General features: G+C 55.7%; 380 protein-coding genes, 1 tRNA gene, 1 other RNA gene and 15 pseudogenes (1 of these 397 only partly in view). 210 read left to right on the top strand and 187 right to left on the bottom strand.

What is annotated here, in order from left to right; all coding sequences use genetic code 11:
* From HDF14_RS08150 to HDF14_RS08140, 3 genes are all read left to right on the top strand, one after another.
* A protein-coding gene (locus tag HDF14_RS08150) for a dienelactone hydrolase family protein (protein WP_183975318.1) crosses the window boundary here: on the top strand, window positions 1-632 show its 3' portion. It extends 313 nt beyond the left edge of the window; the window shows 632 of its 945 coding nt (coding positions 314-945); its start codon lies beyond the left edge, outside the window; the stop codon is at window positions 630-632.
* 2 nt (window positions 633-634) lie between these two features.
* A complete protein-coding gene (locus tag HDF14_RS08145; RefSeq protein ID WP_313899517.1) occupies window positions 635-1,324 on the top strand; it encodes a peroxiredoxin-like family protein in 690 nt (229 codons plus the stop codon).
* 203 nt (window positions 1,325-1,527) lie between these two features.
* On the top strand, window positions 1,528-2,391 hold the full coding sequence (locus tag HDF14_RS08140) for an IclR family transcriptional regulator domain-containing protein (RefSeq protein WP_183975316.1): 864 nt from the start codon (window positions 1,528-1,530) through the stop codon (window positions 2,389-2,391).
* A gap of 26 nt (window positions 2,392-2,417) precedes the next feature.
* Here HDF14_RS08140 and HDF14_RS08135 read toward each other — a convergent pair whose 3' ends face one another.
* A complete protein-coding gene (locus HDF14_RS08135) occupies window positions 2,418-2,978 on the bottom strand; it encodes a DUF1697 domain-containing protein (protein WP_183975314.1) in 561 nt (186 codons plus the stop codon).
* 12 nt (window positions 2,979-2,990) lie between these two features.
* Window positions 2,991-3,902, bottom strand: a complete 912-nt coding sequence (locus tag HDF14_RS08130; RefSeq protein WP_183975312.1) for a type I phosphomannose isomerase catalytic subunit — start codon at window positions 3,900-3,902, stop codon at window positions 2,991-2,993.
* A gap of 129 nt (window positions 3,903-4,031) precedes the next feature.
* On the opposite strand from HDF14_RS08130, the gene HDF14_RS08125 reads away from it, so the two are divergent.
* The 10 genes from HDF14_RS08125 to HDF14_RS08080 all read left to right on the top strand — a co-directional run bounded on the left by HDF14_RS08125 (window position 4,032) and on the right by HDF14_RS08080 (window position 11,011).
* Window positions 4,032-5,021, top strand: a complete 990-nt coding sequence (locus HDF14_RS08125; protein ID WP_183975310.1) for an acyl-CoA desaturase — start codon at window positions 4,032-4,034, stop codon at window positions 5,019-5,021.
* A gap of 158 nt (window positions 5,022-5,179) precedes the next feature.
* Window positions 5,180-5,680 (top strand): DUF3011 domain-containing protein, encoded by a 501-nt coding sequence (locus HDF14_RS08120; RefSeq protein ID WP_183975308.1) that lies wholly within the window; start codon window positions 5,180-5,182, stop codon window positions 5,678-5,680.
* 60 nt (window positions 5,681-5,740) lie between these two features.
* On the top strand, window positions 5,741-6,517 hold the full coding sequence (locus HDF14_RS26495) for a HipA family kinase (protein ID WP_183975306.1): 777 nt from the start codon (window positions 5,741-5,743) through the stop codon (window positions 6,515-6,517).
* On the top strand, window positions 6,495-6,881 hold the full coding sequence (locus tag HDF14_RS08110; RefSeq protein WP_183975304.1) for a DUF3037 domain-containing protein: 387 nt from the start codon (window positions 6,495-6,497) through the stop codon (window positions 6,879-6,881). The genes HDF14_RS26495 and HDF14_RS08110 overlap by 23 nt, the downstream gene beginning before the upstream one ends.
* Window positions 6,882-6,906: 25 nt before the next feature.
* On the top strand, window positions 6,907-7,410 hold the full coding sequence (locus HDF14_RS08105) for a M28 family metallopeptidase (RefSeq protein ID WP_183975302.1): 504 nt from the start codon (window positions 6,907-6,909) through the stop codon (window positions 7,408-7,410).
* A complete protein-coding gene (locus HDF14_RS08100) occupies window positions 7,407-7,835 on the top strand; it encodes a hypothetical protein (RefSeq protein ID WP_183975300.1) in 429 nt (142 codons plus the stop codon). Before HDF14_RS08105 ends, HDF14_RS08100 begins: the two co-directional genes overlap by 4 nt.
* 43 nt (window positions 7,836-7,878) lie before the next feature.
* The gene (locus tag HDF14_RS08095; protein WP_183975298.1) at window positions 7,879-8,805 is read left to right on the top strand and encodes a sensor histidine kinase; all 927 of its coding nucleotides are present in this window, start codon (window positions 7,879-7,881) and stop codon (window positions 8,803-8,805) included.
* Between the two features lie 84 nt (window positions 8,806-8,889).
* Window positions 8,890-9,576: a MarC family protein gene (locus HDF14_RS08090; RefSeq protein ID WP_183975296.1), complete on the top strand. Its 687-nt coding sequence runs from the start codon at window positions 8,890-8,892 to the stop codon at window positions 9,574-9,576.
* Between the two features lie 45 nt (window positions 9,577-9,621).
* On the top strand, window positions 9,622-10,365 hold the full coding sequence (locus HDF14_RS08085; protein WP_183975294.1) for a response regulator transcription factor: 744 nt from the start codon (window positions 9,622-9,624) through the stop codon (window positions 10,363-10,365).
* 100 nt (window positions 10,366-10,465) lie between these two features.
* Window positions 10,466-11,011 (top strand): GNAT family N-acetyltransferase, encoded by a 546-nt coding sequence (locus tag HDF14_RS08080; RefSeq protein WP_183975292.1) that lies wholly within the window; start codon window positions 10,466-10,468, stop codon window positions 11,009-11,011.
* Window positions 11,012-11,018: 7 nt separating this feature from the next.
* Here HDF14_RS08080 and HDF14_RS08075 read toward each other — a convergent pair whose 3' ends face one another.
* Window positions 11,019-11,459 carry a response regulator gene (locus HDF14_RS08075; protein ID WP_183975290.1) on the bottom strand — a complete coding sequence of 147 codons (441 nt, stop codon included), beginning with the start codon at window positions 11,457-11,459 and terminating at the stop codon, window positions 11,019-11,021.
* A 250-nt stretch (window positions 11,460-11,709) separates the two neighbouring features.
* On the opposite strand from HDF14_RS08075, the gene lptF reads away from it, so the two are divergent.
* Window positions 11,710-14,097 (top strand): LPS export ABC transporter permease LptF, encoded by a 2,388-nt coding sequence (gene lptF, locus HDF14_RS08070; protein WP_183975288.1) that lies wholly within the window; start codon window positions 11,710-11,712, stop codon window positions 14,095-14,097.
* 464 nt (window positions 14,098-14,561) lie between these two features.
* Here the strand turns inward: lptF and HDF14_RS08065 are convergent, their stop codons facing one another.
* Window positions 14,562-15,059, bottom strand: a complete 498-nt coding sequence (locus HDF14_RS08065; RefSeq protein WP_183975286.1) for an SRPBCC family protein — start codon at window positions 15,057-15,059, stop codon at window positions 14,562-14,564.
* Window positions 15,025-15,408 carry an ArsR/SmtB family transcription factor gene (locus tag HDF14_RS08060; RefSeq protein ID WP_183975284.1) on the bottom strand — a complete coding sequence of 128 codons (384 nt, stop codon included), beginning with the start codon at window positions 15,406-15,408 and terminating at the stop codon, window positions 15,025-15,027. The genes HDF14_RS08065 and HDF14_RS08060 overlap by 35 nt, the downstream gene beginning before the upstream one ends.
* Before the next feature lie 122 nt (window positions 15,409-15,530).
* On the opposite strand from HDF14_RS08060, the gene HDF14_RS08055 reads away from it, so the two are divergent.
* Together HDF14_RS08055 and HDF14_RS08050 are read left to right on the top strand one after the other, a co-directional pair.
* Window positions 15,531-16,259, top strand: coding sequence for an FKBP-type peptidyl-prolyl cis-trans isomerase (locus tag HDF14_RS08055; protein WP_221304596.1), 729 nt, complete (start codon window positions 15,531-15,533; stop codon window positions 16,257-16,259).
* Between the two features lie 34 nt (window positions 16,260-16,293).
* Complete coding sequence (locus HDF14_RS08050) at window positions 16,294-18,060, top strand: ABC transporter ATP-binding protein (protein WP_183975282.1); 1,767 nt, start codon at window positions 16,294-16,296, stop codon at window positions 18,058-18,060.
* Between the two features lie 143 nt (window positions 18,061-18,203).
* Here the strand turns inward: HDF14_RS08050 and fliS are convergent, their stop codons facing one another.
* The 3 genes from fliS to HDF14_RS08035 form a co-directional block, all read right to left on the bottom strand.
* Complete coding sequence (gene fliS, locus HDF14_RS08045; protein ID WP_183975280.1) at window positions 18,204-18,668, bottom strand: flagellar export chaperone FliS; 465 nt, start codon at window positions 18,666-18,668, stop codon at window positions 18,204-18,206.
* A gap of 13 nt (window positions 18,669-18,681) precedes the next feature.
* Window positions 18,682-20,046: a flagellar filament capping protein FliD gene (gene fliD, locus HDF14_RS08040; RefSeq protein ID WP_183975279.1), complete on the bottom strand. Its 1,365-nt coding sequence runs from the start codon at window positions 20,044-20,046 to the stop codon at window positions 18,682-18,684.
* Between the two features lie 144 nt (window positions 20,047-20,190).
* Window positions 20,191-21,045, bottom strand: a complete 855-nt coding sequence (locus tag HDF14_RS08035; protein ID WP_183975277.1) for a flagellin — start codon at window positions 21,043-21,045, stop codon at window positions 20,191-20,193.
* A 264-nt stretch (window positions 21,046-21,309) separates the two neighbouring features.
* Here HDF14_RS08035 and HDF14_RS08030 point away from each other — a divergent pair, with 264 nt between their 5' ends.
* The 4 genes from HDF14_RS08030 (at window position 21,310) to ogt (ending at window position 23,934) form a co-directional block, all read left to right on the top strand.
* Complete coding sequence (locus HDF14_RS08030) at window positions 21,310-21,588, top strand: flagellar FlbD family protein (protein ID WP_183975275.1); 279 nt, start codon at window positions 21,310-21,312, stop codon at window positions 21,586-21,588.
* Window positions 21,589-21,616: 28 nt separating this feature from the next.
* Complete coding sequence (locus HDF14_RS08025; protein ID WP_183975272.1) at window positions 21,617-22,411, top strand: flagellar motor protein; 795 nt, start codon at window positions 21,617-21,619, stop codon at window positions 22,409-22,411.
* Window positions 22,408-23,166: a flagellar motor protein MotB gene (locus HDF14_RS08020; protein ID WP_183975270.1), complete on the top strand. Its 759-nt coding sequence runs from the start codon at window positions 22,408-22,410 to the stop codon at window positions 23,164-23,166. The genes HDF14_RS08025 and HDF14_RS08020 overlap by 4 nt, the downstream gene beginning before the upstream one ends.
* Before the next feature lie 219 nt (window positions 23,167-23,385).
* Window positions 23,386-23,934: a methylated-DNA--[protein]-cysteine S-methyltransferase gene (ogt, locus tag HDF14_RS08015; protein ID WP_183975268.1), complete on the top strand. Its 549-nt coding sequence runs from the start codon at window positions 23,386-23,388 to the stop codon at window positions 23,932-23,934.
* A 212-nt stretch (window positions 23,935-24,146) separates the two neighbouring features.
* Here ogt and HDF14_RS26490 read toward each other — a convergent pair whose 3' ends face one another.
* Window positions 24,147-24,281 (bottom strand): hypothetical protein, encoded by a 135-nt coding sequence (locus tag HDF14_RS26490; RefSeq protein ID WP_260698114.1) that lies wholly within the window; start codon window positions 24,279-24,281, stop codon window positions 24,147-24,149.
* 217 nt (window positions 24,282-24,498) lie between these two features.
* Here HDF14_RS26490 and HDF14_RS08010 point away from each other — a divergent pair, with 217 nt between their 5' ends.
* From HDF14_RS08010 to HDF14_RS07945, 14 genes are all read left to right on the top strand, one after another.
* Entirely contained in the window at window positions 24,499-25,923 is a 1,425-nt protein-coding gene (locus tag HDF14_RS08010) for a hypothetical protein (protein WP_260698113.1), read from the top strand.
* Window positions 25,924-25,939: 16 nt separating this feature from the next.
* Complete coding sequence (locus HDF14_RS08005; protein ID WP_183975264.1) at window positions 25,940-26,485, top strand: AAA family ATPase; 546 nt, start codon at window positions 25,940-25,942, stop codon at window positions 26,483-26,485.
* A gap of 9 nt (window positions 26,486-26,494) precedes the next feature.
* Window positions 26,495-27,121 carry a non-canonical purine NTP pyrophosphatase gene (locus HDF14_RS08000; RefSeq protein WP_183975262.1) on the top strand — a complete coding sequence of 209 codons (627 nt, stop codon included), beginning with the start codon at window positions 26,495-26,497 and terminating at the stop codon, window positions 27,119-27,121.
* Window positions 27,122-27,130: 9 nt separating this feature from the next.
* Window positions 27,131-27,517 (top strand): VOC family protein, encoded by a 387-nt coding sequence (locus HDF14_RS07995; protein ID WP_183975260.1) that lies wholly within the window; start codon window positions 27,131-27,133, stop codon window positions 27,515-27,517.
* A 162-nt stretch (window positions 27,518-27,679) separates the two neighbouring features.
* The gene (locus tag HDF14_RS07990) at window positions 27,680-28,483 is read left to right on the top strand and encodes a succinate dehydrogenase (protein WP_183975258.1); all 804 of its coding nucleotides are present in this window, start codon (window positions 27,680-27,682) and stop codon (window positions 28,481-28,483) included.
* A 288-nt stretch (window positions 28,484-28,771) separates the two neighbouring features.
* A complete protein-coding gene (sdhA, locus tag HDF14_RS07985; RefSeq protein ID WP_183975256.1) occupies window positions 28,772-30,547 on the top strand; it encodes a succinate dehydrogenase flavoprotein subunit in 1,776 nt (591 codons plus the stop codon).
* A 6-nt stretch (window positions 30,548-30,553) separates the two neighbouring features.
* A complete protein-coding gene (locus tag HDF14_RS07980) occupies window positions 30,554-30,883 on the top strand; it encodes a hypothetical protein (protein ID WP_183975254.1) in 330 nt (109 codons plus the stop codon).
* A 59-nt stretch (window positions 30,884-30,942) separates the two neighbouring features.
* Window positions 30,943-31,143, top strand: coding sequence for a hypothetical protein (locus tag HDF14_RS07975; RefSeq protein WP_183975252.1), 201 nt, complete (start codon window positions 30,943-30,945; stop codon window positions 31,141-31,143).
* Window positions 31,144-31,241: 98 nt separating this feature from the next.
* The gene (sdhB, locus tag HDF14_RS07970; protein WP_183975250.1) at window positions 31,242-31,991 is read left to right on the top strand and encodes a succinate dehydrogenase iron-sulfur subunit; all 750 of its coding nucleotides are present in this window, start codon (window positions 31,242-31,244) and stop codon (window positions 31,989-31,991) included.
* Between the two features lie 227 nt (window positions 31,992-32,218).
* A complete protein-coding gene (locus tag HDF14_RS07965) occupies window positions 32,219-33,727 on the top strand; it encodes a hypothetical protein (protein WP_183975248.1) in 1,509 nt (502 codons plus the stop codon).
* A gap of 104 nt (window positions 33,728-33,831) precedes the next feature.
* Window positions 33,832-34,230: a GlcG/HbpS family heme-binding protein gene (locus tag HDF14_RS07960; RefSeq protein ID WP_183975246.1), complete on the top strand. Its 399-nt coding sequence runs from the start codon at window positions 33,832-33,834 to the stop codon at window positions 34,228-34,230.
* A 109-nt stretch (window positions 34,231-34,339) separates the two neighbouring features.
* Entirely contained in the window at window positions 34,340-35,536 is a 1,197-nt protein-coding gene (fdhA, locus tag HDF14_RS07955) for a formaldehyde dehydrogenase, glutathione-independent (protein WP_183975244.1), read from the top strand.
* Window positions 35,537-35,822: 286 nt separating this feature from the next.
* Window positions 35,823-36,149, top strand: coding sequence for a hypothetical protein (locus HDF14_RS07950; RefSeq protein WP_183975242.1), 327 nt, complete (start codon window positions 35,823-35,825; stop codon window positions 36,147-36,149).
* A gap of 21 nt (window positions 36,150-36,170) precedes the next feature.
* Window positions 36,171-37,403 carry a dipeptidase gene (locus tag HDF14_RS07945; protein WP_183975240.1) on the top strand — a complete coding sequence of 411 codons (1,233 nt, stop codon included), beginning with the start codon at window positions 36,171-36,173 and terminating at the stop codon, window positions 37,401-37,403.
* A gap of 12 nt (window positions 37,404-37,415) precedes the next feature.
* Here the strand turns inward: HDF14_RS07945 and HDF14_RS07940 are convergent, their stop codons facing one another.
* A complete protein-coding gene (locus HDF14_RS07940; RefSeq protein ID WP_183975238.1) occupies window positions 37,416-37,715 on the bottom strand; it encodes a putative quinol monooxygenase in 300 nt (99 codons plus the stop codon).
* Between the two features lie 246 nt (window positions 37,716-37,961).
* Here HDF14_RS07940 and HDF14_RS07935 point away from each other — a divergent pair, with 246 nt between their 5' ends.
* Window positions 37,962-38,711: a peptidylprolyl isomerase gene (locus tag HDF14_RS07935; protein WP_183975236.1), complete on the top strand. Its 750-nt coding sequence runs from the start codon at window positions 37,962-37,964 to the stop codon at window positions 38,709-38,711.
* Window positions 38,712-38,791: 80 nt separating this feature from the next.
* Window positions 38,792-39,313: a peptidylprolyl isomerase gene (locus tag HDF14_RS07930; RefSeq protein WP_183975233.1), complete on the top strand. Its 522-nt coding sequence runs from the start codon at window positions 38,792-38,794 to the stop codon at window positions 39,311-39,313.
* 76 nt (window positions 39,314-39,389) lie between these two features.
* Here HDF14_RS07930 and mdh read toward each other — a convergent pair whose 3' ends face one another.
* The 5 genes from mdh to HDF14_RS07905 all read right to left on the bottom strand — a co-directional run bounded on the left by mdh (window position 39,390) and on the right by HDF14_RS07905 (window position 45,246).
* Window positions 39,390-40,319: a malate dehydrogenase gene (gene mdh / locus HDF14_RS07925; protein WP_183975576.1), complete on the bottom strand. Its 930-nt coding sequence runs from the start codon at window positions 40,317-40,319 to the stop codon at window positions 39,390-39,392.
* 161 nt (window positions 40,320-40,480) lie between these two features.
* On the bottom strand, window positions 40,481-41,881 hold the full coding sequence (locus HDF14_RS07920; protein ID WP_183975230.1) for an NADP-dependent isocitrate dehydrogenase: 1,401 nt from the start codon (window positions 41,879-41,881) through the stop codon (window positions 40,481-40,483).
* Between the two features lie 86 nt (window positions 41,882-41,967).
* Window positions 41,968-42,810 (bottom strand): SIMPL domain-containing protein, encoded by an 843-nt coding sequence (locus tag HDF14_RS07915; RefSeq protein WP_260698111.1) that lies wholly within the window; start codon window positions 42,808-42,810, stop codon window positions 41,968-41,970.
* 12 nt (window positions 42,811-42,822) lie between these two features.
* The gene (locus tag HDF14_RS07910) at window positions 42,823-43,599 is read right to left on the bottom strand and encodes a hypothetical protein (RefSeq protein WP_183975228.1); all 777 of its coding nucleotides are present in this window, start codon (window positions 43,597-43,599) and stop codon (window positions 42,823-42,825) included.
* A 216-nt stretch (window positions 43,600-43,815) separates the two neighbouring features.
* On the bottom strand, window positions 43,816-45,246 hold the full coding sequence (locus HDF14_RS07905) for a glutamine synthetase family protein (RefSeq protein ID WP_183975572.1): 1,431 nt from the start codon (window positions 45,244-45,246) through the stop codon (window positions 43,816-43,818).
* Between the two features lie 252 nt (window positions 45,247-45,498).
* Between HDF14_RS07905 and HDF14_RS07900 the strand changes: the two genes are divergently transcribed.
* The 3 genes from HDF14_RS07900 to HDF14_RS07890 all read left to right on the top strand — a co-directional run bounded on the left by HDF14_RS07900 (window position 45,499) and on the right by HDF14_RS07890 (window position 48,544).
* The gene (locus tag HDF14_RS07900; RefSeq protein WP_183975226.1) at window positions 45,499-46,560 is read left to right on the top strand and encodes an aldo/keto reductase; all 1,062 of its coding nucleotides are present in this window, start codon (window positions 45,499-45,501) and stop codon (window positions 46,558-46,560) included.
* A gap of 125 nt (window positions 46,561-46,685) precedes the next feature.
* Window positions 46,686-47,633: a carbon-nitrogen hydrolase gene (locus HDF14_RS07895; protein WP_183975224.1), complete on the top strand. Its 948-nt coding sequence runs from the start codon at window positions 46,686-46,688 to the stop codon at window positions 47,631-47,633.
* Window positions 47,634-47,770: 137 nt separating this feature from the next.
* Window positions 47,771-48,544 carry a glucose 1-dehydrogenase gene (locus HDF14_RS07890; protein WP_183975222.1) on the top strand — a complete coding sequence of 258 codons (774 nt, stop codon included), beginning with the start codon at window positions 47,771-47,773 and terminating at the stop codon, window positions 48,542-48,544.
* Window positions 48,545-48,578: 34 nt separating this feature from the next.
* Here the strand turns inward: HDF14_RS07890 and HDF14_RS07885 are convergent, their stop codons facing one another.
* Window positions 48,579-48,971: a tautomerase family protein gene (locus HDF14_RS07885; protein ID WP_183975220.1), complete on the bottom strand. Its 393-nt coding sequence runs from the start codon at window positions 48,969-48,971 to the stop codon at window positions 48,579-48,581.
* Between the two features lie 416 nt (window positions 48,972-49,387).
* On the opposite strand from HDF14_RS07885, the gene HDF14_RS07880 reads away from it, so the two are divergent.
* The 4 genes from HDF14_RS07880 to HDF14_RS07865 are packed head-to-tail and all read left to right on the top strand — an operon-like array spanning window position 49,388 to window position 52,806.
* Window positions 49,388-50,437 (top strand): agmatine deiminase family protein, encoded by a 1,050-nt coding sequence (locus HDF14_RS07880; protein WP_260698141.1) that lies wholly within the window; start codon window positions 49,388-49,390, stop codon window positions 50,435-50,437.
* A complete protein-coding gene (locus HDF14_RS07875; protein WP_260698110.1) occupies window positions 50,434-51,096 on the top strand; it encodes an HD domain-containing protein in 663 nt (220 codons plus the stop codon). Before HDF14_RS07880 ends, HDF14_RS07875 begins: the two co-directional genes overlap by 4 nt.
* A gap of 36 nt (window positions 51,097-51,132) precedes the next feature.
* Window positions 51,133-52,023 carry a tRNA adenosine(34) deaminase TadA gene (gene tadA / locus HDF14_RS07870; RefSeq protein WP_183975216.1) on the top strand — a complete coding sequence of 297 codons (891 nt, stop codon included), beginning with the start codon at window positions 51,133-51,135 and terminating at the stop codon, window positions 52,021-52,023.
* Between the two features lie 9 nt (window positions 52,024-52,032).
* Window positions 52,033-52,806 (top strand): SDR family NAD(P)-dependent oxidoreductase, encoded by a 774-nt coding sequence (locus HDF14_RS07865; RefSeq protein ID WP_183975214.1) that lies wholly within the window; start codon window positions 52,033-52,035, stop codon window positions 52,804-52,806.
* Between the two features lie 100 nt (window positions 52,807-52,906).
* On the opposite strand, the gene HDF14_RS07860 is transcribed toward HDF14_RS07865, so the two are convergent.
* Window positions 52,907-53,407, bottom strand: a complete 501-nt coding sequence (locus HDF14_RS07860) for a DinB family protein (RefSeq protein WP_183975212.1) — start codon at window positions 53,405-53,407, stop codon at window positions 52,907-52,909.
* A gap of 62 nt (window positions 53,408-53,469) precedes the next feature.
* On the opposite strand from HDF14_RS07860, the gene HDF14_RS07855 reads away from it, so the two are divergent.
* The 6 genes from HDF14_RS07855 to HDF14_RS07830 all read left to right on the top strand — a co-directional run bounded on the left by HDF14_RS07855 (window position 53,470) and on the right by HDF14_RS07830 (window position 58,832).
* A complete protein-coding gene (locus HDF14_RS07855) occupies window positions 53,470-53,727 on the top strand; it encodes a glutaredoxin family protein (RefSeq protein WP_183975210.1) in 258 nt (85 codons plus the stop codon).
* 205 nt (window positions 53,728-53,932) lie between these two features.
* A complete protein-coding gene (purB, locus tag HDF14_RS07850; protein ID WP_183975208.1) occupies window positions 53,933-55,234 on the top strand; it encodes an adenylosuccinate lyase in 1,302 nt (433 codons plus the stop codon).
* Window positions 55,235-55,300: 66 nt separating this feature from the next.
* Entirely contained in the window at window positions 55,301-56,821 is a 1,521-nt protein-coding gene (locus HDF14_RS27170) for a glycoside hydrolase family 32 protein (protein ID WP_313899516.1), read from the top strand.
* 132 nt (window positions 56,822-56,953) lie between these two features.
* Entirely contained in the window at window positions 56,954-57,349 is a 396-nt protein-coding gene (locus HDF14_RS07840) for a nuclear transport factor 2 family protein (RefSeq protein WP_183975206.1), read from the top strand.
* A gap of 81 nt (window positions 57,350-57,430) precedes the next feature.
* A complete protein-coding gene (locus HDF14_RS07835) occupies window positions 57,431-57,637 on the top strand; it encodes a hypothetical protein (protein WP_183975204.1) in 207 nt (68 codons plus the stop codon).
* 130 nt (window positions 57,638-57,767) lie between these two features.
* Window positions 57,768-58,832, top strand: a complete 1,065-nt coding sequence (locus HDF14_RS07830) for an SDR family oxidoreductase (RefSeq protein ID WP_183975202.1) — start codon at window positions 57,768-57,770, stop codon at window positions 58,830-58,832.
* A 150-nt stretch (window positions 58,833-58,982) separates the two neighbouring features.
* Here HDF14_RS07830 and HDF14_RS27165 read toward each other — a convergent pair whose 3' ends face one another.
* Window positions 58,983-59,210, bottom strand: a complete 228-nt coding sequence (locus HDF14_RS27165) for a hypothetical protein (protein WP_313899515.1) — start codon at window positions 59,208-59,210, stop codon at window positions 58,983-58,985.
* Here HDF14_RS27165 and HDF14_RS07825 point away from each other — a divergent pair.
* From HDF14_RS07825 to HDF14_RS07815, 3 genes are all read left to right on the top strand, one after another.
* Window positions 59,112-59,342, top strand: a complete 231-nt coding sequence (locus tag HDF14_RS07825; RefSeq protein WP_313899528.1) for a GIY-YIG nuclease family protein — start codon at window positions 59,112-59,114, stop codon at window positions 59,340-59,342. The two genes, HDF14_RS27165 and HDF14_RS07825, sit on opposite strands and share 99 nt — an antisense overlap.
* A 247-nt stretch (window positions 59,343-59,589) precedes the next feature.
* Window positions 59,590-60,213 carry a YkgJ family cysteine cluster protein gene (locus tag HDF14_RS07820; RefSeq protein WP_183975200.1) on the top strand — a complete coding sequence of 208 codons (624 nt, stop codon included), beginning with the start codon at window positions 59,590-59,592 and terminating at the stop codon, window positions 60,211-60,213.
* A gap of 469 nt (window positions 60,214-60,682) precedes the next feature.
* Entirely contained in the window at window positions 60,683-61,291 is a 609-nt protein-coding gene (locus HDF14_RS07815) for a UbiX family flavin prenyltransferase (RefSeq protein ID WP_183975198.1), read from the top strand.
* A gap of 16 nt (window positions 61,292-61,307) precedes the next feature.
* Here HDF14_RS07815 and HDF14_RS07810 read toward each other — a convergent pair whose 3' ends face one another.
* From HDF14_RS07810 to HDF14_RS07795, 4 genes are all read right to left on the bottom strand, one after another.
* Complete coding sequence (locus HDF14_RS07810; RefSeq protein WP_183975196.1) at window positions 61,308-62,264, bottom strand: alpha/beta fold hydrolase; 957 nt, start codon at window positions 62,262-62,264, stop codon at window positions 61,308-61,310.
* Window positions 62,265-62,282: 18 nt separating this feature from the next.
* Window positions 62,283-62,933, bottom strand: a complete 651-nt coding sequence (locus tag HDF14_RS07805) for a nitroreductase family protein (protein WP_183975194.1) — start codon at window positions 62,931-62,933, stop codon at window positions 62,283-62,285.
* 145 nt (window positions 62,934-63,078) lie between these two features.
* A complete protein-coding gene (locus tag HDF14_RS07800; protein WP_260698109.1) occupies window positions 63,079-64,092 on the bottom strand; it encodes a hypothetical protein in 1,014 nt (337 codons plus the stop codon).
* A 104-nt stretch (window positions 64,093-64,196) separates the two neighbouring features.
* On the bottom strand, window positions 64,197-64,577 hold the full coding sequence (locus HDF14_RS07795; protein WP_183975192.1) for an MGMT family protein: 381 nt from the start codon (window positions 64,575-64,577) through the stop codon (window positions 64,197-64,199).
* Between the two features lie 139 nt (window positions 64,578-64,716).
* Between HDF14_RS07795 and HDF14_RS07790 the strand changes: the two genes are divergently transcribed.
* On the top strand, window positions 64,717-65,469 hold the full coding sequence (locus HDF14_RS07790; RefSeq protein WP_183975190.1) for a hypothetical protein: 753 nt from the start codon (window positions 64,717-64,719) through the stop codon (window positions 65,467-65,469).
* A gap of 164 nt (window positions 65,470-65,633) precedes the next feature.
* Here HDF14_RS07790 and HDF14_RS07785 read toward each other — a convergent pair whose 3' ends face one another.
* Window positions 65,634-65,804: a hypothetical protein gene (locus HDF14_RS07785; RefSeq protein ID WP_183975615.1), complete on the bottom strand. Its 171-nt coding sequence runs from the start codon at window positions 65,802-65,804 to the stop codon at window positions 65,634-65,636.
* A gap of 246 nt (window positions 65,805-66,050) precedes the next feature.
* Between HDF14_RS07785 and uvrA the strand changes: the two genes are divergently transcribed.
* The gene (gene uvrA / locus HDF14_RS07780; RefSeq protein WP_183975188.1) at window positions 66,051-69,173 is read left to right on the top strand and encodes an excinuclease ABC subunit UvrA; all 3,123 of its coding nucleotides are present in this window, start codon (window positions 66,051-66,053) and stop codon (window positions 69,171-69,173) included.
* Window positions 69,170-70,198, top strand: coding sequence for a CPBP family intramembrane glutamic endopeptidase (locus tag HDF14_RS07775; protein ID WP_183975186.1), 1,029 nt, complete (start codon window positions 69,170-69,172; stop codon window positions 70,196-70,198). Before uvrA ends, HDF14_RS07775 begins: the two co-directional genes overlap by 4 nt.
* 109 nt (window positions 70,199-70,307) lie before the next feature.
* On the opposite strand, the gene HDF14_RS07770 is transcribed toward HDF14_RS07775, so the two are convergent.
* Window positions 70,308-71,678 carry a HEAT repeat domain-containing protein gene (locus tag HDF14_RS07770; protein WP_183975184.1) on the bottom strand — a complete coding sequence of 457 codons (1,371 nt, stop codon included), beginning with the start codon at window positions 71,676-71,678 and terminating at the stop codon, window positions 70,308-70,310.
* A 259-nt stretch (window positions 71,679-71,937) separates the two neighbouring features.
* On the opposite strand from HDF14_RS07770, the gene HDF14_RS07765 reads away from it, so the two are divergent.
* From HDF14_RS07765 to HDF14_RS07705, 13 genes are all read left to right on the top strand, one after another.
* Window positions 71,938-72,612: an orotate phosphoribosyltransferase gene (locus HDF14_RS07765; protein ID WP_183975182.1), complete on the top strand. Its 675-nt coding sequence runs from the start codon at window positions 71,938-71,940 to the stop codon at window positions 72,610-72,612.
* Window positions 72,609-73,076, top strand: a complete 468-nt coding sequence (locus HDF14_RS07760; RefSeq protein ID WP_183975180.1) for a DoxX family protein — start codon at window positions 72,609-72,611, stop codon at window positions 73,074-73,076. Before HDF14_RS07765 ends, HDF14_RS07760 begins: the two co-directional genes overlap by 4 nt.
* 184 nt (window positions 73,077-73,260) lie before the next feature.
* Window positions 73,261-76,749 (top strand): TonB-dependent receptor, encoded by a 3,489-nt coding sequence (locus tag HDF14_RS07755; protein WP_313899514.1) that lies wholly within the window; start codon window positions 73,261-73,263, stop codon window positions 76,747-76,749.
* A gap of 100 nt (window positions 76,750-76,849) precedes the next feature.
* The gene (locus HDF14_RS07750; protein ID WP_183975178.1) at window positions 76,850-77,824 is read left to right on the top strand and encodes a sugar phosphate isomerase/epimerase family protein; all 975 of its coding nucleotides are present in this window, start codon (window positions 76,850-76,852) and stop codon (window positions 77,822-77,824) included.
* A 74-nt stretch (window positions 77,825-77,898) separates the two neighbouring features.
* Window positions 77,899-79,221 carry a Gfo/Idh/MocA family protein gene (locus tag HDF14_RS07745; protein WP_183975176.1) on the top strand — a complete coding sequence of 441 codons (1,323 nt, stop codon included), beginning with the start codon at window positions 77,899-77,901 and terminating at the stop codon, window positions 79,219-79,221.
* A gap of 127 nt (window positions 79,222-79,348) precedes the next feature.
* Window positions 79,349-80,227 (top strand): sugar phosphate isomerase/epimerase family protein, encoded by an 879-nt coding sequence (locus tag HDF14_RS07740; protein ID WP_183975562.1) that lies wholly within the window; start codon window positions 79,349-79,351, stop codon window positions 80,225-80,227.
* Between the two features lie 147 nt (window positions 80,228-80,374).
* Window positions 80,375-80,728: an STAS domain-containing protein gene (locus tag HDF14_RS07735; RefSeq protein ID WP_183975174.1), complete on the top strand. Its 354-nt coding sequence runs from the start codon at window positions 80,375-80,377 to the stop codon at window positions 80,726-80,728.
* A 212-nt stretch (window positions 80,729-80,940) separates the two neighbouring features.
* Window positions 80,941-84,441 (top strand): carboxypeptidase regulatory-like domain-containing protein, encoded by a 3,501-nt coding sequence (locus HDF14_RS07730; protein ID WP_260698108.1) that lies wholly within the window; start codon window positions 80,941-80,943, stop codon window positions 84,439-84,441.
* Between the two features lie 423 nt (window positions 84,442-84,864).
* Window positions 84,865-86,442: a GH39 family glycosyl hydrolase gene (locus HDF14_RS07725; protein ID WP_183975172.1), complete on the top strand. Its 1,578-nt coding sequence runs from the start codon at window positions 84,865-84,867 to the stop codon at window positions 86,440-86,442.
* Window positions 86,443-86,578: 136 nt separating this feature from the next.
* The gene (locus tag HDF14_RS07720) at window positions 86,579-88,102 is read left to right on the top strand and encodes a GH39 family glycosyl hydrolase (protein ID WP_183975170.1); all 1,524 of its coding nucleotides are present in this window, start codon (window positions 86,579-86,581) and stop codon (window positions 88,100-88,102) included.
* A 275-nt stretch (window positions 88,103-88,377) separates the two neighbouring features.
* Window positions 88,378-88,695: a hypothetical protein gene (locus HDF14_RS07715; RefSeq protein ID WP_183975168.1), complete on the top strand. Its 318-nt coding sequence runs from the start codon at window positions 88,378-88,380 to the stop codon at window positions 88,693-88,695.
* A 93-nt stretch (window positions 88,696-88,788) separates the two neighbouring features.
* Complete coding sequence (locus HDF14_RS07710) at window positions 88,789-89,814, top strand: radical SAM protein (protein WP_183975167.1); 1,026 nt, start codon at window positions 88,789-88,791, stop codon at window positions 89,812-89,814.
* A gap of 60 nt (window positions 89,815-89,874) precedes the next feature.
* Window positions 89,875-90,543: a class II aldolase/adducin family protein gene (locus HDF14_RS07705; protein WP_260698107.1), complete on the top strand. Its 669-nt coding sequence runs from the start codon at window positions 89,875-89,877 to the stop codon at window positions 90,541-90,543.
* Between the two features lie 44 nt (window positions 90,544-90,587).
* On the opposite strand, the gene HDF14_RS07700 is transcribed toward HDF14_RS07705, so the two are convergent.
* Together HDF14_RS07700 and HDF14_RS07695 are read right to left on the bottom strand one after the other, a co-directional pair.
* Window positions 90,588-92,048, bottom strand: coding sequence for an RNB domain-containing ribonuclease (locus HDF14_RS07700; RefSeq protein WP_183975165.1), 1,461 nt, complete (start codon window positions 92,046-92,048; stop codon window positions 90,588-90,590).
* A 33-nt stretch (window positions 92,049-92,081) separates the two neighbouring features.
* Window positions 92,082-92,426 (bottom strand): hypothetical protein, encoded by a 345-nt coding sequence (locus tag HDF14_RS07695; RefSeq protein ID WP_313899512.1) that lies wholly within the window; start codon window positions 92,424-92,426, stop codon window positions 92,082-92,084.
* A 362-nt stretch (window positions 92,427-92,788) separates the two neighbouring features.
* Here HDF14_RS07695 and mtnA point away from each other — a divergent pair, with 362 nt between their 5' ends.
* The 11 genes from mtnA to HDF14_RS07640 all read left to right on the top strand — a co-directional run bounded on the left by mtnA (window position 92,789) and on the right by HDF14_RS07640 (window position 105,993).
* Entirely contained in the window at window positions 92,789-93,856 is a 1,068-nt protein-coding gene (gene mtnA, locus HDF14_RS07690; protein ID WP_183975163.1) for an S-methyl-5-thioribose-1-phosphate isomerase, read from the top strand.
* Between the two features lie 90 nt (window positions 93,857-93,946).
* Window positions 93,947-95,842 (top strand): VWA domain-containing protein, encoded by a 1,896-nt coding sequence (locus HDF14_RS07685; RefSeq protein WP_183975161.1) that lies wholly within the window; start codon window positions 93,947-93,949, stop codon window positions 95,840-95,842.
* Between the two features lie 131 nt (window positions 95,843-95,973).
* Window positions 95,974-96,279, top strand: a complete 306-nt coding sequence (locus tag HDF14_RS07680; RefSeq protein ID WP_183975160.1) for a permease — start codon at window positions 95,974-95,976, stop codon at window positions 96,277-96,279.
* Window positions 96,280-96,408: 129 nt separating this feature from the next.
* Window positions 96,409-96,807, top strand: coding sequence for a large conductance mechanosensitive channel protein MscL (gene mscL, locus HDF14_RS07675; protein WP_183975159.1), 399 nt, complete (start codon window positions 96,409-96,411; stop codon window positions 96,805-96,807).
* 202 nt (window positions 96,808-97,009) lie between these two features.
* Window positions 97,010-98,053, top strand: coding sequence for an ATPase domain-containing protein (locus HDF14_RS07670; protein ID WP_183975158.1), 1,044 nt, complete (start codon window positions 97,010-97,012; stop codon window positions 98,051-98,053).
* On the top strand, window positions 98,050-99,564 hold the full coding sequence (locus HDF14_RS07665; RefSeq protein WP_183975157.1) for a DNA polymerase Y family protein: 1,515 nt from the start codon (window positions 98,050-98,052) through the stop codon (window positions 99,562-99,564). Before HDF14_RS07670 ends, HDF14_RS07665 begins: the two co-directional genes overlap by 4 nt.
* Entirely contained in the window at window positions 99,557-102,775 is a 3,219-nt protein-coding gene (locus HDF14_RS07660; protein WP_183975156.1) for a DNA polymerase III subunit alpha, read from the top strand. The genes HDF14_RS07665 and HDF14_RS07660 overlap by 8 nt, the downstream gene beginning before the upstream one ends.
* Before the next feature lie 158 nt (window positions 102,776-102,933).
* Entirely contained in the window at window positions 102,934-103,209 is a 276-nt protein-coding gene (locus tag HDF14_RS07655; protein ID WP_183975155.1) for an MFS transporter, read from the top strand.
* Complete coding sequence (locus HDF14_RS07650; RefSeq protein ID WP_313899511.1) at window positions 103,091-104,299, top strand: MFS transporter; 1,209 nt, start codon at window positions 103,091-103,093, stop codon at window positions 104,297-104,299. Before HDF14_RS07655 ends, HDF14_RS07650 begins: the two co-directional genes overlap by 119 nt.
* 72 nt (window positions 104,300-104,371) lie before the next feature.
* Window positions 104,372-104,914, top strand: coding sequence for a hypothetical protein (locus HDF14_RS07645; RefSeq protein WP_183975153.1), 543 nt, complete (start codon window positions 104,372-104,374; stop codon window positions 104,912-104,914).
* 212 nt (window positions 104,915-105,126) lie between these two features.
* The gene (locus HDF14_RS07640) at window positions 105,127-105,993 is read left to right on the top strand and encodes a proline dehydrogenase family protein (RefSeq protein ID WP_260698105.1); all 867 of its coding nucleotides are present in this window, start codon (window positions 105,127-105,129) and stop codon (window positions 105,991-105,993) included.
* Between the two features lie 335 nt (window positions 105,994-106,328).
* Here the strand turns inward: HDF14_RS07640 and HDF14_RS07635 are convergent, their stop codons facing one another.
* The 4 genes from HDF14_RS07635 to HDF14_RS07620 form a co-directional block, all read right to left on the bottom strand.
* Entirely contained in the window at window positions 106,329-107,573 is a 1,245-nt protein-coding gene (locus tag HDF14_RS07635; protein WP_183975149.1) for a TlpA disulfide reductase family protein, read from the bottom strand.
* A 489-nt stretch (window positions 107,574-108,062) separates the two neighbouring features.
* The gene (locus HDF14_RS07630; protein WP_260698104.1) at window positions 108,063-108,659 is read right to left on the bottom strand and encodes a DUF3106 domain-containing protein; all 597 of its coding nucleotides are present in this window, start codon (window positions 108,657-108,659) and stop codon (window positions 108,063-108,065) included.
* A gap of 165 nt (window positions 108,660-108,824) precedes the next feature.
* A complete protein-coding gene (locus HDF14_RS07625) occupies window positions 108,825-109,328 on the bottom strand; it encodes an anti-sigma factor family protein (protein ID WP_183975145.1) in 504 nt (167 codons plus the stop codon).
* A gap of 63 nt (window positions 109,329-109,391) precedes the next feature.
* Window positions 109,392-110,198 (bottom strand): RNA polymerase sigma factor, encoded by an 807-nt coding sequence (locus HDF14_RS07620; RefSeq protein ID WP_260698103.1) that lies wholly within the window; start codon window positions 110,196-110,198, stop codon window positions 109,392-109,394.
* A gap of 125 nt (window positions 110,199-110,323) precedes the next feature.
* Here HDF14_RS07620 and HDF14_RS07615 point away from each other — a divergent pair.
* Window positions 110,324-110,398, top strand: a tRNA-Val gene (locus HDF14_RS07615).
* Between the two features lie 101 nt (window positions 110,399-110,499).
* On the opposite strand, the gene HDF14_RS07610 is transcribed toward HDF14_RS07615, so the two are convergent.
* The 5 genes from HDF14_RS07610 to HDF14_RS07590 form a co-directional block, all read right to left on the bottom strand.
* Complete coding sequence (locus HDF14_RS07610; protein ID WP_183975143.1) at window positions 110,500-111,699, bottom strand: tyrosine-type recombinase/integrase; 1,200 nt, start codon at window positions 111,697-111,699, stop codon at window positions 110,500-110,502.
* A gap of 1,047 nt (window positions 111,700-112,746) precedes the next feature.
* Complete coding sequence (locus tag HDF14_RS26010; protein WP_221304593.1) at window positions 112,747-112,923, bottom strand: winged helix-turn-helix transcriptional regulator; 177 nt, start codon at window positions 112,921-112,923, stop codon at window positions 112,747-112,749.
* Window positions 112,924-113,109: 186 nt separating this feature from the next.
* Window positions 113,110-114,852 carry a PP2C family protein-serine/threonine phosphatase gene (locus HDF14_RS07600; protein ID WP_183975141.1) on the bottom strand — a complete coding sequence of 581 codons (1,743 nt, stop codon included), beginning with the start codon at window positions 114,850-114,852 and terminating at the stop codon, window positions 113,110-113,112.
* Window positions 114,849-115,037: a hypothetical protein gene (locus tag HDF14_RS07595; protein ID WP_183975139.1), complete on the bottom strand. Its 189-nt coding sequence runs from the start codon at window positions 115,035-115,037 to the stop codon at window positions 114,849-114,851. Before HDF14_RS07595 ends, HDF14_RS07600 begins: the two co-directional genes overlap by 4 nt.
* Window positions 115,038-115,518: 481 nt before the next feature.
* Window positions 115,519-116,433, bottom strand: coding sequence for a helix-turn-helix domain-containing protein (locus HDF14_RS07590; RefSeq protein WP_183975137.1), 915 nt, complete (start codon window positions 116,431-116,433; stop codon window positions 115,519-115,521).
* Between the two features lie 202 nt (window positions 116,434-116,635).
* Between HDF14_RS07590 and HDF14_RS07585 the strand changes: the two genes are divergently transcribed.
* The 3 genes from HDF14_RS07585 to HDF14_RS07575 all read left to right on the top strand — a co-directional run bounded on the left by HDF14_RS07585 (window position 116,636) and on the right by HDF14_RS07575 (window position 119,771).
* Window positions 116,636-117,931 carry a glycosyltransferase gene (locus HDF14_RS07585; RefSeq protein WP_183975135.1) on the top strand — a complete coding sequence of 432 codons (1,296 nt, stop codon included), beginning with the start codon at window positions 116,636-116,638 and terminating at the stop codon, window positions 117,929-117,931.
* 76 nt (window positions 117,932-118,007) lie between these two features.
* The gene (locus tag HDF14_RS07580) at window positions 118,008-118,736 is read left to right on the top strand and encodes an alpha/beta hydrolase (RefSeq protein ID WP_183975133.1); all 729 of its coding nucleotides are present in this window, start codon (window positions 118,008-118,010) and stop codon (window positions 118,734-118,736) included.
* 78 nt (window positions 118,737-118,814) lie between these two features.
* Window positions 118,815-119,771: a bifunctional helix-turn-helix transcriptional regulator/GNAT family N-acetyltransferase gene (locus tag HDF14_RS07575; protein ID WP_183975131.1), complete on the top strand. Its 957-nt coding sequence runs from the start codon at window positions 118,815-118,817 to the stop codon at window positions 119,769-119,771.
* Window positions 119,772-121,378: 1,607 nt separating this feature from the next.
* Here the strand turns inward: HDF14_RS07575 and HDF14_RS07570 are convergent.
* The 3 genes from HDF14_RS07570 to HDF14_RS07560 all read right to left on the bottom strand — a co-directional run bounded on the left by HDF14_RS07570 (window position 121,379) and on the right by HDF14_RS07560 (window position 125,520).
* Window positions 121,379-121,660 carry a hypothetical protein gene (locus HDF14_RS07570; protein ID WP_183975129.1) on the bottom strand — a complete coding sequence of 94 codons (282 nt, stop codon included), beginning with the start codon at window positions 121,658-121,660 and terminating at the stop codon, window positions 121,379-121,381.
* 98 nt (window positions 121,661-121,758) lie between these two features.
* Entirely contained in the window at window positions 121,759-122,067 is a 309-nt protein-coding gene (locus HDF14_RS07565) for a hypothetical protein (protein WP_183975127.1), read from the bottom strand.
* A gap of 351 nt (window positions 122,068-122,418) precedes the next feature.
* Window positions 122,419-125,520 carry a TonB-dependent receptor domain-containing protein gene (locus HDF14_RS07560; RefSeq protein ID WP_183975125.1) on the bottom strand — a complete coding sequence of 1,034 codons (3,102 nt, stop codon included), beginning with the start codon at window positions 125,518-125,520 and terminating at the stop codon, window positions 122,419-122,421.
* Between the two features lie 321 nt (window positions 125,521-125,841).
* Between HDF14_RS07560 and HDF14_RS07555 the strand changes: the two genes are divergently transcribed.
* Complete coding sequence (locus tag HDF14_RS07555; RefSeq protein ID WP_183975123.1) at window positions 125,842-126,426, top strand: carboxymuconolactone decarboxylase family protein; 585 nt, start codon at window positions 125,842-125,844, stop codon at window positions 126,424-126,426.
* Window positions 126,427-126,964: 538 nt separating this feature from the next.
* Here the strand turns inward: HDF14_RS07555 and HDF14_RS07545 are convergent.
* The 8 genes from HDF14_RS07545 to HDF14_RS07510 form a co-directional block, all read right to left on the bottom strand.
* Window positions 126,965-128,248 carry an MFS transporter gene (locus tag HDF14_RS07545; RefSeq protein WP_183975121.1) on the bottom strand — a complete coding sequence of 428 codons (1,284 nt, stop codon included), beginning with the start codon at window positions 128,246-128,248 and terminating at the stop codon, window positions 126,965-126,967.
* 52 nt (window positions 128,249-128,300) lie between these two features.
* Entirely contained in the window at window positions 128,301-129,290 is a 990-nt protein-coding gene (locus tag HDF14_RS27160; protein WP_183975119.1) for a 4Fe-4S dicluster domain-containing protein, read from the bottom strand.
* Window positions 129,291-129,789: 499 nt separating this feature from the next.
* Window positions 129,790-130,890 carry a LacI family DNA-binding transcriptional regulator gene (locus HDF14_RS07535; protein WP_183975117.1) on the bottom strand — a complete coding sequence of 367 codons (1,101 nt, stop codon included), beginning with the start codon at window positions 130,888-130,890 and terminating at the stop codon, window positions 129,790-129,792.
* A gap of 103 nt (window positions 130,891-130,993) precedes the next feature.
* Window positions 130,994-132,448 carry an L-arabinose isomerase gene (gene araA, locus HDF14_RS07530; RefSeq protein ID WP_183975115.1) on the bottom strand — a complete coding sequence of 485 codons (1,455 nt, stop codon included), beginning with the start codon at window positions 132,446-132,448 and terminating at the stop codon, window positions 130,994-130,996.
* 128 nt (window positions 132,449-132,576) lie between these two features.
* The gene (gene araD, locus HDF14_RS07525; RefSeq protein WP_183975113.1) at window positions 132,577-133,305 is read right to left on the bottom strand and encodes an L-ribulose-5-phosphate 4-epimerase AraD; all 729 of its coding nucleotides are present in this window, start codon (window positions 133,303-133,305) and stop codon (window positions 132,577-132,579) included.
* Between the two features lie 28 nt (window positions 133,306-133,333).
* Window positions 133,334-133,561: a hypothetical protein gene (locus HDF14_RS07520; RefSeq protein ID WP_183975105.1), complete on the bottom strand. Its 228-nt coding sequence runs from the start codon at window positions 133,559-133,561 to the stop codon at window positions 133,334-133,336.
* Window positions 133,562-133,593: 32 nt separating this feature from the next.
* Window positions 133,594-135,321 carry a sodium:solute symporter family protein gene (locus HDF14_RS07515; protein ID WP_183975103.1) on the bottom strand — a complete coding sequence of 576 codons (1,728 nt, stop codon included), beginning with the start codon at window positions 135,319-135,321 and terminating at the stop codon, window positions 133,594-133,596.
* Window positions 135,318-136,928: a ribulokinase gene (locus HDF14_RS07510; RefSeq protein ID WP_183975101.1), complete on the bottom strand. Its 1,611-nt coding sequence runs from the start codon at window positions 136,926-136,928 to the stop codon at window positions 135,318-135,320. Before HDF14_RS07510 ends, HDF14_RS07515 begins: the two co-directional genes overlap by 4 nt.
* A gap of 417 nt (window positions 136,929-137,345) precedes the next feature.
* On the opposite strand from HDF14_RS07510, the gene HDF14_RS07505 reads away from it, so the two are divergent.
* Together HDF14_RS07505 and HDF14_RS07500 are read left to right on the top strand one after the other, a co-directional pair.
* Window positions 137,346-138,608, top strand: a complete 1,263-nt coding sequence (locus tag HDF14_RS07505) for a tagaturonate epimerase family protein (protein ID WP_183975098.1) — start codon at window positions 137,346-137,348, stop codon at window positions 138,606-138,608.
* 201 nt (window positions 138,609-138,809) lie between these two features.
* On the top strand, window positions 138,810-140,624 hold the full coding sequence (locus HDF14_RS07500; RefSeq protein WP_260698102.1) for an alpha-L-arabinofuranosidase C-terminal domain-containing protein: 1,815 nt from the start codon (window positions 138,810-138,812) through the stop codon (window positions 140,622-140,624).
* Window positions 140,625-140,707: 83 nt separating this feature from the next.
* Here the strand turns inward: HDF14_RS07500 and HDF14_RS27155 are convergent.
* Window positions 140,708-141,074 (bottom strand): annotated as a pseudogene (locus tag HDF14_RS27155) (L-rhamnose mutarotase).
* 695 nt (window positions 141,075-141,769) lie between these two features.
* Window positions 141,770-142,246 (bottom strand): LacI family DNA-binding transcriptional regulator, encoded by a 477-nt coding sequence (locus tag HDF14_RS07490; protein WP_183975094.1) that lies wholly within the window; start codon window positions 142,244-142,246, stop codon window positions 141,770-141,772.
* A gap of 154 nt (window positions 142,247-142,400) precedes the next feature.
* On the opposite strand from HDF14_RS07490, the gene HDF14_RS07485 reads away from it, so the two are divergent.
* The 4 genes from HDF14_RS07485 (at window position 142,401) to HDF14_RS07470 (ending at window position 150,496) form a co-directional block, all read left to right on the top strand.
* The gene (locus tag HDF14_RS07485) at window positions 142,401-144,068 is read left to right on the top strand and encodes a cytochrome c3 family protein (protein ID WP_183975092.1); all 1,668 of its coding nucleotides are present in this window, start codon (window positions 142,401-142,403) and stop codon (window positions 144,066-144,068) included.
* Window positions 144,069-144,171: 103 nt separating this feature from the next.
* The gene (locus HDF14_RS07480; protein WP_313899510.1) at window positions 144,172-145,986 is read left to right on the top strand and encodes a CRTAC1 family protein; all 1,815 of its coding nucleotides are present in this window, start codon (window positions 144,172-144,174) and stop codon (window positions 145,984-145,986) included.
* A 176-nt stretch (window positions 145,987-146,162) separates the two neighbouring features.
* On the top strand, window positions 146,163-148,025 hold the full coding sequence (locus HDF14_RS07475; protein ID WP_260698099.1) for a CRTAC1 family protein: 1,863 nt from the start codon (window positions 146,163-146,165) through the stop codon (window positions 148,023-148,025).
* Between the two features lie 215 nt (window positions 148,026-148,240).
* Window positions 148,241-150,496 (top strand): tetratricopeptide repeat protein, encoded by a 2,256-nt coding sequence (locus HDF14_RS07470; protein ID WP_183975090.1) that lies wholly within the window; start codon window positions 148,241-148,243, stop codon window positions 150,494-150,496.
* A 121-nt stretch (window positions 150,497-150,617) separates the two neighbouring features.
* On the opposite strand, the gene HDF14_RS07465 is transcribed toward HDF14_RS07470, so the two are convergent.
* A complete protein-coding gene (locus tag HDF14_RS07465) occupies window positions 150,618-151,451 on the bottom strand; it encodes a tetratricopeptide repeat protein (RefSeq protein ID WP_183975088.1) in 834 nt (277 codons plus the stop codon).
* Between the two features lie 612 nt (window positions 151,452-152,063).
* Between HDF14_RS07465 and HDF14_RS07460 the strand changes: the two genes are divergently transcribed.
* From HDF14_RS07460 to HDF14_RS07450, 3 genes are all read left to right on the top strand, one after another.
* Window positions 152,064-155,738, top strand: coding sequence for a carboxypeptidase-like regulatory domain-containing protein (locus HDF14_RS07460; RefSeq protein ID WP_183975086.1), 3,675 nt, complete (start codon window positions 152,064-152,066; stop codon window positions 155,736-155,738).
* A gap of 282 nt (window positions 155,739-156,020) precedes the next feature.
* Complete coding sequence (gene xylA / locus HDF14_RS07455; RefSeq protein ID WP_183975084.1) at window positions 156,021-157,337, top strand: xylose isomerase; 1,317 nt, start codon at window positions 156,021-156,023, stop codon at window positions 157,335-157,337.
* A gap of 59 nt (window positions 157,338-157,396) precedes the next feature.
* Complete coding sequence (locus HDF14_RS07450) at window positions 157,397-159,463, top strand: beta-galactosidase (protein WP_183975081.1); 2,067 nt, start codon at window positions 157,397-157,399, stop codon at window positions 159,461-159,463.
* 394 nt (window positions 159,464-159,857) lie between these two features.
* Here the strand turns inward: HDF14_RS07450 and HDF14_RS07445 are convergent, their stop codons facing one another.
* The 4 genes from HDF14_RS07445 to HDF14_RS07430 form a co-directional block, all read right to left on the bottom strand.
* Window positions 159,858-161,474 carry a tetratricopeptide repeat protein gene (locus HDF14_RS07445; protein ID WP_183975079.1) on the bottom strand — a complete coding sequence of 539 codons (1,617 nt, stop codon included), beginning with the start codon at window positions 161,472-161,474 and terminating at the stop codon, window positions 159,858-159,860.
* A gap of 2 nt (window positions 161,475-161,476) precedes the next feature.
* Window positions 161,477-165,364, bottom strand: coding sequence for an FG-GAP-like repeat-containing protein (locus tag HDF14_RS07440; protein WP_183975077.1), 3,888 nt, complete (start codon window positions 165,362-165,364; stop codon window positions 161,477-161,479).
* Window positions 165,365-165,694: 330 nt separating this feature from the next.
* Window positions 165,695-169,186 carry a TonB-dependent receptor gene (locus HDF14_RS07435; RefSeq protein ID WP_183975075.1) on the bottom strand — a complete coding sequence of 1,164 codons (3,492 nt, stop codon included), beginning with the start codon at window positions 169,184-169,186 and terminating at the stop codon, window positions 165,695-165,697.
* A 308-nt stretch (window positions 169,187-169,494) separates the two neighbouring features.
* Entirely contained in the window at window positions 169,495-171,024 is a 1,530-nt protein-coding gene (locus HDF14_RS07430) for a tetratricopeptide repeat protein (RefSeq protein WP_183975073.1), read from the bottom strand.
* Window positions 171,025-172,074: 1,050 nt separating this feature from the next.
* On the opposite strand from HDF14_RS07430, the gene galA reads away from it, so the two are divergent.
* From galA to HDF14_RS07415, 3 genes are all read left to right on the top strand, one after another.
* On the top strand, window positions 172,075-174,621 hold the full coding sequence (gene galA, locus HDF14_RS07425; protein ID WP_183975071.1) for a beta-galactosidase GalA: 2,547 nt from the start codon (window positions 172,075-172,077) through the stop codon (window positions 174,619-174,621).
* Between the two features lie 408 nt (window positions 174,622-175,029).
* Complete coding sequence (locus tag HDF14_RS07420) at window positions 175,030-176,073, top strand: LacI family DNA-binding transcriptional regulator (RefSeq protein ID WP_260698097.1); 1,044 nt, start codon at window positions 175,030-175,032, stop codon at window positions 176,071-176,073.
* Between the two features lie 583 nt (window positions 176,074-176,656).
* Window positions 176,657-177,529: an inositol oxygenase family protein gene (locus HDF14_RS07415; RefSeq protein ID WP_183975067.1), complete on the top strand. Its 873-nt coding sequence runs from the start codon at window positions 176,657-176,659 to the stop codon at window positions 177,527-177,529.
* A gap of 422 nt (window positions 177,530-177,951) precedes the next feature.
* Here the strand turns inward: HDF14_RS07415 and HDF14_RS07410 are convergent, their stop codons facing one another.
* From HDF14_RS07410 to HDF14_RS07380, 7 genes are all read right to left on the bottom strand, one after another.
* On the bottom strand, window positions 177,952-179,550 hold the full coding sequence (locus HDF14_RS07410) for an alpha-L-fucosidase (protein WP_221304592.1): 1,599 nt from the start codon (window positions 179,548-179,550) through the stop codon (window positions 177,952-177,954).
* Window positions 179,551-179,738: 188 nt separating this feature from the next.
* Window positions 179,739-181,067, bottom strand: a complete 1,329-nt coding sequence (gene fucP / locus HDF14_RS07405) for an L-fucose:H+ symporter permease (RefSeq protein WP_183975063.1) — start codon at window positions 181,065-181,067, stop codon at window positions 179,739-179,741.
* Window positions 181,068-181,111: 44 nt separating this feature from the next.
* Window positions 181,112-182,125, bottom strand: coding sequence for a zinc-binding alcohol dehydrogenase family protein (locus HDF14_RS07400; protein WP_183975061.1), 1,014 nt, complete (start codon window positions 182,123-182,125; stop codon window positions 181,112-181,114).
* A 69-nt stretch (window positions 182,126-182,194) separates the two neighbouring features.
* Entirely contained in the window at window positions 182,195-183,031 is an 837-nt protein-coding gene (locus tag HDF14_RS07395; RefSeq protein ID WP_183975059.1) for an amidohydrolase family protein, read from the bottom strand.
* Window positions 183,015-183,983: an aldo/keto reductase gene (locus tag HDF14_RS07390; RefSeq protein WP_183975056.1), complete on the bottom strand. Its 969-nt coding sequence runs from the start codon at window positions 183,981-183,983 to the stop codon at window positions 183,015-183,017. The genes HDF14_RS07395 and HDF14_RS07390 overlap by 17 nt, the downstream gene beginning before the upstream one ends.
* A 198-nt stretch (window positions 183,984-184,181) precedes the next feature.
* The gene (locus tag HDF14_RS07385) at window positions 184,182-186,644 is read right to left on the bottom strand and encodes a glycosyl hydrolase family 95 catalytic domain-containing protein (protein ID WP_183975054.1); all 2,463 of its coding nucleotides are present in this window, start codon (window positions 186,642-186,644) and stop codon (window positions 184,182-184,184) included.
* Window positions 186,645-186,887: 243 nt separating this feature from the next.
* Entirely contained in the window at window positions 186,888-188,249 is a 1,362-nt protein-coding gene (locus HDF14_RS07380; RefSeq protein WP_260698096.1) for a glycoside hydrolase family 27 protein, read from the bottom strand.
* Window positions 188,250-188,419: 170 nt separating this feature from the next.
* Here HDF14_RS07380 and HDF14_RS07375 point away from each other — a divergent pair, with 170 nt between their 5' ends.
* From HDF14_RS07375 to HDF14_RS07360, 4 genes are all read left to right on the top strand, one after another.
* On the top strand, window positions 188,420-191,107 hold the full coding sequence (locus tag HDF14_RS07375; protein WP_183975052.1) for a glycoside hydrolase family 95 protein: 2,688 nt from the start codon (window positions 188,420-188,422) through the stop codon (window positions 191,105-191,107).
* A 440-nt stretch (window positions 191,108-191,547) separates the two neighbouring features.
* Window positions 191,548-191,892, top strand: coding sequence for a hypothetical protein (locus tag HDF14_RS07370; RefSeq protein WP_183975050.1), 345 nt, complete (start codon window positions 191,548-191,550; stop codon window positions 191,890-191,892).
* A gap of 406 nt (window positions 191,893-192,298) precedes the next feature.
* On the top strand, window positions 192,299-194,491 hold the full coding sequence (locus HDF14_RS07365; protein WP_183975048.1) for a CBM35 domain-containing protein: 2,193 nt from the start codon (window positions 192,299-192,301) through the stop codon (window positions 194,489-194,491).
* A 303-nt stretch (window positions 194,492-194,794) separates the two neighbouring features.
* A complete protein-coding gene (locus HDF14_RS07360; protein ID WP_183975046.1) occupies window positions 194,795-197,182 on the top strand; it encodes a TIM-barrel domain-containing protein in 2,388 nt (795 codons plus the stop codon).
* A 505-nt stretch (window positions 197,183-197,687) separates the two neighbouring features.
* Here HDF14_RS07360 and HDF14_RS07355 read toward each other — a convergent pair.
* The gene (locus HDF14_RS07355) at window positions 197,688-197,921 is read right to left on the bottom strand and encodes a hypothetical protein (protein WP_183975044.1); all 234 of its coding nucleotides are present in this window, start codon (window positions 197,919-197,921) and stop codon (window positions 197,688-197,690) included.
* 167 nt (window positions 197,922-198,088) lie between these two features.
* Here HDF14_RS07355 and HDF14_RS07350 point away from each other — a divergent pair.
* Window positions 198,089-198,295: pseudogene (locus HDF14_RS07350) on the top strand (SpoIIE family protein phosphatase); the annotation flags it as partial.
* 361 nt (window positions 198,296-198,656) lie between these two features.
* Here HDF14_RS07350 and HDF14_RS07345 read toward each other — a convergent pair.
* Both HDF14_RS07345 and HDF14_RS07340 read right to left on the bottom strand, forming a co-directional pair.
* The gene (locus HDF14_RS07345) at window positions 198,657-199,403 is read right to left on the bottom strand and encodes a class I SAM-dependent methyltransferase (RefSeq protein WP_183975042.1); all 747 of its coding nucleotides are present in this window, start codon (window positions 199,401-199,403) and stop codon (window positions 198,657-198,659) included.
* A gap of 386 nt (window positions 199,404-199,789) precedes the next feature.
* Entirely contained in the window at window positions 199,790-200,194 is a 405-nt protein-coding gene (locus HDF14_RS07340; protein WP_183975041.1) for a hypothetical protein, read from the bottom strand.
* Window positions 200,195-200,857: 663 nt separating this feature from the next.
* Between HDF14_RS07340 and HDF14_RS07335 the strand changes: the two genes are divergently transcribed.
* From HDF14_RS07335 to HDF14_RS07290, 11 genes are all read left to right on the top strand, one after another.
* A complete protein-coding gene (locus HDF14_RS07335) occupies window positions 200,858-202,888 on the top strand; it encodes a hypothetical protein (RefSeq protein ID WP_183975040.1) in 2,031 nt (676 codons plus the stop codon).
* Window positions 202,889-203,401, top strand: coding sequence for a hypothetical protein (locus HDF14_RS26460; RefSeq protein WP_260698095.1), 513 nt, complete (start codon window positions 202,889-202,891; stop codon window positions 203,399-203,401). It begins immediately after the preceding gene.
* A complete protein-coding gene (locus HDF14_RS07330) occupies window positions 203,326-204,372 on the top strand; it encodes a glycoside hydrolase family 27 protein (RefSeq protein WP_260698094.1) in 1,047 nt (348 codons plus the stop codon). Before HDF14_RS26460 ends, HDF14_RS07330 begins: the two co-directional genes overlap by 76 nt.
* A 46-nt stretch (window positions 204,373-204,418) precedes the next feature.
* Window positions 204,419-207,949, top strand: coding sequence for a glycoside hydrolase family 2 protein (locus tag HDF14_RS07325; protein ID WP_183975039.1), 3,531 nt, complete (start codon window positions 204,419-204,421; stop codon window positions 207,947-207,949).
* 250 nt (window positions 207,950-208,199) lie between these two features.
* On the top strand, window positions 208,200-209,603 hold the full coding sequence (locus HDF14_RS07320) for a hypothetical protein (RefSeq protein WP_183975038.1): 1,404 nt from the start codon (window positions 208,200-208,202) through the stop codon (window positions 209,601-209,603).
* Window positions 209,604-209,609: 6 nt separating this feature from the next.
* Window positions 209,610-210,074 carry a hypothetical protein gene (locus tag HDF14_RS07315; protein WP_183975037.1) on the top strand — a complete coding sequence of 155 codons (465 nt, stop codon included), beginning with the start codon at window positions 209,610-209,612 and terminating at the stop codon, window positions 210,072-210,074.
* A gap of 840 nt (window positions 210,075-210,914) precedes the next feature.
* Window positions 210,915-214,559 (top strand): carboxypeptidase-like regulatory domain-containing protein, encoded by a 3,645-nt coding sequence (locus HDF14_RS07310; RefSeq protein ID WP_183975035.1) that lies wholly within the window; start codon window positions 210,915-210,917, stop codon window positions 214,557-214,559.
* 18 nt (window positions 214,560-214,577) lie between these two features.
* A complete protein-coding gene (locus HDF14_RS07305; protein WP_183975033.1) occupies window positions 214,578-216,170 on the top strand; it encodes a tetratricopeptide repeat protein in 1,593 nt (530 codons plus the stop codon).
* Between the two features lie 20 nt (window positions 216,171-216,190).
* A complete protein-coding gene (locus tag HDF14_RS07300) occupies window positions 216,191-220,009 on the top strand; it encodes an FG-GAP-like repeat-containing protein (RefSeq protein ID WP_183975031.1) in 3,819 nt (1,272 codons plus the stop codon).
* A 127-nt stretch (window positions 220,010-220,136) separates the two neighbouring features.
* Window positions 220,137-221,168: an IS110 family transposase gene (locus HDF14_RS07295; protein WP_183975029.1), complete on the top strand. Its 1,032-nt coding sequence runs from the start codon at window positions 220,137-220,139 to the stop codon at window positions 221,166-221,168.
* A gap of 799 nt (window positions 221,169-221,967) precedes the next feature.
* The gene (locus tag HDF14_RS07290; protein ID WP_183975027.1) at window positions 221,968-222,219 is read left to right on the top strand and encodes a hypothetical protein; all 252 of its coding nucleotides are present in this window, start codon (window positions 221,968-221,970) and stop codon (window positions 222,217-222,219) included.
* A 460-nt stretch (window positions 222,220-222,679) separates the two neighbouring features.
* Here HDF14_RS07290 and HDF14_RS07285 read toward each other — a convergent pair whose 3' ends face one another.
* Window positions 222,680-223,162, bottom strand: a complete 483-nt coding sequence (locus HDF14_RS07285; protein ID WP_183975025.1) for an arsinothricin resistance N-acetyltransferase ArsN1 family B — start codon at window positions 223,160-223,162, stop codon at window positions 222,680-222,682.
* 48 nt (window positions 223,163-223,210) lie between these two features.
* Window positions 223,211-223,651, bottom strand: coding sequence for an ArsR/SmtB family transcription factor (locus HDF14_RS07280; protein WP_260698093.1), 441 nt, complete (start codon window positions 223,649-223,651; stop codon window positions 223,211-223,213).
* A gap of 307 nt (window positions 223,652-223,958) precedes the next feature.
* On the opposite strand from HDF14_RS07280, the gene HDF14_RS07275 reads away from it, so the two are divergent.
* Window positions 223,959-225,083 carry a glycoside hydrolase family protein gene (locus tag HDF14_RS07275; protein ID WP_183975023.1) on the top strand — a complete coding sequence of 375 codons (1,125 nt, stop codon included), beginning with the start codon at window positions 223,959-223,961 and terminating at the stop codon, window positions 225,081-225,083.
* A gap of 844 nt (window positions 225,084-225,927) precedes the next feature.
* On the opposite strand, the gene HDF14_RS07270 is transcribed toward HDF14_RS07275, so the two are convergent.
* Both HDF14_RS07270 and HDF14_RS07265 read right to left on the bottom strand, forming a co-directional pair.
* Window positions 225,928-226,359, bottom strand: coding sequence for a TMEM175 family protein (locus HDF14_RS07270; protein WP_183975021.1), 432 nt, complete (start codon window positions 226,357-226,359; stop codon window positions 225,928-225,930).
* Window positions 226,360-227,012: 653 nt separating this feature from the next.
* Window positions 227,013-227,237: a hypothetical protein gene (locus tag HDF14_RS07265; RefSeq protein WP_183975018.1), complete on the bottom strand. Its 225-nt coding sequence runs from the start codon at window positions 227,235-227,237 to the stop codon at window positions 227,013-227,015.
* A gap of 450 nt (window positions 227,238-227,687) precedes the next feature.
* On the opposite strand from HDF14_RS07265, the gene HDF14_RS07260 reads away from it, so the two are divergent.
* Together HDF14_RS07260 and HDF14_RS07255 are read left to right on the top strand one after the other, a co-directional pair.
* The gene (locus HDF14_RS07260) at window positions 227,688-227,873 is read left to right on the top strand and encodes a hypothetical protein (protein ID WP_183975017.1); all 186 of its coding nucleotides are present in this window, start codon (window positions 227,688-227,690) and stop codon (window positions 227,871-227,873) included.
* Between the two features lie 362 nt (window positions 227,874-228,235).
* Window positions 228,236-229,162 (top strand): hypothetical protein, encoded by a 927-nt coding sequence (locus tag HDF14_RS07255; RefSeq protein WP_183975016.1) that lies wholly within the window; start codon window positions 228,236-228,238, stop codon window positions 229,160-229,162.
* Here HDF14_RS07255 and HDF14_RS07250 read toward each other — a convergent pair.
* From HDF14_RS07250 to HDF14_RS07240, 3 genes are all read right to left on the bottom strand, one after another.
* A complete protein-coding gene (locus HDF14_RS07250) occupies window positions 229,152-230,468 on the bottom strand; it encodes a carbohydrate porin (RefSeq protein ID WP_313899509.1) in 1,317 nt (438 codons plus the stop codon). The genes HDF14_RS07255 and HDF14_RS07250 overlap by 11 nt on opposite strands.
* Before the next feature lie 394 nt (window positions 230,469-230,862).
* Window positions 230,863-234,249 (bottom strand): TonB-dependent receptor, encoded by a 3,387-nt coding sequence (locus HDF14_RS07245; RefSeq protein WP_183975015.1) that lies wholly within the window; start codon window positions 234,247-234,249, stop codon window positions 230,863-230,865.
* A gap of 120 nt (window positions 234,250-234,369) precedes the next feature.
* Window positions 234,370-235,050, bottom strand: a complete 681-nt coding sequence (locus tag HDF14_RS07240) for a cytochrome P460 family protein (RefSeq protein WP_183975014.1) — start codon at window positions 235,048-235,050, stop codon at window positions 234,370-234,372.
* An 895-nt stretch (window positions 235,051-235,945) separates the two neighbouring features.
* Here HDF14_RS07240 and HDF14_RS26005 point away from each other — a divergent pair.
* The gene (locus tag HDF14_RS26005) at window positions 235,946-236,257 is read left to right on the top strand and encodes a hypothetical protein (protein ID WP_221304591.1); all 312 of its coding nucleotides are present in this window, start codon (window positions 235,946-235,948) and stop codon (window positions 236,255-236,257) included.
* Window positions 236,164-236,388, top strand: a complete 225-nt coding sequence (locus HDF14_RS27500) for a DsbA family protein (RefSeq protein WP_221304607.1) — start codon at window positions 236,164-236,166, stop codon at window positions 236,386-236,388. Before HDF14_RS26005 ends, HDF14_RS27500 begins: the two co-directional genes overlap by 94 nt.
* A gap of 14 nt (window positions 236,389-236,402) precedes the next feature.
* Here the strand turns inward: HDF14_RS27500 and HDF14_RS07230 are convergent, their stop codons facing one another.
* From HDF14_RS07230 to HDF14_RS26455, 3 genes and pseudogenes are all read right to left on the bottom strand, one after another.
* The gene (locus HDF14_RS07230; RefSeq protein WP_313899508.1) at window positions 236,403-237,416 is read right to left on the bottom strand and encodes a HoxN/HupN/NixA family nickel/cobalt transporter; all 1,014 of its coding nucleotides are present in this window, start codon (window positions 237,414-237,416) and stop codon (window positions 236,403-236,405) included.
* A gap of 128 nt (window positions 237,417-237,544) precedes the next feature.
* Window positions 237,545-237,634 (bottom strand): annotated as a pseudogene (locus tag HDF14_RS27495) (M13-type metalloendopeptidase); the annotation flags it as partial.
* Between the two features lie 116 nt (window positions 237,635-237,750).
* Window positions 237,751-238,221, bottom strand: a complete 471-nt coding sequence (locus HDF14_RS26455) for a TlpA family protein disulfide reductase (protein ID WP_313899527.1) — start codon at window positions 238,219-238,221, stop codon at window positions 237,751-237,753.
* On the opposite strand from HDF14_RS26455, the gene HDF14_RS26450 reads away from it, so the two are divergent.
* Window positions 238,193-238,387, top strand: coding sequence for a hypothetical protein (locus tag HDF14_RS26450; protein ID WP_260698148.1), 195 nt, complete (start codon window positions 238,193-238,195; stop codon window positions 238,385-238,387). The two genes, HDF14_RS26455 and HDF14_RS26450, sit on opposite strands and share 29 nt — an antisense overlap.
* Window positions 238,388-238,824: 437 nt before the next feature.
* Here the strand turns inward: HDF14_RS26450 and HDF14_RS07215 are convergent, their stop codons facing one another.
* The 7 genes from HDF14_RS07215 to HDF14_RS07185 all read right to left on the bottom strand — a co-directional run bounded on the left by HDF14_RS07215 (window position 238,825) and on the right by HDF14_RS07185 (window position 249,661).
* Window positions 238,825-240,531, bottom strand: a complete 1,707-nt coding sequence (locus tag HDF14_RS07215) for an FAD-dependent oxidoreductase (protein WP_183975010.1) — start codon at window positions 240,529-240,531, stop codon at window positions 238,825-238,827.
* Window positions 240,532-240,653: 122 nt separating this feature from the next.
* The gene (locus tag HDF14_RS07210) at window positions 240,654-241,994 is read right to left on the bottom strand and encodes an NAD(P)/FAD-dependent oxidoreductase (RefSeq protein ID WP_183975008.1); all 1,341 of its coding nucleotides are present in this window, start codon (window positions 241,992-241,994) and stop codon (window positions 240,654-240,656) included.
* A gap of 346 nt (window positions 241,995-242,340) precedes the next feature.
* On the bottom strand, window positions 242,341-242,943 hold the full coding sequence (locus HDF14_RS07205) for a response regulator transcription factor (RefSeq protein ID WP_313899526.1): 603 nt from the start codon (window positions 242,941-242,943) through the stop codon (window positions 242,341-242,343).
* Window positions 242,944-243,097: 154 nt separating this feature from the next.
* Complete coding sequence (locus HDF14_RS07200) at window positions 243,098-245,956, bottom strand: sensor histidine kinase (RefSeq protein WP_183975004.1); 2,859 nt, start codon at window positions 245,954-245,956, stop codon at window positions 243,098-243,100.
* A gap of 575 nt (window positions 245,957-246,531) precedes the next feature.
* A complete protein-coding gene (locus tag HDF14_RS07195) occupies window positions 246,532-248,535 on the bottom strand; it encodes an amylo-alpha-1,6-glucosidase (RefSeq protein ID WP_183975003.1) in 2,004 nt (667 codons plus the stop codon).
* 143 nt (window positions 248,536-248,678) lie between these two features.
* Window positions 248,679-249,185, bottom strand: coding sequence for a DM13 domain-containing protein (locus tag HDF14_RS07190; protein WP_183975001.1), 507 nt, complete (start codon window positions 249,183-249,185; stop codon window positions 248,679-248,681).
* A 59-nt stretch (window positions 249,186-249,244) separates the two neighbouring features.
* Entirely contained in the window at window positions 249,245-249,661 is a 417-nt protein-coding gene (locus tag HDF14_RS07185; protein ID WP_183974999.1) for a DM13 domain-containing protein, read from the bottom strand.
* Between the two features lie 610 nt (window positions 249,662-250,271).
* On the opposite strand from HDF14_RS07185, the gene HDF14_RS07180 reads away from it, so the two are divergent.
* The 5 genes and pseudogenes from HDF14_RS07180 (at window position 250,272) to HDF14_RS27150 (ending at window position 257,800) form a co-directional block, all read left to right on the top strand.
* Window positions 250,272-250,694 carry a hypothetical protein gene (locus HDF14_RS07180; RefSeq protein WP_183975613.1) on the top strand — a complete coding sequence of 141 codons (423 nt, stop codon included), beginning with the start codon at window positions 250,272-250,274 and terminating at the stop codon, window positions 250,692-250,694.
* Window positions 250,684-251,286: a response regulator transcription factor gene (locus HDF14_RS07175; protein WP_260698092.1), complete on the top strand. Its 603-nt coding sequence runs from the start codon at window positions 250,684-250,686 to the stop codon at window positions 251,284-251,286. The genes HDF14_RS07180 and HDF14_RS07175 overlap by 11 nt, the downstream gene beginning before the upstream one ends.
* 35 nt (window positions 251,287-251,321) lie before the next feature.
* Window positions 251,322-254,411 carry a sensor histidine kinase gene (locus HDF14_RS07170; RefSeq protein ID WP_183974997.1) on the top strand — a complete coding sequence of 1,030 codons (3,090 nt, stop codon included), beginning with the start codon at window positions 251,322-251,324 and terminating at the stop codon, window positions 254,409-254,411.
* Between the two features lie 287 nt (window positions 254,412-254,698).
* Window positions 254,699-255,727: pseudogene (locus HDF14_RS27490) on the top strand (ligand-binding sensor domain-containing protein); the annotation flags it as partial.
* 69 nt (window positions 255,728-255,796) lie between these two features.
* Window positions 255,797-257,800, top strand: coding sequence for a triple tyrosine motif-containing protein (locus tag HDF14_RS27150; protein ID WP_313899507.1), 2,004 nt, complete (start codon window positions 255,797-255,799; stop codon window positions 257,798-257,800).
* Window positions 257,801-258,321: 521 nt separating this feature from the next.
* Here HDF14_RS27150 and HDF14_RS07160 read toward each other — a convergent pair.
* The 4 genes from HDF14_RS07160 to HDF14_RS07145 form a co-directional block, all read right to left on the bottom strand.
* Window positions 258,322-258,522, bottom strand: coding sequence for an L-histidine N(alpha)-methyltransferase (locus HDF14_RS07160; RefSeq protein ID WP_183975544.1), 201 nt, complete (start codon window positions 258,520-258,522; stop codon window positions 258,322-258,324).
* 95 nt (window positions 258,523-258,617) lie between these two features.
* On the bottom strand, window positions 258,618-259,766 hold the full coding sequence (locus HDF14_RS07155) for a sensor histidine kinase (RefSeq protein ID WP_183974992.1): 1,149 nt from the start codon (window positions 259,764-259,766) through the stop codon (window positions 258,618-258,620).
* Window positions 259,763-260,254, bottom strand: a complete 492-nt coding sequence (locus HDF14_RS07150; RefSeq protein ID WP_183974990.1) for a heavy-metal-associated domain-containing protein — start codon at window positions 260,252-260,254, stop codon at window positions 259,763-259,765. Before HDF14_RS07150 ends, HDF14_RS07155 begins: the two co-directional genes overlap by 4 nt.
* Window positions 260,255-261,520: 1,266 nt before the next feature.
* The gene (locus HDF14_RS07145) at window positions 261,521-262,207 is read right to left on the bottom strand and encodes a sigma-70 family RNA polymerase sigma factor (RefSeq protein ID WP_183974988.1); all 687 of its coding nucleotides are present in this window, start codon (window positions 262,205-262,207) and stop codon (window positions 261,521-261,523) included.
* Between the two features lie 451 nt (window positions 262,208-262,658).
* On the opposite strand from HDF14_RS07145, the gene HDF14_RS07140 reads away from it, so the two are divergent.
* Entirely contained in the window at window positions 262,659-265,682 is a 3,024-nt protein-coding gene (locus HDF14_RS07140) for a ligand-binding sensor domain-containing protein (protein WP_183974987.1), read from the top strand.
* A gap of 349 nt (window positions 265,683-266,031) precedes the next feature.
* On the opposite strand, the gene HDF14_RS07135 is transcribed toward HDF14_RS07140, so the two are convergent.
* A complete protein-coding gene (locus HDF14_RS07135) occupies window positions 266,032-267,894 on the bottom strand; it encodes a glycoside hydrolase family 15 protein (RefSeq protein ID WP_183974986.1) in 1,863 nt (620 codons plus the stop codon).
* A 417-nt stretch (window positions 267,895-268,311) separates the two neighbouring features.
* Between HDF14_RS07135 and HDF14_RS07130 the strand changes: the two genes are divergently transcribed.
* A complete protein-coding gene (locus HDF14_RS07130) occupies window positions 268,312-268,992 on the top strand; it encodes a MarC family protein (RefSeq protein ID WP_313899506.1) in 681 nt (226 codons plus the stop codon).
* Between the two features lie 272 nt (window positions 268,993-269,264).
* Here the strand turns inward: HDF14_RS07130 and HDF14_RS27485 are convergent, their stop codons facing one another.
* Window positions 269,265-269,996 (bottom strand): MIP/aquaporin family protein, encoded by a 732-nt coding sequence (locus tag HDF14_RS27485; protein WP_406707208.1) that lies wholly within the window; start codon window positions 269,994-269,996, stop codon window positions 269,265-269,267.
* Between the two features lie 416 nt (window positions 269,997-270,412).
* Between HDF14_RS27485 and HDF14_RS07120 the strand changes: the two genes are divergently transcribed.
* From HDF14_RS07120 to HDF14_RS07110, 3 genes are all read left to right on the top strand, one after another.
* Window positions 270,413-271,318 carry a hypothetical protein gene (locus HDF14_RS07120; protein ID WP_183974983.1) on the top strand — a complete coding sequence of 302 codons (906 nt, stop codon included), beginning with the start codon at window positions 270,413-270,415 and terminating at the stop codon, window positions 271,316-271,318.
* Between the two features lie 42 nt (window positions 271,319-271,360).
* Entirely contained in the window at window positions 271,361-272,431 is a 1,071-nt protein-coding gene (locus HDF14_RS07115; RefSeq protein WP_183974982.1) for a DUF4331 family protein, read from the top strand.
* A 346-nt stretch (window positions 272,432-272,777) separates the two neighbouring features.
* Window positions 272,778-273,941, top strand: coding sequence for an outer membrane beta-barrel protein (locus tag HDF14_RS07110; protein ID WP_183974981.1), 1,164 nt, complete (start codon window positions 272,778-272,780; stop codon window positions 273,939-273,941).
* A gap of 92 nt (window positions 273,942-274,033) precedes the next feature.
* Here the strand turns inward: HDF14_RS07110 and HDF14_RS07105 are convergent, their stop codons facing one another.
* From HDF14_RS07105 to HDF14_RS07040, 15 genes and pseudogenes are all read right to left on the bottom strand, one after another.
* On the bottom strand, window positions 274,034-275,038 hold the full coding sequence (locus HDF14_RS07105) for an MBL fold metallo-hydrolase (RefSeq protein WP_183974980.1): 1,005 nt from the start codon (window positions 275,036-275,038) through the stop codon (window positions 274,034-274,036).
* Between the two features lie 130 nt (window positions 275,039-275,168).
* Complete coding sequence (locus HDF14_RS07100) at window positions 275,169-277,859, bottom strand: MGH1-like glycoside hydrolase domain-containing protein (RefSeq protein ID WP_183974978.1); 2,691 nt, start codon at window positions 277,857-277,859, stop codon at window positions 275,169-275,171.
* Window positions 277,856-278,887, bottom strand: a complete 1,032-nt coding sequence (locus HDF14_RS07095; protein ID WP_183974976.1) for a VOC family protein — start codon at window positions 278,885-278,887, stop codon at window positions 277,856-277,858. The genes HDF14_RS07100 and HDF14_RS07095 overlap by 4 nt, the downstream gene beginning before the upstream one ends.
* Window positions 278,884-280,488, bottom strand: coding sequence for a GMC oxidoreductase (locus tag HDF14_RS07090; RefSeq protein WP_183974974.1), 1,605 nt, complete (start codon window positions 280,486-280,488; stop codon window positions 278,884-278,886). Before HDF14_RS07090 ends, HDF14_RS07095 begins: the two co-directional genes overlap by 4 nt.
* A gap of 40 nt (window positions 280,489-280,528) precedes the next feature.
* Window positions 280,529-281,398, bottom strand: coding sequence for an MIP/aquaporin family protein (locus HDF14_RS07085; RefSeq protein ID WP_183974972.1), 870 nt, complete (start codon window positions 281,396-281,398; stop codon window positions 280,529-280,531).
* Window positions 281,399-281,472: 74 nt separating this feature from the next.
* Window positions 281,473-282,276 carry a glucose 1-dehydrogenase gene (locus HDF14_RS07080; RefSeq protein WP_183974970.1) on the bottom strand — a complete coding sequence of 268 codons (804 nt, stop codon included), beginning with the start codon at window positions 282,274-282,276 and terminating at the stop codon, window positions 281,473-281,475.
* Window positions 282,277-282,732: 456 nt separating this feature from the next.
* Window positions 282,733-286,131, bottom strand: a complete 3,399-nt coding sequence (locus tag HDF14_RS07075) for a TonB-dependent receptor (protein ID WP_260698129.1) — start codon at window positions 286,129-286,131, stop codon at window positions 282,733-282,735.
* Window positions 286,132-286,599: 468 nt separating this feature from the next.
* A complete protein-coding gene (locus HDF14_RS27480; protein ID WP_406707207.1) occupies window positions 286,600-286,794 on the bottom strand; it encodes a DUF6908 domain-containing protein in 195 nt (64 codons plus the stop codon).
* A gap of 64 nt (window positions 286,795-286,858) precedes the next feature.
* On the bottom strand, window positions 286,859-287,839 hold the full coding sequence (locus HDF14_RS07070) for a tyrosine-type recombinase/integrase (protein ID WP_183974966.1): 981 nt from the start codon (window positions 287,837-287,839) through the stop codon (window positions 286,859-286,861).
* Window positions 287,836-288,819: a tyrosine-type recombinase/integrase gene (locus tag HDF14_RS07065; RefSeq protein ID WP_183974964.1), complete on the bottom strand. Its 984-nt coding sequence runs from the start codon at window positions 288,817-288,819 to the stop codon at window positions 287,836-287,838. The genes HDF14_RS07070 and HDF14_RS07065 overlap by 4 nt, the downstream gene beginning before the upstream one ends.
* A complete protein-coding gene (locus HDF14_RS07060; protein WP_183974962.1) occupies window positions 288,816-289,733 on the bottom strand; it encodes a tyrosine-type recombinase/integrase in 918 nt (305 codons plus the stop codon). The genes HDF14_RS07065 and HDF14_RS07060 overlap by 4 nt, the downstream gene beginning before the upstream one ends.
* Before the next feature lie 165 nt (window positions 289,734-289,898).
* A pseudogene (locus tag HDF14_RS07055) lies at window positions 289,899-290,141 on the bottom strand (DUF6908 domain-containing protein); the annotation flags it as partial.
* Window positions 290,141-291,052, bottom strand: coding sequence for an ArdC family protein (locus HDF14_RS07050; protein WP_183974960.1), 912 nt, complete (start codon window positions 291,050-291,052; stop codon window positions 290,141-290,143). The gene HDF14_RS07050 and the pseudogene HDF14_RS07055, both read right to left, overlap by 1 nt.
* A 466-nt stretch (window positions 291,053-291,518) precedes the next feature.
* Window positions 291,519-291,764: a hypothetical protein gene (locus HDF14_RS07045; protein ID WP_183974957.1), complete on the bottom strand. Its 246-nt coding sequence runs from the start codon at window positions 291,762-291,764 to the stop codon at window positions 291,519-291,521.
* A gap of 158 nt (window positions 291,765-291,922) precedes the next feature.
* Window positions 291,923-292,162 (bottom strand): hypothetical protein, encoded by a 240-nt coding sequence (locus HDF14_RS07040; RefSeq protein WP_183974955.1) that lies wholly within the window; start codon window positions 292,160-292,162, stop codon window positions 291,923-291,925.
* 311 nt (window positions 292,163-292,473) lie between these two features.
* Between HDF14_RS07040 and HDF14_RS07035 the strand changes: the two genes are divergently transcribed.
* Window positions 292,474-292,788, top strand: coding sequence for a hypothetical protein (locus HDF14_RS07035; RefSeq protein WP_183974953.1), 315 nt, complete (start codon window positions 292,474-292,476; stop codon window positions 292,786-292,788).
* An 87-nt stretch (window positions 292,789-292,875) separates the two neighbouring features.
* Here the strand turns inward: HDF14_RS07035 and HDF14_RS07030 are convergent, their stop codons facing one another.
* Window positions 292,876-293,805, bottom strand: coding sequence for a Ku protein (locus tag HDF14_RS07030; protein WP_183974951.1), 930 nt, complete (start codon window positions 293,803-293,805; stop codon window positions 292,876-292,878).
* A 58-nt stretch (window positions 293,806-293,863) separates the two neighbouring features.
* Between HDF14_RS07030 and HDF14_RS07025 the strand changes: the two genes are divergently transcribed.
* Together HDF14_RS07025 and HDF14_RS07020 are read left to right on the top strand one after the other, a co-directional pair.
* Entirely contained in the window at window positions 293,864-294,145 is a 282-nt protein-coding gene (locus HDF14_RS07025) for a hypothetical protein (protein ID WP_183974949.1), read from the top strand.
* Window positions 294,145-294,414 (top strand): hypothetical protein, encoded by a 270-nt coding sequence (locus tag HDF14_RS07020; RefSeq protein ID WP_183974947.1) that lies wholly within the window; start codon window positions 294,145-294,147, stop codon window positions 294,412-294,414. Before HDF14_RS07025 ends, HDF14_RS07020 begins: the two co-directional genes overlap by 1 nt.
* 17 nt (window positions 294,415-294,431) lie before the next feature.
* On the opposite strand, the gene HDF14_RS07015 is transcribed toward HDF14_RS07020, so the two are convergent.
* Window positions 294,432-294,641: a hypothetical protein gene (locus HDF14_RS07015; RefSeq protein WP_183974945.1), complete on the bottom strand. Its 210-nt coding sequence runs from the start codon at window positions 294,639-294,641 to the stop codon at window positions 294,432-294,434.
* Between the two features lie 227 nt (window positions 294,642-294,868).
* Here HDF14_RS07015 and HDF14_RS07010 point away from each other — a divergent pair, with 227 nt between their 5' ends.
* The 6 genes and pseudogenes from HDF14_RS07010 to HDF14_RS27470 form a co-directional block, all read left to right on the top strand.
* Complete coding sequence (locus HDF14_RS07010) at window positions 294,869-295,144, top strand: hypothetical protein (RefSeq protein WP_183974943.1); 276 nt, start codon at window positions 294,869-294,871, stop codon at window positions 295,142-295,144.
* Entirely contained in the window at window positions 295,145-295,858 is a 714-nt protein-coding gene (locus tag HDF14_RS07005; RefSeq protein WP_183974941.1) for an SOS response-associated peptidase, read from the top strand. It abuts the gene before it with no gap.
* Between the two features lie 188 nt (window positions 295,859-296,046).
* Window positions 296,047-297,211, top strand: a pseudogene (locus HDF14_RS27475) (IS481 family transposase).
* Window positions 297,212-297,564: 353 nt separating this feature from the next.
* The gene (locus HDF14_RS06995; RefSeq protein WP_183974939.1) at window positions 297,565-298,374 is read left to right on the top strand and encodes a cupin-like domain-containing protein; all 810 of its coding nucleotides are present in this window, start codon (window positions 297,565-297,567) and stop codon (window positions 298,372-298,374) included.
* Between the two features lie 208 nt (window positions 298,375-298,582).
* Window positions 298,583-299,467 carry a tyrosine-type recombinase/integrase gene (locus HDF14_RS06990; RefSeq protein ID WP_183974937.1) on the top strand — a complete coding sequence of 295 codons (885 nt, stop codon included), beginning with the start codon at window positions 298,583-298,585 and terminating at the stop codon, window positions 299,465-299,467.
* Window positions 299,464-299,847, top strand: a pseudogene (locus tag HDF14_RS27470) (IS91 family transposase); the annotation flags it as partial. The gene HDF14_RS06990 and the pseudogene HDF14_RS27470, both read left to right, overlap by 4 nt.
* Window positions 299,848-300,221: 374 nt before the next feature.
* Here the strand turns inward: HDF14_RS27470 and HDF14_RS06980 are convergent.
* Window positions 300,222-300,737, bottom strand: a complete 516-nt coding sequence (locus HDF14_RS06980; RefSeq protein ID WP_260698088.1) for a hypothetical protein — start codon at window positions 300,735-300,737, stop codon at window positions 300,222-300,224.
* A 279-nt stretch (window positions 300,738-301,016) separates the two neighbouring features.
* On the bottom strand, window positions 301,017-301,349 hold the full coding sequence (locus HDF14_RS06975) for a helix-turn-helix domain-containing protein (protein WP_183974933.1): 333 nt from the start codon (window positions 301,347-301,349) through the stop codon (window positions 301,017-301,019).
* Between the two features lie 925 nt (window positions 301,350-302,274).
* Here HDF14_RS06975 and HDF14_RS06970 point away from each other — a divergent pair.
* The gene (locus tag HDF14_RS06970; RefSeq protein WP_183974931.1) at window positions 302,275-302,556 is read left to right on the top strand and encodes a hypothetical protein; all 282 of its coding nucleotides are present in this window, start codon (window positions 302,275-302,277) and stop codon (window positions 302,554-302,556) included.
* A 6-nt stretch (window positions 302,557-302,562) separates the two neighbouring features.
* Here HDF14_RS06970 and HDF14_RS06965 read toward each other — a convergent pair whose 3' ends face one another.
* The 3 genes from HDF14_RS06965 to HDF14_RS06955 all read right to left on the bottom strand — a co-directional run bounded on the left by HDF14_RS06965 (window position 302,563) and on the right by HDF14_RS06955 (window position 306,368).
* Window positions 302,563-304,887, bottom strand: coding sequence for a sigma 54-interacting transcriptional regulator (locus tag HDF14_RS06965; protein WP_183974928.1), 2,325 nt, complete (start codon window positions 304,885-304,887; stop codon window positions 302,563-302,565).
* Between the two features lie 187 nt (window positions 304,888-305,074).
* Window positions 305,075-305,668, bottom strand: a complete 594-nt coding sequence (gene folE / locus HDF14_RS06960) for a GTP cyclohydrolase I FolE (RefSeq protein ID WP_183974926.1) — start codon at window positions 305,666-305,668, stop codon at window positions 305,075-305,077.
* 313 nt (window positions 305,669-305,981) lie between these two features.
* Entirely contained in the window at window positions 305,982-306,368 is a 387-nt protein-coding gene (locus HDF14_RS06955) for an ArsR/SmtB family transcription factor (RefSeq protein WP_183974924.1), read from the bottom strand.
* 155 nt (window positions 306,369-306,523) lie between these two features.
* Here HDF14_RS06955 and HDF14_RS06950 point away from each other — a divergent pair, with 155 nt between their 5' ends.
* Complete coding sequence (locus tag HDF14_RS06950; RefSeq protein WP_183974922.1) at window positions 306,524-307,267, top strand: glucose 1-dehydrogenase; 744 nt, start codon at window positions 306,524-306,526, stop codon at window positions 307,265-307,267.
* Between the two features lie 197 nt (window positions 307,268-307,464).
* Here HDF14_RS06950 and HDF14_RS06945 read toward each other — a convergent pair whose 3' ends face one another.
* Window positions 307,465-308,064, bottom strand: coding sequence for a TetR/AcrR family transcriptional regulator (locus HDF14_RS06945; protein ID WP_183974920.1), 600 nt, complete (start codon window positions 308,062-308,064; stop codon window positions 307,465-307,467).
* Between the two features lie 208 nt (window positions 308,065-308,272).
* Between HDF14_RS06945 and HDF14_RS06940 the strand changes: the two genes are divergently transcribed.
* From HDF14_RS06940 to HDF14_RS25995, 12 genes are all read left to right on the top strand, one after another.
* Complete coding sequence (locus tag HDF14_RS06940; RefSeq protein ID WP_183974918.1) at window positions 308,273-308,719, top strand: response regulator; 447 nt, start codon at window positions 308,273-308,275, stop codon at window positions 308,717-308,719.
* Window positions 308,720-308,851: 132 nt separating this feature from the next.
* The gene (locus tag HDF14_RS06935) at window positions 308,852-309,832 is read left to right on the top strand and encodes an L-histidine N(alpha)-methyltransferase (protein ID WP_183974916.1); all 981 of its coding nucleotides are present in this window, start codon (window positions 308,852-308,854) and stop codon (window positions 309,830-309,832) included.
* 129 nt (window positions 309,833-309,961) lie between these two features.
* Window positions 309,962-310,693, top strand: a complete 732-nt coding sequence (locus tag HDF14_RS06930) for an SDR family NAD(P)-dependent oxidoreductase (RefSeq protein ID WP_183975542.1) — start codon at window positions 309,962-309,964, stop codon at window positions 310,691-310,693.
* A 291-nt stretch (window positions 310,694-310,984) separates the two neighbouring features.
* Window positions 310,985-314,161 (top strand): efflux RND transporter permease subunit, encoded by a 3,177-nt coding sequence (locus HDF14_RS06925; protein ID WP_183974914.1) that lies wholly within the window; start codon window positions 310,985-310,987, stop codon window positions 314,159-314,161.
* Window positions 314,158-315,408, top strand: coding sequence for an efflux RND transporter periplasmic adaptor subunit (locus tag HDF14_RS06920; RefSeq protein ID WP_183974912.1), 1,251 nt, complete (start codon window positions 314,158-314,160; stop codon window positions 315,406-315,408). Before HDF14_RS06925 ends, HDF14_RS06920 begins: the two co-directional genes overlap by 4 nt.
* A 39-nt stretch (window positions 315,409-315,447) precedes the next feature.
* Window positions 315,448-316,869 (top strand): efflux transporter outer membrane subunit, encoded by a 1,422-nt coding sequence (locus HDF14_RS06915; protein WP_183974910.1) that lies wholly within the window; start codon window positions 315,448-315,450, stop codon window positions 316,867-316,869.
* A 57-nt stretch (window positions 316,870-316,926) separates the two neighbouring features.
* Window positions 316,927-317,373 (top strand): RrF2 family transcriptional regulator, encoded by a 447-nt coding sequence (locus tag HDF14_RS06910; RefSeq protein WP_158749892.1) that lies wholly within the window; start codon window positions 316,927-316,929, stop codon window positions 317,371-317,373.
* A 321-nt stretch (window positions 317,374-317,694) separates the two neighbouring features.
* On the top strand, window positions 317,695-318,831 hold the full coding sequence (locus HDF14_RS06905) for an alkene reductase (RefSeq protein WP_183974909.1): 1,137 nt from the start codon (window positions 317,695-317,697) through the stop codon (window positions 318,829-318,831).
* Window positions 318,832-318,954: 123 nt separating this feature from the next.
* Window positions 318,955-319,344, top strand: coding sequence for a tautomerase family protein (locus HDF14_RS06900; protein ID WP_183974907.1), 390 nt, complete (start codon window positions 318,955-318,957; stop codon window positions 319,342-319,344).
* A gap of 65 nt (window positions 319,345-319,409) precedes the next feature.
* The gene (locus HDF14_RS06895) at window positions 319,410-319,775 is read left to right on the top strand and encodes an ArsR/SmtB family transcription factor (RefSeq protein ID WP_183974905.1); all 366 of its coding nucleotides are present in this window, start codon (window positions 319,410-319,412) and stop codon (window positions 319,773-319,775) included.
* A 70-nt stretch (window positions 319,776-319,845) separates the two neighbouring features.
* Window positions 319,846-320,109, top strand: coding sequence for an NAD(P)-binding domain-containing protein (locus HDF14_RS26000; RefSeq protein ID WP_221304590.1), 264 nt, complete (start codon window positions 319,846-319,848; stop codon window positions 320,107-320,109).
* A 28-nt stretch (window positions 320,110-320,137) separates the two neighbouring features.
* On the top strand, window positions 320,138-320,437 hold the full coding sequence (locus HDF14_RS25995; protein WP_221304589.1) for a hypothetical protein: 300 nt from the start codon (window positions 320,138-320,140) through the stop codon (window positions 320,435-320,437).
* A gap of 27 nt (window positions 320,438-320,464) precedes the next feature.
* Here the strand turns inward: HDF14_RS25995 and HDF14_RS06885 are convergent, their stop codons facing one another.
* The 6 genes from HDF14_RS06885 to HDF14_RS06860 form a co-directional block, all read right to left on the bottom strand.
* Window positions 320,465-321,115 (bottom strand): RNA polymerase sigma factor, encoded by a 651-nt coding sequence (locus HDF14_RS06885; RefSeq protein ID WP_183974904.1) that lies wholly within the window; start codon window positions 321,113-321,115, stop codon window positions 320,465-320,467.
* 513 nt (window positions 321,116-321,628) lie between these two features.
* A complete protein-coding gene (locus HDF14_RS06880; RefSeq protein WP_183974902.1) occupies window positions 321,629-322,165 on the bottom strand; it encodes a hypothetical protein in 537 nt (178 codons plus the stop codon).
* A 152-nt stretch (window positions 322,166-322,317) separates the two neighbouring features.
* Window positions 322,318-323,184: an alpha/beta hydrolase gene (locus tag HDF14_RS06875; protein ID WP_183974900.1), complete on the bottom strand. Its 867-nt coding sequence runs from the start codon at window positions 323,182-323,184 to the stop codon at window positions 322,318-322,320.
* A 43-nt stretch (window positions 323,185-323,227) separates the two neighbouring features.
* Entirely contained in the window at window positions 323,228-323,971 is a 744-nt protein-coding gene (locus HDF14_RS06870; protein WP_183974898.1) for a hypothetical protein, read from the bottom strand.
* A 41-nt stretch (window positions 323,972-324,012) separates the two neighbouring features.
* A complete protein-coding gene (locus HDF14_RS06865; RefSeq protein ID WP_183974896.1) occupies window positions 324,013-324,309 on the bottom strand; it encodes a hypothetical protein in 297 nt (98 codons plus the stop codon).
* Window positions 324,310-324,339: 30 nt separating this feature from the next.
* A complete protein-coding gene (locus HDF14_RS06860) occupies window positions 324,340-325,236 on the bottom strand; it encodes an NmrA family NAD(P)-binding protein (RefSeq protein WP_183974894.1) in 897 nt (298 codons plus the stop codon).
* Between the two features lie 168 nt (window positions 325,237-325,404).
* Here HDF14_RS06860 and HDF14_RS06855 point away from each other — a divergent pair, with 168 nt between their 5' ends.
* Window positions 325,405-326,346, top strand: coding sequence for a GlxA family transcriptional regulator (locus HDF14_RS06855; protein WP_183974892.1), 942 nt, complete (start codon window positions 325,405-325,407; stop codon window positions 326,344-326,346).
* Between the two features lie 140 nt (window positions 326,347-326,486).
* Here the strand turns inward: HDF14_RS06855 and HDF14_RS06850 are convergent, their stop codons facing one another.
* Entirely contained in the window at window positions 326,487-327,056 is a 570-nt protein-coding gene (locus tag HDF14_RS06850; protein ID WP_260698087.1) for a hypothetical protein, read from the bottom strand.
* A gap of 373 nt (window positions 327,057-327,429) precedes the next feature.
* Here HDF14_RS06850 and HDF14_RS06845 point away from each other — a divergent pair, with 373 nt between their 5' ends.
* Window positions 327,430-328,002: a ferritin-like domain-containing protein gene (locus tag HDF14_RS06845; protein WP_183974890.1), complete on the top strand. Its 573-nt coding sequence runs from the start codon at window positions 327,430-327,432 to the stop codon at window positions 328,000-328,002.
* Window positions 328,003-328,090: 88 nt separating this feature from the next.
* Complete coding sequence (locus tag HDF14_RS06840; protein ID WP_183974888.1) at window positions 328,091-328,363, top strand: GlsB/YeaQ/YmgE family stress response membrane protein; 273 nt, start codon at window positions 328,091-328,093, stop codon at window positions 328,361-328,363.
* A gap of 201 nt (window positions 328,364-328,564) precedes the next feature.
* On the opposite strand, the gene HDF14_RS06835 is transcribed toward HDF14_RS06840, so the two are convergent.
* A complete protein-coding gene (locus HDF14_RS06835; RefSeq protein WP_183974886.1) occupies window positions 328,565-329,041 on the bottom strand; it encodes a DUF2127 domain-containing protein in 477 nt (158 codons plus the stop codon).
* 245 nt (window positions 329,042-329,286) lie between these two features.
* Between HDF14_RS06835 and HDF14_RS06830 the strand changes: the two genes are divergently transcribed.
* The 3 genes from HDF14_RS06830 (at window position 329,287) to HDF14_RS06820 (ending at window position 331,682) form a co-directional block, all read left to right on the top strand.
* Entirely contained in the window at window positions 329,287-329,850 is a 564-nt protein-coding gene (locus tag HDF14_RS06830) for a hypothetical protein (RefSeq protein ID WP_221304588.1), read from the top strand.
* A gap of 182 nt (window positions 329,851-330,032) precedes the next feature.
* Entirely contained in the window at window positions 330,033-330,803 is a 771-nt protein-coding gene (locus tag HDF14_RS06825) for a hypothetical protein (protein WP_260698086.1), read from the top strand.
* Between the two features lie 138 nt (window positions 330,804-330,941).
* Window positions 330,942-331,682 (top strand): sensor histidine kinase, encoded by a 741-nt coding sequence (locus HDF14_RS06820; protein WP_183974884.1) that lies wholly within the window; start codon window positions 330,942-330,944, stop codon window positions 331,680-331,682.
* A 165-nt stretch (window positions 331,683-331,847) separates the two neighbouring features.
* Here the strand turns inward: HDF14_RS06820 and HDF14_RS06815 are convergent, their stop codons facing one another.
* The 5 genes and pseudogenes from HDF14_RS06815 to HDF14_RS26420 all read right to left on the bottom strand — a co-directional run.
* Window positions 331,848-333,425, bottom strand: a complete 1,578-nt coding sequence (locus HDF14_RS06815; RefSeq protein ID WP_183974882.1) for a PAS domain S-box protein — start codon at window positions 333,423-333,425, stop codon at window positions 331,848-331,850.
* Complete coding sequence (locus tag HDF14_RS06810; RefSeq protein ID WP_260698125.1) at window positions 333,320-334,168, bottom strand: alpha/beta fold hydrolase; 849 nt, start codon at window positions 334,166-334,168, stop codon at window positions 333,320-333,322. The genes HDF14_RS06815 and HDF14_RS06810 overlap by 106 nt, the downstream gene beginning before the upstream one ends.
* 117 nt (window positions 334,169-334,285) lie before the next feature.
* Entirely contained in the window at window positions 334,286-334,933 is a 648-nt protein-coding gene (locus HDF14_RS06805) for an SOS response-associated peptidase (RefSeq protein ID WP_183974880.1), read from the bottom strand.
* Between the two features lie 4 nt (window positions 334,934-334,937).
* Complete coding sequence (locus HDF14_RS06800; protein WP_183974878.1) at window positions 334,938-335,891, bottom strand: hypothetical protein; 954 nt, start codon at window positions 335,889-335,891, stop codon at window positions 334,938-334,940.
* Between the two features lie 110 nt (window positions 335,892-336,001).
* Window positions 336,002-336,872 (bottom strand): annotated as a pseudogene (locus tag HDF14_RS26420) (IS3 family transposase); the annotation flags it as partial.
* 206 nt (window positions 336,873-337,078) lie between these two features.
* Between HDF14_RS26420 and HDF14_RS06785 the strand changes: the two are divergent.
* The 6 genes from HDF14_RS06785 to HDF14_RS06760 all read left to right on the top strand — a co-directional run bounded on the left by HDF14_RS06785 (window position 337,079) and on the right by HDF14_RS06760 (window position 342,420).
* A complete protein-coding gene (locus tag HDF14_RS06785; RefSeq protein WP_183974871.1) occupies window positions 337,079-337,690 on the top strand; it encodes an HAD family hydrolase in 612 nt (203 codons plus the stop codon).
* Window positions 337,691-338,018: 328 nt separating this feature from the next.
* Complete coding sequence (locus HDF14_RS06780) at window positions 338,019-338,528, top strand: hypothetical protein (RefSeq protein ID WP_183974869.1); 510 nt, start codon at window positions 338,019-338,021, stop codon at window positions 338,526-338,528.
* A gap of 134 nt (window positions 338,529-338,662) precedes the next feature.
* Window positions 338,663-339,802 (top strand): TDT family transporter, encoded by a 1,140-nt coding sequence (locus HDF14_RS06775; protein ID WP_260698085.1) that lies wholly within the window; start codon window positions 338,663-338,665, stop codon window positions 339,800-339,802.
* A 69-nt stretch (window positions 339,803-339,871) separates the two neighbouring features.
* Window positions 339,872-340,846 carry an MBL fold metallo-hydrolase gene (locus tag HDF14_RS06770; protein WP_183974865.1) on the top strand — a complete coding sequence of 325 codons (975 nt, stop codon included), beginning with the start codon at window positions 339,872-339,874 and terminating at the stop codon, window positions 340,844-340,846.
* Between the two features lie 207 nt (window positions 340,847-341,053).
* A complete protein-coding gene (locus HDF14_RS06765) occupies window positions 341,054-342,136 on the top strand; it encodes a hypothetical protein (RefSeq protein ID WP_183974863.1) in 1,083 nt (360 codons plus the stop codon).
* A 32-nt stretch (window positions 342,137-342,168) separates the two neighbouring features.
* A complete protein-coding gene (locus HDF14_RS06760) occupies window positions 342,169-342,420 on the top strand; it encodes a hypothetical protein (protein WP_183974861.1) in 252 nt (83 codons plus the stop codon).
* A 28-nt stretch (window positions 342,421-342,448) separates the two neighbouring features.
* On the opposite strand, the gene HDF14_RS06755 is transcribed toward HDF14_RS06760, so the two are convergent.
* Together HDF14_RS06755 and HDF14_RS25990 are read right to left on the bottom strand one after the other, a co-directional pair.
* On the bottom strand, window positions 342,449-343,192 hold the full coding sequence (locus HDF14_RS06755) for a DUF2490 domain-containing protein (RefSeq protein WP_183974860.1): 744 nt from the start codon (window positions 343,190-343,192) through the stop codon (window positions 342,449-342,451).
* A 26-nt stretch (window positions 343,193-343,218) separates the two neighbouring features.
* Window positions 343,219-344,733: an MBL fold metallo-hydrolase gene (locus tag HDF14_RS25990; RefSeq protein WP_221304587.1), complete on the bottom strand. Its 1,515-nt coding sequence runs from the start codon at window positions 344,731-344,733 to the stop codon at window positions 343,219-343,221.
* 237 nt (window positions 344,734-344,970) lie between these two features.
* Here HDF14_RS25990 and HDF14_RS06745 point away from each other — a divergent pair, with 237 nt between their 5' ends.
* Complete coding sequence (locus tag HDF14_RS06745) at window positions 344,971-345,879, top strand: LysR family transcriptional regulator (RefSeq protein ID WP_183974858.1); 909 nt, start codon at window positions 344,971-344,973, stop codon at window positions 345,877-345,879.
* A gap of 17 nt (window positions 345,880-345,896) precedes the next feature.
* On the opposite strand, the pseudogene fabF reads toward HDF14_RS06745, so the two are convergent.
* Together fabF and HDF14_RS06735 are read right to left on the bottom strand one after the other, a co-directional pair.
* Window positions 345,897-347,146: pseudogene (gene fabF, locus HDF14_RS06740) on the bottom strand (beta-ketoacyl-ACP synthase II).
* A gap of 11 nt (window positions 347,147-347,157) precedes the next feature.
* Window positions 347,158-347,562, bottom strand: coding sequence for a MarR family winged helix-turn-helix transcriptional regulator (locus HDF14_RS06735; RefSeq protein WP_260698084.1), 405 nt, complete (start codon window positions 347,560-347,562; stop codon window positions 347,158-347,160).
* A gap of 470 nt (window positions 347,563-348,032) precedes the next feature.
* On the opposite strand from HDF14_RS06735, the gene HDF14_RS06730 reads away from it, so the two are divergent.
* Window positions 348,033-348,656, top strand: coding sequence for a hypothetical protein (locus HDF14_RS06730; RefSeq protein WP_221304586.1), 624 nt, complete (start codon window positions 348,033-348,035; stop codon window positions 348,654-348,656).
* Window positions 348,657-348,940: 284 nt separating this feature from the next.
* On the opposite strand, the gene HDF14_RS06725 is transcribed toward HDF14_RS06730, so the two are convergent.
* From HDF14_RS06725 to HDF14_RS06625, 22 genes and pseudogenes are all read right to left on the bottom strand, one after another.
* Window positions 348,941-350,011: a topoisomerase gene (locus HDF14_RS06725; RefSeq protein WP_183974854.1), complete on the bottom strand. Its 1,071-nt coding sequence runs from the start codon at window positions 350,009-350,011 to the stop codon at window positions 348,941-348,943.
* Between the two features lie 181 nt (window positions 350,012-350,192).
* On the bottom strand, window positions 350,193-350,387 hold the full coding sequence (locus tag HDF14_RS06720; protein WP_183974852.1) for a hypothetical protein: 195 nt from the start codon (window positions 350,385-350,387) through the stop codon (window positions 350,193-350,195).
* A 30-nt stretch (window positions 350,388-350,417) separates the two neighbouring features.
* Entirely contained in the window at window positions 350,418-351,236 is an 819-nt protein-coding gene (locus tag HDF14_RS06715) for a hypothetical protein (RefSeq protein WP_183974850.1), read from the bottom strand.
* Window positions 351,237-351,250: 14 nt separating this feature from the next.
* Window positions 351,251-351,811, bottom strand: a complete 561-nt coding sequence (locus HDF14_RS06710; protein WP_183974848.1) for a hypothetical protein — start codon at window positions 351,809-351,811, stop codon at window positions 351,251-351,253.
* Entirely contained in the window at window positions 351,808-352,299 is a 492-nt protein-coding gene (locus tag HDF14_RS06705) for a hypothetical protein (RefSeq protein ID WP_183974846.1), read from the bottom strand. The genes HDF14_RS06710 and HDF14_RS06705 overlap by 4 nt, the downstream gene beginning before the upstream one ends.
* 467 nt (window positions 352,300-352,766) lie before the next feature.
* Window positions 352,767-353,963: a hypothetical protein gene (locus tag HDF14_RS06700; protein ID WP_183974845.1), complete on the bottom strand. Its 1,197-nt coding sequence runs from the start codon at window positions 353,961-353,963 to the stop codon at window positions 352,767-352,769.
* A 142-nt stretch (window positions 353,964-354,105) separates the two neighbouring features.
* Window positions 354,106-354,732: a uracil-DNA glycosylase family protein gene (locus HDF14_RS06695; RefSeq protein ID WP_183974842.1), complete on the bottom strand. Its 627-nt coding sequence runs from the start codon at window positions 354,730-354,732 to the stop codon at window positions 354,106-354,108.
* A gap of 10 nt (window positions 354,733-354,742) precedes the next feature.
* Window positions 354,743-356,671, bottom strand: a complete 1,929-nt coding sequence (locus HDF14_RS06690; protein ID WP_183974840.1) for a toll/interleukin-1 receptor domain-containing protein — start codon at window positions 356,669-356,671, stop codon at window positions 354,743-354,745.
* A 243-nt stretch (window positions 356,672-356,914) separates the two neighbouring features.
* Entirely contained in the window at window positions 356,915-359,638 is a 2,724-nt protein-coding gene (mobF, locus tag HDF14_RS06685) for a MobF family relaxase (protein WP_183974838.1), read from the bottom strand.
* Between the two features lie 2 nt (window positions 359,639-359,640).
* Window positions 359,641-361,578 carry a type IV secretion system DNA-binding domain-containing protein gene (locus HDF14_RS06680; RefSeq protein WP_183974836.1) on the bottom strand — a complete coding sequence of 646 codons (1,938 nt, stop codon included), beginning with the start codon at window positions 361,576-361,578 and terminating at the stop codon, window positions 359,641-359,643.
* Window positions 361,575-361,856, bottom strand: a complete 282-nt coding sequence (locus HDF14_RS06675; RefSeq protein WP_183974834.1) for a hypothetical protein — start codon at window positions 361,854-361,856, stop codon at window positions 361,575-361,577. Before HDF14_RS06675 ends, HDF14_RS06680 begins: the two co-directional genes overlap by 4 nt.
* A gap of 311 nt (window positions 361,857-362,167) precedes the next feature.
* On the bottom strand, window positions 362,168-362,494 hold the full coding sequence (locus HDF14_RS06670) for a hypothetical protein (protein WP_260698083.1): 327 nt from the start codon (window positions 362,492-362,494) through the stop codon (window positions 362,168-362,170).
* A 31-nt stretch (window positions 362,495-362,525) separates the two neighbouring features.
* Window positions 362,526-363,461 (bottom strand): DNA-primase RepB domain-containing protein, encoded by a 936-nt coding sequence (locus HDF14_RS06665; protein ID WP_183974832.1) that lies wholly within the window; start codon window positions 363,459-363,461, stop codon window positions 362,526-362,528.
* A gap of 104 nt (window positions 363,462-363,565) precedes the next feature.
* Window positions 363,566-363,940, bottom strand: a complete 375-nt coding sequence (locus tag HDF14_RS06660) for a single-stranded DNA-binding protein (protein WP_183974830.1) — start codon at window positions 363,938-363,940, stop codon at window positions 363,566-363,568.
* A 1,000-nt stretch (window positions 363,941-364,940) separates the two neighbouring features.
* Window positions 364,941-365,336: a c-type cytochrome gene (locus HDF14_RS06655; RefSeq protein ID WP_260698082.1), complete on the bottom strand. Its 396-nt coding sequence runs from the start codon at window positions 365,334-365,336 to the stop codon at window positions 364,941-364,943.
* A gap of 199 nt (window positions 365,337-365,535) precedes the next feature.
* A pseudogene (locus tag HDF14_RS27465) lies at window positions 365,536-365,719 on the bottom strand (peptide-methionine (S)-S-oxide reductase); the annotation flags it as partial.
* A 14-nt stretch (window positions 365,720-365,733) separates the two neighbouring features.
* A pseudogene (gene msrB, locus HDF14_RS27460) lies at window positions 365,734-366,163 on the bottom strand (peptide-methionine (R)-S-oxide reductase MsrB); the annotation flags it as partial.
* A gap of 48 nt (window positions 366,164-366,211) precedes the next feature.
* A complete protein-coding gene (locus tag HDF14_RS06640; protein ID WP_183974828.1) occupies window positions 366,212-367,132 on the bottom strand; it encodes a nucleotidyl transferase AbiEii/AbiGii toxin family protein in 921 nt (306 codons plus the stop codon).
* Window positions 367,095-368,153, bottom strand: coding sequence for a type IV toxin-antitoxin system AbiEi family antitoxin (locus HDF14_RS06635; RefSeq protein ID WP_183974826.1), 1,059 nt, complete (start codon window positions 368,151-368,153; stop codon window positions 367,095-367,097). Before HDF14_RS06635 ends, HDF14_RS06640 begins: the two co-directional genes overlap by 38 nt.
* Before the next feature lie 340 nt (window positions 368,154-368,493).
* Window positions 368,494-368,880, bottom strand: a pseudogene (locus HDF14_RS27455) (tyrosine-type recombinase/integrase); the annotation flags it as partial.
* 145 nt (window positions 368,881-369,025) lie between these two features.
* Window positions 369,026-369,076, bottom strand: a pseudogene (locus HDF14_RS27450) (hypothetical protein); the annotation flags it as partial.
* A gap of 38 nt (window positions 369,077-369,114) precedes the next feature.
* On the bottom strand, window positions 369,115-369,621 hold the full coding sequence (locus HDF14_RS06625; protein ID WP_183974824.1) for a hypothetical protein: 507 nt from the start codon (window positions 369,619-369,621) through the stop codon (window positions 369,115-369,117).
* A gap of 1,228 nt (window positions 369,622-370,849) precedes the next feature.
* On the opposite strand from HDF14_RS06625, the pseudogene HDF14_RS27445 reads away from it, so the two are divergent.
* The 6 genes and pseudogenes from HDF14_RS27445 to HDF14_RS06595 form a co-directional block, all read left to right on the top strand.
* Window positions 370,850-371,008: pseudogene (locus HDF14_RS27445) on the top strand (molybdopterin-dependent oxidoreductase); the annotation flags it as partial.
* Window positions 371,009-371,099: 91 nt separating this feature from the next.
* Window positions 371,100-372,002, top strand: a complete 903-nt coding sequence (locus tag HDF14_RS06615) for a LysR family transcriptional regulator (RefSeq protein WP_183974820.1) — start codon at window positions 371,100-371,102, stop codon at window positions 372,000-372,002.
* Between the two features lie 171 nt (window positions 372,003-372,173).
* Window positions 372,174-372,902, top strand: coding sequence for an SDR family NAD(P)-dependent oxidoreductase (locus HDF14_RS06610; protein WP_260698080.1), 729 nt, complete (start codon window positions 372,174-372,176; stop codon window positions 372,900-372,902).
* Window positions 372,896-373,384, top strand: a complete 489-nt coding sequence (locus tag HDF14_RS06605) for a RidA family protein (protein ID WP_183974816.1) — start codon at window positions 372,896-372,898, stop codon at window positions 373,382-373,384. The genes HDF14_RS06610 and HDF14_RS06605 overlap by 7 nt, the downstream gene beginning before the upstream one ends.
* A gap of 103 nt (window positions 373,385-373,487) precedes the next feature.
* Window positions 373,488-373,877 carry a hypothetical protein gene (locus HDF14_RS06600; protein ID WP_183974814.1) on the top strand — a complete coding sequence of 130 codons (390 nt, stop codon included), beginning with the start codon at window positions 373,488-373,490 and terminating at the stop codon, window positions 373,875-373,877.
* A gap of 74 nt (window positions 373,878-373,951) precedes the next feature.
* Window positions 373,952-374,185, top strand: coding sequence for a hypothetical protein (locus HDF14_RS06595; protein ID WP_183974812.1), 234 nt, complete (start codon window positions 373,952-373,954; stop codon window positions 374,183-374,185).
* A gap of 44 nt (window positions 374,186-374,229) precedes the next feature.
* Here the strand turns inward: HDF14_RS06595 and HDF14_RS25985 are convergent, their stop codons facing one another.
* The 6 genes from HDF14_RS25985 to HDF14_RS06570 all read right to left on the bottom strand — a co-directional run bounded on the left by HDF14_RS25985 (window position 374,230) and on the right by HDF14_RS06570 (window position 380,168).
* The gene (locus HDF14_RS25985; protein ID WP_221304585.1) at window positions 374,230-374,625 is read right to left on the bottom strand and encodes a PfkB family carbohydrate kinase; all 396 of its coding nucleotides are present in this window, start codon (window positions 374,623-374,625) and stop codon (window positions 374,230-374,232) included.
* Between the two features lie 10 nt (window positions 374,626-374,635).
* On the bottom strand, window positions 374,636-375,172 hold the full coding sequence (locus HDF14_RS25980; RefSeq protein ID WP_221304584.1) for a PfkB family carbohydrate kinase: 537 nt from the start codon (window positions 375,170-375,172) through the stop codon (window positions 374,636-374,638).
* Between the two features lie 254 nt (window positions 375,173-375,426).
* Window positions 375,427-376,185 carry an AcrB/AcrD/AcrF family protein gene (locus tag HDF14_RS06585; protein WP_260698079.1) on the bottom strand — a complete coding sequence of 253 codons (759 nt, stop codon included), beginning with the start codon at window positions 376,183-376,185 and terminating at the stop codon, window positions 375,427-375,429.
* A gap of 20 nt (window positions 376,186-376,205) precedes the next feature.
* Window positions 376,206-377,813, bottom strand: coding sequence for a glycerol-3-phosphate dehydrogenase/oxidase (locus HDF14_RS06580; protein ID WP_183974810.1), 1,608 nt, complete (start codon window positions 377,811-377,813; stop codon window positions 376,206-376,208).
* Window positions 377,810-379,306, bottom strand: a complete 1,497-nt coding sequence (glpK, locus tag HDF14_RS06575) for a glycerol kinase GlpK (RefSeq protein WP_183974808.1) — start codon at window positions 379,304-379,306, stop codon at window positions 377,810-377,812. The genes HDF14_RS06580 and glpK overlap by 4 nt, the downstream gene beginning before the upstream one ends.
* 52 nt (window positions 379,307-379,358) lie before the next feature.
* Window positions 379,359-380,168 (bottom strand): MIP/aquaporin family protein, encoded by an 810-nt coding sequence (locus tag HDF14_RS06570; protein ID WP_183974806.1) that lies wholly within the window; start codon window positions 380,166-380,168, stop codon window positions 379,359-379,361.
* 232 nt (window positions 380,169-380,400) lie between these two features.
* Between HDF14_RS06570 and HDF14_RS06565 the strand changes: the two genes are divergently transcribed.
* On the top strand, window positions 380,401-381,042 hold the full coding sequence (locus HDF14_RS06565) for an O-methyltransferase (protein WP_183974804.1): 642 nt from the start codon (window positions 380,401-380,403) through the stop codon (window positions 381,040-381,042).
* Window positions 381,043-381,057: 15 nt separating this feature from the next.
* The gene (locus HDF14_RS06560; protein WP_183974802.1) at window positions 381,058-382,368 is read left to right on the top strand and encodes an ArnT family glycosyltransferase; all 1,311 of its coding nucleotides are present in this window, start codon (window positions 381,058-381,060) and stop codon (window positions 382,366-382,368) included.
* A 35-nt stretch (window positions 382,369-382,403) separates the two neighbouring features.
* On the opposite strand, the gene HDF14_RS06555 is transcribed toward HDF14_RS06560, so the two are convergent.
* A complete protein-coding gene (locus tag HDF14_RS06555; protein ID WP_183974800.1) occupies window positions 382,404-383,207 on the bottom strand; it encodes a glycosyltransferase family 2 protein in 804 nt (267 codons plus the stop codon).
* Window positions 383,208-383,370: 163 nt separating this feature from the next.
* Between HDF14_RS06555 and HDF14_RS06550 the strand changes: the two genes are divergently transcribed.
* The 3 genes from HDF14_RS06550 (at window position 383,371) to HDF14_RS06540 (ending at window position 388,418) form a co-directional block, all read left to right on the top strand.
* Entirely contained in the window at window positions 383,371-385,086 is a 1,716-nt protein-coding gene (locus tag HDF14_RS06550; protein WP_183974798.1) for a multicopper oxidase family protein, read from the top strand.
* 216 nt (window positions 385,087-385,302) lie between these two features.
* A complete protein-coding gene (locus HDF14_RS06545) occupies window positions 385,303-387,246 on the top strand; it encodes an alkaline phosphatase family protein (RefSeq protein ID WP_260698078.1) in 1,944 nt (647 codons plus the stop codon).
* A gap of 89 nt (window positions 387,247-387,335) precedes the next feature.
* Window positions 387,336-388,418 (top strand): YncE family protein, encoded by a 1,083-nt coding sequence (locus tag HDF14_RS06540; RefSeq protein WP_183974797.1) that lies wholly within the window; start codon window positions 387,336-387,338, stop codon window positions 388,416-388,418.
* 57 nt (window positions 388,419-388,475) lie between these two features.
* Here the strand turns inward: HDF14_RS06540 and HDF14_RS06535 are convergent, their stop codons facing one another.
* The 8 genes from HDF14_RS06535 to glgX form a co-directional block, all read right to left on the bottom strand.
* Complete coding sequence (locus HDF14_RS06535; RefSeq protein WP_260698077.1) at window positions 388,476-389,636, bottom strand: radical SAM protein; 1,161 nt, start codon at window positions 389,634-389,636, stop codon at window positions 388,476-388,478.
* Window positions 389,637-389,706: 70 nt separating this feature from the next.
* Entirely contained in the window at window positions 389,707-390,831 is a 1,125-nt protein-coding gene (locus HDF14_RS06530) for an alkene reductase (RefSeq protein WP_183974795.1), read from the bottom strand.
* Window positions 390,832-391,047: 216 nt separating this feature from the next.
* The gene (locus tag HDF14_RS27440) at window positions 391,048-391,236 is read right to left on the bottom strand and encodes a lipase maturation factor family protein (RefSeq protein WP_406707190.1); all 189 of its coding nucleotides are present in this window, start codon (window positions 391,234-391,236) and stop codon (window positions 391,048-391,050) included.
* An 83-nt stretch (window positions 391,237-391,319) separates the two neighbouring features.
* The gene (locus HDF14_RS06520; protein ID WP_221304583.1) at window positions 391,320-393,959 is read right to left on the bottom strand and encodes an ABC transporter permease; all 2,640 of its coding nucleotides are present in this window, start codon (window positions 393,957-393,959) and stop codon (window positions 391,320-391,322) included.
* Window positions 393,960-393,981: 22 nt separating this feature from the next.
* A complete protein-coding gene (locus tag HDF14_RS06515; RefSeq protein WP_260698076.1) occupies window positions 393,982-394,311 on the bottom strand; it encodes a PadR family transcriptional regulator in 330 nt (109 codons plus the stop codon).
* 253 nt (window positions 394,312-394,564) lie between these two features.
* A complete protein-coding gene (locus HDF14_RS06510; protein ID WP_183974790.1) occupies window positions 394,565-395,512 on the bottom strand; it encodes an alpha/beta fold hydrolase in 948 nt (315 codons plus the stop codon).
* Window positions 395,513-395,644: 132 nt separating this feature from the next.
* Window positions 395,645-396,778 (bottom strand): NAD(P)H-dependent flavin oxidoreductase, encoded by a 1,134-nt coding sequence (locus tag HDF14_RS06505; protein ID WP_183974788.1) that lies wholly within the window; start codon window positions 396,776-396,778, stop codon window positions 395,645-395,647.
* 447 nt (window positions 396,779-397,225) lie between these two features.
* A complete protein-coding gene (gene glgX, locus HDF14_RS06500) occupies window positions 397,226-399,340 on the bottom strand; it encodes a glycogen debranching protein GlgX (RefSeq protein WP_183974786.1) in 2,115 nt (704 codons plus the stop codon).
* A 160-nt stretch (window positions 399,341-399,500) separates the two neighbouring features.
* On the opposite strand from glgX, the gene HDF14_RS06495 reads away from it, so the two are divergent.
* The 3 genes from HDF14_RS06495 to HDF14_RS06485 all read left to right on the top strand — a co-directional run bounded on the left by HDF14_RS06495 (window position 399,501) and on the right by HDF14_RS06485 (window position 401,224).
* On the top strand, window positions 399,501-399,869 hold the full coding sequence (locus HDF14_RS06495; RefSeq protein WP_183974784.1) for an ArsR/SmtB family transcription factor: 369 nt from the start codon (window positions 399,501-399,503) through the stop codon (window positions 399,867-399,869).
* Entirely contained in the window at window positions 399,869-400,324 is a 456-nt protein-coding gene (locus tag HDF14_RS06490; RefSeq protein ID WP_183974782.1) for an SRPBCC family protein, read from the top strand. Before HDF14_RS06495 ends, HDF14_RS06490 begins: the two co-directional genes overlap by 1 nt.
* A 141-nt stretch (window positions 400,325-400,465) precedes the next feature.
* The gene (locus HDF14_RS06485; protein WP_221304582.1) at window positions 400,466-401,224 is read left to right on the top strand and encodes a DUF899 domain-containing protein; all 759 of its coding nucleotides are present in this window, start codon (window positions 400,466-400,468) and stop codon (window positions 401,222-401,224) included.
* Window positions 401,225-401,509: 285 nt separating this feature from the next.
* Here the strand turns inward: HDF14_RS06485 and katG are convergent, their stop codons facing one another.
* Both katG and HDF14_RS06475 read right to left on the bottom strand, forming a co-directional pair.
* Window positions 401,510-403,753 (bottom strand): catalase/peroxidase HPI, encoded by a 2,244-nt coding sequence (katG, locus tag HDF14_RS06480; RefSeq protein ID WP_183974780.1) that lies wholly within the window; start codon window positions 403,751-403,753, stop codon window positions 401,510-401,512.
* A 63-nt stretch (window positions 403,754-403,816) separates the two neighbouring features.
* Window positions 403,817-404,263 (bottom strand): Fur family transcriptional regulator, encoded by a 447-nt coding sequence (locus tag HDF14_RS06475; RefSeq protein WP_183974778.1) that lies wholly within the window; start codon window positions 404,261-404,263, stop codon window positions 403,817-403,819.
* A gap of 443 nt (window positions 404,264-404,706) precedes the next feature.
* Between HDF14_RS06475 and HDF14_RS06470 the strand changes: the two genes are divergently transcribed.
* Window positions 404,707-408,222: a TonB-dependent receptor gene (locus HDF14_RS06470; protein WP_260698075.1), complete on the top strand. Its 3,516-nt coding sequence runs from the start codon at window positions 404,707-404,709 to the stop codon at window positions 408,220-408,222.
* A gap of 389 nt (window positions 408,223-408,611) precedes the next feature.
* Here the strand turns inward: HDF14_RS06470 and HDF14_RS06465 are convergent, their stop codons facing one another.
* Entirely contained in the window at window positions 408,612-410,753 is a 2,142-nt protein-coding gene (locus tag HDF14_RS06465; RefSeq protein WP_183974776.1) for a winged helix-turn-helix domain-containing protein, read from the bottom strand.
* A gap of 232 nt (window positions 410,754-410,985) precedes the next feature.
* On the opposite strand from HDF14_RS06465, the gene HDF14_RS06460 reads away from it, so the two are divergent.
* Window positions 410,986-411,546, top strand: a complete 561-nt coding sequence (locus HDF14_RS06460) for a hypothetical protein (RefSeq protein WP_183974774.1) — start codon at window positions 410,986-410,988, stop codon at window positions 411,544-411,546.
* Between the two features lie 575 nt (window positions 411,547-412,121).
* Here HDF14_RS06460 and HDF14_RS06455 read toward each other — a convergent pair.
* Together HDF14_RS06455 and HDF14_RS06450 are read right to left on the bottom strand one after the other, a co-directional pair.
* Window positions 412,122-412,601 (bottom strand): NUDIX domain-containing protein, encoded by a 480-nt coding sequence (locus HDF14_RS06455; RefSeq protein WP_183974772.1) that lies wholly within the window; start codon window positions 412,599-412,601, stop codon window positions 412,122-412,124.
* 104 nt (window positions 412,602-412,705) lie between these two features.
* The gene (locus HDF14_RS06450; RefSeq protein ID WP_183974770.1) at window positions 412,706-413,521 is read right to left on the bottom strand and encodes a dolichyl-phosphate beta-glucosyltransferase; all 816 of its coding nucleotides are present in this window, start codon (window positions 413,519-413,521) and stop codon (window positions 412,706-412,708) included.
* Between the two features lie 306 nt (window positions 413,522-413,827).
* Here HDF14_RS06450 and sppA point away from each other — a divergent pair, with 306 nt between their 5' ends.
* Together sppA and HDF14_RS06440 are read left to right on the top strand one after the other, a co-directional pair.
* Window positions 413,828-414,742, top strand: coding sequence for a signal peptide peptidase SppA (gene sppA, locus HDF14_RS06445; RefSeq protein WP_260698074.1), 915 nt, complete (start codon window positions 413,828-413,830; stop codon window positions 414,740-414,742).
* 250 nt (window positions 414,743-414,992) lie between these two features.
* Window positions 414,993-415,346, top strand: coding sequence for an HU family DNA-binding protein (locus HDF14_RS06440; protein WP_183974766.1), 354 nt, complete (start codon window positions 414,993-414,995; stop codon window positions 415,344-415,346).
* A gap of 70 nt (window positions 415,347-415,416) precedes the next feature.
* On the opposite strand, the gene HDF14_RS06435 is transcribed toward HDF14_RS06440, so the two are convergent.
* Window positions 415,417-416,808: a dicarboxylate/amino acid:cation symporter gene (locus HDF14_RS06435; protein ID WP_183974764.1), complete on the bottom strand. Its 1,392-nt coding sequence runs from the start codon at window positions 416,806-416,808 to the stop codon at window positions 415,417-415,419.
* A 78-nt stretch (window positions 416,809-416,886) separates the two neighbouring features.
* On the opposite strand from HDF14_RS06435, the gene HDF14_RS06430 reads away from it, so the two are divergent.
* Entirely contained in the window at window positions 416,887-417,465 is a 579-nt protein-coding gene (locus HDF14_RS06430; protein WP_183974762.1) for a YybH family protein, read from the top strand.
* A gap of 66 nt (window positions 417,466-417,531) precedes the next feature.
* Window positions 417,532-419,928: a PAS domain S-box protein gene (locus HDF14_RS06425; RefSeq protein WP_183974760.1), complete on the top strand. Its 2,397-nt coding sequence runs from the start codon at window positions 417,532-417,534 to the stop codon at window positions 419,926-419,928.
* Window positions 419,929-419,934: 6 nt separating this feature from the next.
* On the opposite strand, the gene acs is transcribed toward HDF14_RS06425, so the two are convergent.
* On the bottom strand, window positions 419,935-421,890 hold the full coding sequence (acs, locus tag HDF14_RS06420) for an acetate--CoA ligase (protein WP_183974758.1): 1,956 nt from the start codon (window positions 421,888-421,890) through the stop codon (window positions 419,935-419,937).
* A gap of 207 nt (window positions 421,891-422,097) precedes the next feature.
* On the opposite strand from acs, the gene HDF14_RS06415 reads away from it, so the two are divergent.
* The 3 genes from HDF14_RS06415 to HDF14_RS06410 all read left to right on the top strand — a co-directional run bounded on the left by HDF14_RS06415 (window position 422,098) and on the right by HDF14_RS06410 (window position 423,986).
* The gene (locus tag HDF14_RS06415; RefSeq protein WP_183974756.1) at window positions 422,098-423,474 is read left to right on the top strand and encodes an L-lactate MFS transporter; all 1,377 of its coding nucleotides are present in this window, start codon (window positions 422,098-422,100) and stop codon (window positions 423,472-423,474) included.
* A 54-nt stretch (window positions 423,475-423,528) separates the two neighbouring features.
* On the top strand, window positions 423,529-423,687 hold the full coding sequence (locus HDF14_RS27830; RefSeq protein WP_423247783.1) for an MFS transporter small subunit: 159 nt from the start codon (window positions 423,529-423,531) through the stop codon (window positions 423,685-423,687).
* A 113-nt stretch (window positions 423,688-423,800) separates the two neighbouring features.
* Window positions 423,801-423,986, top strand: a complete 186-nt coding sequence (locus HDF14_RS06410; RefSeq protein ID WP_183974754.1) for a hypothetical protein — start codon at window positions 423,801-423,803, stop codon at window positions 423,984-423,986.
* 35 nt (window positions 423,987-424,021) lie between these two features.
* On the opposite strand, the gene HDF14_RS06405 is transcribed toward HDF14_RS06410, so the two are convergent.
* Both HDF14_RS06405 and galE read right to left on the bottom strand, forming a co-directional pair.
* The gene (locus HDF14_RS06405) at window positions 424,022-424,609 is read right to left on the bottom strand and encodes a DUF421 domain-containing protein (RefSeq protein WP_183974753.1); all 588 of its coding nucleotides are present in this window, start codon (window positions 424,607-424,609) and stop codon (window positions 424,022-424,024) included.
* Window positions 424,610-424,681: 72 nt separating this feature from the next.
* Entirely contained in the window at window positions 424,682-425,653 is a 972-nt protein-coding gene (gene galE, locus HDF14_RS06400; protein ID WP_183974752.1) for a UDP-glucose 4-epimerase GalE, read from the bottom strand.
* Between the two features lie 370 nt (window positions 425,654-426,023).
* On the opposite strand from galE, the gene HDF14_RS06395 reads away from it, so the two are divergent.
* The 4 genes from HDF14_RS06395 to HDF14_RS06380 all read left to right on the top strand — a co-directional run bounded on the left by HDF14_RS06395 (window position 426,024) and on the right by HDF14_RS06380 (window position 430,372).
* The gene (locus HDF14_RS06395) at window positions 426,024-427,121 is read left to right on the top strand and encodes an energy transducer TonB (protein WP_183974751.1); all 1,098 of its coding nucleotides are present in this window, start codon (window positions 426,024-426,026) and stop codon (window positions 427,119-427,121) included.
* A gap of 90 nt (window positions 427,122-427,211) precedes the next feature.
* Window positions 427,212-429,083 carry a hypothetical protein gene (locus HDF14_RS06390; protein WP_183974750.1) on the top strand — a complete coding sequence of 624 codons (1,872 nt, stop codon included), beginning with the start codon at window positions 427,212-427,214 and terminating at the stop codon, window positions 429,081-429,083.
* A 117-nt stretch (window positions 429,084-429,200) separates the two neighbouring features.
* Window positions 429,201-429,743, top strand: coding sequence for an outer membrane beta-barrel protein (locus HDF14_RS06385; RefSeq protein WP_183974749.1), 543 nt, complete (start codon window positions 429,201-429,203; stop codon window positions 429,741-429,743).
* Window positions 429,744-429,844: 101 nt separating this feature from the next.
* Window positions 429,845-430,372, top strand: a complete 528-nt coding sequence (locus HDF14_RS06380) for an outer membrane beta-barrel protein (RefSeq protein ID WP_183974748.1) — start codon at window positions 429,845-429,847, stop codon at window positions 430,370-430,372.
* A gap of 81 nt (window positions 430,373-430,453) precedes the next feature.
* Here HDF14_RS06380 and HDF14_RS06375 read toward each other — a convergent pair whose 3' ends face one another.
* The 3 genes from HDF14_RS06375 to HDF14_RS06365 form a co-directional block, all read right to left on the bottom strand.
* Complete coding sequence (locus HDF14_RS06375; protein WP_183974747.1) at window positions 430,454-431,059, bottom strand: acyloxyacyl hydrolase; 606 nt, start codon at window positions 431,057-431,059, stop codon at window positions 430,454-430,456.
* A gap of 196 nt (window positions 431,060-431,255) precedes the next feature.
* A complete protein-coding gene (locus HDF14_RS06370) occupies window positions 431,256-431,720 on the bottom strand; it encodes a Spy/CpxP family protein refolding chaperone (protein WP_183974745.1) in 465 nt (154 codons plus the stop codon).
* A gap of 116 nt (window positions 431,721-431,836) precedes the next feature.
* Window positions 431,837-432,760: a LysR family transcriptional regulator gene (locus HDF14_RS06365; protein WP_183974742.1), complete on the bottom strand. Its 924-nt coding sequence runs from the start codon at window positions 432,758-432,760 to the stop codon at window positions 431,837-431,839.
* A 121-nt stretch (window positions 432,761-432,881) separates the two neighbouring features.
* Between HDF14_RS06365 and HDF14_RS06360 the strand changes: the two genes are divergently transcribed.
* The 13 genes from HDF14_RS06360 to HDF14_RS06300 all read left to right on the top strand — a co-directional run bounded on the left by HDF14_RS06360 (window position 432,882) and on the right by HDF14_RS06300 (window position 446,503).
* On the top strand, window positions 432,882-434,057 hold the full coding sequence (locus HDF14_RS06360; RefSeq protein ID WP_183974740.1) for a 2-isopropylmalate synthase: 1,176 nt from the start codon (window positions 432,882-432,884) through the stop codon (window positions 434,055-434,057).
* A gap of 25 nt (window positions 434,058-434,082) precedes the next feature.
* On the top strand, window positions 434,083-435,192 hold the full coding sequence (leuB, locus tag HDF14_RS06355) for a 3-isopropylmalate dehydrogenase (RefSeq protein ID WP_183974737.1): 1,110 nt from the start codon (window positions 434,083-434,085) through the stop codon (window positions 435,190-435,192).
* Window positions 435,189-435,377: a hypothetical protein gene (locus HDF14_RS06350; protein ID WP_183974735.1), complete on the top strand. Its 189-nt coding sequence runs from the start codon at window positions 435,189-435,191 to the stop codon at window positions 435,375-435,377. Before leuB ends, HDF14_RS06350 begins: the two co-directional genes overlap by 4 nt.
* Window positions 435,377-436,084: a hypothetical protein gene (locus HDF14_RS06345; RefSeq protein WP_183974733.1), complete on the top strand. Its 708-nt coding sequence runs from the start codon at window positions 435,377-435,379 to the stop codon at window positions 436,082-436,084. The genes HDF14_RS06350 and HDF14_RS06345 overlap by 1 nt, the downstream gene beginning before the upstream one ends.
* Window positions 436,081-437,538, top strand: coding sequence for a 3-isopropylmalate dehydratase large subunit (gene leuC / locus HDF14_RS06340; protein WP_183974731.1), 1,458 nt, complete (start codon window positions 436,081-436,083; stop codon window positions 437,536-437,538). Before HDF14_RS06345 ends, leuC begins: the two co-directional genes overlap by 4 nt.
* Complete coding sequence (gene leuD, locus HDF14_RS06335; RefSeq protein ID WP_183974729.1) at window positions 437,538-438,173, top strand: 3-isopropylmalate dehydratase small subunit; 636 nt, start codon at window positions 437,538-437,540, stop codon at window positions 438,171-438,173. Before leuC ends, leuD begins: the two co-directional genes overlap by 1 nt.
* Before the next feature lie 50 nt (window positions 438,174-438,223).
* Entirely contained in the window at window positions 438,224-439,921 is a 1,698-nt protein-coding gene (gene ilvD, locus HDF14_RS06330; protein WP_183974727.1) for a dihydroxy-acid dehydratase, read from the top strand.
* Between the two features lie 46 nt (window positions 439,922-439,967).
* Window positions 439,968-441,713, top strand: a complete 1,746-nt coding sequence (gene ilvB, locus HDF14_RS06325) for a biosynthetic-type acetolactate synthase large subunit (protein WP_183974725.1) — start codon at window positions 439,968-439,970, stop codon at window positions 441,711-441,713.
* 242 nt (window positions 441,714-441,955) lie between these two features.
* A complete protein-coding gene (locus HDF14_RS06320; protein ID WP_183974723.1) occupies window positions 441,956-442,462 on the top strand; it encodes a hypothetical protein in 507 nt (168 codons plus the stop codon).
* Between the two features lie 25 nt (window positions 442,463-442,487).
* Window positions 442,488-443,102 (top strand): acetolactate synthase small subunit, encoded by a 615-nt coding sequence (ilvN, locus tag HDF14_RS06315; RefSeq protein ID WP_183974721.1) that lies wholly within the window; start codon window positions 442,488-442,490, stop codon window positions 443,100-443,102.
* 156 nt (window positions 443,103-443,258) lie between these two features.
* Window positions 443,259-443,636, top strand: coding sequence for a GIY-YIG nuclease family protein (locus HDF14_RS06310; protein WP_183974712.1), 378 nt, complete (start codon window positions 443,259-443,261; stop codon window positions 443,634-443,636).
* A 96-nt stretch (window positions 443,637-443,732) separates the two neighbouring features.
* Entirely contained in the window at window positions 443,733-444,758 is a 1,026-nt protein-coding gene (ilvC, locus tag HDF14_RS06305; protein ID WP_183974710.1) for a ketol-acid reductoisomerase, read from the top strand.
* A 245-nt stretch (window positions 444,759-445,003) separates the two neighbouring features.
* Window positions 445,004-446,503, top strand: a complete 1,500-nt coding sequence (locus HDF14_RS06300; RefSeq protein ID WP_183974708.1) for an ATP-binding protein — start codon at window positions 445,004-445,006, stop codon at window positions 446,501-446,503.
* A gap of 49 nt (window positions 446,504-446,552) precedes the next feature.
* Here HDF14_RS06300 and HDF14_RS06295 read toward each other — a convergent pair whose 3' ends face one another.
* From HDF14_RS06295 to HDF14_RS06270, 6 genes are all read right to left on the bottom strand, one after another.
* On the bottom strand, window positions 446,553-446,837 hold the full coding sequence (locus HDF14_RS06295) for a DUF427 domain-containing protein (protein ID WP_183974706.1): 285 nt from the start codon (window positions 446,835-446,837) through the stop codon (window positions 446,553-446,555).
* Window positions 446,838-446,983: 146 nt separating this feature from the next.
* On the bottom strand, window positions 446,984-447,409 hold the full coding sequence (locus HDF14_RS06290) for a DUF4760 domain-containing protein (protein WP_183974704.1): 426 nt from the start codon (window positions 447,407-447,409) through the stop codon (window positions 446,984-446,986).
* Between the two features lie 18 nt (window positions 447,410-447,427).
* Window positions 447,428-450,337 (bottom strand): type I DNA topoisomerase, encoded by a 2,910-nt coding sequence (topA, locus tag HDF14_RS06285; protein ID WP_183974702.1) that lies wholly within the window; start codon window positions 450,335-450,337, stop codon window positions 447,428-447,430.
* Between the two features lie 268 nt (window positions 450,338-450,605).
* On the bottom strand, window positions 450,606-451,790 hold the full coding sequence (gene dprA, locus HDF14_RS06280) for a DNA-processing protein DprA (RefSeq protein ID WP_183974700.1): 1,185 nt from the start codon (window positions 451,788-451,790) through the stop codon (window positions 450,606-450,608).
* A gap of 96 nt (window positions 451,791-451,886) precedes the next feature.
* On the bottom strand, window positions 451,887-452,528 hold the full coding sequence (locus tag HDF14_RS06275) for a hypothetical protein (protein WP_183974691.1): 642 nt from the start codon (window positions 452,526-452,528) through the stop codon (window positions 451,887-451,889).
* A gap of 180 nt (window positions 452,529-452,708) precedes the next feature.
* Complete coding sequence (locus tag HDF14_RS06270; protein WP_183974690.1) at window positions 452,709-452,912, bottom strand: DUF3565 domain-containing protein; 204 nt, start codon at window positions 452,910-452,912, stop codon at window positions 452,709-452,711.
* 36 nt (window positions 452,913-452,948) lie between these two features.
* On the opposite strand from HDF14_RS06270, the gene HDF14_RS06265 reads away from it, so the two are divergent.
* Both HDF14_RS06265 and HDF14_RS06260 read left to right on the top strand, forming a co-directional pair.
* Window positions 452,949-453,815 (top strand): menaquinone biosynthetic enzyme MqnA/MqnD family protein, encoded by an 867-nt coding sequence (locus HDF14_RS06265; RefSeq protein WP_260698073.1) that lies wholly within the window; start codon window positions 452,949-452,951, stop codon window positions 453,813-453,815.
* A 100-nt stretch (window positions 453,816-453,915) separates the two neighbouring features.
* Window positions 453,916-454,620 (top strand): YqaA family protein, encoded by a 705-nt coding sequence (locus HDF14_RS06260; protein ID WP_260698072.1) that lies wholly within the window; start codon window positions 453,916-453,918, stop codon window positions 454,618-454,620.
* 1 nt (window position 454,621) lies between these two features.
* Here the strand turns inward: HDF14_RS06260 and HDF14_RS06255 are convergent, their stop codons facing one another.
* From HDF14_RS06255 to ffs, 5 genes are all read right to left on the bottom strand, one after another.
* Window positions 454,622-455,308 carry a hypothetical protein gene (locus HDF14_RS06255; protein WP_183974688.1) on the bottom strand — a complete coding sequence of 229 codons (687 nt, stop codon included), beginning with the start codon at window positions 455,306-455,308 and terminating at the stop codon, window positions 454,622-454,624.
* Window positions 455,308-455,880 carry a PadR family transcriptional regulator gene (locus tag HDF14_RS06250; protein WP_183974686.1) on the bottom strand — a complete coding sequence of 191 codons (573 nt, stop codon included), beginning with the start codon at window positions 455,878-455,880 and terminating at the stop codon, window positions 455,308-455,310. Before HDF14_RS06250 ends, HDF14_RS06255 begins: the two co-directional genes overlap by 1 nt.
* A gap of 79 nt (window positions 455,881-455,959) precedes the next feature.
* On the bottom strand, window positions 455,960-456,613 hold the full coding sequence (locus HDF14_RS06245) for a nuclear transport factor 2 family protein (protein WP_183974684.1): 654 nt from the start codon (window positions 456,611-456,613) through the stop codon (window positions 455,960-455,962).
* A 76-nt stretch (window positions 456,614-456,689) separates the two neighbouring features.
* On the bottom strand, window positions 456,690-457,706 hold the full coding sequence (locus tag HDF14_RS06240) for a beta-ketoacyl-ACP synthase III (protein ID WP_183974683.1): 1,017 nt from the start codon (window positions 457,704-457,706) through the stop codon (window positions 456,690-456,692).
* A gap of 202 nt (window positions 457,707-457,908) precedes the next feature.
* Window positions 457,909-458,006, bottom strand: an RNA gene (gene ffs, locus HDF14_RS06235) — signal recognition particle sRNA small type.
* Window positions 458,007-458,169: 163 nt separating this feature from the next.
* On the opposite strand from ffs, the gene HDF14_RS06230 reads away from it, so the two are divergent.
* Complete coding sequence (locus tag HDF14_RS06230; protein ID WP_183974681.1) at window positions 458,170-459,630, top strand: GH1 family beta-glucosidase; 1,461 nt, start codon at window positions 458,170-458,172, stop codon at window positions 459,628-459,630.
* 137 nt (window positions 459,631-459,767) lie between these two features.
* Complete coding sequence (locus tag HDF14_RS06225) at window positions 459,768-460,289, top strand: glutathione peroxidase (RefSeq protein ID WP_406707206.1); 522 nt, start codon at window positions 459,768-459,770, stop codon at window positions 460,287-460,289.
* Window positions 460,290-460,352: 63 nt separating this feature from the next.
* On the opposite strand, the gene HDF14_RS06220 is transcribed toward HDF14_RS06225, so the two are convergent.
* A complete protein-coding gene (locus HDF14_RS06220; protein ID WP_183974679.1) occupies window positions 460,353-460,523 on the bottom strand; it encodes a hypothetical protein in 171 nt (56 codons plus the stop codon).
* 101 nt (window positions 460,524-460,624) lie between these two features.
* On the opposite strand from HDF14_RS06220, the pseudogene HDF14_RS27825 reads away from it, so the two are divergent.
* Window positions 460,625-461,373 (top strand): annotated as a pseudogene (locus HDF14_RS27825) (IS30 family transposase); the annotation flags it as partial.

Below are 461,373 nucleotides of genomic sequence, written 5' to 3'. Positions count from 1 at the left end.
ACGGCGGCGGCTCCGACGCCTTCCCCGATCAGGACGCCACCGTCAAAGCCGTCTCCGGCCTCGATCCCGACGTCGTCAACGCCGACCTAGACGCAGCAGCGGACTACGGCAAAAAACTCCCCGCAGCCAACGGTAAGATCGCCGTCACCGGCTTCTGCTGGGGAGGGGGAAAATCCTTCGCCTTCGCCGCTCACCGCAAAGATCTTTCCGCCGCCTTTGTCTTCTACGGACCTGGCCCCTCGGACGTGACCACGATCACTGCTCCCGTCTACGGCTTCTACGCTGGCAACGACGCCCGAATCGGCGCCACCATCCCCGCAACCAGCGCCGCTATGAAAGCCGCTGGCAAAAAATATGAGCCCATCACCTACGACGGTGCCGGTCACGGCTTCATGCGCGCCGGCGAAGATCCCGGTAACGCCGTTCCCGGCAACAAGATCGCCCGCGAACAGGCCTTCGCCCGTCTCGTCACTCTCATCAAGGAGATGAAGGCCGCCCCTGTAGCCGCCAACCCCAGTCACAACAAAACCGCAGCGCAACAGTCTCAGCCCGCCACTTCCTGCCACGCCAAAACGAACGTTGCTGAAAGCCAGCCCACCAACAAAAACGTAGAGACAGCTGCAATAATGTAGTTGTGACCGCCGCTCTCAACATCTCGCTTCAGGATCAACTGGACCGTATCACGCAAAATACACGCGCCCTCGTCCAGCCCGAGCGCCTCGCCGTCTCCGAAAAGGCGACCGAAGACCTCTTCAACACCGGCATCGAGGACCACACACTGAAAGCCGGGGCGCAAGCCCCGGCTTTCACTCTCGAAGACGCTCTCACTCACAAGCCTATCCGTTCAACCGACCTTCTCGCCCTCGGCCCGCTCGTCATCAACTTCTTCCGTGGCCGTTGGGATCCGTACTGTGTCACTGAGCTCGAAGCCTGGCGCGATCTGCACGCCGATCTCCGCAAACGCGGTGCCATCTTCGTCGCCATATCCCCGCAGACCACTCGCCAAAACACATTCACTCTTGAGCAGCACGGCCTGCAATACCCTCTGCTCGCCGACCCCGGCGCCACTATCGCGGAGCGATTTGGCATAGCCCACACCATTCCTCAAGACCTCCGCAGCTACTACCAGTCCATTCTTATCAACATCCCCTTTAACAACGCCGGCCTCAGCTATCACAACGCCACAGAAGCCAGCTGGCGCCTCCCGCTCCCCGCCGTCTTCGTCATCGACCAGACCAACACCATCCTGTTTGCAGAAGGTCACGCTGACTTTCGGGTTCGCCCGGAACCAGCGGACGTTCTCACCGTTCTCGACCAGCGGTAGCACCTCTCCTACCAAACACACCCAACAAAAAGCGTCGCCGTTTGGGCTCTGACGCTCCATGTTGTCCTTAAATTCGGAAAATCTCCTTCGATAGAGAAGCCGGATCCATCGCAACATCTTGCGATATCGAATACGTGCGTTTATCGTAGTGATAGTCCGTCTATCGAACATTACGTTTGATAACGTTACGGAAAGGGACCCGAATGAGCCTCACCCCCCGCCAAGCCCTCGCATCACCCGATTCCTCCCTCCCGCCCGCTCCTCCCGCAGAACCGAAACCTACTCCCGCTTCATCCCTTGATATCTTCACCGGCGACCCCAACTTCATGACCTCGCTCGCGCGTGGTCTCATCGTCATTCAGGCCTTCACTCAGCAATCCCCGCAGATGACCATCTCGCAGCTCAGCGTAAAAACAGGCCTCTCCCGCGCCGCCGTTCGCCGCTGCCTCTACACCCTCACCAAGCTCGGTTTTGCCGGTGCAGAGGACGGCTCACGCTACTCGCTCCGTCCGCGGATGCTCACCCTCTCGCACACCTACACCACATCGAACACCCTCTCCGCCGCCGCCCAGCCTATCCTCGAGCGCATGTCCGCCGCTCTCCGCGAATCCTTCTCCGTCGCCACACTCGACGGCGAAGACATCGTCTACATCGCTCGCACCCAGGTCAATCGCGTTATGGCCGTCGACCTCCACATCGGCAGCCGGCTGCCCGCCTACTGCACTAGCATGGGCCGCGTGCTCCTCGCTTATCTCCCCACCGAACAGCTCGAGCAGTACCTCGCCAAAGCCGCACTCACCCCGCACACCACCCGCACGATCACCTCAGTCGAAAAGCTCCGCCTCGCCCTGCGCAACGTCCGTCGCAACGGATACGCGCTCGTCGATCAGGAGTACGAAGTTGGCCTCCGCTCTCTCGCCGTCCCCGTCTATGCCTCCTCGGGCCGCGTCGTCGCCACTCTCAACCTCAGCGGCAACGCCCCCCGCATCTCCGTCCTCGAGATGCAGAGCCGTTTCCTCAACCATCTTCGTAACGCCGCCAACGAGCTAAGCGTCTTCCTCAACTAACTCTCGACTCTACCGGGGGAACCGAATCAGGCCGTCATCTCTGCAAGCTTCAAAACCGTGCGCCAGTTTCTCATCGTGCTCACGGTCTTCAGCTTCGAATCGAAATACGCATTCGTCAGCTTCGTCTTCGCCGCTCCAGTCACCAGCTTCATATAGATCTCGCGCCCCACGACAGCAAACTCATCGGGCGCCGATCGCGTAGAGTCCAACGCGGCCACCAAATCTGTGCTCGGCCGATCCGCTAGAAAAGAAACATGCAGCAACTCTTCCGCAGCGCCTGCCTTCAAAAATGGATTTCCGCGGACCACTGCGTCTAGCTCTGAGGCAGTCCGCAACACCACCGGCACCTTCAATCCGAACCGTTCCTCCACCTGCTTGGCAATCACGCGATCGAGTTGCTTCACCACCTTGCACTCCGCGCAAAAGACAATATTCCCACTCTGGATATACGTCACCACTTCGCCGCAGCCTGCCGCCGAAAAGAGCCTCACCAACTCTTTCATCGGCAGCATATTCTTCCCTCCAACATTGATGCCGCGGAGCAGAGCGACATGTTTTACAGCCGTCTTCGCACCTCGACCTGTCATTGCATCGTCCCCCTAAACCGGAGCCACACACCGCGCGAACGAAACTTCAGAATTCGTTTCCACAACAACGCTGAGGTCTCCAATCGGAACGACCACAGCCTTCCCCGGAATCAACTCCAACTCACCATCGGGCGTCCTGACCACACCTCTGCCGGTCAGCCCAACCAGACATCCAGCTCCATCGAGCGACACAGTCTCTTCTTTCGTCGCACCAAGCTCAAATCGATCCACAACAAAATATCTCTGCTCAATCAACCTCGTAAACCCCTCCATCTTTCGCGGCGCAACCTTTCCCGCCTGTGTCTTAGGCTTAATCACCTGCAGCCCCTTCTCCAGATGCAGCTCCCGCGGCCGTCCATAGTCATACAGACGATAGGTCACATCGCTCGTCTGTTGCGTCTCCAGCAGCACCACACCGGGTCCAATCGCGTGCACAGTCCCCGCGTCCACAAAAAGCATGTCTCCCACCGACACAGGCACATGCTCGAGCAGCGTCTCCATCGTCCCACTTTCTACAGAAGCCGCGACTTCCTTCGCCCCGACACCCGGCTTCAATCCCAGTGCGACCGTCGCCCCCGGGTCCGCCTCCAGCACATACCAGCACTCGGTCTTTCCCCGAGTCTCGCCCATCGCCTTCGCCTGCGCGTCATCCGGATGCACCTGCACCGAGAGCTTATCCGCCGGGAATAAGATCTTCACGAGCAGCGGAAACTCCCCACCTATCTTCTCCCCGACCGAAGCCAGCGTCTGGCCTCTAAACGGTCCCGTCTCCACCAGACACTGTGGCCCCGTCAGCCACGCCTCACCTACCAATTCGTTCGTTCCGGTCTCGTCATACCAGGGCCTCAGATCGCTCTTGCCCCAAACTCTTTCGCTAAACCACGGCTTTAAGCTAAACGGTGCAACTTTAGTCCCACTTGTCATACTTCAAGCCTATCAACTCCCACCTTTGTGTGGCATTACAAAAGTCTTACACCACGTCCAGCGTCACCCCTGATAGCGTCAGTATTAGCAAGATTAGAAGCACCCGATACACAAGGACAGCGAATACATATGACTCCCGTCACCACCATCGAAGAAGCCCCGGTAAAAGCGCCTAAACTCGCCGCCGTCGTTCCAGCCGTCGCCGAAGTCACCCAGAAGGTCAAGCAGGACCTCCGCATGGGCCGCGAACACCAGCAGGGCCGCATCAACTGGATCACCACCATTGCAATGGGACTCTTCCACGTCGGAGCGACCGCTTCCCTCTTCTTCTTCTCGTGGAAAAATCTGGCCGTCTTCTTCGTCATGTATTTCTTCGCGATCAACATCGGTATCGGTGTGGCTTATCACCGTCTGCTAACCCATCGCGGCTACAGGGTTCCCAAGTGGGTCGAGTACTTCGTCACCATGTGCGGCTGCCTCGCGCTTGAGGGCGGTCCAATCTTTTGGGTAGCCACTCACCGCGTTCATCACCAGAACTCCGACCACGAGGGCGACCCCCACACTCCGCACGACGGCACCTGGTGGGCGCACGCCGGCTGGATCCTCTCCGGCCGCGCCTTGCACTCCGAAACCGCTCTCCTCGGCCGCTACGCTCCCGACCTCACCAAGGATCCCGTCCACGTCTGGTTCAGCAAGTATCACTACGTTCCGCTGGTCGTCACCGCCTTGCTTCAGATCGCCCTCGGCGCAGCTCTCGCACCCGCAGGCCGCCACATCGCCGGCGCTGTTGGTATGGTCCTCTGGGGAACATTCCTCCGCGTCACCATCGGCCTCCATGCCACCTGGCTGGTCAACTCCGCCACTCACCTCTGGGGCAAGCGTCGCTTCGAGACCAAAGACGACTCCCGCAACAACTGGTGGGTCGCCATACTCACCGGTGGTGAAGGCTGGCACAACAACCACCACGCCCACCCCGTCAGCGCACGTCACGGTCTCGCATGGTACGAGTTCGACATCAACTACTACTGCATCTGGGTCCTCAGCAAACTCGGCCTCGCAGAAAAGGTTCAGATCGCCAAATTCGATCCCCAAAATCCCAAACCAGCCGGCGTCATCTAGCCGACCGATTAACAAAATCATAAGGCCGTCATCCTCACAGGTGACGGCCTTTCAACTTAACGCATCCAACCTCGACAAGCATTCAAGGTCGGGATATTCTCATCCCGAAACGTAATCGCTTCAAGGGCCCTGACAATCCAAATGTCGAAAGAGGCAAGATGACGCGCACAATTAAACTTCTCGTCGTAGCGGTAACCCTCATCGTTGCCGCTTGTATCGCCCCCACACCGGCATCCGCACAGCCTGGCTATGGTCCTCCGCCGCGCATCACCTGCTCCTCCAATGACGGCAACAGAAACTGGTGCGACATCGGCCCCAGCCGCGACGTCCGCCTCGTGCGCCAGATCAGCGGTTCTGCTTGCATCAAGGGCAGCACCTGGGGCACCGACCGCCGCGGACTATGGGTCGACCGTGGATGCCGCGCTGAGTTTGTCGTCGCCGCCGGTGGTCCACCCCCGCCACAGTATGGTGCCCCGCGCATCGTTACCTGCTCCTCCAATGACGGCAAGAGAAACTGGTGCGACATCGGCCCCAGCCGTGACGTCCGCCTCGCCCGGCAAATCAGCGGTTCCGCCTGCATCCAGGGCAGCACCTGGGGCACTGACCGTCGCGGCCTTTGGGTTGACCGCGGATGCCGCGCCGACTTCAAAGTCCGCTAAACCATCCTCCGAGGGAGCTGCTTTCACTCAGAGCGGCTCCCCCGGCTACACTAAGCAGCAATGCTTCGCACCATCCGCGCCACTCAGTACGTCACCGCTCTTCGCGAAGGCGGCTCTCTCCCCGCTATTGTCGAGGCAGATGACCTGGGCCTCTACGTCATCAAATTCCGCGGTGCCGGCCAGGGCCCTCTCTCCCTCGTCGCGGAACTCGTCGCTGGCGAAATCGGTCGCATCCTCAGCCTCAGTGTTCCTGAACTGGTCTTCGCCGACATCGACGCAGCCCTCGGCCGCAACGAGCCCGACCAAGAAATCCGCGACCTTCTCCGCGCCAGCGTTGGACTTAACCTCGCCCTCGACTATCTCCCCGGCTCTTCGATGTTCGACCCCGCAGCCGGCAACAAAGCCGACTCACACACGGCTTCCCTCGCCGTATGGTTCGATGCCTTCGTCCTCAATGTAGACCGCACCGCCCGCAATGCGAATCTTTTGAACTGGCACAGCAAGCTCTACTTCATCGACCATGGCGCTGCACTCTACTTTCACCACAACTGGCCCGACGCCGACCACCTTGCCGACTCCCCCTTCGCTGACGTCCGACACCACATCCTTCTGCCCTGGGCCGCAGGCCTTGAGCAAGCCGCGGCTCATGCAAACAGCCGTCTCAATCCCCAGGTCATCGCCGACATCCTCGCGCAAGTCCCCGACGAATGGCTTCAATCCAGCCATCCAACTCCCGCCGAAGCACGCTCTGCCTACCTCAATCTCCTCACCCGGCGTCTCGCCGCATCCCCCATCTTCACCCAGGAGGCCATCCGTGCTCGCGCCCATCTCATTTGACTACGCAGTCATTCGCGTCGTCCCTCGCGTCGAGCGCGAAGAGTTCATCAACGCTGGCATCGTCGTCTTCTGCCTGCAGCAGCGCTTCCTCGAAGCCCGCATCCATCTCGACGATCAACGCCTCCGCGCGCTCTGGCCGGAGATCGATCTCGATCTGGTTCGCAACCACGTCGAAGCCTTCGCTCGAATCTGCGCCGCAGACCCCACAGCCGGTCCCATCTCGCAATTAAGTCAACGCGAACGCTTCCACTGGCTAGTCTCTCCGCGTAGCACCATCATTCAGGTCTCCCCCGTCCACACAGGCCTATGCGACGCTCCCGAAAAGATCATGGACAATCTAGCGCGACGTTATCTCCTTCAATAAACTCCCGCTATACTTCCTCCAACCCATGAAGCTCATTCACCCTCGCTGGAAGATTGCTCTGGCCGCGATTTTCGCGATTTGCCTTCTTTGCCATCGACTTCCAGCACAACGAATTTCCGTCCCTGTCGATACCATCAAGCAGCGCCTCAGCTTCTACAAAGGAAACGACACCAAACGCGAGACCGCTCTCAAACAACTCTTTCTCGAATCCGGCTGCAGCCCCGCGAACCTCACCGAGCAGACCGTTCCGTCAAGAAAACAACCGAACCTCATCTGCCTTTTGCCCGGCGCCACACCCGCCACCATCATCGTTGGAGCTCACTTCGATCACGCCGACGAGGGCGATGGCGTCATCGATAACTGGAGCGGAGCCTCACTCCTTCCCAGTCTCTTTCAGATCCTCGCCGCGGCCCCTCGCCAACACACTTTTCTCTTCATCGGATTCACCGGCGAAGAAAACGGCCTCTTGGGTTCCGATTTCTATGTCAAGCAACTCAGCCCTGAGCAGCTCACAACATACAAGCAATGATTAATCTCGACTCTCTTGGACTCGGTCCCACAAAAGTCTGGGTCAGCCAGTCAGACCCACGCTTGGTAAACACAATCGCCGCCGTCGCCCACCTCACCAACATACCCATCGCCGGTATGGACGTAAATGGACTAGGAGAGTCCGACGAGGAATCCTTCATCGCACAGAAAGTCTGCACCCTCATGATCCACAGTCTCACCCCAGCCAACGCTCACATCCTTCACCGTCCCGATGACAACCCAACAGCCGTACATCTTTCCGACTTGTACGACACCTTCCGGCTCTTAGGAACCTATCTGCCTTCTCTAGACACGTTGGCCTTCCCCAGCCAGCATGTATGCACCATCAAACCGGTCGACAACACCGCATTTCACTCTCGTTCGAGACTGAGGCATCAACTCTCTCCCGGCTCCGTAGCTCGTTGAAGCAAGCGTCTGGAGCATCACCCCGCTATACTTCCTCCAAGCCATGAACATCACCCGACGCCGCGGAGCCATCGCCACCTTCATCACCCTGGGCGTCCTCACCGTCGGCCTCGCCGTCACCCTCAACATCACCTGGATCGTCCTCAACAAACGTACCCTCGCCATCGCCGTCCTTGGCGTCATCCTCTTTGCAGCGCTGATCGCTGGCGTCGTCCTCAACACTGTCTTCCTCATCCGTGAAATCCGCCGTAACGAGCGTCAGGACTCCTTCCTCAACGCCGTTACCCACGAGCTCAAAACTCCCATCGCGAGCATCCGCCTCTACCTCGAAACCCTCCAGCGCCGCCCCATCGAAGAATCCCAACGCCAGGAGTTTTACAAGATCATGCTCTCCGACTCCGATCGTCTCCTGGCCACAGTCGAGCAGGTCTTGAAGGCCGGTCAATTAGGTCAGCGCCATCGCCAGCAAAACCGCATCCTCATCAACATGCAATCTCTCGTCTCCGACTGCATCGCCATCACCCTCCAGCGCCACCATCTTTCGCCAGAAAGCATCGTCCTCGACCCCATTCCCGGCGCCGTCCGCCTCTTCACCCAGGGCATCGCCGAAGACCTCCGCACCGCCGTCATCAACGTCCTCGACAACGCCGTCAAGTACTCTCCTGACGGCGTCGAAATCCGCTGCTCTCTCGCCATCACCAACTACACATGGGTCGCCCTCAAGGTCACCGACACAGGAGTCGGCCTCCCTGCCAACCAGTTCAAACGCATCTTCAACCGTTTCTACCGCGTCCCCGGCCGAGCGATGGCCAAGATCAAAGGTACTGGTCTAGGCCTCTTCCTCGTCCGAAACATAGCCCGCCAGCACGGCGGCGAAGCAATCGCAACCAGCCCCGGACCAGGCCTGGGAACCACCATCACCATCACGTTGCCCCTGGCCACACCCGATTCTTCCGCTGGCAGCATTTAACTCAAGCTAGCGACACGACTCCTTCAATGGCTCGACGTACAATCCATAAAAGCTCGTAGTTATCCCAAAACTTCGTGATCTCCCATGCCTATAGTCTGGAAATACTTCGCCTTGGGATTCAGCGCGCTCCTGCCACTCATCAACCCTCTCGGTTCCGCGCTCATCTTCCTCGGACTCGTCGGCGCTGCTCCTATCGATATTTACCGCGGTCTTGCACGCCGCATCGCAATCAATACCGTTATCTTCTTAGCCGTTATCGAACTCATTGGTTCGTATCTGCTCGGCTTCTTCGGCATCTCTCTTCCCATCGTTCAGGTCTCTGGAGGCATCGTCATCGCAATGATCGCCTGGGACCTCCTTAATCAAAAGGACAGCAGCGCCCCCAACCCGGAAAAAACCCAAGCCGCCCTTCCCGCTGTTACCACCCAGGAAATTTACAGCCTCCGGCAAAAAGCCTTCTATCCCTTTACCTTCCCGATTACTGCCGGTCCAGGCTGTATCGTGGTCATGCTCACCCTCAGTGTTCACAACCAACAGACGAGCCTCGAGGATAAGGTTCTAGCCCATGTAGGCCTGTTTATTGCGGTAGTCTTCCTCGCCGGTCTCATCTATTTTTGCTACGCCTACGCCCCCAAAATCGCCCGCACCATCTCGCCCTCAACCGCCCATGGAATCCTTCGCGTCGTCGCCTTCATTCTTCTGTGCATCGGAGTTCAGATCGCATGGAATGGCCTCAGCAGGCTGATCGAACAGCTTCTACATAAATCGTGACCATAAAGGTAACAAATAGAACTAAGGCAGCAAACCGGAAGACTCATGACCGAACCCAACGCCCCACTCATCGTCCTCGTTGAAGACGAAGAACATCTCGCCCAGGGACTCCTCTTCAACCTTCAGGCTGAGGGCTACCGCACCCATCACGAATCCGACGGCGACTCTGCCCTCGCCTACCTGCTGAAACCTCCAGAAAACATCGCCGCCATCGTTCTCGACGGCATGCTCCCCGGCGCCGACGGCTTCACCATTGTCCGCGCCCTGCGCGAAGCCCAACGCTATACGCCGATCCTCATGCTGACCGCCCGGGCCCGCCCCGAGGAGGTCCTCGAAGGCATCGAAGCCGGCGCCGACGACTACCTCGCCAAGCCCTTCGACCTGAACATCCTCCTCGTTCGCCTCAAATCCCTTCTCCGCCGCACCGCGTGGCAGAACACCGCAACCCCCGAAACCCCACCGCCGGCTCTCGCCGATCAGACCGACGAGTACGCCTTCAATCACCGCACCATTCGATTCGACACCCTCGAACTCATCGCGCCCAACCGCACAACCCACCTCACCCTCATGGAGGCCGACCTCCTCCGCTACCTCACCCAACGCGAAGGCCAGATCGTCTCCCGCAAAGACATTCTCGAAGATGTCTGGCGAGTCCACGAAGACACAGACACCCGCGCTATCGACAACTTCATCGTCCGCCTCCGACGCTACATCGAAGACGACCCCGCCGATCCCCAACACCTCGTCACCGTCCGCGGCATCGGCTATCGCTTCCTCGCGAACCCTTAGGGCATCCGGAAACATCTAAAGCGTTACGAGAGCCAGACAATCGTCATAGAAAAAACCGACAGTCTGCTGCCAAATCCTCCGTAGAACCAGTCAGGAAAAAATGAGCCTTCTTCAAGCAGAGAATCCTGTCGCCGGGGTGCGACTAGCCACTATCGATGACACTGACTTGCTGGTCCCGTTCATCAACCACGCCTTCGCCCCCGACAACTACTTCAAGCGCACCGAACGTACCAATCCGTCGCAGGTCACTGACTATCTCCGAAACGGCTTCTTCCTGCTGCTCGAAGACACAGTCGGCTTGCTCGGTCTGATCTATACCGAACTGCGCGAGGACAACCGCGGTTATATCGGAATGATCGCGATCGATCCGGACCGTCAGGGCGCCGGAATCGGAACGCGTCTACTGCGGATCGGCGAAGAGTTCTGCTGCGAAAAAGGCTCCAGCGTCATCGAGATCGCCGTCGTTAATCTCAGGCCAGATCTAGTCGCGTGGTATCAGCGGAAAGGATACCGGGTCGTCGGCGAAGCGCCCTACGTCCGTCCAGAGATCCTCGTCATGCCTTGCCACTTTATCCTCATGGAAAAAACTCTCGCTCCGACACCCACCGCAGACCCAGAACCCCAACTAACGCCCCACCCGAATTAAGGGAATCCTACCGCGCCTCCTTCCACCTCCGCGCCTCTGCCGGCGCCAGAATCCGATGCACTGTGCTTAAGAGTTCCGGCAGCCGAAAGGGCTTCGCCAGGAAACTCCACCCTTCCTCTTCCAGACGCGTCTTCAATCCTTGATCCACCATTCCACCCGAGATCATCAGCACCGGCAGATCGCTCCGCAGCTCCTTCAACTCCCGCGCCAACTCCATGCCTGACTTTCCCGGCATGTAAAGATCGGTCACCAGCAGATCGATCTCCGGCACGCTGCGAAAAATCTGCGCTGCCCGCTCCGCATCGCCAGAGCTGAAAACCCCATACCCTTCATGTTCTAGAAACGTCCGCGTCAACGCACGCATATCCGGATCATCATCCACCAGCAAAATCCTGCTCGGCGAAAGCTCAGCGGCACGACGCTCAGAGGTGAAAATATCTAATGACATCAGCGAATCATCGTAAAGCTGAATCCCGGTTGTAGCTGTTCTAACTCCAGACACGTCTCAACACTTCTTTCGCACCGGCCACTCCCAGTCTCGTGCGAAATCCTCTCGTTCATTATGTACCTTTGAGATGGACTCCATAACCGCCGCCGGAGTTGCCTCGCTCCAAGCTCCGCGTCTAACCCCTTCCCTCTCAACCTGCACCCAGGCGCGCACGCGATACACTGAACCAGATACACCAAGCAGCAAAACAATGCGCATCATCACCCGCTACATCCTCCGCGAAGTCACCTCGCACGCCCTCCTCGGCGGAGCCCTCTTTACTTTCATCATCTTCATGCGCGATCTCGGTCGTATCCTCGAGTTCGTCGTACGCGACTCCGCCACAGCGGGAGACGTCGCCCGCATCATCGCCTTCACTCTGCCGCCAGCTCTCACCGTCACCATTCCCATGGCTGTCCTGGTCGGCATCCTCCTCGGTCTCTCCCGCCTCGCCGCCGACAGCGAAATAACCGCCATGCGCGCCAGCGGCATGGGAGCAATCGACTTCGTCCGCATCGTCTCCATCGTCTCCGCGGTCGCCCTCGCGCTCGGGCTCCTCAACTCCCTCTACATCGCGCCCCGCGCCGCCAGTGGCCTCATCGCCCTAGGCGAATCTCTCAAATCCTCCCAGGCCTCCTTCGAGGTCCAGCCCCGCGTCTTCTACGAAGAGTTCAAAGATCGGGTCCTCTACATACAGGACGCCACCCCCGCCGCAGGCGCCGCCCTCTGGCACCACGTCTTCCTCGCCGACCTCACCGAACCCACCGATCCCCACATCATCACCGCAGACCAGGCCGTCGTCGTCAATGGCACGCCCAACACGCCAGACGCCCAGACTATCCGTCTCCACCTCCTCAACGGTGGCCAGCACGACACCTCCGCCACCGATCCCAACCAATACAACATCTCCACCTTCACCAGCACCGACGTCCCCATCGAAACCGAAGCTCCCGAAGACGCCCACCTTGGCCGCGTCAACACGCCCATCCAGGCGCTCTCTCTCGCCGAGCTCTGGCGCAACGCCAACGCCATCAAAGCCACCAGCGGTCGCGAATCCTCCATCTACCGCATCGAGTTCAACAAGCGCTTCTCGTATCCCTTCGCCTGCCTCGTCCTCATGCTCGTCGGCGTCCCGCTCGGCATCTCGTCCAAGCGTGGAGGAAAATCCACCGGCTTCGTCCTCACCATCCTTCTCGTCTTCATCTACTACTTCCTCTCATCAGTAGGAGTAGCCTTCGCCCAATCCGGCAAGCTCTCGCCGTTCCTTGGCGTCTGGGGAGCGAACCTCCTCTTCGCTGCCGCCGGCGCCATCCTCCTTTATCAAATGTCTCGCGGAGGCATCGCTCTCAGCATTGTCTCCACCATCGGCGTCTGGCTCAGCAAACTCATCACCCGCCTCACGAGCAATGGTCACGAATCCGCCAACGTCAGATCCAGGCACGACATCGCCACGCTTCTCCGCCGCTTCCGCAGCATCTCCCGCATCCAGTTCCCTCTGCTGCTCGACGACTACGTCATGCGCGAGTACGCCACCAACTTCGCCATCGTCCTCAGCTCCTTCTCCACCCTCTTCCTCATCTTCACCTTCTTCGAACTCATCGGCCCCATCTTCAAAAACCGCACGCCCCTCATCACCGTAGGCGAATACCTCTTCAGTCTCATCCCCTACATCCTCTACAACGTCACTCCACTCTGCGCCCTGGTCGCGGTCCTCGTCACCTTCGGTTCCCTCAGCCGCACCTCCGAGCTCACCGCGATGAAATCCAGCGGCATCAGCCTCTACCGCATCATCACGCCAGTTCTGATCGTCACTATCCTAATCTCCGCCGGCCTCTTCATCTTCGACGAGCTCTACCTTCCCGCCGCCAACCGCCGTCAGGAAGCTCTCCTCTCCATCATCAAAAACAAACCCACTCAAACCTTCTCCCGCCCCGACCGCCAATGGATCTCCGGCCAGACCAACAACGCCGGCGAACCCTACCGCATCTTCTACTACCAATACTTCAACGCAGAAAAAGACACCTTCGCCAACCTCACCGTCTTCGAGTTCGATCCCGCGACCTTTACTCTCCAGCGCCGCATCTTCGCCGCCTCGGCCCAGTGGGATCCCCACGTCAACAACTGGGTCTTCGACAACGGCTGGCAGCGCACCTTCTCCGGCGAAACCATCGCCAGCTATCAGCCCTTCACCGTCGCCACCTTCCCCGAGATCCGCGAGCAGCCCACCTACTTCAAAAAGGAGTACATCCCCTCGCAGGAGATGAGCTACACCGAACTCTCCCGTTACATCACCGACCTCAAACAATCCGGCTTCGACACCAAGCGTCTCAGCGTACAACTCAACAAAAAGATCGCATACCCACTCATCACCCTGGTCATGGCCATCATCGCCATTCCCTTCGCTTTATCGATGGGCAAAAAAGGCTCTCTCACCGGCATCGCCACCGCCATCGGCCTTGCGATTACCTATTGGGTCGTCGCCCTCATCTTCGAATCACTCGGCAACGTAAACACCCTCCCCGCGCTCCTCGCCGCGTGGACGCCCGACCTCCTCTTCGGAATCACAGGCGCCTACTTACTCCTCCGCACCCCCACTTGAGTTGCACACCCTCTTCTCGTCGCCGCTTCTCGCACCACTTCTCGCGAAATCAAAAAGGCTCGTCATCTCGACCGAAGCTGTCCACAGTCTTATCGTGAACAGCGCAGTGGAGACCCCCGCATTTCGCCTCTGCTCTTGCCTCCGTTTTTCTTGTTGTCATTCCCGAAGGGCATCTGCTGCTGTCCTTGTTTTGCAGTTGCCTCTGCTTTTCACTCCACACAACACATCGTCATCTCGACCGAGCTGTCACAGTCTCATCGTGAACAGCGCAGTGGAGAGATCCCCGCATTTTCGCCCTTGCCCTTGCTGTTGTTTTTCTTGTTGTCATCCCTGAAGGGGATCTGCTGCTGTCCTTGTTTTGCTGTTGCCCTTGCTCTTCATTCCACACAAACATCGTCATGTCGACCGAAGCTGTTCGCAGTCGAGCCCGCAGCGGACCCACCCGTCCGCCGCCGCTCTCCTCGTCAAGCCTCGATAGCCGCGGCCAGCTTGCCAAACAAGCTCTCCCAGCCCATCGCATGACCATCTCGCGAGCTCTCCGTAGCGAACTGTTCATGCCGCAACCGAATCTCCGTTCCTCCCTCGACATCCCTCAGAAACACCGTCACCATTGAGGTCTCCGTTGGAGCCCAACTCCCGTTCCACGTAAACTGCAGCAGCTCGTTCGGAATCACTCTTAGATACTGCCCGCGAACCGCTACCTGACGCTTTCTGTCTTCGTCCGTCATTCCCTCCTTGGCACACATCATCCCTTGCGATAAAACTTCGTAAGTTCCGCCCTCACGCACATCGAGTGTGGCGCTCACAAAATTCATATCTCCCGGCGCATGCCATTTCTGCAAGATCTCCGGCCGCGTCCACGCCTCGTAGACCCGCGCCCGGCTCGCCCGAATCACGCGTGTAAACTCAAGCTTCAAAGCCGTTCCATCATCCTTTTTCCGTTCCAGTTCCAGAGTTGCCATTCCGCACATCCTCTCCCGGCGTCTCCGCCGTCTCCAGGTAATTCTGGAGGGCATCCAACTGGCCCGTCCAGAAAGTTTCGTAGTAGGCAAGCCACTCCTGCGCCGCCCGCAAGTTATCCGCATTCAACTGCACCATCCGAAAGTTGCCCTTCTTCTCCCGCCGAATCAGATCCGCCCGTTCCAGCACCTGCAGATGCTTCGACACTGCCGCCAAAGACATGTTGTAGGGCTCTGCAATCTGCCCTACCGTCTTGGCCTCCCGGCTCACATCTCGCAGAATCGCACGACGTGTAGCGTCCGAAAGGGCATGAAACACGGAATCCAAAGAAGCAACCGTCAATTCAACCATGCGGTTGAATATAACTCAAAACTAAAAACTATTCAACCACATTATTAAATAGATTTATGCCGAGACGAAAATCCTCGACCGTTCACCTTTGCCAAGCCCAAACGTCCTAAACTGGAACCACAATGATTGCAAAGCTCCCCTCGATCACCCTTCTGGCCGCTTTAGCCACGGCCGCCACAGCCCAAACCACGCCGAAAGCAACCACGACCACCCCGCATCACACCTCCGCCATTGCAAAGCCCGCAACCACGCCCCCAAACATCCCCAAAGTAGTCGGCATCCCCAAGCCTCTCTTCACCCTCCGCTACATCGACACCAAAATCGGCACCGGGGCCCCCGCCGCAGAGCGCAAATACTACACCGTCCACTACACCGGCTGGCTCATCAACGGCACCAAATTTGACTCCTCTTTCGATCATCCTGGTGGCGAACCCATCACCTTCCCGTACGGCGCACGCCGCGTCATCATTGGTTGGGACACTGGATTCCAGGGTATGCACGTCGGTGGCAAACGCCGCCTCTTTGTCCCCTACCAGCTAGCCTACGGCGAGACCGGCCACCCCCCCGTCATCCCGGCCAAAGCCGACCTCATCTTCGACGTCGAGCTAGTCTCGATGTCCGACACCCCGCCCCAGCCAAAGGCACCTCCGGCCGCACCAGCCGCGCCTGAATCACCGCAAAAGACCGCCCCGACTACCCCGACGACTCCAACCGCTCCCACCACCCCGACTACTCCGACCACCCCAACGACTCAAACTGCTCCAACAACTCAAACAACGCCAACCACACCAACTGCTCCAACTACCCCAACAACTCCAACCAACAACCCGCCGCACCCTGAGACCCCATAGCCTCATCTGATCCAAAGGACACTCAGAAATCAAGATGCTGGAAAGACTTAAACCGCTAGCACCCTACCTCAGGCGATACCGAAAGAACCTCGCCTGGGGCGGGGTCGCGGTCATTCTCTACAACACCATCAAGGTACTCATCCCCCTCGTCATCGGCCATGCCATTGACGACATGCAGCACGGCATCACTGAAGCCAAGGTCGTCCACCACACGCTTCGTCTCCTCGTCATCGCCGTTCTATCGGCGATCTTCCTCTACATCACCCGCCAGGTCATCATCGGCGCCTCCCGCGAGATCGAGTTCGATCTCCGCAACGACCTCTTCAGCAACCTCGAGCGCCAGGCTCCCAGCTTCTACCACACCCATCGCACCGGCGACATCATGGCGCGCACCACCAACGACCTCAACGCCGTTCGCCAACTCCTCGGCCCTGCGATCATGTACAGCGCCAACACCATCGTCTTCACCGCAGCCGCGCTGCCCTTCATGTACCGCATCAGCCCTCGTCTCACCTTCTTCGCCTTCGTGCCTCTCCCTATCGCGTCCGTGCTCGTGCAGTACTTCGGCAACCGCATCCATCGCCGATTCGAGCGCATCCAAGCCATGTTCTCCGACATCTCCGCCAAGGCACAGGAAAACTTCTCCGGCGCACGCCTCATACGAGCTTTCGCCCAAGAAGAAGCAGAGATCGCCTCCTTCGAAACCGCCAACCTCGAATACATCAAGCGCAGCCTGCACCTCGTTCGCCTCATGGCGATGCTCTGGCCCACGCTCGAATTCGTCCTCGGCCTCTCCCTGATGATCACGCTTCTGGTCGGTGGCCACGAAGTCGTCGCGCACCACATCTCCGTGGGCCAATTCACTTCATTCAACGTCTACATGGTGCAACTCACCTGGCCGATGATCGCGGTAGGCTGGGTCGTCAACCTCTTTCAGCGAGGCACCGCCTCCATCGTCCGCATCGACGAGCTCCTCAAGCAACAACCCGCAATCACCGATCAGGATGTAACTCCACAACAGCAGAAGCGTTTCGAAGATGCCGAGGTGATCGCCGGCGAAATCGAATTCCGCAATCTCACCTTCGCCTACCCGGATGCCCCACCAGTCTTGAAGGACATCAGCCTCCGCATCCCAGCCGGATCGTCACTCGCCATCGTCGGCCCCACCGGCTCCGGAAAATCAACCCTCGTCGGCCTTATCCCACGCCTTCACGACGCCGCCCCCGGGATGGTTCTCGTAGACGGCGAACCCATCCGCTCCTACCCACTCGCCGCCATCCGCAGTCAGATCGGCTTCGTCCCGCAAGAGACTTTTCTCTTCTCCGACACCATTCACCAGAACATCGCCTTCGGCAGACCCGACGCCTCCCAAGAACAAGTCCAGGACGCAGCCAGTATCGCGCACATCAGCACCGAAATCCTCGAGTTCCCCAAAGGCTTCGAAACCATGGTCGGCGAACGTGGTATCACCCTCTCCGGCGGCCAGAAACAGCGCACCGCCATCGCTCGCGCCGTTATCCGTGAACCACGCATCCTCATCCTCGACGACGCCCTCGCCAGTGTGGACACCTACACCGAAGAACGCATCCTCAACGGCCTCCGCCAAGGCATGGATACCCGCACCACCGTCTTCATCTCCCACCGAATCTCTACCGCACGCAACGCCGATCAGATCGCCGTCCTCGTAGCCGGTCACATCGCCGAACTCGGAACCCATGAGGAACTCATCGCCCGCAACGGCTACTACACCAGCCTCTTTGAAAAGCAGCGCCTCGAAGAAGAACTAGCCGTAGCCACCTAGGTAGTCTGCTAGTCATCGAGTCTGCAAGGTCAGCTATATCTGGCGCAAGCAGCTCAGCTGAACCAAAAGCAAGCAACTTCGCTGACTCGCGATTCCTATCACAGCCTAACCGCTGACTCGCTGACCGACTAACTCTCAAAAAATTAAGCTGACCAGCCTGACGCGGCAGTCTCACCGACTGGCACATACGCCTCCGACTGCGGCACAAACCTCTCCTCCCGCGTCCGCAGCTCTCTCGGCAGAACCTTGCCGGCCTCCGGATCGCGTGCCACTACAACCCACGCCTCGCGAACATTGCGAACAAAACCGATTACCTCTTCAAACTGCTCCTTCGACTCCAGGTGTGAAGCCTCAAGGGTCATCGTGAACATCGTCGCATAAAAGTCCGCCAGCGAAGCAACAACTGCGCCACCAAGATCCGGACGCAACCGCGCCTGAAGATACGTCAGAATATCGAGCACCTTCTTCACCGCGATACGCCGCCCACGCACATCGTCCTCTTCCACACACTGCATCGCGCGATAGAGGAAGCGAATCGCGCCATCATAAAGCGCGACTACCAGTTCAACACCGGTTGCACTCGACAAACTCTGATCCTGGTAGCCCATCTTTGCTCCTCCGTTACTGCTGTGCATTTGGGTTGAAGCCCGTCAGGGAATCAAAGACCGAGTTAACCTCATTGAGCTGCTCGGGAATGGACTGCAAAATCTGATTCGCAGTATTCAACTCATCCGTCAGCTGCGTCTTCTGTGTCGCCAGCAGCGCATTTTCGTTGGTGATATCCGTATTCAGCGAAGTCTCCTGACTATTGTTCTGCTGCTGAGCCAGCGAGATTGCACCGTTCGGCGTCTGATTTCCAATATTGTCCAGCGCAGTCGACAACGTTTGGCCGAAGCTACCCGTGTTCTGCAAAAAGCCTGTCACGTCGGACAGATTCGAGTTAAGAACGCTCGTAAGCGTGTCCGCATTCACGGTCAGGGTCCCGTCGTTATTGACGCTGATCCCCAACTGGGTAATGTTGTTGATCGAGCCACTGGCCTTACCGGAGAACAGAGATCCAGTGAGCGTCTCCTGCAACTGTGCAATGATCGGACTTCCTAAGAGCGCTGCAGCAGTTCCTCCCGCGGCATTTTGCTCCTGCGCATTGACGTCTCCGACCACCGTGTTATACGCCGAAACAAAACTGTTGATTGCCGTAGCAATATCCGTAGTGTCGTCCGTGATCTGTACCTGCACCGGCGCCGCAGAGGTCGCAAGCAGTTGAAAACTCACCCCTGCAATCGCGGTGGTCACGGTGTTGGAAGAGCTTGTGACTGACACTCCATCCACCTTCAGCTGGGCATCTTGTCCTGCCTGTGCGGTAGAAAACGAGACGGCGCTGCCGCCCGAAGTAGAATCGGACAAGGTGCCTGTGATTGCGCTCAACTGCCCAGCCAAACCGCTGGTTGTGCTCACGATGGACAACCGCGACCCGGAAGAGTCTGTGATGATGCTCGCTTTGACGCCAATGGCTGCCGAATTAATGGCAGCAACCAGACCCGTGAGCGTGTTGCTGCCTGCGGTACTGGTGTCGAATACCGTGCCCTGAATGGTCACTGTCCCGGTCAGCGTATCGCTCGCACTTGCGATTGCGCTCGAGACATCCGAGGAAGTCTGCGCCAATTGGCTTACTTCGATCGTGTGGCTCCCTGCCGAGGCCGACGAACTGGCAGAGGTTAGACTCAGCACATCGGTATTCGAGCTGGATCCCTGCTTCTCCGCGAAGACCCCTTCAAAATCCGTCAGCGCCTGCACGCTCGTGGAAAGCGCCGAGAGATCGGTTCCCAGCGAAGAGAGAACCGTATCCTGCGCCTTCAAAGCAGTCAACTGATTCTGCCAGGGGGTCTCAATCGCCTGATTTGCCGCCTGAATCTGCGCGACAGTCGTCGCCACATCAAATCCCTGACCGCTCGTCGCCGACCCGAAACTTAATCCAACTGTACCCATGTCATTTGTCCGTTCTTCTTCGCACGGTCAGGAAGCAAGGATCGTGCCAAATCTAGCCTTCCAAAGATTAGAAGCAGCTAAGCATTGCAAAAACGAAAGAACGGCGGCCACGTCTTCTCGCGTGACCGCCGCACCTTCCGCAGCTTATTGCAGCAGCTTGAGAATCTCCTGCTGTGAGCTGTTCGCCTGAGCAAGAGCACTGATACCGGTCTGGCTCAGCACCTGGAACTTCGCCAGATCGCTGGTCGCCTGACCGAAGTTGGTCGAGAGAATCGCGCTCTGAGCAGAGGACAGGTTCACCTCTTCCGAGCTGGCAACGTTCGCAGCCGCATTCAACTGATTGATGTTCGCGCCGATCGATCCGCGAGCAGCCGAAATGCCGGCGATCGCAGTGGTGATATCGGTCAACGTAGTCTGGGCGGATGCCTGTCCAGCTGCTGCGGTAGCACCAGTCAGAGTGTCGGTTGCAGAGAAGGTCACCCCACCAATGCTTGTGGCGGTAAGCGCCGTCGCAGCCGCACTGATCGTTGTGACTCCAGCGGACGTTCCATCAGAGAGGACGAAAGTGGTCGGAGCTGCCCCGTTGAAAACAGCGCTGCTGTTGAAGTTCGTCGTGGAACCGATATTGCCGATCTCGGTCAGGATGCTCTGGAACTCGGTGTCGGCAGCTCCCGACTGAGCGAGCGTCAAACCACCGTTCGAAGCCTCAGTCGCCAGCGTAACGGCGCGATCGAGAAGGTTGGTCACCTGAGACAACGCACCATCGGCAGTCTGCAGCAAGCCCACGCCGTTCTGCGCGTTCTGCGCAGACTGGTTCAGGGCAGCTTCGTTCGCAGTAAGACCGTCCGCGATCGAAAGACCGGCTGCGTCATCCGCGCCGCTGTTGATGCGAGAACCCGAGGAGAGCTGCTGGAGAACATTCTGGAGACTGTTCTGCGTCTGGTTGAGGTTGTTCTCAGCATAGGTTGCTGCAACGTTTGTAAGAATGCCCAAGGACATGTGGAAACGCTCCTGTACTGCTCGGTTTGAGTTACCGCGACGCCAGTCCCGGGTGTCCGACCGGCGAACTCACCACTCTGTCCAAGCAGTTGTGAGATCCGGTTCACCATGCGGTAGGCTCCGCGTTCTCCCACCTCATCGGCGTCCCCCGCGGTGACTTTACGCAAATCTCATTTCGCTCCATCGTGATGGTCACCTGCCTCCTTCTTCCTATTGGCCGCAACTTCCGTGCCGATGAAAGATCCGGGAGGAGTTCTCATACACATGATCCAACTGACCCGCCTCAACGGTAGTCCTCTCGCCGTAAACTGCGACCTCATCAAATATGCAGAAGCCGCACCCGACACCGTCCTTACATTAGTCACCGGTGAAAAGCTCATCGTCCTCGAGCCTTGCAGCGAAGTCTCGCAACTCACTCTCGAGTTTCGAGCCGCAATTTTACGCAAGGCCTGGCCCGAAGCCGCACAGGCTCTCATTGCAAAGTCCGTACACGACGCCGACCTGATTGCTCGTAATCACGACCGCAAAGCTTCGCAGGAATAGCCACCCTAACCTTCGGAAGAGGAGACCCATGGACTTCGCCAGCATCGGCGGCATCGCTCTCGCCCTCATCGGCATTCTCGCCGGCATGATGGTTGAAGGCGGCAGCATCGCCCAGATCACCCAGCCCACCGCGGCCATGATCGTCATTGGCGGCACCGTCGGCGCCGTCATGCTCCAATTCCCAATGAACATCTTCCTCGCCGCCATCAAGGCCGCGCTGAAGGTCTTCCTCCACAAAGGCTCAAACGGCGAAGCCACACTCGCCCAGATCGTCACCTTCGCCAACAAAGCCCGCCGAAGCGGCATCGTCTCGCTCGATGCAGATCTACCTTCCGTCTCTGATCCTTTCCTTCGCCAGGCTCTCATGCTCGCCGTCGACGGCACCGAACCCGCGGAGGTCCGCAAGATCATGCAGCTCGAGCTCGACAACAAATCCGAGATCGAAGAAAAAATCCCCGCTGTCTTCGAAGCCGCCGGCGGCTACTCTCCTACGGTCGGAATCATCGGCGCCGTCCTCGGACTCATCCAGGTCATGAAGAATCTCTCCAACATCGATGAGGTCGGTCGCGGCATCGCTGTCGCCTTCGTCGCCACCATCTACGGGGTCGCCATGGCAAATCTGATCTGCCTCCCCGCCGCAGGCAAGCTCAAATTCCGTCACCGCGAAGAACAGATGATCAAGGAGATGATGCTCGAAGGAGTCATCTCCATCCTCGAAGGCATGAACCCACGCATGATCGAAACCAAGCTCCGCACCTACCTCTTCGAGTCGCACCCGCCTAAAGATGGAAAGTCCGGTAAGAACGCCGAGGCGAGAGCATGAGCAAGAAAAAACATCCCGAGCACGTCAACCACGAGCGCTGGCTGGTCTCCTACGCAGACTTCATCACGCTGCTCTTCGCCTTCTTCGTCGTCCTGTTTGCATCCAGCCAATCGGACAAGAAGAAGCAGCTCAAGCTCTCTGAAGCCATGCAGACCGCATTCACTCCACTCGGCACCTTCGACGCCCACTCGAAGACTCCGCCGCTCACCGACATCAACGCCTCAGCCATTACCAATTCGATCTCATCACCGATCGTGCGCCCTCTGCCATCCGCCACCACTGAGAGTCTCGAGGAGACCGAAGCCCGCCTGCGCAAGCTCATCGCGGAGCAGGTCGCCGCTGGCGGCATCCCTCCCGGCGGCATCGCCATGCGTATCACTCCCGATGGTCTCGTCATCTCTCTTCACGAGGCCGGGTTCTTCCCCTCCGGCTCAGCCGAGGTCCGGCCGGCATCGATCCCCATGATCTCGATCCTCGCCAACACCTTGCCCTCGGGCCCACTGCGCGTCGAGGGCCACACGGACAACGTACCCATCCACACCGCACAATTCGCCAGTAACTGGGAGCTCTCCACCGCACGATCGACTGCCATCGCACGCCTCCTCCGTGAACACGGCCCGATCGACCCAGCCAATCTCGCAGCAGCAGGATACGCCGAGTTTCATCCCGTCGCCAGCAACGCCACCGAAGACGGGCGCACCCAAAACCGCCGCGTCGACATCATCTTGCTACGGCACCCTGCAGCTTCTCAATAACCGCTTGCGTTCGATTTCCGCCGACGCAAGCGATAAATGATAGGCAGTGATGGCGTCCGAAAACCGCGAGTTTATCGGATGCTCACCGTGAGAAACTTAGTTCATGGAATCGCCCGATAACAACACGGGGTGAGTGCCCTTCGTGTATCGGATCACTTCGCCTGACAACCAAGTCGGCGCGCCAGGACATCAACACAAATTCTTCAAATCGAGGAGAACATGTCTGAACCTCTTAAACTCCTGACAGATCGATTCGAGACACCAATCGGCGAGATGATCATCGTAGCCGATCATGACGGAAACCTACGCGCCGTTGAATGGACAGATCATGAAGAACGCCTGCACAGGTCCCTCCGGCTTCACTACGGTCGCAACGGATTCAAGCTTGAGCCAGCCGACAATCCGTCTGGCTTATCCGACGTGATGAAGCGTTACTTTGCAGGAGATCTCGCCGCGCTAAACGAACTCCCGGTGCGAACAGCTGGCACACCATTCCAGCGCGACGTATGGCACGCACTCCGCGAGATCCCGCACGGCACAACCGTCTCTTACGGAAAGCTGGCCAAACAAATCGGCAGACCCAACGCCGTAAGAGCAGTCGGTCTCGCCAACGGCTCCAACCCGATCGGAGTCGTCGTGCCTTGTCACCGCGTCATCGGATCCAACGGCTCCCTCACCGGCTACGGTGGAGGCATCGAGCGCAAACGCTGGCTTCTGGAGCATGAAAACAAACACCAGCCCGCGGACCTTCCACTGAAACTCACTTGAGAATACAATCGCAACAGCAAAATAATTCTCGGGGCAGACGTATCTTCTGCCCTTGCTTCCTCGTCAGACCTCACAAAGATGCAAAAAACTCTGCACCTCGTCGCGACGCTGCTCTGCCTCCTGACCCTACTCGTCAGCACAGCGACCTGCGTAACGGTTGCACGACCAAAGAAATCCTCATGCGATCAATGCCCGAAGCAATCACCCCTCGATCAACCCGCCTGTTGTAGCGCACAACAAGAACAACCATCGGCAATCGTCTCCGCACCGGTCGAGCCGCAACTCCAGGCAGTCACCGTCGTCGCATCTTCCAACGAAATCTCTTCTCCGCTGACAGCGTCGGTCATACGCTGGACCGCTCCGCCGCCACTCCGTTCATATACTCCCCTTCGTATCTGATTCCCTCTTGATCTCAAGCCGCGTCACAGCGCCCCTCCACGCTGTGCTCTCAAAACGCACGCATCAAGACAAGGAATTCTCATGCGCTCCATCCTGCAAGCGACCCTGCTTCCAATGTTTTTTTTAACACCATCTCTAACACTGTCGCAGACAGATCCAAGCTCCATGCCCAACATGCCAGGCATGCAAATGGGTTCCCCTCAAGCATCCACGCCTGAGACCACCACCATGCAGATGAATATGAACATGATGAGCCCGCCATCGAATCTCATCGACACCATCCTCAACCACACCACCTCCGGCACCAGCGCCGAACCCACCACCACACCCGTCCCCATGCTCATGCGCAGCTATCACGGTTGGATGCTCATGCTCCACGGCACCGCCTCCATCTCCGACACGCAACAGCACTCCACATCCGATCCCCTCAGCCCCTCCCCTGACACCTGCACACAGTTCAACCTCTCCTGCACCGGCCAAGTCGTGCGCGGCGGCGACAAGCTCTTCTCCACCAACTGGCTCATGCCCATGGCCATGCGCGCGCTTGGCGACCACGGCCAATTCGGCCAGCTCACCCTCCGCACCATGCTCTCCCTCGAGCCCGCAACCATCTCCAGCCGCCAATACCCCGAGCTCTTCCAGCAAGGCGAAACCGCCTTCGGCAAACCCATCATCGACGGCCAGCACCCTCACGACTTCTTCATGGAGCTCGCCGCCCTCTACGACCTCCGCCTCGGCAAACAAACCCTCCTCAGCTTCTACGCTGCCCCTATCGGCGATCCCGCCATCGGCCCCACCGCCTACCCGCACCGCCTCTCAGCATCTGAAGATCCCATCGCCGCCCTCGGCCACCACCAACAGGACTCCACCCACATTGCCTTCAACGTATTCACCGGCGGCCTCACCTGGCGCTGGCTCCGCTTCGAAGAGTCTGGCTTCCACGGCGCCGAGCCCACCGAGCAGCGCTGGGGCTTCCAGCCCTCCCCCAACGGCCACGCCGTCGATAGCTACTCCTCCCGCATCACCTTCGCGCCAACAAAAAACATCAGCTCCCAATACTCCATCGCCCACATCGTCAGTCCCGAAGCCCTCTACCCCAACGAAGACCAGCAACGCCAAACCGCCTCTATCATGTACAACCGCCCCTTCGGCACGCATCACAACACCACCAGCATGCCCGGCATGGACATGGGCACCTCAGCAACCAACAACTGGTCCACCACCCTCCTCTGGGGCCGCACAAAATCCCTAAGCGACAACAGCAAAGAAAACAGCTACCTCCTCGAATCCCTCCTCAACTTCCGCACCCGCAACTACGTCTGGACACGCATCGAAAACGCCGGCCGCTCCAACGAACTCCTCATCCCACCCGGCTCCCCACTCCCACCCAACTTCACCGAATCCCCCATCGGCCACGTAGCCGCCTACTCCTTCGGCTACGACCGCGACTACCGCGTCGCCCCACACCTCCTCGCCGCTCCCGGCGCCCAATTCACCACCTACACCACACCCGCACCCCTCATCCCCATCTACGGAGCCCACCCCTTCGGAGCAGTAGCCTTCGTCCGCTTCAGAATCACCGGCAACTAATAGGACTCTCCACCACATGCCCACGAACAAAAATCTAATCGCCATCAGCGGAGCACCCGGTGCAGGCAAAACAACTTTGCTCGACATCCTGCAATCCCGCGGCTACGCCTGTGTTCCCGAGGTCGCCCGCCGCATCATCCAGGAGCAGATGCAATCCGGCGGCAACGCTCTCCCCTGGCAAGACACAACCGCCTACATCCACCTCATGCTCGAAAGCTCCATCGCCTCGTATCTCCAACACCAACACGCCCAGCACCCAACCTTCTTCGATCGCGGTCTCCCCGACACACTCGGCTACGCGCAGATCATCAAACTTCCAGATCAACGCGCCATCGAAGAGGCCTGCGACCTTCATCGCTACGCAAAAGTCTTTCTCGCTCCACCATGGCGCGCCATCTACACCACAGACACCGAACGCAAACAGACCTTCGAAGAAGCTCTCTTCAGCTTCGAACAAGCGATGAAGGCTTACACCCATTGCGGCTACGATCCAATCCTCTTACCACTAACCACCCCAAACGACAGAGCCGACTTCGTCCAGTCCCATCTCGATTTGCGCTAAGGTAGCCAGATGAATCTCTTCGTCGCCACCACCAATCCAGGCAAGCTCCGAGACTTCGCCGCCACAGCCTCTCCCGAGATCACACTCACTCCCCTAGCCAACCTCAACCAAATCCAAGCCCCCGCCGAAGACGAGCCCACCTTCGAAGGCAACGCCCGCCTCAAAGCCATCTACTACTCCCACCACGCCCCCAACGAAATCGTCATCGCCGACGACTCCGGCCTCGAAGTCGACGCCCTCCACGGCGCCCCCGGCGTCCGCTCCGCCCGCTACGCCGACGACCACCACTTCACCGATCCAGCGAACGCACCGACAGACGAGCGCAACAACCTCTTCCTCATCTCCAACCTCACCGACATCCCACTCACCCAACGCAGCGCCCGCTACCACTGCGTCCTCGCCGCCGCCCGCAACGGCCAAATCCTAGCCATCGGTCACGGAGCCGTCGAAGGCGAAGTCCTCACCGCCCCCCGCGGCACCTACGGCTTCGGCTACGACCCCCTCTTCTACCTCCACGCTCAAAACAAGACCATGGCCGAACTCGACATCGCCACCAAGCTCACCTTCAGCCATCGCGGCCGAGCCTTCGCCGCTCTCATCTCCGAGCTGAACTCCGGGCTCCATTCCTCGCGATAAACTCGAGCCATGCTCCCAACACTCTCCATCGACCACCTCGTCTTCCGCGTCCGCGACATCCCCGCTTCCAAAACCTTCTACCGCGCCCTCTTCGGCGAACCCGTCTTCGAAAACGAAGACATCTTCCTCTACAAAATCGGAACCGCCACCCGCCTCTTCTTCACCAAAGCAACCAGTCCAGCATCCACGCCCTACGACAAGGAACATGTCGGCCTCAACCACATCGCCCTCGGAGTCGAATCCCTCCCACATCTCGAACAGATCCTCGGCCACCTTCAAACCGCAGGCATTCCCAACAGCGGCATCGGAATCGACCCCCACGGCAAACAGAACTACATCTGGCTCAATGACCCCAACGGCTTCCGCATCGAGTTCTACTGCACCCCAGCCGAATAAACGGTAATCGATCACCTGAATAAAAATCGCACAAACATCACGATAACCGCACAAAACCAAGCACTTTCCTTGACGCTGCCAATCCCGCAGCGGAATAATCGCGATGCTGCACTTTTTCCATCTCTTAACCGAGTGCATCCATCATGATTTCAAGGAGTCCCCATGGCCACCGCCGTCCCGCCAGCACCTCCTGCTGCTAAGCCCCTCAGAGGTGTGCAGCCACTCCGCGCCGGCCAAGGCAACTCCTTCCTCTGGCACAAGCTCCACTCCCTCTCCGGCATCGTCCCCATCGGCGCCTTCCTCGTCGAGCACATCATCTCCAACTTCGAGACCCTCAACGGACCCCTCGCCTACGCCCAGCAGGTGAAGTTCCTCAACTCCCTCCCGCTGGTCCGCGTCCTCGAGTGGGCCTTCATCTTCATCCCCCTCGCCTTCCACGCACTCTACGGACTCTTCATCGCCTTCCGCGGCCGCGTCAGCGTCAACGTCTACCCCTGGGCCAGCAACTGGATGTACGTCTCCCAGCGCATCACCGGCGTCATCGCCTTCCTCTACATCGTCCAGCACGTCTGGCGACAGCGCTTCAGCGGCATCTCCCTCCCCGAGAACCCCGGCGCAGCCTTCCATAAAGTACAGGTTGAACTCTCGAACCCGTGGATGCTCGCCATCTACGTCATCGCGATGATCGCCACCACCTGGCACTTCGCCTACGGCATCTGGCTCTTCGCCGCCAAGTGGGGCATCACCCCGGGCGAAAAAGCCCGCAAGAAATTCGGCTACGTCTGCACCGCCTTCGGCCTCGCCCTCTGCCTCATGGGCCTGGCCAGCATCTACGCGGTCGTCTGGAAGTACCCAAACGCCCCCGAAAACGTAATGCCCGCCCAACCCGCCGGTATCGACCTACCCGCACCATCAGTCCCACCGCCAAACTCAACAAACCCAGACCAACCGGGTGAGGTTCGATGATTCACGGTTCCCAGTTGGCTCGCCCAGCTTTAGCGTTCGCAGGAATAGGGCTGTTCATTTTGTTTGGTTACTTCGCAGAAAAGACCATTCGGGATTGGAGAGAAACTTCCGGTCTTCGTCCGTTGCTTTCAGGTCGACGATCATCAATAGCGGATCAGCAGATCATAAATGAGCTACCTCCTTTGCTGAAACGCCGCGTGCGACTTCTTCGAGCAGTTGGAATGACGGCGATGATCGCTGGCTTTCTTTCGGCTTCACTGTAAAAGCTGAGAAACGAGAGAGGACTCAATGGCAGCAGCAACACCCAGAATCATCGTAGTAGGCGGCGGCCTAGCCGGACTAGCCGCAGTCATCAAGATCGCCGAAGCCGGCGGCAAGGTCGACCTCTTCTCCATCGTCCCCGTCAAGCGCTCCCACTCCGTCTGCGCCCAGGGAGGCATTAACGCCGCCAAGGACCTCAAAGGCGAAGGCGACTCTGTCCTCAAGCACTTCGACGACACCATCTACGGCGGCGACTTCCTCGCCAACCAGACCCCCGTCAAAAACATGACCGCCCAGGGCCCCGCCATCATCGACCTCCTCGACCGCATGGGCGTCCCCTTCAACCGAACCCCCGAAGGCCTACTCGACTTCCGCCGCTTCGGTGGCACCCTCTACCAGCGCACCGCCTTCGCCGGAGCAACCACCGGCCAGCAGCTCCTCTACGCACTCGACGAGCAGGTACGCCGCTACGAAGCCGAAGGCAAAGTCACCAAGTACGAAGGCTGGGAGTTCCTCTCCGCCGTCCTCGACTCCAAGGGCGCCTGCCGCGGCATCACCGCCATGGATCTCCGCACCATGGACACCCGCACCTTCCCCGCCGACGCCATCATCGTCTGCACCGGAGGCAATGGAGCCATCTTCGGAAAGTCCACCAATTCAGTAGTTTGCACCGGATCAGCTCAATCAGCACTTTACCAACAGGGAGCCTTCTACGCCAACGGCGAGTTCATCCAGGTCCACCCCACCGCCATCCCCGGCGAAGACAAGCTCCGCCTCATGTCCGAGTCCGCCCGAGGCGAAGGCGGCCGCGTCTGGGTCCCCAAAGACAAGAACGACAAGCGCGTAGCCAAATCCATCCCCGAGTCCGACCGCTGGTACTTCCTCGAAGAGTGGTACCCCAAGTACGGCAACCTGGTCCCCCGCGACGTTGCCACCCGCGCCATCTTCAAAGTCGTCTACGAGCACGGCATGGGCATCGACGGCCAGCCCATGGTCTACCTCGACCTCACCCACCTCCCCGCCGAACGCCTCAACAAGCTCGAAGGCATCCTCGAGATCTACGAAAAGTTCGTCGGCGACGACCCCCGCAAAGTCCCCATGAAGATCTTCCCCGGCATGCACTACACCATGGGCGGCCTCTGGGTCGACTTCAACCAGCAGACCAACATCCCTGGCGTTTTTGCGGCCGGAGAAGCAGATTATTCGATTCATGGCGCCAATCGTCTCGGTGCCAACAGCCTCCTCTCCTGCATCTACGGAGGCTTCGTCGCGGGCCCGCAAGCCATCGCCTACGCCAAAACCCTACCCGCGCAGGAAGGCGACGGTGGCCACGCCGCCGAGCTCCAGCGCCAAAAGGAGTTCAACAGCCTCCTCCTCAACAACCCCGGCACCGAAAACCCCTTCAAGCTCTGGCGCGAACTCGGCGACACCATGACTAAGCACGCCACCATCATCCGCTACAACGCCGGTCTCGACGAAGCCGACTCCAAGCTCGTCGAGCTCCTCGACCGCTACCGCAACATCAACCTATCCGACAAGAGCCAGTGGGCCAACACCAGCTTCGCCTTCACCCGCCAGCTCTGGAACATGATTCAACTAGGCCGCGTCATCGTCCAGGGCGCACGCCTCCGCGACGAGTCCCGCGGAGCCCACTACAAACCAGACTTCCCCGAACGCAACGACGAAAAGTTCCTCAAAACCACCAAAGCCAGCTACAAAAACGACGCCCCCGCCTTCGAACTGGAAGACGTAGACATCAGCCACATCACCCCCCGCCCCCGCCGCTACGACGCCACCGCCTAGAGAACTATGAAGAAGCCGATCAAAGTCGCATTATTCGCCACTGGGTTGGTCGTGTTACTCATCGTGTTAATACCGCAGCTTTATGTCAGTTACGAGGACTATTCGATTCGACACCAAGGAGAGGCACTAGCTAAGAAGATCGAAATATTCGAGCGAAGAGAAGGACACGTGCCAACGACGTTGCAAGAAATCGGGGAAAAAGATCCTCATCACGCAGGCCCGTTGAGTTACTACGCTATCGATGCAGATCATTACTCGATTAGCTACATGGATTGGGCAAGTGCAACATACGTATTCAACTCAAGCAGCCACAAGTGGGAATTCAGACGTTCCTAGAGTAAACAAGATGTTTATGACGAGTTACCCAAAAACCCGCGAACCCCATCTAACCGGCCATGGAACGCATAGATCTCGTCTACATCGCCCTGTCCGTCATATTCGCCCTGGTCATGGCGTATATGTATCTCTACACCACGCACCTTCACCCCAACGAGCGGACCATGGCCCTCAAGGGCCGTCCTCCAATCAGCAAAGAAGAGGGCATAGCAGTCGCAACACTGGAAAAAGAACGCCTGCACAAAACCGGCAGCTTCTAGCTCCAACCTTAGCGACTGCGATCCTCAGCAACAAACGCCTCCAGCCCACCCCCACGCCGAAGGCACAGGATATCTGCAGGCCCTAAGGAGCAGTCGCAATGGCACAGAGCACCATCAAAGTCGAGATCAAGCGCCAGCCCACCCCAGACGCCCCCTCCGTCACTGAGAAGTTCGAGATACCCTACCGACCGGGCATGAACATCACCTCGCTCCTCGGCGAAATCGCGCTCAATCCCGTCGACGTCTCCGGCCGCGCCACCACGCCCGTCACCTACGACTCCAACTGCCTCGAAGAGATCTGCGGCTCCTGCGCCATGCTCATCAACGGCAAAGCCCGCATGGCCTGCTCCGCCCTGGTAGACAAACTCGATCAGCCCATCACCCTCGCCCCTCTCAGCAAATTCCCCGTAGTCCGCGACCTCGCTGTAGACCGTTCCGTCCTCTTCGAAAATCTCAAGAAGGTCAAAGCCTGGGTCCCCATCGACGGCTCCTATGACCTCGGCGCCGGCCCCCGTCAGGCCCCACAAATTCAAGAGCAGCGTTACCCCCTCTCCAACTGCATCTCCTGCACCATTTGCATGGAGGTCTGCCCCCAGTTCAACGATGTCACCAACTTCGTAGGCGCCGCCACCATCGCCCAGGCCAAGCTCTTCAACATGGATCCCTCCGGCTCCGTCCTCAAAGAAGAGCGTCTCCGCGCCTTAGCCGGAGACGGCGGCATCCAGGAGTGCGGCTTCGCACAAAACTGCGTCCAGGCCTGCCCCAAACAGCTCCCCCTCACCGAAGCCATCTCCGACATGGGCCGCGACGTCTTCATCCAGCAAGTAAAAGACCTCTTCGCACGCTGACACGCATTCGCTTTCATAAGAAAAAGCCTCCTGCATCTCAGGAGGCTTTTCCTTTTTCCCCGCGTGACACATAACAAACCATTTCTTCATCTCTGCATCAAAACAAAACACTTGGAAAGAACGCTTCCGTTCAAACTAACTCACATTTGTTGTGCCTTGGTGAAAAAGCATTTACATCGAAGACTCTCGCTCTGCCCTGCGTTGGCCGCGTTGCTCGCGATAGCAGCATGGCCGCCGGACCATGCCATCGCGCATGCCCAGGCCTCCCCGCAGTCACTCATCGATGCGCCGCAGCCAACGTTCGACATCTCATCTCCCACACCCAGCCTTCTCTATCACTTCCTTCCTCAGATGAGCCCGTTTCTCTACCCACCATTGTCACCCCGCCATTCACCACCACACCAAACATCCCGCCGAACGAACACTTCCATTGGAAAGGCGCTCTCCTCCAGGCCTTCTCCTTCGAAATGCTCTCCAACGCAACCCGCATCATGACGGCCGATCAGTCCGACCGTCATCTGCTGCTCAACAAGCCCTTCTGGTCCGACTACTGGGCCTCTCTCGGACAGTTCAACATGCGCCGCTGGAACGACGGAGACAGTTTTCCGGTCAACTACATTGGCCATCCCATGGAAGGTGCCATCGCTGGCTACATTGAAATCCAGAACGACCCACGCGGACGCAACCTCCGCCTCTCCCGCGACAAGGACTACTGGCACAGCCGCGAACGCGCTTTTTTCTTCTCCCTCGCCTACTCCACACAGTGGGAGATTGGTCCTTTCGGAGAGACCGCCATCTTCAACCAGGGAGGGTTCACCTATCCCATCCGCTGCAACAAACACGTCCCCGCCTCTGTTCCAGGCAGCTGCCTCAGCACCAACGCCACCTACACCAACAACACCGGCTGGGTTGACTTCATCATCACCCCCATCGTAGGCACACTCTGGGTACTCGGTGAAGACGCCATCGACCGCTACATCAGCGACCCACTCGTCGACCGTCATCCCAACAACTTCGGCCTCAAGCTCGCCCGTGCCTCACTTAATCCGCCGCGCTCTCTAGCCAACATTCTTCGCGGTCACTACCCCTGGTGGCAAGACTACGAACACCCCGGCCAGTACCAGTCCACCATGATCACCCACTTCGATCGCTGGATGGACGAAGAGCCCCGCGGCTCCATCGAGATCTTCCCTCACTACACCACTCTCTCCCTGCTGACCAATCGCACCGGCTGCCTCGGCTGCCGCACCGCCACCTCCGGCATCGGCATAGAAGCCGATTTCCTCGTCCGCCGTTATTTCGACATCGTAGTCGACGTCGACACCCAGCCCCATGCCAGTCCGCTCTCGTCTCCCAACGTCGGTGGCTCCCTGTTCAGCGGCACCCTCGGCCTGCGCTCTGGATACTCGGGCCAGCACTTCGCACTCAAGGCAACCCTGGCTCCCGGCTTCGCCAGCTATTCCCATGCCACAGGCTACGGCGACACTGTCTCTCCAAATCCTCCCACCAGTCGAAACTACAACTTCGCCGCAGCAGCAACTCTCGCAGGAGATCTTCGCTTCAGCCAGCACTACGCGCTGCGTGCCACGCTCACTCAGACCGTCATCCGCTATCGCTCCCCCGTCCGAGACCCGCCCGGCATCGGCACCCCTCCGAATCTCTCTTTCCTCTCGCACGACAACTACGTCAACACCACCAACTGGGGCTTCGAAGTCGGCCCTGTCTTTCGCTTTTAATCTGCGTGCACCGTCACTTTAATCTTCCACAGCCTTTCCAGCATGCTTAGCCATCTAAGATGGATTCATGGCTTGTCATTAAGGGCAAGCCAGGGAGAATACTTATGAGCATCGCCCTAGCAGACGCCCGCCGCATCATCGCCGCAGCGGAAAAGAAAGCCGAAGAAATCGGCCAACCCATGAACATCGCCATAGCCGACGCCGGCGGCAACCTCATCGCCCACGTTCGTATGGACAACGCGTGGCTCGGCTCCATCGACATCTCCATCAAAAAGGCCTGGACCTCCCGCGCCTTCGACATCGCCACCAAAGACCTCGCCGATCACAGCCAGTCTGGTAATCAGTTCTTCGGCATCCACGCCTCGAACGACGGCAAGGTCATGATCTTCGCCGGCGGCATCCCACTCAAGAAAGAAGGCAAAGTCGTCGGTGCCATCGGCGTCAGCGGCGGTTCCGGCAATCAAGATCACGCGGTCGCAGAGGCGGGCGCAGCAGCTCTCTAGATTTTCGTCAGAAAAAAATAAATCATTACCATTTAAGGGAGCGCTCAGGCGCTCCCTTTCCCCTGCATCAAACCTCCTGCAGGCGTATCCAATCAGCAGAGGTAAAGTGATGGCAGAAAATAGCGGCGTCGTATTCCTCGGACAGAACAAAGTTGAAGTTCAGTCCATTGATTTCCCCAAGTTGCAGAATCCCGCCGGCAAAAAGATCGACCACGGCGTCATCCTCAAAGTCGTCTCCACGAACATCTGCGGCTCCGACCAGCACATGGTCCGCGGACGCACCACCGCCCCCACCGGCATGGTCCTCGGACACGAGATCACCGGCGAGATCATCGAAGCCGGCTCCGACGTCGAATACCTCTCCGTCGGTGATCTCGTCACCGTCCCCTTCAACGTTGCCTGCGGACGCTGCCAAACCTGTCGCGAGCAGCAAACAGGTGTCTGTCTCAACGTCAATCCCGGACGCGCCGGCGGAGCCTACGGCTACGTCGACATGGGCGGCTGGGTCGGCGGCCAGGCCGACTACGTCATGGTCCCCTACGCCGACTTCAACCTCATCAAATTCCCCGACAAAGCCCAGGCCATGGCGAAGATCAAAGACCTCACCATGCTCTCCGACATCCTTCCCACCGGCTTCCACGGAGCTGTCACCGCCGGCGTAGGCGTTGGCTCCATCGTCTACATCGCCGGAGCAGGCCCCGTAGGCCTCGCAGCAGCGGCCTCCGCTCAGATCCTTGGCGCCGCTGTCGTTATGATCGGCGACATGAACGCCGAGCGCCTCAAACACGCCGCCAGCGTAGGCTTCACACCCATCGATCTCACCAAGAGCGACAACCTCGGCGAACTCATCGCCGCAATCGTCGGCAAGCCCGAAGTTGACGCCGCCGTCGACGCAGTAGGCTTCGAAGCCAAGGCACAAGGCAAGGACGGCGCTGAAGCGCCTGCGACCGTGCTCAACTCCCTCATGTCCGTGGTGCGCGCCGCAGGCGGCATCGGCATCCCCGGCCTCTACGTCACCGAAGATCCCGGCTCACACGACGAAGCCTCAAAGCTCGGAAATCTCAAATTGCGCTTCGGCCTCGGCTGGGCAAAATCTCATCGCTTCTACACCGGTCAGACGCCAGTGCTGAAGTACAACCGCCAACTCATGCAGGCCATTCTGCACGATCGCCTACCCATCGCAAAGATCGTCAACGCGACCGTCATCCCGCTCACGGAAGCTCCGCAGGGCTATCAAGCCTTCGACTCTGGGGTCGCGAAGAAGTTTGTTCTCGATCCACACGGCCTTCTCGACAAAGCTTCATAACGAAGTTCTTCGGTATCCCACCGCTTAAAATAACAAGGACGCACCACCGGCCCGCGGTGCGTCCTTGCCTCGTTACCACTCAGCCCAAATAACTACTTCGAGAAAATCGAATTCCCCGGAGTCGTCTCTTCGTTCGAGTGGATCCGGTTTTGAGCACGTTTCGCACTCTCCATCCCAATATGATCCAACTTCTTTTCTTCTGTCTTTCCAACCTCTGTGGCCGTAGCGCCCTCTTCAATCGCTTCGTGGGAAGGACGTGCTCCGGATTTAGTAGAATCGAGACCCTGTGCCATACATCACCTCTGCAATGACAGATGGCATCGCCCGACCGCAGGTTGCTCTCACGACAGCCCCCATAGAGCATCAAAAAAGGCAAAAAAACTTCAAAAAAAATGGCACATTTTTTGGTCGCTCAAAAATGTGGTGCAACAACACCACGTTAGCCACGCAATTCACCACACTCACACCACAAAAACGCCATACCAAATCACTCTTTTTTTCAAAATCCCCACGAAAAATCATGTTCCACCACACGCAAAAAAATAAGAAAACTGCGGCACAAAATCATAAGCAGACCGAAACCACCCACTTGCTACAATCGGCTCATCCATGACCGAAAGAGTGGCGACCCAACATGCACAAACGCGGCATCTTCGTCTCTGCCCTGCTCATCCTCACTCTTCACTCCGCCGCACAAACAAAATCCCCAACAAAATCAATGACTGATCCACAAGCCGTCCATCAATCCGCCATCGTCATCGACACCCACGCCGACACCCCGCAACGATTCGTCGATGAACACTGGGATTTCACCGATCCCCTCAACGGCGGCATGCTCAACTACTCCAGCGCCAAACAAGGAAATCTCGACGCACAGTTCTTCTCCATCTGGGTCGACCCCAACCAGTACCCCGCCAACGCCAGCGCCCACCGCACTCTTTCGCTCATCGACGGCACCCTCGAACAAGTCCGCAAACACCCCGACAAACTAGCCCTCTGCGTCTCCGCCGACGACATCATCGCCACCCACGCTCAAGGAAAATTCGCTGTCCTCATGGGCATCGAAGGTGGCCACTCCATCGAGAACGATCTCGGTCTCCTCCGCGACTACTACCGTCTCGGCGTCCGCTACATGACCCTCACGTGGTCCAATACCAACAACTGGGCCGACTCCTCCGGCGACATCGACGACGAAAAAGTCCATCATCACAACGGCCTCACACCCTTCGGCAAACAAGTCGTCGCCGAGATGAATCGCCTCGGCATGATGGTCGACGTCTCCCACGTCTCCGACAAAACCTTCTGGGATGTCATCGCCACCACGCGCACGCCCGTCATCGCGTCCCACTCCTCAGCTCGCGCTCTCACCCACGCCGCGCGCAACATGACCGACGAGATGCTCCTCGCCATGAAGAAGAACAACGGCGTCGTCATGGTCAACTTCTTTCCGGCCTTCATCGACGAGAACTGGCGCAGAGCCTGGAACGCACAGGAATCCGAGCGCAAACAAGCGCAAAAAGCCCTCGAAGCCGAATACAGAGCCAAAGGCTTACCAGTCCCCTACACGGCCTCTGACAAGATCGATCGCGAGTTCGCCGCGAAGATCGGCCGCGCCCCCTTCAACTCACTCATCGATCACTTCGATCGCGTCATCAAGGTCGCTGGCATCGACCATGTAGGTATCGGCACCGACTTCGACGGCATCCCCGTTCCACCCGCCGGCATCGACTCCGCAGCCGACCTTCCCAAAATCACCGCAGCCCTCATGGCTCGCGGCTACACCGCCGACGACATGCACAAACTACTCGGAGGCAACCTGCTCCGCGTCTTCCGCGAAGTGCAAGCTGCCTCCGATCACAACCCATAATCGCAACGAACGTTAGACCTTCTCCGCAATCAAATTGATCTTGTGAATCTTCGGAGCCTCGGAAAACAACGTCTCAGCATTCGCCATCAACGCCTTTGCAATCTCGCCGTTCAGGTGCGCATCGCGTCCAGCCTCATCATTGAACGTGTCAAACACCCCAAAGATCCCGCCTTTGTCTTCTTTGAATCCATACCAATGCACCGTCCCGGCCTCAGCCTTCGCCATCTCTGCACCTTGCTTCAGGAAAGCCTCCACATCCGCCTCTTTCCCTGGTTTAGCCTTCAGTTCTGCATACAACGCAAACTTCGCCATTTCGTAATTTCCTCCAGCCAGTGTGATGCTCAGAGAATGTTTTAGATACAAGCTTTCCTCTCTTCCAAATGAAATGACAGAAATAAGACCGCTCCGAGAAGATGGAGAGACAAAAGTCCCCATCCACTCGGAATTCTCTTCATCTACCTCACCCAAAACACATCTTGACCAAAAGCGCCGCGCAAGGCAGCAACATTGCTCCCGCCGCCCGTCTGCGATAGCCTGTTTGTTGGAGCTACAAACCGCATGATGCTTCGTACTCTCGCACTCTCCCTGGCCCTCGCCGTCTCCGTCCAGGCACAGTCAACACCAGCGCAATCGACTCCGCCGCCCCCAGAAGATGCTCTCCCAGATGCTCCCAGTACCACCAGCAGCATCAAACCTCCAGTCGTCCCTACCGGCCCCACCGCCGTCATCGACACCACAATGGGCCGCCTCACCTGCAAGCTCTACGACAAGCAGGCACCCAACACTGTCGCAAACTTCATCGGCCTCGCCGAAGGGAGTAAGGACTGGACCGACCCTAAGACCCTTCAGAAGATGCACCATCAGCCCTTCTACAACGGCACAACCTTCCATCGAGTCATCCCCAACTTTATGATCCAGGGCGGTGACCGCGTCGGCGACGGTACCGGCGACCCCGGCTACTTCTTCCAGGATGAGATCGACCCCTCGCTCACCTTCGACCAGCCCGGCATCCTTGCCATGGCCAACGCCGGCCCCGGCCCATCAGGCGGTGGCACCAACGGCTCGCAGTTCTTCATCACTGAAACCGAGGTCCCGCAGCTCAACGGCAAACACACCATCTTCGGCCAGTGCGACGCCCACACCGCACTCCTCGTCGCATCCATCTCGCGCGTCGAACGCAACTCGAGCGACAAGCCACTCACTCCAGTCGTCATCAATCGCGTCACCATCGTGCGCGACGGCGAACCCATGCCTCCACCGCCAGCGACGCCCCCAGCACCGGCCGCCGTTGCTGCGCCACCCAAATAATCTTCCGGCCTCCGCGATCTCAACGGGAACGCCTCTCATCTAACAAAGCAATCAACCCGCTACCGCAAGGAGAATTTCGAATGCCTAACAAACCTGGCACCTACGCCACATTCAAGACCAGTGAAGGAACCGTCGTCTGCGAACTCTTCGAGAAGGACGCACCCGAAACCGTAGCCAACTTCATCGGGCTCGCCGAGGGCACCAAAGAGTGGAACAGCCGCAGCAAAAAAGGCGCCAAGCTCTACGACGGCACCATCTTCCACCGCGTCATCCCCCAGTTCATGATCCAGGGCGGTGACCCCGAAGGCACCGGCATGGGCGGCCCCGGCTACAAGTTTGCCGACGAGACCAAGGGCTCCAAGCATGGCTTCCAGGAGAAGGGCAAACTCGCCATGGCCAACGCCGGCCCCAACACCAATGGCAGCCAGTTCTTTATCACCGTGGCAGACACCAGCTGGCTCACTGGTAAGCACACCATCTTCGGTGAAGTAGTCGAAGGCTACGACATCGTCGAGAAAATCAGCAAGGTCAGCAAAGACGGTATGGACCGCCCCAAAACCCCAGTCGTCCTCGAGTCCGTCACCATCGAACGCGTGGCCTAATTCGCGTCTCGCAACACAAGAAAAGGCCCACTCAAATCGAGTGGGCTTTCTTGTTGCATCAGCAAATACCTAATCGCTAAGCCACCCCAATGACCGTGCATAGCTCCTTCACCGAATCCGCACTCTTCTGCAGCGCAGCCTGCTCCGCCGGAGTCAGTTTGATCTCGATGATCTGCTCCAGCCCCTTCGCGCCGAGCTTGCAAGGTACGCCGACATACAAGCCCGAAATCCCATACTCCCCCTGCAAATAAGCTGCGCAAGGCAGAATCTTCTTCTTGTCCTTCAGAATCGCCTCGACCATCTCCACCGCCGCAGCCGACGGAGCATAGTAAGCCGAACCCGTCTTCAGATGCTTCACAATCTCCGCGCCACCATTGGCCGTACGCGTCTCCAACTCCTTCAACCGATCCGGCGCAATCAACTCCGTAATCGGAATCCCCGCCACAGTCGAGTAGCGCGACAACGGAACCATCGTGTCACCATGCCCACCCAGCACAAACGCCGTAACGTTCTCCACCGACACCTTCAACTCCTCAGCAATAAACGTGCGGAACCGCGCCGAGTCCAACACACCGGCCATTCCGATCACACGCTCGCGAGGAAACCCGGCATGCTTGAACGCTGTCTGCGCCATCGCATCCAGCGGATTCGACACCACGATGATGATCGTATTCGGCGATGCCTTCACCACTTCGCCAACCACCTTCGACATAATCCCGTGATTCGTCGTCAACAAATCATCGCGACTCATTCCAGGCTTGCGCGCAATCCCCGCCGTAATCACCACCACATCGGAGTTCGCCGTATCCGCGTAATCATTGGTCCCAATGATGCTGCAATCGCGCTTCTCGATCGGCATCGCCTGCAGCAGATCGAGCGCCTTGCCCTGCGGCACACCCTCGACAACGTCCAGCAACACAACATCAGCCAATTCCTTCGCCGCAATCCAATGCGCCGCCGTCGCGCCCACATTGCCCGAACCAACAATCGTTACTTTCTTCCGCATCATCTCTCCTCTTATGTCTCGCTAAAGCTCTCATCTCTATTCTAGAGTCCCCACAGAACCCATGCGCTCAATATCGCCCAGAACGAGCGAATACCGCACCAAACTTCATCCCAGCAAAATGGGGACAGTCCTCGAGCAACCGAACCGTCCCCACCCCTCAATTACATATTCTCAATCATGCGCGTCGCAAACTCGCTCGTCTTCGCCTTCGTCGCGCCTTGCATACCACGCTCGAAGTCGTAGGTCACGAACTTCTGCCCAATCGTCTTCTCCATCGAAGACTCAATCAACCGCGCAGCCTCAGTCCAACCAAGAAAATCAAACAGCATCACGCCTGAAAGAATGACCGACCCAGGATTGATCACATCCTTGTCCGCATACTTAGGAGCCGTACCATGTGTCGCCTCAAACACGGCATACCCATCGCCAATGTTCCCGCCCGGTGCGATACCCAACCCACCAACCTGAGCCGCCGCCGCGTCCGAAATGTAATCACCATTCAGATTCGTCGTCGCCAAGACGCTGTAGTCCTCAGGGCGCAGAATGATCTGCTGAAAGATCGAATCAGCGATCCGGTCATTCACCAGAATCTTGCTCTTCCACTTCCCGCCGCCGTGTGAAGCGCCGATCGAAGCAATCACCTGCTTCACCTCGGCAATAACTTCCTCACCAAACTCCTTCGCAGCAAACTCAATTCCCGGTTCAATCAGCGCCGCATTCTCCTCCGCGGTCAGCTTAGGATTCGTCTCCAGGTTCCCAAGAATCCAGCTCTCCCGTTCCGTCACCGTCTGGTCGCGAAACTCCTGCGAAGCAACTTCATATCCCCACTCGCGAAACGCGCCTTCGGTAAACTTCTGAATATTCCCTTTGTGCACCAGCGTCACAGTCTTGCGCTTGTTATCCAGCGCATACTGAATCGCCGCTCGCACCAACCGCTTCGATCCTGTAATCGAGATCGGCTTCACGCCCACACCCGAGTCCAGCCGAATCTTCTTCTTAGTCCCCTTCAGCATGTCATCGTTCACAAACGCGATGAACTTGTCAGCCTCAGGCGTACCCTGCCGAAACTCAATCCCAGCATAAATATCCTCCGTATTCTCGCGGAAGATCACCACATTCAGCTTCTCCGGATGCTTCACAGGACTCGGCACGCCTGCGTAGTACTTCACCGGCCTCACACACTGATACAGATCCATCAACTGCCGCAACGCAACGTTCAGAGAACGAATCCCACCACCCACCGGCGTGGTCAGCGGTCCTTTAATCGACACGCGAAAGTCCACGGTTGCTTTCACCGTGTCGTCCGGCAACCAGTTCTGCGTCTTGCGATAAGCCTTCTCCCCCGCCAAAACCTCATACCAAACCACTGAACGCTTCCCACCATAGGCCTTCGCCACCGCTGCATCGAACACCCGCTGCGATGCCTTCCAGATATCTCGACCCGTCCCATCCCCTTCGATAAACGGAATAATCGGATGATCGGGGATCGTAAACTTTCCGTTGTTGTACTCGATCGCCTGCCCATTTGTCGGCACTGGAATTCCGTTGTAGCTCGTTTGCATCGTCATCATCTCCGAGAAGAAATCGAAGACCGAGGCTAACATTCACGCAAGACGAGTGGCAAACGGTATGCGGCACAACAGTTCGTTTATCGAACAAGATAATAATCGACCGTCGAAACCACACGCACTTTCTTCATGATGCTCGCGTCCGCATCTCCGCCCCCACCACCCTCATCAGGCGCCGCCCCACTCCCCGCAGGGGAGATCGAAAACACTCCCTGGTTCGCCGAACGAATCGACCCAACCTGGCTCCCCGAGTCCGCCGCAAACCGGTCTGCCGAAGCTCGCGCATTCCGAGTCGCCTCGGTAATCATGTCCGGCTTCAGCGCATTCAACCCTGTAAATTCATATCGAATCCCACCCTGCTGCCCATTCGTGCCACCCACAACGATCCCCGCCTGCACCAGGTCCGCCGTCTTCTGCCCTGCCTTCGAAATCTTGTCCACATCCTTCGACTGCACCGTCACCGTCTGCTCCACGATGTATCGCGGCCCCGTGTTGTTCCCGCCATACTCATTCGCCAGTTTGTCGGTCACTTTAATCTGCCCCACGGTGATCTCTCCGGGCGCAATCCCCTGCCCCGCAAAAAACTTCAGCACCGCCGTCTTATCCGCTTCACTTTTGGCAAACACCTGCGGAAGGTCATTTCCTGCCTCCTTGAAACTCACCGGCCAGGTCGCCATGTCGGACTTCACGGTTCTCTCCACGAGCCCCTTCACCGTCACATACCGGTCAGCCAGCCTGATCTCCTTAATCTCCGACCCCAGAATCCACCCACCCGCCACCAATCCCAGAAGCAAACAGACTCCAACAACCGCGGCAGGAGCAAACAACGAAGATCGTTCCGTCTCCAACAGAAAACCCTCCGTCCGAACAACAGCAGCAGAATGCAACAGCACAATCACTGTGTCAACGAAAAGCCCAGTCATCCATTGATCAAATCAACCCTGACGATCCAACCCAGGGAGGAAAATAGTATTAGTGGTACTGCCGCAGTTCCCTCCCTGGACCACAATGATGCCCGTAGAAATATGGGCTTCCGTAACGTCGGTCAACGGGCCCTCAAGGAGAAGCGTAGAGCCATCATCCATCAGGAATCTTGCATTCACCATGTTCCCGATGACACTGCTCGCAGGCGCGGATTGCGTCGCGCCCGAACTGAAACAAGGAGATCCCTGTACCTTGATACTGCCTGTGAGCAAAGCGTTGCTGAAATAATTCGAAGCCGCTCCGTTCCCGGGATTCGTCACGATACCGCCCTGCTGCAATGTCACTTGAAGTGTCACTGGCACTGCCTTCGGAACGCCAGTCGGACCAGTCAGCAAGCTCCCGGTTCCAACATAGATTCCACTCACCAATGGAAACGATGTCGCTGTGAATATTCCTGAAAGATTTGCAACACATGCAGGCGTACCTGGGCCACTCAAAGACACCGTGTAACTGCCGGACCAGGGCTCTCCATTTTTCTGAGGAACCGTACCCTTGATCAATATCGCTTCAGCAGAATTGTTTGCCGGAGTCGCCGTAAAGGTCCCATCCTTAGCAAGAATCCCTGATGCCACGCCCCTAAAAGCGAACGACCCCTGACTGTTGTCGCAGAAACTATTACCGAAACCTCCCGCGATCACTTGGTCGCCCGTTACATCGAAGGTCATCGCAAGTCTTACCGGACTCGGTTGAGGAGGAGCAGGAGGAAGCGAGAACTCATTCGTCGGCATCGGCCCTACAAGAAGCCAATTTCCCGCCAATGGGCTTACAACCGCCGGTGTACTTCCCCCACCGCAACCAATCAGCAATGATCCAAATACCACAAAAGAGAACAAGGCCCGAACGTTCATATCGCTATGAACTCTAGCACGCACCCTCTCCCATGCCTATTAGAAAGAAAAAGGCCGATGAACACTCACCGGCCCTTCCCAATTTTTCATCTCGCTTTAGAAGTTATTCCAGAGCAACTGATTGTAAACATCATGATGGAACTGCACCTCAGGTGCCTTCACAATAGTTCCCAACAACCGAGCACACCGATCCGCCGAAGCCTGCTTCAGATCCGCATAGCGCCCCTTCACATCCTCACCTAGCAATGTAGTTGTCCACTCTGCACCGCGGAAGTTCTCCAGAGCCGTGTAGACGTTATCCGGCAGATACCGCTCCGCCTGCCGCAGGTTCTTGATCCTCGAAGTCTCGCCATGCAATCCGCTCTTGAAGATCGAGTACAGCACCAGGTAAGGATTCGCATCCGGCCCAACCGAACGCACCTCAACCCGCGCCGACTTCTCATTGCCAATCGGAATCCGCACCATCGATCCACGATCAGTAGCCGAAGCCTTGATCTGATTCGGCGCCTCGAAGTGTGGATCAAGTCGACGATAAGCATTCACACTCGCATTCAACAGCAGGCAAATATCGTTGCCATGCGTCAGAATGCGATCGGTAAACTGCCATGCCAACTTTGAAATCTTCTCCTCGCCCTTGGGGTCCCAGAAAAGATTCTTCCCGCCCTTCGTAATCGAGACATTGGTGTGCATGCCGCTGCCATTCACGCCCACAACCGGCTTCGGCAGAAAGCTCGCCGTCATGCCCATCTGCGTCGCGACCTGCCGACAGATCAGCTTATAGAGCTGAATCTGATCCGCCGCAGCCACCACTTCTCCGTAGCTGTAATTAATCTCAAACTGCGAAGGCGCAACCTCAGGATGGTCCTTCTCATTTTCGAAGCCCATCGCCCGCTGCACTTCGGCCGTCGTGTCGATAAACTCTCGCAGCGGATCGCCAGGCAGAGAATGATAGTACCCACCCTTATTCACATACTCGAAGGTGTTCGTCTCGTGATAGCTCCGCTCCGCATCGATTCCCTCGAACAGGAACCCTTCAATCTCATTTGCCGCATTCAGCGTATAGCCCTGCTTATCGAACAGCTCCTGCGAGAATTGCTTCAGCACTCCGCGAATATCCGCGCTGTACGTCGCGCCGTTCTTATCGATCACCTCGCCGAACACCATCACCTTACCCGCGCCAAACACATCCGCCGGCACCCAGTAAAACGCGGTCCAGTCGATCCCAAGCCGCAGATCGCTCTCCCGCTGTGCCGTAAATCCGCGAATCGACGAGCCATCAAATGTCAGGTTGTCGTAACTATTCACTAGAAATTTCTTGTCGTAATCCAGCATGTGCAGACGGCCTTCAAGGTCGCTGAACAGAACCGTCACAGCCTTGATCCGCTTCTCGTCCGTCAGGTACTTCAACCGCTCTTCCCGAATCACATCGGCCGCAACACGCTTCCTGCGCTGCTCCTTCGCCGCCAGGTTCAGGTCCTCGAGTTCGCCGTAGGAAAGCTCCAGAAAATCACGAAATTCGCTCAAAATAACACTCCTTCTGCAATGAGATACACGTCTTGCTGCAACTACTGGGAAAGATGTTTTTAGGTGATTGGAAGAGGGCGTGCCTGACCGTGATCTGACCGCTCTACAACTCAAAACTAACAGAAAATTCACCGACAAAAAAGCTGCAATCGCGAAAAGTCAAGGGAAAGCCCCCGTATCTCCCCACCTTGAATCACGCAGCCCCGTCATAACGTCTAATCACCTGTGCCCGAACCTCTCGGCAAAAGGATCCCCATGCAATACAAGACTCTCGGCGACACCGGCCTTCTCGTCTCCACGCTGTGTTTCGGCACCATGACCTTCCACGGTGGCACCGGACTCTTCCGCGCTATCGGCACCGTCGATCAGTCCGGTGCCAACGCGCTCATCAAGGCCTCCATCGAGGCCGGCATCAACTTCTTCGACACCGCCGATGTCTACTCCGAAGGCGAGAGTGAAAAGGCCCTCGGCCAATCCCTCAAAACTCTCAACGTCCCTCGTAGCAGCGTAGTCATCGCCACCAAGGCCTTCGGTCGCACCGGCCCCGGCCGCAACGACGTCGGCGCCTCCCGCGGCCACATCATGGACGCCGTCGACGCCAGCCTCCGCCGCCTCCAGACCGACCACATCGACCTCTACCAAATCCACGGCAACGACGCCATCACCCCCATCGAAGAGACCCTCCGCGCACTCGATACCCTCGTCCAACAAGGCAAAGTCCGCTACATCGGCGTCTCCAACTGGCAGGCTTGGAAGATTGCCAAGGCCCTCGCCATCTCCCAGTTCAAAAACCTCGCCCGCTTCGACACCCTTCAGGCCTACTACTCCATCGCCGGCCGCGACCTCGAGCGAGATCTCGTCCCCCTGCTCGAAGCCGAAAAGACCGGCCTCCTCGTCTGGAGCCCACTCGCCGGCGGCCTCCTCTCCGGCAAGTTCTCCCGCGAAAACCAGCGCCCTGCCGACTCACGCCGCTCCGAGTTCGACTTCCCCATCGTCGACAAGGAGCGCACCTGGCGCATTCTCGACGTCATGGCCCCCATCGCCAAAGCCCACAACTGCAGTCCCGCCCGCATCTCTCTCGCGTGGCTCTTGGCAAAGCCCGTAGTCACCTCCATCATCATCGGAGCAAAACGCATCGACCAGCTCGAAGACAACATCGCCGCGGTCGACCTCAAGTTCACCGCCGACGAGCTCAAGCAGCTCGACGAGGTCAGCGCCCTACCACCCGAGTACCCCGGCTGGATGCTTCCCTTCCAAAGCTCCAACCGCCTCGAGCCAATCGCCCGCACCGTGCCAGTCACACCCGGCAAATCATAGTCCCGCAGCAGGACACCGCCCCCAAACAAGCAGTGTCCTGCTGCCCCATTAACGTTCTGCAAATAAGCAGGGCGCCCGCAGCCTCACGAGGCTCGCAAACGCCTATAAACTTGAACAGGATCAACATGACGACAACGAACAGCAAGACCAAAACCAACAAACGCATCGGCCTCATCCAGATGTCCTGCGTCCCCGACACCGCAGCCAACCTCGACAAAGCCGCCGATCGTGTCCGCGAAGCCGCCCGCGCCGGAGCCAACGTCATCTGCCTCCCCGAGCTCTTCCGCGCCCAATACTTCTGCCAGCGCGAGGAGCACGCCCTCTTCGACACCGCCGAGTCCATCCCCGGCCCATCCACCGCCCGCCTCAGCGCCATTGCGAAGGAAGAAAAAGTAGTCGTCATCGCCAGTCTGTTCGAGCGCCGCGCCCCTGGCCTCTATCACAACACCGCAGCCATCCTCGAAACCGACGGCAGCATCAAGGGCATCTACCGCAAGATGCACATCCCCGACGACCCGCTCTACTACGAGAAGTTTTACTTCACCCCCGGCGACCTAGGCTTCAAAGCCATGAAGACCACTCAGGGGGACATCGGCACACTCGTCTGCTGGGACCAGTGGTATCCCGAAGCCGCCCGCGAGACCTCACTCCGCGGCGCCAACACGCTCTTCTATCCCACCGCCATCGGCTGGCACCCCTCTGAGAAAGCCGAGTACGGCGACGCCCAGTACTCCGCCTGGCAGATCACCCAGCGCGCCCACGCCATCTCCAACGGCGTCTTCGTCGGTGCAGTCAACCGCGTAGGCCACGAACACGGCGACGTCATCCACAACGGCGTCGAGATGCGCGGCCCCGGCGACCACACCCCGCAATCCGGGCTGGAGTTCTGGGGTGGCAGCTTTATCGCCGACCCATTCGGCCGCGTCATCGCACAAGCCAGCCACGACAAAGAAGAGATCCTAATCGGCGAGATCGACCTCAAGCTCCAGGAAGACACCCGCCGCAACTGGCCCTTCCTCCGCGACCGCCGCATCGACGCCTACAACGGCATCACCAGCCGCTTCATCGACTAGAGCCCCGTCCCCGTCCTCGCTGCGGACGCGCGGGAATATTTAGTCGACAGAAGTGTTTATCTAGCAGGGCCGCCTCCTGGGTGGCCAGCTGATGTAGCGGAGACACGCATATGCTCCTGCGTCAGAAAGGAAGTCAGATGAGATTAATGGGAAAAGTAGCTCTGATTACAGGTGGCAACAGCGGCATCGGATTGGCCACCGCGAAGCGGTTCCTGGAAGAAGGAGCGAACGTCGCGATCACTGGCAGAAACCAGAAGACGCTGGAAACAGCCGTACAAGAACTTGGGCCCGGGGTCCTCGTCATGAAAGCGGATGTAACAGACCGCATAGCCATGAAAAAAGCTATCGCAGCAACAGTCGAGCGGTTCGGCAATCTCGATATCCTCTTTGCGAACGCCGGAATCGGTCCCCTCACCCCGCTCGGCAGCACCTCGGTCGAGACGTTCGAGGAGATTTTGAGCGTCAATGTAACCTCGACCTTCTTTATCGTGCAGGAGTGTCTGCCCTATCTGAACGACGGCGCTTCCATCATCTTCAACAGTTCGGTCCAGAATGTGAACGGCAGGCCGGGCCTGTCTGCCTATGCAGCAAGTAAAGCGGCCGTCAGAACCATGGCGCGCGTGATGGCCTCCGAACTTTCTCCACGTGGAATTCGAATCAATGTGGTCACCCCAGGAGCGGTGGATACCCCTATATGGGATACGGTCGTGACCACCCATGAAGATAGAGACACACTCTACAAGGTTGTCGAAAGAGGCATCCCTCTCGGACGAATGGGCGACCCTCTCGAAGTGGCCAATGCCGTCGTCTTTCTCGCCTCGGATGAGTCCTCTTTCATTCAGGCCACTGAGATCGTTATTGATGGCGGAGCCACGGGCGCACCCATGGGAGCCCCAATCTACAAACAGTAGAGCTCGACTGGATAGCCGCGCTCCCACATCTCGACTAGGCGGTTACGACTGGTGATGCGAGTCGGCCGCCCCCGAAGGAACTGCTGGCACGATCAACTTCCCCAAAGAACACCATGATGTCGTTCGGATCTGTTCCAACACCTTCGAGAGTTTCGACTAAGGCCGCCAGCAGGCGTGCCTTTCTGGCAGCGTCAGTCCCGGACGACACAAGGACTTCGATCATCAGCACCTTCTCCGTTCGAGGTTTCGGCAAACCAGGATAGTTGAGATCAACTTTCAGGTCGCTCTGCTCAAGACAAAAAAAACGTTGGAACATATCGTCGTGGGGATACCCCGCGCTGATGCTCGCTTGGTGTATGGCCCGGGAGATCGCGTCTTTTTCGTCAGCGGCTCTACCGGATCTCATCGTCACTGTAAACAACGGCATGAAAACTCCTGATGATGAAGGATGGTCGAGCCAGCATCCAACACGCTCTCCGCGTCTCGACCAACCACATCCCATAAGATTCTTAATAGGACTCGATCGATGCGCAGCTCATAACTCCGTCAACCCCAAAACTACATAAAACCAGCGTCAATCCAGCACATTCGCGTGGCGTATCAGTTGCCTCCAAACAGCTATACTTAAATCAGCGGGCTATTTTCGCGAACAAGCGACCGAAGCCCACGCCAGTTCATCCAAACGTGATGCAGGGCTGCTACCGTGTCTTGAACGCCTTGGAAGTCCAAGCCTAAGCCGCGTGGATGGAAGACTTTGCACACTTTTTGACCCCGGGGGAGGGGTACATCCCAAGAAGGAGCAGCCAGGTGAGCCGCACGACCGACACGCCGACCAACTACCGCATGCCCGCAGAGTGGGCTCCCCACGCCGCCACCTGGCTCGGCTGGCCCCACAACGCTGAAGATTGGCCAAGCAAATTCCAACCCATCCCCTGGGTCTACGGAGAGATCGTCCGTCATCTCTCCCGCGTCGAAGATGTCCATATTCTAGTCAACGACACTGACGCCGAGCGCCGCGCCACCGGCCTCCTCCGCCGCGCCGGAGCCAACCTCGCCCGCCTTCACTTCCATCACTGGCAGACCGACCGCGTCTGGCTCCGCGACTCTGGCCCCATCTTCGTCAAAAATGCCGCAGGCGAACTCGCTATCACCAATTGGAAGTTCAACGCCTGGGCCAAGTACGACAACTGGCACCGTGACGACCAGATCCCCCAGCACGTCGCCAAGCACTACGACATGTCCCAATTCAAACCCGAGATCGAAGGCGCCAACGGCAAACCTCACCGCCTCGTCCTCGAGGGCGGCAGCATCGACACCAACGGCGCCGGCCTCCTCCTCACCACCGAAGAGTGCCACCTCAGCGAAATCCAGAAACGCAACCCCGGCCTCGGCGACGAAGCCGAAACCCGCAAACACCTCGAGCAAGCCTTCCACGACTACCTCGGCATCGAAAAAGTTCTCTGGCTCCACAAAGGCTGCGCCGGCGACGACACCCACGGCCACGTCGACGACATCACCCGCTTCGTCGCCGAAAACAAGATCCTAACCGCCGTCGAGCCCAATACTCACGACGAAAACCACTTGCCCCTCGCCGAAAACCTCGATCGCCTCCGCAGCTTCCGCAACCTCGCAGGCGACCCCTTCGAAATAGTCGAGCTCCCCATGCCCGCCCCGGTCACCTTCGAAGGCCAGCGCCTCCCCGCCAGCTACGCCAACTTCTACATCGCAAACTCGCTCGTCCTGGTCCCCACCTTCAACGACCCCAACGATCGCCACGCCCTCAACATCATCGCCGCCTGCTTCCCCGACCGCGAGATCGTCGGCATTCACGCCGTCGACCTGGTCTGGGGCCTCGGCACGCTCCACTGCCTCTCCCAACAGGAACCAGCATGAATACCATGACAGAGACTACAGAAATCAAAGACACAAAAGACACGCAGGACAAGAAAGATCAGTCCTACCGCAACGCCCTCGAAACCTATATCGCGACTCACGCAAAGCCGACCCACAAGTTCGGCCATCAGCCCCGCCTCTACGCGCTCACACAACAGATCGGCCAAGGCCTCACCTACGATGACGACGTAGTCTTCGCCGCAGTCTGGCTCCACGACCTCGGAGTCTTCGTCGGCCATCGCCCCGAAGACGAAGCCGCACTCAAAACCTGGGACCACGTAGCCTACGTCATCGAAAAAGCCCCCGCGCTACTCACCGAAGTCTGCTTCCCCGAAGAGAAAGTCTCCGCCGTCCTCGAAGTGATCCGCACCCATCAACCCCACGACAAACCACTCACCGTCGAAGCCACCATCGCCCGCGACGCCGACATCCTCGAGCAACTCGGCGCCATCGGTATCACCCGCACCCTCGCCAAGCTAGGCAGCGACACCCGCTTCGAAACCTTCACCGAAGCCCATACAGCTCTCAAAAAACACCTCACCACCCTCCCCTCGCAGCTCCTTCTCGAAACCTCCAAAGCCCTCGCAACTCCACGCATTGCGATCATGCAAACCTTCCTCGATACCCTCGAAGTCGAAGCCGGCCCAAGTCTCTATTGATCGAAACGAGTAGATGCAAAGCTAAACTAGCCTGCAATGACCTCTGCGCACGAAAACGACCAAGCCTACCTCCGCGACGCAATCGCAGAAGCCAATGACGCTGAAGCAAACGGCGAAGTCCCCGTAGGCGCCGTCGTCGTCCATCAAAACAAAATCATCGGCCGCGGTCAGAACCGTGTCCTTCGCGACAACGACCCCACCGCCCACGCCGAGATCGTCGCTCTCCGCCAGGCTGGCCTCTATCTCCGCAACTATCGCCTCGAAGACTGCACCCTCTACGTCACGCTCGAACCCTGCGCCATGTGCGCCGGAGCTATCCTCCACGCACGCATCTCCCGCCTCGTCTACGCCGCCCCCGACCCCAAAGCCGGCGCCTGCGGCTCAGTCCTCTCCGTCATGAACCACCCCCAACTCAATCACAAAGTCGAAGTCACCTCCAACCTCCTCTCCGAAGAGTGCGGCACCCTCCTCACCGCTTTTTTTCGCAAACGCCGTCAGGAAAAGTCTCAGGCCCGCATCCTACAAAGCGAAGCAGCGACCCGCGACGCAGCGAAGGAGGCACTCATGGCGACAACAAAGAAGTGGTCCGCAAAAGTAGACACCGACTCCACCCATCCCGATGAGGGCCTCTTCAAAAAGAACGCATCCGCCATTGCCAAAGCCCTCGCCACAAAAAAAGTCTCTCCCAAAGGTCCAGCTTCCGGCATGCAGATGCTGAACTTCTACATCAACCGCGCCGGCAAAAACCTAACCCAGGAACGCCACGCCGAACTCGAAAAAGCGAAGACACTTCTCTCCAAAATCATCGCGAAAGAAAAACCCGAACCCACAAAGCCCGCGAAAAAATCCGCAGCGAAGAAAGCCTCAAAGAAAGCAACCCAGAAAACCGCTACGAAATCGGCCAGCAAAAAATCCCAAAAAAAATAGGAGCCGTCAATGTCAGGTCGTCTCGCAGGCAAAGTCGCAATCGTCACCGGCTCCGGCTCCGGCATCGGGCAATCCATCGCCATCCGCTTCGCCAGCGAAGGCGCCACCGTTGTCGTCGACTATCGCAACAACATCGAGACGTCTCAGGAGACGGCGTCTAAAGCCGAAGCCGCTGGCGGCAAAGCCATCCTCGTCCGAGCCGATGTCACAAACCTCGCCGACACGCAAAACCTCGTCAATCAGGCCTACCAGCAACTCGGCCGCTGCGACATTCTCGTCAACAACGCCGGCATCGAAAAAAACGCGCCCTTCTGGGACGTCACCGAAGCCGACTACGACGCCGTTCTAAACGTCAATCTCAAGGGCGCCTTCTTCCTCACCCAGGCCTTCGTCCGCCGCCTGCGCGACGCAAAGCTCCCCGGCCGCATCATCAACATCTCCTCTGTCCACGAGGACCTCGCCTTCCCTAACTTCTCCTCCTACTGCGCCTCAAAAGGCGGCATGCGTACGCTCATGCGCAACCTCTCCGTCGAACTCGGCCCACTCAACATCACTATCAACAACATCGCCCCCGGGGCCATCGCCACCCCCATCAACACCAAGCTGATGGAAGACAAACCGAAGCTCGACGCCCTCCTCAAAAACATCCCCCTTGGCCGCATGGGAACGCCGGACGAAGTCTCTGGCGTAGCTCTCTTCCTTGCCTCCGACGACGCCGCCTATGTTACCGGCTCCACGTATTACGTCGATGGCGGTCTCATCCGCAACTACCACGAGCAATGAATCCACATCCCGACCAACGGGGGCAGCACCGCATGAACTTGCAAGAAAAGGGTATACACGCCACGACGTGGCCGCCCCGCGCGCAGCGGGCAGGAAAGCTCTAGCGTGTCGAGTAGTAAGCCGTCAGGTCCGTATTCGGAGGCGTAATATCAAACGCCCGCAGCATCGTGATGATCTGCCCGCGATGATAGGTAGAGTGGTTGATCGCATGAAGCACAATCTGCCACCGGGGAACACAGAAACGCGCGTCGTCAGGCAGGACAGTCAGGAGTGCCAGTGTAAGGTCCGCCTCAGAAGCAGCATCGATCCATCGTCGATACCCATCCCACAATCCTGGCCACAACTGAACAATCTCCTCAAAGGAATGCTCAGGAGCAGAACCGCGCGGCAGCTTCTCGTTATCAACTTCCGCCAGTCTGCGAAGCCAGACTCGCTCCGCATCATAAACATGGCGAAAGGTTTGCAGAATGCTCGAATGAGACGCTCCCATCCCTCTTTCCCGCTGCTCAGGGGTAAGAGCCGCACAAGCATCGAGAACCTGCTGAGTCCCCCAGGCAGAGTAGCCGGTATGCGCGAGCAGAAGCTCCTTAAGCTGCGACATATCAGGGATTCTAATCCAGCCAATCCCCGTCCCCGGCCAGCCACCGGGTAAAATAAAACTCTATGGATCTCACCGTCTACTCCGCCTCCTGGTGCCGTGACTGCCGCGAAGCCAAACGCTTTCTGACAACTCACAACATCCCCTTCAAAGAGATCGACATCGAGAACACACCCGGCGCCCCCGAATTGGTCATCGCCAACACCGGCAAGCGTGCTATCCCCCAGTTCGTCATCGATGGCAAATGGGTCCAGCCCTACAAACCCGGCGAAGGCTTCCTCTATGACGAAATGTCCGAACTCTTCGGCGTCGCCAATCCATAGCGGGCACTGTCCACCCACTATTGATTCGCCGGATCAATAGTTTGTTTTTAGCCAATTCATATCAAGGTCGTCATCCTGAACGAAGTGAAGGATCCCTGTATTTGCCGTTCCCTTTGTTCTAGCCGTTGATTGAGCCGCTCATCGTAGTGATGCTTCAAAAGACCATTCAACCAACACATATCCGTTAACCTCTCGAAGGAAACACATGATCGCCCGCTACACACGCCCCGAACTTGGCCGCATCTGGTCCGACGGCAACAAATATCAGTGCTGGCTCACCGTCGAAGTAGCCGCCTCCCAGGCCCTCGCCCAGTTCGGCCTCGTCCCCCAGTCCGCTGCCGACGCCATCCGCGACAAGGGCGCCTTCACCGTCGACCGCATCAACGAGATCGAAGCCGAGGTCCGTCACGATGTCATCGCCTTCACCACCACCGTCGCCGAGCACATCAACTCCCCTGAAGACTCCCGTTGGCTCCACTACGGCCTCACCAGCACCGACGTCGTCGATACCGCACAATCCCTCCAGATCAAAGAAGCATCCGCCATCATCCGCGCCGGCATCGTAGCCCTCTCCGAAACCCTGAAAAAGCGCGCCCTCGAGTTCAAGCACACACCCATCATCGGCCGCACCCACGGCATCCACGCCGAGCCCAGCACCTTCGGCCTCAAGCTGCTCCTCTGGTACTCCGAGATGCAGCGCAACCTCACCCGCTTCGACGCCGCCGCCGAAGACCTCCGCGTAGGCAAGCTCTCCGGAGCGGTCGGCACCTTCGGCCATCTCAAGCCCGAGCACGAAGAAGCAATTTGTAACCAACTAGGTCTCAAACCAGTCGCGATAGCGACTCAGGTCGTTCAACGCGACCGCCACGCCGCCTACATCTCCACCCTCGCCGTCCTCGCCAGCACGTTAGACAAGATCGCCACCGAGATCCGCCACCTCCAGCGCACCGAAGTCCGCGAGGCCGAAGAGTTCTTCAGCGAAAAACAAAAGGGCTCAAGCGCCATGCCCCACAAGCGCAACCCCATTACCAGCGAACAGATCTCCGGCCTCGCCCGCGTCATCCGCTCCAACGCACAAACCGCCTTCGAAAACGTAGCCCTCTGGCACGAGCGCGACATCTCCCACTCCTCCGCCGAGCGCGTCGTCTTCCCCGACTCCACCATCCTCGCCGACTACCTCCTCGCGAAAACAGAAAATTTAATCGCCAAGCTCCTCGTCTACCCAACCCGCATGCTGAAGAACCTCGAATCCACCGGCGGCCTCATCTTCTCCGGGCAACTCCTGCTCGACCTCGCCGAATCCGGCATGTCCCGTGAAGATGCCTACCGCCTCGTCCAGGGCCACGCCATGAACTCCTGGAAGAATGACCTCATCTTCCGCGACGAGATTGCCAAAGTCCCCGACATCACCGCCCGCCTCTCGCCCGAAAAACTAGCCCGCGCCTTCGACTACAACCGCCAGCTGGCAAACGTAGATGCTATCTTCACCCGTGTCCTCGGCGAATAGATATTTTTTGCAATAGCGAATATCTTCAACATCAGAACCGCATCCATCTGTAATGGAGCACCAACGGTGAAGAGTTTCTTTCGCAAATTAGTCCGCTGCGTCGCCACTCTCACTCTATTCGCACTCCCCTTAGCCGCGCAGAATCCCGACTACGACCAGCCCTACCGCCCGCAAGTCCACTTCTCCCCCGCCGAAAACTGGACCAACGACCCCAACGGCCTCGTCTTCTTCCAGGGCGAGTACCACCTCTTCTTCCAGTACAACCCCTACGGCGACCAATGGGGACACATGAGTTGGGGCCACGCCGTCAGCACCGACCTCCTCCACTGGCACGAGCTCCCCGTCGCCATCCCCGAGCATGACAACACCATGATCTTCACCGGCAGTGTCGTCGTCGATCACGGCAACACCAGCGGCTTCTGCACTCACGGCGACTGTCTCGTCGCCATCTACACCGGCCACACCCAAACTCCTGAAGGAATCCGCCAAACCCAAAACCTCGCCGTCAGCCTCGACAAGGGCCGCAACTGGGCGCAGTATCCCGGCAACCCCGTCCTCGATCTTAAAATGTCAGACTTCCGCGACCCCAGCGTCAGTTGGGACCCTATCGCGCACCACTGGGTCATGGCCGTCTCCCTGCCCAAAGAACACAAGATCCGCTTCTACTCCTCCTCCAACCTCAAAGTCTGGACCCAGCTCAGCGACTTCGGCCCCACCGGCGACATCGACGGCGACTGGGAGTGCCCTGACCTCCTCCAGATCCCCTCCTCCAACGGCGCAGCGAGCATGTGGGCTCTCAAAGTCGGCCTCAATCCCGGCGCCCCTCAAGGCGGCTCCGGCGAGCAGTACTTCCTCGGCACCTTCGACGGCAAAACATTCCGCCAATCGCGCCTCCGCGGCTCCTACGGTTGGACCAACTACGGCAAAGACGACTACTGCGCCATCAGCTACAACGGCCTGCCCAAAGATCAGAAGCCAGTCCTCATCGGCTGGATGAGCAACTGGCAGTACGCCTCCAAGATCCCAACCTTTCCCTACCGAGGACAGATGAGTATCCCTCGCCGTCTCTCCTTCATCAACGACGCCGCGGGCCTCGCCATCAAACAGGATCCACTCATCGCTCCCCTCCGAGCGAAAAATTACGAGATCTCCGCCCTCTCCACCAACACCTCTGCCCTCTACGGAAGTGGACACACCGTCCAGCCTCCCTTCGAGATCCGCATCCACTTCGGCCATCCCGTCGAACCCGTCTTCGGTCTCAAGATCTTCTCAGACCAGCAACACTGGACCGAAGTAGCTTTCGACACCGCCAAGAAAGAGTTCTACATCGACCGCACCCACTCAGGCGCAGCCGTCAGTCCGGACTTCCCCACCCGGACCAAAGCACCCCTGGTCACCACTCGCCCCTACGACCTCACCCTGATCGTCGACCGATCCTCCGTCGAAGCCTTCGCGCAGGACGGAACCATCGCCATGACCGACCTGGTATTCCCTGTCGCCAACGATCTTCAAATCCAGATCTTCCCCGACGACGCAAAGCCGATCGAAAGCGAAGGCCAGGTCTGGGAGCTCAAATCGATCTGGTAATCTCTTCGCATCTGGCCACGATTTGATGCAATAAGCAGCGTCAATCGGAGTTCTTCATGAAGAAAGCAATCCTCGCGCTACTCACAGGTCACTGCTGGCCGCCACAGCAATCGCCGCTCCCCAGCAGACGTAATGTTGCCGATACGTCAGTTCGTCGACGGCTTCAACAAAGGCGACACAGCCTCCGCCTACGCAGCATACGAAAAAGGCAACATCACCATCGCCGACGAATTTTCTCCCCACCGTTGGACCGGCCCCAATGCCGCACAGGCATGGGCAGCCGACTACGAAAAACACGCAACAGCCACAGGTGTCACCGACGGCATTGTGAAGTACGACGCTCCTACACGCACCGAAATCGAAGGCGACCTCGCCTACGTCATCATCCCCACCGTCTACCTCTACAAGGAGCACGGCAAACCAATCGCCGAAGAAGGCCAGGCAACCTTCGTCCTGCACGCAGAGCCCAGCGGCTGGAAGATCCGCAGTTGGACCTGGTCCGGCGTCAAGCCGCATCCCTGCAAATAACTCCGAACCTACAAGCACCACGCACGACAGAGGCTAATCCAGGCCCTGTTCGAAACCATCCGACCGTTATACGATCTCTCTATGAGTGATTTCATTCCAAAAGCAGCAGAAGTCAAGACCCGCGGGCTAAGCCCCAAAGCACAAAAGCTCCAGGCGGCACGCGAAAAAGCAGCGGCTCAGGCAAAAGGCGGCGACAAATCTCTCGCCTCCTCGTCGACCGCTTCCGTCAAGGCGAAGGACTCCTTCGCTGGGTCCAAGAAAACAACCTTCCAGCGTAAAGCTGTCTAGCAACGAGGCGCCGGTCGCCCAGGCATCTTCAAGCCAGACCGGTGCCTGTAACACCATTCCCTCCCGCCGAATCGCATCAGACAAGAGCTTCATCCAACCATAGTCAGCCACCTGACTCAAAGGATCTCTCATGTCCCGTACCGCGCTCATCGCTGGAGTCACAGGCATCGTCGGCAACAACCTCGCCCAACAACTCCTCGCCAACGGCTGGCAGGTTCACGGCCTCGCCCGGCGCGCCTCGAACACCATCGACGATGTCAACTTCATCTCCGCCGATCTCCTTGACCCCACCGCCTTGCGCGCTGCAGTCTCTCATCTCAAGCCCTCGCACATCTTCATCACGACCTGGCTCCGCCAACCAACCGAAGCCGAAAATATCCGCGTCAACTCCGCCATGGTGCGCAACCTCCTCGAAGCCGTCGCGCCCGCTGAATCCGTCCGCCACGTTGCTCTCGTGACAGGCCTCAAACACTACCTCGGCCCATTCGAGGCCTATGGCAAAGGCGCACTCCCCGCCACACCATTCCGCGAAGAGCAGCCCCGCCTCGACATCGAAAACTTCTACTACGCCCAGGAAGACGAGGTCTTCGCCGCAGCCGAGCGCCACAACTTCAACTGGAGCGTCCATCGTCCCCACACCATCATCGGCTACGCCTTAGGCAACGCGATGAACATGGGCGTCACCCTGGCCGTCTACGCAAACATCTGTCGCGAAACCGGCCACCCCTTCCTCTTCCCCGGCTCAGCGACTCAGTGGCACGGCCTAACCGACATGACCGATGCAAGACTCCTCGCACGCCATCTCGAGTGGGCTGCAACCACACCTCAAGCACGTGACCATGCCTTCAACGTAGTCAACGGCGACGTCTTCCGCTGGAGCTGGATGTGGCCTCGCCTCGCCGACTGGTTCGGCATCGAATCCGCTCCCTTCCCCGGAGAAGGAACCCCACTCGAACAACAACTAGCCGGCACCGAAGACATCTGGCACAACATCGCAAAATCCCACAACCTCATCGAGTCCGACATCAACCAACTCATCTCCGCATGGCACACCGACGCCGACCTCGGCCGTCCCATCGAAGTCGTCACCGACATGAGCAAAAGCCGCAAACTAGGCTTCCTCGACTACCAAGCCACCGACGACAGCTTCTTCGACCTCTTCGCCCGCCTACGCCACGACCGTATCATCCCCTAACACTACGTCGTCGAAAACGGCTCCTGTTCTTTTGTTGTCGTGCCGACGCAAATCGAAGTAATCGGCGGTTGCAGTCGCCTCCGCTTTGCCTGTTCTTTTGTTTGTCGTCCCGTAGGGATCTGCGGTGCCTTGCTGTTGCCTGTTCTCTTGTCATTCCGCAGCGAAGCGGAGGAATCTGCGGTTGCAGTTGCTTTTGCCTTTGGATATCCTGCCGCAATGCCGCTTCGCCAATACCATTTTTAGGTCTACATCCTGGCCAGCCGCTCCCACGAACTCTACATAGGCTTCACCAACAACATCTTTCGCCGAGTAGCCGAACACCGAACGGCTCCCACCGCCACCTACACCGCCCGCTACAACATCAATCGTCTCGTCCACTACGAACACTTCACCTACGTTCTAAATGCCATCGCACGCGAAAAGAAATTGAAAGACTGGACTCGCGAAAAGAAATTAGAACTGATCCAAGCAACAAACCAAACCTGGGAAGACCTAGCCCACAATTGGTAGCATCACGACTGTTATTCCACGCGTGCAGTTGCTCTTGCCTCTGTAAGCCTTACTGATTGCATCGCAAAGGGATTGGCGGTTGCAGTTGCTTGTTCTTTTGTTTGTCATTCCGCAGCGAAGCGGAGGAATCTGCGGTTGCAGTTGTTTTGCCCCATCTAATATCCGAAATCGCCAAAAGCCATATCTAGCCGCAAATCCACTATCGCCACTGCTATCCATCGCGATCACGCCCGCAGATAATCAACCCATGCTCCCCACGGATCAATTCGTCCAAATCGTAGACACCGCAGTAGCCGACGCCTACAAACGCGGAGGCCGCCACCTCGTATGCCACCCCGGCTGTTCCCAATGCTGCATCGGCGTCTTCCCCATCGCCCACGAAGACGGAGCTCGCCTTCACGAAGGCCTGGCAATCCTCGAAACAACTGACCCCGAAAGAGCCTCACGCATCCACGCAAGAGTAGCCGAATCCCTCACCCGCCTCGACCCATGGTTCCCCGGCGACCTCACCACCGGCATCCTCAACGAAGACCACGAAGCCGCCATCCTCTTCGAAGAGTTCGCCAACGACGAACCCTGCCCCGTCCTCGACCTGACCACCGGCACCTGCGACCTCTACGAACACCGGCCTATTCTCTGCCGCACCTTCGGCCCACCCATGCGCAGCGATGGCGACAACGGCGAAGTCAACCTCGCCACCTGCGAGCTCTGCTTCATCCACGCCACTACCGAAGAGATCGCCGCCTGCGAACTAGACCCCACCATCCCAGCCAAAGAAGAAGCCAGCAACGAGGCCTTCAACACCACCCATAACCTTCACGGCCAAACCCTCATCGCCTACGCATTACGCTCTCCTGCCCCGCACCCTTGAGAACCTCTCTAAACATAGTCATCTCGACCGAAGCCATGCAGTTTTATCTCACGGCGAAGTGGAGAGACCTCCGTATTTCGTCTTTGTTTTTTATTTCCTGTCGTCCGTAAACCATCGCGGATCGGTTTGCTGTCAAGCCCCAATACTCACGCACCGACGCAATCCATCGCACGAAACGCTGACAAACAAAAGCTTTACGCCGCAAAAATAAACGCCCGAAAGCTGGCGTATCAGTTTGCCTCAATACTCTAAAATAGAAATAGAAGAATATAAGAGCAGTGGCCCAGACATTGTTGGGCCATTTTTCTTTTGCCGACCAAAGGAAGACCGCGTAACCCTATTGTTTGGACAAATTTGGACGCAAGTCCTTTATTTAGACTAATTTGCACGGGACCACACCACGCAAACCACTCAAAATAAATAACTTACACGCAGGCAATACGGGGGTACCCCTCACCGATCGGCGATAATGAAACCCGTGTCAGAACCGACCAACATCACGTTAGCCGTCACCGGAGCCAGCGGCAGCATCTACGCCGCCGAGATCCTCCGCGCCCTCGCCGCTGACACCCGCGTCACCAAGATCAACTTCGTCGCATCCGACAGTGCCCTCCGCGTCTTCGCCGAAGAGCTTCACCTCAGCGGACGCAACGACCTCGCCGAAAAGCTCCTCGGCGCTCCCTGCCCCAAACTCCAGCAACACGCCGAAACCGACATCGGAGCCAACATCGCCAGCGGCAGCTATCCCACCGACGCGATGATCGTCCTCCCCTGCTCCATGGGCACCCTTGCGTCCATCGCAAACGGCCTCGCACAAAACCTCATCCACCGCGCCGCCGACGTCTGCCTAAAAGAAAACCGGCCCCTCGTCCTCTGCATCCGCGAAACCCCATTCAACCGTATCCACATCCGCAATATGCAGTTAGCCTCCGACGCCGGCGCCACCATCTTCCCTGCCATCCCCACCCTCTACAACCACCCGCAAAGCACCCAAGAGATGGCTCGCAACTTCGTCCACCGGGTCCTCGCCCACATCGGCCTGCCCCAACCCAACGCCTACCAGTGGCAACCCGACTAGTCGAAACGCATCGCGATCAATAGCCTGTGGGAAAAGTTCTCTCCCCACCGTGCATCGGTGGCTCCGACCGCAAAAACTCAACGGTCCCCTCAAGCACGGGCTTCGCACACTCCGCGGGAGCCAGGTGCCCGCACCCTTCGATAATGTCCAACACAGACTGCGGCACGCTGCGATGTATCGTCTCCCCCGAAGCCAGCGGAATCAGCTCATCCTTCGAGCCCCACACAATCAACATAGGCTGCGAAATATTATGTAACCGAAAATCCAGCAGATCCTTCCCCGTAATCATCGAGGCTGTACTTCGATTCAATACCCACGCATTCCTCTGCAGCTTCCGCACCATCGCCTCCGCTGCAAAGTCAGGAACGTGCCGAGGATTCGGAGTCAACATCGAAATCAACTTCCTCACTCCCGCGATATCATGCGGAGTAAACAAATCCGGCTCGAACGCAGCTGGAAAATACACGCCCGCGCTGTCATACACAATCAGCCGGTCCACGATCTCCGGATGATCCAGCGCCAGCTTCATCACGATCCACCCACCCATCGACCACCCACCAACATCCGCACTGGGAACATGCACCGCCTGCATGAACTGAGCCACTGTCTGCTCCTGCAGCGAGATCGAGTAACTCACATCGGGCTTCGGCGACCTTCCATATCCCAGCAGATCGGGCGCATACACATGAAATCCCTGCGCCGCCAGCGCCGGAATCATCGCCCCCCAATCCTCAACCCGAGCTCCCAGCCCATGCACAAGCACCAGCGGCGTCCCACCTCCACCCGCTGGCCCAGCCTCAAAATAATGAAGCCTGTATCCCCCAGCCTCGACGTACTCGCTCTTCACGCCGCGGCGCCAAAGGTGAAATCGAGTATGCTGATCCGCAACCCAAAGCGGATACCGATAAAAGATCAACCCGGCCGCGACAACCACAAGCAAAAGAAAAGCCACAACGCGCAGTGCAAGCTTCATAGCCCAGTCTTCTCCGCACTACACCTTCAGCGGCTTGCCAAACTCTTCTCCAAACACCGTATGTCCCATCTCAAATCGCCCGCCATCGAACTTGTCCGAGCCATTCACATGTCCAATCGCCAGCAGCGCCACCACCCAATAGCTCAGCGGAAGCCGCAGCACTTCATGCACCTTGTCCTGCTCGAACCCCTCCATCGGCGCGGTGTCGTAGCCCATCACCTCGGCCATCAACAGCATGTGCGTAAACGCCAGCATCACCTGCTTGTTCAACCATCCCTGCATCTGCCCGCTACTGAAGCTCGACATGTAATTCGGAACGCTGCTCTGTGCCTGCGCCGCATAGCTCTCCGGCATCCCGCCCTTACGCCCCTTCTCGAGGATCAGGTCCAAATCCTTCCGCCACCCATCACTATCGCCGCAGGCCACAATCACCGCCGAGGCCTCTTCAACCTTACCCTGGTTATAGCTCGCGCCACGCAGCTTCTTCTTCTGCTCCGCCGACTGCACCACCACAAACCGCCAAGGCTGAAGATTGTATCCGCTCGGTGCATGCAACCCCGCATCCAGAATCTGGCGCAGGTCCTCCGCCGGAATCGGCGTTCCATCAAAACTTGGTGTCGCTCTACGTTCCTGGATTGCCTGACTGAGTGTCTTTTTTAGTTTTGTCATTGTTCTCTTTCTTACCTATCAATAGAGTGCCAGTTCTAACCTGGAAGGTGAGTCATCCTACCCTGCATCTCTTACCGTCCTGCAGAAACGATTCTCAACATATCACTACCCGATCAAACACTCGTCAGAAGACCGCGAACTGTCCTCAGTGAATCTGGCTCATCGCCTCTTCGGTCGCAAATGCACTCTGCCCAGGAGCCTCTGCAATCATCCACACGCCGTGAAACGGCTTCCTCAACTCCGGATACGCAGCCAACAGCGCAGTCATCGCATCCGAGTTATGCTTCCTCGCAGTCGCCGCATCTCCCACCTGCTCCAACTTCAGATGCGCCGTGACGTCGACCTTGTCATTACCCAGCGAGTCATCCACACCCAACGCGGTAAAACGGTACTCCACTCCATCCGGCCCCTTCACCACCAGCGGCGACTCCGCACTCACGCCCTCCGACAACGCAGGTGGTGCAGCCGCAGTCTCCTCAGCCTTCAACTTCTCCAGATGCGTGCTCTGAATAAAATTCGCAGGCCGCAGCAGACTCTCCGCCTGCTGGTAGTAGAGCCACGCATTCCAATGCTCTTTCTGCGCCGTCATCGAACGCGCCTGCGTCCAGTACCAAAGCCCGTCATGACCCGCCGCCATCAAAGGCTTCGGATAAAACCCTGCCATCACCCACTGCCCCTGGTCCTGCCGCAGCAGAAACGACAACCGCCACGGAGCAGCGCCATCCGGAACGTCCACCATCGCAAACCCATAGCGCCCCGGTGCCAGCCCCGAGATAATAAAATCTGCCTCCGCCGACGTCTTATTCAGCGAACAGAAAAACTGTGCGTCCGGCACCGACCCGTCCGCAGCGCGCTTCAGTTCAGTCCCATCCAGCAGATAAACCTGTTCCACCTTCAGCGAGCCACCCTTCACATGCGCCGCGGTGCTGTTCACAACCTCGCCAATACCACCAAAATCCTTGGCATATTCCGCTGCAGTAGCGGCACGCAAACCGTTCACGTCACCGGCCTGAACCTTCCCTGCCAGCCCACGCGCCGCTGCAGCTAGAGCCTCTCGCTCCGCGCCCGTCATCTGCGACTGTGTCGTGCACACCTCCGCGGACGCAACCCCGGCCACAAGCAGCCCCACCGTCAGCAATCCAATCTTCAATCTCATCATCACGTCCACCATCAACCTCTTACGGAGCCTCGATACCCCATTTGAGACGCGCAAAAGGGCCATCCCAGTCTACAGCTACTCCCACACATCCAACAGCCGAAGCCTTAGTCCAGCGTCTCCCAGCTACGAAGCGCGTGTTCATATATCTCCATATTGACGCGTTTGCCGCGAAACTTTACGCCCTCCATGCCCAGTCGGAACCGCTGTTCCGCTGCAGCTTCGCCCCTTAGCTTGATCTCGCCTCCAGCGCCGACAATGCGCTGCCAGGGCAGTCCCTGAAGAGGAGCCTGGTGCAGCAGCCGTGCCACCGCACGATGGTACAAAGGATAGCCAGCCGCCGCCGCTACCTTGCCATACGTTGAAACCTTGCCCTTGGGAACCGAACGAATCATGCGACGAAAAGCCGCATCTCGTTGCCCGTCTTCGCGTAGCGACTCTTTCAGAATTCTTCGTTTCAGGTTCTGCGGAACAACCGTCGCGCGCATGACCAAAACTCTATCAGAGCGTCAACGGACGGAGCACCTTACCTGACTCGTCCAAAGCCCCGCAAACGGCCATCCGATTCACGGAAATTCGCTGCCCGAAGGGCATCCGCGATAAACTGTACAAGAGCTCTTCACGGCGATGACATTTCTTCGCCGCAGCGCGTCCTACAACTACATGCAGAGCATCGGGCAAATTCGTTTCATCCTCTATTCGAGCTTCGCGTCCGCCGCCCTGTTGTCCGCGCAGTCGGCTCCCACTACTCAGCCCAAACCCTCCGCGCCCGTTCAGGCCGCGTCCACCTTGCCGCCAACTCCCCCCACCATTGAGCCCACGATCCCGCTCACTCCCTCCCAGCAACAGCCAAAGCGCGCTCAAGTCACCTTGGCCAACGGCAGCCTCTCGGTCTCGGCTGACAACTCCAGCCTCAACCAGATCCTCCGGCAGATCTCCCATGACACCGGCATCAAGATCACAGGAGGCGTTACGGATGAGCGCGTCTTCGGGAGATACGGTCCCGCCGCGCCAGGTCAGATTCTCGCCGAGCTCCTGGACGGCACAGGCAGCAACATGATCCTCGTGAAACACGATGGCGACGCCGTGCAAGAGCTTATCCTCACCCCACGTCAGGGCGGTCCAACTCCACCCAACCCGAATGCTGCCGACGAAGACAAAGCCGATTCACAGGACTCTCAATCCGCCCCCGAACAATCTCAGCCCGTCGGCGAGGGGACGATTGATCGCAACAGGACCGCGCCGCCAATCGTTCCCGCCGCACCCAGCACGTCCTCTCCTTCAGACGCGTCCCAGCCAGACTCCCCCAACGGAGTCAAAACTCCCCAGCAGATCTATGAGCAGCTCCAGCATCTCCGCCAGCAAACTCCGCCTCAATAGCCTCCAAGGAAGCAACCGGCAACTGTCAGCATCTCGCCTGAAACATTTCGGCCAGACTCGGTCTGCGAGACCATTGAATTTTAGGATTTGTCGATCGAATACTTGAGATGCACCGTCCGGCGGAAGCGGAAGGCGCTACTGCTATCTTCTAAGAGATCGAAACCTTAGCTCTTCGCGACCTGAGCAGTCGCCGCCACTCGACGGGCCGCGTTTCCTGCCACCTGACGGGCATGCATGTGGAATGCGCGAAACATGGCAATACAGACCCCATAAGCCACCAGAACACCCACAGCCAGCGAAGCCAACACCGCACAGACCAACATAATCGACGTCATCACACCCAACCCTCGAATTCATTAGTCGCTGGCCTTTTTCCGGCGACCGAACTTTTTACATCTCGGCTATTGTTGCAAACTTACGTGCCATTACAATGACCCGAAAGTGGCTCTTGTTGTTCCTTCGGATACATAATTCCCATTCCGGGGTTGTACCAGCCGAACCAGCCCTCGCACCTGTCCGAAATGCCTCCCCCCAAAATGCCGTATTCTAGAGACTTGGCCGAACACCGCCACAGAACTCACATGGGCATTACACACATCACCGTCCGCGGCGCTCGCCAGCACAATCTCCGCAACGTCGACGTCAGCATCCCGCGCAATACACTCACCGTGGTCACCGGCCTCTCCGGCTCCGGAAAATCCTCCCTCGCCTTCGACACGATCTACGCCGAAGGCCAACGCCGCTACGTAGAAACCTTATCGGCGTACGCCAGACAATTCTTAGACCAGATGGAGCGCCCCGACGTCGACGCCATCGACGGCCTCTCCCCCGCCATCTCCATCGAACAAAAAACCACTTCCCGCAGCCCCCGATCCACCGTCGGCACCATCACCGAGATCTATGATTATCTGAGGCTTTTGTACGCCAGCGTAGGCCAGCCCCACTGCCCCAACTGCCACCGCCCCATCACCCGCCAGTCCGCCGAGCAGATCGTCGAACGCATCGCCGCCCTCTCCCCCGGCGAACGCATCACCGTCTACGCTCCCATCGTCCGCGGCCGAAAAGGTGAGTTCCGCGAAGAGCTCGAAGCCCTCGACCAGCAAGGCTTCCGCGCCCGGATCGACGGCGAGATGACCGAGCTAACCGAAGGCATGCGCCTCGAAAAACGCAAGAACCACACCATCGAAGCCGTAGTCGACCGCATCATCCTCAAACCCCTCCCACCCGACAACACCAACGCCGCCCTCGCCAACGCCGCGCCTAAATACGACACCCGCCGCCTCGAGACCTCCGTCACCAAGGCCCTTCAGATGGCGAACGGCCTCGTCCTCATCGGCATCCAGAACCCCAACACCCGCGAGCAGGAAGAGACCCTCTACTCCTCCTCGATGGCCTGCCCCGACTGCGGCATCAACGTCCCCCGCCTCGAGCCCCGCAGCTTCTCCTTCAACTCCAACTACGGTGCCTGCCCCAACTGCCACGGCCTCGGCAGCATCTACGACTTCGACCCCGCCAAGACCATCACCGACTGGTCCAAGCCCCTCCTCGACGGAGCCATGGGCCCCGGCAGCGGCTCCGCCTACCTCCTCCGCCTCATCAAGCTCTTCGCCGAGAAAACCAAGATCAACATCAAGCCCCCCTTCGAGGACCTCACCACCGAGCAACAAAATCTCTTCCTCTACGGCCCCCCACGCGCCGAAGCCGGACGCACCGGCTTCCACGGCATCTTCGAATACCTCCGCTCCAACCTCGAAGACACCAAATCCGAAGGCTACCGCGAGTACATGATGCAGTACATGTCCGCGACCATCTGCCCCGTCTGCAAAGGCCGCCGCCTCCGCCCCGAATCTCTCGCCGTCACCGTAAACGGCGCATCCATCGCCGACTTCACCGCCCTCCCCCTCGAACGCGCCCTCACCTCCGCCCGCAACATGAACTTCGTCGGCCGCGACCGCATCATCGCCGACCGCCTCCAGCGCGAGATCATCGAGCGGCTCGAATTCCTCAACGCCGTCGGCCTTGGCTACCTCGCGCTCGACCGCTCCGCCGCCACCCTCTCCGGCGGCGAAGGCCAGCGCATCCGCCTAGCCACCCAAATCGGCTCCAAACTACGCGGCGTCCTCTACGTCCTCGACGAGCCCTCTATCGGCCTCCACCAGCGCGACAACCAGCGACTCATCAACGCACTCGAAGACCTCCGCGACCTCGGCAACACCGTCCTGGTCGTCGAGCACGACGAAGACACCATCCGCAAAGCCGACTACGTCCTCGACCTCGGCCCCGGCGCCGGCAAAAACGGCGGCATCCTCATCGCCGACGGCACCCCTCAGCAGATCATGGACAACCCCGCGTCCATCACCGGCCAATACCTCGCCGGCAAAATCGAAATCGTAGCCCGCGCCGAGCCCCGCGCTCTCACCAACAACTGGGTCACCGTCGAGAACGCCCACTCCCACAACCTCCAAAACGTCACCGCCCACTTTCCCCTCGGCGTCATGACCGTCATCACCGGCGTCAGCGGCAGCGGAAAATCCACTCTCGTCAACGACATCCTGTACCGCTCCCTCGCAAAGGAACTCTACGGCTCCCGCGAAGAGCCCGGCCAGCACGGCAAAGTCATCGGCATCGATCAGCTTGACAAAGTCATCCAGATCGACCAGTCCCCCATCGGCCGAACCCCACGCAGCAATCCCGCCACCTACACCGGCGTCTTCACCGCGATCCGCGACCTCTTCGCCATGCTCCCCGAATCACGCGAGCGTGGCTACAAGCCCGGCCGCTTCTCCTTCAACGTGCAAGGTGGACGCTGCGAAGCCTGCCAGGGGGAAGGCCAGCGCCGCATCGAGATGAACTTCCTTCCCGACGTCTACGTCCTCTGCGAGGTATGTAATGGACGTCGTTACAATCAGGAAACCCTCTCCGTAAAGTTCAACGGCTACTCCATCGCCGACCTCCTCGACCTCCCCATCGCCGACGCCGTCCCGATCTTAAAAGACATCCCCACAGTAAACATCAAGCTCCAAACCCTAGTCGACGTAGGCCTCGGTTACATCCACCTCGGCCAATCCGCCACCACCCTCTCCGGCGGCGAAGCCCAGCGCATGAAGCTGGCCCGCGAACTCTCCAAGCGCCAAACCGGCCGCACCCTCTACCTCCTCGACGAGCCCACCACCGGCCTCCACTTCGACGACGTCCGCAAGCTCCTCGAAGTCCTCCACCGCCTCACCGACCTCGGCAACACCGTCATCATCATCGAGCACAACCTCGACATCATCCGCAACGCCGACTACATCCTCGACATGGGCCCCGAGGGCGGCGAAGGCGGCGGCCGCATCATCGCCCACGGCACGCCCGAGCAGATCGCCACCGTCGCCGCCTCCCACACCGGCAGCTTCCTCGCCCGCTACTACACCTCGCACAACTCCAACTTCGCCAGCCGCAACGGCACCAGCCACGCCGGTCCCCAGCCCGCCAGCATCGCAGCCCGCGCCGACGCGATCAAACAACCAAAGGGCAAATTCACGGCCCCCGAAAAGAAAACCGGCCTCGCCAAAGCCAGCGCTACCAAACCTGCTGAAAGATCCCCCAAAAGCATCAAGCCAAAACCCGCAAAGAAGTCCACAATAAGCACAGCATCTTCGACCAAAGAATCCGGAAAGAAAGTACCGCCCGCAAAACCGGTCCCACGCACGAAAAAAGCATGAGCGATCTCACCCCGACCCCCGCTACCTCAGCCCAGGAGAACCCTTCGTCCCAATCGGGCGAAGTGCGCAACCCGACCACGTTCTTTCTCCCACCCGCACCGCCCCAAACCCGCAGCCAATCCGATGCTCCCGTGGTCCGCCCCATCCTTCCCGAAGGCGAGGCCATCCTCCAGCCTCCCATGGACAACACCCCCAACGACGCTCCGGAAGATGCCCCCCACCGCATCCCAAACCTCGGTCACGCGCTCCTCTTCCTCGCCATCACCGGCCTCTTTCTCTTCCTCACCCAACTCCTCATCCTCGGCGTCGCCAAACCATCCGCAATTGGCAACAAGGCATCGGCAATCTCTTCGATCCCACCCAAACTCCTCATCGGCACCGAAGCGCTGACCTACATCCTCACCCTGGCCGTCTCCTGGTTCGTCTTCCCGCTCCTATGGAAACGCCCCTTCATCACCGGCATCGATGCCAACCCCGACGCTGCCCGACGCAATGCGCTCCGCCTCATCCCCCTCGGCCTGACTCTCTCCTTCGCGATCCAGGCGATCTCATCCGTCATCGCCATCCCCAAAGACATCCCCATGGACGACTTCTTCCGCACCCCGTCCGATGTCTGGCTCGTCACCCTCTTCGGCGTGCTCGTCGCACCGCTCTTTGAAGAGATCCTATTCCGCGGCTTCCTCCTTCCCGCCGTAGCCATCGCCTACGACTGGCTCTCGCTCCCCCGCACCCCGGCCGCCCGCGAGTTCTGGCACTCCAACAACAAAATCTCCACGCCCGCCTTCGTCTTCTCCGCCGTCTTCACCAGCATCCTCTTCGCCCTCCTCCACGGACAGCAGACAGCCTTTACCTGGCCCGTTATTCTCTTGCTCTTCTGCGTCTCGCTCATCCTCAGCGCCGTCCGCATCCGCCTCCGCTCTGTCCTTGCCTCAACACTCATCCACGCCAGCTACAACTTCACCATCTTCCTCACCGCCTTCATCGCCACAGGCGGCTACCGCCACCTCGACCGCATGAACCGCTAGCAAAGTCTCCCAGTTCACTCAGTCACTAATTCCGACAACCTGCCTCACGTAGTGCGGTGCAACTGCCACGCACATAGCAGTGGGACAAACCGCTCACGCGATTGTCTTCCTATTTCGGAGGCCACGGCCCAAGAGGACCAATCCCGTTCGCCTTCTCCTCGCGAGCAAATTTAGCGGCATCCTTGGAAAGGTACTGATCCGCCGCACTCTGCGCCCGAGGATCGTCGAAATACACCAACGCATTCGCTGCAATAACAGATGCCACATCCGGCGGCGCATTCTTGCACACGTCAATGATCAGTGAAACCGAATCCTTATCCTGCGCTCGGGCCAGTCCGCTAGCCGCAATATTCTGAGTCTCAGAATTAGGGGATGAAAGAGCTCTTCGAAGGAGACGTATTCCCCTGGGGTCCCGAGTTGCATCCACGATTTCAACGAACGTCAGCATCTCGTTAAGCTCTCGATCCTGCTTGGCCCACGCCTCATCTGACGAAGGCCACTCGATTGGCTTTCCCTGCGAATCGCTCTTCACAGCAGACGAGACTTCTCCTTCCAGCAACGATGTCTCCAGCCGCAACAGAAAATCCCAGTAGATATCGTCCTTGTCTCCGAGGCTAATCAAAGCGCTCGCAGTTCGCGCCTTATCAAGCTCATCCTGAGTGTTCAAAAAGGTTTTCTTCAGGATGGCAAGGTTCTCTGCGGGATCAAGCGGAGGCGGAGGAGGCACACACTGTTCCTCACCGGCTCGAGCAGCAGTTCGCGCATCAGGATCTCTCATAAATTGTCTTAGAGTATGCGAGATTAACGGCACCTCCTCTCCATGGAATCGCTTGCATGCTTCGACAATCAACGGAATCGAATCCTTGTCAAGAGCACGCGTCAGTCCGTCCGCCCCTGCCCAGACGACGTTGATGTTAGGTGACTTGAGAGCTTCGCGGAGTAATGAAATCCCTCTCGGATCACCAAATACCCCCTGAACTCTCTCCTCCAGAAGCCATTGCAACTCCATCTCTGCCTGTGAGTCTTGAGGAGCGTTATGGGCGCGGGCCCACACTACATACGCTGCATGTCCCGTGCAGTTCGTTGACGAGTAGCACTGTGTAGACGGAGCATCGCTCTCAATCGCCAACTTCGCCTGCTGTACCAGAAAGTCCCAGTACGCATTGCCCTTGTCAACCAGATCCACTAAAGCACGCGCGACTCTCGCCTTCACCACCGCATCCTGGCTCGTCGCAAACCGTGCTTCGAGGATTGGAACAAGCTGTCCCGCCTCTGCCTCGGCAGTCTGCTCTTGAGTCGCCGGACCGTAAACACCCTCCTTTAGGTGTCCAATCACGCTGCGGACTTTCTGGCTAAGGGCCTCGTCAACTTGGTCCTGCGAAGCTTGCCCGTGTACAATACCTACCAGCAGTGCACACCATACCGCGATGTGCAGGACTCCCAACATCCCACTCCGTAAATGGAGTTGCCTTGTAGACATTCCATTCTCCATGTCGCACCCTGTCTATGAGACACATCGCCGAATTTGAAACGGCAGTAATGCTAGCACTAATCAAATCGGCAAGCGTTCTCTTGTAACCCATTTGTTATGAGGCTTTTGTCCGCAACCCCTTTGTTACGAAGTTTTACCGCCTTCCATTTATGGCAACTTACTGATTCCAAGTAATTTATACTCAGGCGATGGAGATGTAAACCTTCCGAATCGCAACGTCACAACCTGCTCTACAATCGACCCTGATATGCCAACCGACAGCCGTACGACCCTCCTCAATCTCATCGCCACCCACTCCTTCAAGCTAGGTGATTTCACCCTCGCCAGCGGCCAGAAGTCGGACTACTACATCGACTGCCGCATCACCACCCTCCACGCCGAAGGCGGCCGCCTCTCCGGCCTCGTCCTCTACGACCTAATCCGCGAGATCCTCCCCAACCCGGAAAAGATCGAAGCCGTAGGCGGCCTTACCATGGGCGCCGACCCTCTGGTCTCCAACACCGCCAGCGCCAGCGCCTGGGCTCTCGCCGACTACAAAGAGATCGCCGAACTCTCCGACGCCCTCGAGCTCGACCCCGACGAACGCAGCGACGAAGGCCCCGCACCCACCCTCATCCACGGCTTCCTCGTCCGCAAAGCCGAAAAAACTCACGGCACTGGCCGCCGCATCGAAGGCTTCCTCAAACCCGGCGCCCACGTCATCATCGTCGACGACGTATGCACCACCGGCGGCTCCACTATCACCGCCATCGAAGCCACGCGCGAAGCCGGCATGCACGTCGCCGGAGTCCTCTGCCTAGTAGACCGCGAACAGGGCGGCCGCGCCAACATCGAAGCCGCGATCCCAGGCGTCCCCTTCCACTCCGTCTTCACCGCCTCCGACGTCCGCGCCGCTCACATCGCTCAGCAACAATCGAGATGAGCGCAGCGGAACAACAATCCAAAGCGCTCGCCTTCCTTCGCATCTCCATCGGCCTCATCTTCCTCATCTTCGCCGAGTACAAACTCACCAGCACCAGATTCATCCGAATCGGAATGGCCCAATACATCACCCAGTTCCTCAACGAAGGCTCCTACCCCTTCGTTCGTCCCTTCCTCAGAAACATCGTCCTCCCCCACTCCATCTTCTTCGGCACAATCGTCAGCATCTCCGAACTCCTTATCGCTCTCAGCCTTATCACCGGAGTCCTGGTCCGCTGGGCAAGCGTCGGTGGTCTGACCATGATGCTGGTGTTACTCTTCTCTTCGAACTATCCCGGTCCTCAGGCACCTTTCTGGGAGTTCTTCGGTGCCTCCCTGGAACACTCCATTCTTGCCCTCTGTTTCATCGCTCTACTAATCGCTCCCTCCAATCAGCGCTGGGCCCTCCACCGCTCCCAACAATAAACCCCGTCCCAAGCCTCTTCCGTCGTCCAGAACACTAGCCGTTCCCCATTGAAACAGCGGGATTTCCGCTGACGCCCCGTTTATTTTCTTGACTGTCGCGTGTCGCCACTGTTAGGGTTCGTTCGCTCTTCAAACAATAACCATTCCGGGCCTGAAAAGTTGTAACACCTTTCGGAGGTTTCACGTGATCACGCTCAAGAAACTAAGACTCATCGTTCCCCTCATCTTCCTCGCTCTATCGCCATCGCTCTTCGGCCAGGCGGTCAACGCAACCCTTCTCGGTACGATCACCGACCCAAGCGGCGCGACAGTCCCCGGCGTCAAGGTGACGGTCGTAGAAGTTGCGACAGGATCTACTCACCAAACTGTCACCAACGAAAGCGGTAACTACACGATCCCGGACCTTCCACCAGGCACTTATTCGGTTGTCGCTGAGTCGCCTGGGTTCAAGAAGGACACTCATCAGAATGTCGATCTCCTCACGAACTCCTCAACCCGTATCGACATCGCAATGGTCACCGGCAGCGTTTCTGAGACTGTCTTGGTTACAACCGCTCCCGCTCTCCTCCAAACCGACCGCGCTGACATCAGCGTAAAAATTGAAGCGAGACAGGTTGCCGACCTGCCCCTCGGCACCAACCGCAACTTCCAGACGCTCCTCAATCTGGTTCCCGGTATGGCGCCCGCAACATTCCAGCACTCTCAGTTCTTCAATGCGGCAAGCACTCTGCAGACAGAAGCAAACGGTCTGCCGCGCATGGGCAATCTCTACCAGATCGAAGGCATCGACGACGATGAGCGCACAGGCCTCCTCCAGATCATCATCCCGCCAGCCGAGTCCATTCAGACCGTTGACATCTCCACCAACAACTTTGAAGCAGAACTAGGCCGCGCCACTGGCGCAGTAACCAACGTCATCCTCAAATCCGGAACGAACGCCTTCCACGGTTCGGCCTTCGAATTTATTCAGAATAGCGCCGTCAACGCTCGCTCCTATTTCGGCGGTCCCCTTGGTCATCTGTCGTACAACTACTACGGCGGCAGCTTCGGCGGGCCCATTATCAAAGACAAACTCTTCTTCTTCGCCGACTACCTCGGCACCTCAGACCATGAACAAGTAAGCAACACCCTCACCATCCCAGATGCGCGCTATTACACCCCGAACGCTCAAGGGAATATCGATCTAAGTGCGGCTCTGGGAGCTGTCGATCCGAAGAGCAACACGAAGGTAGGCCAGGTTTTTGATCCTACCACGGGAGATGGCAAGACGACTCCGCGCACCCCTTATCCGAACAATCAGATACCGTTCAGCGCGGTAAATCCGATCTCTCTTAAGATTTTGCAGATGGTCAATGCCGAGGCTCTCACCAACGGCAAACTAAACCCCAACGCACCTCTGGTCAATCCAGCCAACAACTACACCACCAATCTTCCCTTCACAAAAGGCACGAACAGCTTCGACACCAAAGTGGATTGGACGATCAACGAGAAGAACCATCTCAGTGGTCGCTATAGTTGGCAGCGCGTCAACACATTTCAGGCGCCCGCATTTGGTGCCTTCTTAGGCGGCCCAGCTGGCGGCGGATTTGAAGGTACGGGCGTTCAGACCGCCTATAGCACCGGTGGAAACTACGACCACATCTTCTCTCCAACCCTCTTCACCGAAGTGCGATTCGGCGTCGCTCACCTGCGGAACAACTCGCAACCCAGCGACTACGGATCCAACGACGCAGACGCCCTGGGCATTCCAGGCGTAAACATCGCTGGACAACCCTTTACTTCCGGACAAGTCGGTCTCACCATCAACGGTGGCTTCTCGGGAACCCTTATCGGATACTCCGCTTCGGTTCCCTGGATTCGTGGCGAATCCAACATCGACTTCGTCAATAACTGGACTAAGGTCGTACGCAATCACACCTTCAAATTTGGTGGCGACCTCCGTCGTGTCCGCGACGACTTGCTGCAGGATCAAACCTTCAGCCCGCGCGGCGCTTTCACCTTCGGCGATGTTCAAACTTCCAGCAACGTCTGTCCGACCGGCCCTGCTAGTTGCGTCGCGGCTAAGACAAACATCTCCAATGACATCTCAAGTTTCCTCTTCGACCTGCCCAGTCTTGTGGGTCGTGATCTTAACACCTTCTTCCCGGCCTATCGGCAGTGGTGGTTCTTTGCCTTCGCCAGCGATAAGTGGCAGGCAAGTTCGAAGCTAACCGTAGACCTCGGCGTCCGCTGGGAGTTCTATCCCCCTGCAACCCCGCGGAATTCTGGTGGCTTCTCGAATTACGACCCCACTACGAACAACATCGTCATTGCAGGTCTCGGCGACAATCCCGACAACCTTGGCATGGAGACTCGATACAAATACTGGGCACCCCGCACAGGATTCTCGTATCGTGTTACCGATGACACCGTCGTCCGCGGAGGCTATGGCATCAGCTATATGCCCTTCCCCGATAACGTTTACGCTTACAACTACCCAATTCGCGCTAATAACAGCTACCAGCCCACTGGTTCGTCCCCTTTTACTCCTGCGATTGGTCCCGACGGAGTTACACCAGCTACCTTCCAGGCTGGCTTCCCCGCACCGGTTACAATCCCCATTCCATCCAACGGCATTATCCCAGCGAACACTCCCTTCCTGAAAAATCAGGCGTACTTCTACATTCCAAAAACCTTCAAGAATGCCTACGCCCAATCGTGGAACGTCGCCGTGCAGCAGGGCTTCCGCGGAAATCTTTCCCTCCAACTCGCATACGTTGCAAATCACGGCACCGACATCTCCGGCGCTCAGAACATCAACAATCCCACTACCTTCGGTGGTGGGTCGGCATCTCAACCGGAGAACATCGCCTTCGGACGCACAGCAGCTACCAATCAATACTTCCTGCCGTTCTCCTCGAACTACCAATCGCTGCAGGTACAACTCACAAAACGTTTCTCAAACAGTCTGGCATTTACCTCCGCATTCACATGGGGTAAAGCCATGGGCTACATCTCAAATAACGTCTCCCCAGCAAACAGTCCGGATGATGGCGGTCTCCTGTTCTACGCAGATCCGCACAGAAACTACGCGACACTCGACTTCGACAGAACGCTGAACTACGAGCAAAGCTTCACCTACGAGCTACCCTTCGGCCGCGGCCACAGCATGTTTAGCTCAGGCGTTGCCAACGTCGCGCTCGGAGGATGGAAGATCTCGGGAATCATCTCCGTACTCTCTGGTCTTCCCTTCTCCGTCCTGACCAACGGGGCAGGCCTCAACACTCCTGGTACCTCTCAAACCGCAAATCTGACAGGCACCTACCATGTCACCCACCAGGTTGGTGCGAACGCTCACTGGTTCGACCCGACAGCATTCTCTGTGCCTAACGGCGTGACTGAAGGGAATACCGGCAGAAACCAGTTCCGCGGACCAGGTTACATCCAGGACAACTTCTCACTCTTCAAGAGCTTCAACATCTTCCGAGAAGCCACCATGGAAACACGCATCGAGGCGTTTCAGTTGAGCAACACCCCGCAATTCGCCTTCAATACAAACTTCGGCAACACCAATAACTGCTGCACGTCAGCCAGTTTCGGGCAAGTCACGAACACTGTCGGCAGCGGCCAAGGTAGCGTGAACGGAGTAGGAGGCGGCCGCACCCTGCAAGCGTCGGTGCACTTCCTGTTCTAGCCGATGCTTGGCGAGACTCACTTGCCGGTCTCTGCGTCTAACAGAGACCGGCATCAAAATAACTTCAGTTCCACTGGAGTTACTCATTCATAGGAGCATCATGGCAGGCGTCTCAAGACGAAATTTTCTCGCAGGAGCAGGAATCACTGCTGCAACCTGCGCAGCCCGACCTCTCTTCGGTCTTCCCACTGCAGCTCAGTCCCCCTTTAAAATCGCTGTCATCTCCGACGAAATCTCTCAGGACTTCGATCACGCCTGCTCCGTCATCGCGAACGACTTCGGCTTGCACCACGTCGAACTGCGCGAGATGTGGGGCAAAAACCTCCAGGCATCAACCGACGCCGAAATCGCCGAAGCCCTCAAAATTCTTGCCAAGTACAACCTGCAGGTCACCGATATCGCCAGTCCTCTCTTCAAAGTAGACTGGCCCGGCGCCCCCAAATCGCAGTACGGCTCCAAGGGCGACATGCACGGAGCTGCAGAAACCGCCTACAAGCAGCAGGACGAAGTTCTCGCCCGTTCTATCTCCCTGGCCAAGCAATTCAAGACTGACAAGATTCGGTGTTTCGACTTTTGGCGTCTCGATGACGTCGCTCCCTACCGCGCAGCCATCAACGAAAAACTTCGCGCCACCGCCGAGATCGTCGGCCAACAAGGTCTCCTCCTCGTCATCGAAAACGAATTCGCCTGCAACACCGCCACTGGCCGCGAGGCCGCGAAGACTCTCAATGCCATCCAGTCCCCTCACTTCGCTCTCAACTGGGACGCAGGCAATGCCGTTATGCGCGGCGAGCTCGACGCCTTCCCCGCTGGCTGGGATGCCCTGCCCAAAAATCGTATCCACCATTGCCATTGCAAAAATGCCGTCAAGGACGACACCGGCAAGATCGTTTGGTCCCCTGTCGACAAAGGCTACATCGACTGGACCGCACAATTCCGCGCTCTCAAGCAGGTTGGCTATCGCGACGCCGTCTGCCTCGAAACGCACTGGCGCGGAGCTGGCACACCCGAGGCCTCTACACGCATAAGTTGGGCAGGCATGAAGCAATGCTTGATCAACTCAGGAACTTTCTAGTCTGCCACAGGCAGCAGCGATCCCCATTTTTTGAGAAAAGTGTATTGGGCCGTTTCAGCCCATCGGAGAAAAAAATGATTACCAGACGTGAGTTTCTCGACACCTTAGCAGTAGGAGCAGCAGGCCTCGCCGTCGGATCGACCGCAAAGAGCTATGCCCAGATACTCGGCTCGAACGACCGCCTCAACTTTGCCGTTATCGGCGTTCGCAGCCGTGCGTATGCTCACCTTTCCGCGCTAAAAGCAAACAAGAAAGATGCACGCATCGCTTATGTCTGCGACGTAGACACCAACACCATGAAGAAGTTCGCTACCGACACCGAGAAGGAGATGGGCGAAGCTCCCGCAACCGATCAGGACTTTCGCCACATCCTTCAGAAGAAGGACGTCGATGCCATCACCATTGCCACCCCCGACCACTGGCACACCCCTATGGCCATCGCTGGCTTGCAGGCAGGCAAACATGTCTATGTCGAAAAGCCCTGCAGCCACAACCCTGCTGAGGGCATCATGCTCGTACAGGCTCAGCAGAAGTACGGAAAGCTTGTTCAGATGGGCACCCAACAGCGCTCCTCTCCTCACACCATCGAAATAGTCGACAAAATTCACAATGGCGTTATCGGCCGAGCCTACTTCGCAAAAGCCTGGTACAGCAACGTCAGGAAATCAATCGGGACCGGTAAGGAAGCACCCGTTCCTACCCAGCTCGACTGGGACCTCTGGCAAGGCCCGGCGCCGCGCCGTCCCTATAAGGACAACCTGCAACCCTACAACTGGCACTGGTTCAAAATCTACGGTACCGGCGAGACCCTCAACAATGGAACACACGAGATCGACGTCTGCCGTTGGGCTCTTGGCGTCGACCTGCCCAACAGCATCGCTTCCTCCGGAGGACGCTACCAGTTCAAGGACGATTGGCAGTTCTACGACACCCTTGTCACCAGCTTCAAATACGACGACAAAGTGATTACCTGGGAGGGCAAGAGCTGTCAGGGGATGAAGTACTACGGCCGCGACCGTGGATCCACCATCATGGGCACCACCGGCACCGTACTGGTCGACCGCGACGGCTACGAAGTCTACGATCTCAAGGGAAACAAAACCAGCGAGTTGAAGGCAAACAAGGATCAAACCTCGTCCACTGACCTCACCGGACGCGACTCCATGACCGACGCTCACTTCGCCAACTTCATCGCCGGAATCCGCAAGGGAGAAAAACTCAACGCTCCGGTATCAGTCGGGAATGTCGCCGTCACCATGCTGCAGCTCTCTAACGTCGCGTGGGAAGTCAATCGCGAGCTGCAACTCGACACGACGGACGGCAAGGTACTTCACGATGCCGAAGCCATGAAGGGATGGAGCCGCGACTACGAAAAAGGCTGGGCGCCGCACGTCTAATTCTCGCGAGCGCGGTATGCGGACTGCAACCCAACAGCGGTCCGCATTTAGCCGCTCCATATTCATCGCCACTATCCGCGACGATCACATCAGCACAAATCTTCAGAAAGCACGAGTCACGACACTCATGACAAATAAGTTCTCACGTCGCAGCTTCGTTCAATCCGGCGCCCTTCTTGCCGCAGCAACTGTCACTTCGAGCACCCTCCCCTCATCAGCCATGCAGCCGTCCCCCGCGACGGGTGCACCGTCTCCAATCCATCTCGGACTGGCCAGCTACACCTTCCGCAACTTCACGCGCGCACAGATGATCGGCTTCATGAAGCAGCTCAACGTCTCCGAGCTGAACGTCAAAGACACCAAAGATCATCTCCCCATGGATCCAAGCGAGGAGGCAAAAGCACTCGCAGACTACACCGCCGCCGGCATCAAGCTCCACGCCGCCGGAGCCATCTACTTCACCAAGGACGACGACGCTGACATTCGCAGCAAGTTCGAGTACTGCAAGCGCGCTGGCATCTCGGTCATCGTCGCCGGCGACCCTGATCCTGCAACCCTTCCCCGCGTAGAAAAATTCGTGAAGGAGTACGACATCCGCATCGCGATCCACAACCATGGCCCCGAAGACAAGCTGTGGCACTCTCCCCTCGATATCCTCAAGGCCGTCAAAGATTTGGACCCGCGAATCGGCTGCTGCATCGATGTCGGCCACACTGTCCGTGCCGGCACAGACGTGGTCCAGGCAATCCACGAGGTCGGTCCGCGATTGTTCAACGTCCACATGAAAGACCTCACCAACTTCGAAAGCAAGGAGAGCCAGGTCGCCGTAGGAGAGGGCATCATGCCGGTGAGAGGAATCTTCGAGGCTCTCATCAAAACCAACTACAAAGGGTTCGTCGATCTCGAATACGAAATACACGCCGACGACCCGATGCCCGGAGTCATAGCCAGCTTCGCTTACATGCGCGGCGTCCTGGCCGGCATGGGCTATCTAACCCACAGCTAGCCCCACCTTCCCGCCCCAAACCGAGCGGAGAGCTTGCCGCATCAAGCGGCGAGCCTCCGTCTTTCCATGTCGGCATCCGCGCGAGAGTGTTATCCTGCCGCAGTCTCGCGTGGTTGAGTTTGCGCGGTCAAGAAGAGGGGGCCGTATTTGAACACGCTCGAGATTAAGGTCACGAAATACGGAGAAATCGAGGCGGTCGAGTTGAGCGGCCCACTCGTCCTTGGCGTCCCGGTCAATAACCTGCGACAGAAGATAGATAACCTCACTGCGCACGGAGCAAATCAGTTCGTCTTCAACCTCACCGGCGTCAATCGCATGGACTCAAGCGGCATCGGCCTTCTGGTCATGATTATGAGTTCGACCAAAGAGGCTGGCGGAGCCTTGAAACTTGTAAACCCATCCAAGCAGGTCACGCAGACTCTGAAGATGTGCAACCTCTTGCCCCTCTTTGAAGTCTTTTCCGAAGAGCAACAAGCTATCTCCTCCTTCGCAAAATCCTGAACAAATCCTGAACGGCACTTAAAAACCAGATTCGTCAAGCACAGGTTCCATACCTGTTGATGTGCCCACAACCGGCAAAGCCCAACCTTGACAGTCATTTGCAGACCCGTGCATAGTTTCTGCTGGTCAAACGTTTGCCTAATCCTCCCCCGTGTCTCAGGCTACGTCCATCGACGGTGGAGCATCTCCCGAACGTTTTCCAATCAGGAGGCATGATGCAACACTTTCGATCGAGCAACACTACTCATCTCACGAGGTCCCTGCGCTACGTCCTGGGCCCGGCATTCGTCGCCATCATCTTCACCCTGTGCGCAGTCTCCGCTCACGCACAATTCCGTGCGTCGATCCAGGGAACCGTCACCGACCCGCAAGGCGAAGTCGTGCCTGGCGCTACGCTCACACTCACCGACACCGACACCAATCACCCCATCACCGCGATCTCCAACGACAGTGGCGTCTATAACTTCAACGCGCTTCCACCTGACCACTTCAACCTGACCGTAACCGCAAAGGGCTTCAAGCAACAGGTCATCCAGGACCTCCACATCATTCCCGAGCAGCCCAACTCAGTCAACGTAACCCTGGAGCTGGGTGAAGCGACCACTAGCATCACCGTCTCCGGCGACGCCCTTCCCGCGCTCGACACCGAGACTGCCTCCATCAACGGTACCGTCAACAGCAATCAAATCCAGCACCTGCCTTCCTCCGGCCGCGACGTCTTCCAACTCGTACAACTCGCGCCAGGCGTCTTCGGTGACGGATCGCAGTCCTCCAACTCAAGCAACGGTAACCAGCTTCCCGGCACCGCAGGTCCTGGAGGAGCGAGCCGCGCCGCCGGTATCTTCCAAACGGAGAACGGTCCACAAGCCAACGCCAATGGCGGCCAGACTTCGACCAACGGCATCAACATCGATGGCATCAGTACAGTCAGCGCAGTCTGGGGTGGAACCTCCGTCATCACTCCAACCGAAGACTCCGTGGGTAGCCTTAAGGTCATCTCAAACGGATACGACGCGGAGGACGGCCGCTTCAGCGGCGCTCAGATTCAACTCACCTCAAAGACCGGTAGCAACCAGTTTCATGGCAGCTTCTTCTTCCGAGCCAGCCGCCCCGGCCTCAACGCCTATCAACGCTACAACGGTTCGGGCACATTCAACCCCGGCACCCCGGCCGAGCGTGGTCTCCTGCGAGACAGCGAACGCGCGAACCAGATTGGCGGTAGCATCGGAGGCCCCATTCTGAAAGACAAGCTCTTCGCTTTTTTCGCTTACGAAACGCAACGCGACAACACCTCTCAGCCGGGCACAGGCTGGTATGAAACCTCTGCCTTGCAAGCCCTCGCTCCCGCGAACAGCATCGCCAATACCTACCTTACCTTCCCAGGTTCTTCCGTAGTTGCGTCGTCCATGATCAATCAGACATGCGCCGACGCTGGCCTCGCCGAAGGTATCAACTGCCGCACCATCCCCGGACAAGGACTAAATATCGGCTCGCCGCTTAAACAGCCCCTTGGCACCCAGGACCTCACCTGGCAGAGCACAACAAATCCCGGCTTCGGTGGCGGTCTTAGCGACGTAGCCGACATCGCATTCTTCAACACCATCAATCCGACAATACGCACCGCAAGCCAATACAACGGCCGTCTTGACGCAAACGTCACGAAGAAAGATCACATCGCATTTGCAATCTACTGGGTCCCCTTGTCGATGACCAATCTCAACGGATCCGTTCGCACCTATAACCTCTTTAACCACGACCAGATCAATGAAGCATATTCTCTAGTCTGGAATCACATCTTCTCGCCGACATTCCTTAACGAAGCGCGCGCGAACGACGCTGGCTATCGATTTAATGAGGTAAGTTCAAACCCACAGGCGCCCTTCGGCTTGCCCACCGGGATCATCGATAATCTCGGTAGCATCAGCCTCGGCACCTTCGGAGCAGGCGGACCCTCCGACCTCAATCAACACACATATACCTACAAAGACATAGCCACAAAGATCCTCGCCAATCACACCATCAAGTTCGGGGGCGAGATAACACGGCTCTACTACCTCAACAATCCCACCTACTCCGCTCGTCCGCTCTATAACTTCTACAACATCTGGGACTTTCTCAACGACGCTCCCCACAGCGAAGCTGGCAACTTCGACCCCGCCACAGGCATTCCCACCACCAACCGCCAGGACACTCGCGAAGACCTCTATGGCTTCTTCATTCAGGACGACTGGAAAGCGAAACCCAATCTCACCTTCAACTTCGGACTTCGTTACTCCTACTTCGGACCATTTTCATCAAAGCAGAACAACATCGGGGTCGTTGTTCTTGGTACCGGGGACAGCACCTACACAGGCCTCACGGTTCGTCAGGGAGGCAACCTTACCAACGCCCAGAAGGGTAACTTCGGTCCGCAGTTCGGTTTCGCCTTTAGTCCTGACATGTTCCACGGCAAAGCTGTTGTTCGGGGGGGATACGGTCTGAACTATAACCAGTCTGAGATAGCCATCTCTGGCAACTCGGGAAACAATCCGCCCTATATTCTTGGCGCCCAGTACAACAGCGCCAGTCCTACCGCCATTAACCCGAGAATCGTATACAACATTGCAAGCGATCCGAACTCGCTCTTTGGCTACCCTCCCAATCCCAATGCCATTGGAGGATTCAACTCTGTAAATCTTCCTATTGCAGGCGGAGCCTTTCTCTACGACTTCCAGGCCGACCAACCCACTATCTACACCCAGCACTACTCGCTCGACACTCAGATCGACCTCGGCCATCAGTTCGTCGTGACAGCCGGATACCAGGGGAGCACGACACGTCATCTCATCCTTCAATCGTTCCTTTATGTCGACGCATTCGCACTCGGCCAACCGCAAAATCCCCTCGTGCAAAACGTTGACCGGTACGGCAACACCGGCAGTTCGAATAACAACTCCCTGCTAGTGGGTTTCAAACATCAGATGTCCCATCAATTCATGTTCGATGCGGAGTTCAACTACGCAAAGACCATGGATACCGGATCCAGCCCTTTCTATCAGGATCCCTATCCCTACCTTCCTTATCTGGCTTATGGCCGTTCCGACTTCAACTACGGCAAAGCCCTCAAAATCTACGGCCTCTGGCAGCCGAAGTTCTTTCACGGAAACAGTCTCGTCTCGAAGCTCGTCGACGGCTGGTCACTCAGTGGCATCTTCAACCTGCACACGGGCTTCCCTTTCACCCCAACCTACAGTGTCCCTGGCGGCAATCTCTACTACTCCGCCAGCGGATATTCCACACTCCGTCCCGCCTTCTATAACGGAGGCGCCGGAAGCAACACAGGCAACGACGCCTTCGAGAACGGCAAGCCAAACCTGAACTTCCCCAACGCAGGTCCGACTCAGCCGTACTTCGCGATCCCCGCTACGGGCATTCCAACCACAGGAACTACCTACGCTCTGCCGCAGCTTCCTTACGTCGCTCGCAACTCCTTCACCGGCCCCGGATATAAGGACGTCGATGCGACCATCGCCAAGTCCTTCGGTCTTCCAAAAGCCCGCTTCATCGGAGAAGACGCCGTCATCGAATTTCGAGTCGACACCTTCAATCTCTTCAACAACATCAACCTGACCCCCAGCTCGGTGGTCACCAACTTCCAACTTCCAAACTTTGGGCAGGCCCAGAACGGCCTATCCGGTCGCATCGTCAATATGCAGGCCCGCTTCAGCTTCTAGCTAACAACCTAATCCTCTGCACCTGGACCCGCCTCCAGGTGCAGAGGAAAAATATGACATCCTGAATTCGTCGTTCTCTGCACCGTTTCCCGTATGTTCGTCATCCTGAGCGAAGCGCTATATGGTCGTGATCCTGACCCTGAGCGCAGCCGAAGGGGAAGGATCTCTGTATTTCGTCGTTGCTTTTGCTTTTGTCTTCACTTCACCATCACCCCAAAGTCGAAGCCTCTGTCCAAAAAAGTGGCTGCCTCATTTATCGTGCAACGTCATCCAGATATTTTTTCCGCGCAGAAAACAACAAAACCCGCGTCACTTCTGGTCGCGCACCACGTCAGCATGGTGCTAATTCACCACGTTTCACCACCAGAAAACCATGTTGTCACCACGAATTCACCACAAGCTGCATCGCCTGGAGAAACTCTCATGATTCGAACCCGCGCGCTCGTCCTGGCGGCACTTAGCCTCAGCCTTTTCAGCAGAACAGCTCTCCACGCCCAAACAACAGAGCAGGTTCGCATCGACGCCCACGCCGAAACAACTCCCTTCCCCCACTTCTGGGAACAGACCTTCGGCTCCGGTCGCGCCATCCTCTCCCTGCGGCAGAGCTACCGCGACGATCTCCACACAGTGAAGAACGTAACCGACTTCAAATCAGTCCGTTTCCACGGCATCTTTCTCGATGAAGTCGGCCTCTACGACCCCGACGCAACAACACAAAACCCCGGCCTCCCTCCCGAAAAAGTCCAGGGCGCCGGCATCTACAACTTCTCTTACATCGATCAGATCTACGACGGCCTTCTCGCAAATGGCATCCGCCCCTTCGTCGAACTCAGCTTCATGCCTCGCAAGATGGCAGCCGATCCGAACCAGACACAATCGTTCTTCTACAAACCAGTCGTGTCACCACCCAAGGACTACGCTCTTTGGGACGCAATGATCGCAGCCTTCGCCCTGCACCTCATCGATCGCTACGGCATCGACGAAGTCGCAACCTGGAACTTTGAGGTATGGAATGAGCCAAACCTGGACTTCTGGGGTGGCCGTCCAAACATGCCCACCTACTACGAACTCTACGATCACACCGCACTCGCGCTTAAAAAAGTAAACCAGCGAATTCGTGTGGGCGGCCCATCCACGGCCCAGGCAGGCTACGTTAGTGAATTCCTCCAACACTGCAAAGATCACAACATCCCGGTCGACTTCACCTCAACTCACGTCTATGCGAACGACCTAGCCAAAGATGTCTTTCACACCGACGAACAAATCCCACGTGACGTCATGGTCTATCGCGCAGTAAAAAAAGTACACGACGAGATCGCCGCATCTCCTTATCCCAAAATGCCTCTCATCTTCAGCGAATACAACGCCAGCTATTCGAACGAGCCGGACGTGACTGACACGACATACATGGGACCCTGGCTGGCCAACAACATCCGCCAATGCGACGGCCTCACAGAGTCGATGAGCTACTGGACATTCTCCGACGTCTTTGAAGAACAAGGAGTAGTGCGGACGCCATTCTACGGCGGCTTCGGCCTACTCGCAGCAGACAGCATTCCAAAGCCTTCACTCAACGCATTCGCAATGCTGCACCGCCTTGGAGACCGCAGGATCAAGCTCGATAACGATGACGCCCTCGCCACTAAGTCCACCGACGGTGCAGTCGAAGTTGCCCTCTGGAACTACGCGCCACCATTCGGCATCGGCGCCGCCTACACCCCACCACCCGCAAACAAGGGACTAGATAAAACCTTCAAGGTAACCTTCACAGGGGTTTCGTCAAAAGCAACCGTCGAAGTCTTACGAGTAGATGACGACCACGGAAACGTCGTCAAAGCATTTGACGCGATGGGAAGACCACGTGGAAGCCTCACGCAGGATCAGATAAAAACACTAAGAGCCGCCGGTGCTATGACGCCTGCAGAAAAACTCCGACTCTCAGACGGTCATCTGCAAATCACCGTGCCATCGCATGGACTCGCTCTACTCGTAGTCAAATAAAACACCGCGTCTAAACGAAGGCCGGCATGGTGCGGACCATTTTCAGTGACCCATGCCGACCATCCTTTCTAGGCCCAAGCCTTTTCGACGCGAATATCCGTTCCAGTCCCTCCCCGCTGTTTAGAACGAGGTCACAATGACTAGCCGCCGAAGCCGATCCCTTTCGCTCTCTCTGATTCTTTTCTGTATTGCCTGCCCATGCTTCTCTCAACCTCAGCCAGCCACCAATGAAGTCGTCACCATCGACGCCCACGCAACCACCACTCCGTTCCCTCACTTCTGGGAGCAGATGTTCGGCTCCGGACGCGCCATCCTCACACTGCGCGAAGACTATCGTGAAGACCTTCGCGCAGTAAAAAAAGTAGCCGATTTCCGCTACGTTCGTTTCCACGCAATCCTGCACGACGAGGTCGGTGTCTACAACGAGGACGAGCATGGAAACCCCGTCTACAACTTCGCTTACGTCGACTCCATCTACGACGGCCTGCTCAAAAGCGGCGTCCGCCCCTTCGTCGAAATCAGTTTCATGCCCAAGAAGCTCGCCTTCAACCCAGACGCGCTTCACCCCTTTTGGTATAAACAGAATGTCTCGCCACCAAAGAGCATGGAGCGATGGGATGACCTCATCCAGAACTTCGCCCAGCACCTCGTTGACCGTTACGGCATCGAGGAAGTCTCCCAGTGGTACTTCGAAGTGTGGAATGAACCCAACATCGACTTCTGGAACGGCATCCCTCGACAGGAGTCGTACTTCGATCTCTACGATCACACCACTCGCACACTCAAGTCCGTCAGCCCTCGCCTCCGAGTAGGCGGTCCCGCCACTGCCGCAGCCCAGTGGGTCCCTGAGTTCCTGCAACACACCGCCGAGAACCACGTCCCCGTCGACTTCGTCTCAACCCACGGCTACGCCGACGACACAGTCCACAACATGTTCGGCACCAACGAAGACATCCCGATGGACGACCGCGTAGGCCGAGCTGTCGCGAAAATCCGCGGAGAAATCGACCACTCCCCCACGCCTCATCTCCCCCTCTTCTGGACCGAGTGGAACGTTCCCGGCATGATGGAAGCACGCGACACCATCTACGTTGGCCCGGCGCTGGCCAACACCGTACGTGAGTGCGAGGACAACGTAGACATTCTCTCCTTCTGGACCTTCTCTGACGTCTTCGAGGAAGGCGGTCCCACCAGCACTCCCTTCCGCGGGGACTTTGGCCTGCGCGCCTTCGATGGCATCAACAAACCCAGCTACTACGCCTACGGCCTATTGCACCAGCTCGGCAATCAACGCCTCGCCAACTCCTCCAACAATGTCCTCGTCACCAGAATGGATAACGGAAACCTCGTGATTGCCGTCTGGAATTTGGTAGACCCAGACCAACACAGAGCATCGCGCGAGCTGGACCTCCATCTACAAGGTGTCCCGCAAGACGCGAAGGTAGAGCTTCAACGAGTCGACGACACCCACGGAAATGTATTGCCACGATGGGCCGCGATGGGCAAGCCCAAAAACCCGACTCCCGCACAAGCCGAGCAGCTAAACCGTGAGACTGCATCGCCCGCCCCGGAACAGACCACGCTTCGCGACGGAACGCTCCACCTTAGTCTCACTCAGAACGCCCTGGTCCTGATCCAGGTCGAAAACTCAAAGCATTGAAAGGCTGTGTGAGGTTTGGAATTTGTCGATAAAAAGCAAAAACTTTCCGATGAGAGAAAAATCAGCGCAAATTTATGCATCATATGAGCAGAACAGCAAAGACACAGCAGGCTACAGCAGAATCTCGTCTCGACTGCTAACCCAATTCCAACGGATCAAGGTAGAATCGCAGCAGACCGAGAGGGTTTTTGAAACTAACACCCATCACGAACGGGCCCGTTGAAAGGAAATACTCTCCTGCGTCTCAAACCTGCATTCTGCTAGGCAGAATCCTCGTGTTTCTCACAGCAGTCCTCGTAGCTGTTATGCCGATCACGGAGTACCTCTGGACCTTTGACAAGTTTCTCCGTGGGGGACAGGACTGCGAGTTCGGCCTTCTGGCTCTCGCCGCGATCTTTTGTCTCATCCTCCTGCTCTCCCATCAGCGCAGAGAGATTCTTAGCCTTCTACTCTCGCTTCGACACGCTCTGTCTTCCATCTTCAAACCAGTCGACCCAGCCTCGACATTGGCGCCCCACCTGATCGCGGCGATGCGATCCCGTCTGCTTCCTGACACCCCTCTTCTCATCGTCAACCTCCCCCTCCAAGTCTGATCGGTCTCCGCACGCTCGACTCTCCCTTTTGAGTCACTTACGTCTCTTATCAAAACTGATCCACTTTCCCGTTCAGTCGATCATGGAGAAGCAATGAAGAAATCGGAAGTCATCCACGCATGGGCCAGGATTCTCGCAGGTCGGGCTCCGTCGTTGTCCATAGAAATCACCAAAGAATGCCCTTTGCGCTGCCCAGGTTGTTACGCCTTCGACGCCGCGCACCTCAATGGAAGTACCCAGCTACGCGATCTCTCCGACTTCAAGGGAGACCAGCTCGTCCAAGGAGTTCTCGATCTCCTGGACAAAGAAAAGCCCCTACACGTCTCCCTCGTCGGCGGCGACCCTCTTGTCCGCTATCGAGAGCTCGAACTCCTCCTACCCCAGATCGAAGCCCGTGGCATCCACACCCAGGTCGTCACTAGCGCCTTCCGCGTTATTCCTCCCGAATGGAAGCGGTTTCGAAAACTCAACGTAGTCGTATCCATCGATGGACTTCAACCCGAACACGACGAACGCCGCAAGCCCGCCACCTACGAACGCATCCTCAAAAATATCCAGGACGCCAGAATCACGATCCACAGCACCATCACCGCGCAGATCGCCGATCGCCCCGGGTACCTCGACCAGTTCCTCGAGTTCTGGAGCGCTCAGCCCGCCGTAGCGAAGGTCTGGTTCAGCCTGTTCACTCCGCAGCGCGGTGCCACTGATCCCGAAATCCTCACCCCCACCCAACGAACGGCTACCATCGTCGAATTGCACAAGCTTCGAAAAAAATATCCGGTCCTTGATATGCCGGAAATTGTAATAAATGAAATCTCCTCTCCACCAAAGAGCCCTGAAGAGTGTATCTTCGCTCGAACAACTATGACCGTCTCAGCGGATCTCTCAACCAAGATCACCCCCTGCCAGTTTGGCGGCAACCCTGACTGCGAACAGTGTGGCTGCATCGCATCCATGGGACTGGCAGCGGTCGGCCACCACCGCGTTGTTGGCTCGCTCACTGCCGGTCACCTCTTCATGGCCTCCGCCAAAATCGGTAAAGCCTGGAGAAATCTGCAAACTCCGTCGCCTTCCACTCCGATCATCCAAATAGAACCATCTCCATTCGAAATCCTGTGAGGAAACATGCCCTTTGAAAACCGTAATGGGATTACACTTCATGGCAATGAAAGAGGAACGATGATCGAAGAATGTATCGGCCGACCAGAAGTTGAATTGCGGCGCGAACTGGTCCAGTTCGGTAGATGGCTCTCTCGACTCGGCTTCATGCCAGGGACCTCGGGAAACCTCTCCGTCCGGCTCGATCAGGAGCGCCTGCTGGTCACGCCCACCGGCATGAGCAAGTACCTCATGCGCGCGGCCGACATGGTAATCGTTGACCTCGAGGGACGGCAGCTCGCCGGCTCAAGAAAGGTCACCAGCGAACTCAGCATGCACCTCGCCGTCTACCAAATGAGAGCCGACGTCGAGGCCGTCGTCCACTCCCATCCTCCCATTGCGACCGCGTTCGCCTGCGCCGGCCGCGCCCTCGACGAGATGCTCTGCCAGGAGGCCGTCATGACCCTCGGCTCAGTCCCCCTCGCCCAATACGCCACCACCGGCACCGACGAGGTCGCGGCAAGCCTCAGACCCTTCATCCCCCACCACACCGCCATCCTCATGGCCAATCACGGCGCAGTAGCCTACGGACCCACGCTCCTCGACGCCTTCCTCAAGATGGAAACCGTCGAGCACCTCGCCCACATCCGCCTCGTCGCTCACCAACTGGGTTCCGCGCAAACGCTCAACGACACCCAACTCGAAGATCTCTTTCGCGCAAAACAAAAGTACATTCGCAACGCAACCTAGCAAACGCATACCGCCGAGGCAAACGAGTAATCCTCGGTCCAGACTCACGCATGCGCAAAGTCGATAAATGCATGTTGCGGGTCGGTATGCAGCAGCGTCACCTCGACCGTATCCCCCACATCCAGCCCCCGTTCTCCCCGCACCACCTTACCCTCCACCGGCGGATCGAACACCCGCACATAGGTCCCCTTATCATTCGCCCCGGTGATCACTCCATGGAAGGCCTTCCCCACGCTCCCTGCCAGCGCCACCGCCGCCACTCTCTTCAACATCGCCCGCTCCACTTTGCGCGCGGCAGATTCCCGTTCGTTGCAATGCTTCGCAATCGCGCCAAGCTGTTCATCGCTATAGGGAGCAGCCTCCCCACTCAGCATTGCCTTCACGACCCGTTGCGTCACTAAATCGACAAACCGCCGATTCGGTGCCGTCGAGTGCGAATAGTCCTGCGCCGCCAGTCCGAAATGCCCCTGCTGCTCCTCCTCATCGCCCCGAGCCAACACATACTCCCCCGGCCCCATCAACTTGATGATCGCCAGCGACAGATCCGGATAATGCACCGCATCCGCCTGCCGCTGTGCCTGCAAAAACGCATTCAGCGCACCCGAGTCAGGCTGAGCCGGCAGCACCGTCCCATACCGCCCGACCAGCTCCACAATCCGCGCCCAGCGCTCCGGGGACTTCACCACCCTGCGAATCGACGACCGCTTCGCCGCCCGCAGCGTCCGCGCCATCGTCTCATTCGCAGCGATCATTAACTCTTCAATCAAATCGCTCGCCCGGTTATGAAACGCCGTACCGATTGACTGCACCTTCCCATCCACCACCACCGGATCAGCCTCCACCCGGTTGAACTCCAGCGCCCCCATCTTCACCCGCTGCGCCCGCAACTTCACCGCCGCCTCATCCTGCAGCCGCAGCTGCCCCTGCAACTCCGTAGAAGCAGCCACCTTCGCATCCGGCCCCGCTTTCCCTTCCAGCCACGGCCCCACCTGGCTATAAGCAAGCTGCGCCCTGTTCCGCACCTCCGCCTTATAGATGCTCGTCGCCTGGACCTTTCCCTCTACATCCACCACAAACTCAACCACCATCGCCGCGCGGTCTTCCCCTTCATTCAACGAAGTCAAATCCGTCGAAAGCTCCGTCGGCAGCATCGAGAAGTTCCTCACCGCTGTATACACCGTCTGCGTCTGGTCCGCAGCATGCCGATCAAGCGGCGTATCCTTCCCCACCGATCCCGCCACATCCGCGACTCCCACCTTCACGCGCACTCCATCGCCCACGCGCTCAGCCACCTCAATCTGGTCCAGATCCCGCGACGTATCGTTATCGATCGAAGACCACAGCAACCCGCGGAGATCACGTGTCTCCGCATCAGGCTTTGCTCCCTCAGCTGCGCGAATCGTCGTCAACTGCGCCTCGCTGCCATCAGGAAACTCCGTGTGAAAGCCTTCGCGAACCATCTCAGCAGCAGCAGAAGCAACCAGGTCAAAGGTATGGGTAGACATGCAAGGGAAGCCTACCACGCGAGCAATAACTTCTTATTTCTCCGTGTCTTCAAACGCATAACGCCCCAGCGCAAAAGGCTTTGAAACCGACGGTTTGCTATCCAATGGATACGACGGATAAGGATCCACAGTCCCAGTCGGAAAACCCCAGATCTTCCCACTCCGCAGATCGACGACGACCTTCCCGTAGACCTGCCCCGTACCATCCGGATACCGCAGATTCTGCACCCCCGGCTCAATGTAGAACGCATGCGCCGGGGACGAGTCAGCCGCAACGGGTACAGGAGACACATATGGTCTCGAAGCAATCACAATCAAAGCCATCGCAATCACGGCCAGAAGAGCATTAGTCAGCGCATCTTTCTTCACAATCTTCACAATTACCTCCGCCACAATCACAAATCAGATCGCATCCTTATTCCCATTCTGGACGAGAATCCACGCAAAAAGCCTCAAATTGCGAGAAACAACTTCCACGCGCTTAATAATCGAGACATAGTCGCCGATAGAGCCCTCATGTTCTCAAAACCGATGTTCGCCAACGGAAGATCCTGCCCCCACTGCAACACGGAATCCCTCCACCGCTCACACCGTCGCGGCATTAAGGATCGGTTCTTCAATCTCCTCGCCCTGCGCCGTTCGCTGCACCTGCTGCTGCCAGCGCTTCTACGCCCCGCGAGCCGCTCACGGCCCACACATCCGCCCCATTGCCGGCCCAAGTCGTCTAAACTAGAAGGGACATGATTCCCACCCTCGAATGGCTCCCTACCGGCGTTAATTTCCTCGACCAAACCAAGCTCCCTCTCGAGGAGACCTACGTCCTTGCCACCGACTACAAACAAGTCGCCACCGTCATCCGCGACATGATCGTCCGCGGCGCCCCAGCCATCGGCGTCTCTGCCGCCATGGGCATGGCCATCGGCATCGACCGCAGCACCGCGACCACCCTCCCTGCCCTCACCGAAGAGGTCGCCGTCATCGCAAAGACCCTCGCCGAGACCCGCCCCACCGCCGTCAACCTCTTCTGGGGCATCGAAGAGATCCGCAGTCTCTACGTCGAGCTCGTTGCAAAAAACACCACCATTCCCGATATCAAAGCCGCCGTCGTCGCCAAGGCACGCCGCATGTACGACGAAGACATCGCCGCCTGCAAGCAGATGGGCGCCCACGGCGCATCACTCCTCCCCAAAGAAGGCACCGTCCTCACCCATTGCAACGCCGGAGCCCTTGCCACCTGCGGCTACGGCTCAGCCCTCGGCGTCATTCGTGCCGCGATCGAGCGCGGCCACAAGATCGACGTCTTCGCCGACGAGACCCGTCCCTTCCTCCAGGGAGCCCGCCTCACCGCCTGGGAACTCATGAAGGACAACATCCCCACCACCGTTCTATGCGACAACATGGCCGCCTCCCTCATGCGTCAGGGCCGCATCCAGGCCGTTATCGTCGGAGCTGACCGCATCGCTGCCAACGGCGATGTCGCCAACAAGATCGGCACCTACGGCGTAGCCATCCTCGCCAAAGAACACAACATCCCCTTCTACGTCGCGGCCCCCTGGTCCACCCTCGACCTCGCCACTGCACACGGCGATCTCATCCCCATCGAACAGCGCGCAGCCACTGAGGTCACCCACTCCAACGGCAAGCAGATGACCCCGCACGGAGTAGCCATCGAAAACCCCGCCTTTGACGTCACCCCCGCGAAGTACGTCACCGCCATCATCACCGAGCGCGGCGTCCTCACCGCTCCCTACAACCAATCCATCAAAGCCATAGCCACCCAGTCCGAACCCGAGCTCACAACGGTCTAGCCTCCTCTCCTCCTTCAACTTAGCCGACTGATCTGCCTGGCAAGGCTACTCCGGTTGTGTTCAACTAGGTTGGCACAACCGGAGGGCCCCATGCTGAGCAATACTTCCCTGTTGTTTCTCCTCTTCCTAGCAAATCTCCTCCCGCAATCCTCAGCACAAGCCCCTCAGCCAGCACAAACTCCTCAACCCTCACAGTCCGAAGTAACGACCCTCCGCGCAGGCACTCAGCTCGTCGTCGTAGACGTAGTCGTCACCGACAAAGGCCAGAATCCGATTCGCAACCTGAAGGCGAGCGACTTCGCCCTCCTTGAGGGCGGCAAACCGCAGCAGATCAAATCCTTCGAAGAGCACTCAGTTCAGTCCGCCAAGCCGATTCAACCCATGCCGGTATTTCCTCCCGGCATCTTCTCCAACTACACCCCCGCTCCCACGGGCGGCGCAGTCAACATCCTGCTTCTCGACACACTCAACACCCCAGTCCTCGACCAGATCTATCTTCACGATCAATTCCACAAATATCTGAAGACCTCTACACCCGGCGCTCCCATGGCGATCTTCGGCCTCACCACCAGGCTCTGGATGCTGCAAAGCTTCACCTCAGATCCGGAGCTCCTGAAGGCCGCTATCAACAACAAGAACATCAAAAACTCGCCGCTCATCGACCGTGTCTCAGGCGGTAACAGCACTCAACTCGCCGATCAGCTGACAGAGGCTTCCAACGACGCCAAAGGTGACGGTCTTAGCGCCATCGACCCCTACCTCATCGCCTTGATAAAGCAATTTGATACTGAAATATCCTCGAATCAGCTGCAGCTCCGCGTCAAATACACCCTGGACGCCATCAATGAGCTAGCCCGCTATCTCGCCGGCATTCCCGGTCGTAAAAACCTCATTTGGTTCTCAGGTTCTTTCCCCCTCGATATCCTTCCTGACCCGACTCTCCTTTATCCTCTCAACGTCGTAGGCAGCTCGGAAGACGAGTATCGCGAGACCACAAATCTCCTTACTCACGCCCAGGTTGCCGTATATCCCATCGACGTCCGCGGAGCCATGACCTCTCCCAACATGGACGTCTCTCAATCCACAGAGATCTACGTCGACGATCCCACACGCTTCGGCGCCGACCAGATCAAATTCCATCAGGAGACTGCCCTCGAGAATCTCACCATGACTCGAATGGCCGATGACAGTGGAGGCCACGCCTTCATCAACGACAACGATTTGGCCGACGCGGTCAACAAAGCCGTTGCTGCCGGCTCGCACTACTACACTCTCACCTACTCCCCGTCCGACACCAATTGGAATGGCAACTTCCGCAAAATCCAGGTCAAACTCCAGCAATCAGGCGTCACCCTCGCCTATCGCCGCGGCTACTACGCCAATGACCCCAACGGACCCAGCGTAGCCACGCACCTCGCCAGCAAAACCAGAAAAGACTCCGCCACCGCAGCCCCCCGCACCGACCCAATGCACGTCGCCATGATGCGTGGCGCCCCTCAACCTACCGAGATCACCCTCAAAGCCCGTGTCCTCCCCGCCAGCACTCAACCGGAGACTGAGCTAGCCAAAGACAACACTCTCAATCCATCCTCCGATGTAAAAGGCCCCTACCGCCGCTACGCCATCGACATCGCTGCCGACCCCTCTTCCATCAGCATCCAGCGCGCCCCCGATGGCAACTACCACGCCCTTCTCCAGTTCCTGACCTACGTCTACGATCAAGACGGCAGCCTCATCAACGTCGTAAGCAACCCGGTCCGCGCCACCTACTCACCAACCGTCTATCGTCAAATCCTCCACACTGGCATCCCCTATCACGTGGAGATCAGCGTCCCCATCAAAGGCCCCTACTTCATCCGTATAGGACTGCACGACCTCGCCACCAACCACATCGGAGCCTTTGAAGTCCCTGTCGACGCCATCAAAAACCTGCCCCCCGTCGCAACCACCGCATCCACCGAGCCACCTGCGCCAGCGAAAAAATAGCTCCGCCCCACCCTGAAATCCGCTTTGCCGCAGTCAATATCCTCATGCGCTCCACTGCGCTCCCGCAAATCCATCCCCACCAGGATGGCACCAAACCAGTCACGCACTTATCCTTGTACTAGACACGTCGCGTGAGACATCCCCTCCTCAATCCGCATACCCATTCCCTTCTGCGCGGCAGCCTCCTCGTTCTCTTCAGTCTCGCCGTCGCTCTTCGCCTCTCCGACTTCCCCCACAACCACGGCACCCCCCTCCTCGTCCTCCCCGCCCTCTTCGCCGTCGCGGGCACAGCCGACACCGTCCGTTGCATGCAACGCCGTTGGAGCTTCTATCACGCCGGCGTCATCCTCTGCATCTACATGGACCTCATGGCCCTCTGCATGATCCTCTTCTTCCTCCTCTACCCTTACGCCCGCTGGATCGCATCCTCCCAATAAGCGGTCTTCCCCACAACCACTCTGTTCACCTCATCAACCAACCGCCCCATCTCCTAAAACACTCTGCGATATACTCGCCGCACCGGACTAGCCGTGACTACCGGCACAATTGACCAGGAGACTGACCACATGTTCAAAGGATTCCGCGATTTCATTTTGCGTGGCAACGTCATTGATCTTGCTGTCGCTGTCATCATCGGAGCCGCATTCACGGCCATCGTCACCTCGCTGACTGAAAAGATCATCAATCCGCTCCTCGGCGCCGTCATCGGCAAGCCCAACTTCGGCTATCTCGTCGGCCACATGAACGGCGGAGAAATCCGCTACGGCGACTTCCTCACCGCCATCGTCAACTTCATCCTCATCGCTGGCGTCGTCTACTTCTTCCTCGTAATCCCAACCCAGTACCTGCTTAAAAAATTCCACCCCGCAGTAGTCACTCCTCCGGCCACCAAACCCTGCCCGCAGTGCCTTGGCGACATCCCCGTAGCCGCCACCCGCTGCAAGTTCTGCACCCAACCCGTATAGCTCTCGAAACCATGGGGCAGCCGTCGAACGCTACTTCAACGTGGCTCGCGAGGCACCATCATGCCCATATAAAAATTAGATGGGCTCATAAACGCCAGCGAATCAACGACAACAAGGATCAAACACCCTCCTTTTGAACCAAAACCAGTGCAGGTCACGGTTGACATCTCAGGTAGTCAATAGGCGAATATAAAGCGAAGATATGCCGACCGCTGCCGCTTTACGACTCCAAATCGAAACCGCCCTGGCCCACCGGATTCCTTCCTCGCTATCGCCGGCACCCCGGACCATTCGCCCACTCGCGCCTACCGGCATCTTCACTGTCGACAACCTCTTGCAAGGTGGCCTCCCACTCGGTGCCATCACCGAGATCATCGGCTCTGAGTGTTCAGGCCGCACATCTTTCGCGCTCTCCTTTACAGCTCAAATCACACAGACAGGCAAAGTATGCGCCTGGGTCGATGTCTCAAACGCACTATCTCCCGAATCCGCATCCGCCATAGGAATCGATTTGAATAGACTCCTATGGGTGCGTTGTGGAGTTACAAATCCAATCACACCACTATCCTCGCAAATAAGCTTTTCCCTCCCCCCGAAATATCTGATCGTTCCACCAGTAAAGAAAGGTCTCCACGGCGGAGGTTTTGGCCCTCACCCACGCGGCGAAGTCAAAGGACTCTCCACCGCTGTCAGTGGTCTCTTGCGGCCAGAAGCAATTGCGCCAAGATGTGCCGAGCCACAACGCAGAACAAAGGTCGAAAAAGAAATCTTTGAACCGAACCCACCACAGTCGATCAGGAGCATACAAAGAACACTCACTCCGCGAAAGTCATGGTTCAAACCCTGGTCAAAGATCGATCAGGCACTCCGCGTAACCGACCTGCTCCTTCAAGCAGGGGGATTCAGCGCGATCGTGTTGGATCTCGGCAGCATCGCTCCGGAGTTCGCCTCGCGCATTCCCCTGGCAACATGGTTCCGGTACCGCGCCGCTGCCGAGCGAAGCCAGGCAAGCATCCTTCTCCTCACCCAGCACGCATGTGCGAAGAGCAGCGCTGGCCTCGTCCTCCGCCTGCAACCTGCCATTGCACTACACGACGAACCCACCGTCTTCACCGGCATCGAGCATCGCGTCGAAGTAGCGCGAGAACGTTTCACTCCAACCAACGTCGTTCCCATGCGAAAGCAGCCGCAAAGCGACAGAAGCGCCAGTTGGCACAGCAGAACCGCATGGGCAGGTCAACGATGACCAGGCCAGCAGAGCTATACGCGTGTCTCTACGCAAAAGAACTTCCCGCTCAGGCCATGCTGCGTCTGCGTCCACAACTCCGCGAAAGACCATTCGTGGTGATGCAAGGCGAAGCGCCTCTGCAGCAAGTCTGTTCTCTCAACACGAAGGCACGCGCGCTCGGCGTAGCTCACGGCATGACAAAGGTCGAGATCGATACATTCCCATCAGTCACAGTGCTGCCTCGCTCACACGCCGAAGAACAAACAGCAAAGTCAGCTTTACTAGAATGCGCAGGCACATTTTCTCCCCGCATCGAAGATCGCAGCGATGACACCTCTCTTCTCCTCGTGATCGACATCGCCGGAACCGAAAGACTGCTGGGCTCTCCTTCAAAGATGGGGAAAACACTTCTGCACCAGGTGAAATTATTTGGCATCACGGCATGCCTTGCCATAGCCAGCAACTTTCATGCTGCCATCTGCCTCGCACGCAGCATGTCACCGTCAAACCAGGTAGCCATTACTACATCTGGACAAGAGGGCCTGGCCCTCGCCCGCCTGCCCCTCACGGTCCTGGATCTTCCTGAAAAATACGCCGAAACATTTTCACTCTGGGGCATTCACACCCTTGGGATGCTCGCCGAGTTGCCAGAGAAAGCTCTCGTTTCACGAATGGGACAGGAAGGCCGACGCCTTCGCCTCCTGGCACGTGGCGAGCTCAATCACCTCTTCATACCACTCGAAGCTGCCTTCACCCTCGAAGAACACATGGAACTTGATACGCCCATAGAACTACTCGATTCCCTTCTCTTTGTCGTAGGCGTTTTACTGAAGCAACTGATCCTGCGAACAACCACACGCGTACTAGCCCTCGCCTCTGTCACCATCACCCTCTCACTCGAAGACGCCACCTCGCATACCCGCACCGTCAGGCCCGCTCTACCCACAAACAATCGCCAGCTCTGGATCAAACTCCTCCACCTCGACCTCGAAGACCACCCTCCACAAGCTGCAATCCTCGCGCTCTCACTCACTGCCGAACCCGGCAGCACCAGCAAAGTTCAGCTCGGCCTCTTCTCGCCACAACTCCCTGAACCAATGCGTCTCGATGTAACCCTGGCCCGCATTCGGGCCATCGTCGGAGAAGATTGCGTAGGCCGCGCCATGCTCAAAGACACACATCAGAGAGACGGATTTACCATCGAACCCTTCACGATCCCTTCAGAATCAAGCACAGAAGTCACCTCCACCCAGCCGCGCGTTGCTATCCGCCAGCTTCGCCCCCCAGAGAACATCTCTCTCACTCTGATCGGCCACCAACCCAAAGCATTCTTCTTTCGCGAAAAGCAGTACACCGTAGAACGAGCCTATGGCCCTTGGCTTACTGGCGGCGACTGGTGGGCACCCACGCTCTGGGGCAACGAACAATGGGATCTCATCGCACGTTCCCGCGATGGCGAACTACTAGGATGCTGCCTCCTGCGTGACCTGACGCAAAACTCCTGGCAGATGGCGGCGCTCTATGACTGACTGCTACATCGAGCTGCACGCAGCCAGCGCGTTCAGCTTCCTCGAAGGCGCCTCCGATCCCGAACAACTTATCAAGCGTGCCGTCGAACTCGAGATGCCCGCAATGGCGCTCCTTGATCGCAATGGAGTCTACGGCTCCGCCCGCTTCCACACCAGCGCAAAACGAAACGGAGTTCAGGCCCACATCGGTGCAGAGATCGCCGTCTCAGGCTTCCCCTCCCGCCTCACACCTCCCGTATGGCTCCCGCACCAGCACCTCGCAGATCCCTCCCGCTTGCCTTTGCTCTGCGAATCTCGCATCGGCTACCAGAACCTCTGTCAGCTCATCACGCACTTCAAAATGCGGGAGAGCACCAAGTGCGAAGGCGTAGCCACAGATCAAGACCTCCAACAATACGCCTCAGGCCTCATCTGCCTCACCGGTGGAGACGAAGGTCCACTCGCTGCAGCCCTCGCCACAGGAGGCGAAGAGGCCGGTCGCAAAACCGTAGAGAAACTCGTAAGAATCTTCGGCCCAAAAAACGTCTACGTTGAACTGCAACGCCACCACGAACGCGAAGCCGAGTGGCGCAATCAGGCCGCAGTACGCATCGCAAACTCTCTCGACCTGCCCGTGCTGGCAACCAATGGCGTCCGCTACGCCACAGCATACGACCGGGAGATTCTGGACATCTTCACCGCCGTCCGTCATCACACCGATCTCGACCACGCAGGCCGTCTTCTCTTGCTCAACAGCCAACGCCATCTCCGCACCGCCCGCGAGATGATCTCACTCTTCCGCGACATTCCCCACGCAACCGACAACACAGCAGAGCTCTCCTCCCGCCTCAACTTCGAGCTGGACGATTTAGGTTACAAATTCCCCGAATACTCAGTCCCCGAAGGCGACACCATGGACAGCTTCCTGAAGAAGCGCGTCGCAGAAGGAGTCCTCCGCCGTTACAGCCCAAAAAATAATCCCGACCTGCTTGAGCAAGCAAAAAAACAAGTCGAACACGAACTGGCTCTCATCGCAAAGTTAGGCTTCGCCGGATACTTCCTCATTGTCTGGGACATAGTAAATTTCTGCAAACGCAACGGCATCCTTATCCAGGGACGAGGGAGTGCAGCAAACTCAGCCGTCTGCTACGCCCTCGAAATCACAGCCATCGACCCCGTCGGAATGGAGCTCCTCTTCGAGCGCTTCCTCAGCGAAAACCGCGGCGAGTGGCCCGACATCGACCTCGACCTCCCCTCCGAAGACAAGCGCGAACAGGCAATCCAGTACGTCTATCAACGCTATGGCGAGCTAGGCGCCGCCATGACTGCCAACGTTATCACCTACCGCGGCAAATCCGCAGCCCGCGAAGTCGGCAAAGCCATGGGCTTCGATCAGGATTCACTCAGCCGCCTCACCAGCCTCGTCAGTCAGTGGGAGTGGCGCGGCAAAACCGACACCATGGCCCACTCCTTCCATCACGCCGGCTTCGATCTCAAGCACCCGCGCATCGCCAAATATCTCGAGCTCTCCATGCGCATTCAAAGCCTCCCGCGCCACCTGGGTCAGCACTCAGGAGGTATGGTCATCTGCCAGGGCCAGCTCAACCGCGTCGTCCCGCTCGAACGCGCCTCCATGCCCGGCCGCACCGTCGTTCAATGGGACAAAGAAGACTGCGTCGATCTCCACATCATCAAAGTCGATCTACTCGGACTCGGCATGATGGCCGTCCTCAAAGACTGCCTCGAGCTGATCCCCCAACACTACGGCGACAAAGTAGACCTCGCCCAACTCCCGGAAGACGAAGACGTCTACAAGACCCTCCAGCAAGCAGACACCGTCGGCATGTTTCAAGTCGAGAGCCACGCCCAGATGGCCTCGCTCCCAAGAAACAAACCCGAAGAGTTTTATGATGTCGTCGTTCAGGTAGCCATTATTCGCCCCGGCCCCATCGTCGGCAAAATGATGCATCCCTACATGCGCCGCCGCCAGAAAAAGGAACTAGTCACCTATCCACATCCATCGCTAGAAGATGTTCTCAAACGCACCTTAGGCGTTCCCCTCTTTCAGGAACAGCTCCTCCGAATGGCCATGACAGTCGCCAACTTCACCGGCGCTGAAGCAGAAGAACTCCGCCGCGCCGTAGGAATGCGTCGCTCCTGGGAGCGCATGAACAAACTCGAAGCCAACCTCCGCGCCGGAATGACTGCCAACAACATCGACGCAAAGACACAAACCACAATCATCGAAAACATCAGCTCTTTCGCGCTCTACGGCTTTCCCGAGTCGCACGCCGCCAGCTTCGCCCTCATCGCCTACGCCTCGGCCTACTTCAAAGTGAAGTACCTCGCCGCCTTCACCTGCGCCATCCTCAACAATCAACCGATGGGCTTCTACATGCCAGCAGTCTTGGTAAAGGACGCACAACGCCACGGCCTGCGCATAAAGCCGATCGACATACAAAGATCAAACTGGCCCTGCACCATCGAACAAGAACCCGATGGCACACTCTCTCTACGAATGGGCCTGGGCTACGCAAGAGGCCTGCGAAAGCAAGCAGGCGAAGCCATCGCAGCAGCCCGAGCCCAGGACGGTCGATTCCTCTCCACCGAAGATCTCGCTCTGCGCATTACAGCGCTCAACCGAAAAGAGCTAATCATCCTCGCCCGCATCGGGGCACTCAACAAACTCGACGGAATCAATCATCGCCGCGACGCCCTCTGGCAGGTAGAGCGTGCCGGCAAGCTGGAGGGTCCTCTCCTTCGACAAGATCGCGCATCGCTGCAGGAAGACTCTGAGGCTCTTCCCTTGCAACAAATGAACACAGAAGAGCGCCTAATCGCTGACTACGCAGGCACAGGTCTCACCGTCGGTAGACATCCAATGCACTACCGCCGCGCTGAGTTGCACCATCAACACATACTCTCCGCAGCCGAACTAAAGTCCCGCAACGACGGCGAACACGTCCGCACTGCCGGTTGCATCATTGCCCGCCAACGTCCCGGCACAGCAAAAGGATTCATCTTCCTCTCCATGGAAGACGAGACCGGAATAGCCAACGTCATCATCACTCCAGACCTTTACGAGCGCGAGCGCATCTTAGTCACGCGCTGCAAATTCCTCATGGCCGAAGGGCCGCTACAAAATCAAGACGGAGTCATTCACGTAAAAGCCCTGCATCTCATGGCTCTTTCTGACAGTGCTCTCGAACTTCGCTCCCACGACTTCCACTAAATTTTCCATCCCCCCGGCATTTTCACGTGGCATTCATACCGCATTAACACTTCCTTGCATCAAGGCTAACTACGGAGGTGACGCGACATGGCCACAGCAATCGACACCAGAAAAGATGATTTTTCTGAGATGGATAACGCCGGAATCTCCAAAGAGCATTGGAAGATCATGTTCATCTCAGGTATGGGCTTCTTACTGACGCCTATGACCTGTTCATCATCGGCGTCTGCATGGCTCTCATCAAACCCATCTGGCACGTCGGCAAAGTCGAAGAGGGCCTTGTCGAATCAACCGCTCTACTAGCCTCCGCCATCGGTGCCCTGCTCTTTGTCCGCGTCGCCGACATGCTTGGCCGCAAACGCATCTACGGCGTCGAAGTACTCGTCCTCGCTGCTGGCGCCATCGCCTGCGCCTTCTCTCCAAACATCTGGTAGCTCATCGGCTTCCGCTTCATCCTCGGCATCGGCATCGGCGGAGACTATCCCGTTTTCAGCCACCATCATGAGCGAGTACTCCGGCAAAGCGCACCGTGGCATGCTCGTCAGCCTTGTCTTCTCTATGCAGGCAGCAGGACTCATTGTCGGCCCGCTACTCGCAGCCACTCTCCTCTCCACCCACATCTCCCACGACATCACCTGGCGGATCCTCGTTGCTTTCGGAGCACTACCCGCCCTAGCTGTCTACTGGTCCCGCCGACATCTCAAAGAGACTCCGAGCTTTCTCAAAGCCGCCGGTCACGAAGAAGGTGGATCCGGAAAACTCAAACCCGCCGGACAATACGACAAGAAGACCCACTCTGTCTCCTTCTGGGACGGCTTCCACCGCCTCATCGACAACAAGATGATTCTCTCCCGCCTTATAGGAGCCAGCGTCGCCTGGTTCCTCATGGACTTCGCCTACTACGGCAACACCGTCTCAAGCCCGCTCGTACTCTCGGCCCTGAACGGCGATCACACCATCCTGCAAAAGACCATCACGCAACTCGGCATCTTCGCCCTCTTTGCCGCGCCCGGTTACGCTGTCGCCGCACTCACCATGGACAAGCTCGGACGCAAAATCATCCAGATTCTCGGCTTCGGCATGATGGCCATCACCTTTGGCCTTCTCGCCGCAATCCCGAACATCGAAAAACTGGTCTATCCCTTCCTCATCATCTACGGCCTCAGCTACTTCTTCACTGAGTTCGGCCCCAACGCCACCACCTTCGTCTATCCGTCAGAGATCTTCCCCGTCAAAGTCAGAACCACCGGCCACGGCATCGCCGCAGCCATGGGCAAAATAGGTGGCTTCCTCAGCGTCTTCACCTCCCCTTCTTCATGCACTGGCACGGCCTACCCGCCGCCGAAGGCGCAGCAGCAATCGTCAGCGTTCTCGGCCTCGTCACCATCTTCCTGCTCCCCGAAACCAAAGGAAAAAGCCTTGAAGAACTCTCGGAGGAACCATCAACACCCATCGAGAAAGCCGCCGCGTAAAAATAAAAACAACATTACGGAGGGTACTCAGTTAGTTACTGCATCTCACTAAAACTCTTTCGAACTCGGCCGATAGGTGGATAACAATGCCCTAACGGTCGCAAATCGAGAGTCGAGGTGCAGTATGCCATCTACTAACTACTTCGATGAGCTCTACGGTGTCACGGAACAACAAGCCCTCAACTTCTGGGCCGCAAATCTCCATGAAGCCATGGGGAGTCGATTTTGGTCCCAGATCTGCGACTCTACTGGCGTTTACCTGGCAAGCGTCCTCGGCCACTTTTGCCTGCAATCCATCGATCGGAGTGAGGTCCTCTCTCCCGAATACAACCCAGACGATCAGGAGTTCCGTCAGTTTGCAGACCTCACGCAAATCGCCGAGATGAGGATGCGCCAACTCACCAGCGCGATGAACCCTCTCTGGATGGAGTCCGCCGGAGCCCACATTCTTCTCTACGCCGGATTCTTTCAAGCCCAGAACAAGCACCGTCACAATATTGCGTTCTATTCAGCCATGGGCCGGGACTGCTACCTGATGGCGGCCGTGGGAAAGAGAGAGAAGATCATGAAACTGATGGCAGCTGGTTTCAGTCAATACCTCCTCCACCTAGCCAACCTCCAGCAGCATCTGCAGGACAGCAGATACCTCATAAGAATGGACAACTAACTTGATGGAACCCCGGACGAAGCCGGTATACAAGTCGCGAAGTGACCGCCGCCCGCGCGGAGCGAATTGCAATTTGGCATTAGTCCTTCCCGGCATGAAACAATAGACCTCGTGCCAATTGGCGAATTCAGGGGAACTACGTTTTGCTTCGATCTGCTTTTATTGCTCTCTCTCAAAACAAGTCTTTGCGCTCTTTCTCAGAGCGCTCTGCGATGGGAAAAAAGATGTCGGGACGCTTCGTCGCCGGCATGTCTGTAGAAGAGGCGCTAGCCGCCTGCCAACGAGTCAACAAAGAAGGCATCGCTGTCACCCTCGACTCCCTTGGCGAATCCGTCACCACCGAAGCCGAAAGCCGCAAATCGGCCGACATCTATCACGAACTCCTCGACGCCATCCACACCCGCGGCCTCAGCGCCAACGTCAGCGTAAAGCTCTCCCAGGTTGGCATGGACTTCGATCCCGTCCTCGCTGAACGCATCGTAGGCGAGATGGTCGAGCACGCAGCCCACGTCCAGTCCTTCGTCCGCATCGACATGGAAGGCTCTCCCTATACCGAAGCCACCATCGCCATGACCGAGCGCCTCGCCATAAAATTCCCGGGCGCGGTAGGTACTGTCCTCCAGGCCTATCTCTTCCGCACCGAAGCCGACACCGAGCGTCTCCTCAACGAAAACATCCGCATCCGCCTCTGCAAGGGAGCCTACAAAGAGGGCCCTGCAATCGCCTTTCCCGCCAAATCGGACGTCGACGCCAACTACGTCAAGCTCATGAAGCGCATCGTCACCTTCACCAATCCAGCGACTGGCAAAGGCGTTTTCTGCGGCATCGCCACCCACGACGAAGTTATCGTTGAGCAGATGCGAACCTTTGTTCGCGAGCATAACGTAGACAAGTCGGCCTTCGAGTTCCAGATGCTCTACGGCGTCCGTCGGGACCTCCAGCGCCGCCTCGCTGCTGAGGGGTTCGGGGTTCGCGTCTACCTGCCCTTTGGTCCGGAGTGGTACCCCTACTTCATGCGCCGTTTGGCCGAACGCCCCGCGAACGTGATCTTCCTGGCCAAAAACTTCTTCAAAAACTAGCCCCCTCTCCGACCAGCGAGAGGGCCCGACAGGGTACACAAGTCACGAAGTGACCGCCTCCCGCGCAGGGAGCCCGTCCGGCAGGACACGTCGTCGAAAAATGGGGCGATGCTTCTCTGACGAATGGTTTTTTGATTAGAAAAAAATTGAAGTTTGGTTAGGCGTGGAGGTCTAGTCGTTTTGCTGGGTTTTTGAGGGGTGTTTTGGAAAATGTGGATGGCTGGCGATGGTTTTTTGATGGTGAGAACGTGGTGAATTGGTGGTGAAACGTGGCGTGTTGAACGTCGTTTTCCAACAACGAAAACACGCCACGTTTTTGAACTTTATTTTTTGGCTCAGCGAGAAGCAGTCTGAGTAGGGACCGGCTCCGCAATCAGCTTCTGCACCAGCTCCGTAGTCTCCTTCATCAGAGCCTCGTGCGCCGGCGGATTGGCAGGCCCGGCAAAGCCTGCATGAACTTCCCTCACCCGGCCGTCCCGCCCTAGAAAGAAGGAAGTAGGCCAGCAGTTCAAATTCACGCCCTGCGGGATTTTTTCATTCAACTGCTCCGTCTCACCCGCCACCAACACAGTGTAGGTAAGACCATATTTCTCAATGAAAGCGCGCAGCCTCGTCGGATCTTTCAGTTGATCCGCCTCTTCAAACGACAGGTTCACAACCTCTAATCCCTGACTATGAAACTGTTTGTAGAGGCTCTCGAGCATAGGCGCTTCGTCGTGGCAGTTGGGGCACCAAGACCCGCCAATCGCAACGATCACAACCTTTCCATCAAACTGCGGATCGGTATTTGAAACGACCTTCCCGCTAAGGTCCGGGAAGCTGAAGGCAAACCTTGCAGAGGGATCTTTTACCGTCGTCTGCTGAGTCGGATCCGTCATGCCAGGGAGAGATGCCGCGCGTGCCTGTGCTGGCCTGCGCGCAACAAGGTTCTGTTGTTCGTTCACATCAGCTCGCAGCATATTTGAAACCAACAACGTCCCGTCCGTCTGTGGGATCACGCTGTAAAGGGCTGGCCCCGCCGCAGTAAAGTGACCAATCACATAACCATGCCCATCCCAGTTTCCGTAAAGTGAACCAGTATCTCCATCAATGCGCTGAATGACAGCCTTCATCTCGTTCGACTGTGCCGAAGGTTCAATGCGGAGCTGCCACGCCGACTCTCCCTTGGAGGATTTAACCTCCACCTCCCAATCGCCAGGAATGGCCGGACCATCCGCTTTCGCAAAAGTCCAAGCTGATCCATTGAATTTGAGACTGACTGGATAGCGCGTGGCAATCGTGCCAAAGGTTCCCGTCAGACGCCCATCCTGAATCGTGGCGTCGAGTGTTCGAGCGAAGTAGTTGAATCTAACCAACAGATGATTGCCGACAAGGGTGACGCTTGAAGCAGGACTGCGCTCCGGGCCGTTGAGTAAAGCAGCCTGAAGATCATTGGCTCTGCCGCCAATCTCGAGGCGAACAGGAACCGTCTGTCCATGGACAGTAGCATAGCCCACCCAAGGGCCGGCAATTGCGCTTTGCTTCGGACCCTGAGCGGCGGCAGAGAGAGCAACCAGGAAAAGGCTGGCGAAGAGCTTCATCGAAGATCTCAATTCTTTCTTACGGATTATGTAACTTGGAGTATAGATTTGGAATCCGCCTGAACGGCAGACCCGGAGCACGCGTGTTAGGCCAGCGGGGAGCGGCGACAACAACAGAAACAGTGTTGCATGTGCATGGTCTTAGGTTAGGCCAGTGGGGTAGGCAGGTCAAGGGGTCCCTTTTGCCCTACGCAAAGGAACTACGCCGGTTCTTCCAAAGTTGTATGGATAGCAGAGCGGGACGGGTGCAGACTGTAGCCACTATGGGGAGGAAGACCGTTCCAGAGATATTTCGGATCTGCTTCTACTTCGCGATCACCTCGCCGAACTCCTGATTGGCTTGATCGTATGCTTCCTGAAATATCTCGAGACGCTGGGCCACAAAGCAGACGGTGTTCCTCACCCATAGCCCTATCCCCTTCCCGCAATAAAAATAGCCGCCTCCGGGCGGCTATACTCCGTAACGAACTTTCTCTAAAGAGAACCGGCTTATTTCCCGTACGAAGGCTCGTCATTTGGCCGTTTGACCGGGAGATACGGTTCGACCGCAAGAAGACTGGAGAGTGTGTTTCGTTCCTGATCTGAAAACTGTCCGCGAAAACGGTCCGAATTGAGGATAGCCTGCCGTTGCGGCTGCGGCATCTCGCGAAGATCGCGGAAGGCTCGGGCGACAAGGCGACGGCGGTCTTCCGGGAGCCCCCCAAGCTGCTGCATGGCACCGCGAACCTGCTGCCGCTGCGGAGGCGTAAGCCGTTCCATTGCTTCGGTACGGTCAAGAATGCGGCGACGTTGCTCTGGCGACATATTATTCAGCTGCGTCAGGCGGTCGCGCATCCGCTGCTGAGTCGGTGGCGGGAGATCGCGAAAGCCCGGCTCGTTCTCCAGAGCGCGCTGTTGATCGGCGAGAGAAAGGTTGCTATGACGGTCCATCCACTGCGCCAGGTGTTCCTGGTTTCTGTTTGGTCCTAAACTCTGCCCTGGACTCGGAGCAGGTGCCGGTCGAGCCTGGGAGATGGGCGCGCGACTAGGCTTATTCGTATAGGCAGGCTGGGCCAAGACAATCGTCGCCGCAGATGCCAAAAGCATCCCGGCCAAAACTAGTCGAGCAAAACGCCGTAACTGAAAGGAAGATGGCATGTTTTCAGCGTGTAGAAGAACTGCAGTTCCATAAAAACTTTTTGTTTAGAGCAGCTTATCGTGTTCCATCTCCCTTCAATCAATTTTCTTGAAGTCGGACTCACTCCCAGGCAATTAGCTGATGGGTTGTGATGTGGAATCATCGGCTGGAGCGTCGTCCTGCAAGAGTTGATCCATAGTCTGAAGAGCTTGATCGTTCTTGTCGAGAATCTGCAGATCTTGAACCGCCGCCGAAGTCTCAGGAACCGAGTGCGGAAAGCCGGTGAGATTAGCATAGGTTCCTCCGCCCACCAAAAGAATCAGTGCAAGGCCCCCCGCGAGCGCTGGACGAAACTGACGTCCCGTGTTGAAGACGAGGCGGGACGTCAGCTGCTCAAACCAGCCAGCCGGAGCCAGCGTCTGTTCTTCGCGGAGGCGCACAGCTAGCTTTTGATCGAAGTAGGGCGACGGATCCGGAGCCTTCCAGGTGTCGAGCAGAGCGAACGTAGCCTGCATTGATTTGAATTCCTGGTTGCAGGCGGGGCACGATTCAATATGGGCTCGAACGTCCGCGTTGGCGGGCGCAGCCGGATCCAGAAGCAGATCGAGGATAGCGGGTTGGCAATCTTTGCAGATCATTTTTGATCCTTCCAATTTCCTTACTGAGGGCGCATAAAGATGCGCGCGAAAACTTCAACGAACTTAGACAAAAGCCTTCAACTTTTCGCGCAGTGTCTGATATGCGCGGAAGAGCAGCGATTTCGTGGCAGACTCACTCAATTTGAGAACGTCACCTATTTGCTTGTAATCCATACCTTCATATTTGTGCATAAGTACGGCCATGCGTTGCCGTTCAGGAAGCGCAAGCACATGCTCGCGAATAGCATTCATGCGTTCCTGTCTCAAGAGCTTGGCTTCGACGCCTGGTGTAGAGTCAGCGACGTCTGGCGTTGTTCCAGTCTCAGAATCGGCCTCATCGAGATAGACGGTAGAGGCGGTACGCTCGTGCCGGTTATCGCGCGCATAGTTGACGCCTAGATTGGTCGCGATCCGGTAAAGCCAGGTGCTGAATCTGGCTTCGGCACGATACGTCTCCCGGGAACGGTAGACTCGGAGGAAGACCTCCTGGGCAAGCTCTTCTGCGACCGCCTGATTGTGAACCATGCGATACATGAAGTGAATAATGGGCTTCCGGTACTTCTGGATGAGAAAGTCGAACCCGGCCATGTTGCCGGTGCGCAACTCGAGCATGATGGCGGCGTCGTCCATCTGCCCGAAGTCACTGGCCGAATGATGGGTCTCCGCAGCCTGAAGGTTTTCGAGGAGTCTCGGGTTGATCGCGAGCGTAGCCATATCATCCTCAACCCCGTCTTCTGCCCTGGGTTGCGCTTTTTCATCAAATTTCAGCGGAATCCCCTCCGGGGCCTCTTGCGAAAGGGGGTCCTGGGGGTCTTGACGGCGAAATTGTGGAGAGGGGGCGGACATTCTGCTGGTCGATTGTATCGCCATCGTTGGCGTGTTCCCAAGTATTTGGACACGTTGGTTAGCTCGACGGGAGTCTGGTCTTGAAGAGAGAGGAGTGATATCTTATACAAAGCTTAGACGGATGGCGCACGGTCAGACGAAGCCATTCCGGGCGCATAACTCAGCGGTAGAGTGCCACCTTCACACGGTGGAAGTCGTAGGTTCGAATCCTGCTGTGCCCACCATCAAATCAACAACTTAGCGATACTGGCGAGAGAGACTTGATGCCATTTGATGCCAAACTTTACCGGCTGGCATCAACTGCACCGGTTATACCGGCTCAAACCTACCCCGCCTGCTGCTGCTTCGTTGCCGTCGATGTGAGCATCGCGTAGACCGTTCCTACCATCTGCTGCACACTCTCAGGAAGTTCCTGCATGTACTCGTTTGCGGTGGTATCCGCTCGTGAGTGCCGCAGGTGCGATTGAACATCCTTCACCGACCCCAGTTTCTGTGCTCTGGTAGCGATCGTCCGCCGGAGCACCTGGAAGTTCAGCGTAGGAAGTTCCAGCGCCTCCCGAAGGGGCTTTAGAACTCTGTACCGGAAGTTGGCCGGATCCAGGAACCCGCCGTCCGCATTCGGGAACATAGGATCGCCCGGTGAGGATTTCTTGTGGGCCTGGCTCTTGCACTGGTTGCTCCCACAGGAAGGTTCCTTACACTCCAACTTCCACTGCCTGAGCTCGGCGGCAAGTCCATCGGGTAGATGAACCTTCGTCATGCTCCCTGGAGTCTTGCCGAAGGGGCGAATCTTCCTTCGGTAGATCGTTTCGGTGATCGACAACGTATTCAAGTCATCGAAGGACTTCCAGCGAAAAGCAAAGAGTTCGCTGGGGCGGAGCGCGTCGGTCATGTCCAGCATCAGCAGGATGCGATCCCGCTGTGATGCTGCGTCTAGTACCGCTCGCAACTGTTCCCAGGTCAAAATCTGTTTATCCTTCGGCCGGAGATTCCTGGGAATCTTCAGTGTTCGGGTCGGATCTTTGACCATGAACTCTTGCTCGATTGCTTCATCGAAGATGGACTTGAGATAAGAGCGCGCCTGCTTCACCCGATCTTGGCAATACGTTTTAGCCAAATGGTTCACATGCGTTTGCAACTCAAACTTATCGATCGATTCGATTGTTCGAGAGCCGAACTTCGAAATCAAATCGATTTCAATCTGAGCCGTTTTCTCTATTGCCGTCTCTGGTCGCCAATCTCCCTGCCGAAGCGGAAAGTAGCGGTTGCGAACGAACCATTCGAAGGTGACAGTTCCATCTTTTAGAATCCTGCCGTCAGCGAGTTGGGCCGTTTGCTTGGCAATCTCAGCCTTCAGCGCATCGCGCGCCTTTAGCTTTGTCATCTGCGATTTAATGCCGAGACGGACGCAAACGCGAACGGATCGGACGTCGTCGGTTGTAGGATCGACCACTTTCTTGCGGTAGAAGCCGTACCAAGCCTTACCACGCAGGACGATCGAACCCGTCTGGTGTGAGATACCCATCGACTCCTCAATTTCTGTGGGGGAAGACAGTGGGCTCTTCCATTCTAGCTGGCTCGGCGACCCATGGAAGAGACTCTTTCGCGTTCATCTATGAACGCTTCAATCCGGCTTGGGCGGTAGCGAAGCGTGCCATCTCCCATACGAATAACCGGAAGGAGCGGTTTTTTTCGGGATGAGTGGTCCCAGACCCAATCCGTGCTTACGTTGAGGCGCTTTGCAACGTCATCGGCAGTCAACAGAGGCTCGATTGCAATGTCATGCCGTCCGGCTGCTTTCCTGGGTGGCCTCCGGGCCAAGGAGTCAGAATTTGCGGATGGACCGGTGGAACTGACTTCAGTCTGCGCAACCGACGACGAAGAATTTGGTTCAGTCAGTGGCATGTCGCCTCCGATTCGAGTGGTCGGATTCGGCACTGATTTCGAGCCGAATGCTAACTCTCAGGGTGAGACGCCAATCGCATCACGTCCAATACTTTGAGTTTATCAACTGATAGCTGGCAGTGATCGCCCCGATTCTTGGCTTGAACCGGCACATATCCCGCTGGCACCGGGCGGCTAAGGAGCTTGTATTTTGTAGGACAGCATTTGGATGCCTTCATTGTGGCGCTACGCGGAGTCTTCGCGACAAGCCAAGTCTCGCGACAGGTCGGAGAGCAGAGCGAATTGGAGATATTGAATAAAGCAGATGCAGAATGGCGGCTATACCGTGCGGCAGGTATGCAAGCTGTCATTCGACTATTTCAGGGGCGGCCAAGAGTCAATCCCCTTGCTTGATAGGGAGATATCCGAACTGCGTTTGGATCGGGCATACGTCCTTCAACTCAGTCCGCTTATGGACCTGCAGGCTGGGCGGCATTAGCTTTCCATAATGGGGAAAATCCGCATGCAAGGCAGTTCGTGAAACGATGTCGTTTCAAATGTTCTCTGCCCCACGAACAGAACATCCAATACCGGGACCAACGTCCGTCCGTTCGGCTCTAGCGAGTACCGCACCCGCAGGGGATCCTTGCTCCTGATGACGTTCCAGAATCCCAGCTCCTGTCATATCTCATAGATGACGCAGGAGCATCCGCTCTGTCATTTCAGGAATACTCTTCCGCGATTCGTTCGTCCTCATCGGCCCGTCCAGCAGTCGCCAGAGGATTGTGCCTTTCCATCGTCCGTCGATGACGCTTAACGTCACATCGATGGGGCATGGTGAGATCTCTTTCTTTGAGACGCCCATAGATTGCTCCAACTGACAATTTTGTCAGTACTGCTTCCGTGCTTTTCACACTCTGTGATCTCAATGATCTGAGTTTCGCACGGCAGGCTCAGACTACTCTCCGCGCAGATCCGAAGCGAATCGCTTGCGCCCTGAGTTCTCCGATCTCCATGTTTCGAAAGAATCAATCCACTGAAGTCTAAAGCTTCAGTCCACTGTCAGAACGAGAATGGTTGTGTCGTCGAACTGTTCCACCCCCGCTGACCATTCGGCAAGATATTGGGATAGGTGTGCACAGATCTCTTGGGCCGTCGCTCCCTTCGGCAGAGATCTGCAGCAGTCTCCCAGCCTCTCTTCACCGAATTCCTCCCCATTCGCATTCAGCGCGTCTATCAATCCGTCGCTGTACACAACGATGGTACAACCCTTAGAGACCGTGATTTGAAACTCCTGATAGAGCGCGTCCGCGAATAGACCTATTGGCAAATCACCATTCGGGAGAGCCGTGACTTCGCCGGCCTCTGAGAGGAAGATGGGTCGACAATGCCCCGCGTTGACATACCGTAACAGTCCACTGCAGGAGTCATATTCTCCGTAAAACATGGTGGCGTATCGATTGTCGCCAAAACGTCCACAGAGATCACGATTGAGTAGTGCGGCGAAGGAGGAAGGCGAGGGCCGCGCGGACGGTTGATTTAGCGCAAGCATTCTGCCGTGTGCGACTGCCTGTAGATGCGCCATCATCAATGCAGCCGACATTCCCTTGCCGCTAACGTCAGCGCAGAGCAGGCCAACCGAGCTGCTGCTGCAGGAAAAGAAATCATAAAGGTCACCGCTCACGATACGGGCGGGTGTGGTGCTGCCCCACACCGTCGCGCCTGATACGACGGGCGCAGAGCGGGGATAAAGATATTGCTGTACCTCGTGGGCCAATGACATATCTCGCTCCAGAGCGATACGTTGATTCTCCTGCTCGTACTGAGTGTCAAGATGAGAGGTCATTGCATTGAACGAAGCTACGAGTGACCCCAGTTGGTCGTGTTCGGTAAGCGGAATCCTGATCGAAAAATCACCCATTCCGACGAGATGCGCAGCATGACTCAATGCGTCAATTACAGTGACGATGCGTTTGCTCAGGCGGAGAGAAAACCACATGCCGCACGTATACGCGAGACCCAGGGCGAAGGCGATGGTGATCAGAGGAGAAACCCAGGATGCCCTACGCAAACCCATACGGCTAAGGTCCTCTATGGTCCGTGCATAGCTGGGCCGAATCTGGCAGATCACCCAGCTTTCTGATGCTCCGGTCTCCCAATTCCGCGCAACAACTACGACAGGAACCGGCCGCGACGAACCAGGCATAAAGTTGGCTTTGATTTCTCCACCAATTCCCTCATCGCTCCGGTACGGACGCAGCAGCACGGGCTTGCTGTTTACGATCTCTAAACCGGAGGCGTTTGACAATTGCTTTAAGAACGATTCACCGAGAGGAATTCTGACAAGAATCCTTACGAAACAGTCCTTGCGTTTCGCAGTACGCATGAAGCGGATTTCGAGACTGTCCCGATCTTCAACAACACCGGCGAAGGACGGTGCGTCAAACCACACCGGACGAGCGTTGTTGAGGGCATTCGTGGACAGGATGGTAACGATGCTTTGACTCCCCGGCCACGCGGCATTCAACTGTTCGGTGAAGGCTTTAGAGGCGACGGAATCGGAGGCGTACTGGCATCCCTGCATCTTGTCGAGAACCGGATCCACAAGCCCCTTGCGGCTTTCGACGATAACCTTAATTCGTTCCTCAATCAGGTACGCGCTCTCTCGTCGTATCAGCACATTCACGACTGCTATAGAAAAGCATGTCACCGTGATTACTGACACCACGCTGGAGAGCGAAAAGAGGATCAGGATTTTCCAACGTAATGTCGTCCAAAAAGTTCCTAGCTTCAAAGAATTTTTACCTGTTTCCATGCGATGCAAGCGACAGTGTTAAACTTTTCGCACGAGGGCTGAGCGGCAGCGATTTTGCCCCCTGCCGCTTTTTCTTCCTTCTTCGGGTCGCGAAAGACACCGAGAACAGCTATACCCTGCGCCGTCACATAACCCGCAAGTCGTCCTCCTACACGGCCAGTCATTTCCGCTTCCTATTGCGAGTGACAGTGACAATGGAACTGCGAGAACCAGGTCCACAACCAACAAGCCGTACTGGGATTTCAACTCAGAAGTCACGTTTCTCTGTTTGTGTAGGGTTCTAGAAACTCTCCTGATAATGTGTTATCCAGAATCAATACCTCGATGGGCGCGCCAAAAAGAGTAGTGACTTAGCGAGCATAGAGCTACCAAAAGCCCGCTGTTTGCCGAAAAGAACTTTAATTGCGGGGAATTGCCACTGTATCGATCCGCTGAAGCGAGCGGAAATGGCCATGAGGAACTGCTCCTCTTGTGTTCCTCTAACGCTGCGTCGGTGGACAATCGCTCCGTCTGATACATCCACCTCGGCGCCTTGCCCCCGGGAATAGCGCAGGAATCACACGGTGCAACCGATCCATTGGTCTGGTTCGCATTCCCAACGCCGCTTACTCTGCGCTGGAATTCGTCGTCCGGATTTCCTCAAAACTATGCGGCAAATTCGCGACGATACTGACCAGGCGTAAGCCCGCGGCGGCTCTTGAAAATCTGGGTGAAGTGAGACTGGTTTGCAAACCCGCACTCGAGCGCGACATCGATCAAACTGGGACGCCCGCCGCGCAGCAGACCTTCCGCCTTCGCCACCCGCAGTTCGAGCAGGTATTGATGCGGAGTCAAGCCTGTCGACGCACGGAAGGAGCGTAAGAGATGTGTCGAGCTGTATTTTGCTTCGTGTGCCATGGCCGTTAGCGAGATGTCGCGATGCAGGTTGCTTTCCATCCAATCGTGAAGACGCCTTAGAAGGCGGGGATGCAGCACTCGGGACGCGGGCGACTGCGGGGAGCGTTCTCCGGATGCAAGGGCAAGATAACGGCTGACCAATGCCCGTACTAGGGACTCGGCATACATCTGCCCCGCAGGGCCGCCGGCTTCCATTTCCTCCGATAGCAGGTTCACGACGCGTTCGGCAGCACGGTCACGAACCACGCATTGGAAGAGCAGATCTGACGTTTGTCTGCGGCGCTCCTCCATCGCAATGGTCGCGACGACAGCATGGTCGACCGCACAGCTAATGAGCTCGGAAGACGAGCAGAGCCGTACCGCCGGGACCGTGCCGGGAGGAACCAGATTGAGCGCACCTGGGGGCTTGGTAAACCGCAGCACACCTCCATGGGGGGTTTTGCCTTCAAAGACGGCGGGACGCTTCCCCAGCGCCGAGATGAGATGCCAGGGGCTGACGCTGAGTACCCGTTCTCCCGGCGTCATAAGGTGCTTCTCGATAAAGAAGCCCTCCCAGGGCAGCGACCTGCTGGTCCCAAGCATCTGTGCGCCAGGTGGGAGCACGCCGGCAAGCTGCGAAGGATTTCGCTCTGCCATGTCCATGAACTTTAGATGCGGTCGCATGTTCTTCGACTCATGGGCGAGATCCTGTGGCGAGATTCTGTAAAGATCGCAGTTTTGCAAAATATTATTCTGTTTTTTTTGGCTACCTTCAAGCAGGGAAGAAACACGATTGCCACCACGAGAACACTCTGAGCTCCCGAGCATTCAGACTTCTAAATTGCTCTGCTCATCATTAGCAGGCACTTAACCAGGAGAGATACTCATGAAGATTGGTTTTATAGCTTATCCCGCCTCAGGGCATCTCTATTCGATGACGGCTCTTGCACGCAAACTACAATCGCGTGGACACGAAGTGATATGCATCGGTGTTCCGGATACCGAATCTATCGTTCGGGCTGCAGGCTTGACCTTTGTCCCGTATTGCGAGGAAGAATTTCCCATGGGATCGCTGACCCAAGCCTATGCGCCGGTGGCAAAGATGCACGGTATTGAGGTAGTGACCTATACATCCGAGAAGTTATTCGCGCCTTTCACTCGGGCAGCCTTAAAGCATCTTCCACAAACATTGGAAGAAACAGGCGTTGAGGCGCTGGTGATCGATACCATTCACTTTTTCTTTGAATTGGTTCCCATCAATATGGGCATTCCTTACGTCCAGGTCTGCTGTGCTCTACACCTTGACTTATCGGGAACGACGCCGCCATTTATCTTCAACTGGCCACACGAGACCACCTCGGAGGCGTTGACCAGGAACATCGAGGGAGTGCACGAGGCCATACAGACACTGTTGCCGGTACTGGCCGAGGCGACGCACTACGCCGACAGCACCGGTCTCGGAAGCACTTGGCAGGAGCCCGGATCGACTCTGTCCAAGCTGGCTGTCATTACCCAGACTCCAAAGGAATTCGATTTCCCCGGCATTCCGTGGCCTGCCCAATTTCACTATGCTGGTCCGCTTCACGATGGCGAAGGTCGCGAGCCTGTAGCTTTTCCCTGGCAAGAGTTGAATGGCAAGCCACTGATCTACGCCTCATTGGGAACCTTGGTCAACGGCTTGGACCACGCCTACAAGGCAATACTTGAGGCGACGGAAGAACTCCCGGAGGTTCAGCTCGTTCTTTCAGTGGGACATTCCATCAATCCCGATGATCTGCGGCCAATTCCACCGGACGCAATCATCGTTCGCACAGCCCCCCAGCTCCAACTGTTGAAGCGTGCCGCACTTTGCATAACCCATGCAGGACTGAATACGACCCTTGAAGCGTTGGCCCAAGGAGTGCCGATGGTCGCTCTTCCAATCGGTTATGACCAGCCCGGCGTGGCTGCCAGAATCGAATATCACAGAGTAGGGAAATCTCTGGAGGTTGCGACGCTCACCGGAAGACAGATGCTAAAGGTGACCCGGGAAGTGTTTGAGAATCCGAGCTACCGCGAAAGGGCTCGTTACTTCAAGAAGGTCATAGCAGAAACCCGCGGATTGGAAGTTGCTGCCGACAGGATTGAAGAGGCATTCCAAACCGAAACAACCTTCTTCCGCCGATCGGAGCAGACGGTTTGATTCTGTTGTATGAGAAGCGGCCGCGGGCCTCATTATTCATTTATCAGCTCAGTTAACGATGGTGGAGATGTAAGAGATGCCCGTAACCCTGGTTCTAATCCACGCCGCATGGCATACCGGAAAAGATTTTGAAACGATAGCAAACATTCTTCGCAAGGCCGGACACACCGTCTACTGCCCAACGTTGCGAGGAAACCGGGAGGAAGACGATAGAAGCAAGATAGGGTTGGAGGACGCCATCTCGTCTGTCGTAGATTTCATTGAAGAAAACGATCTGACTGATATACGCCTGGTGGGTCATAGTTATGCAGGCATGGTAATTTCCGGAGTCGCGGATCGCCTCGAAAGACGCTTGCGTCGCATCGTGTACATCAACGCATTTGTCCCGCTTAACGGAGAGAGCCTGACCGATTTGGTTCCGCCGTGCCACGCTGCAGCTTTCGCTGCGATCGCCGACGCGAACAACGGGGCATTGCTGCTCCCATTTCAGGTATGGCGAGAGACCTTCATCAACGATGCCGATATCGCACTCGCACGCTCTACCTATGATCGCCTCAATCCGCAACCGTACAGAACTGTGGCCGACAAAATTTCACTCCAACGCCCTCTCTCAGAGATGTCGATAGGCAGGTCCTACATCAACTGCCAGCAGGACATCTCATTACCCCACAGCTATCCGTGGCATCCCCGACTGTCTGAGCGTTTAGGTCTATTCAGACTTGTGGAACTCCCCGGAAGTCACGAGACCATCTTTTCCAATCCAGTTCGGCTCGCGCAGGCCATCTGGGAAGCGGCGAGAGATTAAACTCTCGAGGCTCTCCAAAACAGTTGATAATGTCAGTTGTTTTAGTTGACTATGGCATGTATCTTTAAGGAAAACACGATGCCTCAATTGACCACCACCGCTGAACCCTACACAATCGTCAAATCTCAGATCGCAGCCGTTCGCGCCTTCAATCGCTTTTATACCCGCATCATCGGAACGCTCCGCGAAGGACTCCTCAACAGCGAATACTCGTTGAGCGAAGCCCGCGTTCTCTATGAACTTGCCAACCGTCCCGAGAGCACAGCCAGGGAAATTGCTAGGGATCTTGAACTCGATGCTGGATATCTAAGCCGCATCCTGCGTAAGTTTGAGAGTGGGGGTTTATTAGGCCGCAAAGCATCCGTTGAAGATGGCCGTCAGTCCATACTCAAACTCACAAGACAAGGCAAGGCAGTCTTCTCAGAACTCGACCAGCGATCGAATGACGAAGCCGAACAACTTCTTCGGAGCCTCTCCGCTAAGCAACTTGTTGAATTTCTCCACGGTATGCGCTCCATTGAGAATGCATTGGAGGCTAAGCCGTCACGCGCCCCCTACATCCTCCGCCAGCATCGTGCCGGAGACATGGGCTGGGTAGTACACCGCCACGGGGTCATCTACACTCAGGAGTTGGGATGGACCCCAGACTTCGAGGCAGTAGTTGCACGCATCGTGGCCGATTTCATTGACAACTTTGATCCCAAACGCGAACGCTGCTGGATCGCCGAACGCGACGGAGAGATCGTCGGCAGTATCTTCCTGGTAAAGCATCCCGAGGAAAAGGACACAGCCAAGCTTCGGCTGCTGCTCGTCGAGGCGAGCGCCAGAGGTCTCGGCCTCGGCAAGACCTTGGTAGACGAGTGCACACACTTCGGACGTGCGGCAGGCTACAAGAAAATTACGCTTTGGACACATGACGTTCTTGCCGCCGCAAGACACATCTATAGCCAAGCAGGCTACAAACTCGTCGAGGAGGAACCCCGCCACAGCTTCGGTGTCGACGTCATCAGCGAAACCTGGGATCTAACGCTCTAAAGGAAGAGCGGGGGGTGCTACTAACCGCTACTCTGACTCCCGATTCGGCTCGCGACATCGTCTGCATCGCGGCTTGCTCGGCACAACGGCGGAGACCGCTGCAGAGCCCGCCGATTAGACGGACAGAGGCAGAGTTGACATTACATAAGTTCAGAAGCGCTAACAGCGAAAACAATACAGACTGAGCTGATTCTGGATAGAAGGTTTCCGAAACCTTCTTTTGCGCGACACCGCGAGGTACTTTCCTCTGCGGCCTCAGACGAGAGACTTCTCATCTTGCGGCTAGGCTGCTCAAGCTGCGAACGCAAGCTCGCGCGTGCCTCTTGCTCACACAAGAGTTCATGGTGAAACGATGGACGAGCTAAGCGTAAATAGAACGTATCTGCAATTTACAGACGATGCGGAGTTGAATCGTTTTCAGCAATTCGATACTCAAAATCTTTATAGGCATTCCGAAAAACTGAAGCCGATTACGTCACATGAGTTAACTGTCGAACAAGAAGCAGAGCTGCAGCGATTTGTAACCCACGCGAGAAACGTAACTCAGCTCCCCAACAAAGCGCAGCCGTGGAGTGGTGCACGACCGACTTTGATCTCGAGAGCTGAGTGCGTCCAGGAACAAATGCCAGATAGTTATGTGCGCCCTTGTGTTGACAATCTACAACTGGGCTCATCGCGCAGTGCATGGCACGGGCAGACGTGTTTGTCGCAGGTATTCCTAAGTCTGAAGCGATCAAGAAAGTGGTTCCTGCATGAATGCAAAAAGAAGCCTCTGTCCCAATCCTGATGAGAGGAAAGGGCAGAGGCTTTGCGGAATTGTATTCAGCTGTGTATGTTTTCCTCAAATCAAAATAGCGTAAGGCGAAGCTCTGGCATTAGTGCGAAGTTGATCGTCGCAGTACTTTGGTTTTAGTCATGCAGAGACACTACAACAGCTGGAAAAGACTCAATCTTATCGCAAAAAAACCCACCCAATGCGTATGCAAAGGGTGGGGTTTCATTGTCTCTAGTATTGGTGATTGTGATGGTAGTAATGGTGATGTCTGTGGTGGTAATGGTGTGGGTGGTCCTGCCCGACTCGAACAACAACTTGGGCTGACGCGGGTGAAGCTGATGCCGTAACCAGAGCAAGGACAATCACAATTCCCAATAACCAACTCTTCAAAAACTTCATACCACCTCCGTTAAGCGTATTCACTAAGGTAGATGCTCGATTATCATGCGTTGTTGTGCTTCACTACGCGATCGCCTTTATACATTGGTTGTATGTATCAAGAACTTTCTTTGCTTACGCTTTGATCTCGGATGACTTGACTAGAGCAACTTCTTTGCGGGAACTTCCTTCGCTTGAGCGCGTTTATCCACACGCAACTGATCTGTGACTTTTGAGGGATTAGTCCGTTCCGAAGGTGACTGCAGAATGTAGGGCATGACTACCAGAGAAACACTCGTCAAGGAATTGGAACAACTCAATATCGCGATCGACTTCAACTCCAAATAAGGGCTGCTTTGCGAATACGCAGGCGCAGGAACGGTCGTCGTGGATAAAGAAACGATCTTCTTTGAAGACGACCACGCCAGGCTCCTACGCCGGCGCGACGCCATCCTCAGATCCTTAGAGACGATCCCGGACTAGCGACGGCGGCCACGAGTGAGACTGCTAGCCTCACAAATGTGTGGCGGAGTTCGTGGAACCGGACGTGCCTCTTGATGCCGGCTGCCTTCAAAACTGCCTTCATTCTGGGCTGCTGGTTTGACTTGGCCCACTGCTCCCCGAAAAGCGCCGCTTCCTGGTCGGTGAGAAACACGTGTTTCACCTTGCCTGTCTTGTCTTGGACCAATGAAATGGCATGCAACTGTGGGTCGTAAGCGCTCACTTTGAGCTTCAACAGCTCTCCATATCGGCAACCAGTAATTAGGGCGCCCTGAACGAGATCGCGAAAGTCAGTAGGGCAAACTTTAATGAAGTCGTTCGCCTCTTTGAGAGTCAGATATATTCGTTCTTCGCTACGTTGACGTTTTCAAACTTCTCTACAGTCTCCCAGGCCGCCTTGCTCCCGACCCTTTGATTGCGATAAGCGAAGGTCAAAAGAGCGCTGAGGTCCTTGAATATCCGGTTTGCTGTATCTCGGCGCTTACGCTGAGTCTCCGGGTCGTCGGAGGCATAAGTGATTTTGCTCCGCCGCGACGGTGATAGCTTGCTTGATGCAGCTTCGTGTTGCAACGTGCGAACTGGCTTCTTCTCGGCCAGATTCCCTAACCATTTCTGAACCTCGTGGCGCGTCAGTTTGGTCACCTCCCGGGATCCAGTTCCGGGAGTATGTGGTGCTTCAGGTTGCTCAAAGAATTACGCTTCGAGGCTTCGCTACTCTTCCAGGCAGCTATCCAGTCATCCGCGGCGTCCTGGACCGTGTAGGCGCCCCGACGAATTACTGTAGCTAGATTTTTGTCGACATCGCTGAACCATTTATTGGCATGGGCTACAGCCTGCGAGTAGGACAACACTTCCCTGTCATCGGCCGGCACAGTGTCATCTGCAGATCCCGGCGTCTCGAAGCGATAGCAGATACGCGTTCTAGGTTTAGCGTCATCGCCCGATCTGCATCTACCTTCGTCAATTGCAAGATGAGCTATAAAAATTCCCCTTTTAGAAGTTGAACCGCAAGGAGGCCTGCAGCTGCCGTGCGTTGCTGGTATAGTTTGGCGTCGCAAAGGTAGGATTAGCAGGACTTCCTATGTTGTCCCCGAACTGACGCGGCACAGGACCGAGGAAATCAGGGGCTCCATAGACTTGGTCGATATTTTGGACGTTCACGTGATTGAACAGGTTGAAGGCTTCGATGCTTGCCTCGCTCGAAATACGCTCGGTTATGTGAAAGACTCGCTGCAACCGCACATCGGTATCGTAGTACGACGCGCCACGGTAAGAATTGCGCCCCACAGTTCCGGTTCGATCGGAGAAAGGGAACCCGTCTCCGTTGACATCGAATCCCGCCAGGATGGAAAAGTAGCGTGGACTCTGTATCGTATTTAGCAGGGATAGCTTGAAGTTGCGCAGAAGGAGCGGCCACTCCGTCGGACTTTCCGCGAGGAGGGACAGCACGAAGCGATGACGGACATCATTATCGCCGACAGAGCGATCGCCATTAGGGTCGAGATAATTTTGCGGAGTACTCGTTAGCTGCACATCAGTCGCGATGTCAATTGATTTCGAGTAGGTGTAATTGGCAAGCACACTGTAATGGTCTGCAAAGTTTTTGCGCACGCTTACAATGCCTCCGTTGTAGACGGAGAATCCGGTCGGCGTAGCGATCAGAGCAAAGCCAAAGCGCGGGTCGGCTGGTATAAAGAATTGGCGGCCGTCGGGTAGTGTTCCATCGGGTGTTCCGTTAACGCTGAGATAGACAGGAAGCTTTAGTGCGTGGATGTACTGATAGCCTTCGGTCAGGATCCAGCCATGTCCTAATTGACTCTCCACCTCAATGCTGGCTTGTTCAGAATAGGGATTCGGGAACTTGCGCTGGATGTAACCGAGGGGAAACTGCTGAAGAATCCGAGGGGAGGGATAGATCCCCGATGTGGCAAAATTGCGGAACGCCTGAGAAGCGAGGAACGGTCCAGAGACACCAACGACTCCCGACTGACCAAGGCCGACCACACCATTGGCAGGATCCTGAAAATCGGGAACCAACGTGTTGTTCATATTGGTGAATGCGGAGGCGCCCTGCCAACCGACCATCAAGTCACTGTAGTCCCACGGTCCTCTGAAGAGACCGAAGCCAGCACGAATGATCTGCTTACCTCCATTGGCAGCGTAGGCCAAGCCCACGCGCGGCTGCACATTGTCATAGTTTGTCGGGTTTAGCTTGCCGATGACGTGTACGTCGGTTGCAGATGGAAAGATGTCGAAGTCGTAGCGCAACCCCAGCGTCAATGAAAGGTCCGGGGTCACTTTCCACTGATCTTGCCCGTAGAAATTTGCCAGCCGATGCCAGAATTTAAGACTTGTAGCATCAACAAACGATGGAGCGGCATCTCCCGCATAGAGGGACCCGGAAAACGGCAGTGGACGATTTGGGATCTGTTGCCCGAAATAGGAGCGCGGTTGAAGAAAGAGGAATTGGACCGGGGTGCCCGGACCGAATGGCGGCCCTGCAAACTCCCCCGCTCCGAAAAAGCTTTGTGGAGTGAAGATGGCGGCTCCTGGGCTAAAAAACGTAGTATCTGCAGCTACCCAGACTGGCTCGAAACCGCCGCCGAACTTGAACGAATGTGCTCCTCGAATGTAGGTCACATTTTCCTGAGCTTCCAGGTGTTGCTCTTTGTAATACGAAACGCTGCCGGTAAATCCGCCGCTGACCAACGTGTCCGAAACATTCAAGGTCGGCTCGAAGCCCGCACCTGTAGGTGTCAGGTGGAAGACCCGATTACCGAAGTCGAGGATACTCTCTGAAGTCCACTTTGAGTTGACGAGACTAACATAGTTTCCGTAGAGAGTTTGATCTCGAACAGGGTTATTGCGATATGTGGAAGGTAAGCCCTGGCCGGGGGCAGCGGTGGGAGCGCCCTCCTTGCGATCATCGCTAAAGATATAGCCTGCATTGAGAACATTCTTCTCATTGAAGATCTGCGTGATCTTTCCGATGGCCTTGTCGTAGTTATCGACTTCCAGCACGGAGTTCAGATGCTCCGGTTGAAGCCCAAACTGTTCCTTAACCTGGTTGATGCTCGGAGTGCCCGGCCCCATGCAGCCGGGTGTATCCAGACACCCCAGGATAAAGGTCGAGAAGGTAGGCGCGGCTGCACGTCGCTGACCTTCATATCCAGTGAAATAGAAGGTCTTCGAATGACGGATCGGACCTCCTACGTCGCCTCCAAACTGGTTTACTCGAAGAGCGTTGAGACCTGGAGCGGAAAGAGGATTGTTTGCATCGAGTACATTGTTGCGCAAGTATTCGTAGATTGCCCCGTGAACATCGTTCGTGCCCGATTTCGTGATCGTACTCACGAGCGCACCGAGGTTGCGGCCGTTATCGCCTGCGTAGGGACCATCTACGACACGGAACTCCTGCACCCAATCAAGCGAGGGACTAGCACGCTGAACCCCGGAGAGACTCACTGAATAGTCTGTGCCATCTAGTCCGAAGAAAACGCTGTGTGTCTCGCGGAGACCGCCGAAGCTGAGTTGAAGTACAGTTTCGAGAAAAGGGGATTGTGCCGCTGTCGCCGTGCTTCGACCTACATTTGCCGTTGGAGTAAGCAATACGAAATCAACGAAGTCGCGACCTGCGCTTGGAAGATCGGTAATCTGACGAGGTCGGATGACTTGACTCGACTCGGTCTTTTCTGTGTCGACCGTGCTGGCGGAGGAATCGAAAACAGCGACTGTCTGTTTCACTGCGGCAACCCCAAGCCGCGTTGTGAGGGATGCGACTTGGCCTACCGTGAGCGTAAGTGGCTGCTCATAGTCGCTGAATCCATCCGCTCTCACAGTTACCAGGTAGTCGCCCGCTGAGAGCGCGGTTACCACAACGACGCCCGCATGATCTGTAATCTGGGTCCGCGTCAGCCCCGTGCCCGAATTAGTAAGCGTGACATGCGCTCCCGGGACGACTCTGGCTGTAAGATCCGAGACACTAACACTCAATGTCGCGAGCTGTTGCGCGTGAAGAGATGACGATTGAAAAAGCAAGACACAGACGATTGTGAATAGATACAGAATTGGTTCGATGAAGCGTTTTTTTGTCATCGCCGGCTCTCATGAAAAAGTTGCAAGTTGAATTTCTGGACGCTAAAAGGCCCATTTTTTGCTGAATTTATCACTCAGCCTGACTCAGGAAGGTGGCTCTTTAAAGTGGACCAGTTTGAGTAGGCGGGCGTCTCAGCAACATGTGTTGACTTCCATAGATCATCGATAAATAAGACCAAGCCGACAAGACTCCATAGGGAGGAGATCGTTCTCAAACTTTTGGGCGAGGCGTTATGCAACTACATGCGAGTAGTCTCATTATCGCGCTGGATCAGGCTTGAGTTGACCCAGACTATATGAACTTCTGGAGAGCTACGACAAATGGCATACATCAAATTACCTACAGCAGCTGAGTTAGGGCGCGAGTTTCCTGGCATCGTTGGACTAATGACTTTTCGTCCTGAAACAGCCGCACCTATCAACGAACTCGCTAACGTACTCCTAAGAGGTGATAGCACTCTGAGTCGCGGCGAGCGGGAGTTGATCGCTACTCACGTTTCTTGGCGCAACGATTGCTTTTTCTGTCAGACGATTCACGGGGCTGTCGCGGCGGCACAACTTGGCCAGGACGAGAAACTGGTACAGACTGTCAAAACAGATTGGGCGAACGCCGAAATCTCTCCAAAGATGAAGGCCCTGTTGAACATTGCCGGCAAAGTGCAGCAGGGAGGCAAGTACGTGGGCGAAGATAACATAGCTGATGCACGTGCTGCGGGCGCCACGGACCTGGAGATTCACGATACAGTTCTGATCGCCGCTCTCTTCTGTATGTGTAACCGCTATGTAGATGGGCTCGGCACCTGGGCTCCTGAACAATTGGATGTCTACCGCGCCAATGCCGCCAGGATCGTGGAGAATGGCTACTCTGCGGTCACCGAATCAGCAACCGCGATGGTTACAAGCTAGCACCGTTGCCATAATGTGATCCTATACCTGCCCCATGCGCCGGGCCATTGTAGCGAGCAGCTTCGGTCAACGGTTCCATGCCAACGCTTTGGATTGCGAGGGAAAAATTGTGGGCATCACGCGGGGCAATGTGGAGCAGTTTCGTAAAGATTGGGAATGCGATCGCGCCCCCACCTTCGCTGGTGCCTCCGCCCACCAGGGAGCCGAAGACCATGGTCAGCGCGACCGCTTAGCCTTATCCAAATCCTTGATTGGTGAAAAAATCGGAGATCACCCGCGCATGTCGAGTAGTACACCGAAACCCTCCGCGACAAACCGAGTAGTCCTGGACCAGAAAATACCGAACAGAAGCGCGCTCCGCTTCAACCTAACCATTGCGTTGCTTGTCTGGACGATATGGCTGGCCCTTGGAGGCGGACTCGCGATTCACCGCCTGTTCGCAGATTGGGAGGCTTCCCCTCTCCTCGTGCGACAGTATATTGCGCGTTCGTCCCGAGTTTAAGTACTTAATCCACCGAAGGAATGAGTCGATACATGGCTAGTCTTCGAGGGGAATCGCGACTGCCGAAGTCATTATGCCCGGATCGTATGAGATTTGCTTCCGGCTGCGCCGCAAGAACAGGCTCATCACCGCGGCCGCAAAGGCCACGCAAGCCAGATACACAATAAAACGAGGTTGATAGGAGCCTGCGCGATCGTACCAGTGTCCGATCGCCATGGGGCCTGTTGCGCCGCCGATGGCATATGCTGTCCAAGTCAATCCGTACATTTCCGAGAAATCCCGGCGGCCAAAGTAGTGCGCGAGCAGATACGGCGCGACATCGGCCTCGCTGCCCAGACCCACGCCTAAGATAGCGGCTCCTATTAGCGCCACGGGCGATGTACCCGCGAAAGCAAGTATGAGAGCGCCCACTGCCGAAAGCAGAAGAACGAATGTCTGAATGCGCTGCGGCGAGAAGCGGTCGATGAGAAATCCGATGCATAGTCGACCAATGATGCCGGCGCCACCGCGTACAGAAAGCGCGAGCGCAGCGTTCTGCGCCAATATCCTGTGCTCGGTGAGAACCGCTGCCACGTTCGTCACTAGGCCATTTTCGCTGAACGCCGAGAGCATGATGATGCAGGCCAAAATCCAGAAGGGTCCAGTACGAAGTGCGGCGGCGACAGTCATGCCGTCAGCAGACGAGTGGTCTTTATGCGCTACGACCGTATCGGGCCGGCTGCGCACCAGTAACGCAGTCAGGGGCAAGCCCAGCAGAGCGATGCCGCCCAGCAGCAAATAGGCGCTGCGCCATCCGTGATGCACGATCGTCCGTTGGATCAGTGGCGGGATAAAGATTGAGCCAACTCCACTGCCGGTGAGAACTACAGCGAGCGCAAGTCCTCTGTGTTTGTAAAACCACGAGAGAACAGTACGCGCGTAGGCGAACTGCGCGGTTCCATTGGCGACCAGTCCCAACACAAAAAATGTGAAATAAAACTGCCTGATGTTTGGTCCGAGTCTGCTGAGCGACGCGAGCGCCAGCGCGAAGATCAGGATCGACGGTAGGATAATGCGTCGGGGTGGGAAGCGATCAAGCAGAAGTCCAATGCCGGGAGAAACCAGAGCGACGGTGATCGCCGCCACTGCGAATGTGCCACCGATGGCTTCCCGCTTCCATCCAAACGCCGCGTGGAGCGGATTCAGGAAGAGGCTGAAGGTGTACGGGACGATCGGAGCAAAGCTAACCATCACTCCTGTAAACGCGCCAGCCACCACGCTCCATCCAACGTAGTGACGAGAGCTCTCGTTCGCTGCTTGTCGGGTGGTTGTCTCGTTCATCGATTGGCCATGTCCTCCAGCTAGTTGACCAATTTATCGTCTCACCTGAGCCTTACTGACCGAGTCGACGTGCCATCGTAGCGAGCAGTTTCGGGCGCACCTCTGGGCGCGTCCATGGGCATTCTGCAATGCATATTCCGCAGGAAGCCGCTTCTACGAAATAGGGTATGCACTTATCGAAGTCAACATACCAACGCTCCACGCCGCGCACCATTTGCTTTTGCGGGGCAATGGCGGCGGGCGGACACGCAGTCGTGCAGACCTGACAGGTAGCGCAGAATTCATCCGCTCCGAAGCGATCGGGGCCGGTGGCGATGAGTGGCATGTCGGTTGTGACTCCGGCGAGACGGACGCCGGATCCAAAGTACCGACTGATCAGCGATCCATGCTTGCCGAGCTCTCCGAGCCCCGCAGCGATCGCCGGCGGGATCAGCGCCAGAGCGTTGGCTGAGGGGCCAGGATATGGGTTAGCGCTATAACCCTGTGAGCGGATCCAGTTCACCAACGCATACGAAGAGCGCGTTCCTTTTGCGTACTGGTCGCCAACGTCGCAGACACCCACGCCATTTGTCTCGTCGGAAGGGACTTCCTTGAGCCGTTCGTAGTTGTGAGCGAGGGCAAGCACTACAACCCACGGCTCGGTGATTGCATAGCCCTCGAAGACATAAAGAGGATCCACGGCTGTGATACCCACGCCATCAGCCTCGTGGGCAAGCGCAAAGCTGATCAGCTCTGCGGTAAGTTGCTCGCCCGTAGCCTCGTTGCGGGTGTCGGCGATAGGAATCAATTCCGGATAGGTGTATGCCGCTTGAAACGCCTCGGCTGAGCCGGGACATTTACGAGAGTTCTCGCGCGCTACGATCTGCAATGCACCCCAAGGGTGCTGATGCGGTGGATGCCAGAAGAACGGGGAGGGCCTGCGAGGCTTTGTCTCTCCCACGCCGTTGATTGTGTTGCCTGAAGTCTTAAGCAGCGCCAGGGTTTCCGATTTGGGCCTGTAGCTGCCTCGTCTCGGACGCCTCGGATTCGTTTGATTGTTCACTCGTTTCCCTCGGAGAAATGATTTCGACCGCACGAGTATAAGACCGATGATTGCGGAACGGTATCGATCAAAAGATGGAGAGGGCCCGCTCGATTACCTCATGATCTGAGCAATTCTCGGTTTCACCTAACCGCTTCACATCGGCGTGCAACGGTCTTGCGTATTGCTGCGATAGATGTCGACTTCTCGTCGCCTATCTAAATGCCTCGCTTCATGCGGCTTTTGATTGACCCGGTCGGAACCCGACGAGGCTCTTTGCTGCCGCTCAATGAGCATCTGTCCCAACTTCAGTCCGGCCGCAATCCATCTTCTCCATGTGTCCACATCGCCCTACATGGCGCGGCAATAAACCCGTTACTCTGGCTGATCCTCCTCTCGTCAAGCAAGTCATAGCAGGTACGGCGGCGGGGGCGGTTCTGAGAGTAGGCGAACAGGCAGCTGTCCCTTCAAGCGAGCCTTGTTCGGCTCTACGATCGCTCGGATCGCGGACATGCGGCTTTTATAATCGTGCTTTACCCTTGGCGGGCGCAGCCTGTAAAGCATGAGGAGGAAATCCGGTCGATTCTCGAATCACAAGGTATGTAGACACAATTTGTCTCGTAGGCGCGTCCTCGTACGGCCTTAGTTTTCGGAAGAGTAGATCAAAACATGCTTCGGCAAGTTGTGTACGAGGAATTCGAACCGTCGTGAGCGGAGGGGAAGTAAACTCCGCGAGATGAATATCGTCTAGACCAATCAGAGACATGTCTTTCGGGACGTCGAGACCTCTGGAGTGCAGAATTTTAAGGGCTCCGATAGCCATGAGGTCGTTGGAGCAGATCATGGCGGTGGGAAGGATCTTTCGCCCGAGGATTTTATTCGCTGCCGCGATGCCGCCCTCTAGCGTGTGATCCTCGTCGAAGATCGCATTGGTAACCACAATTCCGATCTCGCGCATCGCTTTCCTAAAGCAGGTTCGACGAAGTTCGGCAGTGAAGTTATCGGGCGATCCGGCCGCGAAAACAATGTCGCGATGTCCGAGCGCGGCTAGGTGCTGCACCGCCTGGCGAATGCCGGTTTCGTAGTCTACTGCGATGATTTCGGGCCCGTCCGGTGTTTTACCAGCTTCTATTTGAACCATCGGCGTCTTCTTTAGAAGATCGTAGAGATGAGGATCCTCTTCTTTGAAGGTGAGGAGTGCCAGTCCTTCGACACCGTGCTCCAACATTCGTCTTGCCCAATCTTCGGTCTCACTGGCTACATCGTGAGTCGAGCCAATCAGGATTCCAAAGCCCTGAGCGGTCGCTGCCTGTTCGAATCCATGGATCAACTCGGGGAAGAATGGATTCATGATATCGGGGACCAGAAGGCCGATGAGACGGGTGCGGCCGGAGATTAAAGCCTGAGCGTGGCGATTCGGAACGTACTCCGTTTCAGAAACGGCTTTCCAAACTTTACGCGCGAGCTTTGCATCGACGTTTGTGACGCCATTCATTACTCTTGAGACCGTGGCGATAGAAACGCCAGCACGTTCCGCAACAGCGTGGATGCCCCGTTTGGTCCCTTTGGAGGACCGTGGGATAGGTGTTTTCGGCCGAGAGATACTCTTCGATGCGGGCAAGTCAGTAAGCCTCCGTCTACGTTAAGTACTCTACGCCACGAGCCCTGTCTTTCAGAAGACAAGGCTCCATTAGGAGTCTGGGCGATTAGAGGCACAAGAATCGTTACCGGAGTTGGCTGCGGAAGTTTCGTATGCGAGTCTCCGAGTCGATGACGACCACCTCGATGCCCGCAATTTCTGCAAAGTCTTCAAGGTGTTCGAGGGTTAGGGACTGACTAAAGCTTGTGTGATGGGCTCCTCCCGCATAGATCCAGGCTGCAGCAGCAATTTTAAGACTTGGTCTAGGCACCCATACGGCACGTGCTACGGGCAGCTTGGGAAGCGGCTGCTCAGGCTGGATCACGTCCACCTCGTTGACGATCATTCGGAAGCGATCGCCCATATCAACGAGAGAGGCAACGACGGCAGGGCCTGAGGGAGCCGTAAAGACGAGCCGGACAGGATCGGCCTTGCCTCCGATTCCTAACGGGTGCACCTCCAGCGATGGCTTCCCGGCTGCGATGGAAGGACAGATCTCGAGCATGTGCGAACCCAAGACTTTCGGCGTGCCGCTGAAATCGTAGGTGTAGTCCTCCATGAAGGAGGTGCCTCCAGATAGGCCCAGGGCCATAACCTTCATGGTCCGTACCAGCGCGGCTGTCTTCCAATCCCCTTCTCCAGCAAAACCGAATCCATCCGCCATCAATCGTTGAACCGCTATGCCAGGCAGTTGGTCGAGGCCATGCAGATCCTGAAAGGTATCGGTGAACGCACCGAAGCCGCCCTCGGTCAGAAAACCGCGAAGTCCCAGCTCGATTCTTGCAGCAGCGCGCAGAGCCTCCGGATGATCATGCTCTTTGGCAATGGAGTAATCTTCGCGGTAGGCATCTACAAGTCTTGACACCTCCGTCTCGGAGCTCTGCTGAATCCTTTCCACAAGATCGGCGACTCCGTAACCATTCACGCTGTATCCCAGTTGGGCTTGAGCCGCGACTTTGTCACCTTCGGTGACTGCGACTTCCCGCATATTGTCCCCGAAGCGAGCGACCTTCAGACTTTGCGATTCATGCCAGCCCGCAGCCGCTCTCGTCCAGGCGGCGATCTCAAGCACCGTATTGGGATCCTGCCAGAAACCTACGACCACCTTCCGGGCCAACTTCAATCGTGCCGTGATGAAGCCAAATTCGCGGTCTCCATGCGCGGCCTGATGGAGATTCATGAAATCCATGTCGATGGAAGACCAAGGCAAAGCGAGATTAAACTGCGTGTGAAGGTGCAGGATCGGCTTGTTGAGCGCAATCAGGCCGGCGATCCACATCTTTGCCGGCGAGAAGGTATGCATCCAAAGCACGAGACCAAGGCAGGATTCATCGGCGTTTGCTTCCCGGCAGAGAGCTTTGACCTCTTCGGCAGTTGTTACCGTCGGTTTATGAAAGATCTCGTAGGGAATGATAGATCCGGCGTTGAGGGAACCGGCGATCTCTCTTGAATTGTTCGCTACTTGCGTGAGCGCCTCTTCTCCATATAGGTGTTGACTGCCTGTAACAAACCAGATTTTGAGACTCTTTGAGACTTTCACAGCTCCCCCTCTAAGGCTTGCGGCTCGAGACGTTCAATTTTGAAGTGAGGAAAACCAAATTTTTGCCAGAAAAGCTTTCCTGACAAGTTATAAGCATTAAAGGAGATGAGTCAACTCAATTGGTCCGCTCAAAGGTCCTGCTCCTTCCTTGATTGTCCGTAGGTGGCTTTGGCACCGTGCTTTCGAAAGTAATGCCGATCCAGCAGGGTCTGTGACACCTGCTGCATGTTCGCCTCGAGTAAGAGTGTGCGGTACGCCATGCGCGCGATCGTTTCGAGCACCACAGCGTTATGAGCAGCTTCGTGCGGCGTTCTTCCCCATACAAAGGGGGCGTGCCCGTATACGAGACATGCAGGGACTGCAAGAGGATCGATAGCGGCGCGGTCTTCCTCTCCGCGAAATCTGGCCACGATCGCAGCACCTGTCTCGCGAACATATTGCCCTTCGATCGCTTCGTCGGAGAGCGGTGCCGTGACAGGAACCGGCCCGTGGAAGTAGTCCGCGTGGGTTGTGCCGAATGCCGTAATGGGCAGTCCAGCTTGCGCAAAGCTGGTAGCAAACTCAGAGTGCGTGTGAACGACGGCTCCGATCTCGCCAAACTCCCGATACAACAGGGTGTGGGTATCGAGATCGGACGAGGGCCGCAAATTCCCTTCGATGATGTTTCCCTCCAGATCGGTCACCACCATGTGTTCGGGCTTGAGTTTGTCGTAGTCGACACCGGAGGGTTTGATGACGACGAGGCCTTGCTCGCGATCGACGCCCGAAGCGTTGCCAAAGGTGTAGAGCACCAGTCCTCCACGGACCAGTTCCAGATTTGCTTCGAGGACTTCCTCGCGGAGTTGTGTAAGTCGCATGTCCTGTCTCCAGTTGTCGCGTCGAGCTTTATCCCTTTACCGGGCGAAAGCGGATGGTGTAAAACCCGCCAAAGAGTGTCAGCAGCAGACCCCACCAGAAAGTGGGATGAAGGTTGCTGAGTACGGTGGAACTCTCATGTCCACTAAACCACTCATACGCTCCATACGGCAAAAGAATGATGCCGTAGAGCAGAGTGAGGCCTCCAACGAAGAACCAAATCGAGAGTGATTCGCCACGTCCTGTACCTTCCGCCATAAGAAAATCTCCGATACTTGCGTGCCCGAACCTTAGAAGAAAATAATGTTTAAAAGAAAGAAGATCGTGATGACGATCGCTGCCCAGAAGATCGGTTTCTGCCAGAGGGAGCTTGCTCCGTCGTCAGGAATCGTCGTCGCGCCGTAGACCAGGCCTGCGAGCTGAGCTTCCGGCACAGGACGCGTAACAAGGCTCACCGAGACCGTGACAACGACGCAGATGAGCCAACTCCAGAAGGCGCGGTAGAGATTCTCTGCCATTGGTTTTGCGTCCAGGGACAATGCGATGTGTGCCAGAGCTTGCTGCCCGCCGTATGTGGTGTAGAGCCACATTGCTATCGAGGAGACGGTTCCGGCAAGCAGACCCCAAAATCCACCAGATTTTGTGGCACGTTTCCAGAGCATCCCCAGAATAACTGTGCCAAAGAGCGGTGCGATGAAGAAACTAAAGAGCGCCTGGACGTAATCCATGATGGAAGCTGCATGCATCACCAGATAGGCTGTGCCGATCGATGCGATCATACCAACGACGGTTGACCATCGGCCCATGGAGACGTAGTGCTTATCGCTTGCTTTCTTATTGAAGAAAGCACCGTAGAGGTCGTACGTCCAGACTGTGGAGAACGCGCTGACGTTGCCCGCCATGCCACTCATGAACCCAGCGATGAGCGCTGTGATGCCCAAACCGAGAAGGCCAGGACCGCAATAGCGAATCAGCATGAGAGGAAGAACTTCGTTGTAGCTGTAAGGATGAGCTGCATCGACTTGATTTTCCCCGACAAGCCGAATGATCTGATGGGTATGAGGGTCGCGCAGAACTGCGAGCGCTAGAAGACCGGGAACGATGACGATGAATGGGACTGCCATTTTGAATGCAGCGCCAATCACCGGCGCCATCTTTGCGGCGCGAAGATTGTTGGCGCTCAGTACGCGCTGTACTACGAGAAAATCAGTCGTCCAATAGCCGAAGCTGATGACGAAGCCGAGCCCAAAGACGATGCCTGTCCAGTGCACGCCCATGGGATTGTCTTTGAAGGAGCCCAGAGTGGTCCAGAGGTGCGTGTAATCGTTCGATCCGACGTTTACAGCAATCTGGGCTTTGAGCTTTGTCCATCCGCCCGCCTCCCACAGGCCGAGAATCGGGATCAGCGCGGCCCCTGCCCATATAAGAACGAATTGCAACACCTCGTTAATAATGGCCGATCGCAGCCCGCCAAGCATGACGTAGATGGCGACCGTGACTGCGCCGATCCAGATGGAGAAACTAATATTCCATCCGAGCACAACTTTCATGACCAGTGCCATAGAGTACATATTGACCCCCGACATGAGAATGGTCATGAAGGCAAAGCTGACGGCACTTACTCCACGCGCGCCCTCACCGAAGCGAAGCTGCAGGTAGCCGGGCACTGAATGCGTTTTAGAGATGTAGTAGAAGGGCATCATGACGATGCCGAGAAACAACATCGCGGGGATGGCCCCAATCCAGTACCAGTGAGTTGCGAGCATTCCGTACTGGTAAGCAGCTCCGGCCCATCCCATCAACTCCAGCGAGCCGAGATTCGCCGAGACGAAGCTGAGTCCGGCGATCCAGGCTGTCATCTCGCGGCCGGCCAGGAAAAACTCTTCGCTTGTCCTGGTAGACCCCTTCACGTAAAAGCCGATGAGGAGTACGACGACAAAATAAAGAACCAGTATCAAAATGTCGATCGGTGCGAGATGGGTGAGTTGCGTAGTAAGCAGGATGGCCAAGGCGGTCATGGTTTCTCGATAGCTGGGAGTATGAAGTTTTCTAGGCGCGATCTGGATGCGCACTGGCGGAGTTGGGGAAGTACTTCGGCAAGCCTAAAGGCGGACGCGGAGTCATCGCCGAATGCGAAGTAGACGCCGCGATAGAGACGATAAAGCTCTTCATAGAGTGCAACGTTGCCGGGATTCGGAAGAAAAGATTTGTGCTTCAGACACATATGATTCTGTGCGTCCTCAATGCTTGGAAAGATATCCGCTGCGAGTTGGGCGAAGATGCCCGACCCGATACTGGTTGGGATCCCGTCTGGAACCAGCACCTCCTTGTTGAGCACGTCCGCGTAGACCTGATTGAGAGTCGGGTTGTTTTGCGGGATTCCCCCGGCATTGATGACTCGTTTGATTGGAACACCGTTCTCGGCGAGTCGATCGAGAATGATGCGCGTATGGAAGGCGGTGCCTTCAATGGCGGCAAATAGCTCGTCTTTCGCGGTGTGGAGAAGATTCCATCCAATCGTGATACCGCCAAGTTCTGATTTGACGAGCACGGTGCGATCACCATTGTCCCAGGACAGCCGCATCAATCCGGTCTGGCCGGCGCGGTACTCTTCAAGTCCTTCGGACAGAGTTTGCACGTCGGTCCCTGCCCTGCGTGCGATCGCTTCGAAGATGTCCCCCACAGCGGACAGGCCCGCTTCCACCCCTGTGTACGCTGGATGAACGCTGCCAGGTACGACACCACATACACCGGGGATGATCTGGGTGCGGCCCTGCATTGCAATTATGCAAGTGGAGGTGCCAACAACGTTGACCACGTCTCCCTCGCGGCATCCTGCACCGATAGCGTCCCAATGCGCGTCAAATGCTCCGACTGGAATCGGAATGCCTGCGCTTAAACCGAGGCGCTCGGCCCAGGTTGGAGACAAGGTCCCGGCCAAGTGATCGGAGGTGAGCACCTCACCTGCCAGCTTTTCGCGGATTCCTGCAAACAGGGGATCGACTTCAGTGAAAAACTCCTGCGGCGGGAAACCACCCCACTTTGGATTCCAGAGCCATTTGTGCCCAAGCGCGCATACACTGCGTTTTGCTTGCTGCGGACTTTTGATTCCGCACAGAGTGGCGGCAACCATGTCGCAATGCTCGAAGGCGGATGCAAAGAGCGCTCGCTTCTCAGGATTATTCCGCAGCCAGTGGAGTAACTTGGCAAAGCCCCACTCGTGCGAGTACACGCCACCGCACCACTGAATCGCTTCAAGCCCGCTTGAATGCGCCAGCCTAGTGATCTGTTGCGCTTCTTTGACAGCACGATGATCGCACCACAGATAATAGTCGTCTAGTGGCTTCATCTGAGCATCTACTGGAATGACGCTTGAGCCTGTTGTGTCCAGAGCGAGCGCCTCGACCGTATTGCCATCAATTCCGGTCTCCAAAAGCACCTTGTGCATTGCTTGAACCAGGGCGTTCATCTGATCGTCGTGGGACTGAGTGGCGAAATCGGGATCCTCCCGCTTGCGATGTAAAGGATATGCGGCAGATGCCGTACCTAGCCGACCAGTCTTGCTATCAAGCAGGGTTACGCGGGTACTCAGCGTTCCAAAATCTACTCCTGCAACTATCCGCATCGATGGCTTGCTCCATGGCTCATGCATAATTCAGGTTTCTCGGCAAAAGGGACTTTGCGAGTTCAAGAGGGTGGTTGGCAAAGAGACTGGCCGAGTTCAACAGGCGAGTTTTTACAAGGTGAAGACATGTTGTTCCGCAACCATAAATTTTACAAATCGACTCCTGTAAGTTACCTTCTTATGCGGAAGCATGAAAAGCTTTTCACTGGGACGAATCGTAGGGTATCCATACAGGGCTGTCAAGAGTAGGTTCGAGTTTCTCGGCGGCTTTGGTTAAGGGCGTCTGCTTCAATCGCTCCACGTCTCGTATCAAGCTTTTCCAATCTAGACTTGGAGCCATGACCCGCGTCGCAGGTAGAAACAACGTGATCGATCTATCGGACTAACCGCTTTGTGGAATAGGAGAGGGATGTAGCGATGAACAAGCAGTTGAAGCTTCCAAAGTTTTCGATCGGAGTCGGTGACAGATTTGCTCACCAGGCAAAAGCGCAGCTGAAAGCATGCGTCAATGCGGGAGAGGCCGGAATCGATGTGGTTCCGGTGTGGAATAAGTCGAATCGAGAGCACCTGATTATTGGGTCAGAGCCACTCCAGACGCGGGCTGCGGCCGACGCTGCCGTAAAGGAGTTGGGATGGGTCAAGTCATACTTCCTCGACGCGGACCATATCAACGAGAAGACGGTTGAGAGATTCATCCAGCCTTGCGACTTTTTTACTCTGGATGTCGCGGACTTGATTGGAGAAGCCGCAAAGCCAGCTGATGTAGCCGCGTTTGTTGGGCGGCATCAAGAGCTTGTGGGAGCAGTAACGATCCCAAATATCGCTGAACCGTTCCAGACGGATAAAGGATTTGTTGAGGGCGTAGCCAACAAATTTCTGGCGGCCATCCAACATGCAGGCGAGATTTACCGTCTTCTCGTGGAGAAGAAGGGCGAAGGAAACTTCGTGCCTGAGATTTCGATGGACGAGACCGACTCGCCTCAGACACCAGTGGAACTACTGATTATTCTCGCGGCGATTGCTGACGAGGAAATCCCGATCCAGACGATAGCGCCGAAGTTCACCGGCCGCTTCAATAAGGGCGTGGACTACGCAGGCGATGTGGCGCAGTTTACAAAAGAGTTCGAGGAGGACCTGGCGACGATCGGGTTCGCGATTACAACCTACGGTCTCCCGGAAAATCTGAAGTTGAGCGTTCACTCCGGGTCTGACAAGTTTTCGATTTACAAAGCTATTCACGCAAGCATCAAGCGGTTCGATGCAGGAGTTCATCTGAAGACTGCGGGAACGACATGGCTAGAAGAGTTGATCGGCCTCGCGGAGTCGCGCGGCTCGGGGCTTGAGATTGCGAAGGAGATATATGGGGAAGCCTACGCGCACCGCGAGGAGCTTTGTGCGCCTTACGAAGCGGTGATCGATATCCATCCGGCGAAGCTGCCGACGCCGGACAAGGTCAATGAGTGGACGAGCGAGCAGTTTACCTCGACGCTGCGGCACGATCCAGGGAATGGCGCGTACAACGAGAGCTTCAGACAGTTATTGCATGTAGGTTTCAAAGTCGCGGCAAAGATGGGTAACAGGTATCTAATGGCACTCGAAGCCAATGAAGAAGTCATTGCAAAGAACGTGACCACAAACCTCTTTGAACGCCATATTAAGCCTGTCTTTCTTGGACTCTGAAGGTTTGTTCGCAGAATAAGCATACTTTTACATTTGTGACTTTGCGGGAACAGAAAAGGTGGAGGGCTAGTGGAGTCAATTTATTTAGAAAAATCAGTGCTTATGCGCCGCTTGGTGTGGAAAGTCACGGCTCTCCTCGTTACCGCGGCATTCGTCTCAACCTGTGCAGCACAAACATCCCCCGGATCCCTGAAGATCGCCTTGGACAAGCCTGTTCATGCGGTAAGCCCAACTCTATACGGGTTGATGACCGAGGAGATTAACTATTCCTACGACGGGGGGCTGTATGCAGAACTCGTGCGGAACCGAACGTTTCAGGACCATGGGTTTGGAGGGGTTGCCCACTGGAACCTCGAACACTTTGGAACTTCGAGAGCTTCGATGGAGATCGATCCGGCGGAGGGTCCGAGTGCGGCGCTCTCCCATAGTTTGGCGCTGACGATTACTCAGGCCGACTCAGCGAACAGAGCGGGCGTGCGGAATGAAGGCTACTGGGGCATAGCGCTCCGTCCGAACACCACGTATAAGGGTTCGATGTATGCCAAGGCCGACTCAGCGTCTGTGGGGGCTTTGAATTTGGCTCTGATCAACGACAACACTGGCAAGGCAGCCGCGTCGACGGAGACTCCGGCATTGACGAGAGAGTGGAAGCGATACGAGTTCACGCTCAAGACGGGCGAAGTAGAGACGTCGTCTGAAAATCATCTGCTGCTCACTGCTGGCCATACGGGCAGGATTTGGTTAGACCTGATCTCGCTGATGCCACCAACCTTCAACAATCGGGAGAACGGCAATCGGTCTGATCTGATGGAGAAGATGGCGGCCATGCATCCGACCTTCCTAAGGCTTCCCGGCGGCAACTATCTTGAGGGAGATCAGATTGATGAAAGGTTCGATTGGAAGAACACAATTGGTCCGCTGGTTGATCGACCTACCCATCGCAGTCCGTGGAACTACCAGTCGTCAGACGGCATGGGCTTGCTTGAGTTTCTGGAGTGGACTGAGGACCTAAAGATTCAGACTGTGCTCGCGGTTTATGCCGGCTACTCACTCAAAGGGGACCATATTCAGGCAGGACCAGTGCTAGTTCCGTACGTGCAAGATGCGCTCGACGAGATCGAGTTTGCGATCGGTGATACCTCGACTCAATGGGGTGCGCTGCGCGCGAAGCTCGGTCATCCAATGCCGTTTCATGTGAACTATGTTGAGATCGGCAACGAAGACCAGTTCGATCACTCCGACAGTTATGAGGGTCGCTATGCGCAGTTTTACAAAGCCATCAAAACAAAATATCCACAGCTCCAACTAATCGCGACAACTCCACTCAAACGAACGAGGCCTGATGTTGTCGACGACCACTACTATAGGCGCGCGGACGAGTTCTTTGACGATGTGAAGCACTATGACCAGACTGACCGCAACGGACCCAAGATCTTCGTAGGCGAATGGGCGACTCGGGAGGGCTCACCCACAACAAACATGGGCGCTGCCTTGGGAGACGCGGCGTGGATGACCGGCATGGAGAGGAACAGCGACTTGATTGTGATGGCTTCCTACGCGCCGTTGTTCGTGAATGTGAATCCAGGGGGCATGCAGTGGGAGTCAGATCTGATCGGTTATGACGCGCTGAAGAGCTACGGCGCGCCGAGCTATTACGCGCAGTGCATGTTCGGAGAGTATCTAGGCAACGAAGTTCCCACCTCTTCCATTACCGGCGAGGGCAAACTATTCTTCTACTCGGTCACCCGTGATTCGCGTACCGGAAAGATCTACCTCAAGATGGTCAACGCTTCGTCTCTTCCACAAGCGTTAGACATCAACTTCTCAGGTATGAACAAGGTCACGCCAGTAGCCATGCTCATCTCGCTCAGCGGCAAGACGAACGCAGAGACCAATTCGATCAGCGCTCCGACGCAGATCGAACCGGTGAAGACGTCCAAGCGAATCGAGGGGCCGAATTTCTCCCACACCATCCCACCGTACAGTGTGCAAGTGCTTGAGTTGGAGGCTCACTAGGTGCCACGTCTTTTGACCGAGTTGGTTGATAGCTTGCTCGGGATACTATCAGCTCGCTACGGATGAGGTTCAGATTCTCCTGTTCAAAATTCCCTGCGATCTACAAGCGAGGGTTGGTCGGTTGTGTGTGTCAGCTTGAAGATCCTCTCCATCTGCCTCCAGCGTGTGCTGGGGTCTGACTCGGAGGAGACATTCTGATAGCTCGACATCAGCCTCTCCCATGCCTGCACTGCCGGATTAAGCCGGTCCATCTCTGCCTTACGCTCGAACGTGAAATCGTTTGTCGTATCCATGATCATGAAGAGGCTTCCTTCCAAATGAAATATCTAGAACGCCCGCATCGCGGATACTCTTGTGAATTTCCGGACGGCCGATTCTGTGATGCTCAATGTATTCGGCAATGAGTTCGGGGTCAGGGCGAAGACTCAACGTAAGACAGAAGCGTTTCATGATTCACTCCTCTATTCGGAAAAACCTGAGGGCAGTTGCCAGCCGTCAGACTCTAGATTTACCACGTTGTAGGACGGCGATAACCTCCGGCGTTGCGCACATAGTTAACGCTAAATGTTATGCTTTTCGCGCTAATACCTCCTTTCGGGACTGAGACTCCTTTGCGCTATCGTGATCTTGGAACGACCGGCCTGAGCGTCTCAGTGCTCGGTTTTGGGGCTTCTACGCTGCGGAATGTGTTCGGAAAAGTTGGTGCATCGACTGGAGAGCGTGGAGTCCGCTACTCAGTTGACTGTGGCATTAATCTGTTTGACGTTTCGCCCACTTCGGGATCCCGCAGCAGGAGCAGCGACTAAGCGGGCATTGGAAGGGCCGCGACATGGGTCTTCTCGCTACCAAATGCGGCAGGTATGGATTGGCGTAACTCGATTTTCTGCACGCGGGGTTACGGAGCGCTTCGAAGACTCGCCGTCTCCTTTCACCTCCAGCCATCTACATCCGAAGCCGAGCGGTGCGATCACATACCGAGTATCGATGGGCAATCCTGTGGCGCTCGAGAGTCTCTTATACCCCTCGAAACGGCTCTTCCCTACCCTGTTCTCCGGACCTCGGATGTGGGCGATCTTCTGCGACCGATGGCGATGAGATGTTCCGTTTCTAACTCACCAACCTTGTAGTCATTCGATCCGAGGAAGTTAGAGCGAAAATCCTGAAAGCCGCGGTCGAGAAGGATCAGCGGTGGCCCTTCTCGCTGACCTTGCGCAGTTCTCCGAGGGCGACCGTGTCGTGGCTACCACCAGGGCATCCAGCCGATGAGCCAGCATATGGTCGATCTCGGCATCTTCGAGGACAGCGTCACTCTCGGAGGAAGCTACGAGCAGGAAGAAGTCCTTCTTGAGCAGCGCACTTGATAGCGATTTCGCGATCTCGGAGAAGAGGGGGTGAATTAGGTCCGCCACGGTGAGACCAACGAGAAAACTGCGCCCAGTTACCAGGCACCAAGCCATCGGGTTCGGCCGGTAGTTGAGCTCTTTGATCTTCGCCATCACTCGTTCGCGTGTTGCCTTCGCAATATCGGGATGGTTCTTAGGCGCTTTTGAGACCGTCACGATCGAGACACCGAGACTTTGTCCAACATCTTTAATTCGGACAGCCACGTAGTGAATATACAAGATACGTTTTGGCCTCCCGTAGCGTTGCTCATTATTGACAAACACCGTTGCATCTTCTAGCTTTCAGGTCGAGATAAGCTTTACCCAAACTGTGGTTCAGCTTATGAGGCGCAGTTTGAAGACTCGGCGAGCATTCTGTATGGAAAGTGAGTTTATGTTTCTAAGGAGATTGCTGCGGGCGTTGCCGCTCTTCTTACTTGCCGTCTTCTCACTGCGTGGGTTACCGCAGGACAAGGCCGCCACACCAGTGCGCGACGCCGATGCCGTTTGTAGCCAATGTCACCGTACGATATTCGAGACTTACCTCAAGACACCTATGGCCAACGCGAGCGGACTAGCCGGCGAACGACTCACCCCAGGGTCATTTCGGCACGCTCCATCCGGCGTCATTTACACAGTAAGCAATCAGGCGCACCCTACACTTGACTATACCCTTCCCACGGCGCCTCCTATCAAAATCAAAGAGCGGCTTTATTACTTCCTTGGCTCTGGTCATCTCGGTTTGACCTACCTCTATTCGAAGAACGGATACCTGTTGGAAAGTCCGATTGCGTACTACGCAAACCTCAAAGGCTATGCCATGAAGCCCGGCTTTCAGCGGTCACGGGAGCTCCCCGCAGCGCTCACGCTTAACCCAAGCTGTCTGCGCTGCCACATGAGCAGCGTGAACAAGCAGGTAGAGGGAACCGACAATCTCTATCGCGGACTGCCCTTCGAGTACGTAGGCATAACCTGTGAGAGCTGCCACGGGGATAGCCGCGAACATGTTGCCTCCAGCGGACGCACCGCTGTCGTCAACCCCGTCACGCTTTCGCCTGCAAAGAGAGATAGTATTTGCAGTGTCTGTCATCTCGAAGGCGATACAAGTGTCGAACGCCGCGACCGGTCTGTACTCGACTTCAGACCGGGCGCAGATCTCACCGACTTCATGTCCTACTTCGTCTATGCCGGCGAGAACACGACCCAGCGCGCCGTCAGCGAGATCGAGCAGTTCCAGTCCAGCAGGTGCAGGATCGCGAGCGGGCCCGGCATGTCGTGCATGACCTGTCACAACCCTCACGCTTCGCCAACGGCTGAAGAGCGCACCAACTTCTATCGAGCCAAATGTCTCACTTGTCACGCTCAGGACAAATACGTCGCCGAGCACTACGTCGCAACTCGTGACTGCACCAGTTGCCATATGCCTAAAACCGGAGCGCAAAACATCCCCCATGTAGCATGGACCGATCACCGCATCCGACAGCACCCCGGCCAACCCGATCTGGAAACTGTTCCGGCTCGGACCCCGGAGCTGATTCCGATTCTAGCCAGCACGAGCAAATCGCGCGACCTCGCTCTGGCGTACTACAACCTCGTTGTGGTTAAAGGACTCACTACCGAAAGATCGCGTGCATGGCAGATGCTCAGTGTGGCGGAAAAATCTGATCCCGAGGACCCTGCAGTGCTGCGCGCGCTCGGAATCATAGCCCAATTGAATCAGGATGACGCTCACGCCAAGACCTACTACCAGGATGTCTTGAAAAAGGATCCCGAGAACCTGACAGCCGCAACGAATCTAGGGACTCTCCTCGCCCGAGCGGGTGACCTCCAGGCGGCTGCAGATTCGTGGCAGCGAGCCTTCCGTCAAAACGCTGACATCCCCGCCCTCGGACAGAATCTCGCCAAGGCGCAGTGCATGCTTGGATCTAAAGAAGCCGCAGAAGACACGCTCAGAACTGTGCTGGTCTATAGCCCTGGAATGGGGGAGGTGCGCCATACTCTCACAGCGTTGGAAGACGGCAGTCGGTCGTGTCCTGCTCCCGAAGCGAAAGAAAACAGGTAGACCAAGACTGGGATTTTGTCAGGCGAGTCTTGTCCAATCGTCAAAGAAATAGATCGAGATAATAGATCGAAATCGCACATTAAAGAAGCAGAAAGAGCGAACAGTGTCGTTAACAGATTCATCTCAGGCCCGCAAACTCAGAACACGATTCCCGATCCTTCTCGCTGCGCGATCCGTGTGCATCGGCAGTGCGGTTTCGCTCTGCTTCCCGATTGCATCTGTTGTCTTCGGGCAGACCTCACCTCCTCCTCAAGTTGTCACACAAGATCCGCCCGGGATACCCGGCAAATTTGTAGATATCAGCCAAAGCAGCGGCGCCCAATTTCAAGGCGTCGCGTCTCACACCTCGACAAAGTATTTGCTCGAGACGATGGGCTCGGGCGTCGCGTTCTTCGATTACGACAATGATGGCCTTCTTGACATCTTCTTCGTCAACGGAGCTCACCTTGACAACCCAACAGCAAAGGGCACCATTCCGCAGAAGTCCGGCCCCCAACATTGGAACCGCCTCTATCACCAGAAAAAAGACGGCACCTTCGACGATGTCACCGAGCGCTCTGGGCTCAAAGGCGTCGGCTACGGCATGGGTGTCGCAGTGGGAGACTTCGACAATGACGGCTTTGAAGATCTCTACGTGACGGCCTATGGCGGCAATCGCCTATATCACAACAACGGCAACGGCAGCTTCACCGATATCACCGAGAGCTCCGGAACAGGTGGCAGTGGCTGGTCGACCAGTGCGGCCTGGATCGATCTCGACAACGACGGCCTGCTCGACCTCGTCGTCCTCCGCTACGTCAAATGGGACTTTGAAGACGTCTGGTGCGGCGAACATCGCGACGGTTATCGCGCCTATTGCCATCCAGACATCTTCCCCGCGATCGCTCCTCTGGTCTACCACAATGAAGGAAACGGCCACTTCACCGAGGTTTCTCAAAAAATCGGCCTCTCTGTCCCCGGCAAAGGTCTTGGGATCGCACTCGCCGACTTTGACCGTGACGGCAAGATCGATATTGCCGTCGCGAACGATTCTATGCTGGAGTTCCTCTACCGCAACAAGGGAGATGGCACCTTTGAGGAGATGGGGCTCAACGCCGAGATCGCAGTCGACGGCGAGGGCCGCACCTACGCCGGTATGGGCATCGACTTTGAAGATTACGACAACGACGGTCTTCCCGACCTTGTCATCACCAATCTTGCCAACCAGAGATACGCCCTCTACAAAAACAATGGCGACGGCAGCTTCACTTACGACACCTACATGTCAGGTATTGGCCGCATCACTCTCCTTCACTCGGGCTGGAGCCTTCACTTTCTCGACTACGACAATGACGGGCTCAAGGATCTACTCATCGCCCAGGGACATGATCTCGACACCATCGAACTCACTTCACCGCAACTTCACTACAAAGAGCCGATGCTTCTTGCCCGCAACACTGGTCACGGCTTTGTCGATGTGTCCGAGGCTTCAGGAAGCGTCTTCGCTCAGCCTTGGGTCAGTCGCGGAATGGCGGTGGGCGATTTTGACAACGACGGCCGCATCGACGCAATCGTCACGACAAACGGCGGAGCCGCCCACCTCCTGCATAATGAAACGGCGACGCAGAACCACTGGCTCACGCTGCACCTCGTCGGCCACCGCAGCAACCGGGATGCCATCGGCGCAGAGATAAAGCTGACAACATCCAAAGGATCGCAATATGTCACCGTCTCGACCGCCGGGGGCTATCTCTCATCCAACGATAAGCGCGCGCACTTTGGCCTCGGAACGGATACAGTCGCAAAGGAAATTGAAATTCGGTGGCCCAGTGGTGTCGTTCAGAAGTTAGGTGAGGTAAAGTCCGACCGAATTCTTCAGGTGGATGAACCTCTTCAATCGACCGCGGAGAGCAGTTCATCGAAGTCCTCCAGGCGCTAGTCTTCGAAGAGCGTTCGTCAGTTCAAGAATCATTGGGAAAGAGCGCGATTCAGTACAGGAGAGTAGCAGCCCCAGGTTCTATAAAAGGTTATATCATCTTGATCGCTGACACATGCAATGCAATCGCGAAGACCCACGTTGGCGATTTAGTCTTCAGGAAGAGTGCAACCCCGCTTATGACTTTTCGAAGAGTCATTCAGTTCATGGTTCTGGCAGTCCCCCTTGTGGTACATCCCGGCGCCTCTGCTCAAAGTCCTTTGAAAACCCAGGACACCAAGCAGCAGGAAGGAGCTCAACCTCCCGCCAAGGGAGGCGTCAGCACCGGCGTCGCGCATTCGGCAGTCCTTGACGCAGAAAGGCACCCCATCACGGCCGGCGGTTTTGTGAAGACGGGCTCCATTGTCTTTCAAGACATCGCAGTAAAGGCAGGACTCACCACCTGGCGTCACAAAATGGGTTCCCCAGAAAAGAAGTACATCCTCGATACGGTCGGCTCGGGCGTCGCCTTGCTCGACTACGACAACGACGGCTGGCTCGATATCTATCTTGTCAACGGTTCCACCGACGAAGCGCTTCTTGGTAAAGAGCGCGCGCCCCACGCCGCTCTCTTCCACAATAATCACGATGGAACTTTTACCGATGTCACGGCGAAGGCAGGTGTAGAAAACGACCGATGGGGCTTCGGCGTTGCCGTCGGCGACTACGATAACGATGGTTGGCCCGATCTCTACGTCTCGAACTTTGGCAAGAACAGGCTCTATCACAACAATCATGACGGCACCTTTACAGATGTAGCCGAGAAGGCAGGTGTCACAGTTGGAAACTGGTCGACCGGCGTCACATGGGGCGACTACGACGGCGATGGCCGTCTCGATCTCTTTGTTGCAGGCTATGTCCACTACGACATCCGCGATCAACTCGACGCCGGCGGCAAGGCGCTCAGCTTCTGTGAATTTCGCGGTGAGAAGGTGATGTGCGGCCCACGCGGACTTCCCGGCGAACGGGACCACCTCTTCCACAACAACGGCGACGGTACGTTCACCGATGTCAGCGTCAAAGCCGGGGTTAGTGATCCGCAGGCCTTCTACGGTCTCGGAGCCGTGTTTATAGACATCAACAACGACGGCCGCCCTGACCTGCTCGTCGCCAACGACTCTACCCCGAATTACCTCTATCTGAACAAGGGAGACGAAACCTTCGAGGACATCAGCTATGCCTCCGGTTACGCCCTGAACAAGGAGGGGCGCGAAACGGCTTCCATGGGCATCGCAGTTGGCGACTACCGTAACAACGGCCTGCTGGATCTCTACCACACCACCTTCTCCGACGACTACAAGCCGCTCTACCGCAACGATGGCGACGGCAACTTCACAGATATCAGCTATGAAGCCAATCTTGGTGAAATTTCCATTCCGTTCCTCGGATGGGGAACGGCCTTCTTCGACTATGACAACGACGGCTGGAAGGATCTGTTCGTCGTGAACGGCCACGTCTATCGCGGTGTGGACAAAACTTCCTGGGGCACCACCTGGGCACAGCGGCCGCTGCTGTTTCATAATCTGCAGGGCACGAAGTTCGATCTCGTTCCAGCTGTAGAAGGTACAGGCCTCGCTGAGGTAATGACCTCCCGCGGGATGGCGTTCGGGGATATCTTCAACGACGGCAAAATCGATGCGGTGATCAACAACATCGACTCGGTTCCCGCACTCATGCAGAATGTCGCCGAGCAGCACAACCACTGGATCGCGCTTCGCCTGGTCGGCGGCCCAAAAAGCCCTAGGGACTCCACCGGCGCAACCATCTATTTGACCGCAGGAGGTATACGTCAACGTGAAGATGTATTTAGCGGAGCCAGCTATGCCTCGTCGTCCGACCCGCGTCCGCATTTCGGCATCGGTTCTGCCGCCCGCGTTGATAAGATAGAGATCCATTGGCCTAGCGGAGCCAAAGAGGAGATTGTGCCGCCTGGGGTTGACCGTATCTTCACCATCGTTGAAGGGAAAGGAATCCAAAACCCTCACGAGCACGCCAGCAAGTAGCTGTAGCTATCGCCGGAGCAGACTTGACGATAGCTGCGCCGAGATATGGCGCAGAGTAGCCAAAACGACTACCATTCTTCTCGGTCCGACATTTTGCTTTGCGAAGCAGACTCGGAAATGCTTTTCCGCGGTCGATTTTCTGGAAAACGTCTGATCATATAAAGATGGATGAACGACCGGTGATACCTGACAAAACGAACTCGGCTCGAAAGTGCATGGGATGGTTCGCCCTCGTTGCGGGCTTCTGCGTTTTGGCGTCCGCTTCTCTTCACCTGCAGGCAGTAAAAGCAGGCGGCGAAGTCGAGGAGGACGCGGCTACTCGCCGTGCTTATTCGGAAAAGGTCAGCGAAAAGTACAACTATCGCTATGGAAAAGAGCTACCGTTTCTGCCGTCAAATGCGACCACGGTCAACGGCGAGTTCCTGGACCCCAGACTCTTTCCCACCGCCGATTACTGTGGCCATTGCCATCAGGAAAGTCACAAACAGTGGCGCGAATCTGCTCACTCGAACGCCAACCGCGTTCCCTACTACCTCCGCAACGTCGCCCTCCTCAATGACTCCAAAGGTATCGAGTTCTCCCGGCACTGCGAAGGCTGCCATGATCCAATCGCGCTCGTTTCAGGTGCTGTGACGCAGGCAGGACCGAAGAAGCGCCCCTACGATCAGGACGGCGTAACCTGCACGGTTTGCCATTCCATACAGGCCATCGACACTCGCGGCACGGGCAGCTACGTCATGGGCATTCCCGCCGTGCTGGTCGACGAAGCCGGACAACCCGTCACACGCAGGGTGTCTGACGGCGAGATCCTTGCCCATCTCGACCGCCACAGCAAGGCCGTCATGAAGGACTTTTATCGCACCTCTGCGTTCTGCGCTACCTGCCACAAAGCCGCGCTGCCCCGGACTTTGAACGATTACAAGTGGCAGCGCGCCATCTCTCTCTACGACGAGTGGCAGAATTCCTCCTTCGCAAAGCAGTCTCCTTTGCCTTTCTACGTCAAAGATTCTGTCTCCTCTTGCCAGACCTGTCACATGCAGCGCGAGACGCTGACGCTCACCGACTCAGGAGCCAAGGAGGGTCAGCTCGCATCGCATCGCTGGCTCGGGGCCAACACGCTTATTCCCAAAATTTACGGCTTCGATGAGCAGGCTACACGCATCGTTCAGTTCTTGCAGAACAGCGTCTTCAACGTCGACATTTTTGCGTTGGAACATGGCGAAATGGTCGACAGCGCCTCGGAGAAGGAGCTCGTCGCACCGCTCGGTGTCACCCCATTCACTATCGCTCCAGGTGAGACCATCACGGCAGACGTCGTCATCCAGAACAAGGGCATAGCTCACAGTCACGTACCCGAGCAGCGCGACATGTACGAGTCCTGGGTCGAGTTTCTGGTCAAGGAGGCCTCAGGCAGGATTCTTCATCAAAGCGGCTTTATCAAGCCGGACGGCAATCTAGACGAGCGTGCTCACAGCTTCACCAACCGCCTCGTCAACGTCAAAGGCGGCCTCAACGATCTGCATCAGGTCTGGACAAACCGCGTCGTCGCCTACAACAACACGATCCAGTCCGGCCGTTCGCAGCTCGTGCGTTACTCGTTCGTTATGCCGCCCGCGTCCGCCGGCCCTATCACGATAACGGCGACCGTCAAATACAGGCGCTTCGATCAGCACTTCATCGACTTCGGCATGAATAAGCACTATGAGCAACCTATCGTTGATATGTCCGCTGAGACCCGCACTCTCGTCGTCGGGGAGAACAGGCCAATCGCTCCCGGCGATGCTGAAAACAAGGAATGGATGCGGTGGAACAACTACGGCATCGCAATGCTAGACGCGCAGCAGTACGCCGCTTCGGCTCACGCCTTCCAGCACGTTGCCAAGCTCCGCCCTGACTACGCCGACGTCTACACCAACATCGCTATCGTCCAAATTCAATGGGAAAAGTACGACGAAGCTAGACCCAATCTGCAGAAGGCTCTCACGCTTGCTCCCGGCAGCGCCCGCGCCCTTTACTATCAAGCTCTCGTCGAGCGCAATCTGGGCAATATGAGCGAGGCCATCGCCGACCTTCAGAAAGTCGCCACCAGCTTCCCAGAGTCACGCGACGCCCACCGCGAACTTGGCTTCTCCTATTACCAGCTGCATCAGTATGACCTCGCCCGCACAGAGTACGAGAAGGTTCAAACGATCGATCCTGATGACCTCGCCGCGCACTACAACCTTTCAATCCTCTACCGCCGTCTGGGCCTGAAAGACAAGGCCCAGCAACAGGCCGCGATCTTCGCCGACCAGAAGGACGACCCCACCGCCAGCACCTATGCACTTGAGTACCTTCGCCAGCACATTGAAATCGCAAATGAAAGCGTCATATGGCATACCCATGAATTGGACATGCCATTCAAACCGCCATTACATCCACCGCAGACCGTCGCTCCCACTTCCAGCTCGATGAGCGGCGGCAGCTTCTAAAACTTGCCCGTAAATCAAACAGAACGCCACCCTCAACTGACCCGGGCGAGGACGTCCCAAAGCCCCACCTAATAGATCCGATTCAGTCGCCGCCAGCGCATCAAACCAACCCACTTGTCTCCTATCGCGCCGGAGTGGAATGCGAACCATATAGCTCTGCGCTCTTCTGAAGTTCGATTCTGCTCTTTTCCACCTTGCCGCTCTGCTTGTACGCGCGTCCCAGTACATAGTGGAACCGCGGATTCTTCGGTTCCAGCGCGACCGCTTTCTCCATCGCCTCTTCCGCCTCCGGCAGCCTGTTGAGAGCCAGCAAAGCCTGGCCAAGCGCCTCTTGACACTGCGCACACGACGGAGCAATCGCGGCTGCCCGCGCTAGTTTTTCAGCGGCCTCCTGAGGCTGATTTCGATCCAGTAGCAACAACCCAAGATTAAGTAGCGGTTGTTCGCTCTGTGACGCCGAGCCCTGCTGCAGTGCTTCGGCCTTACGGTACTCCTCCATCGCTTTATCCGGCTGATTCTGAGACGCAAGTGTAAGCCCCAGGTTGTTTTCCGCCTTTACGCTGCGGCTATCCAAGGTAAGCACCCTCCGGAAGGACGTCTCAGCTCCGCCGTAATCTCCATTGCTGTACTGCGCGCGTCCCAGGCTGTACCAGGTATCCGCATCGTCCGGAGAGAGATCCGTCGCCTGCTTCAGCCACCGAATTGCGTCGGCGAAGTCCTGCAGCAGAACGTAATCCAGCCCAACCAGGCGCAACTCTTCGCCCGTAGGCCGGCGTTCTGCAGCAGCCTCGGTGAAAACCCGCAACGAATCCTTCGGCTGATCTCTGCGCATCAACACCTCGCCCAGCAAATAAAGCCCATCGGCGGAAGTAGGCTCACGCTGCAAAAACGTCCGCAGGACTTGCTCTGCAGCAGCGAACTCAGACCGTTTTATTTGACCCCGTGCTTGCTGCAACGAATCCTCCGCTCTAGCCACCGTTCCGCTGGTTTGATCAAAAAGATCTCCATGCAACACCCAAGAACCTAAAAATCCATTTAACTCAACCAAGCCCATCCGCATCGGCGGCGATTGACCCACGGCCGAAATCGTCAGCGACAGAAAAGCGAGGGACCTAATCCATCTCAACCAGGGACCTTTTGTATCAACGAAGATCTTCGAAAGGGCATGCTCCAGCATCATCTTAGTTGTCGAGGCTTGTGAGTAAAGATTTTCTGAAAAGGTCTGAAAGCGAACGAACGTGCACCGAAAGATTCCATGCGATTTCATCCCGAACATTATAGATACAGTCGGTTAGCACCATCACCCAACCGTCTAGGTTGAAGCTCGATTTGCACATAAATTCGATCAATCAGCCTTAAAGAACGTGAAAAAAATAAATTCCTTCATTGACATCTCCGATTTGAACCTAATAGGATGACGGCGTTTGGAAAAACTGAGTAAGCCTTTACTCAAACACAATATTTCCATTCGAAATTCGATAAGCGTCGGGCTACAGGATGGATAGGTCGACTAGGTCCACGACGCATAGGCCCACAAAGCAGTGCCAATTTTGGAGGTCCACAAGAAATGCGAACCACAAAGAAACTTATAGCTCCCTTCGGTCTGCTGAGCGTTTGTCTCCTGCTCATCACCGGTTACGCGCGAGCACAGTCCAACCAGGGCGCGATCTCGGGGCTTGTCACAGACTCCAGTGGGGCAACCGTTTCCGGAGCGGCCATTGTGGCACGCAATCTCGCCACCGGGCAGTCGGCCACCACCGTGAGTAGCTCCGCCGGGGATTATCACTTCCCCTCCCTCCAGATCGGCAACTACAACGTCACGATTACAGCGAGGGGCTTTCGCAAGCTCGAGAAGACCAACGTCACCGTGCAAATCCAGTCCACGACCACGCTCGACGTGGTGTTGCCCGTCGGTTCGGAAACCGAGACAGTGACGGTCAACGCTGACGCACCCCAGGTCCAAACCGAAAGCGCCGACGTTGGAACAGTAGTCTCCCCTAAGCAGGTTCTGGATTTGCCTCTATCCACCAACGGCTCCGCCATCCGCAATTCGCAGGACTTTGTCTTTCTCACCCCAGCGACCTACGGCACAGGAACCAGTGGGGGCACCTTTGAGGGTGGCGTCTCCGGCGGCCAAGCGTTCGGCAGCGAAATCCTCTTCGATGGCGCCAGCCTACAGGTAGAAAGCTTCGGCGATGGATTCGCCAACGAGATCCTTCCCTCCGTCGAAGCCACAGGTGAGTTCAAGGTTCTCATCGGCGGCATCCCGGCGCAGTATGGCAGAACCACGGGCGGTATCCAGAGCTATGCCTCGAAATCCGGCACCAACGATTATCACGGCACTGCCTTTGAGATTTATCGCAATACCGCCCTCGACGCCAACACCTGGTTCAACAATTTGAACAAGGGTCAGAATGGCTCCAACTCCAGCAACGGTACACCGCCCGACAACAAGAACAACTACGGCGTCGCTCTCGGCGGCCCAGTGCGCATTCCACATCTTTACAACGGAACCGACAAGACCTTCTTCTTTTTCGCGTGGGAACAGTTCCGTCAAACCCAGGGCTATTCGAATCTCATCACTCTCCCGACCCCGGCGAACCTCAAAGGCGACTTCTCCGGCAATCTCGGCGCCCCCGTCCTCGATGCCAACAACAACCAGATCATTAATCCATGCGACGGAACTCCCATCCTCGCCGGACAGGTATTCAACCCGGCCACTACCCGGACCGTCAATGGCCAGCAGTGCCGCACCGCTTATCCGAACAACATCATCACCTCTCCGCTGAGCCCTGTCGCAACCGCCATCTCAGCCTATATCCCCCAAGCCTCCAACGCCCTCACCAATAACTTTGTCTTCGCCGGAACCTACCCCATCATCAGCACTGCGGAATCCATTCGCATCGATCAGGCTTTCGGACAGAACAACAAAGTGTTTGTCTCATACAACGTCCGTGACAACGTTCGGAACAATAACAATCTTCCGCAGTTCCAGCTACCGGTTACTTCGTTCCTCACTTCCCAGGATCTTCCTACTCACCTGGTGCGCGTCGGATACGATCACATTTTCTCGCCAACCCTCCTAAATCACGCCCTCATCGCCTTCACACGAGTGCTCAATAAGGAAGGCTTCATCACGCCATCGCAGGGTAAAGACTACTCTCAACTCGTCGGACTTCCAGGAGGCACTGGAAATTACTTTCCCGGCATCATCCTCAATGGCGTCACCGGCAATGAAAGCAGTCGGGTGAATCTCGGCGACTATGTTGATCCAAACAACAACGGATTCAACTCAAAGATCTCCGACAACTCCTATTACGTCAGCGATGCCATCTCCCTCACCAAAGGCAAGCATAACCTCACCATCGGTGGCGAATACCGTTATGCGGTCTCCATCTCGAGCTTCGTTAGCGTCGATAGCGGTAGCTTTGTCTTCAGCCGCGCACAGACAGCCGGAACCGCCACTACCACCGCCAACAGCGGAGACGGCTTCGCCAGCTTCCTCCTCGGTCAGGTCGCTCAGGCCACAGTCAAGCAGAACTTCGTCACCATCCGGAACGTCGGCCAATACAGCGCTGCCTACCTTCAGGACGAGTTCAAAGTCACCAAGGACCTCAACCTATCCCTCGGTCTTCGCTACGACGTTGACCTTCCATTCAAAGAGCTTCATAACTTTGGGTCGCAGTTCAATCCCGACATCATCAACACAGGAGCCGCCGGCACTAATACTCCAGGTGCGCTGGAGTTCGCCGGCAGCGGCGCCGGCAAAGACGGCTTCAGCTCCCGCTACTCCAACGTCTATTACAAAAACATCGAGCCACGCGTAGGTATTACCTGGTCTCCAAGCTCGCTCGATCATAAGACAGTCTTCTCCGCCGCCTACAGCGGTCTCAATGCTCCGATCCTCCAATGGCAACAGATCTATGGCGGAGTGCCTGCTGGCTATTCCTCCATCAGCCAGATCAACAATAACGCGAACCCTTTCACCGCCGGCGAGCTGCTCGATCCCGCTTCGCTCAACAGTCCCGGTATCGCCAACCCAGGAGCCTTCGGCGTACCAAACATACCCACCAACCCCAGCTTTGACCGTAGTCAGTTGAACGGTCAAAACGTCAACTACACCCGCCGCGACTTCGGCAAACCTGGCTACGACCAGACCTGGACCGCAACCGTTCAACAACAGTTCGCAACCGACCTGATTCTTACCCTTGGCTATCTCGGTGAGCGGGGCGTTCACCTCGGCTCCAACCTGCTGTACCTCAACAATATTCCGCAGCAGAACTTCGCCCTCGGCTCCCAGCTCAGCGATCCCTTCACGGGCTCCGATACGCCGGTCGACGGAGTCTCCGCTCCTTACGCTGGCTTTCAGGGAACCGTCGCACAAGCTCTCAGACCCTTCCCTCAATATCACCTTGTTAACACCGGTGCTTATGGCGAAAACCACGGCCAGCTGTCCTACAACGCGCTGACGGCTAAGCTGGAACGCCGCTATCACAACGGACTCAACCTCCTTGCCTCCTACACCTGGTCCAAGATTCTTACCGACACTGGTAACATCATCGGTGGCAGCCTCGGAGGCTCATACACCGCCAGCATTCAGAACCCACTTAACCTAAAAGCAGAAAAGGCCATCTCCCCGCAGGATACGCCGCAGATCTTCGTCGTTAGCTACATCTACGACCTGCCCTTCGGCAAAAACAAGATGTTCCTGAGCAATAGTGGCGGCGTGCTCGACCGTGTCATCGGCGGCTGGTCCATAAGCGGCATCCAGCGCTACCAAAGCGGCCAACCCCTCGGCTTCGGCTGCGCAACCAGTATCCCCGGTTTCGACAACTGCATCCGCTACAATTTCGTGCCCGGCCAAAATCTGCGTTCAAGCGCCAGGAGGAACGGATCGTTCAACCCTGCACTACCCGGTTCGAACCTCTGGTACAACCCTGCCGGCGTAAGCGATCCCAACGCCAACGTCACCAGAACCAGCTCCTATGCCTTTGGCGACAAGCCCGCGTACGAGTCCGACGATCGCTCCTTCGGCTATCTCGAAGAAGACTTCGGCTTGATCAAGCGGACTCGCATCACCGAACGCGTAGCGTTCCAGTTCCGTGCCGAAGCCTTCAACGCCTTCAACCGCCACGTTTTCGGCAATCCAGACAACAACCCGCACGATGCTGGCTTCGGGACCGTCGGCAGCACTGCCAATAGCCCGCGTTCGCTTCAACTCACCTTCCGCGCGGAGTTTTAACTGTCGAAAGAAAATTAGCCTGGGGAGCAAAGAAATATCCTGTTCCCAAGCTCTAATCAGGTCCGGCTACGGGCCGGAGATCACTGATTGCGGGTCATCATATTGCACGAAGTGCCCGGACTTCGGTGCGGCGACGCTAACCTACAGCCGACACTCTGGAGGGGCGTTCTAGTGCCTCTCTTCGGCGGTTTCTACACTGTTCGGTTTCGGCCAGCAGAACACTCGGTCCACTGAGTTTCTGTGAAACTCCGCACAAAATACATTTTTCCGGGGGATAGATCGATGGGGCAATCAATTTTCAGTAGCTTTCCAGTAGTGGAATATAAGGGAACCGAGAGCACCTCCGATCTAGCGTACCGCTGGTACGATGCGGATCGAACAGTGTTGGGAAAGCCGCTCCGCGAGCATCTGCGATTCGCAGTCGCTTATTGGCATAGTTTGGTGATGAATGGTAGCGATCCGTTCGGCGCGCCGACAATTAATCGCCCCTGGATGAACCGAACCGATGCGATGCAGGCAGCCCAGGATAAGGCCGATGCTGCATTCGATCTTTTTCGTGTTCTTGATCTTCCCTTCTACACGTTCCATGACCGCGACATCACTCCCGACGGCGAAACCCTGCGTGAGTCAATTACCAATCTTCACACCATGTCGGATTACCTGGCGAAGAAGATGGAGTCGTCAAAGACGCGGTTGCTGTGGGGTACGGCGAACCTGTTCAGCCATCCGCGATTTATGTCAGGCGCCGCGACCAACCCGGACCCAGAAGTCTTTGCTTATTCTGCAACGACCATTAAACATTGCATGGATGTAACGAAGAAGCTCGGCGGCGAAAACTATGTACTGTGGGGCGGTCGTGAGGGCTACGAGACGCTGTTGAACACCAGCCTGAAGCGCGAGCTGGAGCAGATGGGCCGCATGCTCACCTTGGTGGTGGAGTACAAACACAAGATTGGATTCAGCGGTCAGATACTTCTTGAACCCAAGCCGAAGGAGCCGACCGTACATCAATACGACTTCGATACGGCGACGGTATTTGGGTTTCTAAAGAGGTTTGGCTTGGAGAACGAGGTGAAAGTGAATCTCGAGGCTAATCATGCATTGCTGGCCGGACACACCTTCGAGCATGAAATTGCCACGGCAGCTGACCTGGGCATTCTCGGTTCGCTCGATATTAACCGCGGCGACCCGTTGCTTGGTTGGGACACGGATCAGTTTCCGACAGATCTATACTCGATGACCCTTGCGATGTATCACGTGATCCAGGCTGGGGGGCTCGGCCGGGGAGGAATGAACTTCGACGCGAAAGTCCGACGACAGTCAACGGAGCCGGAGGATCTGCTTCATGCGCACATCGGCGGAGTGGATATGTGTGCTCGTGCGTTCCTGATCGCTGCGAAAATCCATGAGGAAGGACGTTTGGCCGACATTGTGGACGAACGCTATGCAGGCTGGAATCTGCCGGAGAACAAGGCAATGCTTGCGGGCAAGGAGCCGCCGGAGGCAATCGCTGCCCGAAGCGAAGAACGCAACATCAATCCCCAGCCACGATCAGGGCGGCAGGAACAATTGGAAAATCTGATCAACCGTCACCTGTAGTCGAGACGCGGGCAGCATCGAACAGCGAATACCGGTGGCAATCGAATGAGGGAGTTTCGATGATTTTGCGGTCTTGGGTTGCGCGATCTGCATTTGTTCTATTGGCCTTGAGTGTCCATGCTCAGGTAGCATTGCCCACCGATTCGCGGCGCTCTGCACTGGGGCTTGGAGCGGCGTGGTATCCCGAGCAGTGGCCGGAGAGCAGATGGGACGCAGACCTCTCCTTGATGGAACAAGCACACATAAATTTTGTACGGGTGGGCGAGTTTGCCTGGAGCACCATCGAGCCCCATGAGGGCGAGTTTCATCTGGAATGGCTCGAGCACGCCGTGCGTGCAGCGGAGAGGCATCACATCGCGGTTGTGATGGGCACGCCATCTGCCGCACCGCCAGCTTGGCTGACGCAGAAGTATCCTGAGACTCTGCGTACCATGGAAAACGGAAGGAAGGACGGGCACGGAAATCGCCAACAGTTCGATTGGAGCGACCCCAAGTATCGCGAACTGAGTCGGAGGATCGCGGAAAAGATGGCCGAGGCGTTCGGTCATGACGCGAATGTGATCGGCTGGCAGATTGACAACGAATACGCCAATGAGAGCTATGGAGACACTACCCAGGCACAATTTCAAAGCTGGCTTCATGCCAAGTATGGGACGCTTGAGAATCTAAATGCGCGGTGGGCCACCGCTTATTGGAGTGAGACCTACCAGGAGTGGAATCAGATTCCGATCGCAGAACATGGGGGCAACCCTGGTCTGATGCTGAACTGGAAAGAATTCGTCTCCGACACTTGGCGGAGTTATCAGAAAAACCAGCTGGATGCGATTCGCGCGCATGCTGACCCTCGACAGATGATCACTACAAACATGATGGGATGGTTTGACGCATACGATCACTACACCGTGGCGCAGGATTTAGACTTTGCCTCATGGGACGATTATGTGGGGACGGGTCACTTGGACCCGGTGCGCAATGGCGCGACACACGATTTGACCCGCGGATTCTTGCGCAAGAACTTCTGGGTGATGGAGACGCAGCCGGGCTTTGTGAACTGGCAGACGGACAACAATGCTCTCGATAAGGGCGAGGTTCGGGCGATGGCGTGGAATGCGATTGGCCATGGCTCGGAGGCAGTGGAGTACTGGCAGTGGCGGAGCGCGCTGAACGGACAGGAGCAGTACCACGGTACGCTGGTCGGAGCCGATGGGACACCCGTCCCGCTATACGGTGAGGTGAAGCAGATTGGGGCAGAGTTCGAGAAAGCTGCTTCAGCGCTGGCTGGAACGACCGTGAGGTCCGAGGTTGCGGTGCTGCAGGACTACTCTAGTCGATGGGCCATCAACTGGCAGAAGCACAATAAAGCATTTGATCCGGTGGATGCTCTCTTGAGCTACTACGCTCCGCTGCATAAACTTGCTGGCTCGGTCGACGTGGTCGCGGATACTGCGCCGCTGACCCAGTACAAGTTGGTTGTAGCTCCGGCGTTGAACGTATTGACTCCTGAGGCCGCACGGAATTTGGAGGCTTACGTTCGTACAGGCGGCAATCTTGTGCTGGGGCAGCGGAGTGCCATGAAGGACGAAGACAACAGTCTCTTTCCAGAACGGCAGCCGGGACCACTCGCCGCAATGCTGGGAGCGAGGGTTGAGCAGTTTTACGCACTGGATCAACCTGTGCCGGTAAGCGGCATGTGGGGAGATGCACAGGATACGACGTGGGCCGAACAGCTTGACATAACGGATCAGGCGACGCAGGTTCTGATGAGTTATGGAACGAGCAACGGCTGGTTAGACGGACAGCCCGCGGCTGTGACACGCAAAGTTGGGCGGGGAACGATAACTTACATTGGCACAGAGCTTGATACGGCTGCAATGAGACGTGCTGCGGAGTGGATGCTCAAGGTGAGCGGCCTCCCGAGAGTCTTGCCTGAGATGCCGGAAGACGTGGATGTGGCGATACGGTCGAACGAAAAATCGCGGATTCTCATTCTGACGAACTATGGGTCTGAGATACGCGTCAAGCTGCCACATTCAATGCACGATGTGCTCAAGGGTGGGGACACAACAAGCGTTTCACTTTCGCGGTTTGGCGTCGTAGTGCTTCAGGACGCAGCCGATGGTAACTAGGAGGATCGCATTGTCTGGCTTCGCGAAGGTGGAACGATGTGGCGAGGTCATGATGTTGTTCAGCTTCAGCTCGATGCTGCCCATGTCAACATGCTTTCCGCGAAACTAACGCCTTCCATCTTTAAGCGTGCTGGCTGTTCCTTCGGGGCTTCATTGCGGAGCTTGGTTTGGCCGTCTGTCGCGCAGCGGCGAATTGCTTCCTACGCGCTCGCCGGTTTGAGATCTATGACCACCGATGGCAGTCTTCCTATGACGCTCGCAGCCATACTCATGATCAAACGGCCTGAGATGTCGGTGATCTTTAGGTGTGACTACGCAGCCGCGTGCAAGCGTTCAATTAGCAACTGCGTAGTCGGTGCACGCTCGCCCGTTTGTTGCATCGAGCCCACAGTGTTTAGTTTCGCACCGCGCATGCGGCGTTCGGGTTAGGTTTGGGGTTCGGCTTTGCGAACACCGAGAGGAACTCCTCTAGTTGTGGCCCAGAAGCTTGATCTTCCGAGGCATTCTGGCTTTTCTTCGCAAGAAATAATCGCATTTGCTGATCCGCGAGCGCGGGCTGTCCAGTTCGTTTGTAGGCTGCCGAAAGCTTGTAGCGCGTCTCCCAAAGTCCGGGATCAAGACGAAGTGCCGTCGCAAATTCTTCGGCTGCACGGGTGTAATCACGGGCATCCAAATAGACGTTGCCGAGTTGAAGATGAGCCTTGGCAAAGAGGGGCTCTAGTCGAATCGCCCGCTTGAAGAGAGTTTCAGCATCGACGGAAGCTCTATTGGTGTCGGCTGAGTTCCTGTGCACAAGCATCAGCGCGTAGAAGTACGCAGCGTTGGCATCCTGCGGGTGGAGCTGATAGTAGCGGGCAAAAGTGGACTCGACAGCATCCGGATCTGTGCCCGATATGGTGAAACTCGCTGACAAGAACGGGTAGAGCCGTGAATCGTCAGGATGGAGGGTAGCGCAGCGCAGGAAGATGCGCGTCGCCTCGGCGCTCTGGCCCAACAGAAAGTCTGCCGTTCCCATGCCCAGAAGGAGCGTGATAGATCCCGGATAGCGCGCGGTCCCCGCATCGAAGACCTTCACGGCAGCAGCGGCAGACCCGGCCAGGATGAGCTCATATCCTGCACCGTAGAAATCTGCTTCGGTCGGTTCAAGAGCGGCAGCAGCTTGATATTCAAGAGAGGCTTGCTGAAAGGCGCCCACTCCCTCATCGGAACGAGCCAACAGGCGATGGATCTCCGCCTGATCCGCGCCTGATGCATTCGCCACAAGTAGATCGTGCGCCTTTGCAAACTGCCTCATTTGTAGCAGAGTTACTGCAAGAGATACGAGTGTCTCCGGATCGTGCTCGTCCAGTATCCGTGCACGCTGGAGCTCCGCGAGAGCCTTCTCCGACTGATGCTGGGCGAGGTAATACTGGCCGAGTCGCCGATGGACGGCGGTATTGTTAGGGCGATCTAAAACGGCCTTAAGTAACGTGGTCTCATGCGAACACGCAGCATCAATATCCTGGTCTGCGTCATTGCTTGGGCGGTTGAGATCGGCTGCGCCTTGAATGAGTTTGGAGGCCGCCGCTGCGCCCGCGGGCGCCGAGTACCCCCCGGGATCGATATAGCCACGAATCCCCGCGGCTTGCAGTTGCAGTGCCGGCGGCGGCTTTTTCGGGGAATCGCTCGCGCTGGTAAGGGTGAGGTCGCGATGCAGTGCAGGAGTCTCGGCCGACAGTACGACCGGTGTATTCAGAGCAATGGTGTCTCCAGGCTGATCGGTTGAGAGTCGATAGCTGCCCAGCGCAATATGATCGAAGTGGAACGCGCCGAGTTTATCAGTGGTGGTATGGATCGAAGAGGTGGCGGACCCGCTTTCGGAAAGTGTCAACGAAATGCCGGGCAGCATAGAACCACTCGAATCTCGTACGGAACCGGAGATGCTGCCGGATGTCTGCGCGCTTACCTCGTTGAGGCTCAACAGTAGAAGCACGGGAAGCACGCAGCGGCCCAAGGCCAATCGGCTCGGCAAAGTCACTGGGCCTCCTGCTTTTCGAGCAAGTTACGAACATCGGTGTTGTCAGGGTGCCGGATAAGAAACTCCTGCAACACTTCGTTTGCCTTCGTGGACTGTCCGCTGGCGCGGTAGGCAAGCGCCGAATTGATGTACGGCCTGTCGAAGTCCGGTGCAAGCCTGCGGCACTCCTCGAATTGATCCAGAGCTTCACGATTACGGCCAATGCGCATGAAGACGGCGCCGAGATTGTTGCGCGCCTCAGTGTTGTTCGGCTTGAGACGGATTGCCGTCTGCAGTTGCTCGATAGCGGGCGGCATGGAGTTTTGCGCGACGAGAGTCATGGCCAGTCCAAGATGCAGGCCGGAGTTTTGCGGGGCGAGAGCGATGAGCTCTTCCATCGCCTTTTGCGCCTCCGCAGGAAGGTTCTTGAACTGGTAGATTCGCAGCATGTTTTGTACAGCCAGTTCATAGTTAGGGTTCGCACGAGCCGCACTACGAAACTCTTCCAAGGCTTCATCGTACTTGCCCTCTTCGCCGGAGATCAGTCCCAGATTGTTCCACGCATCTGCGTCGGATGGGCTGAGCCGGAGCGTCTCTTTGAGGCACCTTCTAGCATCGTCGTATTGTTTGTTATTGAGGTAGATGGTGCCCAGATTAAACCAAGCGTTGGCGTAGCCAGGATCTATTTCAATGACACGTTTGAAGGCAGCTTGTGCCTCGTCCGTGTACCCATACTCAATGAAAGCGACGCCGAATGTGAAGTAGTCCCGTCGAATAGCATTGCCGTAGTAGGGCCCGGCAAAGGGCATGGCGCGGGCGAACCGTTGTTCTGGGGTCGTGGGTGCGGACGTCCAGTCGTGCACGATACTCTTTGTATCTACTAGATCGTGATAGATGCAGATGATGGATCCGGTCGCGTCCAGCAACAACGTTGTCGGTGGCTCGATGTCGCGACGCCGATCGAAGAGGTAGCGATACTGAATGTTCCATGCGGTAGATGTGCGGTCGTCGGACAGCAGGATAGGGAAGGAGATGCGCGCTGATTTGGCAAAGTCTTTGATTTCGGCCAAGTCAACAACGGCCTTCAAAGCAACAGCTCGAACGGAGATCCCGGAAGCGGCCAGGTCGGCCGCCCCGTGCTGCAACATTTCGAGCTGACGCCGGCTCTCCCCGCAATCAAGGCGGAAGAAGCTGATCAGGACTGGAGATCCACGCAGGGCGCTGAGTTGTTGATGCTGGCCGCTTAGGTCGGGAAGCGCCAGGCTGGGTCCAATGAGTGGCTCGATCAGCCATGTGCTCTTCGGCACGGAGGCAGAGACTTTGCTTTCCCCTGGTCCCTGGGCCGGAGCGATCCGACTTTCGAAGGGCCGCGAATGAAAGTCCGGCTTCCCTTCTTCAATTTCCACGCGATGGTTGGCAGGAAGATCTGTGAAGTGTTGAACCTTCCCGGTCGGCCATCGTACAGAGATGGAAATGGGACCGGTCGCCGATCCAAGTCCGAAAAACAACTCCTTGGTATGTTGCGAAGCAAAACCGGAACCTGCGGACAGAAACTTGCTCTGGCGGATCGCACCAGCCTCAATCGTGATGACTGTGCCGATGGCGTCACGGTTGCTGGTGTGTCCGGTGAGTCGAAAGGCAATGGAGTTTCCGATCTCCCCTAGATCGTTGCGCAGGATGCGAAGCTGCGGACCGGTTCGGTTCTTGAGGACAAATTCGAGACGTCCGTCATGATTGAAGTCACTGAGTGCGAAGGCGCGGCTATCATCGATCAAGTCCAGGCCAAGCGCGCCGCCCACTTCGGAAAAGGTGCGATCGCGGTTATTGAGGAAGAATACATTGCGCTGATATCCGGCCCAGCTATAGTCGGATCGGACCAATTCGTTGACGGCGTTCCACGCGAGTTCGTAGTCAGGCGAGCCCTCCGCGAGTACAGCGGAGCACTGCACAACCTGACGCCAAAAGAAGCCTTGGAGGTCATCGCGGTCCTCGCCTGAGACGAAACCGTTGGCTACGTAAAGATCAGGATAGCCGTCGTGGTCAAAGTCCCAAGTGTCACTTGACCAGGACCAACCGCCCATCAGGGTACCGCCCGCGGCTGATTTGTCCTCGAAGGTTCCGTCGCCCTTGTTGCGGTACAACGAGTTGCCGGCATTGTGCTTCTGGTAGATCTTGCGTATCGCAGGATCGACCTCGGGCAGAAAATGCTCGTCAGCAGTAATACGCTTGCCTTCGGCGAGCCACATGTTCGCGACATAGACATCCTGAAGACCGTCATTGTCATAGTCGAGCCAGCACGCGCTCATGCCCGGCCCGTAGTCTTCCACGCCTGCTTCGTGGGCGACATCGGTGAACGTTCCGTCCCCGTTATTGCGGTAAAGATTTTTTCTGCCGAAATCGTTCGCTACATAGAGATCGGGATGGCCGTTGTTGTTGCGGTCGCACCATGCAGCCGCGAAACTGAAGCGATTATTGTTACTGTCCATGCCGCTGGCTGCGGTCAAATCCTCAAACGTTCCGTCGCCTCGATTACGGAAGAGAAAATTGGGAGGCCCATTCTGAGCGTCATAGAATGGCGAAGGAAAAGAGTATTGACTCAGACCCTGATAGTAGCTGTAAACGCAGAAATAGACATCGAGCAGACCATCGCCGTTGTAGTCGGCCGCCGCGGCGCTAGTGAACGTCCCTTGCGGGGGACGGGCAAAGTGAAAAGCGTCTGGACGCGGCAAAAAACGGCCGTCCCCTTGATTGAGGAAGAGCAAGGGACCACTGCTGCGCACTACCAGCAGATCCTGCTTTCCGCGGTTGAGGAAGTCCACAAACAATGCCGATGCGGTTCCGTCGAGGATGCCGGTTCCGGAGTGCTCCGTAATATCTTCAAAGTTTGCGCTGCCGCGATTGCGATAAAGACGATTGGGCAATCCCGAAGGTTGGCAGACATAGAAGCTATCAAATCCGCTGCCGTCGATGTCGCCCACGGCGACGCCGTGGTTCCCGTACACATCAATTCCGCTGGCTCCGTCGATGACGCCCCGCCAAAGATCGATGCCGGGGTTCAGTTGTGCCATGCCCGCAGAATTCGGAACAATCCATTCCGAGGTAACGTCGGTGAAGCCTGGTCCGGTGAGCCGGCTGCGGAGTTCCGTATGGGCGACCCATTGTTCGACGGTCCACACATCCTCTTCACCCGGCACCTTCCGACTCCAAGACAGCACCCATGTGCCGACGCGCTGCTCGCGGGCGTCGTCGGTAGCCCGGCCGACAACGTTGTAACTTATCTCCGTCTCCACCTTGAGGGGGGAGTCGCTGAGAATACGTATTCCGAAGATCTCGAACTCGGCTACGTCGATCGAGGCGAAAGGGGCAAGCCACGATGCCCAACCTTGTAAGAAAGCGTTAGCGGCTACTAGTTCGTCCGAAAACGTACAGCGTTCGACACGAAGAACTCCTGTGGTTCGCAGCGGAGACGTGCTTAAGGGCTTGAGGAAGCTGCCGATAATCTTTGGGGAAGCGTTTTCACGGATCGCGTCTCCTCGGAGAGGGGCGTTGCAGAGAAACTGGCTCCAACGCTTTAGCGTTTTGTTGATCGTGGCTACGTAGACTTCGGAGGGGAACACGTCGCTTGCGGGATTCAGTTTCTGAATAAAACGCTCCAGCAAGGGAGGATACGACACGCGTGAGCCGACCAGGCACTTTGGCGGCATCAGCGGAGAGGGTTGTGACTCAGAGGAATAGCGTGGAGCCTGGGCCGCTGCAAGGAGACCCCCGCGAGTGCTGAGCGCTTGTAGAGTGGCGCAGGCTGAGCCAGTACGTAGCAAGGTCCTGCGAGAGATGCGGTGTGGCGACACCGGCACGGGCTCAAGGTTCGGTCGGGGGAGAACTCTGTTGTCGTCTGGCCAATCCATGTGCGGTTCGCTCGAGAGAAATTGAGGGCTTGCTTACAATCGAAAGAACTGGCGAAAACCAGTTAGTGTCACAGGCATACATCGTGACATTCCTTCAGGACTGAAGCTTCCCGAGTGTGAGGTCATCCAGGGGGACGAGTTGCTGTGAGACTTCCGTCTTCCAGGCTCACCTCTCATTCGATTAACGAACGAAGCACGTCGGCCTGCCCCTTTCCGAAGTCAAATCTCCCACTGAACATCCAGCGTCTCACAGATAAGCAAACCAACGGTAGCGTAACGACCAAGGAAAGACTTGCGCATCCTGTAGCGGGCCTAAGACGGAAGCCCGCATCAGAACAGGATCTTGGCAGCGACCTGAGCCACTCTGTTTGATCCCGGCCCCGACGTGGGTACCGTGCTGGTGATCGTATTGAAGCTTCCCTGTCCGAACGCAGCGAGCGGTAACCCAACGTTAGGCTGGCCCAGATTGGGATGGTTGAACAAGTCGAACGCTTCAAGGCGAAGTTCCAACTTGAGACGCTCATGGAGTGTGAGGTCCCGGAAGAGGGAAAGATCATCGCTTACGTAGCCGGGACCACGCAGAGAGTTGATGCCTGCGGTACCATATGTACCGTTTGCGGGGAACGCGAAGGCGGACGCATTGAACCAGTTACCCAATTGATGAGGAGCTCCACTGTTCGGGTTTCCTACGAAGTTGATTCGTTGTTGGCCACCTCCGACGTTAGCTGTATCTGTATTGACTCCATTGGTGGGATTGATGACCTGTCCACTACGTGCTGCGATGATGGTGTTGAGTTGGAAGCCCCCAAAGATGGCACTCCCTACTCCACTCGTCAGGAACGGTTGTCCCTTGCCGAAGGGTAGCTTATAGCTTGCGTTCAGAGAGAAGATGACGGGAATATCCAAGTCGGTTGGACCATAGTCTGCCTTCAAGTTATTTGGGTTTTGAACACAGGATTGGTAGAAGTCGCCGAGGCATGCCGCGAGACCGAAGGTTCGCGCGAGCGTAAAAGATGAGTTGAGCACCAACGATTGCGTCAGATTGACCCGGTAGGAGGCTTGGAACGACTGGTAATTGAGGTTTCCAATGCTCGCCTCATCCGTTCCAGGCGATCCGAGAGTCTGATCCGGGTAGTTGTGGACGGGATTGGTTGACGGAAGAGCGACGTTGTATGGATTCGCAAGGGTCTGATGCTCTGAGTGGGAACCAACGTAGCCCAGCGTTACAACACCAGCCTTGCCGAAGTCCTGCTCGACCACAAAGTTCCACTGTACCGACGAGGCAGGTTGCCACTTGGCGTCCTGGAAGCCCAAACCACCCGCTGGGAGCGGAGCAGCCGGCAGAACTCCGGGCCCGGAGAAGGGATTTTCACCTGATACCGGAGTGCCGTTCGACTTGATCGAGATGCCCGAGAAATTCAAATTCTGCGTACTGGCGATCTGTGTGTATCCCGAAGGCCAACCACCACGAGACTGTTGCGCCACCTGGAGTGGCAGGCCAAAGAGGTCGAAATCACGACCTGCACCAGCCCGGACAATGGTATGTGGCAAAATCTTATAAGCAATCCCTAAACGCGGCTGGAAGTACGTGTAGTTGGGTTTGGTGACGGTGTTGCCCGGACCCACCACAACATAGGAAGGGAGAGGCGTAGTAGGTATATCCACATTGCCCTTAGCGATGAAGTATTGGTGCGTATAGATGTTATACGCAGAGATCCGATTGTTGGTATCTGTGATCGGTTGGCTGTAGTCCCAGCGTAGGCCATAGTTGATTGTCAACTTCTTGCCCACCGCCCATGTGTCTTCCGCGAAGAAGCCTATAATGTGCTGACGAAGATTGACACCGGAGTTTCCAAGGTCATTAGTGCCGCTGATCGGTAAGCTTAGCAGCAGTGCCGCGACAGGATCGCCGCCGCCCCCAAGGTTCCCGGCATTCGGATTATAGGTTGGGCATTGCGCGGCAGCTGTTGGATTAGTCCCTGCATATTGGCAAGCCGCATTCCAGGTAGCCTTGTTAGAGAACGTGACACCGTTCCCGGAGTAGTTCGTATAAAGAGCGGTCCTGTAGAACGATCCGCCAAACTTTAGCGAGTGACTGCCTAATTGTTTCGAAAGCGAACCCGTAACCTGGATGATGTCGGAGGGACCTATAGGACCAAAGCCGGAGCTTGTGCCGGTGTAGCTAGCGCCATTTAGGCTGATGCTCGGGATAATCTGCGCCGTGATTGCGCCCGGTGTTTCATTCCATCCGGCTCCAAGTCCAGCGGCGGTAAACACAGCCGGTTGGCTGTAGGGAGTCACCTGGGCTTGGGGAATGTTTAGGCTGTTGTAGGCAAAGACGATCTCGCTGATCGTGGTCGGCGTGTAGGTATGCACCCAGCTTCCACCGGTGTTCCTACCGTTGAAGCCGGTCTCAAATTGAGAGTTCAGGGTTCCCGGGTTGGCGATCGTCGCAGCATTCTGGCTGTACCGTCCGCTGAAGATGTCTTTTTGTCCAAGAGTATAGTCAAGGCGGATATTGCCTTGATCGCCAACCACTGTATTCCCGATGTTGTTCGTGTAGTTGTTCGCATTCGTTGCAGTCGGCGTAAGGTTCGGCAACGGATACGTGGCCTGCAGGTAGGCCAGCATCTGTGGATCGATACTACCTTGGGGAATGGTATTGTTCGCGAAAGGCGTTTCCGTAAACGTGGTCGGATTGAATGTGGATGGATCGTAGATGGTAGCCGTACCGCCGCCTGGTAACGTGCCCTGGAAGTTCCCGGCACGCTCCGCTACGGAAGGCACCGTGTAAAAGTTTTGCCCTGCGATGCTTTGGCGTCCACCTTCGTAGTTTGCGAAGAAGAAAAACTTGTTCTTGAGGATGGGACCTCCGAACGACCCACCAAATTGGTTCAGATGGTAGGGTTGTTTGACGAGCGCGAACTTGTTTTGTGTGTTCAGCGCGGTGTTACGCAGAAACTCGAAGGCCGATCCATGAAACGTGTTGCCACCTGGCCGCGTCACGATGCTAGTGATTGCGCCGGTAGACAGCCCATACTCTGCTTGGTCGGTATGAGACTGCTGCTTGAACTCCTGGATATCGTCAATCGACGGGCTGAACGAAAAGCCGCCAAAGAAGGGGTCAGAGTCGATGATCCCATCCACGAAGAATGTGTTACTGCGATTGGATTGGCCGTTAACGCTGGGGCTGATCGCGCCGGCGCCGAAGCCGGGCGCCTTACCAGCGTTCTGCGAGTTATCGATGGGGACAACACCAGGCGAGAGAGCCAGGAGTTGTGAGAACTGCCGCCCGTTCAAAGGAAGGTCTTGAACCTCCTTCTCCGAAATCACATTGCCCAGCGTGGTCTCTGTGTCCACGAGCGAATTCGTCGTAGTCTCGACGGTGACGGTCTCCGATGCATTTCCTATCGCCAGTGATAGGTCAAGGCTTGCTACCTGGCCGACCTCCAGCACCAAGTTCTGCTGCCGTACTGCGCTAAAGCCCTTCGATGCCGCGACGACGACATACTTGCCTGGCTGGAGGGAGGGAATGGTGTATTGACCATCGCGGTCGGTCTGGCTGACTCGCTCGGCGCCGCTATCGGTATTGGTCACGGTAATGGTAACTCCCGGGATCGCCGCGCCCGTTGGATCAGTGACAAAACCGTGCAGGGTCGCTGAGTTTACCTGTGCGGACAGGCTACCTGCGACGAGCAACACCGTGACAAGAGCTAGCCATTTCATCGCAAGGCCGATGTTGCTTCCTGATATGCCACTTGATCCGCTTGAAGTACACATCGAACTCACGCGCGCCAGACCTTTGCATTTTGACTGAGTCATCTACAGGCTCTCCCGAAATTTACTTCAATAAGTTCAACAACTGCTTGCAAACTCTCACCGAATGTTGGTTCGGGCTAAACGTATTCAGTTACCGCCAACCAGCGCCGACACCGATTAGCTCCGAATGCTGTGTACAGCGTTACAGTTACTGTTTACTTTATGGCATATACGAAGGCAATAAGACCCTATGTGAGACCAGGCAAACTTGTCAACAAGATATTTCGCGGCTGTGTTGTAGACAGAACCCGCAGGGCCTTTTTTCTGCTTTTACGGCTGAATTTCGCAAAAAGCAGATCCGCACGCCAACTTTATGGACGGCTTGAACTTCGATGAGCTTGTTCCAGACCCGCCCGCGCCGCCGCTAGATCCGGCTTGAGCTTAAGCGCCTCGTTGAACTGCCAGGCAGCCTCAGTAGCGCGACCGGTCTTGAGAAGCGCGTTACCCAAGCCCAAATGACCGCTCACATTCTCTTCACCTGCCACCAGCAGCACCTTGCGATATTCCTCAACGACGCGGTTCCAACGCGACTGGGACGCATAGGCCTCTGCGAGCTCGATCCTTGCGTCCAGCGCGTTCGGCTTGAGTTGGAGGGAGCGCAGTAGTTCCCCGATCGCACCTAGCAGATCACCCCGTCCCTTCAGTTCCTTCGCGAAGGCGAAGCGAGCCGCAAACGTGTCGGACATTGCGCCGAACCGCGGCGGCCCCGATAGAGCGCGGGGGGCCTGAGGGTCTGCGGCGCGAAGCTGATTCAACTCCGCTACGAACGTCGGGTTTGCGGACGAGAGCTGTACAGCCCAAGATACGCTCTCTATACCCCTGCGTGTATCGCCGAGTTTGACCAGCACCCGCCCCAGGTCAAACCAGATCTTCGCCTGCCAGGGTAGCAAGGAAGCCGCGTTGATCAGCTGCTCCTTCGCCGCTGCAAAATCTCCGGAGTCAGCAAGGATGAGCCCTAGGTTGTACTTCGCGATTCCGTAATTCGGCTTGAGCAGAATCGCATTCTGGAGGTTGACGATCGCTTCAGGAAGATTTCCGTTGGCGGCAAGTTGCAGCGCTCCATTGCTCAACCGGATTGCGTGAATGCCATCAGGTTTAAGCTGTTGCTGCTCGACTGCCAGGTCGAACTCGGCCGCTGCCTCGCCGGCCTTCTTGTCCGCCTTCAATACACGTGCAAGCCCATAGTTTGCGTCTTGCAGGTCGGGATTGAGTCGCAGAGCGCCGCGAAACTCCTGCTCGGCCTCTTGCAAGCGGCCCAGACTGAGGAGCAGTTGACCGAGCGATGCTTCTGTCTCGGGCGCGTCGGGTTTGGCGGCGAGCGCGGCACGATACTCTGTGACCGCCTCATCCTGCCCATCCGGCTGGACTTCCAGCGTCAATGCCAGATTAAGGTGCGCAGAAGCCTGTGTTGGGTGCATTTGAATCGCGTGTCGCAGGATAGCGATCGCTGCCGCTCGGTCGCCTAAATGCATCATGCCCAGCCCAAGAAGACTGTTGGCCTCTGGATAGTCCGGATCCAACGCCAGCGCAGACCGAAACTCAGCGACTGCGCCCCCCCAGTCCTCCTTTCCATCTGGCTCGGCTACCAGCGTTTGTCCGAGCCGGCAGTGGGCTTTGGCAGACTTCGGATCCAGCACGAGTACATGGCGGAACGCTGTCTCGGCGCTTCGGTAGTCCGCCATCTGTCCGTAGAGCAAACCAAGCTGATACCAAGGTTCAGGCTGATTCGGGTTGATCGCGATCACGGCCTCAATCTTCGCCTTCGAGGACGAGTATCGGCCGTGGCCCGCGTCGTCAATCGCATGCTCCAGAAGATCGTTCTGGGCACCTTGTGCGCACAACGGGGATCTGGCATACAGAAGCAGTGCAAGATAAAGGAGACGTCTCACCAGGGGCTTTCGCATGGAACGTGTTGAATCGAGAGATTCAGTCTTGCGGGCTCTTTTTCACGGGCCGTTGTCGGTAGAGCTTCTTGGCTTTAAGAAGAAGCGGTTGAGGGAAGGATAGATGCGGAGATGTCTGTACCCGTGCCCGACTTCCGAGCAGGCCTTTACTATACCGTTTCATTGTGTGCGCGTTTTTGTGAGATTCAAGTTGCTTCACGGTCCCGAAGTCTTCGGAAAGATGCCGGTCTGGGCGATCTCCTCTTTGCAGAAGATATTACAGGCTCGTGCAAAGCGAGCGAAGATCACCAAACAGATCGTCTGGCATACCTTCCGGCACACCTACAGTTCGTTGTTGTCGGAGTGTGGCAATGACGTGAAAGTGTGGCAATGACGTGAAGGTGCGCAAGAACTGATGCGGCACGCCAACCTCTCGTCGACGATGGAGATCTACACCCATCGTCAGATAGAAAACAAACGTGAGGCGGTGTAGAAGCAGAGTTGTGGATGCGTTATTCTCGCGCGAACGGAGAAAGGCGGTGCAATGAAAATGGCAGAAAAACGGAGTTTTGTGCCATTTTGTGCCCTCCCCAAGAGGGATCAGGATTCGACCCTGCGACTTCCACCGTGTAAAACCATAGGGTCAATAGGATTGATACATACAGAGGAACTTTGGGAGCGGCAAGACAGCTATCAAAGTCTTAGAGTTCAGAGCCCCAAACAGCGTGAACTCACGCCATTCGTCTCCGCGACCTCGTCATCACAACGCTATTTACTTTAACGATAAAGTAATCGATTATTAAGTGTACTTTAAAGAAGCCTTGCCGGGACGCTCGGGACCGGACGAACTGAGACAGAAAACGGACACCACGAATGCACGTAATTTCCGCAGGATCGAAGCGCACATTGAAATTATTCTCTTTCCGCGTCAGGTTTTTAAGCCTCATTCTCTTCCTCCTTTTCTTGCCGTTCCTGACAAGAGCTTTTGCGCAAAGTTCGGTCCAAATAGTGCAGTCCGGCCGAGAGCGCTTATCGCTTGATCGCGGCTGGCTCTTCCATGAGGGAGACATTCCCTTTCCGATCGTCACCGGACACCAGCCCTCCTACGACAATGCGAAGGCGGGGAGTTCCTCCGGCGCGGCATCAGCGGACTACGATGACTCCTCATGGAAACTGGTGAACCTACCGCACGATTGGGCTGTTGAACAGCCGTTCGACAGGAACGCCAACCTAGCCCAAGGCTATCGCCAGCGTGGCGTCGGTTGGTATCGCAGATACTTTCGGCTGGATCCGGTGGACCACGGAAAACACCTGGAGATCCAGCTTGATGGCATCGCGACCCACTCGACGATCTGGGTCAACGGGGTACTCTCGGCGCGAAATTGGTCGGGGTACAACTCCATTTACATTGACATGACACCGTTTGCGAGGTTCGGCAAGGAGCTCAACGTGATCAGCGTGCAGGTGGACGCGAACGCTATGGAGGGCTGGTGGTATGAAGGCGCCGGGATGTATCGGCATACCTGGCTAGTTAAACGAAACCCCGTGCATATTGCGACCGACGGGGTCTTCGCGGCCCCGGTCAAGAGCGCGGACGGAACCTGGTCGATTCCGATCGAAACCACCTTGTACAGCACGGAACAGAACCTATCGACTGTACAGGTCGAGTCGACGCTAATCGATCCTGAAGGCAAACCAGTGGTGAGCGGTCATACGGAGACAACCGTCCAATCTCTAAGAGAATCGATTGCGAAGTTCGCGCTCACGGTGAATTCCCCCAGACTTTGGTCGGTCGACCAACCTACCTTGTACACCGTGCGCACGGTGGTCAAACGGGACGGCGTGGTTCTCGATGAACTCACGATTCACAACGGCTTCCGCACCATCCGTTTCGATCCCGACAAAGGCTTCTTCCTGAACGACAGGCCTATGAAGCTGATGGGCACCGCGAACCACCAGGATCATGCGGGTGTTGGAGTTGCGGTACCCGATTCGCTGTGGGATTTCCGCGTACGCCGCTTGAAAGAGATGGGTTCCAACGCCTATCGAGCCGCGCACAACGCGCCTGCCGCGGAGTTCCTCGATGCAACAGATCGTCTCGGGCTGATGGTAATGGACGAGAATCGGAACTTCGGCTCCAGCCCTGAGCACCTCAGGCAGCTGGACTGGATGATTCGCCGCGACCGCAATCACCCCAGCATCATTATGTGGTCCGTCTTCAATGAGGAGCCCTCGCAGGGCACAGAGATGGGCTACCAACTCGTGCGCAGAATGAGTGCATCTGTCAAGGAACTGGACACGACGCGCCCGGTCACTGCGGCACAGAGCAACTCGGATCTGAACCCGGTCAATGCATCCCAGGCGGCGGATGTCGCCGGCTTCAACTACGTCTATCGGGACTTCGATGAGTACCACAGGATCAACCCGACTAAACCGATGTTCAGTTCCGAAGACACGTCGACTGTTATCACTCGCGATCAGTACACCACGGATCGAAAAGCAATGCTGCTGGATTCATATGACGATCAGGTACTACCCTGGGGTCTTTCGCATCGAGACGCATGGAAGCAGGTCAACGAACGGCCCTTTATCTTCGGCACGATGGTGTGGACTGGTTTCGATTACCGCGGCGAACCGCAGCCACTCTCCTGGCCAGCCGCCGGCTCCTCTTTCGGGATCATGGACCTCTGTGGCTTTCCAAAGTCTGCGTACTGGATTCACCAGGCTCAGTGGATCACCGACCGCCCTGTGCTCCATATAATTCCGCATTGGAACTGGGCGGGCAGCGAAGGCAAGCCCATCAAGGTCATGGTGACGACGAACGCCCAAACTATCGCGCTGTTCCTGAACGGCAAGCCGGTTGCCGAGAAGCCTGTCGATAAATATGAAATGGTGACCTTTGAGGTGCCGTACAGCGCCGGGACATTGGAAGCGCGAGCGAGCAACGGCGGCAAGGAGGTCGCTCGCTTCGACGTTGAGACAACTGGTGCTCCCGCGGCCATTCGATTGACTCCGGACCGCCAAAGCCTGGCCGGTGACGGCTACGATGCACAGCCCATTACGGTGGAGGTTGTCGATGCAAAAGGACTTGTGGTACCCACAGCAGATGTCCCGGTCACTTTCACGCTTAGCGGTCCTGCCGCCATCATCGGGCTGAACAATGGCGACCCTACCAACCACGAACCGGAGAAGGGCACCCAACACAGCACCTACCATGGCCTGGCTCAAATCATTGTGCAGAGCGAACTGGCCGGCAAGGGTAAGCTGACGCTCCATGCTACAAGCCCTGGCCTGAACGCCGGCGACGCCTCCGTCAACGTGATAGCGACCGCGGCGCCTCCGGCCGTGGCAGAGATCTCGAGCCAAGCCCTGGTACTGATGAACTTGAAGCGATCGCCAGCATCAGCGAATAGTCCAGACCCAAACCAGCAGCTAGTAATCAGCGACATGAACAGCTGGACGCCAGCTCATCCCGACGCCTTGCCTCCGTTTCGCGATGGTGTGTTTGCGATTTACCGGACAAACTTTATGCCACGGAGAGCGGACCGTCCTTGATGCTCAGAACAAGGCCGCTAAAGATCTCCTGGTTCTCGTGCATTTTGTCTCTCGCCGTGCGCGGGTTACCGTCGTGATCTGCCGCGTCGTGTATGGTGATCTCTACCAGAAGACCACCGAGAGTCCTCTCTTCGAAATGGCGGAGTCTATGCGCGATTCCACCTCACATAGAGTGCCGGTCTAAGAGATGCTTTCGATAGTTGCACGCCGAATGGAATGAGTCTGTTTGCAGTGGTCGAGTTGGGCTTTGATTTCTCTTGTAAGGCTATAATTTGGCCGCAGTAACGAAGTTGAGAATGAAAGCACAAGGTGAATGAAGGGGTTACTTCCACGAGCTGAAGGCATGGTCCAAAAATATTTCCTGTAAAGTAAAGGTAATTAGATACATCTAACCCTATGACAATGCGCATGAAAGATATCGCGAAAGAACTTGGGGTCTCAGTCGTGACCATTTCAAAAGTTCTCCGCGACCACCCAGATATTAGCGACGAAACCCGCGAGAGAGTACTCAGTTACGTTAAGAAAGTTGACTATCAGCCGAACGTCCTGGCACGCAGCCTGGTAACCGGTCGAAGTTACCTCGTGGGACTGATTGTGCCCGATCTACTGCATCCTTTCTTTGCGGAAATAGCAAAATCACTCTCACAAGTGATCGGAGGGAAGGGCTATTCCTTAATCATCGCGTCGTCAGAAGAAGATCCTGAATTGGAAGCACGGGAGATTCGTCAACTGCAAGCACGCCATCTGGACGCTCTCGTAATCGCATCTTGCGCGCTGAACAATACTTCTATCGACAAGCTTGCACTCCATAACGATCCGTACGTGTTGATCGATCGCAATTTTTCGAAGGTCAAATCCAATTTTGTTGGAACCGACGATGAGGCTGCAGGCCGGATCGCGACAGAGCACTTGATTCAGATGGGCTGCCGGCGCATCGCGCATATAAGCGGACGAAATAACAGCACCGGTTATGGCCGATTACAAGGATATCAAGCGGCACTGCAGTCTCATGGGCTTCGCTATCGCAAAGAGTACGTCGTCAGCCGTCCCCATGTCGACGCCGACAGTATCGATCAAGGAAAGCAAGCCATGCAAATACTGTTGGGGCGTGAAATTCGCCCCGATGGTGTTTTTTGTTACAACGACCCTCTCGCGATAGGCGCGATGGAAAAGATTTTCGAAGAAGGGCTAAGTGTGCCCGACGACATAGCGGTTATTGGATGTGGCAACTTGCACTATGACTCCTCCCTGCGAATACCGCTCTCGAGCATCGATCAACAAAGCCATGCCATCGGTCGGCGGGCGGGAGAGGTTCTTCTCGAAATTATCGAATCAAAAGTGCCAAAGCCGCCTCAAAAGGTCGTTCTTGAACCGACTTTGATTGCTCGATTGTCTACCATGCGAAATTCCGCAGCTCACTCAGATGGCCCGAAAGTCAAGACGAAGAAGTAGACCTACCAAAAAGGTCGCGTTGCATACCACGCTGAGCTAAAGTGGAACTCTCAGAGGTGCGTAGTGGATCACAGTAGTTGGAGGCCGCTTGGCCATGATGTCTCTCTGTTTTAACCAATAGGCCCTGCAGCGCGGGCTCCTTAAGCCTTGGCACGAAGAGTCAACGCTGCCTCTGGGGAACCATTCATCAGTTAGAAGTCCTAGTTCGTGCTGGGTGAATAGTCTTCCCTTTGCAAACCAGCCTGCCCGCCGTGTTCCGCACAGGCGACATACGTCATAACTACATCAAACGACTATCGAGAGGCGTGGGCGAAGGCAGCATGGCCATCGCCTTCATCCATCAATATCTGGCCCGGCAGGGTTGCGACCGAGGTAATTGAGGGGAGGGTCTGTCCGATCTAGCGTCGAAGACGGCGAGATCCGCGATTCATCCGATCAACCCACCTCTGCCGTCAAACCAAGCAAAGAGGTTCGCTGAACCGAGACGCCGGGCCGCTCATAAATCGCCGTGCTTGCCAGATGATCTCTGTTTTGACTATCGTTAGCGGTAACGTTATTGGCAAATCGCCATCGGGAGCACCTAATGAGCTCAACAACGCAAATCTCCGATCTTCAAAAAAAACCGTTATCGCCCGATATGGACGAATGGGAGGAGTTCCTTGAAGGACGATATAAGGAAGGTAAGTCGGAGAAGGAGTTCCGCCAATATGACGCAGAAGCCGACCCCGGTGTCGCCGAATTCTACCGCCTAAACCACACTTACCAAACTCACGCTTACGCGTTGGATAAGGAACATCAGTACTTCAGGCTTACGCGTGGCGAAAAGAGCATTTGGGAAGCAGCCGAATTCCTAAACACTTTGGTCGATGACAGCGACCCCGACACCGATTTGACGCAACTCGAACATTTGCTCCAAACCTCCGAGGCGATTCGGAAAGACGGCCATCCGCGTTGGATGGTGGCGACGGGATTTGTACATGATCTCGGCAAATGCCTTTGCCTGTACGCCGAACCGCAGTGGGGGGTGGTGGGGGATACCTTTCCAACAGGCTGTGCTTATTCTGACGCAGTCGTTTTTCCAGAGTATTTCCACGCCAACCCCGACTCTCAGAACCCGCAGTACCAGACAAAATTGGGCATCTACGAAGAAAACTGTGGCTTGGACAAAGTGACGATGTCCTTCGGACACGATGGCTACATTTATCAGGTCATGAAAAATTACCTTCCGTTGGAGAGCCTGTACATGCTGCGCTATCACTCGTTCTACGCTTGGCATCGGCACGGCGCCTACGACTATCTCTGCAACGATCAAGACCGCGCGATGTTGCCATGGGTCCTGAAGTTCAATCCATATGATCTCTATTCCAAGGGACATATCAAGCCGGACTTCAATCAACTCAAGCCTTACTACGATGACCTATTTGCAGAGTTCTTCCCAGATAAAATTGCTTGGTAAACTGCGTTCTAAGGCGAGAAACCCGGCGATGGTCTCCACGTCAACGGCAAGCTTACCTTTGGCGAAACATTACCGTCAACGGAGTTCTATCTCTCGCTTGCCTCGCCTATGTCAATGACGCCAAGAACTGTCCCTCGGTATTTCCGCGTCTCCACATTGCCTTCGCTCGAAGCTATTGTGAAATGCCTGCCCAGAACAGGTCCGCACTTTAGTTCATCCGGATTGCAGGGTCAGAGTAAAGGACCGGGCTCGCAATTCGCTTTAAATTGAAGTGAGGATGATGCGAGCGATCTAGAGAATGCTGGCATTGGACCGACGTACTTTTATCATCCGCAGTACTGTCCGACAAAGCCGCCCCTAAACGATAGACGGCTCTCGGTTCAACAAAAAACCCATTCGTCTATCTTCAAAGATGGACTTTATTAGTGCTTTGCATCTTCGAAGCCGATTCGATAAACATAGGCATATTCACCGGGAGCTTCTGCAGGCACTTTGATATGCAATCCGTCTGTCCGTTGAGTGAAGGTCAATTCCGCGGGCGCACCAAGCAAGCTGACTGAGTTGACCTTTCGGGCACCCACGACGTCGCTGCTCAAGGTATGAATGACCGCTTCGCCTTCTTTTGGCCACGCCATCTCGATGGCGTACAAGGTCTCACCATTTGTTGTGAAACGAAAGTCCTGCGCTGTATAAGGTTTGGTTTGCGTATCGTGAAAAGACCCCGCTTCTACTTTGGTGGGCCCTTCGCCAAAGCTTGTCCAGGGCCGCGTTCCATAGATCGCATTACCATTTACCTTCAACCATGCGCCGACATCCAGTAATACCTGCTGGACTGGCTGCGGTATCGTTCCGTCGGAACGGGGGCCAATGTTCAGCAGTAGATTACCGTTTTTGCTGACGACGTCGGCAAGCTGCTGCACTATAAATTCAGGCGTCTTGAAGGTATCATTCTCGATGTAACCCCACGATTTGTTGCTCACTGAGGTATCGGTCTGCCATGTCTCCGGCAGAATGGAAGACAGCTGCCCGCGCTCAATATCCAGCACAGCAGAGGTCTTCTGCATATCGACGAGCTTTGAGTTGATGATGCCAACCGGCCCGCGTTTCGAAGATTCATTGTAGTAATACGCCGCAAACTCGGCCACGTATGGCCGCACGGAAGGCTGACCAATCCACCAGTCAAAGAAGATCAAGTCCGGGTGGTACTTCTGCACAATCTCTGCGTTTCGTGCGACCCAGTCTTTCGCATACGCTGGGGATACATAGGTCCAGTCCTCTGCGAGTGCGGCGCCATCGTCACCCAGCCTGGGATGAGCAGGTCCGTAAAACGCAGCGTACTTCGGATCGTTCACATCAGAGTCCTGCTTGCGGCCACCTTCGAGGAACCAGTCATGCTCAATACGATGAGAGGACGCACCAAGATGAAGTCCTTCGGCTCGAACCGCCATCGCAATTTCCCCAGCGAGGTCCCTGTGCGGGCCCATCTTCTTTGCCGTCCAGTCTGAGAGATCGCTGTCATACATTGCGAATCCATCGTGATGCTCAAATACAGGAACGACGTATCGTGCTCCAGAATCCTTGAAGAGCTTGGCCCAGGCCTGCGGATCGAAGTGCTCGGCCTTAAACATAGGAATGAAGTCCTTGTAACCGAACTGGGTCAGCAGCCCATAAGTAGCCACATGGTGTCTATTGATGGAAGACCCTTCCAGATACATCTCGCGCGGATACCACTCACTTCCATACGCTGGTACGGAGTACAGACCCCAATGGATGAAGATGCCAAACTTTGCGTCCCGATACCAGTCCGGTGCCTGATAGTTCGCTAGCGACTGCCAGTCCGGCTGAAAGGGTCCTTCCTTCGACTCCCGCTCCACCGTGGTCAGCAAGGCATCACGCTGCTTGTCGTACTTCGCGACGGCCTTCTGCCAGGTCTCATCGATCTGTGCTGCGCCCTGCTTGGCAGTGCTCAGGTATTGCGGGGCCACCTGTCCTGGCAGAGACGAAGAAAAGAGCAAGGCCATTAGGATGCTTAGTGCAGCGCGGTGCAATTTGAATTCCCTGCTGCATGATTCGTCCGATCGTGCTCTTCGTGCAGTAAGCATTACTCGCCTTTCTCATGCAGATTATTTTTTTTCGATGATGGCATTGATATCCAAAGTTTAAATAATTAAAAAGGGTTGCGCACGATAGACTATATGGATAAAAGTGCCTAGGCGTTGATCTCCAATTCGCTCAGCGCACGCTGGCCATTCGCGAGAAAGGCAAAGAGAGCGACGCATACATAGGCAATTAACGGCACAAGGTAAGCGAGAGCGATACTGTGTCCGATCTCCGAAACCAGTCCCATGACCGGAGTCAGAACGGCGCCCCCGATGATCGACATTACTAAGAGAGACCCTCCAATCTTCGTGTTGGGGCCGAGGCCTCGGAGACCCAGCGCAAAGATGGTTGGGAACATGACTGACATGAAGAAACTGGTAAGAAAGATGGCCCAGAGGCCTATCCAACCTGGAAAGGCGATCGCCAGTGCGACCAACGCAACATTGGATACTGCGTAGTTACCCATCAGCTTTGCTGGGGGAACTCGCTGCATAACCCATGCAGAGGAGAATCGTCCGAGGGCGAATGCAACGAGGGTTCCCGTAAGAAAAAAGCCGGCAAGCTTCTGCGTCTGATGGGCGTAAGCCTGGACGTACTGGATGAAGTAACTCCACGTACCCACTTGAGCCCCGACATACATGAACTGTGTAGCCACCGCCAGCAGGAAGTGCCGCTTGGTCAAAAGCTCGGAGAAGCGACCTTCGTTCTCCTCTGCCGCTGTCGATTCTGCGGCAATCTGAGGAAACTTGGCGAGGAGGAAGACTGCCGCTAATACGAAGGCGATGATTCCGAGCGCCATATACGGGGTCACGACGCGTAGCGTCTCCGACTTGAGGTAGGCCTCATAGGTATGGTTCGCCTTGCTAGAGGCGATGCTTTGCGGCGATAGTTCAACTCCTGAGAAGATGAAGATCGTTCCGAGTAGAACTCCCGAGATCGCGCCTAACGGATTGAAGGCCTGGGCAAGATTCAGCCGTCGTTCGGATCCGGACGAATCCCCTATCTGCGTAATGAAGGGGTTGGACGCTGTCTCCAAAAATGCCAGGCCGCCGGCCATGACGAAGAGCGCTCCAAGAAAGAACTCATAACGCATCGAAAGAGCCGCCGGCCAGAAGAGAAACGCGCCGATACCGAAGAGCATCAGCCCGGCAATCATACCCACCTTATAGCCGGCTTTGCGCATCAACAACGCAGCGGGCATGGCCAGCAGAAAGTATCCGAGATAGAAGGCCGACTGGACCAGACCAGCCTCAAAGCGGCTCAGTGTGAACGACTTCATAAACTGGCCAATCAGCACATCATTGAGGTTGTTCGGGATGCCCCAAAGAAAAAACAACGAGGTAACCAGAGCGAATGGAACCTTCTGGCCTGGACCGATTAAAGGCTGGTTGTCTTGGAGAGTGAAGGGGGCGTCTTGTTGATGTGTGACGGGAATCATGCATTCCTCTTTGAAGAGTTGACAGCACGGGGCGAATTTGCAGGTTAATCGAGCCGGACCATGATCTTGGAAAACCGTGCAGGGTCGCTGCTCCAGGCTGCAAGAGACTCAGGTACTTCGTCGAGGCTGACAATCGCAGTCACAGCATCGTCTACTGGAAATCGACCTTGTTCGAGCATTTGGATGACGGCATGGAAATCTTCCGGCAGGGCATTTCGAGACCCTAGAATATCCAGCTCCTTCTGAACGAACAGGCGTGTCTCATAGGCTACGGGTTCTTTAGCGTAACCAATGTAGACCACTCGTCCGGTGAATGCGACCTCTTCGACGGCCGCACGAAATGTCTCTGGAAGGCCGATAGCCTCGATGATCACGTCGGGCCCCTGTCCGCCGGTGAGTTCACCCAGGCGGTCGTGCATCGAATCAAGTGTGGTGTTGATGAGATCTGTCGCCCCTGCTTTACGCGCCAGCTCCAACTTCTTATCATCGACATCAATTGCAATGGTACGTGCTCCGATAGAGCCGGATGCCGCAACCGAGCCTAAGCCAACTCCGCCGCAGCCGATGATGGCCACCGTATCCTCTGCGGTTACGCGCCCACGCGCAACGGCGTGAAAACCCACTGTAAGCGGTTCGACGAGACAAAGCTCCTGGAGCGAGAGCTTTGCCGGATAGAGTTTCTCCGGAAGCTCTGCAATGTATTCGGTGAGCGCGCCATCGCGCTGTACGCCGAGCGTCTGATTAAACTGGCATGCGTTCGGACGACCGCGTCTGCACGACGCACACTTGCCGCAGCTTGTGTAAGGGGACAATGTCACATCTGTCCCGGCGGCGAGATCCGGCCGCCCCGGCGTGTCATGGACGATTGTCGCAGCAATCTCATGGCCCAGGATGCGTGGAAACTGCACGAGCGGGTTCTTGCCACGATAGCTGTTCAGATCACTACCGCACAGGCCGACTCTTTTTACCTTCAGCAGTATCTCTCCGCCAATATGCGAAGGATCTCTTACCGTCTCTACCGTCGCTTCACCTGCATGTTTTAGTACAAGTGCCTGCATCTGTGTGCTCCCTTTCACGACTGTTCTGCTGCTTCATCCTCGAGCGTCCTGAAAATGATTGCGTCTGCGCTATGAGAGTCGATAGGCTTCAATTGCGGTTCCCCCGAAGACGCGCTCTCGCTCAGTTTGTGACAACGATTGGAGCAGAGACTCAAGCGTCGAGAACCACCGACGATAGCTTGTCCCCACGGTGCACACTGGCCAGTCAGAACCAATCATAAGTCGACTCGGTCCGAATGCCTCCAGCACAACGTCCGCATAGGGGCGCAGATCTCCGATCGTCCAGCAATCCCATGCAGCCTCGGTGACCATACCCGAAAGCTTGCAGTAGACATTCTGCTCCTTTGCAAGTATGCGAAGGTTGGTACGCCAGGGTTCGAGCAGACCAGCGGCAATCTTAGGCTTTGCGATATGATCCAGCACGAACAACTGGTTCGGATGTTGTCTGACGAACTCAATTGCGTTGGGAAGCTGATGCTCGACGATCAAGAGGTCGTACACCAGACTCGTGCTTTGCAGCGCCCGGATACCAGAAGAGAAAGCATCGCGTAGAAGGAACTTTGGATCCTGCTCTGCCTGCACTACGTGGCGAAGCCCTTTTAGGTGCTTGTTCGAGGTCAGTATCTCAAGCTCTTCGCAAAAGTTCGCGCCGGCGATCTCCGCCCAGCCAATAACGCCACGGATCCAGTCAAACTGATTGGCCATCTGCAGAAGCCACATCGTTTCTTCAACCGTCTGCCGAGCCTGAACCGTCAGCACGCCATTGATTGCAGCTGTTGCGAGCTCCGGCGCGAGATCCTGAGGCAACATATCGCGCTGAAGTGGCGCCATCGACGCGTCGATCCAAGCATATTCTGGCTGCGAATAGTGCCAAAAATGTTGATGAGCATCAATACGATCTGTCATGGGTCTCGACGTGGTCGGACGACTCAGCATAGTCGATACGGCCGGACGGCCATACGTAGTTGAAGTCAGATCCGATAGCTGTAATGATCTCTTGAATCACGCTCGCATCCTCAGAGGGATCAAGGGCTCGCAGATTCTCTTCGAGCTCCTTTACGGTCGACATGCCCACAAGGGTAGACGACACATAGGAGTGTGCGAGGCAGAAGCGAAGCGCAACCTCAGTTAACCGCAACCCATGAGATTTACATATCTCATTTGCACGATGGCCCGCAGCCCGGATCTCGGGCGGAGCAGGATGCCAGGTCGGGATCTCACCGGGGCTGAGGACGCCCATGTGTAGTGGCGACGCATTGATGAGCCCGATGGATTTGCTTTTTGCCAGCGGTGTCAGTATTTCGTCCATATCCTGCACCATCAAGTTGTAACGGCAATAGCTCAGGATCGAATCGACCGGCGCTAGTTGGGCAATCGTGATGAGCGTCTCCAAGGAGTAGCCGGTGATGCCGATGTAGCGTGTTTTTCCTAGCTGTTGCAAGCCTCGTAAAGCCGGTAACGTTTCTGTGACGATTTGCTCGACATCGCCAAACTCTACATCGTGCACCTGAAGTAGATCGACGTAGTCCGTTTTCAGGCGTGCCAGCGAAGCATCGACTCCGGCTACAATCGTGCGGGCGGAGAAGTCGAAGTCGTCTGCGCCATAGCGTCCGCACTTAGTTGTCAGGATAACTTCGTGTCGTTTCCCATCAAGGGCCATTCCCAGTCGTTGCTCAGCAAGGGTTACGCCGTAGTACGGCGATACATCGAAAAAATTGATCCCCCAATCGATCGCCTGGTGAACCGCGCGTGTGCTTTCCGCCGGATCAACCACAGAGAATACGTTCCCAAGTGGGGAAGCCCCAAACCCGAGGATAGACAGCTCGAGGTCGGTCTGACCGAGTCTTCGATGGCGCATCTAGTTCCTCCGACTTGTCCAGACGTTGCTCGGATATCGTATGACCCAAAGAACCGTGCTTGGAACTTACGTTACAGTAAACGATGAATGTAAGGTAAGCAAGTAAATTATTGAAGGTTCCACGAATTCGATTTTGGTAGGACGCAGCTTCCACTTGTGTTCAAGAGGACCGTCAGGGGTAGTGGTCAAACTCTGAAGCTAGTCGTTCGGCAGAAGGGCTGAAGCCCTAATCCAGCCAGCGCGATCTTCACTTCCTATATTGAAGTGCAAGGTAATTGGGTGCGCTTTCGTAAGACGCACAGTACATTCTACAGAGCCAGGCACTACTGAACCTACTAGAATCCCGGAAGATGCATCAACTCTTTCGATTCCGTGCCGGACAAAGAGCTTAATAGTTTGGTCCACCTGTGAGCTAATCGTCACGTCTATTGTTCTTGTCTTTAAATTCCACGTGAGGTCATCGATTTTTGCCCGTGTCCGGCTCACTATTCCCTTTATACTTCCTTCGGTCAGTGAATCAGGGTTCGCGGGGAGCAACCCTATAACACCTGGCCGAGAGTAGAGCAGCATCTCCATGATGAGAGTGGGAAGGGCCCCCTGCGGATCGGGGGAAGGAATTGCGTATGGATTATGCATTGTCGTTAGGCTTGCGTTGACATATCCCTGTTCGAGGATCTGTTTCAAGTCGAAGTTCACCAGATACGAATCCTTCAACCTTGCTGCGGCGAGGCCCCGATGCAAAATGCCATGCGCGGAATCATTTCCCTGCGCTCGCTTCCGGGATGCAATGGAGGATGCCCTGGCGAGAACAGGGGTTGCGTCTGGGGTGAACTCATCCCCGGGCCATGCTCCATACAGATGTGAGACATGCCTGTGATCCTGATTCTCTTCTAGAATTGGCCACGCCCATTCCTTCAACGCACCATCCGTATCCAAAAGATACGGTGGCAGCTTCGCTAACATGGCCTCCCAACGTGGAATCTCTTCAGCATTTTCACCTAGTACCTGCGAGGCTTCGATGACATGTGTCAGCACTTCCCTGCAGACACTGATATCCATCGTCGCGTTGATAACAGCAGGAGATCTCTCTGAGTTGCGAGGATAGTTTTCCGGAGAGTACGAAGGAACGAAGATATAGTTACCGTTCTTATCTTTCTCCTTCAAATAGTCTTCGTAAAAGAGGGCAAGCTCTCTAAGCCCTGGCATTACGTGTTCGCGTAGGAATTGTCGATCTCCGGTAGCCAAATAGTAATCCCAGATTGGGCTGTACATCCATCCACCAGCAGATATCCAATAGTGGTGAGGCCAGCCATAGTCAAAATGTATAAGCGGACCTCCCTCCTGGGTGGGGTGAATTCCAAAGAGCGCACCACGGGCGCCAAAGATGTTCTTGGCATTTGTCTGGGCATCTGGCAGCTCACTTTCTACCCAGTGTGTATATGCTTTTATCGACTCTGGCAAATCTCCCATTACGGCGCCGGAGATCTGCAAGTTTACATTGACGTTGACGTGCCCCCACATCGGGGTAAAATCCCCAGTCCTCAAGTAGAGCCAGTATCGCCCCATGTCGAGCAAGTCTTCAAGCAATGCGGGGTTATATCCAAACCTCGTTCTCTGGTCGGTGAGCATCTCTTCACCGCTCATGGAGTGCAGCGAGTCTCCACCAAAATTTACTGAGACACGATCGATCACGCTGGCCTGACCTGGACGATGACGCGCAAGCAGCACCCCATAGTTCGGGGTGATCTGATCCACTGCAGCCTTAAGTGCATTGATATCCTTCTGCTCTAAATCTTGATAGGCTTCGATACGCGTAATCAGCGTAAGGGAGTGAACGCCCCGAAGCACGAGGGCATCTCCCTCACTGTTGGTAGATCCTCCATCCACGATGACCCTTGTCACACTCGCATAACCGGGCGTGCCTTGATCAACGACGTAGTGTCCTTGAAGAATGAAGTGGGACGCATCAACACTCCGATCTAAATGAATACCCGGAGTCCCCGGTTCATGAAGATGCAGCGGTTGTCCCCCTCCATCCGCGATTCTTATCGTTTCGCGTCGGTTTGCAGGTATATCCGTGCGGCCGCTGCCCATAACAATCGACGTGTCCAACCGAAGCGTCGCATTGATTGCACCGTCATTCGGAGCCGTGAATAACTGAACGACCACGTTGTCCGGACGCGAGACAAACGTACGCCGTTCCCACTGGCCCTGCTCGTCGGTCCAGACAGTCTTCACTTCCCCACTTTCAAAATCTGTCGTTCGCAGATAGTTCTGCACGGCATGTTGGCCCGGCGTCTCGATCCGCATATCGAATGCGGGATGGGGTCGAAGATTGTTTGTCCCGGGTTTTGTTTCGCCCTTCTCCGCCGCCGCAAGCGAGAGGTCGAGAGCTTTTTTGTATTCGCCCTCAAGCATCAGCTTTCGGACTTCAGGGAGAATATAGGCGATTTTGGGCGCCTCAAGAGGTTTTCCCTTCCATGATTGAAGAAGGCTCTCCTGATGGAAGATGATCTGTTCGGCAAACGGATCTCCAAATACTTCAACCCACATCTTGCCATCGCCGGTGAGGAGACCGTCGTCTTCTGTCGTACCGGGGACTGTGCTGCACATTCCCCGCTTCGGAACTGCTCCAAGACGAATGCGGTCGGCAAGAGACATGGGTATGACTTGCTGATTCAGAGGGACCAAGGTGTTCATCGAAACGTAGGCCGGGCTGGACTGAGCTAGTATCCCCAACGGGAAAACAGCTGAAGCAAGCCAAACCCAGAAACGCCACTGAGAGCCATATTTCATATGGTAATGAACCTCGATGAGCTTACGTTTCGAAGCTCAATGCTTCGATCTTTTAAAAGATCTGCCCACCAGCATCAAGACACCGAGGGTATAGCTCATTAAATGAGGTTACTGAGCCGTGACCTTGAACAGCATGCTGGCGTGGGGACGTAGAGAGAGATGAATCTTAGCGATATCTTTTGTGTTCGTGTGCAGCCACAGATCGCGTACGGTTGCCTTCGAGGCGGTAACTCCAACAGAAGCCCAGGGAAGGTCTATGTCCTTCGCAGTGTCGCCAATATTGAAGACTGCGACATACTTGGACTTGGAGTTGGGAACATCTGCCGTCCAGGCCACAGTGCTGTTTTCTCGAAAGGACTGACGCCCATTGTCACTGTGCTGGTTGACGTCCAGCACTTCAGGATTTGTGAGGATCTCAATCGTGAAAGGATCGCTTGATGGGATATCTCCCCCCAACATAAGCGGAGAGCGGAAGATCGACCACAGCGACATCAGGGTGTACTGTTCGTCGTGGGTGAGCAGACTCGGCCTATCGTCACCGCGCTCTGCACGAATACCGATATGGCCAAGAGGAAGCATATCGGCATCAGGCCAGCCATTGGGATGCACCTTGCCCTCCCAGTTCTTCATCAGTTCGAACTGCTTTTTAACATCGACCCATCGGTCCCAGAAGTCGTTGGAGATGCGCCAAAGCTGGGCGTTTTCCTTGAGATCTTCATACTTGTCAACTGGAGCGGGTCCTGGCGATAGACTAAGGACGATGGGCCGGCCCGTCTTACGAAGTGCTACGCTGAGTGCATGGATCTCGGAGCCACGGTAGGGCCTGCTCATGTCATCCGCTTTTACGTAGTCCACTCCCCATGATGCATAGAGTTCTGCGATGGAGTCGTAATAAGCCTGCGCGCCGGGCTTGGACATATCGACGCCGTAGGTGTCTTCCATGTCCTTCCACTTGCAAACATTGACCTTGTCAGCCACATCGGCAGCATGGAATTTCGTGCCTTTGATGGGAAGGTTCTTGTCGACAGCCTCGCGGGGAATTCCGCGCATGATGTGAATGCCAAACTTCAATCCCTTGCTGTGGACATAGTCGGCCAACGACTTAAAGCCTGCATCGTTTGCCGCAGATGGAAATCGATTTGGCGACGGGACGAAGCGCCCATATTGATCCATTGTGACTTCCCCGCGTGGGATGTAACCATGAGATCTGGCTTTTGGCTGATACCACTCGATATCAACAATCACGTATTGCCAGCCGAACTTGGCGAGCTTTGCGGCCATGGCGTCAGCGTTGGCTCTAACCTCATCTTCCCGTACGGTAGGACCGAACGAGTCCCAACTGTTCCAGCCCATGGGAGGTGTTGGAGCAAGCATCTTGCTGGGAGAGGCAACTGGACTGCAGAATGCCGTCGAAGTGTAGACGCTCAGAGCAAGGACGCTGCAGGAAACAGTACGTAGAGAAAGATTCATTCGGAGGCCCTTCTTCGGTCGCTAAAAGAATTGAGAAAGATTGCAAATCGTATAAGTAATCGTTTACTTTGCTTATGACGAATAATTGATGCGTTCGGTGCTTGTCAAGCTGGAGCCCTCTATAACGACAGTTACCACGTATCCCAGCGTTCCTAGACCCCGGGGTTAGCATGGACTTCGAAACATCGCGACGGCGCTTCATTGCGCTACTCAGCTCAGCATTGGCTTCCACTCAAATTACACGTAGTGCGTCGGCTCAGACTCAGCACTCTTCATCGCCGATGCTGAAACCTGAGGCCAAAGATGTGTCGATCTGGTTCGAGAGTCCCGCCTCTGAGTGGGCAGCCGCGCTGCCAGTCGGCAATGGAAGAATTGGCGCCATGGTATTTGGCACCGTGCTGCAGGAGCGCATCGCCCTAAATGAGGACACACTGTGGTCCGGTGGTCCAAGCGACTGGAACAATCCCGACGCGAAGAACCATTTGCCCGTGATACGAAAGCTGATCCTCGAGCAGAAGGACTATCAGGGGGCTGACCACGAATGTCGTAAAATGCAAGGGCCTTACAACCAGGCATACCAGCCGGTGGGCGATCTGCTGATCGACTTCGAGCATCGGAATACGGTGGGAAATTATCGGCGCGAATTGAATCTTGACACTGCCACGGCAACGGTCATGTATGAGGTCGGGGGTACTATCTTCACTCGCGAAGTCTTCGCGTCGATGCCAAACCAAGTGGTGGCAGTCAAGCTTTCGTCCAGCCAGCCTGGGCAACTCAACTGTAAAATACGCTTGGCCAGCCAATTGAAGTCAGAGGTCAAGGGAGCCGGTGCGAATGGAATTCATTTGACGGGCAAAGCTCCCAGCGAATCAGCCCCCAATTATTTATTCACTCCTGAGACTGCATCGGCGCAGAGATGGATCCCTCCCTCGATATCTGCCCCTCCGGGCGCCGCAGGGCATGCAGGAGGCGTGCATCCCCCAAGGCCAAAGCAGAAGATGAACGTCGAGGAAGCAGCGGCGCAAGTTGCATCCGACGATCTCGCCGAAAACCCGATCCAGTACAGCGACGTCGAAGGCAAAGGGATGCACTTCGCTGCTGTGCTCGATTTGAGCGTCACGGACGGTAAGATCACCAGGGAATCCGATGGGAGTTTGGCGATCCACGGTGCGAGTGCTGCCGTGCTTTTGGTGGGGATGGCAACGGGCTACAAGAGCTATGCAGTAGCTCCGGACCGTCCTTTGCCTGAAGTCCTAAGCTCCGCGGTAAAGCATGTAAAGGCAGCGCAGCAGGTTCCCTATGAACGACTTCACGCTGCCAATATTGTCGATCATCAAACGCTTTTTCGACGGGTGAGGCTGGATCTAGGAGACGAGAAGAACTCACCTCGTCTGCCGACGGACAAGCGTGTGTCGGGGATGACGAACAATCCAGATCCATCGCTGTTAGCGCTTTACTTCAATTTTGGACGTTACCTCCTTATCACGAGTTCGAGGCCCGGAACTCAGCCCGCAAACTTACAGGGCATCTGGAATGCGGAGATTCGTCCACCATGGAGTTCGAACTGGACCTCAAACATCAATGTGCAGATGAACTACTGGCATGCACAAACGACTAATCTGTCTGAATGCCACATGCCACTCTTCAATATGGTGACGGATCTGAGTAAAAACGGAGCCATCACGGCAGAGGTTAACTACGGCGCGAAGGGATGGGTATCGCACCACAACATCGACCTCTGGCGGCAATCCGCACCGGTAGGAATGGGAACAATCTTCGCCGATCCTACATGGGCAAACTTCAGTATGAGCGGGCCTTGGCTATGTCAGCACCTCTGGGAGCACTATCGCTTTACGGTCGACAAAAAATATCTACAGGAGACCGCATATCCCGTGATGAAAGGTGCAGCGGAGTTTTGTCTAAGTTGGCTTGTCGAGGACAACAAAGGACAGTTGACGACGTGCCCTTCGTTTTCGACCGAGAATAGTTTCTTCGCGCCAAATGGAGTTCCTGCCAACGCCAGCGCGGGCTGCACGATGGACATCGCACTGATCCGTGAGTTGTTCAGCAACGTAGTATCCGCGTCGACTGATCTTGGCATAGATCATGAGTTTGCAGCGAACCTACAAACAACGATAAAGCGACTACCTCCCTACCAGATCGGCAAGTACGGCCAACTACAGGAGTGGTACAAGGACTTCGATGAGAACCAGCCTGGCCAACGACACATGTCTCATCTTTACCCGGTCTACCCAGGGTGGGAGATCACATCGCATAGTAGACCCGAGCTTTGGGCTGCTGCGAGGAAGTCGCTGGAGCGACGACTGGCAAACGGGGGCGCTTACACAGGCTGGAGCCGTGCCTGGGCCATCGGGCTGTGGGCCCGGCTTTTGGATGGCGACATGGCGTGGGATTCACTGAAGTTACTGATCGAGCACAGTACTGGCGCCAATCTCTTTGACACACATCCGGAACGACATGGGAGTATCTTCCAGATTGACGGAAACTTCGGAGCCACAGCAGGTATTGCCGAAATGCTGCTACAAAGCCACGAAAATGAGATTGCACTGCTGCCCGCGCTCCCCACAGCTTGGCAAGAAGGGTCCGTTCAGGGTCTCTGCGCTCGCGGGGGGCTGGAAATTGGCGTCGCTTGGGACAAAGATGGGCTAATGTCTGCTCAGGTACTTGCCTTACGAACAGGACGACATACATTTCGCGTTCCTAAGGGCAGGAGGTTTATGCACATTTCGAACGCTGCAGGTAGTCCGCAGAAACATCTGCCTGGTGCTGATCCTCAGACATTCTCCGTTGGTGTGGAACAGGGTCAACTATATCGAATTGAGTTTGAACAAACATAGAAGCAGCAATGGCAGTCGAGGGGAATGCCGACATTCAATGCATGAAAAAATCGACTGTGCTCTGACGGCACAGCTACAAGGTGCAATCGACAACTAATCTCTATATTTAGTCGTCACCTTGATAAGGTGACAATGCGTAACAGATGTTCTTGCCATTCACTTGTCCGCATTCTCGTAGGTGGCCTACTGAATTTTTGCTTTTTAATACTGACCGCCACCGCTTTCGCGGAGACGCAACTGGCAACGAATTCAAAGTCGAACGATTCTTCGACCCCGCCGCAAGCTTCCAAACCGGGCCCGCTTTATCGATATTAGGAGCAAGAGCCACGTTGCTTTAGTAGGACAAGCATCGCACGCCTCGAAGAAACATCTTCTTGAAACAATGGGATCAGGAGTCGCCCTTCTCGACTACGACAACGACGGGCTTTTAGATATCATCTTTGTCAAAATCGCGGACCCACCATCCCCTCTACCTAAATTCAGAGTTCGTCGGCCACACCTTCCCCACCAAAACCATCGATAGCAAAGAGCGCCTGCAAGAGTTTGTCGTCCGCCATGCCCGCGTCCACGACACCCTCGCCTCCACCCCCCAATACGCTGGTGCCGCCTTCGACTACAACATCTACGACAACTGCGGCTCCGGCGACCACATCTGCTACCACGGCGTCATGGACATCTTTCGCACTCTAAGTCCGCCGCAGGTTTCTTTAAATCCGTGTGCGAACCCTCCGAAGAGATCGTCCTCGAGCCCGCCTTCCACTGGTCGCGCAGCGACGAGTCGATAGGCTTCACTACCGCGATGATCCCTTCAACTGCGACCACCCCAAGCTCTTCGTCGAGAACGCCAAAGGCGAGCGCCTGGTTGGCGAATGAGATCCCGATCGCAAGCAGTTTCCCTTCCTCAAGCATCCGCCCTTAACCATCAGATGCGATTTTTATTTATAGGTAACTTCGGCTAACAAATAGTTGCTTGACAGAAGTATTACTTTGCATGTAAATAGGTCTGGCGTAAACCTTACAGTTAACGTATAAACTTTTGCCATTCGCTGTCATGCTTTTCTCCCGACGCCAACTGACGGATTCGACAAGCAAACTTGCCCCGCTTTTTGATGCAGCGTTTGCGGGTTGGCAGGCTTAGCCCCAACGTGCACGATATTGATCGCTAAAAACCTTAATTCAGGAGAGTCACATATGTTTGTATCCGCTTTTCCAACGCGCCGTTTTGCGCATGGCCCGCGAGCCATGGTGTCCGGTTGCCTGCTTATGTTGTTGCCGCTGGCGGTTTCACTCCGTGCTGACGCGCAGACCACACTTACCGTCAATGTAAATTCCAACGCCGGTACCATCCTTCATGGCGCTTCGGGTTGGCTCTATGGGCAGGCCGAAGATGGGTTGGCAAGCCAGAACCTAATGGCTCCCACCAAGCCGCAGTATGACGCGGGCAAACCACCCAATGGCCAGCAGCATGCCGGCGGAGATGTGAGCAAGACAATTCCCTCCTTCTTGAGCTCGGGAGGAAAGGGGACTCAGATCTATCTGCAGGATTACTTCTCCACCTTTTATCCGAACCCCGGCATTGCCAGCTATACCAGCACGGTGCAGGGCATCGTAAATGGGCTGAAATCGGACCCGAATTTTCAGAGTTATATCTATGTGCCATTCAACGAACCGGACGGTGTGGTCTACGGCAAGTATGGAACCGGTATTACTAATTTATCGGGACTGGAGAGCGACTGGGTCACGATCTTCAATGCGATCCACGCAATTAATCCGTCGGCCAAGATTGCCGGCCCAAACTTTTTCCTTTACGACAGCAACTCATACCGCAGTTTTATGACATACGCCAAAGCGCACAATGCGCTCCCGACCCAGGTGACCTGGCATGAGTTGACCAGCGCCACCTACACAAACTGGTATACCGACTACAACGACTATCGCTCGATTGAGAGCGACCTCGGGATCTCCCCAATTCCGATCGTGATCAATGAATATGCGCAAGCCACGGAGCTTGGCGTACCGGGCGACCTGGTGCAGTACATCGCACGCTTTGAAAACAGCAAAGTCTACGGGTGCCTGGCGTTTTGGGTCACTGCGGGCTCGTTGGATTATCTTGGCGCCGCCCAGCAGCCGAATGTGCCCACCGGCGCATGGTGGCTTTACAAGTGGTATGGAGGAATGCTGGGCAACACGCTGACGGTGACGCCACCCAGTACGACGTCCATGGGACTTCAGGGAGTAGCGACGCTGGACGGTAATGCACACCAGGTGAAGGTCATCTTCGGGGGCGGATCGGGTACCATCAACGTCGCGCTGCAGGGACTTGCTTCGCAGTCGTATTTGAACGGCAAAGTCCACGTAACGGTGTGGGGCGTTGACAGCACGGGCGATGGCGGAGCGCCGACAACGGGTCCTTATTACATTCAGGAGGGTGATTACACGGAGTCGAGCGGAAATACTGCGGTCTCCGTGGCAAATACGAAGTCGACCTCAGCGTATTATCTGATTGCGACACCGGCAAAGAGTACCTCGAACGTAAGCAGCACCACAAAGTATGAGGCAGAGTATGCCGACCTATTTGGGCCGGCAACAGTTACTTATGGCAGCAACACAGGTTACTCCGGCACCTATTTTGTTCAGGGGTATGTCAACAATAACGGGGCCGTGACGGAGTTCGATGTGCAAGCGCCGAATGCGGGCTTCTACAACGTGGACATTCGCTATTCCTCACCCAGTGGCAACACCAGCCTGAACCTGTATGTGAATGGGCCGCAGTTGGAGACGGTAAGCCTTCCCGGTACGAATAATGCTAATAGCTGGACAGACAAGATGGTGACGCTGTATCTAATCAAGGGAATCAACCGCATTGCCTATGGCTCAAACTCGTCGAGCACCGGAGTGCAGCTGGATTACATCAATGTAACTTCCACGACTGGAACCGTGACAACGTATGAGGCGGCAGCGAGCAACAACACGTTAGGCGGAACAGCGGTGCGCGAGAACAATAGCAATGCGCCGGGTGGCACGGATGTTGGATTTGTCGGCCAGGGATCGGCGAACTATGTGCAGTTCAATGGCGTGAATGTACCGTTTAGCGGAACATATCGCATGTTAATTGAATATTCCAACGGCGAGGTCTACTCCGGCCCGGAGGCTGGTGCAGTGTTCCGGTCCGCGCAGGTCAGCGTCAATGGCGGAACGGCGCAGCAGGTGTTCTTCGACAATACGGTCAACTACACCACTTACCAGGAGCTCGCGGTAGATGTGCAGTTGAACGGGGGAAACAATACGATCAAGTTCTACAACAGTGCCACGAGTCCCAACCCGAATATTGAGTCGGGCTGGGTTCCGGTGCTGGCGCAGATCAAGATTGCGTCTGCGCAGTAGTGGCCGATTTGCTGTGAAGGCACCCCCACCGGGTGCCTTCGTTCGCCTCCGAGAGAAGGGTTAGCTTGGTTGCCTTCCTAAGGAGACTCGATACGTTATTGAGAAACTGTATCTTCCGGCAGATTATCTTGCACTCCAGAGCGTGATGGCGGCCACAACATAGCGGCGCTAATTCCGCAGGTCAGACGTGGATTCGGCGATATTCCACCCGCGAACATCCGTACTCGTGTCCTATTTCAATGACGCAGACGATACAGAAGTATCGTATTGTCGAAAGATCGGTATATCACTCAAGAGGCGCTAATGAATCGTTGGTTCCCTGCGTTGCTGTTCCTTGCTGTTCCGGCAATCTTATTCGGACAATCACTGCCACTCCAGAGAAACGGTCAAACGATCACGATCGAGCCCTATGCGCCGAACGTCGTACGTGTCACATTGAGTATGATTGCCCGAGAGGCCGCGATTGGTCCGGGTTACGGCTTCGTGGCTACGCCGGAGCAAAGTGGCTGGATACACACTGTGCGGGAAGATGGTGCCGACGTCTACAAGAGTCAGCGAATGACCGTAATCGTTGCTCCGGAGCACCGAAGGAGTCCAAATGAAAGACTCCCGGATACCGCAAAGTTCTTTTCAGGCTCTGTGCCCGGCACAGACATTTCTGTCACATTGCCGGACGGTTCCTCGCTCGCTGAGATGAATGGCTGGCAGATGGCTGAGTTGAACCAAAAAGATGACACTCTCAAGAATGCGCGGGGAATAAAGGCGGATGACCTGCCACTTTACACCGTCGGCGCAAGTTTCCGGGCAGCCGACGACGAGCATTACTACGGTCTAGGCGAAAATCAAGAAGGCTACCTCGACCACCGGCAACGCCCCATCACATGTGCGGCTAATTATCTGGCCCCTGCTTCTCCATCGTACTGTGTGCCGTTTCTGGTCACAAATAAGGGATATGGAATCGTATGGGACAACCCATCGTCCACAACCATTTACCCAGCCTTTGACGGCGAAACAAAATGGACATCGACGCTCGGCAGAAGGGTTTCGTTCTTTGTCATCGCGGGAGATACCACCGACGAGATCTATGAGGGTTATAGGCTCCTTACAGGAGCGACACCGATGCTGCCGAAGGCGGCATACGGTTTCATTCAGTGCAAGCAGCGTTATAGCTCGCAGGCAGAAGTGCTCGCCGTAGCGAAAGGCTATCGCGAACGCCACCTGCCCTTAGATATCGTCGTCGTGGACTGGTTCTATTACACCCAGATGGGTCAGTACGACTTCGATGTGCAGGCATGGCCCGATCCTGTGGCCATGAATAAGCAATTACATGCTGACAACGTCGAGTCGATGATTAGCGTGTGGCCACGTTTTGCACCAGGGTCACGTTATTACGACTTCCTCTTGAGCAAAGGCTGGTTCGAACACTACGCAAGCGGACTTCCGGTGACAGCGGACGAGCCGGCCCCGGGCAAGCCGGTTGACGGCATGCCATACGATAAAGCCGGATCAGACATTGATACGACAAACCCCGAGGCAGCCGCTTGGTGGTGGAACCTGATTCGAGACAATATCGCTGCAAAAGGTTTCGACTTCTTCTGGGCCGACGAAACCGAACCAGACCTTCCGCCTGACGGAGCTTACCTGAGCATCGGCCCAGGGACACAGTACTTAAATGTGTATCCGTTATCACACACGGGAGCGATCTATGATGGCGTTCGCCGGGACAAGCCGCAACAACGTTCTCTCACGCTTTCGCGGGACGCTTATCTCGGAGCCCAGCGAAATGGCACAATCTTCTGGTCGTCGGATATTTCGCCCACATGGGACAGTCTGCGGCGCCAGATTCCAACTGGCCTCAATATCGCAGCCTCTGGCATTGCTTATACGGGTAACGATATCGGCGGTTGGCAAGATCTTCCCTATAGGCATACTCCGTCTCATACACCGCTCATTGATCCCACAAGCGCGCGCAATAATGTCGGGCAATACGATGATTATCCAGAGCTTTACGTACGCTGGTTCGAGTATGGAACCTTTCTCCCAACCATGCGCACACATGGTACTCGACGCTACAACGAGATCTGGAGTTACGGAACCGAGGCCCAGCCGATCCTTGAGAAGTATCTGAAGCTGCGGTACACGCTGATGCCCTATATCTACTCGCTAGGCTGGTTTACTCATCAGAGCGGCGCACCGTTCATGCGGGCGCTGTTCATGGACTTTCCACATGACAACAAAATTGCGAATATAACCGACGAGTACATGTTCGGTCCTGCGTTGCTCGTCGCGCCGGTGGTTGAGCAGGGAGCCAGCACCCGCGAAGTCTACCTCCCAGATGGTGCCGACTGGTACAACTTCTGGACGAATGAGAGATTGCATGGCGGCCAAACACTTACGGTGAAGGCTCCTATCGACACTATTCCACTTTTTGTGAGAGCTGGATCAATCCTACCGTTGGGAGCTCCAGTCGAAAGCTCGCATAGTCAGCAGGCGATTGCAAAGGTGAAAGTGTACCCCGGAGCAAATGGAGAGTTCATGCTCTACAACGACGACGGCACAACCTACGCTTATGAAAAAGGAGACAGGCAGATTACAACTCTCAAGTGGGACGACGCTACTGGCAAGCTGAAACAAGAAGGCGCCACTGCGTGGGACCAAAAAGAGACTGGTCTGGTTGAAATCGTGCACTAAGATTCTCGGCATCTAATCGTTGCCATAATTTGTCCGCCGCGTAACACCATCCCCAGTGAGAACCGGCCCGTCATAGCGGATGGTGGTGCGGCCGGAACGCATCGAGGAAGTCGATGTCACGCTTTAGATTTTGAAAGGAAAAGCGCCTGCGCCCGCGGACCAGTCGTGTTGAAGCGTAGTAACGGCTGATGGGTCATCGGTCCGAATAACGGCCCACCTTTGCGGCGTCCTTTCGCTCAAGAGATCCATTGGTCGAACTCCGTTCCACCAGATGCGACTAGCCGAAATGCTTTTCTATCGCGTTTGCATTTTCCCGATCGTGTGAGCCTTCGCCTGGATAGACGAAAAGTGTTGTCGTGCTTTGCGCAAGCAGATCGAGCACTGACGATTAACCTCCCACAGGACTTGGGCTGATGCGGCGAAGGCCAACAGAGGCGCCCACCGATGCGGCCTTCCCGAGAAACGGTTTGTCGTTAATTTTCTTAGGGTCACCACCAATAATTTCTTAAGGCTCCTCTTCGTCCAGTCCTCCAATTCCCAAAACTTGAAATTGCTGATAAGGCCGGGAGATTTCTATCGCTGCCGCCAGCGGCCCGATGGCACTTAGCGCATCCTGCTCGGAAATGGAAAAGGCGCGGTCGCAGCCATGACTGCGGCCATTCTGCTTGGCGCGACCGAAGGCCATGACAACGATTCGCCGTCGACCCTTCTCGGCCATCTCAATCACGTCTTCAAACATAGCGGTCTCGGCGGATTCGCCACCTGCCTCCGTCTCGATGTCGTGCCGACGGTCAAGCCACGTTCGCCGACGCCGGCCGACTTGCCCCTTATCGCAATGGCAAGGAGTCTCAATGCGATCCCGGTCTTCCGCTCGGCATCCTTGAAACTGTCTAGTACTCTGAGACGACGCTGCAGCTCGCTCCTGGCGACCAATTGACCCTTCTTTCTGACGGAATCCTCGAAGCTCGCAGCGCCTCCAGCGAACTCTTCGGCTTCGACCGCACCGCGGCCATCAGCACACAATCGGCAGAGACCATCGCGCGTGCCGCGCAAGCCTTCGGCCAGGACGACGACATCACCGTCCTTACTCTGACTAGGCTTGTAATGGCCTGAAAATTTCCTTGCCTCAACGCACTCGTCGTCTGTTTCGACAGGTCTGATTGAGTTGGGCGATTGGGATAAGTTGTTCATTACTTTTGGTTGCTATTTTGACAATATTTGTCGCAGACAATTTTCGATATTCGTTGAGATCAGAGGTGACCTCTGAGACAACAACGCCGCTAACCAGACGGCCGGTTCTCCGTCGTGTCCCGGAGAAAACAGATATTCAGCGCAGCTGATTGCTCGGCCGTCAACGAAGGGCAGAGTCGAGTCTTCACCTTGCCGGGGCGGGCGCCTTCGCCATCATCGCGAGAGCGCACTTCGACCCGCGTGCCGGATCTTTATCTTCTGGGCTGAGGATGGGGTAACTCATCTAGGTGGGACCGCCCCAGTCAGTCGCTTTGAGGTTCGCACCAGGCTGGTCTTCTTCTGCTGGCTTCGCGCACACAGCATATTGATACCATCCATCGCGCATCACTTCAACGGAGGCCCACGGCTGCGAATTTACCAGCCCGGTGAACTCCGCCCCCGACATCACATCAGCCTGCTGCGGCTCTCGATACTTTCCCGCAAGGATATTGCTGAACCGCGAAAGTAGCCACATGCAACTCAGCGGAATACGGGTACGAAATCCCGAGGTAGGCTCCGCGATGAAGCATCGACCTCCAGGGCGCAGGACGCGGTACACCTCGGAGAGGACAGCCATCTTGTCTGGAACGATGAGAAGCAAGCGGGAGAGAATAATCGCATCCACGCGGAAGGGAAGCTCTGGAAGCGACTGCGCATCGCCGCGCCAGAAGCTGCAGTTTCCCAACGAGCGTCTGGCAGCCCGGTCTCGCGCCCGCTCGACAAGGTTAGCCGAGAGATCGAGCCCCACCGCCGAGATCTGCGGATGTATCTGCGCCAGCTTGCAGGCATAGAACCCCGGACCGCACCCAAGCTCCAGTAGATTCGTACCGGGAGGAGGAGCCGACGGAAAGAGCGAACGTGAGATCTCCGTCGTCTGATCGCGAAACAGATACTCGCGGCATAGCGCATAGAACCAGGAGCACTGCTCGAAGAGGCTCACAGACTCTGGTGACTCTGCGCACCCGGCGAGATTATTCTCAGTCGATCCCATTCTCACACGCCTCAATGCTCTCTTATGATGCAAGTGGATTCCATTTCACCACCGTCGGGATGGCCAACATCATCTTTGCAGCGGTAAGTACCCCAGCGTCTGACGAAATCTTTGCAGCTTTGTTACAGGAGCATCCACGAAGGAAATATCTTCTTTTGAGCTTGTAACCAAATTCTGCAGCCGCGCTCCAATGATACGAGTCGTACTGGCAACTAAGTTTCTAAAAGCGATGGGAGGAATAGCAAAGGTGGATCCGGTGAGCCGGGAAGATGTACTTGCGATCGAAGTCCACCACGCCGTCGAGCCCCCTTCCAGCCGCCTCCTACTCGCTACGCTGCTTCGCAACTTTGGTTCGCACCGAGATTCTCACGTGTTGATCGGATGGCTCACACCGCCTCATCTCGTTCCAGAATCCCACCAATCGTCCCACAACAGGTTAGTCTGCGAGGCCACGTAGAGTGTCGACACCCTCGAAATCGGCATCTCCAAGGTGGGCTGGAGTAGAACGGGATAGGGCCACCAGCAGAAGTATAGGAGATCGTGAAGAGAGTGGCGGAGGTCCTGGAGCAGCTATCGCGTCCTTGCGTGAGTTCTCCACGGAACATCACGCCATAAGGGCTGATCTGGTTGGTTGTGCGAGACTGGACGGCCGGTGGCTTTGGATGGGGTTTGGAGGGGTCGAAGGCGACGCTGGTGAAGGCCACAAGGCGGCTAAAATAGAACTCGCTCGAGCTGATCGCCAACGTGCCTCTTGCATCACCCGGATCGTTGTACGCGATCGTGAGCACCACGAGGAGGCCTCCTATTCACTGGGCTTCGATCCGGTTTGGCTCTCTTTAGTACGTATTGTTTACGGTAAGTTACCCATACGAAGTTATTGGAAATTACCTTAATTACAGATTACGTCAAAGTATTACCGTACTGTACCTTGACGTTTACTGCCGCCAAAATGCCTGATGTACACCAGCACCTATATCTTGTTCAGGGTTTCACTCTTGCGTAGGGTCACGCTTGTCTCTGCTCTTATATCACCTTTGGAAAGCAGCACCCAATCAACAATGAGCTACCGACGATGTCCTCTTGCGGAAACTGACAGTGCCGACCAGTTGACTAAGAACTAGCACTACGGTTGGCTTAGCTATCAACAGAAATAACCTGAGGATTGTTTGGCGATGAAGACCGTAACGCATCCTTGCATTTTCGCAATTCTCTCGCCGCGGTTGTAGAACTTGAATATGGTTGTAGAACTTTAAAATAGACGAGAACTCATGCCAGGATGACGCATCCCTACCACCATCTCTCACCCGTAACAGCCCTATACGGGCACTGAGCACCAGAAGTCGGCTCCATCCTAAACGCCAGTCTCATCCCCGGAGTCATCTGAGCAAATGTCCCATTTTTTCGCGTCACGGAACGACTTGATCTTTCGTCTGCTCTCAACGATTTGGATTTTTATGACTGTTTTCAACCAACCATTGTACGCAGGTGGTGCTTCCTCACAGCTCAGGATGTATCCCGTACCGGCGGAAGTAAGCTCTTCGCACTTCCGCGTGAGTCTGAACGGCCGGAGCACGGACGTCCTGCAAGCGGCGACTAGCTATTACCTGCTGAACTTTGATACCTCCGGTCCGGTCAATGTCTCTGTAACGGCGGACGATCCGCACTTCTGGAAAAAGGGCGTCGAAGTTCAACCGACGCGTTTTGGCATTCGCCCTGCGTGCCACGGGGCGACGATCAGCTTCACCATGGCCGGTCCATCGAAGCTGACGATCACCCGCCCAGGCGACCACTTCGCCGATGCTGAGATCCTGTTCCTCTTCGCCAACCCCATCGATCACTCCGGCATCACGGCTTCGACGCCAGACGTCCGCTACTACGGCCCTGGCGTCTATCACGAAAACATAGATGCCAATTTCGGTGACACCATCTATCTCGCTGGAGGCGCAGTCATCTTCGGCTCGCTCAATATCTGGCAGGTAGAGAATGTACACGTTCTCGGAACCGGTACCGTCATCTACGACGGTCCGCAGGACCCGTACTCGGATACAGGCTGGATACACAAGAAGAACTGGCACTGCATCGCGATGGACAACGCACACAACATCGAGCTTGACGGCATCACCTGCATTACGCGGAGCCGAAGTTGGCAGGTCCAGATGAAGGACTCGCGCCATATTGGAATCTACAACATCAAGGTGATTGGCGGCAATCCGAACGACGCCAATCAGGATGGTATCGACTGGCTTGGCGGCGGCGACACCACGATTCGTAACAGTTTTTTCCGCGCCTCGGACGACGACTTCGCGCTGCAAGGTAACTGGGATGGGTACGAACTCGAGTTGATGCGCATTCCCGGACACGATGTCACCAACATCACCATCGAAGACACGATCGCTTCGACCAGCGTCTCGAACACCATCCGCGTCGCATGGCCCCAGAAGACGTTTAACAGCGCCCACTTCCACATGAGCAACATGGACGTGATCCACACCGGCTACGGCGGCTGCAAAGTTCCCTTTGCGTTCTTCGAACTCTGGGCCGATCCCGAAGGCAGTGGCTCCCACACTGACTACAGCTTCCGCGACATTCGCCTGGAGGACTGGTATTCGCTCTTCAACATCGACCAGCCCAACCCCAGTGTCCACAATATTGCTTTCAAAGACATCTGGGCGATGGATGGTCCGGCAATGGTTGCTCCGATTTTGAAGGGGGACGTATCCGAAGTGACGCTGACCGGTGCAACCGAACAAGGTTTTGAGGGCGCAACGACAGACGTTCAGGATGGAGCTACCGTGCCGGTGATTGAGCCGGCACAGATCAAAGCTCACTTCACCTACACTGCAGGCTTGCTTAAGCCGAATCAAGTAGTCGAATTCACGGCAGATGATCCCGCAACCGTGGGCCGCCGCTTCGAGTGGCTTTTTGGCGATGGAACACGAAGCAAAGGTCACAGCGTTCGCCACCGCTTTCCGGATTCGAAGGGAACGCTGCTCGACGGGTCAGGCCGCTTTCGCGTACTCTTGCACGTGATCGACGGCAACGGCGAACAATCGCAACAGGGATGGGGCAGCCAGTTTGTCGTGATCGCTCAAACCAGGCCTACTTCAGCGTCCGTAACTCTTGACGGTCTGGCGGCCGGAGCAAACGACTTTGACCGTATCCTGCACGTCCCAGCCAACGGAGGCTACACATTCACTCTACTCACCAGCCTGGAATCGACGATGAGCATTGATGGATACACCGCGCATTCACCCAAAGTGCGTCCGCAGGTATGCGGCGCTGAAGGGGACTCCGTGCAACCAATGCGCATCAGCGTTGCGCTCGTCGCTGGGGATCACCACATCCACATTGAGCGTAAGATGGGCCTCGAAAACGCGCAGAGGCCTCCGGGGCCAGTGTCCGACCAGCCTCTTCTGCTTTGGGAAGGCCCCGGCATCGATCGCCAGCCAATCCCCACGAGCCTTTACTCCACGGTGACGCAGTAGATGCGTAGCGTAACTATTGCAATTCTTCTCTGCTTTTCTCTAATTACTCACGCGCAGGCACCTCTCTTCAGCAAGTGGGTTGCTGTATTCAAGAAGTTCGACAACGGCGAAGATAACAAGCTCTTCCTCGAACTGCATCAACATGGCACGACACTCAAATGTCACTTCCACACCCTCGGCTATGGCGGCGACCTCTCGGGCACCATAGAGAAGGGACACTTCGTACTCTTTGCACCATTGGATAAGATCAAGCCCTTCTGCACGGGCAAAGTTTCCGGCGGCGACCTTTCCATCGATCTCGGCTGGGGCGGGCCTTTCATGGTCAGGCCCGAGACGCCCGCAGATGTGCCTGCACCACCTGTTTACCTTGCTCCTCCCGCGCTGCACAAAGTGGGGTCGAATGGTCTCGCGAAGACACCGCCCATGGGTTGGAATAATTGGAACAGTTCGGCGGCAGCATCAACGATGCCGTGGTGCTTGAGATCGCCGATGCGATCGTCTCGAACGGCATGAAAGATGCTGGCTACACCTTCATCAACATCGACGACGCCTGGGAGGGCGTCCGGGACGACAACGGCGTACTGCAGCCGAACAAGAAGTTCCCTGACATGAAGGCGCCGGCCGACTACGTTCACTCCAAAGGATTGAAGCTTGGCATCTACTCTTCCCCCGGTCTCCGCACCTGCGGTGGATACCCCGGCAGCTATGGTCACGAACAGCTCGATGCGAAGACCTGGGCAAACTGGGGCATTGATTACCTCAAGTATGACTGGTGCAGCGCGGCGGAGATCTATAAAGACGCCGATCTGCAGGCTATCTACCAGCGCATGGGCGACGCACTTCTCGCCAGCGGCCGCTCTATCGTCTACAGTCTCTGCGAATACGGCACTGGAAGGGTTCAGCTATGGGGCGCGGATGTTGGCGGTAATCTTTGGCGCACCACCGGCGACACTCGCGACGAGTGGGACAGCATGGAAGCCAACGGCTTCTCGCAAAACGATCTCGCACCCGCCGCCGGTCCCGGCCACTGGAACGATCCCGACATGCTCGAGGTCGGCAACGGTAAGATGACCGACGATGAGTACAAGACGCAGATGAGTCTCTGGAGTCTATTCGCTTCACCGTTGCTAGCGGGTAACGATGTGCGTTCCATGTTGCAATCGACAAAAGAGATTCTGCTCAATCGTAGTGTGATCGCAATCGATCAAGACCCACTCGCCAAGCAAGGCACGCGCCTGTATCAGGAGGGCGATAAAGATGTCTGGGCGAAACCGCTCGACGATGGTGGCCTGGCGGTCGGGATCTTCAATCGCGGAGGTACGGCGATGCAGATCGCGCTCAATCAGCGGGATCTTGGCCTTCGGTATCTCCCAGTTGCAACCGATCTATGGACACACAAGTCGATCAAGTTTGATCAAGGCCGTTACATCGCACGTGTGCCGCCGCATGGAGTGCTGTTGCTCCGCCTCGCCGTTAAAAAGTAACCTTTTGGAAGAGCAAATCCAAACCGCAACCAGGAGGGATGAATTAATGATTGGTGCATCCATGATTTGCAGGTCGGGCAAAAGAATCGGTGCAGTTGCTCTCATCGCGTTCGCCGCAACCGGCCTCGGCACGGCGCAGAGTCCCGCTGTGCCTAGTCTTATCGTCATGGCCCAACCGGCAGTAGCATATGGCCCGTACAACGCACATATCCTTCAGGGGGGCATCGAACTCAGCAAAAAACTTCATGAGCATGAGCCTATAGCATCAGCACAGCATAGCTGGTCGATGTCCCTGTGGTTCAAGTCCGATGAGCCTGCACAGACTGCCTTCATCGCCGGAGTCGGCCATCCATGGGAGGCCTTCCCGCGCTACCTCGCACTGAAGGACGGCCGCCCCGCATTCTGGGCAGGCGGGACGGGAGAAGGCCACGAGCTCATCGGCGCAACTCCGCTCGCTCGCGGCGTGTGGCACTCGCTGGCGGTATCCGTCGACGCCGATGGCAAGTCGCACCTCCTAGCTGATGGAGCCGAAGTCGCGGCGGGCACAATCGCTCTCGGCGTTTCGTCGAGTACGATCGTCATGTCCCCAACCAAAGGCTCTCTCTGGCCTGACACGAAACACTTCGGCGGCCTGCTCGCGCAGGTCAGCCTACGCTCAATGCCGCTCTCTTCGGATGCGGTCTCAGCTATGTCTAAAGTACCGGCCGGTCTCGATAATCTTCCGTTTGAAGAGGGTTCGCGGCCATGGCCCGTCCAGTCCCAAGGCCCATCCGGAATGGTGGCGCCGCAGGACCCGTCGCTGCTCCCGCATAGCGCTGCGCCATTCCTCGCTCCCAAGGCACTCCCTCCGGTGGTGGGTACCGATACCGCGACCAATGACGGCAATGCGCTCATCCTTCGCCACGGCTGGATGCTCGCAGACGCAGAAGATATCAAGGTATCCGGCAGCGAAATCGCCGGCTCGAGTTTCAATGACGCGAAGTGGATGCCCGCTGTTGTTCCTGGTACTGTCCTGACGACGCTGATCGCGCGTGGCGTCTATCCCGACCCGGACTTTGGCCTCGACAACATGGCCATACCCGAGTCGCTCAGCAAGCATAGCTTCTGGTATCGCAACACCTTCACACCGCCCGCGACGATGAAGGGCAAGAAGCTTGCTATGACCTTCCACGGCGTCAACTATCGCGCGACGATCTTTATCAATGGCAACCGCGTCGGTGACGTCCTGGGTGCATTCCGCCATAAAGAGTTCGACGTGACACAGTTCGTCAAACCAGGCGAGAAGAACAATCTCGCCGTATTCATAGAGCCCCCATTCCATCCTGGCATCGCGCATGAGCAGAGCCTCGGCGCAGGCTCGGGCGATAACGGGGGCGTGATGATGCTTGATGGCCCTACTTTCGGCGCGACTGAGGGTTGGGACTGGATTCCCGGTATTCGCGACCGCAACATCGGTATCTGGCAGGATGTAGCGCTGACCGCAAGCGGCGCAATTGAAGTCGCAGTACCGCAGATCATTACGCATCTCACCGATTCAAATCCAGCCATAACCAACGCCGAGATCACAGTCCATGTGCCGCTCGTGAACGACACCAAGTCCGCCGTTCGCGGCACGGTCGAGATTGCGTTTGACGATGTCCAGGTCTCGAAGGCTGTGATTGTTCCATCAGGTGGCACCTCCGTCGAACTGTCTCCCAAAGACTTCCCACAACTTGTTGTGCAGCATCCGAAGCTCTGGTGGCCGAATGGTTATGGCGCACAGGACCTGCACACCATGAAGCTTGCCTTTAGGCAAGGTGGGAAGGCTTCCGACATTCGGGAAGAGCGCTTCGGTATCCGTGAGATCACTTACGAGATCAGCGCCTTCGGCTCAAACGGCCACGTTCGCCGAGTCGAGGACTCGCCCACAGTGGCTACCCTGCTCGGAAAAGGCCCGGTCATCGAGCAGTCGCATGAAGGCTTTCGCGAGACGCCCGAGGGATGGATCACCTCTATCGTTCCCGGCATGGAAGACTCACCCGCGCTTGAGCCAGACGCAGACACGAAGCTCGGCACTGCGCTCGTCATCAAGGTGAACGGCGTCCGCATCGCTGTCAAAGGCGGAAGCTGGGGCATGGACGACATGCTCAAGCGCGTCTCGCGCGAACGCATAGAGCCTTTTTTCCGGCTGCACAAGGAAGCCAACGTCAACATGATCCGCAACTGGATGGGCCAGGACACCGAAGACGTCTTTTACGAGCTCGCCGACGAATACGGCATGTTGATCCGGAATGACTTCTGGGACTCGACACAGAATTGGAATCTCGAACCCGACGACTCCGAGCTCTTTCTCGCCAACGCAAAGGACACTATCTCGCGCTACCGCAATCATCCTTCGATCGCCGTCTGGTGCGGCCGGAATGAGGGCGTTCCCCCTCCTGCGATCAATGTCGGACTCGATAAGTTGATCACCGAGCTCGATGGCACCCGCTACTACTCCGCCGATTCAAACAAGATCAACCTGCATGACAGCGGCCCATACAAATACCAAGAACCCGAGGAATACTTCACCAAGCTGTCTCTTGGTTTTGCAGTAGAAGTTGGCCTCGCCTCGCCGCCAACCCTGGAAGCCTTCCAAGCATTTCTCCCCAAAGAAGACCAGTGGCCCATCAGCGACGACTGGGCTTACCATGACTGGCATCAGGGCGGCAATGGCGCGACTGAGCCATTTGTTCAAACGATCAATGATGAGTTCGGCCCCGCGACGAGTCTTGCCGACTTCGATCGCAAGGCGCAGATGCTCAATTATGAGGGCCACCGCGCTGTCTTCGAAGGCTTCAACGCGCATCTCTGGCAGCCCAACAGCGGCCGTTTGCTGTGGATGACGCAGCCCGCGTGGCCGAGTACACAATGGCAAATCTACAGTCACGACTACGACACGCACGGTTCCTTTTATGGAGTAAAGAAAGCTTCGGAGCCGATTCATGTTCAGATGAACCTTCCCGCGCACGATGTTGCCATCATCAACAACACGCTCGTACCACTCACAAACGTCACGGTCACGGCGCGCGTTTTCGACACAATGAGCAAGCCATTGCTCGCCAAGACCATCACCTTAAGCGCCGCCGCAAACGCCGAGACGCCCGCGCTTGCAATGGAACTTCAAGCCGCTCTGGAAGCTGCCGGCACTGTCCTCGTCAAACTTGAACTGAAGGATAGCGCTGGCGAGCTGCTCTCCGACAACTTTTACTGGCTCGCAGCGAACAAGTCTGACTACCGCCGCATGAACAAGATGCCTGCCGCAACTCTCACCGCCACGGCGAAAATCTCCACGGCAACCGGAAGCGAACGCCATGCGACCATCACACTAGTGAACTCCGGAACCGGTGCTGCAGTCGCAACCAAGCTTACGCTCAAGGACGCGGCAACCGGGTTACGCATCCTGCCCGCCTACTACAGTGACAACTACGTCTCGCTGCTTCCCGGCGCGACGAAGACGATTGATATTGCCTATCCCACGATAAGCGCCGCCACAACGATGAAGGTCGATCTGCGGGGATGGAACGTTACACCGGCTTCCATCGCACTCGTTCCTTAGTCTGCGGGTTTTCTCTGCCCTTCGCAGGGGTGCAAGAGTGTCCACCCCACGCTTGGGCTTCAGTGCACGGTCGTCACTTTCTGCGCCTGGCCGAACCTACGCGGCTTCGCGCGCTCAGCGACGACAGTCCACACTCTGAAAGTCGAACGACCGGGCAGACCTTCGCTGACAGTCTTGCATCTCTTAGTGCGAGACGTTAACCAGCGGAGGTATACTGCCGCATGTTACGTTATCTGAACGGTTGAAAACTATGCAGACTGCGCCGCACGCGCCAGAGAATCTTTCCACCACGCTACCCCGCTTGGAGCCCAGCGATGCGGCGGTTCGCGCCACCCTGCAACTCATTCTGCAAAGCCAGCCCTTTCGCACCAGCAGGCAGTGCCAGGATCTCCTTAACTACATCGTCAAGCACTCCCTGCACGGCGACGACGCCTCCTTGCGTGAACGCATCCTCGGCATCGAGGTCTTCGGCCGCGCTGCTAACTACGACACCAGCGAAGATCCAGTCGTCCGTATGCGTGCCGCCGACGTCCGCAAGCGCCTCGCTCAGTTCTACCAGGCCATCGAACCCACCTCCCACACCAACTCCGACGCACACCCTGAGATTGTCCACATCGAGCTCAAGCCCGGATCGTACCGGGTCACCTTTCACTACGAACACACGCTAAGAGAGGACCACGGTTCGAGCCCAGTTCCGGTCTCCGCGTCCGCACTCGACTCCGTCTCACATGACACGACAGACCATACAGTCACTGCAGCCTTAGAAGCGCCGGCGGTGATCGATCACGCCACTCCTCTCCCGGTCGGCGTCGACTACCCCCCACAGGCGGGACGGTTGAAAGTTTACATCCCTATTGCCGCAGTGGTCTTCGTTCTGCTTGTTCTCACCGGATGGAAGGCTTGGATGGTCCGCGTTGATAGGTTGCAGCAGAGATTCTGGGCACCGCTGACCCGCTCCGGCCAGCCTGTCCTCGTCTATGTCGGATCAAACGCCGTCTACCGCTTCACGCCCGCGTACCTCGCCCGCTATCAAAAGGAGCATGGAATCAAACACAATGGCCCCGAGTTCTTTGTAGATCTCCCTAAGGGCGGCACCATTCAGGCGGACGATCTCACGGCGGTCAAGGACTGCTTCGTAAGTGTCGCGGATCTCGCAGCCGTCACGCAGGTCGTGAGCCTCATGAAGGGCTGGGACAAGCCATACAATCTCAGGTCTGCATCGGACATCACCATGGGTGACATCCGCAATACCCCTGCCGTGCTCGTCGGCGGCTTCAACGACACTTGGACACTAGAGACCATTAATGACCTTCCTTACTCGTTTCGAGATGGCATAAGGATTGAAAATCGCGCTGACCCCGCACATAGCTGGACTATCAACGAAGAAAACGGAACCCCAGCGACCGAAGACTACGCCCTGATATCACGGTTGCAACACTCGAATACCGGTGGCCCACTGCTTTCCATTGGCGGCATCGGCTCGTTTGGCACTCAAGCCGCAGCCGAGTTCGTTACCAGCCCGGACAGAATGAACGACCTTCTGAAGTCCGCTCCCCCCGGCTGGGAGGGAAAAAGCATGCAGGCCGTCCTCCGCATTAAGGTCCTAGGCAACGCTCCGGTGGCCGTCGATGTGGTTGCCACATCGTATTGGTAGACCCGGGTGCCAGCCATTAGACCGAGCCCAGTGACGCGGTTCTGGCCCGCGATCCATCTGCACTGCGTGGCAGGCATCGCAACCGTCACCCTCTGCTACGCCCGATCGAACCCAACTCCCCATATCGTTGCTGCACCTACTAGTCTCACAACTCAGGAGCGCATGTACGCTTCCGCTTTCTTGCCTACCAAAGGCGATCTAGCCGCTAGCGAGTACGCAGGCGAGGCCGTCTGCGCGAGTTGCCACGCCGGCATAGCCTCTCTTCAGCACCAGACTCCCATGTACCATGCGGCAACACCTGCCTCACTACTCTCCATCCACTCACCATTGAAGTTTCAGGAGAGCGCCTTCTCATACTCAGTTCAGCAGACCCCTAGTGGCATCATCTTCTCGGCTAACTCCGTCTCAGCCTCCGGGTCACATTCCGACTCCAGAGCTGTCGCCTGGGCTTTCGGCAACGGCGAGGCCTGACAGACCTATCTCCTCAGGCAAAAGGACGGCTACATCGAGTCGCGCCTCAGCTCTTACACCGCCCTAAACGCCCTTGACATCACAGTCGGCCACTCCGAACGGCCTCCTGCCAGCCCGCACGACGCTCTCGGACACGAACTTGCATTAGAGACCACGCAGCGCTGCTTCGCCTGCCACACTACCGCCTCCACTCTATCGAGCGTCTTCGTTCCAGATCCCAGTCCGCTTTCAGCCCTACCGCCTGGAGAAGAGCCGTTGCTGGGGAAAGGCCGGCGACGCCCGCATCACTTGCATTGCCTGTCATAAACCCCATATGCCCTTGGTCCGCGAGAGTGCAGCTTACGATCACAACTGTCTCGCTTGCCATAGCTCACGGCTGCGTCAGCCGGGTCGACAGCCCCCTTCGTCGTCCACTTTGATCTCAGCCGCACCCGCCTGCAAGGTGGCCACCAAGAACTGCGTCACCTGTCACATGCCGAGGATTGAGGTTCCCAAACGCACGCCTCTTTCACTGATCACCAGATTCGTATCGTGCGCGCAAGCATTCCTTGAATTCCCGTTCCGCCGCCCTCATACTCCGGTTCTTGCAGACGCTTCCGCAAATCTCAGGCCTTCCGTCCCGCAGCAGATATTGCGTAAACGGACGGTACCCTACCAAGCCAGTAAGTAACTGAAATAAAAGCGCTAATGAGAGATTACGTGCCAGGTTACCGTATTACACCTTGCCTGCTTTGTCTCGGATGTCCGTAATGATTTCCGCAATCCTACTTGCATTTGTCACGTTACGGAACGTGAAAAGTTCTGGACGAGCGAGTAGGAATTTTTTGGAGGAAGCGTGCAATGAAGGTTTCTCGCTCTTCAGGTATGGTGTGGATTGCCTTTTTCTCAATTTTCGCAGCTATCACGCTCGCCACCATGCCGCCTATTCTGGTCGCTCAGGACCTTACCACCTCGGCGACCCTCACCGGGACTATTACTGACATCACCGGCGCGGTCATCTCAGGAGCGACCGTCATCGTCTCGGGTACCGACAACGGTGTCTCCCGTATGATTAAGACGGAGTCCAACGGCAACTTTACGGTCTCGCTGCTGCCACCAGGACAGTACAACCTGCAGGTTCAGATGAAGGGCTTCAAATCCTATCAGCAAAAAGGGATAACCCTTGTCGCGGACCACTCCGCCCATCAGGACATTCTGCTTCCTATTGGTGCTGAAACTGAGCGGGTCGAAGTCACGAGCCAGGCTCCTCTACTGAACACCGGCGACGCCAACCTCTCATCCGAGATCACCTCGAAGCAAGTCGAAGACCTTCCGCTCAACCTTCGGAACGTCATCTCTCTTGCGACGCTCAACTCTTCTGTTTCGAATACCTCTGAGAGTCAGCAACTCGGCGAAGGGGGAACGTCCGGCAAAGCAGACCAGGACGTGTCATTCCTAAACTTTGGCGGAGGCTTCTTTGGCACCTCCGGATATCTGATAGACGGTGTCTGGGATACGGACAGCACCTGGGGTGCCGTCATCTACGTACCTTCTGTTGAGGCCGTCGGCGAGTTCAAGATCCAAACCAACTCGTTCACTGCCCAGAATGGATTCAGTACCGGGAACGTCATCAATATTCAGACCAAGTCCGGCACCAGCAACTTTCATGGCGACGTCTTTGAGTTCATCCGGAACTCCGACCTGGATGCCAACAATTACTTTAACAACTACAACGGCAGCCCGAGACAAAGATTCCAGCGCAACCAGTTTGGTGTTTCCGCCGGTGGGCCGCTCTATATTCCCGGACTCTACAAGCAGCGTAACAAGACCTTCATCTTCGGTGCCTACGAGGGGCTGCGTCAAGGATCCCCGGTTAATAGCACGTTTACGGTTCCGACTGCCGCCATGCGGACAGGCGACTTCTCGCAACTGCTGACGGGGGCTTTGGTCACGCAAACAGTAAACGGCGCGACCACGAATGTTCTCGATCCCTTTGGCAACACCATCCAGGTGAATCAGCTCTTCAATCCCGCAACCGGAAGAGTTTTGACCGACGGAACCGTCGACCCCACGACCGGCAAGCAGGTTAGCTGCCCGGGCAGAACGCCGACCTGCTACTACCGCGATCCATTCCAGAACAACAACGTCTCTTCAGCGATCAACCCGGTCGGCGCAAAGCTCATCTCGTACTACCCGACACCGACCAACAGCAGCGTAAGCAACAACTTCTTTGCGACCGCCTCCGCGCCGACCACCTCAAACGAGTTCATCGTCCGTGTCGACCACAACTTCACCGACGCAACCCGCATGTACTTCCGCTACGCCAACAAGCATGAGCAGAAGACGAACTCGCCCACCTATTATGGCGCGAGCGATCCCGGAGGTCCGGGCAACATCCGCCCCAACAACCGCTACAGCATCGCCACCGGCTTCAGCCATATCTTCAATGCGACCACCGCGATCAGCGCAAACGCCGGGTTCCATCGCTGGAACCAGGGCGGCCTGTACCAAGGCTACCCGTTCGATCTGACAACCCTTGGGCTGCCGGCGGCCCTCAACGCCAATTCTAACCAGTTTCCGGAGATATTTGTCGGCAACGGAGGCTCTTCGCTCGGACCGGTCCAGGGCGGCTTCGGCGCCGGCATCGCCAATGTCGGCAGTGTGAGTGTAGACGCAACCAAGACGCTCAAGCAGCACGACCTCTCCTTCGGCTTCATCGACGTCGTCCTGCAGAATAACGGCAATGGTCCCGCGGATACTCAGTTTAGCTTTCAGCCGGATTACACTTCACAGTTTCTGAACACGAGTCCGGTTGGTGCTGCAGGCTATGGATTTGCTTCGCTTCTAATCGGCACTCCGGATAGCGGAACGAGCAGCAATCCTACTACCCTGAACGCTTTCCACACCGCCCCCGAAAGACATTACATCGGCTTCTACGGTCAGGACAACTTCAAGGTCACGAAGACAGTCATGCTCAACCTCGGACTGCGTTACGAATTCCAGCCTTCATTCACTGAGCGACATAACCGTCAGGCCTACTTCGACTACACCGGCATCAACCCTATCAGCAGTTCGGTTGGGCTGACGCTTCCGGGCCAGGAGATCTTCAGCACCTCTGGCAATCGCGGCCTCAACAATCTGAATCTGACCAACGTCGCGCCTCGCTTCGGGTTTACCGATCAACTGAACTCGCACATCGTATTGCGCGGCGGATACGGGATATTCTTTCCTCCATCCTCTTTCGTCGGGATCCAGGCCAGCCCTGGATTCAGCCAGGCGACAAACTACGACGCCAGCGACAATGGAGGTCTCACCCTCAAGACGACCGTCAGCAACCCCTTCCCGAATGGGCTGCTGGCGCCCACCGGCAACTCGCTTGGGCCTTTGACTGACCTCGGCAATACTGCAAGCACAGGAGTTCACTACAATCGTCATTCTCCCCTCCTGCAGCAGTTCTCGCTGGGCATGCAGTATGCGTTTACCACAAACGACGTGCTGACGACGAGCTACATTGGCAATCGCGGAACCCATCTGCTTGCCAACTACATTAATCGCACACAACTAGATCCCACGCTGGTCACGGCGGCGAACAATGCCAATCTGGTCGCCATGGTGCCCAATCCGTTCTATGGCGTCATCAAGTCCAGTTCCTGCGGTCTCGATGCCCCCACTATTCAGCAGGCCCATCTGCTTGAGCCATTCCCGCAGTACTGCGGCGTGCAGGAGTCAGAGCCTACCATCGGCGATTCCTACTACAACGCGCTCTTGATCGACTACAATCACCGCTTCCACGCAGGATTGAACGTCCTCGTCTCGTACACTTTCTCGAGGTTCATTGATGACACCGGCGGAACCGCCGACTGGGCTTATCGCGGTAACTCGGCCGGCTACCGCAACAACTATGATCCCGGATTCGACAGGTCTGTCGACGGAACTGACCAGACCCACAGTCTGGTGGTGAACTACATCTACGAGCTCCCTGTCGGTAGAGGTAAGAGGTTTGCCGGAAATGCTGGCCGAGTCACCAACGCAGTGATTGGAGGATGGCAGGTATCAGGTATCACCACGATCAAGTCGGGACTTCCGCTCAGCGTCACCGGGAACAGCAACTCGAACTACTTCGGCGGCAATCAACATGCGCAACAGATCGCGGACCCCCATGTCTCTCATCCCGGCATAGGAAGTAAGATTGTTCCTGGCACCGGGACTTGGTTCAACACCACAGCCTTCGAGGATGCGCCCGCCTACACCCCCGGCAATACCTCCCGATATCTCTCCTACCTGCGGTCTCCTGGGTATGATAATTGGGACGCATCGATACAGAAGGTGTGGCAGATCCACGACACTATCAACCTCCAGTTCCGGTCAGAGTTTTACAACCTGCCGAATCACGCGAATTTTTTTACTCCCGATACGGGCGTGGACGACGGTATAGGAAAGTTTGGGTATATAACCCAAGCATTTGACGCCAGATCCATTCAATTCGCTCTAAAAGTAATCTGGTAAATTGGTCGTCCGATGCGGTTGTCTCAACTAATTTGGCGCGTTGCGTTCTCGGTGTCGCTCTTCGCCGGTGTGCTTTGTGCCTGTCCCTTGCGCGGCCAGGCACAAGATCTCGACGGACTTCTCGAGAGGGCGCGGGCCGCTCAATCTTCCGGAAAGTACGCTGAAGCTGCAGCCATCTACGCTCAGGCCACAACTCTTGCTCCTGCCACGCCTGAGCTCTGGTCCAACCGCGGGGTCATGGAGTATCTAGCGGGCCAGATTGGCCCTTCCATCATCAGTCTGAAACACGCTCTGAGGATGAGACCCACCCTCTATATTCCCATGCTCTTTCTCGGCAAGGGGTATATCCAGTCCGGCAAGCCCGGATTGGCGTTGCCCTATCTCAACAAAGCGCACAGCCTTCAGCCCAACGACCCCGAAGTCTTTCTCACTCTCGCCAAAGCCGACGCGGCCCTGAACAAACCCCGCGAGGCAGAGTCTGCCTTTGCCAATGCGACCCGCCTCACTCCGGATAGCCCTGCCGCATGGCTCGGCCTTGGCACCGCGTCGCTCAGAGTCATTGCCGCCGATGGCGAGGAGTTAGCCACCACCCAGCCGCAATCTGTCTGGGCCCGAGCTCTCTTCGCCGACGAGCTTCTCGCTCAGGGCCGTCCTCTTGAAGCCGCCGACACGTACAACGACGCGCTCGCCAAAGCCACTCCGTCCCAGCACGCTACCTTTGCGCGCACAGTAAGCTGGCTAAAGTTTCACCCTGATCTCTTTCCGATTCCCGCAAACTCGCAAACTGCCTTGCAAAAGCTGGACGAGCAGCTCAGCTCCGCGCCAAGTAAGGCGTCATGGCCCACCTGCGATGCCGCTTCCGCTCTGCTGGACGCAGCGGCCTGCGCCTTCTGGGCGGGAGACTATGAACGCAGCGCTGCGCAGGCAGACGAAGCTCTGAAACGTTCCCCGCAAGATCCCGAAGCCCTCTACTGGTCCATCAAATCGAACGAGCGCATGGCCGTAGCCGCCCTCGCTCGCTTCGAAGATCTCGCCCCGCGCTCAGCCTTCGCCTTCGACATGGTCGGCGACCTCTACCGCGACCAGCGCCAGATGGATAGTGCCCTCGGCGAATACCGAAAGGCCCTCGAAGTTGATCCTCACGACCCCGGCGCTCTCCTCGGCTCGGTGGTCGCCGACATTGGCACGAGCCGGCTCGACGAAGCTGCAGCTACCGACAAGATCGCTCTCGCCGACCGCCCACAGGACGCGCAATTAAACCTCCTCATGGCCGAAGTCCTGGCCGCCAATTTTCACTACGCCGAAGCCCGGCCCTATCTTGCGAAGTGCGCCGCCGGACCGCCAGAGATACAGCCCCGAGTACACCTCCTGCTGGCCCACGCCGATGCCGAGGAAGGCAGTACCGAGGCTGCCATACGCGAGTATCAGTTAGCACTTCCCGGAGATCAGGACGGCAGCATCCACTTCCAGCTCTCACGTCTGTACCGCAAGACCGGCAATGTCGTCCTCGCTCAGAAGGCAGAAGACCAGGCCAAGGCGCTTATCGCGCAACGCCGAGCCAACGCCACCATCGAAATGCGCGAAATGACAGGCGGAGCTGCATCGCGATGACGCCCTGACCTAATAACTCAATGACCAAAGACACACATCCTCCCTCGAACCGTCCCGATCCTGACTCATCGACGTGGTTCTCCCGCCGGTCGTTCCTTCGCTCCGGAGGTATCCTTCTCGCGTTGCGTGCGGCCAAACTCCGCGCCGCGCCGTTGCTTCCGCCGTCCCCAATATCTCTCCGATGTCTGGCAACCTCGCGGACGCTTTACCCTCCGCTGCTTGAACGCTTTCTAGCCAAACTCGATCCCGCAGCAGACATCTTTGTTTGTGAGCAATATGCTGTCGGCATTATCGAAGTGCTGGATTCATGGGTCGCCTCAATATGTGCCGAGAGACCTGTAACCGGTGCTATACGCAGTCATCTCGCGGAATCGCTCACCGCCTGCTCGATGGCTCAATTCCAAGCGGTTCCACTTCGCAACTCTGGCGCGCTTTACGTCGAACGCCGCAGCTTCCAGACATCGCAGGGCAGCAGCCCGGAGAAATTTCTCGCTGGACTAACCACATACCTTGCTCCCTACGCCAAGGTCGAAACCCTTGAGCTCGACCTCTGCGGCATCCGCATCGCCACGACCTCGCCGCTAATCATCGACACGGACATTCGCTATAACCTTGTCGGAAAAACGCACGATGGCGCACGCGAACAACGCGTTGGAGCGTGGAAGCTCGCGTGGGCAAGAGAAGACACAGCCAAGTGGAACGTCACACACTGGGGGGCCGATCCCGAACTCCGCAGCCGCCTGATTGGGCCCGGCTTCAACGAGATCACCAGCCGCTGCCTCACCCAAGGCAACCAGTTGTCGCTTGGTATCGACGCATGGCGCACCGCCCTCGACGGCGCAACCGGCATCGACGTTTACGGAAACCACGGCATCGCCGTCGGCGACATTGATGCAAGCGGATATGACAGCTTCTACGTCTGCCAACCCGCTGGTCTTCCTAACCGCCTTTATCGCAACCGACACGATGGCACCCTTGAAGACATCACCGACGCCTCCGGCACCGGCATCCTGGACGGCACTGCCTCTGCACTCTTCGCGGACTTCCAGAATCGTGGCCGCCAAGACCTTCTGGTCGTCCGCACCGGCGGCGTGCTGCTCTTCGAGAACGTGGACAATGGCCGCTTCGAGCCCCGCCCTGATGCCTTCCACTTCGCCAGGCTTCCGCAAGGCACCTTCACCAGCGCGGCGATTGTGGACTACAACCGCGATGGCCTGCTTGATGTCTATCTCTGCACCTACAGTTACTACAAAGGCCTGAACCATCACCAGTTTCCGGCGCCTTACTATGACGCGGAGAATGGGCCGCCAAACTTCCTCTTCCGTAACCTTGGCGACGGAACATTCGAAGACGTCACCGTTTCGAGCGGCATGGACCAGAACAACAATCGCTTTAGCTTCGCCGCCGCTTGGTGCGATTGCGGCAACAACGGTTGGCCCGATCTGTATGTCGCCAACGACTTCGGCCGCAAAAATCTTTACCACAACAACGGCGACGGCACCTTCACCGACATCGCCACCAAAGCCGGGGTCGAAGATTACGGGCCCGGCATGAGCGTCTGCTGGATCGACCACGACAACGATGGTCTTCAGGACCTCTATGTCGCCAACATGTGGCTCGCCGAAGGCAACCGCATCACCGCCGACGATCAGTTCCTCCCCGGCGTCAATCCCGCCATTCGCGCCCTCTATCGCAAGCACAATGCGGGCAACTCGCTCTATCGCAACAACGGCGATGGCAGCTTCGCCGACCAGACCGTCCATGCCGGATCGGCCAAGTGCGGCTGGTCATGGTCGTGTGCATCATGGGACTTCGACAACGATGGCTGGGCGGATCTCTACGTCGCCAATGGCTTTGTCTCCAGCCCCGACCACTATGATCTACAGAGCTTCTTCTGGCGACAGGTCGCGCAACGCTCCGCTACCTCCGCCGGAGCATCGCCCGAGTACGAACTCGCCTGGAACGCCATCAACGAGCTTCTCCGCTCCGGCTACTCCTGGAGCGGTTACCAGCGCAACGTCTTCTTCGCTAACAACCGCGACGGCACGTTCTCGGAGGTCTCCGGCGCGGTAGGTCTCGACCTCATCGACGACGCTCGCGCTTTTTCGCTCAGTGACTTCGACCACGACGGCCGCCTGGAATTTGTCCTCAAAAACCGAACAGGCCCACAACTACGCCTATTCCGCAACGACCTCGAAGACATCGGCAACTCGATCGTCCTTCGCCTCACCGGCCACACCAGCAACCGCGACGCAATCGGCGCGACCGTCACCATCGAGTCGGGAGCGCAACGCCAGACTAAGTTCATCTCCGCGGGCAGTGGCTTCGCCTCGCAACACACAAAGGAACTATCCTTCGGCCTCGGTAGCGCATCGGGACCGATCTCCATCTCAATCCGCTGGCCCACCGGCAACGTCGAACGCTACGACGGCCTCCCAATCAACCATCGCATTCAGATCGATGAAGGGACGCCGACCTTCAAGGCAGAACTCTATCGACCCATCCCATCGCGCACCGCCTCAACTCCACCTCCTTCGCAGCTGTCTGCACAAGTTGATACAAGGCTGGCCACATGGCTCATCGCTCCACTCTTCGGTCCCCCCCTCAAGCTTCCCGACACCACCGGCGAGATCCATCAACTCAGCGATCTCAAGGGAACGAAAGTCCTCCTCACCTTCCTCGGCGCGGATTGCACCGCGAATCAAGACAGTTGGAGACAGCTCGAACAACTCACACAGAACTCCGCGGCATTCGTTACCGCCAACCTCGCGCTCTTCGTTGTCTCCGCATCTTTCAATGAGCAGCGATCCGCCTACGTAACCTCTACCCTCCCCATTCACGTGGCTACTGAAAAGGAGCTCGGCCCCTGGAACATCCAGTACCGATACCTCTTCGATCGCCGCCGCGACATGCCCTTGCCCGTCTCCTTTCTCCTCGACATGCAGGGCGCGATCGTCCGCGTTTATAACGGCCTGGTCGCTGCGCAGGAAGTTATCACAGACGCCAGCTCCGCGCCGCGCACGCCTAACGAATTCCTCGCTCATGCCGTGCCGTTTCCCGGCCCCTACTACGGCGCTCCCATGCAACACGACTACCTCGCCTTCGGCATCGCCTTCTCTGGGTACGGCCACGACCAAGCTGCCCAGTCGGCCTTTCTCCGCGCCATCGACGCCGATCCTAACAATCAGCTTGCCTGGTTCAACGTCGGCACCACTTACCTCAACCGCAAGCTCTATACCGAAGCCCGCAAGTACCTCACCGAAGCAACGCGCCTCAACCCGCAAGACTCAGACGCTTGGAACAACCTCGGCACAGTCTCTGGCTCCGAGCAGAGGTATGACGAGGCCCTCGGTGACTTCCGCCACGCCGCGCTTGCCAATCCGCATCACGCCAACGCGATCGAAAACATGATGCGCATTTACCAGTTTCAGAACCGTGCCGCCGAAGCCCAGAAGACCCTTGAAGAGCTGATCGCCACCGCGCCCGGCGTCGCCCAGCTTCATCTCGATCTTTCCATAACACTCGTCGCGCAGAACGACTTGAAGCGCGCCCGTGAAGAGCTCGAAACATCAATCCGTCTCGACCCCAGCAATCCCGACGCTACCAATAATCTTGGCGCCGTCCTGCTCCGCCTCGGAATGACCGACGAAGCGCTCGAACAGTTCGAGCGCTGCCGCCGACTCGTTCCGGATTTTGATCGTGCCGCCATCAACGCCGCATCCTTGTATAACCGCCGCGGACAGCGCGATCGCTCTCGCGAGATCCTCACCGCCTTCCTTGCCCGCCACCCCGACAACGCCGCCGTGAAATCCGCGCTCGAAAGGATGGGCACCCCATGAGGTCCTTCTCGCTGGCCCTTAACACCAGTACCTGCTCATAGAAAGCCGACTAATGAGATGGTCCGCCGCTGTAACCCTCCGCTGAGGCGGAGGATGGTAGTAGCGGTTTCTAAGGAGGATCATCGACATGCAGATTCGTTCAGTAGGCATTGACCTGGGCAAGACGACGTTTCACCTTGCTGCTTTGGGAGCATCCGGCAAGGTGCTGGTGAAGAAGAAATTCACGCAGAAGCAGTTGCTGGCGTTCACTGCGGACATGCAGACTTCGTTGATCGGCTTGGAAGCCTGCTCCGGAGCGCACTTTCTCGGTCGTGCGTTGCGGCAGCAAGGCCACGACGTGCGACTGATCCCGGCGCAGTTCGTGAAGCCGTTTGTGAAGTCCAACAAGAACGACTTCGTGGATGCAGAGGCTATCGCCGAAGCCGTCGAGCGCAAGAACATGCGCTTTGTGCCGATCAAGACGGATGATCAGCTCGACCTGCAGGCGATGCACCGAGTTCGGGACCGTCTCGTCTCACGGCGAACGGCGGTCATCAACCAGATACGAGCCTTTCTCCTGGAGCGAGGCATGGTCTTCGCTCAGAAGCCGGCTAAGCTGAAGGCTGCGATGGCCGATGTGCTCGAGAACGCGGACAACGCGCTGACACCGATGATGCGCAACATGATCGGCATATTGTGGGATGAGTGGAAGAGCGTCGAGCAGCAGATCGATGAGCTCGCTGACAGGCTCGAACAGATCGCTGCGAGCGACGCAGGTTGCTGCCGTATCCGCCAGATCCCAGGCATCGGTCCCATCGTTGCAACGGCTATCGTCGCCGCCATCGGCAACGGCGCGGCGTTCCGTAAGGGACGAGACTTCGCCGCATGGCTCGGTCTCGTGCCAAGGCAGTACTCGACCGGTGGCAAGGCCAAGCTGCTGGGCATCAGCAAGCGAGGTAACATCTACCTGCGCAAGGTGCTCATCCACGGAGCACGTGCCGCCGCGATGCGCATAAAACGAGATCGTTTCCCAATCGGAGCATGGATGAACGCGCTCGAAGCGCGAGCGCCACGCAACGTGCTGGTCGTGGCGATGGCCAACAAGCTTGCACGCATCGCTTGGGCCGTACTCTCCAGCGGAGAAGATTACCGGCCAGCAGTGAGCATCGCGGGAGCATGAGATAGAGCGGAAAAGACGCCTGCGGCTTGGAAGCGCTCCGCGCTCCCACTTTACCGCTCTACGACGACTTTCCCACCAAGGTCTGCATAGGAACAGTAAGGACGAAAGAACAGTCACAACGGCGTGTCCGCAACCTGGTACCGATAATGGTCTTCAACGACCGACCGACTTGTAAGGACAGACACGCAGCGGAACTCATCCTGGCCAGGAGCACGCGGCTCCATCAAAGGCCGAATACATTGCCGCAGACTTGTCTTCTCGCTCGAACTAATCCTTGCAGTCACGCGGCGGACCATACATTGCCGTTATCAGTCGATCGCCGCTAGCTTAACTGCGCCCTTTATGTGACCCTTTCGAGCTTGTTGCCTCCCGCCTCGATGCCGAGTAGTTCGCTTCACTCTGCCGATCTTCAGCAAAGTATCGGCCGCGCTAATCGATTGCGGCTTTTACATCACGACTTGACACCGGTCTGTAGCGATCTGAAGTCTTCCGCGAGCGAGCTCCAAAACTGGGAACCAAGGACCGCTTTATTCCGTATCCAATTTATCGGAGCCGCGTCCGGCAAAGACCAGCCGATCCGGATTCTCCGGGAGACGAACGATGCCGCGCACCGCACCTCTGCCAAAACCGAAGATCACACCTTTTGGCATCGTCGAGGACGGTGTGATGGTATTGCTCGCTCGGACCCCTGGGCGTGCTCGATGTGCCGGAGTTCGGAAGTGTTCTGCTTGCCGTCCATGTGGGCGCGGCCGCACGCATCACCTGCAGGCGCGCACGCCAAGCGCATACGGGCTTGGCCGTGCACGGGGATATCGACCTGATTCCCGCGCGCACCGCCTCGCGGTGGACGATGCAAGACGGCAACGATACCGCGCTCATCGTAGCGCTGCCTACTGCTCTTGTCGATGATGTGGCCGTGCATCAGGAGCTCGATCCGCGCCGCCTCGAGCTACGCATCCGCTTCCAGATGCGCGATCCGCAGCTTGAAACATCGCGTGGGCGCGCGCCGAAGCCTCCGAACAGACGGGCGGCCTCGGCGGACACAGGCTGAGGCAGACGCTTGCCTACATCGAAGATCATCTTGCGGACGCTGGCGGCCTCTCGCTTCAGAAGATCGCCGCGGAGGCCGGCATCAGCGCCTTGCACCTTAAGACCGCGTTTCTCCGATCGATCGGCATGCCTGTGCATCAATATGTGCTCGCGCGCCGTATAGAACGCGCAAGGACCTGCTGATGGAGGGCCGCCAGTCGATCTCAAGATCGCGCTTGCGACTTCGATGGCAGGCTGATCGATTATCCTGGCGTATCGCACGGCCTGATGTTCACGCACCGCAACCAGCTTGAATCGCGATCTCGGAGAGTTCCTGTGTAGTGCTTTGAAGCGGTGGCCGGCAGCGTACTCTCATGTCGATAATGCAGCTCACGTACAGTGGAAGGCGACTAAAGCCGGTGTGTCAAATCATCGAGATCCCCCAACTCAGATGGCGCTGCTGGTAAGGAGATTAGTGTTAGCTACAAAAGAAGCTGCCAATACCCGACATCAGTCCAGTGATCAAATTTGTTTCCGACTTCCCGAAACTGAGCTACCTTCTCGAATCCGAGTTTCTCATGCAGCATCACGCTAGCGTCGTTCGGTAACGCTATGCCCCCAATGACGGTATGGAACTTTCGTTGACGCAACTCGTCCAGCAGCACACAATACAGGTCAGAACCGATGCCCCTTTCAACTGAGTCGTTACGCACGTAGACCGTCGATTCAACCGAATGGCGGTAAGCGCATCGCCCTTTCCATTTGCTCGCATAACAAAAACCCCGAAGGCTTTTGTCCTGTTCATAAACGAGCCAAGGCAAACTCTGTAAAGTTTCGGCGATCCTCTGAGCCATCTCAGCTGTTGAGACGGGTTCCTCTTCAAAGTTGATCGTCGTACCGAGAACGTAATGATTATAGATTTCACAGACCAGCGCCGCATCATCCGTCTTCGCGTATCGGATCATAGGTTCACCTGACATCTGCACGGCTAAGCGCCAATTGCAGTTCAGTAATCAATCATGGAAGCGAGTGGACACTAACGGGCCTCGCAGGACGCTTCTTCGATGGTCGCAGATAAGTGGAGCACCTTCGAGCAGGGCATACTTCGCTGGAGCGTAGCTTTCGTGAGGCGCGCCCTGTCTGCCTGCATCGCCTTCTCTTCCCTTAACCAGCAGAGCGTCTGCCGGAAAAATTTGCTCCGCCCCTGTGTGTGCGGGATGACCTTGCGATAGTGCATCCACTTCCCTTCTCGCCGTGCTTCGATGACACCGGCGCTGCGGAGGTAGGCTAGCTAGGTGCCGAGAGATCTTCGGTTGAGGGCCACCCAGGATCTCAACAAAATAGCAAACACAAATCTCCTCTTCGCCGAAGAGATTCAGTATCCGAAGCCGGCTGCTATTTCCGAGTGCCTGAAAGACCGTTCCACATTGAAAGGTCGCTTCGCTGCCATTCATTTACATATGCCTTGACGTATGCGAATGCAAAATCCACATAGTCGCCTAAGCAAATATAACTTCTGGAGGCAAAGTGTCAAGCAGCTGTTGAATTCGGTGAAGTGCTCGGTAGCGTACTTTCGTCACCGCACTGTACGATGCGGGGGGGAGGCGCTGTTGCAGAGGCCTTCGAAGAGTTGACTTCCATCCCAGCCATAGCAAATATAGATCTTTCCTGCGCAAACCCACCGCTACAGCTAGAGCCGGCGATTTAACTCACATAAGAGACCCTTGCCGATCTCGACGTTTCACTGATACCGTATGTGCGATGGCACTTAATCGATTACTGTTGCGCTTATACTCGCTCGCTATTCCCACTCTCCTTTTCGGCGCAAACGTTGTCGGAGCCGCCTCCGCTCAAAGCCCCGCGCAGACCTCCGCCAGTGCCGGCAAGACCTTTATCGACTACTTCCAGCCCACGCCGATCGTCTCCCCACTCTCGACCACTGCATGGGGTTCGGTCACCGTCGGCCCGCGCGATCAAAAGAACGGCCTCGAAGACCCCACCATCAAGCTGTGGGACTACTGGGATGGGCAGATCATCCACGGCCCGGACGGCAAGTACCACATTTTTGCGAGTCGCTGGGATCAGTCCTTCGGCCACAACGCCTGGTTCCGTTCCAAGGCCGTGCACGCCGTCAGCGATAGTCTCATCGGACCCTACGTCGATAAAGGCCTTTGCTGGCCCAATGATCAGGAGGGTAAAGGCCACAACGTCACCGCCCTTAGCCTCCCTGATGGCCGTTACGCCATCGTCGTCAGTGAATCTCGGCCCGGCGATGTCTTCATCTCAGGCTCGCTCGACGGCCCGTGGAAGAACATCGGCAAGATCATACTCGTACCCAACGAGTTCAGCGCGCATGAACGGATGTCCAACGTCAGCATCATGGTCCGCCCAGATGGCGCCTTCGAGATCGTCCCACGCTCAGGCCGCATCTGGATCAGCAAAACCGGCATCCTCGGACCGTACACGATACAAGGGCCACCGATCTATACCACGATTCCGGAGCTGGCCGTACGTAAACCAGAGTATCTCGAGGATCCTGTTGTATGGTTTAGTGGCGGCCTCTTCCACATCACCGTTAATGACTGGAACGATCGCAAGGCCTTCCATCTCACCTCCGTCGACGGCATACACAACTGGATCTTCCGCGGCCTCGCCTACGATCCACGCAGAGACTTCGTCCGCTACACTGACGGTACCGTCAACCACTGGAACAAGATGGAACGCCCCAGCGTCTTTCTCGATAACGGTCACGTCGTCGCAATAACGCTCGCCGTTATTGACGTCGCGAAGGAGGACGAAAAAGGCAACGACGGACACGGAAGCAAAGTCGTCGTGATCCCCTTCGACGGTGCAGCGTTGGACCGCGATCTACAACAGCACAAGTGATCCGCCGCTTAACGACATATCGACATGGACAGACTTAATTCGTCATGCGCAGCTGCGTTCCTTCGTGGATGATGAAGGGAATTCTGACCTGAGCAAAACGCTTCCAAGCAGAGTAAGTGGGCAAAGCTTGCTCGCAAGGCGCACGAAGTCGCATTGGAGTTTGCTGGTCATGGAGTTCATACACTGGCCGCATGCTGATCGACGATGAAGTTTACACGCTATCGGAAGCCACGAAGAAGCCTCTCGCCCGGAGCGGTTCATCAACGCCAAGGCAATGCCTACGTTCAGACAGCGGGAGGATGAAGTCGACGTGCCGTTCCGAGCCGAAGTAGCGCGAGTTGATGGTCGTTCAATTCGACTTCTTCGCAGCATGAAGGGGTATTCGCGGGCCCAAAACCAATCTGAACCGCCGTTCGAATTGCCTGTTCGATCTCTGGTCCCAATCCAGCATAACCGACCAGATGGAGAAACACTTGATCGTCGTCGTACATTGAAATGACCTGCTCCGAACTCGGTTCGGTGCTGGCGCTGACTCGCAGAAGACCCTCATCTGTTTTGTTGAAAGACAGCCGATAGAGCATTTGCAAATGCTAACACTGTCACGGCTATCCCGTAACAACCGCGGCCAAAGGATACTCCCATGCACTATCAACAAAACTGAACTCTTAGGTAGTTAATTTCGATTGACCGCCGCGCTTTCAGCTATGAACAGCCAGCTTTATATCTGCACGCTTTTGCCGCCGGGCGCGTGCGTCTGTTGCTCTTTGCGGTCCGGGGACGACTGTATTTCCTGCTTTCACTCTCGCATTTGTTTCATCTTTTTCTTCACAGGAGCACCAAATCTTCAGCTACGCGGCACTTTCAAAACCCGCTGTGGTGGGATGAGCCATAAAACCGCTACGGCACCAAGCATTACCATCGCCATAGCAACCGAATGGTATGACACTGGAATTACTCCGAGATAAACGATCACGGAGACAGCCTGCTTTATCGGACTGTCAGCCAAAGAAGTGTGAGTCCGTTGTCTAACCACCACGGCTAGAACAATCCAAGAAATGGCGGACGGTGCACAACAGACCAGATAGAGGGACAACGCAAACGGAGTAAGACCGCGTTCGCCGACCCAGGCGGTTCCGAATGGAATCAGCGACAGAATGAATAAGAATCCCAGGTTGGCCCACAGTAGCGCGTGGCTTACCTGTTTCACATCATCAATCAAGTAGTGATGATTAACCCAATATATGCCGACTTCCACAAAACTTAGAACATAGATCATGAGGCAAAGTCCGGTCTCGGCAGCTTCAAGATCGACCGGATTCTTCGTTCTTCAGACCTCATTGCACTTCTCACACTTGTCACTATGATTCACCATCGCGTTATATGTCCACAGAAGATCAGCACGGCTCGTGCTCGTCCTGGCAGGACCCCACGTGTTAACGCACTCAGCAGCTGCCTTCAGGAACTTTAGCGCGAGATCCAATCTTTCATCACATGCTGGCATCCTTTGAATATCCAAGGGGGCTAGCAGGGCATCATTTTGTACTGGCATGTTCTTTAACCTCTTGTAATTTGCACACGATTCTGATGACTAGGAGAGCCAAGCAGACACTCCTTTTATAGTGATTCGAGGTTCAAAGTTGTTTCACCTCAGTTTCGCCATGAGGGGACCGAACTCAGGGTACAAATCGGCAAGACGATGGACTTGGAACGACGAAGTTCGCGGTGCTTCTAGAGATCAGATTTCTTTACACTTCTGGCATCTGTTCTGATGGTTGAACAGTGTATTGAACCGCATGTTGAACTCAGCCGCATCCCCATTTTCGACTGCCGCCACACAGCTTGTCAGGAACTCCAAAGCCAGAACCATCCCCTCATCGCACGCAGGGAGTTCGTCAGTCTTCCAAAGACTCATTAGGGCAGCGGCATCCATTACCGTGTTCGATGCTTGGAAGAGAAGAAACGCACTACCTTGGTCAAGATGCCGCCACGTCTCCGTGCGTCTTCGGCCTCAAGCTCTTTCATACGCATGTTGTACCGGCGTGTCTCTTTCGCCTCAGCCTTGGCCCTCTGATGAGCATCTAAAGATCCTTTGTCGTCTCTGTCCCCAAACGCCATTGGCTTGTATTGCTTCGTAAATTTGATCTTGCGTGTCACTTAGTCTCCAAAACATTTGCGAAATCCCAACTCTACCAGCTGACGTGCGGTATAAAGCCCAGGAACTTCTACTTCGCAAATTTCGCGACAGCAGATCTTGTGCGTAAGGGCTTGAAAGACGACAGGCTCAAAGAAGAGATGCCGAAGACGCAAGTCGTAAATAAGGCGGAGTGCCATCGTCTTGAGCCGAGAATATCCGCGGGTTGTTTCTGCAGTTGTCTTCGCTCTTGGTCAAGGTCAAATCAGGATAGCGCGCATCTTCCAGAAAACGAATGCCTTACGGAACATTTAGTCGAAGCATGTCTCCCGGATTTGTTTCATGAGATTGTTTGGTGCGATTTCGTCTATTTCTGGCCGAGGTAGTCCCTATGGCTGTAACTCTGGTCGACGGGGCTACGTCACATTCCAAACACACTAAACAAATAATCAGCGAAAAAGAGAACCAATCATATGATTCTGGCACGTATAAAGCTGCTCGGGTTGAGTTCAGAAAATGACAAAACCCTTCAGGTCAAAATGCACGATGTGTCTATTTTGGATGCGCAGGAACTCCCCGTGGAATTGCCGCCTGGCTTCCATGAAAGACTTGTCACCAGGTTGGCGAACGCAGAACGCTTCAAAATCAAATTGAAATAGCCGAGTTACGCACCTGGCCCCCAAGCGATCTAAGTATCTGACCTGCGTTCCGAACCGCCATCGGTTCATATTAGGCGAGCTATCACAGGAACACCTTGCAAGCAAAGTCCAACGCTCCTACCACGGAACGGGCGGGCGCTCAAACGGCGGGAACGTTTCTTTCCCTGATTTTTTTCAGGCCGACACCTATAGAAAGGAATAGGGCTACGGTGGTGATGATATGCGAAGCTTTGCAATACGCGTCCTCCGTTGCTCATACCGGTCATTTAAATGACTCGATTCTGCAAACCGCGGGTATAGGGTGTTCCGGGTTCGGAATACCGAACGCAACAAGGCGAGATCCACATTAGAAGAGGTTGTCGTTGGAGATCGCTAAAAACAGAAAAACGATACAGGCCTTCGCTGAACTTCTCGCTGTTGTCTTTATGGGCATAGTCGCTCTGGCCGCTCAGACGAGTGGTTTTATGCTCTTGCTCTTTCCTGAACTGGCAGCTCTTTCCCATGACATCATGACTCGCCCCCATGGCAAATGGGGGAGTCAGCCTTTGCGGCTTGTCCTCACGCCCACCCTTACTGCGGTCGTTGGCATCTTCGTTACACATCATTTGGCCTTTGGCGCCCTCGGCATAACGCTCATCGTTGGGTTTAGCATCGTCATTATCAAGATAATGAAGTCTACGATCGTAGCTGCGATCTCTGCTGGCGTTCTCCCTATGGCGTTAAGCGAACGAAGCTGGCGATACCCTCTCGCAATCTTTGTAGACTGCGCCGTATTAGTCCTGCTCTTTCTCTTGTGGAAACATTATGCTGCACGTGCTGGCTCGTCCTCCCCGGACGAAGCGAACGAGTCGAAGGTTATAGATTCCCTCGAAGCTATCTCTCACGATCGTTTCTGGGGTCTCGCTCTTATGGTCTTTGTCGTCGCGTTGGGAGTAACTGCTCAGGCTACGGATCTCCGCTTCCTTCTCTTCCCTCCACTCATCGTAATGTCATATGAGTTGTTCGGACATCCTGAAGTGCCGGAATGGATGAGGCGGCCTGTTCTCTTCCCCATTGTTTGCCTGCTCACAGCATCAGTCGGACTTCTGGCTCACCATTTCATTCGCGCCAATTTCGTAGCGGTCATGTTGACATTCTTGTGTTCTGTCGGCATACTTCGCTTTTTCGATCTGCATATGCCTCCGGCCCTCGCAGTCGGGCTGCTCCCGTTCGTTATAAAACTGCCGAATTATCGATTTCCTCTTTCAGTTCTGCTCGGAACTATATCCCTTAGAGGAGCTAAAAGATGATTCGCATTCTCGCGCTGGGCAAAAGGCTTGTGTAAGCCTTCGCCGCATACGTCGGATGAATAGACACCTCAAGGTCAGGCCCTACCTCGATGCTATTGGTCAGTCGTAGTCGATAGAAAGTTTCAAAAAGACTTTCGTGGTGTCTACCAGAGTGGTTTGGCTCGGTGTAATTCATCGCAACGCCAAACATATCCCCCTGCCGGCCGAATGGTCTTATGTTCGTGATACCAAGCGCGTCCGCCCGCTTGATCAGTCCCCCCGTATCTGTTGCGAAGCCAATTCGTCCAAAAGGCGCCCAGCCGTTTCGGTACTCGTGGTCGAAGCCAAAACCAACTCCAAAACCACTCCCAAGATCCTTCGTATCGTCACGCCAGAATGCAAGACGAAGGCTTTGAAAGCCACTTCCAGGCTTACCCGAGAACCAACCCAATTCGGTAGCTTCGAAATATTTCTTGTCTACCAACGTCGCAATGCCATCTTGGGGTTGCCCCACTGTATCCACGGCTACACTGTGCAGATACAGGTGCGGAGTGAATTGGTACTCTACCGCCGCACCACCCGCAAACGCACCAGCGTAAGGAACTGTGAGGTTGCCATTATCCACGCCATTCAGGAACTGCGTCGTCTCATCGTCATTATAAAGACTCAGGCCAATGTATTGATTTGGATGAACCTTGCCTACGTAGATCGAAAGCCGCTTATGAAGAAAATCCTGCCTCCAGTAAAGGATATTGAGTGTGATCGGCCGTTGCTCGCCGCCGCCCTGCAGCGAATTCAAGAAGACTCCCGAACCCATCTCGTCACTCAAATTGAACTGCTGACTCATACCGATATTCGTGCCGGAACGTACCAGGAGTCCGATCGATCCGCTCGTGCTCTCGCCGTCGTACACCGCCAGGTTTCCGTTGAAATCGAGCCGTCCACTCACCTGATCGTGCCGCACATCAGGAGGGGTCTCCGTCGCATATTGATTGATGACGGTGTATGTGGCACCCAGCCGCAATCGTGAGTTCTCTTCCAACCAACTCACTCCCTTGTCGCTCGGTCGAGTGATGAATCCGAAGGGATCACCCTTCAAAAGTGGATCTGCTGGGACCATTGCGAGAGCTGTCTCCACTGTATCCAGTTCCTGCATCACCCCCGGTGACATCTTGAAAACAGGCGGCATTGCATGCGGGTCCATCTGGCTCGTCCGTGTACTGTCCCCAGTAATCCCACTCGATGCTGTGCTCTGTGCCGCAAGGGTAACAGGTGATCCCACCAGGGCAACCAGAATCCACCTTCCTAGGTACTTGGAGATCTTCACACAACTCCTTATGAAGCCTTGCTCATGGTTGCCTCAAGAGATTGTCTCAACGAGGTGTCAGCAATCGAGAGTGAGTTAATTCAGCGGCCTCATGCGAAGACCAGTGGACCGACATGAAAATGTCAACGATTCATCGGCTCTTCAATGGCCTAGAAGAGGGTCGCTGCCGTGCTCGAATAGTGTTGCAAAGGGGAGCAAAATCGCGCCTGTAGAAAAGTGCAGTGGCTTGCCCCACAAAATTGCTACAGAAGCCCGCGCCAACATCTGCCGGCGCTTCCACTGTTTGAGCTGCATGGTCTGGACGCGTGCGCTGCGCACACGGCTCTTACTGTGGATGAATAGCGGCAAAGCGGTTTTCCGCACGCTACCATTTCGCGGGGCAACCAAGGCAAGTTTAGAAGTTGATCTTTACGGCCAACTGTCCGAATCGCCGTTCTTCGCTCGTCGCGCCGTTTACCCCACCCTTCGAAGCCAGAATCTCCGGATTAGAAGGAAAGTAGTTCGCTGCGTTTGCCAACGCTTGCTGGACATACAGGTTGTGATGGTTCAGTAGATCGAAACCCTCCGCTCGCAGCTCAATGTTGGCCTCTTTCCAGATATAGAACGTTTTGCTCAGAGCCAAGTCGAGGTTCCACGCCCCAGGTCCAACGAATGAGTTCCGTTCCGGCGCGTATGTTGGAAAGGTCCAATTTGAGTAGCCACCCAGCTTCGGATCTACGATTTTTTGGCCGACCGGCAGCCTTGACGTTAGGTAGTACCGATTAGCGCCCGCATTTACTTGTCCCCTTGACTTCGTATATTTCCAGCGCGTGACCGGCGTGGAGGGCACGTATCGGGCAATGTTGAAAAAAGTCCCGTCGTTGTTCGTCGAATCATAGTAGGTGAACGACGTTCCGGTTCGTACCGTATAGATGCCCGTTACTTGCCAGCCGCCTAACGCTTGGCCTTTCACCCCGTGAGCACCGCTGAACCAAGGCGTCTGGTAGATCGGCGCAATCACCAACCGCTGCCGGACATCTAAGTCGCCTGTGCCGCGGTCGTACCCCGGGTCGAACGGATTGGTATATCCCAAGTTGTATCCGGCGCCATTTGCATTAGTCTCCGATAGGGTCGAACTCAAATCGTCGATCTGGTGACCCCACGTGTAGTTTGCGGTCAGCCCTAGGCCCATCCGATGCAAGTCCGCGGTCTTGAATCGCAGATTAGTAGCTTCATAGTAAGAATCGCCGCCCGAGCCCCGGTTGTTGATATCCGAATACGTCGCATTCAGCCGGGTGAGCCCAGCATAGTTTGCACCAGGATCCGGGTCGCCCAGCAGATAGTTGCCCGAGCCGAGTCCGTTGATATTCTTAATATCGTATAGGTGTGTGCCACGCGCGCCCACGTACTCCAAAGCGATTACCGTGTTTCGGGCAACTTGCTGCTCGACTGCAAGGCTCCAGAATTGTGTCTGCGACGTCCTAATATCCTGCGACACATTCCGGAGGCTGGTGCTTGGAAGTATTACGGGGCCGATCGAACTCCCCAGGTCTCCTAGGTTTGTCGTTGTCACCTGTACCTTGTTTTCCACAATCACGCCATAGTTGGGTGGATTCTGGATCACGTTGAACGTCACATTGCCGAAGTTCCGCTCATAGCTGATTCCGTAACCACCACGAACCGAAGTCGTGCCCTTACCTGAAATATCATAGGCAAACCCGACCCGGGGACTCACCGCGCCATAACTCGGCTTCCACAACTCGTGGATCGGACTCTGTGGGGCCGTATAGACCGCGCCAGTCCGCACCTGTTGCGGCAGACCAATACCCGATCCCCAGTAGAAGTTCGAGTCAAGATTTTGCCTGTTGTTATGTTGCACGCCAAAGTATTCGTATCGGACGCCGTAGTTCACTGTCAGCTTCGACGTCGCGCGCCAATCATCCTGTCCGTACACCGCCCAATCATGGAACCTGTCACTGCGGGCGAAATTGGGCTGCGTTGCTGGTGTCGTAATCGCTTGGCCCGGATAAGCTCCTTCCGGATTTATCGCAGTGGAAAAGGTTCCCAGAATCCCTGAAAACAGGCCGGGATACCCGGTCGTGTCACCAGTGACTGAGCCAGCCAGTTGCTCTGTCGCCTGCGCATAGGCGCCGAAGGTCCTGTTCTCCTGGATGTACAGAACCTGCGAACCGAACTGGAACGAGTGGGCCTTCTTCGACCAGTTCACATCCAGGTTCCACTGAATCACATTCTGGGGTCCGCCATACGGTAAGGGGAATCCTGTACCCGGCAGTGCTACAGCCACACCACCAATATTTGCGTTCGCTCCAAGAAACAGATTTGGCGTAGTGACGGCAATCGGTGTCGAGTCATTATTGAGACTGATCCGGCTGAACGCAACCCGCGCATTCGTCACGAGCGACGTCGAGAAGCTGTGCGTAACGCCAGCCAGAGCGGAGTAATCGTTCTGAGTCGTACCTATATCGTAGTTCGAGTATGGGGTATATGCGATCGCTCCCAGCGGTTCCGACAGGTTGTATCCGATATAGCGTCCGAAGATACTTGTCTTATCAGAGTAGTGATAATCCCCCCGCAAGGTGAAGTTGTACGAGTTGACCGGCACCCCCCCGCCTGCATCCTGGGGAACGGTGTAATTCACCAAGCCCAGCACCGGTGTTGTCGCTGGAACACCGGAAAACAACGGAGAGGGGTTCGGATTGCTTGGGTCCGAGGCCGTGCCTGCCTGTGCATTCGTCAGAGTTCTCGCAAAGTAGAACGTCTGGCCATACTGCGTCAGAAATGACTGCACTGTAGGTGCCAGGTAGCTTTGTACCTGTGGCGTCAGAATATAGGCCTGAAGGTTTGCGCTGCTACGCACGCGTAACCACTCCGTGCCTGTGGCAAAGAACAGCTTGTCTTTCACCACGGGTCCGCTCACAAAAAATCCGAACTGGTTTCGCGTATACCCACCTTTCGGCTGCCCACTCAGAGCACCCGTCACACTGTTGGCCGTATACGCTGCAAGGCGGTTGAATTCCGTGAGCGTTCCATGAATCTGATTGGTGCCGCTTGCTGTCACCACATTCACAACTCCACCTGAGGCACGTCCATACTGCGGTCCAAAGTTGCTCGTCGTCACCCGTACCTCGGCGATCGAGTTGATCGGAACCGGGAGACCCACCACGTCGTCAAACAGTTCCGTGTTCTCAATACCGTCCAGAAGAATCTCCGTACCACTCGAACGTTGGCCATTAATTGAGTAGCCGACGCCGAGGCTGGCCGAATTCTGCACATGGCCCTGCGCCGCGTCGCCGTTTGAGATATTGCCAGAGATCGCTACAAAGTCGTATACATTCCGGGTTAAGCTCGGTAATTCGCTTACCTGCTGCGGGCTGACAATCTCTGAGATTTCCGGCGAGTCCGTATTCACCTGCGACCCGCCCAGCGACTCCACCTCCACTGTCTGAATAACACCCGCGGCTGAGAGTTTTACATCGAGCGGCGCATGGCCACCCACCGTCACCTCAACCGCAGCCTTCAGCGCCTCAAAGCCGGCAGCCGTCACAGACACCTTGTATACCGCGGCAGAGAGATTTCCCAACTGGTAGGTGCCATTGGCCGCCGTCTTCACCGTGTGAGCAGCATTCGTGCCAGCGTTGACGGCAGTCACTGTCGCCCCGACAACTGCTGCACCCGTTGCATCGGTCACTACGCCTGAGAGCACGCCGGCATCAACTTGGCTTAATGCGGGCCCCGCGGTGACTGTGAGCACCAGGACCAATAGGAAGAGGCGCTTGATCACTGAGACCCCCGATGGTGATACAAAGAAGCGCAAAATATCGGCATAGTCATCTCAGATCGCTACGACGCTAAGGATCGTAGGCGTCGCGAGTGCCGGCTGACAAATCAGGTCCGAACGTCGTCATTGCGAATTGCCCGGTAACAGCCCAATGTGTGTGCTCGAAAAGACGTAGTCCGTATTCGATGAGAGCCTTATGTGGCAGGACGCGCACTGCTGCTGAGGGCGGGCCGTGGCAGTGGCTTGGTACATCGACCCGTTTGATCGGAATGCGAAATAGCCCCAGTTGCCGGGCGCAGACGGAAAGCGTTTGCTGTCTTTCACCATCACTCCCATTCCGATATAGCTCGCCTGAAAGATCCCCGACCCAAACGATGTGGAACAGACGAAAGTGTTTTTATCGCAGTCTTTTCCAGTCTTGATAAGGCTGATCTCTTTAACGATCTGCGTGCCGTCCGGCCAGATCCCGTTCTTCCTGAAGAAGTCGAACGCTGCAGGAACGATGTATGTATCCATTACTTGCGGCGTCGTAATCTCGGAGCCGTCAAGAACGCTTCGTCCGTCGGGCTTGATCCGGGTGCCTACATGTTCCCAGTGCCGATAGCCGTCGGGAAGGTGAAGGCTTCCGTCCCCTTCGAAAACTGCGGAGCGAACAGGAGACGGAGATTCTGACTGAAAAGCCAGCACGTGATTTCTGGTCCAGTCTCCGGTCGTGACAATCGTGACGACCAAAGCTGCAAAAACTCCCAGCACAATTCCTATGAGACGGAGACGAGGGGTGACTTTTAACAGCCTGCTAATCATAATGGAAGGCTCCTGTCCTAATACCCGTTCGATCCTTCATGAGCCGGTTGCCGAATCGAGAACCTACGATCTTTATGATCGGCGTCTACAGGATTACTCGGTACCCTATAGAACACGGGCCCAGACCTGTATTTTTCTATAGGTTGTTGTTTGCGGCGACAACACAGCCGCGACCTCAAGTTGCGCGGGAAACCAATCTAGCAGAACAACTGCCGCCACTTGCAGCTCCCCGGAAGAATGCTATTCGCTGCGAGTCGCCTCGGACAGAAACCACCACGCCGTTGGGCCGGATCGATCCAGTTTTCGAGGAGGCTGGCGAAGCCATATCGCCCGCTTCGTCGCAGAGAGTATGAACAGCACGCATTCGCAAAACTAGTGACTTCTCTTCTTCATGAAGCTCGCTCCCCATGTCGGCTGGGATCACGAAGTCGGCGTCGTTGTCGGCGACCCTTTGTAGACGCGCGATTGTCCAACGAGCGAATGGTCTTCCCACCAATCTTTCGGACGCGCTCAGCGATATCGTCAGTCATCGCAAAGGAAATTCTTCGTCTTCACGTAGAGCCCGAAGGCATCAGCGAGAAGATCTGGTCAGCATGATCATTCAGCAGAAGGTGGTAGTCGCGAAAATGCGAACCACTCATATGCCAATGGCGTTCGATCAAAGCCTGTCGATCTGCTCCTCTCAAAGGACGGCACAAAGATGGCTCAGTTCCGCGAATTGGAAGAACCTTTTACTACGCTCGCGTCGGTCTCTGATGAAACGTGTCCGGGACGCGGCGGTCCATCTACCGCACCAGTGAGAATCGTCATTTTCGATGATCTGGAATGCCCGTTTTGCGCGCGCCCTAATCACGCTCTTTTCCCACTATCCTCGACCGATACGGAGAGCAAGTGCATGTCGTGTACCAAGACATGCCCTTCGAAGGGCATCCATGGGCGATCAGAGCGGCGGTTGATACGAATTGCCGAGCGAAGTACAGTGCGCCTGCTTATTGGGCAAGCAGTCGACCAGATCCATAAGGTGTCGAGTGACCTAGGCGGATCGGAGCGCACTCTAGCCAAGGCCAACGAAGAGATCGACGCAATCGCGCTTGCAATCGAAAGCAACGTCAGCTGGACGTCTCCGCGATTCACGCTTGCGTCGCAAAACAAGATGCCAGCGTTATCAAAAAATCACAGTTGGAAGCGGACACTCTGGGTATCGTGAGAACGCCAACGCTCTTCATCAACGGAGCGAAGATAGAAGGTGTAGTGCCGCTACCTTTTCTCTTTCAAATAATCGACGATACTTTCCGTTCACAGGGCATACAGCCCCCTGTCGTCGCTAACACAAAGTGATTCTTGGGCGCGGGCTAGATGTCTTTGGCGGCCAAGTCAAGACTGTCGAACCTGCGCCATTTGTAAAACCCGATAGACACGATCCAACTCACAGCAAACAGCAAGACGATGCAGTACCCGAGAGTGCCAAAGTTTCCATTGAGTTCCGTCACGAATCCCCAGAAGACGCCAGTGAGTTGGAAACGTCCCGCCAGCAAACCAAGAGCTTCGATCCCTCCAACTGCAAAGGCCACGACAACGGATATGAACGTAATCGTGAGGTTGTAGTAGAGCTTTCGAATTGGTTTTACGAAAGCCCAGCCATACGCTCCCAACATAAGTATGTTGTCGGTGGTATCAATTAGTGTCATTCCCGCAGCGAAAAGAGCTGGAAAGACAAGGATCGCGGACAGGGACAAGCCCTTGGAGGCTTCTGCCGCCGAAATGCCGAGCAAGCCAATTTCGGTTGCAGTATCGAATCCAAGACCGAACAACAGGCCCAGCGGGTACATATGCCAGCTGCTCTGGATCAAGCGAAACATGGGTCGAAACAGACGAGCTAGCAATCCGCGACTGCCAAGCAGTATGTCAAAGTCTTCCTCAACATAGTGAGCACCGCGACGAACCCTCTGGAAAGCCTTATAAATGGACCGCAGCACGATCAGGTTGATCCCCGCGATTACGAAGAGGAACGCGGTCGATATCAGGGTTCCAATGAGCCCTCCGATATCTCTTAATCCGTCTAAGCGATGATGCATAGCAAGCGTAGTCGCGGCAATAGCGATAGAGCCGACTACAACCACCGTTGAATGCCCGAGTGAAAACATGAGACCAACCGTAACGGGACGTTTGCCATCTTGCATCAATTTCCGGGTGACATTGTCGATGGCCGCTATATGATCGGCGTCGACTGCGTGGCGAAGGCCAAAACCATATGCCAAAAACGCGCTACCGAGCAGAACCGGATAGTGGCGGAACGCGAGGAACGCCCATCCCCAGGCGACGAGATTGAAGACGATCAATCCACAGTAAATGCTGGCCGCCTTCACTTTCGTGCTGTGTCGCTCACCGATTAGTCTTCCTAGCAAACCTATCATTCGTCTCACTATTCGCATCGTTCCCGTGAAGAGGGTCTGGCCGGTGCTCTCGTTCCTTTACAGGCTCAGACTGCTGACCTTTACCAAACGCGACAACTTTCTGCCGGCATCATTGGTTCGCCTCTTCTGCAGCCAAAGGCCTCGCCGAAGTCCGGCATATTCTGGAGGGCGCTGTTACCCCGCTAGATGTCCGGCGTTTGAAGGGTTGGTCTGCACTTGTAAACGCAGTTGGTCTTCCCGTTACTCGTTACACCAGTCGTGAGCAGCCTGTCCGTGGAACTTTGCTTCATGTCTGCCTCTGATTGTCCTCATGCACTAAGCTCGCAATGATTGAAGCAAGATGATTCTCGGTTCCTCCTGCTTGCATGTAGGCAATTTCGCCTCCAGGTCTCAAAATGACAGTCACTGGGACACCAAGACGGCCACCGGGCACAAGGAGACCGTAGCGCCGCAATAGCGGGGAACTTTTGTTTCCCGCCTTCGCTACTGGATAGGGCAGAGGATGTTTTCGGAGAAATGACCGGATGTCCGAATTTTCGTCCATCACTGCGAGACCCACTACATTGATCCTCGGTGTCCGGGTGCGCGCGATGGATTCCATTTCCGGCAACTCAACTATGCAAGGACCGCACCAGGTTCCCCAGAAATTCACGACCGTCCAGTGCTTGCGATTGTCCGAGAGTGAGACCGTCTTGCCATCCGGAGATTTGAGAGAAAATTCAGGAGCATTGAAGCTCCTGCTAACGGTCGGGGAGATCGGCTTAGGCGTAGGGTTGGGACCCTTTCCGCTCCAAAAGGTAAATATAACGGGGGTGTCGCCCCGCTTCACCGTCAGACTGATTGATTGGGGGTCTGCCGAAGCGAAGATCGACAAAATTGCAGGGGGACCAACCCGCGGCGACGGTATTCCACCGATGACTTGAATGAAATCATTGTCAAGAAGTCCTCCGAATTGCTTCTCACCAGGGTCGAGGTGAAGACGCCATCCCTTTCTTTCGAAGACAAGTTGCCCCCGATCGAACCTGACGGTGCTTTGTTGGGCCAATAGTGGAAGGCTTGTAAAGCAGAAGAGGCATATCAAAGCACCTAGACCCTTCATGATTGATCCCTTCATGACACGACGGCTGCTTAAACTGGGACAAGAGGTCAACCGCAAGGCGATGTTCATAGCCTTGAGCGTACTGGTGTAAGGACGCAGGCGCGACCATCGAATCTGGAGTGAAGAGACTATAGGTTTCTACAGTTTCAACTTTGGAGGCACTGATATCGGTGCACATCAGCCCGGAAGCAGAGTCTCGCAGCAACTGTTGGCTTGACTCGAAATGCAGAGGTGGCAAGGGAAAGGGATGGGTATATCGAGTCATTCATGGATAGGCGCGCTGTCGAAGCCTTTCAGCTTCTCCAGGTAATGATGCACATCCGAAATGACTACAGAGCCCTCGCCTACGGCGGAGGCAACGCGTTTCACGGACCCGGCTCTCACATCGCCAATCGCGAAGATCCCTGGTCTACTCGTAGCGAAACGCGACTGCACTTCCCATTCAGCTCTGCCTGTCTCGACAAAGCCATTGTGATCGAGGTCAAGATGCTCCATGAGCCAATTCGTATTAGGATCTGCCCCGATCATGACAAATATGTTAGTGACTTTGAAGACACTCTTTGCTCCCGAGGAACGGTCTCGCACCTGAACAGCGTGCAGTCGGTCGTCGCCCAGGATGGCATCGATTTCGGAATGAAGATGCAATTTGATCCTGGGGGAACAGGTAATACGTTGTACAAGATAGTCCGACATCGTCGCTTCAAGCGTCATCCCACGTACGACAAGATGCGTGCAACCGGCATCCTTAGCCAGATGCAGCGCAGCCTGCCCGGCTGAGTTGCCACCGCCGACCACGACTACATCCTGGCCAATACAGCGAGCCGTTTCGATGGGCGTCGCAGCATAGTGGATGTTGGTCAGCTCATACCGTTCATAACCAGGAACCAGGAGCTTGCGATATCGAGCTCCTGTTGCAATCACGACAGTACGGGAGGTCACCATGCGACCACCCGCAAGACAGAGTCTATGCAGGTTGGTGGAACTGCTAAGGCCAACAACATTTCGAGCGACCTCAAGACGCGCTCCGAAGCGCTGCGCCTGAATTTCAGCACGCGAAGCAAGTTCCTGTCCGGTTATGCCTGTTGGGAAACCGAGGTAGTTTTCGATCTTGGAACTCGTAGCTGCTTGCCCCCCGGGAGCAGTGCCTTCCAGCACAACCGTCGTGAGGCCTTCTGAGGCTGCATAGACTGCGGCCGCCAGACCCGAAGGTCCAGCACCCACAATGGCAACATCGAAAATATCCTCGGCCTCAAATACTCTACTGATTCCCAACTCGTCTGCTAGCACCGTATTGCTCGGATTTTTCAGGACACGCTGATCGGGTAGGAAGACTACCGGCATCTCCGAAGGATCGAGATTGAGTCCGTCGAGCAAGATCTGCGCCGTTGGATTCGACTCGGCCTCGATAAGCTTATTGGGATAACCGTTGCGTACCAGGAATTGGTGCATTCGCATGGTCTCTGCGTCATGGCTATGTCCAATCACAATGACGCCTCCATGGGATCGCTGCATGAGACTTGCTCGGCGCTCGATCCACGCACGGACGATCACGTCCGCGATGTCCAGCTCTGTGCGCATTAGGGTATGCAGCGCGTGAGCATCGATGCGGAGAATTCTGCTCCCTCTCGCCGCTCGGCCACTCAACAGTCCGTCCCGCCCGCTAAGCAGATCCAATTCGCCGCTGAATTGACCCTTTGTTAGGGTCGCCAATGCCACACCGGGATGTCCTGGCTTATCTTCAAACAGCTCTATCCTGCCCCCGATGACGACAAACATATCGCCACCTCTAGACCCTCTTTCGAACAGGGTCACGCTTGCGTCAAATGTCTCAGTCTCTCCATACAACTCGAGGCGTTGAATCATTTCCTGTGAAAGAACCGGCGGCGCGGCTGCTTGGGTAGTGCTTCCCGCATATCTGGAGGTGTCACCCTGACTAGGTTGACGAGGTGCTCTTCGATTAACTGCCATCGTCGTGTCCTCTCGCTATTCCCGGAGACCTGCGTCCCGTCTTGCTGATATCTCGCGCCCGTCGCTATCGAAAAACCAGGGCAGAAATCCAGACTTGTTGCGCCTTTAAGCATCGATGCGTGTCACTCGGCCTGAGAGCTTGAAGAACTGGCATTACTCGCTGAGGTTTCCAAAGAGCATTTCTCCGGAATGCCTTGACCAAGGGCCCGGAAGGACATGAACTGAACAGTGTCCTTGGAAAAGATCAAGTCTAGAAACCAGTCCAAGGCAACATGAATGCGTTTCTCCCACCGTGGGAGCTTGGTGAGATACACGGTTCTCCACATGAACCAAGCTGCAAATCCGGAACACTTGTATCCTAGGATTTGGGCAACTCCACTGCGACGACCAATTGAAGCCATCTGGCCGATTGTGTTAAACGTGAATTCCTTCATCGGTCGACGTTGCAGGGAGGCAGCCAGGTTTTCTGCAAGAACCCTTGCTTCTCGCAAAGCGTGTTGGGCTGTAGGCGGGTAATAACCACCATTCCCATCAGGAATTCGTGCGCAGTCACCCAAGGCCCACACATTGGGATGACCCTCTACGAGCATCGTTCTGGTCGTGATCACCCTTGCGCCGTTTGATGCGGTTGTAAGGTGGGCAAGCTCGGGTGGCGCGGCGTTTCCCCCAGTCCATACGACGAACTTGGTAGGAATCAGTCTCCCATCGTCGAGCGTGACATCATCGGGGGTGACGGCTGTCAGTCTCCTGTTTAGGAGAACTTCGATTCCGCGTGAAACTAGCTTATCCCTGGTTAATACGCCAAGTTCTGATCCAAGCTCCGGGAGGAGATGGGAACCGGCTTGGATGAGCACTACCCGGAGCATTGAAGGAGAAAGATTTGGATAGGCCCGCACAGCCGATTCCATGAAGTCGTAAATCCCGGAAACAGTCTCTACTCCGGCGAATCCTCCCCCCACAACAACCATTGTGAGCATCGCATCTCGCGTAATCTCCGAGCAGTCCGGCTCGGCCTCTTCCAAATGTGCGATCATCCGGTTCCGAAGTGTAATGGCATCTTCGAGCGTCTTCATTGTCATCGCATTTTGTTCCAAGCCAGTGATTCCGCGGAAGTGTGGCACGGAGCCCAAAGCGAGCACGACATGGTCATAGCCGAGAAGGTGAGTATGCCGGTCAGCCCCATGCGCAATCGTGACGGTCTGTTCAATCAAGTCGATCGCGTTCACGTCTGCAGCTATAAACTCCGTCTGATGGACCATCTTTCGAATTGGATTCACGATTGTCGTAATGTCGAGATCGCTTGCGGCTACCTCATGAAGCATGGGCGTGAACAGAAGAAAGTTGTCCCTGCTCACGAGACGAATCTCCGCGTCCCGCGGCTCTAAAAGTCGCTCCAGAACCCGAGCTACCTCTACGCCTGCGAAGCCTCCGCCTAGGATAAGGATTCTAGTTTTGCGCGACATGTTTCGCTCCTGTCTTTGTAGCTTCTGGGTGCTCATTTTCTGCTGTGGCGGCCAATAGTGTTCGAAGAGTGACGTTAGCGCACTTGCACAACGGGCGGCGCAGGGCCTAGCTATCTCTCCCTGTAATTGAAGGGAGTGCGCGCGATCAGCTAGCCATATTGTGTCGATTCTGGCGTGAGAGCGAACTAGCATTCGCTACGGTCGGAACACTATCGTTTTCCTTAGGTAAGGTCTTGAGTCCTGAAATATCCGAGCTCAGGTGATTGAGTCAGGACTCGGCAGGAAGGGCGACTCACGATACGACGGTCGCACGGAAGGGGTTGGAGCAACCTCGCGACGGCAGTGTCTATACGTTCAAAATGCCTCTGCGAATAGCGATGGATATGGCGTGTGCTCGGTCATTGGCCTGCAGCTTGTCCATGACATTCTTGACGTGAAAATTCACAGTGTTCTCTGATAGAGAAAGCTGTTCAGCAATCTGCTTATTGCGATTGCCACTCTGAATCAATCTGAGCACTTCCATCTCGCCTTCTGAAAGATTCTCTTGGCCCAGATGTTCGGCAAGACGGCAGGCTACGCCGGTCGGAATATGCGTGCGCCCAGTATGCACCGAGCGGATGATCGAAAATAACTCCTCCGACGGCGTGCTTTTCAATACATAGGCTGAAGCTCCCGCGCAAAGAGCGCCCTTGATTTCGACGTCACCTTCCGACGTGGTCAACATAATCACGCGAGCGGCGGCGAACTCCTTTCGAATTGCCACCAGAGCGCTTGTGCCGGTCTGTCCAGGAAGTCGTTGATCCATGAGCGTGATATCGGGTTTGTGACGGCGGAACTCTTCGACTGCCTCCAACGAGGACCCCGCCTGAGCTACTACCTGCATATCTGGTTGTGACGCGATAATGATGTTCAACCCCTGTCGAAAGAGTGGATGATCCTCGACAAGCATGATGCGGATTGGGTCGGATGACTGCATTGGGTTTGCTCCCTTTAGAGTTATGGCGCGTGCCATGACTCCCGAAATGAATCGTAAATATGTGGATTAGGCCAGACGTAAATGCAACATTTCATCGAGGCAACTCTGGCCCTTGGCAGTTCGATGCTCAATTGTGAGCACCTCCTCCGGAGCTGGTGTGGCGTGGCGAATTCCGACCGATGGCAAACATCTTCAACAGTTGAGACCGTTTTGTAGGTCTATAAGTCTTGAAAACCACTGAGCCGGGAACAAGGAGGTTTACCTCGGTTCCATCAGGTGCCGTACATACTGAGAGCTTGGCGCCAATACGGTCCGCCCTTTCCCGCATGCCCTCCAACCCAAAGTGTCCGGTCTTACCGGACTGTAAGGTCTTTTCTCCAATGCCCTTGCCATTGTCTCTGATCCTCAGCTGAACGTTGTGGTTATAGGTGAGTTCAACCGTCATGAGGCTTCCTCCAGAATGGACGCAGGCGTTATTGATGGCTTCGTATCCGATCCGGTAAATCTCATCTCTCACAATGGGATGCATGTCGCTGCTTGTCCCGGTGAGGGCATGGGATACCTGGATCGTGCTACCGATGCGACAGTCTTCTGCTGCATGGCGAAAGGCCGCAGCTAGGTCGTTGGTGTCGACCGTCGAACTCCTCAGGGAGTTAAGCGCTGCGCGCCCCTCCAGCGTGGCTCGTTCCAACCAAGTTGACACCAGATCGAGAGCCTTGTGCATGCGGGCAGAGTCGTTCGGCCGCTCAAGAGCATTGTCCGCAACCATCTTGCTGCCTTGAATCGTCTGGAGCAGCGTATCGTGCAGATCGCGAGCCAACCGGGTTCGCTCTTCGATCCGTTCGTCAAATCTGACCTTCAGCATGGTTGCATACTGTCTGATCCGAAATTGATAGAGACTGTAAGCAAGCATCGCCGCAACAACAACGCATAGGAGCTTGAACCAGATAGTCTGATACCACGCTGGAGGAATCATGAAACCGATGGTGGCTTGCTGTGTGTTCCATACTCCGTCGTTATTGCACGCAATCACTCGGAATGTGTAATAGCCGGGACTAAGATCGTTATAAAAGGCCTGCCGTCGGGTCCCGGAGTCAGTCCATTCACGATCATGGCCGGCCAGTTGATAGCGGAAGCGCACCTTAGCCGGCGCAACATAACTTAGTCCCGCATAGTCGACCTCAACCACTTGTGGGGATACAGGAAGGGTAGGACTACCGACTAAGGGATGGTCGGTGTGGCCGACGAGCAAATGTTCAATATGAACCGGCGGCGGCAGAGCGTTAGATGGAAGTCGCTTTGGGTCGATCATCTGGAGAGAGCTTCCATTGACGGACCACAGCCGTCCATCCGAGCTGAAGAACGGCCGTTCACCTCGAAGTCGGGGCAATGCGCCATCTGAGAGGGTGAAGGCTGTAATCGTAAGTTGACTCGTAGCGTTGCTCCACCAGCGGGAGATTTCACTGTCGCGGATGCGCAGGATTCCGCACTGCATAAAGAGCCAGTGGGCACCAACTCGGTCGTTTATTACACTCAGGACGTTCTCGCAAGGAAGACCGTTCGAGGTCTTGATCGCTTGGGCCCTTCCATTCATGTAACGAATGGCAGCTTGCGGGGTTGCAATCCAAAGCGCCCCGTCGGGGTCCGACGTCATATCAGCGATGCGGCCGTCAAAGCCGTCGGGCTTAATCTGATCAAATTTTCCATTACGGAACCGATACAACCCGTGTGAATACCCTGCGACCCACAATCCCCCGCCAGGCTCCGGTGCCAGAACATTCATTATCTGGCGGTCCGCAAGTGCGGACGATGAAAAGCTTTCTGCTACACGCAGGTCCTGAATACGAATGAGGGCGTTTCCTCGCTGATCCGCCAGGTTTTGGACTGATGCCCATAGTCGGTGACGGGAATCTTCCTCCATCTCTATGACTTCGCCAACTCTGTCACCATATCGATCAGTGACCGGTGTGAACCGGCCGTGCTCGTATAAAAGGAGTTGTTGGCCTGCCCCCACCCAAATTCGATCGTGTGAATCGGAAAAGAGGTAGTGGATTTCACGCTTCAGGAATGGATCTGTGAAGTGGAAAAACTGCTGGTTGTGGAGAAGATTCAGTGTGTGACTCGCCCCAATCCATACGTCCCCGCTTCGAGACGTGGTTAGTTGATTCGGCGCACCAGAAAGGCCTTCACGCGAAGTGAAGCTAATTACGGGAAGATCATGAAAGCTATCGATGCCTCGGTCAGTGACAACCCACAGGGTGTGCTCCCTGTCTTCGAAAATCTGCTTGACGGCGTCGCCGCTTAGACCGTCGGTCGTGGCGAAGTGTTCGAGTTTCCCTCCGCTCAGCCGGTAAAGCCCCTGCGATTCAGTACCGATCCACAAATCGCCGCTACTATCAGTGGATAGGGATCTGACTGCAAGCTTCCGTCCATCCACTTGTGGCGTGACAAAAGTCTTCCACTCCTTTCCAGTGAGTTTAAGTAATCCCGCACCTTGCCCTGTCGTCGATATACCACCCCAGATGGAACCTTCCTTATCGACTGCCATTGCCAGAACGGTATGTTCCGACCGTCCGTGGGAAGGTAGGAGATAGTTTTCGGGGAGGGCGTTTTCGCGCCACCGGCAAATCCCTTGATCGCTGCCAATCCAGATCGATCCAGCTTTTTCCGAGGCGAGGGAGTAGCCATACATACAACCAAACCCGTCTTTCATGCCCTGACAGGACAGGTGGGTTTCTCCAATCGAGCAGAGCGTACTCGAATTCGACGGATTGCCCCAATCGCCTGTCGAGACGCGCCCCTGGTCGTCCTCAAGTAATGGTCCCGCCCACCGTAGGCTCTCGGGATAGCTGTAAATGCGTCCGTTGGTTATCCGGGCTACGCCGGCTTCGGTTGCTACGTACAGACTGCCGTTTCGCGCACCCAATACAGATCGAATCGCCGCATTGGGTAGAGATCCACCGGCAAGAGGAGTCCATTTGGTCAAGCGAATGCCATCGAATCGGAACAAGCCATCGGTAGTTCCGACCCAGAGGTAGCCGTCGCTAGATTGAGTGATCGAAGTTGGCAGGCCATCTAATCCGCTCTCACCGAGCCGCCAAGCTGTATGACCGTATTGTGAGATATGCGTTGAGGGATCTAGACCATATGCCACTCGTCCGCAGAAAAGGAACAGGCAACACAATGCCACCGTAATCATCAATCGCACGCCGAGTCTCCAACCCGTCGCATCTGCGGTGTCTTCGCGACACTCTGGACGCTCCGAACCAAGCAAGGTGAATCGAGATGCAGTGTTAAGTCCGATCCAACTATTCCTTTTCCACATGGAGCAACCTTCGCAAGCACTGTGGCACGGATTTGGATTTCCGATCCGCTGCCAAGCCCTTCCAGTGTAGACACGGGCGATTGGAATTCCCCTGTAGAATCCTATAGGTAGCCCCACAAAGATTTGTGTTTCCCAATCTCAATCGACGTCGCAACGAGCGTGGGCTTTCACCGTAAATTTGACCAACTGAGCGCCACTCACGCTTTCGTCAGTGATCTGGACACTCACTTTTGGCCTTAGCTACTCCGCGCTGTCACATGATTCGCAAGTCGAAGAATTTCTGCAACACTCCAAGCCTGAGCAATACACCCGCGAGGAAAAAACGGATGGTCTCCATCGAAGATTTCCGAGACCTGTCCAAGTCCAGCATCGCGCAAGTGCGGGGTAAAGTTATCGAGCCAACGTTCGATCTCGTTCATCGTAGCGGCCGACGATTCGCTCACCGCCAGCTTCGCGAAGAAGAACGGTCCAGCGAGCCAAGGCCACACCGTTCCTTGGTGGTAAGCACTGTCACGGCTCCAAACGTCTCCCTGATAGCTACCTCGATATTGAGGGTCATCTCGCGATAGCGTCCGCAGACCGTATGGAGTCAACAACTCTTCTTCCACTCTTTGGACGACCCGTGCCGCCGGCTGTCCGGTCAGGAGTGGATAGTGAAGACTCACTGGAAAGATCTGGTTGGGGCGAAGGGACGCGTCACGCTCGTTACTTCTCACGACGTCAAATAGGCATCCACGCTGCTCGTTCCAGAAGACGCCGAGAAAGTTCTCTTGCAGGCGATCTGCAAGGGCGTCATATTCTTCGGCCGCACTCTGATCTCCCAACAAAATCGCGAAGGAAGCGATCGTACGCAACGCGTTATACCAAAGAGCTTGAATCTCGACTGGCCGACCATGTCGCGGTGTGAAGGCGACATCGCCATCCTTGGCATCCATCCACGTGAGTTGCGTGCCTGGATCGCCCGCCCAAAGAAATCCCTGTTCATCCGCATGGATTCCATAGCGCGTACCCTTCCTATGAAACCGGATGATCTCTTTAAGAGGGACGTACAAGTGTTCTTTAAGTAATATGGTGGCTTGCGACCGCCATGTCGAGCAATTTTCATAGAAGATGTACTGCCGGATCGCTTCAAAGAACCACAAAGTCGCATCCACGGTGTTGTACTCGGGCTGTTCGCCAGCGTCGGGGAACCGATTCGGAAGCATACCCCGATCGACATACTGCACGTAGCGAAGCAGAATCTCCCTTGCCAGCTCATGCTCCCCCGTAGCAAGCATCAGGCCGGGCAATGAGATCATCGTGTCTCTGCCCCAATCTCCAAACCAGTGATAGCCTGCGATCGTTGATGTGAACGGCGTTCTTGTGATGGTGAACTGTCCCGCTGCTCGTTCGAGAAGGGAGATCAAGTCAAAACGCACGGACTTTTCACCGGCAGGAACGGGCGACTTCCATCCACGCCTGAGGTCAACCTGCTTGTATTGGGCTAGTCTTGAGATTGGCTGGAGTTCAGTCGAAGCGATAAGGCTAAAGCAACCTTCGCTGTCCAGATTTGCTGTCAAGAGCAGCGGACTTAACAGATCTTCTTCATGGTCAAGCCCCCTCTCTAGTTCTCGGTCGTATTCAAATCGTCGATACCAATAGCCATCCACTTGCACTTCAGCTGGGTCATGCGCGATGTGCAATTTTGGTAAACCTGGGTACGGTTGCAGCGTTAGAACACCAACTCCCTGCTCCACCGCGCGATTTATGGCTTGATTCTCATGGGTGGTCGCGTGATAACCACGAAAGGCAATGAATGGTCTTATCTCGAGACTGAAGTGCTTTCCGAAGCCTTTCTTGCCAAGTGCGTATTCGATGATGGTGGTGTTTTGATCTTGAACCATCGATATCGTCCGCATGATCTCCCACTCTCCGTTGCTATAACTGAAGACCGGATCCGGATCGAGTCGGAAGCCCACAAGGTTTAGGTAGCCGGAAGGATGGACAACACCCTGCGAATAGAGGTTGGTGGATAGGGGAAACCTTACTCCATCGACGACAAGGGTCTCTTCCAACTGCGACAGGAGGACAAGTCTTCCTAGAGGAGCGTCCATCGAAGCCACAAGCAAACCGTGATATCGCCGGGTGTTCATCCCCGCGACCGTGCCGGACGCATAGCCACCCAGACCATTCGTTACCAACCACTCCTTTGCTGCCAGGGAATCCAGATCGGAGCACTCTTTCGAATCGAATTTGATCACGACTTTTCCGTTTCTTTGTTGCGGCTAGGCTTGCTCTTCTGGACGGACGCGCAAAGTGGCGTGCTGATTCAGTATCCGAGAGAGCCTGAATCGCTTCCTGAGCGAAGAAGCAATCTCACTCGAATCAGAAAGCCACTGACGCCTTAGAAATCCTCGAGCTTCGCGGTACCGAAGTTGGCGTGAAAGCGTTCACAATAGATCGATACCGTACCGAACTTTTTGAGATCAACATCCTTGGGAACTGTATAGTCTTGATCTCCTTGATTTCCTTTCAGATCTCCAAGATCGACGTTCTGCACGGCCGCCAGAGCAAAGTCTTTCGAGGGGTCGGTGGATGTCCCGTCTATCAACAAGACGTGCACGGCGGGACCATTGGAAGTAGAAAAGTCAGTCAATCGCAAGACACGGCTGCCGTCCGCTTGCTGATACACGTTAGCGCGTCCAGAAGTCTTATGGACCTCTCCTACAAATCGGCCTGTCAACTGTGGCGTCAGTTGACCTGCGGCCTGGGCGGGAGGAGCTTCATTCACCTTCTTATTAATGAAGAGCTTTTCGGGGCGAAAGGCAAACCAAAGCCCCGCGAGAATGACTACTCCGATAACACCTAGAGCAATTCGTTTTGGTGTAGCGGTAGTCGAGGAAGAAGTCATATTGGAGTCTCCTGTTGGGATTGTTGGGGGCAGAGCGATCTCGCTACGCGCGTGGCGACCTACTTTTCGAGCGGTACCGTTCCAAAGTTGGCATTGAAACGCTCGCAAAGAAATGCAACAGCTTTATACGCCGCAAGATCGATTCCTGCCGGAAGGACATAGTTCTGATCGCCGTCATTGCCTTTCAGCGGTCCCAGGTCAATTCGATCGACTTTTTCGGTGAGAAAGTTTTCGTCGTCCTTCGCGTCTTCCGCCGCGATGAGCAAGACGTGTACGTTCGGACCATTGGAGGTTGAGAAATGGGTGAGGCGGAGCATGGTTCCTCCTGTAGCCTGGTACACCGTAGCCCGGCCTGAGGTCTTGTGAACGGCACCGTGGAAAGTTCCGGTCGCTGGGATCGCGCCCGACTGAGCTAGAGAGGTCATCCCAGGCAACGTCAGAACTGCGGACAGGGCAATGATTCTGTGAATCTTCATGGTTTCTCCAGTGCATTATGCTCGAAGCAAGCGACTCCGTCGGCGAGGTAAATCACTGTGCTGGAGTAAGCATCGACTCTGCGTGGATGAAACACCCCCCCGGATCGAAGAGTGCCAAACCTGTTCTTTTCTACAGGCCCCAAGATTCGGTTTGATCCCTGACAACTGGCTCGGGCACTGAAGATACAAGCACCGTGAACTTTAGCGCATTCTGAGGAAGGTCAAAAGCTCCTCTCTAGGGGATGGAGTCGCTGCCATAATTTGATTGCGTATCCCAAGACGCCGCGCCATCGGAGCTCAATGCATAGGGATGAGCTGCTATTGTTACTCGGATTCAGCGGAACGCCGAATCCAGTCTCCCTGGTCAGACAGTCAATTGAGACCCGAGGACTGCGCAAATAGGATCCAAGATTTCGGTAAGGCTGGGCCTATGGAGAACTACAGGCAGAACACTGTGGAAAGTGACTTTGCGGCATTCTACTGACTCTATACGCTTGGTCGTGATGATTCACTGTGTCGGTGTTCAATTTTAGGAAGCGTGGCTCTCCTTCTATGAGACCACGGATCTACCTGGACTGGCGAAGTTCGAAGTCGCTAGGGGGTTCGGACAATGGAAACGCTTCACATCCCTATTTTGGTCTTGTACTCCATCGGAATCTCTCTAGTTACAGCCCTCGGCTTGGGCCTGCATTTGATGTACCGGCGCGGTATTCGCCGTTACGAACGGGTACTCGACTATACGTATTCTCAACGTTTTGAGCAGCGCACTGTGGTTGCGAAGTCGGTTCACCCGCATTTGGAGCAGATGATTCGTCGCAGCAAATCCGTCATTGATCAGGTGCGACGGAAGGCAGATGGGCCAGAGACCACAGACGCACTGAATCAGGTGTCAGCATGGCTTGCTGGAGCGGCAGGAGAGAGTGATCGCGCGCTCAGATCGCTTGAAAGTGGATCTGCTAGGGCGTTCAATAATGGTTACATCGCGAAAGGAGAACATGCCTACACCCAGACAAATTCGCATCATGGTCGTTGAAGATCATCCCGTATTCCGTGAAGGGCTCAACATGATCATTGCAGCCGAAGCGGACATGGAGACCGTGGCTCAGGCATCGACCGCCGAGGAGGCACTTCAAGAATATCGCCGGACCAAGCCAGATGTGATCCTGATGGATCAGAGGTTGCCTGGTGCAAGTGGCACGGAAGCCTTGATTGCCATCCGAAGCGAGTTTCCTCACGCCAAGATTATGATGCTCACAACCTCAAGCGGGGATATCGAAATTCAGCGTGCGCTCCGCGCTGGCGCTACCGCCTATGTCCTTAAAAGCACGCCGAAGAATGAGCTGCTAAGGATCATCCGGACCGTGTCGATGGGTCGTAAGCATATCCCATCCGACGTAGGCAGTAGTTTGGCAGAGCACATGGGGCAGGAGGATCTGACGCCGCGCGAATTGGAAGTCCTTGAACTGATCCGCGAAGGAAACAAGAACAAGCAGATCGCCGATCAGTTGGGTATCTCGGAGACCACCGTCAACTTTCACATCAAAAATATCGTTGACAAACTGCAGGCGAATGACAGGACGCACGCGGTCACGATCGCCTTGCGGCGGGGTTTGCTCCAGATTTGAACCACCTTCCTCCAGAACGGACACAATGTCAGAGTATGAATGTCCAAGCAAACGCGAACGTATCACGTCATATGGCTCTCCTGGCCGCAGTTCTGTTGCTGATCTTCGCGCCACCCAGAGCACAGTCTGTCGAACCTACGACAAGGCTTACACAGCTTGCCCATCGGGCGTGGCGCACGGGCGACGCTGGTTTGATGGGTACGCCGCAGGCTCTCAGTCAAACCACGGATGGATACATTTGGGTCAGTACGGAGAATGGCCTGTATCGCTTTGACGGCATGCGGTTCACCAAATGGACTTCACTACCCGGCGAGTCTCTTCCCAGCATTTCCTTGTGGCATTTATTCGGGGCCCGTGACGGATCGCTTTATGTGAGCACAGACCGAGGCCTCGCGAGGATCAGAGATGGCCACGTTTACACCTATCCCGGAGGCCCGCGCTGGCCGGGTCCATTCGTTGAAGACCGTGACGGCGGGCTGTGGATGGGCATCAGTGGAGCCCACAACAATCCAAGTGCGCTCTGTAAGGTGGGTGAGACGGATCTCACCTGCTTCGGGAAGAATGAAGGATTCTCCTGCGTCAGGGGCGCCGCGAATACGACGAGCACCGACGGTTTTCTTTGGGTGGGAAGCGCCGAGGGCATCTGCCGCTGGAAGCCAGGAACGAGACCCGATACCGAGCTTGTTCCATCACTCTCAAATGGTAGAGGGTTGAGTTCGATCACCAGCATGGCCAGCACCACGGATGGCGAGGTCTGGGCTGGGCTAAAACGAAGCGGCCAGGGCGCCGGTCTCCTTCGTCGTGCAAACGGGCATTGGACCTGCTACACGGCTCCCGGAATTGACGGCCGTATCTTCTCGGTATCCGCGCTCCTTCCAGACCAGAATGGGGCTCTATGGATTGGAACGGCCGACAAGGGGCTGTATCGAATTGTCGATGGGCGTTTGGATCACTTTGGCGCGATTCATGGCCTTAGCGATCGCAACGTTCTTTCGATCTTCGAGGACCACGAACGAGGAATTTGGGTTGTCACCCCGAAGGGCATTGATCACTTCAGGGATTACGCTGTTCTTAGTTTTACGGCAAGTGAAGGATCGCTCGCAGACCATGCAAACGGTGTTGCAACGGATCGCAGAGGATCGGTCTACCTGGGGAGCCACACACTGGCTGAACTATCGGGAAAGACCCTGATTCAACTAAGGGACGATAAAGGCCGGCTGCTGGAAGATGTGCAATTCCTTTTCACAGATTCCCAAGACAATCTCTGGATCGGATCCGGGGATCAACTCTTTGTTAAGCGAGATCAGCGGATCGCTTCCGCAGTCCGTGGATTTCCAGCTGGAAAAGGCGGATACGTAGCTTACATCACGGAAGACCACACGCATGACATCTGGGCATCCGTTGAGAATCTGGGTAACCACGAATCCAGCTTGATTCAGATTCGCAACTATCAAGTAATCAACCGAATCGGAGTCTCCGCCGTTGTGGGAAAGCAGGTGATGAATGCACTTGCGCCGAACGCCGCGGGAGGCATTTGGATAGGCGCATCTGTGCATGGTCTCTTCTCGTTTCGCAACGGCCGATTTGAACGTGTAGTTGCGGGCGGCTTCAACGACAGAGTCGAGAACCTCATGGAGGATTCAGACGGCGCTCTCTGGATCGTGACGCAGCAAGGCTTCATTCGATACTTCGAGGGTCAGGCGAGAAGTTTGACCACCGCCTCTGGGATGCCTTGCGATAGCGGGGTTAACATCCACGACGATGGCCGCGGCTTCAAGTGGTTCTATCTCCATTGCGGTATCGTGCGTGTATCCGATTCCGATCTTGCCGCGTGGTGGCAAAATCCTGCCGAGCATGTTCATGCCCGAGTCTTCGATGCACTCGAAGGGTCACGCCCAAATCTCTCAAACGGAAACCCGGCGCAAACTCCTGATGGCAAGATATGGTCCGCCAGCGATTATGACTTCCAGGTCATCGATCCGCAACACTTGCCCTTCAATGAAACGCCCCCACCGGTAAAGCTCGAACGGCTAATCGTCGATGGTAATGACGTTTCATTGGCTCAACAGCTGAAACTCCCAATGCACACGCGTCAGATCGAACTCGACTATGCTGCTCTGAGCTACGTGATCCCCGAACGAGTCCACTTTCGTTACCGTCTGGTTGGCCATGATACTAACTGGACAGAAGTTGGGCGAAGGCGTCAGGCGTTCTACAACGATTTAAAGCCGGGTCCATACGTATTTCACGTTACCGCTTGCAACAATGACGGGGTATGCAACTGGCGGGGCACAGAGCTTGCCTTCACGGTGCCACCAGCTTGGTTTCAAACTCTCTGGTTCCGTGCCCTAGCGGCGCTCTTATTTCTTGTGATCGTATTCTTCGCATATGTGTATCGATTGCGTAGGTTCGCCAAGACTCTTAGACAGCGTTTCGACGAACGTTTACAGGAGCGGACTAGACTTGCACGGGATCTTCACGACACACTCCTGCAAACAATTCAAGGCAGCAAGATGGTTGCAGACAATGCGCGGGAACACTTGGATGACTCACGTATAACGGGTCGCGCATTGGATCGCCTTTCTGAATGGCTTGACCGTGCGAGCATAGAGGGCAGAGCTGCATTGGAAGCCCTGAGAAGCTCCTCCGTAGAGGCCAATGATTTGGTAGGAGCACTTCATCGCGTGGCCGATGATTGCATTAGTGGCGCCAGAATAGCTGTCAGCATTTCGACGGTGGGCACCATTCGGGAGATGCATCCGATTGCGCGCGATGAGGTGTATCGTATAGCTTATGAAGCCATCCGTAACGCGTGTGCTCACTCTGGAGCACGTGATTTATGGGTCGAACTAGAATACAAGAGACGCTTCCACCTCACGGTCCGGGACAACGGGCGCGGTGTTGACGAGTACGTCCTGCGAAGCGGCAAATCGGGACATTTTGGCTTGGCGGGAATGCGCGAGCGAGCGCTGTTTATGGGAGGCAGTTTCAACATATCGAGCTCCCCTCAGAGTGGTACGGTTGTGTCCGTTGTCATACCAGGGCAGGCGATCTACAGGAATCCGTCCAGGAGACTTCGCGATTGGCTGGTTGAGCCCTTCCAATCGAAAGCCGATCTCCACTAAGCAAATTGCTTTAGCGATGAACCGTCTCCACACCAGTCACATCTTCCTTAACTGGATTAACGTGGCAACCGCAAAGGTGTGGCCTTCGTCTCCCAACGCTTTCAGTTCCAGTCCGGCGTATGGATCGCTCGAATCCCACAGAGGAACAATTACCGCTGCGCGGATGCGGCGATTGCTTTGCTACAGCACGTGGAGACGGATCGCACGACAATTTCGTTGCGCTTGTTGCGCCGCGCCGCAATTTGAAGACTGGTTAGACATGGCAAACAAGGTGTAAAAGAGGTCTCATGAGCGTTGAGATTTGCCGACCACGCGATGATGATCGAAAGCGCCATGCCGCCGATCCTTCGCGCGCGCTTGTATTGAGCTTCTGCTGGATGTGGCTTATTTCAGTCCTGTCTGTTCCCGCCAGGGCCCTTGACCCCAACATGAATGTTTCTCAGTTTGCACACGCCGCATGGCTGACGCAGGATGGATACTTTAGTGGGCCGCCCAGCGTGGTTGCACAGACCAGCGATGGTTACCTTTGGATCGGCACAGGATCTGGTCTAATGCGCTTTGACGGTTCACGGTTTCTGCCATGGGCATCCCCGGATGGGAAACGCTTACCATCGAACTGGATAACCTCTCTGCTCGGGGTAAGGGATGGAAGTCTCTGGATTGGGACACTAGCCGGCCTTGCACACTTCGTGGACGGGAAACTAGTCCAGTTTCCCAATTTTGGCGACGCGGTATTTTCGCTCTTTGAGGACCCTGCAGGGAAAATCTGGTTTACTCGTGATGGCGTACAGAGATCGCCCCCACTGTGTGAAGCTTCAGGCACCCTCATTCATTGTCTGGACAAAGCAGATGGCGTCACCCTTACGGGCCTTTCAGCTACGCTCATCAGGGATATATCGGGAAATCTCTGGGCGGGCACAGATCGTGGCCTCTTCCGCTGGCAGCCGAATTCTTTCGCGAACTATCTTTCGCCTGGACTTGAGAACTCAGAGGGGCATGACGGCGTGATGGCCCTCGCGCAGGGTCCGGATCGATCGCTATGGGTTGGAATGGCCTGGAAAGGTAAAGGCCGGGGACTTCAGCAGTTCAGAGACGGAATTTGGAAACCCTTGATCGAGCCGGGTTTGGATAGCTCAACCTTGAGCGTAATCGCCTTATTGCTCGACCGCGATGGAGGACTGTGGGTGGGAACGGCGAACCAGGGGATTTATCACATCCACGGCAGCCATGTAGATCGATTTCGCTCGGAAGACGGCCTCTCCGCGAACAAAGTGAGGAGTTTCTATGAGGACCGCGAAGGCGGGATTTGGGCTGTTACGACGCGTGGTATTGAGAGTTTCCATCGACCGCAGGTCGTCACATTTTCAACGCGGGAAGGACTCAGCGTGGACAACGTGGTGTCCGTTGTTGTCTCTTCGGACGACACGGTTTGGCTTGCCAATGGCAACAGCCTGGACTCGATAAAGGATGGTCGTATATCGTCTGTTCGATCGGGCGCAGGCCTGCCAGGCAATGAGGTGACTGCGCTCTTCGCAGATCACGCTGGTCAATTGTGGGTGGGCATCGATTCTGATCTGTTTTTGTACAAACAAGGCCGGTTCAGCCGCGTCGTTCGGAGCGATGGAAGTTCGACCCGATTCATCGTAGGGATGACCGAGGATATAAACCACGACATTTGGGCTGAAGTCAGTGGGTCGGATAGAGAGTTGATCCGTATCCGAAACTTGAAGGTGGTCGAGGAATATCCAGCGGCAGTAATTCCGTCCGCACGCCTTCTCGCGGCTGATTCACATGGCGCAATCTGGTTGGGACTTCGAGATGGCAACTTGGCAAGATTCCGCAATGGCCAAGCTGATGTATTTACTTTTCCGCACTCGGAATCGGATGAGGTCCGCCAAGTCGCTGTCAATTCCGACGACTCCGTATTTGCCACAACGGCATATGGCTTGATTGCGTGGCGAAATAGCATGACTCAAACCCTGACCTCTCGCAACGGCCTGCCCTGCGATGCCACTATTGGAATGAATTGGGATCATCAAGGGGCGCTCTGGCTCTATATGGAGTGCGGCTTGGTTCGAATAGACAAGCAAGAGATTCAAAAATGGTGGAATGACCCAAAAGCTATAGTCATTACGAGGGTCTTCGATTCATTCGATGGCCTACAGTCTGGAAAGGCCGACTACAACCCTACCGCACAATCAAGCGATGGACGACTCTGGTTCGCCAACAAAGTTGTCTTGCAAATGATCGATCCGAGCCACCTGTTTCGCAATGAAATTCCACCCCCGGTGCATGTGGAGAGCGTAGCAGCAGATGGAAAGCAGTTTTCTGCCGGGGGTACAGTTCGTCTACCACCACTGGTACGTGATCTGGAAATCGACTATACGGCATTAAGTTTCGTTAACCCACGGCAGGTGAGATTTCGTTACCGGCTTGAGGGTCGAGATGCATCCTGGCAGGAAGCAGGCACGCGACGGCAAGCGCTTTACAACGACCTAGGTCCCGGGCAATATCGGTTTCACGTGATCGCTTGCAACAATGATCAGGTTTGGAACGAAGCCGGAGCAACGCTGTTCTTCAGTATTCCGCCCGCATGGTATCAAACCAAGTTGTTTAAAGCCTTGTGTGTAGTTGCGATGATATTGCTGACTTCTATGCTGTATCTCTTCAGGATGAATAGATACGCCAAATCCATGAAGGTTAGATTTGATGAGCGCTTAAGCGAGCGAACGAGACTGGCTCGTGAGTTGCATGACACGCTGTTACAGACGATTCAGGGAAGCAAGCTGGTGGCCGACGGAATAGAGGAATACCTGGATGATCCAGCCAGGGCGAAGCTGTCTCTGGCGAAGCTTTCGCAATGGCTTTCACAGGCGATGGATGAAGGTCGAGCCGCTCTCGAGTCTCTTCGTAATGCGACGTCGTCCGAAGAGTTATCCGAGGTTCTTCGGCATACCGCAGATGAATGCGCACCCAGATCTACGCGGGTATTTCTGACAGTTACTGGCAATGTCTGCCCCCTCCATCCTGTCGCCAGAGAGGAAGTGTATTGCATCGCTTTTGAAGCGATTCGAAATGCCTGTGTCCATTCCAACGGTTCAGCGATGACGATTGCTGTGAGTTACGGTCGAGACCTTAAGATTCAGATTGACGATAACGGGCGCGGTTTCGATCCAGACCTGATACAAACAGGTAAACCAGGTCACTTCGGAATTACAGGCATGAAAGAGCGTGCATCCAAGATCGGCGCGCGTCTGATGTTGCAGACGTCTGTAAAGGACGGGACCAAATTCTCACTCATCGTTCCGGGACACGTAATCTTCCGATCTTCGCGGCGCGGCTGGTCGCGGCTCCTCTATAAACTCACATTCCCATTTACGAAACAATGAATAACGCCAGAACGTCTCTGGTTGGCGCATCAACGCTGCAAAGACAGCGATTGCGCCTTGCGAAGCGCATACCTCACTCGAATTCTTCTGAGGGATTGTTAGCACACCTTCCAGGCACTGGCGGTGGCACAGTCCACTGATCGGGGTAGTGCCGGATTTTGCTCTAATCAACTCTTGAACCCGAAACACCCGGTTAGCAACAAACCATTACCAGATTATGCAGGTGAAAACCGCAAGTTTTAGGGGTGATGCCTAGGGCATAAAAACCAATAATGGCAGTATGGTCTGTGATTGGATGATCGGAATCGTTCTAGCGAAGATCCTATTGGCCGGTGTATGGGATCCAGCTTTGGTGTGCTTGCGCAAACTGACGAGTAGTAGTGCGGATTCGGAATTCTCGGAATCACGCACCCTCGCGAAACAACTCCTTCTGGAATTGTTGTGGCTACATTTCTGCAGCAGTCGAGCGCTGTACCAAAGCACTAAAATTTCTATTACCGTAGTCTCCCACTCGCGCGAGATCAATATGAAACCGTTTGTGATGGATGCCTTCCCAAAGCTAGCGACACGATCTCGGGGGCGCAGTCGGTTAGAACCCTGCGCTCCGTTCGGCTGAGATAATACTCTGGCAACGCCGTGATCTGTTCAAAGAGAAGCGACCCTTCCGCATCGTAGAAGAGCCAAGGGGCAAGGGTCTTAGGCTGACCGAGCAATCCTTTGATTGCTTCTGCTAAGAAGGCTGCGAAGTAGTCAACGACGTTAGAGTTGGTTGACGTCGATCCTCGCTTGAAATCTGTGGTGCAGGAATCAGACCAGATCAGGCGAGGAAAATCGCCTCGCCAGGCACGAACAGGGTGACAATCGTGCCTGTTGCTGAACTGACAACCGTGAGCTTTGCTCCGATGCGAGCAGCCCGCTCGCGCATACCGATCAGCCCGTAATGTCCCGATCTGCCAGCTTGCAGGATGTGCGGGGCGATGCCTTCGCCATCATCCTGGATCCTCAAGAGCATATTTTGATCGTAGACAAGTTCGACGATGAGGCGGTTACCTTGGGAATGGTTGCAGGCATTCAGTATGGCTTCATGTCCAATCCTGTAGACCTCATCTCGAGCGATTGGATGCATCTCCCTGCTCTCCCCGGCAACCAACAATTCCAAATCCATTTGGGCATTGCAGCCGTTGAAAGCTTCTCGTAGTGATCCGGCGAGGTGATTGTTCTCGGTTGTAGAAGCACGAAGAGAATCTAAAGCAGCTCTACCTTCAAGGACAGCGCGCTCCAGCCAAGATGAGAGACGATGAAGGGCAATCTTGGCCGCGGGCTCTTGCACATTATTCCTTGCATTGTCAGCAACAAGTTTCCCGCTTTGAATGGTTTGTAGCAGCGTATCGTGCAGATCGCGCGCTAGACGGGCCCTCTCTTCGAGCCGTTCATCAAAGCGCATCTTCATCGATGCCGCCTTGAGGCGAAGCCGATACAGATATAGCGAGCAGCCGATCGCAATCACCAGAAAGCCACACAAAAGACGAAACCATACAAATTGGTACCAGTCGAGTATGCCCCCCAGGACGTAGGCCATGAAGAAGCCGAAAGACCAGATCGTAGCCGATCCCCATAGGAGCATACGGCTGAACTTGCTCACCCGCCCGCACATGGTCGGATCGTCTTCTATGCACGCTTCCCCCTCCTTGATCCGAGGAGCCACCCAATACGTCATCATGAAGCTCATGCTAATAAGCGCGGCGGCGATAGCGAATGTCCACACTTTATGCTTTGACATCGTCACAAGCCATGGAGCGACTGAGAGCGCGGAAGCTACAGTGGCTCCCATCCCCATCAATACGAGCAATGACGGTAAGGCGCAGCAAAGGAGCGTACTGAAGGATCCAAACAGTGATAGATAGTTCATCAGCGACGCCTGACGAACCCGCTTGATCGCTGGCATTGAAAGCGAAGAAGCTGTCATTTAGACACCGCGATCGTCTTGTATCGAAGAACGACCGGAACCTTACCTCTCGGCGATTGCGGTAACACCCCTTGAATGATTACCAACTTCCCCAATAAGGCTGTAACATCGACTCCTTGGGCGAACGGCACCAATGCGTATCGATCGTTCGTTCCCGTTACCTGCAGGAGCGGCGCTGTCGGCAAGCCTGATAAAACACCCTCTGCAAGCACATCTGCATCTTGATGCGCGAAGCCGTTCTTTTCGACGGCCTCGTTGAACTGTCTTAATTCAGCAGTACTTCTAGCAGTCAATTTAATCGTTACCAGTCCCTTGTTCAGGTCGACATCAACGCCGCTGACCCCGCGGACGTTCTTCATAGAGAGTCGGATTGCGAAGGCGCACGGAGGACAGTCCATTCCGAAGACCGTCATATCGATCTGCTTATACTGGCCCTGAGCGGTCAGCGCACACATTGCGAGGATGCCGGTAATTGCGATCTTCTTCATCACCAATCTCTTCAACGAGAGTGACTCCGCGACGAGTATTTGAGGTAGCTGAGGTTGATTCCGAAACGAATTCGCTCACGACCATAAATGACATCCGATTCATCACGAATAATTGGACCCTGGACACCGGCCTCTACTGCGAATTCCTCAAAGATCCCCAAGACTGACGGTCCTAGCCATACCGTGGTGGAACTGCTGTTTGGCAGAATGGTTCCCCCGGTTTTCACCCCTCCGGTATGCTCGCCAGTTAACTCGACAAACCCGCGGTAATCCCATTGGTCCACGCCTCGACGCAGTTTGGATGGGCGGTAGCCATATGCCACACTCCATGAGGTCGTGTCTGGTCTCCGGTCGTGTGAGGCTTCGGCAAACCGGGTGTAACCGCTGCCGACCCAAAGATATTGACTCCGTGAAGTCATCCCTGCTGCTAAGGATCCCGCGACACCCGGTGCTCGATGCAGATTGCCAAGTACGCCGGTAGCAGATTGTGGACCTGGAGCAACCGCGCTTAGAGACGCTGTTGACTCCAGCCGACGCCCCACACCTCTGCCTGAGTCGAGAAAGCGCCAAGACGCGCCAGTTGCCCACTCAGAACCACTAATGATTCGGCTTTCTGGCAGATTGCCTGTTCCGAACATGGCAGGCAGAAAGGCGTTGAGGGTAACATGCGGCCTAAGGCCATACCCAAACCCTGATCCAGTTGAAAACTGAGTTCCCTCCGATCCGGTGCGGCCAAAGAGTCCAGTGTCAAAACTGAACTCCCCTTTAGCATTGACAGGCGTCGCGTAACTGAACAAGGGGCTATGATCCGCTGCGTACGCTGAAGATGACACGACCATAGAGCAGAGGCAAAATAATGCGAATCTCGTCCAAGCTTTCTCGATCAAATCACGTGTGCTACGGAATCGTGCGTTGCCCCGTTGCCCTGCTACCTCATCTTCACCTTCGCTCTCAGCCAAGCTTGTGATATACCCAGAACTTGTATCGAGTGGCCTCCAGCGTGATTTGGCATACGCGTACGCATTGCACATTCGGTAAGCATATGTGGCGTGAGGAATTTGCCGCCCATAGAAAAACATAGGTATCTACCAATTTTTCCCACGTAGAATAATGTGCACCTAAACGCAAGTTACGTCTCATCGAGCGTGATCGAATCGTTGCCGCATATCCACTCGTGTTGGTCTGTGAGCAGGTGGGTTGAAGCGAAGATCTTCCAATTTCCCTTCCAAATCCGAGCGCCAGAGGTCTCAGGCAGAGAGCGCCGGTTCAACAATCACCGCAGGCATGCGAGGTCTTCTCCCGAGTCCTAGGTGCATCGAACCGTCTCTGAAGCATCCGGCGGGCGCGGTGAAGCCGAGCTTTGATGACTCCTTCCGTTGACATAAGCGCCTGCGCCGTACAGCGGACACTAAATTCATTGACTAGGCGCATCTGCAACACTTCTCGGTAAATCGTTGGGAGGTCAGCTATCGCTCGCTGCAAATGAGATCGCAGCTCAGCTCGCTCCAGACTCAGCAATGCACTTTCCTGTTTGTCGTAGATGCATCGAGCGGGTAGCGACTGCGTCTGACTCGAAAGAGAATCCAAAGAAACGGCGACCCCGTTTTTGCGACGCCGTAAACGGGCCTTCGCCTCGTTCAGGACAATGCTAGTAAGCCATGTGCTGAATTTGGATTCAGACCGAAAGCTTGCCAGCTTGCGGTACGCCCGCAGAAAGGTCTCCTGAGCAGCGTCTTCGGCATCTGCTTCATTTCGAAGCATCAAAAATGCCATACGGTATACAAGCGCTTCGTAGGGTCGGACGAGATCATGGTAAAGATTCGTATTGCCTGCGAGGATGGATTCGATTAGTTGTGTCTCATCGCGGATTGACGGCGAATCATCTGCGCATCTGATGAGAACCGATGACGACTGACTCTCAAACAAAGCGATTATTGGGCGATTGGTTTCCATGGTGGGCATACCTCGAGTCAAAAGGCGTTCAGTCCAAATGGCCGGTGCAACGCATTGTTACCGTGTTGAACCTTACTCTCAAGGATTTCGCTCGCTTCAGGCAGATTAGAAGCAACAGGACTGGAGCTACATATTTCTACAGGTCTGTCCAACACGGAGGCCAGACAGCGAACTCAATCGCCAAATTTGCATTTGGCTTTCTCATCGATGAGAGGCAGAATGCTCTTGTCTTGCCTGCTTGCCAAAGAATCTCCGAACTGACGAAAAATCTCGTTAAATTGTCGATAGCTAGAGTTTTCTACAGGTTGATCCGCCCATCGAATGCTTAGGATTGGTATCTGTGGAGAACCTGCGTTTATGGCCAGTTGCACGGATCACAAACGGAGCGAACACGTCGACTGATGTAGCGCTTTTTTGTCCTCCGTCACGGCTGGGAGTTAAGCTCGTAGCAGTGTGCCTCATTCTGGCCTGTATTCGTCCGGCACACCCGCTGAACCCATCGACCCTGATTGCGCAATATGGACACAAGATTTGGCGCATTGGCGAAAATGGACTTGACAGCTCCCCTAAGGCGATTGCCCAGACAACAGACGGCTATATCTGGGTTGGGACAGCCAATGGCCTGTCTCGATTCGATGGTATGCGCTTCACCCATTGGACTCCTCCGGTCGGCGAGCGGCTTCCTGGGCAGGAGGTTTCACAGTTGTTGGGTGGGCGCGATGGAAGCTTGTACGTGGGAACAGAGTTGGGACTAGCGCGTGTGACCAACGGCCATGTCTATCAGTATCCAGAGAAGCAGAGACTACCCGGGCCCTTTCTCGAAGACTCACATAATGACATTTGGATGGGGCAAGCCGACTGGGAACCGAGCGGTCAACCGAGGATGTTTTGCAAGATAGGAGATTTGCACATCTCTTGTGTAAGTACGAGAGATGGATTTGGTTGCAACCGCGGATTCTCCATTGCATCGGAAAGGCCAGGGTCCATTTGGGTTGGCAGCGAAGACAGTATCTGCCACTGGCAAGCGGGAACGAAGCCTCAGACGTACCACCTGCCAAATGTCGATTATTCGAAGTCGTTCAGCTATGTGGTGGCGCTCGTTGCGGATCAAGATGGCACGATATGGGCGGGCCGTCGGGACAGCGGTAAGTCAGGCGGGTTACTGCAATTTTCTAATGGGATATGGAAGAGTTATAAGGCCTCAAACGTCGACGGAAGCAAGATTTCGGTGAACCGTCTTCTCTTTGACCACAACCGTTCGTTGTGGATCGGGAGTGAAACCAGCGGCCTTTACAGGCTCAGCAACGGAAGACTCGATCATTACGATACGACTGATGGCCTCAGCGGCAATAATATATACAGCATCTTTGAGGATAGAGAGCACGACCTCTGGGTCGTGACTAGCGGCGGCATTGGTGAATTTCGCGATCTTGCGGTCATTTCCTTTACGGCAAGCCAAGGGTTACCCAGTGAAAATGCTTCCACTGTAGCAGCTAGGGCAGACGGCAGTGTGTGGGCTGGTACGTTCCATGGCATCGATGTTTATCAAGGTCAAACCTTCTCGAATTTGAAGTTTTCGAATTCCTACACCGACTTGCTCTACAACGATTCGCAAGGAGTGATGTGGGCGGGAGCTGGCGAGAAACTTCTCTCATACCGCGGCAAAGACTTCATTGAGGCCACTGGCCCGAAAGGAATGAAGATCCACTATGCTGCAGCGATGACGCAGGACACCCGACATCAGCTGTGGATATCAGACATCGATCAGTCCTCACGCGAAAAGGCCCTCTATCGCCTTGAGGGAGCACGCGTCGTCGCTAAATTTAAGACGCCAGAAAATCAGACTCTATTTTTGGCGCCCAACCTACGGGGCGGGTTGTGGGCGGGTGGTTATGTTCACGGTCTGTTCTGGTTCCACGATGGGCAATTCGAAACCGTCAAAGGCTATGACGGAAGTGTCTACGGGCTTGCATCCGACCCCGATGGCGCTCTATGGATATCAAGTGTTGAACACACGCTCTACCGATATCAGAATGGAACGGCGCGAAGCCTAACAACGAAAGACGGAATGCCTTGTGATAGCGGCTTTTCAATCGTTGATGATCGCGTAGGTTCGCACTGGTTCTATATGGCTTGCGGCATCGTAAGGGTCAGTGATGAGGAGCTTGCACAGTGGTGGCACAATCCCAGTCACACTCTGAAATCGGCTGTCTTTGACCTCCGCGACGGTGTTAATCCAAGATTTGGAGGTAGCAGCACATCTGTGACCCTCACTCCAGACGGGCGCCTCTGGTCGGCCAACGGCAGTATCATCCAGGTGATCGATCCCCGCAATATTCCGTACAACTCACTTGCCCCTCCCGTTCATATCGAGCGTATCGTCGTCGATCGCGAGGATGTGCCCTTGAGGACCAGCCTCCGGTTCCCGATCTCGCCACGAGACACTGAAATTGACTACGCGGGATTGAGCTACGTCGTGCCGGAGAAGGTGAAATTTCGCTATCGTCTGGTCGGACATGACAGAAACTGGATCGATGCTGGAATGCGCCGCCAGGCTTTTTACAATGACCTTCGCCCGGGCCACTATACGTTTCAGGTGATCGCCTGCAACAACAATGGTGTGTGGAGTTCCGCTGGAGCTTTGCTTCATTTCACGGTTCCCCCCGCCTGGTATCAGACTGCCCTATTTCGCTTGCTGTGCGTCCTCTTGTCGCTGGCGATGGCGTACGCGATCTACCTGATGAAGATACGGCAGTTTCGAGCCGCGATGAAAGTGCGGTTCGATGAACGACTGGAGGAACGTACGCGTCTCGCGCGCGATCTGCACGATACGCTCCTGCAAACCATTCAAGGAATAAAGATGGTTGCCGATCAGGCGAACGAGAGCATACGTGAACCGACGGCAAAAGACTTCGCCCAACGTATCTCCGATTGGTCGGAGCGTGCTTCAAGAGAGGGACGGGCGGCGCTAGACTCACTTCGCAACTCAGCGACCGAAGGAAATGACCTCGCAGCAGCCCTACGCGCTTCATTCGAGGACTGCGCAATAAATCGGGCCATCGCCGTAAATATATCGGTATCAGGCAAAAGTAAAGAAATGCATCCGATTGCGCGGGATGAGATTTATCGGGTAGGTGACGAAGCGATTCGTAATGCTTGCCTTCATTCTAATGGTCATCGAATCGACATCGAACTCGTCTACGACGACAATCTTCTGCTTCGCATTCGCGACGACGGGAGAGGGATTGATTCAACCATCTTGAAAAGCGGCAAGGCTGGCCACTACGGATTGACCGGCATGCGCGAACGGGCCACTCACATTGGAGCCAAACTCGTGGTGTCCGGTTCACCAGAGGGAACGGAGATCGTCCTTCGAATCCCCGGAAACGCGATCTTCAAAAAAGCTTCCGCAAGTCTTTTGACGCGCCTTCTTAGGCTGATCCGACCTACGACTAAGCGGCCTCTATCCGATTGACCGATGGGGGTGGTCATTCCATAGGTATATGCGGCCCTCTCTTTGAAGGTGAGCACGTGATAAATGGTCGTTGTACCTGGCCGCTTCTATCCGGCCTTGGATCATGCCATTCGCAATAGGCGCGACATAAAGTGTGATGTCTGTGGCGAGCCGAAACCGACACATGCCGAAGGCCCAGAGGCACCCTAGCAACAGCAAACTAACAACCTATTGCCACAGCAATGAAAAGAGGCCTGCAGTTTTCTTCAGGTTTAAACCTAAAGACCAGGGCGTGCTACGAATTTGAAAAAGGTACTACGCTTCATGGTCAGTACTCCGCGCTTTGTCCTTCGAAGAATGCCCGCGCTCACTACTGTGCCATGGTCGAGGTTCTGGTCGTGATATCGTGATCATCCTCAGACGCTCCATTCTCACGCTGAAAGATCGCCCAGGCGGCATTTACCAGTCCGATGTGGCTGAACGCCTGCGGAAAATTGCCTAAGAGCTCCTTCGTATCTGGAAGGATCTCTTCCGAGAGCAAACCAACGTCATTGGCAAAGCCGATGGCCTTGGCGAAGGTCTCCTTCGCTCGATCTAACTGACCTGACATCGCTTGTGCCTGTGCAAGCCAGAAGGTGCAGAGAAGAAAAGAACCTTCCTTACCAGACAAGCCATCTTGCGCAACGTAGCGAAAGACAAGACCATGCTGGTCCGTGAGATGTGCGACAGTTGCGTCGATGGTGGAGAGAACTCTCGCATCGTCCGCCGGCAGAAAACCGACGATGGGAATCATCAAAGAGGACGCATCCAGGTCGTCTGTCCCAAATGCTTGCGAGAAAGATCCGACTTTTTGGCTCCAACCTTGCGAAAGTATCGCTCCGCGAATCTCCTCTCGAGTCTGTCGCCAAGAAGACACGCTATCTGCAGCTTGCAAGAGTTCGGCCATTTGAATGCCTCTATCCAGAGCAACCCAGCACATCAGCTTGGAATAGAGAAAGTGTCGCGGTTCACCGCGAATTTCCCAAATTCCCTGATCCTTTTGCTGCCAGCGTGAGGCCGCTGCGTCTACGACACTGACCAGAAATTCGCGGGTGAGCTCGTCCAGATCGTTAAGATGTTGCCTTAGCAAAAAGACAGCCCCCATCAATTCACCATAGACGTCCAACTGGCGCTGGTTCCATGCGCCATTGCCTATGCGTACCGGGCTGCTATCGCGCCATCCGCACATTTGAGGAAGCGTCCGCTCAGTGAGGTCGTGCTCACCACGTATTCCAAACATGATCTGTAAATCCGCGCCTTTGCGGACCTGCGTCAGGGCTGCTTCCGCAAGGAAATTGAAGAACTTCAATGCTTCATCCGGACACGCCGCAACCCACAGAGCCTCGAGCGTAAAGCTGGCATCTCGAACCCAGGTGAAGCGATAGTCCCAGTTTCGGTCTCCACCAACCGATTCCGGCAAAGAGGTCGTGGGCGCCGCAACAATGGCCCCTGTTGGAAAGTACGTAAGAGCCTGGAGCACACGACCACTATGAGCGACGAGTTCCTTCCAGGGCCCCTGATAATTTTGGTGCAACTGAGACCAAGTCTGCCAGCCCTCCACCGTATCGGACGAGTGATCAGCAATCTCCGTCTGGCTCCACGAAGACAGAGGTTCGTCGAGAATCGAGCGATGTTGTAAGGAAAAGTGAAGGGCTTGACCTGAGTTGAGCGTGAACTCGGTGCGCGCAGCGCTCTCCACTATCTCCAAATCGAGAGGTGTGGAAAGGAGAAACATGCTCGATCCCCCACGGCTTTCCAATCCTCCGCTGACGCGCTTCAAAAGCGGAAGCACAAGCCCGTATTCTGGCCGTGGGGAGTATTCAAAGTCGACATGTACGTGACCGTCCATGCAAACAACTGAGCGTAACAAAGCGTGTGGGGATCGACGGCCAAGATCGTGTCCTCGCTCGCCCATTCCAAGGGCCATCGCATCTGTAACAACTACCGTTCCTGATTTCACGACGAATGTTGTCTCTAAAACCATCGCTTCTTTCACATACTTTCGACTTATCTGCGCAATATCCCTTGGACAGATACTCCAATGTCCGCAGTCCGAATCGAGGAGCCGACCAAATACAGACTGAGAATCGAAGTCTGGCATACACAACCAATCGATTGAACAGTGCAAGCTTACTAGAGCAGAGGAACGGCAATCGGACAAGAGGGCGTATTCCGCGATCGGTGTACTTTGCAAGTGAATGCCTCCCAATTAATAAGAGCGGTTGGCCTGCAAGCCTGATCATTGGGCATCACCGACCACTTACGTACTCACAGCTATCTGATACCCGTTTTAGGGATCGTGGTAGGCAATCTCTTCAGGCTATCGCCTAGAGATTTCTCTAGGTGGGACTTGCGATCCTATAGAAAAGTACAGTCCAGGGGCTGCAGTCTGTGGGCTGTCTTTGTAGCGCTCTCTTCGACGATGATCACACAGTTACGTCAGATTGGCTCGAACCCCTTGAAAGTTTTCGTCGGAACGTTGTCGGCAACTCCAGCGTGTATGTTCCCAACGAAGAGATCAGTGAAATGGCCGGGCCTAGGTGAGGACTGCCGTCGCACTGGTTCATTTGCGATGCGAAGCGATCTTAAAGGTGTCCCAGAGGGTGCAAACGTGTTGTTCTCAAGATCTTTTATTCTCGCGCTGACTGCTCTTCTCCCGCTCATTAATCCAATTGGATCTGCGCTAGTCTTCCTTGGATTAGTGAGGGACGAGCCTGCAGCGGTCTATCGCCAATTGGCGCGAAAGATTGCGTTCTCGACGTTTGGATTTCTCATCGTCATCGAGTTTTTGGGTTCCTTACTCCTCGCCTTCTTTGGTATATCCCTTCCCGTTGTTCAGGTCACAGGGGGGATCGTCATTGCAGCAACGGCATGGGCACTGCTGTTCGAGAAGGACGCCAACGCATCAAACCGTGCGAAACATCAAGAAATCGAGGGGAGCGCGCCCACAGAACATGAAGATCTGAATGACAAGATCTTCTATCCCTTCACCTTTCCCATCACGGCCGGGCCAGGGACTCTGGTAGTAACAATCACGCTCAGTGCGCACGCTACAGCTAGCAGCCTGATTGAAAAGGGCGAAGCTTATGGTGGGATTGCCCTAGCCGCAGCGGTTCTGAGCGCATCGGTCTACCTCTGTTATGGCTATGCACCGAAGCTGATTAAGGCAGTCTCTCCGGCCACCGTACATGGCATTTTGCGCGTCATGGCCTTCATCCTGATGTGCATTGGTGTGCAGATTGCTTGGAACGGCATGTCCCTCTTGGGGATGGTGCTGCCAATGCATCACTGACCCGATGTGTCATGTGTCTAAACGAGGTCGCACCCTGTTTGTAGATTAAACAGTCGCGATTGTCGGTACGATCGGCATCTTCCGGTGGAGAGAATAATCTTCTTACACAGAACAAAAGCACCAATCACTTCTGGCGACGCTGAGAGCTGCTCATTTCTCTTCCGTCATCATCGAGCAGCTCTCGCATATCTTAAGGGGCCAGCAGTCTGATCGGAGGCCGGCGCATGTCATCTCCATGTGTCAGCACATAGGCCGACAGCAGAGCGTGAACGCTACCTTTCATGCTCGAGACGTGCAAATCGGCATGGAAACGGGCAGGTTGAGTGCATATCGTGGAACACCTTCGCACAATAAATTCGGCTCGGTCCAAAGGTGCGGATGTAAATACCTGCGGCCGCTAACATTCCGAGACAAGGAGCGATGAAGTATATCCAGATCCCCCACCAGATCCAGGCAAAGATCGCCGATGAGAGGGTTCTAGCGGGATTTACGCTGAAGCCCGAGATGGAGGAGCATTTAGCAAAATAAAAGACAGTGACCGCGGCAACCAAGAGCGGACTAAAGCGTGCCAGGGTCCGATGGTTCGTGGCAAAGAGCACGACACACATTAGCAACGCGGACAACAGAAACTCCGCGATGAAGGCGGCTGCCCGCCCGTAGCTTCCTGGTACGGTAACAACATAGTGAACTGGGTCGGATGATAGAGAAAGCCCAAGTAATTGACGGGCAAGGAACACCCCGCACAGAGCTCCCGAAAAATGAGCCGCGACGTACGAAAGAGCATCCCAACGGTGCATTCGACCAAGCCAGAGGTAGGTCAGACTAATCGCGGGATTGAAATGCGCTCCTGAACGTCTGCCAAACGGCGATCGAACGATAAGCAATGTCGCCCCTGCAACACCCACTCCCATAATCGCAGCGTTTTCGGCCCGCGAGAGAGCAAAGCGCGCCATGGGAGACGTATTGCTATAGAGAATTGTCCCGAAGAGACAGATGCAGAACATCAGTGCACCCGTTCCCGAAAACTCTGTCAAGTACTCGCGCCAATGTGTCCTAGCTGCCTCTGCGAGCGAGGCAGACGGAGACAGAGCGGTTATTTGAAAGCCTGGGGATGACATGGATCGATCGCCACTGGTGCATGGGCACAGTTGAAGAGCTGAAGGCAATCCTTGAAGGACTGCTTGTCGCCCTCCATCGCCGTACTTAGAGTGCAGCAATCAAAGCCGACGAAGCACTAGAGAAAAATACAGGTATGTCCCTATGGAATGGGTAGATGCCTGACTCTCCTGCAGAGCGAAGAATACTAGTTGAACAAGCGATGTTGCCTAGTTTCGGTGCGCCATGGACCTGGTCAGGCTCGGACGCAGGAGGCGCTGCTGGGGCGTCAACAGCTGCAAACTCCAGCTTCAAAGGAGACACAATGAAACGAGCAAGCATGAATTTCGAAACGACGACCGTGACACGCCGTACGATGTTGGGCGGTGTTCTTGCCAGCGCCGTGGCTTCCATGGTGCCGTCGAAGGTGCTGGCCGAAGTCGTCGGCGTGTCCGCAGACGGTAATGAATACGCTCCCAAATCAAACAAAGCTAACCTGTACGCATTTCCCGGAGTACAACCGGAAACAACCGTGATCGCGGCCACATGGCCGCTCCGTCTGAATCGATTTGACTGGAGCGCGCAAAAGGAATCGCAGGTCACGATCCACTCGGGAGCGCGGAGCTGGGACGTAGAGTTGCCTGGCGGCGTGGCGGATACTGCAGTGTTGGAACTGCATGGATGTCGAATCTTTGCAGGCAGCGTCGCGACACAGCCTGGAGTAGACGGTGTCGTTCTCAAGGCAGTGATCGTCGAAGTGCCAAAGAAGGCGGTGGCCGGCTCAGGAGCGATGGATATATGGGCTGAGCGAGTGTTGCATACGGGACAGCGGCAGCGAGTCGGATCGCCGTTCATCGCCGCCCTTCTCGTGGAAGACGACGGCTTGGCGAGGTCGTATCACAACATCTCTCCCTCGCACGATCGCGCGATGCTCATGGAAGACGTTGTCAAGGCGATTGCAGCGAAGGGGCGCAAGAGCGGAATGGCAGGCGATCCGGATGCTTACGCCCGACGGGTCGCCTCGCGGCTGCTACCCGACGTGCTGCACTACGATCCACAGTGGCCTTCCGGTTTTACGTTCGCTGCTCAAAACGGCCGGCACCCGGAGGAAGTTTCCGACCTGGTCGTGGATACCATTCTCAGCGGATCACCCGCTCCGGGGTCGCCGAAGGCAGACGTTCGCCTTCAAACGCCGTTCCCATTCTTTTCACGGGACGACTCCGCCGCCTAAACCTTCCGATCTATTGCCATCACTTCATGAAAGAGGTTACGTATGTCGCATCATTTCGATACAAAACTTGCGAAAGAGGATCCAAGCCTCAACGTCTGCGATTTCTATCTCTTCGAGGGCGCGCCCGGCCACACGGTAATGGCTATGACAGTCAATCCGGATGCAGGTCTGTCTGTGCCAGATGTTCTCCATAAAGAAGGCTTATACGCGTTTCGGTTCGACCTGAATGGTGACTCGCGCGAGGACGTGACGTTCAACCTCCAGTTCGGTGATGCTCGTCACGCCGATGGTGAAGAGCACGCCCACATTCAGAGTTACAAGGTTCGCAGAGCAACGGGCAAAGATGCCGCTCGCAGTGCCGCGGGTGAAGTCCTGATTGAGGGTGAGACCGAGAAGGTCGAGACCAAGAATGGTGTTCGTGCCTATGTTGGGTTGGCGCCAGATCTATTCGCTGGCGACGCCGTTGCCATCATCGGCTGGATCAAGACGTACTACAAAGAAAAGCGGTATGACGCCAGCCACTTCCAAAATCGGAAAAATTTCTTCGGTCACCGGAACGTCACTGCAATCGTTCTAGAGGTTCCAAACGAGCTCATCGGAAAGGGCAAAGTACATGCGTGGGCCACATCGTCGCTATATGGGCATGCACCGGAAATGCAGGTACAGCGGTGGGGACTGCCGTTGTATACCCACATCTTCCTGACCGATCCTTCAAAGCCAGAACTGATCGACAAGTTCAACGCCGCAGGACCAGCCGAGGACATTGCGAACTACGCCGGCGTGACCGCTGAGTTCGCCGAAAACATGTCGACCTATGCAGGGTCGGTGGTCAATCCATCCGAATACGGGAAGCAGGTCGTAGCCCGCCTTCTTCCCTGCGCCCTTCCTTATGAACTCGGCACAGAAGCTGCATTCGATCAGGCAGCTTTCAACGGTCGGCCATTGGGTGATGACGTCATGGACATCATGCTGCAGTTGGCATCGAACACTCCACTTGCAGATGGCGTCGCCCCAGACCTCAGCCGCACCCGGAAGGAATTCCCCTACTTCGGTGCCGCCTACATGAAGGAAGAACAAGTCGGAGTCGTTCCCGTTCCGCGTCCCACCAAATAGAGCAACTCTTTGTCGCAATGCGCGTAGCACGGACATCGGTGCTTACTGCAGCGGTAAAGGTCGAAGGGGCCGGGGTTTCCGGTCCCTTTTCACTTTTGCCAACGGATTGCGGGACAAAGGTTCAAGGCCCTCACACCTCCAATCGACTCAACCCCAATCGGACGCATTGAAGGCGTCCTCCTCGATCCCATGCAAGCCTCGCAGCCGTACGCCGGTTTGAAAAACCAATGAAATGATGATGAATAAACACCTAATAATCCGGGTCCAGGCCTTAGCTATCTTTCTCCTGATGTGGTGTGCAATATGCTCCGCGCAAACTCCCTCTGAACCCAAAGGAATGGGGCAGATGACCGGGCGTGACGACTCTGGCGCGGATCGGAAAACCTATACCCTCGGCAGGTACCCAGAAGACCAGAAGCCGTTGTTGGGTCGGGTTGCCCTTTCCGATTGGGGACAGAAACACAGGGTTCGTTCCTTTGGATGGCTGGATGGTGGATTCACTTCGGTTAGCAACGCCAGCGGGCTTGTGGTCGAAGCCCCGATACCAAATCGCTTCAGTAACCAGTTCATGCTCGACGCTGCGTGGCTAGTTTTGGAACGATCGACCACCAAGAGACTCTCGTGGGGATTTCGAACCGATTTTTACGCAGGTTCCGACGCTGCTCTCCTGCGCTCGCAGAACAATTTTGGACCGACCGGCCCGCGATGGGGTACCGAATTCCGCCAAGCTTACATTAAACTGCACACGCCGATTCTGTTTCGGGAAGGGATCGATTGGACCGCCGGAAAAATCAACATTCCCACGGGTGTCGAGACGACGCTTTCACCCTACAACCAGCTCTATTCCCGCGGCTATTTCTGGACGCATGATGGTTCGAGTGGAACCGCGCTATTTGCAACCGCCCACACTAACCCGCAAACCGATATCGTCCTAGGAACGACGATGGGCTACAACACATCCTTCATTCTTCGCGGGCGCGCTCCCAGCTATCTGGCCAAACTTATTTATCATCCGACGACCGAGAGGAAACAACAATATCTTTTAACCGTCTATACGGGGCCGAAGCCTCTAGCTGCGGCATCAAACCACGTTGGGACCTGGCAGACACTTGCTGAACTGCAGGCGCGCGAGGTATGGACCCCTCGTTTCAATCAGGCTTTCGAGGTTGGGTACTTTTCTGATCCGCATGACCCGGCCAACCGAGGACACAACTCGGGGAGCCAGGATGTGTTCGTTATCTCGTCTTATGAACTGAATCGGATTGCCGCGTTGCAGACGCGGTTGGAATGGTTTGCCGATCCTCACGGAGCAAGAGCCGCGGTTCCGGGCTCCTACGGAGAAGCAACCGCGGGTATTACGCTGCGCCCCAAACCGTGGTTCGAGTTTCGCCCCGAGATCAGGGGAGACTTTTCCGGGCAGCATTCGTTTGGAGCCGCAGACTCGCCTATCCGGCATCGCAACGAATTGAGCGCTGGGTTCGAGCTGCTTCTCAAGGGCCGAATCTTTTGACGAGCATGTAAGACACACGCGACGCGCTTAATGAGAGATAGTGAAAGGACTATCTTCAGCTTGGGATCCGCTCTGCGCTTTCAGGATCGGGTTCACTTATCGTTGCTTGGTTCTCCGATAAAGTTGAGTGGTAGGAACGTAAAATCTTGTTGTGACAGCCGTATATGGCCGACGCCAGGAAACGGTAAATGGGAGCCGGCGATCAGATCCCTCTGAGAGCCAACCTCTTTTAGCATCTTGAAACGTTCCGCTCGGGCTTGTGTCGGATCACTATCGAACAGGATTGTTGCTTGGGGCGTGGTGAGTTGCACCTCGGCCACGTGAACGATGTCACCCCAAAATAGAATTCGCGCACCGTCGCTCTCCAGAGCGAACATGGTATGCCCGGGTGTGTGACCGGCAGCGCTTATCGCACGCAGGCCAGGCAATAGCTCCTCTCCACCGTGGAACCACTTGAAGTGGGCCGCGTCGATGTAGGGCTGTATCGCTTTACGGGTCTCGACGAAGTTGTTTTCGACGAACTTGGCCTGTTGGTCCGACGGATGCCTGGCGGCGCTATCCAACGCCCGCTTCTCGTTCTCCGGATTCAACCAGTAGTCTGCCTCTCTGCCATCGGCATGGAGGACCGCGTTAGGAAACGCTCTTATCCCATTGCTAGTCAATCCGCCCTCATGGTCGATATGCATGTGCGTCAGGAAGATGTCGTCGATCTGATCTGGTTCGTACCCAGACGCCCGAAGATTCGCCATAAGATGATTGAGTGTTGGACCAAGCGTAAGTCCGGCACCCGTATCGATCAGAACGAGCCTGCTACCGAAATTCAGAAGGAAGCAGTTTACTGAGGTGGCATAAGGCTCCTTGATGAAGGACGCGGTGAGTGTGTGGTCCACAAGCGCCGGGGTGGTGTGGGTAAGCAGTTGATCCATCGGCAGTGGTACGGTCCCATCCGACAAAACCGTGACCTCCACTTCTCCCACTGTAATTCGATAAAAGCCGGGAGCTTGAAAGCCAACCTTTTTTGCCGATCCGTGCATATCTGGACTCGCCATTCCTGTGACCGCGATCAATCCAATTGCGAAGACGTTTCCCAATCTCATCTCAAGAGCCTCCAATACCAACTGTGTGGATAAATTTGTGGAGTCCGCCCAACCGAACACAGGATGATCTGTCGAACTTTTAAGTGGATTCGACTTGGTCTCGCGTCATCGAGAGGCGCACGCAGTGGCACTATCTGTGCGTGCTCGCGACAGATTTTTGACCACCGCTTTGTTGCAAGAGTTTAGCCACGAGCCCGGTCCACCCGGTCTGATGACTTGCGCCCACACCCGCCCCGTGGTCACCATGAAAGTACTCAAAGAAGAGCAGAAGATCTTTCCAATGTGGGTCGCGTTGAAATTTCTCTATGGACCCATAGACTGGACGCCGGCCGGCTTCATTCTTCAAAAAGATGGCGCTCAGACGGTTTGATAGCTCAACCGAGACTTGCGCGAGAGTCATCAGCGTGCCCGAGCCGGTGGGGCACTCCACTTTGAAGTTGTCACCGTAATAGAAGTGATATTTCTGCAGCGACTCAATGATGAGATAGTTCATGGGGAACCAAATCGGACCCCGCCAGTTGGAATTGCCACCGAATAGTCCAGAAGTGGACTCAGCGGGTTCATAGTCGACTCGATACTCTGTGTCACCGACGTGCTTGATGTACGGGGATTCGAGGTGAGTCCGTGACAATGCTCGCACTCCATATGGGGATAGAAATTCGTTTTCGTCCAACATAAAGCGAAGAATTGCGCGAAGGCGCTCTTCGTCGATGATTGATAGGAGGAGACGATCATTTTGGCCGCCATGCATACGCGCGACATTTGAAGTGAGATCAGGCCGATTCTTGACGAACCAGTTGAGTCGGCGCGTAAAGTCTGGCATCCTGTCAAGATCGGCCGATTCCAAAGTGTCCACGGCGAACAAGGGCGTCAGACCCACCAGAGATCTCACCTTCATCCGTTCCCAATCACTACTCTTCGAGTACAAGACGTCGTAGAAGAAACCGTCTTCACTATCCCAAAGCCCCTTTCCGTCGACGCAGATATGAGTCATTGCGTGGGCGATGTAGAGGAAGTGCTCCCAGAACTTGCTGGCTACGTCTTCGTAGGCAGGATTGTACCGCGCCAACTCAGAAGCGATAGTAAGCATGTTGAGGGTGTACATGGCCATCCAGCTCGTGCCGTCGGACTGTTCGATCAAACCAGCCACGGGAAGCGGGGAGCTTCGATCAAAGACTCCAATATTGTCGAGGCCGAGGAATCCTCCTTCGAAGACGTTCAGACCATCGGCGTCCTTCTGATTTACCCACCAGGTAAAGTTCAGCAGGAGTTTGTGAAATGCAGACTCAAGGAATATGAGATCACCTGAGCCGCGACGTCGTTCTTCGATTCGATATACCCTCCATACAGCCCAGGCATGGACCGGAGGGTTCACGTCCCCGAAAGCCCATTCATAAGCGGGCAGCTGCCCGTTCGGGTGCATGTACCACTCGCGCAACGTCAGCGATAGTTGGCTCTTCGCGAAATCCGCATCGACGATCGAAAGCGCGACGCAATGAAATGCGAGGTCCCAGGCCGCGAACCACGGGTATTCCCATTTGTCTGGCATCGAGAGGACATCTGCGTTGTAGAGATGACCCCACCTGGAGTTGCGACCTGTATTTCGCTCGGATGGAGGAGGCGGCTGCTTCGGATCGCCTTCCAGCCACTCTTTGATGACGTAGTGATAGAACTGTTTGGACCACAACAGGCCCGCAAGGGACTGACGCATGACATTTCGTTCGTCATCATTGAGTTCTGCAGGGATGATAGCTGCATAGTAATCGTCGGCTTCTGAGACTCGCGCTTGAAAGATCGCGTCGAAGCCCTCGAAGGCGTCGGTCAGGCCATTGTCTCGTGTCAACCGGAGACGCAGGACCGTCGATTGTCCGCCCTGGAGGTCTACTCTGTAACGCGCGGCGGCTTTGCTACCGCGGTTCTCCGGATTGACAGCCTGCATCCGTCCATTAACGACAACATCATTGATGCCATCTTTGGTGAATGAACGGTTTGAAGAACCGTATAAGCGTTCGTAGTTTGTCTCATTCTCGGTAAACAACAGATCTGGACTGCCTTCAAAAGACAACCCGTAGGAATCGAACTCAGCCTTCCTTGCAAGGAATTGAGATCGCCCTGACTTGTTCTTCGCGACTCTGATCTGAGGTACCTCCTCACCTCCATTCCAAGACCACGTATTCCGGAACCAGAGCGTGGGGAGCACATCGAGAGATGCTGCCTCGGTTCCGCGATTGGTTATCGTAATCCGAATCGCTATGTCGTCGACATCCGCTTTCGCGTATTCCACTTGAACGTCAAAGTATCGGTCCTCGTCAAAGACACCAGTGTCAAGCAATTCGAATTCGGGCTCATGCTTTCCACGCCGAGCGTTCTCGCTCACCAGTTCGTTGTAAGGGAATGCACTTTGCGGATATTTGTAGAGAAACTTCATGTAGGAATGCGTTGGGGTCGAATCAACATAGAAGTAATACTCCTTCACGTCTTCGCCATGATTTCCCTGGCTGCCAGTCAAACCGAATAGCCGCTCCTTCACAATCGGATCATGGCCATTCCAAAGGGCCAGTGCGAAGCAAAGGTTTTGGTGGTTGTCGCAGATTCCGCCTAGACCGTCTTCATTCCAACGGTATGCTCGTGATCGTGCGTGATCGTGCGGAAACGAGTCCCAGGCGGTTCCATTGACGCTATAGTCTTCACGCACTGTTCCCCATGCACGTTCACTGAGGTAGGGTCCCCACCGCTTCCAGTGCTTTTCTTTCCGCCTTGACTGCTCTAAACGGGTTTGTTCGGCGTTGTCCACTTCCGCACTCTTCTTTTCATTGATCATTGTTTGACAGGCTCCATATGAGCGCCCCGCTTGATCAATTCCAGGAGATGGCCGTCAGGATCTCTAATCCACACGGCTTGCCGATCAGTTCCGTCACGGGCAGGTAATTTGATCCAGTGTGTGCGTGAAAGGTCTTCAATCGCGTTGACAGATTCTGGCCCCGGTGCGACCTCCAACGGGATTTGCCAGCGGGCGACATCGGTTACGCGAAGGTTGGAAGGGATCGGACGGCCGGAGGTCGGAGTTACGTAATCAAGAAGCTCTATTCCGATACCTGATTCGGTACGAAGGCTGGTGATGAGAACATGCGCGTTGAACACACCGCTGAGGTGCTCTTGTTCCTCCCCGTAGTTCTCGCTGCTTCCGGCAACTCGAAAATGAAGGTCGTCGCGATAAAAAGCGATGCTCTTGTTAGTGTCGGAAACGGCAATCGCGGTATGGTCTATACCCAAGAATGTCTTTGTTGACGGCTTTTGCCACTTCGGCTGTCCCTTACCGGATGGAAAATGGATCAGCTCCAGATAGTGTCCATCCGGATCGCGAAAATAAAATGCCGATATGCCTCCCGCATCTGTGTTCCATGCCGGTAGGGTTTGAGGAACGTTCGAGACAAAGCTAACGTGCGCCACTTTAAGTCGGTCATAAGCCTCATTCATGTTTGAGACCACGATGGCTACATGCTCGAACCAGAGATCATTCGCGCGTGAATCACCAGCAAACGGTTTGCCTCTCGGCGAACTGTACTCTGTGATGTCCAGGCATTCGTCGCCAAGTGAAAGCTTCGCAGTCCTGGCCTTCGTTTCGAGAGACATGGCAGGCGCGAGCCGCGCTGAACTCGACGAGTCCTCCATCTTCACAAGCTGAAAGTCGAGCACCTTTGTGTAGAACCTGACTGCGCGATCGAGTGAGACCGTCGAGATCGAGGGACAACCTACGCTGGTCACGCGAAGCGACGCCCTGGCGCGTCCACCGCTGACGACCACAATGCAAACAGCTAGACAACGCAATGTCAGAAATAAGTGCTTCATGCCTGCAACGCCTTTGACACTTCCTTGCGCGCATGCATCCGCTCTAACAAATGATCGCCAACACGCAGCGCGTTTGCAACGATGGTCAAGGCAGGATTTACCGCCCCACTCGAAGGGAAAAAGCTCCCGTCGACTACATAAAGATTGTCGACGTCGTGAGCCTTGCAATTGATGTCTAGTGCGCTCGTCAGTGGATCATGGCCGAAGCGCACGGTACCATTCTGGTGAGCAACCCCGGCAAGGGGAATTTGCTGGCCGATAAAGATGTTCCTATCGAATAGTCCCTGATGGCATCCGGACCCATGAAGCTCGCACGAGGTGCTCTTCATCATCTTCGACAACTGATGCTTCAGCCGCTTATGGGCCTCCAGGTTGTTCGGCGTATAGCTTAGAACGATCTCGCCCGCACGGTTGATCGTGACTCGATTCTCCGGGTCGGGCAGGTCTTCCGACGTAAGCCAGAAGTCGAGTGAGTGTTTCGCCATCAACTCGAGACTCCAGCCAGGAGCAATCGCCGGCGCTCCCGCCTTGAGTGTGTCGAGATCCAGTTTTCCGACAAATGAGATGTGTCCCATCGGATACTCCCACTCACTCGACGCCTGATAGAAATCGTTGACCGAGAGCGTCTTCTGAAAGATCGTAGGATTGGGGCAGAGCGAGAGAGCCATGACCACCGAGTTGGTGTGCCCCATGTAGTGCCGACCAACGACGCCTGAGCGGTTTGCCAGGCCGTTCGGATGATCGTTATTCGCCGATCGCAGCAATAGAGCGGCCGAGTTGATCGCTCCGCAAGAGACGACGACAATATCTGCTGACATCTCCACTTGCTCCCCATCGTGCTCAAACAGGACGCCAGTAATCTCCTTACCCGATGCGCCTGTCTTGAGAGAAGTGACCTTTGCTTTAGTCAAGAGCGTGACATTGTCGTACATCCGAAGTGTCGGCTCAATGCACATCATCTCGGCATCGGATTTTGCATGGATCAGGCAAGGAAATCCGTCACATGTGTTGCATCGAATGCAGCGACTCGTGCGCCGGTGTTGCTCGTCGAGGCGCACGCCTAAGGGCGTATGGAACGGATGGAGGCCCATGGACGAGAAATCGGCACTCAATCTCTCGAGCCGTTCCTCATGTGAAATAGCAGGAAAGGGATAGGGGCCGGTGGTCGGCGGATCTGTAGGATCGACGCCGCGTTCACCGCGAACCTCGAACAGATCCTCGGCCTCATCATAGTAGGATTCGAGATCTTTGTACGAAATGGGCCACGCGGGCGATACTCCCGCCTCATGTCGGATCTCTCCAAAATCGACTTCGCGCAACCGAAAGAGAGCCGCACCAAAGAATTTTGTGTTTCCACCAACGTTGTAGTTGGTATGAGGTTCAAGGACCTCCCCGTCTTTCGTGCGCCATTTCTCCTTGGCGAGATAGTGTCCCTTGAGGTTGACCTCCAAAGAGATCCAGTTTTCCTTCTCACGCGGAACATAGTCGCCGCGTTCAAGAATGAGAATCTTCATTCCTGAAGGCGCGAGGCGTTTGGCCAGCGTAGCTCCGCCTGCACCTGTACCGATAATGATGATGTCGTAACGCGTTTGATGTGCCATGATTCTCCCTTTGGGATGCGTGGTTAGAGCCGACTCCGGATCACAAACGAGACGTGGATGACTCCGGTTGTGCAAGCCTTTGAAAACGGCAGCGAAATGGACAAGGACTATGAAGGTCGTGATAGATCTTGGCGCAGAGGACGGCCTGTGGTTCGGAGAAGAGAACATAAAGTGAGGCCGCGAGAAGCATTCCCAACAGTGGAGCTGTAAGGTAAAGCCACATCGCGGTCCACACGCCGGCGAAGAACGCCGAAGATATGGTTCGAGCGGGATTGAGACTAAAACCGGACACCGGGGAGAATGCAATCACATACGTCGCTACCAAGAGTCCAACCAGCAACCAGGTGATGCGTGAAAGACGCGGACGATTGGAGCTCTGAAGCACCACCGTCATCGTAAGCAGCCCCATAAAGAACTCGGCCAGAAAGGCAAGAGGCACGCCGTACTGTCCAGGGACTGTGACGACATAGCGTACTGACGGGGAGGCGAGCTGGGGGCCGATTAGAATCCTCGCAACAACTACCCCAAATGCCCCTCCCACAAACTGAGAGGTTATATAGAGAAGCGCGTCCAAGCGGTGCATCTTTCCTAGGCAGAAGAATGTCAAGGTCACCACGGGATTGAAATGCGCTCCGGATCGACGCCCCATCGGAGAGAGGATGATCGCGATCGCAGTACCGCCCATCGCGATGCCCATGAGAACGAGACGAAGCACAGCGGATGGCACCCACACAACGACTCGGGATTCGGAATAGAACAGCAGCGTACCGAAAGCGCAAGCCGAAAGCATGAAAGCCGCCAGTTCCAAGCCTTCGAACAAATACTGGGGCCAATGCACCGCGATGGCGTCTGCCAAGGTGGCCGACGGGGAAAGTTCCCGCACGGGATACGTTGCTTGTTCGTTCTGCACGATGGCCCTACCCTCTTCTTTTGAAGGAACTTGGGTTCATGCCTGCTGAACCCAAATAGCGAGAACTGCCTTGGCTATCCGCCCGTCGCAAACCCCGGATACAAGGTCATGCCGCCGTCGACGAAGAGCGTGGTCCCGGTCACATAGTCCGACTCATCGGAGGCCAGCCATACGGCGGCCTTCGCGATATCCTCTGGAACTCCGACTCGGTCGTACGGAATCAAAGTGCGTAGTGCCGCTTCGGCAGTCGGCGTCTCCCAGGCAACTCGATTGATGGGTGTCTTGATTGCTCCTGGTCCGATCGCGTTGACTCGAATCTTATGCGGGGCCAACTCCTGCGCAATGCTCTCCATAAAGAGCTTGATGCCACCCTTCGATGTGGCATAGTTGCAGTGCCCAGCCCAAGGAATCACTTGATGTACGGAGCTCATGCAAATGATCTTTCCTGTCGCAACAGATCGCGAGGGGTCGGGACCGCGTCTTAGAAACTCACGCGTGGCCTCTCTCGCACAAAGGAATTGCCCAGTAAGGTTGACATTCAAAACGAACTGCCAATCCGCGAGGCTCATTTTGATGAAAGGTGAATCGCGCTGCAAACCGGCATTGGCAACCAGAATGTCGACGGTTCCGAATTGCGCGACGACATCGCGGAACATCGCGATTACCTCGTCCTCTTTGCTGACGTCTGCGCCAAGAGCAATCGCGGTGCCACCGTTGCTCTTGATCTTGCGGACTATCTCTTCCGCTGGCGCGGAGACATTCGGATGATTGACGACGACGGTCGCACCTGCATCTGCGAGTGCAACGGCAACGGCTGCGCCGATACCGGAACCCGCCCCGGTCACGACCGCGACCTGTCCTTTTAGCAATTTATTCATTTCGACCCCTTAGGCATTCGCCAAATCCAATCTATGAACAGCAACCTGCGTCGTGCTGTCACGATTGTTATCGTTCGGGGGAGCGAACACACCCTGTCTTCCTCTTGCTCAACGGCTAGAGTTTTCTACAGGAAAGTCCAGAATGCTTCACATTCGTACCAACTACCTGAAGCGAAGACGGGATTCAGGCCTGGTGTCTAGCTTTGTTTAGAGGGTTCTTTCAGATCGTCCGTAACGGAGTCAGACTCAGGGACGTGACTGATGACTCGTCTTTAGCATCCGGCTCGTATCATGGTCCAGCGGAGTGGTTGCGATCAAGCCGAAATCCAATGGCTGTAAGCCCCCGAGCTCATCAACTTCAGACCACGATGGGTGACGCACAACGAAGGAATGAGAAGAGTTCAGAGATCCGTCCTCATTCCTTCGTAATTGTTCTCTTCCTATACTCGCTCGCGATTAGAAACTGAAGTTCGCTTTGACCTGAATGAGTCGGGGCGAAGCATCTCCACCGAGGAAGGAGCCAAGGATGGAAGTTGGAGGATTGACGGTGCCATCGATTGTTCCGATTGATGAACCAGCGCAGGGGTTAGGCCCAGTTGACGTGCAGGCTCCCACATCGTGCGAGGGCTGGGCGAAGTTGGGGTGATTGAAGAGGTTGAACATCTGAACACCGAGTTTCAACTTAGCGCTCTCCATGAAGTGAAGGTCGAAGGCCTTGGTAATGGTGAGATCGGTATCCGTGTAGTTCGGCCCGAAGACCTGATTTCTTTCCTGTTGACCGAAGTCGGTGGCGGTGGTGAAGTCCAATGAGGCAGCGCAGTTCGCGCCGTGAGTGATGGCATGGCCAGAGCACTTGGTCGGAACATGAGCTACAGTCTGCTGCGCGAAGATCGGACCGGAGTGATTTGGCAGATTGCTGGCGGTGATGTTATCGGTAAATGTGAAGGGAAGGCCGGTGCTGTGGAAGACGGTTCCCGCCGCCTGCCAGCCGGCGGTGAGGATTCTAGGTCCACGTAAAGAGGGCAAATTGAAGATGTAATTACCGCTGATGTAATGACGAACGTCGTAGTCTGCGTTGCCATAGTTCTGATGAAGGTTAGTCGAGTTCGAGGGGAAGACGGAATTTGAGCTGAAGCCGTTGAACCCGCCGTTTGAGATCTCGTCCAGCGCGTGACTGTAGGTGTAGTTCAGCTGTAGGGTGAGAAGGTTAGCGCGGTGAATGGCACTTAGAGTCACCCCGTTGTAGTTGGAGCTTGCACCGGTGTAGACCTGAGTGACTGCAGCGAAGTTTGGATTTGGAGTAGAGGTCGGCAGTGAGGCAAACCCTGGAGCACCGGCATTGAAGGCATTCACGTTGTTGTCATTCACCGGCTCGTGGTAACCATGATTGCCGACGTAGCTGGCTGAGAAGCTGGAGTTGTGGCCTATCTGGTGTTCCACTTGAAGGTTCCACTCCTCGTACATGGGATAGGAGAGCTTGTTTACAGTGCTGATGAAGTTTGGCGCTGCGAAGCCTGGAACCGATGTTGAGAGCGAGTTGTTGCTTCCGCCGTTTTTGAACTGGTTCTGGAAACCAACACTGGAAGCCGATGCGAGGCTTTGGAAGCTGCCAGGCGCTCCGGGAAAGAGTGGAGAATTAGATCCTCCGCCAGCAGGTCCCTGGATGGTAAAGCCGATGTTATTCGGCGCGTTGTTGAGGAGGTTGTCGGTGATCTGCGCGGGAAATGAGTCGGCAAACATACCGAAGCCGCCACGAACGACGGTCTTTGAGTCTGAACCGAAAGGAGACCAGGAGAAGCCTACGCGAGGCTCGTAGCCAACTTTCTGGAAGTCTTGGAAAGCTGAGCCAAGGCCTGTGTTGATGAGCTTGCTGTAGGCAACTGCGGTGGAGGTGGGGACCGAGCCGAAGTTGCTAGCGAGCTGAGAGAAGCAGCCGGTTCTGCAGATGGGGTTGGAGTTGTGCTCAAACCGCACTCCATAGTTGAGTGTGAAGTTGGAGGCCAGCTTCCATTGATCCTGAATATAGAAGCCAAGCGTGTAGAGCGCAATGGGTTCGCTGATATGAGTTGGAAACTGTTGAATGAACTGATCGGCGGTGCCGGCCTGGAAGCTGGCCTCGCTGGTCAAGATGAGCGGAGTGGTGTTGAGGCCGGGGCCGTAGTCGGTGACATCATCCCGACGGAAGGCGAATCCGAGCTTGATGGTGTGGCGGCCCTTGTTCATGCTGAAGTCGTCGACGAACTGGTAGCCCGTCACGTTTCTTCCCTGCGGAAACTCCCAGTTGGCGCCACCAGGTAGCGTGGAATACTCACCCGATGCATTGTTGAAATTGTTGACCAGATCTCCATCGGTAAATCGCAGAGTAAAGGGGACGAGGGCATTAGCTGCAGCCGCATTGGTGTTGGTGAATATGGCGCGATAGTAGGTGGCGGCAAAGACAAACTGGTTGGTGATGTTTGGAGTAAAGATGTGTGTCTCGTTCAATTGACCTTCATAACCAGGTTGCGGACTTGCGGCGTTGAAGATGGGATTCAGGAGACTTGTAAAGGTAGGCTGAACCCCTTTATCTATCTTGGCGTGTCCGAACAAAGTGTCCTTGTCGTTGAACTTGTGATCGATTCGAGTCGTGATTAGCCACTCGTGAGCGAAGTTGGCCGAGTTTGCATTGTAATTAACGCTGTTGGGGTCTGTTGGGCTTGAGGTGGCCGTTGCGTAAGCAGGATTCGAGGTGTAGAGGCCGAAGATGTTCTGATAAAAAGCAGTGGCTGCGGGCCCCTGCGCCGCTGCGTTAGCCAGTGTTTTGGAGATATAGCTAGGGCTGGGAGCGTAGACCGTGCCGCGGACGGGGATGATGACGCGAAGGCCTTCTGTGTTAAAGAAGAAGAAGGTCTTATCCTTGCGAATGGGGCCACTGAAGGCTCCTGCCCACTGATTAGCGTTGCTGCGTGGGCGCGGAGTGCCCGCCAGGTTGTTAAAGTAGTCGTTCCCGTTGAGCACGCTACCGTTCCACCACCAGGTGGCATCGCCGTGAAAGCTGTTCGCTCCTGAGCGGCTAATCTCGTTCACTTGAGTGGCACCAAGACCGCCAAACTGCGCGCTGTAGGCGTTGCTGGTAACGGTCACTTCACTCACGTCGTTGTTGCCGAGCAGGAGGTTCGAGGCACCGGAGTTGCTCAGGTTGAGAAAGGGATCGTTCTCGTAACCGCCGTTGACGGTGAAGGTGTTGGATGTGGCGGGCAGACCGAAGGCGGAGAAGTTGCCGTAGCCGCTTTGAGTGTTCATGATCGCACCCGGAGAAGTCTGCGCGATAAAGGTCAGATCGTTGCCGGGATTAGGCAGATTTTGGACCTGCTCCTGGGTGAACGAAGTAGTGAGGTCGGCGTCTTCTGTGTGGAGCAGCGGCTCGGTCGCGGCTACTTCTACGCTAGTGGTACTTGAGCCTACGGGGAGTTTGACATCAGCTTGAGCGATCTGTCCTGGTGTCACGGCGATAGTAAGAGTGATGCTCTGGAACCCCGCCATAGTAACGGCGACAGTGTACGAGTCGGGCTTGAGGAGGGAAACGCGGAAGTTTCCATTAGAACCGCTGGTGAGTACCTGGCTAGCGCCAGTTGCCTTATCAACGATTGTCACTTTGGCACCCGGAATTGTGGCCCCGGTCGGGTCAGTTACCGATCCTGCAATATCGCCAGACGTATTGTTTTGTGCGAAAAGGGGCGGACAATAGATATTCAGGATGGCGGTAATACTGAAAGATAGGGCAACTGCAAGGAATGGACGACGACGAGAGAGAGGTTTCTCTTTCGCAATAATGCTACGAATGCTATTTGAAACTCCTTCTGCGAAGGGTTTCATTTCGTTAGAAATATGCACTGGCTTCTCCAATTAAGTTGCAGCAAAAGCGAAATATTAATTCTTGACTTTTTGCATCCTGAATAAGTGACGATTGGGCTTCCTGAAGATCGTCTCTCTATTCGGTGATGGCGCACGATGCGCTAACCGAAGCGTAAAAGGCTGGATATGGCTGGCGCCTACAGATTTCTGCAGCCAGGCAACTACATTTTCGTGCAGGTGTAGAAGTGAAACATCGCGTCCAGAGTTATATCGATGGCCGCGTTGAAATGATCGGTTTAAAGTCGTAGGCGGCGCCGTTTACTTGTCCGGAAGCTCTCCGGTACCGACTAACTAATTCATTCAGATTGTGTCTACCGTCGTCCAAAGTAATTCGTGGCGTCGATATCACGACAGAGTAAACAGGCCGTCAGCTCAACTGAGATCGCGGAGCGGCACACGCCGGACGTGCTTCCGCTCCAGAGGAGCGGACTAGCCAACGATGCACTTGTCCGTGAAGGCTTCAGCGAAGCCCTGCAAACGCAGATTGTTGTCCCACGTCTTGGCAAAGTGAACATGTTGTTCGTGCAGTTCCACGAGATGCACATATTGGTTGCGGACGATGTTGCGGCTCCAGTGCTCGACGGCGACATAGTCGTTCCGCCAGTACTGTGTGAAGCGCCGGATTATGTTGAGTGGGGCGAGAGAATGCAGTCAAAACGCGGGTTATCTGCGTTCCGACTGCACATAATCAGAGCGATGCGAGGAAGGTCATTAGGCGATCGTCAGGTTGGAACCGCTTGAACGCAGAGCCCGATGGTGTGACCTTGGCGAGAGCCTTTTCCTTCAATGCCAGGCTTGTATGCAGATATCCGTTGGTGGTCTCGATGCTCTCGTGCCCGAGCCAAAGCGCGATGACCGAGATATCCACGCCAGCATCCAATAGCGCCATCGCCGTTCCGTGCCGAATGGTGTGAGGGGAGATGCGCTTCTTCTTTAGACTGGCACAGTGTGGTGATGCAGCTTCTACGGCCTTGTGCAGCAAAAGCCGTACTGCGAAACGACTTAGTGGCTCACCGCGAATACCTGGAAAGGCGATGCTGCGAGTGTTCTCACGAAGCCAGTCTCGCAAGATGCGAGCGGTGGATGGCCACAATGGAATCGCACGTTCCTTGCGTCCCTTGCCATGCAGATGAACATAGCTGTTCTTGACGATGCCGATCTGCTCTGTCCGTAGTGCACACAACTCAGAGACGCGAGCGCCTGAGTTGTACATCGTCAGCAGCAGGGCGTAGTCCCGCCACCCACACCACTGCTTGCGGTCGATGTTGTTGAGGATGGCATCCATCTCTACGCGCGAGACATACTCGAGAAGCCTCGTGTCTGTTCGCTTCATCGGAATGGCCAGGACGCGAGTTGCGGTGCCAGCACACTCGGGGTCATGCAGCGCCGCCATCCGAAAGAACGAGCGGATAGCTGTGAGCCGGAGGTTGCGAGATACCACGGCGTTCTTGCGTCGCAGCTCTAGGCTATCGAGGAAGCGCAGAATGATCTCTGCATCAAGCTGATCGACGGCGAGACGAGACGGCTCGATCTTGAGTTCAGCCTGCACGAACTGCAACAGAAGACGGAATGTATCACGGTAGCTCGCCAACGTCTGAGGACTAAGCCGTCGTTGGGCAGTGAGGTAGTCGGTAAAGTATCTCTGGAGAAGAGGACCCGCAAGAATCATCGGCGGCCTCCTGTTCTCATCTGTTCTGGGTCGGAGAGCGTGCTGGCATCCTGCAGCAACTCTGGTGTCGCGCTCAAATACCAATAGGTGCTCTCGGGACCATAATGGCCGAGATAGACCGATAGCCGTGGCAGCTGTTGCCGGATATCGATCCCTTCGCGCTGCCAGAGCGTCAGTCGCTTCACGGCGAAAGTGTGCCTGAAGGAATGGAGCGTTGGTCTGCGCTGATGTGCGGACGGAACGATGCCGACCTGCTTGAGTAGCTGCCGAAAGGTATGCCGCAGCGGGTTATAGATCAGCGGTCTGCAAAGCGTGTTCGTAAAGAACGGTTCTGCATGGTGACCGCGCAAGCTGACCTCACGTTCGTGCCTGTAGTGCTGCAAGTTCGCGGTGGTCGATGGATGAAGGACGACGTTGCGCGACTTGCCAAACTTGGTGTCATGAATATAGAGATGGGGCGGTGTTGCTTCCAGCCTTACATCGGCCACCGACAAGCGCAGTGCTTCACCGATCCGAATGCCCGTGCTTGCGAGTAGGCCGATGATGGTGCGCACAGTCGCGGCTCTGAAGGGAGTCTGCTTCCGGACCTCGGCTTTCATGATCCGTTGAATCTCTTGATCGGAGAAGATGTATGGTGTTCGACGCTTGAAACGCTTACAGAACTGGATCTGTGGAACTCCGGTGCGTCCTTCGAATGTACGCACTTGCAGCAGGAAAGCTCTGACTGCGAGCAGTCTATGTTCGTCGCGATAGGGCTTGCCGATAGAGGAGTCTTCCATCACCCACTCCATCGCAAAGTCCGCACGAATCGGCCATGGGCATCCGTGCTGTTGCCAACGCGAGAGAAAGCTGCGGAGTAGCCCTCCTTCATACCGCAGACGCCTGCGTTGATCTCCCTCAAAATATGGGTTGCGCCTGGCGCGTGCCGCCTTCAAAGCAAGGAATGCATCGAGATGTTGCGATAAGGCTTCAAAGGTCATCGCGCACCTCCGGGCCACGGCAACGCGACCTGTGCAAAGGCCTTCATGTCGAGCTTGGCGTAGATGAACGTGGTGCAAAGCCATCGATGACCAAGCAGGTCTGCAACTTCCTTGAATGAAGCCCCATGGTTCACCATGTTCGTGGCGACGGTATGACGGAGCCCGTGAGCAGAAGCTCCAACCACGCCTGCACGCTTGAAGAAGTACTTCGTGATCGCCTTGATATGCAGGCGCCTCATCTCGACAGGAAATGTTGCACGGCTCGAATCGAAGATCCACACCGGCATGGTGTGAGACGTGCGGAGATAGACGGCAAGCGCTCTCCCCACGTCCTCGGGTAGCGGAAGGACCCGCTCACGTCGGCTCTTCTGGCTGCATATCTTGACGGATCCCGCCTGCCAATCGATGTGCTCCCACTTCAGATGAGCGACCTCTTCGCAGCGAAGACCGAGTCGCAGAAAAAGCAACAGTAGTGCCCGATCCCGACGTGCGATCCACTTGTTACCCTGAGACTCTCTGAAGAGCGCACTGACTTGCTCCCGAGAGACCTGGCGTGGAAGGTGTGCGTGACGGCGCGTCGTCGTTCTGGGAAGCGCTTCATCCCATCCCTTCGGAACCATGTTCTTCTCTGCGAGATATCGCAGAAGAGTGCGCATGCTCGTCAACGAAGCCCGTTGCGTGCCACGGTTAGGAAAGCGTTCGAACTCCGCTGTCAGGAAACGAACGATGTCCGTGAAACAAACAGCGTCCCACAACACCGGCTCTTCAACAAAGCGAAAGGCGCAGAACCTGCGCAAAAGACGACGGTGCATCTCGCGTGTTGATGCTGCAAGTCCGCGCACTTCGAGCGCATACAGGTCGTAGCCGGCCACACACTCAGCGAGTGCGAGGCCCTTCTTCAGTGACTGCTTCATAGACTCCTCCGGCCGACCGGATGTCGGCACGAAAAGAGTCCACAACTATGTTAAGTAACGCAAGCGGCGGCACCGTATAAACACTGCGGAAGAGTGCTCAGTTGTAAGGCCACTTCACATAATCCGGCGCTTCACACAGTACTGGTTATGTTGAGCTCAACATAACCAGTAATACGGGCTTAAGTGTGTGCTTCCGGCAAGACCGAGTTCGAAACACATCTCGGGATCGCGCATGAGATCGCCATTCTGTAGTCCGTAGTGAGTCACAGACAGCGCGGGAAGCCCCATCGGGCCAGAATCATCCATGGCCTCGATGACCAACTCCCTATAGGGTGGGTTGGCGATTTTGACGTAGAGGCCGGGGTGCCACCCACCAGCCTTTCTGAGAATGTCGAGGAGGGTCTGCATTATGCAACCTCCGCGAGTTCTGGCTGTTCCCTGCTTGCCGACATGGCATCTTCGTCCTGCTCTAAAGCTGGCTCCAATGCGCTGAGAATCATCGAGGCCGTTTGCTGAATCACCTCCAAACTCTTGGCCAGTAGCGAAGCGTTGCCGTGGTAAAGCTGGATGTAATCGGCGGCTGCGCTCCCGGTCACAAGTCCGACGGCCTTCCCAACGACAAAGGCCACGGCCTCGGCCTCCGTTTCGCGTACCGTCTTGGTGGTTGCGGTGCGGCGTTCGGCTTTGTGCAACATCTCGTGCGCGGCTTCATGCACGAGGGTCGAGAACTCCTCGGCTTTCGACTGACCGGGTAAGAGTGCGATGCGGCCTCCGTAGCTCATGCCTAGTGCTGGCGCGATCTTCTCGTTGTAGGCAACGGCGATGTTGTTCGCCTTCAGGAACGCAATAAGCCGTTCGATGTTTTCGCCGGGGTCGCCGCTCACTTCGTGTACGATCGGTAGCTCTACGCCATTCGTCTGCGAGATATCAAAGACATAGGCATTGCGGAAGCCAAGCAAAACGCGCGTGTTCTGCTTGGTGACGTCCTTTTCGGCTTCCTCGTCTTTCTTGCGACGTGCGCCCACCATGGGTGCAAGGATGCGAATCCCTTTTGCTCCGGCATTGACGGAACGCCCCAGATTCTTCCAAGTCCAGAAGCCAGCTACGCGGGTGGCGGTTGGCATCTGTCGTGCGATTTCCAGCACGTTGCCGAAGCTGTAGTTATGAAAACGGCTCATAGCCGTGAAGTAATCGGTGAGAGCTTCGGAGTGCCCCGCTTCCAACTGCTCGATCAAAAGCTTGATGTTGACGGCGATGAGTTCCTGTTTGGTGGTGGGCTTCTTGCTGTCGATGACGGTGGTGTTGGCTGCGCTGCTCATGGTTTCTCTCCTTTGGCGGTTTGGTCCTTTCATGCCGTGTGGCATGTACCTACATGCCGCAATGAGAGGAAGCGAGTGAGGAGGGGCGGCAAGGCGCAAGGGAGGGGTATCTCCCACTCGGAGCACGGCGGAGAGCGAGCGCAGCGAAGGTCTGCACAAGCGAAGCGCGGAAGATTGGGGAGACCCTTGCGCCGCGCCAGGGCGAAGCCCTCAGCAGGTTTGGTTTCCATTCGTGCGCAGGAGCGCACGGGATTTCAGGGTCGCGTTGCGGCAGGAACAGGCCGCTGTGGTGGGTGGCGGAAGACGCGCCAGCGGCGGCAGACAGGGAGGGACTCCTCCCTCAAAGGAAAGGCCTTTCAAGTTTGGAGCGTCGCGCATGCTTACAGAAGCAACGCTCGGAAACCGAGACATTGATTGATCACATTCCCGGCTTGGCGGGTTCTGATTATCCGTCAGAGTCAGATCCTCAGTCCACGTCCTGTTCCGTTTTTTTCGTCGTCTTTGCAGCTTTCTTGGGGGAGACGGGCTTCTCGGCTTTCACGACTTCCTTCTTCGGAGCAGCCGCTTTCTTTGCCGCTCTAACGGTGGCCGCATGGATGGATGTGGCGACCGTTTGGTCAACGAGCCCTCCGCTGACGCCACTCTTGATGGCCTTCCTTACGGCTTTATCAATCGCCTTGAGGGCTTTCTTCTCGGATTCCTTCTTAGCCATTACGTATTACCTCAATAGGCAGTTAGTGCCGCAATTGGGAAGTGTACAGGGGCGCACTTCCTTGATCGCATTGCATGGAGATACTCAACGATGGCAGTTTTGATCGCATGTCGGGGGTCAAGCCCTCATCGATGAGCGACTCGAGATGTTCCCCGTTGTCACCGCCGTCGATCCGTCTTCTTTGCAACCTTCTTTACCGCTTTTTTCGCAACTCTCTTAGCCGAGGCCACAGCCTTTTTAGCGACCTTCTTTGCGGGTGCCTTCTTCGCTTGCTTCGTTGTCACGACTTTCTTCGCGGCCTTTTTGGGAGATGTCTTTTTAGTGGCCTTTTTCGGAACAATTTTCTTCGCTTGCTTCTTTGCGGGTGTCGACTTTAGAACCTCGGTCACGGTGGTCACCCAGTGCCAATCGCTGTTTTGATGGCCCCCGCTACGTCTGACGCCATTGCTATTCCCACGCCAACGGTCTCACCCGCTTTATCCACCATCGTTTTTTCAGCCATTCTCGAACCCCTCAATTTTTATGTTGTTATGCAGTCACGAATTGTAGAGGGATATCGAGATAAGCGCACAAACCAACTTAACCGGCGTCACCAAATAGCCAACCGCACCCAAACAACCCGGCATACTCGTTGCTTTCCTCGATTCAATCCTTCCATCCTGCATCCGGTGTTCGAACCATTATCCGGCGGTGTTTACCAAGATCCCAAATGACGGGCTGGCTGGCGAGATCCCTCTCCGCCCCTTATTATCCAGGTGTGGCGCAGACACTGAAAGATATGTCGACCTGGACCGAGCTGATCGGCCATGCGCAACTGCGTTCTTTTGTGGATGACGATGGCCATTTCTGGCTAGAACAGAATGCCGCTAAGAAGACCAAATGGGCCAAGCTAGCTCGTGATGGACACGACGTTGCCTGGGAATTTGCCGGACGCGGCGGCTCGTACACGGGGCGAATGTTGATCGATGGTGAGATATATACCCCGTCAGAAGCGACAAGGAAGTTCCTGAAACGCGACGGCTGATTAGGCCTTAAGACCCTTCATGGCAGGACTTAGGTGACGACAAAGCGCACTCGATCGCCGGCGACCGGGTGCTCAACTCACGAGTACTTAGGCCGTCTTCCGCTTCGACGCCGGCTTGGTCGGAGTCTTCACGAGGCCAATTCCCTTCTTGGTGTCTGGTTTCACACTGGCTGCGGGCTTCTTGGTAGCTTTCCCGACCTGGGCCTCGTCGCCGCCGATGCTCTTTCGCAACGCGTCCATCAGGTTCACGACGTTGCCACGTGAGGGCTGCGACCCTTCATCCTTCGGTATTGGCAGATGCTTCAACTTGGCATCTACCAATTCCTTCACCGCGACCTCGTAGCCGTCTTCGAACTTAGAGAGGTCGAGCTTCGAAGACCGCTTTGCGATCAGGCTCTCGGCGAGTTCGAGCGACTCTTCATTCACCTCGGCTGGCTTGATGTCGCGAAAGTATTCTTGTGAAGAACGAAGCTCGTTCGCCGAGCGCAGTGTGTAGGCCATCATGCCACCAGTCTCACCCTCGCCTGCCGCACGCACCGCGACGATATTCTCACGACCTGAAAATGAGACCTTGCCAATTGCTACGCGCCCTGTCTTTTGGAGAGCTTTCCTGATGACCGTGAACGCCTCGACGCTGTCCTTTTCGGGGACGACGAAGTATGGCTTCTCGATGTACTCGGGGAGCAGCTCGTGGGTTTCTACAAACTGAGTGACTTCGATGGCGTGCTTCGACGGCACCTTGAGGTTCTCAAGCTCACTCGGCTCGATGATGACGTACTGTCCCTTCTGGTACTCATAGCCCTTCACGATCTCATCCTTCTCGACAGGAACGGCTGGGCCATCGCTGTACTTTTCGACGGACGATTCGAGCACCTTCTGATGGCGGACCCGCTCTCCCGTGCTTCGGCTGATCTGATGGAAGGAGATGGCACTCTTCGACTCGGTTGCTGTGAAGAGCTGAACGCCGAACGAAACAAGGGAAACCTGGATACGACCAGACCAATACGGACGAGGCATGAGCACTCCTACTTACTAGTGGGATTCCTATTACACCGTACTAACTGCCTCAAATCCAGTGCAATTACCAAAGATTTCCGACTTCCAAAGTGACTTTCGCCTTGTCTTCGCCTACCCTATTTTCATGTTCGATCCGGACTCCCACCTGCCTCGCCCGAACCGAAACCTGATCTACCTCGGAGCCTGCATCATCGCGGGATTGCGCCTAGCGCGGCAGAACCAAGTGAACGTGCGCGTGATCCCAATCGGCGTCGCGGTCGGGGAGTCTATCGAACTTGCACACGACATCTACAGCCGCGTCTTCCGCATGATGCCGAAGGCGATGGAGAAGGTGCATTGATGCCTTACGTCTACATGCGTTTCACCTTTGACAAGCGATGGACCTGTGACTTCACGAACCAGTTCACCCAGCAACGTGTCCGCACGTTACGCTTCACCGACGCGGAGAAGATTCGTGAACTCGCTCAGCGCGGGAAAGCACTTACAGATTTGTCGAGCAAGAACAACTTCGAACACGCCGTCAGGAACGGTGGCGGAGGTGTCATTCTGGAACTCAGCGAATTTCAATACGACAAGCTAATCGGCAAGAACCACGGACGAATTCAATAAAGTTGGAGGAACAAGTGTCACGCGAGATCAAATTCACGAAGCAGTACAAGCCGATAGGATTCGGAGATCGAGACGACCGTGGCTCGGTAGAGGCGCATCTCAGGGCTGAAGCGCACGCGAAAGAGATGCGCCGGTTCAATAAACGCATGAGAGAGCTTGACGCTGAATGCGCGCAGAGACGTGGTGGCTTCCTGACCAAGGTCGTGCGGTTCTTCTCGTCGAAGCATGGGACACGCTAATGGACAACAAAGCCTTACTTGCACTTTGGAAACTGGAAGAGATGCCAGCCTGTGAACAGGGGATGATGCTGGCTCAGGCGTTTCTTATCAGTTGTGGAGAGGGGTCAACCGTCTAGGCACCGAGGAGCCGTCAGATCGCATCACAGACCTAACCGCCTATTACATGGGTCTCGTGAAGCACGGCGAAGGATGCGATAACTGCAACGAGGTGTGAGATGAAATCTACAAAGGATGCAATGCTGCCTCAACGTACGTCAGAAATATACAGCGAAGGAGGCCTCAGTGGTGAGGCTGTTGTCGAACGAACGGACCTCAAAAAGGTGGCCACGGTAGATGAAACCCTAGACGCAGAACCATTCATGCTGCGCCAGCATACCGACGAGGAAGTTGCCGACTACGACAAGGGCTTCGAGTGCGGGCAGAAGGGTGGGCAGAACGACGACACCAAAAGCGAGGCGTGGCAAAGTGGTTGGGCGGAGGCGCAGGAGTAAATGTGTGGTCGATACGGGTTAAGGTCGGATAAGCAGGCCATCGCCACAGCGTTCTACGCGAAGAAGGTGGACCCCAAGGTCGTCCTGGCGCCAAACTATAACGTGGCGCCGAGTACGTTCCTTCCGGTGGTGAGACTCGATGAGGAAGGCGACCGCGAACTGACGCTCATGCGGTGGGGACTGATTCCCTTCTTCTCGAAGGATGACAAGGCAGCTTTCAAATCAACCAGCGCCAGAGCAGAGACCGTCGCCACTCTGCCAACCTTCCGTGAGGCCTTCAAGAGACGGCACTGCATAGTCCCCGCCGACTGGTTCTATGAGTGGCAGGCGTTAGACGCCCAGCGCAAGAAAACTCAGTCATGGGCGATAGCGCGGACTGACCGCAAGCTTTTCGGCATGGCAGGTCTATGGGAGAGTTGGAATGATCCCATCGGCAAGACAGCCCTTGAGACATTCACCATCATCACGACAGACCCTAACGAGATCATGGAACCTATCCATACGAGAATGCCCGTCATTCTGCGCCCCGAGGACTATGAGAAATGGTTAGCCCCAGTTGACCTCGCTAGACCACCCACAGACCTTTTGAGACCATCTCTTGTGTCCTTAGAAGCGTGGCGAGTAGACCCCAAGGTAGGCAATGTCAGAAACACAGGTCCAGAGCTTTGCGAACCATGGATAGATGAACCGCCTGCCCCTTGTTTATTTGGGTGATTCACTATAAAGCCCGAAATCACGAGCAATATCACGGAAGATTAGGGATACCGCTCGCGCCGCGTGATCGGGGCGCTCACCCTGAGCGTACTTAGCACTTGCGTTACGAAATAGACCGGAGACATGGCTTACAGCGAAGCGCGACGGTAACGGACACGCCCCGTTTGGGTGACACATGACGATGGTGTATGCCCTGGAAAGAGAGTTGTATCTTGGATCAACGTTTGCAGTTTTTATCGAGTTATCAGAAGGAAGAGATGTCAGTGGCGGACCTGTGTCGCGCGTATGGAATTTCACGTCCAACGGCCTACCGCTGGATCAACCGTTACAACGAGACCGGGCCAGAAGGGCTCGTGGATCGCAGTCGCCGGCCCGCATACTTGTTCGCACGCAACCCTTGAGCCGATGGAGAACGCTATTCTCGTGCTCCGTGCCAAGCATCCGTCTTGGGGCGCACGCAAACTCAAGGCAAGGCTGGAAATGTTACAGCCAGAACTGGTGTGGCCTGCAGCTAGCACATTCGGAGACATCCTTAGCCGAGCGGGCTTGACGAGTCCACAGAAGAAAGAAAACGCATCACGCCTTGCTCAGAGCCGTTCTCAACGGTCACGGGACCCAATCAGCTGTGGTGTATGGATTTCAAAGGCTACTTCGTAACGGGCGACGGCAAGAGATGCGATCCGTTTACGATCACCGATGCGTACAGCCGTTATTTGATTCGTTGCCAGATCGTCTCGCGTATAGACCTTAGCCAGGTTCGAGCGATCTGTGAAGCAGCTATGCGGGAGTACGGAATGCCAGCTCGAATCAGGACCGACAACGGCGCGCCGTTCGCGGGCACGGGGCTCATGGGACTTTCGAAACTCGCGCTCGGCTGGATGAAGCTGGGGATTGTTCACGAACGGATTCAGGCAGGCAGACCGCAACAGAACGGTCGCCACGAGCGCATGCATCGCACGCTGAAGGAGGACACGACGAAACCGCCTGCATCATCTCTTCGTGCACAGCAGAGCCGCTTCGATAATTTTCGCTACGTCTTCAATAACGAGCGCCCACATGAGGGCCTGAAGAACGCAGTTCCGGCCAGTCTCTATCACCCCAGTTCTGTCTCACTGCCACGCAAATTGCCGGAGTTCACATACCCCAAAGGGGCTTCTTCTGCGAAAAGTGAATAACAGTGGCGACATCAGCTGGCACAAGACCAGAATTTTCATCAGCGAAGTATTCCGCTTCGAAGAGCTCGCACTTGAGCTAACCACACCAGGGTTCTACAGAGTTTACTTTCGAGACCTGGAGGTCGGAGATCTAAATGCGGAAGAGCTTCGTTTCAGAGCGGCACGAAGAGTCGTCTGATCCTCGATGAGTGCATCGCCCTGTACTCGCCAGTCGAGATCGCCATTGGTAAACACAAGCCGACATATCGGTACCGATTAGCCGCGTGCAGGAAGGAATCCGGCGGAAGTGATAGTGCGGCGGTTGGCATGCCATGCTGCACCGTCGGACTTCAGCACGGAAGGCGGCAGCTTGCTCACCGGCAGCGCGTGAGGATTTTCGAACACGGCAAGCCATATTCGAGCCCGTCCCGTGAACCGGTCGAGACTGCATAGAAGACGCCAAAGCCACCGACATTCTCGCACTGATTGTTCTACTTTAGACCGGGCTGGAGTCGTCCAGGATCTATTCTAAAAATGTGTAGGAGTAGATAGATGGACAGTCCTGTTGTTTGGTTTCCCCAGATATGTGAGGCTACCTGTGAGATGCCTCGCCTCGCCGCCCTGGACGTTCTTGATTCTCTGAGTGACGAGGCGTTTTCGAAAGAGTATGCAGCGCGCTCTATGCCTTTTCTGCTGCGGCTGGGTGCGTTAAAGTTCTCTGAAGCGGAGATCTTAGGTCTGCTGCAAGGGGCCTACGGCGATCAGACCGTGAACGTCCGTTTCGGCAATATGGCTGATCCAGGTAGCTACCTGAATCGCCGCGAAGAAGAGATGCCCCTAAGAAATTTCATTGGGGAACACTTCATGCAGGTAAACGATGCCGGGACGGCCTATGCCGCCGGCACCGTGATACCCGTCGAGATGGCGCGGGATCTCGGTGTCTCTTTTCCGATTTTCTACCCTGAGTATTTTTTCAATGAGCCACGGATGTGGATGGGTAAGAAGGGAACGGTGACTGCTCTGCACAAGGACATCCCGGACAACTTCTCGTTCGCATACTTCGGTGCCAAAGAATGGCTCCTCTATCCGCCAGCCGATTTTCCTTATCTATACATGATTCATCCGAACCCGAATGCACTTCCAGACTTCGGAGTCAGCATGGTTAACGCAAAGTCTCCGGATGCGACGCGCTTCCCGGAGTTCTCGAAGGCTACACCGATCTCCATCACGCAGCGTGCGGGCGATCTGCTCTATGTGCCTGCGGGATGGAGTCATTTCGTGGAGAACCACGAAGACTCTCTGATGATCAATTTCTGGCTAAGACGCGGAAGATCCCCTGCAGTGTTAGGCAGGGACCGATGACAGGGGTTCACTCCAGTATCCTGCCCCTGTTTCTTCGCATGTGCCACGGTTAAATCTTATTTCTCCAGAAATCCACTTTCTTCATTTGGCGGTCGCTGGCGAAAAGCCGACTTTGAACGAAGCCGCTGTGCGGCGGACGCATTCGCGTGCGCTGGGCGAGCGGTTGAGGTGATGATCTAGCGTTTGTCGCAGAGAAGGAGGATTCTCTGTGACCCATCTACGTCAGATCATGCTGGAAGAGTTGGAGCGGCGCAACTACGCTCCGTCCACGATTCGCGCCTACATCCGCACCGTCGAGCACTTTGCTCGTCATTTTCATTGTGCGCCGGACAAGCTTGGCCCGGATCACATCCGCCAGTATCAGGCTGCGATGTTCCGCACCTGGAAGCTGGCTCCCAACACGGTCACGCAGCGGTTGGCAGCGTTGCGTTTCCTCTACATCCAGGTGTTGAAGCGAGGATGGAGCGTTGCCGAGACACCGTATCCGAAGAAGGTGTTCCACCTTCCCGAGATCCTCAACCAGCAGGAAGTCGCGCGACTGATCGATGCGACCGAGACGCCGTTCCAACGCATCCTGCTTATGACGCTTTATGCCACGGGGGCACGACGGGCAGAAGTGGCTCGGCTGAAGGTGACCGACATCGACAGCCAACGGATGGTGGTTCACATCCGCGGAGGCAAGGGACGCAAGGACCGGGATGTGATGTTGAGTCAGGCGCTGCTTGAAGCACTGCGAACTTACTGGCGCGGGCTTCGGCACAAGCCGAGCGAGTGGCTGTTTCCCGGCAACCGATGGCACACGTCGAGACGGCCGATCACGACCAAGGTGCTGTGGACGGCGTGTCGAGAGGCCGCTGTTCGCGCCGGCCTGGAGCATAAGCACATCCATCCGCATACCCTGCGCCACTGCTTCGCGACGCATCTGCTTGAGGCAGGAGCTGATCTGCGCACGATTCAGATCCTTCTTGGGCATCGAGATCTTGAAGAGGCCACGATCTATCTGCACCTCTCCAAGAAGCATCTGAGCGCAACAGCAAGTCCGCTCGACATGCTTCAGCTCGCGACATCGGGAGAAGCGATACGCAGCGTATAAGCCGGTCTCCGCTGGAGATGGCCGACATCGTTCGCCACGCAGGGCAGGGTTTCATCGAACGCAGTCGCAAGTGGATCAACGGACAGCATGAGAAGGTACTGCTGGCGATCACGCGATGCCGCACAGCTGCTCTCGGTGGCCATCGCGATCGGTGCTCCAGTTGCGGTCATACCGCCATCTCCTATAACTCGTGCCGTAACCGGCACTGCCCGAAGTGCCAGGGCAACGCCCGCATCCGCTGGCTTCAGCAGCGCGAACGCGAGCTGCTGCCCCCCCGCTACGTCCATGCGGTGTTCACGCTCCCGCGTGAACTGGCACCGCTCGCACTCCAGAACAAGCGTTTGATCTATGGACTGCTGTTCCGCTCCAGTGCCGCCACGCGCCACGTTCGCGGGCGATGGTGGCTTGGCTGGTAAATCCCACCAAGACTCCAATCGTGCGGCACATCAAAGTGAGATCGAATGCAAATCCGTTCGATCCGAACTGGCGCAGCTACTTCGTGACTCGTAAGGGTCTCAAGAAAGGCAGCAATCGCTAACGCTCGTGTGTTGTGACCGGCTCTGCTTCGTGCAGGGCTTACCCAAGGCTTGAGCCGGATGACGGGAAACTGTCATGTCCGGTTCTTAGGGGAGGCAGCGGCAGAGATGCCGCTGTCTTACCCGACGGAGAAACCGAAGCGGTGTCTTCCTGCGCGATTTTTGAGCGCAAAAGAAACGAGAGGCGGCAGCTTCGCCGCCCCTCGAAGCATGGAATGCTAGGCCGCCTTCTTGGCCTTGGTAATGGGTTTGGCTTCCTGCTTGGGTTCTTTCTTTGCCTTTGCCTTCGCCGCGAACTCCTGTTTGACCTTCTGGCCGATGGCTTCGGTGTCCACCTTGTACAGGGTAGCGGCATCCTTGAGGACACTGCTTCCGTTATGGCGGGAGGCCGCGAGGAGAATCGTCGCCTCGACCATGAGTCGGGACAGCGTGCCTTCATCGGCGCGGCGCATAAATGCGAGAAGCGTCTTTGCGATGCCTCCCTCGTCCCGCTTCTGACGGATGCCGTGCTGACGCGCCAACGTCTCGATACGCGACTCATCCAAGACCGTTAGCAGCTTCTCCAGAACGAAGAAGAGGTCGCGTTTGAGCAGTCGCACTGGAACGGCGGCGGCGATGGCAGAGAGGACGCGAAGTCCGGTCGTGTTGGCGATGGCTTTGTCGCGACGCTGCTTCTCCTGTTCGGCCTTCCACTGCGCATCATCGCGGCTGCTGGTTTGCTTGGGATGATGCACCGGGCCCTAGTGAAACTCAGCTCCTCGGCGAGGACGATTGCTGTTACTTGCAGACGGATTTCGATTGGGAGGGACAAATCTCTGCATCCTGGCCCAGCAGATATTTCCTGCTCTTTTTGATCTGAACAATGCCGTCCGTTCTGGGGCTTGTCGTTCGCGAAAACCTTTTGCGATTACAGCCGAACAATCGCCTGCTTGCGGTCTATCCCATAAGGAGGCGACCAACTTTCGTCGAATTGCCGATTGCGACTAACCAAACCGAAGCAGCAAGCAGCATTCTTAGCGCGTGGTCCCAGCCACCTCCTGATGCAGTTCAATTCCATCCATGATCGGTGCGCTTTGCTGAACTGTGGCGTAAAGACGTTCCTTCCTCCACTTTGCAGGAGTCAGCCCCACGAGGCTGCCGAATGTACGGCCAAAAGCAGCTTGGTCGGAGAAGCCGGTTTCGAGCGCAATCTGCGTCAGACTATTTCCCGGGTCTAAGAGCATTCTCTTAGCTGCCTCAATCCGTTCCTGAACGACATAGCGATGAACAGGAATTCCAAACGTCGTCCGGAAGCAGCGAGCAAAATGGCTGACCGAGAGGCCGCATGTCTCTGCAAGTTTGCTCATGCTCGCGTCACCCCTGAGATCGCTTCGAATCATGTTAGTAACGCACCGTCTTTGCCACGGGGCAAGACCGCCCCGGGCTTTGGGTGGCCGAACTGATCCATAACACCGAACGAGATACGCACATAACATCGGCAAGTAGTGATTGAGATACATCTCGCATATCAGATCGCGCTGTGCGAGCATCGGCAAGAGTGCCTGGGCGAGATGGTAGAGGACGTGATCGTACTTACCCTTGGGACAACGGAGAGTTCCAATCCGTGCTAAACCAGCCGAATCTGTATATGCGTCAATTGTCGCGCGAGGCAGGTAGTAGTGGACGCAGTCGAATGCACATGTCCTGAAAAACGGTGGGGCTTCGTCAAGGTCGTAGATTGTCACCCCACCAATCGTCCAAGATTCCGACGTTACTGCTCTACCATCCATGTGGGAATCACGCGTTTCCCCAGCAGAGGCGACGAGATGGACCGCTATGAGAAATGCTTTAGTCGAATGTAAGCCCTCCACCGGATCAGGAAAACCCGCTTGTGAAGTCATTCTTGCGATAGCTGACTGCAGTGTTGCGCGTTCCCTCAGAACGAGGATCGGACGATCGACGATGCTGTAAGTTGAACGCATCATCCGGCATAGACTTTGTTCTTCGTACGATGCAGTCAGATACATGCGTCCTTCGATCCTTCCTAGTGGGTTACCTGCTTCATCAGCCGTTCGAGTGGAGTGCTCATAGAAGCTCCTTATCGATCCATTCCGTTATGTACTGCGAAGAATTAAGGAGAGGGATACCCTCTGATCGACATCTGGCAAGAAAACGTATCCCGGCCAAATCAACGAGATCGACTTCTGCCATGGAGATCTGGATGACGGAGCCGCTCTTCTCGATTTCGCGAATCAGCTCTGGAATATGCTCCTCCTGGAGTCGACCAATCAGATGAAGCGTCGTGACATTGCCGTCAGACGATCGTTCAATTTTCAGCATGTTTGGACAACGCTCAATCCCGCTATTTGCAGGTTGGACGCCATTCGCCAAATCATTGATTTATATGGAACTCGCAGGCGCTCAGGCGCGCCGATATTTCGGCAGGTGCCGAAAACTCAGCTCAACAAGCAACTTGATGAAATGCGAAGACGAACCGATCCCAAGATGAGAGATCGTGCTCTGTCGCTGACGATCAGTCCGATCTACCGCAACAGCAGTGCGCCGCGCGGGTAAAGGGGCCTAAACAGCCTTGAAAAGGTGTTGATTGATCCCCAGCTTCTTGATCTTCGAGATTAGCGTCTGTCGGGGAATCCCAAGTCTGTAGGCTGCGCCGTTCTTGCCGCCTACGATGCCATGGCACTCTCGCAGCGCCGCTTCGATCATTCCTCGTTCGCGTTCCACGAGTTCTTCGAGCAGAGGAACGCGCGTCATGCCCGGCTTTGAAAAAGCCTGCTTGAACCAAGACTCGTCGGCTGAGAAAGTTTCGGAATCGCATAAGATCACGGCGCGCTCGATCACATTCTGCAGTTCGCGAATATTGCCGGGCCACGAGTATGACTCGAATAGGCTCATCGTCTGTTTGCTGATATTCCGAAGCTTCTTTCCGGCTTTGTGGGCATATCGATCGACCAGGTATGCGACCAACAAAGGGATGTCGCCAGCTCTCTCTCGCAGGGACGGAACCTGAATCGGGAATACGTTGAGTCTATACAACAGGTCTTGACGGAATATCCCTTCGGCGACTGCAGCCTCAATATCTCGATTGGTCGCTGCAATGACTCGCACGTCGACAGAGATAGTTTGGCTTCCACCAACTCGCTCGAATTGTCGTTCTTGAAGGACGCGCAGCAGAACAGCTTGAGTTTCTGTAGGGAGTTCGCCAACTTCATCAAGAAATATGGTGCCGCCATCTGCCAACTCAAATCGCCCTAAGTGACGCTGAAGAGCACCGGTAAACGAGCCCTTCTCGTGACCAAACAGTTCGGACGCGATCAGTGCAGAGGGGATGGAAGCGCAGTTCACCTTTATGAAAGCTCTCTTCGCTCTGGGAGACGCGTTGTGGATGGCGCGTGCAATCAGCTCTTTTCCTGTTCCCGTCTCGCCCAAAATTAGGACCGAAGCGCTGGTTGGAGCGACTTTTGAGACTTGAACAAGGACTTTACGCAGAGCTTCAGACGAGCCGACAATTTCTTCAAACATGGAAGATCGAACGACGTCTTCGCGTAGCGCGACATTCTCGTTGCGAACCATGTTCTCGACCCTTCTGCGGTCTTCAATGTCCGTGCCGGTTGCGTACCAGCGAATCAGTTTCCCGCTACCGTCGTAGAAAGGCTTGTAGTGGATAAGAAACCAGTGATACACGCCATCACGCCGACGTGCCCTTGTCTCAAGCTGAAACGGAACTCCCGCGGCGAAACTCCTATTCCGTGAGTCCCGAAGTGCTTTCTCATCGTCAGGATGAAAAATCTTGTCACGGAAATTTGGATCGTCCGCATCCTTCGCTTGCAGCCCTGTGTACTCAAGCGAGGCTTGATTGACGTATAAGACTTTTCCCTGTGCATCCATGAAGTGGATTGCGGCCGGGATTGAATCCACCATCCGCCATAGTTCGGCCTGCTCCTGGCGTACAGTCTCCAGTCCCTGCCTCATCACGTGGATGTCAGTAGCGGAGCCATACCACCTGTCAACCTTGTTCAGTTGCCCCGGAACCGGCTCGAAACGAAGGAGAAACCAACGATATTCGCCGTCAAGCCGTTTCAACCTCGCTTCAACCTCAAAGGTTTCAGCTGTGGCAAACGAATCGGTCAATTTCGTCGTCAGTTCGAAGTAATCGTCGGGATGAATCACTCTCGCCCAGCCCAAGCCCAATAGGTCTTGCGCGGTGAGCCCGGTGTACGCAACCCATCGCTGGTTTACGAATTCGTTTGAGCCGTCAGGTTTCCCACACCAAACGAGAGTCGGAATTGTGTCGATGAGCGTTTTGAGTTCCGATGCTGACTTCTCCGACTCTTTGAGCGCCATTCTGAGCGAAGAGGCAGACCGTTCCCTCTCAATAGTGGACTGAACTATCTGCCCAGCGGCCTCAACCAACTCGATCTCTTGTGCTGAGGGAGTTCGCGTTTCGGTGTACCACCACGCCAACGTTCCAAGAATATCGTTCGTCGAGGAGAGCAGCGGTTGTGACAAGGTGGCTTTTAGTCCAGCGTCAATTGCGGGCTGCCGATGCTCTTCGGGCCACGTAGGGTCGGTAGCGATATCAGAAATGACAACGCGTTTCTTGAAAAAAGCTGATGCGTTGCAAGACCCTCCTGGCTGAATGGGCATTCGTGTGAACCGTTTTGCATAAACGCTCGGTATCCGCGGCCCAACGACCGGGATGAGCCACTCTCCATCAGGGTCTTTCAGGGTGATCGTGGATAGGCCCTCGGGTACTTGGGTGTCGAACGCTACGCAGAGCTCGTTCAAAATCTCTTTCAGAGGCGCGCCCTCGCCGATCATCCGTAGTGTTCGCTGTTCCACGGCAAGGAACGCTTCGGTTCGTGTTCGAGACTCAGGCGAAAGCATGGAATCTCCTATGGACACCTGAATTATCCCCCTATGGGACTCTACTTAGCTAGAGCAAGCCGACAACGGAACGCCGGATGAGTCCGCCGCGACTGCCCGAAGATAGATTTGCCCCTTCGAATAGGCAAGTCATTTTCCGGCCTCGAGCACCTCTTTTCATTCGTGAAGGGCTGGCGTAAAGGCCGCTCTACCGGCGACCTCTTGGGGCGAGAATGCTCAAGAGTTCACTGCGCGTTTGAGTCTCGGACAGAAAGATGCCGAGCATCGTCGAAGTCGAAGTCGTCGAATTCTGTTTCTCGACTCCCCGCATCATCATGCAAAGATGCGACGCTTCAATGACTACAGCCACACCCTGGGCGTGAGTCGTCTGCATGATTGCATGTGCTACCTGCTCCGTCAGTCGTTCCTGCACCTGCAGCCTCCTGGCATACATATTCAGGAGTCTCGGAAACTTGCTTAGACCAATTACTTTCTTGTTCGGGACGTAGGCTATGTGTGCTCTGCCGAAGAAAGGTAGCATATGGTGCTCGCACATCGAATAGAACTCGATATCCCGCACAACGACCATTCCTCCATATTCACTCTCAAAATAGGCTTCGTGGAGGATTTCAAGGGCGTCTTGTTCGTAGCCGCTGGTGAGAAACTTTAGCGCCTCCTCCATGCGTTCAGGGGTTTTCAACAGTCCATCTCGCGAAGGATCCTCCCCTATGCGCAAAAGGAGTTCGCGATACAAATCCTGTATAGTCGCTCCGGCAAGCGCGCTTAGCAGTGCAGTCGACATCAGTGTTTGCTCCTCAATGGCTCGGGATGCAGATTCCAGCACGAACTCCTTGCCAGCGACTCAGTCGTGGCCGTAAGAGTGTCTTCAGGACCCGAATCGAATTTAGGCTGGATGTTTCGAGATATCTTGCATCATTTCGTCGTAACCGGCGGATCTTGTCATCCCTGCATCTACCGCACGAAGGCGAGAGTCAGAAATGCCTAAAGTGATCGCTTTAAAACTGAAATCTGAACGTCTGCATCATGCTTAAAATCGACAAATCTAGTCTCCTGATGCAATACGGCGGTCACGAGGAGGCTTAGGATCGCTATCGTCAGCGCTCTAAACGCCTCTTTTTGAGAGAACCGGGCTTTACCTTCGGGGTTCGGGTTTCTTCTGACTGAATGTTATGTGCCTTGACGATCGCTGCGATCAGTCCAGGGAATCGGCCGTCGATCTCTGAACAACGCGAAACGTTATACATCTCCACTCCTCTACGTTCTCCGCGAATCAAGCCAGCTTGTCTCAGGGCTTTGAAGTGAACGGACAGCGTGGACTTCGGAACCGGCTTATCCACAATGTTGACGAAATTGGAGCAGGTCTGTGAACAGTCCGAGCCCACAATATCGGCGTAGATCGCCACCCGCACGGGGTCAGAGAGTGCATGAAGAATACCCTCCACCGTGATGTCTCGCAACGTGGGATGGACGAGCGGTTTCATTATGTCAGTCTAGTCCAGATCATCTCCTTAGTTCAATAGTTATGAACTATTGAAACTTATCGAAAACTCACCCATCACATACAAAGCTCGTACTTGAGGGCGTCCGACGCGAGGCTCATAGCCGAGCGGGGAAGAAACGGATAGAGGAAAACATCATGGGCAAACTCAAAGGTAAAGTCGCGGTCGTAACGGGCGCTTCAAAGGGCATCGGTGCCGCAATCGCAAAGTCGTTAGCATCCGAAGGTGCTTCGGTGGTGGTCAACTACGCTTCCAGCAAGTCGGGCGCCGAGACTGTCGTGGCGGCAATCACAGCGGCTGGCGGCAAGGCTGTTGCGGTATCCGGCGACGTCACGAAGGCGGTCGAGGCTACAGGCATCATCGACGCCGCGATTAAGAACTACGGCCGTTTGGATATCTTGGTGAACAACTCCGGGGTTTATGAATTCGCCCCGCTTGAGGCCATCACTGAGGAGTCCTTCCATAAGCAATTCAACATCAATGTGCTCGGACTGCTGCTGACGACCCAGGCAGCGGCAAAGCATCTGAGCGAAGGTGGCAGCGTCATCAATATTGGATCCAGTATCACGCGGCTGAAGCCGGCCACGAGCGCGGTGTATACGGCGACCAAGGGCGCAGTCGACATGATTACGTCGGTCCTGTCAAAGGAACTCGCGCCGAAGAAAATCCGTGTCAATTCTCTCAACCCCGGGCTTGTCGAGACGGAAGGCACCCACAGCACAGGCGTCATGGGCTCTGATTTTGAGACGGGGCTGGTTTCACAGACCCCTCTCGGCCGTGCTGGCCAGCCAAACGATATCGCAGCAGTCGCGATCTTTCTCGCTTCTGAAGATTCCGCGTGGTTGACAGGTGAGATTGTCGTCGCGAGTGGCGGCCTCTAATCAACTGCTTCTACTGAGAAAACGTCATGGGAATTTTGATACTAACCACCCTTCCGGCAATCCTCACCTTCGTTATAGCGAGCTTCGATGCCTCGCCGCGCGACCGTTACGATTGCCGGAAGGAAAGCCTCAGCGCACCTACCTTGGAAACACTTGAATTGAGCCAGACGATAGCAGGTAGCAGACGCTGAGATCTTCTATTTCGCCTTGGCTGCTGTCTGTTTGGAATTGATCAAGAGGTCTCCGAACGCAATTTCAATGAATTCTTCGAAGGGCACGAGCGACTTCAACAGCCTGATTCTCAGAGCTGCACCGAAGAATGCTGCGAGAAGAAAACGAGATAGAACGGCAGGATCCTTTTGCTTCGGAATCTCTTTCGCTTCCTGGGCGATACGGAGAGCCTCTTCGATCTTGGCCGCCCAAGCATTCATATACGCAAGACTCGCTGTGCGGAACTTCGCGTTGCTCGCCAACTCAGACGCGAAGTCGCCGACCAAACATCCTGATCGATATTTGAATCTGTAGTAATCGTTAGCCAGGAGGCGGAAGTGTTCTTTGAGAGAGTCAAGCGCCGGTGAATTCCCATTCATCACGAGACTATTCAGTGTAGCCTCGGCGTCAATCCTCAAGACTTCGAGACCGAGAGCTTCCTTGCTCTTGTAGTGAGCGTAGAAGCTGCCTTTCGGAACACCTGCAGAGTCTACGATCTCTTGGATTCCAGTCGCGTTGTAGCCGTACTCATGAAAACTGCGAGAGGCAGCTTCGAAAATCTTCTCGCCGACATTACGTTTTGCCACGCGGCCTCCACATCCCTGATGATAGTCGATTAGCTTTCTGGGAGTTTGCGCGCTCGCTGATGGACGGTGCTCATATCCGGCAAAAGCGACTCGATCTGTCTATACGCCATTTCACGCACCCCCTAATCTCATGCCATGCTGAACACGAGACTCGCATCTCCATCAATGCCTCCCTGGCAGATGCCAATCAGCGGGGAAAGCAATTGATATGTCACAGGCGTTTCAGCGACTCTCACCTACGGATGAATCCGTCGATTCTCAGCTCCTGGTCTTCGTGGTCGACGACGAGCGCCTGATCGCCATGACTCTCTCCTTAATTCTGACTCATGCAGGATTCAGCACAGCCTGGTTTACTGTGCCCGAGGAGGCCCTCCGCGCATCGGTCCGGACTGCTCCTCATCTTCTGCTTTCGGATGTCGCAATGCCGACAATGAGCGGCGTGCATCTTGCAATCACAATGACATCCCGCTGGCCGACCTGTAAGGTACTGCTTCTGTCGGGACAGGCTGAGACGGCCGATCTGCTCTGCGAAACGCGTGGTCTAGGCTTCAGCTTCAGGCTCCTATCCAAGCCGATTGATCCGTCCTGCTTGCTTATGGAGATTAGAACCATTCTCAGCCAACCCGGTGGCCGTATCTTCCCATACACGGAATGACGCTAATCGCCGAAAGCGATTGATTCATTCAATACGCCGGATGGATCCGACTCGTACGCTCGACCCAAAGAAGAATCAGCACATTGCTCGTGTTCTTGCTGTTCGCGGGTAGTGATGCGCTAAGGGAGTGGTATGGTCGCTGACTACGCATCTGCGGAGGTCGTCCAAGCTGTAGCTCGTGGTGCCCACACGGGTCTTTCAGCATCGAGGAAGACGCTTCCACCATGGCTGCCGTACGACGAGCGGGGTGTCATATTGTCTGATGAAATCGCGCGTCTCCCGGCACACCACGCGAATCGAACCGAGACTGATCTGTTGCAACACAACGCGATCGAAGTCCTTCGAATGGCTGCTGGATATCGCCCCTTTACTATTGTCGAACTCGGGGCAGGATCGGCAGCGAAGAGTGGATTGCTTCTTGGATCTCTTATCCGCAGTCAAGGATCGGTGCTCTACCAGCCAGTCGACATTTCACGGGCCGCGTTGGATTTCGCGGAGTTTGACATCGCGTCCAAGATTCCGGGAGTCGTATCTCGTCCGCGGGTTGCGAACCTGATCAAGGACTCGTATCAGATCAAGCGTTGGCACGGTGGCCGCACGTTGGCAATTTGGGCTAACTCCGCCATTGGAACATTCTCTCGTCCGGAGGCTCAGGACATTTTACTCAATCTTCATAGCCAACTTGAAAGCGGCGACTCCCTCCTTCTCTGCGTTGACCTCGTCCAGGACCAAGAAACGCTCATGTCTACCTATGACGACCGATCGGGCTGCCATCAAGCCCTGAGTCGAAACGCCCTCGAAAGGCTGAACAAGGTTTTAGGAGCAAACTTCGAAGTGGAACAATTTGCACATAAGGTCGTCTGGAACCGCCATGAAGCCTTGGTTGAGATGCACCTGCGGTCGGTGACAACTCAAGGCGTCACGATTCCCCCAGTAGCCAGCTATCCACGACTGGATCTTGCCTTCAGGACGGACGAGACAATTCAGACTAAGTCCAGCTACAAGTTCACCTTTGCAACATTGGCATCATTGCTCATCTGGTCAGGCTTCACAATGAAGGAGACCTGGCATGATTGCGCATGCTCCTTCGCTTTAGCCCTAGCAACGGCGTAGTGAAATAGTTGCGCTGTAGACGACCGGTCATTTTTGAATCTTAATCCAAAGACTCGGAATCTATGTTGATGCGTGTCGACAACCTACGGAAAACCGATAGCAGTGTTCGAAATGCGAAAGGATGAATCAATGGGAAAATTAGACGGTAAGGTCGCGGTCATTACCGCGGCAACATCAGGAATGGCCTTGGCAACTGCCAAGCTATTTGTAGAGGAAGGCGCTTATGTGTTCATTACAGGCCGTCGCCAAGACAAGCTCGATGAAGCGGTCAAAGCGATTGGGCGCAATGTCACCGGTGTCCAGGGCGATGCATCCAAGCTGGTCGATCTTGATCGTCTCTACGAGATCGTCAAGAAAGAAAAGGGAAAGATCGACGTCCTTTTCGCAAGCGCAGGCCTCGGAGAGTTCGCGAAGATAGGTGAAGTCACCGAGGAACACTTCGATAAGCACTTTGATCTCAACGTTCGCGGCACCCTGTTCACCGTCCAAAAGGCGCTTCCGCTGTTCACCGACGGCGGATCGATCTTCTTGAATGGCTCGATTGCCAGCATCAAGGGCTTCCCGGCATTCAGCGTTTACAGCGCCACGAAGGCTGCCGTGCGATCTTTCGCTCGGACCTGGCTCGTAGATCTCAAGGAGCGCAACATTCGAGTGAATATCTTGAGTCCTGGGACCATTGATACTCCGATTCTGGATCCCTTGGGTCCGGATGCGAAGGCAATGTTCGCGTCGCTCGTGCCCCGTGGGGAAATTGGTCGTCCGGAGGAAATCGCCACGGTCGCATTGTTCCTCGCATCGAACGACTCCAGCTTTGTGAACGGTATCGAGTTGTTCGTCGATGGCGGCACCGCTCAGATCTAACTCTTCATTACCTGGCGCTCGCCGCTTCAATCCGAAGCGGCGAGTCCTTGTCCTCGAAGTGAAGGCGAGTCCGCGATCCGCGATGAAAACGGCTCTATCTGAGCTTTTGTTTCTATCCACCGGCCAAGCGATTCCCTAGGGCTCAAGTCCAATGACAGGCTTGGTGGCAACCGTAGCGTTGCGATGAGCTTCACGGTTTCGTCCACACGCAGCAAACCGTGCTCCATTTTGCATGTTTCATAAACACATTTTGTCAACCTTTCAACGTTTACGTCTGATGGAGAACTTATCATGTGGATAGTAAAGCTCGCTCTGAAGCGCCCCTACACTTTCGTGGTTGCGGCGATCCTCATCTTGGTTCTCGGTGTCTCGTCGATCGCGACCACGCCGACTGACGTTTTCCCCAACATCGACATTCCAGTCGTCACCGTCATCTGGACGTACAACGGCCTTTCCGCAAAAGAAATGGAAGGACGGATCACAAACTTCAGCGAGTTCGTGATGGCAGTCGTCAACGATGTGAAGGCGATTGACTCGCAGACGATCAAGGGTGCGAGCGTCATCAAGATCTCTTTCCAGCCGCAAGTCCACATCGATGCGGCTATGGCGCAAGTAGGCGCCGCAGTGCAATCGATCAAGTTCCGAATGCCACCCGGAGTAAACCCACCTTGGATTCTCCGGTTCAGTGCTTCGACGGTGCCAATCATTCAAGTTTCGCTGTCGAGTGACACCCTTTCAGAGTCGGAACTGTACGATTACGGACTCTTCAGGATGCGTCAACAGCTATCGGTTGTTCCTGGAACACTTCTGCCGACTCCGTTTGGTGGTGTCGCGCGCCAGATCATGGTCGACCTGGATCAGAATGCCCTTCTTGCGAAGGGGTTGAGCCCTGCGGACGTTGTAACGGCGATCAACGCGCAAAACCTAACGCTACCTTCCGGCTCCGCAAAGATTGGAACTCGGGAGTACAGCGTGAGCACAAACTCAAGTCCGATCGCGGCGCTCAGCCTCAATGATGTTCCAATCAAAACCATCAATGGCTCTCTGGTTTATATGCGTGATGTAGCGCACGTCCGCGATGGATGGTCGGTGCAGCAAAGCGTTGTCCGGGCGAATGGTAAGACGGCGGTCCTCATGCCCATCATGAAGACGGGCTCCGTTTCAACGCTGGATATCGTCAACCAAATCAAAAATGATGTCCTCCCTGCCTCTCGCGCCGCCGCCCCTAAAGGCATGAAGATCAGCGAACTGTTCGATCAGTCGGTATTTGTTCGCGCCTCGATCAAGGGTATCCTGCGAGAGGGGATCATCGCTGCCGGTCTTACTGGATTGATGATTCTTCTTTTCCTTGGAAGTTGGCGCAGCACGTTAATCATTGCGATTTCGATCCCCCTCTCCATCTTGAGTTCCATCATCATTCTCAGTGCCTTTGGGGAAACGATGAACACGATGACCTTGGGCGGACTCGCACTCGCCATCGGCATCCTGGTTGACGACGCAACAGTCACGATCGAGAACATCCACAGGCATATGGACGGTCAATCTCTTTATGAAGCTGTCCTCATAGGTGCGTCAGAGATCGCCGCTCCCACCCTTGTCTCCACCCTGACCATCTGCATCGTCTTTGTCTCTGTAGTGTTTCTGACCGGGCCAGCAAAGTACCTCTTCACTCCCATGGCGCTGGCGGTCGTCTTTGCGATGCTTGCTTCCTACATCCTCTCTCGGACGCTCGTTCCGGTCATGGCACATTTCCTGTTAGGAGCCGAGAATATCGCCGGACACGAAACAGGTGTAGAAGATAGCTCCCTGAACCGCGGTTTTTTCAGACGATTGCATGATCGTTTCAATGAAGGATATTCCTGGGTTCAGGACCGCTATACGAACACCCTACGGCTCGTGCTTGGCCACAAGCGGATTTCTCTCATTGCGTCGATTGCGATCATGTCTACCGCGTTCCTCATCCTTCCACTGGTTGGTCGTGACTTCTTCCCAGCCGTCGATGCTGGGCAAATCAGATTGCACGTGCGAGCCCAACCCGGGACTCGGGTCGAGACAACGAAGGTGCTTTTCAGCGAGGTTGAGGCGGAGATCAAAAAGACGATCCCACCTAAAGAGCTGGATCTCATGATCGACAACATCGGACTGACTCCAGAGACCTTTGACTACGCTTTCGGAGACGGCGCAACGATCAGCAGTGCCGACGGCGAGATCCTCATCTCGCTCGACGAGAAACACCACGGTCCCAGCGAGAAGTACGTGAAGCAACTTCGTTCTCAGTTGCAAAACCAGTTTCCTGATCTCACGTTCTTCTTTCAACCGGCTGACATCGTCACGCAAATCTTGAACTTCGGACTACCGTCACCTATCGATGTGCAGGTTCAAGGGTACGACCCAGCGAACTACGATATCGCCCGCAAACTTCGGCAGCGCCTCGCCGGTGTCCAAGGTGCGGTCGATGTTCATCTGCACCAGGTCGTGGACGCACCAGATCTCCACGTTGACGTCGATCGTGTTCGCGCCGCGCAATTCGGTCTAACGCAAGAAGATGTGGCGAACAGCATTTATGTGTCCCTGGCGTCCAGCGTTGCGGTGCAACCAAACTTCTGGTTTGACCCTAAAACGGGCTTTACATATTGGGTTGCCGCTCAAACGCCTCAGCCGACCCTGAATTCCATCAATGCCCTACAAAACACTCCTATTCCGTTACGGACGATCAGCAACAGAAGTGAGATATTGGGCAACATGTCGACGATCACTCCAGCTGTGCTCCCCGTGAACGTGAACCATCACAATGGGCAGCCGGTCTTCGACATCTTTGCGAATGTCCAGGACAGCGACTTAGGATCGGTAGCCGCCCGAGTGAAACGGATTGTCGCTGAAGAGAGCAAAAACCTTCCTCCGGGAACGAAGATCATCGTGCGAGGGCAAGTCGAGAGTATGAATGAAGCTTTTACCCGGTTGGGTCTCGGTCTGACATTTGCCGCCCTCATGGTCTATCTGCTGATGGTGGTCAATTACCAGAGTTGGCTCGATCCCTTCATCATCATCTGTGCTCTCCCCGGTGCTTTCACAGGTATCGTCTGGGCACTGTTTCTCACGCAGACGACCTTTAACGTGCCAAGTCTCATGGGCGCGATCATGTCCATCGGTGTCGCAACGGCGAATTCGATTCTTCTCGTCACGTTCGCAAATGAAGTCATGCGCGATAAGGGCGAGGCTCCACTGGAAGCCGCCGTAACGGCAGGGTTCACGCGCCTTCGCCCGATCATTATGACGGCATTCGCCATGATCGTCGGAATGCTCCCGATGGCCCTCGGACTCGGAGAAGGCGGTGAACAGAATGCGCCTCTGGCGCGTGCCGTCATTGGTGGCCTCACCGTTGCAACATTCGCCACTCTCTTCTTTGTTCCATTGATGTTCACCCTGATCCATGGACGTAACGCGAGCAGCCAACAGGAGGCAGCATGACGCAGCAGACTATGAATACTTCCACGCAGGCAACCGGTAAGAGATCTGCCATTGTCGTCCGGGTAACCGGTGCGGTCGTCCTTGTTCTCGTTCTAATCGCTATCGGCATCTTTCCGCGATTCGCACGGGACCGCGAAGCGTTGGCAGCTGTGAACGAGGCAGCTGCTACCCACCCAGTGGTCGGCATCACTCACCCCGCGAAGGGAGAGCCCACGTCCGAGCTTTTTCTACCTGGAAACATTCAACCGTTGTACACGGCGAATCTGTATGCCCGGATCGACGGTTATGTCGAACGCCGGAACGTCGACATTGGCAGCAAGGTGAGAGCCGGCGAACTCCTCGCGGTGATCTCCGCCCCTGAAGTTGATCAGCAACTGCTCCAGGCTCGGGCAGCGTTCGCACAGGCGCAGGCATCGGTTCTGCAGGCCAAAGCCGCCCTTGGGCAAGCGAAGGCGAATGTAGAACTAAGCCGCCTTACCAAGGAACGGGATGTTCCGCTCGGAGAGCAACATGCCATCTCGCAGCAAGTCGTAGATGCGGCTGTGCAGACATTCGACGCACGGGTTGCTGATGTAGCAGCCGCGGAAGCCAACGTCACAGCCGCCGAAGCGAACGTGACAGCAAACAGTGCCAACGTGAGCCGGTTGCAACAGATCCAAGGGTTCGAGCGTATCGTCGCTCCCTTTTCCGGTGTGATTACCGCTCGAAACATCGAACGAGGAGACCTGGTGAGCACGGGTAAAGATGCACCGAAGCCGTTGTTCAGCATTGCCCAAAGCGACACGCTGCGCATTCAAATCGATGTACCGCAGTCTGAGGCGATGAACATAGCCAATGGACAGACTGTCTTGCTGGATGTCAAAGAACGCTCGGGTAAGAAGTACACGGGCACGATTATCCGGAACGCGACGTCTTTGGACGGAGCGGCGAGAACGATGTTGACTGAAGTCCAGGTCGACAATCGCGACGGATCGCTTCTAGCCGGTATGTACGCGCAAGTGAAGTTCACCCTGCCTCAGCAGCGCCAGTCCACCATCATTCCAACTAGCTCGCTGGTAATTGATCATGCCGGTACCCATGTGGTGACAGTAAGTGCGGACCATACCATCCACTTCCTCCCCGTGGTAATAGGGAAAGATTTGGGCACCACGATTGAGGTTATCGGCGGGCTTCAGGGCAATGAGGCGCTTGTTACCACGCCGAACGACCTGCTGACTGAGGGCGAACATGTCGAGATTCGCAATTAGCGGTGCGCACCACGGATTAGACCAATGAGGGCAGCAGGCATGAAAAAGACACTTCTATCGACGACGTTACTCGCGGGCCTTCTCCTCATAGTGGGATGCAAAGCTGGTCCCAACTACAAGCGCCCCACCGTCTCTACACCGGCCGATTTTCGTGGAGCGCTTGCACCCGAGATCGCCGCCGGAGGAACGACGACCATTGCCGATCAGCAGTGGACCTCCATCTTTGGCGATCCCGCGCTCCAGTCCCTCGTAAAGGAAGCCTTAGATAACAACCTGGACCTTAAAATCGCCGCAGAACGAGTTCTTGAAGCCCAATCTCAGCTCGGTATCGCTCGTTCCCAGCAATATCCGAGTGTGAGCGCGGGAGGATCCTATTCTGCGCTCCAGCTTCCTGCTTCGTTTGCAACCAAGAACTCCGACGGAGCGAAGAGTGCCACGTTCTTCAATGGCGGAGGACCGAGTGCCTCAGCGGCTTGGAACCTGGACTTCTGGGGCCTCTATCGACGCCAGTCTGAAGCGGCTCGGGCTGACCTGCTGGCGACTGGTTGGGCACAGCGGGCTACTCGGGTTGCGATTGTCGAAGACGTGGCCGAAGCCTACTTTCAGCTTAGGAGCCTCGACGCGCAACTGGAGATTACAAACAAGACAATCGAAGCAAGAACCGATTCCCTGAAATTGGTTGCGACGCTTCAGAAGTACGGTGCCGGATCCCTCGCCGACACCCGGCAGGCAGAGGAGCTCCTTCATGCAGCGGAAGCAAATCTTCCTGAGCTTCGCAGACAGATCGCGCTTCAAGAGAACATACTGAGCCTGCTCCTTGGACGTAATCCTGGAGACGTGACCCGCGGATTATCTGTCGGAGAGCAACCGCATCCGGGACAGGTGCCCGTGGGTGTTCCCTCGGAATTGCTCGAACGCAGACCCGACATCCAACAGGCTGAGCAGCGCCTTATTGCGGCAAACGCAAGGATTGGCGTCGCCAAAGCTCAGTTCTTCCCCAACATCTCGCTAAGCAGCCTCGGAGGAGCGGCTAGCAGTCAGCTCCAGTCTGTCCTCTCCGGTAAGAGTACCTATTGGTATGCTGCCGCTTCGCTCTCAGAACCCGTCTTTGACGGGGGAAGGATTCGAAGCAACTACCACCTATCGCAACAGCAGCAGCAAGAGATGCTCTTGGAGTACAGAAAGACCATCCTGAATGCCCTCAAAGATGTGTCAAGTTCTCTAGCAAGCTACCGCGAAGTTCGGGAACGCAGAAGCTCCAAGGCACAGCAGGTCGAATCGGCAACGGATGCCGTCCGTCTGGCAAGGATTCGGTACTCTGGCGGTGACACCAGCTATCTTGAGGTGCTCACAACCGACACTGACCTGTACGAGGCGCAGTTGAGCCTTTCTCAAGCTCAAGAGGTTGAGGCGCTTTCTATAGTCCAGCTTTATGTTGCGCTCGGAGGGGGATGGAAATAGCGCCATGGATCCGAACGCTTGAATCCTGGACGATAATGTGAGCATCAAAAACACATTATGGCAACGACGAGCTTTCAGTTCTCAGTGGCTGCACACATCATGACGGCGTTAGCCGACCACAACGACGAGCACGTGAACTCCGCGTTTTTGGCGGAAAGCGTCAACACTGAGCCCACATTCGTCCGGAAATCGCTCTCCAAGCTTGTGAAGGCTGGACTTGTAGTGGCGACACGCGGCAAGCACGGATTCTGTGTGCTGGCTCGACCAGCAGCGGCGATCACGCTCGCTGATATCTACCGAGCAAGCGAAGCACCGGCAACATTCGCGGTACATAACTATCCAGTGGAGAAGACTTGCCGTACGAGTTCGAACATCAAGAAGATCATGCTGGATATCCTGCCTGAAGCGCAGAACAGTTTCGAGCAGGTCCTTGCGAGAACCACTCTCGCAGACATGGTCCAACGAGTCAGACTTCCAGGGAAACAGACGCGTCAAGCCAAGTAGTTGAAATCCGCAAAAGTAGCTTTTTGTTGCTATATCGTGCGGCACCGTCTGTCTACGCTTGCCTCATGCCAACGCATAGAAATTCGCAACCGACACACACCGCTTGTGGCTCCCTTTTGGGTTCATCGCCGCTTGAGAAAGGAGAAGGAGAAAATGATGGATCTTATTGTGCTTTTGTACATCACATTAATGCACACACTACGCCGTGGTGCTCAGTTCTCTCGACCTCTGGCTAGGGCGAACATGCAGTGCAGTCGTTGCTAGCCCCGAACAGAATTTGAAACACAACACACTTAGCGACACCCCCAAGAAGGAGTTTTTATGAGCACGTCAAAGCTATTCTCAAAAGTATCGGTTGGTCCCTTTACGTTGGCACATCGCGTCGTGATGGCGCCGATGACTCGCATGCGGTCGAACGCGGACGACACCGTGAGCGACATCATGGTAGAGCACTACGGGCAGCGGGCATCCAAGAATGCCCTCTTGATTATGGAAGGCTCTGTGGTCTCGCCAAAAGGCAACTCCTATCAGGGCGCTCCTGGCATCCATGACGATCGCTTCATTCCGGGGTTCAAAAAGATCGCAGATGCCGTCCACGCAAAGGGCGGCTTGATCTTCGCTCAGCTCTATCATGGCGGCCGAGTGTCGCACTTTTCGCTGCAGCCCAACGGTGAAGCACCTGTGGCACCTTCTGAAGTCCCATTTACCGGGCATGCAGCAACACGCGAGGGCGAGGTCGTTGCTTCTCCCGCGCGCGCCCTGGAGCTTGGAGAGATTGCCGGCGTGGTTGAAGAGTTTCGGGCAGCGGCTGAGCGCGCCAAGAAAGCAGGATTCGACGGCATAGAGCTTCACAGCGCCAACGGCTACCTCCTCGATCAGTTTCTGGAGGACACCTCGAACAAACGCACCGACGCATACGGCGGTTCCCTCGAAAACAGAACGCGGTTCCTGCTTGAGGTTGTCGCGGCGGCAGTATCAGTGTGGGGACCGGGTCGAGTGGGTGTCCGCGTCACACCGAGCGGTGAATTCAACGAAATGGGCGACAGCAACCCGGACGCCCTCTTCAGTTACTTGGCGGGTCGTCTGAATGAATTTGAGCTCGCGTGGTTTCACGTCGTCGAGCCCCGCATCGTCGGTGACCACTCGAAAGAAGACGCCGACAAGATGGCTCCTATCGCGTCCGCACACCTTCGCAAAGTCTACAAGGGCACTCTCATCGCAGCTGGTGGCTTCAATCGTCAAAGTGCTGAGGCGATCCTCGAACGCGGCGAAGCGGACCTTGTTGCGTTTGGCCGGTTCTACTCCGCGAATCCAGACCTCCCCGAACGTCTGAAGAACAACCTTCCGCTAAACAAGTACGATCGCTCGCGCTTCTACGGCGGCGATGCGCGCGGCTACAACGATTACCCGTTCTATCAAGAGTCGGTCGCTGCGGCATCCTCCGCCGGCAGCCACTAGCCCGCTATGGGACCAGTTCTCCTAAATGGAGGACTGTCCCTAGAGGAATTCCGCAGAGGAGGTTCGCGTCTCGGGCTTCTATGTCCATGGGTACTTCCACAGTTCGATGAATCAGGAGTCTTTATGCCACTCGTTCGCGTAACGCTGCTCAAAGGAAAATCGCCCGAATACCTGGACGCCGTCTCCAAGGGGATCTACGATGCCCTTGTTAAGTCGTATGCCATGCCCGAGGGAGATCACTTTCAGATCTTCGAACAGAAGGAACCCAGTGAGTTGCGGTTTGATCGCAACTTCGTCACGAAGGTGCCGCGCTCTGATGACTTCATGATCGTGAACATCAAGGCGGACGCTCGACGTGTCGGCGAGAAGGACGCTCTCTACGCCAGTATCGCGGAGAACCTTTCGAAGAGTCCGGGTATTAATCCGCAGGACATTTTCCTCTCCCTCGATGTGAACACCTACCTCGAAGACTGGTCGTTCGGAAACGGCCTCTCCGCAGCGAAGGCTTACTAACGTTCAGACGGGCACCATTGCGGGTGGTGCCCGTCCGTTCGTCGAACATCCCACCGGAGACCGCTATGCCGCGATCGCAGCAAGCATTGAGCCTTACGCAAGTGCATTTGATCTCCCGCGCCATCGCGGATGAAACGAGATTTCAGATACTCGAGCTGATTTATCGGGACGGTCCAATGATCGTCGGCAGCATCTCGGGTCAACTTTCTGTGACCGCCGCGACCACATCGCACCATGTTCGCGAACTCGCGAGGGCCGACCTCATCTCTGTGACGAAAGATCGCCAGTATCGCTTGCTGACGGGCCGCCATTCGACATGGCGGGCCTATCTTTCCAGACTTTCGAATCTCGCTGGCGATGCACCGCCATCCCAAGACTCACTCCAAATCGCAGTTGCCGAACATACTTGTATCTCCGGGCTTCCGTGTTGAACCTTGGGTCAAATCCAGGCTGTGTCTCCGATCAAGACTTGTACAGACCTCATCAGAAGGAGAACTACTAATGACAATTGGAATGATTGGTGCGGGATCGGTAGCGATGGCATTTGCCCGTTACCTGTTGGCTTCGGGGCACGAGGTAGAGCTCAGCAACAGCCGCGGCCCGGACACCCTTGCGAGGCAGTTGAGTGAACTCGGTTCGCGTGCGCGGGCTGTCACCGCTGCCGAGGCTGCCTCCAACAACGTTGTCCTCTTGGCGGTGCCGTGGGCTCGAATTAGAGAGGCGCTGTCAGGTTCTTCCGCCATGGGACAACCGCATCCTGATTGATGCGACCAATCCCTACATTGTCGGAGGGTTGGAGAATCTGCATGGACGCGCCTCAAGCGACATTGTCTCGGAGCTGGCACCCGGGGCAAAGTTAGTGAAAGCGCTCAATACCTTGGTGGTGGAGAACTTCGAGTCAGGAGCGACTGTGCCTTGTGGCCGGCGAGTCGTATTTATGTCGGGAAATGACCATCTCGCGAAGAAGCAGTTTCGCAGTTTGCTGTCCCCGGCGGGTTTCGCCATCATCGATCTGGGAACTCTCCAGGTCGGAGGTCTTGTGCAGCAAGCCGGCGGGCCGCTGGTTGGACCAGACTTCGCTGTGATGACGTAGGAAATTCTTTTGATGCCCCCTGCCCGGCTACACGGCAACCTTCAGCCGCGAGTGGGACCGCTTTTCATGGTTGATAGGCCGCATTTTCTCGGAGAGTTTGGCCCGCGCTCGCAAAAGCCGGGATTTGGTCGCTGCAATGGAGAGTCCCGTAATCCCTGCGATCTCGGCCACCGAATGATCCTCCGCATGGCGAATTTCGGTTACTTTGCGCAGGTTGGCCGGCAGACGACGGATGGCGAGCCGTAAGAGTTCTGAGGTCTCACTTCTTTGAAGCGCCACCTCTGGGCTCAATGGAAGGCTCCAGAGAGGGTGATAGCGGTGGACTTCTCCCTCGGTCAGCTCATCCGTTGAGTACGCAGGCATTCGATTGCGCTTCCGAATCGCCATCAGTGCGGTATTAATCGCGATCCTCGTTAGCCAGGTCGAAAACTTCGACCTACCGTCGAAGCTGGCGATATGGAGATAGACGCGAACGAACGACTCCTGCAGCGCGTCCTCGGCGTCTTCATCGTTCTTGAGAATCCGCCGCACGACTCGATACGTCATCGTCTGGTGTCTGCGGCACAGTTCCGAGAACGCGGAATTGACGCCTTGTTTAGCCAACGCAATCAGTTCTTCGTCTGGATCGTCAAACCTAATCGACTTCGAATCTTGGCTGCGATGCGCCAATGTGTCCATAGCAGTTCTCCCTCCGATGACGGAGCGGAAATTCAGAGTCCGCCCCGTTCTTCGTGAGTCGACTTTGCGGTGGTCTGTCAGAAGCGAAGATCCATCGCGGGTCTGTCGTTTAAGGCGACTCTACCGAGCTAGATGTCGGAGGTATTGCCGCTTTCACTCAGATTTGCTTAAATCCGGCACTGCTTCTTGAGACCTACCTCCTTTTGCCATCTAGCCTGAGTGGGTCCCGATGTGCGGTGTTTATTGTCTTTGAGAGGGGGAAGGTCCAAGAGGAGGTCGCTCTTTCTGCACCTTCCCTTTTACTGCCTGCGGCGCGCCCAACTCAACACAACAGCGTTTGTCGGTAGTGATCCCGTCCACACCGCTTAACGAGTGCTCAATGAGTGCATTGGCCTATTGTCGTCATTTGACCGGTCCGTTTCCGATCCAGCGTGGCCCCTTAGCAAACATGAATGCAGTCGAGGCGATATGTGGAGACTTATGGGTTCTGCGCTCGTTTGCTCGCTTCGTCATCTATGGCCGAGTGTAGCGCATGGTCCATACAGCTTCGTCCCCTTCGCTGTATTCTTTGCCATCCCAAGGGGTTCCGCAAACATGGAGGTAGGCAAAGGGAGTGCCCGCAAACATTACCCAGGCGCCCTTATCGCGAACCGTAGTTGGAAGCCCGTACTCCTTTGCATCAAAGGGCCACGTAATCATCCAGTGGGGTCCGATTGGTATAGCGGGACTCGTCTTATCGGACGGGTCGGTGTTACTCCTCTGCGTCGCTCCGCAAAGCATGTAAATCATGCCTGGAGATTTATTCGTCGGCGTAGGTTTGCCCTGCATGGCATCCATCATCCATAGCATGCCCATTGGGTTCATGCACATTGGCGGTTCGCCGATTTTATTCTCGTTGCCAGGCACACAAACCCATTCGTTGGTTCCTTTGGCCAAGACCGTTAGTGTCCCATCGGCTCCCAGTTCGGCGACCGTCGCATTTCTGGTCACTTGTTCAGGGCCGGAAAGTCGCGCTCTTGTGATTCTTGGGTCTTCCGCTTGGTCACGCATTTGTTGGCCTTTCGTTTTTGCGGTCAGAAGATCGGAATAGGTCTCCTTCGAGAGAACCAAACTTCGACCGGGACCGCTGCTCAAGGACGCCGCAGTCCCGATCGCAGCAATGACGAAATCTCTCCGGGTTCTCATGTTCACGCCCTGACTGTTTAATCTTGGCCGCCAGCGACCGCAGGAAGGTGCCCATCGATCCAGCTCTTGATATCTAGGATGACCGACTCCTTGTCGATGTCGTTGAGAAGATCGTGAAAGCCACCTTCGTAAAGTTTTAGAGTTTTGTCGGTGGAACCGGCCATGTCGTAAAAATGCTGGCTGCCGCTTGGCTTCGTGTTCTTATCAAGAGTGCCATGTAGGATCAGAACCGGTAGCGTGATCAGAGAAAATTCCCTCTTGAGTCGCTCATCGGCCCGAACCATCGCGGCCATCGTTTGGGTTGGCTGAGTCTCATGTGCAATCAGTGGATCATTATCCATTGCCTCAACGGCTTTCAGATCACGAGAGAATCTCCCATTTGGAAGATGCAGGATATGCGCGTGTGGCGCGACATGGCTCAGTCCCTTGAAAACCGCGAGAGCAAAATCAGGAGCAGGTAACTCGTGGGCAAAGCTTTCGCAGATTAGCCCGGTCAGCTCGGCCTGGTGATCGAGAGTATAGAGGCATGCAACAACGCCGCCAGCACTATGACCGAGCAAGAACGTGGGGAGACCCGGTTCGCGCGACTTTACAACCGCCGTAACCGCTTCCACGTCACTCACGTAGTCTTCAAAGGCCTCGACATAAAAGCGTTCGCCGTCCGAATTCCCGCGGCCTCGTAGATCAACGGCGTATACAGCCAGACCATCGGCAATGAACTGTTCGGCGACCCATTCGTAGTAACCGCTGTGGGAGTTGAAACCAGGGACGATGACGACTATCGCATGAGCCGTGTCGTCCGGATGCCACGAGCGAAAGAATATTTTTAGACCGCCTTCACCGTCGACCGTTTCTTGATTTGTTGTAGCCAGACTTTGCTTCATAGCACACTCCTTAAGCAAGATTTGTAAAGCTGATTCTCGATCTTCAAACGGATGCCGACCGCGATCCCACTCGGGCTCGTGGCGCATCGTCCGGACTTGTTCCATTCGTCGCGCGTAATCGACTGCCGATAGCACGTATTGCAAGCAAATGCAGAACGACGGCAAGCGGCACGAAGAATCCTGGAATCAATAGAAACGGAAATGTACTTATCATTCGATCGGGAACTTCTGAGTGGATCAGATGGAGTGGTCCGGGAGCTGTCAGTATGGCGCGAGTCACAACATTCAGTAGTGCGAGAAGCCCGAGGATGTTCCAAGCACTTGCCAATCTGAGCCCCCATCGCCCACGTGTGGACAACCATGCGATAACGGGTGCCGACAGTCCTATATAGATGTCGATGTTTGCTCCAGCGAAGGTCATCATCCTGGGTACCAGGCCCTCGATCCAGAGTTGATGCAGGAACAACTCCACGCCGATGCGAAAGCATTGCGTGCCCAGGATTAGCCAGAGTGGAAAGGCTAGTACGGCCTGCGCACTGGCAGACGGTCGCACAATGAAAAAAATGAGGAACAGAAGAACAGGACCGACGACGAAAGCGATTCCCGGCGGGCGCATCTCTGAATTCTTGAGGATGCCGAAGTGTGCCATCAGGCCGGCGTAGAGAAACCATATGAGGGGACCAGCCAGCAAACGGACTGCGGCCCGACGATTGATGTAGCGGTCAATCATAGCGACGACGAACATTGTGATCAGCGCCACGAATCCGAGAAAGAGTGTCGAAGTCATCTGCAATGCCTCATTCCTGATCTAGGCGACTTCTTTGTGCATCATTGCGATTGTGTAGTCATCAACATACCGAGAGGCAGCAGAGGTCCGATCGGCATCAGCTCAAAAGTCAGCAGATTGGCTTGTACGAGGGGCAGGCTTTTGAGAAGCTTGTCCGCCTCGTCGATCGAGTCCACACTCATTAGGAAGATAACGCCGACCTCTTTCTCCCTCAGCCAGAACTGTTCAATCTTTCCGTCAAGATAGAGCTGCAATGTCGCCGGAACCTCTTTCGGTAGATATTGCTGTCGTTGTTCCTGCGAGAGAGGCTTCAGTGTGCCGACTGCCATTACCTTCATAATTTCCTCCAGTAGATCAAGGCTTGAAGATTATTGGTGTTCGGCCACGGGTGCGCGAAACAGCGCTTCGTTCTTGACGATGTAATCCATCATCTCGAGGGGCTCTCGGCCGGTGAGTTTTTTCACCAGATCGTTAGTTCCGGAGAAGACTCCGTCGAGGCAATCCTGGCAGACGTATCCCATGTGCTGTTGAAAGTACGTCGTGAATCCCAACTCTTTCAGCAGAATCTTGAACGCTTCGATCTCCATGGGAATGTAGGTGATTTTGTTCCCCAAGACCTGCGTGAGCATGTCTGCAATTTCGTACTGGCTCAGTTCCTTCGGACCATAGAGCGGATAGGTCTTTCCGGCGTGTTGGGCTGCGTCCGTGAGGATGGCGGCGATGACTCTGCCGAGGTCTTCTCCTGCGACAGGGGCGTACCGGGCATCGCCAAATGCGAGAGGGAGTATCTTCTTATCGCGGATGGCACCGGCCATATACATGATCCACTCAGCAAATAAGGTTGGACGCAGATGGGTGACTGGAACTCCTGAGCGGTCCAGCAGTCGCTCTGCAATCCAATGATTCTGAGCCGCGTGACTCTTAGCAGATCTTCGCGCTGAGGCCTGCGACATATTCACGATGGCACCAACCCCTTGTTCGAGCGCGGCCTGCGCAAAAAAGGCGGTAGCCTCCAAGAGGCCGGGTACCTGAATGGGATAGACAAAATAGGCTCCGGTTATTCCCGTTAATGCCTCGCTGACCGCTTCAAAATCCGAGAGATCACCTTGTACAACCTCGACGCCCTGGGCACAGAATTGCTCTGATCGTGCGTCTCTCTTATGAACGAATGCTCGAACGGGTATCTTTAGCGCCAGAAGCGTTTCTATGGCACTACTACCCGTTGCTCCCGTTGCTCCGGTAATCAGAATCTTCTGGTTTGACATGGTTTTCTCCGTTCAAGGAAGGCAAGGAGCAAGCGACGTTTTCTTATCGCCCAACCAACAATGCCTAAACGAACAGTAGCTGAAGTGTCGACGGCTGCTGGGTCGGATAGGCAACGTTTTAGGACATTCGAGTGTGCGGAGGCATAGACTAGGCCTGGAGCAAATCGAATGCACAAAGTCGGTTTTATTGTGTTTCCGGGATTTTCGCCCATCAACTTCGCCGCCACGAGCGTATTCGAAACCGCAAACTGGCAAATTGGGAAGCCGGAGTACCAACTCACTCTTCTCTCAGAAGATGGCGGTCCGATCGCCACGTCTCTGGGGTCGCAGATTCAGACGGTGTCGTTCAAACGCCGCGCGTTCGACACAATCATCGTTGCCGGCGGCATCGAACCCCCAATCGCTACGCAAGGCTTGGCGAAGTATCTTCAATCGGCTATCCATCGGAGTCAAAGGATAGCTTCCATCTGTACTGGGGCGCTGGTGCTGGCCGAAGCGGGATTACTCGATGGTCGGCGAGCTACTACTCATTGGAACGCTGCAAGAGAAATGAAGCGCCGCTATCCAAGGATCGCCATGGAAGAAGATCGCATCTTTATCGCCGATGGACCGCTATGGACATCCGCTGGCATGAGCGCGGGCCTCGATCTCGCCCTGGCGATGGTGGAGAAAGATCTTGGTGTGGAGATAGCTCGCGCAGTTGCGAGAACATTGGTTGTCTATCATCGGCGTGCAGGCGGGCAGTCTCAGTTTTCGACGCTGCTCGATCTCGATGCACAATCCGATCGCATACAAACTGCTCTGACGTATGCCAAAAAGAATCTTAGCTCGCCCTTGTCAGTGGTCGGCTTGGCGAAGGCGGCGTTTTTGAGTCCGCGGCAATTCAGTCGAGTATTCCGAGAAGAAACAGGTCGATCCCCCGCTCAGGCAATCGAACGACTACGCGTAGAATCTGCCCGTTTGATGATGGAAGGCGGACGCTTCTCCGCTGAGGAGATCGCCAGGAAGAACGGCTTCGGAAATCGAGAGCGCATGCGCCGGTCATTCCGGCGGGCGTTTGGATATTCTCCGCAGGCAATCCAGCGCAACATGGCCGTCTCGATGCAATAGCGATACCGGCGATGCATCGCTGGGCCGGAGGCAGCGGGAACGTGGGTTGCAGGGAGAAACCGAAGCGGTGTCTTCCTGCGCGATTTTAGGAAGCATAAGAAACGAGAGGCGGCTATCCGCCGCCCCCCGAAGATGGAGCGCTAGGCCACTTTCTTGGCTTTGGCGACGGGCTTAGGTTCTTTCTTAGCCTTTTCCTTGGCCGCGAACTCCTGCTTCACTTTCTGACCGATTGCATCGATGTCCACCTTGTAAAGCGTGGCCGCATCCTTGAGCACACTGGTTCCGTTATGACGGGAAGCTGCGAGCAGTATCGTAGCCTCCACCATGAGCCGAGACAGCGTGCCTTCATCGGCGCGGCGCATAAACGCTAGCAGCGTCTTTGCGATACCCCCCTCGTCCCGCTTCTGACGGATGCCGTGCTGACGCGCCAACGTTTCGATACGCGACTCATCCAAGACGCTGACCACCTTCTCCAGAACGAAGAAGAGATCTCGCTTGAGCAAGCGCACTGGAACGGCGGCAGCGATGGCTGAGAGGACACGAAGCCCGGTTGCGTTGGCGATGGCCTGGTCGCGGCGCTGCTTCTCCTGGTGGTGGTGTTGCTGCTCATGGTGTCTTCTCCTTGGTGTTTGGCTTTTGCACTTCCGCGTTGAAACGCGGCATGTACATGCCGAACGCCACCTAGCGAAGGCGGGGGTAGCAAGCGTCAAGGGGAGGGGTATCTCCCACCCTTGAAGAGCAGCCGAAGGCGGAACGGAAATGGCGAAGCGCAGCGGAGGTCTGCACAAGCGAAGCGCGGAAGACTGCGGGAGACCCCTTGACGCGCGCGGGGGGCAGAGCCCACTAGCGAGGTTTGGTTTCCTTATAGGTGCGCGTCAGCGCAGAGGACTACTTAAAGGGTGGGCGTTGCGGGCAGGAAGGGCCCGCTGTGGTGGGTAGCGGAAGACGCGGGAGTGGCTGGAGATAGGGAGGAGACTCCTCCCTCCTCAAACAGTAAGTTCCCCGGTGTCAGACCTTAGTCTTGGCTCGCGAGGCTGCGCGTGCATCATACTTATCGGCCTAACTAGGCCACGGAGGCAAGGTATGGCATTGAAGGACGTTTTGATTGATGAGCTTCGCGATATGTACAGTGCGGAAAACCAACTAGTAAAGGCTCTACCCAAACTCGCCAAAGGCGCTGAAAGCCCCAAGTTGAAGCAGCTTTTCTCTGCCCATCTGGAGGAAACCAAAGGTCAGGTTGAGCGGCTGAAGAAGGTCTTCGGTGAGCTCGACGAAAAGCCGACGGGCCAGCACTGTAACGGAATGGAAGGCGTGATCGAAGAGGGCAAGGGTGCTTTGGAGAAGGATGAAGAAGGCGCATCCTTCGATGCCGGACTGATCGGTGCGGCTCTCCGGACGGAGCATTACGAGATTGCCGGATACGAGGCATGCATCTCGATGGCTACCGCTCTTGGCCTGACCAAAGTAGTGAAGCTGCTCAACTCGAACCTGAAGGAAGAATTGAATGCTGCGAAGAAGATCACGGCGGCTGGTGCTCCCATCCTGAAGCAAAGCGCACAGGAGCCAGAGGCACCGAAGAAACCGAAGACTGGGAAAGAAAAATACTCAGCGAAGAAGAGCAAAGAAGACGAAGCCGAGGCGGCACCATCGCTCTAGGATTCAGGAAACAAGCCAGCAAGGAAATAACGGTCGGTAACACTCAACCTCGCAGGATCATTTACTTCATCCAAGGTAAGGAGACATTATGGGACACGGAATCATCGCCTGGATCATCATTGGCATCGTCGCAGGTTGGCTAACGGGCAAGATCATGAAAGGCTCCGGATTCGGCGTCTTGATGGACATGGTGATTGGGCTCGTCGGCGCACTGATCGGAGGATTCATCTCCTCTCATCTTGGTCTTGGCGGCGTCGGAGATCATGGCCTCATCATGAGCATTGTGATCGCGGTGATCGGCGCTGTGATTCTCACCTTTCTAGTTCGACTCGTGACTGGAAACAGGTCGGCAGAGCTTTAGCCTTTCGAGCGGCAAAGAGCATGCCTTCGCGATGAGGCTCGGAGAATAACCAGTAGGGAGCACCACCAGGTGCTCCCTAGTAATTCCGTCAGACCTGTACTCGGCAAGATTCAAGAGATCGGACCGTTTTCCCTGACTCAGGATGGTCCATATTGCGCGGCAGAAGAGGAGCCGGAGTTAGGCTACGAACTCGTGCTTCTGTCAATGCGTCGCCCTGAGATTCGATCGCTCTTTACGGATTCTAAGTACGAGGTAGACGACGATGGCAATGTTGAGCAGGAGGACGATGACCTTTGCTGCCATTGGATGGCGGTAAATCTCGAAAATCTCTAGCGGCACGAGCGAACTGGTGATGATCGTCGTGAACCACTCCGCCCATGGCTTTGCCAGCCAAAGCCCGATACCTTCGGTGAGAAAGAGGGCGGCATAGACGAAGCTGCCGATACCGAGATCCTTGAAGTCCTTCGGTGGAATGTTCGCTAATTTGCCAAGGGCCAGGTCGACGTAGTGCCCCCCGGGATTGAATCCAAGCTTAGCGATCCAAAGGGTCACTGAGTCTGCTGGATTGCCATCATGAAACAAGTGCAAGGCGCCAAACCCAACCGCGATAAGAGTGATCGCTTTAAATAGTTTGAAGATCGCTATCAGTCTTATCAGACCGGTATCTTGTTTCGTCATTGGAACGTTCGCCTTGAGATGACATTGGAATTACCCCTCGATGCTAACTGAAGTCTGCACGGGGTACTTCAGTGGCACATGGCGGAAGATGCGCAGCGGCTGGAGCCGGGTGAGGTGGCGCACCTCCTCCTCCCTAGCAGGGTTAAAATCGCTGCCGGACAGCACGATGCTTTCGCTATGGTCTCCACCTGCTGCGCATGGGATCGCTGGCTCAGGTGCGTCGAGCCGCATCAGAACAAGTTGCGATGGAACAGACTCCCAGCTCACCCGTGAATCTCCGCCATGCTCTGCACGAGGTGGCTGTGCATCCTCTCCAAAGTCTGGTACCGCCGTGGAGTTGGAAGGCTGCTGCTTTTGCTGCAACGGTGCGCGGGTTGGCATTCTTCGTCACGAACCTACCAGCGGGACGAGGGGAAGCCACCAAGGCACTCATCGTGGAGGCTGTATTTGCGTTTCTCACTGGCGGGGTGATCGGTGCGATCTCACAGCAACTACGAAGAGCCGAACCTGTTTGGGCGACCGCTGCTGTAGTGTGGATCGGCATGCCGGGCGTTATGCTGCTCGCCCAATCGGGAGTCCACCATCTCGCCAAGACACCGCACCTGAGCGGCGGTCTCGTTCTTTCGTTTTGCCTCTCTGCGGTCTCAGCGGCATTTAGCTGGTACGCCATGCGACATGGTGCGATGTTGGGAGGTTCTCAGGAAACGACCATCGCTCACGATCTTGCATCCCTTCCGAAGATCCTTTTGGACTTCCTTATGGCGGTTCCCAGATGTGCTGCTGCTTTTTTACGCAAGGCCAAATACTGATTCGACGATGCCTGTTGACCATATTGAAAGCGCGCAGATTCAAGCAGAAGACTTCGTATTTCTCTGGCACGGTTACAACAAAAATGGCATGATCGGGGTTTAGGGTAGGAGGTGCTCCCCGCAGGTTCCTCAGCATCAGACCCTACCAACTCAGTTCCACATCTTCTTCGGGAGCACATTCCATGCGTTTCGCCACTATTGCTCTCGGTCTCACGGCTCTCTTAGGATGTTTCCTCGTTGCTACGTTGTCGGGGGAACCTATTGCAGTTCGGTACGGACAAGGGTCAAGTCATGGCTTTCTGGCCCTGAAGACACTAGACGGTATGACCATCGCCACAGGCGAGTCAACCCAGGTAGTCAGCCGAGGGAAAGTCACCTCTAGGTTGATCTTTCGCTTCAAGGACGGCTCCGTAGATGACGACACTACCGTCTTCACACAACAAGGCGTCTTCCGACTGATAAGCGATCACCACATTCAACACGGTCCCTCCTTTCCAAAGCCGATCGACTTCTTCATCGACATGGCGAGTGGCGATCTCACGTTCAAGGCAGAAGACGGAACGGTCTCGAAGGAACACATGGATTTGCCTCCTGACGTCTCCAACGGCCTTCCGCCAAACCTCCTGCTGAACATTCTCCCAACGACTCCCGAGACCAAGGTCGCTTATATCGCCCCGGGTAAAAAGGCCCGTCTCATCCACCTTTCCATCAGGCCGATGGGAACGCTGCCTTTTCGGGTTGGAGCATTCCGGCGCAAGGCTACCGATTTCACGCTCCACGTTGAGTTGGGTGGTGTGGCGGGAGTGGTCGCTCCCATGATCGGCAAACAGCCCTCGGATTATCACATCTGGCTGCAAAACGGCGATCCACCGGCTTTCGTTCGTGAGGAAGGTCCGTTGTACGAAGGTGGCCCAATCTGGAGGATGGAGCAAATTAGCCCATCGTTTCGATAGTCATTCCTCGCTACTCGATATCACTTTCGTTTGGCTAAACGGTCTGGTAAGCGACACTGAAATCGATCTCTGGATGAGCGAATCGGTCAGCCAACCTAAAGCGTTCAAGTATTGCTCTGATACTCCATGGATTCGCCCATGGTTGATCGCGACTCCTTTGAGGACCCCGGTCATAAGCTCAAGGCGTGCGAAGAGAATCTCCGCAGGTATCATCAGCTCGCACTAGCAGGCAGGCTGGTCGGCGCGACTATGCATGAGGTCAACAACCGCCTGGAAGCCCTGACGAATCTCATTTTCTTGGCGCGGACCTTGATACAGGACCACCAGCGCGCCACCGAATATCTCGGAGAAGCGGATCTACAAGTGCGAGGGCTTGGGGATATCACAAGCCGGAGCCTCGGTTTCATTCGCCTGGACACAGAAGCGAAAGAGATAGACCTGGTTGAGCTAGCCTCCTCGGCGCTCAAACTTCATCAGCAACAGATAGCCAAGAAGAGGATTAACGTCCAGACCCGGAACCCTGAAGCCGCGTTGGCCTCAGTAAAGCGCGGCGAGATGTTTCAGGTACTAACCAACCTGTTGCTCAACGCGATCGATGCTTTGCCGCACTCGGGAAGTCTGCACCTCCGAGTAGCGGTCCACCGCGAAGACGTGGTCATCGTCGTGGCGGACAACGGGGCTGGAATCCCTGCGGCGCTCCGCGAGACCCTCTTTGACTCGTTCAAGAGTCACAAGCCCAACGGTAATGGACTTGGGCTCTGGGTCGTGCGCGAGATCGTTGGCGGACACGGTGGGTCCATACGATATAAGAGCAGCGAAGCTCAGGGAAAGAGTGGCACGGTGTTTCGGATCTCACTACCCATTCAGAAAGCTGCATGATCGCGCGCAATCGCCGTTTATGTTTGTCGCGATGGCGTGGCCGTCTCTGAAACTTGCAGGCTGAATTGGAGACTTATGCCGCTTGACGCTCGCGTGTCTTGGACACCCCTTCTCAGACTTCGAGGCAGGGGAATTACTTGGCCTCTGGATATTGGGAAAGCGCGCCTAGGACTTCGAATAAGGAAAGAAAAGGCTGAAGACAGTTCCGGATGATCCGGGTCGTGTTGTGCTTCGGGCGGTGATGGTTCCACCGTTCTTCATAACCAGATCCCTGGAGATCCAAAGACCCAGCCCCGTCCCTCCGATACCCTTGGTCGAGAAGAATGGCTCGAAAATATGTGCCAAGGTGTCCGGTTCCATTCCCATGCCGCTGTCCGCCACAAGAATGCGAATGCCAGCTGCATTTGACTTCCATTCGCGGGACGCCTGTGCGCGAAGGAGCAGTTTACCGCCCAAGCGCATTGCGTCGTAGGCATTGGCTACCAAATTGACGAGGACTTGTCGCAACTCGCCTTCGTAGCATATGAGCCGAGGATCGCCGGGACAGTCCACCTTCGTAGATATATGGGAGTTTTCCAGGCGTGCTCGATACAAGGCAAGAACTGAACCCAGCAAGCCCTCCAGATTTACTTCCGTTTGGTTTGTACTCTGTTTGTGAAAGCGCAACGTGTGCGTGGCGATGTGCGACACCCGCGCGAGCTCTTCTTGCGCGGTAACGACAAACTGCTTGGTCTCTTCGTCTTCAACGCGCGAGGCGAGGATAAACAGCAGGTTCGTGACGGATTCCAGCGGGTTATTTATCTCATGCGCGATGGAGCTTGCTAGACGACCTACCGATGCGAGTTTTTCACTCTGCAACAGGGCCTTCTCCACTCGTTTCTGAGCCGTCAGATCGCGGATGACGGCAGACGCACCGATCAAAGTCCCTGGCGCTTCCATGTGGGGCGAGAGGCTGACGGAGACATTCAAGGCCTTTCCCGATTGATGGAGACCAATGCCTTCGCGATAGTCATCCTTGCCCTGCCGCAGCCGTGCTAAAGCGTCAGCGACGTTATCCCACGATTCGCGACTAAAGAGAAACTTGAACGACTTGCCTGTGGCCTCGTCGGCTGTGTAGCCGAAAATTTGCTGAGCGCCTTTGTTCCAACTCGCAATCCTAGCTTCGGAGTCGAGCCGAAGAATACCATCCGCGGAGCGTCGGACGATTTCCGCTACTTCTTCAAATTCACGCTTCGCGCGCAGTAGCTCCGCTTCATATTGTTTGCGTTGCTTGGCACTGAAGACAGTGAGATGGAGTTGCGAAGGATTTCCGTCAGCGGCCGGACGATGAGCCGCGTTTACGAAGATGGGATGTTGCGTGCCGTCCGGTCGAAGAAGCTCCAAAGCGATTTCGTTCAGTGCACCCCGTAAGTACAGACTGGGCGCGAAATGCGTCTCGTAGAAGATGGCACTCCCACGTGAGAGGAGCTCAGCGAACTTTGTGCCGATGAGCTGGTTTTCCCGTCCGCACAGACTGGCGAAGGCCTCATTGACGTAGAGGAGAGTACCGTCGTTGCTGACAACGACGAATCCGCTGGGCAAGGTGTGAAGAGCTTGCTCGGCAAACTTGGGGTCATTCGAGAAGCTGAATTTGCCGTTCAGTTCAGGAACGCCTGAAGAGCCTTCACTACTTCCTTGGGCGCACTCAGATGCGGGCAGTGGCCCGTCGCGTTCAAGAGCACGAATTGGCTGTTCGGGAGGCATGCGTGGATATATTCTCCGACGGCGATTCCGGCAATTATGTCCTTCTGGCACTGCAGAATCAACGTATTGACGGTCACCTTCGGCAGATCTGCCCGGTTGTCTGAAAGAAATGTAACCCGTCCGAAATGGTTTGCCAAGAAGGGGTCCATACGGCAGAAACTCGCCTCAAGTTCCCCCGCAAGCTCGGGGGTTTCGGGATTTCCCATGATGACGGGCGCCATGCTGGCAGACCATGAGATGTGATTGCTTTCCAATGTGTCAAGCAGGCTCTCGACATCGGCGCGTTCCATGCCGCCCACATAATTGCCCACGTTGAAGTAACAGGGAGATGGACCGATCATCGTCAAACTTGCAAACCTGTCCGGGTACTGAATGGACGCGAGCGCGCCGATCATGGAACTTACGGAGTGCCCTACGAAGTGAACTTCGTGCAGATCAAGTTCCTCCATGATGTCGAGAACGTCCTGCCCGTAGCCGCGCAGGGTGCTATAGCGTGTCTTTTCGAATGCGGAGGAGTCGGAAGATCCGGAGCCGACATAATCAAAAAGGATGACCCGGAATTGATCGGTAAATGACGGATAGACATGACGCCACATGCTCTGATCACAACCGTAGCCGTGCGCAAACATAAGAGTTCGCTCGCCGTTCCCCAATACCTTGACGTTGTTGCGGTGGGATGCGGTCATATTTTCTCCTTTTAACAGTATCGCAGCCTTTTCAGGGCGATCACCATGGTCGTTCATGCCGGACAAGCAAACTCCGGGGGCCTCGGTCAAGATTCGTGTCTTCCGAGGAAACCTCCTTAGTTTCGCCGCGTCTGCCCAACATGAGCAGTCCCGCGCATTGCATAATTCGCTGGGTCATTGACTATCGAAAAGACTTACTTGCTGATTGCTGATGGGCGTCGCATCCACCAAACGTGCCTTTAGTTTGGAAGCAGGCAGGATGCGGAGGAGATGGACCGGAGGTCGTTCCGATGGCGAGAGGTATTCCTCGTAATCGTGTGGTTCGAGGAAGGTGGTCATTCGGTCATGGATGGGCGCCATGACCTCATTCGGCTCTCCCGTGAGCACAGCGAATGTCTTTTCCCAATGATTTGTCTTTGGATTCTTCCAGAGCTTCCAGACCGCAGCCATACCGAACGGGTGCTGTCCCGGTACGGTGAATTCGTATTTCGGTTTCTTCTTGCCCTTCTCAACTTCTTGCCATTCGTGGATCGCATCGCCGGGGAGGATGCAACGTCCGGTTTGAAACGCGTCTCTCCAGAACTTCGAATGGTCGATGCCCTCGGAGCGGGCGTTGAACAGCAATCGATCCGGCAATTTGAATGCCCAGCGCATGAGTTCAATCTGGCGTTCACCGTCTTCGTTCGTGTAAATGACCGGCTGCATCGACTGAGGACGCAGGTCATCGCCCTCGTCAAAGACAGACTCATCCAATCCTGCCGTTACCTTGAAGACTTTTGCAACACGTTGTTTGTCTGTACCTCGCTTGAACCGTCCGCACATCTTTCTAGGTCTCCCTCACAACTTTTCGTGGATCTTTATCGTCCCGCAAGGCGATGAATTTCGTGTGGCGCAGATGATCCGCTCCCGTCCATTCGAGGAAGTCGATCCGGGCGACAGCTTCCGGGCGAAGCCAGATGCATTCCTTCATCTTGTCGGCAGTCAAACCCTGCCCCCATCGACCAGCTTGCTTCTCGGGAAGATTTGCAAATGGGCATTTCGTCGTCGTGAAGTCTTTGATCTTTGCGAAGGCTTCTCTACGCGTGGCAGGGATAAAGCCGGCGCGAACACGCGCCGCGTAGCGAAGCTCTTTATCTACGTAAAAGCCGACGATCAGCGCATCGAGACCGTGCGTTCCTGGTGTGTACCCACCGATAACGAACTCCTGACTGAGATTGATCCGGTGTTTCGACCAGACTCCCGTTCTCATGCCGGGCTGGTACACGCCGTCGGCGCGTTTGGCTACGATTCCTTCCAAACCGTGGGAACGGACGAAGCTGAGCATCTGGGACGCTGTCTGGTCGGAAACCTCCGACAACGCGAGATGCTCAGAGGGCTTGATGACGGATTGTAGGATTCTGCGGCGTTCGGACAGCGGGAGCAAGGTAAGGTCTCTGCCTTTGTGAACGAGGATGTCAAAGGCGTAATACGTGATGTGGGATTCGGCAGAGCGAAAGTTCTGAAGCAGATTGAAGTTCGGGCGGCCGTCTGGCCCCATTGCGACCAACTCCCCGTCTATCACGGTATCTTCCGGCAAAGAGTTGAGAGCGGAAACGATATAGGGAAACTTCTGATTCAGGACGTTCCTACGTCGTGAATACAGCGTCGTTTCACCACCGGCCCGGACAGCTTCCAGCCGGTAGCCATCGAGCTTGAGTTCATATGTGGCGCTGGAAGTTATGTTGCGTAACAGATAACGGTCAGCATATCCATTAGCGGGGCCGCTCCGAGCGCGTAACATAATAAAAATTAGACAACATCATTCTCTGCTCACCTTCACAACAAGAAAATAGACAACGATACGCTCAAAACTTCCGAAAGGACGACGTCCCGGACGCCGCTTTGCCTGTGCTTAGCGCTGTTGCGATAAGCCCATAGATCCATCGCCTGACTGGTGAACTCGCTGCCGTTGTCACAGAACAGCACCTTCGGCACTCCACGGTCAAGCTTCAACTGGTTCAGTGTCCGCACAACATCGTCTCCTTTCAGGCTCTGTCCTACTTCGATCGCTACCGCTTCTCTCGTATGCACATCCACGATCGTCAAGGCGCGGAACCGCGTTCCATCGTGCAGCTGATCCATCACGAAGTCCATACTCCAGGCTTCGTTCGGAGCCGTAGGCTTGATCCGATCCTCACGAGTTCGAGATGCCTTCCGCTTCCCGGCAGGCTTCATCCTCTTCAGCGTCAGTCCTTCTTCCTTGTACAGCCGGTACACCAGGTACTTGCCCACATCCCAGCCTTCGCGGTTCAACAGCACGCGGATCTTGCGGTATCCATAACGAACTCTCGCCTGAGCGATCTCGCGGATCCTCATCCGCAGCTCAGTCCGTGGTCGAGACAGCTTCGGTAGCGATAGGTCGCTCGCGGTACCCGTAGAACACGACAGGCGTGCCGTTCGCTTACCAGGTAGCTTCCAACCAACCGCTCCACCATCGGCCCACGCCGCGAAGGCTTCACCATTTTTTTGACAGCACATCCTGCAGCATCGTCTTGTCCAGCGTTAGCTCTGCAACAAGCTGCTTCAAACGCAGGTTCTCTTCTTGTAACTGAGCCATCTTCCGAACTTCGTCCACCTCGAGGCCGGCGTACTTCGCCTTCCACCGGTAGAACGTCTGCTCGCTAATCCCCGCCTTGCGGATCACCTCCGCAACAGGAACGCCTACTTGCGCCTGCTTCAGCACACCAATCATCTGCTCTACACTGAACCGTCTCTTCCTCATCCAAATCCTCCTCTTGATTAGGTCAGATTTGGTCGAAGACTAACATCTCAGCTGGTACAGGAATAACAAGGCCGATCAACAGGCGAGAGCAACGCATCCACAAATTGCAAACTCATTCCAAGACGTTATCAAAGCATGATCAATATTTCATAACCTGCATTGCACAATATTTTCTTCAACTGGTGTATTCCATATATATGGAAAGGTTGAAGCAAGACAGCGTACTGACCATGCTGGCGAGCCTCAGCTTCTCTGCCATGATTTTTGATTGCGATGGGACGTTGGTAGATACTGAAGCGATTCATCTAATGGCCTTTCACGAGGCATTCGCACAGCGGAACCTGGTTATGGAAAAGACGTGGTACCTAGATCGAGTTGGCATCTCAGCAACGGCCTTGCTTGAGGCGTACGAGTCCGAAGTAGCTAAAGTTCCAATCGATAAACTTGGGGTGATCGCAGATCATGATCGCATTTATGTGCAAAATGTGTCACTGATTCACCCAGTTCCTTGGGTAGCCTCCATCGCAAAGACATGGAAAGGAAGAGTTCCTCTAAGCGTGGCCTCAGGTGGCAGCCGACGAAATGTTCGTGCGACTTTGAAGAGCGCCGGACTATGGGATCTTTTCGACTACGTGATAACCGCTGATGAAGTAGAGCACGGGAAACCTGCCCCAGACCTATTTTTGTTTGCGGCACAACGGATGAATGTTCTGCCGATCAAATGCGTCGTCTTCGAAAACACCGAGGAAGGCTTGGAAGCGGCCCAGAGGGCGGGCATGTGGGGTATCGATGTTCGGGAGACGAACTCTTCGCCTTGACCGTAGGTCCGGTCCGTCACGGCTGAGGCAATGTCCGTAAACAGATGGGAGGAGCTCTTTCTCTCAATGGATGGACAACCCAACAATGCGCATGCAAATGATTTACGGGTCTAGGGAAAGCTGGATCGAAGTTCGATGGCGAGGAAAGGAACTCGCTCAAGGACGAGACGGAACTAGAAGTTGTGTTGCGCTCGCTGGTTCAGGCGCGGAGTACAGAAGCAGGTAAGAAATGACAAAAAGAAACTACTGGAAGATCCTTGCCCTACTTACTTTGTTTCCGACAGCTTTAGTGTCGGCAGCCCACGCACAATACAAGGAGAAGACACCAATGAACGAAGCACTTACTTTCAATGCAGATGGCGCAAAACGTAACCCAGATATTCATTGGCCTCACGGCTTTCATCCGGAACAGGCCGAACTCTTCGCGCATAACGAGATCGTAATCCACGCTACGTGCGAGACGGTCTTTACTAACCTTATCGATGCCGAGAAGTGGCCTTCGTGGTACTCGAACTCGAAGGACATCAAGTTGCTGAACAGCCCGGATGGCAAGCTTGGCCAAGACACGCACTTTACCTGGGAGACGTTCGGTGTCCCCATCTCCAGTCGTGTTCATGAGTTCGTTCCGGATAGTCGTCTGGGATGGTTTGGCGACGGACCTGGCATGAGCGCATACCACACGTTTCTTCTCCTGAAGACCGAACACGGTTGTCATGTGGTCACTGAAGAAGTCGTAAAGGGTCCAGGTGCAATCGATTTACGTAAAAATCAGCCGAGCGAGATGCACGACAAGCACCAACTCTGGCTTACAAGCTTGAAAGAACGCGCTGAGAAGTAGCCTCTTCGAGGCCGACAGCCGCTGCGCAGTTTGCCTCAGACAAGATGGATTTCAGCGTCGCACTATCCTTAGCTCGGAAAAAACACTGTTACTTCCGATTGGCCATCATCGCAGTTGGTATGGGAGCGTGCGCTATGAATGACCTAAATCGTAAACACGAGATGGTACGACAGTTCACGCCCAATTGGTTTACGGCAACTATGGGCACAGGCATCCTGGCGCTCGCACTAAATCAATTTCCGATACACATCATCGGGCTGCATGTCGTCGCTCAATATCTGTGGTTCCTAAATATTGCACTCTTTCTGCTTTTCAGCATCCTCTACTTCGCCCGGTGGGTGGCATATTACGAGGGGGCGCGCAGAATCTTTGGGCATTCTGTGGTATCGATGTTCTTCGGCGCAATTCCGATGGGTCTCGCGACCATCATTAACGGATTCGTGGTCTTTGGTATTCCTTTGTGGGGCAATCCGGCTTTGCAAGCAGCGCGCTTCCTCTGGTGGGTTGATGTTGTCCTGGCCGTCGCGTGCGGGGTGCTGATTCCGTTCATGATGTTTACACGCCAGGAGCACAGTCTTGAAAAAATGACAGCGGTGTGGCTTTTGCCGATTGTCGCTGCTGAAGTCTCAGCCGCCAGCGGTGCGTTACTGGTAATGCACATGCCGGATCCCCAGATTGCTTTGAGGATAGTCGTAATCTCCTACGCGCTATGGGCCTTCTCCGTGCCTTTGGCGATGAGCGTCCTGGTCATTCTGCTCATGAGGCTCGTGCTGCACAAGCTACCCCCGAGTGATATGGCAGCAACGGGCTGGTTGGCGCTGGGTCCTATCGGTACCGGCGCGCTCGGCCTGATCCTTCTCGGCTCCGATGCGAATCAAATTTTTCCCGCGGCCGGTCTACCAGGCATTGGAGAGGTCGCCTTTGGCCTGGGCGTAATCGGAGGCTCCATGTTGTGGGGATATGGTCTCTGGTGGTTATTGATCGCACTTCTCACGACCAGACATTACCTGCATCATGGAATGCCATTCAATCTCGGATGGTGGGGGTTCACGTTTCCGATCGGAGTTTATGCGATAGCTACGCTCGCGCTGGCGAGGCAGACCCATATCGGGTTTCTGTTCGTCGTCGGAGGGGTACTTGTGGCTGGTCTCTCGGGTCTATGGCTGACCATCGCAACCCGAACGCTGCACGGTGCGTGGCAAGGACACCTCTTCATCTCACCTTGTCTGGTTCCGGGATCGATCCCGGAAGATCGCATTATTGAGCCTATATAAGGGCTGCTCGGACCCAGGGGGGCAGAGAGACTCCTCCCTCTCTTTTGTTTGATAGGAAAGTGGCACACAATGACCGTTCCCGAGTTTCGCATAGGTGATATGAGGATTGCTAAAGTTCACGAACTGGACTTGAACGATTTTGCGGCGACACAGCTTCTGCCCGGGCTCGATCCGAGCGTCCTAATGAAACATCCAGAGCGAATCGATACAAGTACCTATAACCCTGAGACCGGTCGCGTCTTCATGAGTGTTCACACCTGGGTCGTGTGGCTTGGAGGCAAAGTCATCCTGATTGATACAGGAGTTGGCAACGATAAAGCCCGTCCAACCTTGAAGGTCATGGATCAACTGCATACTCCATACCTTGAGCGATTAGCGGACGTCGGCATACAGCCGGGGGATGTTGATTATGTCTTGCTAACTCACATCCACTCCGATCATGTGGGTTGGAACACGCGGTGGGATGGTGATCGTTGGATCCCAACCTTTCCCAATGCGATGGTGATCTGCTCGGATCTCGAGTGGCGATATGGAGCAGCTTTGACCGCGGGCGATGAGAAAGCTATAGCGGCAATCAGAGCGGAAGCCGGCTTTGGACCGCCAATACGCATTCCGCTACCCGGTGTTTTCAGCGATAGCATGGCCCCGATTGAGGCGGCCGGCCAGCTACAAGGCATCATCGTCGATGGCGGCGAGGTTCTCGAAGGAATCCGATTTCTATCGACTCCAGGTCATAGCATCGATCATGCTGCCATATCGATTACGTTTCAGGGTGCCGAGGCCGTCTTCGGCGGCGATGTGGTGCACCATCCCTTCGAGTGGTGCGAACCGGACCTTGTTTCTATCTTCTGCGAGTTTCCTGAAGCTTCCAGACGATCTCGACGATGGCTTGCGCGCCATGTCATAGAGAGAGACGCCACTTATTTCAGCAGCCATTTCCCATTTACATCATTTGGGAAAATTTCCAGAGCTGGCGAGAACTTCGGGTGGCGGTTCCTCGACTTCACTGATTGTGTGGAGGAAAAAGGAGTGTTGGAGCCATGACGAACTTTGCTCATCGCACCTATCCAGATGACTAACTAGCCGCTCGTATTTTGAGAGGTAATACCGATTGAGAGCGAATACCCACGTAGGTGGACGGCGCCTTCTTCATACTCCTGCGGGGACTCTCTATGTGGCAATTATGTTCATCCTTCCGCCACCGTTCAGAGCGATGGTTAATCCAACTTCATTGATCGGAGTTTGTACGTCATGTCTCGATTCGTTTCCTTCCTAAGTCGGTTTGCCCTTCTGGTCCCGCTATATGCGCTGGCTCAACAGCAGTCATCTCTAAGTGGCTTCGTTACAGATCCGGGCTCTCCTGAGACATTCACAATGAATGGCATTCGTGTCATATGCACATCGACTACGGGGTATGTGAAGGTGAACGCAGCTGGAAGCGTAGACCGCGGTGGGGAAGGCAAGACTTTTGACACCAGCGAAAACATCGGCGGGAAGAGTTGTCCTCAGCACTTTCTCGGGGAGAGCGTTACAGTTTTTGGTTTACTTGATAAAAAGACAAATACGCTGACGGCGACCCGTGTCGAACAGAAGAGTTTTGTAGGCAGCAGCGTCATCGGCTTTGCCGTCATCGACCGGATGCTGACGGAAGAACAGACTTCTGATGGTGTGGGAGCGCTAATCGTACGAGCCGATGGATATCGGATCGTCATCGCAAAGGCTACAAAGAGTACCTTCAATCCACCAATGGTTGGTCTTGGAGAGGTGCAGACAAATGTATGGATACGTTACTCCGGTCGGCTTCGAGCGGACGGAACGATCCTTGCCGACGAGGCTGCCTTTTCAAAGAACGACATCGCGAAGCAGGAAGAGAGGCTACGCGACAAGAATGAGTTCGACCCGTCGGCAGTCGATGAGGAAGATCGTCAACGCCATATCAGCAAGGCTATTCACGGACTGGATGCACACAGAATTCCCGCCTACCGCGACGACGCCATGCAGCAGCGGGTCGATGCGATTGGTGCCCGGCTAATTCCCCCCTTTCAACGCGTGCTGTCTGAGGGAGATCCCAGCAAGATCAACTTCAGATTTCAATTGGTCGATCAGAAAAAACTACGCGATGGCCTTGCTTTGCCCAGTGGAATCATTCTTGTGCCCTATCAAGTCGCTTTACGACTGCAGAACGATACACAACTCGCCACCGTACTAGCCGATGGCATTGCCACAGCGATAGAAAAGGAAGGCCTCCGAGAATTACCCGCTAAGGAAAGGATGAAGGCACTTCAAATCGCAGGGACAGCGGGCGGAGTCTTCGTTCCCGGCCTGGGTTCGTAACTGGCTTCGCCAATCATGCCATGAAGAACAATATGGACCGCCACGCTGAGGCACAAAGTGGAAGAGTCAGCCTGGGTTTCCTTCACGATGCTGGTTTCGATATCACACAGGCACCCGTAACCTGGTGGTTGCTTGCCTCCACGAATCCCAAGGATCTAAAAGACATCAAGATGCCTTTTCGCGCCAGCGCTCTTTATGGCATATTGGGTACAACGTGGCGACAGCAACCGATACCGACGGCTAACGTCCTTGACATAGGAAAACAGCGTGTCCAGATGAATTAATAACCTTCATGCTATCGAGAAATTGAGATCATCGTAGCCTCACATTCAAGATTATTCCGAGCGTATTGAGATCGCCTGGCCGGCTGTGGCCGTCGGTTTGGTGGAGGAAGTAAGGCTCAACTGAGAGCCTCTCGTCGAAGGATTTGTGAAAGCCCACAGCGGCACGATTTCGTTGCCAAGCGCCAGTGCTGGAGAAATAAAACAGTTCATCCCAGGCGAATACAAAGTCCCGGCTGCGTGTAAATTTTTGTTCGATTCGCAGACGATTTCCATAGACCCAGAAGCTATCACCACCACCGATAACGGCAACGAAGCGATTGCGATCATCGATTCGGTATCGGTGCTTCGTCACTTCGACCGTTGCTGCCAAAACCGGATTCTGTCCGTATCCAAGTCTCTTCGCCGGTTGATCAAACCTGTAAAAATAGTAGGAAGGAGTGATCAGAAGATATTTGTTCACCAGAATGTTCGCGTCTATCCCAAACACATAAATCTCAGGATTGGGCAGATCGAAGCTGAATCTTCCCTGCGAGATGAGGGTTAAATCAAGGTGCGATCCTACCTTATTGTAAATATCGAGTTCGGGCCAAATTTGATTATCCTGATGTGGCAGTTCACCGGTGGTGGATTGGGCAGGCGCCATCGCAGCAGTAGAGCAAAGATAGTAGGTCGCAAGGATGATCTGGCGGACCCAATCTCTACCGACTTTGCGCTTCTGAGCAGGCTCTCTCGTGTCTCGGTTGCAGGACAGGCCAACCGAGACATCGGCCATTCTGGTCTCGAGGAATTTCACTTGCCCTACTTAGGGTCGAGTTCTGTAACTGTCGCGCTGTAGGGTATCGGCACCCATTGGTATACGGAACCGACCTTACGAACGTGTCCCAACCCGGGAAAGGAAATATGCTCGGAACCTACAAGCCACCCTTTATCGGAGACCAATTGCAGCTGTTGTGATCGCGTTTGAGCGGCCTGTCCGGCATCGACGTCATACTGCACCGTGACCTCGGGATGCTCGAACTGGACCTCCGAAGAATGAATGATATCGCCCCAAACCAGCAACCCATGACCTTCGCTTTGCACCAGAAATGCAGTGTGTCCCGGCGTGTGCCCCGGCTGACTGCGTGAGGTGATACCGGAAACAATCTCTCCGTTCTGTTTGATCGCCGAGATCTGTTTCCCCTCTAGGTAAGGACCGACAGTTGCCCGAGATTGCTTGATGGACGTGATCCGCGCTTCAGATTCATTAGAATCGTCCTTCCTCGTCACAAAGAATTCGAGGTCGCGCTCGTCGACATACACGGTCGCTTTGGGAAACTCTCGGAATCCCCCAATGGAAAGACCGCCTGAGTGGTCTGCGTGAATGTGTGTCAGCAGTATCGTATCGATCTGCTCGGGGCGATATCCGGCAGCTTCTAGATTCGTAACGAGCAGGCCGCTTGTGGCTCCGAACAGTTCTCCGGCACCTGTGTCGATGAGAACCAGATGAGCGCCCGTGTTGATGAGGTATGCGTTGATGGAAAGGTCAATTGGTTCCATTTCATGGTCCGCCGCATACTCTGATACGGCAATATCAGGTTTGCTGAGGATTTTATCGACGTGCCGTGGTGCAGTGCCATCCGAAAGAGCAGTGACCTCGAATGAACCCAGCATTGCACGATAAAATCCAGGTGCCTGTGATTTCGGGCTTAGGGGTTTTGTCGCGTCCGACGTCGAACGGCTAAGCGCATTTTGCAATGAAGACAGCCAAAGATCATGTCCTCTATGCATCGCACCAGGATCTGTCTTGCGAAACTCTATTGCGCCCGATCCTGTTACGACCTCTTCTGTCACGACGCGGCAACCTTCCGGTGCAGGGAGCAGGAGGAATGTATGGTAAGCGCTCATCCCTGTTCCATAACCGAACCAACCAATTCGGCTGGATGGGGCGAACTCATGAACCCGGCTCTCGATGTGTACGCCGAAGGTGTTCCAGGCAAACCGCGTGTCTTGATGAAGTTTACCGTCCGAGCTGTTTAACAGTTTGACGTTATGTGAGTTCGGATACCAATCGGGCCAGGTCTGGGCATCAACGAGATATGGCCAGACGGATGAGCAGGCTGAGTGGATCAGCAGCTCGTTATGTGCGAAAAGATCGGCGTCTGCCGGTGTATGCCCGGTGGGCCAATGAATAGCGGGGGAACGCAACGACCAATCGGGATTGTTGATTTGCGACATTTGTCCCAGAGCGGTTGGCGTGACCATCAGCATTCCCGCAGTCAGTACAGTTACGGCACATCCGAGAGTCACTGTGAATTGTTTATGGTTGGAACACATGATTTTCCTTTCTTTTGACGTGATTGCGTTATTGCGCGGCCACGAACATCCGAAGAGACCGGACGCATCGATCAATGCTCGCTCGCAATCAAGTCGTCGCGGAAGGTGAGAGTCACCGGCATCGTTTCCGTGCGGTTTCCCTGCCAACCAGGGCATATCTATGGAATACACCCATTGAGGTAGCTATTGGGTGAAGTTGACGATGAAATGTCGACCGCGTCTTGATAACCTATTGGAATGAGCTTTGATCTGGATGCCTTACGCAGTTTTGTAGCGCTCTCAGTGGAGTTACACTTCGGACGCACGGCGGCGAAAATTCACCTCTCCCAACCCGCTCTCAGCAAACAGATAAAACGTCTTGAGGCGGAACTTGGAGGGCGTCTCTTCGACCGGACTACTGGACACGTTGCCCTAACCCCAGCTGGAGAGGCATTGAAGGAACGTGCTCGCTTGCTCATTGGCGACGTGGCAGCTTTGGAGTCATTTGGACGGCAGGCGATGAGAGGCGAGGTCGGAAATCTGCGGATAGGCTTCGGTATCGCAGCCGTTAATGACCTCTTGCCACGCGCGGTGATTGCATTTCGTAAAACGTACCCGAATGTGCTTCTTGAGATGTACGACATGCCTACCAGAAAGCAAATCGAGGCCCTTCAGGATGGAAGCATCGACCTGGGGTTCGTTCGGCTTCCGGTATCCAGCCCGCTGATAGAGACCAAACGATTGCTTAAGGAAGAGTTACTGATTGTGGTCGCGGCTGCGAAATTCAAGGAGAGAGAGGTGCCCTTGCTTAGCCTTCGAGATGAGCCTTTTGTTCTCCTTGCGCGTTCCACTTTCAGCACCCTTTATCAGCACGCGCTAAGCATCTGTGCAACCGCAGGGTTCGCACCAAACGTCGTTCAGGAGGTTCAGGAACCGTTCACAGTACTCAATCTGGTTCGAGCAGGGCTCGGGGTCAGCCTGGTGCCGTCTGCGCTCCGTCGGATGAGGGTTCCGGGGATTAAATTCTTTCCTACGAACATGCCCGCGGCAGCATGGAGAATCGGCATGGCGTGGAGGAAGGACCGACGATCTGTCGTGCATCGTTTTGCTGAGACCGTCCAGTCTGTAAATGTCGCCAGCCCCCGCTCTTCGATTACTCAAATCTAACTCATATGACGCAGACCTTATGGTTGGAGAGAACGACGGAACACTAACGATGCGTTAGTGCCACCGAAGCCGAATGAGTTCGACATCGCGTATTCCATACTATTGCGACTCCCTTGTCGCGCACCAGATTTAGTCTGCAGCTCTCGTCGAGGTGATCGATGTTGGTCGTCGGAGGAGCAGTCTGATCACGGAGCGCTAGCACTGTAATTCCAGCTTCAAGACTGCCAGCACCACCCAATAAGTGGCCAGTCATGGATTTTGTGGAGCTCACAAGCAGGGTTGAAGCGTGATCGCCGAAGGCATCAAGAATCGCCTGAGCTTCAGCGCGGTCTCCCAATGGGGTCGAAGTTGCATGGGCGTTGAGGTATTGAACTTGTGAGGGATTGATACCAGCACTCTTCATCGCCAACTCCATCACTCGCCGAACGCCGCGGCCATCCTCAGGCGGAGCATTGGTGTGGAAGGCGTCCGAGTTTGCCGCATAACCAACAAGCTCCGCCAGGATGGTGGCTCCGCGTCGTGTGGCGTGTGTCAACTCTTCCAGGACCAGCACTCCAGCACCTTCGCCCACTACAAATCCATCACGTTCACAATCCCATGGGCGCGAGGCTCTCACCGCATTCTCATTGTTCGTTGAAAGTGCGCGCATGGCGGCAAAGCCAGCGACTGAGAGAGGGGTAACTGCCGCTTCGCTGCCTCCACAAATCATTGCATCAGCATCGCCCCGACGGATGATATGCCACGCTTCGCCGATACCATGCGCGCCGGTGGTGCAGGCGGTCGAGCAAGTAAGATTTGGTCCCGTCGCTCCATATTTGATCGAGATTTGTCCCGAGGCCAGATTCGCGATTGTCGCGTTGATGAAGAATGGTGAGACGCGATCAGGGCCGCCCGTGAGGAGCTTGGCATGCTCCCGTTCGATTACCTCGAAGGCACCGATGCCGCTTCCTACGTATACGCCTACTCGCTCCGCGTTCTCTGGCGTGATCTGGAGGCCCGCCTGGGTCAAGGCGAACTCGGATGCGGCCATGGCGAATTGTATGAACCGCCCCATCTTCTTGATATCTTTTCGATCAACATAGGTTTCGGGCGTGAAGCTCTTCACCTCTCCAGCGAATCGACACGCAAATCGGGATGCGTCGAAGAGTGTGATGGGAGCGATCCCTGAGTCTCCCCGCAATAGCGCTTCCCACGTCTCCTCAGTTCCAATCCCAACCGGGCTCACAAGTCCGACTCCCGTTACGACTATCCGACGTTCTGGCTCCAACTCAATTCCTTTCACGAGCGCTCCGTGCGGATTCGCGATGCTGTCGTAGCTGGAAATTGTGTGACCGTGAAATCGAGGACTCTGTTGAGGAGGGCAACGTTCGTGGAACCTAGTTGATCCTCCAGGCTCCGCTGAGCCTCACGCCATCGTGGCTTCGCCTTGGAAAGTGCATCTTTACCCGACGCAGACAACGACAGGGCTCGCAGCCGACGATCCTCAGAGTGTTTGCTCTTTATATACCCAAGCTTTTCGAGCGGCAAGAGATTGCGCGTCAACGTAGTTCGGTCCATCTGCATCATTTCTGCCAGTTTGGCGAGAGGAATCTCCTTACAGGCAGCCAGTGTCGCCAGCAAGCCGAACTGCCCGATACTGATATTGCATGGAGCTAAAAAAGTGTCGTACGTGCGCGATATCAAGCGCGACGCCTGCCGTAGTTTGTAACAGCTGCAACCGAGATCTCCCGGATTTGTCATCGGATAGCCAGTTTCACCTTTTGAAAAGTATAGGTGTAATTACACCTACAATGCAATGCTCCGCTCACGAACGGGAGCACTCCATTGACTCAGTAAATGTCGCTAGCTGAAGTGTTTGAAATCGGCAGGAATGGCTTTGACCCCGTCGGCCGGTCGCCGGATCGTAGTTCGTGCTCGCTTGCTTTGGCAGATCGAATGTACCAAAAATAGTCCGGACAACGAATGGAATGCCACTGCGAAAGCTTGAAGATCCTGCGACGCTCGCATGGAAGCTAGGAACGGGTGCGTACTACAAGGGTGGTGGCCGCCCATGGCAGCTCGCGGACGTTCGTCCTGGTGTCTGCTATGTCGGCTTGGTTTACAAACGAACGGAGCTGACAACAAATGATCGGCATGCCTGTTGCGCGGCACAGATGTTTCTCACCAACGGAGAAGGAATCGTTTTTCGCGGTGCTTTAGGGCCATGGTTCCACGCAGACACCAAGCAATTCCATCTGGATGACGATGCAGCCAAACGACTCGTGACCCTAGTGATTGATGAGTATCGCCGGCAACACAACGAACCGCCGAAGGAGCTTTTCATTCATGCAGGCTCGAACTTCACAGATGAAGAGTGGAAGGGATTCGAAGGTGGGGCAGGCACAGCGACAAAAGTCATCGGGGTTCAAATTTCCGACGCGTTCGACGACCTAAAGCTGTACCGGATGGGAAAATATCCTACCGTTCGGGGAACGGCCTTGCCATTGAACTCGACGACAGCGTTTTTGTGGACGTCTGGCTATGTCCCAAGGCTCGATACGTATATGGGGCCGGAAACTCCAAACCCTCTGCTGGTAAGAGTCCAACGGGGAGAATGTCGACTTGAAACAGTGTTAAAGGATATTTTGGGGCTGACGAAGATCAACTTCAATTCCTGTCTGTTCAACGATCGGCTGCCCGTGACTATCAAGTTCGCCAACGACGTGGGGGATGTTTTGATAGCAGCACCGCTTGATGATGGAAGCGAACCGCGACTGCCGTTCAAGTTCTACGTATAGAGAGGGGTTCTCAACTCGCGCCCGCATTATGCGTGATTTGGTTAGCAAGGCTACTTCGGAACATCTTCATCATAGACGCCAGAGAGATCGGTTCATCCGACTGAAGCGAATGATGAGCCAAGCCGACGATAACCAGTCGATGCCGGGACGCAGACGGGTCATCCATGTCTTTTTTTGGTAGTCATTCTGGCTGCGTTCGGCCTCATCGTCGTTGGCTCCGCAGAAAACACTCGTGGCGATACTCCTCGAAGTGAGATGGGTAGCGGATGAGTAAGCGAACGTACCTACTTAAAGAAGTCGTCAATCTCGGCAAAGCTATATTGCGCGGCGGGCCCCGAGGTTTGCAGATATTTTGCGATGTCTACAAATACGGATGTGATATCCGCCAGATCGCTGTCGGTGTATACGAGCGCGTAAATACCATGCTTCTGAAAATACTTCTTCAGCTTCCGCATCTCCTTCTCGAAGTTTCCTTTTGCTTCCTCATTCACTGCTTTCGTGGTCTTCTCCTTGGTCTTGGTGAGGCGTCCATGTGAGGACCACGGCGATAGCTCGAAACCTACCTTATCGAAGGTGTCGGGATCGATGATGCAGAAATCTAGGCGATGTTCGTGTTTTGCTTCTCGACCGTTGTATCGCAGCTCTGGGATCAAAAGGGGAATATTCAGGGGGTCATCGGAGTCCCGCACCAGCTGAGAGTACATTGCCGCAATTTTCCTCTGATAAGAGGAAGCTGAGTGGCGAACGAGAACATGCTCGAAAAAACGGAGGTACTCACCGACATTAGCGAACCGCATTGGGTCGGCGCTGTCAGGCACTACGAGTCCCGTTTCTAGGACGTGACCTATCGTCCAGTAGCGAGGTTTGAAGCGCCGGATATGGCTCTTATCATTCTCCCAGCGGCCATCCTTGAAGCGCGGTGTTACAAGTAGCCCGTAGTCCGCGTTGTTCTGTCCGATCCAAATTTCGGCTTCCTCTACCTCAGGCCTCGCCTTGTGATACTCGTCGTAGTGCTTCAGATATGACCGCCTGAGGAAAATGTGTAGATATCGCCGAAAGGCTTTCGACTTTCTGGCAATAGCAAAGAACTCACCGAAGCCGAACGCTTCACCTTCCTCCTCTAGCTGCTTGTTGAAGCCTGCCATCCACAGTGCTTCATACTGATCAGGCGCAAGGATTACAGCGTGCTTGAGATCGATCACATAATCGGTTTTGTGGCCAATGATGGCATTTAGTTCTTTCTCGTCTCTGAGTCCCGTTTCTTCAAGAACTGTTGGCAAGAGTTCTCGCAGCTCGGTCTTCATTGTTTGGATCAGTTTATTCCGCTTTGTCTTCTGTGGATCGCGCTTTGCCAATTCTCCTCCTGCGGCGTTCAAGAGTTCGTTCACATACTCGACTTATGCAGCGCATTCCAAAGGCAACGTAGAGTATCCACTCAAGTCTTGCGATGTTCAGGAGGCACCTGAGCAGTGCGCCCAAGAAGCTTTGGCCTACCTCGACGACGTAATCAGTAAAGAGAACGCGAATTGAACAATTTCATGGCCCTCTGGTCAGACTTTCGCGCCAGTCACCGTCATATCCAAACAGAGGCGCTTGCTCACTATCCGTGTACCAAAAGTCAGTGAGTGGAGTGACGTTGGACGACTTGAACCAATGAGCCTCCCCGTTGGCGTCTACCGCCCACCACTGCGCGGTCTTCGGTGCCGATTTCCAGTCAACACCGGAGTGCATACCATTCTCCTCAGACTCAAACTTCCGAAATTATAACGGCCCATTTTGGTCAAAATATCTATTCCAGTTCGGCACGTCTTCACCAAGCAACTTGAGCAACATGAGGCCACGGCCTGTGAGACGCGCAGCATAGTTTGAGATCGGAACCTCACGCGGGCTGGTTGCAATCTCCTGGGCAAGGCCAAACCCCTGCAGCCGCAAACAAATCTGTAAGCCCTCTTCCCGGCTGAACTGATCGCCGTTCGTGAGTTGCGGATTATTCGTTAGCGCGTGGGCCATATTGACGGATAGTTCCTGGGCGCGCTGGATGAAAGTATTCGGGTGCAGTTTTGGCTTCTGGTTTGTAGCGGCCGTTGTCTGCACGTCTTGCCAGTCGCTCGGCTTGTTCATGATTCGGTTCAACACTTTCAGGCCGATAATGTCCCTCTCCCCAAGTTGCTCAACATCACGGATGAAACCCACCAAATCAACGACCTTCGTTTGGAGCGACACCGCAGAGGTGGCAATCTTGATGTACCGGTCGCGTTTATTGTCGTTCATCTCGTCAATGTCGTTGTGAATCGCCACACGCAGAGCTGCTTGCACTTCAGCCACGTCGGTCTTCATGTTCTTGATCGACGATTCCAGACCTTTGAACTGTTCGATCAACGCCCGGATAAACGCCTCGCCGCGATCTTGGCGTTTTGAAGTGTTGAAACTGTCGAGGAACCCAAAGAGGATTGCGATAGGGCTGGCGGCAGGAAAGCCTAAGGCGACAGTAGCTGAGCCAAGGGTTAGCTCCGCCAGCGGTGCCTCGGAGCCGACTGGGTAATGCTTTTCTACTTGGTCAAACGGGTTGTCTATGGCCATTGGGCGTTCTCACTTCACTTGCACGGATAGCAACTCTTGACCAGAAAGCTTGCTTGGACCTGTTTGGTGCGCTCGACTATCGACGGCGGGATTATTCCATCTGCCGTCCCTTGCGTAGGATTATCAGAACCCGCTGCGAGGTTCTGCTCCGTAGCCGATATTTTCTGAAGGACGAATCCGTCAGAATCTTTCAGGATGAAATCGAATTGGCCTTCAAGGTGAAGCTGGTCAGGCGGACCGAAAGTGAAACCGTTGGCGAGCTTCTCCTCTTGCTGGTCCTTTATGGGCAGCGTTTTTGTCGGGACTGGCTCGATTGGAATTTTCAGAATGAACCCAAGCTGGTTTCCGTTGTCACGCGTCAGGAACTTTATCTTACCTGTCAGCCCCATTGCCTTTGGTGTTGGGTGAGTATCGATCGGATAGTCAAGCGAGTATCCAATCGGGTCGATGACGGATACCGTAATCCATCCATCACTCGCGGGCGCTTTCGGCTGTCGCTTGACCAGATACATGCATCCGACGCCAAGGACGAAGGACACGATAGCAACCATCAAAATTGTGAGGGTTCTTCTCAAGAAATATCTCCAGCGTTTGGAGGCTGTTTGCTCGGTTGAGATCTGAATCCTGCCACGGCCCAAAACAGCGCATACCCCAGTGCGAGGAAGCCAAGCGGTACACCGACGGCAAACAAGACGACCTTCGCCAGCTTTTGCCAAGGGTGAAACTCAACGAGTGGCTTACCGGCTTTGGCGTACAGCCTTCTGTCCAGCTCTTTGTCGTTTACATCCTTATATTCGGGATAGAGAGACCTAAATTTGGAAAACTCGTACCAGCAAAAACCGTCGTCATTCCTGTTGTAGTCAGTTCCGGCGGTTCCTCTGGCCTTCTCACAATCGGCGGGAACCATGTTCTCGCCACCCAACTTGGTAGCCACTGCGTTCCAGTCAGTGTAGGCATTCCTGAACTCGGTGTGGATGTTGTCGTAGGAGAAAGCCGCAACGACAATCACGAACAGCACACTCAGCACCACCCAAAGCCGAAATGTGCCTTTCTGGACGTTCATATTTCTCCAGCGATGATTGTACTGCCCTGTATACTTCCGCTCATCCGGACAGATAGGTTTACACGGATTTTGCGACCTCTGATTCCAATATCTATAGATTAGAGCCGAGTACATTATGAGCAGAAAACTCACACGGCGTGATTTCCTGAATCTTTCAACGGCGACGGCGGCACACGTATTTGCGCCCTTGGCTCTAACTGCCGCTGAAGCCCAGGTCTAGTGATGAAGTCTAAGCCAAAACCGCCGCCGCCACCCGATCTAGATCTGATCACGATAACCCTCACGCATGACAGCATGAGGGTGGTAGTCGGCTGAAATGAAAAAGTGGACAACAATCGCATGGTTGCCGCAAGCGATAGCTCAAGCAATTTCTACCGGTGATCTTGATTGGTTGGAAAAACTTCACGCATTGGAGAGAAAATATGACCTCAAACGCAAAAACTGAAACCGCGAGACCTTTACGAGTTCTACTGTGATTGCATGGCTTTTCGCGCATTCATTGCGTCCTGATAAACGTCAAAGTGCCTTACATACCAAAGTGGAAAGCTGCATTTTTCGAATTCCGCTTCAGGATCTTCAGTGTAGGAAAAGAAACTATATTTGGAGGGATCGCCTTTGTATTTCGCCGTTGCTTCGTTCAATTCTTCCTTGTTGCAATAGCGTTCTCTGTCATGGGGTGTTGTGTATGCAGAAAATGAATTGAAAGGGTTGGGACCCTGTCCTCCAGCTGAGATAGGGGCGTCACCATCGAGTGTTTTGTCGATCAAGTCGGTGTCATTCTCTGCAGCATGGCTCAGCTCGTAGGAAGCCTCTTGATCCCCTTCAGAGGTGCTCACGTATGTGAAGTAAGAAAAACGAGCGGCATTGCTCGTGTCGCCGCCTATCCTCACTACTGTGATATTTCCTCCCGATCCACCACCGCCAAAATAGACGAAGCTGTCTCCGAAGAAATTGAGGGGCTTCGACCCCAAGAGAATGGTGGGGTCACCGAGGAACGGCACCTGAGGCTTAAATCTATCGCTGAGACTTGTGACGGTATAGCCAGTAGACTGATCGTTCGTGAATTCGATAAACAACCTGAACAGGCTCCGGGCGTCGATCCAAAACAAACCAAGCGATTTCCCAGATTCAATCTGTCCTGACGCTGCACCGAATTGTGAAGGTTGTAAATAGTAAGATGAACTTCTACCTAAATCTAAGTACCGAATCTTGGTTTCCCAATCATGAATATATTTGTCATCCTGTTCGCCTTCTTGTTTGGTTTGAGCTTGTTGCAATCCAGAAAAAACAGCGCTAGATAAGTCCTTCGGGGCAAGAGTGATCGCAGGAGTGGGTCTATATCTGATGGCCAGAGCTCCCAACAATGCCAATAGAATGAGCAATGTCATGGAAGCCCAAAAATAATAAGAATGCAATCGGGCTCTTAGGAATTCAGTGGCAGTTATGTTGTCGGGTATGGGAATTGCACCCATTTCCTGGCGCAGGGCTTCCAGCCGCTGGTTCTTCGGAAGTTTGTCGAGATGTTTGAGAAGGTTCTTGTTGCGTTGAACCTTGATGGCAACAATCACCCAAGCAAAGCAAGCAACGACATAACCGATCAGCGCTGTAAGATCGCCAGCAATGTGGGGAATCGCGCGGAATAATGATTCTGGGAAATCGCCCATTGCGCTGGCCCCAAATAATAAACATCATAGTTCACGGACGTCCGAGCATTCGGTTTTATTCGTCTGGCTTGATTTTCGACCAAGGCGATTGCCCGACGGGATGGGCTCCTAGCCTAAATGAGAGAGAACTTGCTCGCGGATATTATCGCTCAGGGAATTGGGTTGAACGAAACCACCGGATTGACTCTCCTATGCGTTCCCACGCAAAGCCCTCGTTGCGATTTGCAGGGTGTGGAAGGGCAAGACACCATACGAAGGCGCCGTCTTGGAGCCTATACGCCTGAATGTCATCTAGGAGACGAGCTGAGCAGCCTGGCATGCGATTCCAGGCATCTCTTCCCGTGATGATGACTTTGAGTGGCCGTAACTCTTCAAGCAGCGTCAAAAGGTGCGGGCCGGCGTCAGTCCAGTGAGCCGCTTTTGGTCGAACACTTGGCATCACACCGACGGATTCCTGAACATAAATCGTGTATGCTTGTTCCTGCCATGCGTACTGCATTTCTTCACGCGTTGGCGCTGGCTTCATGCAAAGAACGCGATTGATCTGGCTAAAATACCGATTCTTGCCAAAATGGTCGATGTTCCATTCCATAGATTCCTGGGGATGCGTAGGCTGGGGCGTGTACATATTGCCATCTTCGCCAGGCCAATCGTAGGCGCTTTCGCTGATCAAAAGCGTTCGGCTCTGCGAAAAGCCCGAGCCAATCCAAGGCTGGAAATAGCGTGAGGCCATAGGGGCCGACTTCTGAGTGACTTCGAGATTGCTCATAGGGGCATCATCACAGAGACTGAAAATCAGGGTCTGGTCCGGGCATAAAACTCATGCGTCTATAGCCCTCACGGATCAAGCCTTGATTGAACAGGAAAAAGTTTGTAATGACATCCTTCTTACTTCCCACAAATTCATCGCCGCGATCTGATTCGAAGCTGTATCTGACCTCACCTTGCACGTCCCACCGTCGAATGGCCGCATTTAAACGGCCTGCGGTGCCTGGCTTCTCGTAATGGGCGTGAAGGATACCATTCGGGCGGTCTTCAAGGGAATTCAGAAGGTACGACCCTTCCTTCCGCTCCGCAACAGCCCCTCCGGATGCTTGCAGGAAGGTTTTTGATCCCGTGAGCTTTATCCATTGAGTGTTGTCTTTGATTGCAGGTTGAAGCAGGATCGGCAAGACTACATCGCTTGTTCGCCCGGACGCGACGTAAACGATGCGCAGCGCTGCGGGGCCAGAGTGATCCCAAGTATTTTTGTCGGGCCTCGGTGCATTGAAGAGAAGAACAACTTTCTCATGAACCATTAGTACAGACGTTTTATTCGTGATTTTTCCATTCACGTCTATGGTTGTAATCGAAGCTTCCGAAGACATCAGAAGGTCAACGCTTTTGACTTTGATCGGCTTGTTCGACTCGATCAATAGAGACTGGTTATCCACGTCTCCTGCAAAGGATAAATAGAGCGACAACGGCTTAGCGGCCTCTTCGTTATCGGCACGATCAAAGCCTTCTTGAGTCATTTCGTAAACTTCGTCGCTCAATTGAAATAGGTAACCCATATCAACGAGCCGTCGAAGTGTTCGTTTCCAAGCTGCGATAGAGCGTGGTGTATCCTCTGCAAAATTCTCTCCGTTGGCCTGTACGAAATATCCATCAAAGGTGCTTTGGACAATAACTCTGCCGCCGGCATCGGCTGCTGCGGCCAGCAGGAGCCTCAGGTCATCGACGGTCAACACGGAGTTCCTTCCATGATGAATATCAATAATGGCCGCAGCCGGTGAGGTCGTCGGAAGCGATGCGATTGGTTTAGCGATTGGGCTTGAGGCTGATTTTGCGGGCTTCTTGCTGAAGTCGGGCTTCTTACCCAACGCAGGCCCCTCAAGGGTCTCCCCGTGCAACTTCCGCAACAACTCCTCATACTCGTCTTCGCTATATGGCTCCGCGCTGAGGTTGACCCCCAAACGACTCTTCAAATAAATCGGAAGCGACGTTTTGAAAGATCCTTGCCTGAGTACGGGGATGAACTTGTCGGTGAGCATGTGTTCGGCGACTTCGCCGGTAATGATCATCGATTCGTACCCGACGCCGCCTTCACGACTATTGGCCTTCTCCGCATAATTCTCGGTACACACGATAGCGACAAAATCGCTTTGGGTCACAGCCTGTTCCATGAAGTAAAGCTTGTCTTGTCCGAGCTTGAGATACCATTTGTCGAACAGAATCTGGATGCCGTCCTTTTGTAGCCTTTCGGCGAGCGCCCTGACCCAGGCCTTGTGCTCGTCACCCTCCCACGAATAGGACAGAAAGACGCGGGGCGCGCCATCAACACGAGCGGGAAGCTGCCTCGAAATAATGGCTTGCGCTGGCTCCAGAGGGGTTTCGTCTTGCTTGAGGAATTCATGGCCCTCGATTGAGACTTTGTGAAATCCCTGACCGTTCAGATCGACCAAATAGCCTTCATTGACCAGCCGTGTCCATGGCGCGCCCAGAAGATGCTCTTTGACGAGCTGCTTCTCTCCGTCTGGAAAGCCATGGGCAAATCCATACGGATCGCCGCCTAGCATCAAATTGCCCTTGTTGAGGACGCTGCCATCGTGACGGCTCATCCGAGCCAGTTTCGCTAGAAATAGTCGGTCTTTCTGTTCTGCGGGCAGTTTTCTCAGCTCGGCCAAAGTCGGCGCTACTTGCCACAGTTCTTGCACGGGGTCGTTCATTTCCAATCATTATATGGATGGAAAGTTTGTAGCGGTTTTGTAGTGAAACTGCGATACCAGGGGATACTCCGGGATACAGCCCCATGATAAGAATCAGGAACTTGGAACTCAGGGATACCCGGTGATGACTTATCTTCAGGTTGAGGTGCGAGCGCGGCGAGGCATGGAGTTTAAGTCCCCTCCTCCGCACCAAGCTGGGGCAGATCGTTGTGGGACGTTAACCATAACGGCAAGCAAGGCCCTCTACAGTTGCAATGACGCACTTTGGTCCGTAGCAAATTGTTGTCCGGTTTGGAGTGCGGACGACTTGACTACATCGTGAGACAGTTTCTCGACAAGAGACTCCGCATTATCGGTATAGATATGGGCATCATGCGATCCCCGCGAAACGGCCACGTATGCGAAACGCTTGTTGATGAGGTCTGCATGAACGTGGCTATCGAGGTTCACCATGACCCGTTCCGCCGTGAGTCCCTGGGAACTATGACTGGTGACCGCGTAGCCGTGATCGAAGTGCCGCATCTGATTGGCATCGAAGCTGACCGCTTTGCCGTTGTCCATCTTTACGGAGAGCTGGCCGTCTTTGTCGATGCGTTGCACGGTGCCAAGGTCGCGATTGGCAACACCTAACTCTTTGGACGGCGCGGTAAAGCTCAAACGGTCGCCGACAGCAAACTCCCGTTCCAACTCGCGGTAGGCGGTCACACCGTATAACCGCGCAGGGTTGTAGGTGACAGCTTTTCCGTCCTCTTTTTGAACGGTCAGCAGGTTGTCTTTTGGTTGGGTAGCAATGACCTTCGTATAGCTTTGCTTTTCAATGCCGATGTCCTGACTGCCGCGCGGATAGTAGAGTACGTCATTGACGGCATAGCGAGCGGCCCAGGTACGGTCGGCTCCGGTCATATCGGAACGCGGTGCGAGCACACGCATCGCATGATCTTCTGCGGCGACTGTGCCGAGGGCTTGCAATTCGGAACGCACGGCCTGATTGATCTGACGGCGCGAGGCATTGTCGGGTGAGACGACGATGGTGTTGTCCGGGTTGGCAGCGTAGCTTCGCGCAATCGCCGCGATACGCTGCTGTGCATCGGCAATCTCCGTAACGCGCCCCTGTTGTTCCAACAGGGCGACGCCCTCTGCGACTTCGCCACGCGATAGATGCTCGACCGATTTCAGCAGTTCCGGGGCTGCTCGTTGACGCACGATCTGATCAAGCTGCGTGGTCTTCATCCCGGCATTGACCAACTGCTCGAAAGGTTTGCCCGCTTCAACGCCCTGATGCTGGCGGGTGTCTCCGATGAGCAACACGCGGTCGCTGGATTCCAGTTTGGCGAGGAAGGCGCGGACCTGTTTCGTGCTGGCAAGACTGGATTCATCCACCATGTAAAGATGACGGGCGGAATTCGGCTGGCCGGGACGGACGAGGAAACCCTGTAGGGTGTCGGCAGAGATACCGGCGGCGCGGAGCTGATTGGCGGCGCGGGATGTTGGGGCGAAGCCTTCGACAACATAGCCGCGTTTTTCGGCTGCTTCACGAACCGATTTCAAGAGGGTTGTTTTCCCGACACCAGCCCGTCCCTCCAGCCCTTGCACGACATCGCGCGAGGTCAGAATCTCCTCGGCGGCAGACCGCTGTCCGGTGTTGAGATGCCGCTGCTTTTCGGTATGGGCGACGGCAGCTTGTATGGGCATGATCTGCTCGGCGCGACCCTGCCCCTGTTGCATCCGGCGCAGGATTTCTTTCTCGGCGCGGAGGGTCTCTGCCGTGGTGAACTGCCTCCCGCTGTCATGCTTCTGGCCGGGCACGAGCTGTAACTCCCCGGCTGCGACACGCGACTCGAAGTTGGCACGAACTTCCGAGTACGTTGTTTCACTCATGCCGCGTCGTAAGGCATCGCGGTAAAGCTCGCGTTCGTCGGTGACGGCCTCACGCTCAAAGCTGCGGTCGCGGGCATAGGTGACGGCCTGCCGTGCCACCTGTTGCGAGCTCTCCCGGTCGTGCTCGGGCGCATATTCCTGACTACGCCTCCGTGCGTCCATCACAACTTTGTCTGCCTGGTTGCCGAACACGGCGGCGATCTGCCGATGAGCGGCCAGCACCTCGGCGGGCGAGTCAATCTCTTTGCTGTCACGGGTAGAGTGCGCGGCGATCTGCGCGGCTTCCGGTCCCTGATAGCCGGCCCTTTCCAGATGCTCGCGTATCTGCCGGCTGCGGGGGCTGGAGGCGTCAAGGTACTCCTGCGAGTAGCCTTTGATCTCTGGTGCGCCACTGCGTCCCGGTTCAATTTCGTAGCCGAGATTGCGCAGGCGATAGGTCAGTTCCGATTGATACACGGCAGTGGCAAACTGCTGTGACTCGAACAGGCCGCGCTCCTGCAAGGCCCGCGTCTGTCCGTTGTCGCGCACGGCGACATTGAAGATGACGGCGTGGGTGTGGAGCTGCGGCGCGGCGTAGCCGTCCACGGGTCGCGCGGTGTCATGCTCGAACTTTGCGGCGATGAACTCGCCGGTGGTTTCGGCGGCGTGGTTGCCGCCGATGCGGGCCTGCGTGTACCTTTCCAGTTCGCTCAAAGCGACGTTCACCGCTTCCCGGTGCGCGTCCCGCACCCGGTCATCCCCACCGACGAGCGCGGTGAGGGACACCGACTTGGGCGCGGAGAATGTGGCGTCCCAACCGGCACGATGTTCTACCGGCGCGACTGTCTTCCCGTCCGCGCCTTCGTACTCCTGGACGACGCGATGGCGTACAAGCTGCTCGGCGGTATGAGGGTGTTGGCCGTCCGCGAGCCGCGCAAAGTGTTCCTCGCTCACGGCTCCTGCGAGGTCGAACTTTTCAGCCAGCTTGCCATGCCACTCGCCCAAAGTCCGGTCGTCCTGCTTCCAATAATTCTGCTCGGCAGACGTGAACTCCTTGGCGTGGTACGTCTGCGCTTGCGATGCGGAGAGCGGTTTGGAGATCGTCAACATAGTTAATCTCCCAACGAGAATCCAGTTTCGACCGGCTCGTCTTCGCTATCGTCGGGAACGGTGGTTACGGTTATATCCGCAGACTTCGGTGGCTTCTTCGTGAGCGTTTTTGGATCGAAGGTAAGCTCATCGTCGTCCAGCGGGCGCGGCACAAACGCGGGCTGCGTGGCCGGGATGTCGTGATAGGCAAACGAGAATCTGGCGACCATGTTTCCCAACTTCAGGAAAGCGTGCCGGTCGGGGAGCCCGGAGATTTCCGAGTCAAGCACCAAGGGTTCGACCTGGCGCTCCACGCTGAAATTGTTGCCTGCCCGTAAGCCGGTGGAGTGTGTCTCCCGCAGCCGCTCGATCTCAACTTTGCCAATGGCGTTTGACACCCATTCGGCGGCCTTCGGCTCCGTGATTTTCAGGAATATTTTGGTGGCCGGCTGTGACAGCATGACCTCAGCGAGATGACCGTAGATCATCTCAAGCTGGGCCTTGCCCTGAAAGCCAAGGATGAGCGGGTTCTTCGCCTTTCTGTTCTCTGTGATCGCAGTATGCAACTGCGGCAGACGTTGCAGACTCGCCAGCTCGTCCAGCACGAACCAGACGGGATGCTGGCTCTCTTTCGGTTCATTCAAGAGACGCAATACAAGCAAATCAATCCAAAGGCTATGAAGCGGGCGCAGGGCCTCGCGTTCGCTGGGCTTCGATGTAATGAAGATCCATCCTTTGCGCTCTTCCGCCCATTCGGTTGCAGTCCAATGACTCGCAGATTTCTCTTTCCGAGGAAGCATTCGCAGGCTATCGGCAATTAAACCGAGGGAGGCTAGAACGCCGTTGCGCTGCTGCTGCGCTCCCTTCGCAATCATCATCGCCATCTCCGTGTTCTGGACGCGACGGTCGATCTCGTCGGGGTTCGCCATCCACTCCACCAACTCCTGCGGCGATGGGCCGAAGGTCAAGAGATGGGCAAAAATTTTCTGCGGAGTCTCGGTAAAAAACTCACCCTTCTTGTCTGTGGTCGGTTGATACAGGGACGCGGCAATGGCCCTGGCCTCGGCACGGCGGCGCAGCTCCTCCGATGGTCCCCAATAGGGGCAGCGTGCATCGAGAGGATTCAAAATGATGTCGCCGCGGCTGGGGTCATAGAATCGCTGCACGAACTCGCAAGCAGGGTCATACACGATGGCAGAATGACCGCGCTCCTTGATCTGTACGAGGAGCTGCATGACCAGCCTGGACTTGCCCGCGCCGGTGTCGCCCATGATCTCGATGTGCTGTCCTTCGGCACGTAGCGGGATACGCATGAGGTGCTTCGACTCGGTGGTTTTGAATCCGACGCCATCGCCTCGGACGGCTTTGTTGAAGCCTTCTGGCGACACGAGCACCGGCCCTTTCAAGAGTCGCCCGTACTTCAGCTCTTTGAGCCGTTGAATATCTTTACGGACGGTGAACGGAAGCTGGAAAAGAAACGCGGCAAGCCCTGATAAGAGAGGAAGACGGAAGATGCCCACGAACGTTGCTCCGTCGTAAACGAAGCGGCGAAGGTAGTCATGGAGCGGTCGATTCATGTAATCGACCTTCGCTCCGCGATACAGAAAAACAACCCCTGCGGCGCGAGCAGCCGGCGAAAGTGCGAGTGGAATCGGCTTGCCAATCGGCTGTGGTGTGGAACCTGGCTGCACATCGGCCTCGGTAACAGGCCGGACGTGATGCAGGCGGTCGGCAACCATCACAAGCTGATACTCGCTGCTCTGGCGCATCGTGCCCAGGAAGCCCGTTTCGACATAGCAGGAGAGATAGTAGCGTTGTAGCGGACTCATTGCGAAAGCAAGATGGAGATAGACGCAGAGACCGGCGACGGCGAGTGCAACGAAGACGGCTCCGAAGCTGTATACGGGATAGTGAGGCGGACGGACGATAGTCTCTTTCCGCCCCCATTGTGTGTCGGTCATGGCTGTTCCGATGTCCCTTCTGCATAGCTGGCGAGCATGTCTGCCGCCGCCTTGCGCTTATTGGTTTTCACGTACCGGAGCATTTCTTTGAATTGCTCCGGCGTCATCTTTTCGCCCCGCAGCAACGGCTCAAGGGTGTTGATGAGCAGGAGACGCAAGGCTTGCACTTCGGCAAACAACGCCATGCCATCGCTGCTCTGCTGTTCATTCGCGGCATTCAACAGGATTTCCCGCGCCCATTCGCGGAGGTTCTTTCCGCAGCTTGCGGCAACCCGCAATAACGCCCTTTCCTCGCTGCGGGTAAACCGCGTTGCGATGCTCTGCGTGCGTGTCTCCCGTCCCTTAAGCCGCTGGAGGTGGCCTTCGATTTCAGAGGGGTGTGAAAGCATGGCTGGTCCTTCTTGCTGCGAACTTCAGGAGCGGTTCCTATGGAACCGCGTGAATTTGCCCTCAGTCGCAATTCGCTTGTTATCTGCATGTTTCCTAATGGAACCAAATTGGTTCCCAACGCAACCCTTTCAGGGATGGAGTGTCAATATTCTTCCGGTGCGCAGCACCGTTGTGGTTCTGCCACTGATATTGGTGCGGATCATGCCTTCGATCCCGCCACGGCTGCGGTTGTTGGTACTGCCGGCTGCGGCACTGTTGTCGGCTTCTTCGGCGACGCTTCCGTTGTTTGGGCGACAGGACCTTTGCGGATGCGAAGAGTCGATGTTGCCTGCTTCGCTTGAGGAGTTTTGAGGAAGTCTTGGAAGTCCCGGTCCTTCAAGAACACATATGCTAGGGCTTGCTCGACGACTTCGTCGGCAGATGCTCTGATGAACGCCGCGTACTGATCGACCTGCGTAGCGGTCAAATCTGTAAGGCGGATGGAAGCGCTAACTTGGCGGGTCTGGACAACTTCGAGTAGGGGCATTTTTTCTCCTTTTAGTTGTGAAATGAGCGATCTATTTGCGGGCAATCATCCGCTGCGCTGTAGCAGCGATCTCTCGTGCACGAGCAGAGCAAGTTGCGTTGGGAATTTCAAGTTGACGACGTCTTTCGAGCGACGCAATTACGTCCTGGATGGAGGTGCCTTGAAGCAGCCACTGACGAGCTGAAGCCATGTCTACGGTGCGCTGAGCGTAATAGCTCGGATTCGGTTTGTCGGAGCGGCGCGAAGCTAGCTCTTTAGTGAGTATCGCGGCATCTTTGCCGTGAGCGAGTTCCTGCGACACCCATGCCCAATCGTGTTCGGAATGCGTGTGCATGTCAGGACGCCGGTATTGAGTGCGGACGGGCGGAATACAAGCTGCCTCGCGCAGCATGTATAGCCGAAAATCATCCGGCTGATATGTCGCGTCAGCGCCGTATTCCACGGTGATGAGTTGCGGAGGATCGTACTTGCAATTGCGAAAGCCGGGGACGCGGAGAACACGATTACAGTCGGTGCAGGCGATGTCACCATGAAACGCCAGTGTCAACAGCTTGAGAGTCATCTCCTGCGTGTAGAAATCAAAGCCTTCTACACGCCAGAGAACCTGATACTTGCCCGTTGATGTTGCGACGATTGTGTTCGGTTCCGGCACAAGGTCAGACGCTCGGAGCGCAGCGATACGGGCCTCTCCATTCACATCGATATCTATATAAAGATGACGAACGGAGGCGATGCAATCCTTGGTGCGCCTACGACTGCCGGCGAAGAGCGGATTGGCTGCCACATAGATATTCGCGGAGTTGTGGTTTTCATGAACCAGCCAGCCCTGGTATCGAGGCGCGAGCGCACGCTCCAACGGCACGACACGCTGCTGCGTCGTGGACGTGCTCTCATTGCGAAGCAAGAGAGCAATGGTGTCACCCGGAGCGAAACAACGAGTTAGAAAGTCTGTAGCAGTTCGGTTCATGCGACACCTTATTCGGGGCAATGGAAGAACGCGATTGTAGGGCGCGGTGGTTAGTAGAGTAAGAAGCCCGGTGATTGCCGGGCTTCCTCTGTCAAGGAAGGGGCCTATGAGGCTTCTTCCTCGGTGACATCTTCATCGTCTTCCGCTGTTGCTTTGGCGGCACGATCCAGCTTTAGAATCGAGCTGACCCGGATCTCCCAAATGGTCTGTTCCGAGTTCGTCTTCGTGCTGGTGTACTTGCGGCTACGCAGCTCACCTTCGACCTGGATATGAGCGCCTTTCTTGAGGGTGGCGGCGAATTCTCCGAGCTTGCCAAAGGCAATGCAACGGTGCCATTCTGTGTGCTCGATGTACTTGCCGTCCTTCTTGTAGGAAGACTTGGTTGCCAGCGAGAGAGTGATCAGGTTGCGGACGTTGTTGGTGCGAACCTCTGCGTCGTTGCCGAGGAATCCGATGAGGGTGACTTTGTTTGAGTACATGGGTGCGTCCGGCGTTCAACTTTAGATCAAATTCTCTGATGCGCTCCAACTCATATCCAAAGAGTCGGTGCGCGCCATCGAGGGTTAGCGAAAATGCATCTGCAACCTCAAGAACGACATGGAGGGTAGGATGGTCCTTGGTGCGAAACAGATTCGAGAGTAAGTTTTTCGTCAAAATTTCTCGTCTCTCGCGCGCTCGATACTCCTTTTCGTTGGCGGGCCGGATCTCGCGAAACAATCCGCGGAGATGGACGAGTGCATCGGCGATTTGCTCGCGTGGGACGGAACTGTACACCGTGAGCAACCTCCTCAGAAGGTCTCAGCGCGGGAGTCGCAAGAACGAGTGATTCAGGAGAGCCTCTGTCAACAGGGTCTTCCCGAATTTTGGCGGGAAGATCTTTGAAGGATTGCCGATACTGAGTGATCTGTCGTCACCGTCCATCTAGGTTCTCATAATATAAAGCACTGGTTCTCTAAGGCAGGATAAATGAACCACAATTCCTGGCATGCTAGAGCTTGAGTATCCTCCGAGGCTGTTCGGCGTACTAAATGGAGACATTCACCACGACTGCGCTTAACACTCTACGTTCTTCGGAGAAATCGATCGCGATTAAAAGGCAGGCACCTCTGAAGCTCGATAGGCTCGAAGATTGCGGGCCACTAGAAAGCATTCCTTGACAGGTTTCCACTCGACACTAAGAATTGCGCGGGCGAGCACATGGAACTCTAATCCTGCACCGTGTCAAAGGCGCTTGTTAAGTGAGAGCGACGGAGTGACTCGTAGCTGAGCACGAGAAGCGCTCGCCTCCGTGATCTGGAGATGCGAAGAGAGGTTCTCAAACATGGAGTTGTTTTTCTGCGGCTTCCTGCCGCAACTCCTGGTTCTGAGATCTTCAAAGGCTGGCGTACCCGAGTAGCTCTGCCAATTCGTAAAGATCCCGCCATACCAGGGCGCAAGTATATGACACGGATCGTGAAACCAGAAATTGCTGAATTGTGGCTATTTCGCTGAACCGCCATAAACGGCAGGCTCACCCAGGCTGCCTACTCTCGGCAGGTTCCGAATATAAAGCACCATGCGCCATATATCCTCATCGGAAAAATCCTTGTCAGAGGCAGGCATGCCCGAAGGAGCAATTCCGTTCTTGATAATCCACTTCAGTTGTCCATCCGTATAAGACTGAACCTCGGCGCTGGCAAGCGAGGGGATGGGTGGAGAAACAGACGCCGCGAAAGGAACGCCCGTGTTCTGGCCGTCAAGCCCGTGGCAAACCATGCAGTATGAGGTAAAGCTCTGTTTGCCATCCTCAATATTCTCCGCACTCGCAGCCACTGGATTGGCGTCTTTTTTGCCTCCGATAGTGATATCGGTGCCTCCGCATAGTCTCCGGATCAATGCGTTCAACCTGAATGCGAAGATGAAGGACGGAGAGTTTAACGATGTTTTCCTCACTCCGGATCAGGTGGGTGATTTCAAAACCGACTGCGGCGTGTACTGCGGTGCGGGACACAAGACGATGTCAATGACGGTGCACGTGATTCAATAGTGAGAATGAGATCACGCCGCTCCTCTTCGTTGATTCTGCTTTCGATACCAGCAGAGTGCGATAGGTGAGTTGCTGAGGATCGAAGAGTATTTCGATCGCTTCGGCGTGGCCTTCGTGATTACGGTAGGTCGCGTTAGCGACTTTGCCGCCCGTGTATCCGACTCGAGTCGAATATTACGCCCGGGAAGCTGCGAATCAGATCCAGCAAGGACTGCACGCTCGTTCGATCCATCCATGTCGTTACTCCTATTTTTGCTTTTCAAACAGTTCGAGATATTTACCGTACCCCGCGCTCTCAAGCTCATCGAGAGGAATGAAACGCAATGACGCGGAGTTTATGCAATAGCGCAGGCCGCCGGCGTCTTTAGGGCCGTCGTCAAAGACATGCCCAAGATGGCTATCACGTGGCTTGATCGCACTTCTGTCCGACTCATGCCACGAGTGCCATCAGCACCTTCCTCTACGTTGTCCGCTTCGACCGGCTTGGTGAAGCTGGCCAGCCGCAGCTGCTGTCGAACTTGTCGAGGGACGAGAACAATGACTCGCCGGATACGATGTCCACATCGATTCCCGGCTCATCATGATCCCAGTACGCATTCTCGAAGGGACGTTCGGTTGCGTTCCGCTGGGCGACTTGGAACTCCTCAGGGGAGAGTCGAGAAATGGCCTCTGCGTTCTTTGTGTAATTGTCCATGCATGTCTCGCCGAAAGCTCTTGCTAAATTTTACAGCCCTGTCGTTTGGACAGCTCTGTGGCGCGATTTCTTTAGGGCTACAAGGTCGACGAGTCCCATTCCGCGAAAAAACCCGCTGAGAAGGGTTTCCGCTGACTCAGTGCGATCATCCAAGACACTCATCGTACGGGCTAATTGAAGTACCAGCGCAGGAAGTTCCTTTCCTGAGAGAGAGGTCGAAAGCCGAGACCGCACATTCTCGTCGGTTATGCGCTGCGCGTCTTTTCCCAAGAGAAAAGCTCCGGCCAGAATTGTGTCGAAGCCAACCCGCTCCAGTTCATCAGCCTCTTCTTCGTAGAGTCTGTCGACATTTCCAGCGTCCGTATACGTTTCGATCAATCTTCGGATGTCTTGGACGTCTCGCCCGTCATGCCGATCAAGCCAGGCAAAGAGTTTGAGGACTATGAGTCCGGGTAGAGAAGCAATAGGAATGACGAGGTCTGGGCGAACCTGTACGCGCAGCGAGTTCTCGAACACATCCGAGAAGGCCGCCACATTCATGACGACATCGGCATCGGGTGGCCAGGCGATTGTTCGCTCAGCGGTCTCCAGCTTTCCGAACGGAATGATATCAATGATTGTTTCGAATGATGCGCCAGTTGGCTGGTAGTACAGCCGCTGGGCATTTCGTCCTTTATCAGTGAATCCCGGAATGTCGAGGAACAGCTGTTTCGCAATCGCGAACTGCTCCCACGAGCCCACATGAATGGCGAAGTCTAGATCATAGGTGGCACGGGTCACAGCGTGGCCAAACACGTGATAGAGCAGGAGATCTCGAGCTGTGGCACCTACCAGCATGTAGCGTATCTTCGCATCGCGAAGGAGCCGATCGATGAGTTCCAAGATGCTGAGCGTGAATGGATCTACGGGACGTTCAGGGCTGATGAAAAATTGGTTCGAGAAAACGCTCATAGACCTCTTTGGCTGCTTCGATGTTGCGCCCATCGGTGGTCGCCATCAGATCAGCGTAAACCAGGAGCGGTGGAGCGATGTCCGTAGGCGGGCCGATTAGTTCCGGGTGCCAGAACATCTCCAATATCTCTGTATTCCCTTCCGTCGCCAAGCGCATTCGGGCTTTCGTCATAAGTGCGGTCGGAGGTGTGCCGGGAGCATAGAGCAGGAAATGTTCGGCCTTTAGATAGCGAGTGAGTTTTTCGGCGCCATATTCTCCTCCCCAATAGGCTCCGAATGCTTCGAGGCCGATGTGCGTCAACTGGTCTCTATCAGCCTGGTATCGTCGCGGTCTAAGCGTGGGACGCAGGTTTGCAGGATAGTAGGTGACCCATTCGTTGAGCAGTTCCTTTTTTCTGAGAAGGGTTCCATTCGGCGTTTTGGCGTTTTGAAGGTACCCGCGTTGGGTGAGGTCGTTGAGAACTGGGCCGATGGCTCCAAGGGCGACTTTCGCAAATTTGGCGACTTCCCGGTATGGAGCACCGGCTAATGCCGGTCTGCAGAGGAGGGCGAAGACGACCTTGAGCCCCGCAGGATTGTTAGCGCGGTATTTATCCTTGAAGGGTTGAGCTGGGCGTACTTTGCCCCGTATATCGGCCACAAATGTGTCCGTCGGAAGGTACAGGTTGCCGGCGGTGTCCAGAAAGGGAAGATCAAGTCTTCGACATTCTTCAGCCAGATCGGGTGTTGCGAATGTCGTAATGAGGAGTGGGAGATACCCGGGATAGCGTTGTGTAATGAGCGTCTGCAACTGATCCCGAATCTGGGCAACGGCGAGCCGCCGGTCGATTGTTTTTATCTCTGCCACGAAGAGCTGCTGGTGCCCATTCAGGGTGATCGTCAATACAGCATCAGCCCTTGGATTCGGGTGGTTGGTGGCTAACGGGCGGACGTCTACCTTGACCGTCTTCAGGCCAGCGGTGGCCTGAAGGGCGGCGATTGCAGTTTGAAGAGTTTGATATTCCCGGCCTGCTAGGTCCATTTGTCCTCTCCCGTCTTGTTCACAATTATATCTTGTTCACGTAACGTGAACGATATGATGTTGTGAACAAAACATGGGGCCACTCAAGCTAATAAGACAAATAAAATGGGCTGAACCCCCACGGTCAGCCCACGCCCACTGGTTAGAAAGTTGATGCCAATTTGATGCCAAACAGAGCCCGGAATGCCGGTTTTTACCGACTACACCGGCTATTAACCCATTTAGAATGTTCAGCCGTCCACCTTTGGCACACCTTCACACGGTGGAAGTCGTAGGTTCGAATCCTGCTGTGCCCACCATCAAATCAACAACTTAGACGAAAAATCCCCGCAATTGGGAACTATTCCGGGAACGGAAAGGAACAGACGGCACAGTCAGTTACGACTGTGCCGTCTGTACCCAATCCAAAAAGCGACGCGATCCTGTTCTGTGCCGCTCGGATTTCCTCTGGTATGGCTTGCGCGTATGTTCCCAGGGTCATCGTCGGCGTGGCGTGTCTCATATACTCCTGAGCAGTTTTTATTGATTCTCCATTCGCCACAACCTGTGTTGCAATCGTGCGCCTAAAGGTGTGCCATCCTATCGTCTTCGTAATTCCTGCTTCTCGTGGGGCAGGTTGAATAACCTTCTCCAGCACCGTGCCGGGCCAGTATGGGGTTCTTCCCGCACGATACGGACTGGCGAAAACCCAGTCCGAAGCTTTGGAGTAGCTGGTTTGCTGACTCCACTCCTTTAGCGTGAAGGCTAGTGGCCCCTTCTAGCGCGCCCGGCTTTTTCGAAAGTTGAGTCTTTGGAAGACCTTCCTTTTGATCCACGACAGATCGGCGAACATGAAGTTTGCTGTTGTGGAAGTCGATATCTTCCCACTTCAACCCAACAAGTTCGCCGCGTCGCAGACCCGTAACCGCCGCAACGACAACCATCACACGCGCATAACCCGGAATTGTGCGAAAGAGTGCTCTTACTTTTCAGAAGTCAGTACGTCTGGCTCTTGTTGACGCTTCGCACTCTGCCTCACTTCTCTGATGGGGTTTCTTTCTGCCCATCCATAACGCAGAGCGTGTTGGTACAGCACGCCGAATACGGCCTTCGTCTTGGACTTAGTACCGTCGGCCTTGTCCAACGATTTAAGCCATTCCTCTATGCGGAACGCCTTGATATCTCCAAGGCGTTCCCGGCCCCACCTAGGGACGATGTAGTCGTTCAGGTGCTGTTCGTAGGTTTCTCTCGTCTTCGGTGTCTTGCCTTCACTGCCCGAGAGTTCCTTCGACTTGTAGTGCTCGGCAAGCTCTGCGATGGTGAGCGGAGACGTGCTGATTGCTTCGGCATTTATGTCCAATCGAAGCGACTCGATGGCCTTACGCGCTGCGGTCTCCGTGGGGTACTCTTTTTTGGTCCCGATGCTCCATTGGCTGGCCGCGCTGTTTGGAGGGTTTGATGCGGCGCGTGTATGGCATTTCTGGCTCATGTGGCTTTTCCTTTTATTTGTTGTGCCACAAGTCATTCTGGTTCTTGCCGACGGATGGGATACGCTTCGCGGCATGATCGTAGGTTGGTCAACAAAGCAGACCGGTCGGAGGTTTGCGCAAGTGATCAATGAAGAGAAAGACCATTCATTCGGATCGGAAGACATTTCCTCGACCGGTAGTGGATCGAATCTGGAAACGGTCAAATTTGAGGCGGTCGGTTCTGCGGATACAAAGCCTACCGCCCCAGTCGCCGAAACTCGCCAAGCTGTGGAATCGATCGAACAACCCGCGAATGCGGACGGGCAACCCTCGTCACCAGTGGGCGCGCCCAGCAAACAGATGAAGCGGCTTCATCTGTTCCTGCGAAACAGGAGTTGGCAGAAGCTGGCTCAGAAACTACGACTCCTTCGGCTCCAAAGGCTATCGAGAAATCCGAGATTGTTGAAGCGATACAACAACCAGCTGATGCAGATGGAGCACCCTCGCTCTCTGTGGACCACAAACCGCAAATGGAGGAAGCTGCTTCATCTGCTGTAGTGAAATCTGCCTCCGTGGAAATACCGCAAGGCTTTTTGGGAGAGCAACCTCTCCCGATGGTTGAGGTGGCTCCCTTGGTTCTGCGCTATCGAACCCGCCGTGACCTTCTGTTATTTGGTGCCGGCGCGGTGGCAGGGGTGGCAGGAGCTGGACTTCTTTTACCACAAGCTACGCTTGACCGCCTGGGTGTGCGACGAAATATCGACTCTCGCGGGAAGGAATGGCTGTTGAACAAGGCAGTGCGTATCGACGAGGACGTGGCTGAAGCACTCTACTCGGCAAATCACATAGTTCCCACTTGCACAAAATCTCAGATCACCCCGATCAAAAACAACTACAACGGAGCCGCCCCCGACCCAGACTATATATCGGGATGGAACCTGACTCTGGGGGGACTCGATTCTGGCTTGAGCGTTTGTCTCGACATTCGGAAGCTCATGAATCGCTTCTCGATCCATGAGCAAATTACCCGGTTGGTTTGTGTCGAAGGCTGGAGTGCAATCGCCTGGTGGGCTGGTCTAAGATTTGATGATCTGCTTCGTGCCTACCCACCGATATCGCAGGCGAGATGGGCTCGTGTGGAATCGTCGGTCAACCTGACAACTCGGGAAATCCCGACCCTTACTTTGTCTCGGTCGACTTGGCAACGGCTCGGCATCCGCAGACGCTGCTTACACACACCACAACGGGCAGGCCCTCACGGTGGAACATGGAGCTCCACTCCGTCTCTTGGTGCCGGTAAAACTTGGTTTGAAGAATGTGAAGGCCATTACGCGGATTACCTATTCCGCGGAAGAGCCCAAAGCTTACTGGACTCAATATGGATATTCCTCCTACGACGTAATCTAGTCTAAGAGCGTGGCAGATCGAAGGGCTCCGGTGGTTAACAGAGCCGGCCGATTAGAAAGAGATTAGACTGGCATGCGGAGGCAGGACGCACATGGACGCAGATGACTTGAGGATTGTGGAGGCCGTCGCAAGAATCGGCAGCATGAACCGGGCGGCTGCTGAACTGAACATGGTGCAATCAAATGTTACCTCTCGAATTCGCCTCCTGGAGGACGAGCTCGGTGTTCAACTATTTGTCAGACACAGTCGTGGTGTGGAACCCAGTGAAGCTGGTCTACGCCTCATCTCCTACGTGGGCCAGATACGTGTACTCTTCGAACAAGCCATCACGGAGGTCAAAGAGGATGGAACTCCAAAGGGAAGTCTACGTATCGGGATGCTGGAGACCACGGCTGGGCTGCGGCTACCCACACTCGTAGCCCAATATGCCCAGCAATATCCAAAGGTTGAATTGGCCATCATGACGGGAACTACGACGTCTCTGATTACTCAGGTCGCGGAGCACGAACTGGATGGTGCCTTTGTAGCTGGACCTGTCCACCACCAAGATCTGAATGAGGAACCACTATTCATTGAAGAACTCGTTATTGTAAGTCCCCTATCCATAAGGAACCTCGGCGATCTCGGCGAAGTTCAGAACCTCAAAGCAATAGTATTTCGACAGGGTTGTTCTTACCGTCAGAGGCTCAGCTCGATCCTCGATGGGCTAAGTATTCATTACACTGTGATGGAACTTGCATCTCTCGATGCAATCATCACCTGCATCAGCTCCGGCGTAGGGATAACGCTCCTACCTAGGGTACTAGTGAATAGACTCTGGACAGATCAGTCCGTCACGGTGCATGAGCTCCCTGCAGATCAGGCGCAGGTAGAGACGGTATTCGTTAGACGCCATGATCGCTATCCGACCAGCGCACTCAATGCTTTTCTGACGATGACTCGTCGGATCTCAGATGTTGCGAACGTTGATATCCGATTGGGAGCTATCGAGTAAAGCGATAGCTGGTATCAGAACAAATCTGGCCTCGTTGCAATCTCCTCTCGCATCTATATTGCAGCTTGAACGCAGCAGATGGCCGCATCAGAGCGCGGCGTCGTCAACGTGGAGGAACATCCTCATGTTGTCATCTGCCGTAACAGCAGTATTGATGTGACAGGAGCAATAATGACAAATACTCAAAAGACAGTAATCGTGACGGGCGCTTCCCAGGGAATCGGTGCTGCGGTCGTAAAGGCGTTTTTGGAACGTGGCTATAACGTAGTAGGCACCTCTCGCAATGCGACAAAATCGGCTGAGTTGAAGGCTTCCGACAAGCTAGTGTTGGTGGACGGTGATATCGGACTCGCTGAGACAGCTCGAAAAGTAGCCGATACAGCTATTCAGAAGTTTGGCTCGATTGATGTTGTCATCAACAACGCCGGCATCTTCTCGGCGAAGCCTTTCACGGACTACAGCATCGACGACTTCCGAGCTCTTGTTTCGACGAATCTTGAAGGCTACCTCCACATCACCCAGCTCGCAGTCACGCAGATGCTCGCTCAGAAGCGAGGCGGAAGTGTCGTGGCCATTACGTCATCACTGGTTGAAAATCCCAACGGTGGGCTGCCGGTGTCTCTGCCGATGATCACGAAGGGCGGTCTCGAAGCCGTCACACGGAATCTTGCCTCGGAGTATGCGAAGGAGCAGATCCGGTTCAACGCGGTAGCGCCAGGAATCGTCGACACCCCTCTTCACAAAGACAATCCAAAGGATTTCCTGAAGACGTTGTCCCCGATGGGCACGATCTCCGCTTCAGAGGACATCGCAAGCGCCGTGATCTATCTCACCGAATCGAGCAATATCACCGGCGAGGTGCTGCACGTGGACGGCGGTGCGCACAACGGCAAATGGTAAGCCCGAAGGGCTCGCAGCCGGCTAGCGCGGAGCGCCGGCTGCAGGACCTTCGGATCTTGCTCCCAAGTGCTCCCCACCCACTTGGCGCATACGTCGAGGCAGTGCAATCGGGCAACCTCCTGTTCTTAAGTGGAATGCTTCCGGTTAAGGAGGGCAAGCTTCAATACGTCGGACGGCTCGGCAAAGAGCTCGATGCAGAAGCAGGCCGAAGCGCTTTGCGAATCGCGACACTGAATGCTCTTTCTGCCGCGAAGGCGCATGTAGGGTCACTGGATCACGTGACGAAGGTTGTCAGCGTAAAGGTCTACCTGGCAACAGACGGAGACTTTTACAACCAGCCTATCGTTGCGGACGCAGCCTCAAAGATTCTCCGTGATGTGTTTGGAGAGGACAAGATGTCTGTGCGAGCGGTGCTAGGAGTGGCCAGTTTGCCTCTTGGTGCGCCGGTCATGCTTGAGGTGACGTTCGAAGTCAACAACTGAGCAGGAGGGAGCGGGGCTCCCTCCTGCTCAGATGCGGGCGCTCTACTTGGCACGCTGGTAAACGAAGCACAATCGCGTCTATTAGACTATTTCGCAAGATTTCATGGATAAAAGACTCGCAATCCGCCTGTTGGTGTCGGCGAACCTTCTATATGCCGCCATCTTTCTCAAGTTTGCTGGGGTCCCGGATTCGGTGGCTTTGTTTTCGCAGATGTCGCACGCGGTCAATGGGTTGATATCTCAGCCAGTGTTCCGGCTAGGGTCAGGGGCGTTCGAGACAGCAGTCGCAGTTCTGCTCCTGAATAAGCGAACAGCCAGACTGGGCGCGGGATTGACTGTTGTGTGGATGACCGCGATAGTTCTCAGTCATATTTTCGTGTTGGGATATGGCTGGTTCTTTGTCGATGCCCTCGTGGTGATGGCGCTGGCTGTCATTTATATCTTGCTGGTGCGAGAGCAAGCACTGAACCAGACAGATCAATCGATCCAGTAGACAGTTTGTATCGAGGAGAACGAACCATGTCGCATCTAATTGCGGCATGGTTCGGCCAGAGGTAAAGATCATTCTTGACGCAAATTGGTAAAGCTTTTCAAGCCGATGACGCAAATACACTTGCGGCATCGGTCGCCGTTCTCGATCCGGCAGTAGAACAACTGATTGCAGCGGTTGACGAAATCGTAGCCGCAGCCGAGGCAGGCTCGTCTGCAGCTTTCGAAGAGCTATCTGCGATCTATTCCGAACGCCTCTATAAAACCATTCATTCCATTACCAGAAATCCGCACGATACAGAGGAAGCATAATCACTGTTACGCCTCTATCTTGGGTCCGGCTGATTGTCTGCGTCCTATAGCTCGTTCGCTCCGGCGCCCGCCAGCATCTGTTCCACTTCGGCCATTCGCGGCATCGAGGTTTGAGCTCCTGGCCGCGTCACCGAGAGCGCTGCAGCGGCGGCTGCGAAGCGTGCGCTTTCGACGGGATCTTTTTTCATCAGCAGAGCCGTCGCGAACGCACCATTGAAAGCGTCTCCCGCAGCCGTTGTATCCACCGCCTGAACCTTGAAAGGCTCCAGGCGAGCACCTAATCCGGCAGCCGATGCAAGATAGGCGCCACGAGATCCGAGCTTGAGGACTACTCCTCTAACACCCTTGGCCAATAAAGTCTGCGCCATCACGGCAGGCTCGTGAAGTTTGGCCGCTCCGTTCTCGATGAAGAATGCGGCTTCCGTCTCGTTCGGAGTCAACCAATCCACCTTATCGAGAAGTCCCTCTGGCAATTGCTTTGCAGGCCGGATCGAGAATCAACGGAACGCCCTCACGCTCGCAGATAGTCGCGAGATATTGAACCGTCTCGGTCGGAATCTCCAATTGAGTCAGCACTATCCCGGCGCCTCTAAGGATCTCAATGTTCGCATCAAAATCTTTAGGTGTCAGCAGTGCATTTGCGCCTGGGGTGATCACGATGCAGTTCTCCCCGGCTTCAGAAACTACGATCACGGCAACACCCGAGCTGCATCGCGAAGTCGAGACACCGTCGACATTCACACCCGCATCTTCCAGGTGCTCCTTCAGCTGCGCGCCGAAGGCATCATCTCCGATTCGTCCAATCACCGCGACCGGGAACTCCAAACGCGCTACAGCGACTGCTTGATTCGCACCTTTCCCTCCGTGATGAGTCTGGAAGGCTGTTCCGATTACGGTCTCTCCCTCGGTGGGAATCCGCGCGCAGTACGCGACGAGATCCATGTTGATGCTCCCCACCACGACTACTCCCTTCTTTTCAACGGACATAGACCTCCTAAGCTCGTAAACACCATCAATAAATAGGAGCGAGCGCAATCGCACTCAATCTGCAGAGGAACAGAACAAACATCCAAAATAAGTATGTTTTGGCTCGAGCGGGTGCCGTCGCAAATTCCTTCCAAATGAATACTCCCCACGCGGCAGAGATCATAGTTGCCCCTGACCAATCGAATAAGAAACTGCCGGCCCTACGATATGTGCGCGCGACGCCACAAAATTGAAGGTGGCACCCGTACACCAGATCACTCCGCCGAGGATTCCCAAAGATGCCACGATGCACGCGCCGCAGAGTACCCACTCATCGAAACAGGCTCGCTTTTATCCAGCGGTCTTCGCATCAATAGGTAGTTCAATGGAACCGCGCAAAGCGCTAAGCCGATCGTGAAGAACATGGCGACAGCATAGGGGCCAGGAGCGCCCTCGCCCAACATGGATCGTGAGACAAAGGGATAGAAGCTACCCATCAAGAGGCCCGCAGCCAGGCAGATGATGAACCCGCGCATGCTCAGCGATTTCCGTTCGGTCTCGCGTATCCGGTACGCCATTGCGTCAAGAACGATCGCTCCCACTACGAGCGCGATGCCGCCAAAGAGCATCAACGCATTGCCACTTGGCGAAATGATGTAACTGCTAATAGCCCCTACAACAAGTGCAAGCCCTATTCCGACGGGAAATGCAACGGCCAGACCAGCGATCTCAATGGCGGCGACTACGAGCAGATTGGCAACATTAAAGAGAATCCCTCCGGTGACCGCTAGGGAGATGTGGGAGGAATCCGCAGCCAGTAGATCGGCAACAAAGGGCCTGCCGACGCCTCCTATGCTTCCCAGCGTAAAGCCCCAAATCAGCGCGGCCAGGATCAACCCGATCACATAGTCCCAGTAGAAGAGTTGGAACCTGTAGCCAGGGCACAATTTCATTGTGTTGGCCCACGAACCCCAGCAGACCATTGTGACGAGCATCAACGAAAGAGCAACCGCATAAGTTTGGAGCTGAAACAATGCTCGAGCTCCCGAAATTACTAAGCTGAGACCACAGGGGGCGTGGCCGGATATTTTGTACCCTGTGGTATGTACTGAGCGGCCATTGCGCTAAAGATTTTCACCTGCTCGGCAGCCCACGTGGCATCCTTTCCGAGCTCTTTAGCAAGTAGAGACGCGACCATAGGGGCTACCTGGATTGCAGCGCGCGCGTTCAACAGGAGGGCACGAGTGCGCCGCGCCAAAGCGTCATCCAGGGTGCGAGACATCTCGTTGCGTGCGGCCCAGACGATCTCTGCCGCAATGTAAGGCAGATCGGAATGCAGGGGTTTAGCGAGTTCAGGATTCTCCTTGGCCAGTTGTTGAATCGCTGCAGCATCTGCGCCGTACACGGACAAACTGCCGAGTTCTTCAGGGTGTTGATGGTAGCCGTGAATGTGCATGGTAGCCGTGATACAGGGTTTCTCCTCTAGTCGACCAAGGGTGGTGGCATGGTCGACGCAGTCCTCTGCCATATGCCGGTAGGTTGTCCACTTGCCTCCGACGATCGTGAGAAGGCCGGAGTGGTCAATGTGAATTGTGTAGTCGCGCGAAAGAGACGATGTTTTTCCATCGCCGGCGCCGGCTGCCTTGACCAGCGGCCGAATTCCTACATATACGCTGAGAATATCTTCGCGGGTGGGCTTGTGGCTAAGATAGCGACCGGCGGTCTCGAGGACGAATTCGATCTCTTCTTCGAAGGGGAGCGGTTCATAGGAGATCGATTCGATTGGCGTGTCGGTAGTGCCGACTAGTGTTCGGTTATGCCAAGGAACGGCGAAGAGGACACGGCCATCGTCGGTCTGAGGCACGAGGAGCGCCGTGTCGCCGACTAAGAAAGAGCGGTCGAACACGAGATGAATGCCCTGGCTGGGAACCATCATCTGTTGGACCGTCGGCTCGGCGAGTCGACGAATTTCGTCGGTGAAGATGCCCGTCGCATTCACCACGGAGCGGGCCGCGATCTCAAAGCGCTCACCACTTTCGCTATCTACCGCGGCTACCCCTTGAATGAACCCGGCGTCATCTTTCTTCAATTCAACGACACCCGCGTAGTTCAACAGAGTCGCGCCATGTTCAGCAGCAGTTGTCATCAGATTGATCAGGAGGCGTGTGTCATCAAACTGTCCGTCGTGATACATCACACCGCCGCGCAGGCCGTCCTGACGGATCGTTGGCAGAAGCTTCAACGTCTCTTCGAGAGAGAGCACTTTGGACGCACCGAAGCTGTATTTGCCTGCAAGAAAGTCGTACACTTTCATCCCGATTCCGTAGAACGGGGCCTCCCACCAGGAATAGTTCGGAACTATGAACTTCAGATCTTTCACGATGTGCGGTGCGTTTCGCAGAAGGATCCCCCGCTCTTTCAGAGCTTCCATCACGAGCGAGACATTTCCCTGTTCAAGATAGCGAACGCCACCGTGAACCAATTTAGTGGCTCGGCTGGAGGTCCCTTTGCCGAAGTCTTCACGCTCCAACAGCAGTACATCGTAACCTCGTGATGCTGCATCGACAGCAACTCCAGCTCCCGTTGCTCCTCCGCCGATCACAACAATGTCCCAGGGTTCTTTACGATTGCGTACACGAGCTACCATCTCATCGCGGTTCATTTGCTCTCCTTATTCCAATGGCGAGAACGCTCGACAGCTTCTCTCCAATTCTCCTGCAGCTTTTGCATCTGTTTCTTGTCGGTCTTCGGCTCGAAGATGGTGTCGGCCTTGCGATGTGGCTTCAACTCGTCGATGCTACTCCAGAATCCGCTGGAGAGACCGGCTAGATAAGCTGCGCCGAGGGCAGTCGTTTCGAGGACAGCAGGACGGCGAACCGGTACGCCTAGCAGGTCCGCCTGAAATTGCATTAGATCGTCGTTGGCGGCGGCGCCGCCGTCGACACGAAGTTCCGTGAACGGATCTTTTGTATCGGAATCCATTACCTGAAGAACGTCTGCGACCTGAAACGCAATGCTCTCGACTGCAGCCCTGGCGATGTGCGCGATTTGGGTGCCTCGTTGTAGCCCGATTATCAAACCTCTTGCCTGAGCGTCCCAGTAGGGAGCGCCAAGGCCTGTAAACGCAGGCACGAAGACCACACCATCGGAATCAGGCACGGACGCGGCGACTGCCTCGACCTCCGACGATTTGCGGAAAAACTTCATGTTGTCCCGAAGCCACTGCACTACAGCTCCGCCGATGAAGATGCTGCCTTCGAGGGCGTAGGTCAACCTTCTTTCTGTGCTGCATGCCAGCGTTGTGATCAAACGGTGGCTTGAAAGCGTGAACTTGCTGCCTGCATGCTGCAGCAAAAAACAACCTGTCCCGTAGGTGTTTTTCGCATCGCCGGGAGAGACGCAGAGTTGTCCGAACAGCGCCGATTGTTGATCTCCCGCGATGCCGGCGATGTCCACTTCGCCAAGCCCAAGTGAAGTCGTCACCTGTCCGACCTGTTCGTTAGACCAGACGACTTCGGGCAAAAGGCTTTTTGGAATATTGAATAGCTTCAGAAGGTCGTCGTCCCATCTGTCTTCAACGATGTTGTAGAGCAGAGTGCGCGACGCGTTTGTGCGATCCGTAATGTGCCGTTTTCCGCTGGTCAGATTCCAAACAAGCCAGCTATCGACGGTGCCGAAGGCAAGTTTTCCTGCCTCGGCTCGAGCGCGCGCTCCGGCTACGTTCTCGAGAATCCATGCGACCTTACTTGCGGAGAAGTACGGGCTCAACAGAAGTCCGGTCTTCCGACGAACGGTTTCTTCAACGCCATCGTCGGCGAGTTTCTTCATCAGGGCACCGGTACGGCTGTCCTGCCAGACGATAGCGTTGTAGACGGGCTTGCCCGTCTCGCGGTCCCATACGATCGTGGTCTCCCGCTGGTTGGTAATGCCGAGCGCGACGACATCTCTCGGACGGACTCCTGCCTTGCCTAATACTTCAACCGCTGAGCTGAGTTGCGAGGTGAGTATGTCGAAAGGATCGTGTTCGACCCAGCCACTGCTTGGATAGATCTGGGGAAATTCATGTGAAGCAGTCCCCGCTATCTGTCCGTCGTGGTCGAAGAGGATAGCTCGGGAGCTGGTCGTTCCCTGATCGAGCGAGAGTACGTACTTCATCTTGTCTCCTTGGATGCTCAGGACCTGATAGATGATTTGTTTGTGTCGAATGCTACGTCTTTGCTGCATCAAGCAGGGCTTTTTGCCGAGCTGGTAAAAAGGGCCGGATAAGAAGCTGGTACGCTCCGCCTCCAACGAATGCGCCTAGCAACGGCGCAGCGATAGGGATCCACCAGTAGCTCTGTGGCGAAGGCAGCGCGGCGGGACCCCAACCCGCAAGAAAGCAGAACAACCTGGGTCCAAAGTCGCGTGCCGGGTTCAGAGCCCATGCCTCCAGATAGCCCATCGACGCGCCGATGAGAGCGACCAGGCAGCCGATCATCAACGCTCCTCCATTGGCACCTGGGGCCATCTCGTTGTACTGTTCGGTGATCGCGAAGATGCCGAAGATCAGGAATGCGGTGAGGATGATCTCGTCGCTAAAGGCATGCATCGGCGTGACTGCGAGGCCAGGATGGGTGAAAAAGACGCCCGCGGCGCCGCCTGTGGCTCGGGTGAGATGGTTGGTCAAGTTGAAGTTGTCGATTACTGGGGAGAAAAGCGTATACACAATTCCTGCGCCGAGAAAGGCTCCCGTAATTTGCGCGAGGCAATATGGAAGCACCTTGCGCCAGGAGAATCCACGGTATACCGCGAGCGCAAGTGTAACCGCCGGATTGCCGTGGCAGCCACTCACCGATGCGGTTGTGTAGATCGATATCGTTACGGCCAATCCCCATGCTATGCACACTCCCCAGTACGCCTGCTGGTAGGGGCTTGGATTGTAGAGCGTGTACATTGCCGCGACCGAGTCGCCGAACGCGATGACAAGAAACATCGCCATTGCTTCTGATATCAGTTGCCCCACGAACGTCTTGCTCATGCAGCGCTTTTCTCCTGGCTTGCCGTTCGGTTTGACTTGCTCGTTCGAAAGCCAAAGCGATCGGAACGACGGCAGTACACTCGCTCGCCATTATCTACATTTTTTTCACCTCGTGGAGCATTTCGTCCGGCGAGCGACATATTTTTGCAGATCAGGTGGAGTTCGCCTTCATATCTGGTGCGGACTCCGTGGTGCATCGAAATCCCTCATAATGGAAGATTAGGAGTTTTGCATGGGATTATTCAGTAAGAAACTAAAACAGGAACATAAGATCATGCTCCAGCATGATCGCGCCGCTGGTACACTTCAACCCGAAACGCACCGCGCCACTCCAGAATGCCCCCATCCCGAGCATTGGAGCATGATCGATTCGATGACTGCCGAACTCGAGGTTCTCGAATTGCTTGCGACGCTGGTGACGACCATCAAACCGCGACTGGTTGTTGAGACTGGCTCATTCCTCGGCGTCTCCACCGAATGGATCGCGAAGGGTCTCGAGCGTAACGGCTTCGGCAAAGTCATCAGTTGCGAGTTCGACCCGGTCGTCTACGAACGCGCGAAAGGGCGTCTCGAAGCGTCTCCGCTGAAGCCGTGGATTGAGCTCCGCAATGAGTCCAGCCTCGAGATGAAGGTCGATGGCCGCATTGATCTTTTTTTCTCTGACTCCGATATGCCGATTCGCGAACAGGAGGTCAAACGCTTCCTTCCTCAAATCAATCCCGACGGCCTCATCCTGATGCACGACGCCAGTTCGCACCACAAAGTCGTCCGTGACGCGGCGAGATCGATGGAGTCGGAAGGCCTTCTCTCCGTCGTCTTTCTACCCACGCCTCGCGGACTTGTCGTTGCCCAGCCTCGCGCCGGACGTGACTGAGCTCAGGACCAACGGATGACAAGTCTTCAGATATCAGAAAAAGAATCTTCCTTCCGCGCGCCCTGGTCCGTTTTTTGGGTTGGATTTCTGCTTCGCGTCGCTTACATTACGGCGGCCCACACCTATCGCATTCGTCTTTCGGAAGATCATCTTCAGTTTGGCTGGGAGATGGGTCGCATCGCGCGCGCTCTGGTTATCGGCTTCGGCTATGCAGATCCCTTCACTGGGCACTCCGGCCCGACCGCCTGGGTACCCCCGCTCTATCCGCTGCTGCTTGCAGGTGTCTTCAAGATATTCGGCGTCTACACTGCACAGTCGGCTTGGGTCATCCTCACCATCAACAGCATCTTCTCTGCTGCGACGGCCCCCCTCATCTATGAGATCGCCGCACGATGCTTTCAGACCACGGGAAAGGCCCGAAAGATCGCGTCATGGTCCGCGTGGCTCTGGGCTCTCTATCCCGCGACGATGCAATATGCCGTTCACTGGGTCTGGGACATGGCCCTTACGGCGTTTCTGTTCTCGGCTGTCATTGTTCTGGCGCTGCGTGTGCGAAGTGTCGGGGAAGACCGTGCAGAGCCTAACCCTCAGACCCTTCTCCGGTGGTCGCTCTTTGGGCTGTTCTGGGGGATGATTGCTTTACTCAACTCTACGATTCTTCTCTTTCTTCCAGTCTGCGGCATCTGGATGTTGCTTGGAGCTGCAAAGGAAAAAGCGGCCCTCGGACCCGCAGTCGGGAAATCTATCATTGCTGCAGTTATTTTTCTTGCTTGTCTCATACCGTGGATGATGCGCAATGAGACTGTGTTTCACGCATTTATTCCGATTCGTGGCAACCTCGGTGCGGAGCTGCACGATTCAGTTCTGGATTCTTACAATGGATTCACTGTCGGTACGCGGGTACCTGTCTGCGATGTCTGTCCGGATTATCTCGAGTACAAGAGGCTGGGCGAATATGCGTATGTTCAGCGGGAAGGCAAGCTAGCGCGGGAACATATCCGCACGCACAAACTCCGTTTCTTCCAACTGGCTCTGAAGCGCTTTTACTTTTACTGGGTCAGCGTGCCCAAGCCGGTTGAAAAGGGTGTCTTGAACGAAGGTTTCCGTGTTCTCAACTACAGCTTTGTAAGCCTCGCTGCAATTCTGGGACTCGCGCTTGCGCTGAAGCGAGGGATTCCTGGTGCTGGCCTCTTTGCGTGGGCCTTCGCGCTTCTCCCGCTTACTTATTACCTTGTTACCGTTCAGGCTCGTTTTCGCCACCCGCTTGAGCCTCTGATGACCATCCTTGCGGTTTATCTCTTTCAATCTGCTACGCGCTCAACCTGAAGGCGCACAATCTTTCGTTAAATAACGGAAAAGAACTACGCTCTGGCGGCCCGGCTTCCGATCTGCCACGCCTTGGCATACTTCCAGCTGATGTAAGCGGAATGATAAAGATGGAGCAACAGCCCTTCACGTCCATCCAAAAATCCGAGGCGAAAGATAAAGTTCCACACAAATGTGAGCGTTGGAACCAGCGCGACGTTCCAGCAAAATGCCAGCCATGAGCGACTGACCTTTCCTTTAGCGGCAACAATCTGGCCGCCAAGGCTGCTGTAGCGATTCATGTGTTCCAGATAGATGTTCAGGTTGGGATAGCCATGATGCAGGAAGTCATTTTTCAATGTCTCCACTCTCCCCGCAATCTGAACTGACTCGTGGACGGGGCGATCCGTGAAGCAAGCGGCGCCAGCGGGTGTGAGGCGACGAAACAGTCTAAGTTTCAAGTCTGGATAGTAGCCTCCGTACCGCATCCAGCGTCCGAGAAATACATGCCTCAGACGAAGCCGGTAGCCATCTATCTGCGGCAAGGTTGCAGCATCAGCTTCGAGCATCAGGCTAATCTCTCTCTGAAGCTCGGCGGTTAACTCTTCATCCGCGTCCAGGGAAAGAACCCAGGTGCCGACGCATTTTTCGATTGCGGAGTTCTTCTGCCTGGCAAAACCCTTCCACGGCTCCGTGAAAACCTTTGCGCCGAAGTACTTCGCAATTTCCAACGTACGATCCGTAGAGCCCGAATCGACTACAACCAGATCATCTGCAAACTGCACGCGGGCCAGGGTCCGCGCGAGATTCGCCTCTTCATTCAGCGTGATGATGGCTACGGAAAGTGTCGATCTCGGCATGCCTCTTCATTCTATTTGTCCTGGCACCGAATCTGGCCTCTTCATCGTGTCGTAACAAGATCAAGCTAGTGTTTTTCCTGAGGCGTCAGATCGCTAACAACCAAATTGAATATTTAATGAACCCTCCCCTGGCAAAGATCCCGTCCAGTCGCGGCCGTATAGGATGCTGAGCAGACGTCGCCTTCTCCAACGTGGCCTCACGACCGCCGCTGGCCTTACTCTCAGCAGAACCGTGCCCGCGATGCAGCAGGCGATGGCATCGCCGGCGCAGGTTCGCAGCGGAGCCAGACTTATTCCGTACGTCGATCCGCTGCCGGTACCGCCGGTTATCCGCGCAACTGGAAGACCGGGCGAGGTCATCAATCTCGAAATGCGCCAGTTCCAGCAGAAGGTGCATCGAGATCTCCCACCAACGACGCTATGGGGATATAACGGTTCATGGCCCGGCCCTACCATCGAAGCTCAGAGCGGCCAGCCTCTCAGTATTAACTGGGTTAGCAAGTTACCCACCACGCATTTGCTTCCCATCGATCATTCCATCCACGGAGCCGAATCGTCTCTCCCGGCGGTCCGCAACGTTGCCCACGTGCACGGAGCATGCACGATGCCCGACGACGACGGTTACCCGGAAGCCTGGTTCACTGAGCAGGGCGGACACGGTCCTCGTGGATCAAAGTTCAATCCGCGACCGTCTTCTTATCCCAACTGCCAGCCTTCGACCTCCCTTTGGTACCACGACCACTGCCTTGGCATCACCCGACTCAATGTCTACACGGGGTTGGCCGGTTTTTACCTCATTCGCGACGAAGCGGAGAGAGCACTCAACCTGCCACAGGGCGAGTTCGAGATCCCGCTGATGCTGCAGGATCGCTTGTTCCATCGTGACGGCTCGCTCTACTACCCTAAGGTTGTCAATGGCCCCAAAGAACACCCCATCTGGATCCAGGAGTTCTACGGAGATTACAACTGCGTGAACGGGAAAGTCTCGCCTTTTCTGGAGGTCGAGCCGCGTAAGTATCGATTCCGGATCGTCAACGCTGCGAATGCGCGCTTCTACCACCTTCGGCTCTTCATCTCCGACGCGACCGGCAAGATCCAGAACGACTCCTTCGATGTTCCGTCCTTTCAGCAGATCGGCACCGACGGCGGTCTCCTGCCCTCTCCTCTGGAGATCCGTTACCTTCTCATTGGACCGGCGGAACGGTTCGATATCATCGTGGACTTCTCCGGTTGCGAAGGTAAATCCTTCTCGTTGGTTAACGATGCTCCTGCACCCTATACGATGGGCGGCCAGTATCTTGCGGAAGACGTGATGCTCTTCAAGGTGACCAAGCCTCTCTCAGGTAAGGATACGAGCGTTGTACCTGAAGCTCTCGTCCCCTTCGAGCCCCTTGTTCCTACCTACGCAACTCGCGAGCGCCTTCTCCTGGTTTCAGAAAAAGAACGACCGTCCGATGGCTATGTAATTACAGGCCTTCTCGGGAACGCACGCTGGCACGAACCCATTACCGAAGATCCGAAGGCGGGTTCAACTGAGATCTGGTCCTTCGTCAACATCACTGGCGATGTTCATCCCTTGCACGTGCACCTGGTTCAATTCCAGGTTTTGAATCGCCAGACCTTCGACGTGCAAACTTACCAGCAGACCGGCAAGCTCGTTTTCACGGGCAAGCCGATGGCGCCCGAGAGCAATGAGCGCCCTGCGCATAAGGACACCATCAAGTCTTATCCTGGTTACGTCACTCGTGTTGTTATGCGCTTCGATCTTCCTCACGGAGCACAAGTGGCACCCGGCGACGAACTTCTCTACGTCTGGCACTGTCACATTCTCGAACACGAAGACAACGAGATGATGAGGCCCTACAAAGTCGTGGTGTAGCTTGCCCGAGCCGATGTCCACGGCGTTGAAGTATGAATAGACGCTAACAAGAAGAAATTTCCTACGACGAAATTCAGCCAGTAACGTGAGCGTAATTATCGGTCATTTCATTTGCGCGTGACACGTTAGCACCACTCTTGCCTCTACGGTTATCCCACTGAGGTTGCACACCCCAGCGGTACCTAACGGCTTCCTCAGTTTTCCGGAGGTATTACTTTGAAACGTACTGTCAACGCCCCTAACGGGACTTTGAAGTGCGGCGCCATGATGTTGATTGCGCTGCAAGTGTTTGCGGGACTGCCACAATCCGCCTACGCCCAAACTGCCCTCCCAGCAACAAAGACTCCAATCAAGCACGTCATCATCATCATCGGTGAGAACCGCACGTTCGATCACGTCTATGCTACCTACAAGCCGAAGGCGGGTCAGACTGTCTCGAACCTTCTCTCCAAAGGCATCGTCAATGCCAACGGCAAGCCTGGTCCCAACTATTCCCTTTCTGCGCAGTTTTCGGCCGTCGATAGCACCACCGCCGACAACGGTAAGTTCACTAACAGCCCTCAGGAAAAGAGCATCTACAGCACTCTCCCCCCGTCGTTGGCTGGCGGTCCGGAAAAAACCAGCGCCACGACTGCGCCCTTTACCACTCTCAAGGTTGCGGAGCTTGCAGATACGGGTCTGGCGCCGGCCTATAACAAGTACCTCGTAACTGGTGCGACTGGAATCGCTGGCGGCCAGGTCGACACCCGAATAGCTAATGCAACCTCCCTGCGAGAGGGTGTCTACCAGCTCACTGGTCCCAAGATGCCTTACGATGCCTATACCAACAGCCCTGTGCACCGTTTCTTCCAGATGTGGCAGCAGACTGACTGCAACATTGACTACGCGACTCAGGACAACCCCAGTGGCTGCTTGAATGACCTCTTCCCATGGGTTGAGACAACTATCGGAACTGGCAGCAACGGCGCGAAACAACCCAAGAACTTCAACGACACCACGACCGAAGAAGGTTCCACCTCTATGGCCTTCTACAACGTGGCGCAAGGTGACGCTCCCTACTTGAAACAGCTTGCAGATGACTACACGATTAGCGACAACTTCCACCAGTCCGTCATGGGCGGAACCGGTGCAAACCACATCATGTTCGGCTTCGGCGATTCCATCTTCTACACGAACGGTAAAGGCACAGCCGCGGTTCCGCCCAAAAATGAAATCGAGAACCCAAACCCACAGCCCGATACCAACAACTGGTGGGATCAGGATGGCTACGCCGGTGGCAGCTACGTCAACTGCGCGGACATCAGCCAGCCAGGCGTTCCGGCGGTTACCAACTACCTCCAGTCCCTCTCGCGTCCAGTCAAGCCGAACTGCGCACCGAACAGCTATTACCTCGTCAACAACTACAACCCTGGCTACAACGGCGACGGTACCCTCGCATCGCAGTATTCTGTCTTTACCATTCCTCCCACCACCCAGAAGAGCATCGGCGACGACCTCGTTGCTCATAACGTTCCCTTTAAATACTTCGGCGAAGACTGGGATCTCTACGTAACCGATCCAACTCTGTCGAACTCGTTCAATGAGTATTGCAACATCTGCAACCCGTTCCAGTACCAGACACAGTTCATGGGAACCCAGTCTGCTCGCCAGACCTACATTGCGGACACGACTGAGCTCTATGAGGACATCGACACCGGTAACCTGCCGCCAGTTTCCATCGTCAAGCCCAGCGGTTTCAACGATGGTCACCCGGCTTCCTCCAAACTTGATCTCTTCGAAGGCTTCACCAAGAAGATCGTCGATGGAGTCAAGGCCAACCCGGCCCTTTGGGCAGACACTGCCATCTTCGTCACCTGGGACGAGGGCGGCGGCTACTATGACTCGGGCTACATTCAGCCGGTTGACTTCTTCGGCGACGGTACCCGCATTCCCCTCATTGTCGTCTCGAAGTACTCCACGGGCGGCATTGTTTCCCACGAGTACGGTGATCACGTTTCGCTGATGAAGTTCATCGAAAAGAACTGGGGCCTGCCGACGATCAGCGGCCGCAGCCGTGATAACCTGCCGAACCCAGTCCAGAAAGCCAACAATCCCTACGTCCCGACGAATAGCCCGGCAATCGGCGATCTACTGGACGACTTCCACTTCTCTTCCAACTAGCAGTCATTTTTAGCCGATTTCAACACTTCGACGGTCAGCGATGCTGGCCGTCGAAGTCAGTTTCAGCGAAAGCCCCTCTGATAAATAAAATGATCAATTCTTTCCAGAACACCCAAAATCTCTCTTCAAAGATCCTTTACTCCCTCGTGTTTACGCTAGGCTTGAGCCTCTTCACCTCGCTCCTCCATGCTGCCAGCCCAAAAGTATTGCCGCAATTTCATGTGCAAGATCAATGGAATCTCGGCGGGAAAGGCGGATGGGGTTTTCTAGTGCTCGATACACCTGCCAATCGACTCTACATTCCACGTACCGATCGCGTTATGGTCGTCGATACAGGGACCGGCAAACTCCTCGGCGAAGTCGGAGGGATGAAGAACATTCGCGAGATCGCGCTCGACGACTCCGGCAAGTACGGCTATGTCACGGACCTCACAGACGGATCGGCCGGTTTTGTCCGTGTCTTTGACCGCTCTAACTTGAACGTGGTCGCATCCGTGCCAACCGGCGCGGTTCCCAATGCCATCGTCTTCGATCCATCTTCAAAGTCGATCTTCGCCTTCAACTCACATAGTCATACCGCGACCATGATCGATGCCACTACCAATCAGCTCACAGCCACCATTCCACTTGCTGGCCGTCCAGGCTCGGCGATTAGCGATGGAGCAGGCGCTATCTTCGTGACGCTCCCTGCTAGCGGCGAGATCGCACGCATCGACGTTGCCGCCAAGAAAGTTTCGGCCACTTGGCAATTGACGCCCTGCACAGGACCTAATGGACTGGCTATCGACAGCGTCCGCCATCAACTCTTTACCACTTGTGAGGACCACAAACTAGTGAGTGTCAGCACAGACTCAGGTGAGGTTGTCGCCGTTGGCGACGCTCCGCAAAATGCCGGCGACATCGACTTCGACGCACAACATAACCTGCTCTTCGTTGCCGACGCCACCGGAACACTTTCCATCTTTCGTCGCGACTCACTCCTGAAATACTCTCGGGTCCAGGAGGTAAAAACTCAGCCAGGCGCTCGGACCATGGTCGTAGACCATAAGATCGCGAAGGCCTACTTGGTAACTTCCAAATTTGGCCAGAATACCGGCACGGTCTCTGAGGAGTTACAGTACCGTCCAACTCCGATCCCCGGCACTTTCTCAGTCATCATTGTGGGACGTTAACTAAGTAGCCGTACCTCAGCCATTCAGGTTACGGCTTACTCCAAAGTCCTTACTTAGCTAAGACCCCATGTTCCATGGTGGCCTCCCCAACGACACATGCCGGTACGCGGGCGAGTATCCGAGTTCTCGCGCATAGCCCAATATCCGATCGAAGTCTAGGCTGATCGTCGCACCAGCCTTCTGAGTCACCTCATCTTCGATCGGTAGATCGAAGTCGTCTGCTCCGTAGTTCAATCCTTCGAGCGCCTGTTGATTTTGAGTAAGCACTGAGGTCCGAATCCGCGGAATATTGTCGAGGTAGATCCGACAAAGGGCAAGATGGCGTAGGTATTCGGCAGTGGTAATTTCGATACCACCAATCTGCGTGAAATAGGGTTTGAAGGTCCAACAGAGAAAACTGGCGAGGCCGCCAGTTTGGTCCTGAAACTGGCGCGTGCGTTCGAGGTGCTCAAGCCTTTCATCAAGGTTCTCGTCAAATCCGATCACCATCGTTGCCGTCGTCTTCAGGCCCGCGTCAACGATCGCCCTCTGCGCCTCGAAGTATTGCGCCACGGTGTACTTGAACTTTGAATGCCTACTACGAAAATTCTCGGTGAGAATCTCCGAACCACCTCCGGTAATCCATCGCACCCCGGCATCCTTCAACCGCTCCGCTGCCTGAGCATGGCTCAGCCTAGCGTGGTCGGCAAGATACATGAACTCAGCAATCGTCAGCGCATAGAACTCCAACGCTTCCCCGTATCGCGCACGGATCGCGGCGAATAAATCGCAGTAATAACCTAGTGGCAGATGTGGATTGAACCCTCCGTTGAACGCCGCCAAATCTCCGCCTAGCGTCAGCAACTCATCCAGTTTTGCGAATACAGCCTCGTGGCTGAGAACATACCCGCCGTCCTCGCTGGGTAGCTTGTAAAAAGCACAATAATCGCATTGCGCAACGCAAACGTTCGTATAGTTGATGATCCGCATCACCATATACGTGCAGGAACCCGGGGCATGAAACCTCCGGCGTACACTCGCGGCAAGCGAGGACAACTCGCTATCAGATGCATTGAGCCAAAGCCAACGCGCGTCGTCCTGACCAATGCGTGCTCCTTCGGCGACCTTAGCGGCGATTTCGGAAAACGTCATCCCGACGGGCGCAGTAGTCTGGATCATCCTTCTAGTGTAGTGCGCCCAGGCTCCTCCAGACCACTCGCCATCCCAAAGATCGGCCATTATGTCGATCAACTAGGACTAAACCACTTCAGTCGATTGCCAAATCGATTCCAGATGCTTCGCACATCCATCAAGCAGCCGTGTTTTCGAGATCCTCATAGAACGGATAGTCACTATAACCGCGATAATCTCCGCCCCAGAAGGTGTTGCGATCATAAGGGTTGAGCGGAAGTCCAAGCTCGATGCGTTTGGGCAAATCCGGGTTGGCGGCGAAGTGACGACCGAATGCAACCACATCAGCGTCACCCTTGTCGACAATATCCGCAGCCCCCTCAGGTTCAAACCCTCCTGCAGCAAGAATTGTTCCCTTGAAGATCTTGCGCAATTGCGCGGCTGCCACTGCAGGTTGACCTTCCATCGGAGCCTCTGCGCCGACAATCCGAGGCTCAACAACATGGAGATACGCCAGATCGAAGCGGTTCAGTTGTTCAGCCACATAACCGAAGGTGACCTCTGGGTTGCTATCCGACATGGAAGCCCATGTTCCGCTCGGCGCTATGCGAACGCCGACACGACCTGCCCCCCACACAGCCACAACTGCTTCTGTAACCTCAAGTAGCAAACGAGCTCGATTCTCTACCGACCCGCCATAAACATCGGTACGTTTGTTGCTACCATCCTGAAGAAACTGGTCAAGCAGATAACCATTTGCTCCATGAATTTCGACACCGTCGAAGCCCGCTGCCTTCGCCCGCTCGGCACCTCTGCGAAACTCATCTACGATACCGGGGATCTCTTCAATTTTGAGAGCCCGGTGCGGAGAGACCGGTACCCATCCGTCACCTGTCACAACAACCTGCTCGAAAGGAACAACTGACGGCGCCACAGGCGCAACTCCGTTGGTCATGTCAGTATGCGACTGACGCCCAACGTGCCAGAGCTGAAGAAATATACGTCCGCCCTTTCCGTGGACTGCTTCGGTCACCTTCTTCCACCCAACGACCTGTGCGTCCGAATAGATGCCAGGCGCACCGAGATAGCCGCGACCGAGGACCGACACCGTAGTCGCTTCAGCGATGATAAGCCCTCGCCCGGAGGCGCGTTGCCCATACATCTTCGCCATCAGATCGCCCGGAATGTCGCCAGGTTGTTCTGAGCGCAGGCGGGTGAGGGGTGCCATCACAACGCGATGGGGCAGAGTAAAGGGGCCGATCTGAACAGGAGTAAACAGGTTAGATTTTGGAGGTGTGCTCATAGAATCCTCGATAGCAATATGGCGGTGTCCCGCTCGCACAACCCTTCGATATGGCGTTCACTCGAAGTAGGCAATGGAACAAACACTGTTAATGAACTAGATGGTTCAAAACCATGAACGATGCAAAAAAGCTTTTCAAGGAGTTTGATTCAAGCCACTCCTAATACTTAATACAAGGAAATTGAAAGACCTTGTTTTCAGCAGACATGATTTGATCTAATCAGCGACTACTTCGAAATGGCCATCAGGTAATCGAGAGAGAGTCAGAGCGTAGGCGCCGAGGAACTGACGCCGCCACCATACACCTTCGGTATGCTTCTGTCCCGGCGTACTGAAACGATATTGCCACAGCATCGCGCGAACAAAATGAGGCGGTGCTGGCTTTATGGCACAAGAGGTATGCACGTCGATGGCGCGGTTGTTTCAGCAAGTGATCAAGTGAGCCGCGGGATGCGAAACAGTCGCACAGACTTGTCCCTCGACAACCATTATTCTGTGCGCAACGCTTTCATCGGGTCGACTCGAAGTGCGTTGCGTGCAGGGATCGCGCAGCCGATCAGCGCGACGACAGCGAGAAGAATCGCGATCACCCCGAGTGTCAGTGGATCGTCCGGTTTAATGGCAAATAACATGTTTGCCAGAAATCTCGTTGAAAATATTGCCGCTACGCCGCCCGCGGCGATTCCTGCAATTACGGGGGACATGCCACGCATTAACACACTGTGCAGGATCTCCTCCTTCGGAGCGCCAAGGGCAATTCGTATCCCTATCTCTTTTGTTCTATGAGCCACCGCGAGTGCAAGTGTTCCACTTACCCCCACGACGGTAATGAACAACGCCAAGGCTGCGAATAGTCCCAGCAGAATCGTTGTGACTCGGGGCGTTCCCAACTGCGCGCTTCGCAACTGATCCAACGACCGCATCTCTGTTACGGGTTGGTGTGGGTCGATCTGGTGAATGACATCGGCAATTTGGCTGGCAGCGCGCATCGGCTCAACACGTGTGCGTACCAAAAGGTGGGCGTCTGTTAGAGAAGGAGACTGATCCTGCGGTAGATAGATTCCTTCCCTCAAATCTTTGTCAAGCTCATATTGATGGACGCTGCTTGCCACGCCAACAATAGTGATCCATGTTTTGCCATTGTCTATCGACACGTGATGGCCAATCGGATCTTGCGTGGGCCAGAAACGTTTCGCCATACGTGCGTTCACGATGGCAACTGCCGGAGAGTTTTGCCTATCTCCGTCCGTAAATGCGCGCCCCGCAAGGATCGGCACACCGAGCACGTGAAAGTAGTCGGAACTTGCGAGTTCAAAGTCCACTTGCGGCATCAACTGTCCTGGATCCACTGGGCGTCCCTCCACAAGTACTCCACCGGTCATGGTACCCACATTACCGTTTAGAGGAACCATCACGCTGACTGCGGCACTCTCGACTCCGGGCAGCCCCGATACGCGCCCCAGCACTTGATGAAAAAATTGATTCAGCTCTGCGCGTTTCGCATATTTGGTCCAGTCTAAACTGATCCGCATGGAGAGCACATTCGCAGTCTTGAATCCCGGATCAACAGACAGCAGTTTATGCAGACTCTGGAGCATCAGCCCTGCACACACCAGTAGAACGAATGAGAGAGCTACCTGCACCGCAACAAGCGCATGTCGTGCTCGGGTCGCCTGGTTGCTTCCAACTGACCTTTCACCGGAGCCAGTCAGGACGCTCAGACGGTCGCGGCTCGCCACAAACCCCGGAAGCGCTCCGAACAGCACTCCAGCAACGACGGAAAGAGCAGCCACAAAGAACAGCACTCGACCATCAAGGTGTATTTCTCCCGATAGCGGTGTCATTCGTGCCGCGTAGGCAATCAGCAGCTTCGATCCAACCGCCGCAATGCCAAGTCCTAGTACACCGCCCGCAAAAGCGACTACCAGGCTCTCAGTCAGAAGCTGGCGAAAGATATCCCAGGCACTTGCGCCTGTAGCCATGCGGATGGCCATCTCCTGTGATCGGCGAATCTGCCGCGAAATGGCGAGATTCGCCAGGTTCGCACACGCCAGTAAGAGCACCAGGCCGGCAGCTCCAAGAAGCGTCAGAAAAGTAGGCCTCGCCGCGTGGGTCAGTTCGTGCTCCAACTCCGCCATCTGCGCTGAGACTCCGGCAGCGATTGGGTACGATTTCGGATAGATAAGCGCGAGCCGATTCGTGATCGTATCCAAATCCTTCCGTGCCTGCGTTTCTGTCACTTCCGGTTTCATCCGACCAAAGACCGTGAACATCCGCATATCCCTATCAGCGATCATCTTCGGGTTGGACCGAAAGGGGCATGAGGTTGTCGGCATGTACACATCATTCGCGTCTGGATATTCCGGAAGTGAAGGCAGCACTCCCACTACCGTGTGGACACGATCGTTCATGACGAACGTTCGACCCAGTATCTTCGGATCCCGGCCAAAATTCTTTACCCAATACGCATAGCTGAGCACTAAAACCGGCTCAGCCTTCTGAGTCTCGTCTGCCGGTGTGAGCAGCCGCCCCAGCACGGGCTTCACGCCTAGGACATCAAAGAAATTCGCAGAAACCACCCCGGTGCTGACGCGCTCCGGAACCTTCGATCCGAGCAAAGTAAAAGTCATTGAATGATATTCGGCCAGGTCAGTGAATACATGGTTCAGTTGGCGATAGTCGGCGATCTCCTGCACCGAGAATCCAATCGGATCTGTTCCAACCTTCGACGCCGTTTGTTCCAGGTGCACGATTTGCTTCGGATTCGCATACGGCAGTGGACGCAGTAGTATTCCGTTGATGACAGTAAAGATGGCAGCATTCGCGCCGATGCCCAGCCCGAGCGTCAGAATCGCCATAAACGCGTATCCCGGACTACGATGCAACGTTCGCCATGCATATCGAATATCGCGAAGCGCTTTTTCAAGCGGTGCGATGCTGTTCCTCTTCCAAACTTCCTCGCGTATACGTTCCGGCGAGCCGAACTTGAGGTAGGCCTGCCGTCGTGCTTCTTCTTTGCTCATCCCACGAGCGAGGTTTTCATCGGACTCCAAGGTAAGATGGTTTTCCATCTCGAGACTTACCTCTGCGTCATTCCGTCGTCTTCTGAAAAATCTACGTAAGCTCATACGGTCCCCTTCCGCGTGACAACTATTCCCCCATGACGAGGTCGATCGCGCGTACCATCTGTCGCCAGCGATTTGTTTCCAACACCAACCGCTTCTTTCCCGCCGAAGTAAGCCGATAGAATTTTGCTTTACGGTTGTTTTCGCTTGCGCCCCAATAGGACTCGAGCCATCCGCGATCTTCCAACCGGTGAAGTGCAGGGTACAGTGATCCCTGTTCTACCTGAAGCACGTCCTCTGACGTGTGTTCGATAACATGCGCAATGGTGTGGCCATGCGCCGGCCCCATCACGAGCGCCTTGAGGATCATCATGTCCAACGTTCCTTGAAGCATCTCGCTATCTGGTTTCTTCATTCGATCCACGGCAAACTCTCCACTCGAGTGTCTATGGGTACAAAGAGTACACCACTCGACGCTCTATGGGAAGAGATAGGAATCAGCGTCGATCGAGTAAACGATCAGGGCCGACTCTAAACCGATGAGAACATCCGAATAAGTACCAAAATGCTGACGAGGCAGCTCATCTTTTCCTGCGTGCTCGGCCAACAAATTATCCTTCGCGGCACTCTTAGCGTGGCGATTGACAAAAGGAGCAATTGGCGACTCCCTACTGTGTTTTCATGAATTCGCGTACGAGTGCCGCAATCTCATCTGCCTTGGTATCAAGCGCAAAGTGCCCTGCATCGAGAACGTAAATGTTCGCGTGCGGCACATCTCTGCGATACCGTTCCGGTTCACCGAGATCGAACGAGAGATCGTGCTTCCCCCAGAGGACCAAGAGCTTTGGCTGGGCCTTCCGTAACCATGACTGCCACTTTGGATATGCCGCGACGTTCGTGCGGTAGTCATAGAAAAGATCACTTTGAATCTGCGCTTGCCCGGGCGCATTTAGAAACGCGTACTCGTGGGTCCAAAGATCCGGGTCATAGAGCTCAGTCTTCGCGTCGTCTCCGATGTGGCGTGTCTTTGTCGTTGCGAGTGACAGCAGGTTTTTGCGCAGCGCTTCTTCATGAGCAGGCCTGTCTTCCCAAAATGCGCGACGTGTCGCCCAGTTTGCACCGAGACCTTCGTTGTGAGCCACCGCATCTTGAACGATGAGAGCCTGCACCCGCTCCGGATGTGCCAATGCCATGCGAAATCCAACCGGCCCACCATAGTCCTGCATATAAAGCGTGTAGTGCGACAGGCCTAGCGCTTGCGTAAAGCCGTCCATCACAGAGGCGATGTGATCGAAGGTGTAATCGAACCGATTTGGTTCGGGCCAATCACTATGACCGAACCCCGGATAATCAGGTGCAACTAGATGGTAGTTATCCGCAAGCCGAGTCAGCAGCGGTTGGAACATACGCGACGACGACGGAAGACCATGCAGTAAAAGAATGGTGGGAGCGTCTTTGGGCCCCGCCTCTCTGTAGAAGATAGACAGCCCATCAACACTCACTCTCCGATAAAAGACTTCCTGTGCCATTGCTTTGTCCTTTGGCTGGGCATCCAACTTCAATGTGCTGGTGAGGATGACTATAAGCGTTGCCAGGATCCGCAGGGCTGATTTCATCGTTTCATACCTCCACTGATCTCGTCCCTCTACGTGGACACTTCTTTGAATTGCTCAGCGTTGCGTGATTGTCTTATGGGATCGGAGACCCAGTGCTGAATATGCCAATATTTGTCTAATGAGTTCCTTCGATCATCTGTTGTCCCGCTCGAAGTTCTTGTAAACCGATTCCGTAACGGCAGAGACCCCGGATATCAGTGTCTGGAGCAACGTCTTCGCGTCGCGCTGCCGAGAAAGGTTTGCACTCTGCCCTGCCCAAAGCTGAAGGAACTCGGGTTTCGCAGCTTTTTCGGCCACGACGGTAAGGTTTTTCATCAGAATCCGCTGCAAAGGATAGGGGAGAATCTCGATTCCTGGACGATTGAGCTCCTCAAGCAATTGGTTATGTATTCCCCTGGCCAGCCTTCCAGTGAATCCCCTGGTCAATCCCGTTCTGCGAGCGTTTCCACTGAGGAGCGCATTGCGGTGAAGTGGGCTCGCACCGGACTCTTCACACGCCAGAAAAGCTGTCCCTATCTGTACGCCCTCAGCGCCAAGAGCAAACGCTGCGACAACTCCGCGAGCATCGGCGATACCTCCGGCGGCAACAACCGGAACTGAAATTGAGTCTACAACCTGAGGTACGAGCGAAAAGGTTCCGGTGAGTGATTCCTCGGAGGGACGCAGGAAGGAACCGCGATGGCCGCCCGATTCAAAACCTGAAGCAGCGACCACATCGACTCCTGCCTGCTCAAGAACCATTGCTTCGTCCGGTGTCGTCGCAGTTCCGATCGTAAGGATCCCCTGCGAGCGGCACTCGTCGAGAATCTCCTTCGGAGGGACTCCGTAAATGAAGCTAAAGACGGGAACCTTTGCATCGAGCAAGACGCGCACCTGGTCCTCAAACTTAACTGGGACATAAGGTGTGAAAGTCGGGAGCATCCCTCCCAAAGCTCGGATGTGTCCAGCAAGAGATGCCAGGCTTCGCGCAAATGCCTCGTTGCCGGAAGTGCGTGCACCCTCATCTTCCATCGAGACCCACAAGTTGATCGCGAACGGTTTGGAGGTGAGCATACGAATTTCAGCGATCACATCTCTAATTGCTGAAGGGTTCAAGCCATGCGCCCCGAAGGACCCAAGACCGCCAAAATTTGAGACCGTTGCTGTCAATCGCTGCGTCGACAGACCACCAAGGGGGCCCTGAATGATTGGGTACTCGATCCCCAGACTTGAAGAAATACGAGTTACGTTCCACTTCGGTGACGAGTTACTGAGCTGCTGTTTCATAACAACACCCTCTGAAAGCAAACTTTAGGCAAAAACACTTGGCCTCTGCCGGAAATTGCTACTCTGCGACTTCGAAGATGACATCGAGCTCGACTGGCACACCGAGGGGGAGGCTAGCAACGCCTATTACCTGTCGGACTGATGTCTTCTCGATACCAAAGACATCTCGAAACAGATCCGAAGCGGCGTCTGCGACCCTGGGCTGGTCAAAGAGGCTCCTCTAACTCCTCTTGTTTCTGCCAACTCCTCAGGAATTCGACTGTAACCGCTGACGCATCATGTCAAACGTTACACAAGAATGATTCTTTGAACTTCTACTCAGATTCTTAAAAGATTGCACTTGATTTGAAATCTTAATGCCGCTCAAAATCGATTCACCAGCACGCTCCGAGGAACCGCTATGAGACACACACCATCCCTCGGCTCTGTTAACTCCGGGTGCAGAGCTCAAACGCCTCCCCCCAGCACCCCAGGCTTCTTCAAGTCGGCATACAACAGGACCACGGACCGGGGACCCGCGCGGTAAGTAAAACCAGGAACCCCCGCCGCCGTCTGCCAGTCCACGATATCTTCCGGGGAATCAAGGGTGGTATCAATCCACCGTCGCCACGGGCCTTCACCTCCCCCGTCCACGGAAGGCAACTCAAAATCGAGCGGCTCCCAGTATGCGTTCAGAATCCAATGAATGATGAGCCCCTCGTGTGGTAACTCCGCAGACAATGCCAGACTGTGCGAGCAACCACTCCAGTCTGGCTGGTGAAGCTTCGTACCATGCCACTCCCGTTCTGCGCTTTGCAGCAGTTCGGCCAGAGTCAAAGTACCCTTTGGGTCAAGATTGCGCGTTGCACGCCTTGCATTGAGAAGACTCACGAAACGGTGGACATCCGCGTGTTTTTTCGACAGCGTCCAATCGAGCCAATTGGTTTCATTATCGTGGCAGTAGGAGTTGTTGTTGCCTTGTTGCGAGCGGCGGACTTCATCGCCCATCAAAATCATCGGCATCCCAATAGCCATTAGAGTTAGAGTGAAAAAGTTCTTCACCTGCCTGTTGCGAAGGCTCTCGGTGGCGCGGTCATCAGTTGGGCCTTCAACACCACAATTCCAACTGCGATTATCATTTCCGCCATCTCGATTGTCTTCGCCATTGGCTTCGTTGTGTTTTGCGTTATAGGAGACAAGATCGTTCAGCGTGAAACCATCGTGGCAAGTAACGAAATGTACGCTTTGTTCGGCCTCGCGACGTTTATGGCTGTAAAGGTCGGGGCTTCCAAGGAGGCCGTCTGCAAGAGCTTTAACTGTACGCTCGTCCCCGCGGACGAATGCCCGCACGTCGTCGCGGAACTTGCCGTTCCATTCTCGCCAGCTGTCACCAACGAAACTGCCCACCTGATAAAGCCCCGCCGCGTCCCAGGCTTCGGCGATCATCTTGGTCCCCGCAAGCGCCGGGTCCGACTCGATGTCCCACAGCACCGGAGGATTTGGTAGTACATCGCCAGCGGAGTCCCGCGCCAGAATCGACGCAAGGTCGAAACGAAAACCATCGATGTGCATCTCCTGTACCCAGTAACGCAGACTATCGACGATCATTCGCCGCGTAACTGGATGATTGGCATTGAGCGTATTTCCTGTGCCGCTGTAGTTAGCGTAGCCTGAACCATCACCTTCAAGGATGTAATACGCATCATTAGCCAACCCACGAAAACTCAAGGTCGGCCCCGTCTGACCGCCCTCAGCGGTGTGGTTATAGACCACATCCAGGATGACCTCGATTCCCGCGCGGTGCAATGCCTTGACCATGTCACGAAATTCATCTTCCGGGCCGACCGGATCGCGACGAGAGCTGTAATCTCGATGGACTGAAAAGAATGATACCGGGGCGTATCCCCAATAGTTGACACGGCCTGGAGGGCAATCCAGACTATCAAACTGAAACACCGGAAGAAGCTCCACCGCCGTGATTCCCAGTTGCTTCAAATAGGGAATCTTCTCGATTAAACCTGCGAAGGTCCCTCGCTTGTCATCGGAAACACCAGAGCTTGCATGACGGGTGAAGCCGCCAACATGCATCTCGTACACAATTGTTTGCGAGGCGGGCCGACGCAGAGGCGCATCACCCTCCCAATCATAGGCGCTCATATCAACGACGACACTCTTCATGGCGGTGGAAGCATTATCTCCCTCGCGGCCTGCAGCATCACGGCTATAGCTCGCCGGCACTGCCACACCTCGGCCATAAGGATCGAGGAGCACCTTCTCGGGGTCGAATCGCATCCTCTTGTCCGGATTAGCAGGGCCGCGAGCGCGGTAACCATAAGTCTGTCCAGTCTGGAGCCCCGGAACAAACAAGTGCCAATAGTGATAGGTTCGGTTTACGGATTGATTGAACGGTATGATGTGCGTTGGTGTGGAATCCGGGTCATTAAAGAGCACCAAGTCCATTCCGATGGCATCTCGTGAGTAAACGCTGAAGTTCACTCCTCCCTGGACGCAGTGGGCACCAAGAGGATTGGCCAGACCTGGTAGTACTTCCTTACTCGTGTTCGCAGCCGCGAGGTTCGGCATCGTTTTCTCCGACTGTTCGCGAGAAATATTACTCCTCATGGATCAACGGCGCCCACCGGCGCCCGTCGCATGGGTCCTGATCGCCGAAAACTGGGTCAATTCGCAACATGACGGTAAGAAATTTGCTTGACATATTCTTATATAGGAATATATTAACGACATGGCGCGTGCAGCAACAACAACAGACGTCTTTAATGCAATCGCCGAGCCACGGCGTCGCGAGGTCATTGCGGTGCTGGCAGACGGCAAAGAGTACGCGGTAAATGAGGTCGTGGTGCGATTGCAGATGTCGCAGCCGACCGTTTCGAAGCATCTAGGAGTGCTTCGAAAGGTTGGCGTGGTGTCGGTAATAAAGCGCGGCCAACACCGGATGTATCGATTAAATGCCGCCGAGTTGAAGCCGGTGCACGACTGGGTAAAGACGTTTGAGCGGTACTGGACGCACCAATTGGGCCAGATCAAGGAGCGTGCAGAGCGAAAGGCTCGGGAGCGGATCATTTCAAAGACCATCGGAGCAAAGGAGGAGTAATGACAGCAACGATTCAGGAACAGGTAGTTCAGGCCTTCGAGATTGTGAAAGATGAACAGATTGCGGCGCCAATCGAAATCGTGTTCGAGGCAATTCTGGAGCAGATGGGGCCTATGAACTCGACCCCAGAGAAACCGATGCCGATGAAGCTCGAGGCATGGCCAGGCGGCCGCTGGTATCGCGACCTGGGAGACAACACGGGACACTTCTGGGGCCTTGTACAGGCGATCAAGCCGCCATCGCTTCTGGAGATATGCGGACCGCTCTTCATGTCGACCCCGGCAGTCTCCAACATCCAGTACCGGCTCAACGAAGAGAACGGATTGACCCGCGTTCGGTTTGTCCATCGAGCGATGGGGTGGATTGGCGAAGCGGACCGCGGAGTCGACGACGGCTGGACAGATCTGATGGTTCGAATTCGCACGGCCTCAGAGACAAAACGGGCCCACAGGTAGCCATGTGCCCAGTGTGTCTCGCAACCGTGGCATGGATCGCAGCGGGAGCCTCCTCAACTGGCGGCATCTCCGTGTTAGTCGTGAACAACATTCGCGGCAAAAACCAACACCCAACGACAAGAATCGAGAGGAAGGAGAGACATGGAAAAGAACAAGGAAACTCGCTCGAACATGAAGATGCCCCCGATCGTGTCGCTGCAGGAGTGGGAGGCAGCGCGTCAGAAACTGCTCATCAAGGAAAAAGAATTGACCTACGCACGTGATGCTATGGCTGCAGAGCGTCGGCGCATGCCGTGGCTGGCGATTGAGAAGAAGTATGAATTTGACGGGCCTAAGGGCAAAAAGAGCCTGCTCGATCTGTTCGAAGGCCGACGTCAATTAATCGTGTATCGCGCTTTCTTCGAGCCCGGGGTGTTCGGCTGGCCCGATCATGCCTGCCGCGGTTGTTCCTTAGGAGCGGACCAGGTCGGCCACCTCGCCCATCTGAACGCCCGCGACACCACACTGGTCTACGCCTCGCTTGCCCCGCAGGCCGACATCGCGCGGCTTAAGAAGAGGATGGGCTGGGCGATGCCGTGGTACACCATCACCGACAGCTTTGACGCCGACTTCGGCGTGGACGAGTGGCACGGCACAAACGTGTTCTTCCACCACGAAGACCGCATATTCCGCACCTATTTCATCAACAACCGTGGCGACGAGGCGATGGGGAGCACATGGAACTACCTCGACGCGACGCCTCTAGGGCGCCAAGAGAAGTGGGAGGACTCGCCGGAGGGCTACCCCCAGACCTCGCCGTACAAGTGGTGGAATTGGCACGACGAATACGCTGCATCGTCCGATCCGAAGTGGACAAAGGTTGTCGACCAGGCACTGGAGGAGTTGAATCTGGATAAATAGTGGACCAAACGCTCACGTCTACTCCGTCGTTTCCCAGATGGCAAGCAATGAGGTCACCTAGGCCAGCAGCAACATCGGCGCCTGTGGTTTATCGCCTTACTGAAGGGATCGAAGATATAACTTAGAAGGTCTCAGAAACTTGGCGTTCGGCATCTATTCGGCCCTGTCCGATGTGGCGATTTCTCATTGTCGGCGGTTGCCTCCTGTCCTGAAGGGCTGCATATGCAGAGGGACTACCTTGTGGTAGCCCCCCTTTATTTGCGGAGTTGAGGTACAACCGACGAACTACGCTTTACGCAGATCGTAGCGGTCGAGGTTCATGACCTTGTTCCACGCGGCAACGAAGTCTTTCACGAAGGTCTCCTTTGAGTCGGCCGACGCGTAGACTTCCGCGATGGCCCGCAGCTGAGAGTTGGAGCCGAAGATCAGGTCGACACGACTGGCGGTCCACTTGATCTCACCTGTCGCGCGATCCAAACCCTCAAAGGAGCCTTCTGCAGTAGAAGATGCCTTCCAGTCTGTCGCCATATCGAGCAGGTTGACGAAGAAATCATTCGTCAGAGTCTCAGGCTGCGTGGTGAAGACACCGTTCTTAGAGCCGCGGAAGTTGGCACCGAGAACACGCAGACCACCTACGAGGACAGCCATCTCAGGAGCGGTTAGAGTCAGCAACTGCGCCCGATCAACGAGCAGTTCTTCGGCGCGTACTTTGTGGCCGAGACGAAGGTAGTTGCGAAAGCCGTCCGCCGTCGGCTCCAACGGGGCGAAGGACGCAATATCGGTCTGCTCCTGCGAAGCGTCCGTGCGGCCAGGCGTGAAGGGAACAGTAACGTCGTATCCCGCCTTCTTCGCAGCCGCTTCCACCGCAGTGCAACCTCCCAGAACGATCAGGTCGGCGAGTGAGACCTTCCTGCCTGTCGCGTTGAAGTCCTTCTGAATTCCTCCGAGTGTGCTGAGAACCTTCGCGAGCACGAGAGGCTGATTCACCTCCCAGTTCTTCTGCGGTTCCAGACGAATGCGCGCACCATTCGCACCCCCGCGCTTGTCAGAGCCGCGGAAGGACGACGCCGCTGCCCAAGCAGTCGAGACGAGCTGCGAGATCGAGAGACCAGATGCGAGGATCTTCTGCTTCAGTGAAGCGATTTCAGCTTCGCCGATAGATTCATGATCGACAGCGGGGACGGGGTCCTGCCAGATCAACTGTTCCTTGGGAACCAGAGGCCCAAGGTAGCGGACGATGGGCCCCATGTCGCGGTGTGTAAGCTTGAACCATGCGCGAGCGAATGAGTCGGCGAATGCGGCGGGGTCTTTCTGAAAGCGCTTGCCGATCGTTTCGTATGCGGGATCGAACTTTAGTGCGAGATCCGAGGTGAACATCATGGGCAGGTGCTTCTTGTCCTTGATGTGCGCGTCAGGGATGTTAGCTTCCTCGTTCACGGCGTACCACTGCCAGCCACCGCCGGGGCCTTTCTTCAGGGCCCAATCGTAGTTGTAGAGGTTGTCGAGGTACTCGATATCCCACTTGATGGGGTTGCTGGTCCAAGCGCCTTCAAGGCCGGAGGAGATGGTGTCTTCCGAGTGGCCCTTGCCCTTGCCGTTCTTCCAGCCCAGGCCCTGCTGCTCGATGGGAGCACCTTCGGGTTCGGGGCCGACGTTCGGACCCGGGTCGTATGCGCCATGGCCTTTGCCGAAGGTGTGGCCGCCGGCAATGAGAGCAAAGGTCTCTTCGTCGTTCATGGCCATGCGGCCGAACGTCTCGCGAATATCACGTGCGGAGCCGACAGGGTCAGGCTTGCCATCAGGGCCTTCCGGGTTCACGTAGATGAGACCCATCTGCACTGCGGCGAGAGGATTGTCGAGATTACGATCACCCTGATAACGATCGCTGCCGAGCCAGGTGTGCTCCGAGCCCCAGAAGATATCTTCCTGCGGAACCCAGACGTCAGCCCGACCGCCGCCGAAGCCGAAGGTCTTGAAACCCATCGAGTCGAGCGCGACGTTGCCGGTAAGAATCATGAGATCGGCCCAGGAGATCTTCTTGCCGTACTTCTGCTTGATCGGCCACAGCAGGCGGCGAGCTTTGTCGAGGCTTACGTTGTCCGGCCAGCTGTTGAGCGGCGCAAAACGCTGCGTGCCCATACCTGCGCCGCCGCGACCATCATGGGTGCGGTAGGTGCCGGCGCTGTGCCATGCCATGCGGATGAAGAACGGGCCATAGTGCCCGTAGTCCGCGGGCCACCAGCTCTGCGAGTCGGTCATCAAAGCGTGGAGGTCCTTGATGATTGCGTCGACGTCGAGGGTCTTGAACTCTGCCGCGTAATCGAAGTCCTGCCCCATGGGGTCGGCCAGCTTGGTGTTCTGGTGCAGGACGGCGAGGTCGAGGCGATCCGGCCACCAGTGCTCGTTGCGCGTGATCTTGCGCGAGTTGTGCGTGACAGCGCCATGCATGGGCGAGGCAGTCTCTGTAGCAGTGACGTTCGCGCTTGGGCCGTTGCCGTGCGGTACCGGGCATTTCATTTCATCTGACATTTTCGCTCCTTCGTTCTCATTGCCGGGGAGTCTATCCCCGATTGGTTAGCGAGTGGATGGTATTTAGCTGCGTTTCGTTTTCTGGCACGCGGCACAGATTCCGATGACGTCGATAGCGTAACGTTCCGCCTGAAAGCCACCGGGCAACCGTTGTAATGCCGGGAGGACGCCAAGATCCTTTTCTTCGATGTCGGTGATGGCCTTGCAATGCGAGCAGACCATGTGGTGGTGGAGGTGGTTGTTCAGCTCGACTCGTAGAGAACCGTGGTGCATGCTGACTTCTTTTAGCACGCCCCTCTCGACGAAGAGATGAATGTTTTTGTAAACCGTCGCGAGGGAGATTGCGGGGATACGCTTCTTGACCCGAGCGTAGACCTCTTCCGGGCTTGGGTGGCCAGGCATTGTCTGCATGACCTCGTAAAGAACCTGGCGCTGGTGGGTCGCGGTGAGCCCATGATCCGCACAAAGTTCACGGAAAGGGCGAGTTCCGACGGTGGGAGAGTGCTCCATCAAGAACTAGTAAACGATAATTATTCTTATTCGTCAAACGACGACGATTTGGAATGAAAGAGAGTTTGCGCATCCGGTCATTGACCGCGCTCCTACCTGTCTATTGAGCTATCAAAACTCTCGCGCTATTCTTCGCCATCAGTGCAGATCAAACTTGCAAGCCGCTGTCATTTGGAGACTCGGAGGGCGAAAGTCTTAACACGATGCGTTGCGTAACAATCTATCTAAGCTACCAACAAAGACCGCAACTAAGAGAGACCTTTCAAGCGCAGAAAGGTTAGCTAGTTTTATTAAGAGTTGCTAGTCGAGTAAGAGCCAAAAGTGAGAATGGCCATGCCAAAGTAATCCAACGTGGACCTGTGATTTCGCGGAGACTGCTTCTAATGTTGATTCCGTGCTTATCGAGAAAAGAGACTCTCGCAAAGGCACCGAGGATACTAACTATGAAACGCAACCTGATGAATCGCATTGGCCAATGCGGACGCGCAATCCTCCGGAAAGGAATCCAATTAGGCTTCCTTCTGACAATTTCACTACTCTTCACACTACCCGTCGTAGGACAGCTAACAACCGCCGACATTCTCGGAACAGTGACCGATATCACTGGCGCTGTGGTGCCTAACGCCACAGTGACCCTCAACAACCTCGGTACAAATGAGAAGCGGACTACACAATCGAACAATTCTGGCGACTACAACTTCACGCTCCTTCCTGTTGGACATTATTCCGTCACCGTAAAGGCAGGAGGTTTTCAGGAAGCTATTACCAGAGATCTCGCAGTGGAGGCAGGTGATCGCGCACGCGCAGACGTTCACCTACAACTCGGATCAGAATCAACCACTATTGAAGTTACTGCCAGCACTCCGTTACTCCAAGCTGATAACGCAACAGTCAGTTCAACCGTTACCGCCAAAGCGGTGCAGGACCTCCCGCTCAACGGTCGTAATTTCGTTCAACTGGTTCAACTCGTCCCAGGCGCCAACGAAGGTCCAGGGAATGGGCTGAGCAGCGGTGGCCGTCCTGATGATCGCCGAACAAATGCTGCCGGTCTCTCCGTTAATGGTCAGGACGATACTCTCAACAATTGGGTGGTCGATGGAGTCGATGACAACGAACGCATTATCGGCACTATCGGAGTCAAACCCAATGTAGAAGGTATTCAGGAAATCACCGTCCAGACGAATAGCTATGCTGCAGAGGCTGGACGTACTGCCGGTGGTGTCATCAACATCGTCACTCGTTCTGGAACGAACCAGTTTCATGGCTCCGTGTACGAGTATTTTCGCAACGATATCTTTGACGCTCGCAATTTCTTTCAGTCGACCGGTAACAAACCCGAGCTACGCCAGAATCAATATGGTGCTAGCATCGGCGGCCCAATATTCCGGGACAAAACTTTCTTCTATTTTGATTTCGAGGGATTACGGCAGGTTTCAGGGGTGACCGACACTGGCACCGTCCCAAACATTACTGCATACGATGACATTAACAGCCTGAACGGCGGTTCGCCTCAGGCATTGCTCTCAACGAGTAACGGCACAGCGAACCGACCGATCAATCCAATCGCATTAAACTACTTAAAATTATTCCCGGCTCCTACTAACACAAACCCTTCTGTGCTCAGCAACAACTTCACCATCAGTCCAAACAAGACACAGAATGCCAACACGTACGACGCTCGAGTCGATCACAAGATCAATGATAAAAACCTCCTCTTCGCCCGCTTCTCCTACAACACTGTTGATACCTTCACGCCGCCGAACTTTGGAGTTGTAAATGGTCTGGAAATAAGCGGCGGCAGGTTCAACTTCGACGGACCAGCGACAGATGTAGCTCAACAGTATGTATTGGGCTACACGCACATCTTCAATCCCAGCCTTCTACTTGACCTGAGAGCAGCGTTCACGCGTATCAACAATCTCTCACTTCCACTCAACTACGGGAAGAACGCCGATCAGGCTATCGGCTTTCCTGCGAGTATGACTGCGTTCAGTCCTTTTGCCGACTCCTTGACCCCAATCAATGTCGGTCCCTTCGGCGATATTGGAGATGGAGCATTTGTTCCTCTGCAGGACATCGACAACACCTTTCAGTACTCCGGTACGGTTAGCTGGACCAAAGGGAACCACAACATCAAAGCCGGCCTAGCTTTTCTTCGCAGACAGGCTCGGAATGTTCAAAGCGCGTCTGCAGTTGGTTTCTATCAGTTCAATCTGCCAAGCGATAGTTCTCCAGACCCATTAACTCAACAGAACAATAACCTTGCCTCGACCCTGGTCGGCGCTTTCGCAGGAGAACAGCGAAACTTCAACCTCTTCCCACCCGACTACCGCAGCTACGAGCCAAGCGGCTTTGTGCAAGACAGTTGGAAGGTGAACCAAAGGCTCACCGTACTCGCTGGAATTCGTTATGACGTCTTCACGCCTTTCACCGAAGCACACAATCACATCTCGAACTTCGACTATCTGCAAGCGCTCACATCTAGTCCCACTACGGTTTCTAGCGCGTTGAAGATAGCTGGCGTCAATGGTGTCAATTCCCAAGTGGATATTCCGACTGATTATTCCAATGTCGCGCCGCGCATTGGTTTTTCAATCTTGTTGAGACCCACCACCGTTCTGCGTGGCGGATATGGACTAAGCTTCTTTCCCGGCAACTACACCTCAAACGCGGATCTGAAGAATGCACCATTTACCTCTGTCTTCACTCCCTCTTGCCAGTCCTCTATTGCAGTGGAGATTGAAGCCACTGTGCCCGGCTCGAGCACAGGCCAAAACCCAGACTGCGCGACTCAGGGCGCACCTGGAACTCTAAACGAAGGACTGCCAACCCCTGTGCCACCCACTCCAGCTCAACTCTCAAACCTGGCTACCATCCCGGGGTTGGCGTTCGTAGCTGAGGCTACTCACTTCAAGTCAGCTCTCATTCAGCAATTCAACCTGCAAGTCGAGCAACAGTTCGGTGCGAATGTCTTTACTATTGGCTACATTGGCAATATTGGCCAACATCTACCGGAGTCGATCAATAACATCAATCAACCCGCACCGTTCAATCCCATCACAAATCCAACTGCGGCAGCTCGTCCCCTCGATCACATCTTCAACCCTAATCTCGACCCGCTTCATCCAAGCTCTAATCTGGGTAACATCAGCTACATCGCCAGCGAAGGCATATCGAATTACAATTCACTGCAAACCTCCTTTCAACGTCGTTTCACTGAAGGACTGGCATTCGATGCGAACTATACGTGGGCTAAGGGGCTAAGCGATATCACAGGCTTCTCTCAACAAGGAAATAACCAGGGGTGGAGTAACGCTGACCCAACCCATATTCGTCAGATAGAGTATGGCATTGCGGAGAACGATATTCAGAACCGCTTCGCCCTCTCGCTGAACTACGAGATTCAGTATGGAAAGCAGTTCACTGGCTTCAAAAAGGCAGCTTTGTCAGGATGGCAAATCAATACGATAACCGCTTGGCAGGGTGGGAAGCCCTTCACGATTACCAACACGGGCGCCGCGGCGGATAACCCAATCGAAAGCGACGGAGTAGCCCATGGCTACAACAATCGTGCGACTCCGCAAAACGCTGTTGGCCAGGATCGTCCCGACCAACTTGGGGATGCTCGAATAAGTCACAAAACCCTGGCTCACTTCTTTGACACGACCAAATTTGCTCCTCAGCCCCTTGGAACGATTGGGACAGCCCAGCGCAACTCGCTGTTCGGTCCCCATTTCCGCCACGTAGATCTTTCGCTTTTCAAAAACTTTCCTATCGGAGAACGAGCGAATGTCCAGTTCCGCGTGGAAAGCTTCAATATCTCGAACACCCCCAATTTTTACCTACAGAACGGTCAACCAGGCGATTCATTTGGTAACTCCGCCTTCGGATCGATCGCTCAAACTGATCCCAATTACACCCCGCGCCAATACCAATTTGCCCTCAAGGTGATGTTCTGATGGCGGCGACGATGACATTACGCGCATTTTGCCAAGGAGTTGGGGTCCATGTGGCCGGTAGGCGTTGTTACCACGCTCACGATTGATTTGTATCTCTCGATGCAATCTTCAGAACGGGCAACAGCGCCTTCTCCACTCGCGAATGGTAGACCATCCGCCCAACCCGAATGTCGCCGCAACTCAAAATGGACGAGTAACGGGCATCTCAGACACTTGTCCGGTTGAACTAGCTATCGGTGGAGCTAGTCCGAGAAGCAGACTCTTCCGACATGTGGATCTGGCATCCTGCCTCGGCAAGTGATTCCTTTGTTACTGCCAATCTATAACCACCGGTTGTCGGTCATCTCGTCGGAGGGTATTTGGGGGCGACCTGCGGCATAGTTTGGTATCTACTGCATGTTTTCAACGAGCATCAGATTGCTGGAATGCGCATCGACTTGTGGGAACAGCATCCACTTACCATCCGGAGAAACCGGCATTGCGCCGATCCAATACGGAGGAGACTTTTCGAGCGAGAAAACAGGGCTAATCTTTTGGGTTCTGGTGTCGTAGAGCTCGATCGTCGCCTTACCGTTCTCGTGGGACATGAAGTAGATTCCCGCTTTGGAGGGAAACCATTCGGTTCCCTGAAAGCTTAGCTCCGGCATACCTTTTACCTCTTCGGGCGAAGAGCCATCTGGCATCATGCGCCAGAGCTTCTTGTTTCGAAAGAAGTAGACATATTGACCGTCAGGTGACGCCAAAGGTGTGGCTGCTGGAACGCTCGCAAGCTGCACAGCATGACCGCCTTGCGACGGTACCCTCCAGACGGAAGGTTCGGCAGTGTCATCACCCTGCATGAAATAGATCCACTTACCGTCTGGTGACCAGCTTGGCATAGAGTTGTCGGATACATCGATATTGAGTTTTGCTGGAACGCCTCCCGCCGGATCGACCGTGTAGAGATTCGATTCGCCACCGAGTCGAGAGTCAAAAGCGATTAGACCTCCGTCGGGAGACCAGCGTGGCGTGCCGGTCGCAATAACACCGAAGGAGGTCAGTTGGAGAACGTTGGATCCGTCAGCATCGCAGACCCAAATTTCAAGGACTCCGCTACGGTCAGACTCGAACGCTATTCTTCTGCCATCTGGCGAGATGCTGGCTGATTCCTGTTCAGCCGAGGAGACGATTAGCTTGTGCGCTTGCGCTGGAGATCCTTGAAGATCAAGCCGCCAGATATTGGTATTGGTCGAGCTTTGCAAATAGACAAGACGATGGCCGGACAAACTAACGGTCACATCCGAAACATCATGTCCAATCGGTAGTCTTTGCGCTCGCTCCGGGTGAGTGAGACCAACTTCCCAAAGACCACCTCCCATCACGGGGGAACTGAAAAAGATGTTGTCGCCACCTCTTGACCAGGCGATACCGCCGATCATTTCATGTCCCTTCAGTATCTCTGTGGTGCTTCCGTCGCCCAAATTCAGGAGACGTAAAGACTCGCTTCCCCACTTATCCAAACAAACCCATGCCAAAAGTTCGCCTTTTGGGGCAAAGGCAGGTGAGACGGAGTCCTTGCAGTCCGTCTTCACTGGCATCGTCTTCAATGTGCTCATCGAGAGCAGATAAAGGATTATCGATTGGTAGGAGGTTTCCGGGTGGTCCGTGAAAGCGAGATACTTGCCATCAGGAGACCAGCTGAGTTCATTCCCATACCAGTACGTCGAGCTTCGAGAATAAATCTTCCGTTCGGGGCCACCGGTCGGCGGAACCAGAAAGATACCGGAAGGGCCCTCTTTTGAAACGCGGCTGATCGCGATGGTGCGTCCATCCGGCGACCAGGCTATCGATAGTTTTTCGGACGGATGCCGAGTGATGCGCAATGGGTTCTCGGAACCTATTACCTTCACATAGAGATCGTATCCTGCACCATTCGTCTCACCGTCCCACCCGAATGCGACCTCGCTTCCATCCGGCGAAAAGGCAGGCGAGGTCACATCGCCTGGCAGAGACGTAAGCGGAACAACAGAGATGCGCTGAATCCTCGACAGTCGCGACGCTTCATCAAGCCTGGTTTTAAGTCGAAGTCCTACCAGGCCGATGAGGATACATGCTGCGATAGCCAGTGGAATCCACCACCTCCGAAGAGGTAGCTTTGCAGGCGGTCTTGCAGGTTCAGTCGCAAGATGCGGCAGTGACGCAACCTGCTCATCTTCGACCTTCATCGCAGCAATAAATCGATAACCCTGCCGCGGGATTGTCTCGATGTATCTAGGATTCGCGGCAGAGTCGCCGAGAATCTCTCGTAAACGGTTTACCGCCGCGTTCAATCCGTGTTCGAAATCTCCAAAGGACGTTGCCGGCCAGAGTACCTTGTGAAGGTGTTCCCGAGTGACGAGTCGTCCAGGTTCCGAGGCCAGAACAATAAGGACCTGGAGTGCCTGTCCCGACACCTTGACCCGTATTCCATTCTTGCGCAGCTCTTCAGGTTCGAGCACCAGCTCAAACGGAGCGAACCGTATTGAGCCGGAAACCTCGGCACGGTCGGTCATCGCTCACCTGTGGCACGAAGTCTATCATTTTGGGCTTCTCCTGAGGTAGGGTCTCTCCTCAGTGAGACCGCACTGGAAGAGTGTGGTCCCTGTGAACGCAGCTTGAGGCCTCACTGTTACCGCTATCTCAGTAATAAGGCAAAGTTTACTGAATGACAGACATATGACCTGCCTTGCATTGAGGTAGCAGGTCGAAGCGGGCAACGTAGGCGGAACCGATGAGGTTCCCGCGATGAAAATCTTAACCGTTGTCGTCTTTCTCTGCCTTTCCTCTCTCAATGCGCAAATGACGTCAATTAGAATTCAGCCGATAGAACTCCCAAACCGTCCTGCCTCTCTCTCGCACGCGGTCTCGTTCTCCTGCACAACGGACTACGACCCATCTCAATGTCTTAAGAGCGTTGCCCTGCTGGCAAAAGTTCTCGAAAGATACCCAACTGAAAGAATGGGGCAGTGGACATTCGTGCTCGCAGGTTCAGCACGCTGGAAGCAGACGATAAAGGAATTGGGCGGGGACACGGAATCGCCCGCGTTCAGCGAACTCGACGCTCGCGTCACCGTGTTCGAAGAGGAACTCTTTGAAACCGTGGATTCTCGACAGGCAATGGTAGCTCGCAGATTCGGTCTGCCACCGGGAAGTATCCTCGATTATGCGGTCACCCACGAGATGGGCCACGCAATATGCCGGGAAAGCCAGGAAAGCCTCGCAAACAAATATGGAGCCGATCTGCGACGAGGGATCAGTCCGATATGTCCCACTGATCGAAAGCGGTCTAAATACTCCGTAAAATGACCTTATCGGTGCTAGTCAGAATTACCCGTACATAATCGACCGCACCGCAAAATGCATCTCTTGTGGGTCGATTATCCGGAAATTATCAGTCCGATTCTCGATGAGTGACAAATCGCCAAGCCGCTCAATTAACGTGGCTGCTGCTTTGTTCACATGTCCGAGAACTGGCTTCTCCGAAAGGTGAAACCGAACTGCCTCAAGAGTCCGGTCCCCGGCAAAGCCCCTTGTAATTGCCCAAAACCCTGTTTCTCAGGACTAATCGAACTATCATCAAGTTCACACAACGTGAACATGATGATTTTATGAACACGGGTTGCGGGGTTCTTAAGTTATAAAACAGAGAAATTGGGGTGACCCCCCACGGTCAGCCAAGGGACTTGGCGAGAACTCGCGTAACTTCAGTTGGAGTACAGCTCACTATTTCTCCACTCCACCCTGGTCTCGAGACCTGCAAAGGGATTCCAGTCACCAATCCGGAAGTTCGGGCGCGAGCACCAGCGTTCTCAAACATTCTTGAGGAATATAGGTCTGAACGAGCCGTATCGACAGATCGGCACGTTGGTCGACCGGCTTTGTTATAGCCCCTTAGGCGCAACTTTATTCTCTAAGATTTGTAAGAGTGGCACTTGTTCGAGCCGGATGAACTGTCGGGCGGTGGAAATAGTAAACCAACGTCCGCGATCGACCTCTGGGATTTCAAGGCGTTTCTTCGACTTCGGAGGCCACTCAATCTCACACGTGTTGCTCACAAGTTGGGCTGGGTCGCAGTCTCCCTCAAACGCCCAAGCAATGACGACTTTTCCGCTCTTTTGTCGCACGGACCCTAGCTCAATAAAGTTGCCGCTCGAAATGAAGCCAGTTTCCTCGAAAAACTCTCGCTGCGCTGCTGCGAGGGGTTTTTCGTTTTCTTCATATTCACCCTTTGGAACCGTCCAAGCGCCTTGATCCTTCTTCTCCCAGAGAGGGCCGCCAGGATGAACAAGAAGCACTTCCAACTCATCTCTGCGCTTCCGATACATGAGCAGTCCAGCGCTGCGTTTCGGTTTTTTTGTCATTGGCTATCGGACATGCCTACTCGCTCCAAGCCAATTGGGGACTCATAGAATCTGCGCAGCGCTCGCTTCACCGATGAGGAGGAACGACGTGCTCACGGAGTCGGTTAACGGGCTTCGACGCTGCTGACCTTGACGACTTTCTCGACCTGAGGTGTGACCATACTGCTGGTGTCCTTCATCGCGGCAATGGCCTTGTCATACCGGCCTGCCATGAAGTTACCGCGAATGCGTGCCATGTCTTCGAGCATCTTGATGCCGTCTCTCAGGTAACTCATACGGCTACGTTCGTCGTGTCCCCAGGTGACGGGCACCTCGCGAACCACGTACTTTAGCTTGCGGGCGATGAAGAGGATTTCAGGATCGAAGCCCCAGCGCTCGATAGTTTGCAGCCGAAAAATCACTTGAGCCGCAGATCGTTTGAAGGCCTTGAAACCGCACTGAGTGTCTTTGAATGGCAAACCCATAACAGTTCGGGTGACCCAGTTGAAGCAGCGACCGAAGAACTGACGGTAGAGCGGTTGGTGGATCGTCTGGCGAGTCCGGTCCATCCAGCGGGATCCGATTGCCACATCTGCCCCGTTATTCAGTGCGACGATGAGACGCTCAGCTTCTTCCATTGGTGCCGACAGGTCAGCATCCGTGAACATGACGATGTCGCCCGCCGCCTGTAGAAGGCCGTTGCGGACCGAGTAACCTTTGCCGCGATTACCTGGATTCTCCACAAGGTGAAGACGCGGATATTTGGTCATCCAACGCTGCACAATGGCGGCAGTGTCGTCGGTTGAGCCGTCGTCGACGACCAGCACCTCGGCATCCCAGCCCTGCTCCGCGACACACGACAAGACTCGCTCCAACGCATGCTCGATGCGGGCGCTCTCGTTGTACGCCGGAATTACGATACTTAACTGTGGATGTGCCATTAGCGATCGTCAGACTTTCTTTTCAACTGCAGAGAGATACACAGAGGACGTCCGATTTATCATACTGCAATATTTGACGCATAAAGGGCTCGGTTTGGCTCTATTTTCCGATATATAAATGTATCCGCTCATGAGCTGCGCGTTGGTTGCGGTTGCGGCCTCAACAGTCGCAAACTGTGCACCGGAACAAAGGTCCCTGCTAAACTCCACAGCATGCAGGAAGACTTTTCACCCCCCCCGCCACCGCCACCAGCGCCTCCTTACGCCCGGACTCCGCAATACCCTTATCCCCAAACGTACGGTTCCATGCCACCGCGCCGCCGATCTGCATGGTTTTACATCGGCATTATCGCCGGTTCTCTGGCTGCAGTCTTCCTGCTTGTCACCGGCATGGTTTGGTTCACCATGCGTTCAATGACCGGAAATTCGGTCGGCCTCGGCCTCAGTTCTGACAGCATCGCCGTAATCGACATCTCCGGTGCGATCCTGTCTCCTGAGACCATCGACAGTCAGTTACGCAAGTTTGGCGACGACTCTTCGGTGAAGGCCATTCTTCTCCATATCAATTCACCCGGCGGTGGAGCGGCCGCCTCGCAGGAAATCTACCACGAGGTGCTGCGGGTGCGGCAGCAGAGTCACAAAAAAGTCGTCGCCTCCATTGAGTCAGTCGGCGCCTCGGGGGCCTACTACATTGCGAGCGCCTGCGACAGAATTTACGCGAACGATGCCTCTGTTGTCGGATCGATTGGCGTAATTATGGAATGGACCAACTACGGTGATCTACTGCGCTGGGCCAAGTTAAAGAACGTGGTGATCCACGCCGGAGAGTTGAAGGACGCTGGCGACCCGAGCCGGGATCTGACGCCCAAGGAGGAGATCTACTTTCAGTCGCTGGTCGACAACATGTATACGCAGTTTGTGCACGACGTTGCGACTGGGCGTCACACCACTGACGATAAGATCAAACCGCTGGCGACGGGTCAGGTCTGGACCGGGCAGCAATCGCTTCCACTGGGCTTGATTGACAAGGTCGGCGGCTACCAGGTCGCGCTCATGGAAACGGCAAAGGAAGCGGGAATCTCCGGGGAACCAAACGTGGTGCGTCCCGCAAAAAATAAGCGAGGACTGTTCGCGATGCTCGCCGACGACGGAGAAGACCTCTTTCCAAACCCTGGCCAGATGTTGAACAAAGCTCCGGGTTTTTACTTCATGTGGAAGTAAGATACGCTCCTTCAGGCTTTACCAGATCGAAACATGCCAACCCGAAAGAGCCCTCGGGAAAAACTGGCTCTTTTTTGTCGACCGTCTGACGAAACGGACAGATTTTGCATCTTATTGGGCAACGATGAAAGCCTTCATACTTTTGATTTCTTTGGCAACCTTTTAACCTCCATCCCGTCTACAATCAACAACAACGGATTGTTTCACCACGGCCCCTATCGCCCTCCCCCCAGTACGAAAGGAACCCACCATGACGAAAGCCGACCTTGTTGATAAAGTGACCGCTCTTGGAGACCTGACCCGCCGTGATGGGGAGGTTATTGTCGATACGCTCTTCGACGCCGTCATCGGGGCGCTGAAGACCGGAGACAAGATCGAGATTCGCGGTTTCGGCAGCTTCCGGACGCGCCAGCGCAACGCCCGAACGGGCCGCAACCCGAAGACTGGTGCCAAAGTCGACGTTCCGGCCAAGCGGGTTCCATTCTTCAAGCCATCGAAAGAGCTGCGTGATTCGGTAAACCCGAACGGCGCGGTAAAGTCCAAGCCTGTAGCGAAAAAGGTTGATAAAGAACACATCGATCCACACCATCCACCGGCGATGTAAAGACCGAACATGCCTATGTGAGTAGCAGGTGCTTCGGCATCTGCTATTTGCTTTGAGCGTCAGAATCTTGTCATTCGGTCATACCTTCGAGAACCACCTGTGAGATCGGCTCCGTACCAAACTCTCCTTCCCATTTGGCTACCACGACGCTGGCAAGGCAGTTTCCAACCACGTTGACGGTGGTCCGGGCCATATCGGCGAGCGCGTCGATACCGAGGATGACAAAGATCGGCTCAGTCGGCAGGTGGAAAGTTGCCGCCGTCGCGAGCAGCACGACCAGGGTTGCGCGGGGAACGCCAGCGACTCCTTTGCTGGTCAACATAAGAGTCACCATCATCAGAAGTTGCTGGCCAAGCGAGAGATGGACTTTCGCCGCCTGCGCCACGAAAATGCTGGCGACAGCGAGATAGAGCGTGGAGCCGTCGAGGTTGAAGCTGTAGCCGGCAGGGATGACGAACGCTACAATTCGGCGCGGAACCCCGAGAGCCTCCATCGACTCCATAGCGCGCGGGAGAGCAGCCTCACTGGTTGAGGTCGCAAAGGCAATGGTTGCAGGCTCCGCCACAGCCGCGAGAAACCGGCGGACGGGAACACGGAATAGGAGGGCCACGGGTAGTAAAACAAGGAGGCCGAAACCAACTAACGCTCCGTACAAGGTGAGGAGCAGCTTGCCTAAATTGACGAGTACTCCAAGTCCCATCTGGCCTACGGTAAAGGCCATGGCCGCCCCCACGCCAATGGGGGCAAAGTACATGACAACGTTGGTAAATTTGAACATTACCTCGCTGAAACTCTCGAACAAGTGCAACACAGGCGCGCGTTTTTGTTCGTCCAGACTCGCAAGCGCAATCCCAAAGAAGACTGCAAAGACGGCCACTTGGAGGATCTGGCCCTCCGCGACAGACTTGGCGATGTTTTCCGGAAAGATGTGCAGGAGGAAGTCCTGCCAGTGAGTCGGCGGGGGGGTGGAGACCATCTCACCGGAAGTGGCTGCAGGAAGGGTCAAGCCAACTCCGGCGCGGCTGAGATTGATTGCCGCGAGACCGATAACAAGAGCCAGCGTGGTGACCACTTCGAAATAAATGAGGCTCTTGATGCCCATGCGCCCGACGCTCTTCAGGTCGCCATGGCCGGCAATGCCAGTCACCAGGGTCGCAAGAATCAGCGGCGCCACGATGGTCTTGATGAGCCGCAGGAAGATGTCGCTGAAGACGCGAAGGCTCGTTGCCAGCATCGGCGCATCGAATCCCAATTCGGCACCCGCCACCATCGCGACAAAGATCCACGGCGTCAGGGAGCGGCGCTGGAGCGCAAAAAGCGCCAGGAGCATGATCGCGACACACCTCAGAGTGACCCCGGCATGGTGCATTCCCGTTCCGTAGATCAACCCCAAGGAGATTCCGACAGACAGTAAAATCGCCGCGGAAAGCAACAGAATGCGTTGAAAGTTCGTCTTTAACATCAGGTGCGAAGAATATCAGTCTTCAATAGAAAGCAAATGCCCTACAGACCACTTTCAAGCGCTGATAGCATATGCGCTATGCATCGCGTAACTTTCAGCAGCATCTTGTTGTGCGCTATCGCATCCTCTCCACTGATCGCACAAAGCGATGCCGGAGTCGACACGATAGCGGCGTCAGGCTACAGCGGATTCACCCAGAGCCCCGGAATCATCTCGAATCCTCTGTCCCAGCCAACACTTACACCCGGCGCCCTGGTTTTGTTGGAGTTGGAGGGACGTTTTTCACAGGCAGTCGCCGAAGGTGGAGGCAGAGCCTTCGGCAGTTGGTTCGCGGAGGACGGAGTGACTCTCAATAACGGGAAGCCCGCGATTCTTGGTAGAACCGCTATCGCGGCACAGGCCCAGTGGGACCCGAAAACCTATCAGCTAAGCTGGACTCCGCAGGGCGCTCAAATGGGTCCATCGAACGACATGGGATTCACCTGGGGTCACTATGAAGGCCACAGCAAAGACAAAAATGGAGAGCCCGTGGTGATCTCGGGTCGCTACTTTACCGTTTGGAAAAAACTACCTAACGGCAGTTGGAAGGTCGCCCTGGATGCGAGTGCGGATGAACCGGCCGCGACAGGGGAGTGTTGCGTGCTTCCAAAGCCGTAAATCGTTGCTGCCACGAAAGTAGGAGTGCGCAACGATTTGCACATAACCTACGATTGAACTGTCGAAATGAATGCTCTCCTGGTCAAAGACGAAGCGTTGCGAATCGAGGCCCTCAATCAGTACGAGGTTCTCAACTCTGCGCCCGATCCCATCCTGGACGACCTGACAAGTCTGGCTGCACAGATATGCGACACACCAGTCGCTGCCGTCTCGCTGATAGGCTCAGACCGCATCTGGCTGCGTTCTCGATTTGGCATTGACTCACTCGATGTCTCCCTCGGCAGCCTGCCCTGCGAGACCACCATTCTCGGCGACACGGTCTACGAGATCTCCGACGCGCGGAACGACCCCGACTATGCGCCAGACGGCATTCTTCTCGAAGGCCGTCCTTATCGGTTTTACGCCGGTGCACCGCTGACAACTCCCGGCGGAGTCAGCATCGGCGCGTTGCTCGTATTGGACCGTCATGCTCGCACGCTCACTCCGGCCCAGTCGTCTGCGCTCAGCGTTCTCAGTCGTCAGGTAATCACGCGTCTGGAACTCAACGGTCGCATTCGACAGATGGATCGCGCGGCTCGTTCACGACAACGCGTCGAGTCCGCTCTTACGGTGGAGCGCAATTTTGTCTCGGCCGTTTTGGATACCGTGGGCGCGCTGGTCGCCGTCTTCGATCCAGCCGGCCGCATCGTACGTTTCAACCGCGCGTGCGAAAACGCCTCCGGGTACGACTTCCCCACCCTCGTCGGCCGCTATGCGTGGGACAAACTTATTCCTCGGCAGGAGATTCCCGAAGCGATCGAGACCTTCGAACGTCTTCGCTCCGGCCACTTCCCGGCCGCTTACGAAAATCAATGGCTGAACCGTGACGGCAGCATACGCCGCATAGCATGGTCAGCAACCGCCCTAACCGATACACAGGGCCAGGTTGCATTCATCATTGCCACCGGTATCGATGTAACGACGCAACGAGCCGCCGAAGCCACCTTGCGCGAGAGTGAAGCCCGCTACCGCCAGTTGGTCGAAGGTTCGCTGGGTATGGTTTGCACCCACGACCTTCGCGGCACGCTACTGTCGATCAACACTCACGGCGCAGAAACATTGGGCCGCAGCGTGGAGGAGATGACCGGACACAATCTCGAAGAGTTCATCGTGCCGGAAAAGAAAGCTGGGATGCCTGCTTACCTCAAAAAAATAGGCGAAACCGGCGAAGCACAGGGCCTTCTTCATCTTTCCCACAGCGATGGAGAGATGCGCGTCGTTGCCTATCGGAATAAGCTCATCGTCGTGCCTGGACGTGCCCCATATGTGCTTGGTTTCGGCGTCGACATCAGCGAGCAGGTTCGAGCGGAGGGCCGGCTTCGTACGCTTACTCGGCAGTCGGACTCCATCCTCGAGTCGGTTGGCGATGGTATCTACGGCATCGACCTTGACGGCAAAGTCACGGTCGTCAACTCCGCTGCCGCTCAGATGCTCGGGTACAAACAGGAGGAGATGCTGGGCCGCAATATGCATCAGCTCATTCACCACACTCGCGCAGACGGCACACTGTACGCCTCTGCCGACTCACCCATCCGGAAGAGTCTCACCAACTTTGCCACCGTTCGCATCTCAAACGAGATCTTCTGGCGCAAAGACGGTACCTGCTTCCCCGTAGAGTATGTCGCGCGACCACAGATCGATTCGCAATCGCCGGACACCAACGGCCTCAAGGCGCTCGGTGTCGTCGTTGCATTCACCGATACAACCGAGCGGCGCGCCCTTGACCGCATGAAAGACGAGTTCATCTCCACTGTCTCTCACGAGCTCCGCACCCCGCTCACCTCGCTGCGCGGAGCACTCGGCCTCCTTGCAGGAGGCGCGCTCACCAATCGCCCAGAGAAGACCCAGCAGATGCTCGAGATCGCCATTAGCAACTCAGACAGGCTCGTGCGGCTGGTAAACGATATTCTCGATCTCGAGCGGATCAGCAGCGGCAAGACGGAATTGCATTCGACGATGTGCAGCGCTGAAGATCTGCTGCGAAGAGCAGCGGGCGTTCAACAGACACGCTCCCCCCGGCCGAATATCCGCATCTTTTTTGCTGCCCACGGCGTCAACGTTTGGGCCGATCCCGATCGCATTCTGCAGACACTGAACAACCTCATATCGAACGCAATTAAGTTCTCTCCGGAGGGCAGCGAGATCCACCTTACCGCGCGCAATCTCGACGAGAACGAAGCGCTCATCGAGGTTCGCGATCAGGGCCGAGGCATTCCTGCCGATAAGCTCGAACACATATTCGACCGCTTCCAACAGGGTGATGCCTCGGACTCACGCGCGATGGGCGGCACTGGGCTCGGCCTTGCAATATGTCGCAGCATCGTCAACCAACACGGCGGCCGCATCTGGGCCACCAGCGCCCCTGACCAGGGCACTATCTTCTACTTCACGCTTCCCACCAAGCCCAGCACCAACCTGCTCTAGACAGCCTCACTCATCGCCCTCACGCAGCTTGGCAATCACCGTAAAATCTTCAAGTGTCGTGGTATCGCCCTTCACCTCGCCAGTTGTGGCGAGTTCGCGCAGCAGACGTCGCATTATCTTGCCGCTACGCGTCTTCGGCAAAGCCTGGGTGAAGGTAAGGTCGTCAGGCCGTGCCAACGCCCCAATCTCTTTCGCCACCCAATGCCGCAGCTCCTGCCGCAGCTCTTCGCTGGGCTCGTGACCTCCTTCGAGCGTCACAAACACGGCAATCGCCTGCCCCTTCATCTCGTGGGGCCTGCCGACTGCCGCCGCCTCTGCGACCTTAGGATGCGCGACAAGCGCCGACTCTACCTCCATCGTGCCGAGCCGGTGGCCACTGACGTTGATCACATCATCGACGCGTCCCATGAGCCAGAAGTAGCCGTCCGCATCGCGGCGTGCACCATCCCCAGTAAAGTAGCTGCCCGGAACCTCGCTCCAATAAGTCGCTTCATAGCGGGCCTGGTCACCATAGATAGTTCGAGCCATCGACGGCCAAGGCTTGCGCATGACAAGAAGTCCGCCATGACCGTCAGGAACAGGACTCCCCGCTTTTGTAACTACCTCGGGGACAATTCCAAAGAAGGGGCGCGTAGCAGAGCCAGGTTTGCTTGCCACAGCACCGGGGATCGGTGCGATCATGATGGCGCCTGTCTCGGTCTGCCAATAGGTGTCAACGATGGGGCACCGTTCCTTGCCGATCATGCGGTGGTACCACATCCAAGACTCAGGGTTGATCGGCTCACCTACCGTGCCCAATAAACGTAATGAGGCGAGAGAGTGTTTCTCGACCCACTCACTCCCCCATTTTGTGAAAGCGCGGATTGCTGTTGGCGCTGTGTAAAACACGGTGACCTTATGGTCGTCGACGATCTTCCAAAATCGATCGTTTTGCGGCCAGTTGGGAGCCCCTTCGTACATCATCACAGTGGCGCCGTTCAAAAGCGGACCATAGACTACATAGCTGTGGCCCGTAACCCAACCGATATCAGCGGTACACCAATACACATCATCATCGTGGAGATCGAAGATGTATTTGCTGGTGAGATAGGTCTGCACAGCGTACCCCCCGGTCGTGTGCAGTAAACCTTTAGGCTTGCCGGTAGTTCCAGAGGTATAGAGAAGATACAGTGGATCCTCGGCGTCCATCCATTCCGCATCGCACTCCGGTGCAGCTTTTTCCATCTCCTCGTGCCACCACAAGTCCCGACCTGACTGCATATTAATCGGCGAGCCAGAACGCCGAAAAACGACAACATTCCTTACCGTTGAACACTTCTTCAGCGCCTCGTCCACGATCGCTTTCAGTTGAACCTCGGAACCGCGGCGATAGCTTGTATCCTGTGTGATCACCGCGACACAGCTGGAGTCGTTGACGCGGTCGGAGATTGCCTGGGCTGCAAAGCCCCCAAATATGACAGAATGCACCGCGCCGATTCTTGCACAGGCCAGCAGCGCAATCGCCAGCTCGGGCGCCATACCCATATAAATCGCAACCCGATCGCCACGTCTGATCCCCAACGACTTCAGTACATTGGCCAAACGCTGTACCTGCTCGTGCAGTTCACCGAAGGTCAGCTTGCGGACCTCGCCCGGCTCACCTTCCCACAGCAAGGCGACTTTGTCCTTACGGGCTCCCAATGCGTGCCGATCGACACAGTTGTGCGAGAGGTTCAGCTTGCCCCCGACAAACCATTTTGTGTGCGCTGCTTCGCCATCCATCACCTTCGTCCAGGGGCGAAACCATTCGAGTTCCAGAGCGGCCTCGCCCCAGAACTTCTCCGGATGCTCAACACTCTGCCTGTATAGAGTCTCGTACTGCTCCAGGCTCTTGATATGAGCCTTCGCGGCGAACTCCGCGGGCGGAGGAAATACCCTATTCTCCCTCAGACTTGAATCCAGATCCGTACTCTCTTCAGACATCTCCCGCACAGCCCTCCGTAATTTCATCCAGCAAGGTGAAGGTACCCTATACAACTCAACCCGAGCAACCCAGCATTACATTTAGGTGACACCAATGCCTTTGGAATCATGTATGGTGGTTTCCGCATCTAGATTTTGAGTGAAACGATAGGCTTTCCACTGTTTTTGGTTTGACGATGTACGACGTAACAACTCCCGAGGTTCTCTATGGCCCTGGCTTTTCTGGATCGTGACCGCTCTATAGCCCCCGCAGGATATAGCCGCTGGCTCGTACCACCAGCCGCACTCGCAATTCACCTTTCGATCGGCCAGGTTTACTCCTTTTCGGTCTTCAAGAATCCACTCCTCGCCTTGCATGCGGCTGACGGCTCCTCCTGGAACCTGAAGGAAGTCGGCTACATCTTCTCGATTGCGATCGCCTTTCTGGGCATCTCCGCTGCGCTCTTCGGGGCATGGCTTGAGAAGGCGGGTCCCCGCCGCGCGATGTTTTACGCCGCAATCTGCTTTGGCGCGGGCTTCATCATCGCTTCGTTTGGAGCCAGCACGCATCAACTATCTCTGATCTACCTTGGCTACGGCGTCATCGGCGGGATTGGCCTTGGACTAGGGTACATCTCACCCGTATCCACCCTCATCAAGTGGTTCCCCGACAGTCCTGGTCTGGCCACAGGTCTCGCCATCATGGGGTTTGGTGGTGGGGCGATGATAGGCGGGCCTCTGGCCAGCAACCTCATGGCCCACTTCAAAGCCGCCGGGCAGCCGTCAATTCCCTACACCATGGTTACGATGGGTATTCTCTATTTCATTTTCATGATGTTCGGAGTGTTCACCATACGCGTCCCACCAACCGGCTGGAAGCCCGAAGGATGGGTGCCGTCGGTCAAGCATTCCGCACTCATCTCAAGTCACAACGTCGCGGTGACAGAGGCTTGGAAGACACCTCAGTTCTGGCTGCTCTGGGTGATGCTATTCGTCAATGTTACGGCCGGGATCGGCATCCTGGAACAAGCAGCACCCATGATTCAGGACCTGTTCAAGGGCCAGATCAGTCCTACGGCCGCAGTAGGCTTCGTAGGAATTCTGAGCATCTTCAACATGGCCGGACGGTTTCTTTGGGCATCATTCTCTGACTTCATAGGACGCAAAGGCACTTACTTTACTTTCTTCGTACTCGGCGCCATCCTCTACTTCTTCCTTCCCTTCTCACGGCAGGACAAAATTAACTCGATTCCCCTCTTCGTCGCGATCGCTGCGTTGGTCATCTCGATGTATGGCGGAGGCTTTGCAACCATTCCTGCCTATCTCAAGGACCTCTTCGGCGGTTTCAACGTCTCTGCCATCCACGGCCGCCTGCTCACCGCGTGGTCGGCAGCCGGCATCATTGGTCCCCTCATCGTTAACGGCATACTCGACCACTACGTCGAAAACCACATGAACAAAGAGGACGCCTATCCAGTCATCCTGCACATTATGTGCGGCCTGCTGATCGTCGGCTTCCTGGCCAACCTGATGGTACGTCCGGTCGCTGAGAAATACTGGGTGAAAGACAAGAACCTGGTCTACGCAGACGGACCGGCCCATTAACCTCATCCGGCGGAGTGCTTGCCTCCGCCCTTTTCTACATTCGGGAGTTATCTCATGGCAGATTCCAGCATCAAAAAGTCTTCCCCTCTTCTCATAGCTGCAGCGTGGATCATTGTGATCATTCCCACAGCATGGGGGCTCGAATATACCGTTAAGAACGCACTAAAAATCTTTTCGACGTCTACCCTCACGCCTACCCCATCTGCCAAATAACTTGGGAGTTATCCCCCGGTGCACTTCGGGCGCACCCGAATATTTTTTGTAGTCATCAAGCTTGTCTCGGAGCTGGTGCGAGACCAGGCACATCGCTGTAGACTCCCACTATCGTGAATTTTTACTGGCCATCCCTGATCGGCTTCTTTCTCGGCTTCGCTTTTGGCGTGGGTTGTGCGTTAGCGGTGATGTACTCGATTTACATGGGAGGATACCGCGCCGCCGTACGCGACTCCCAACTGCCAGCGCCGCCGGAACGCTATATAAAGGCGCTGGATAAGATCTCAGCAAAGTCATAGCGACCGCAAATCCTCGCAGCAACGAGCACCCTCGATCAAATTGGCAACGCTCCTCGCGCCGCCAGGTCAGTGCGCATCTGCTTGATCTCCAGATGCAGTTCTTCGATCGACCGTCTCAACTCGGCCCTTTGCGCATCGTCGCTCATGGACTTGATTCCTTCAAGATAGAAGTTCCCATTCGGTTCAAGGACGCATTTCTCCACTTCGCTGAAGTCGTTGAATCCCTGTTTATGAAGTACGGATCTCAGTTCAATCTCCGTTAGCGCTTCACGTTTGGCCTCTTCCCAATCCACAACTCCGTGACGAATTAACACCGACGGAGAGCCTTCGAAGGCCCTATTCAGCTTCGGCATGTTGAAGAGGAGTCGCGACAGCAGCCAGTTAATGGTCAAGAGTGACAGCGCACCGATTATGCCTCCCGACACCGTGTTGTCATCACCAATCATGGCGTTCTGCACAGTGTTTGAGAGGCTGAGCAGCACTACCAGATCAAACGGATTCAGCTGTGCTAATTCCCGCTTGCCGAATATCCGCAAAAAGGCGATGAGGGATATGTAGACAATCATGGGTCGCAGAATCTTCTCCAGCAACGGCAGGTGCATGTGAAACATGCTTTCGATCAAGAGATTCTCCTTCTACTCCGTCGCGACATCGGAAGCAGGACGTCGACACGCGACGTCCTGCTCGATACTCTGTTACGCATATCGTTTCTGGTGCCACTCCCACGCGCTCGCCACGATCTGGTCCAGCTCCGCGAACCTCGGCGTCCACCCCAACTCCGCCTTGATCTTTGCCGAACCCGCCACGAGGACTGCGGGGTCGCCGGGCCTTCGTTCACATTCCTCAACAGGAATCGGCCTACCCGTCACGCGACGTACCGACTCGACAACTTCGAGGACGCTAAATCCCTGCCCATTGCCAATGTTGTAAATCAGCCGGCTCTTCGTGTCGCTGAGCGCCGCGAGGGCCAGAAGGTGCGCCTCGGCCAGATCACGCACGTGGATGTAATCGCGGATGCAGGTTCCATCCTTGGTGGGGTAATCCCGGCCGAAGATCTTGATGTTCGATCGCTTCCCGAGCGCCACATCCAGGATCAGGGGAATCAGGTGCGACTCAGGTTCATGAGCCTCTCCATAGCCTTCGATAGCCCCTGCGACATTGAAGTATCGCAAACTGGCATACTTAAACCCATGGATTAAGTTCACCCACCGAAGCATATGCTCTACAAGCAATTTACTCTCTCCGTACGGGTTCGTTGGCTGTAGCTTTGCGTCTTCAAGAATGGGCGTCTTCTCAGGTTCCCCATAGCAGGCGGCCGTTGAACTGAACACCAGTCGGTCGTGTCCAGTCGCCAGCATCGCCTCCAGAAGCGTCAGGGTCGCCGCCGTGTTATTTCTAAAATAAATCTCTGGCCGCTTCATGCTTTCGCCAGCTTCGATCAAAGCGGCGAAGTTCATTACTCCATCGAAACGGCCCTCACGCAGAGTCTCTTCGATCAAAGGGCGATTCGCGATATCGCCCTCGATAAACGTGGCGTTTTCAGCAACTGCCGAACGCCTACTATGGCAAAGATTATCGAACACAGTAATTGCGTGCCCTTGAGACAGCAAAATCCGCGCGACTGTGCCGCCAATGTACCCTGCTCCACCTGCTATCAGAATCTTCATCAATTGTCTCCTAGTACCCTTCTTGGATACCACAAAAGTGCCAGTGTCAATCACTTACGCTTACGGCACTATACTTGCTGTAAGAGAAGAGCAGAGCCCGGCCATGAAAAAGAGACACCTCCCTGAGGCACGGCGCCTGCTACAACCTTTTCCTTTATCGTTCGCGTCTCTTAAGTTGGGCCGACGCAACGCTCCAACCTCCCCTTGGTGATATCAAAAGTTGCAGTGAGTCAAAAAACCACAGGTTCGAATCACACTAGGGCTCTCCGGCATAGCACCTCGGAGTTATTCCTCCTTCGCACCGGTTCTGTTTCCATAGCACTGGTGTAACTCTCCCGACCTCGACACGAGGCACTTCAAGGACTTTTTTATGGCAAAGCCGCTTCGCAGTGATGATCCAGCACCGCAGAATATGCAGTTCGCACACTTCGGCGTCCTGAACGACGGCAACCAGAGCAAGTCCTCGCTCTTCACTTCCATTGCCCTCAACGTCGTCCTCGCCCTCTGCGCCATCATCATCGGAGCAGCCGCGAAAAAGACCATCGACACCAGGCACAAGCTGACCGAGTTGACCGAGCCTATTCCGATGAAGAAGCCGGATGAGCCGCCGCCGATCAAGATCAAGCCACCAAAACTTCCGCCGCCTCCGGTGGTCAAGGTCGAGCCGCCCAAAATCAAGCTGCCTGACGTGAAGTTGCCCGACGTTCCCAAGCCACCTGAGATTAAAATGGCCCAGCCGATGCCGGTCGTTCTTCCGGCACCTCCAAAGCTCGTTCAGCCGCCGCCGGCTCCTAAGGTGGTCAGTCTCGCACAGGCTCAGCCAGCCGCGGTGGTCAACAACTCTCCTCATCCAACTGCGGTCGCACTTGGTTCGCAGACAAACCCGATCGCGCCCTCGAATCGCCCGTCCACTACGTCTATCAATCTCGGCAACAAAGGAATGTCCGGTATGCCGGCTTCGAATAATGGCATGGGTGCGCAGTCTACCGTTGTCAATCTTGGTTCCGGCTCAGCCGGCAGCCAGAACATGAAAGGCAGAGACAACGCAGCAGGCGGCGTCGTCGGAATCAAGCTTGGAGTCACTGGCGGTACAGGATCAATGAATGCTCCGGGGCGTTCGCCCGGTGTTGTGAACCTCGGCCAGAACACTCCGCCACCGATGCCGAAGCCCTCCGGTCCATCTTCCGCAACGGTTAAGTCTGGACCCAAGGTTCTCTTCAAACCCAAGCCTGAGTACACCGAAGAGGCTCGGAACCTTCACATCGAAGGCGTTGTCTCAGTTCGACTCCGCGTCTCTTCCTCTGGTGTTGTCCAGGTTCTCGGCGTCACCAGCGATCTCGGCCACGGCCTTGGCGACTCTGCCATCCACGCCGTGCAGGCCACACGATTTCAACCCGCAACCGATGCTTCGGGTCATCCGATCGATTGGGAAGGTGTTGTCAATGTAGCTTTCCAGCTCGCTGGATAAGAAACAAATTTTGTTCCGTAGTCGCAGCATGAAATAGCATCTAGTCCATACTCAGGATGACCCCAGGGGTCACCGTAGGAGCCGCAAATCATGATTCTCGGGAAACAGTCTACCGCCGGTCTGCTTCTGGCATTTCTAGTCGCAACCACTCTCCCCGCGGGAGCAGGCATCCTACATCCTGGCAAAAAGAAAAAGATGGATGAGGACCTCTCTACGACGCGCAAGCCGACGGCCGCGCAAAACGCACTTATTGACAAGTCGATCGTCCGCGAAAAGGTGATCGTCAAGACCGTCAAGGAGCGGGCTCCTCTAGTCGAGACCTATATCCAGACCATGAAGCCTGATCCGCTTCTGGGCCAGGTTCCCGAATCTGACGAGCACTTCCTGAGCCGCGTCGACTTCAAGAGCGTTATCGGCGATAACTCTTATGCGGTAAACAAGGAGACATCAAAGGGCACCAGCAACGACGGCAAACTTGGATTCTTCAAGCACTCTGTCTCTTTCGTCGGCGGTCTCGGCAACAGTCTGCATCTGAACTTCCATGAGTCTGGCTTCGTGCAGATGCTCTTGATGGACTCCAACAGCTTCGATCGTCAGCACTACACCTTTGGGTACGTACGCAACGACTTTCTCGGCAATACCCCCACGGCGGTCTTTGACGTAACGCCGATTGAAGGGAAGAAGGCCTACGGTCGCTTCTTTGGTCGAATCTGGATCGAGACACGGAGCGGAAATGTGGTTCGCTTCAATGGCGACTTCGCTGGTACCCAAGAAGACCAGAAGGAGTTCTATCACTTCGACAGCTGGCGCACCAATGTTCAGCCCGATCTCTGGCTCCCGACTTCCTTTTATGTTGAAGAGAGCGATCCAAAGAGCGTCTCCCGCACCCTCAAATTCAAAGCCATTAACCATATCTGGGGCTACGTGCTGAAGGTTCCTCCACCGGAGAGCGAAAATACCTCGATGGATGTTGTGGGCGCAACAGACGTCAGCAACGACGCACAGGACGTCAGCCCTCTTGGAGCCCAGCGCGCTTGGGTCCAACAGGCAGAAGACAACATCGTGGAGCGTCTCTTCCAGGCGGGCTTGCTTGATGCACCGAGTGAATTCGACAAGACTCTTGAAGCGCTCGCTGGCAACATTCTCGCCTACAACAACATCACACTCTCAAGGCCGATCCGCTGTCGTACTTTGCTGACCGAACCGCTGGAGTCTCTCGCCATCGGCAACACCATCGTTATCTCGAAGAGCCTGCTTGATACCACCGGCGTTGTAACCCAGGATGGCGCACAGCAGATGGGCAACCTCAATGCGATTCTGGCCTTCCAGATTGCTCACATCATCCTTGCTCACCGTCTCGACACCAAGTACGCCTTCAATGATCGGCTGCTCTTCCCTTCAACGACGGTCTTCAACCGTATCCCCATGCACCACACAGACGCAGATAATACGGCAGCAGCGAAGAAAGCCATGGAGTTACTCAACGCGAAGGAGTTGGAAGGCGGCCAGCAGTACTTTAGTCTCTACCTCCAACAGCTGCAGCAGCGAGTCAAGAGTCTCAAGGCTCTTAACGAACCGATGATCGGCGATGGTTTGATCAAGAGCGATACTGATCCGACCTTCTGGATGCAGGCCATCACGACAAAGGGCCCCAAGCTGGATATGAAGGACCTGAAGCAGCAAGCAGCCATGCCGTTGGCCAGCTTCCTGCGCTTCGACCCGTGGACCGATCAGGTATTCGTCCTACACTCGGCATTTGAGCCTTTACTCACCGCGGCCGACAAGATGCCTTTCGAGGTCGAACCGGTCTACCTGAAACTGAGCTACTACAAAGCGCCCGCAGAACCTGCTGCTGCTCCGACAGCCGCGCCGGCGAATGCTGCGCCCGCCGACAACACAGCAGCACCAGCCGCCGCTGCACCGGCTGCCACTCCCCCACCAACCAACGCCCAACAAAACTAGACCCGAGAGCGTGGATGGACTCTGGTTCATTGAGACCGTCCGCGCTCTAATTGTCTCGGGTCAGCTCACTTGACACAATGCACGCATCAAAACCTTGTTTGAGAAGGAGGCACACTGTTGAAGCGGCATTTCCTCATCGGCTGTTTTGCCTGCGTCCTCAGTCTGACTCTCTGGTCACACGGTCAAGCCGTCCCTACCGCCACTCGAAGTGGCTCGGCGCAGATTGGCGCCGGGGCAACCTTCATCAGTCCCGACTATACGCAGCAGTATATAAAGGGCATTTCCATTTACGGCGACTACGATATCGGTCAACACCTGGGAGTCGAAGGCGACATTCACATTTCTGTCAGCACTCCCGGCAATATCAGCGAAAACTCTTATCTCCTCGGTCCGCGGTATAAATGGCACTACAAACGTTTTGAGCCCTACGCCAAGGTGCTGCTCGGCTTCGGTCGATTCGGCTTCCAATCCGGCAGCACTGTAGAGCCGGGAACCTTCACCTATTTTCAATTTGCTCCCGGTGGTGGTCTGGATATCCGCGCAACACGACACATCAACGTAAGAGCATTCGACGTTGAGTTTCAGAAGTGGCCCGGATTCGATTCTCACGGGCTTTCCCCCATCGCTTACACAATTGGTGTTGCTTATACCTTGCGCTAGTTAGAGAATCTGTTCATGATGAAGACGTTGCTTTACCTTGATGGATCGTCACTGCGCTACCCAGTCTGCGCTATGGAAAACACAATTCGACAGGAGTTCGCGTGCTGACAAAGGTTGCACTTTTTCTGGGCCTGTTGGGGGCTACATCCATGCTGAGCGCGCAAGCCACTCCCACAGCAACTCGCACGGGAGCTCTCAAGATCGGTGGCGGCTTTTCCACGGCCGACTCCGACTACGGGAATCGATTCAACGGCGGCGCAGCTTACTTCGACTTCGATTTTCTTCCCCACATTGGTGTGACTGGCGAGTTTCATTTCGTCAAAGACCAAAATGATCTCTATGAGAAAACTTACGAGATTGGCGGCCGCTACTTTCGTGAATATCGCCGGTTCGTTCCTTACGGCAAAGTCCTTTACGGGCGCGGGGTCTTCAACTTCCCTGTCAACCCTGACGGATTTCGAGCGAACCTCGCCTACAATCTCGTCGCTATCGGCGTAGGCACAGATTACAAACTGAAACCCTACCTCTACCTCCGCGCGGACTGGGAGTACCAGCAATGGTTCGACTTCGCAGGTTCCAGTCTTACCCCTAACATCATCACGGTGGGTGCGGCGTATCACTTCCGGTAGCCCTTCTTACCCCGACGCTCGTAGGTCCATACAAAAAGCCCCGGTCAATACCGGGACTTTTCATATTGCATCTGTCAATCCTTAGAAGTGATACGCAATACCGATCGACGGGGTCGAGAGGACCTCGTAACGATTGGTATTGAAGATGTTCCCAGGCAGACTGAAGGTTGGAGTCTTCACCAGGAATCCACGATACTCCACACGAATATCAAAGCTTGGACTTAGCTCATAGGCCACACCGCCACCAAACAGAGCGCCGATGTTGGTATTCCGCTTTGCGTCCAGGTTGGTCGACCCGGCATCCTTGAACGGCGAGAAAAACATTACGCCCGGACCAGCTTCAAGAAACGGGTTGAAATTTTTGAAGTTCAGATTGAAAACGTATGCGAGGCTGACCTCCTGCTGCAGAGTATGGATGCCGCCGTTAGCCTTCCCGAAGACCTGATAATACTGGGTATTCTGCTGATATCCATAGTTCGCTTCGAGCCCGCTCCGCGGCGTCAGTAGATAGCGGTAGCTGGCAAGAAGTCCCATAGTCGTGCTTGTATTCTTCTGCACGCTGTTTCCCGTTACCTCTGGCGCAAACGCAGCTGTGGCGCTTACGCTCACGTCCTGCCGGCTCTCCTGCGCATAACCGGCCGCCGCAGACAAAATCAGCGCGCCCAACAACAACATCGTTTTCTTCATTCTTCGCTGGATCCCTTCGAATTCGTCCATAACTTCCTACGCTGTCCCGCAGGCAACGCGTTTGCAGAGTTATGGGACGCCGTAATCACTGATTTTCATTGTAACCGCACCGCTGCCCGAAGAAGTGCCACCGACGCAAGAAGGCCGGAGGATCTGCATCCGTCCGGCCTTGATAATCACTCCTGTGGATAACGCGTTATTGCGGCGGCGGTGGTGGCGGTGCTCCCTGCCCGCCCTCACGACTCTCGTGCCGCTCCTTCATCTGCGCCTGCAAAGCGTCGTACTTGGTCTTCTGATCATCAGTCAACACAGCGCGGATCTTAGCCTGCGACGCCTTGTGAATGTCCATCATTTTCGCTCGCTTATCAGCTTGAGGGGTCGTAGTGTCCTGACGCAAAGCCATCATCTGAGTTCGCGAATCGTCGTCGATTCCCTTCACCTGGGTCACCTGGTCCGGCGTCAGGTTAAGTTTCTTCGTCAGGAAGTCGATCTGATGCTCCTCCCTTTGACCTGGCCCATGGTGCCCGCCATTCGGTGGGCCCGCCTGATCCTGCGTGGGCGGAGCCGGGTCTTGTGCCATCACGGGAAGTGCGCTCAGCGCCGTCGTACACAGCGCCAAAAGAACTGCTTGCAATACTGGTTTGCGAAATAAAGTCATCATCGGATTCTCACTCTCATAATGCGTTCGCCGGAAGAGTTTCTCCGGTGGTCAATCTACTGCTACAGACGCGCTTTTTTCGCAAAGGTTCCGTACTCTCACAAAATTCACGGCCGGGGTCAGATGCCGCGGTCTGCCTGGAAGCAATAGGGGTCACCATGCGCGGCCGCGTAGGCTTCCACCACCTTGAGAAAGGCCAGCGCCGCGTGGGACAAACTGGCCTGCTTCCGATAGACAAGCCTTAGCTTGCGCTCTATCTGCAACTCCGGTATCTGGACTCGCACCAGCGCCCCGCTCTCGAGTTCAGTGCGTACGGTCAGCCCGGGCACCAGAGCCACGCCATTACCCATCTCGACAAACCGCTTGATCGCCTCCAACGACGGCAGTTCCACTCCCATCTGAAGTGGTGTTTTGTGGCGCTTGAAAGCCTGAATGACCTTCTGCCGCTGTGGCGACGGGATGTTATGCGCAATGAAGTTTTGCCCTCCCAGTTGCCGGATCGACACCTTCCCAGCCCCCGCCAATGGATGTCGCGGATTCACCACAAAAGCTAGCTCATCCCGGTACACAACCATCGATTTCACCTGTGTGTCGTCAGGGCGAAAGGAGAGCACACCCAACTCCACCGAATGCATCAGCACCTCATCCGAGATTCTGCTGGCCAACGTTCGCTGCACCGCGAGTTTGATCCTGGGATTTTGCCGTCGAAACTCATCGAGCAGCGGCAAAAGATAAAGACAGGTGTACTCATTTGCAGCCAGGTTCAACCTGCCGCTATGAAGCTCCCTGAGCTCCGTAAGGGCCACCGTCGCTTCGTTTCGCAGATTCAACAACTTAGAGGCATACTCCCGCAAAACCTCACCTGCATCCGTGAGCGTTCCATCCCTTGAGGAACGCTCAAACAGCACCTCGCCCAGCTCTCCTTCAAGCTTGGCGATTGCCTGACTCACTGCTGGCTGAGTACGATGGAGCCGTGCTGCTGCTCTCGAGAAACTACGCTCCTCTGCCACCGCCAGAAACGTCTCCATCTGGACTAAGTCCAAACCTTACCTCCGCGCGGCCGGCAATTTGCAGATCGAATGCCGCAATTAGAAATTTTGATATACCTGCAAGCCATCATAAGCATGCATTATGATAACGTCTAGACCGAAAGAGCCAAATTCTATGTCTCTGCATAATCAAATCGTCTTCTTCGATACCACCCTACGCGACGGCGAACAGTCTCCCGGCTGCACCATGCATCATGACGAAAAGTTGCGCATGGCCCACCAGCTTGCAGACCTGGGCGTCGATGTTTTGGAAGCCGGTTTTGCAATCGCAAGCCAGGGCGACTCCGACTCTATCCGCATGATCGCCCGCGAGGTTCGCGGCCCTCGCATCGCCTCACTCGCCCGCTGTAAACGCGAAGACATCGAAGCCGCCGCCCGTTCCATTGAGCCTGCCGACAAGGCTCGCATCCACACCTTCCTAGCCTCCTCGGACCTCCATCTTGAAGCCAAGTTGAAGATCTCTCGAGCCGAAGCCCTTCACCAGGCCGCAGAGTCCGTCCGTCTCGCCCGCACCTTCGCCGACGACGTCGAGTTCTCCGCCGAGGACGCCACGCGCACCGATCCTGACTTTCTCATCGAGATCGTGACGGCCGCGGTTCAAGCTGGAGCCACGACCATCAACATTCCCGACACAGTCGGCTACACCACTCCCGACGAGTACGCGGCCACCTTTCGCATGCTCATCGCCAAGGTCCCCGGCATCGATGACGTCATCCTCTCAACTCATTGCCACAACGACCTCGGCATGGCCGTCGCGAACACGCTCGCAGGCATTCACGCTGGCGCCCGCCAGGCGGAATGCACCATCAACGGCATCGGCGAGCGCGCAGGCAACGCAGCACTCGAAGAGATCGCCGCTGCCCTCATGGTCCGCCGCGACAAGCTCCCCTACACCAACAACATTAAGCTCAATCAGCTTTTCCCAACCAGCCAGATGCTCGCCGAGTTCATCAGCTTCGGGTGCTCGCCCAACAAGGCCGTCGTTGGCGCCAACGCCTTCGCGCACGAATCCGGCATTCACCAGCACGGCATGATGGCTAACCCGCTCACTTACGAGATCATGACGCCAGAATCAGTTGGTGTCCCCGCAACCAACATGGTCCTCGGCAAACACAGCGGCCGTCGCCTCCTTGAGCAACGCCTCACAGAGCTAGGACACAAGCTCACGCGCACTCAGCTCGACGATGTCTACCATCGCTTCACGGAGTTGGCCGACCGCAAAAAATCCATCTATGACCAGGATTTGCTTGGCCTTCTGCAACCAGACAAGTCCATCGCTATCACGCATTAAACCCACGTCAAAAGGAAAGAGCGTCATGCGCCTCAAAATTGCAGTTCTCGCCGGCGACGGCATCGGCCCCGAAGTCACTAAGCAGGCTACAAATATCCTCCGCGCTGTAGCTGAGATGGGCGGCCACGAGTTCACCTTCGTCGAAGGTCTGATAGGTGGGACCGCGATCACAGAGACCGGATCGCCCTTGCCAACGGGCACGCTCGACGCCGCACTCGAGTGCGATGCTGTCCTCCTCGGCGCCGTGGGCGATAACAAGTTCAACGCTCTCCCTCCCGATAAGCGGCCTGAGGCCGGTCTTCTGCAGATCCGCCAGGCTCTTGGAGGATTTGCAAATCTGCGGCCATCCATTGCCTACACCGCGCTAAGCGCCAGTTCCCCGCTGCGCCCCGAAGTCACAAAAGATGTCGACATTCTCTTCGTACGCGAGTTGCTAGGCGGCCTATACTTCGGGGCTCCGCGCTGGTGGGATCGCGACAGCAACGAAGCCATCAACACTATGCGATACACCCGTGATGAGGTTGTGCGCGTAGCTCGCGTCGCCTTCGAACTCGCCGGCAATCGTCGTCAGAAGGTCACCTCGGTCGACAAGGCAAACGTCCTCGAGGTATCGCAGCTTTGGCGCGCCACTGTCACCGAGGTCGCAAAGGATTACCCCTCCGTTACGCTCGAGCACCAGCTCGTCGACTCGATGGCGATGCACATCATGAACATCCCTCGGAACTTCGACGTCGTGCTAACCGAAAATCTCTTCGGAGACATCTTGTCCGATGAAGCTGGAGTCATCACCGGTTCGCTCGGCATGCTTCCCTCCGCGACCATCGGTGGTGCGGTCAATCTCTACGAGCCTGTTCACGGAAGTGCACCCGACATCGCCGGCACAGGCAAAGCCAATCCCCTGGGCGCCATCCTCACTGCTGCGATGATCCTACGTCACTCCGCAAACCTGGAACAGGACGCTAAAGCAGTCGAAGCAGCGGTCAACAAGGTGCTCGACGCCGGCTACCGCACCGCAGACATTGCACGCGGTCAGCAACCCGGACAGACTCCGGTCAGCACGCAGGAGATGGGCAAGCTCGTACATCAGGCCCTGGCCGAGTCCATCGACCGCCGTCAGGCCATGCATGCCGTATGAGTGAGCCGATGAACGTGCGGACGAAGCTCATCCTGATGAACTGCGCGGTCGCCGTCGCTCTCATCTATCGCTGGCGGAAGGGCGCACCCCTGGTTGTTCTGGCAATCACGGCGCTCATCATGTTCTCCTTGGTTAATGTCCTCATAGTTTTCACGCAAAAGAAGTCCGCACGAAGAAATCGCTAATGCGCTCGACTATTCAACTCGCAATCCTTGTCTTGGCACTCACTCCAATGTGGGCGACGGCACAGATCTCTTCGCCTCAAATCAAGAGAGACAAAAAACAGCCCAAAGAAAATCTGGAATGGCTATGGCAATACGGCCCCCCGCCGGCTGACGGTCGCGAAAACCAACTTGTCCTCGATGCCCGCTTCCGGCCATTTTTGGCCCAATACCTCACTGCTCCACAAACCTTCTGGGGCAATCCCAAGACCGGCTACAAGACACTCAACGAGACTGCGCTCGACTTCCTCTCCGTCCCCGACAAGGTTCTCGCCGACGAGAACCGCTATCTTTCGATCACTGGCTGCGTCTTCCGCTTCTGCCCGGCGCGAGGTCTCCTCTGGGTCGACCTAGGACTTCCCCACCCCCTCGTCGCCTTCGCCGCGATCGACTGGATAAAAGACAGCAAGACTCCGAGCGAACCCGGAGCCGAATACACCCTCTGGGTCTTCGCCAATCACCCGATCGATCCCGATCACATCCCCCCTGCGCTAACCCACAGCGTGGCCCGATGGACCGCACAGCCACCCACCGGTAGCACCGCGATTCAACAGATCACGCACGCAATTCTCGTCGACCCCAACGGCACCCCGCATCAAATTCAACCCGCAACCATCGGTGCCAACACATTCACCGTCAAGCCTCAGGATGATCAGAAAGCACAACAATGAGCACACTGCAAAATTCACCCAAGACACTCTTCGAAAAAGTTTGGCAACAACACATCGTCGCTGAACCCGCAGGCGAACCCAGCATTATCTATATCGACCTGCATCTAGTCCACGAGGTGACAAGTCCTCAGGCCTTTGATGGCCTCCGCATGGCAGGCCGCAAACTGCGCCGCCCTGACCGCACTGTCGCCACGGTAGATCACAACGTTCCCACTAGCAGCATCGAGGATCGCCTGCACATCCTCGACCAGATCGCATCGAAACAGATTGAGGCCCTACGCAAGAACTGCGCCGACTTCGGAGTTGAACTCTTCGACGTCCAATCACCTGATCAAGGAATCGTACACATCATCGGCCCCGAGCTTGGACTCACCAAACCCGGTATGACCATCGTCTGCGGCGACTCGCATACGAGCACCCACGGCGCATTTGGCGCGCTAGCCTTCGGCATCGGCACCAGCGAAGTCGAACACGTCATGGCCACGCAGACGCTCCCGCAGGACAAACCCAAGACCTTCCGCATCAACGTCGAAGGCGCATTGTCGCCCGGTGTCACTGCCAAAGACATCGTCCTCCACATCATCGGCGAGATCGGCACCGCCGGAGCTACCGGCTACGTCGTCGAATACGCCGGCTCAGCGATTCGCACCCTCTCGATGGAAGGCCGCATGACGGTCTGCAACATGAGCATTGAAGCTGGAGCTCGCGCAGGCATGATCGCCGCTGATGCCACAACCTTCGCTTACCTGAAGGGCCGCCGCTTTTCGCCAGCCGACACCGCATGGGACGAATCCGTAACCCACTGGTCGCAACTTGTAACCGATGCGGGAGCAATCTTCGACCGTGAGCTCACTCTCAACGCGGCTGACATCACTCCCACTGTCAGTTGGGGCACCTCACCCGGCATGGTCACGGGCGTAAAAAGCACCGTCCCGATGGCCGACCCTGCAGCTAGCGAAGCCGATCAAAAGGCCTTCGAGCGTGCTCTCGAATACATGGGCCTTCACTCCGGCGAACCCATCGAAGAGATCAAGATCGACCGCGTCTTCCTTGGTTCCTGCACCAACGCGCGCATAGAAGACCTTCGTGCCGCAGCCTCTGTTGTCCGCGGCTATCACGTCGCCACTACGGTCCGCGCGATGGTCGTACCCGGCTCCCAGTCCGTCAAAGCGCAAGCCGAAAAAGAGGGCCTCGACAAAATCTTTACCGAAGCTGGCTTCGACTGGCGCGAGCCTGGCTGCAGCATGTGCCTCGGCATGAACCCTGACATCCTCGCTCCTGGCGAACGCTGTGCATCCACATCGAATCGCAACTTCGAAGGCCGCCAAGGGCGCGGCGGCCGCACACACCTGGTCAGCCCGCAGATGGCTGCCGCTGCCGCAATCACTGGCCACTTTACAGACATTCGCGCGTGGCAGTTCAAAGATCAGATAGCACAGAAGGAGGCGAAGTAATGCATCCCATCAACATACTCACCAGCCACGCCGTGCCTCTGGACCGCCCCAACGTCGACACCGACCAGATCATCCCTAAGCAGTTTCTCAAACGCATCGAGCGCACCGGATACGGCGACTTCCTGTTCTACGATTGGCGCCGCATCCAAGAAGGTCCCAATGCGGGCCAACCTCACCCGGACTTCGTTCTCAACAAGCACCATCACAAAGACGCGAAGATCCTCATCACCGGAAAAAACTTCGGCTGCGGCAGCTCCCGCGAGCACGCCGCCTGGGCCCTCACCGACTTCGGCTTTCTCGCGGTTATCGCCCCAAGCTTCGCCGACATATTCTTTTCCAACGCCGGCAAGAACGGCATGATCCTAGTCCGTCTCTCTGAGACAGATGTGAAGACCCTGATAGATCGCACCACAGAGAATCCAAAACACAAGATCACAATCCACCTCGAAGCCCAAACCATCACCGACGACCAGGGTTTCAGCGCTGACTTCGACATCGACCCATTCCGCAAATACTGCCTCTTGAATGGCCTAGACGACATCGGTCTAACCCTTCGGCATGAATCAGAACTCGACGCCTTCGAGAGCAAACACAACGCAGAATTCTGGCTGAAACCAAGACCGACCGCTGCTTAATTCGCGCTGACCCGCTGACTCGCCAACCAGCTCCTCTGAAAGGCTGCCCTTTGAGCAACGAAATTAATCCGAAGAAGAATTCTGCCGTCCTCACCGAAGGCCCGTCCCGCGCCGCTGCGCGCTCTTACTTCCGTAGCGTCGGCTTCACCAAAGAAGATCTGCACAAGCCCATCATCGGAATCGCCAATACCTGGACCGAGATCGGCCCTTGCAACTTCCATCTGCGCCAGGTCGCCGAGGCCGTCAAGCAGGGTGTCCGCGAGGCGGGCGGCACACCGATGGAGTTCAACACCGTCACCATCCACGACGGCATCACCATGGGCACGCAGGGCATGAAGGCCTCGCTCATCTCCCGAGAAGTCATCGCCGACTCCATCGAACTCGTCGCCCGCGGCAACTCCTTCGACGGCATCGTCTGCATCGCCGGCTGCGACAAGAACATGCCCGCCGCCATCATGGCCCTTGCCCGTCTCGACATCCCCGGCCTCATGCTCTATGGCGGCAGCATCGCCCCCGGCTCGCTCAAGCAACCCGACGGCACTACGAAGGAGATCACCATCCTCAGCGTCTTCGAGGGCATGGGCTCCCACGCGGCCGGCAAGATCACTGACCAACAGCTCGAAGATCTCGAAGCAGCCGCATGTCCCGGCCCTGGAGCCTGCGGCGGCCAATTCACCGCAAACACCATGGCAATGGCCGGCGAGTTCCTCGGCATCTCACCTATGCACCTCACCGGCGTCCCCGCTATGTCGCCCGAAAAGCACGAGTCCTCCCGACAGGCTGGTCGCCTCGTCATGGACCTCGCGCGTGCTGGCCTCACTCCGCGTAAGATCGTCACCCGCCAGTCCATCGACAATGCAATCGCAGCCGTCGCAGCCTCGGGCGGAAGCACCAACGCCGTTCTCCACCTCATCGCCATCGCACACGAGTTCGACATTCCTCTCACGATGGAAGACTTCGATCGCATCTCCGAACATACGCCCTTCATCTGTGACCTCTCGCCCGGTGGCAAGTACGCCGCGAAGGACTATCAGGAGGCAGGCGGCTCCCGCCTTCTCGCACAACGCCTCATCGAGAAGGGTCTGCTCAAAGGTGACAGCATCACCGTCTCCGGCAAGACCCTCTCCGAAGAGGCTGCTCTCGCTGTAGAAACTCCGGGCCAGCCCGTCATCCGCACCTGGGACAACGCTCTCAAGCCCACCGGCGGCCTCGTCATCATGCGGGGCAATCTCGCTCCCGACGGCTCCGTAATCAAAGTCGCCGGCCACGAGCGCATCCACCACACCGGCACCGCGCGCGTCTTCGAGTCAGAGGACGACTGCCACGCCGCTGTCGAAGCCGGAAAGATCAACCCTAACGACGTCCTCGTTATCCGCTACGAAGGCCCACGCGGCGGCCCCGGCATGCGTGAGATGCTCGCCGTCACCGCCGCAATCAAAGGCATCCCGGCGCTCTCGGATACGGTAGCTCTCCTTACCGACGGCCGCTTCTCTGGAGCAACCCGCGGCCTGATGGCTGGCCACGTAGCCCCCGAAGCCTTCATGGGAGGCCCCATCGCCGCCGTTCACGAAGGCGACACCATCACCTTCGACATCCCCAACCGCCAACTAACCCTCAACGTCCCAGAAGCAGAGATCGCCGAACGCCTAGCTACATGGAAGGCCCCCGAACCGCGCTTCAAACGCGGTGTCTTTGCCAAATACGCCAACACCGTAAGCAGCGCCAGCGAAGGAGCTGTAACTACCTAAGGATGCGCACAGCAGACCTTTTTTGGATACTACTTGAGGTAAAAATATGAATTCTCAACACCCGCAACTCACCGGAGCAGAAATCATTTGGGCCACGCTAGTCGGCGAGGGCGTAGACGAGGTCTTCGGTTATCCTGGCGGTGCCATTCTTCCCGCCTACGATGCTCTGCGCAAGTTTCCCATTCATCACATCCTTGTCCGCCACGAGCAGGGCGCCGCGCACATGGCTGACGGCTACGCTCGCGCCTCCGGCAAGGTCGGCGTCTGCATCGCCACCAGTGGGCCTGGCGCCACGAATCTCGTCACAGGGATAGCAACGGCGATGCTCGACTCGGTCCCAATCATCTGCATCACAGGACAGGTTGGCTCGAAGGTTCTTGGCTCCGACGCATTTCAAGAGGTCGACATCACCGGCATCACTTTACCTATTACTAAGCACAACTACCTCGTGACACGCGCCGAGGATATTGCGCCGGCATTGCGCGAAGCCTTTCAGATTGCGATGAGCGGTCGCCCCGGCCCCGTATTGATTGACATCACCAAAGATGCTCAGCAAAATACCGCAACGTTCAGCTTCGAAGCGGCTGCCCCCGCGCACTACCGGCCTCACCCCATGCTGCAAGCAGAATCCTCTTCCATCCAACAAGCTATCGAACTGATCCAGCAAGCAAAACGACCCATCATCCTCGCCGGTCATGGGATCATTCATTCCGGTGCAGAAGCACAGGTGCTCGCCTTTGCCGAACGGCAGCAGATTCCTGTGGCCAGCACGCTGCTGGGCCTCGGAGCTTTCCCAACCTACCACGCGCTCTCGCTTGGCATGATGGGTATGCACGGCGAATCCTGGGTTAACAACGCTATTCAACAAGCTGATCTCCTACTCGCATTCGGAATGCGTTTCGATGACCGTGTTACTGGCAATCTCGCGCACTACGCGCCTAACGCGAAGAAGATACATATCGAGATTGATCCATCTGAGATCAACAAAAACGTTAGGGCAGATGTTGCGTTGATTGGCGATCTGCGTGAAACGCTCGATCTTCTTCTGCCCCTCATGCCGAAGAAGACTGATACAAGCTGGATCGGCGAAGTCAATGCAATGAAGGGTGATGCGGCTGTTCGTGACATCATCAATCTGCCTGATAACGGCCATCTCTATGCGGCTCATGTGATCAACGACATCTGGCGCGAGGCTCATGCTGCTGGCCGCGCCGATCAGACCGTCATCGTTACAGATGTAGGGCAGCATCAGATGTGGGAGGCGCAATACTACAAGCACGATGTGCCTCGTTCGCTGATCACCAGCGGAGGCCTTGGGACTATGGGTTTTGCGTTGCCTGCTGCGATTGGCGCGAAGGTCGCTTGTCCTGAGAAGGATGTTTGGGTGATCGCTGGCGATGGTGGTTTTCAGATGACTGCGGCAGAGCTTTCGACCATTGTTCAAGAGGGTTTGGCGATTAATATCGCTGTGATTAACAACGGGTTTTTGGGTATGGTTCGGCAGTGGCAGGAGGCGTTTTATGAGAAGAATTATGCTGCTTCGCCCATTTTGTCGCCGGACTTTGTGAAGCTGGCTGGAGCGCATGGTATTGATGGGGCGCATGTTAGTGAGCGGAAGAATGTAATTCCTACGGTTACGAAAGCGCGTACGAGCGGTAAGCCGTTTCTTATCAACTTCCAGGTTGAGAAAGAGGACGGAGTTTATCCGATGATTGCTCCTGGGGCAGCACTGCATGAGATGGTTCGGCGGCCTGCGGCTGATCCGCTGCTGGAGACGGCGGAGGACGAATAGTTTTTCAGTTTTTTTGAGAAAAAAATGACGGCTGGTTCGGGAGCAAGAATCTTCGTTTTTCCCTTGTTTTCGAGGGGTATTTTGGAAAATACCGTGTTCTGAACGTGGTTTTTTGATGGTGAGAACGTGGTGGATTGCATGGTAAACGTGGTGCGTTAGCAACGTGTTTTTGGCGTTCGAAAAATACGCCACGTTTTGGGAATATTTTTTCGGGCGGCACGAACCGTACAGGGAAAGGAAGAATGCTGAATCTGGGAACGAACAAATCCGGAGCTGTCACGACAGTTGCGTTGTCTCTTCTTGTCGCGTTGGCGCCTGCTCTGGGTGCGGCACAGAGCGCGCAAGACCCTCCGCCGCTTAAGCCGGGTCAGATTCGAATCAGAGTAGTCAATGCGCAGACCAATCAGCCCGTAACGAACGAGAGGCTGAATGTTGCGCTTCGGGACGACCAGGTCGGATCGGTCGCCATGGGGACGGACAAGACCGGAGTCATCCTCGTGGATACCAAGAAGGGCAGCATCCTGCGCATTCTCGCGAATATGTATGCGGACTGCAGACCGCGAGAGGAACTCTATACGAACTACTCTGTTGCGACGATTATCAGTACTGGAATTACGACGGGCAATCTTTGCAGCAGTGCGAGTCCGGTCGCCAAACCGGGGGAACTGATTCTTTATGAGGTTCCGAAGACGTATCTTCGCCAGTACCCTGCACCACCGGTTGATTCCATGCCGCATCATCCGAATTAAACGACGAACCCGCTGAAAGGCACACATGCTTCACACTTTTGTAGCTCATGTTTCAGACAAGCCGGGCGTACTTACACGAGTTGCTTCGCTGTTTCGCCGACTCAACATCAACATCGTCTCGCTGACCGTGGGTGAGAGTGAGCGGCCAGAGGTGTCGCGCATGACGATTGTCTGCGAGGCTCCCGATCATGCGGCGCATCGTATTCGCGCTTCACTGTACAAGCTTGAGATCACGGTGGACGTCGATGAGGTGGGCCGCAGCGAGGCTGTCATTCGAGAGCTTTGCCTGATCAAAGTTGCGGCTGGGCCGAAGACGCGCTCGCAGATCTTCGAGCTGGCGACGGTCTTCAAGGCGCGTGTGGTCGATCTTGCGCCGGAATCGGTGATGCTCGAGATGACTGGGGCAGCCAGCAAGATCGAAGGGCTGATACAGGTGCTTACTGAGAGTGGTTACACGATCCTTGAGGTCTCGCGCACCGGACGTATGGCGATGCGGCGCGGCCACCACACCAGTCGCGTGCTGAAGGCTCTCGGCACGCCTCATTCTGACCACAGTGACGAGACGTCGTTTCCTGAAAAGCCTGACGCAGACGAGATTCTGCCGAACGAGTTCACTGGTGTCCATGAGGATGAGGCTTGAAGGTATTTACTGCCTGCTGGCGTAAAGAAAATACAGGGATCCTTCGCTTTGCTCAGGATGACGACAGTTTAAGGAGTGGTTTAGGGATGAGGGTTAGAGGATTAATTGGTTAGTGCAATGCAGAGAGCATCTCGATGGTTTTGAAAAGAGCACTGAGTGAGCGAATACGCGTATGTCTACATTCTTGCGAATGGATACAAGAAGCTTTATATCGGGGTTACGACCCAACTGGCGGTGCGCGTGCGTCAGCATAAGAACCGAATCGACCCTGAATGCCATACAGCACGCTACAACATTAATCAGCTGGTTTACTTCGAGACGTTCACGACGGTGACCGCTGCGATTGCACGGGAGAAGCAGTTGAAAGGTTGGCTTCGCATACGCAAGTTAGATCTGATTATTTCGACAAACCCCGGTTGGGTGGATCTAAGTAACGATTGGGGGAAACCTATCAATCTGCTCACCGATGATGGTGGGAAGATTGGGCAGGTTAAGCAAAACAAATACGGGGATCCTTCGCTTCGCACAGGATGACGGCAGTTAATTTTTCGACACCAAATGACGGCAGTTAATTTTTCGATACCAGTCGCTACCATTCACCTTACAAACGAAAAGGAAGACAATAGAACAATGGCAAAGGCATACCACGACGCAGACGCAGACCTCTCTCTTATCCAGGCTAAGAAAGTTGCCATCATCGGCTATGGTTCGCAGGGCCATGCTCACGCGCTTAATCTCAAGGACTCCGGCGTTGATGTTCGCGTGGGTCTGCGTAAGGACTCGCCCAATGCAGATCGCGCGCGCAAGGCTGGACTGCAGGTCGATACCGTCGCCGAGGCTTCGAAGTGGGCTGACGTGATTATGAACCTTACGCCGGACCAGACCGCGGCGAAGGTCTACCACGCTGAGATTGAGCCGAACATGAAGCCCAATGCGACGCTGATGTTCGCGCACGGCTTCAACATTCGTTTCCGCACCATCACTCCTCCTGCTGGCGTTGACGTCTCCCTGGTGGCGCCCAAAGCTCCGGGGCATCGTGTCCGTGAGGTGTTTACCGAGGGTGGGGGGGTACCTGCCCTGGTCGCAGTGGAGCAGGACAAAAGTGGACACGCGCTGGCGCTGGCGCTGAGCTATGCAAAGGGTATCGGCTGCACCCGCGCGGGCGTGCTCGAGACCACGTTTACGGAGGAGACCGAGACCGATCTCTTCGGCGAACAGGCGGTTCTTTGCGGTGGGACCAGTGCGTTGGTGAAGGCTGGGTTCGAGACTCTGGTCGAGGCCGGTTATCAGCCCGAGCTTGCGTATTTCGAGGTGCTGCATGAGCTGAAGCTGATCGTCGACCTGATGTACCGCGGCGGTCTGGAGTACATGCGCCACTCCATCTCGGACACGGCAGAGTGGGGCGACTATGTGGCGGGACCACGCATCGTCACGCCTGAGGTGAAGAAGGCGATGAAGGGCCTGCTGAACGATATTCAGGACGGAAGCTTCGCGAAGAAGTTCATCGCAGAGAATGAGACAGGCCGCCATGAGTTTACCCGCATCCGCAAGCAGGAGGCTTCCCACCAGATCGAAAAGGTGGGGGCAGAGCTTCGCAAGTCAATGCCTTTCCTTGATCCAGTCGTCGTAAAAGACGGTCAGGTACACAAAGCGTAATTCCGTACGTCTAAGGAATGTCATTTTTGCAAATCGAAACGACGGGGGCGGCATCCAATTTGGTGTCGCCTCCTCTGTTTCGACTTCAACTCATCCTTAAGATCGAATTTTCGTGGTGATCGGACCAGACTTTGCTTGAAATTTGTAAGCGAAGGACGACCGCTAAGCGAAACTCCTGTAACAATGGAGATTAGTAGATTTAACGAACCGATTCAGACGCTCGTGCGACAGAAGGAGCTTCAGGAATGGCCACTGTTGACAACTACGAAAGCCTCCTACCGACACTTCCTAATCCTGCGGTAGACCAGGAAGCAGGTCCGCCGGCTAAGCCGTCTCCCATTGCGGATATCGTTGCCGGGCTGCGCACCATCACTCCCCTCGACGGTCTTACCGAGGAGGAGTACACCTGGCTTGCGACCAAGGGCACGGAGCGTATGGGTGGCGATCGTTCGATTGTGTTCCGTGAGGGCGAGCCTGCCTGCAATATGAACTTCATCCTGAGCGGAGAGGTCCAGGTGCGCCGGCGGCATTCGAGTGCGGCTCTGTTTATCGGCCGTGCAGGCTCGATGACGGGCAAACTTCCCTACTCGCGGATGAAGACCTATGGCGGCGAAGGATACTCAGTGGGTCCGGTGTGGGCTATCGATATTCATGAGTCGTTGTTTCCGGAGATGTTGGCTGCGATTCCGTCGATGGGGCAGCGATCCGTGTCTGCGTTGCTGGATCGCGTGCGCGAAGTGACCCGCATGGAGCAGCAGTCGGAGAAGCTGAATGCGCTTGGCAAGCTGGCTGCAAATCTCTCGCATGAGCTGAATAATCCTGCTTCGGCGGCACAACGCTCTGCTGCCAGCCTGTTCGGGGAGCTGCGCGAATATGGCGACCAAAAGTATCGTATGGGTCGGCTTTGTTTGCCGGATGAGACTACGGAGAAGTATCGCGAGTGGATAAAGAATGCCCGTGCGCGGATGTCAGCGTACTCGAACATTCCCAAAGGCTCGCAGAATCCGCTGGCAAACGCAGACCGTGAGGAGATGCTGGTGCAGTGGCTGAACGCGCACAACGTTCCCAATCCGTGGACGATTGCGCCTTCGCTTTCGGAGACGACGCTGGCGTTCGACCTGCTCGATGATCTTGCGGAGATCGTGGGTCCTGAGGTGCTCCCAATCGCGGTTGCCACGGTAGCCAGCTCGCTACGTGTTGAACGGATGGCGGAGACGGTGGTCGATTCGACGGTGCGCATCTTCGATCTGATCAGCGCGATCAAGGACTATTCGTACATGGATCAGGCGCCGATTCAGGACGTCGATCTGGCGCAGTCGCTTGAAAACACGCTGGTGATGTTCAACTCTCGACTGAGAAATGTCAAAGTTGAGCTTGAGTTCGATCCGGATCTCGAGCCGGTGAGCGCTTATGGCAGCGAACTGAATCAGGTTTGGACGGCGTTGATCGAGAATGCTCTGGATGCCATGAGCGATCTGGGTACGCTGCGATTGTTGACCCGCGGCGGCGGCCAGATGGCTTTGGTTGAGATCTGGGACTCTGGTCCGGGAATCGATCCGGAGATTCGATCGCGGATCTTCGAACCGTTCTTCACTACTAAAGCGCCCGGCCGTGGGCTCGGGCTTGGGCTCGATACGGTCCAGCGGATCGTCAATAAGCACTCGGGATTCGTCACGGTTGAGTCGAAGCCTGGCGCCACCTGCTTCCAGGTTCGATTGCCGCTCGATCGCCTACAGGCTTACTAAAACCAAGCGGGAGAGATATTTACATCTCCCGCTTACTGTTTTACTTGAACTATTTCGTGATTTCGACACCGCGCCAGAAGGCAATGTGGTGTTTTACATTGCGGGCGGCGGGCTTGGGATCCGGATAGTACCAGGCCGCATCGGGGTTATCCTGGCCGTCAACTACGATGTTGTAGTAGCGCGCCTGGCCCTTCCAAGGGCAGCTGGAGGTCGTCGAACTGGGCTTCAAAAACTCTCGTTTTACCGACTCTTCGGGGAAATAGATGTTTCCCTCGACTGTCTCATAGGTTTCGCTTTCGGCCAGTGTCTGGCCGTTCCAAACTGCCTTCGCCATAATCCACTACCTGCATTCTTTTGAACGAGTTACGGACGCGAACGCGACCGGCTTCCCAGGTTGAGAAGAGTCGGGTGCCGCAGAGCCGTCATGCCTTTGTAACAGAAATGATGCAAAAAAGGAAAGTTCTGCAGGTTCGGCCAAGCCTAGGCAGATGCCTTACTCAATCCGAAATTCTTCAGAAAACTCTCGTAGCTGGCCTTGGCAGCGGGATAGGCGTCGATCATGGCGGCGGTGTGCGCCATGAACCGGTTGCCGCTCTGCTTCTCGGTCTCGGCATGGAAGTGGTGGAACTTGGCGTAGAGGAGGATCCCCTCTTTGTTGGAATCGAGGAACAGGTCAGGGTCGAGCGCACCGCGCAGAACGAGCGAAGCCGCCATCTCCCAGTAACTTAGAACCTGCCTCCAGGCGGGATTGTGCTCGGATTTGACGTCCCTTGAGATCGCGCGTAGCTCTTCTAATGTCGTCGGCTGAAACTCAAAGACCAGAAAGCGCCGGCCCTTCCGGAGGAACTCTTCGCGGCGCATCTCGTAGAGCTTTAGAATCAGTTCCGCATCAGCTGCAGTTGCCATCTTCTCCCTTATCTTCTTTTAGGCTACGCTCTCGACGACTGCCCGGGTCTTGTCCGGGTCGGGCCGCTCAAGAACCGGCGCAGGAGCCGGCCCAGCGATCTTCTTCTCATAAGTGCAGGGGGGAGTTGTGGGCTCCTCCTCCGGAGCACCTTTCTTCTTGCGGCGCTTCGGGAGCGCTTCTCGGTTGTTCGGGCAGACAAGGTAAGTTCCCTTGTCATTGACGACCTCGAGGACATAGGCGCTGTCGCACTTCGGGCAGGTCTGGTTAACCAGCTTCAGGTTCGAAGCGAAGTCGCACTTGGGGTAGTTGACGCAGCCGTAGAAGATGTCGCCGCGCTTGGTTTTGCGTACTGCGATGTCGCCGCCATCCTTCGGGCATTTTACGTCGAGCAGCTCCTGCTTGATGTACTTGCACTTTGGGTAGCCGCTGCAGCTGATGAACTCGCCGTACTGGCCGTTGCGAAGCAGAAGCGGTTTGCCGCACTTCGGGCAGGCCTCTTCAAGCTGAACTGGAGGCTTCTGCTGGACTTTCTGGTTCAGTTTGCGAATGGTCTTGCATGGCGGATCTTCGTTGTAGCCGGGGCAGGCCATGAATGGGCCCCAGGGCCCGTTGCGCAGAACCATTACGCGACCGCAGTTGTCGCAGAACTCTTCTTCTGCAACCTCGTCGGCACCGGGCGCGCTCAGGTCAGGCTTGGCTGCGAAGTTCTCCTTGGTGAAATCGCAGCTGAACGGCTCAGCAGTCACCTTCTTGCCGTGCTCCATGGCTTCGATGATCGCTGCGGTCAGCTCCTTCGCGTCGTCGGTCTCCTTGGAGTATTCAATCACGTCTTCAGTCATCGCCTTGACGATGATTGGATAGGTCAACGCCTTTGTGATCTTTTTCAGGACGGCCTTCGAATCCTTCTTCCATGGGCCTGCCGCGACGGTCATCGGCTTGACCTTCGTGAAGTTGCTGCACGAGTAGAAGCTGCCGAACTTGCCCCACTTCAGGATCAATGGACTGCCGCAGTTGTCGCAGACCTGGGTGGTCTTCTCCTCCATCCGCTTGATGTCTTCCATGTTGTCGCTGGCGACGAGCAATTCTTTCTCGAAGTGGTCGTAGAAGCCGTTGAGCAGATCGGTCCACCGCTCTTTGCCCTCTTCGACGGCATCGAGTTCTCCTTCAAGCGTCGCGGTGTACGCCGTATCAAAGATGTAGGGGAAGTTTTTCACCAACAATTTCGTGACGACGATACCAATCTCGGTCGGCACAAACTTCGACTGGATCTTCTTCACGTAGTCGCGATCCTGGATCGTATTAATGATAGACGCGTACGTGGAAGGGCGACCGATTCCCTTCTCTTCCAGCGTCTTGACGAGGCTCGCTTCGTTGAAGCGCGGAGGTGGCTGCGTAAATTTCTGCAACGGATCCAGTTTCTGGAGACGCAGTGCCTCGCCGTTGCTCAGCTCCGGCAACCTGGCTTCGCCTTCATCCTCTTCTTCTTCGGTGCCAGCCTGCGCGGCTGCATCTGCGTCCTGGGCTGGCTTTGCCCTTGCTTCTTCTTTCGCAGCCTTATCTTTGGCTGCCTGACGCGCACGCTTGTCTTCTTCTTCGAACTTCAGGTGGCCTTCGAACTTCAACACACTGCCGGTCACGCGGAAGTCATAGGCGAGCTTGGCCTGCGCAACAATATCAACCGTCGTCTGATCGAAGACTGCCGAAGTCATCTGGCTCGAAACAAAGCGCTGCCAGATTAGTTTGTAGAGTCGGTACTGTTCGTCACTCAGATACTTTCGGATCGAGTCGGGCGTGAACGTTACATTGGTCGGACGGATCGCTTCGTGCGCATCCTGCGCCTCGACCTGCTTTTTGCCGAGATACTCGTTCGGTGTCGACGGAAGATACTTCGGTCCCAGCTTGCCGATGTACTCGCGAGCCTCTGCAATTGCGTCCGCGCTTACACGTGTGGAGTCGGTACGCATATAAGTAATGAGACCGACAGTGCCCTCTGCGCCAATCTCTACGCCTTCATAGAGCCGCTGCGCTACGCCCATGGTGCGGCGCACATTAAAGCCTAGGCGGCCAGCCGCATCCTGCTGCAATTTGCTGGTCGTGTACGGAGCCCTGGGATTGCTTCTCCGCTCTTTCTTCTCGACCGAGCGGACGCTCCACTTCGCAATCTTCAGCTCGCTGAGAACCTCATCAACCGCCTCTTGATCAGGCAGCGCGTTCGAGAGGAAGAGTTCTTTGCCCTCTTCATCTTTTCCGTTGGCGACACGCGCGGGAACGCCATTGACGCCGATAAATCGCGCCGTGAAGCTCTGCTTGTTTGCAGTCGGTTCAAGTTGGGCATCGATGGTCCAGTACTCGACCGGATTGAACTCATTAATCTCCTGCTCGCGTTCGACGATCAGGCGCAGCGCGACGGTCTGCACACGTCCCGCCGAAAGCCCACGCCGCACCTTATCCCACAGCAACGGCGAGACTTGGTAACCCACTAACCTGTCCAGCACGCGCCGCGTCTGCTGTGCATCGACGAGATCCTCATCTATATCTCGAGCATGCAGAAACGCAGCCTGCACAGCTTTTTTCGTGATCTCATTAAAGGTGACGCGCCGTACCTTCGATTTGTCCTTCATCATCGGCAACAACTGGATGGAAAGATGTGCGGCGATGGCCTCGCCTTCGCGGTCGGGGTCAGGTGCGAGGTAGACCATATCTGCCTTCGCGGCGAGCTTCTTCAGCCGCTCCACAACCTTTTCTTTACCCGGAGACACGATCAGCGTCGGCTCAAAGGTCCGCTTCTTCAGCTCCACGCCGATGTCGTTCTTCGGCAGGTCCATGATGTGGCCTATCGAGGCCTCCACCACGTAGTCGCTGCCGAGATACTTCCCAATCGTCTTCGCCTTCGCCGGCGATTCGACGATAACTAATGATTTACCCATTTGTTCCCTTCATCCACCAGAACGCATCGCCGAAGCAAAACGTTCCACTTCCCTGTTCCCTTGCGAACCTAACACGAGTTCTGCAAACCCGTCATCTCATCATGATTCCTCAACTGACGAAACCCGGCTGAGAAGGTCATAGCACAGCAGCTTGATTCAACGAGTGAGTCCCTGTTGTGGATAACTCGCCAAGTCAAACGAAACCCTAAACTTAGGTTGATATTTGCGGGAGCCGTCGAGTTGCAGGAATCAACCTTGCCACTCCGGCTCAGAAAGCCCGCACATAATTTTTTCCGGGCAGCTGCCGAACACGTCCCGCAAGCTCCAGTTCGAACAGCGCGGTAAATATCTCGGCGGAGCCTAACTTCGCCTCCAACTGCTCAATCAGTTGGTCCAGCTGCGTGGACTCATCGTGCCGTAACTGCTCAAAGACGATTCGTTCGTGCTCTGGAAGCGGCGTATCGTTAAATAGAGATGCAGCCCCTCCTGATTTCGATTCAGCGCCCCCTCCGGCCGCTGCCTGCTCGTCTTCCAGCGCGAGCCTGATCTCAGAAGGCAGATCCTCCCATATGTCCTCCCAAGTGGCGGTGAGCTTAGCACCCTGTTTTATCAGTGTGTTGGGGCCCCAAGCGTTCTTGTTCGTAACGTTGCCCGGGACAGCGTAGACGTCACGATTCTGCTCCATTGCGCATCGCGCCGTAATTCTGGTTCCGCTATATTCAGCCGCCTCGATAACCAGGACTCCCACGCTCATGCCGCTGAGAATGCGATTGCGGATGGGAAAGTTTTGCGGTGCGGGAAATGTTCCGAGCGGATATTCGCTCACAATCGTCCCGCCGGTCGCGACGATCTGCTCGGCCAGCTTCTTATTCTCCTTGGGATAGATGACGTCGATTCCGGTGCCCCAGACCGCGACGGTCTTTCCTCCAGCCTCGATCGCTCCCTTGTGCGCGGCGGTATCTACCCCGCGTGCCATGCCGCTGAGGATCACCATCCGCCGGTTCGCCAGATCGCGTGAGAGCAGCTCCGCCATTCCTGCTCCGTACGGCGAGGGTTGGCGCGTTCCAACGACTGCAATTCCCGGCCGAGCCAGCAGAGAGACATCGCCGCGGATCCAGAGCGTCGACGGCGGATCGTAGATCTCGCGCAGCCGCTCGGGGTAAGCCTCGTCTTCCGGAGTTAAGATACTGCCCCCGGCTTCGGCGACGCGCTTCAACTCGTCCTCGGCAGCGGCCTTCGCCTTGCCCTCAAAGACAAATTGCGCAGACTGCGCGGGCATGCCGGTGCCTTCCAACTCGGTAAGCGAGGCCTCAAGTAATTGTTCGGCTGCACCAAGCCGATTCATCGCCTTCCAGATTCGCGTGGGTCCCATCCCGGGAGTCAGTGTCAATGCCACCCATGCCAGCCGTGCCTGTTCGCTTACAACTGCCGCATCCTGCTGCGCCAAAGCCATTCATCGTCCTCTTCATCGGTATGCTTTGCGGCCCTCTTATTCAGTGACTCGAAACATCGTCGCCGGACAGAGGGCTCACCGTCACTGTATCGCATCTCACGCGGCGAGATCGGATGCAAAACTCTCCGCGAGAATAAATGACACGCCACTCATCGCCAATGCAACTAGAAGGCTAGTGACCTCGTCCCCGTTGCGCGGGTTGGCTGCGACGCGGGGCAAGTGAAGAATAACAACCCATATAAAAAACATCGCACCCAACAGGACTGACGCGGTTCGTGCCATCTTCCTGGTGACGATTGCCAGAGCAGCTGCGATAAATGCAACTCCGACGAAGTACGCCCAGAACAGGCGCGCGGGGATCCATGAGGGGACAATCGTCGCAACGAACTTCGCATACTGGAAATGCTGTACGGCGAAGACCACCAGCGCGATGGCAAATACAACGCGCCCAAAGGTTACTAAGTACGACAGGATATTATTTGCCGGCTCGAGCCTGAATCCGTCGGCAGTCTCGATCCGAGCGAGCACGAAGGCGCCACCCATCAAAGCCAGGAGCTCGAAGCCGCTGGTCCAGGGGTCGGGACTGTGCGGCTGCGAGATGAGCCTTGGGAGCTGCAGAAACAGGACGTCCAAAAACAGAGCAACAGCCAACAGCGCCGCCGCCAACCGCGCTAGTTTTTCCGTCGTGATGCAAACCGCAACCGCGATCAATGCACCGCCGGTCAGCACCGCTCCCAATTGCGATCCAGGAAGCTAGGGAGGGCCGGGGATCGGGCCTTTCAACCCGCTAGCGCAGATGAAATATTCGAGGCCGAAGAAGAACATTGATATGGCAAAGAAAAGACGGCCAGCTTTCAACAATGCGTTCATTCTTTTGGTTCCTTCCCGAATGATCTGCGCTGTGTCGTGAGAATCCTACTACGAACTCTCTTTTGCCTCCTCGTCGCAGAGCTTGCACTCCAGCAGACTCCCAATTCGCGTCGCCCTTCCCTCCTCGGTCGTCACCCACTCGCGCACCATCCACGGCGGATCATGTCGCACATGCTGACCATGCCCACAGTCGAGGCGGGCCGCCCAGTGCTGCTCCTCATCCTGATAAAAAGCCACTACTCGCCTCTGCATCGAGCGCTCCTCCCACACATCTAATAAACTAGTCCTTTGAACACTTCGTCTTCACACTCCATGCTCCGTGTCGCTGCCATCAACTTTCTGAACCCTGCACCGCTGATGTGGGACTTCGAACACGCACCGCTCGCAGCCGAACTGGCCACTAACTACTCGCTTCACTACACGCAGCCGTCGCAGTGCGCCGCGGAACTGCTCGCAAACCGCGCGGACCTTGGACTCATCCCAATCGCATCTCTCACTCCGGAGCTTGCGGTCGTTCCTGGCTGTACGATTGCGTCCTTGGACGAAGTGCGTTCGATTCAGCTCATCGTCAAATCTCCTCACACGCTCAGCACGGTGAAGACGGTGTCTGCCGACACCGCCTCGCGTAGCTCGTTGGCTTATGCTGAGATCCTCTTTCGCAAGTTCGCCAACAATCATCCGGCCTTCCTGCCTGCGCAGGCCGACCCCGTCGCCATGCTGCAACAGACCGACGCCGCCATTCTGATTGGTGATCCGGCTCTGCTCGCCCTCGAACGCCGCGAGCAGATCGAAGCTGAAGTCGGACCGTGCGAGTGGTTTGATCTCGCCCACGAGTGGCATACCCGCACCGGCCTGCCCTGGGTTGCCGCGGTATGGGCCGTGCGGCCTGAGGCACTTGGGCCGCCTCGCCTTACTGCCGCCAAACTCGTCGAAGACCTCGAAGCCTCGCGCAACCACGGGCTGCTGCACATCGAAGAGCTGGTCGAACAATGGACTCCCCGCATCGACCTGAGCCCAAAAGTCATTCGGCACTATCTCTCTCATAACATCCACTACGTTCTAAACACGGATTGCATTCGTGCTATCAAACTATTTCGCCAATATGCCGCTGAGGTCGATGTTCTTCCAGCCCTTCCCGATCTCCGCTTCCTATAAGCGCTCTGCTATACTCGCCGCTCTACTAAATCTCAAAAATCTCAGCGACTTCCGTTCCCTCAGTCGCGTCTTAATGTCTATGAGTATCGGCGCAGCTGCCATGATCACCGCGAAGAACCTCGCACTAGCGGCGCAAAAGGCTGCTTCGCAACACTCTGCGCGCAATCCGTTTCTTCACTTTCTTTTCGGGTTCGGACTCCTAGGGGTCTTCCTGGTTTCAATTGTCGATAGCTCCTTCGTTCCGCTCCCTCTGCCAGGCATCACGGACATTATGATCATCGTGATGTCTGCGCAGCATCAAAGCTGGTTCCTTCTCATTCTGCTCGCGACGATAGGCTCAGGGCTTGGCGGATGGTTCAGCTACCAGGTGGGACAATCCGGAGGGATGGCCTTTCTCGAAAAGCATGTTCCGCCTCGCATCTTCAAACGCGTCTGCGAGTGGATGGAGAATCACGCCATTCTCTCCGTAGCGCTTCCCGCCGTCATGCCCCCGCCGATGCCGCTCAGTCCCTTCGTTCTCGCAGCAGGCGCGCTGAACATGTCGCGCAAAAAGTTCCTGACCACCTTCATCATCAGCCGATGCCTGCGCCACGCTGTTGCGGCGTGGCTCGGCATTCACTACGGGCGGCACATCCTCCATCTCTGGAACAGTCTTTCGGCGAAGTACGCGACTCCGGTTCTCATCGTGATCTGGACAGCAATCCTCGCAAGCTGCGCCTTCGCCTTCTGGAAACTCTATAAAACGTCACGTGCCGTCCACCCCGGCAAGCATGGCCTCGCCAAACCCTCAAACACCGTCGCCTGAGCTAAGCCGTAGCCTTTACTCTCGGAGCAAACTTTCGCTGATAGTAGGCCGTGGTCACGATGATGGCAGGCACACCAACCATCGTCGGCCACAGCCACACGTACCAATGATTGCCAATCACACGCGTCAAGGTCACAACACTGAAGGCAGACCACGCCGCGATATAGCTCCCGATGAAGTTCCCGAGATGGGTGTACCACCAGAACATCTTCTCCTTCGGTTTGCGAACGAAGGAGACCATCTGCCTCGCAGAGCCGAACATTCCGATGAATCCGAATGCCACCCCCACCGCTGGAATCACTTCGATGGTTGCTGGCCGAAACCATGAAAGCCAGGCCAGCAGCGCGCTCGTCGCAAAGGTCACAATCCCGGCAATCCAGTCGATAGCCTCTGCGCTTCCGCCGCGCGCCAGCTCCTTCAGCCTCAGAACGCGATAAGCCGAAAAGGCAAAGTAGAAGCTGAACACAGCTACAAGCGCCAGAAAACGCACAGGAAAGAAAAAAGCCATGGGTATTGCAGTTGCGGCGACCACGCCCATCGACCACAGATAGACCATCCCCCAACGTTTGTGTTGCTTGCCGCCCTTCGCAGTAGCGAGCGCGACCGGAGCGAACAAAAACGACGATGACCCCGCGACGATATGAACCGCAAGAAAGAACTTTACCCACAACGGATCGAGTGCATGCATCACTGCCTCCTTTTTCCCTTGCTTTCTATTGCATCCAACTCCGCCAGCGTCTCTTTGCACCATTTCAAAACCGCTCCGCTGTAGTGCCTTCCGTAGTTCAGCGTCATCAGCCAATAAGGCAGCTGCGGATCGTTCGCTTCATCCAACCGCAACTGCTTTGCCGTGGCTGCGTACACCTTCAAAGCGCGTTGATGAAACTCCATATTTGCCATGACATGCTCTCGATTAACGCTGGCCGAGACATGAGACCCAAAGAAGAGTTTCAGCAGCAGTTCGTTCCTCGCGACCTCTTCTGATACTGGAATCTTCAACCACTCCCGCAGCCGTTCGCGCCCTTCCTGTGTGATCGAGTACAGATGCCGGTCGGGCTTTCCCTTGTTGCGTTCGGTCTTCTTCTCGACTAACCCTGCTGCCGCAAGCTGCTTCAACCCCGGATAGATCTGCCCATAGCTCTCACTCCAGAAGTGGCCGATAGATCGCGAGATGAGCTGTCGAATGTCATAGCCGGACATTGGCCTGAGGCTCAGAAGCCCAAGCAAAGCATTCGGTGTCGAGCCGCCCTTCGTTTTCATAGCTACGAGCTATATATCTTTTAGATAGATAATACAAGTAAAACCTCTCGAGATGTCGAATGCTGATCGTCGATCTGCTCTACGGAAGAGAGTTACGAGTTTCCGACCAGTCGATGATGACCTGCCGCTCAACGAAGTACCACCGATGTTCCTGACGCAGAAATTGATCGTGGTAACGAATTCCCAGGGTCTGGAATTTGCGTTGGTCGGTCTCCGCCCAGAACTCGTGAGCTAAACAGTAGGTTTCGCCGATAGCACGATCTCCCTGGATCGCAACTTCGCTCTGCCCGTTCATATGCAGTGTGACCGTGAATTTATTGAGGACCGCCAGTGCGGTGCGGATCGCAACTCTACCTTTTATCGTTGAGTGTGGCTTGTGGGTAGCGGGATCCCCTTCGTAGTTCAGGATCGTCCCGTCCTCCACAAACAGGTTCGACTGCTCTTCGGCCAGACGACGATCGGCACTGCGCGCCCATGAATCCACTAGTCTACGAAGTGCAACCCGATCCGCCGCTTCGCCTTTCAGCGTGGTAGCCAGGACAGATGTGTCATATAGGCTGTCGAAGGATAGTGGGGATTTTGCCGTGACATGCCCCTGAGATTGAGGCTCCTGGCCTTCGGTTTCAGCTTGGCAGACACTGGAGCTCAGGGCCGAACCAGTAGCCGCTAGAGCAGCTGCAAGGAAGCTACGCCGATCAGTCTTCGATTCAGTAACCATATTTGTCTTCATCATCACGCCTTCCTCCAATACGTAAAAACGGGTGAAGCATCTCCTCTTCACCCGTTCCGAAAGCCTTATGGGACCTGCGTTAGAACTCCCACCGCAACAGAGTAGCTCCCACCGTAAAGCCAGCTCCAACACTGGCCAGCAAAACAAGATCACCCTTCTTCAACCGCTTCTCTTCGAGAGCCGTCTGCATAGCCATCGGAATCGTAGCCGCCGTGGTGTTTCCGAACCGGTCGATGTTGATGATCACCGACTCCTCCGGCAACCCCAACCGCTCCGCCGTCGACAGAATGATTCGCTTGTTCGCCTGGTGCGGGATGAAGCAGCCAAGATCCTTCCCTACCAAGCCATTGCGCGACAGAATAATCTCTGCAGCCTCGGCCATCTTGCGCACCGCAAACTTGTACACGGCCTGCCCATCCTGATGGACATAATGCATCTTCGATGCGACCGTTTCGGGGGTTGGCGGGTGGAGGCTACCGCCACCGGGCATATTAAGCGCCGAAGCACCTGAACCATCGATCTCGTGCCAGTAGTCGACGAGTCCAATCTCGCCTTCTTCGCAAGGTTCGAGCAGCACCGCGCCAGCGCCATCGCCGAAGATCACGCAGGTCGCCCTGTCGGTGTAGTCGATGATCGAGCTCATCACATCCGCTCCGATCACCATGACCTTTTTGTGCATTCCACTCTCAACCAGCTTGGCTCCCACCTGCAACGCATAGGGAAATCCCGAGCACGCAGCCGAAAGATCGAACCCCCATGCGCCCTTTGCGCCCAGCTTGTCCTGCACGATGCAAGCCGTCGCTGGGAAAAACATATCGGGCGTCACCGTGGCTACGATGATCACCTCCAACTCGCTCGCCTCAATGCCGCGAACCGCGAGACATTTCTTCGCCGCCTCGATCGCCAGATCGCTGGTTGCAACACCCGGCTCCACAATGTGCCGCTCACGGATTCCGGTCCGCTCGGTAATCCACTGGTCATTGGTTGCGACCATCTTTTCAAGGTCCGCATTGGTCAACAACCGCGGCGGAACGTAGGTCCCCACCGAACTGATCTTCGCGCGTACCCGCGTCTGCGGTTTCAACGTCAAACTCAAACTCTCACCTCATCTAGTGTGACTGTTAATAAGAGAACCGATTCGAAATGAACCGCCGTTCACCCGTCGGAGACCATTCTCTCTGACAAGCGTACGCGTGTCACCTTTCCATTGACGAGCATGGTGCTGAAAAAGACACACTTTACCCACAACAGGAAGATTTTCGAAATGTAATGAGTGGAAATCCAAGGAGGAGGGATTTGTGCACCGGGCGACCTACTGCGCCCGTAATGACCCGTTACCGTTGCTTCCTTCCGGACCTGGCGGGGTTGGCGGGATTACGTCGCGTAGGACCCGGCACATGAGCTAGTTTACCACCTCAAACGGACCTGCGCACGCGCCGCTATCTCATGCACGTGCAAAACTTGGCGACGCGCAGACACAAGCTCTCTTTCAATCGCCGGTCGTTGTCAGTTGATGGTTCAAGCGTCTACACTTTCCTTTGTCTTACGAGGGGTATCTCTTGCTCAATCGATTTAGTCGCCGCACTTTCGCTCGTCTCCTTGGATCCGCCGCACTCGCCCCCACAGCACTGACAACCATCGCAACATCAGCCTCCGGCGAAGTAACCCCCTCCACACCTACCGCACGAACCTTTCCGCAAGGCTTCCTCTGGGGTTCTGCGACGGCGTCTTATCAGGTCGAAGGCGCAGTGAACGAAGATGGGCGCGGCCCGTCCATTTGGGACACCTTTTCGCACACCCCAGGAAAGATTAAAAACGGCGACAACGGAGACGTCGCCAACGATCACTACCATCGCTATAAAGAAGACGTGCAGATGATGAAGGCACTCGGCCTCAAGACCTACCGCTTCTCTGTTGCATGGCCACGCGTCTTTCCGGTGGGTACCGGCACGCCCAACCCAAAGGGCCTCGACTTTTACAACCGCCTCGTTGACGAACTGCTTGCAGCAGACATTCAACCCTACTGCACGCTCTATCACTGGGATCTCCCGCAGGCGCTCGAAGACAAAGGTGGCTGGCAGTCGCGCGACACCTCTGTTGCCTTTGCCAACTACGCCGGCTACGTCGCCGAACATCTCTCCGACCGGGTCAAGTACTTTATGACGCTCAACGAGATGAGCTCTTTCGTCAATGGATACGCCTCAGGCCGTCATGCTCCCGGCCTCAAGCTTCCACCTGCTGGCGTCAATCAGGTTCGGCATCACGCTGTGCTCGCTCACGGCCTCGGAGTGCAGGCAATCCGCGCACACGCAAAGCCCGGCACCAAGGTAGGTCTTGCAGAGAATTCGAGCGCCTGCGTTCCCATCATCGAAACGCCCGAGCATATCGCCGCCACTGCCAAGGCGATGCGCGAGGTCAATGCAGGCTATCTCACCGTCATCATGGAGGGCCGCTATACCGACGCCTATCTCGCCCACGCCGGAGCCGACGCACCGAAGTTTACCGACGCCGACATGAAAGCCATTGGGACGCCTGTCGACTTTGTCGGCCTCAACATCTACACCCCCACTTACATCCGCGCGGATGACTCACCAGCCGGCTTCGCCCGCATCCCCCCGCCAGAGTCGTATCCGCACATGATGAGCCCCTGGCTGCACGTCGGTCCCGAGGCGCTCTACTGGGGCCCGAAGCTCACCGCGCAGCTCTGGAATGTCAAGGAGATTTACATCACCGAAAACGGCGCCTCCTCGACCGACGTCCTTACACCGGATGGTCACGTCTACGACTCCGACCGCGTGATGTACCTCCGCAACTACCTTACGCAACTTCATCGCGCAGTCTCCGAGGGCGTTCCTGTTCGCGGCTACTTCCTATGGAGCCTGATGGATAACTTCGAGTGGGCCGACGGCTACGCCTATCGCTTCGGCATCAACTACGTTGACTTCGCCACGCAGAAGCGCACGCCTAAGATGAGCGCTCACTTCTATCATGAGGTAATCGCCCGCAACGGCCTCGCCTAAAAACTCTCGACGGGCAAACCGGACTACCATCTCCGGATTGCCCGCGCCGGAGATGAGTGCGCTAATAAGTCGCACAGTTACACTGGGCACATAACAATTTTCTGGAGTCGTCCATGCGAAAGATCTACCTGATGCTGATGTTCCTGTTCCTCAGCGGCTTGGCCGTGGCCGATGCCGGCGCGCCCGTCTACCATTTCAAGCTGAGCACCATCGATGGTGACCCCACCACGCTAGGTGCCTACGAGGGCAAAGTCCTGCTGGTGGTCAACGTTGCCAGCGCCTGCGGATTTACGCCGCAGTACACCGCGCTCGAGGCCGTCTACGAGAAATACAAGGACAAGGGCCTGGTGATCGTTGGCGTGCCCGCGAACAACTTCGCCAACCAGGAGTCCGGCACCAATGCAGAGATCCGACAGTTCTGCAGCGCTAAGTTCCACGTGAAGTTTCCGATGATGGCGAAGGTCTCGGTAAAGGGCGACGATAAGACGCCACTCTACCAATACCTCACTTCGGCGCCTAACGTGGGCGGCGAGATCAAGTGGAACTTCACCAAGTTCCTCATCGCGCGCAACGGACAGCCGATCGCTCGCTTTGAGCCGGACGTGACGCCGGATTCGCCACAGGTAATCTCGGCGATCGAGTCTGCGCTGAAGTCATAGTCGCTGCGATGCGTGAAAGCCCGCTCTTATAGAGCGGGCTTTTTCTTTGAAGAAAGGGCGTTGTCAAAGGTCGCGGCCGATACCGCCGGACATCAGTATCGCTAGCGTGGCGTGCATGGTCATGTAGACTCCGCCTACCGCACCCAGTGCAAGGAGCACGCGAAAACCCCCTGCGCCCAGCGGCTGAAGTAGTCCTACTCGTCGCACATGGATTGAGATTGTGGCGCTTTCCAACTCGGCTCCCGAATGCTGGTAGTTCCCGCAAAGTCGGGCGGTCTCAACCGGTCGGTGCAACACACCATCTGATATGAATTCGATTTCTAAGGGTGGTGTTTATGGCACAAGGAAAAGGGAACAGGCTTTCTACTGAGCAGCGGATCGAGATGTGGCGGCGCTGGAAGGCGGGCGAGTCGTTGCATGACATTGGGCGAGCCTTCGGTAAGGGGCATGGTTCCATTCGGTTCCTGTTGACGCAGCGCGGCGGGATCGTTCCTCCCGCTCGTCGGCGTTCACCGCGGACTCTGACGCTGGCCGAGCGGGAAGACATCTCACGAGGAATCGCAGCCGGTTCGACGATCCGGGAGATAGCCAGCAGGTTGCAACGTCCTGTGTCGACAGTGAGCCGGGAGGTGGCACGTCATGGCGGGCGTCCACTCTATCGAGCCAGTGAAGCGACCGTCAGGCATGGGAGTCCGCTCTGCGACCCAAGGTGTGCCTTCTTGCCAACCATGAGGAACTGCGTACCATCGTGGCCAGTAAACTGATCCTGGACTGGGCGCCAGAACAGATTTCGAAATGGCTGAAGGTCCACTATCCCAGCAACGAGAGCATGCGTGTGTCCCACGAAACCATCTACCGCAGCTTATTCATCCAGGCCCGTGGAGTGCTGAAAAAAGAGCTGGTTCAGCACCTCAGGTCCAAGCGGCTGATACGTCGTTCACGGCACGCTCGGGCTGGCGGAAAGTCCCACGGTCAGATCGTCGATGCTCTCTCTATTAGCGAAAGACCTGCGGAGGTTGAGGACCGTGCTGTTCCCGGTCATTGGGAGGGCGATCTGCTCGCAGGCAGCAAGAACAGTCATATC

It is taken from the genome of Tunturiibacter gelidiferens (genome assembly GCF_014201335.1).
In the GTDB taxonomy this organism is placed as follows: domain Bacteria; phylum Acidobacteriota; class Terriglobia; order Terriglobales; family Acidobacteriaceae; genus Edaphobacter; species Edaphobacter lichenicola_E.
The sequence above is the reverse complement of the archived record's forward strand: the minus strand, read 5'-3'. Positions and strand labels throughout refer to the sequence as shown.

What these genes read in the sequence shown, in the direction of transcription:
- HDF14_RS08140 (WP_183975316.1), top strand. Translation starts at nt 1,528, where the DNA reads ATGAGCCTCACCCCCCGCCAAGCCCTCGCATCACCCGATTCCTCCCTC.
- HDF14_RS08135 (WP_183975314.1), bottom strand. Translation starts at nt 2,978, where the DNA reads ATGACAGGTCGAGGTGCGAAGACGGCTGTAAAACATGTCGCTCTGCTC.
- HDF14_RS08130 (WP_183975312.1), bottom strand. Translation starts at nt 3,902, where the DNA reads ATGACAAGTGGGACTAAAGTTGCACCGTTTAGCTTAAAGCCGTGGTTT.
- HDF14_RS08125 (WP_183975310.1), top strand. Translation starts at nt 4,032, where the DNA reads ATGACTCCCGTCACCACCATCGAAGAAGCCCCGGTAAAAGCGCCTAAA.
- HDF14_RS08120 (WP_183975308.1), top strand. Translation starts at nt 5,180, where the DNA reads ATGACGCGCACAATTAAACTTCTCGTCGTAGCGGTAACCCTCATCGTT.
- HDF14_RS26495 (WP_183975306.1), top strand. Translation starts at nt 5,741, where the DNA reads ATGCTTCGCACCATCCGCGCCACTCAGTACGTCACCGCTCTTCGCGAA.
- HDF14_RS08105 (WP_183975302.1), top strand. Translation starts at nt 6,907, where the DNA reads ATGAAGCTCATTCACCCTCGCTGGAAGATTGCTCTGGCCGCGATTTTC.
- HDF14_RS08100 (WP_183975300.1), top strand. Translation starts at nt 7,407, where the DNA reads ATGATTAATCTCGACTCTCTTGGACTCGGTCCCACAAAAGTCTGGGTC.
- HDF14_RS08095 (WP_183975298.1), top strand. Translation starts at nt 7,879, where the DNA reads ATGAACATCACCCGACGCCGCGGAGCCATCGCCACCTTCATCACCCTG.
- HDF14_RS08090 (WP_183975296.1), top strand. Translation starts at nt 8,890, where the DNA reads ATGCCTATAGTCTGGAAATACTTCGCCTTGGGATTCAGCGCGCTCCTG.
- HDF14_RS08085 (WP_183975294.1), top strand. Translation starts at nt 9,622, where the DNA reads ATGACCGAACCCAACGCCCCACTCATCGTCCTCGTTGAAGACGAAGAA.
- HDF14_RS08080 (WP_183975292.1), top strand. Translation starts at nt 10,466, where the DNA reads ATGAGCCTTCTTCAAGCAGAGAATCCTGTCGCCGGGGTGCGACTAGCC.
- HDF14_RS08075 (WP_183975290.1), bottom strand. Translation starts at nt 11,459, where the DNA reads ATGTCATTAGATATTTTCACCTCTGAGCGTCGTGCCGCTGAGCTTTCG.
- lptF (WP_183975288.1), top strand. Translation starts at nt 11,710, where the DNA reads ATGCGCATCATCACCCGCTACATCCTCCGCGAAGTCACCTCGCACGCC.
- HDF14_RS08065 (WP_183975286.1), bottom strand. Translation starts at nt 15,059, where the DNA reads ATGGCAACTCTGGAACTGGAACGGAAAAAGGATGATGGAACGGCTTTG.
- HDF14_RS08060 (WP_183975284.1), bottom strand. Translation starts at nt 15,408, where the DNA reads ATGGTTGAATTGACGGTTGCTTCTTTGGATTCCGTGTTTCATGCCCTT.
- HDF14_RS08055 (WP_221304596.1), top strand. Translation starts at nt 15,531, where the DNA reads ATGATTGCAAAGCTCCCCTCGATCACCCTTCTGGCCGCTTTAGCCACG.
- HDF14_RS08050 (WP_183975282.1), top strand. Translation starts at nt 16,294, where the DNA reads ATGCTGGAAAGACTTAAACCGCTAGCACCCTACCTCAGGCGATACCGA.
- fliS (WP_183975280.1), bottom strand. Translation starts at nt 18,668, where the DNA reads ATGGGCTACCAGGATCAGAGTTTGTCGAGTGCAACCGGTGTTGAACTG.
- fliD (WP_183975279.1), bottom strand. Translation starts at nt 20,046, where the DNA reads ATGGGTACAGTTGGATTAAGTTTCGGGTCGGCGACGAGCGGTCAGGGA.
- HDF14_RS08035 (WP_183975277.1), bottom strand. Translation starts at nt 21,045, where the DNA reads ATGTCCTTGGGCATTCTTACAAACGTTGCAGCAACCTATGCTGAGAAC.
- HDF14_RS08030 (WP_183975275.1), top strand. Translation starts at nt 21,310, where the DNA reads ATGATCCAACTGACCCGCCTCAACGGTAGTCCTCTCGCCGTAAACTGC.
- HDF14_RS08025 (WP_183975272.1), top strand. Translation starts at nt 21,617, where the DNA reads ATGGACTTCGCCAGCATCGGCGGCATCGCTCTCGCCCTCATCGGCATT.
- HDF14_RS08020 (WP_183975270.1), top strand. Translation starts at nt 22,408, where the DNA reads ATGAGCAAGAAAAAACATCCCGAGCACGTCAACCACGAGCGCTGGCTG.
- ogt (WP_183975268.1), top strand. Translation starts at nt 23,386, where the DNA reads ATGTCTGAACCTCTTAAACTCCTGACAGATCGATTCGAGACACCAATC.
- HDF14_RS26490 (WP_260698114.1), bottom strand. Translation starts at nt 24,281, where the DNA reads ATGACCGACGCTGTCAGCGGAGAAGAGATTTCGTTGGAAGATGCGACG.
- HDF14_RS08010 (WP_260698113.1), top strand. Translation starts at nt 24,499, where the DNA reads ATGCCCAACATGCCAGGCATGCAAATGGGTTCCCCTCAAGCATCCACG.
- HDF14_RS08005 (WP_183975264.1), top strand. Translation starts at nt 25,940, where the DNA reads ATGCCCACGAACAAAAATCTAATCGCCATCAGCGGAGCACCCGGTGCA.
- HDF14_RS08000 (WP_183975262.1), top strand. Translation starts at nt 26,495, where the DNA reads ATGAATCTCTTCGTCGCCACCACCAATCCAGGCAAGCTCCGAGACTTC.
- HDF14_RS07995 (WP_183975260.1), top strand. Translation starts at nt 27,131, where the DNA reads ATGCTCCCAACACTCTCCATCGACCACCTCGTCTTCCGCGTCCGCGAC.
- HDF14_RS07990 (WP_183975258.1), top strand. Translation starts at nt 27,680, where the DNA reads ATGGCCACCGCCGTCCCGCCAGCACCTCCTGCTGCTAAGCCCCTCAGA.
- sdhA (WP_183975256.1), top strand. Translation starts at nt 28,772, where the DNA reads ATGGCAGCAGCAACACCCAGAATCATCGTAGTAGGCGGCGGCCTAGCC.
- HDF14_RS07980 (WP_183975254.1), top strand. Translation starts at nt 30,554, where the DNA reads ATGAAGAAGCCGATCAAAGTCGCATTATTCGCCACTGGGTTGGTCGTG.
- HDF14_RS07975 (WP_183975252.1), top strand. Translation starts at nt 30,943, where the DNA reads ATGGAACGCATAGATCTCGTCTACATCGCCCTGTCCGTCATATTCGCC.
- sdhB (WP_183975250.1), top strand. Translation starts at nt 31,242, where the DNA reads ATGGCACAGAGCACCATCAAAGTCGAGATCAAGCGCCAGCCCACCCCA.
- HDF14_RS07965 (WP_183975248.1), top strand. Translation starts at nt 32,219, where the DNA reads ATGGCCGCCGGACCATGCCATCGCGCATGCCCAGGCCTCCCCGCAGTC.
- HDF14_RS07960 (WP_183975246.1), top strand. Translation starts at nt 33,832, where the DNA reads ATGAGCATCGCCCTAGCAGACGCCCGCCGCATCATCGCCGCAGCGGAA.
- fdhA (WP_183975244.1), top strand. Translation starts at nt 34,340, where the DNA reads ATGGCAGAAAATAGCGGCGTCGTATTCCTCGGACAGAACAAAGTTGAA.
- HDF14_RS07945 (WP_183975240.1), top strand. Translation starts at nt 36,171, where the DNA reads ATGCACAAACGCGGCATCTTCGTCTCTGCCCTGCTCATCCTCACTCTT.
- HDF14_RS07940 (WP_183975238.1), bottom strand. Translation starts at nt 37,715, where the DNA reads ATGGCGAAGTTTGCGTTGTATGCAGAACTGAAGGCTAAACCAGGGAAA.
- HDF14_RS07935 (WP_183975236.1), top strand. Translation starts at nt 37,962, where the DNA reads ATGATGCTTCGTACTCTCGCACTCTCCCTGGCCCTCGCCGTCTCCGTC.
- HDF14_RS07930 (WP_183975233.1), top strand. Translation starts at nt 38,792, where the DNA reads ATGCCTAACAAACCTGGCACCTACGCCACATTCAAGACCAGTGAAGGA.
- mdh (WP_183975576.1), bottom strand. Translation starts at nt 40,319, where the DNA reads ATGCGGAAGAAAGTAACGATTGTTGGTTCGGGCAATGTGGGCGCGACG.
- HDF14_RS07920 (WP_183975230.1), bottom strand. Translation starts at nt 41,881, where the DNA reads ATGCAAACGAGCTACAACGGAATTCCAGTGCCGACAAATGGGCAGGCG.
- HDF14_RS07915 (WP_260698111.1), bottom strand. Translation starts at nt 42,810, where the DNA reads ATGACTGGGCTTTTCGTTGACACAGTGATTGTGCTGTTGCATTCTGCT.
- HDF14_RS07910 (WP_183975228.1), bottom strand. Translation starts at nt 43,599, where the DNA reads ATGCCGACGAATGAGTTCTCGCTTCCTCCTGCTCCTCCTCAACCGAGT.
- HDF14_RS07900 (WP_183975226.1), top strand. Translation starts at nt 45,499, where the DNA reads ATGCAATACAAGACTCTCGGCGACACCGGCCTTCTCGTCTCCACGCTG.
- HDF14_RS07895 (WP_183975224.1), top strand. Translation starts at nt 46,686, where the DNA reads ATGACGACAACGAACAGCAAGACCAAAACCAACAAACGCATCGGCCTC.
- HDF14_RS07890 (WP_183975222.1), top strand. Translation starts at nt 47,771, where the DNA reads ATGAGATTAATGGGAAAAGTAGCTCTGATTACAGGTGGCAACAGCGGC.
- HDF14_RS07885 (WP_183975220.1), bottom strand. Translation starts at nt 48,971, where the DNA reads ATGCCGTTGTTTACAGTGACGATGAGATCCGGTAGAGCCGCTGACGAA.
- HDF14_RS07880 (WP_260698141.1), top strand. Translation starts at nt 49,388, where the DNA reads ATGCCCGCAGAGTGGGCTCCCCACGCCGCCACCTGGCTCGGCTGGCCC.
- HDF14_RS07875 (WP_260698110.1), top strand. Translation starts at nt 50,434, where the DNA reads ATGAATACCATGACAGAGACTACAGAAATCAAAGACACAAAAGACACG.
- tadA (WP_183975216.1), top strand. Translation starts at nt 51,133, where the DNA reads ATGACCTCTGCGCACGAAAACGACCAAGCCTACCTCCGCGACGCAATC.
- HDF14_RS07865 (WP_183975214.1), top strand. Translation starts at nt 52,033, where the DNA reads ATGTCAGGTCGTCTCGCAGGCAAAGTCGCAATCGTCACCGGCTCCGGC.
- HDF14_RS07860 (WP_183975212.1), bottom strand. Translation starts at nt 53,407, where the DNA reads ATGTCGCAGCTTAAGGAGCTTCTGCTCGCGCATACCGGCTACTCTGCC.
- HDF14_RS07855 (WP_183975210.1), top strand. Translation starts at nt 53,470, where the DNA reads ATGGATCTCACCGTCTACTCCGCCTCCTGGTGCCGTGACTGCCGCGAA.
- purB (WP_183975208.1), top strand. Translation starts at nt 53,933, where the DNA reads ATGATCGCCCGCTACACACGCCCCGAACTTGGCCGCATCTGGTCCGAC.
- HDF14_RS07840 (WP_183975206.1), top strand. Translation starts at nt 56,954, where the DNA reads ATGTTGCCGATACGTCAGTTCGTCGACGGCTTCAACAAAGGCGACACA.
- HDF14_RS07835 (WP_183975204.1), top strand. Translation starts at nt 57,431, where the DNA reads ATGAGTGATTTCATTCCAAAAGCAGCAGAAGTCAAGACCCGCGGGCTA.
- HDF14_RS07830 (WP_183975202.1), top strand. Translation starts at nt 57,768, where the DNA reads ATGTCCCGTACCGCGCTCATCGCTGGAGTCACAGGCATCGTCGGCAAC.
- HDF14_RS07820 (WP_183975200.1), top strand. Translation starts at nt 59,590, where the DNA reads ATGCTCCCCACGGATCAATTCGTCCAAATCGTAGACACCGCAGTAGCC.
- HDF14_RS07815 (WP_183975198.1), top strand. Translation starts at nt 60,683, where the DNA reads ATGAAACCCGTGTCAGAACCGACCAACATCACGTTAGCCGTCACCGGA.
- HDF14_RS07810 (WP_183975196.1), bottom strand. Translation starts at nt 62,264, where the DNA reads ATGAAGCTTGCACTGCGCGTTGTGGCTTTTCTTTTGCTTGTGGTTGTC.
- HDF14_RS07805 (WP_183975194.1), bottom strand. Translation starts at nt 62,933, where the DNA reads ATGACAAAACTAAAAAAGACACTCAGTCAGGCAATCCAGGAACGTAGA.
- HDF14_RS07800 (WP_260698109.1), bottom strand. Translation starts at nt 64,092, where the DNA reads ATGATGAGATTGAAGATTGGATTGCTGACGGTGGGGCTGCTTGTGGCC.
- HDF14_RS07795 (WP_183975192.1), bottom strand. Translation starts at nt 64,577, where the DNA reads ATGCGCGCGACGGTTGTTCCGCAGAACCTGAAACGAAGAATTCTGAAA.
- HDF14_RS07790 (WP_183975190.1), top strand. Translation starts at nt 64,717, where the DNA reads ATGACATTTCTTCGCCGCAGCGCGTCCTACAACTACATGCAGAGCATC.
- HDF14_RS07785 (WP_183975615.1), bottom strand. Translation starts at nt 65,804, where the DNA reads ATGACGTCGATTATGTTGGTCTGTGCGGTGTTGGCTTCGCTGGCTGTG.
- uvrA (WP_183975188.1), top strand. Translation starts at nt 66,051, where the DNA reads ATGGGCATTACACACATCACCGTCCGCGGCGCTCGCCAGCACAATCTC.
- HDF14_RS07775 (WP_183975186.1), top strand. Translation starts at nt 69,170, where the DNA reads ATGAGCGATCTCACCCCGACCCCCGCTACCTCAGCCCAGGAGAACCCT.
- HDF14_RS07770 (WP_183975184.1), bottom strand. Translation starts at nt 71,678, where the DNA reads ATGTCTACAAGGCAACTCCATTTACGGAGTGGGATGTTGGGAGTCCTG.
- HDF14_RS07765 (WP_183975182.1), top strand. Translation starts at nt 71,938, where the DNA reads ATGCCAACCGACAGCCGTACGACCCTCCTCAATCTCATCGCCACCCAC.
- HDF14_RS07760 (WP_183975180.1), top strand. Translation starts at nt 72,609, where the DNA reads ATGAGCGCAGCGGAACAACAATCCAAAGCGCTCGCCTTCCTTCGCATC.
- HDF14_RS07750 (WP_183975178.1), top strand. Translation starts at nt 76,850, where the DNA reads ATGGCAGGCGTCTCAAGACGAAATTTTCTCGCAGGAGCAGGAATCACT.
- HDF14_RS07745 (WP_183975176.1), top strand. Translation starts at nt 77,899, where the DNA reads ATGATTACCAGACGTGAGTTTCTCGACACCTTAGCAGTAGGAGCAGCA.
- HDF14_RS07740 (WP_183975562.1), top strand. Translation starts at nt 79,349, where the DNA reads ATGACAAATAAGTTCTCACGTCGCAGCTTCGTTCAATCCGGCGCCCTT.
- HDF14_RS07730 (WP_260698108.1), top strand. Translation starts at nt 80,941, where the DNA reads ATGATGCAACACTTTCGATCGAGCAACACTACTCATCTCACGAGGTCC.
- HDF14_RS07725 (WP_183975172.1), top strand. Translation starts at nt 84,865, where the DNA reads ATGATTCGAACCCGCGCGCTCGTCCTGGCGGCACTTAGCCTCAGCCTT.
- HDF14_RS07720 (WP_183975170.1), top strand. Translation starts at nt 86,579, where the DNA reads ATGACTAGCCGCCGAAGCCGATCCCTTTCGCTCTCTCTGATTCTTTTC.
- HDF14_RS07710 (WP_183975167.1), top strand. Translation starts at nt 88,789, where the DNA reads ATGAAGAAATCGGAAGTCATCCACGCATGGGCCAGGATTCTCGCAGGT.
- HDF14_RS07705 (WP_260698107.1), top strand. Translation starts at nt 89,875, where the DNA reads ATGATCGAAGAATGTATCGGCCGACCAGAAGTTGAATTGCGGCGCGAA.
- HDF14_RS07700 (WP_183975165.1), bottom strand. Translation starts at nt 92,048, where the DNA reads ATGTCTACCCATACCTTTGACCTGGTTGCTTCTGCTGCTGCTGAGATG.
- mtnA (WP_183975163.1), top strand. Translation starts at nt 92,789, where the DNA reads ATGATTCCCACCCTCGAATGGCTCCCTACCGGCGTTAATTTCCTCGAC.
- HDF14_RS07685 (WP_183975161.1), top strand. Translation starts at nt 93,947, where the DNA reads ATGCTGAGCAATACTTCCCTGTTGTTTCTCCTCTTCCTAGCAAATCTC.
- mscL (WP_183975159.1), top strand. Translation starts at nt 96,409, where the DNA reads ATGTTCAAAGGATTCCGCGATTTCATTTTGCGTGGCAACGTCATTGAT.
- HDF14_RS07670 (WP_183975158.1), top strand. Translation starts at nt 97,010, where the DNA reads ATGCCGACCGCTGCCGCTTTACGACTCCAAATCGAAACCGCCCTGGCC.
- HDF14_RS07665 (WP_183975157.1), top strand. Translation starts at nt 98,050, where the DNA reads ATGACCAGGCCAGCAGAGCTATACGCGTGTCTCTACGCAAAAGAACTT.
- HDF14_RS07660 (WP_183975156.1), top strand. Translation starts at nt 99,557, where the DNA reads ATGACTGACTGCTACATCGAGCTGCACGCAGCCAGCGCGTTCAGCTTC.
- HDF14_RS07645 (WP_183975153.1), top strand. Translation starts at nt 104,372, where the DNA reads ATGCCATCTACTAACTACTTCGATGAGCTCTACGGTGTCACGGAACAA.
- HDF14_RS07640 (WP_260698105.1), top strand. Translation starts at nt 105,127, where the DNA reads ATGGGAAAAAAGATGTCGGGACGCTTCGTCGCCGGCATGTCTGTAGAA.
- HDF14_RS07635 (WP_183975149.1), bottom strand. Translation starts at nt 107,573, where the DNA reads ATGAAGCTCTTCGCCAGCCTTTTCCTGGTTGCTCTCTCTGCCGCCGCT.
- HDF14_RS07630 (WP_260698104.1), bottom strand. Translation starts at nt 108,659, where the DNA reads ATGCTTTTGGCATCTGCGGCGACGATTGTCTTGGCCCAGCCTGCCTAT.
- HDF14_RS07625 (WP_183975145.1), bottom strand. Translation starts at nt 109,328, where the DNA reads ATGATCTGCAAAGATTGCCAACCCGCTATCCTCGATCTGCTTCTGGAT.
- HDF14_RS07620 (WP_260698103.1), bottom strand. Translation starts at nt 110,198, where the DNA reads ATGGCGATACAATCGACCAGCAGAATGTCCGCCCCCTCTCCACAATTT.
- HDF14_RS07610 (WP_183975143.1), bottom strand. Translation starts at nt 111,699, where the DNA reads ATGGGTATCTCACACCAGACGGGTTCGATCGTCCTGCGTGGTAAGGCT.
- HDF14_RS26010 (WP_221304593.1), bottom strand. Translation starts at nt 112,923, where the DNA reads ATGGGCGTCTCAAAGAAAGAGATCTCACCATGCCCCATCGATGTGACG.
- HDF14_RS07595 (WP_183975139.1), bottom strand. Translation starts at nt 115,037, where the DNA reads ATGACTGGCCGTGTAGGAGGACGACTTGCGGGTTATGTGACGGCGCAG.
- HDF14_RS07590 (WP_183975137.1), bottom strand. Translation starts at nt 116,433, where the DNA reads ATGCGACCGCATCTAAAGTTCATGGACATGGCAGAGCGAAATCCTTCG.
- HDF14_RS07585 (WP_183975135.1), top strand. Translation starts at nt 116,636, where the DNA reads ATGAAGATTGGTTTTATAGCTTATCCCGCCTCAGGGCATCTCTATTCG.
- HDF14_RS07580 (WP_183975133.1), top strand. Translation starts at nt 118,008, where the DNA reads ATGCCCGTAACCCTGGTTCTAATCCACGCCGCATGGCATACCGGAAAA.
- HDF14_RS07575 (WP_183975131.1), top strand. Translation starts at nt 118,815, where the DNA reads ATGCCTCAATTGACCACCACCGCTGAACCCTACACAATCGTCAAATCT.
- HDF14_RS07560 (WP_183975125.1), bottom strand. Translation starts at nt 125,520, where the DNA reads ATGACAAAAAAACGCTTCATCGAACCAATTCTGTATCTATTCACAATC.
- HDF14_RS07555 (WP_183975123.1), top strand. Translation starts at nt 125,842, where the DNA reads ATGGCATACATCAAATTACCTACAGCAGCTGAGTTAGGGCGCGAGTTT.
- HDF14_RS07545 (WP_183975121.1), bottom strand. Translation starts at nt 128,248, where the DNA reads ATGAACGAGACAACCACCCGACAAGCAGCGAACGAGAGCTCTCGTCAC.
- araD (WP_183975113.1), bottom strand. Translation starts at nt 133,305, where the DNA reads ATGCGACTTACACAACTCCGCGAGGAAGTCCTCGAAGCAAATCTGGAA.
- HDF14_RS07520 (WP_183975105.1), bottom strand. Translation starts at nt 133,561, where the DNA reads ATGGCGGAAGGTACAGGACGTGGCGAATCACTCTCGATTTGGTTCTTC.
- HDF14_RS07515 (WP_183975103.1), bottom strand. Translation starts at nt 135,321, where the DNA reads ATGACCGCCTTGGCCATCCTGCTTACTACGCAACTCACCCATCTCGCA.
- HDF14_RS07510 (WP_183975101.1), bottom strand. Translation starts at nt 136,928, where the DNA reads ATGCGGATAGTTGCAGGAGTAGATTTTGGAACGCTGAGTACCCGCGTA.
- HDF14_RS07505 (WP_183975098.1), top strand. Translation starts at nt 137,346, where the DNA reads ATGAACAAGCAGTTGAAGCTTCCAAAGTTTTCGATCGGAGTCGGTGAC.
- HDF14_RS07485 (WP_183975092.1), top strand. Translation starts at nt 142,401, where the DNA reads ATGTTTCTAAGGAGATTGCTGCGGGCGTTGCCGCTCTTCTTACTTGCC.
- HDF14_RS07475 (WP_260698099.1), top strand. Translation starts at nt 146,163, where the DNA reads ATGACTTTTCGAAGAGTCATTCAGTTCATGGTTCTGGCAGTCCCCCTT.
- HDF14_RS07470 (WP_183975090.1), top strand. Translation starts at nt 148,241, where the DNA reads ATGGGATGGTTCGCCCTCGTTGCGGGCTTCTGCGTTTTGGCGTCCGCT.
- HDF14_RS07460 (WP_183975086.1), top strand. Translation starts at nt 152,064, where the DNA reads ATGCGAACCACAAAGAAACTTATAGCTCCCTTCGGTCTGCTGAGCGTT.
- xylA (WP_183975084.1), top strand. Translation starts at nt 156,021, where the DNA reads ATGGGGCAATCAATTTTCAGTAGCTTTCCAGTAGTGGAATATAAGGGA.
- HDF14_RS07450 (WP_183975081.1), top strand. Translation starts at nt 157,397, where the DNA reads ATGATTTTGCGGTCTTGGGTTGCGCGATCTGCATTTGTTCTATTGGCC.
- HDF14_RS07440 (WP_183975077.1), bottom strand. Translation starts at nt 165,364, where the DNA reads ATGGATTGGCCAGACGACAACAGAGTTCTCCCCCGACCGAACCTTGAG.
- HDF14_RS07435 (WP_183975075.1), bottom strand. Translation starts at nt 169,186, where the DNA reads ATGACTCAGTCAAAATGCAAAGGTCTGGCGCGCGTGAGTTCGATGTGT.
- HDF14_RS07420 (WP_260698097.1), top strand. Translation starts at nt 175,030, where the DNA reads ATGAAAGATATCGCGAAAGAACTTGGGGTCTCAGTCGTGACCATTTCA.
- HDF14_RS07415 (WP_183975067.1), top strand. Translation starts at nt 176,657, where the DNA reads ATGAGCTCAACAACGCAAATCTCCGATCTTCAAAAAAAACCGTTATCG.
- HDF14_RS07410 (WP_221304592.1), bottom strand. Translation starts at nt 179,550, where the DNA reads ATGGCCTTGCTCTTTTCTTCGTCTCTGCCAGGACAGGTGGCCCCGCAA.
- fucP (WP_183975063.1), bottom strand. Translation starts at nt 181,067, where the DNA reads ATGATTCCCGTCACACATCAACAAGACGCCCCCTTCACTCTCCAAGAC.
- HDF14_RS07400 (WP_183975061.1), bottom strand. Translation starts at nt 182,125, where the DNA reads ATGCAGGCACTTGTACTAAAACATGCAGGTGAAGCGACGGTAGAGACG.
- HDF14_RS07395 (WP_183975059.1), bottom strand. Translation starts at nt 183,031, where the DNA reads ATGACAGATCGTATTGATGCTCATCAACATTTTTGGCACTATTCGCAG.
- HDF14_RS07390 (WP_183975056.1), bottom strand. Translation starts at nt 183,983, where the DNA reads ATGCGCCATCGAAGACTCGGTCAGACCGACCTCGAGCTGTCTATCCTC.
- HDF14_RS07385 (WP_183975054.1), bottom strand. Translation starts at nt 186,644, where the DNA reads ATGTCTCTTGCCGACCGCATTCGTCTTGGAGCAGTTCCGAAGCGGGGA.
- HDF14_RS07380 (WP_260698096.1), bottom strand. Translation starts at nt 188,249, where the DNA reads ATGAATCTTTCTCTACGTACTGTTTCCTGCAGCGTCCTTGCTCTGAGC.
- HDF14_RS07375 (WP_183975052.1), top strand. Translation starts at nt 188,420, where the DNA reads ATGGACTTCGAAACATCGCGACGGCGCTTCATTGCGCTACTCAGCTCA.
- HDF14_RS07365 (WP_183975048.1), top strand. Translation starts at nt 192,299, where the DNA reads ATGTTTGTATCCGCTTTTCCAACGCGCCGTTTTGCGCATGGCCCGCGA.
- HDF14_RS07360 (WP_183975046.1), top strand. Translation starts at nt 194,795, where the DNA reads ATGAATCGTTGGTTCCCTGCGTTGCTGTTCCTTGCTGTTCCGGCAATC.
- HDF14_RS07355 (WP_183975044.1), bottom strand. Translation starts at nt 197,921, where the DNA reads ATGTTTGAAGACGTGATTGAGATGGCCGAGAAGGGTCGACGGCGAATC.
- HDF14_RS07345 (WP_183975042.1), bottom strand. Translation starts at nt 199,403, where the DNA reads ATGGGATCGACTGAGAATAATCTCGCCGGGTGCGCAGAGTCACCAGAG.
- HDF14_RS07335 (WP_183975040.1), top strand. Translation starts at nt 200,858, where the DNA reads ATGACTGTTTTCAACCAACCATTGTACGCAGGTGGTGCTTCCTCACAG.
- HDF14_RS26460 (WP_260698095.1), top strand. Translation starts at nt 202,889, where the DNA reads ATGCGTAGCGTAACTATTGCAATTCTTCTCTGCTTTTCTCTAATTACT.
- HDF14_RS07325 (WP_183975039.1), top strand. Translation starts at nt 204,419, where the DNA reads ATGATTGGTGCATCCATGATTTGCAGGTCGGGCAAAAGAATCGGTGCA.
- HDF14_RS07320 (WP_183975038.1), top strand. Translation starts at nt 208,200, where the DNA reads ATGCAGACTGCGCCGCACGCGCCAGAGAATCTTTCCACCACGCTACCC.
- HDF14_RS07310 (WP_183975035.1), top strand. Translation starts at nt 210,915, where the DNA reads ATGAAGGTTTCTCGCTCTTCAGGTATGGTGTGGATTGCCTTTTTCTCA.
- HDF14_RS07300 (WP_183975031.1), top strand. Translation starts at nt 216,191, where the DNA reads ATGACCAAAGACACACATCCTCCCTCGAACCGTCCCGATCCTGACTCA.
- HDF14_RS07295 (WP_183975029.1), top strand. Translation starts at nt 220,137, where the DNA reads ATGCAGATTCGTTCAGTAGGCATTGACCTGGGCAAGACGACGTTTCAC.
- HDF14_RS07285 (WP_183975025.1), bottom strand. Translation starts at nt 223,162, where the DNA reads ATGATCCGATACGCGAAGACGGATGATGCGGCGCTGGTCTGTGAAATC.
- HDF14_RS07280 (WP_260698093.1), bottom strand. Translation starts at nt 223,651, where the DNA reads ATGAATGGCAGCGAAGCGACCTTTCAATGTGGAACGGTCTTTCAGGCA.
- HDF14_RS07275 (WP_183975023.1), top strand. Translation starts at nt 223,959, where the DNA reads ATGGCACTTAATCGATTACTGTTGCGCTTATACTCGCTCGCTATTCCC.
- HDF14_RS07270 (WP_183975021.1), bottom strand. Translation starts at nt 226,359, where the DNA reads ATGATCTATGTTCTAAGTTTTGTGGAAGTCGGCATATATTGGGTTAAT.
- HDF14_RS07260 (WP_183975017.1), top strand. Translation starts at nt 227,688, where the DNA reads ATGATTCTGGCACGTATAAAGCTGCTCGGGTTGAGTTCAGAAAATGAC.
- HDF14_RS07240 (WP_183975014.1), bottom strand. Translation starts at nt 235,050, where the DNA reads ATGATTAGCAGGCTGTTAAAAGTCACCCCTCGTCTCCGTCTCATAGGA.
- HDF14_RS26005 (WP_221304591.1), top strand. Translation starts at nt 235,946, where the DNA reads ATGTCGTGTACCAAGACATGCCCTTCGAAGGGCATCCATGGGCGATCA.
- HDF14_RS07215 (WP_183975010.1), bottom strand. Translation starts at nt 240,531, where the DNA reads ATGGCAGTTAATCGAAGAGCACCTCGTCAACCTAGTCAGGGTGACACC.
- HDF14_RS07210 (WP_183975008.1), bottom strand. Translation starts at nt 241,994, where the DNA reads ATGTCGCGCAAAACTAGAATCCTTATCCTAGGCGGAGGCTTCGCAGGC.
- HDF14_RS07205 (WP_313899526.1), bottom strand. Translation starts at nt 242,943, where the DNA reads ATGCTTGTCGAGGATCATCCACTCTTTCGACAGGGGTTGAACATCATT.
- HDF14_RS07190 (WP_183975001.1), bottom strand. Translation starts at nt 249,185, where the DNA reads ATGACTTCTTCCTCGACTACCGCTACACCAAAACGAATTGCTCTAGGT.
- HDF14_RS07185 (WP_183974999.1), bottom strand. Translation starts at nt 249,661, where the DNA reads ATGAAGATTCACAGAATCATTGCCCTGTCCGCAGTTCTGACGTTGCCT.
- HDF14_RS07180 (WP_183975613.1), top strand. Translation starts at nt 250,272, where the DNA reads ATGGAAACGCTTCACATCCCTATTTTGGTCTTGTACTCCATCGGAATC.
- HDF14_RS07175 (WP_260698092.1), top strand. Translation starts at nt 250,684, where the DNA reads ATGGTCGTTGAAGATCATCCCGTATTCCGTGAAGGGCTCAACATGATC.
- HDF14_RS07170 (WP_183974997.1), top strand. Translation starts at nt 251,322, where the DNA reads ATGAATGTCCAAGCAAACGCGAACGTATCACGTCATATGGCTCTCCTG.
- HDF14_RS07155 (WP_183974992.1), bottom strand. Translation starts at nt 259,766, where the DNA reads ATGACAGCTTCTTCGCTTTCAATGCCAGCGATCAAGCGGGTTCGTCAG.
- HDF14_RS07150 (WP_183974990.1), bottom strand. Translation starts at nt 260,254, where the DNA reads ATGAAGAAGATCGCAATTACCGGCATCCTCGCAATGTGTGCGCTGACC.
- HDF14_RS07145 (WP_183974988.1), bottom strand. Translation starts at nt 262,207, where the DNA reads ATGGAAACCAATCGCCCAATAATCGCTTTGTTTGAGAGTCAGTCGTCA.
- HDF14_RS27485 (WP_406707208.1), bottom strand. Translation starts at nt 269,996, where the DNA reads ATGTTCTGCATCTGTCTCTTCGGGACAATTCTCTATAGCAATACGTCT.
- HDF14_RS07120 (WP_183974983.1), top strand. Translation starts at nt 270,413, where the DNA reads ATGAAACGAGCAAGCATGAATTTCGAAACGACGACCGTGACACGCCGT.
- HDF14_RS07115 (WP_183974982.1), top strand. Translation starts at nt 271,361, where the DNA reads ATGTCGCATCATTTCGATACAAAACTTGCGAAAGAGGATCCAAGCCTC.
- HDF14_RS07110 (WP_183974981.1), top strand. Translation starts at nt 272,778, where the DNA reads ATGACCGGGCGTGACGACTCTGGCGCGGATCGGAAAACCTATACCCTC.
- HDF14_RS07105 (WP_183974980.1), bottom strand. Translation starts at nt 275,038, where the DNA reads ATGAGATTGGGAAACGTCTTCGCAATTGGATTGATCGCGGTCACAGGA.
- HDF14_RS07100 (WP_183974978.1), bottom strand. Translation starts at nt 277,859, where the DNA reads ATGATCAATGAAAAGAAGAGTGCGGAAGTGGACAACGCCGAACAAACC.
- HDF14_RS07095 (WP_183974976.1), bottom strand. Translation starts at nt 278,887, where the DNA reads ATGAAGCACTTATTTCTGACATTGCGTTGTCTAGCTGTTTGCATTGTG.
- HDF14_RS07090 (WP_183974974.1), bottom strand. Translation starts at nt 280,488, where the DNA reads ATGGCACATCAAACGCGTTACGACATCATCATTATCGGTACAGGTGCA.
- HDF14_RS07080 (WP_183974970.1), bottom strand. Translation starts at nt 282,276, where the DNA reads ATGAATAAATTGCTAAAAGGACAGGTCGCGGTCGTGACCGGGGCGGGT.
- HDF14_RS07075 (WP_260698129.1), bottom strand. Translation starts at nt 286,131, where the DNA reads ATGAAACCCTTCGCAGAAGGAGTTTCAAATAGCATTCGTAGCATTATT.
- HDF14_RS07070 (WP_183974966.1), bottom strand. Translation starts at nt 287,839, where the DNA reads ATGATTCTTGCGGGTCCTCTTCTCCAGAGATACTTTACCGACTACCTC.
- HDF14_RS07065 (WP_183974964.1), bottom strand. Translation starts at nt 288,819, where the DNA reads ATGACCTTTGAAGCCTTATCGCAACATCTCGATGCATTCCTTGCTTTG.
- HDF14_RS07060 (WP_183974962.1), bottom strand. Translation starts at nt 289,733, where the DNA reads ATGAAGCAGTCACTGAAGAAGGGCCTCGCACTCGCTGAGTGTGTGGCC.
- HDF14_RS07050 (WP_183974960.1), bottom strand. Translation starts at nt 291,052, where the DNA reads ATGAGCAGCGCAGCCAACACCACCGTCATCGACAGCAAGAAGCCCACC.
- HDF14_RS07045 (WP_183974957.1), bottom strand. Translation starts at nt 291,764, where the DNA reads ATGGCTAAGAAGGAATCCGAGAAGAAAGCCCTCAAGGCGATTGATAAA.
- HDF14_RS07035 (WP_183974953.1), top strand. Translation starts at nt 292,474, where the DNA reads ATGACGGGCTGGCTGGCGAGATCCCTCTCCGCCCCTTATTATCCAGGT.
- HDF14_RS07030 (WP_183974951.1), bottom strand. Translation starts at nt 293,805, where the DNA reads ATGCCTCGTCCGTATTGGTCTGGTCGTATCCAGGTTTCCCTTGTTTCG.
- HDF14_RS07020 (WP_183974947.1), top strand. Translation starts at nt 294,145, where the DNA reads ATGCCTTACGTCTACATGCGTTTCACCTTTGACAAGCGATGGACCTGT.
- HDF14_RS07015 (WP_183974945.1), bottom strand. Translation starts at nt 294,641, where the DNA reads ATGCTTCGACGAGAAGAACCGCACGACCTTGGTCAGGAAGCCACCACG.
- HDF14_RS07010 (WP_183974943.1), top strand. Translation starts at nt 294,869, where the DNA reads ATGAAATCTACAAAGGATGCAATGCTGCCTCAACGTACGTCAGAAATA.
- HDF14_RS07005 (WP_183974941.1), top strand. Translation starts at nt 295,145, where the DNA reads ATGTGTGGTCGATACGGGTTAAGGTCGGATAAGCAGGCCATCGCCACA.
- HDF14_RS06995 (WP_183974939.1), top strand. Translation starts at nt 297,565, where the DNA reads ATGGACAGTCCTGTTGTTTGGTTTCCCCAGATATGTGAGGCTACCTGT.
- HDF14_RS06975 (WP_183974933.1), bottom strand. Translation starts at nt 301,349, where the DNA reads ATGAGCAAACTTGCAGAGACATGCGGCCTCTCGGTCAGCCATTTTGCT.
- HDF14_RS06970 (WP_183974931.1), top strand. Translation starts at nt 302,275, where the DNA reads ATGAAGCGTCGTGACATTGCCGTCAGACGATCGTTCAATTTTCAGCAT.
- HDF14_RS06965 (WP_183974928.1), bottom strand. Translation starts at nt 304,887, where the DNA reads ATGCTTTCGCCTGAGTCTCGAACACGAACCGAAGCGTTCCTTGCCGTG.
- folE (WP_183974926.1), bottom strand. Translation starts at nt 305,668, where the DNA reads ATGTCGACTGCACTGCTAAGCGCGCTTGCCGGAGCGACTATACAGGAT.
- HDF14_RS06955 (WP_183974924.1), bottom strand. Translation starts at nt 306,368, where the DNA reads ATGAAACCGCTCGTCCATCCCACGTTGCGAGACATCACGGTGGAGGGT.
- HDF14_RS06950 (WP_183974922.1), top strand. Translation starts at nt 306,524, where the DNA reads ATGGGCAAACTCAAAGGTAAAGTCGCGGTCGTAACGGGCGCTTCAAAG.
- HDF14_RS06940 (WP_183974918.1), top strand. Translation starts at nt 308,273, where the DNA reads ATGTCACAGGCGTTTCAGCGACTCTCACCTACGGATGAATCCGTCGAT.
- HDF14_RS06935 (WP_183974916.1), top strand. Translation starts at nt 308,852, where the DNA reads ATGGTCGCTGACTACGCATCTGCGGAGGTCGTCCAAGCTGTAGCTCGT.
- HDF14_RS06930 (WP_183975542.1), top strand. Translation starts at nt 309,962, where the DNA reads ATGGGAAAATTAGACGGTAAGGTCGCGGTCATTACCGCGGCAACATCA.
- HDF14_RS06925 (WP_183974914.1), top strand. Translation starts at nt 310,985, where the DNA reads ATGTGGATAGTAAAGCTCGCTCTGAAGCGCCCCTACACTTTCGTGGTT.
- HDF14_RS06920 (WP_183974912.1), top strand. Translation starts at nt 314,158, where the DNA reads ATGACGCAGCAGACTATGAATACTTCCACGCAGGCAACCGGTAAGAGA.
- HDF14_RS06915 (WP_183974910.1), top strand. Translation starts at nt 315,448, where the DNA reads ATGAAAAAGACACTTCTATCGACGACGTTACTCGCGGGCCTTCTCCTC.
- HDF14_RS06910 (WP_158749892.1), top strand. Translation starts at nt 316,927, where the DNA reads ATGGCAACGACGAGCTTTCAGTTCTCAGTGGCTGCACACATCATGACG.
- HDF14_RS06905 (WP_183974909.1), top strand. Translation starts at nt 317,695, where the DNA reads ATGAGCACGTCAAAGCTATTCTCAAAAGTATCGGTTGGTCCCTTTACG.
- HDF14_RS06900 (WP_183974907.1), top strand. Translation starts at nt 318,955, where the DNA reads ATGCCACTCGTTCGCGTAACGCTGCTCAAAGGAAAATCGCCCGAATAC.
- HDF14_RS06895 (WP_183974905.1), top strand. Translation starts at nt 319,410, where the DNA reads ATGCCGCGATCGCAGCAAGCATTGAGCCTTACGCAAGTGCATTTGATC.
- HDF14_RS26000 (WP_221304590.1), top strand. Translation starts at nt 319,846, where the DNA reads ATGACAATTGGAATGATTGGTGCGGGATCGGTAGCGATGGCATTTGCC.
- HDF14_RS06885 (WP_183974904.1), bottom strand. Translation starts at nt 321,115, where the DNA reads ATGGACACATTGGCGCATCGCAGCCAAGATTCGAAGTCGATTAGGTTT.
- HDF14_RS06880 (WP_183974902.1), bottom strand. Translation starts at nt 322,165, where the DNA reads ATGCGTGACCAAGCGGAAGACCCAAGAATCACAAGAGCGCGACTTTCC.
- HDF14_RS06875 (WP_183974900.1), bottom strand. Translation starts at nt 323,184, where the DNA reads ATGAAGCAAAGTCTGGCTACAACAAATCAAGAAACGGTCGACGGTGAA.
- HDF14_RS06870 (WP_183974898.1), bottom strand. Translation starts at nt 323,971, where the DNA reads ATGACTTCGACACTCTTTCTCGGATTCGTGGCGCTGATCACAATGTTC.
- HDF14_RS06865 (WP_183974896.1), bottom strand. Translation starts at nt 324,309, where the DNA reads ATGAAGGTAATGGCAGTCGGCACACTGAAGCCTCTCTCGCAGGAACAA.
- HDF14_RS06860 (WP_183974894.1), bottom strand. Translation starts at nt 325,236, where the DNA reads ATGTCAAACCAGAAGATTCTGATTACCGGAGCAACGGGAGCAACGGGT.
- HDF14_RS06855 (WP_183974892.1), top strand. Translation starts at nt 325,405, where the DNA reads ATGCACAAAGTCGGTTTTATTGTGTTTCCGGGATTTTCGCCCATCAAC.
- HDF14_RS06845 (WP_183974890.1), top strand. Translation starts at nt 327,430, where the DNA reads ATGGCATTGAAGGACGTTTTGATTGATGAGCTTCGCGATATGTACAGT.
- HDF14_RS06840 (WP_183974888.1), top strand. Translation starts at nt 328,091, where the DNA reads ATGGGACACGGAATCATCGCCTGGATCATCATTGGCATCGTCGCAGGT.
- HDF14_RS06835 (WP_183974886.1), bottom strand. Translation starts at nt 329,041, where the DNA reads ATGACGAAACAAGATACCGGTCTGATAAGACTGATAGCGATCTTCAAA.
- HDF14_RS06830 (WP_221304588.1), top strand. Translation starts at nt 329,287, where the DNA reads ATGGAACAGACTCCCAGCTCACCCGTGAATCTCCGCCATGCTCTGCAC.
- HDF14_RS06825 (WP_260698086.1), top strand. Translation starts at nt 330,033, where the DNA reads ATGCGTTTCGCCACTATTGCTCTCGGTCTCACGGCTCTCTTAGGATGT.
- HDF14_RS06820 (WP_183974884.1), top strand. Translation starts at nt 330,942, where the DNA reads ATGGTTGATCGCGACTCCTTTGAGGACCCCGGTCATAAGCTCAAGGCG.
- HDF14_RS06815 (WP_183974882.1), bottom strand. Translation starts at nt 333,425, where the DNA reads ATGCCTCCCGAACAGCCAATTCGTGCTCTTGAACGCGACGGGCCACTG.
- HDF14_RS06810 (WP_260698125.1), bottom strand. Translation starts at nt 334,168, where the DNA reads ATGAACGACCATGGTGATCGCCCTGAAAAGGCTGCGATACTGTTAAAA.
- HDF14_RS06805 (WP_183974880.1), bottom strand. Translation starts at nt 334,933, where the DNA reads ATGTGCGGACGGTTCAAGCGAGGTACAGACAAACAACGTGTTGCAAAA.
- HDF14_RS06800 (WP_183974878.1), bottom strand. Translation starts at nt 335,891, where the DNA reads ATGTTACGCGCTCGGAGCGGCCCCGCTAATGGATATGCTGACCGTTAT.
- HDF14_RS06780 (WP_183974869.1), top strand. Translation starts at nt 338,019, where the DNA reads ATGAACGAAGCACTTACTTTCAATGCAGATGGCGCAAAACGTAACCCA.
- HDF14_RS06775 (WP_260698085.1), top strand. Translation starts at nt 338,663, where the DNA reads ATGAATGACCTAAATCGTAAACACGAGATGGTACGACAGTTCACGCCC.
- HDF14_RS06770 (WP_183974865.1), top strand. Translation starts at nt 339,872, where the DNA reads ATGACCGTTCCCGAGTTTCGCATAGGTGATATGAGGATTGCTAAAGTT.
- HDF14_RS06765 (WP_183974863.1), top strand. Translation starts at nt 341,054, where the DNA reads ATGTCTCGATTCGTTTCCTTCCTAAGTCGGTTTGCCCTTCTGGTCCCG.
- HDF14_RS06760 (WP_183974861.1), top strand. Translation starts at nt 342,169, where the DNA reads ATGGACCGCCACGCTGAGGCACAAAGTGGAAGAGTCAGCCTGGGTTTC.
- HDF14_RS06755 (WP_183974860.1), bottom strand. Translation starts at nt 343,192, where the DNA reads ATGGCCGATGTCTCGGTTGGCCTGTCCTGCAACCGAGACACGAGAGAG.
- HDF14_RS25990 (WP_221304587.1), bottom strand. Translation starts at nt 344,733, where the DNA reads ATGTGTTCCAACCATAAACAATTCACAGTGACTCTCGGATGTGCCGTA.
- HDF14_RS06745 (WP_183974858.1), top strand. Translation starts at nt 344,971, where the DNA reads ATGAGCTTTGATCTGGATGCCTTACGCAGTTTTGTAGCGCTCTCAGTG.
- HDF14_RS06730 (WP_221304586.1), top strand. Translation starts at nt 348,033, where the DNA reads ATGTTTCTCACCAACGGAGAAGGAATCGTTTTTCGCGGTGCTTTAGGG.
- HDF14_RS06720 (WP_183974852.1), bottom strand. Translation starts at nt 350,387, where the DNA reads ATGCACTCCGGTGTTGACTGGAAATCGGCACCGAAGACCGCGCAGTGG.
- HDF14_RS06715 (WP_183974850.1), bottom strand. Translation starts at nt 351,236, where the DNA reads ATGGCCATAGACAACCCGTTTGACCAAGTAGAAAAGCATTACCCAGTC.
- HDF14_RS06705 (WP_183974846.1), bottom strand. Translation starts at nt 352,299, where the DNA reads ATGAACGTCCAGAAAGGCACATTTCGGCTTTGGGTGGTGCTGAGTGTG.
- HDF14_RS06700 (WP_183974845.1), bottom strand. Translation starts at nt 353,963, where the DNA reads ATGGGCGATTTCCCAGAATCATTATTCCGCGCGATTCCCCACATTGCT.
- HDF14_RS06695 (WP_183974842.1), bottom strand. Translation starts at nt 354,732, where the DNA reads ATGAGCAATCTCGAAGTCACTCAGAAGTCGGCCCCTATGGCCTCACGC.
- HDF14_RS06690 (WP_183974840.1), bottom strand. Translation starts at nt 356,671, where the DNA reads ATGAACGACCCCGTGCAAGAACTGTGGCAAGTAGCGCCGACTTTGGCC.
- mobF (WP_183974838.1), bottom strand. Translation starts at nt 359,638, where the DNA reads ATGTTGACGATCTCCAAACCGCTCTCCGCATCGCAAGCGCAGACGTAC.
- HDF14_RS06680 (WP_183974836.1), bottom strand. Translation starts at nt 361,578, where the DNA reads ATGACCGACACACAATGGGGGCGGAAAGAGACTATCGTCCGTCCGCCT.
- HDF14_RS06670 (WP_260698083.1), bottom strand. Translation starts at nt 362,494, where the DNA reads ATGCCCCTACTCGAAGTTGTCCAGACCCGCCAAGTTAGCGCTTCCATC.
- HDF14_RS06665 (WP_183974832.1), bottom strand. Translation starts at nt 363,461, where the DNA reads ATGAACCGAACTGCTACAGACTTTCTAACTCGTTGTTTCGCTCCGGGT.
- HDF14_RS06660 (WP_183974830.1), bottom strand. Translation starts at nt 363,940, where the DNA reads ATGTACTCAAACAAAGTCACCCTCATCGGATTCCTCGGCAACGACGCA.
- HDF14_RS06640 (WP_183974828.1), bottom strand. Translation starts at nt 367,132, where the DNA reads ATGAGCGTTTTCTCGAACCAATTTTTCATCAGCCCTGAACGTCCCGTA.
- HDF14_RS06635 (WP_183974826.1), bottom strand. Translation starts at nt 368,153, where the DNA reads ATGGACCTAGCAGGCCGGGAATATCAAACTCTTCAAACTGCAATCGCC.
- HDF14_RS06625 (WP_183974824.1), bottom strand. Translation starts at nt 369,621, where the DNA reads ATGAGCCAGAAATGCCATACACGCGCCGCATCAAACCCTCCAAACAGC.
- HDF14_RS06615 (WP_183974820.1), top strand. Translation starts at nt 371,100, where the DNA reads ATGGACGCAGATGACTTGAGGATTGTGGAGGCCGTCGCAAGAATCGGC.
- HDF14_RS06610 (WP_260698080.1), top strand. Translation starts at nt 372,174, where the DNA reads ATGACAAATACTCAAAAGACAGTAATCGTGACGGGCGCTTCCCAGGGA.
- HDF14_RS06605 (WP_183974816.1), top strand. Translation starts at nt 372,896, where the DNA reads ATGGTAAGCCCGAAGGGCTCGCAGCCGGCTAGCGCGGAGCGCCGGCTG.
- HDF14_RS06600 (WP_183974814.1), top strand. Translation starts at nt 373,488, where the DNA reads ATGGATAAAAGACTCGCAATCCGCCTGTTGGTGTCGGCGAACCTTCTA.
- HDF14_RS25980 (WP_221304584.1), bottom strand. Translation starts at nt 375,172, where the DNA reads ATGTCCGTTGAAAAGAAGGGAGTAGTCGTGGTGGGGAGCATCAACATG.
- HDF14_RS06580 (WP_183974810.1), bottom strand. Translation starts at nt 377,813, where the DNA reads ATGAACCGCGATGAGATGGTAGCTCGTGTACGCAATCGTAAAGAACCC.
- glpK (WP_183974808.1), bottom strand. Translation starts at nt 379,306, where the DNA reads ATGAAGTACGTACTCTCGCTCGATCAGGGAACGACCAGCTCCCGAGCT.
- HDF14_RS06570 (WP_183974806.1), bottom strand. Translation starts at nt 380,168, where the DNA reads ATGAGCAAGACGTTCGTGGGGCAACTGATATCAGAAGCAATGGCGATG.
- HDF14_RS06565 (WP_183974804.1), top strand. Translation starts at nt 380,401, where the DNA reads ATGGGATTATTCAGTAAGAAACTAAAACAGGAACATAAGATCATGCTC.
- HDF14_RS06560 (WP_183974802.1), top strand. Translation starts at nt 381,058, where the DNA reads ATGACAAGTCTTCAGATATCAGAAAAAGAATCTTCCTTCCGCGCGCCC.
- HDF14_RS06555 (WP_183974800.1), bottom strand. Translation starts at nt 383,207, where the DNA reads ATGCCGAGATCGACACTTTCCGTAGCCATCATCACGCTGAATGAAGAG.
- HDF14_RS06550 (WP_183974798.1), top strand. Translation starts at nt 383,371, where the DNA reads ATGCTGAGCAGACGTCGCCTTCTCCAACGTGGCCTCACGACCGCCGCT.
- HDF14_RS06540 (WP_183974797.1), top strand. Translation starts at nt 387,336, where the DNA reads ATGATCAATTCTTTCCAGAACACCCAAAATCTCTCTTCAAAGATCCTT.
- HDF14_RS06535 (WP_260698077.1), bottom strand. Translation starts at nt 389,636, where the DNA reads ATGGCCGATCTTTGGGATGGCGAGTGGTCTGGAGGAGCCTGGGCGCAC.
- HDF14_RS06530 (WP_183974795.1), bottom strand. Translation starts at nt 390,831, where the DNA reads ATGAGCACACCTCCAAAATCTAACCTGTTTACTCCTGTTCAGATCGGC.
- HDF14_RS06520 (WP_221304583.1), bottom strand. Translation starts at nt 393,959, where the DNA reads ATGAGCTTACGTAGATTTTTCAGAAGACGACGGAATGACGCAGAGGTA.
- HDF14_RS06515 (WP_260698076.1), bottom strand. Translation starts at nt 394,311, where the DNA reads ATGAAGAAACCAGATAGCGAGATGCTTCAAGGAACGTTGGACATGATG.
- HDF14_RS06510 (WP_183974790.1), bottom strand. Translation starts at nt 395,512, where the DNA reads ATGAAATCAGCCCTGCGGATCCTGGCAACGCTTATAGTCATCCTCACC.
- HDF14_RS06505 (WP_183974788.1), bottom strand. Translation starts at nt 396,778, where the DNA reads ATGAAACAGCAGCTCAGTAACTCGTCACCGAAGTGGAACGTAACTCGT.
- glgX (WP_183974786.1), bottom strand. Translation starts at nt 399,340, where the DNA reads ATGCCGAACCTCGCGGCTGCGAACACGAGTAAGGAAGTACTACCAGGT.
- HDF14_RS06495 (WP_183974784.1), top strand. Translation starts at nt 399,501, where the DNA reads ATGGCGCGTGCAGCAACAACAACAGACGTCTTTAATGCAATCGCCGAG.
- HDF14_RS06490 (WP_183974782.1), top strand. Translation starts at nt 399,869, where the DNA reads ATGACAGCAACGATTCAGGAACAGGTAGTTCAGGCCTTCGAGATTGTG.
- HDF14_RS06485 (WP_221304582.1), top strand. Translation starts at nt 400,466, where the DNA reads ATGGAAAAGAACAAGGAAACTCGCTCGAACATGAAGATGCCCCCGATC.
- katG (WP_183974780.1), bottom strand. Translation starts at nt 403,753, where the DNA reads ATGTCAGATGAAATGAAATGCCCGGTACCGCACGGCAACGGCCCAAGC.
- HDF14_RS06475 (WP_183974778.1), bottom strand. Translation starts at nt 404,263, where the DNA reads ATGGAGCACTCTCCCACCGTCGGAACTCGCCCTTTCCGTGAACTTTGT.
- HDF14_RS06470 (WP_260698075.1), top strand. Translation starts at nt 404,707, where the DNA reads ATGAAACGCAACCTGATGAATCGCATTGGCCAATGCGGACGCGCAATC.
- HDF14_RS06465 (WP_183974776.1), bottom strand. Translation starts at nt 410,753, where the DNA reads ATGACCGACCGTGCCGAGGTTTCCGGCTCAATACGGTTCGCTCCGTTT.
- HDF14_RS06460 (WP_183974774.1), top strand. Translation starts at nt 410,986, where the DNA reads ATGAAAATCTTAACCGTTGTCGTCTTTCTCTGCCTTTCCTCTCTCAAT.
- HDF14_RS06455 (WP_183974772.1), bottom strand. Translation starts at nt 412,601, where the DNA reads ATGACAAAAAAACCGAAACGCAGCGCTGGACTGCTCATGTATCGGAAG.
- HDF14_RS06450 (WP_183974770.1), bottom strand. Translation starts at nt 413,521, where the DNA reads ATGGCACATCCACAGTTAAGTATCGTAATTCCGGCGTACAACGAGAGC.
- sppA (WP_260698074.1), top strand. Translation starts at nt 413,828, where the DNA reads ATGCCACCGCGCCGCCGATCTGCATGGTTTTACATCGGCATTATCGCC.
- HDF14_RS06440 (WP_183974766.1), top strand. Translation starts at nt 414,993, where the DNA reads ATGACGAAAGCCGACCTTGTTGATAAAGTGACCGCTCTTGGAGACCTG.
- HDF14_RS06435 (WP_183974764.1), bottom strand. Translation starts at nt 416,808, where the DNA reads ATGTTAAAGACGAACTTTCAACGCATTCTGTTGCTTTCCGCGGCGATT.
- HDF14_RS06430 (WP_183974762.1), top strand. Translation starts at nt 416,887, where the DNA reads ATGCATCGCGTAACTTTCAGCAGCATCTTGTTGTGCGCTATCGCATCC.
- HDF14_RS06425 (WP_183974760.1), top strand. Translation starts at nt 417,532, where the DNA reads ATGAATGCTCTCCTGGTCAAAGACGAAGCGTTGCGAATCGAGGCCCTC.
- acs (WP_183974758.1), bottom strand. Translation starts at nt 421,890, where the DNA reads ATGTCTGAAGAGAGTACGGATCTGGATTCAAGTCTGAGGGAGAATAGG.
- HDF14_RS06415 (WP_183974756.1), top strand. Translation starts at nt 422,098, where the DNA reads ATGGCCCTGGCTTTTCTGGATCGTGACCGCTCTATAGCCCCCGCAGGA.
- HDF14_RS27830 (WP_423247783.1), top strand. Translation starts at nt 423,529, where the DNA reads ATGGCAGATTCCAGCATCAAAAAGTCTTCCCCTCTTCTCATAGCTGCA.
- galE (WP_183974752.1), bottom strand. Translation starts at nt 425,653, where the DNA reads ATGAAGATTCTGATAGCAGGTGGAGCAGGGTACATTGGCGGCACAGTC.
- HDF14_RS06395 (WP_183974751.1), top strand. Translation starts at nt 426,024, where the DNA reads ATGGCAAAGCCGCTTCGCAGTGATGATCCAGCACCGCAGAATATGCAG.
- HDF14_RS06390 (WP_183974750.1), top strand. Translation starts at nt 427,212, where the DNA reads ATGATTCTCGGGAAACAGTCTACCGCCGGTCTGCTTCTGGCATTTCTA.
- HDF14_RS06375 (WP_183974747.1), bottom strand. Translation starts at nt 431,059, where the DNA reads ATGAAGAAAACGATGTTGTTGTTGGGCGCGCTGATTTTGTCTGCGGCG.
- HDF14_RS06370 (WP_183974745.1), bottom strand. Translation starts at nt 431,720, where the DNA reads ATGATGACTTTATTTCGCAAACCAGTATTGCAAGCAGTTCTTTTGGCG.
- HDF14_RS06360 (WP_183974740.1), top strand. Translation starts at nt 432,882, where the DNA reads ATGTCTCTGCATAATCAAATCGTCTTCTTCGATACCACCCTACGCGAC.
- leuB (WP_183974737.1), top strand. Translation starts at nt 434,083, where the DNA reads ATGCGCCTCAAAATTGCAGTTCTCGCCGGCGACGGCATCGGCCCCGAA.
- HDF14_RS06350 (WP_183974735.1), top strand. Translation starts at nt 435,189, where the DNA reads ATGAGTGAGCCGATGAACGTGCGGACGAAGCTCATCCTGATGAACTGC.
- HDF14_RS06345 (WP_183974733.1), top strand. Translation starts at nt 435,377, where the DNA reads ATGCGCTCGACTATTCAACTCGCAATCCTTGTCTTGGCACTCACTCCA.
- leuC (WP_183974731.1), top strand. Translation starts at nt 436,081, where the DNA reads ATGAGCACACTGCAAAATTCACCCAAGACACTCTTCGAAAAAGTTTGG.
- leuD (WP_183974729.1), top strand. Translation starts at nt 437,538, where the DNA reads ATGCATCCCATCAACATACTCACCAGCCACGCCGTGCCTCTGGACCGC.
- ilvB (WP_183974725.1), top strand. Translation starts at nt 439,968, where the DNA reads ATGAATTCTCAACACCCGCAACTCACCGGAGCAGAAATCATTTGGGCC.
- HDF14_RS06320 (WP_183974723.1), top strand. Translation starts at nt 441,956, where the DNA reads ATGCTGAATCTGGGAACGAACAAATCCGGAGCTGTCACGACAGTTGCG.
- ilvN (WP_183974721.1), top strand. Translation starts at nt 442,488, where the DNA reads ATGCTTCACACTTTTGTAGCTCATGTTTCAGACAAGCCGGGCGTACTT.
- ilvC (WP_183974710.1), top strand. Translation starts at nt 443,733, where the DNA reads ATGGCAAAGGCATACCACGACGCAGACGCAGACCTCTCTCTTATCCAG.
- HDF14_RS06300 (WP_183974708.1), top strand. Translation starts at nt 445,004, where the DNA reads ATGGCCACTGTTGACAACTACGAAAGCCTCCTACCGACACTTCCTAAT.
- HDF14_RS06295 (WP_183974706.1), bottom strand. Translation starts at nt 446,837, where the DNA reads ATGGCGAAGGCAGTTTGGAACGGCCAGACACTGGCCGAAAGCGAAACC.
- HDF14_RS06290 (WP_183974704.1), bottom strand. Translation starts at nt 447,409, where the DNA reads ATGGCAACTGCAGCTGATGCGGAACTGATTCTAAAGCTCTACGAGATG.
- topA (WP_183974702.1), bottom strand. Translation starts at nt 450,337, where the DNA reads ATGGGTAAATCATTAGTTATCGTCGAATCGCCGGCGAAGGCGAAGACG.
- dprA (WP_183974700.1), bottom strand. Translation starts at nt 451,790, where the DNA reads ATGGCTTTGGCGCAGCAGGATGCGGCAGTTGTAAGCGAACAGGCACGG.
- HDF14_RS06270 (WP_183974690.1), bottom strand. Translation starts at nt 452,912, where the DNA reads ATGCAGAGGCGAGTAGTGGCTTTTTATCAGGATGAGGAGCAGCACTGG.
- HDF14_RS06260 (WP_260698072.1), top strand. Translation starts at nt 453,916, where the DNA reads ATGATCACCGCGAAGAACCTCGCACTAGCGGCGCAAAAGGCTGCTTCG.
- HDF14_RS06255 (WP_183974688.1), bottom strand. Translation starts at nt 455,308, where the DNA reads ATGCATGCACTCGATCCGTTGTGGGTAAAGTTCTTTCTTGCGGTTCAT.
- HDF14_RS06250 (WP_183974686.1), bottom strand. Translation starts at nt 455,880, where the DNA reads ATGAAAACGAAGGGCGGCTCGACACCGAATGCTTTGCTTGGGCTTCTG.
- HDF14_RS06245 (WP_183974684.1), bottom strand. Translation starts at nt 456,613, where the DNA reads ATGATGAAGACAAATATGGTTACTGAATCGAAGACTGATCGGCGTAGC.
- HDF14_RS06225 (WP_406707206.1), top strand. Translation starts at nt 459,768, where the DNA reads ATGTTCCTGTTCCTCAGCGGCTTGGCCGTGGCCGATGCCGGCGCGCCC.